Annotated in this window: 454 protein-coding genes, 7 tRNA genes, 2 other RNA genes, 5 pseudogenes, 2 riboswitches and 2 other annotated features (1 of these 472 only partly in view); of the genes and pseudogenes, 208 read left to right on the top strand and 260 right to left on the bottom strand. The window is 51.4% G+C overall.

The features are described from left to right. Positions 1-3,757, bottom strand: the 5' portion of a protein-coding gene (gene hrpA / locus FDX09_RS22285; RefSeq protein ID WP_137347878.1) for an ATP-dependent RNA helicase HrpA. 146 nt of this gene lie to the left of the window's left edge; 3,757 of the gene's 3,903 nt are visible here — the first part of the coding sequence; its start codon is at positions 3,755-3,757; its stop codon lies beyond the left edge, outside the window. A 201-nt stretch (positions 3,758-3,958) separates the two neighbouring features. Between hrpA and azoR the strand changes: the two genes are divergently transcribed. Further along, entirely contained in the window at positions 3,959-4,564 is a 606-nt protein-coding gene (gene azoR / locus FDX09_RS22280; protein WP_006684422.1) for an FMN-dependent NADH-azoreductase, read from the top strand. Between the two features lie 42 nt (positions 4,565-4,606). Here azoR and FDX09_RS22275 read toward each other — a convergent pair whose 3' ends face one another. The 5 genes from FDX09_RS22275 to FDX09_RS22255 form a co-directional block, all read right to left on the bottom strand. After that, positions 4,607-4,798, bottom strand: coding sequence for a hypothetical protein (locus tag FDX09_RS22275; RefSeq protein ID WP_042308220.1), 192 nt, complete (start codon positions 4,796-4,798; stop codon positions 4,607-4,609). Positions 4,799-4,938: 140 nt separating this feature from the next. Continuing rightward, the gene (locus tag FDX09_RS22270; RefSeq protein ID WP_038640808.1) at positions 4,939-5,265 is read right to left on the bottom strand and encodes a YdbL family protein; all 327 of its coding nucleotides are present in this window, start codon (positions 5,263-5,265) and stop codon (positions 4,939-4,941) included. 7 nt (positions 5,266-5,272) lie between these two features. Next, positions 5,273-5,464 carry a YnbE family lipoprotein gene (locus tag FDX09_RS22265; RefSeq protein ID WP_038640810.1) on the bottom strand — a complete coding sequence of 64 codons (192 nt, stop codon included), beginning with the start codon at positions 5,462-5,464 and terminating at the stop codon, positions 5,273-5,275. After that, entirely contained in the window at positions 5,461-8,100 is a 2,640-nt protein-coding gene (locus tag FDX09_RS22260; protein ID WP_137347877.1) for a YdbH family protein, read from the bottom strand. The genes FDX09_RS22265 and FDX09_RS22260 overlap by 4 nt, the downstream gene beginning before the upstream one ends. 165 nt (positions 8,101-8,265) lie before the next feature. Further along, positions 8,266-8,478, bottom strand: a complete 213-nt coding sequence (locus tag FDX09_RS22255) for a hypothetical protein (RefSeq protein WP_074458538.1) — start codon at positions 8,476-8,478, stop codon at positions 8,266-8,268. Positions 8,479-8,724: 246 nt separating this feature from the next. Between FDX09_RS22255 and FDX09_RS22250 the strand changes: the two genes are divergently transcribed. Beyond that, the gene (locus tag FDX09_RS22250) at positions 8,725-9,714 is read left to right on the top strand and encodes a 2-hydroxyacid dehydrogenase (RefSeq protein ID WP_038640813.1); all 990 of its coding nucleotides are present in this window, start codon (positions 8,725-8,727) and stop codon (positions 9,712-9,714) included. 112 nt (positions 9,715-9,826) lie between these two features. Continuing rightward, positions 9,827-10,246 carry a heat shock protein HslJ gene (gene hslJ / locus FDX09_RS22245; protein WP_085048266.1) on the top strand — a complete coding sequence of 140 codons (420 nt, stop codon included), beginning with the start codon at positions 9,827-9,829 and terminating at the stop codon, positions 10,244-10,246. Between the two features lie 13 nt (positions 10,247-10,259). On the opposite strand, the gene FDX09_RS22240 is transcribed toward hslJ, so the two are convergent. Continuing rightward, a complete protein-coding gene (locus FDX09_RS22240) occupies positions 10,260-10,526 on the bottom strand; it encodes a DUF333 domain-containing protein (RefSeq protein ID WP_003833199.1) in 267 nt (88 codons plus the stop codon). 274 nt (positions 10,527-10,800) lie between these two features. Between FDX09_RS22240 and nifJ the strand changes: the two genes are divergently transcribed. The 5 genes from nifJ to ttcA all read left to right on the top strand — a co-directional run bounded on the left by nifJ (position 10,801) and on the right by ttcA (position 17,828). Beyond that, positions 10,801-14,325 (top strand): pyruvate:ferredoxin (flavodoxin) oxidoreductase, encoded by a 3,525-nt coding sequence (gene nifJ / locus FDX09_RS22230; protein ID WP_087856161.1) that lies wholly within the window; start codon positions 10,801-10,803, stop codon positions 14,323-14,325. A 366-nt stretch (positions 14,326-14,691) separates the two neighbouring features. Beyond that, a complete protein-coding gene (gene ompC / locus FDX09_RS22225; protein WP_038640818.1) occupies positions 14,692-15,822 on the top strand; it encodes a porin OmpC in 1,131 nt (376 codons plus the stop codon). 146 nt (positions 15,823-15,968) lie between these two features. After that, positions 15,969-16,181: a KTSC domain-containing protein gene (locus FDX09_RS22220; protein ID WP_069324961.1), complete on the top strand. Its 213-nt coding sequence runs from the start codon at positions 15,969-15,971 to the stop codon at positions 16,179-16,181. Between the two features lie 81 nt (positions 16,182-16,262). Further along, positions 16,263-16,697, top strand: a complete 435-nt coding sequence (uspF, locus tag FDX09_RS22215; RefSeq protein ID WP_085048138.1) for a universal stress protein UspF — start codon at positions 16,263-16,265, stop codon at positions 16,695-16,697. A gap of 195 nt (positions 16,698-16,892) precedes the next feature. Beyond that, the gene (ttcA, locus tag FDX09_RS22210) at positions 16,893-17,828 is read left to right on the top strand and encodes a tRNA 2-thiocytidine(32) synthetase TtcA (protein WP_110497980.1); all 936 of its coding nucleotides are present in this window, start codon (positions 16,893-16,895) and stop codon (positions 17,826-17,828) included. A 48-nt stretch (positions 17,829-17,876) separates the two neighbouring features. Here the strand turns inward: ttcA and dbpA are convergent, their stop codons facing one another. The 4 genes from dbpA to FDX09_RS22190 form a co-directional block, all read right to left on the bottom strand. Continuing rightward, the gene (dbpA, locus tag FDX09_RS22205) at positions 17,877-19,250 is read right to left on the bottom strand and encodes an ATP-dependent RNA helicase DbpA (protein WP_137347876.1); all 1,374 of its coding nucleotides are present in this window, start codon (positions 19,248-19,250) and stop codon (positions 17,877-17,879) included. 28 nt (positions 19,251-19,278) lie between these two features. Next, on the bottom strand, positions 19,279-19,461 hold the full coding sequence (locus tag FDX09_RS23745) for a hypothetical protein (RefSeq protein ID WP_071888136.1): 183 nt from the start codon (positions 19,459-19,461) through the stop codon (positions 19,279-19,281). 274 nt (positions 19,462-19,735) lie between these two features. Further along, entirely contained in the window at positions 19,736-20,719 is a 984-nt protein-coding gene (gene zntB / locus FDX09_RS22195; protein WP_038640826.1) for a zinc transporter ZntB, read from the bottom strand. A gap of 156 nt (positions 20,720-20,875) precedes the next feature. Beyond that, on the bottom strand, positions 20,876-21,985 hold the full coding sequence (locus FDX09_RS22190; protein ID WP_038643181.1) for a methyl-accepting chemotaxis protein: 1,110 nt from the start codon (positions 21,983-21,985) through the stop codon (positions 20,876-20,878). Positions 21,986-22,698: 713 nt separating this feature from the next. On the opposite strand from FDX09_RS22190, the gene FDX09_RS22185 reads away from it, so the two are divergent. Continuing rightward, the gene (locus FDX09_RS22185) at positions 22,699-23,931 is read left to right on the top strand and encodes a sensor domain-containing diguanylate cyclase (protein WP_121529102.1); all 1,233 of its coding nucleotides are present in this window, start codon (positions 22,699-22,701) and stop codon (positions 23,929-23,931) included. Positions 23,932-23,943: 12 nt separating this feature from the next. Here FDX09_RS22185 and smrA read toward each other — a convergent pair whose 3' ends face one another. Next, positions 23,944-24,507: a DNA endonuclease SmrA gene (smrA, locus tag FDX09_RS22180; protein ID WP_137347875.1), complete on the bottom strand. Its 564-nt coding sequence runs from the start codon at positions 24,505-24,507 to the stop codon at positions 23,944-23,946. 213 nt (positions 24,508-24,720) lie between these two features. Between smrA and ogt the strand changes: the two genes are divergently transcribed. The 3 genes from ogt (at position 24,721) to uspE (ending at position 27,285) form a co-directional block, all read left to right on the top strand. Continuing rightward, a complete protein-coding gene (gene ogt, locus FDX09_RS22175) occupies positions 24,721-25,236 on the top strand; it encodes a methylated-DNA--[protein]-cysteine S-methyltransferase (RefSeq protein WP_137347874.1) in 516 nt (171 codons plus the stop codon). A gap of 194 nt (positions 25,237-25,430) precedes the next feature. Next, positions 25,431-26,183, top strand: coding sequence for a fumarate/nitrate reduction transcriptional regulator Fnr (gene fnr / locus FDX09_RS22170; RefSeq protein ID WP_003020397.1), 753 nt, complete (start codon positions 25,431-25,433; stop codon positions 26,181-26,183). A 151-nt stretch (positions 26,184-26,334) separates the two neighbouring features. Further along, entirely contained in the window at positions 26,335-27,285 is a 951-nt protein-coding gene (uspE, locus tag FDX09_RS22165; protein WP_038640838.1) for a universal stress protein UspE, read from the top strand. A 47-nt stretch (positions 27,286-27,332) separates the two neighbouring features. Here uspE and FDX09_RS22160 read toward each other — a convergent pair whose 3' ends face one another. Next, a complete protein-coding gene (locus tag FDX09_RS22160; protein ID WP_038640840.1) occupies positions 27,333-27,593 on the bottom strand; it encodes a DUF2534 family protein in 261 nt (86 codons plus the stop codon). A gap of 244 nt (positions 27,594-27,837) precedes the next feature. On the opposite strand from FDX09_RS22160, the gene FDX09_RS22155 reads away from it, so the two are divergent. Then, on the top strand, positions 27,838-28,869 hold the full coding sequence (locus FDX09_RS22155; protein ID WP_087856154.1) for a mechanosensitive ion channel family protein: 1,032 nt from the start codon (positions 27,838-27,840) through the stop codon (positions 28,867-28,869). 38 nt (positions 28,870-28,907) lie between these two features. On the opposite strand, the gene FDX09_RS22150 is transcribed toward FDX09_RS22155, so the two are convergent. The 3 genes from FDX09_RS22150 to FDX09_RS22140 form a co-directional block, all read right to left on the bottom strand. Beyond that, the gene (locus tag FDX09_RS22150) at positions 28,908-29,960 is read right to left on the bottom strand and encodes an NAD(P)-dependent alcohol dehydrogenase (protein WP_137347873.1); all 1,053 of its coding nucleotides are present in this window, start codon (positions 29,958-29,960) and stop codon (positions 28,908-28,910) included. A gap of 29 nt (positions 29,961-29,989) precedes the next feature. Further along, positions 29,990-30,670, bottom strand: coding sequence for a carboxymuconolactone decarboxylase family protein (locus FDX09_RS22145; protein ID WP_283204955.1), 681 nt, complete (start codon positions 30,668-30,670; stop codon positions 29,990-29,992). A 120-nt stretch (positions 30,671-30,790) separates the two neighbouring features. Next, positions 30,791-31,174, bottom strand: a complete 384-nt coding sequence (locus tag FDX09_RS22140; RefSeq protein WP_137347871.1) for a VOC family protein — start codon at positions 31,172-31,174, stop codon at positions 30,791-30,793. 117 nt (positions 31,175-31,291) lie between these two features. Between FDX09_RS22140 and FDX09_RS22135 the strand changes: the two genes are divergently transcribed. Further along, complete coding sequence (locus FDX09_RS22135; RefSeq protein ID WP_121529105.1) at positions 31,292-32,062, top strand: DeoR/GlpR family DNA-binding transcription regulator; 771 nt, start codon at positions 31,292-31,294, stop codon at positions 32,060-32,062. A 26-nt stretch (positions 32,063-32,088) separates the two neighbouring features. Here the strand turns inward: FDX09_RS22135 and FDX09_RS22130 are convergent, their stop codons facing one another. Both FDX09_RS22130 and FDX09_RS22125 read right to left on the bottom strand, forming a co-directional pair. Then, positions 32,089-32,358 (bottom strand): Rho-binding antiterminator, encoded by a 270-nt coding sequence (locus FDX09_RS22130; protein ID WP_137347870.1) that lies wholly within the window; start codon positions 32,356-32,358, stop codon positions 32,089-32,091. A gap of 66 nt (positions 32,359-32,424) precedes the next feature. Further along, complete coding sequence (locus FDX09_RS22125; RefSeq protein ID WP_137347869.1) at positions 32,425-32,655, bottom strand: thioredoxin family protein; 231 nt, start codon at positions 32,653-32,655, stop codon at positions 32,425-32,427. A 61-nt stretch (positions 32,656-32,716) separates the two neighbouring features. Between FDX09_RS22125 and FDX09_RS22120 the strand changes: the two genes are divergently transcribed. After that, on the top strand, positions 32,717-33,280 hold the full coding sequence (locus FDX09_RS22120) for a MarR family transcriptional regulator (RefSeq protein WP_137347868.1): 564 nt from the start codon (positions 32,717-32,719) through the stop codon (positions 33,278-33,280). Between the two features lie 85 nt (positions 33,281-33,365). On the opposite strand, the gene FDX09_RS22115 is transcribed toward FDX09_RS22120, so the two are convergent. The 3 genes from FDX09_RS22115 to FDX09_RS22105 form a co-directional block, all read right to left on the bottom strand. Next, positions 33,366-34,235: an aldo/keto reductase gene (locus tag FDX09_RS22115; RefSeq protein ID WP_087856149.1), complete on the bottom strand. Its 870-nt coding sequence runs from the start codon at positions 34,233-34,235 to the stop codon at positions 33,366-33,368. A 398-nt stretch (positions 34,236-34,633) separates the two neighbouring features. Continuing rightward, positions 34,634-36,043 (bottom strand): hypothetical protein, encoded by a 1,410-nt coding sequence (locus FDX09_RS22110; RefSeq protein WP_137347867.1) that lies wholly within the window; start codon positions 36,041-36,043, stop codon positions 34,634-34,636. Positions 36,044-36,656: 613 nt separating this feature from the next. Next, complete coding sequence (locus FDX09_RS22105) at positions 36,657-37,259, bottom strand: helix-turn-helix transcriptional regulator (protein WP_038640863.1); 603 nt, start codon at positions 37,257-37,259, stop codon at positions 36,657-36,659. A 43-nt stretch (positions 37,260-37,302) separates the two neighbouring features. Between FDX09_RS22105 and FDX09_RS22100 the strand changes: the two genes are divergently transcribed. After that, positions 37,303-37,998 carry a B3/4 domain-containing protein gene (locus FDX09_RS22100; RefSeq protein WP_085048123.1) on the top strand — a complete coding sequence of 232 codons (696 nt, stop codon included), beginning with the start codon at positions 37,303-37,305 and terminating at the stop codon, positions 37,996-37,998. 21 nt (positions 37,999-38,019) lie between these two features. Then, positions 38,020-38,913 carry a dihydrodipicolinate synthase family protein gene (locus tag FDX09_RS22095; RefSeq protein ID WP_137347866.1) on the top strand — a complete coding sequence of 298 codons (894 nt, stop codon included), beginning with the start codon at positions 38,020-38,022 and terminating at the stop codon, positions 38,911-38,913. A gap of 50 nt (positions 38,914-38,963) precedes the next feature. On the opposite strand, the gene FDX09_RS22090 is transcribed toward FDX09_RS22095, so the two are convergent. The 4 genes from FDX09_RS22090 to dpaL all read right to left on the bottom strand — a co-directional run bounded on the left by FDX09_RS22090 (position 38,964) and on the right by dpaL (position 44,025). After that, positions 38,964-40,127, bottom strand: coding sequence for a M20 aminoacylase family protein (locus FDX09_RS22090; protein WP_137347865.1), 1,164 nt, complete (start codon positions 40,125-40,127; stop codon positions 38,964-38,966). A gap of 19 nt (positions 40,128-40,146) precedes the next feature. Then, the gene (locus FDX09_RS22085; RefSeq protein ID WP_137347864.1) at positions 40,147-41,385 is read right to left on the bottom strand and encodes a Zn-dependent hydrolase; all 1,239 of its coding nucleotides are present in this window, start codon (positions 41,383-41,385) and stop codon (positions 40,147-40,149) included. A 25-nt stretch (positions 41,386-41,410) separates the two neighbouring features. After that, the gene (locus tag FDX09_RS22080; RefSeq protein WP_137347863.1) at positions 41,411-42,703 is read right to left on the bottom strand and encodes an aromatic amino acid transport family protein; all 1,293 of its coding nucleotides are present in this window, start codon (positions 42,701-42,703) and stop codon (positions 41,411-41,413) included. A 119-nt stretch (positions 42,704-42,822) separates the two neighbouring features. Beyond that, positions 42,823-44,025, bottom strand: a complete 1,203-nt coding sequence (gene dpaL / locus FDX09_RS22075) for a diaminopropionate ammonia-lyase (RefSeq protein ID WP_137347890.1) — start codon at positions 44,023-44,025, stop codon at positions 42,823-42,825. A gap of 334 nt (positions 44,026-44,359) precedes the next feature. Between dpaL and FDX09_RS22070 the strand changes: the two genes are divergently transcribed. Next, a complete protein-coding gene (locus FDX09_RS22070; RefSeq protein ID WP_038640872.1) occupies positions 44,360-44,821 on the top strand; it encodes an Lrp/AsnC family transcriptional regulator in 462 nt (153 codons plus the stop codon). A gap of 347 nt (positions 44,822-45,168) precedes the next feature. On the opposite strand, the gene mppA is transcribed toward FDX09_RS22070, so the two are convergent. Then, on the bottom strand, positions 45,169-46,782 hold the full coding sequence (gene mppA / locus FDX09_RS22060; protein WP_087856142.1) for a murein tripeptide ABC transporter substrate-binding protein MppA: 1,614 nt from the start codon (positions 46,780-46,782) through the stop codon (positions 45,169-45,171). Positions 46,783-46,966: 184 nt separating this feature from the next. Between mppA and mpaA the strand changes: the two genes are divergently transcribed. Continuing rightward, on the top strand, positions 46,967-47,695 hold the full coding sequence (gene mpaA, locus FDX09_RS22055) for a murein tripeptide amidase MpaA (RefSeq protein WP_087856184.1): 729 nt from the start codon (positions 46,967-46,969) through the stop codon (positions 47,693-47,695). Here the strand turns inward: mpaA and ycjG are convergent. After that, on the bottom strand, positions 47,670-48,635 hold the full coding sequence (gene ycjG / locus FDX09_RS22050) for an L-Ala-D/L-Glu epimerase (protein ID WP_087856141.1): 966 nt from the start codon (positions 48,633-48,635) through the stop codon (positions 47,670-47,672). The genes mpaA and ycjG overlap by 26 nt on opposite strands. A gap of 115 nt (positions 48,636-48,750) precedes the next feature. Here ycjG and tpx point away from each other — a divergent pair, with 115 nt between their 5' ends. Beyond that, entirely contained in the window at positions 48,751-49,257 is a 507-nt protein-coding gene (tpx, locus tag FDX09_RS22045; protein WP_038640885.1) for a thiol peroxidase, read from the top strand. Positions 49,258-49,412: 155 nt separating this feature from the next. On the opposite strand, the gene FDX09_RS22040 is transcribed toward tpx, so the two are convergent. The 5 genes from FDX09_RS22040 to pspE all read right to left on the bottom strand — a co-directional run bounded on the left by FDX09_RS22040 (position 49,413) and on the right by pspE (position 56,726). Further along, complete coding sequence (locus tag FDX09_RS22040; RefSeq protein ID WP_137347862.1) at positions 49,413-51,905, bottom strand: lysozyme; 2,493 nt, start codon at positions 51,903-51,905, stop codon at positions 49,413-49,415. A 217-nt stretch (positions 51,906-52,122) separates the two neighbouring features. Next, positions 52,123-53,664, bottom strand: coding sequence for a transcriptional regulator TyrR (gene tyrR / locus FDX09_RS22035; protein ID WP_038640886.1), 1,542 nt, complete (start codon positions 53,662-53,664; stop codon positions 52,123-52,125). Between the two features lie 146 nt (positions 53,665-53,810). Further along, positions 53,811-54,872 carry a YcjF family protein gene (locus FDX09_RS22030; RefSeq protein WP_087856139.1) on the bottom strand — a complete coding sequence of 354 codons (1,062 nt, stop codon included), beginning with the start codon at positions 54,870-54,872 and terminating at the stop codon, positions 53,811-53,813. After that, positions 54,869-56,266, bottom strand: coding sequence for a YcjX family protein (locus tag FDX09_RS22025; RefSeq protein ID WP_069324996.1), 1,398 nt, complete (start codon positions 56,264-56,266; stop codon positions 54,869-54,871). Before FDX09_RS22025 ends, FDX09_RS22030 begins: the two co-directional genes overlap by 4 nt. Before the next feature lie 142 nt (positions 56,267-56,408). After that, complete coding sequence (gene pspE / locus FDX09_RS22020; RefSeq protein ID WP_137347861.1) at positions 56,409-56,726, bottom strand: thiosulfate sulfurtransferase PspE; 318 nt, start codon at positions 56,724-56,726, stop codon at positions 56,409-56,411. A gap of 230 nt (positions 56,727-56,956) precedes the next feature. On the opposite strand from pspE, the gene FDX09_RS22015 reads away from it, so the two are divergent. Then, positions 56,957-57,967, top strand: coding sequence for a LacI family DNA-binding transcriptional regulator (locus tag FDX09_RS22015; protein ID WP_038640893.1), 1,011 nt, complete (start codon positions 56,957-56,959; stop codon positions 57,965-57,967). 31 nt (positions 57,968-57,998) lie between these two features. Here FDX09_RS22015 and FDX09_RS22010 read toward each other — a convergent pair whose 3' ends face one another. The 15 genes from FDX09_RS22010 to pspA all read right to left on the bottom strand — a co-directional run bounded on the left by FDX09_RS22010 (position 57,999) and on the right by pspA (position 72,408). Continuing rightward, the gene (locus FDX09_RS22010; protein ID WP_137347860.1) at positions 57,999-58,904 is read right to left on the bottom strand and encodes an OmpG family monomeric porin; all 906 of its coding nucleotides are present in this window, start codon (positions 58,902-58,904) and stop codon (positions 57,999-58,001) included. Positions 58,905-58,969: 65 nt separating this feature from the next. Then, complete coding sequence (locus FDX09_RS22005) at positions 58,970-60,052, bottom strand: ABC transporter ATP-binding protein (protein ID WP_038640897.1); 1,083 nt, start codon at positions 60,050-60,052, stop codon at positions 58,970-58,972. Between the two features lie 10 nt (positions 60,053-60,062). Continuing rightward, positions 60,063-60,731: a beta-phosphoglucomutase gene (gene pgmB, locus FDX09_RS22000; protein ID WP_038640899.1), complete on the bottom strand. Its 669-nt coding sequence runs from the start codon at positions 60,729-60,731 to the stop codon at positions 60,063-60,065. After that, positions 60,728-63,004 carry a glycoside hydrolase family 65 protein gene (locus FDX09_RS21995; RefSeq protein WP_137347859.1) on the bottom strand — a complete coding sequence of 759 codons (2,277 nt, stop codon included), beginning with the start codon at positions 63,002-63,004 and terminating at the stop codon, positions 60,728-60,730. The genes pgmB and FDX09_RS21995 overlap by 4 nt, the downstream gene beginning before the upstream one ends. Next, complete coding sequence (locus FDX09_RS21990; RefSeq protein ID WP_038640903.1) at positions 63,001-64,056, bottom strand: Gfo/Idh/MocA family oxidoreductase; 1,056 nt, start codon at positions 64,054-64,056, stop codon at positions 63,001-63,003. The genes FDX09_RS21995 and FDX09_RS21990 overlap by 4 nt, the downstream gene beginning before the upstream one ends. Before the next feature lie 10 nt (positions 64,057-64,066). Next, a complete protein-coding gene (locus FDX09_RS21985) occupies positions 64,067-64,855 on the bottom strand; it encodes a sugar phosphate isomerase/epimerase (protein ID WP_137347858.1) in 789 nt (262 codons plus the stop codon). A gap of 16 nt (positions 64,856-64,871) precedes the next feature. Continuing rightward, a complete protein-coding gene (locus FDX09_RS21980) occupies positions 64,872-65,924 on the bottom strand; it encodes a zinc-binding alcohol dehydrogenase (RefSeq protein WP_069324992.1) in 1,053 nt (350 codons plus the stop codon). Positions 65,925-65,951: 27 nt separating this feature from the next. Next, complete coding sequence (locus tag FDX09_RS21975; protein WP_038640909.1) at positions 65,952-66,794, bottom strand: carbohydrate ABC transporter permease; 843 nt, start codon at positions 66,792-66,794, stop codon at positions 65,952-65,954. Continuing rightward, positions 66,781-67,662 carry a sugar ABC transporter permease gene (locus FDX09_RS21970; protein ID WP_038643191.1) on the bottom strand — a complete coding sequence of 294 codons (882 nt, stop codon included), beginning with the start codon at positions 67,660-67,662 and terminating at the stop codon, positions 66,781-66,783. Before FDX09_RS21970 ends, FDX09_RS21975 begins: the two co-directional genes overlap by 14 nt. 20 nt (positions 67,663-67,682) lie before the next feature. Further along, positions 67,683-68,975 carry an ABC transporter substrate-binding protein gene (locus FDX09_RS21965; RefSeq protein ID WP_137347857.1) on the bottom strand — a complete coding sequence of 431 codons (1,293 nt, stop codon included), beginning with the start codon at positions 68,973-68,975 and terminating at the stop codon, positions 67,683-67,685. 13 nt (positions 68,976-68,988) lie between these two features. Then, positions 68,989-70,671: a sugar phosphorylase gene (locus FDX09_RS21960; RefSeq protein WP_170973265.1), complete on the bottom strand. Its 1,683-nt coding sequence runs from the start codon at positions 70,669-70,671 to the stop codon at positions 68,989-68,991. Between the two features lie 191 nt (positions 70,672-70,862). Beyond that, a complete protein-coding gene (pspD, locus tag FDX09_RS21955; RefSeq protein WP_038640914.1) occupies positions 70,863-71,093 on the bottom strand; it encodes a phage shock protein PspD in 231 nt (76 codons plus the stop codon). Positions 71,094-71,101: 8 nt separating this feature from the next. Next, positions 71,102-71,461, bottom strand: coding sequence for an envelope stress response membrane protein PspC (pspC, locus tag FDX09_RS21950; protein ID WP_004193243.1), 360 nt, complete (start codon positions 71,459-71,461; stop codon positions 71,102-71,104). Further along, the gene (pspB, locus tag FDX09_RS21945; protein WP_038640917.1) at positions 71,461-71,685 is read right to left on the bottom strand and encodes an envelope stress response membrane protein PspB; all 225 of its coding nucleotides are present in this window, start codon (positions 71,683-71,685) and stop codon (positions 71,461-71,463) included. Before pspB ends, pspC begins: the two co-directional genes overlap by 1 nt. 54 nt (positions 71,686-71,739) lie before the next feature. Then, on the bottom strand, positions 71,740-72,408 hold the full coding sequence (gene pspA, locus FDX09_RS21940; RefSeq protein ID WP_137347855.1) for a phage shock protein PspA: 669 nt from the start codon (positions 72,406-72,408) through the stop codon (positions 71,740-71,742). Between the two features lie 155 nt (positions 72,409-72,563). On the opposite strand from pspA, the gene pspF reads away from it, so the two are divergent. Further along, positions 72,564-73,565, top strand: coding sequence for a phage shock protein operon transcriptional activator (gene pspF, locus FDX09_RS21935; protein WP_170973264.1), 1,002 nt, complete (start codon positions 72,564-72,566; stop codon positions 73,563-73,565). Between the two features lie 82 nt (positions 73,566-73,647). Beyond that, entirely contained in the window at positions 73,648-74,292 is a 645-nt protein-coding gene (locus FDX09_RS21930; protein WP_038640920.1) for a quinolone resistance pentapeptide repeat protein QnrB12, read from the top strand. Between the two features lie 95 nt (positions 74,293-74,387). On the opposite strand, the gene FDX09_RS21925 is transcribed toward FDX09_RS21930, so the two are convergent. The 4 genes from FDX09_RS21925 to FDX09_RS21910 form a co-directional block, all read right to left on the bottom strand. After that, positions 74,388-75,296 (bottom strand): SDR family oxidoreductase, encoded by a 909-nt coding sequence (locus FDX09_RS21925; RefSeq protein ID WP_087856133.1) that lies wholly within the window; start codon positions 75,294-75,296, stop codon positions 74,388-74,390. Positions 75,297-75,472: 176 nt separating this feature from the next. Continuing rightward, positions 75,473-75,988: a 2-oxo-tetronate isomerase gene (locus FDX09_RS21920; protein ID WP_233638400.1), complete on the bottom strand. Its 516-nt coding sequence runs from the start codon at positions 75,986-75,988 to the stop codon at positions 75,473-75,475. Positions 75,989-75,998: 10 nt separating this feature from the next. Then, positions 75,999-76,445, bottom strand: a complete 447-nt coding sequence (locus FDX09_RS21915) for a YetF domain-containing protein (protein WP_038640925.1) — start codon at positions 76,443-76,445, stop codon at positions 75,999-76,001. 9 nt (positions 76,446-76,454) lie between these two features. Further along, positions 76,455-76,958 (bottom strand): hypothetical protein, encoded by a 504-nt coding sequence (locus FDX09_RS21910; RefSeq protein WP_137347853.1) that lies wholly within the window; start codon positions 76,956-76,958, stop codon positions 76,455-76,457. A 131-nt stretch (positions 76,959-77,089) separates the two neighbouring features. On the opposite strand from FDX09_RS21910, the gene FDX09_RS21905 reads away from it, so the two are divergent. From FDX09_RS21905 to sapF, 6 genes are all read left to right on the top strand, one after another. Further along, positions 77,090-77,482 carry a YdeI family stress tolerance OB fold protein gene (locus FDX09_RS21905; protein ID WP_087856130.1) on the top strand — a complete coding sequence of 131 codons (393 nt, stop codon included), beginning with the start codon at positions 77,090-77,092 and terminating at the stop codon, positions 77,480-77,482. A gap of 329 nt (positions 77,483-77,811) precedes the next feature. Further along, a complete protein-coding gene (gene sapA / locus FDX09_RS21900; RefSeq protein ID WP_038640931.1) occupies positions 77,812-79,455 on the top strand; it encodes an ABC transporter substrate-binding protein SapA in 1,644 nt (547 codons plus the stop codon). Then, on the top strand, positions 79,452-80,417 hold the full coding sequence (gene sapB, locus FDX09_RS21895) for a peptide ABC transporter permease SapB (RefSeq protein WP_121529117.1): 966 nt from the start codon (positions 79,452-79,454) through the stop codon (positions 80,415-80,417). Before sapA ends, sapB begins: the two co-directional genes overlap by 4 nt. Then, positions 80,404-81,294: a peptide ABC transporter permease SapC gene (gene sapC, locus FDX09_RS21890; protein ID WP_016156640.1), complete on the top strand. Its 891-nt coding sequence runs from the start codon at positions 80,404-80,406 to the stop codon at positions 81,292-81,294. Before sapB ends, sapC begins: the two co-directional genes overlap by 14 nt. After that, the gene (sapD, locus tag FDX09_RS21885) at positions 81,294-82,286 is read left to right on the top strand and encodes a peptide ABC transporter ATP-binding protein SapD (protein ID WP_003020556.1); all 993 of its coding nucleotides are present in this window, start codon (positions 81,294-81,296) and stop codon (positions 82,284-82,286) included. The genes sapC and sapD overlap by 1 nt, the downstream gene beginning before the upstream one ends. A gap of 1 nt (position 82,287) precedes the next feature. Beyond that, positions 82,288-83,094 (top strand): peptide ABC transporter ATP-binding protein SapF, encoded by an 807-nt coding sequence (sapF, locus tag FDX09_RS21880; RefSeq protein ID WP_038640937.1) that lies wholly within the window; start codon positions 82,288-82,290, stop codon positions 83,092-83,094. A gap of 40 nt (positions 83,095-83,134) precedes the next feature. Here sapF and FDX09_RS21875 read toward each other — a convergent pair whose 3' ends face one another. Continuing rightward, complete coding sequence (locus FDX09_RS21875; protein ID WP_137347889.1) at positions 83,135-83,824, bottom strand: EAL domain-containing protein; 690 nt, start codon at positions 83,822-83,824, stop codon at positions 83,135-83,137. A gap of 443 nt (positions 83,825-84,267) precedes the next feature. Between FDX09_RS21875 and fabI the strand changes: the two genes are divergently transcribed. The 7 genes from fabI (at position 84,268) to osmB (ending at position 92,375) form a co-directional block, all read left to right on the top strand. Further along, on the top strand, positions 84,268-85,056 hold the full coding sequence (gene fabI, locus FDX09_RS21870) for an enoyl-ACP reductase FabI (RefSeq protein ID WP_038640941.1): 789 nt from the start codon (positions 84,268-84,270) through the stop codon (positions 85,054-85,056). A gap of 211 nt (positions 85,057-85,267) precedes the next feature. After that, positions 85,268-86,410: a carboxymuconolactone decarboxylase family protein gene (locus tag FDX09_RS21865; protein ID WP_137347852.1), complete on the top strand. Its 1,143-nt coding sequence runs from the start codon at positions 85,268-85,270 to the stop codon at positions 86,408-86,410. A gap of 89 nt (positions 86,411-86,499) precedes the next feature. Then, positions 86,500-88,434: an exoribonuclease II gene (locus FDX09_RS21860; RefSeq protein ID WP_137347851.1), complete on the top strand. Its 1,935-nt coding sequence runs from the start codon at positions 86,500-86,502 to the stop codon at positions 88,432-88,434. Positions 88,435-88,697: 263 nt separating this feature from the next. Further along, positions 88,698-90,689 carry a cyclic di-GMP phosphodiesterase gene (gene pdeR, locus FDX09_RS21855; protein ID WP_038640944.1) on the top strand — a complete coding sequence of 664 codons (1,992 nt, stop codon included), beginning with the start codon at positions 88,698-88,700 and terminating at the stop codon, positions 90,687-90,689. 182 nt (positions 90,690-90,871) lie between these two features. Further along, entirely contained in the window at positions 90,872-91,054 is a 183-nt protein-coding gene (locus tag FDX09_RS21845; RefSeq protein WP_042308514.1) for a hypothetical protein, read from the top strand. Between the two features lie 81 nt (positions 91,055-91,135). After that, a complete protein-coding gene (locus FDX09_RS21840; protein WP_085048103.1) occupies positions 91,136-91,888 on the top strand; it encodes a DNA-binding transcriptional regulator YciT in 753 nt (250 codons plus the stop codon). Between the two features lie 268 nt (positions 91,889-92,156). Beyond that, positions 92,157-92,375, top strand: coding sequence for an osmotically-inducible lipoprotein OsmB (gene osmB, locus FDX09_RS21835; protein ID WP_038640946.1), 219 nt, complete (start codon positions 92,157-92,159; stop codon positions 92,373-92,375). A gap of 89 nt (positions 92,376-92,464) precedes the next feature. Here the strand turns inward: osmB and yciH are convergent, their stop codons facing one another. From yciH to pgpB, 5 genes are all read right to left on the bottom strand, one after another. Then, positions 92,465-92,791, bottom strand: coding sequence for a stress response translation initiation inhibitor YciH (yciH, locus tag FDX09_RS21830; RefSeq protein ID WP_038640947.1), 327 nt, complete (start codon positions 92,789-92,791; stop codon positions 92,465-92,467). Continuing rightward, complete coding sequence (gene pyrF / locus FDX09_RS21825; RefSeq protein ID WP_110497944.1) at positions 92,792-93,529, bottom strand: orotidine-5'-phosphate decarboxylase; 738 nt, start codon at positions 93,527-93,529, stop codon at positions 92,792-92,794. A 189-nt stretch (positions 93,530-93,718) separates the two neighbouring features. Beyond that, positions 93,719-94,888, bottom strand: coding sequence for a lipopolysaccharide assembly protein LapB (lapB, locus tag FDX09_RS21820; RefSeq protein WP_038640951.1), 1,170 nt, complete (start codon positions 94,886-94,888; stop codon positions 93,719-93,721). Between the two features lie 6 nt (positions 94,889-94,894). Continuing rightward, positions 94,895-95,203 (bottom strand): LapA family protein, encoded by a 309-nt coding sequence (locus FDX09_RS21815; RefSeq protein WP_038640953.1) that lies wholly within the window; start codon positions 95,201-95,203, stop codon positions 94,895-94,897. A gap of 149 nt (positions 95,204-95,352) precedes the next feature. Then, on the bottom strand, positions 95,353-96,117 hold the full coding sequence (pgpB, locus tag FDX09_RS21810) for a phosphatidylglycerophosphatase B (RefSeq protein ID WP_085048101.1): 765 nt from the start codon (positions 96,115-96,117) through the stop codon (positions 95,353-95,355). A gap of 201 nt (positions 96,118-96,318) precedes the next feature. On the opposite strand from pgpB, the gene ribA reads away from it, so the two are divergent. Further along, positions 96,319-96,909 (top strand): GTP cyclohydrolase II, encoded by a 591-nt coding sequence (gene ribA, locus FDX09_RS21805; RefSeq protein ID WP_038640958.1) that lies wholly within the window; start codon positions 96,319-96,321, stop codon positions 96,907-96,909. A gap of 52 nt (positions 96,910-96,961) precedes the next feature. Here the strand turns inward: ribA and acnA are convergent, their stop codons facing one another. The 5 genes from acnA to topA all read right to left on the bottom strand — a co-directional run bounded on the left by acnA (position 96,962) and on the right by topA (position 104,351). Beyond that, positions 96,962-99,637: an aconitate hydratase AcnA gene (gene acnA / locus FDX09_RS21800; RefSeq protein WP_038640960.1), complete on the bottom strand. Its 2,676-nt coding sequence runs from the start codon at positions 99,635-99,637 to the stop codon at positions 96,962-96,964. A gap of 307 nt (positions 99,638-99,944) precedes the next feature. Next, positions 99,945-100,112, bottom strand: coding sequence for a hypothetical protein (locus tag FDX09_RS23740; RefSeq protein ID WP_170973263.1), 168 nt, complete (start codon positions 100,110-100,112; stop codon positions 99,945-99,947). Between the two features lie 3 nt (positions 100,113-100,115). After that, a complete protein-coding gene (locus FDX09_RS21795) occupies positions 100,116-100,256 on the bottom strand; it encodes a YmiA family putative membrane protein (protein ID WP_216422382.1) in 141 nt (46 codons plus the stop codon). A 314-nt stretch (positions 100,257-100,570) separates the two neighbouring features. Next, positions 100,571-101,545: an HTH-type transcriptional regulator CysB gene (gene cysB, locus FDX09_RS21790; RefSeq protein WP_042308079.1), complete on the bottom strand. Its 975-nt coding sequence runs from the start codon at positions 101,543-101,545 to the stop codon at positions 100,571-100,573. 208 nt (positions 101,546-101,753) lie between these two features. Further along, positions 101,754-104,351 (bottom strand): type I DNA topoisomerase, encoded by a 2,598-nt coding sequence (gene topA / locus FDX09_RS21785; protein WP_137347850.1) that lies wholly within the window; start codon positions 104,349-104,351, stop codon positions 101,754-101,756. A gap of 398 nt (positions 104,352-104,749) precedes the next feature. Between topA and FDX09_RS21780 the strand changes: the two genes are divergently transcribed. Beyond that, the gene (locus tag FDX09_RS21780; protein ID WP_137347849.1) at positions 104,750-105,001 is read left to right on the top strand and encodes a YciN family protein; all 252 of its coding nucleotides are present in this window, start codon (positions 104,750-104,752) and stop codon (positions 104,999-105,001) included. 108 nt (positions 105,002-105,109) lie between these two features. On the opposite strand, the gene sohB is transcribed toward FDX09_RS21780, so the two are convergent. Continuing rightward, a complete protein-coding gene (gene sohB / locus FDX09_RS21775; RefSeq protein ID WP_069324978.1) occupies positions 105,110-106,156 on the bottom strand; it encodes a protease SohB in 1,047 nt (348 codons plus the stop codon). Positions 106,157-106,378: 222 nt separating this feature from the next. Between sohB and FDX09_RS21770 the strand changes: the two genes are divergently transcribed. Continuing rightward, positions 106,379-107,140 (top strand): YciK family oxidoreductase, encoded by a 762-nt coding sequence (locus FDX09_RS21770; protein WP_038640968.1) that lies wholly within the window; start codon positions 106,379-106,381, stop codon positions 107,138-107,140. Next, a complete protein-coding gene (cobO, locus tag FDX09_RS21765; RefSeq protein ID WP_069324977.1) occupies positions 107,137-107,727 on the top strand; it encodes a cob(I)yrinic acid a,c-diamide adenosyltransferase in 591 nt (196 codons plus the stop codon). The genes FDX09_RS21770 and cobO overlap by 4 nt, the downstream gene beginning before the upstream one ends. A gap of 83 nt (positions 107,728-107,810) precedes the next feature. On the opposite strand, the gene rluB is transcribed toward cobO, so the two are convergent. The 3 genes from rluB to rnm all read right to left on the bottom strand — a co-directional run bounded on the left by rluB (position 107,811) and on the right by rnm (position 110,294). Next, positions 107,811-108,686, bottom strand: a complete 876-nt coding sequence (rluB, locus tag FDX09_RS21760; protein ID WP_038640972.1) for a 23S rRNA pseudouridine(2605) synthase RluB — start codon at positions 108,684-108,686, stop codon at positions 107,811-107,813. Positions 108,687-108,786: 100 nt separating this feature from the next. After that, the gene (locus FDX09_RS21755; RefSeq protein ID WP_042308069.1) at positions 108,787-109,407 is read right to left on the bottom strand and encodes an L-threonylcarbamoyladenylate synthase; all 621 of its coding nucleotides are present in this window, start codon (positions 109,405-109,407) and stop codon (positions 108,787-108,789) included. Then, positions 109,404-110,294 carry an RNase AM gene (gene rnm / locus FDX09_RS21750; RefSeq protein WP_137347848.1) on the bottom strand — a complete coding sequence of 297 codons (891 nt, stop codon included), beginning with the start codon at positions 110,292-110,294 and terminating at the stop codon, positions 109,404-109,406. Before rnm ends, FDX09_RS21755 begins: the two co-directional genes overlap by 4 nt. Positions 110,295-110,417: 123 nt before the next feature. Here rnm and trpL point away from each other — a divergent pair, with 123 nt between their 5' ends. The 6 genes from trpL (at position 110,418) to trpA (ending at position 117,086) form a co-directional block, all read left to right on the top strand. Beyond that, positions 110,418-110,462, top strand: coding sequence for a trp operon leader peptide (gene trpL / locus FDX09_RS21745; protein WP_012905981.1), 45 nt, complete (start codon positions 110,418-110,420; stop codon positions 110,460-110,462). After that, positions 110,439-110,533 (top strand) — a sequence feature (Trp leader region). It overlaps the preceding gene by 24 nt. Positions 110,534-110,556: 23 nt before the next feature. After that, on the top strand, positions 110,557-112,119 hold the full coding sequence (gene trpE, locus FDX09_RS21740) for an anthranilate synthase component I (RefSeq protein ID WP_137347847.1): 1,563 nt from the start codon (positions 110,557-110,559) through the stop codon (positions 112,117-112,119). Beyond that, positions 112,119-113,714 (top strand): bifunctional anthranilate synthase glutamate amidotransferase component TrpG/anthranilate phosphoribosyltransferase TrpD, encoded by a 1,596-nt coding sequence (gene trpD / locus FDX09_RS21735; protein ID WP_038640980.1) that lies wholly within the window; start codon positions 112,119-112,121, stop codon positions 113,712-113,714. Before trpE ends, trpD begins: the two co-directional genes overlap by 1 nt. Positions 113,715-113,717: 3 nt before the next feature. Next, positions 113,718-115,076, top strand: coding sequence for a bifunctional indole-3-glycerol-phosphate synthase TrpC/phosphoribosylanthranilate isomerase TrpF (gene trpCF / locus FDX09_RS21730; protein ID WP_137347888.1), 1,359 nt, complete (start codon positions 113,718-113,720; stop codon positions 115,074-115,076). A 10-nt stretch (positions 115,077-115,086) separates the two neighbouring features. Then, entirely contained in the window at positions 115,087-116,280 is a 1,194-nt protein-coding gene (gene trpB / locus FDX09_RS21725) for a tryptophan synthase subunit beta (RefSeq protein WP_038640982.1), read from the top strand. Continuing rightward, positions 116,280-117,086: a tryptophan synthase subunit alpha gene (gene trpA / locus FDX09_RS21720; RefSeq protein ID WP_085048095.1), complete on the top strand. Its 807-nt coding sequence runs from the start codon at positions 116,280-116,282 to the stop codon at positions 117,084-117,086. The genes trpB and trpA overlap by 1 nt, the downstream gene beginning before the upstream one ends. A 32-nt stretch (positions 117,087-117,118) precedes the next feature. Here trpA and FDX09_RS21715 read toward each other — a convergent pair whose 3' ends face one another. Further along, positions 117,119-118,591, bottom strand: a complete 1,473-nt coding sequence (locus tag FDX09_RS21715) for a GGDEF domain-containing protein (RefSeq protein WP_085048094.1) — start codon at positions 118,589-118,591, stop codon at positions 117,119-117,121. Between the two features lie 185 nt (positions 118,592-118,776). Continuing rightward, positions 118,777-119,049 carry a hypothetical protein gene (locus FDX09_RS21710; protein WP_085048093.1) on the bottom strand — a complete coding sequence of 91 codons (273 nt, stop codon included), beginning with the start codon at positions 119,047-119,049 and terminating at the stop codon, positions 118,777-118,779. Positions 119,050-119,697: 648 nt separating this feature from the next. Here FDX09_RS21710 and FDX09_RS21705 point away from each other — a divergent pair. Beyond that, positions 119,698-121,332, top strand: coding sequence for a phosphoethanolamine transferase (locus FDX09_RS21705; protein WP_349290612.1), 1,635 nt, complete (start codon positions 119,698-119,700; stop codon positions 121,330-121,332). 65 nt (positions 121,333-121,397) lie between these two features. Here the strand turns inward: FDX09_RS21705 and ompW are convergent, their stop codons facing one another. Continuing rightward, positions 121,398-122,051: an outer membrane protein OmpW gene (gene ompW, locus FDX09_RS21700; protein ID WP_087856121.1), complete on the bottom strand. Its 654-nt coding sequence runs from the start codon at positions 122,049-122,051 to the stop codon at positions 121,398-121,400. Between the two features lie 283 nt (positions 122,052-122,334). Between ompW and FDX09_RS24000 the strand changes: the two are divergent. The 4 genes and pseudogenes from FDX09_RS24000 to yciA all read left to right on the top strand — a co-directional run. After that, positions 122,335-122,421, top strand: a pseudogene (locus tag FDX09_RS24000) (YkgJ family cysteine cluster protein); the annotation flags it as partial. Positions 122,422-122,449: 28 nt separating this feature from the next. Beyond that, a complete protein-coding gene (locus FDX09_RS21695) occupies positions 122,450-123,193 on the top strand; it encodes a YciC family protein (protein WP_038640992.1) in 744 nt (247 codons plus the stop codon). Positions 123,194-123,246: 53 nt separating this feature from the next. Then, entirely contained in the window at positions 123,247-123,786 is a 540-nt protein-coding gene (locus FDX09_RS21690) for a septation protein A (RefSeq protein ID WP_069324644.1), read from the top strand. 164 nt (positions 123,787-123,950) lie between these two features. Continuing rightward, complete coding sequence (gene yciA / locus FDX09_RS21685) at positions 123,951-124,352, top strand: acyl-CoA thioester hydrolase YciA (protein WP_038640996.1); 402 nt, start codon at positions 123,951-123,953, stop codon at positions 124,350-124,352. Positions 124,353-124,439: 87 nt separating this feature from the next. On the opposite strand, the gene tonB is transcribed toward yciA, so the two are convergent. Then, complete coding sequence (tonB, locus tag FDX09_RS21680; protein ID WP_137347886.1) at positions 124,440-125,156, bottom strand: TonB system transport protein TonB; 717 nt, start codon at positions 125,154-125,156, stop codon at positions 124,440-124,442. A 224-nt stretch (positions 125,157-125,380) separates the two neighbouring features. Between tonB and FDX09_RS21675 the strand changes: the two genes are divergently transcribed. Continuing rightward, the gene (locus FDX09_RS21675) at positions 125,381-125,677 is read left to right on the top strand and encodes a YciI family protein (protein WP_006684292.1); all 297 of its coding nucleotides are present in this window, start codon (positions 125,381-125,383) and stop codon (positions 125,675-125,677) included. A 50-nt stretch (positions 125,678-125,727) separates the two neighbouring features. Here the strand turns inward: FDX09_RS21675 and FDX09_RS21670 are convergent, their stop codons facing one another. Further along, a complete protein-coding gene (locus FDX09_RS21670) occupies positions 125,728-125,901 on the bottom strand; it encodes a YciY family protein (protein WP_087856120.1) in 174 nt (57 codons plus the stop codon). Positions 125,902-126,043: 142 nt separating this feature from the next. Here FDX09_RS21670 and cls point away from each other — a divergent pair, with 142 nt between their 5' ends. Both cls and FDX09_RS21660 read left to right on the top strand, forming a co-directional pair. Further along, complete coding sequence (gene cls, locus FDX09_RS21665; RefSeq protein WP_038641094.1) at positions 126,044-127,504, top strand: cardiolipin synthase; 1,461 nt, start codon at positions 126,044-126,046, stop codon at positions 127,502-127,504. 34 nt (positions 127,505-127,538) lie between these two features. Beyond that, positions 127,539-127,868 (top strand): HI1450 family dsDNA-mimic protein, encoded by a 330-nt coding sequence (locus tag FDX09_RS21660; protein ID WP_003020691.1) that lies wholly within the window; start codon positions 127,539-127,541, stop codon positions 127,866-127,868. A 33-nt stretch (positions 127,869-127,901) separates the two neighbouring features. On the opposite strand, the gene FDX09_RS21655 is transcribed toward FDX09_RS21660, so the two are convergent. The 7 genes from FDX09_RS21655 to ychE all read right to left on the bottom strand — a co-directional run bounded on the left by FDX09_RS21655 (position 127,902) and on the right by ychE (position 135,941). Continuing rightward, positions 127,902-128,738 (bottom strand): ion transporter, encoded by an 837-nt coding sequence (locus FDX09_RS21655; RefSeq protein WP_137347846.1) that lies wholly within the window; start codon positions 128,736-128,738, stop codon positions 127,902-127,904. 46 nt (positions 128,739-128,784) lie between these two features. Beyond that, positions 128,785-129,789 carry a murein tripeptide/oligopeptide ABC transporter ATP-binding protein OppF gene (oppF, locus tag FDX09_RS21650; RefSeq protein ID WP_006684288.1) on the bottom strand — a complete coding sequence of 335 codons (1,005 nt, stop codon included), beginning with the start codon at positions 129,787-129,789 and terminating at the stop codon, positions 128,785-128,787. Next, complete coding sequence (oppD, locus tag FDX09_RS21645) at positions 129,786-130,799, bottom strand: murein tripeptide/oligopeptide ABC transporter ATP-binding protein OppD (RefSeq protein WP_038641097.1); 1,014 nt, start codon at positions 130,797-130,799, stop codon at positions 129,786-129,788. Before oppD ends, oppF begins: the two co-directional genes overlap by 4 nt. A gap of 11 nt (positions 130,800-130,810) precedes the next feature. Continuing rightward, positions 130,811-131,719: an oligopeptide ABC transporter permease OppC gene (gene oppC, locus FDX09_RS21640; protein ID WP_008784950.1), complete on the bottom strand. Its 909-nt coding sequence runs from the start codon at positions 131,717-131,719 to the stop codon at positions 130,811-130,813. Positions 131,720-131,733: 14 nt separating this feature from the next. Then, positions 131,734-132,654: an oligopeptide ABC transporter permease OppB gene (gene oppB / locus FDX09_RS21635; protein ID WP_003020708.1), complete on the bottom strand. Its 921-nt coding sequence runs from the start codon at positions 132,652-132,654 to the stop codon at positions 131,734-131,736. A 234-nt stretch (positions 132,655-132,888) separates the two neighbouring features. Next, positions 132,889-134,520, bottom strand: coding sequence for an oligopeptide ABC transporter substrate-binding protein OppA (gene oppA, locus FDX09_RS21630; protein WP_069324647.1), 1,632 nt, complete (start codon positions 134,518-134,520; stop codon positions 132,889-132,891). Between the two features lie 773 nt (positions 134,521-135,293). Further along, the gene (gene ychE, locus FDX09_RS21620; protein WP_038643209.1) at positions 135,294-135,941 is read right to left on the bottom strand and encodes an NAAT family transporter YchE; all 648 of its coding nucleotides are present in this window, start codon (positions 135,939-135,941) and stop codon (positions 135,294-135,296) included. A gap of 487 nt (positions 135,942-136,428) precedes the next feature. On the opposite strand from ychE, the gene adhE reads away from it, so the two are divergent. Next, positions 136,429-139,107 (top strand): bifunctional acetaldehyde-CoA/alcohol dehydrogenase, encoded by a 2,679-nt coding sequence (gene adhE, locus FDX09_RS21615; RefSeq protein WP_038641104.1) that lies wholly within the window; start codon positions 136,429-136,431, stop codon positions 139,105-139,107. A gap of 238 nt (positions 139,108-139,345) precedes the next feature. Here adhE and tdk read toward each other — a convergent pair whose 3' ends face one another. Beyond that, positions 139,346-139,963, bottom strand: coding sequence for a thymidine kinase (gene tdk, locus FDX09_RS21610; RefSeq protein WP_038641106.1), 618 nt, complete (start codon positions 139,961-139,963; stop codon positions 139,346-139,348). A 630-nt stretch (positions 139,964-140,593) separates the two neighbouring features. Between tdk and hns the strand changes: the two genes are divergently transcribed. After that, positions 140,594-141,007: a histone-like nucleoid-structuring protein H-NS gene (gene hns / locus FDX09_RS21605; RefSeq protein ID WP_137347844.1), complete on the top strand. Its 414-nt coding sequence runs from the start codon at positions 140,594-140,596 to the stop codon at positions 141,005-141,007. Positions 141,008-141,145: 138 nt separating this feature from the next. On the opposite strand, the gene galU is transcribed toward hns, so the two are convergent. From galU to rssA, 3 genes are all read right to left on the bottom strand, one after another. Next, the gene (gene galU / locus FDX09_RS21600) at positions 141,146-142,054 is read right to left on the bottom strand and encodes a UTP--glucose-1-phosphate uridylyltransferase GalU (RefSeq protein ID WP_038641107.1); all 909 of its coding nucleotides are present in this window, start codon (positions 142,052-142,054) and stop codon (positions 141,146-141,148) included. 204 nt (positions 142,055-142,258) lie between these two features. Beyond that, positions 142,259-143,272, bottom strand: a complete 1,014-nt coding sequence (gene rssB / locus FDX09_RS21595; protein ID WP_038641109.1) for a two-component system response regulator RssB — start codon at positions 143,270-143,272, stop codon at positions 142,259-142,261. A gap of 89 nt (positions 143,273-143,361) precedes the next feature. Beyond that, positions 143,362-144,273: a patatin-like phospholipase RssA gene (rssA, locus tag FDX09_RS21590; protein WP_069324649.1), complete on the bottom strand. Its 912-nt coding sequence runs from the start codon at positions 144,271-144,273 to the stop codon at positions 143,362-143,364. 111 nt (positions 144,274-144,384) lie between these two features. On the opposite strand from rssA, the gene FDX09_RS21585 reads away from it, so the two are divergent. The 6 genes from FDX09_RS21585 to FDX09_RS21560 all read left to right on the top strand — a co-directional run bounded on the left by FDX09_RS21585 (position 144,385) and on the right by FDX09_RS21560 (position 146,459). After that, positions 144,385-144,840: a YchJ family protein gene (locus FDX09_RS21585; RefSeq protein WP_038641113.1), complete on the top strand. Its 456-nt coding sequence runs from the start codon at positions 144,385-144,387 to the stop codon at positions 144,838-144,840. Positions 144,841-144,895: 55 nt separating this feature from the next. Further along, a complete protein-coding gene (gene purU, locus FDX09_RS21580; protein ID WP_006684274.1) occupies positions 144,896-145,738 on the top strand; it encodes a formyltetrahydrofolate deformylase in 843 nt (280 codons plus the stop codon). Between the two features lie 168 nt (positions 145,739-145,906). After that, positions 145,907-146,048, top strand: a non-coding RNA gene (locus FDX09_RS21575) — RtT sRNA. 28 nt (positions 146,049-146,076) lie between these two features. Beyond that, positions 146,077-146,161 (top strand) — tRNA-Tyr (locus tag FDX09_RS21570). Positions 146,162-146,198: 37 nt separating this feature from the next. Continuing rightward, positions 146,199-146,283: transfer RNA gene (locus FDX09_RS21565), tRNA-Tyr, on the top strand. Between the two features lie 44 nt (positions 146,284-146,327). After that, positions 146,328-146,459, top strand: a non-coding RNA gene (locus tag FDX09_RS21560) — RtT sRNA. Positions 146,460-146,654: 195 nt separating this feature from the next. Here FDX09_RS21560 and narI read toward each other — a convergent pair. The 5 genes from narI to FDX09_RS21535 all read right to left on the bottom strand — a co-directional run bounded on the left by narI (position 146,655) and on the right by FDX09_RS21535 (position 155,225). Next, complete coding sequence (gene narI / locus FDX09_RS21555; protein ID WP_038641116.1) at positions 146,655-147,332, bottom strand: respiratory nitrate reductase subunit gamma; 678 nt, start codon at positions 147,330-147,332, stop codon at positions 146,655-146,657. Next, on the bottom strand, positions 147,332-148,042 hold the full coding sequence (gene narJ / locus FDX09_RS21550) for a nitrate reductase molybdenum cofactor assembly chaperone (RefSeq protein WP_087856119.1): 711 nt from the start codon (positions 148,040-148,042) through the stop codon (positions 147,332-147,334). Before narJ ends, narI begins: the two co-directional genes overlap by 1 nt. Next, entirely contained in the window at positions 148,039-149,577 is a 1,539-nt protein-coding gene (gene narH, locus FDX09_RS21545; protein WP_038641118.1) for a nitrate reductase subunit beta, read from the bottom strand. The genes narJ and narH overlap by 4 nt, the downstream gene beginning before the upstream one ends. Next, positions 149,574-153,317 (bottom strand): nitrate reductase subunit alpha, encoded by a 3,744-nt coding sequence (locus tag FDX09_RS21540; RefSeq protein ID WP_137347843.1) that lies wholly within the window; start codon positions 153,315-153,317, stop codon positions 149,574-149,576. The genes narH and FDX09_RS21540 overlap by 4 nt, the downstream gene beginning before the upstream one ends. Positions 153,318-153,833: 516 nt before the next feature. Continuing rightward, positions 153,834-155,225 carry a NarK family nitrate/nitrite MFS transporter gene (locus FDX09_RS21535; protein WP_038641122.1) on the bottom strand — a complete coding sequence of 464 codons (1,392 nt, stop codon included), beginning with the start codon at positions 155,223-155,225 and terminating at the stop codon, positions 153,834-153,836. 339 nt (positions 155,226-155,564) lie between these two features. On the opposite strand from FDX09_RS21535, the gene narX reads away from it, so the two are divergent. Continuing rightward, a complete protein-coding gene (narX, locus tag FDX09_RS21530) occupies positions 155,565-157,361 on the top strand; it encodes a nitrate/nitrite two-component system sensor histidine kinase NarX (protein ID WP_042307964.1) in 1,797 nt (598 codons plus the stop codon). Then, positions 157,354-158,004, top strand: a complete 651-nt coding sequence (gene narL / locus FDX09_RS21525; protein WP_038641125.1) for a two-component system response regulator NarL — start codon at positions 157,354-157,356, stop codon at positions 158,002-158,004. Before narX ends, narL begins: the two co-directional genes overlap by 8 nt. 21 nt (positions 158,005-158,025) lie before the next feature. Here the strand turns inward: narL and FDX09_RS21520 are convergent, their stop codons facing one another. Next, a complete protein-coding gene (locus FDX09_RS21520; RefSeq protein ID WP_249360044.1) occupies positions 158,026-159,369 on the bottom strand; it encodes a YchO/YchP family invasin in 1,344 nt (447 codons plus the stop codon). A 250-nt stretch (positions 159,370-159,619) separates the two neighbouring features. On the opposite strand from FDX09_RS21520, the gene FDX09_RS21515 reads away from it, so the two are divergent. Next, the gene (locus tag FDX09_RS21515) at positions 159,620-159,973 is read left to right on the top strand and encodes a DsrE/DsrF/TusD sulfur relay family protein (protein ID WP_038641128.1); all 354 of its coding nucleotides are present in this window, start codon (positions 159,620-159,622) and stop codon (positions 159,971-159,973) included. 261 nt (positions 159,974-160,234) lie between these two features. Beyond that, complete coding sequence (locus FDX09_RS21510; RefSeq protein WP_038641131.1) at positions 160,235-160,480, top strand: DUF1883 domain-containing protein; 246 nt, start codon at positions 160,235-160,237, stop codon at positions 160,478-160,480. Positions 160,481-160,534: 54 nt separating this feature from the next. Here FDX09_RS21510 and FDX09_RS21505 read toward each other — a convergent pair whose 3' ends face one another. Together FDX09_RS21505 and chaB are read right to left on the bottom strand one after the other, a co-directional pair. Further along, on the bottom strand, positions 160,535-161,230 hold the full coding sequence (locus tag FDX09_RS21505) for a gamma-glutamylcyclotransferase (protein ID WP_038641133.1): 696 nt from the start codon (positions 161,228-161,230) through the stop codon (positions 160,535-160,537). A gap of 196 nt (positions 161,231-161,426) precedes the next feature. After that, positions 161,427-161,657, bottom strand: a complete 231-nt coding sequence (chaB, locus tag FDX09_RS21500; RefSeq protein WP_038641135.1) for a putative cation transport regulator ChaB — start codon at positions 161,655-161,657, stop codon at positions 161,427-161,429. 274 nt (positions 161,658-161,931) lie between these two features. Between chaB and chaA the strand changes: the two genes are divergently transcribed. Beyond that, positions 161,932-163,032 carry a sodium-potassium/proton antiporter ChaA gene (chaA, locus tag FDX09_RS21495; protein WP_038641137.1) on the top strand — a complete coding sequence of 367 codons (1,101 nt, stop codon included), beginning with the start codon at positions 161,932-161,934 and terminating at the stop codon, positions 163,030-163,032. 55 nt (positions 163,033-163,087) lie between these two features. On the opposite strand, the gene FDX09_RS21490 is transcribed toward chaA, so the two are convergent. Next, complete coding sequence (locus FDX09_RS21490) at positions 163,088-164,779, bottom strand: amidohydrolase (RefSeq protein WP_137347841.1); 1,692 nt, start codon at positions 164,777-164,779, stop codon at positions 163,088-163,090. Positions 164,780-164,807: 28 nt separating this feature from the next. After that, positions 164,808-165,398 carry a TetR/AcrR family transcriptional regulator gene (locus tag FDX09_RS21485; RefSeq protein ID WP_137347840.1) on the bottom strand — a complete coding sequence of 197 codons (591 nt, stop codon included), beginning with the start codon at positions 165,396-165,398 and terminating at the stop codon, positions 164,808-164,810. A 72-nt stretch (positions 165,399-165,470) separates the two neighbouring features. On the opposite strand from FDX09_RS21485, the gene bdcA reads away from it, so the two are divergent. After that, a complete protein-coding gene (bdcA, locus tag FDX09_RS21480; RefSeq protein WP_085048084.1) occupies positions 165,471-166,184 on the top strand; it encodes an SDR family oxidoreductase in 714 nt (237 codons plus the stop codon). 46 nt (positions 166,185-166,230) lie between these two features. Here the strand turns inward: bdcA and kdsA are convergent, their stop codons facing one another. The 6 genes from kdsA to hemA are packed head-to-tail and all read right to left on the bottom strand — an operon-like array spanning position 166,231 to position 171,535. Beyond that, positions 166,231-167,085, bottom strand: a complete 855-nt coding sequence (gene kdsA / locus FDX09_RS21475; RefSeq protein WP_038641145.1) for a 3-deoxy-8-phosphooctulonate synthase — start codon at positions 167,083-167,085, stop codon at positions 166,231-166,233. 35 nt (positions 167,086-167,120) lie between these two features. After that, positions 167,121-167,930, bottom strand: a complete 810-nt coding sequence (sirB1, locus tag FDX09_RS21470; RefSeq protein WP_006684256.1) for an invasion regulator SirB1 — start codon at positions 167,928-167,930, stop codon at positions 167,121-167,123. A gap of 3 nt (positions 167,931-167,933) precedes the next feature. After that, positions 167,934-168,326 (bottom strand): invasion regulator SirB2, encoded by a 393-nt coding sequence (gene sirB2, locus FDX09_RS21465; RefSeq protein ID WP_085048083.1) that lies wholly within the window; start codon positions 168,324-168,326, stop codon positions 167,934-167,936. Continuing rightward, positions 168,323-169,156, bottom strand: a complete 834-nt coding sequence (prmC, locus tag FDX09_RS21460) for a peptide chain release factor N(5)-glutamine methyltransferase (RefSeq protein ID WP_137347839.1) — start codon at positions 169,154-169,156, stop codon at positions 168,323-168,325. The genes sirB2 and prmC overlap by 4 nt, the downstream gene beginning before the upstream one ends. Beyond that, a complete protein-coding gene (prfA, locus tag FDX09_RS21455; RefSeq protein ID WP_038641152.1) occupies positions 169,156-170,238 on the bottom strand; it encodes a peptide chain release factor 1 in 1,083 nt (360 codons plus the stop codon). Before prfA ends, prmC begins: the two co-directional genes overlap by 1 nt. A 40-nt stretch (positions 170,239-170,278) precedes the next feature. Then, positions 170,279-171,535, bottom strand: a complete 1,257-nt coding sequence (gene hemA, locus FDX09_RS21450) for a glutamyl-tRNA reductase (protein ID WP_121529130.1) — start codon at positions 171,533-171,535, stop codon at positions 170,279-170,281. Positions 171,536-171,746: 211 nt separating this feature from the next. Here hemA and lolB point away from each other — a divergent pair, with 211 nt between their 5' ends. The 4 genes from lolB to dauA all read left to right on the top strand — a co-directional run bounded on the left by lolB (position 171,747) and on the right by dauA (position 176,238). Continuing rightward, positions 171,747-172,370, top strand: coding sequence for a lipoprotein insertase outer membrane protein LolB (gene lolB / locus FDX09_RS21445; protein WP_003020792.1), 624 nt, complete (start codon positions 171,747-171,749; stop codon positions 172,368-172,370). After that, on the top strand, positions 172,367-173,218 hold the full coding sequence (gene ispE / locus FDX09_RS21440) for a 4-(cytidine 5'-diphospho)-2-C-methyl-D-erythritol kinase (RefSeq protein ID WP_137347838.1): 852 nt from the start codon (positions 172,367-172,369) through the stop codon (positions 173,216-173,218). The genes lolB and ispE overlap by 4 nt, the downstream gene beginning before the upstream one ends. A gap of 265 nt (positions 173,219-173,483) precedes the next feature. Beyond that, a complete protein-coding gene (prs, locus tag FDX09_RS21435; RefSeq protein ID WP_001518537.1) occupies positions 173,484-174,431 on the top strand; it encodes a ribose-phosphate diphosphokinase in 948 nt (315 codons plus the stop codon). 124 nt (positions 174,432-174,555) lie between these two features. Further along, positions 174,556-176,238, top strand: a complete 1,683-nt coding sequence (gene dauA, locus FDX09_RS21430; protein WP_137347837.1) for a C4-dicarboxylic acid transporter DauA — start codon at positions 174,556-174,558, stop codon at positions 176,236-176,238. 92 nt (positions 176,239-176,330) lie between these two features. Here the strand turns inward: dauA and FDX09_RS21425 are convergent, their stop codons facing one another. Together FDX09_RS21425 and FDX09_RS21420 are read right to left on the bottom strand one after the other, a co-directional pair. Further along, on the bottom strand, positions 176,331-177,803 hold the full coding sequence (locus tag FDX09_RS21425) for an aspartate aminotransferase family protein (protein WP_170973262.1): 1,473 nt from the start codon (positions 177,801-177,803) through the stop codon (positions 176,331-176,333). 6 nt (positions 177,804-177,809) lie between these two features. Further along, entirely contained in the window at positions 177,810-179,195 is a 1,386-nt protein-coding gene (locus FDX09_RS21420; protein WP_038641163.1) for a diaminobutyrate--2-oxoglutarate transaminase, read from the bottom strand. 611 nt (positions 179,196-179,806) lie between these two features. On the opposite strand from FDX09_RS21420, the gene lysC reads away from it, so the two are divergent. Next, positions 179,807-181,168 carry a lysine-sensitive aspartokinase 3 gene (gene lysC / locus FDX09_RS21415; RefSeq protein WP_137347835.1) on the top strand — a complete coding sequence of 454 codons (1,362 nt, stop codon included), beginning with the start codon at positions 179,807-179,809 and terminating at the stop codon, positions 181,166-181,168. Between the two features lie 121 nt (positions 181,169-181,289). Here the strand turns inward: lysC and ychH are convergent, their stop codons facing one another. Beyond that, positions 181,290-181,571 carry a stress-induced protein YchH gene (gene ychH, locus FDX09_RS21410; protein WP_003833480.1) on the bottom strand — a complete coding sequence of 94 codons (282 nt, stop codon included), beginning with the start codon at positions 181,569-181,571 and terminating at the stop codon, positions 181,290-181,292. Positions 181,572-181,845: 274 nt separating this feature from the next. Here ychH and pth point away from each other — a divergent pair, with 274 nt between their 5' ends. From pth to FDX09_RS21375, 6 genes are all read left to right on the top strand, one after another. Then, on the top strand, positions 181,846-182,430 hold the full coding sequence (gene pth / locus FDX09_RS21405) for an aminoacyl-tRNA hydrolase (protein ID WP_085048075.1): 585 nt from the start codon (positions 181,846-181,848) through the stop codon (positions 182,428-182,430). A gap of 115 nt (positions 182,431-182,545) precedes the next feature. Then, a complete protein-coding gene (ychF, locus tag FDX09_RS21400; RefSeq protein WP_038641169.1) occupies positions 182,546-183,640 on the top strand; it encodes a redox-regulated ATPase YchF in 1,095 nt (364 codons plus the stop codon). Positions 183,641-183,947: 307 nt separating this feature from the next. Next, complete coding sequence (locus tag FDX09_RS21395; protein ID WP_137347834.1) at positions 183,948-184,268, top strand: hypothetical protein; 321 nt, start codon at positions 183,948-183,950, stop codon at positions 184,266-184,268. Positions 184,269-184,838: 570 nt separating this feature from the next. Further along, a complete protein-coding gene (locus FDX09_RS21385) occupies positions 184,839-185,423 on the top strand; it encodes a hypothetical protein (protein ID WP_137347833.1) in 585 nt (194 codons plus the stop codon). A gap of 388 nt (positions 185,424-185,811) precedes the next feature. Further along, positions 185,812-186,624: a hypothetical protein gene (locus tag FDX09_RS21380; RefSeq protein ID WP_137347832.1), complete on the top strand. Its 813-nt coding sequence runs from the start codon at positions 185,812-185,814 to the stop codon at positions 186,622-186,624. Between the two features lie 176 nt (positions 186,625-186,800). Further along, complete coding sequence (locus FDX09_RS21375) at positions 186,801-190,418, top strand: DEAD/DEAH box helicase (RefSeq protein ID WP_137347831.1); 3,618 nt, start codon at positions 186,801-186,803, stop codon at positions 190,416-190,418. Positions 190,419-191,475: 1,057 nt separating this feature from the next. Here FDX09_RS21375 and FDX09_RS21370 read toward each other — a convergent pair. The 5 genes from FDX09_RS21370 to ycgZ all read right to left on the bottom strand — a co-directional run bounded on the left by FDX09_RS21370 (position 191,476) and on the right by ycgZ (position 193,249). Continuing rightward, on the bottom strand, positions 191,476-192,027 hold the full coding sequence (locus FDX09_RS21370) for a LuxR C-terminal-related transcriptional regulator (protein WP_137347830.1): 552 nt from the start codon (positions 192,025-192,027) through the stop codon (positions 191,476-191,478). Beyond that, positions 191,978-192,271, bottom strand: coding sequence for a hypothetical protein (locus tag FDX09_RS21365; RefSeq protein ID WP_038641174.1), 294 nt, complete (start codon positions 192,269-192,271; stop codon positions 191,978-191,980). The genes FDX09_RS21370 and FDX09_RS21365 overlap by 50 nt, the downstream gene beginning before the upstream one ends. 122 nt (positions 192,272-192,393) lie before the next feature. Then, the gene (locus tag FDX09_RS21360) at positions 192,394-192,660 is read right to left on the bottom strand and encodes a biofilm/acid-resistance regulator YmgB/AriR (RefSeq protein WP_038641176.1); all 267 of its coding nucleotides are present in this window, start codon (positions 192,658-192,660) and stop codon (positions 192,394-192,396) included. Between the two features lie 34 nt (positions 192,661-192,694). Then, complete coding sequence (locus FDX09_RS21355) at positions 192,695-192,967, bottom strand: hypothetical protein (RefSeq protein ID WP_038641178.1); 273 nt, start codon at positions 192,965-192,967, stop codon at positions 192,695-192,697. Between the two features lie 45 nt (positions 192,968-193,012). After that, positions 193,013-193,249 (bottom strand): regulatory protein YcgZ, encoded by a 237-nt coding sequence (gene ycgZ / locus FDX09_RS21350; RefSeq protein WP_038641180.1) that lies wholly within the window; start codon positions 193,247-193,249, stop codon positions 193,013-193,015. Between the two features lie 317 nt (positions 193,250-193,566). Here ycgZ and FDX09_RS21345 point away from each other — a divergent pair, with 317 nt between their 5' ends. The 3 genes from FDX09_RS21345 to FDX09_RS21335 all read left to right on the top strand — a co-directional run bounded on the left by FDX09_RS21345 (position 193,567) and on the right by FDX09_RS21335 (position 197,338). Further along, positions 193,567-194,778 carry a diguanylate phosphodiesterase gene (locus tag FDX09_RS21345; protein ID WP_069324669.1) on the top strand — a complete coding sequence of 404 codons (1,212 nt, stop codon included), beginning with the start codon at positions 193,567-193,569 and terminating at the stop codon, positions 194,776-194,778. Between the two features lie 222 nt (positions 194,779-195,000). Next, a complete protein-coding gene (locus tag FDX09_RS21340; RefSeq protein WP_038641185.1) occupies positions 195,001-195,732 on the top strand; it encodes a MerR family transcriptional regulator in 732 nt (243 codons plus the stop codon). A gap of 331 nt (positions 195,733-196,063) precedes the next feature. Continuing rightward, complete coding sequence (locus FDX09_RS21335) at positions 196,064-197,338, top strand: Glu/Leu/Phe/Val dehydrogenase (RefSeq protein WP_038641196.1); 1,275 nt, start codon at positions 196,064-196,066, stop codon at positions 197,336-197,338. A 48-nt stretch (positions 197,339-197,386) separates the two neighbouring features. Here FDX09_RS21335 and FDX09_RS21330 read toward each other — a convergent pair whose 3' ends face one another. Genes FDX09_RS21330 through FDX09_RS21305 form a run of 6 tightly spaced genes read right to left on the bottom strand, consistent with a single transcriptional unit; the run spans position 197,387 to position 203,386 of the window. Next, positions 197,387-198,082 carry a helix-turn-helix transcriptional regulator gene (locus tag FDX09_RS21330; RefSeq protein ID WP_137347829.1) on the bottom strand — a complete coding sequence of 232 codons (696 nt, stop codon included), beginning with the start codon at positions 198,080-198,082 and terminating at the stop codon, positions 197,387-197,389. 18 nt (positions 198,083-198,100) lie between these two features. Beyond that, positions 198,101-198,616, bottom strand: coding sequence for a fimbrial protein (locus tag FDX09_RS21325; RefSeq protein WP_137347828.1), 516 nt, complete (start codon positions 198,614-198,616; stop codon positions 198,101-198,103). A 13-nt stretch (positions 198,617-198,629) separates the two neighbouring features. Then, a complete protein-coding gene (locus FDX09_RS21320; protein ID WP_137347827.1) occupies positions 198,630-199,559 on the bottom strand; it encodes a fimbrial protein in 930 nt (309 codons plus the stop codon). A gap of 27 nt (positions 199,560-199,586) precedes the next feature. Continuing rightward, positions 199,587-202,082, bottom strand: coding sequence for a fimbria/pilus outer membrane usher protein (locus tag FDX09_RS21315; protein ID WP_249360039.1), 2,496 nt, complete (start codon positions 202,080-202,082; stop codon positions 199,587-199,589). A gap of 44 nt (positions 202,083-202,126) precedes the next feature. Then, the gene (locus FDX09_RS21310; RefSeq protein WP_087856083.1) at positions 202,127-202,804 is read right to left on the bottom strand and encodes a fimbria/pilus periplasmic chaperone; all 678 of its coding nucleotides are present in this window, start codon (positions 202,802-202,804) and stop codon (positions 202,127-202,129) included. Positions 202,805-202,855: 51 nt separating this feature from the next. Next, a complete protein-coding gene (locus tag FDX09_RS21305; protein WP_087856082.1) occupies positions 202,856-203,386 on the bottom strand; it encodes a fimbrial protein in 531 nt (176 codons plus the stop codon). A gap of 357 nt (positions 203,387-203,743) precedes the next feature. Between FDX09_RS21305 and FDX09_RS21300 the strand changes: the two genes are divergently transcribed. The 6 genes from FDX09_RS21300 (at position 203,744) to FDX09_RS21275 (ending at position 210,451) form a co-directional block, all read left to right on the top strand. Next, a complete protein-coding gene (locus FDX09_RS21300) occupies positions 203,744-204,406 on the top strand; it encodes a winged helix-turn-helix transcriptional regulator (RefSeq protein ID WP_170973261.1) in 663 nt (220 codons plus the stop codon). A gap of 39 nt (positions 204,407-204,445) precedes the next feature. Next, positions 204,446-205,096, top strand: a complete 651-nt coding sequence (locus tag FDX09_RS21295) for a winged helix-turn-helix transcriptional regulator (protein WP_223229516.1) — start codon at positions 204,446-204,448, stop codon at positions 205,094-205,096. Positions 205,097-205,414: 318 nt separating this feature from the next. Further along, the gene (dhaK, locus tag FDX09_RS21290; RefSeq protein ID WP_038641209.1) at positions 205,415-206,485 is read left to right on the top strand and encodes a dihydroxyacetone kinase subunit DhaK; all 1,071 of its coding nucleotides are present in this window, start codon (positions 205,415-205,417) and stop codon (positions 206,483-206,485) included. Positions 206,486-206,496: 11 nt separating this feature from the next. Beyond that, positions 206,497-207,129: a dihydroxyacetone kinase subunit DhaL gene (dhaL, locus tag FDX09_RS21285; RefSeq protein ID WP_038641211.1), complete on the top strand. Its 633-nt coding sequence runs from the start codon at positions 206,497-206,499 to the stop codon at positions 207,127-207,129. Between the two features lie 10 nt (positions 207,130-207,139). Continuing rightward, positions 207,140-208,570: a dihydroxyacetone kinase phosphoryl donor subunit DhaM gene (gene dhaM / locus FDX09_RS21280; protein ID WP_087856081.1), complete on the top strand. Its 1,431-nt coding sequence runs from the start codon at positions 207,140-207,142 to the stop codon at positions 208,568-208,570. 168 nt (positions 208,571-208,738) lie between these two features. Next, complete coding sequence (locus FDX09_RS21275) at positions 208,739-210,451, top strand: alpha,alpha-trehalase (RefSeq protein ID WP_087856080.1); 1,713 nt, start codon at positions 208,739-208,741, stop codon at positions 210,449-210,451. Between the two features lie 46 nt (positions 210,452-210,497). On the opposite strand, the gene FDX09_RS21270 is transcribed toward FDX09_RS21275, so the two are convergent. Beyond that, entirely contained in the window at positions 210,498-210,752 is a 255-nt protein-coding gene (locus tag FDX09_RS21270; protein WP_069324680.1) for a GlsB/YeaQ/YmgE family stress response membrane protein, read from the bottom strand. Positions 210,753-210,950: 198 nt separating this feature from the next. Here FDX09_RS21270 and ycgR point away from each other — a divergent pair, with 198 nt between their 5' ends. Continuing rightward, positions 210,951-211,685 (top strand): flagellar brake protein YcgR, encoded by a 735-nt coding sequence (gene ycgR, locus FDX09_RS21265; RefSeq protein WP_137347826.1) that lies wholly within the window; start codon positions 210,951-210,953, stop codon positions 211,683-211,685. Positions 211,686-211,696: 11 nt separating this feature from the next. On the opposite strand, the gene emtA is transcribed toward ycgR, so the two are convergent. Then, positions 211,697-212,308: a membrane-bound lytic murein transglycosylase EmtA gene (emtA, locus tag FDX09_RS21260; protein WP_016153365.1), complete on the bottom strand. Its 612-nt coding sequence runs from the start codon at positions 212,306-212,308 to the stop codon at positions 211,697-211,699. 98 nt (positions 212,309-212,406) lie between these two features. Between emtA and ldcA the strand changes: the two genes are divergently transcribed. Both ldcA and FDX09_RS21250 read left to right on the top strand, forming a co-directional pair. Then, positions 212,407-213,321, top strand: coding sequence for a muramoyltetrapeptide carboxypeptidase (ldcA, locus tag FDX09_RS21255; protein WP_137347825.1), 915 nt, complete (start codon positions 212,407-212,409; stop codon positions 213,319-213,321). Positions 213,322-213,418: 97 nt separating this feature from the next. Next, positions 213,419-215,152 carry a potassium/proton antiporter gene (locus tag FDX09_RS21250; protein WP_038641221.1) on the top strand — a complete coding sequence of 578 codons (1,734 nt, stop codon included), beginning with the start codon at positions 213,419-213,421 and terminating at the stop codon, positions 215,150-215,152. Positions 215,153-215,201: 49 nt separating this feature from the next. Here the strand turns inward: FDX09_RS21250 and dadX are convergent, their stop codons facing one another. After that, on the bottom strand, positions 215,202-216,272 hold the full coding sequence (gene dadX, locus FDX09_RS21245; RefSeq protein ID WP_038641223.1) for a catabolic alanine racemase DadX: 1,071 nt from the start codon (positions 216,270-216,272) through the stop codon (positions 215,202-215,204). A 12-nt stretch (positions 216,273-216,284) separates the two neighbouring features. Then, positions 216,285-217,583, bottom strand: a complete 1,299-nt coding sequence (locus FDX09_RS21240; RefSeq protein ID WP_085048063.1) for a D-amino acid dehydrogenase — start codon at positions 217,581-217,583, stop codon at positions 216,285-216,287. Between the two features lie 322 nt (positions 217,584-217,905). On the opposite strand from FDX09_RS21240, the gene FDX09_RS21235 reads away from it, so the two are divergent. Then, positions 217,906-219,438: a SpoVR family protein gene (locus tag FDX09_RS21235; RefSeq protein ID WP_069324685.1), complete on the top strand. Its 1,533-nt coding sequence runs from the start codon at positions 217,906-217,908 to the stop codon at positions 219,436-219,438. Between the two features lie 93 nt (positions 219,439-219,531). Here the strand turns inward: FDX09_RS21235 and fadR are convergent, their stop codons facing one another. Then, entirely contained in the window at positions 219,532-220,251 is a 720-nt protein-coding gene (gene fadR, locus FDX09_RS21230) for a fatty acid metabolism transcriptional regulator FadR (protein WP_038641229.1), read from the bottom strand. 237 nt (positions 220,252-220,488) lie between these two features. Here fadR and nhaB point away from each other — a divergent pair, with 237 nt between their 5' ends. The 3 genes from nhaB to FDX09_RS21215 all read left to right on the top strand — a co-directional run bounded on the left by nhaB (position 220,489) and on the right by FDX09_RS21215 (position 223,157). After that, entirely contained in the window at positions 220,489-222,033 is a 1,545-nt protein-coding gene (gene nhaB, locus FDX09_RS21225) for a Na(+)/H(+) antiporter NhaB (RefSeq protein ID WP_038641231.1), read from the top strand. Between the two features lie 141 nt (positions 222,034-222,174). After that, positions 222,175-222,705 (top strand): disulfide bond formation protein DsbB, encoded by a 531-nt coding sequence (gene dsbB / locus FDX09_RS21220; RefSeq protein WP_042307884.1) that lies wholly within the window; start codon positions 222,175-222,177, stop codon positions 222,703-222,705. Positions 222,706-222,815: 110 nt separating this feature from the next. Next, the gene (locus FDX09_RS21215; protein WP_003020940.1) at positions 222,816-223,157 is read left to right on the top strand and encodes a DUF1971 domain-containing protein; all 342 of its coding nucleotides are present in this window, start codon (positions 222,816-222,818) and stop codon (positions 223,155-223,157) included. A gap of 29 nt (positions 223,158-223,186) precedes the next feature. On the opposite strand, the gene FDX09_RS21210 is transcribed toward FDX09_RS21215, so the two are convergent. The 3 genes from FDX09_RS21210 to FDX09_RS21200 form a co-directional block, all read right to left on the bottom strand. Further along, on the bottom strand, positions 223,187-223,633 hold the full coding sequence (locus FDX09_RS21210) for a YcgN family cysteine cluster protein (protein ID WP_003020944.1): 447 nt from the start codon (positions 223,631-223,633) through the stop codon (positions 223,187-223,189). Between the two features lie 78 nt (positions 223,634-223,711). Further along, entirely contained in the window at positions 223,712-224,371 is a 660-nt protein-coding gene (locus FDX09_RS21205; RefSeq protein WP_038641240.1) for a fumarylacetoacetate hydrolase family protein, read from the bottom strand. Positions 224,372-224,440: 69 nt separating this feature from the next. After that, complete coding sequence (locus FDX09_RS21200) at positions 224,441-224,734, bottom strand: YcgL domain-containing protein (RefSeq protein WP_038641242.1); 294 nt, start codon at positions 224,732-224,734, stop codon at positions 224,441-224,443. Between the two features lie 126 nt (positions 224,735-224,860). Here FDX09_RS21200 and minC point away from each other — a divergent pair, with 126 nt between their 5' ends. The 3 genes from minC to minE are packed head-to-tail and all read left to right on the top strand — an operon-like array spanning position 224,861 to position 226,674. After that, on the top strand, positions 224,861-225,568 hold the full coding sequence (gene minC, locus FDX09_RS21195; RefSeq protein WP_038641244.1) for a septum site-determining protein MinC: 708 nt from the start codon (positions 224,861-224,863) through the stop codon (positions 225,566-225,568). 23 nt (positions 225,569-225,591) lie between these two features. Next, complete coding sequence (gene minD, locus FDX09_RS21190) at positions 225,592-226,404, top strand: septum site-determining protein MinD (protein WP_038641246.1); 813 nt, start codon at positions 225,592-225,594, stop codon at positions 226,402-226,404. Between the two features lie 3 nt (positions 226,405-226,407). After that, positions 226,408-226,674: a cell division topological specificity factor MinE gene (gene minE, locus FDX09_RS21185; RefSeq protein WP_003833739.1), complete on the top strand. Its 267-nt coding sequence runs from the start codon at positions 226,408-226,410 to the stop codon at positions 226,672-226,674. An 86-nt stretch (positions 226,675-226,760) separates the two neighbouring features. On the opposite strand, the gene FDX09_RS21180 is transcribed toward minE, so the two are convergent. Further along, positions 226,761-227,678 carry a LysR family transcriptional regulator gene (locus FDX09_RS21180; protein ID WP_038641248.1) on the bottom strand — a complete coding sequence of 306 codons (918 nt, stop codon included), beginning with the start codon at positions 227,676-227,678 and terminating at the stop codon, positions 226,761-226,763. Positions 227,679-227,781: 103 nt separating this feature from the next. Between FDX09_RS21180 and FDX09_RS21175 the strand changes: the two genes are divergently transcribed. After that, positions 227,782-228,867: a tartrate dehydrogenase gene (locus tag FDX09_RS21175; protein ID WP_137347824.1), complete on the top strand. Its 1,086-nt coding sequence runs from the start codon at positions 227,782-227,784 to the stop codon at positions 228,865-228,867. A gap of 384 nt (positions 228,868-229,251) precedes the next feature. Here FDX09_RS21175 and rnd read toward each other — a convergent pair whose 3' ends face one another. From rnd to FDX09_RS21145, 5 genes and pseudogenes are all read right to left on the bottom strand, one after another. Then, positions 229,252-230,367, bottom strand: coding sequence for a ribonuclease D (gene rnd, locus FDX09_RS21165; protein WP_038641255.1), 1,116 nt, complete (start codon positions 230,365-230,367; stop codon positions 229,252-229,254). Between the two features lie 84 nt (positions 230,368-230,451). Beyond that, positions 230,452-232,137 (bottom strand): long-chain-fatty-acid--CoA ligase FadD, encoded by a 1,686-nt coding sequence (gene fadD / locus FDX09_RS21160; RefSeq protein WP_137347823.1) that lies wholly within the window; start codon positions 232,135-232,137, stop codon positions 230,452-230,454. Between the two features lie 204 nt (positions 232,138-232,341). Beyond that, on the bottom strand, positions 232,342-232,926 hold the full coding sequence (locus FDX09_RS21155) for a Slp family lipoprotein (RefSeq protein ID WP_038641259.1): 585 nt from the start codon (positions 232,924-232,926) through the stop codon (positions 232,342-232,344). A gap of 95 nt (positions 232,927-233,021) precedes the next feature. Further along, positions 233,022-233,717 (bottom strand): tRNA (adenosine(37)-N6)-threonylcarbamoyltransferase complex dimerization subunit type 1 TsaB, encoded by a 696-nt coding sequence (gene tsaB, locus FDX09_RS21150; RefSeq protein ID WP_137347822.1) that lies wholly within the window; start codon positions 233,715-233,717, stop codon positions 233,022-233,024. A gap of 58 nt (positions 233,718-233,775) precedes the next feature. After that, positions 233,776-235,664 (bottom strand): annotated as a pseudogene (locus FDX09_RS21145) (ATP-dependent DNA helicase). A gap of 140 nt (positions 235,665-235,804) precedes the next feature. On the opposite strand from FDX09_RS21145, the gene FDX09_RS21140 reads away from it, so the two are divergent. Then, positions 235,805-236,149: a RidA family protein gene (locus FDX09_RS21140; protein ID WP_042307863.1), complete on the top strand. Its 345-nt coding sequence runs from the start codon at positions 235,805-235,807 to the stop codon at positions 236,147-236,149. Positions 236,150-236,155: 6 nt separating this feature from the next. Here the strand turns inward: FDX09_RS21140 and FDX09_RS21135 are convergent, their stop codons facing one another. Next, positions 236,156-236,335: a YoaH family protein gene (locus FDX09_RS21135; RefSeq protein ID WP_003020986.1), complete on the bottom strand. Its 180-nt coding sequence runs from the start codon at positions 236,333-236,335 to the stop codon at positions 236,156-236,158. 83 nt (positions 236,336-236,418) lie between these two features. Here FDX09_RS21135 and pabB point away from each other — a divergent pair, with 83 nt between their 5' ends. The 4 genes from pabB (at position 236,419) to FDX09_RS21115 (ending at position 241,642) form a co-directional block, all read left to right on the top strand. Next, positions 236,419-237,780, top strand: coding sequence for an aminodeoxychorismate synthase component 1 (gene pabB, locus FDX09_RS21130; RefSeq protein ID WP_137347821.1), 1,362 nt, complete (start codon positions 236,419-236,421; stop codon positions 237,778-237,780). A 3-nt stretch (positions 237,781-237,783) separates the two neighbouring features. Beyond that, positions 237,784-238,362: a CoA pyrophosphatase gene (locus FDX09_RS21125; protein ID WP_038641269.1), complete on the top strand. Its 579-nt coding sequence runs from the start codon at positions 237,784-237,786 to the stop codon at positions 238,360-238,362. A gap of 183 nt (positions 238,363-238,545) precedes the next feature. Continuing rightward, complete coding sequence (gene sdaA / locus FDX09_RS21120; RefSeq protein WP_137347820.1) at positions 238,546-239,910, top strand: L-serine ammonia-lyase; 1,365 nt, start codon at positions 238,546-238,548, stop codon at positions 239,908-239,910. 130 nt (positions 239,911-240,040) lie between these two features. After that, positions 240,041-241,642 carry an EAL domain-containing protein gene (locus tag FDX09_RS21115; RefSeq protein ID WP_137347819.1) on the top strand — a complete coding sequence of 534 codons (1,602 nt, stop codon included), beginning with the start codon at positions 240,041-240,043 and terminating at the stop codon, positions 241,640-241,642. A gap of 6 nt (positions 241,643-241,648) precedes the next feature. Here FDX09_RS21115 and yoaE read toward each other — a convergent pair whose 3' ends face one another. After that, positions 241,649-243,208 carry a CNNM family cation transport protein YoaE gene (gene yoaE / locus FDX09_RS21110; protein ID WP_038641275.1) on the bottom strand — a complete coding sequence of 520 codons (1,560 nt, stop codon included), beginning with the start codon at positions 243,206-243,208 and terminating at the stop codon, positions 241,649-241,651. Positions 243,209-243,667: 459 nt separating this feature from the next. Between yoaE and manX the strand changes: the two genes are divergently transcribed. The 5 genes from manX to mntP all read left to right on the top strand — a co-directional run bounded on the left by manX (position 243,668) and on the right by mntP (position 247,871). Beyond that, on the top strand, positions 243,668-244,630 hold the full coding sequence (gene manX / locus FDX09_RS21105) for a PTS mannose transporter subunit IIAB (RefSeq protein WP_005122176.1): 963 nt from the start codon (positions 243,668-243,670) through the stop codon (positions 244,628-244,630). A 58-nt stretch (positions 244,631-244,688) separates the two neighbouring features. Next, on the top strand, positions 244,689-245,489 hold the full coding sequence (locus FDX09_RS21100; protein ID WP_005122174.1) for a PTS mannose/fructose/sorbose transporter subunit IIC: 801 nt from the start codon (positions 244,689-244,691) through the stop codon (positions 245,487-245,489). A gap of 12 nt (positions 245,490-245,501) precedes the next feature. Further along, positions 245,502-246,353 carry a PTS mannose transporter subunit IID gene (locus tag FDX09_RS21095; RefSeq protein ID WP_006684184.1) on the top strand — a complete coding sequence of 284 codons (852 nt, stop codon included), beginning with the start codon at positions 245,502-245,504 and terminating at the stop codon, positions 246,351-246,353. Between the two features lie 60 nt (positions 246,354-246,413). Then, the gene (locus FDX09_RS21090) at positions 246,414-246,872 is read left to right on the top strand and encodes a DUF986 family protein (protein WP_038641277.1); all 459 of its coding nucleotides are present in this window, start codon (positions 246,414-246,416) and stop codon (positions 246,870-246,872) included. 197 nt (positions 246,873-247,069) lie between these two features. Next, positions 247,070-247,174, top strand: a riboswitch (yybP-ykoY riboswitch). 130 nt (positions 247,175-247,304) lie between these two features. Next, positions 247,305-247,871, top strand: a complete 567-nt coding sequence (gene mntP / locus FDX09_RS21085; RefSeq protein ID WP_038641279.1) for a manganese efflux pump MntP — start codon at positions 247,305-247,307, stop codon at positions 247,869-247,871. Here mntP and rlmA read toward each other — a convergent pair. The 6 genes from rlmA to mgrB all read right to left on the bottom strand — a co-directional run bounded on the left by rlmA (position 247,868) and on the right by mgrB (position 252,209). Further along, complete coding sequence (gene rlmA, locus FDX09_RS21080; protein ID WP_137347818.1) at positions 247,868-248,677, bottom strand: 23S rRNA (guanine(745)-N(1))-methyltransferase; 810 nt, start codon at positions 248,675-248,677, stop codon at positions 247,868-247,870. The genes mntP and rlmA overlap by 4 nt on opposite strands. 63 nt (positions 248,678-248,740) lie before the next feature. Next, positions 248,741-250,486, bottom strand: a complete 1,746-nt coding sequence (ftsI, locus tag FDX09_RS21075; protein WP_137347817.1) for a peptidoglycan glycosyltransferase FtsI — start codon at positions 250,484-250,486, stop codon at positions 248,741-248,743. A gap of 219 nt (positions 250,487-250,705) precedes the next feature. After that, positions 250,706-250,915 carry a transcription antiterminator/RNA stability regulator CspE gene (gene cspE, locus FDX09_RS21070; RefSeq protein WP_001062678.1) on the bottom strand — a complete coding sequence of 70 codons (210 nt, stop codon included), beginning with the start codon at positions 250,913-250,915 and terminating at the stop codon, positions 250,706-250,708. A gap of 12 nt (positions 250,916-250,927) precedes the next feature. Continuing rightward, a complete protein-coding gene (locus FDX09_RS21065; RefSeq protein ID WP_006684179.1) occupies positions 250,928-251,071 on the bottom strand; it encodes a DUF2627 domain-containing protein in 144 nt (47 codons plus the stop codon). A 635-nt stretch (positions 251,072-251,706) separates the two neighbouring features. Beyond that, positions 251,707-251,991, bottom strand: coding sequence for a YebO family protein (locus FDX09_RS21060; RefSeq protein ID WP_137347816.1), 285 nt, complete (start codon positions 251,989-251,991; stop codon positions 251,707-251,709). 74 nt (positions 251,992-252,065) lie between these two features. Then, positions 252,066-252,209: a PhoP/PhoQ regulator MgrB gene (gene mgrB / locus FDX09_RS21055; protein WP_038641290.1), complete on the bottom strand. Its 144-nt coding sequence runs from the start codon at positions 252,207-252,209 to the stop codon at positions 252,066-252,068. Between the two features lie 164 nt (positions 252,210-252,373). On the opposite strand from mgrB, the gene FDX09_RS21050 reads away from it, so the two are divergent. Then, entirely contained in the window at positions 252,374-252,613 is a 240-nt protein-coding gene (locus FDX09_RS21050) for a YobH family protein (protein ID WP_038641292.1), read from the top strand. A gap of 114 nt (positions 252,614-252,727) precedes the next feature. Here FDX09_RS21050 and kdgR read toward each other — a convergent pair whose 3' ends face one another. Further along, positions 252,728-253,519 carry a DNA-binding transcriptional regulator KdgR gene (gene kdgR / locus FDX09_RS21045; RefSeq protein ID WP_006684175.1) on the bottom strand — a complete coding sequence of 264 codons (792 nt, stop codon included), beginning with the start codon at positions 253,517-253,519 and terminating at the stop codon, positions 252,728-252,730. 174 nt (positions 253,520-253,693) lie between these two features. Here kdgR and FDX09_RS21040 point away from each other — a divergent pair, with 174 nt between their 5' ends. Next, complete coding sequence (locus FDX09_RS21040) at positions 253,694-255,067, top strand: MFS transporter (RefSeq protein WP_137347815.1); 1,374 nt, start codon at positions 253,694-253,696, stop codon at positions 255,065-255,067. Positions 255,068-255,113: 46 nt separating this feature from the next. Here FDX09_RS21040 and htpX read toward each other — a convergent pair whose 3' ends face one another. From htpX to FDX09_RS21020, 4 genes are all read right to left on the bottom strand, one after another. Next, positions 255,114-255,995, bottom strand: coding sequence for a protease HtpX (gene htpX / locus FDX09_RS21035; RefSeq protein WP_137347814.1), 882 nt, complete (start codon positions 255,993-255,995; stop codon positions 255,114-255,116). Positions 255,996-256,187: 192 nt separating this feature from the next. Further along, entirely contained in the window at positions 256,188-258,236 is a 2,049-nt protein-coding gene (gene prc, locus FDX09_RS21030; protein ID WP_069324696.1) for a carboxy terminal-processing peptidase, read from the bottom strand. 19 nt (positions 258,237-258,255) lie between these two features. Next, entirely contained in the window at positions 258,256-258,942 is a 687-nt protein-coding gene (gene proQ, locus FDX09_RS21025; protein WP_003833781.1) for an RNA chaperone ProQ, read from the bottom strand. Between the two features lie 96 nt (positions 258,943-259,038). Beyond that, positions 259,039-259,536, bottom strand: coding sequence for a GAF domain-containing protein (locus FDX09_RS21020; protein WP_038641301.1), 498 nt, complete (start codon positions 259,534-259,536; stop codon positions 259,039-259,041). A gap of 128 nt (positions 259,537-259,664) precedes the next feature. Between FDX09_RS21020 and yebS the strand changes: the two genes are divergently transcribed. The 5 genes from yebS (at position 259,665) to FDX09_RS20995 (ending at position 265,682) form a co-directional block, all read left to right on the top strand. Next, positions 259,665-260,948 carry a membrane integrity lipid transport subunit YebS gene (gene yebS, locus FDX09_RS21015; RefSeq protein WP_038641303.1) on the top strand — a complete coding sequence of 428 codons (1,284 nt, stop codon included), beginning with the start codon at positions 259,665-259,667 and terminating at the stop codon, positions 260,946-260,948. Next, positions 260,917-263,550, top strand: a complete 2,634-nt coding sequence (locus FDX09_RS21010) for a PqiB family protein (protein ID WP_038641305.1) — start codon at positions 260,917-260,919, stop codon at positions 263,548-263,550. The genes yebS and FDX09_RS21010 overlap by 32 nt, the downstream gene beginning before the upstream one ends. Positions 263,551-263,629: 79 nt before the next feature. Next, positions 263,630-265,051, top strand: a complete 1,422-nt coding sequence (gene rsmF / locus FDX09_RS21005; protein ID WP_137347813.1) for a 16S rRNA (cytosine(1407)-C(5))-methyltransferase RsmF — start codon at positions 263,630-263,632, stop codon at positions 265,049-265,051. 100 nt (positions 265,052-265,151) lie between these two features. Continuing rightward, positions 265,152-265,388: a YebV family protein gene (locus FDX09_RS21000; RefSeq protein ID WP_029139506.1), complete on the top strand. Its 237-nt coding sequence runs from the start codon at positions 265,152-265,154 to the stop codon at positions 265,386-265,388. Between the two features lie 102 nt (positions 265,389-265,490). Next, positions 265,491-265,682 (top strand): YebW family protein, encoded by a 192-nt coding sequence (locus tag FDX09_RS20995; RefSeq protein WP_032939629.1) that lies wholly within the window; start codon positions 265,491-265,493, stop codon positions 265,680-265,682. Here the strand turns inward: FDX09_RS20995 and pphA are convergent, their stop codons facing one another. The 5 genes from pphA to yobA form a co-directional block, all read right to left on the bottom strand. Further along, complete coding sequence (gene pphA, locus FDX09_RS20990) at positions 265,683-266,324, bottom strand: protein-serine/threonine phosphatase (protein WP_137347812.1); 642 nt, start codon at positions 266,322-266,324, stop codon at positions 265,683-265,685. A 73-nt stretch (positions 266,325-266,397) separates the two neighbouring features. Further along, a complete protein-coding gene (locus FDX09_RS20985; RefSeq protein WP_121529158.1) occupies positions 266,398-267,678 on the bottom strand; it encodes a hypothetical protein in 1,281 nt (426 codons plus the stop codon). A gap of 580 nt (positions 267,679-268,258) precedes the next feature. Further along, positions 268,259-268,597, bottom strand: a complete 339-nt coding sequence (locus tag FDX09_RS20980) for a YebY family protein (protein ID WP_121529159.1) — start codon at positions 268,595-268,597, stop codon at positions 268,259-268,261. Positions 268,598-268,617: 20 nt separating this feature from the next. Next, a complete protein-coding gene (copD, locus tag FDX09_RS20975; RefSeq protein ID WP_069324700.1) occupies positions 268,618-269,490 on the bottom strand; it encodes a copper homeostasis membrane protein CopD in 873 nt (290 codons plus the stop codon). A gap of 3 nt (positions 269,491-269,493) precedes the next feature. Beyond that, a complete protein-coding gene (yobA, locus tag FDX09_RS20970; RefSeq protein WP_038641395.1) occupies positions 269,494-269,868 on the bottom strand; it encodes a CopC domain-containing protein YobA in 375 nt (124 codons plus the stop codon). 143 nt (positions 269,869-270,011) lie between these two features. Between yobA and FDX09_RS20965 the strand changes: the two genes are divergently transcribed. From FDX09_RS20965 to exoX, 3 genes are all read left to right on the top strand, one after another. Then, a complete protein-coding gene (locus FDX09_RS20965) occupies positions 270,012-270,242 on the top strand; it encodes a DNA polymerase III subunit theta (RefSeq protein WP_038641397.1) in 231 nt (76 codons plus the stop codon). Between the two features lie 106 nt (positions 270,243-270,348). Beyond that, positions 270,349-271,005: a carbon-nitrogen hydrolase family protein gene (locus FDX09_RS20960; RefSeq protein ID WP_085048048.1), complete on the top strand. Its 657-nt coding sequence runs from the start codon at positions 270,349-270,351 to the stop codon at positions 271,003-271,005. Between the two features lie 22 nt (positions 271,006-271,027). Next, positions 271,028-271,690 (top strand): exodeoxyribonuclease X, encoded by a 663-nt coding sequence (gene exoX / locus FDX09_RS20955; protein ID WP_038641401.1) that lies wholly within the window; start codon positions 271,028-271,030, stop codon positions 271,688-271,690. Here the strand turns inward: exoX and ptrB are convergent. From ptrB to yebG, 4 genes are all read right to left on the bottom strand, one after another. Next, complete coding sequence (gene ptrB / locus FDX09_RS20950; RefSeq protein ID WP_170973260.1) at positions 271,672-273,747, bottom strand: oligopeptidase B; 2,076 nt, start codon at positions 273,745-273,747, stop codon at positions 271,672-271,674. The genes exoX and ptrB overlap by 19 nt on opposite strands. A gap of 86 nt (positions 273,748-273,833) precedes the next feature. Further along, entirely contained in the window at positions 273,834-274,493 is a 660-nt protein-coding gene (locus tag FDX09_RS20945) for a tellurite resistance TerB family protein (RefSeq protein ID WP_038641405.1), read from the bottom strand. Positions 274,494-274,587: 94 nt separating this feature from the next. Further along, positions 274,588-274,941 (bottom strand): protein YebF, encoded by a 354-nt coding sequence (gene yebF, locus FDX09_RS20940; protein WP_038641408.1) that lies wholly within the window; start codon positions 274,939-274,941, stop codon positions 274,588-274,590. Between the two features lie 121 nt (positions 274,942-275,062). Then, positions 275,063-275,353, bottom strand: a complete 291-nt coding sequence (gene yebG / locus FDX09_RS20935) for a DNA damage-inducible protein YebG (RefSeq protein ID WP_038641410.1) — start codon at positions 275,351-275,353, stop codon at positions 275,063-275,065. Between the two features lie 131 nt (positions 275,354-275,484). Between yebG and purT the strand changes: the two genes are divergently transcribed. Beyond that, on the top strand, positions 275,485-276,663 hold the full coding sequence (gene purT, locus FDX09_RS20930; RefSeq protein WP_137347811.1) for a formate-dependent phosphoribosylglycinamide formyltransferase: 1,179 nt from the start codon (positions 275,485-275,487) through the stop codon (positions 276,661-276,663). A 104-nt stretch (positions 276,664-276,767) separates the two neighbouring features. On the opposite strand, the gene kdgA is transcribed toward purT, so the two are convergent. The 3 genes from kdgA to zwf form a co-directional block, all read right to left on the bottom strand. After that, complete coding sequence (kdgA, locus tag FDX09_RS20925) at positions 276,768-277,409, bottom strand: bifunctional 4-hydroxy-2-oxoglutarate aldolase/2-dehydro-3-deoxy-phosphogluconate aldolase (RefSeq protein WP_038641415.1); 642 nt, start codon at positions 277,407-277,409, stop codon at positions 276,768-276,770. A 34-nt stretch (positions 277,410-277,443) separates the two neighbouring features. Further along, positions 277,444-279,255: a phosphogluconate dehydratase gene (gene edd, locus FDX09_RS20920; RefSeq protein WP_085048044.1), complete on the bottom strand. Its 1,812-nt coding sequence runs from the start codon at positions 279,253-279,255 to the stop codon at positions 277,444-277,446. A 234-nt stretch (positions 279,256-279,489) separates the two neighbouring features. Continuing rightward, on the bottom strand, positions 279,490-280,965 hold the full coding sequence (zwf, locus tag FDX09_RS20915) for a glucose-6-phosphate dehydrogenase (RefSeq protein WP_003034896.1): 1,476 nt from the start codon (positions 280,963-280,965) through the stop codon (positions 279,490-279,492). Between the two features lie 365 nt (positions 280,966-281,330). Between zwf and FDX09_RS20910 the strand changes: the two genes are divergently transcribed. Continuing rightward, entirely contained in the window at positions 281,331-282,200 is an 870-nt protein-coding gene (locus tag FDX09_RS20910) for a MurR/RpiR family transcriptional regulator (protein ID WP_038643240.1), read from the top strand. A gap of 118 nt (positions 282,201-282,318) precedes the next feature. After that, positions 282,319-283,761, top strand: a complete 1,443-nt coding sequence (gene pyk / locus FDX09_RS20905) for a pyruvate kinase (protein WP_038641420.1) — start codon at positions 282,319-282,321, stop codon at positions 283,759-283,761. Positions 283,762-283,805: 44 nt separating this feature from the next. Here the strand turns inward: pyk and lpxM are convergent, their stop codons facing one another. The 3 genes from lpxM to znuA all read right to left on the bottom strand — a co-directional run bounded on the left by lpxM (position 283,806) and on the right by znuA (position 287,176). Then, complete coding sequence (gene lpxM, locus FDX09_RS20900) at positions 283,806-284,777, bottom strand: lauroyl-Kdo(2)-lipid IV(A) myristoyltransferase (RefSeq protein ID WP_137347810.1); 972 nt, start codon at positions 284,775-284,777, stop codon at positions 283,806-283,808. Between the two features lie 119 nt (positions 284,778-284,896). After that, entirely contained in the window at positions 284,897-286,216 is a 1,320-nt protein-coding gene (gene mepM / locus FDX09_RS20895) for a murein DD-endopeptidase MepM (RefSeq protein ID WP_050764953.1), read from the bottom strand. A gap of 15 nt (positions 286,217-286,231) precedes the next feature. Then, the gene (gene znuA / locus FDX09_RS20890; protein WP_038643243.1) at positions 286,232-287,176 is read right to left on the bottom strand and encodes a zinc ABC transporter substrate-binding protein ZnuA; all 945 of its coding nucleotides are present in this window, start codon (positions 287,174-287,176) and stop codon (positions 286,232-286,234) included. A gap of 78 nt (positions 287,177-287,254) precedes the next feature. On the opposite strand from znuA, the gene znuC reads away from it, so the two are divergent. Beyond that, on the top strand, positions 287,255-288,010 hold the full coding sequence (znuC, locus tag FDX09_RS20885) for a zinc ABC transporter ATP-binding protein ZnuC (protein ID WP_006684140.1): 756 nt from the start codon (positions 287,255-287,257) through the stop codon (positions 288,008-288,010). Beyond that, complete coding sequence (gene znuB / locus FDX09_RS20880; RefSeq protein WP_069324707.1) at positions 288,007-288,792, top strand: zinc ABC transporter permease subunit ZnuB; 786 nt, start codon at positions 288,007-288,009, stop codon at positions 288,790-288,792. The genes znuC and znuB overlap by 4 nt, the downstream gene beginning before the upstream one ends. 78 nt (positions 288,793-288,870) lie before the next feature. On the opposite strand, the gene ruvB is transcribed toward znuB, so the two are convergent. From ruvB to aspS, 6 genes are all read right to left on the bottom strand, one after another. Beyond that, a complete protein-coding gene (ruvB, locus tag FDX09_RS20875; RefSeq protein WP_005120696.1) occupies positions 288,871-289,881 on the bottom strand; it encodes a Holliday junction branch migration DNA helicase RuvB in 1,011 nt (336 codons plus the stop codon). Between the two features lie 8 nt (positions 289,882-289,889). Next, complete coding sequence (gene ruvA, locus FDX09_RS20870; protein WP_038641428.1) at positions 289,890-290,501, bottom strand: Holliday junction branch migration protein RuvA; 612 nt, start codon at positions 290,499-290,501, stop codon at positions 289,890-289,892. Between the two features lie 80 nt (positions 290,502-290,581). Continuing rightward, complete coding sequence (gene ruvC, locus FDX09_RS20865) at positions 290,582-291,103, bottom strand: crossover junction endodeoxyribonuclease RuvC (RefSeq protein ID WP_003034867.1); 522 nt, start codon at positions 291,101-291,103, stop codon at positions 290,582-290,584. 34 nt (positions 291,104-291,137) lie between these two features. Continuing rightward, positions 291,138-291,881, bottom strand: coding sequence for a YebC/PmpR family DNA-binding transcriptional regulator (locus tag FDX09_RS20860; RefSeq protein ID WP_006684137.1), 744 nt, complete (start codon positions 291,879-291,881; stop codon positions 291,138-291,140). A 28-nt stretch (positions 291,882-291,909) separates the two neighbouring features. Then, complete coding sequence (nudB, locus tag FDX09_RS20855; RefSeq protein ID WP_038641430.1) at positions 291,910-292,353, bottom strand: dihydroneopterin triphosphate diphosphatase; 444 nt, start codon at positions 292,351-292,353, stop codon at positions 291,910-291,912. A 1-nt stretch (position 292,354) separates the two neighbouring features. Then, on the bottom strand, positions 292,355-294,127 hold the full coding sequence (aspS, locus tag FDX09_RS20850) for an aspartate--tRNA ligase (protein ID WP_121529165.1): 1,773 nt from the start codon (positions 294,125-294,127) through the stop codon (positions 292,355-292,357). 266 nt (positions 294,128-294,393) lie between these two features. Between aspS and FDX09_RS20840 the strand changes: the two genes are divergently transcribed. The 5 genes from FDX09_RS20840 to cmoB are packed head-to-tail and all read left to right on the top strand — an operon-like array spanning position 294,394 to position 297,971. Then, positions 294,394-294,960 (top strand): hydrolase, encoded by a 567-nt coding sequence (locus tag FDX09_RS20840; protein ID WP_038641434.1) that lies wholly within the window; start codon positions 294,394-294,396, stop codon positions 294,958-294,960. Continuing rightward, positions 294,957-295,775: a DUF72 domain-containing protein gene (locus FDX09_RS20835; protein ID WP_137347808.1), complete on the top strand. Its 819-nt coding sequence runs from the start codon at positions 294,957-294,959 to the stop codon at positions 295,773-295,775. Before FDX09_RS20840 ends, FDX09_RS20835 begins: the two co-directional genes overlap by 4 nt. 51 nt (positions 295,776-295,826) lie before the next feature. Then, the gene (locus FDX09_RS20830) at positions 295,827-296,222 is read left to right on the top strand and encodes an MAPEG family protein (RefSeq protein WP_038641437.1); all 396 of its coding nucleotides are present in this window, start codon (positions 295,827-295,829) and stop codon (positions 296,220-296,222) included. 40 nt (positions 296,223-296,262) lie between these two features. Next, positions 296,263-297,006 carry a carboxy-S-adenosyl-L-methionine synthase CmoA gene (gene cmoA, locus FDX09_RS20825; protein ID WP_038641439.1) on the top strand — a complete coding sequence of 248 codons (744 nt, stop codon included), beginning with the start codon at positions 296,263-296,265 and terminating at the stop codon, positions 297,004-297,006. Then, a complete protein-coding gene (gene cmoB / locus FDX09_RS20820; RefSeq protein WP_038641441.1) occupies positions 297,003-297,971 on the top strand; it encodes a tRNA 5-methoxyuridine(34)/uridine 5-oxyacetic acid(34) synthase CmoB in 969 nt (322 codons plus the stop codon). The genes cmoA and cmoB overlap by 4 nt, the downstream gene beginning before the upstream one ends. Before the next feature lie 235 nt (positions 297,972-298,206). Here cmoB and cutC read toward each other — a convergent pair whose 3' ends face one another. After that, positions 298,207-298,953 (bottom strand): copper homeostasis protein CutC, encoded by a 747-nt coding sequence (gene cutC / locus FDX09_RS20815; RefSeq protein WP_137347807.1) that lies wholly within the window; start codon positions 298,951-298,953, stop codon positions 298,207-298,209. 2 nt (positions 298,954-298,955) lie between these two features. Continuing rightward, on the bottom strand, positions 298,956-299,522 hold the full coding sequence (locus FDX09_RS20810; protein ID WP_137347806.1) for a VOC family protein: 567 nt from the start codon (positions 299,520-299,522) through the stop codon (positions 298,956-298,958). Between the two features lie 238 nt (positions 299,523-299,760). Here FDX09_RS20810 and argS point away from each other — a divergent pair, with 238 nt between their 5' ends. Together argS and mrdA are read left to right on the top strand one after the other, a co-directional pair. Then, complete coding sequence (argS, locus tag FDX09_RS20805; RefSeq protein ID WP_137347805.1) at positions 299,761-301,494, top strand: arginine--tRNA ligase; 1,734 nt, start codon at positions 299,761-299,763, stop codon at positions 301,492-301,494. A 182-nt stretch (positions 301,495-301,676) separates the two neighbouring features. Beyond that, positions 301,677-303,614, top strand: a complete 1,938-nt coding sequence (mrdA, locus tag FDX09_RS20800) for a penicillin-binding protein 2 (RefSeq protein ID WP_137347804.1) — start codon at positions 301,677-301,679, stop codon at positions 303,612-303,614. Here mrdA and FDX09_RS20795 read toward each other — a convergent pair. The 5 genes from FDX09_RS20795 to flhB all read right to left on the bottom strand — a co-directional run bounded on the left by FDX09_RS20795 (position 303,586) and on the right by flhB (position 310,188). Next, positions 303,586-304,725, bottom strand: a complete 1,140-nt coding sequence (locus FDX09_RS20795) for a glycoside hydrolase family 105 protein (RefSeq protein WP_137347803.1) — start codon at positions 304,723-304,725, stop codon at positions 303,586-303,588. The two genes, mrdA and FDX09_RS20795, sit on opposite strands and share 29 nt — an antisense overlap. Further along, complete coding sequence (locus FDX09_RS20790; RefSeq protein ID WP_038641453.1) at positions 304,726-306,312, bottom strand: MFS transporter; 1,587 nt, start codon at positions 306,310-306,312, stop codon at positions 304,726-304,728. It abuts the gene before it with no gap. A gap of 261 nt (positions 306,313-306,573) precedes the next feature. Then, entirely contained in the window at positions 306,574-306,966 is a 393-nt protein-coding gene (gene flhe / locus FDX09_RS20785; RefSeq protein ID WP_085048033.1) for a flagellar protein FlhE, read from the bottom strand. Then, a complete protein-coding gene (gene flhA / locus FDX09_RS20780) occupies positions 306,966-309,044 on the bottom strand; it encodes a flagellar biosynthesis protein FlhA (protein WP_006684120.1) in 2,079 nt (692 codons plus the stop codon). Before flhA ends, flhe begins: the two co-directional genes overlap by 1 nt. Continuing rightward, on the bottom strand, positions 309,037-310,188 hold the full coding sequence (flhB, locus tag FDX09_RS20775) for a flagellar biosynthesis protein FlhB (RefSeq protein ID WP_137347802.1): 1,152 nt from the start codon (positions 310,186-310,188) through the stop codon (positions 309,037-309,039). The genes flhA and flhB overlap by 8 nt, the downstream gene beginning before the upstream one ends. A gap of 491 nt (positions 310,189-310,679) precedes the next feature. Here flhB and FDX09_RS23995 point away from each other — a divergent pair, with 491 nt between their 5' ends. From FDX09_RS23995 to FDX09_RS20755, 5 genes are all read left to right on the top strand, one after another. Beyond that, the gene (locus FDX09_RS23995) at positions 310,680-310,928 is read left to right on the top strand and encodes a fimbrial protein (protein ID WP_249360037.1); all 249 of its coding nucleotides are present in this window, start codon (positions 310,680-310,682) and stop codon (positions 310,926-310,928) included. Between the two features lie 20 nt (positions 310,929-310,948). Next, positions 310,949-311,251 carry a fimbrial protein gene (locus tag FDX09_RS23990; RefSeq protein ID WP_249360035.1) on the top strand — a complete coding sequence of 101 codons (303 nt, stop codon included), beginning with the start codon at positions 310,949-310,951 and terminating at the stop codon, positions 311,249-311,251. Between the two features lie 79 nt (positions 311,252-311,330). After that, complete coding sequence (locus tag FDX09_RS20765; RefSeq protein ID WP_038641463.1) at positions 311,331-312,026, top strand: molecular chaperone; 696 nt, start codon at positions 311,331-311,333, stop codon at positions 312,024-312,026. After that, positions 312,026-314,554, top strand: a complete 2,529-nt coding sequence (locus tag FDX09_RS20760) for a fimbria/pilus outer membrane usher protein (RefSeq protein ID WP_137347801.1) — start codon at positions 312,026-312,028, stop codon at positions 314,552-314,554. Before FDX09_RS20765 ends, FDX09_RS20760 begins: the two co-directional genes overlap by 1 nt. A gap of 186 nt (positions 314,555-314,740) precedes the next feature. Beyond that, complete coding sequence (locus tag FDX09_RS20755; protein WP_223229514.1) at positions 314,741-315,700, top strand: fimbrial protein; 960 nt, start codon at positions 314,741-314,743, stop codon at positions 315,698-315,700. 50 nt (positions 315,701-315,750) lie between these two features. Here FDX09_RS20755 and cheZ read toward each other — a convergent pair whose 3' ends face one another. Genes cheZ through tar form a run of 6 tightly spaced genes read right to left on the bottom strand, consistent with a single transcriptional unit; the run spans position 315,751 to position 322,061 of the window. Next, complete coding sequence (gene cheZ, locus FDX09_RS20750; protein WP_038643245.1) at positions 315,751-316,395, bottom strand: protein phosphatase CheZ; 645 nt, start codon at positions 316,393-316,395, stop codon at positions 315,751-315,753. A gap of 13 nt (positions 316,396-316,408) precedes the next feature. Further along, positions 316,409-316,798: a chemotaxis response regulator CheY gene (cheY, locus tag FDX09_RS20745; RefSeq protein ID WP_038641468.1), complete on the bottom strand. Its 390-nt coding sequence runs from the start codon at positions 316,796-316,798 to the stop codon at positions 316,409-316,411. Positions 316,799-316,816: 18 nt separating this feature from the next. Further along, positions 316,817-317,866, bottom strand: coding sequence for a chemotaxis response regulator protein-glutamate methylesterase (locus FDX09_RS20740; protein ID WP_038641470.1), 1,050 nt, complete (start codon positions 317,864-317,866; stop codon positions 316,817-316,819). Continuing rightward, on the bottom strand, positions 317,863-318,735 hold the full coding sequence (cheR, locus tag FDX09_RS20735) for a protein-glutamate O-methyltransferase CheR (RefSeq protein ID WP_038641472.1): 873 nt from the start codon (positions 318,733-318,735) through the stop codon (positions 317,863-317,865). Before cheR ends, FDX09_RS20740 begins: the two co-directional genes overlap by 4 nt. A 19-nt stretch (positions 318,736-318,754) precedes the next feature. Continuing rightward, positions 318,755-320,356, bottom strand: coding sequence for a methyl-accepting chemotaxis protein IV (gene tap, locus FDX09_RS20730; protein WP_137347800.1), 1,602 nt, complete (start codon positions 320,354-320,356; stop codon positions 318,755-318,757). Between the two features lie 43 nt (positions 320,357-320,399). Next, positions 320,400-322,061, bottom strand: coding sequence for a methyl-accepting chemotaxis protein II (gene tar, locus FDX09_RS20725; protein ID WP_137347799.1), 1,662 nt, complete (start codon positions 322,059-322,061; stop codon positions 320,400-320,402). Positions 322,062-322,467: 406 nt separating this feature from the next. Between tar and FDX09_RS20720 the strand changes: the two genes are divergently transcribed. Further along, on the top strand, positions 322,468-323,727 hold the full coding sequence (locus FDX09_RS20720; protein ID WP_137347798.1) for a dicarboxylate/amino acid:cation symporter: 1,260 nt from the start codon (positions 322,468-322,470) through the stop codon (positions 323,725-323,727). A gap of 79 nt (positions 323,728-323,806) precedes the next feature. Here the strand turns inward: FDX09_RS20720 and cheW are convergent, their stop codons facing one another. The 6 genes from cheW to flhD form a co-directional block, all read right to left on the bottom strand. Beyond that, the gene (gene cheW, locus FDX09_RS20715; RefSeq protein ID WP_038641481.1) at positions 323,807-324,310 is read right to left on the bottom strand and encodes a chemotaxis protein CheW; all 504 of its coding nucleotides are present in this window, start codon (positions 324,308-324,310) and stop codon (positions 323,807-323,809) included. 21 nt (positions 324,311-324,331) lie between these two features. Next, a complete protein-coding gene (gene cheA / locus FDX09_RS20710; protein ID WP_087856041.1) occupies positions 324,332-326,380 on the bottom strand; it encodes a chemotaxis protein CheA in 2,049 nt (682 codons plus the stop codon). A 4-nt stretch (positions 326,381-326,384) separates the two neighbouring features. Then, positions 326,385-327,314 (bottom strand): flagellar motor protein MotB, encoded by a 930-nt coding sequence (motB, locus tag FDX09_RS20705; RefSeq protein ID WP_038641486.1) that lies wholly within the window; start codon positions 327,312-327,314, stop codon positions 326,385-326,387. Continuing rightward, complete coding sequence (gene motA / locus FDX09_RS20700; protein WP_032939611.1) at positions 327,311-328,198, bottom strand: flagellar motor stator protein MotA; 888 nt, start codon at positions 328,196-328,198, stop codon at positions 327,311-327,313. The genes motB and motA overlap by 4 nt, the downstream gene beginning before the upstream one ends. Before the next feature lie 124 nt (positions 328,199-328,322). Continuing rightward, positions 328,323-328,907: a flagellar transcriptional regulator FlhC gene (gene flhC / locus FDX09_RS20695; protein WP_170973258.1), complete on the bottom strand. Its 585-nt coding sequence runs from the start codon at positions 328,905-328,907 to the stop codon at positions 328,323-328,325. Beyond that, positions 328,904-329,245, bottom strand: a complete 342-nt coding sequence (gene flhD / locus FDX09_RS20690; RefSeq protein WP_003034622.1) for a flagellar transcriptional regulator FlhD — start codon at positions 329,243-329,245, stop codon at positions 328,904-328,906. The genes flhC and flhD overlap by 4 nt, the downstream gene beginning before the upstream one ends. A gap of 793 nt (positions 329,246-330,038) precedes the next feature. Here flhD and uspC point away from each other — a divergent pair. After that, entirely contained in the window at positions 330,039-330,467 is a 429-nt protein-coding gene (uspC, locus tag FDX09_RS20680) for a universal stress protein UspC (protein ID WP_038641488.1), read from the top strand. A gap of 16 nt (positions 330,468-330,483) precedes the next feature. Here uspC and otsA read toward each other — a convergent pair whose 3' ends face one another. The 6 genes from otsA to FDX09_RS20650 form a co-directional block, all read right to left on the bottom strand. Next, positions 330,484-331,905, bottom strand: a complete 1,422-nt coding sequence (gene otsA / locus FDX09_RS20675; protein WP_137347796.1) for an alpha,alpha-trehalose-phosphate synthase — start codon at positions 331,903-331,905, stop codon at positions 330,484-330,486. Next, positions 331,880-332,683, bottom strand: coding sequence for a trehalose-phosphatase (gene otsB, locus FDX09_RS20670; RefSeq protein WP_137347795.1), 804 nt, complete (start codon positions 332,681-332,683; stop codon positions 331,880-331,882). Before otsB ends, otsA begins: the two co-directional genes overlap by 26 nt. A 144-nt stretch (positions 332,684-332,827) precedes the next feature. Beyond that, complete coding sequence (araH, locus tag FDX09_RS20665; protein WP_042307755.1) at positions 332,828-333,814, bottom strand: L-arabinose ABC transporter permease AraH; 987 nt, start codon at positions 333,812-333,814, stop codon at positions 332,828-332,830. A 14-nt stretch (positions 333,815-333,828) separates the two neighbouring features. Further along, positions 333,829-335,343 carry an arabinose ABC transporter ATP-binding protein AraG gene (gene araG, locus FDX09_RS20660; RefSeq protein WP_137347794.1) on the bottom strand — a complete coding sequence of 505 codons (1,515 nt, stop codon included), beginning with the start codon at positions 335,341-335,343 and terminating at the stop codon, positions 333,829-333,831. 115 nt (positions 335,344-335,458) lie between these two features. Next, positions 335,459-336,448 (bottom strand): arabinose ABC transporter substrate-binding protein, encoded by a 990-nt coding sequence (locus FDX09_RS20655; RefSeq protein WP_038641497.1) that lies wholly within the window; start codon positions 336,446-336,448, stop codon positions 335,459-335,461. 318 nt (positions 336,449-336,766) lie between these two features. Then, entirely contained in the window at positions 336,767-337,324 is a 558-nt protein-coding gene (locus FDX09_RS20650) for a DJ-1/PfpI family protein (RefSeq protein WP_137347793.1), read from the bottom strand. Between the two features lie 554 nt (positions 337,325-337,878). Here FDX09_RS20650 and FDX09_RS20645 point away from each other — a divergent pair. Beyond that, positions 337,879-338,382, top strand: coding sequence for a non-heme ferritin-like protein (locus FDX09_RS20645; RefSeq protein WP_038641501.1), 504 nt, complete (start codon positions 337,879-337,881; stop codon positions 338,380-338,382). Between the two features lie 136 nt (positions 338,383-338,518). On the opposite strand, the gene FDX09_RS20640 is transcribed toward FDX09_RS20645, so the two are convergent. Beyond that, positions 338,519-338,770, bottom strand: a complete 252-nt coding sequence (locus tag FDX09_RS20640; RefSeq protein WP_005127709.1) for a DUF2766 family protein — start codon at positions 338,768-338,770, stop codon at positions 338,519-338,521. A 131-nt stretch (positions 338,771-338,901) separates the two neighbouring features. On the opposite strand from FDX09_RS20640, the gene FDX09_RS20635 reads away from it, so the two are divergent. Next, on the top strand, positions 338,902-340,323 hold the full coding sequence (locus FDX09_RS20635; protein ID WP_085048022.1) for an MFS transporter: 1,422 nt from the start codon (positions 338,902-338,904) through the stop codon (positions 340,321-340,323). Between the two features lie 33 nt (positions 340,324-340,356). Here FDX09_RS20635 and FDX09_RS20630 read toward each other — a convergent pair whose 3' ends face one another. Continuing rightward, positions 340,357-340,995, bottom strand: coding sequence for an RpiB/LacA/LacB family sugar-phosphate isomerase (locus FDX09_RS20630; protein ID WP_085048021.1), 639 nt, complete (start codon positions 340,993-340,995; stop codon positions 340,357-340,359). A gap of 266 nt (positions 340,996-341,261) precedes the next feature. Here FDX09_RS20630 and FDX09_RS20625 point away from each other — a divergent pair, with 266 nt between their 5' ends. Continuing rightward, positions 341,262-341,597, top strand: coding sequence for a YecR-like lipofamily protein (locus tag FDX09_RS20625; RefSeq protein WP_038641508.1), 336 nt, complete (start codon positions 341,262-341,264; stop codon positions 341,595-341,597). A gap of 193 nt (positions 341,598-341,790) precedes the next feature. After that, complete coding sequence (ftnA, locus tag FDX09_RS20620; protein WP_038641510.1) at positions 341,791-342,288, top strand: non-heme ferritin; 498 nt, start codon at positions 341,791-341,793, stop codon at positions 342,286-342,288. Positions 342,289-342,333: 45 nt separating this feature from the next. Here the strand turns inward: ftnA and FDX09_RS20615 are convergent, their stop codons facing one another. After that, on the bottom strand, positions 342,334-342,573 hold the full coding sequence (locus tag FDX09_RS20615; protein WP_038641513.1) for a YecH family metal-binding protein: 240 nt from the start codon (positions 342,571-342,573) through the stop codon (positions 342,334-342,336). A 227-nt stretch (positions 342,574-342,800) separates the two neighbouring features. On the opposite strand from FDX09_RS20615, the gene tyrP reads away from it, so the two are divergent. Beyond that, complete coding sequence (tyrP, locus tag FDX09_RS20610) at positions 342,801-344,012, top strand: tyrosine transporter TyrP (protein ID WP_121529178.1); 1,212 nt, start codon at positions 342,801-342,803, stop codon at positions 344,010-344,012. 27 nt (positions 344,013-344,039) lie between these two features. Here tyrP and FDX09_RS20605 read toward each other — a convergent pair whose 3' ends face one another. From FDX09_RS20605 to FDX09_RS20590, 4 genes are all read right to left on the bottom strand, one after another. Continuing rightward, positions 344,040-344,705 carry a YecA family protein gene (locus FDX09_RS20605; RefSeq protein ID WP_042307734.1) on the bottom strand — a complete coding sequence of 222 codons (666 nt, stop codon included), beginning with the start codon at positions 344,703-344,705 and terminating at the stop codon, positions 344,040-344,042. A 208-nt stretch (positions 344,706-344,913) separates the two neighbouring features. Next, the gene (locus FDX09_RS20600) at positions 344,914-345,195 is read right to left on the bottom strand and encodes a heavy metal-associated domain-containing protein (RefSeq protein WP_038641518.1); all 282 of its coding nucleotides are present in this window, start codon (positions 345,193-345,195) and stop codon (positions 344,914-344,916) included. Continuing rightward, on the bottom strand, positions 345,192-345,548 hold the full coding sequence (locus FDX09_RS20595) for a mercuric transporter MerT family protein (protein WP_137347792.1): 357 nt from the start codon (positions 345,546-345,548) through the stop codon (positions 345,192-345,194). The genes FDX09_RS20600 and FDX09_RS20595 overlap by 4 nt, the downstream gene beginning before the upstream one ends. Further along, positions 345,526-346,668: a transglutaminase domain-containing protein gene (locus FDX09_RS20590; protein WP_137347791.1), complete on the bottom strand. Its 1,143-nt coding sequence runs from the start codon at positions 346,666-346,668 to the stop codon at positions 345,526-345,528. Before FDX09_RS20590 ends, FDX09_RS20595 begins: the two co-directional genes overlap by 23 nt. Before the next feature lie 328 nt (positions 346,669-346,996). Between FDX09_RS20590 and FDX09_RS20585 the strand changes: the two genes are divergently transcribed. Next, positions 346,997-348,022 (top strand): patatin-like phospholipase family protein, encoded by a 1,026-nt coding sequence (locus tag FDX09_RS20585; protein WP_085048015.1) that lies wholly within the window; start codon positions 346,997-346,999, stop codon positions 348,020-348,022. 19 nt (positions 348,023-348,041) lie between these two features. Here the strand turns inward: FDX09_RS20585 and FDX09_RS20580 are convergent, their stop codons facing one another. Together FDX09_RS20580 and FDX09_RS20575 are read right to left on the bottom strand one after the other, a co-directional pair. Then, entirely contained in the window at positions 348,042-348,512 is a 471-nt protein-coding gene (locus FDX09_RS20580; protein WP_069323579.1) for an SRPBCC family protein, read from the bottom strand. 13 nt (positions 348,513-348,525) lie between these two features. Further along, on the bottom strand, positions 348,526-349,215 hold the full coding sequence (locus tag FDX09_RS20575; protein ID WP_137347790.1) for a DUF1571 domain-containing protein: 690 nt from the start codon (positions 349,213-349,215) through the stop codon (positions 348,526-348,528). 200 nt (positions 349,216-349,415) lie between these two features. Between FDX09_RS20575 and FDX09_RS20570 the strand changes: the two genes are divergently transcribed. Continuing rightward, entirely contained in the window at positions 349,416-349,760 is a 345-nt protein-coding gene (locus tag FDX09_RS20570) for a hypothetical protein (protein WP_137347789.1), read from the top strand. Between the two features lie 138 nt (positions 349,761-349,898). Here the strand turns inward: FDX09_RS20570 and FDX09_RS20565 are convergent. The 6 genes from FDX09_RS20565 to uvrY all read right to left on the bottom strand — a co-directional run bounded on the left by FDX09_RS20565 (position 349,899) and on the right by uvrY (position 353,439). After that, positions 349,899-349,985, bottom strand: a tRNA-Leu gene (locus FDX09_RS20565). Between the two features lie 12 nt (positions 349,986-349,997). Then, positions 349,998-350,071, bottom strand: a tRNA-Cys gene (locus FDX09_RS20560). A 51-nt stretch (positions 350,072-350,122) separates the two neighbouring features. After that, positions 350,123-350,198, bottom strand: a tRNA-Gly gene (locus tag FDX09_RS20555). Between the two features lie 151 nt (positions 350,199-350,349). Further along, the gene (pgsA, locus tag FDX09_RS20550) at positions 350,350-350,898 is read right to left on the bottom strand and encodes a CDP-diacylglycerol--glycerol-3-phosphate 3-phosphatidyltransferase (RefSeq protein WP_038641531.1); all 549 of its coding nucleotides are present in this window, start codon (positions 350,896-350,898) and stop codon (positions 350,350-350,352) included. Positions 350,899-350,953: 55 nt separating this feature from the next. Beyond that, entirely contained in the window at positions 350,954-352,786 is a 1,833-nt protein-coding gene (gene uvrC, locus FDX09_RS20545) for an excinuclease ABC subunit UvrC (protein WP_137347788.1), read from the bottom strand. Next, a complete protein-coding gene (gene uvrY / locus FDX09_RS20540; RefSeq protein ID WP_038641535.1) occupies positions 352,783-353,439 on the bottom strand; it encodes a UvrY/SirA/GacA family response regulator transcription factor in 657 nt (218 codons plus the stop codon). The genes uvrC and uvrY overlap by 4 nt, the downstream gene beginning before the upstream one ends. Positions 353,440-353,898: 459 nt before the next feature. Between uvrY and FDX09_RS20535 the strand changes: the two genes are divergently transcribed. Next, complete coding sequence (locus FDX09_RS20535; protein ID WP_006684077.1) at positions 353,899-354,123, top strand: DUF2594 family protein; 225 nt, start codon at positions 353,899-353,901, stop codon at positions 354,121-354,123. A 66-nt stretch (positions 354,124-354,189) separates the two neighbouring features. Here the strand turns inward: FDX09_RS20535 and sdiA are convergent, their stop codons facing one another. The 9 genes from sdiA to FDX09_RS20490 all read right to left on the bottom strand — a co-directional run bounded on the left by sdiA (position 354,190) and on the right by FDX09_RS20490 (position 362,758). Further along, positions 354,190-354,912, bottom strand: a complete 723-nt coding sequence (gene sdiA / locus FDX09_RS20530) for a transcriptional regulator SdiA (RefSeq protein WP_038641538.1) — start codon at positions 354,910-354,912, stop codon at positions 354,190-354,192. A gap of 231 nt (positions 354,913-355,143) precedes the next feature. Further along, a complete protein-coding gene (gene tcyN, locus FDX09_RS20525; RefSeq protein ID WP_003030477.1) occupies positions 355,144-355,896 on the bottom strand; it encodes an L-cystine ABC transporter ATP-binding protein TcyN in 753 nt (250 codons plus the stop codon). Beyond that, positions 355,893-356,561: a cystine ABC transporter permease gene (tcyL, locus tag FDX09_RS20520; protein WP_006684074.1), complete on the bottom strand. Its 669-nt coding sequence runs from the start codon at positions 356,559-356,561 to the stop codon at positions 355,893-355,895. The genes tcyN and tcyL overlap by 4 nt, the downstream gene beginning before the upstream one ends. Positions 356,562-356,581: 20 nt before the next feature. Further along, positions 356,582-357,568 carry a D-cysteine desulfhydrase gene (gene dcyD, locus FDX09_RS20515; RefSeq protein WP_087856025.1) on the bottom strand — a complete coding sequence of 329 codons (987 nt, stop codon included), beginning with the start codon at positions 357,566-357,568 and terminating at the stop codon, positions 356,582-356,584. A gap of 107 nt (positions 357,569-357,675) precedes the next feature. Continuing rightward, positions 357,676-358,476 carry a cystine ABC transporter substrate-binding protein gene (tcyJ, locus tag FDX09_RS20510; RefSeq protein WP_032939603.1) on the bottom strand — a complete coding sequence of 267 codons (801 nt, stop codon included), beginning with the start codon at positions 358,474-358,476 and terminating at the stop codon, positions 357,676-357,678. Positions 358,477-358,701: 225 nt separating this feature from the next. Next, on the bottom strand, positions 358,702-359,253 hold the full coding sequence (gene fliZ, locus FDX09_RS20505; RefSeq protein WP_069323574.1) for a flagella biosynthesis regulatory protein FliZ: 552 nt from the start codon (positions 359,251-359,253) through the stop codon (positions 358,702-358,704). 56 nt (positions 359,254-359,309) lie between these two features. Beyond that, positions 359,310-360,029, bottom strand: a complete 720-nt coding sequence (fliA, locus tag FDX09_RS20500) for an RNA polymerase sigma factor FliA (protein WP_038641545.1) — start codon at positions 360,027-360,029, stop codon at positions 359,310-359,312. A gap of 196 nt (positions 360,030-360,225) precedes the next feature. Then, complete coding sequence (gene fliB / locus FDX09_RS20495) at positions 360,226-361,428, bottom strand: flagellin lysine-N-methylase (protein WP_137347787.1); 1,203 nt, start codon at positions 361,426-361,428, stop codon at positions 360,226-360,228. Between the two features lie 79 nt (positions 361,429-361,507). After that, on the bottom strand, positions 361,508-362,758 hold the full coding sequence (locus FDX09_RS20490) for a FliC/FljB family flagellin (RefSeq protein WP_137347786.1): 1,251 nt from the start codon (positions 362,756-362,758) through the stop codon (positions 361,508-361,510). A gap of 255 nt (positions 362,759-363,013) precedes the next feature. Between FDX09_RS20490 and fliD the strand changes: the two genes are divergently transcribed. From fliD to amyA, 4 genes are all read left to right on the top strand, one after another. Continuing rightward, positions 363,014-364,414, top strand: coding sequence for a flagellar filament capping protein FliD (gene fliD / locus FDX09_RS20485; RefSeq protein WP_137347785.1), 1,401 nt, complete (start codon positions 363,014-363,016; stop codon positions 364,412-364,414). Between the two features lie 15 nt (positions 364,415-364,429). Further along, complete coding sequence (fliS, locus tag FDX09_RS20480; RefSeq protein WP_085048008.1) at positions 364,430-364,837, top strand: flagellar export chaperone FliS; 408 nt, start codon at positions 364,430-364,432, stop codon at positions 364,835-364,837. Continuing rightward, on the top strand, positions 364,837-365,208 hold the full coding sequence (fliT, locus tag FDX09_RS20475; protein ID WP_003030458.1) for a flagella biosynthesis regulatory protein FliT: 372 nt from the start codon (positions 364,837-364,839) through the stop codon (positions 365,206-365,208). Before fliS ends, fliT begins: the two co-directional genes overlap by 1 nt. A gap of 68 nt (positions 365,209-365,276) precedes the next feature. Further along, a complete protein-coding gene (gene amyA, locus FDX09_RS20470; RefSeq protein ID WP_137347784.1) occupies positions 365,277-366,764 on the top strand; it encodes an alpha-amylase in 1,488 nt (495 codons plus the stop codon). Positions 366,765-366,804: 40 nt separating this feature from the next. Here the strand turns inward: amyA and yedD are convergent, their stop codons facing one another. After that, positions 366,805-367,218: a lipoprotein YedD gene (yedD, locus tag FDX09_RS20465; RefSeq protein ID WP_038641556.1), complete on the bottom strand. Its 414-nt coding sequence runs from the start codon at positions 367,216-367,218 to the stop codon at positions 366,805-366,807. A gap of 128 nt (positions 367,219-367,346) precedes the next feature. Here yedD and yedE point away from each other — a divergent pair, with 128 nt between their 5' ends. Both yedE and yedF read left to right on the top strand, forming a co-directional pair. After that, complete coding sequence (gene yedE, locus FDX09_RS20460; RefSeq protein WP_325097253.1) at positions 367,347-368,609, top strand: selenium metabolism membrane protein YedE/FdhT; 1,263 nt, start codon at positions 367,347-367,349, stop codon at positions 368,607-368,609. Beyond that, complete coding sequence (gene yedF / locus FDX09_RS20455) at positions 368,606-368,839, top strand: sulfurtransferase-like selenium metabolism protein YedF (protein ID WP_000790504.1); 234 nt, start codon at positions 368,606-368,608, stop codon at positions 368,837-368,839. The genes yedE and yedF overlap by 4 nt, the downstream gene beginning before the upstream one ends. A gap of 54 nt (positions 368,840-368,893) precedes the next feature. Here yedF and fliE read toward each other — a convergent pair whose 3' ends face one another. Beyond that, on the bottom strand, positions 368,894-369,208 hold the full coding sequence (gene fliE, locus FDX09_RS20450) for a flagellar hook-basal body complex protein FliE (protein ID WP_016153486.1): 315 nt from the start codon (positions 369,206-369,208) through the stop codon (positions 368,894-368,896). Between the two features lie 216 nt (positions 369,209-369,424). Here fliE and fliF point away from each other — a divergent pair, with 216 nt between their 5' ends. The 14 genes from fliF (at position 369,425) to rcsA (ending at position 380,924) form a co-directional block, all read left to right on the top strand. Then, positions 369,425-371,098 (top strand): flagellar basal-body MS-ring/collar protein FliF, encoded by a 1,674-nt coding sequence (gene fliF / locus FDX09_RS20445; RefSeq protein WP_137347783.1) that lies wholly within the window; start codon positions 369,425-369,427, stop codon positions 371,096-371,098. After that, the gene (gene fliG / locus FDX09_RS20440; protein WP_003030443.1) at positions 371,091-372,089 is read left to right on the top strand and encodes a flagellar motor switch protein FliG; all 999 of its coding nucleotides are present in this window, start codon (positions 371,091-371,093) and stop codon (positions 372,087-372,089) included. The genes fliF and fliG overlap by 8 nt, the downstream gene beginning before the upstream one ends. Further along, entirely contained in the window at positions 372,082-372,789 is a 708-nt protein-coding gene (gene fliH / locus FDX09_RS20435) for a flagellar assembly protein FliH (protein ID WP_137347782.1), read from the top strand. Before fliG ends, fliH begins: the two co-directional genes overlap by 8 nt. Next, the gene (gene fliI, locus FDX09_RS20430) at positions 372,789-374,159 is read left to right on the top strand and encodes a flagellar protein export ATPase FliI (protein ID WP_042307679.1); all 1,371 of its coding nucleotides are present in this window, start codon (positions 372,789-372,791) and stop codon (positions 374,157-374,159) included. Before fliH ends, fliI begins: the two co-directional genes overlap by 1 nt. Positions 374,160-374,180: 21 nt before the next feature. Next, the gene (fliJ, locus tag FDX09_RS20425; RefSeq protein WP_003030438.1) at positions 374,181-374,624 is read left to right on the top strand and encodes a flagellar export protein FliJ; all 444 of its coding nucleotides are present in this window, start codon (positions 374,181-374,183) and stop codon (positions 374,622-374,624) included. Beyond that, entirely contained in the window at positions 374,621-375,835 is a 1,215-nt protein-coding gene (gene fliK / locus FDX09_RS20420; protein ID WP_137347781.1) for a flagellar hook length control protein FliK, read from the top strand. Before fliJ ends, fliK begins: the two co-directional genes overlap by 4 nt. Before the next feature lie 104 nt (positions 375,836-375,939). Next, positions 375,940-376,407 carry a flagellar basal body-associated protein FliL gene (fliL, locus tag FDX09_RS20415; RefSeq protein WP_038641578.1) on the top strand — a complete coding sequence of 156 codons (468 nt, stop codon included), beginning with the start codon at positions 375,940-375,942 and terminating at the stop codon, positions 376,405-376,407. A 4-nt stretch (positions 376,408-376,411) separates the two neighbouring features. After that, the gene (gene fliM / locus FDX09_RS20410) at positions 376,412-377,416 is read left to right on the top strand and encodes a flagellar motor switch protein FliM (protein WP_038641580.1); all 1,005 of its coding nucleotides are present in this window, start codon (positions 376,412-376,414) and stop codon (positions 377,414-377,416) included. After that, positions 377,413-377,826, top strand: coding sequence for a flagellar motor switch protein FliN (gene fliN / locus FDX09_RS20405; protein ID WP_005127761.1), 414 nt, complete (start codon positions 377,413-377,415; stop codon positions 377,824-377,826). Before fliM ends, fliN begins: the two co-directional genes overlap by 4 nt. Beyond that, on the top strand, positions 377,826-378,203 hold the full coding sequence (gene fliO / locus FDX09_RS20400; RefSeq protein ID WP_137347883.1) for a flagellar biosynthetic protein FliO: 378 nt from the start codon (positions 377,826-377,828) through the stop codon (positions 378,201-378,203). Before fliN ends, fliO begins: the two co-directional genes overlap by 1 nt. After that, positions 378,203-378,940 carry a flagellar type III secretion system pore protein FliP gene (fliP, locus tag FDX09_RS20395; protein WP_038641584.1) on the top strand — a complete coding sequence of 246 codons (738 nt, stop codon included), beginning with the start codon at positions 378,203-378,205 and terminating at the stop codon, positions 378,938-378,940. The genes fliO and fliP overlap by 1 nt, the downstream gene beginning before the upstream one ends. A gap of 9 nt (positions 378,941-378,949) precedes the next feature. Continuing rightward, entirely contained in the window at positions 378,950-379,219 is a 270-nt protein-coding gene (gene fliQ / locus FDX09_RS20390) for a flagellar biosynthesis protein FliQ (protein WP_032939600.1), read from the top strand. Positions 379,220-379,227: 8 nt separating this feature from the next. After that, positions 379,228-380,013, top strand: a complete 786-nt coding sequence (gene fliR, locus FDX09_RS20385; RefSeq protein ID WP_038641586.1) for a flagellar biosynthetic protein FliR — start codon at positions 379,228-379,230, stop codon at positions 380,011-380,013. Between the two features lie 287 nt (positions 380,014-380,300). Next, positions 380,301-380,924, top strand: coding sequence for a transcriptional regulator RcsA (rcsA, locus tag FDX09_RS20380; RefSeq protein ID WP_038641587.1), 624 nt, complete (start codon positions 380,301-380,303; stop codon positions 380,922-380,924). A 54-nt stretch (positions 380,925-380,978) separates the two neighbouring features. Here the strand turns inward: rcsA and dsrB are convergent, their stop codons facing one another. Beyond that, positions 380,979-381,167 (bottom strand): protein DsrB, encoded by a 189-nt coding sequence (dsrB, locus tag FDX09_RS20375; RefSeq protein WP_038641589.1) that lies wholly within the window; start codon positions 381,165-381,167, stop codon positions 380,979-380,981. Between the two features lie 163 nt (positions 381,168-381,330). Here dsrB and yodD point away from each other — a divergent pair, with 163 nt between their 5' ends. Continuing rightward, positions 381,331-381,558, top strand: coding sequence for a YodD family peroxide/acid resistance protein (gene yodD / locus FDX09_RS20365; protein WP_032939599.1), 228 nt, complete (start codon positions 381,331-381,333; stop codon positions 381,556-381,558). A gap of 205 nt (positions 381,559-381,763) precedes the next feature. Here the strand turns inward: yodD and FDX09_RS20360 are convergent, their stop codons facing one another. Both FDX09_RS20360 and FDX09_RS20355 read right to left on the bottom strand, forming a co-directional pair. Beyond that, the gene (locus tag FDX09_RS20360; protein WP_042307663.1) at positions 381,764-381,946 is read right to left on the bottom strand and encodes a DUF2158 domain-containing protein; all 183 of its coding nucleotides are present in this window, start codon (positions 381,944-381,946) and stop codon (positions 381,764-381,766) included. Between the two features lie 77 nt (positions 381,947-382,023). After that, complete coding sequence (locus FDX09_RS20355; RefSeq protein WP_170973267.1) at positions 382,024-382,938, bottom strand: DUF808 domain-containing protein; 915 nt, start codon at positions 382,936-382,938, stop codon at positions 382,024-382,026. A 175-nt stretch (positions 382,939-383,113) separates the two neighbouring features. Between FDX09_RS20355 and yedA the strand changes: the two genes are divergently transcribed. Continuing rightward, positions 383,114-384,034 (top strand): drug/metabolite exporter YedA, encoded by a 921-nt coding sequence (yedA, locus tag FDX09_RS20350; protein WP_087856013.1) that lies wholly within the window; start codon positions 383,114-383,116, stop codon positions 384,032-384,034. Here the strand turns inward: yedA and FDX09_RS20345 are convergent. The 3 genes from FDX09_RS20345 to FDX09_RS20335 all read right to left on the bottom strand — a co-directional run bounded on the left by FDX09_RS20345 (position 384,026) and on the right by FDX09_RS20335 (position 386,673). Further along, entirely contained in the window at positions 384,026-384,493 is a 468-nt protein-coding gene (locus FDX09_RS20345; protein WP_038641598.1) for a very short patch repair endonuclease, read from the bottom strand. The two genes, yedA and FDX09_RS20345, sit on opposite strands and share 9 nt — an antisense overlap. Then, a complete protein-coding gene (locus tag FDX09_RS20340) occupies positions 384,474-385,904 on the bottom strand; it encodes a DNA cytosine methyltransferase (protein ID WP_137347778.1) in 1,431 nt (476 codons plus the stop codon). Before FDX09_RS20340 ends, FDX09_RS20345 begins: the two co-directional genes overlap by 20 nt. 76 nt (positions 385,905-385,980) lie before the next feature. Beyond that, a complete protein-coding gene (locus tag FDX09_RS20335; RefSeq protein ID WP_137347777.1) occupies positions 385,981-386,673 on the bottom strand; it encodes a phosphohydrolase in 693 nt (230 codons plus the stop codon). Positions 386,674-387,113: 440 nt separating this feature from the next. On the opposite strand from FDX09_RS20335, the gene ompC (FDX09_RS20330) reads away from it, so the two are divergent. Continuing rightward, positions 387,114-388,289, top strand: a complete 1,176-nt coding sequence (gene ompC / locus FDX09_RS20330; RefSeq protein WP_085047996.1) for a porin OmpC — start codon at positions 387,114-387,116, stop codon at positions 388,287-388,289. Positions 388,290-388,394: 105 nt separating this feature from the next. On the opposite strand, the gene FDX09_RS20325 is transcribed toward ompC (FDX09_RS20330), so the two are convergent. The 3 genes from FDX09_RS20325 to FDX09_RS20315 all read right to left on the bottom strand — a co-directional run bounded on the left by FDX09_RS20325 (position 388,395) and on the right by FDX09_RS20315 (position 390,215). Next, positions 388,395-388,727 carry an EmrE family multidrug efflux SMR transporter gene (locus FDX09_RS20325; protein ID WP_003839058.1) on the bottom strand — a complete coding sequence of 111 codons (333 nt, stop codon included), beginning with the start codon at positions 388,725-388,727 and terminating at the stop codon, positions 388,395-388,397. Between the two features lie 79 nt (positions 388,728-388,806). Beyond that, the gene (locus FDX09_RS20320; RefSeq protein ID WP_137347776.1) at positions 388,807-389,166 is read right to left on the bottom strand and encodes a hypothetical protein; all 360 of its coding nucleotides are present in this window, start codon (positions 389,164-389,166) and stop codon (positions 388,807-388,809) included. 209 nt (positions 389,167-389,375) lie between these two features. Continuing rightward, the gene (locus FDX09_RS20315; protein ID WP_069323556.1) at positions 389,376-390,215 is read right to left on the bottom strand and encodes an MBL fold metallo-hydrolase; all 840 of its coding nucleotides are present in this window, start codon (positions 390,213-390,215) and stop codon (positions 389,376-389,378) included. A gap of 416 nt (positions 390,216-390,631) precedes the next feature. Here FDX09_RS20315 and FDX09_RS20305 point away from each other — a divergent pair, with 416 nt between their 5' ends. Then, on the top strand, positions 390,632-391,522 hold the full coding sequence (locus FDX09_RS20305; protein WP_121529202.1) for a LysR substrate-binding domain-containing protein: 891 nt from the start codon (positions 390,632-390,634) through the stop codon (positions 391,520-391,522). 183 nt (positions 391,523-391,705) lie between these two features. On the opposite strand, the gene FDX09_RS20300 is transcribed toward FDX09_RS20305, so the two are convergent. Continuing rightward, positions 391,706-392,452: an SDR family NAD(P)-dependent oxidoreductase gene (locus FDX09_RS20300; protein ID WP_137347775.1), complete on the bottom strand. Its 747-nt coding sequence runs from the start codon at positions 392,450-392,452 to the stop codon at positions 391,706-391,708. 70 nt (positions 392,453-392,522) lie between these two features. Beyond that, entirely contained in the window at positions 392,523-393,212 is a 690-nt protein-coding gene (locus FDX09_RS20295) for a YafY family protein (protein ID WP_137347774.1), read from the bottom strand. Positions 393,213-393,382: 170 nt separating this feature from the next. On the opposite strand from FDX09_RS20295, the pseudogene FDX09_RS23985 reads away from it, so the two are divergent. Next, a pseudogene (locus FDX09_RS23985) lies at positions 393,383-393,496 on the top strand (integrase); the annotation flags it as partial. 123 nt (positions 393,497-393,619) lie between these two features. Here the strand turns inward: FDX09_RS23985 and FDX09_RS20285 are convergent. Further along, a tRNA-Ser gene (locus FDX09_RS20285) sits at positions 393,620-393,709 on the bottom strand. 93 nt (positions 393,710-393,802) lie between these two features. Here FDX09_RS20285 and mtfA point away from each other — a divergent pair. The 5 genes from mtfA to FDX09_RS20260 all read left to right on the top strand — a co-directional run bounded on the left by mtfA (position 393,803) and on the right by FDX09_RS20260 (position 398,441). Further along, on the top strand, positions 393,803-394,600 hold the full coding sequence (gene mtfA / locus FDX09_RS20280) for a DgsA anti-repressor MtfA (RefSeq protein WP_038641617.1): 798 nt from the start codon (positions 393,803-393,805) through the stop codon (positions 394,598-394,600). Between the two features lie 99 nt (positions 394,601-394,699). Continuing rightward, a tRNA-Asn gene (locus tag FDX09_RS20275) sits at positions 394,700-394,775 on the top strand. 262 nt (positions 394,776-395,037) lie between these two features. Then, a complete protein-coding gene (locus FDX09_RS20270; RefSeq protein ID WP_038641620.1) occupies positions 395,038-396,075 on the top strand; it encodes an extracellular solute-binding protein in 1,038 nt (345 codons plus the stop codon). Then, a complete protein-coding gene (locus FDX09_RS20265) occupies positions 396,059-397,747 on the top strand; it encodes an iron ABC transporter permease (protein WP_137347773.1) in 1,689 nt (562 codons plus the stop codon). Before FDX09_RS20270 ends, FDX09_RS20265 begins: the two co-directional genes overlap by 17 nt. A gap of 10 nt (positions 397,748-397,757) precedes the next feature. Next, positions 397,758-398,441 (top strand): ABC transporter ATP-binding protein, encoded by a 684-nt coding sequence (locus FDX09_RS20260; RefSeq protein ID WP_038641624.1) that lies wholly within the window; start codon positions 397,758-397,760, stop codon positions 398,439-398,441. 24 nt (positions 398,442-398,465) lie between these two features. On the opposite strand, the gene ldtA is transcribed toward FDX09_RS20260, so the two are convergent. The 23 genes from ldtA to pduF all read right to left on the bottom strand — a co-directional run bounded on the left by ldtA (position 398,466) and on the right by pduF (position 418,525). Continuing rightward, positions 398,466-399,395 (bottom strand): L,D-transpeptidase, encoded by a 930-nt coding sequence (gene ldtA / locus FDX09_RS20255; protein WP_137347772.1) that lies wholly within the window; start codon positions 399,393-399,395, stop codon positions 398,466-398,468. A 125-nt stretch (positions 399,396-399,520) separates the two neighbouring features. Beyond that, positions 399,521-400,585 carry a nicotinate-nucleotide--dimethylbenzimidazole phosphoribosyltransferase gene (gene cobT, locus FDX09_RS20250; protein WP_110497565.1) on the bottom strand — a complete coding sequence of 355 codons (1,065 nt, stop codon included), beginning with the start codon at positions 400,583-400,585 and terminating at the stop codon, positions 399,521-399,523. 24 nt (positions 400,586-400,609) lie between these two features. Then, positions 400,610-401,353 carry an adenosylcobinamide-GDP ribazoletransferase gene (gene cobS, locus FDX09_RS20245; RefSeq protein ID WP_038641631.1) on the bottom strand — a complete coding sequence of 248 codons (744 nt, stop codon included), beginning with the start codon at positions 401,351-401,353 and terminating at the stop codon, positions 400,610-400,612. Further along, the gene (gene cobU, locus FDX09_RS20240; protein ID WP_069323548.1) at positions 401,350-401,895 is read right to left on the bottom strand and encodes a bifunctional adenosylcobinamide kinase/adenosylcobinamide-phosphate guanylyltransferase; all 546 of its coding nucleotides are present in this window, start codon (positions 401,893-401,895) and stop codon (positions 401,350-401,352) included. Before cobU ends, cobS begins: the two co-directional genes overlap by 4 nt. Further along, positions 401,892-403,412 carry a cobyric acid synthase gene (locus tag FDX09_RS20235; protein ID WP_137347771.1) on the bottom strand — a complete coding sequence of 507 codons (1,521 nt, stop codon included), beginning with the start codon at positions 403,410-403,412 and terminating at the stop codon, positions 401,892-401,894. Before FDX09_RS20235 ends, cobU begins: the two co-directional genes overlap by 4 nt. Further along, on the bottom strand, positions 403,409-404,224 hold the full coding sequence (locus FDX09_RS20230) for an energy-coupling factor ABC transporter ATP-binding protein (protein WP_038641638.1): 816 nt from the start codon (positions 404,222-404,224) through the stop codon (positions 403,409-403,411). Before FDX09_RS20230 ends, FDX09_RS20235 begins: the two co-directional genes overlap by 4 nt. Positions 404,225-404,232: 8 nt before the next feature. Beyond that, complete coding sequence (locus FDX09_RS20225) at positions 404,233-404,910, bottom strand: energy-coupling factor ABC transporter transmembrane protein (protein WP_016156861.1); 678 nt, start codon at positions 404,908-404,910, stop codon at positions 404,233-404,235. Next, a complete protein-coding gene (locus tag FDX09_RS20220; protein ID WP_038641640.1) occupies positions 404,897-405,178 on the bottom strand; it encodes an energy-coupling factor ABC transporter substrate-binding protein in 282 nt (93 codons plus the stop codon). Before FDX09_RS20220 ends, FDX09_RS20225 begins: the two co-directional genes overlap by 14 nt. Positions 405,179-405,180: 2 nt before the next feature. After that, entirely contained in the window at positions 405,181-405,918 is a 738-nt protein-coding gene (gene cbiM / locus FDX09_RS20215) for a cobalt ECF transporter S component CbiM (protein ID WP_038641642.1), read from the bottom strand. Next, positions 405,915-406,628: a cobalt-factor II C(20)-methyltransferase gene (locus tag FDX09_RS20210; RefSeq protein ID WP_137347770.1), complete on the bottom strand. Its 714-nt coding sequence runs from the start codon at positions 406,626-406,628 to the stop codon at positions 405,915-405,917. The genes cbiM and FDX09_RS20210 overlap by 4 nt, the downstream gene beginning before the upstream one ends. Further along, positions 406,625-407,419, bottom strand: a complete 795-nt coding sequence (locus FDX09_RS20205) for a sirohydrochlorin cobaltochelatase (RefSeq protein WP_137347769.1) — start codon at positions 407,417-407,419, stop codon at positions 406,625-406,627. The genes FDX09_RS20210 and FDX09_RS20205 overlap by 4 nt, the downstream gene beginning before the upstream one ends. Positions 407,420-407,429: 10 nt before the next feature. Beyond that, positions 407,430-408,215: a cobalt-precorrin-6A reductase gene (locus tag FDX09_RS20200; RefSeq protein WP_038641647.1), complete on the bottom strand. Its 786-nt coding sequence runs from the start codon at positions 408,213-408,215 to the stop codon at positions 407,430-407,432. Beyond that, positions 408,212-408,937 carry a precorrin-3B C(17)-methyltransferase gene (locus tag FDX09_RS20195; RefSeq protein WP_137347768.1) on the bottom strand — a complete coding sequence of 242 codons (726 nt, stop codon included), beginning with the start codon at positions 408,935-408,937 and terminating at the stop codon, positions 408,212-408,214. Before FDX09_RS20195 ends, FDX09_RS20200 begins: the two co-directional genes overlap by 4 nt. Continuing rightward, on the bottom strand, positions 408,937-409,992 hold the full coding sequence (gene cbiG, locus FDX09_RS20190) for a cobalt-precorrin 5A hydrolase (protein ID WP_038641649.1): 1,056 nt from the start codon (positions 409,990-409,992) through the stop codon (positions 408,937-408,939). Before cbiG ends, FDX09_RS20195 begins: the two co-directional genes overlap by 1 nt. Then, a complete protein-coding gene (locus FDX09_RS20185) occupies positions 409,973-410,746 on the bottom strand; it encodes a cobalt-precorrin-4 methyltransferase (protein ID WP_085047979.1) in 774 nt (257 codons plus the stop codon). Before FDX09_RS20185 ends, cbiG begins: the two co-directional genes overlap by 20 nt. Further along, positions 410,739-411,308 (bottom strand): decarboxylating cobalt-precorrin-6B (C(15))-methyltransferase, encoded by a 570-nt coding sequence (locus FDX09_RS20180; protein WP_038641653.1) that lies wholly within the window; start codon positions 411,306-411,308, stop codon positions 410,739-410,741. The genes FDX09_RS20185 and FDX09_RS20180 overlap by 8 nt, the downstream gene beginning before the upstream one ends. Next, on the bottom strand, positions 411,298-411,903 hold the full coding sequence (locus FDX09_RS20175; RefSeq protein WP_061381971.1) for a cobalt-precorrin-7 (C(5))-methyltransferase: 606 nt from the start codon (positions 411,901-411,903) through the stop codon (positions 411,298-411,300). The genes FDX09_RS20180 and FDX09_RS20175 overlap by 11 nt, the downstream gene beginning before the upstream one ends. Beyond that, on the bottom strand, positions 411,897-413,033 hold the full coding sequence (gene cbiD, locus FDX09_RS20170; protein ID WP_038641657.1) for a cobalt-precorrin-5B (C(1))-methyltransferase CbiD: 1,137 nt from the start codon (positions 413,031-413,033) through the stop codon (positions 411,897-411,899). Before cbiD ends, FDX09_RS20175 begins: the two co-directional genes overlap by 7 nt. Beyond that, positions 413,030-413,662, bottom strand: coding sequence for a cobalt-precorrin-8 methylmutase (locus FDX09_RS20165; protein ID WP_008785140.1), 633 nt, complete (start codon positions 413,660-413,662; stop codon positions 413,030-413,032). Before FDX09_RS20165 ends, cbiD begins: the two co-directional genes overlap by 4 nt. A gap of 10 nt (positions 413,663-413,672) precedes the next feature. Beyond that, a complete protein-coding gene (gene cbiB / locus FDX09_RS20160; RefSeq protein WP_087855995.1) occupies positions 413,673-414,632 on the bottom strand; it encodes an adenosylcobinamide-phosphate synthase CbiB in 960 nt (319 codons plus the stop codon). After that, positions 414,629-416,008, bottom strand: a complete 1,380-nt coding sequence (locus FDX09_RS20155; RefSeq protein ID WP_137347767.1) for a cobyrinate a,c-diamide synthase — start codon at positions 416,006-416,008, stop codon at positions 414,629-414,631. The genes cbiB and FDX09_RS20155 overlap by 4 nt, the downstream gene beginning before the upstream one ends. Positions 416,009-416,095: 87 nt before the next feature. Then, a riboswitch (cobalamin riboswitch) is annotated at positions 416,096-416,271 on the bottom strand. 329 nt (positions 416,272-416,600) lie between these two features. Then, positions 416,601-417,512: a regulatory protein PocR gene (gene pocR / locus FDX09_RS20150; RefSeq protein WP_006683984.1), complete on the bottom strand. Its 912-nt coding sequence runs from the start codon at positions 417,510-417,512 to the stop codon at positions 416,601-416,603. Between the two features lie 203 nt (positions 417,513-417,715). Next, entirely contained in the window at positions 417,716-418,525 is an 810-nt protein-coding gene (gene pduF / locus FDX09_RS20145) for a propanediol diffusion facilitator PduF (RefSeq protein ID WP_137347766.1), read from the bottom strand. A gap of 525 nt (positions 418,526-419,050) precedes the next feature. Between pduF and pduA the strand changes: the two genes are divergently transcribed. The 21 genes from pduA to FDX09_RS20040 all read left to right on the top strand — a co-directional run bounded on the left by pduA (position 419,051) and on the right by FDX09_RS20040 (position 435,811). Further along, positions 419,051-419,332, top strand: a complete 282-nt coding sequence (gene pduA / locus FDX09_RS20140; protein ID WP_003030255.1) for a propanediol utilization microcompartment protein PduA — start codon at positions 419,051-419,053, stop codon at positions 419,330-419,332. After that, positions 419,332-420,144, top strand: a complete 813-nt coding sequence (gene pduB, locus FDX09_RS20135; protein ID WP_003030252.1) for a propanediol utilization microcompartment protein PduB — start codon at positions 419,332-419,334, stop codon at positions 420,142-420,144. The genes pduA and pduB overlap by 1 nt, the downstream gene beginning before the upstream one ends. A gap of 18 nt (positions 420,145-420,162) precedes the next feature. After that, positions 420,163-421,827 (top strand): propanediol dehydratase large subunit PduC, encoded by a 1,665-nt coding sequence (gene pduC / locus FDX09_RS20130; protein WP_038641668.1) that lies wholly within the window; start codon positions 420,163-420,165, stop codon positions 421,825-421,827. 10 nt (positions 421,828-421,837) lie between these two features. Then, the gene (gene pduD, locus FDX09_RS20125; RefSeq protein WP_137347765.1) at positions 421,838-422,512 is read left to right on the top strand and encodes a propanediol dehydratase medium subunit PduD; all 675 of its coding nucleotides are present in this window, start codon (positions 421,838-421,840) and stop codon (positions 422,510-422,512) included. A 14-nt stretch (positions 422,513-422,526) separates the two neighbouring features. Beyond that, a complete protein-coding gene (gene pduE, locus FDX09_RS20120; protein WP_016153529.1) occupies positions 422,527-423,045 on the top strand; it encodes a propanediol dehydratase small subunit PduE in 519 nt (172 codons plus the stop codon). 15 nt (positions 423,046-423,060) lie between these two features. Further along, positions 423,061-424,893 carry a diol dehydratase reactivase subunit alpha gene (locus FDX09_RS20115; RefSeq protein WP_137347764.1) on the top strand — a complete coding sequence of 611 codons (1,833 nt, stop codon included), beginning with the start codon at positions 423,061-423,063 and terminating at the stop codon, positions 424,891-424,893. Then, positions 424,883-425,233: a glycerol dehydratase reactivase beta/small subunit family protein gene (locus FDX09_RS20110; RefSeq protein ID WP_038641675.1), complete on the top strand. Its 351-nt coding sequence runs from the start codon at positions 424,883-424,885 to the stop codon at positions 425,231-425,233. The genes FDX09_RS20115 and FDX09_RS20110 overlap by 11 nt, the downstream gene beginning before the upstream one ends. A 19-nt stretch (positions 425,234-425,252) precedes the next feature. Then, entirely contained in the window at positions 425,253-425,528 is a 276-nt protein-coding gene (gene pduJ / locus FDX09_RS20105; protein ID WP_001057752.1) for a propanediol utilization microcompartment protein PduJ, read from the top strand. A gap of 24 nt (positions 425,529-425,552) precedes the next feature. After that, on the top strand, positions 425,553-426,017 hold the full coding sequence (locus tag FDX09_RS20100; RefSeq protein WP_137347763.1) for a BMC domain-containing protein: 465 nt from the start codon (positions 425,553-425,555) through the stop codon (positions 426,015-426,017). Continuing rightward, complete coding sequence (locus FDX09_RS20095; RefSeq protein WP_137347762.1) at positions 426,017-426,649, top strand: phosphate propanoyltransferase; 633 nt, start codon at positions 426,017-426,019, stop codon at positions 426,647-426,649. Before FDX09_RS20100 ends, FDX09_RS20095 begins: the two co-directional genes overlap by 1 nt. Beyond that, positions 426,646-427,137 (top strand): microcompartment protein PduM, encoded by a 492-nt coding sequence (pduM, locus tag FDX09_RS20090; RefSeq protein WP_137347761.1) that lies wholly within the window; start codon positions 426,646-426,648, stop codon positions 427,135-427,137. The genes FDX09_RS20095 and pduM overlap by 4 nt, the downstream gene beginning before the upstream one ends. A gap of 3 nt (positions 427,138-427,140) precedes the next feature. Continuing rightward, the gene (locus tag FDX09_RS20085) at positions 427,141-427,416 is read left to right on the top strand and encodes a EutN/CcmL family microcompartment protein (RefSeq protein ID WP_042307565.1); all 276 of its coding nucleotides are present in this window, start codon (positions 427,141-427,143) and stop codon (positions 427,414-427,416) included. Between the two features lie 8 nt (positions 427,417-427,424). Next, positions 427,425-428,432, top strand: a complete 1,008-nt coding sequence (pduO, locus tag FDX09_RS20080; protein ID WP_137347760.1) for a two-domain cob(I)yrinic acid a,c-diamide adenosyltransferase PduO — start codon at positions 427,425-427,427, stop codon at positions 428,430-428,432. After that, positions 428,429-429,814, top strand: a complete 1,386-nt coding sequence (gene pduP, locus FDX09_RS20075) for a CoA-acylating propionaldehyde dehydrogenase PduP (protein WP_121529220.1) — start codon at positions 428,429-428,431, stop codon at positions 429,812-429,814. Before pduO ends, pduP begins: the two co-directional genes overlap by 4 nt. 10 nt (positions 429,815-429,824) lie before the next feature. Further along, complete coding sequence (locus FDX09_RS20070; RefSeq protein WP_121529221.1) at positions 429,825-430,937, top strand: 1-propanol dehydrogenase PduQ; 1,113 nt, start codon at positions 429,825-429,827, stop codon at positions 430,935-430,937. Next, a complete protein-coding gene (pduS, locus tag FDX09_RS20065; protein WP_137347759.1) occupies positions 430,934-432,289 on the top strand; it encodes a cobalamin reductase PduS in 1,356 nt (451 codons plus the stop codon). The genes FDX09_RS20070 and pduS overlap by 4 nt, the downstream gene beginning before the upstream one ends. Before the next feature lie 2 nt (positions 432,290-432,291). After that, positions 432,292-432,846 carry a propanediol utilization microcompartment protein PduT gene (gene pduT, locus FDX09_RS20060; RefSeq protein WP_003030201.1) on the top strand — a complete coding sequence of 185 codons (555 nt, stop codon included), beginning with the start codon at positions 432,292-432,294 and terminating at the stop codon, positions 432,844-432,846. After that, the gene (pduU, locus tag FDX09_RS20055; protein ID WP_032939586.1) at positions 432,846-433,196 is read left to right on the top strand and encodes a propanediol utilization microcompartment protein PduU; all 351 of its coding nucleotides are present in this window, start codon (positions 432,846-432,848) and stop codon (positions 433,194-433,196) included. Before pduT ends, pduU begins: the two co-directional genes overlap by 1 nt. Before the next feature lie 4 nt (positions 433,197-433,200). Next, entirely contained in the window at positions 433,201-433,653 is a 453-nt protein-coding gene (gene pduV / locus FDX09_RS20050; RefSeq protein WP_061381983.1) for a EutP/PduV family microcompartment system protein, read from the top strand. Beyond that, entirely contained in the window at positions 433,638-434,852 is a 1,215-nt protein-coding gene (locus tag FDX09_RS20045) for an acetate/propionate family kinase (protein WP_137347758.1), read from the top strand. Before pduV ends, FDX09_RS20045 begins: the two co-directional genes overlap by 16 nt. Positions 434,853-434,944: 92 nt before the next feature. After that, positions 434,945-435,811 carry an L-threonine kinase gene (locus FDX09_RS20040; RefSeq protein ID WP_137347757.1) on the top strand — a complete coding sequence of 289 codons (867 nt, stop codon included), beginning with the start codon at positions 434,945-434,947 and terminating at the stop codon, positions 435,809-435,811. A 44-nt stretch (positions 435,812-435,855) separates the two neighbouring features. Here the strand turns inward: FDX09_RS20040 and FDX09_RS20035 are convergent, their stop codons facing one another. From FDX09_RS20035 to phsA, 7 genes are all read right to left on the bottom strand, one after another. Continuing rightward, on the bottom strand, positions 435,856-436,191 hold the full coding sequence (locus FDX09_RS20035; RefSeq protein WP_032939582.1) for a DUF496 family protein: 336 nt from the start codon (positions 436,189-436,191) through the stop codon (positions 435,856-435,858). 238 nt (positions 436,192-436,429) lie between these two features. Further along, positions 436,430-437,488, bottom strand: coding sequence for an FUSC family protein (locus tag FDX09_RS20030; protein ID WP_038641701.1), 1,059 nt, complete (start codon positions 437,486-437,488; stop codon positions 436,430-436,432). 86 nt (positions 437,489-437,574) lie between these two features. After that, entirely contained in the window at positions 437,575-438,042 is a 468-nt protein-coding gene (gene sbmC, locus FDX09_RS20025; RefSeq protein WP_137347756.1) for a DNA gyrase inhibitor SbmC, read from the bottom strand. A gap of 124 nt (positions 438,043-438,166) precedes the next feature. Further along, positions 438,167-439,339, bottom strand: coding sequence for a serine-type D-Ala-D-Ala carboxypeptidase DacD (gene dacD / locus FDX09_RS20020; RefSeq protein WP_137347755.1), 1,173 nt, complete (start codon positions 439,337-439,339; stop codon positions 438,167-438,169). 139 nt (positions 439,340-439,478) lie between these two features. Beyond that, positions 439,479-440,246, bottom strand: coding sequence for a thiosulfate reductase cytochrome B subunit (gene phsC / locus FDX09_RS20015; protein WP_085047964.1), 768 nt, complete (start codon positions 440,244-440,246; stop codon positions 439,479-439,481). Then, positions 440,243-440,821 carry a thiosulfate reductase electron transport protein PhsB gene (gene phsB / locus FDX09_RS20010; RefSeq protein ID WP_121529227.1) on the bottom strand — a complete coding sequence of 193 codons (579 nt, stop codon included), beginning with the start codon at positions 440,819-440,821 and terminating at the stop codon, positions 440,243-440,245. The genes phsC and phsB overlap by 4 nt, the downstream gene beginning before the upstream one ends. A gap of 14 nt (positions 440,822-440,835) precedes the next feature. After that, a complete protein-coding gene (gene phsA, locus FDX09_RS20005) occupies positions 440,836-443,109 on the bottom strand; it encodes a thiosulfate reductase PhsA (RefSeq protein ID WP_137347754.1) in 2,274 nt (757 codons plus the stop codon). Positions 443,110-443,501: 392 nt separating this feature from the next. Between phsA and sbcB the strand changes: the two genes are divergently transcribed. Further along, the gene (sbcB, locus tag FDX09_RS20000; RefSeq protein WP_137347753.1) at positions 443,502-444,926 is read left to right on the top strand and encodes an exodeoxyribonuclease I; all 1,425 of its coding nucleotides are present in this window, start codon (positions 443,502-443,504) and stop codon (positions 444,924-444,926) included. 59 nt (positions 444,927-444,985) lie between these two features. Here the strand turns inward: sbcB and plaP are convergent, their stop codons facing one another. The 3 genes and pseudogenes from plaP to FDX09_RS19980 all read right to left on the bottom strand — a co-directional run bounded on the left by plaP (position 444,986) and on the right by FDX09_RS19980 (position 448,412). Further along, positions 444,986-446,347: a putrescine/proton symporter PlaP gene (plaP, locus tag FDX09_RS19995; RefSeq protein WP_003030167.1), complete on the bottom strand. Its 1,362-nt coding sequence runs from the start codon at positions 446,345-446,347 to the stop codon at positions 444,986-444,988. Positions 446,348-446,561: 214 nt separating this feature from the next. Beyond that, positions 446,562-447,546 (bottom strand): annotated as a pseudogene (locus tag FDX09_RS19985) (LysR substrate-binding domain-containing protein). Positions 447,547-447,587: 41 nt separating this feature from the next. After that, complete coding sequence (locus FDX09_RS19980) at positions 447,588-448,412, bottom strand: SDR family oxidoreductase (protein ID WP_038641716.1); 825 nt, start codon at positions 448,410-448,412, stop codon at positions 447,588-447,590. A gap of 174 nt (positions 448,413-448,586) precedes the next feature. Between FDX09_RS19980 and hisL the strand changes: the two genes are divergently transcribed. From hisL to hisIE, 9 genes are all read left to right on the top strand, one after another. Next, entirely contained in the window at positions 448,587-448,634 is a 48-nt protein-coding gene (gene hisL / locus FDX09_RS19975; protein ID WP_100250077.1) for a his operon leader peptide, read from the top strand. Next, positions 448,610-448,732 (top strand) — a sequence feature (His leader region). It overlaps the preceding gene by 25 nt. 45 nt (positions 448,733-448,777) lie before the next feature. After that, positions 448,778-449,677, top strand: a complete 900-nt coding sequence (hisG, locus tag FDX09_RS19970; protein ID WP_038641718.1) for an ATP phosphoribosyltransferase — start codon at positions 448,778-448,780, stop codon at positions 449,675-449,677. A gap of 5 nt (positions 449,678-449,682) precedes the next feature. Next, a complete protein-coding gene (hisD, locus tag FDX09_RS19965) occupies positions 449,683-450,987 on the top strand; it encodes a histidinol dehydrogenase (RefSeq protein WP_087855982.1) in 1,305 nt (434 codons plus the stop codon). Then, positions 450,984-452,063, top strand: coding sequence for a histidinol-phosphate transaminase (gene hisC, locus FDX09_RS19960; RefSeq protein ID WP_087855981.1), 1,080 nt, complete (start codon positions 450,984-450,986; stop codon positions 452,061-452,063). The genes hisD and hisC overlap by 4 nt, the downstream gene beginning before the upstream one ends. Then, positions 452,060-453,127 (top strand): bifunctional histidinol-phosphatase/imidazoleglycerol-phosphate dehydratase HisB, encoded by a 1,068-nt coding sequence (gene hisB / locus FDX09_RS19955; RefSeq protein WP_087855980.1) that lies wholly within the window; start codon positions 452,060-452,062, stop codon positions 453,125-453,127. Before hisC ends, hisB begins: the two co-directional genes overlap by 4 nt. Further along, positions 453,127-453,717, top strand: a complete 591-nt coding sequence (hisH, locus tag FDX09_RS19950; RefSeq protein ID WP_038641727.1) for an imidazole glycerol phosphate synthase subunit HisH — start codon at positions 453,127-453,129, stop codon at positions 453,715-453,717. Before hisB ends, hisH begins: the two co-directional genes overlap by 1 nt. Then, the gene (gene hisA / locus FDX09_RS19945; protein ID WP_087855979.1) at positions 453,717-454,454 is read left to right on the top strand and encodes a 1-(5-phosphoribosyl)-5-[(5-phosphoribosylamino)methylideneamino]imidazole-4-carboxamide isomerase; all 738 of its coding nucleotides are present in this window, start codon (positions 453,717-453,719) and stop codon (positions 454,452-454,454) included. The genes hisH and hisA overlap by 1 nt, the downstream gene beginning before the upstream one ends. After that, the gene (gene hisF, locus FDX09_RS19940) at positions 454,436-455,212 is read left to right on the top strand and encodes an imidazole glycerol phosphate synthase subunit HisF (protein WP_038641731.1); all 777 of its coding nucleotides are present in this window, start codon (positions 454,436-454,438) and stop codon (positions 455,210-455,212) included. The genes hisA and hisF overlap by 19 nt, the downstream gene beginning before the upstream one ends. Then, on the top strand, positions 455,206-455,817 hold the full coding sequence (gene hisIE, locus FDX09_RS19935) for a bifunctional phosphoribosyl-AMP cyclohydrolase/phosphoribosyl-ATP diphosphatase HisIE (RefSeq protein ID WP_137347752.1): 612 nt from the start codon (positions 455,206-455,208) through the stop codon (positions 455,815-455,817). The genes hisF and hisIE overlap by 7 nt, the downstream gene beginning before the upstream one ends. A gap of 76 nt (positions 455,818-455,893) precedes the next feature. Here the strand turns inward: hisIE and wzzB are convergent, their stop codons facing one another. Next, positions 455,894-456,874: an LPS O-antigen chain length determinant protein WzzB gene (gene wzzB, locus FDX09_RS19930; protein ID WP_121529233.1), complete on the bottom strand. Its 981-nt coding sequence runs from the start codon at positions 456,872-456,874 to the stop codon at positions 455,894-455,896. 402 nt (positions 456,875-457,276) lie between these two features. Between wzzB and FDX09_RS19925 the strand changes: the two genes are divergently transcribed. Continuing rightward, positions 457,277-458,281, top strand: a complete 1,005-nt coding sequence (locus FDX09_RS19925) for an NAD-dependent epimerase (protein WP_137347751.1) — start codon at positions 457,277-457,279, stop codon at positions 458,279-458,281. A gap of 59 nt (positions 458,282-458,340) precedes the next feature. Here the strand turns inward: FDX09_RS19925 and ugd are convergent, their stop codons facing one another. The 3 genes and pseudogenes from ugd to FDX09_RS19910 all read right to left on the bottom strand — a co-directional run. Next, complete coding sequence (ugd, locus tag FDX09_RS19920; RefSeq protein ID WP_121529235.1) at positions 458,341-459,507, bottom strand: UDP-glucose 6-dehydrogenase; 1,167 nt, start codon at positions 459,505-459,507, stop codon at positions 458,341-458,343. Between the two features lie 197 nt (positions 459,508-459,704). Beyond that, positions 459,705-461,111, bottom strand: coding sequence for an NADP-dependent phosphogluconate dehydrogenase (gndA, locus tag FDX09_RS19915; protein ID WP_069323513.1), 1,407 nt, complete (start codon positions 461,109-461,111; stop codon positions 459,705-459,707). Positions 461,112-461,283: 172 nt separating this feature from the next. Beyond that, a pseudogene (locus FDX09_RS19910) lies at positions 461,284-461,373 on the bottom strand (phosphomannomutase); the annotation flags it as partial.

Raw genomic sequence — 461,373 nt, 5'->3', positions numbered from 1 at the left:
GCGGTAGTTTATTGAACCATTGCTGCCAGGCCTGCTGCACACTATCCACTTTCAGCATCTGTGCACGGTCACGGTGCGGATCGATGGCCAGTTTTTCCAGACGCTTTTCAATAGCCTGCAAATAACGCAACGTATCGCCCAGGCGTTTGAAACCATTACCAGTGACAAATCCGCGGTACACCAGCCCGCTCATTTGCGCTTTGATATCTGAAAGCCCTAACGCCATGGTCATATCCACACGCCCTTTCAGACGCTTATTGATATTAAACACCGCGGTGAGGATCTGTTCGACCTGCTTCGCGATATCCACCACCGTATCGTTCAGTTCAGCCCGCACCTTCTCATGCAACGCCGCAAAGCCCTCTTCCGTCCACACGGGACCACCATGGGCGTCGATCAACCGATCCACACCGCAGGAGATACAGTCGTCAATCAACTCCAACACTTTGCCATACGGGTTAAAATACAGCCCCAGCTTGGCTTTGTTAGGCAACTTCTCGTGTAAGTATTTGATCGGTGAAGGAATGTTCAACAGCAACAGGCGGCGTAAGCCGCACCACATAGCCTGTTGCTGCTCCAGCGGATTATCAAACAATTTGATGGCGACGCTGTCACGCTCATCGACCAGCGCTGGCCACGCTTTTACCTTATAGTTACCGCGTTTTTGCTCGTAACTTTCCGGAAGCTGTCCGAAGCTCCAGATATGCAATCCGCTCTGTTCGATACCGTCATCCGCCACCGCGGACAGCGTTTCCTGAACCTTACCCTTCAAGGCGTCTTTCAGATCCTGTAGCGAACGCCCTTCCTGTAGCTTCTTGTTCTTGTCATCCACCACCCGGAAGGTGATTTTTAGGTGATCGGATACCTGATCCCAATGCCAGTCATCGCGGTCAACGGTAACGCCGGTCATCCGGCGCAGTTCACGTTCCAGCGCGTCCAGCAGCGGCAGTTCCAGCGGCGTCACGCGGCCTAAAAATGCCTCAGCATAGTTCGGAGCAGGAACAAAGTTACGTCGTACCGGTTTCGGCAACGACTTAATCAGAGCGATCACCAGCTCGCGGCGCAGGCCAGGAATCTGCCATTCAAAACCGCTCTCTTCGATCTGATTGAGCAACGGAAGCGGAATATGCACGGTCACACCGTCCGCATCGGCTCCCGGTTCGAACTGGTAGCTCAAACGCAGTTTGAGATTGCCCTGATGCCAGAAGTTCGGATAATCCAGCTTACTGATTTTTTCCGCGCCCTCTTTGATAAGCATGCTCTTTTCAAAGTTGAGCAGGTCCGGGGTCTCGCGGGAAACTTTCTTCCACCAGCTATCAAAGTGGCGAGCAGAAATCACATCATGGCTAATACGCTGGTCGTAAAACTCAAACAGCGTTTCATCATCAACCAGGATGTCGCGACGGCGCGATTTATGTTCTAACTCTTCCACCTCCGCCCGCAGCTTCAGGTTGTCACGGAAGAAAGCATGGCGCGTTTGCCAGTCGCCCTCCACCAGCGCATGACGAATGAACAGTTCACGTGACAGCGCCGGATCGATCTGGCTGTAGTTCACCTTACGGGCAGCAACAATCGGTAAGCCGTAGACGGTGACCTTTTCTGTCGCCATGACCGCGCCCTGCGCGCGTTCCCAGTGCGGTTCGCTGTATGAACGTTTGATCAGATGCTGCGCAACGGGTTCCACCCATTCGGGATCGATACGCGCGGCAATACGCCCCCACAGGCGGCTGGTTTCCACCAGCTCCGCCACCATCGTCCACTTCGGCGGTTTTTTGAACAAACCGGAACCCGGGAAGATCGAGAAACGGGCGTTACGCGCACCGGTAAATTCCTGCTTATCGGCATCTTTCATCCCAATATGGGACAGTAAACCGGTCAACAATGCGACGTGGATCTCCCGATATTCAGCGGGTTCGCTGTTGACCGGAATGCCCAACTCTTTTACCACCTGGCGTAGTTGCGTGTAGATATCCTGCCATTCACGTACGCGCAGATAATTAAGAAAGTCGACTTTACACTGACGACGGAACTGGTTTGACGACAACGCTTTTTGCTGCTCGCCGAGGTAATTCCATAAGTTCACAAACGCCAGGAAATCAGACTCTTTGTCATGGAAGCGGCGATGCTTCTCGTCGGAAGCTTGCTGCTTGTCCATTGGACGCTCGCGCGGATCCTGAATGGACAGCGCCGAGGTGATGATCATCGCCTCACGCACACAGCCATGTTTTTGCGCTTCCAGCACCATACGCGCCAGACGCGGATCCACCGGAAGTTGCGACAGCTGGCGGCCCAACGGCGTTAATTTGTAAGCGGTTGCCTGTTCATCGGTGGTTATCGCACCCAGCTCTTCGAGCAGGCGCACCCCGTCCTGAATATTGCGTTTATCCGGCGCTTCAACAAACGGGAACGCCGCGATATCCCCCAGCCCCAGCGCGGTCATCTGCAAAATAACGGACGCCAGGTTGGTACGCAGGATCTCCGGATCGGTAAACTCCGGACGCGACAGGAAATCGTCCTCAGAATACAGACGAATACAGATCCCTTCCGAAACGCGACCGCATCGGCCTTTACGCTGGTTGGCAGAGGCCTGCGACACCGGTTCAATCGGCAAACGCTGGACTTTCGTGCGATAGCTGTAGCGACTGATACGCGCGGTGCCAGGATCAATGACATACTTGATGCCCGGTACGGTCAGCGAGGTTTCCGCCACGTTGGTGGCCAGCACAATACGACGACCGCTGTGCGACTGGAACACACGGTTCTGCTCGCTATTGGAGAGACGCGCATACAGTGGCAGCACTTCGGTGTGACGCAAATCCAGCTTATTCAGGGCATCAGCGGTATCGCGGATTTCGCGCTCGCCGCTCATGAAGATCAGTATGTCGCCCTGACTTTCACGGCCTAACTCATCTACGGCATCAAAAATTGCCTGCAACTGGTCACGCTCGGTGTCATCTGCGTCTTCAACAATCGGGCGATAGCGAACTTCCACCGGATAGGTGCGACCAGAGACTTCGATAATCGGCGCATTGTTGAAATGCTTAGAAAAGCGTTCCGGGTCAATGGTCGCCGAAGTGATGATAATTTTTAGATCCGGACGACGCGGCAGGAGTTCTTTCAGGTAGCCAAGCAGAAAATCAATATTCAGGCTGCGTTCATGCGCTTCATCGATGATGATGGTGTCGTACTGCATTAGCAGCCGATCCTGCTGGATTTCCGCCAGCAGGATACCGTCCGTCATCAGCTTAACCATGGTGTTGTCACTAACATGATCGCTAAAACGGACCTTATAGCCGATACAGCCGCCCGGCTCGGTTTGCAGCTCTTCCGCAATACGATTCGCCACGGTACGCGCCGCCAGACGACGCGGCTGAGTATGGCCGATCAGCCCTTTCACCCCGCGCCCTAGCTCCATACAGATTTTCGGCAACTGGGTGGTTTTACCTGAACCGGTCTCACCAGCCACAATCACCACCTGATGGTCGCGAATGGCTTCCAGAATATCCTGTTTTTTCTGGCTGACAGGCAGGTTTTCCGGATAGCTGATGACCGGACGCGCCGCTTCACGCAGCACAACTTTACCGGCTGCCTGGTCGATCTCTTTTGCCATCTCCTGGTAAATGGCCTGTTGTGCATCAGGATTTTTAACCTTCTTCACGCCGTGCAAACGGCGGGTAAAACGCTGTCTGTCACGCAGCATCAGCGAGTCCAGCTGTTGCTGCAACATGTTGAAGGTTAATTTTGGTTGTTCTGTCATAGCGTTAAAAGGCAGCCTTCTGCCGGGTTAAATCTCTTTTAGATGATAGATATAGAGTACCACATCGGGGCTTTTCATGTGTTGTTCAATAATTTCGAACATAGGATTCGATATATTGCGCTATCACTGCGACAGGATTGTGAATAAAGTGTCAACAAGCAACGGGGCACTACCCCTTCAAACACATAAAAGGAAACACCCATGAGCAAGGTATTAGTTCTTAAATCCAGTATTCTGGCAGGGTACTCTCAGTCTGGTCAGTTGTCTGATTATTTTGTTGAACAGTGGCGTGAAAAGCACTCTGCTGATGAAATCACCGTCCGCGACCTGGCTGCAAACCCTGTTCCGGTACTGGATGGCGAACTGGTGGGTGCGCTGCGCCCAAGCGATGCGCCACTGACGCCGCGTCAGCAAGAAGCGCTGGCGCTGTCTGACGAATTGATCGCTGAACTGAAAGCGCATGATGTAATTGTTATCGCCGCGCCGATGTATAACTTCAACATTCCGACGCAGTTGAAAAACTACTTTGACCTGATTGCCCGTGCCGGCGTGACCTTCCGCTACACCGAGAAAGGTCCGGAAGGTCTGGTGACCGGTAAACGCGCAGTGGTGCTGACCAGCCGCGGTGGTATTCATAAAGATACGCCGACTGACCTGATCACACCGTATCTGAACGTGTTCCTGGGCTTTATCGGTATCACCGACGTGAACGTGGTCTTTGCTGAAGGTATCGCTTACGGCCCGGAAGTGGCATCTAAAGCCCAGTCCGATGCGAAAGCCGCTATCGACAGCGTGGTTGCTGCCTGATAATTCACCCTCTCACCATCCGGTGGGAGGGATTCTCGGTACTTACTTCTTTGCCCGCACATGTACCTGCTTGCCGTGAATGCGATTAATATCACGCCAGATGGTGGCATACTCCCTGCACTTCGCCAGATTTTCTTCCCAGCAATGAAGTAAAAATTGTTCCGGCTCCGCGACATCCCGGCTTAACAGCTTGAATACCCAACGATTCCAGACATACCATTTGAGAAGCCACATGATTTCACTCCACGACGCGACCGGTGTTGAACTATATCAACATCCGTTTGATGCCGTGTGGCAACTATTGCGATGTCGATGAATAATCCGGAAGGATTCTCCACTTGTAATACCATTCCCCCAGTGGCGTTCAGAAATGATTATTCTTTCCTCAACCACTTACCATTAATACCTTGCACGTACTCCCCCGGTTTAGCGCGAGCGACTAACTTTTGTCCGGCCATTTTTGCCACTTCCTCTGGCGGAATATTATTGCTCTCAGCCAGTTGCTGATAACTGGCGCTTCGCGCCTTATTAATCTCACTCACCAGCGCCTGCGTTTCAGCATCGGTTTGTAATGCCACCAGATAACCATTGAGTGTTTCCCCCACTCGCCCCTGAGTTCTGGCTTCATTCAGGGTCAACGCCCATGCATTGCTGGTGATAAAACTCAGCGCCACCAGGATCGCTGCAAGCTGTTTTTTCATCATTACCTCAGAACAGATCGCTGCGCGATTTCAATAAGCTCTCGACGTCTTTATCAACTTTGATATGAATCTCATGTTCGATTTTGACGTTCATATTAATCGTGATCGGCTCTTTTGGCGCAGCCACTTCGATTCTCGGGGTACAACCTACCACCAGAGATGAAGCCAGCAACCCCAGCATGGCGGCTATCGTTTTCATTGTTGTTCCTCACATTCCTTGCCTTCCAGGCAATGGGTTTCCGGCAGCGTTGCATTTTGCTCAAGCCATGCCTGTAAATTGTCGCCAAAACGCAAACTGCGCCATAGCGTAAAGACGTTTTCTTCGTGGGTGTAATTCAAATTAACCGTCCCCACTTTGCCATCTACCCGGCTATTGCCAGTAACGGTTGCCTGCATCGTTAAGACACCCAGGTTATCCAGGTTTATTTTCGTCCAGGAATGGGTTATTTCCATATAGCGCAGCCAGTTAATTGCCGCGCCAGCCGCCATATTATCTTTAACGACGGCATCCGCCGTGTCTTTATCAATACGCAGCGTCATCGGACCTGGGTTGGTTAACCAGCCGTCTTTGATGATCCACTTTTCGTTATCCAACCATAATGGCAACGCGCCGCTGACCGGACCCGACATAGCGAACTGCTTGGGGTTAACCGCGCTAATAAGCTCGCTGGAGGAGATATTCTGCACCCGTAATAAGGCCGGGTCGTGCTGTGGCATCCGCAGTTGCCGCATGATGACTTTGCCTCCCAGCAGTTCGGCGCTGACATCGCTCAGCAATAACGGATTGCCTTCACTCCAGGGGTACGCTCCCTGTAGATCGGCAGTAATATTTTTCGCCGTCACCTGATTCACGACTTCCGCAATACGCAATGAAACAGGCCCACGCGTACCCAACTGCCATGCGCCTTCGCTAAACCGAAACGGCAAGATAAAATCGACGCCATTAATTTGGTTATCAGGCATCCAGGCGCTACCGCCTTTTAATACCCCATGACCGCCCGCTTCAAAGCCCTGTTCCGGTGCGGCCGAGAATGCGACCTGCGCATAGAGATCACCTTCACGCAGTTTCATTTTCCAGTCAGGCGGGAGCAGCGGCTGGAACACGGTGAGTGATTGTTTTGGCCACCAGGCCTGTCCGCGCAGACGGATCCCGTCCCAACGGCCATTTAGCTGTACGGGGCCAATCGCCCCTGCGTGAAGCTGGCCCTTGAACTGGAAAATCGTCGGGTCGCTGCCTTCCACGCTGAACTTTAGCGTTGAGGGAGGTAAGACGCTTCCGCCGGTGAAGACGGTTTTTCCTGCGTCCAGTGACAGTGCGCCGCTAAACGTCGGTTTGGTCGCGTCCCGTACCCATACGATCGGTTTGTCCATTACCAGGCGTGGGTTTTCCACCGTCATGGTGCCGTATTGCAAGTGGTCAAATCCGGTGGAGAGATCAAAGAGCTTCAGCGTGTTGTCATGCCACTCTCCCTTACCCGCCACGTCCCAGCGGGCATGCATCGGCGTAAAGCTGCCTTCGCCCCAGTAGCGCCATTGCCAACGACCAGCATCAGGAAGAAAATCATTTGCCAGACCATCCAGGTGCAGTTCAAAGCCCCCCATCTGGTTTTCATGCGCACGCAAAATAGCCTGTAGACGACCATCCACACCGCGTTGTGTTACCTTTACGCCCGCCAGCGGCCAACGAATCTCGTCAATATCCAGCGAATCAATTACCCGCCCCCGCGAACGCAACAGCGCCCCTGGCTCAAACGCCAGTTGCGGATCGTTCAGGCTACCGGTGAGTTTGGCGGGTAATTTCGCGTAGAAGATCAGATCGCCCTGTTTCGCTTCGCCGATCAGCTGTAACGGCATCTCGTTGTTATCAATACCCAGCTTACCCGGCCCCAGCGTTAAAACAGCGTTTCCTTTACCGGCATCGCCTTGCGTCAAAACGTTCAGCCGCCCGCTCACCACCGCGTTTTCCAGCCCGGCCTGCCAGTTTTCAACTTTCATGCCCAGCCGTCCGCTTAACGGGAATCCCTGGTAAGGCCAGTTCCAGCGACCGTCGCTGATGGTCAACTGCTGGCGGGTTATTTCCCACGGAAGATCGAGCAGCGGATCGGCACTATCGCGTGCCATGACGATCAGTTGTCCGCTGTTTTCTTGCCACTCCAGTTCGGCGTCCACAAGCGTAGGCTCCTGCGGCAAGTTCAGCGTCGCAACGGCATGACCGCTCACCGGTAACCCATCAGGAACCAGCGGCATGGTAAATTCACCGACCAGTTTTACCGGCGGTTGCCCTTCAAATGCAGCGATATCCAGCTCATTTACCGTGAGATTTTGCCCGTGCAGCCGCCCCTGGAATTTAACCTTTTCCCCCTGGTAGCGCAGTTGCTGAGTAGAGGGCGTTAGCGAAAGCGACAGTTTCCCCTGCCATTCCTGCCAGGGAGAGAGAATAAGTTTGTCGATGTTAATCCAGGTATTGGGCAGCATCGATTGCCATTCAGCCAGCGTTTTGGGTGCTACCGGAGACGCTTCTGTCTGCGGTAATTTGGCCAGGCAAGCGGAATCCAGCTCAATTGTCCCGACATTGAGCAACCAGCGGCTGGGATGGGACAGGTCCGCCTGAGTAATGCGCGCCAGCGGGCAATCATCGACCAGATAGCGGAGTTCCGGGATATGCAGCCCATGCCGTGTCAGCCGTGGACTCTCATCCAGCGCGATACGTGTCCCCACAGGTAACCAGACGCCCACCAGGGTCGGGACCCACAGGCCAAGCGTCATCACCAGCGTCAGCGGCACGAGAATCAATAATAAGAGGAGTGCCAGAACGGCTTTATATTTACCCTTCATGGGTAGTTAATATCCTGAATTAGCAAAATTTAAGCCGGTTTAGGCCTGTATTGTGGCATGTTTAACTGCATATTCCCACATTAAGGACAGATAACAGCGCTATGTGGCACGCTGTTACACGTGCCGTCAGGAATGATTCCAACACAGTAGCGCATGGATTCGGACTCAATGATGGTTCAGTTGTCCATCGCTATGTTTAGGTCCTATCCGACCAGCCTCTATCAGTATTTCTTCTATAAGTTCTTCAAGACACTCCTTGCCATGATGATCACAGACAAGATGCACCTGGCGGGAAATTTCTTCAGGTTTCATTCCATCGCATAAAGCCGCCTTAAGCATTAAGGTGGCCCATCGTTTTGCTTCAGAGTGAGTTAGCATAACTCCTCCCGATATCTGCTACCTGTATAAGCGTAGCTGTCTGGATGTGAATCACCTGGCTTTTTGCCCACACTACCTGCTCAGCGAATGGAAAATATCCAGTTGTTGAAATCGCGTAACCTGCCCACACTAACAAAAGATACGCTTTAAACATTCATTACTTCTATGACTATCAATAACTTTTTAGATTTTGTAAAATAATTTTAATTGGATTAACGTGACGTCAAAATCACTGGAGAAAGTCTTATGAAACTCGCCATCTATAGTACAAAACAGTACGACAAAAAGTATCTGCAGCAGGTTAACGAGGCTTTTGGTTTTGAACTTGAATTTTTTGACTTTCTGTTGACGGAGAAAACAGCTAAAACAGCCCATGGTTGCGAAGCTGTATGCATCTTCGTCAACGACGATGGCAGCCGACCGGTTCTGGAAGAACTGAAAAAGCTGGGTGTGAAATATATCGCCCTGCGCTGCGCCGGGTTCAATAACGTCGATCTCGACGCGGCAAAAGAGCTGGGTCTGCAGGTGGTACGCGTCCCTGCCTATTCGCCTGAAGCCGTCGCTGAGCATGCGATTGGCATGATGATGACCCTGAACCGCCGTATTCATCGCGCGTATCAACGTACCCGTGATGCCAACTTCTCTCTTGAAGGGCTGACCGGCTTTACCATGTATGGCAAAACGGCCGGGGTGATTGGTACCGGTAAAATCGGTATTGCTGCGCTGCGGATCCTGAAAGGTTTTGGTATGCGCCTGCTGGCGTTCGATCCCTACCCAAGCGCCGCTGCTCTGGAATTAGGCGTGGAATATGTCGATCTTAAAACACTGTTTGCTGAGTCCGACGTTATCTCCCTGCACTGCCCGTTAACGCCGGAAAATTATCATCTGCTCAATCAGGAAGCCTTTGAGCAAATGAAAAACGGCGTGATGATTATTAACACCAGTCGCGGAGCGCTGATCGATTCACAGGCGGCTATCGATGCCCTGAAAAACCAGAAAATTGGTTCTCTGGGTATGGATGTGTATGAAAACGAACGCGACCTGTTCTTTGAAGATAAATCCAATGATGTGATTCAGGATGATGTGTTCCGTCGCCTGTCAGCCTGCCATAACGTGCTGTTTACCGGGCATCAGGCGTTTCTGACCGCCGAAGCGTTGACCAGCATTTCTGAAACGACACTGCAAAATCTGGAACAAATCTCCAAAGGCGAAACCTGTCCAAACGCCCTCTTTTAATCCCTGTGCTCCCCTGATTTAAGGGGGGCATTTTCAGACAATTGCCGATGATAAAACAGTCAGTATCATTATCATATTGAATGTATTCCGGTCACGAAATTAGAGAATGTTAATGAAGAAAGTTGTCACGTTGATTGCCCTCAGCACGCTGATGGCTGGCTGTGTGAGCAGTGGAAACATTTCCGTCAATCGCGACCAGTTACAGCATCACCGTTTCGTTTTGCAGAGCGTGAATGGTAAAGCCGTTACCGTCGCCAACAACCCACCCGAATTGAGTTTTGGCGAAAACATGACGGTATCAGGAAAGATGTGTAATCAATTCCACGGTCAGGGCAAGTTGTCCGACGGCGAGTTGAAGGTGAAAGATATGGCGATGACCCGCATGATGTGCGCCGATCCACAGCTTAACGCGCTCGACGGTATCGTCAGCGAAATGTTTAAGCAAGGCGCACAGGTAGATTTGACTGCTGACCAGTTGACACTGGCGACAGCAGAACAAACGCTGACGTATAAACTTGCGGATTTAATGTAATGAACGCGCAGGCTCAATAGCTCCCACAGCTTCCGGCGGCAAGCGACTGCTCACTACAGCGTTTGCCGTTGGGTAGCGCGCACATCCCGATGGCTGAGCCATCCAGTTGACGGGCAACGGAGAGCGAACCACCAATCATGGCGCAATTTGCTTCTCCAGAACTGGACATTGCTGCCTTCATGCCCGGTGCGACATGTGCTGCCGTTGCCTGCTGAACAGGTTCACTGCTACACGCCGATAATAATAACGCGGCACACCCTACCCAAAACGCTGCGCGCATCTTACTCCCCTCTGAAGATTAACCAAACGACACAGCCATAAATAATAGGCAGCAGAGACACCGCCGTCGAGAGGCAAACCACGCATTTATGCGCGCTGTTTACATTTTCTGGCAATTTTTTGGCTGCTCCTTTGATCAAACCATACATTCTCTTTATTCCAGGGACACAAAAGCGAAAATGCGCCTGAATGGCTTTTGCTAAAATAGAAGGATAATTACAGGACTCGCAACGCTTTCGCGAGTCCCTCTTTTTGCGCAATGTAAGGGTGTCAGTATGATCACAATTGACGGTAATGGTGCGGTTGCTTCGGTCGCATTTCGTACCAGCGAGGTTATCGCCATCTACCCGATTACGCCCAGTTCGACGATGGCGGAACAGGCCGATGCCTGGGCCGGAAATGGGCTTAAAAACGTGTGGGGAGATATCCCTCGCGTCGTAGAAATGCAGTCGGAAGGCGGTGCGATTGCGACCGTTCACGGCGCGTTGCAGACCGGTGCGCTCTCTACGTCGTTTACCTCATCACAGGGTTTGCTGTTGATGATCCCAACGCTGTACAAACTGGCCGGTCAGTTGACCCCGTTTGTACTGCACGTTGCAGCGCGAACTATTGCCACGCACGCGTTATCGATCTTTGGCGATCATTCCGACGTGATGGCTGTACGCCAAACCGGATGCGCGATGCTGTGCGCCAGTAGCGTTCAGGAAGCGCAGGATTTTGCGCTAATTTCGCAAATGGCCACCCTGAAAAGCCGGGTTCCGTTTATTCATTTCTTTGATGGATTCCGTACATCACATGAAATTAATAAAATTGTGCCGCTGGCTGATAACACCATCCTCGGGCTGATGCCTCAGGCGGAGATCGATGCTCACCGCGCTCGGGCACTAAATCCAGAGCATCCGGTTATCCGCGGTACATCAGCGAATCCGGACACCTACTTCCAGTCACGCGAAGCGACAAACCCATGGTACAACGCGGTTTACGATCACGTAGAACAGGCGATGAACGACTTCGCCGCAGCCACGGGCCGCCAGTATCAGCCATTTGAATATTACGGTCATCCGCAGGCAGAACGCGTCATTATTTTAATGGGCTCGGCGATTGGCACCAGTGAAGAAGTTGTCGAAGAGCTGATGGCACACGGCGAGAAAGTTGGTGTGCTGAAAGTCCGTCTGTTCCGCCCCTTCTCCGCCAAACATTTACTGCGCGCGCTGCCGGAAAGCGCGCGCAGCATCGCCGTTCTGGATCGCACCAAAGAACCCGGCGCGCAGGCAGAACCATTATATCTGGATGTCATGACCGCGCTGGCGGAAGCGTTTAACTGTGGCGAACGAGAAACCTTACCGCGTGTGATTGGCGGACGCTATGGTCTTTCGTCCAAAGAGTTTGGCCCCGACTGCGTCATGGCGGTCTTTAATGAGTTGAATAGCACGAAACCTAAACCACGCTTCACGGTCGGTATCTATGATGATGTCACCAATCTGTCATTGCCGTTGCCGGAAAACACCCTGCCCGGCACCGCTAAGCTCGAAGCGCTGTTTTACGGCCTGGGTAGCGATGGCAGCGTGTCGGCCACCAAAAACAATATCAAGATTATCGGTAACTCTACGCCATGGTATGCGCAGGGTTATTTCGTGTATGACTCGAAAAAAGCAGGCGGCCTGACCGTCTCCCACCTGCGCGTCAGTGAGCACCCCATTCGTTCAGCGTATCTGGTTTCACAAGCCGATTTTGTCGGCTGCCACCAGTTGCAATTTATCGATAAGTACCAGATGGCCGAACGCCTGAAACCTGGCGGTATATTCCTGCTTAATACCCCATACAGTGTGGATGAAGTCTGGGCGCGTCTGCCGCAGGAAGTTCAGGCGGTGCTGAATCAGAAGAAAGCCCGTTTCTACGTGATTAATGCGGCTAAAATCGCCCGTGAGTGTGGTCTGGCGGCGCGTATAAACACCGTGATGCAAATGGCGTTCTTCCACCTGACGCAAATTTTACCAGGTGACAGTGCGCTGGCAGAGTTGCAGGGGGCGATTGCGAAAAGCTACAGCAGTAAAGGCCAGGATCTGGTCGAACGTAACTGGCAGGCGCTGGCTCTGGCGCGTGAATCCGTCGCCGAAGTGGCCCTGCAGCCTGTTGATCCGCATAGCGCCAACCGCCCACCGGTGGTTTCTGATGCCGCACCAGATTTCGTGAAAACCGTCACCGCAGCAATGCTCGCCGGTCTGGGCGATGCGCTGCCCGTTTCCGCGCTGCCGCCGGACGGTACCTGGCCAATGGGGACTACGCGTTGGGAAAAACGCAATATCGCCGAAGAGATCCCAATCTGGAAAGAAGAGCTGTGTACGCAATGTAACCACTGCGTTGCCGCCTGCCCGCACTCGGCTATCCGCGCCAAGGTGGTTTCCCCAGAAGCGATGGAAAACGCCCCTGCCAGCCTGCATTCTCTGGATGTGAAATCACGCGACATGCGCGGCCAGAAATATGTCCTGCAGGTTGCGCCTGAAGATTGCACCGGTTGTAATCTGTGCGTCGAAGTGTGCCCGGCGAAAGATCGCCAAAATCCTGAGATCAAAGCCATCAATATGATGTCGCGCCTTGAGCATGTCGAAGAAGAAAAAGTTAACTATGACTTCTTCCTCGATCTGCCGGAGATTGATCGCACCAAACTGGAACGTATTGATATTCGCACCTCGCAGTTGATTACACCGCTATTTGAATATTCCGGCGCCTGCTCAGGCTGTGGTGAAACGCCGTATATCAAACTGCTTACGCAGTTGTACGGTGACCGCATGTTGATTGCGAATGCCACCGGGTGTTCATCAATTTATGGCGGTAACCTGCCCTCAACGCCATACACCACCGATGCCAATGGGCGTGGGCCAGCATGGGCAAACTCGCTGTTTGAAGATAACGCCGAGTTTGGTCTGGGCTTCCGTCTGACGGTCGATCAACACCGGGCGCGCGTTATGCGTCTGCTGGAGCAATTTGCCGATAACATCCCGGCTGAACTCAATGACGCTTTGCACGCAGAAGCCACGCCGGAGGTCCGTCGTGAGCAAGTCGCGGCCCTGCGCGAGCATCTGAAAGATGTCGAAGGCGCACAGCAGTTGTTAACCGATGCCGACGCGCTGGTTGAGAAATCCATCTGGCTGATTGGCGGCGATGGCTGGGCCTACGATATTGGCTTCGGCGGGCTGGATCACGTTCTTAGCCTGACCGAGAACGTCAATATTCTGGTGCTGGATACCCAGTGTTACTCCAACACGGGTGGGCAAGCGTCAAAAGCCACGCCTCTTGGGGCCGTCACTAAATTTGGGGAGCACGGCAAACGTAAGGCTCGTAAAGATCTTGGCGTCAGTATGATGATGTACGGGCATGTTTATGTCGCGCAGATTTCCCTGGGCGCCCAGTTGAACCAGACGGTGAAAGCTATCCAGGAAGCAGAATCCTATCCGGGGCCGTCGCTGATTATCGCGTATAGCCCTTGTGAGGAACATGGTTATGACCTCGCGTTGAGCCACGATCAGATGCGTCAGCTCACGGCAACCGGGTTCTGGCCGCTGTATCGCTTTGATCCGCGTCGTGCTGACGAAGGTAAACTGCCGCTGGCGCTGGATTCTCGCCCGCCGTCAGATGCTTTGGCTGAAACATTACTTAACGAGCAACGCTTCCGCCGCTTAAATGCCCAACAGCCTGAAGTCGCTGAACAGCTGTGGAAAGACGCAACAGCCGATCTGCAAAAACGCTACGATTTCCTGGCGCAACTGGCAGGTAAAGCGGAAAAGAGCGGAACCGAGTAATACGTTTAGATCACTATTAAAGTGGAACGAAAAAAAAGCCCGAACAGTTGTTCGGGCTTGTCAATTTATTCGCTGGCTAATTAATATTGGCTATCAATACGACAACGAAAAAATAAAACGTGACAATAAAGGCATATAACACGCGCAGAATAGCTCAACAAAATTCACTTGTATAATTTTTATTTTATATATATTAAATCCATACATTCATAATAATTATCACTGTTTCTGTAGAATTATTTATTTAAGGTTTTACTTAAGACGTAACAATTCATATTTATCTGTTTACGGAACTTCTCCTTTAGCATGCTTTTACTCCCTACATGGGTAGTCACAGGTTAATAAAAAAACTAAAGGATTATTTCAATGAACAGAAAAGTACTGGCTCTCGTAATTCCTGCCCTGCTGGCTGCAGGCGCGGCTCACGCTGCTGAAGTTTATAATAAAGACGGCAACAAATTAGATCTCTATGGCAAAGTAGACGGCCTGCATTACTTCTCTGACGACGCGAACAGCGATGGCGATCAGACTTATATGCGTATGGGCTTCAAAGGCGAAACCCAGGTTAACGATATGATCACCGGCTATGGCCAGTGGGAATATCAGGTTCAGGCTAACACTACCGAAAACGATAAAGGTAACTCCTGGACTCGTCTGGCGTTCGCGGGTATTAAAGTTGGTGACTACGGCTCATTCGACTACGGTCGTAACTACGGCGTACTGTACGATGTGGAAGCCTGGACCGATATGCTGCCAGAATTCGGTGGTGACTCCTACACCAAAGCGGATAACTTCATGACCGGTCGTGCTAACGGCGTAGCGACCTACCGTAACACCGACTTCTTTGGTCTGGTTGACGGTCTGAACGTTGCACTGCAGTATCAGGGCGCGAACGAACAGACAAGTGATGAGCAGGAAGGCACCAACAATGGTGGCGACCGTAATGTGAAGAATTCCAACGGTGACGGTTTCGGTATCTCCTCTACCTACGATCTGGGTATGGGCGTAACCTTCGGTGCTGCCTATACCTCTTCTGACCGTACCAACGAGCAGGTGAACCATTCTACCGCTGGCGGCGATAAAGCTGACGCGTGGACTGCTGGCCTGAAATACGATGCGAATAACATCTACCTGGCAACCATGTACTCCGAAACCCGTAATATGACCCCGTACGGCGGCTCTGACGGTAGTGATTACACTATTGCCAACAAAACTCAGAACTTTGAAGTTACTGCGCAATACCAATTCGATTTCGGTCTGCGTCCGGAAGTGTCTTTCCTGATGTCTAAAGGTAGCGATCTGGCTACTGTAAATGGTAACGATGATAAAGATCTGGTTAAATATGCTTCTGTAGGTGCGACTTACTTCTTCAACAAAAACTTCTCCACCTACGTTGATTACAAAATCAACCTGCTGGACGAAGACGACAGCTTCTACACTCGCAATGACATCTCTACCGATGACACTGTAGCTCTGGGTATGGTTTACCAGTTCTAATTTTGTCAGCCCGCCGGCAACGGCGGGTTTTCTTTCTGTTATCGCAATTCTGTTTTATCCAGATCAAAACATTATATCTGTTGCTTCAAAACACATCCCTGATAGATGATATATTGCATAAAGACCTGTAGTAGAGGATACCTGCAATGAATCATCACCCTGTAAAATCATCGCGTATTGCATCCGTCGGTTATGACGAATCCTCCTGCACGCTTGAAATTCGCTTTCATCAATTGTCTACGCTGCAATACCAGCATGTGCCTGCCCGTATTTTTCGTGATTTCCTGAGCGTAGTCTCTAAAGGTCGATTTTATGATGGGGTAATAAAAGGAAAATTCCCTGAAATCAAAATAAAGTGATGCCAAAATGTGATCTTTGTCATTGTACATAAAGTGCCATTACGCGGTAAGCTTTAGATGGATACTTAAACAGGAGGTTTTATGAACAGAACGATTCTTGTACCCATCGATATTTCAGACTCAGAATTAACTCAACGCGTTATTGCCCATGTTGAAGCAGAAGCAAAAATTGACGATGCGCAGGTCCATTTTTTGACCGTTATTCCGTCACTGCCCTATTACGCTTCCCTGGGACTGGCTTACTCGGCAGAGTTGCCTGCCATGGACGATCTGAAAGCCGAAGCGAAATCTCAACTGGAAGAGATTATCAAGAAGTTCAATATCCCAACGGACAGAGTGCACGTTCATGTCGCGGAAGGTGCGCCGAAAGATAAAATTCTGGAGATGGCTAAAAAATTACCGGCTGATATGGTCGTTATCGCTTCTCACCGACCTGACATCACCACTTACCTGCTGGGTTCTAACGCCGCGGCCGTGGTGCGTCATGCTGAGTGTTCAGTTCTGGTTGTCCGCTAAGCTGTCTGGCCCGCACATCGTGGCGGGCTTTTTGTTTTACCCTTCATACCCCGATTCCTGTCCTAAATGTGCTGACATTTTTCCCGCTTATCCGTACCATACACGCCACGGTTTTTATATCAGACTTCTTTTGCCGGACTATCCGGCGTGATGCATACTCTTCTGATGCCACACTATGAATTGAGCCTCTATTAAATGTCGCAAAATCAAGATATTAGCAAGAAAGAACAATACAACCTGAACAAATTGCAAAAACGTCTGCGTCGCAACGTGGGCGAAGCGATTGCCGACTTCAATATGATCGAAGACGGCGATCGCATTATGGTGTGCCTTTCCGGAGGGAAAGACAGCTATACCATGCTGGAGATCCTGCGTAATTTGCAGCAAAGCGCCCCGATCAGTTTTTCCTTAGTTGCGGTTAACCTCGATCAGAAACAACCCGGCTTCCCCGAGCATATTCTGCCGGAGTATCTGCAACAGTTGGGTGTTGAGTATAAAATCGTCGAAGAAAACACCTACGGGATCGTCAAAGATAAAATTCCTGAAGGCAAAACGACCTGCTCGCTCTGCTCTCGCCTGCGTCGCGGCATTCTGTACCGCACGGCAACCGAGTTAGGCGCCACCAAGATTGCGCTCGGCCACCATCGTGATGACATCCTGCAAACGCTGTTTTTAAACATGTTCTATGGCGGGAAAATGAAAGGTATGCCGCCGAAGCTGATGAGCGATGACGGTAAGCACATCGTGATCCGTCCACTGGCCTACTGCCGTGAGAAAGATATTGAGCGTTTCTCCGAAGCGAAAGGTTTCCCGATTATTCCGTGTAACCTGTGCGGCTCCCAGCCTAATCTGCAACGTCAGGTCATCGCTGATATGCTGCGCGACTGGGACAAACGCTATCCAGGCCGCATTGAAACCATGTTCAGCGCAATGCAGAACGTTGTGCCTTCTCATTTGAGTGATATCAATCTGTTCGATTTTAAAGGCATTAAACACGGTTCAGAGGTGGTGGACGGTGGTGATTTAGCGTTTGACCGCGAAGAGATCCCGCTGCAACCCGCGGGCTGGCAGCCAGAAGAGGATGATGCTCAACTGGATGAGCTGCGCCTGAACGTGGTGGAAGTGAAGTAACTTATCATGCCAGATAAGCGGAGCGCCATCAGGCGCTCCAACGCGCATTTATTTCAATAAACGAACGCGGCAGGTCTTGCCTTTAATCTTACCGTTTTGCAATTGTTTCCATGCCTTATGCGCCACAGTCTGGCGAACAGCGACGTAAACATGCGCCGGATGGACGGCGATTTTGCCGATATCAGCGCCAGCCAGACCAATATCACCGGTCAGAGCGCCCAGAACATCGCCGGGACGCATTTTAGCCTTTTTACCGCCATCAATGCATAACGTGGCCATCTCAGCGTTTAGCGGCAGAATTGAACCATTGCCCGGCGCAGGCAACCAGTTCAGTTTTAGCTGCAGCATTTCAGCCAGGATATTGGCACGTTGCGCTTCTTCCGGCGCGCAGAAGCTAATCGCCAGACCGCTGTTGCCAGCGCGAGCGGTACGGCCAATACGATGGACATGAACTTCCGGATCCCACGCCAGTTCGAAATTAACCACCAGTTCCAGCGACTTGATATCCAGACCACGCGCGGCTACATCGGTAGCGACCAGTACACGTGCGCTGCCGTTGGCAAAACGTACCAGCGTCTGATCGCGATCGCGCTGTTCAAGATCGCCATGCAATGAGAGTGCGCTTTGCCCCGCCGCATTCAGTGCATCGCATACGGCCTGACAATCTTTTTTGGTATTACAAAAAACCACACAGGATGCAGGCTGGTGCTGGCTGAGCAATTTTTGCAGCAACGGAATTTTGCCGTGGCTGGACGTTTCAAAAAACTGCTGTTCAATAGCTGGCAGCGCATCAACCGTATCAATTTCGATCGTTAGCGGATCTTTCTGTACCCGGCCGCTGATGGCGGCAATCGCCTCCGGCCAGGTCGCAGAAAAAAGCAAGGTCTGACGTGATGCAGGCGCAAAGCGGATCACCTCATCAATCGCGTCGCTAAAACCCATATCCAGCATACGGTCGGCTTCATCCATCACCAGCGTATTCAGGGCATCCAGAGAAACGGTGCCTTTTTGCAGGTGGTCAAGTAAACGCCCCGGCGTGGCGACAATAATATGTGGCGCATGTTGCAGGGAGTCACGCTGTGCGCCAAAGGGCTGGCCGCCGCACAGGGTTAAGATCTTGGTATTGGGCAGAAAGCGCGCTAAACGACGCAGTTCCCCTGCCACCTGGTCGGCAAGTTCACGCGTTGGGCACAACACGAGAGACTGCGTCTGAAACAGCGCGGCATCAATATGCTGCAACAACCCCAGACCAAAAGCAGCCGTTTTGCCACTGCCGGTTTTAGCCTGCACGCGAACATCCCTCCCCGCCAGGATTGCCGGTAACGCAGCAGCCTGAACAGGCGTCATTTCAAGGTAACCCAGCTCGTTGAGGTTCTCGAGTTGGGCGGCAGGTAAAACATTCAGGGTTGAAAAAGCGGTCACAATTTAATCTCGCGGTAAAAACTCACATTCAGCAGGCGCGTATCCTCGCAGATCTGCGCCCGCGATGCGACAATTTAATCGGCTCCTCATCCGGTGGCGGATCCGGCATCGGCTGCGGACGAGGTAGCGGATCGGGAACAGGAACCGGGTCGGTGGGTAGCGAATCAGCGTTTGGTACTTGCCACTGTAGCATTGCAATCAGACAGGTCATATAGCCCTCCAGTCATCAGGTTGACTCTTTTAGGGTAGACGCTGATTTCCTGCAGGCAAAAAAAAGCCGACTAATCTAAGTCGGCGTCGTACGAATCAATTGTGCTATGCAGTAATTCAAAAAAGGAAGTAAGACAATATGGAGCGCAACGCCCATCGCTTGACGTTGCATTCACCTGCGAGTGAGATATTGCCCCGAATAGGTAGATGGTTTATTGACTTCGCTCAAAAACCTGGCCGTTTTCATGCGCAAAAGCCACTAAAAAATGTTGTTGTTACAACCATTTACTACGATGCAACCATAAAGTAACACCACCAATCAGGACCACTAACAGAATACAGAAAAATGAGAAACCAAACTGCCAGCCGCCGCCGGGGATACCACCGAGGTTAACGCCAAACAGTCCGGTTAAAAATGTACTGGGTAGGAAAACCATCGCCATCAAGGACATTGTATAAGTTCGGCGCGCCAGAGACTCCTGCATAACCTGCGCAATTTCGTCCGCCATGATACCGGTCCGGGCGATACAGGCGTCTATCTCATCCAGCCCTCTTCCCAACCTGTCGGCGATATCCTGCATCCGTCGCCGATGATCGTCGGTCATCCAGGCTAAACGCTCACTCGCCAAGCGCGCATAGACATCGCGCTGAGGCGCCATATAGCGGCGCATCACAATCAGTTGCTTGCGCAGTAATGCCAGGAACCCGCGCGGGGGGATTTGCTGATCGAGCAGATTATCTTCCAGGTCTATAATCTTGTCGTGCAGTTGCTCGATAAACTCGCTGGCATGATCGGTTAACGCATCGCAGACATCCACCAGCCAGCTACCGCAGTCAGCCGGCCCTGTACCTTCCTGGAGATCGCTGACCACATCATCCAGTGCCAGTACTTTGCGCTGGCGCGTTGAGACAATCAGACGTTCATCCATATACAAGCGCATAGCGACCAGTTGGTCAGGTCGCTCGTCGGTGCTGCCATTAATACAACGCAGCGTGATCAACGTACCTTCCCCGACTCTGCTTACGCGTGGGCGCGTACTTTCACCCGCCAGCGCATCACGCACATTATTAGGAAGCAGAGGCGTGGTCGCCAGCCATTGCGCACTTTCAGAATGGGTATAATTAAGATGCAGCCAGCAGGGATGCTGAGCGTCGATAACATCGTTATTTTCCAGCGTTTTCACCCCACCACGGCCATCCAGCAGCCAGGCAAACACGGCATCTGGCACATTAACATCAGTTCCCTTAATGGCTTCCACAGCGCCTCCACAAACATTCAGCTTTTTTCGATAGTCTAGCCGTCAGAATAGGTTAAGCAATATCTCATTGTCCCATTGCGCTGAAATGATTCATAAAAGTATCTGATAACAGAAAAAGCGCCGACGAATGCGACGCTTGTGGTGAGAGAGATCCTGTTATGCTCGCTGGCGTATTGCAGGCTCAAGAGTTTTACTTAACCGAAATTGATGGGTTCGGGACTGGAGATCAATCACCTGGTTTTTCAGGATGCCCGAGGAATCAGAAAGCTCATCCACCATGGCGGCATTACTTTGGGTTACGTTCTCCAGTTCGGCCAGAGCATGAGTGATCCTGATAATCCCTTTCTCCTGCTCCTGGGTAGTCGTTAATATCTCGCCCATCAACTGGCTTAATTGCCCGGCGCCCCCGACGATATCCTGCATATTTTTTTCTGCTTCGCGTACGATAGCCGCGCCTTGCTGAACATTTTGATGGGTTTGGGCAATCAGCTGTTTAATATTTTTAGCTGCATCTGCGCTGCGGTGCGCCAGCTTCCTTACTTCACCAGCCACCACGGAAAACCCTTTTCCATGCTCCCCCGCCCTCGCCGCTTCCACCGCTGCATTCAATGCCAGAATATTTGTCTGGAATGCGATACCATCTATCAGCGTAATAATTTCGGTCATCTGCTCCGCGCATTCGGTGATTGAACGCATATTTGCCGCCACCTGCACCATTAATTCGCCTCCCTGTCGGGCGCACTGTGTAGCAATTGTCGCCTGGGCGCTGGCTATTTGCGTGTTATCAGCATTATTTCGCGTATTCACCGCGATCTCATCCATGTTGGCAGCCGTCTGCATTAATGCTCCGGATTGCTGTTCTGTTTTCACTGAAAGCTCAGCGCTGCGTTCTGCAAGCTGTTCTGAGAGCGCCATTGCCGTTTGTGAGGATATCCTGATCTCATTCACAAGTGTTGAAATATTACTTGATAAGCTATTGATGCCTGGTATAAGTCTACCCGCGCAATTATTACCAAATTCTGGAATGCTGATCGCCAGATTTCCGGACGTAACCTCTTCAATACTTCTTTTAACCGTATTAATCGGCATCACCAGATATTTGGTCATATACCACCACAGACATAATAGAGAAATGAAACTTACCAAATTGCTGCCAATAATAACATCAATACCGGCTGCAAGTATTATCTCCACCACATTAAGAGCCACTGCTGTTATTACCAGAAATAAAACAATAAAAGTCCTGACGCTAATATTATTTAACATTTTAGCCCTGTTTACCAAGAAAATGAGGTGAATATTATTTTTTATAGCACCTGCCATGCAAATTGCCATTACCCTGATACGAAAGGCGAATATTCAATAAGAGTCGGCAGCCCTTTCACTTAAATCACAGAATGATGCTGATTATTTGTCTTAATCTGGTGATTTATTCTACCAAAAATGATTGCCAGGCTTGTTATCAGATTATTGTGATGGTGAGCACGTAAAGAACACAAAATGCACAGAATTATAATTAGCATGAATATTTATATAAGCATTACCGCATTAATATGAATATTTTCATGTTCTAACTAATACACATTGTAAAAGCATGAGTACAGCAAGGTGGCGATCTCTGGCCGACGTTGATCTACCTTCTGGCGGGTATCTGGTGGCGCGACAGTGTGTATGGGGATCACCATTTTTGTTGATGATTCCAGCGCCATTCATTCAAATATATTGATGATTAAATCACGTCCAGCACTGACATTAAAAATTGAAAGTCTATTTGCCAAAGATTTTAGCGATAACAGTAAAAATACCAAAATAGTGTCTACTATTATTGGCATAGTCTGTAGCATAAACTGATAACAACATCAGACTAAAGCCAGTTGTCCCCCCTTGTCTCACCGACAATCAATAACATTATGAGACGGTAATATAAAAACATTCGCCATTAAATGGGCAACACAGCAGATAAGATAACGGGATTATCGATGAGTATAAACGCGCTGCACTCACTGGACTTATTAACTCTTCCGGTGTGGATTGTTTCACCACATACCGAAGAACTTGTGTTCGCTAATACCGTTGCACGGGAGCTAATGCAGGATTCCTGTTTTGCTACACTGCGAAAAGGCATATTCTCGACATATGCCCAAAATGATTTAACCATGTATCTCAGTGACTTGAAAAATCATCACCCTATTGTGGAAATTCTCACGGTTTATCGCAACGGTGAAGAAATCGCGATGGCCAGCCGCCTGTCCATTAAGTCGCTCCCGGATATGGGGGACATCATTATTTTCGAAGGCATTGAAACACCGACCGCGCAGGGATTGAAAGCCAGTCGTTCTGCGAACTATCAGCGAAACAAGCAGGGATTTTACGCGCGCTTCTTCCAGACCAATGCGGCGCCGATGTTACTTATCGATCCGTCCCGCGATGGTTTGATCGTCGATGCGAATCTCAGCGCACTGAATTTTTATGGTTACAGCCATGATGTGATGTGCCAGAAACATACATGGGAAATCAACATGTTGGGCCGTCATATCCTACCGGTGATGCATGAAATCGCCCATCTGCCCGGCGGTCATAAGCCATTGCATTTTGTCCATAAGCTTGCAGATGGCTCCTTACGTCACGTGCAAACTTATGCCGGACCGATCGAAATCTACAGCAATAAGCTCATGCTGTGCATTATTCATGACATTACCGAACAAAAAAGGCTGGAGCAGGAACTCGAACAAGCGGCCCTGCGTGACGCCCTGACCGGATTACTGAACCGCCGACATTTTTATCAGGTAACCGAACCACAACAGACGCACGCGATGTCATTGACGCAGGACTACAGCCTGCTATTAATCGACACCGATCGCTTTAAAAGCATTAACGATCTCTTCGGTCATTTAAGAGGTGACGATGTGCTTTGCGCTCTGGCGCGAACGCTGGAGTCCTGCGCGAGAAAAGACGACCTGATTTTTCGCTGGGGAGGGGAAGAGTTTGTACTCCTTCTGCCGCGAACCTCACTGGAGGTTGCCCTTAATCTCGCAGAAGTAATACGCGCGGCGGTGGCCAAGGTGACGCTTCCTGGCCTTCCCCGCTTTACCGTCAGCATTGGCGTTGCGCGGCACGAAACGAATGAAAGCATCGATGAGCTATTCAAACGCGTTGACGACGCGCTGTACAAAGCCAAAAACGAAGGGCGGAACCGGGTACTGGCAGCCTGATGTTTATGTCGGTCAGCGACTGCGCTTAGCGTGACGCTCCCAGTTCTCCTGTTTTGCCTGCGCGGTTTTACGTAATGCCACATAGCATGCTCCGCTGCCGCCGTGATGCGGCAGTGCGGCGCAGTAGGCTTGTACATCTTCAAATTCCGTCAGCCAACGCGCTACATAGCTGCGAACAATGTTGGCATGAGAATTATCGTCGCGCCCCTTGCCGTGTATCACCAACACGTTACGCAATCCTTCTTGCTGCGCCTGCAGAATAAAACTGAAGAGCATCTGACGACAGGTTTCAACGGGCTGACGGACGAGATTGAGACTCGCCTGCTGCGGATATTTACCGGTTCGTAGTTTGTCAGTCACACCGTGCTGCAAACCTTCGCGGCGAAACTCCAATGGTACGCTCAACGGGACAATATCGAGAAAACCCGTTGAGAGAAAATTATCCAATTGCAGCGTATCAATACGAGCCGGAGCGCGGAGATTGCGTGTAGGCTGCCAGTGCACCTCGGTGCGGTTTTTCAGCGGTTGAACATCCCCCATCGCGTCAAGAAACAACGATGCGTCATCAAGGTTCATGTTTCATCCTCCAGCGTATTGCGACGGGTCTTATCATAACCGTGCACTATTATACCGACAACGGTTTACGATTATTTCCAATAATTCACCAGGTTCACGCAGTGGAAGCGATCTACTTCCAACAAACGGATATCCATTTTAGAGGTATAGCTGCGACGATAACTGGCGTGATAATGTGTCATCTTGCCTGTAATGTTGCAATGAGAGAAACGGATGCTGAACTTACTGGAAGACACCATCGCCACGCCGCTGGGCCCGCTGTGGATCATTTGCGATGAGCAATTTCGTCTGCGCGCGGTCGAATGGGATCAACACAGCGATCGTATGGTGCAGTTGCTGGACATTCATTACCGCACTGAAGGTTATCAGCGTATCGCTGCCAAAAACCCCGGTGGATTGAGTGATAAGCTGGCTGAATATTTTGCCGGCAACCTTAGTATTATTGACACGTTGGAAACCGCCACCGCGGGTACCCCCTTCCAGCGTGAAGTCTGGCAAGCGTTACGTACCATTCCCTGTGGACAAGTCATGCATTATGGTCAACTGGCCGAACAACTGGGACGCCCTGGCGCTGCCAGAGCCGTCGGAGCGGCGAATGGGTCAAACCCGGTAAGTATTGTCGTGCCTTGTCATCGCGTCATTGGGCGTAACGGTACTATGACTGGATATGCCGGCGGTGTGCAGCGAAAAGAGTGGCTATTGCGTCATGAAGGCTATTTACTACTCTAGAATCCAGGCAATTAATGCCTTATTCATCACACTTCCACATAATACAGCCTTAAATAAAGTACGGTTAATCAGGTAGATACAAACATTCAACCCAGTTATGCCTGAATTATTCTCTATTGGGAGTAGCTCAGGCTTACGTGCTCACCAAAAAGATGTTAAAAGTGACAAATATCAATTACGGCTTGAGCAGACCTATGATCCCGGAAAAGCGAATTATACGGCGCATTCAGTCTGGCGGTTGTGCTATCCATTGCCAGGATTGCAGTATCAGCCAGCTTTGCATCCCGTTCACACTTAACGAGCATGAGCTTGACCAGCTCGATAACATCATCGAGCGCAAAAAGCCTATCCAAAAGGGGCAGACGCTCTTTAAAGCAGGTGATGAACTTAAATCACTCTATGCTATCCGCTCCGGAACGATTAAAAGCTATACCATTACCGAGCAAGGCGATGAGCAAATCACCGGTTTCCATCTGGCAGGTGACCTGGTAGGTTTTGACGCGATTGGCAGCGGTCATCACCCGAGCTTTGCCCAGGCTCTGGAAACCTCAATGGTATGTGAGATTCCTTTCGAAACTCTGGATGACCTGTCCGGCAAAATGCCGAATCTGCGTCAACAGATGATGCGTCTGATGAGTGGCGAAATCAAAGGCGACCAGGACATGATCCTGCTGTTGTCGAAGAAAAACGCTGAAGAGCGCCTGGCGGCCTTTATTTACAATTTGTCCCGCCGCTTCGCCCAGCGTGGATTCTCGCCTCGTGAATTCCGTCTGACCATGACTCGTGGCGACATCGGTAACTACCTCGGTCTGACGGTTGAAACTATTAGCCGCCTGCTGGGGCGTTTCCAGAAAAGCGGTATGCTGGCGGTAAAAGGCAAATACATCACTATTGAGAATAGCGATGCGCTGGCAGTTCTTGCTGGCCACACGCGTAACGTTGCGTAATCGTTCTGCAAGTATCTCTGTTATCCTTCTGTCAAATCACTAAATTTTCCCGATTTATTGATCTGGCAGGAGGTTCTCCCCTGTTTCAATCCACATTATTGGGTTACTCTTTTAATTACAAACTGCGATGACAGTTGTAAGGAGACCCTGTATGGCTATGTATAAAAATATGCTGGTCGTCATCGACCCTAACCAGGACGATCAACCAGCATTACGGCGAGCTGTTTATTTGCATCAACGGATTGGTGGCAAAATTAAAGCCTTTTTGCCGATCTATGACTTTTCCTATGAGATGACTACCCTGCTGTCGCCCGATGAGCGTACGGCAATGCGTCAGGGTGTTATCAGCCAGCGAACAGCGTGGATTCGTGAACAAGCGAAATACTACATCGAAGCAGGGATCCCTATTGAGATCAAAGTGGTCTGGCACAACCGTCCCTTTGAAGCCATCATCCAGGAAGTCATTAGCGCCAGGCATGACCTGGTGCTAAAAATGGCGCACCAACACGACCGTCTGGAAGCCGTGATTTTCACTCCGACCGACTGGCATTTATTGCGTAAATGCCCAAGCCCGGTGTGGATGGTTAAAGACCAGCCGTGGCCTGAAGGCGGTAAAGCCCTGGTTGCGGTGAACCTCGCCAGTGAAGAGGCCTATCACAACGCGCTCAATGAAAAACTGGTCAAAGAAACGCTGCAACTGGCGGAACAGGTTAATCATACCGAAGTGCATCTGGTTGGCGCCTACCCTGTTACACCTATCAACATTGCGATTGAACTCCCTGAATTTGATCCCAGCGTATATAACGATGCGATCCGTGGACAGCATCTGCTGGCTATGAAAGCATTACGCCAGAAATTCAGTATCGATGAGAAAGTAACGCACGTTGAAAAAGGATTACCTGAAGAGGTTATTCCTGATTTAGCCGAACACTTACAGGCGGGTATCGTGGTGCTGGGTACCGTCGGACGTACCGGTATCTCTGCCGCGTTCCTCGGTAATACTGCTGAGCAGGTTATCGATCATCTACGCTGTGACCTGCTGGTTATCAAGCCGGATCAGTATCAGACGCCAGTGGAACTGGATGACGACGAAGACGACTAACCACACCATACAATGCCGGATGGATATTCATCCGGCATGACAAACACTTAGTGTTTCTCGTCGCCACCAAGAAAATAGATGCCCAGCGGGATGGCGAGCAGAATGGTAAACACCATGCTGTAGACACAAATCATTGCAGATTGAATGGCATACATTGAGGCGGTCCAGTCGGATAGCGGAATGTCATACTGTTCAATAACGCCGCCGATCGTCGCTCGCGTGACTACCGACGCTGCGATAATAAACACTCCAAGCAGGCACAACAAAAACTTTCGTCCCTTCGCTGTCTTCAGCTTAGCCATGATCATAGTACTGTCCTTTTGCAGATGAAAATCTTGTTACTTTGCGCTAACAATACCATGACATCAGCTTACTGTCTGCTACATAACGCCCCTTCATCAGTGACGCCTGCGTGATTGCGCTGAAAATAGCGCTGATTGCATTATTTCTCTCGCCCTTTGATTAATGATCTGAGCGCCAAAACTGCGTAAAATATCCGATGAGCGGGATGTCAGATGATATTTAGCAACCACGGAGCTGCCAGGAAGGATCATGATCGCTGAACTGTTTATGAATAATGCGTTTAATTTGACGGTAATTCTCAGTTGCTTTACCGCACTGGTGCTGATGAGCGTTTGGTTTCACCGTGGTGAAAGACGTTGCAAAGGGTTCATATTTCATGCGGCACAATTTTTCGTCTATGCCATTATCATTGGAACCTTCGGCAGTATTGCCAATAACGTGATCGAGAGTTACGACCTGAAATTTATCTCTCCCAGCGTAGTCGATTTTATCTGCACCTCGTTAATTGCGCTGATTCTGACAATCAAACTTTTTCTGGTGATTAATCAGTTTGAAAAGACGCAGATTAATAAAGGCAGAGATATTACCAGCGCGAGGATCCTGTCGCGGATCATTAAGATTACCATCGTGGTCGCCATCATTTTGCTGTATGGCGAACATTTCGGCATGAGCTTATCGGGTCTGCTAACCTTTGGCGGCATCGGTGGTATCGCTGTAGGTATGGCAGGTAAAGACATTCTGAGCAATTTTTTCTCCGGCATTATGCTCTATTTCGACAGACCGTTTAGCATCGGTGACTGGATCCGTTCCCCGGACCGTAATATTGAAGGCACAGTGACAGAAATTGGCTGGCGAATGACCAAAATAAACACCTTCGATCATCGCCCCTTGTACGTCCCAAACTCGATTTTCTCCTCAATCAGCGTAGAAAATCCAGGGCGTATGACCAACAGAAGAATCAAAACGGTGATCGGATTGCGATATGAAGATGCCGATAAAATTGGGGCAGTTGTCGAGGCGGTCAGACAAATGCTGCAAAATCATCCGGGGATAGACCAGAAACAAACTCTACTGGTCTATTTCAATGAATTTGCTGATTCATCGTTAAATATCATGGTGTACTGCTTCACGAAAACTACCGTATGGCAGGAATGGCTTGCGGTACAACAGGACGTTTATTTGAAAATTATTTCGATAGTCCAGACAAACGGCGCCGACTTCGCCTTCCCCAGCCAGACGCTGTATATGGATAATCCTGAAGTATCGCCATCGACACACTAACAAACGTAAAGACGCGGAAATCCGCGTCTTTTTTAGCGTTATTTCAGCGAGGCAATATCAATCACAAAGCGGTATTTCACATCGCTTTTCAACATCCGCTGCCAGGCGCTATTAATATCCTGAATATTGATCACTTCGACATCGGCTGTAATACCGTGCTGGCCGCAAAAATCTAACATTTCCTGCGTTTCTGCAATCCCGCCGATAACCGAACCCGCGACGGATTTCCGCCCGAGAATCAGTGGAACCGTATTCAGGAAAGGATCCAATGCGCCCAGATAGCCAACCAGCACCAGCGTACCGCTTAGCGCCAACGTTGGGATATAGGGATTCAGGTCGTGGACATACGGAACAGTATCAATAATCAGATCAAACTGATTACCGGCTGCCTTCATCTGCTCAGAGTCAGTGGAAAGCACAACGTGACAGGCACCCAGACGTCTGGCATCTGCTTCTTTATCTGGCGAACGCGTGAACAGCGTAACTTCAGCCCCCAATGCGTTAGCGAGTTTGATGGCCATATGCCCGAGGCCGCCCAACCCAACAACCGCGACTTTACTGCCCTCTCCAACCTGCCAGTGACGCAGCGGCGACCATGTGGTGATCCCGGCACAAAGCAGCGGCGCCGCGCCGCGTAAATCTATCCCTTCTGGAACCTTCACAACAAACTTTTCGGTAACGACAATCTTGTCGGAATAGCCCCCGAAGGTAGGCAGGCCATCATGACGATCGATATCGTTATACGTGAGCGTGTTACCCTCTTCGCAATATTGCTCTAGCCCCTGTTCGCAGGCGCTACAGTGCTGGCATGAGTCAACCATGCAGCCAACCCCGGCGAGATCGCCTACGGCAAATTTGGTCACCGACTTCCCGACATGCACCACACGGCCAATGATTTCGTGTCCCGGCACCATCGGATACTTAGCCCCGCCCCAGTCATTATAGGCATTGTGGATATCTGAGTGACAAACACCGCTGTATAAGATATCAATCACCACGTCATCTTCGCGTGGATCGCGACGAACAAAGCTGTGTGGAACCAGATCTTCTTTCACCGCCAGAGCGGCATAACCCTTCACGTTCATGACCATTAAGATTTCCTCAGGGATTAGGTATTACCTTAACCGCGACATTCATCAACCACCGCGCGGGCATTAGTTGCTATCTCACCACCACAATGCTGTTCGAGTATTGCAATAAATTCAATGAGTTGGTCAGTGGTAATGCCAATATTCAGACAGATAGCAAAATGGCTCTTCAGTTGACTGTCCACACCGCCTAATACCGCTAACGCAGAAATCGTCGCCAGCTCCCGCATCTTCCAGTTGAGGACATCACGCTGAAAAATATCGCCAAATAAATGTGCCTTTAGCCAGACATCAATAGCAGGTGCAAAATCGAACAGCGGCCCACTGACCGGATGTCCGACGAGCTGGGTCTGGGTGCAACTCCCCGCCAGGAAACTGTCCCAGCCCTCCGTCGGCGGCGTGGCCGGATTTCCCTCTGGGTCGGAAATTCCTCTTTCTCTACGGTTTTTAACCACGGACATTAAACAAGCAAGTCCGTTCAGGCTGCGGGGGAAACCGCAGTAAGCATAGAGCTGTTGCAGAATTTCCTTCGCTTCATTAAGGGTGAGTCCCGCATCCAGCCCGGCATTTAATGCTGCATCCAGTTTTTCACTCTGACCTGTAGCGGTGAACGCGGCAATAGGTATGATTGCCTGCTGTCTGGCATCCAGTTGATGTTGCATGTTTGATTCTCCAAAATAACGCCAGCGTACTGCCGGTGGGTACTGAAACAGTAAAATTATAGAGACCCAACACACCGATGATTAGAGGGTTAAATAAGAACGAACCTATGAACAATATTCATCAATAATCAGCCACCGATGCCATTTATCAGCAGGGAAATTTGTACAACTTTAGGCGACAATCTCAATGAAATTACCATCAGGATCTCGTATTACCGCTTCGTAATAGCCATCACCGGTAGTTCGTGGAGAAGAAATTAAAATCCCCTGTTCCTGCGCGCGTTTCGCGATGGCATCAACTTTTGCCGCGCAGCCGACAGAGAGTGCAAGGTGCACCCATCCGCAGGTGTTATTGTCTGGCTGCCATCTTGTCAGGCCCGGTTTGGTCATTATTTCAATCGCAATCTCATCACCAATACGAACAAAATAAGATTCAAATCCAGGGTTGGTTTTACTGCAGTATTTTTCGTTAATCTTGCCGTCAAAGAACGTGACCCAGAAACGCGCTTGCTGCTCGAGATCCTGTGTCCATAAAGCCATATGCGCAATCTTCATCGCGAACCTCTTCTCGTTGTATTCCGAACAGTATGTTCTCAAGAATGTTGACATCGTTAATCATAATGCACGATCATGCGTGATGCTGCTCGATATTTTTATTTAACTGGAGTATTTATGCTCGATTATGCTGCTTTCCCGGAACAGCGCCAGGCGCTTATCTATCAGATCTTGCAGGAAAACGGCAGAGTCATTTGTTCCGAGCTCGCCAGTCGGTTAGGCGTTTCTGAACATACGATCCGCCGCGACCTGCACGAGCTGAGTAAAGATGGCGTATGTAAAAAGGTTTATGGCGGCGCGGTCATTACCCTTCCTGAATCCGAAGACATTGCCGTACGCAAGAGCATTAATGTGGCGAAAAAAAGCAGTATCGCGCAGAGGTGCGCCCGGTTGGTCAAATCCGGAAGCTGCATTTTTATCGACACGGGCAGCACAAATTTAGCGATGGCTGAAGCCCTACCGGCCGAACTGGCATTAACCGTAGTGACCAACTCACCAGAGATTGCCGCCGTTTTGCTGGAAAAACCGCTGTTTGAGGTCATCATGTTGGGCGGCGCGGTGCAGAGATCCTCGGGAGGATGTGTGGGGTCCACCGCTACCGCACAAGTGCAGAACATCTTATTCGATCAGGGTTTTATTGGCGGCTGCGCGATGTCGCCAGAATCCGGCTTAACCGGATTTGATTATGCGGATTGCGAGTTCAAAAAGGCGGTAATCAAACAGTGCAATGAAACTATCGTCGCACTGACGGCGGAAAAGATCCCGGCCGTCGCCCGTTATGTCGTCACCGAAAGCAGCAATATTGACGTGATTGTCGTGGAGGAAAATATCAGCAAAGAGTATGCCACGGCTTTCCAGGCGCATGACATTCGTATTTATACCGTATAGCAGCAGCGAATTTGTTGCGACGTTACTCAACGAAAGCTCACGACGCTAAACGTCGCCCCGGCCGTCAGCGTAGCGATCGCAGACAAACGATCCAGACGAATTTTTTGTTGGTTGTTATGGCATTCCACCAGCAGAAATTCTTCTTTATCTCTGGTGGTGCAGGTGGTCAACGCTCTGGCATCCATACACGTGCCATCGGTTAGCTCAATACGCAACCAATAATGGTACAGGCAGGCGACCTCCAGATAATCATGAAGATCGCAATCTATCGGATGGTATTTTCCCGTCGCATTCATAACGTCCCTTCCTTACAGCTCCGTATGTTCGGGAAATTGCTGATGCCACTTCCCGAACGCACCGGGTTATTTCAGCGCTTCAATGGGGGCGCCAAAATTGATATGCAGCACATTGCCGTCGATCACCAGCGCCGGAACGGACTTCACGCCAGCCAGTTCGGCTTCCGCAACCCGGCCAGGTTGTTCTCCCAGATGAATAACATCGATTGCAACATCAGAGGACAGATGCTGAAGCAGCGCCTGTTCTGCGGAAACGCAAACCAGGCAACCGGCATGATAAAAACGGGCTTTCGTCATGATGGATCTCCTTTTAACTTATAGTATCGACTCGATACTATATGTCGAGGAGGAAGTTGTTATGCACGATATGTCACTTTTCGATGTCCTGGACAGGCTTTCCAGCCTGACACGGATGTGGTTTCGCCAACATCCATTACTGGCGGATCTGCAGCCGGTACAACTCAGCGCGTTAATGTATCTGGCCCGTTGCAACCGTTATTCCAATACGCCGCTTGGCGTAACGGACTACCTCGGTCTCACCAAAGGCACCGTATCGCAATCGCTGAAGCTCCTGGAAAGCAAAGGACTGATTGTTCGCAAGCAGGATGCCCGCGATAAACGCAGCGTACATTTACAGTTAACTGAATCAGCCGGTACGTTACTGGATGCCCTGCTCCCGCCGACGTTTTTAGTGGCAGGTGAAACGGCGATGGGTGAACGCGCGACGGTACTTAAAGAGCTACTATTTGAACTGTTACGTGGGATCCAGCAGACCAACAATGTGCCTGGCTTTGGTCTTTGCCATAGCTGTCGATTCCACCAAAAAACGGGTGGTCAGGGATTTTGTAATCTGACGAAAGAGGTGTTAAGTGAAGAGGATTCGTTGCTGATTTGCCGGGAACACCAGCCCCCGGAAACCTAAAATGGCTGGCGGAAAATCACACCAGCCATTTTAACGCAGGCAAAAAAGTTGTCCGTTTTACGAGCTCGCGACATTTTCAACACGGTCAGTCGTGGATTTTAACGCCAAGGCAGCCGCGAACGAATTCAGGATTAAAATGCTTCACCGCCTCACCCACATAGCCTAGATCCAGCGCGCTGATTTGCGCCATTTCACTATCCGTGAGTGAGAAATCCCAGATGGCAAAATTCTCTGCAATACGCTCCTGCCGGGTGGATTTAGGAATCACCGTCACGCCGCGCTGCACGTTCCAGCGCAGAACAACCTGAGCAACAGTTTTTTGATGGGCATCCGCAATTCCCTGAAGCATTTCATCTTCATATGGTTTATGCCTCCCACCGCCTAACGGCGCCCAGGCTTCAGGCTGAACGTTGTAGCGCTTCATCGTTTCAATGGCTACAGGTTGCGCAAAGTAAGGATGCAATTCGACCTGGTTCACCATCGGCTGAATTCTGACGGTTTCACAGAAGTTAGCTAACACATGCGCATAGAAGTTGGAGACGCCAATGGCCTTCAGTTTACCGGCTTCATAAGCCTCTTCCAGAGCGCGCCAGGCGCTGAAATAATCGCCCATGGCCTGATGCAATAAATAAAGATCAAAATATTCCAGGCCCGATTTTTTCAGCGACGCCTCAATACCGGCTTTAGCCATATCGTAGTTGGCCATATCCTGGACCCACAGCTTAGAAGTGATAAATAACTCCTCGCGGGTACACAAACCTTCGGCGATGGCTGCACGAACCGCCTCACCCACGGCATCTTCATTGCTGTATACGGCTGCGGTATCGATGAGGCGGTAACCGGTGCGAATAGCGCTTAAAACTGACTGCTTACACTCTTCCTTATCGGTGACCTTAAAAACGCCAAAACCAACCATCGGCATTCTGCAGTTGTTACTTAGTACTGAGTATTCCACGGCCAAGCCCCTGTCATGTTAAAACACTATTTTAGGCCAGAAACCCCGCCGTGATTACCCAGTCATCTCTGATTTGACCTATGCATGGCATTCATTAATACAGATGAGGTTGTTCTGTTAAAGATGAGGGTAAGAAAGGATAAAGGCTGCGATATCAGCCTTTATGAACGCATCAGGACAGGACTGGCTCTACGGGCATATGAACCTAATTCATGGTTCCGGACATAGCCCCTTCTGGTCGACACTATAAACTCTGAGTAATGTTGTAGTCTGCATAACAGACTACAACATTCAGATGAGATCAAACTAATGATGCCACCTTTAATGGTGGCACCTGATCTGTAATACGTAACCATTAGCCATCGTCTGTATCCGTTTAAAGGATCCAGATGATGGTTTTACTGATTAAATCTTTCTTTAATGTGATTATCGCTTTTAACAAAAAAGTAGCACATCCCCATTACAACAAATATGAAACCGGAGCCGACGACCCAGTAACCGGGACCAAAGGCCTGGGGGTTCAGTATCATGTATATCAGGGATCCAATAGAGCAAAGCAAGACGCCTGTGCGTAAAACCCATTGGATAAGTTTTGTCTGTTCATCCTTCAGTAAATGCTGGGCAAACAACATAACAACCATAATAGCCGGAAATAATATCAAACTGACATCAAGATGCAGCATGCGGAATGCAAAACCATACTCCCCTAGTGGCACAGGGTTAGCTGAGTTATAAAGATCGGCTCGATACTCTTCCAGGAACCCCATACCTGCTACGGTAATCACTATGCTACACCATGTAAGGAAGATCCCCATAAGAGTGTACTTGCTGGATTCGTTTAGTTTGACGCCATTTTTCCCTTTTCCGAAAAGTATTGCGCCAATCAGAAGTAAACCGCCACATAAAATAAAGGTACCGATTGTAAAATCACCTAAATCAATACCAGCCACACTATGGCCTCTGGGTTCAAAGAATCCTTTTTCTGTAAAAATATGAGGGATCTGTAAATGAGAACCACCGAAACCTGATACCACTAAAATAATAACAACAGCAACCAGCCCAAAAATAACCAGCCATTCACCAGTTGCTTTTATCTTTGCAGCATATCCGGATAAATATCTCCCGTATCTCCAGGTCACTGCCGACAGTATAAGACCAATGACAGCCACTACCATCATGTCAGAGTGAGAGCGTAGTAAATTGTCCTGCCATTCCGGTAGGGTATAACCAATCTTACCAGCATACCAACCTAATATTCCCAGCCAATCGCCAAAATCAAGAATGAACCCGGCTAAATCGCCAACCAGTGCGGCAATGACAGCTGTGCAGGATGCGGCTATAACCAGATAATATGTTCGTGATGACTTTAATTCTTTATTTTTTGACAGAATAAGTCCTGATAACATTGTTATCAGTATCACATCAAGCGATAAAAAAGAAAGAATTTGGTACCACAATGCAAGCTTGCTGTATTCCATAGAACGATTGATCGCACCACCACTTACACCAATTAAAATTGTGGCGATTGTGCAATAGAAAATAATTTTTTTGAATTTTCCGTCAAGACCATAAATCTGACTAACCAGTAGAGCAGTCAGACCAGCAAGACCTACAGACAAGCCATGAAAATACATTATTCTTGAGTAATCTACGGGAGTTACTCTGTCCACAAAAATAGAAAAAGGATTTGAAATAAAAACACTGCATACTGCATAAATGACCAGAATGATGAGTAGCCATTTGATTACCTGTGGCCAGCTATGTTTCCCCAGACCTGGTTCAGGTTCATAGTCCGTTGGTTTTATCATGTATGTTATCTCTGTTATGGCTTTTGCTGAGATTTTTGAACACGTGCCAGTGAGTCAAACTGACAGAGCAGTAAGACCAGTGGCTGCGTTTTCTTCTTCAAATTGCCTTATTAGTCCAAATATCTTTGTATAAAGTACCTTGATCCTGTGGATCAGCCAGTGTGATCGTCAGGATCTGTTGGTCATATTATTGGCATAATAAGGTCATTATATTGACCAAGATCTATAAATCTTTTGAAAGGTGAACCCAAAAAACGCAGATTATGTATGTATGACTCAGCAAGTTAGAGACGCTAATGACAGAATAGGTATAACGATGAAAATCTATAAAATCAGATGGTTATATTCATCATCACAGCTATAAGGGAGGTACTGTTGTCTGAGGATAGTCAAAACAAAGCAGGTCAGTGATTGAACAGCATCTCTATGCGATGAAAATGCCCGAGAGGCTGGTATCCTTCACCAGCCTTCAGTTTCCGGAGATAACAAAGCACGGGATCTGACAGACAGGTATATCGGGAACAAAGCTAGCCCGTAGTTATCTCTGAGAAATAGATCTTGAGCGTATGTCCGGACGATTTTTATCCCTACACATCTCACTCTTACGAGTTACTCAGGATGCTTTCTCATTCACTGTCATGATAAATATCAGTGGGCTCTCACCCCGGTTTTCATAGAAATGAGGGACATCCGTTCTGGCCGTTGCAGAACAACCGGAATTAACCAGATACAGATGCTCTTGTACGCCAAGCGTGAGCGTCCCCGTTTGTACATAAAACAATTCAAGTGTTCCCGTAGAGTGACCGGGAGAAGCAAACTTTTCTCCTGGCTGCATTTCCCACATCCAGAGCTCTGTCATATCCGGCCCCCCGGAACCAGCAAGAAGCCTTGCTCTTCCTCCTTTGTCGCCTTTCCAGAGTTCAGGGATCTCACCTTCAGCAATAAGATGGACGGTTGGTTTTGTCCCTACATCTACAAAATCAGCCACCGATACCCCCATTGCGGCTGCCAGACGGCATAACAGCGCAATACTGGGATTGGCCTTACATCCTTCAATCTCGACCAGCGCTCCCTTACTGACATTTGCCTGCCTGGACAGCTCATCAAGCGACATTTTTTTTTGTTTACGGTACTGCTTAATTCGCTGCGAAACAGCTTCATTGACGGTGCTGACATCCGCACCCGCATCGGTCATTAAGTTGACTTTTTTGGTCATTGGTCGATATCATAAAATAAATTGGTCATTACAGGATTATCCCGTGTTAACACATTCTCCGTCAATTGCCCCGGAAGTTTATCGTACTGCTCCCGGTTTTCGAGCGCTTAGTATTTACGTAAAAGCCGCGCCGGTACTGAATCCTGACGTTGGCAGGGCCGCCTTACTGGAAGCTTGTGAGGCGGTTCTGGCAGGCAGACCGGAATGGGCGGAGTCTCATCTGGCCGCATGGGCTGGCGTTTTTCAATCATTTGGCGCCAAACCAAAGCGCACGCCTTGTTCAGCTGATGCGCTACGTAAGCGCGTGCTTCGTGATGGCATGATGCCAGCACTGGATCCTGTTGTTGATCTTTATAACGCCGTCAGCCTCCGCTATGCCGTTCCGGTTGGTGGCGAGAATATTTCCGCTTACCAGGGTATTCCGCGTCTGACCATTGCGGAAGGTACCGAGCCCTTTGACACGATGAAAGAAGGCACACCTGTTATCGAGTATCCCTCCCCCGGAGAGGTTATCTGGCGTGACAATGCTGGCGTCACCTGCCGTCGCTGGAACTGGAGGCAAGGGATAAGGACACGTTTAAGTGTTGAAGCGCAGCAAATGTGGTTTATTCTGGAAAGTCTGCCACAGATGCCGCTGGAAAAGCTTCATGAAGCAGGAAGAATGCTGACTGACGGTCTGGAAGAAATGATGCCGGGTCTGTGGTTTGAAAATACTCTCATCGAAGATCAGCACCAGTAATCTTATTCAGGACAAACACCTATGTTTACTGGCTTGTCTGCGTTTCCCTTAACTCCAGTCACCACCAGCGGCGTGGATGAAAAGGGCTTCAGTCATATTCTTTCTCGCCTAACAGAAGCCCGGGTTGATTCTATGGGTATCCTGGGGTCAACCGGAAGCTACGCTTATCTGACCCGGGAGCAACGCAAGCGCATCGCGACTCTGGCAACACAGCACGCCGGAGAGATCCCTGTCATAGTGTGTGTGGGAGCTGTCAGCACGGAAGCCATCCTGCATCTGTCAGACGATGCGCAAGCCGCGGGCGCAAATGCCCTGCTGCTCCCGGCTTTCAGCTACCAGCCGCTCCGTGACGAAGAAGTCTTTGCACTATTTGAGACCGTTACCCGACACGCGTCTGTGCCGGTGTGCATCTATGATAACCCGGGCACGACACATTTTACCTTTACGGATGAACTGCACGGTCGTCTATCCTCACTTGAGGGGGTTCGCTCGGTCAAGCTCCCTGGTGTCCCGGATAGCCCGACTGCAGCGAGAGAGCGGGTCGAGGCATTACGTCAACACCTGCGTCCTGGCGTAACCATCGGTATCAGTGGGGATGCTTATGCCGGGCTGGGATTAAATGCCGGCTGTGAAGTGTGGTACTCCGTTAGCGGTGGTTTGTTTCCGGTGATGGCGAAACAAATTACTGACGCAGCGGCGGCGAACGATCATGAACGCGTTACTGCCCTGACAACGCGCCTTGAGCCATTGTGGGCGCTGTTCCGTAAACATGGCGGAAGCATCCGCGTTATTGCTGCTGCCGCAGGCGTGCTTGGACTTACCGATACGGACTGCCTCCCTCGCCCCCTGCAGCCTTTGTCAGCAGGTGATATCGCGGATATTGCCCGTGTGATAACCACACTGGAGTTGAAATAACCGCCCTTGAGGACCGGCTGTCTGCCGGTCCTTCTGAAACCTGACGGGCATTACTGCGACAGGCGGATTCTGACGATCTCGGCAAAATATTCCGCGCCGGTTAGTAAAATTTCATCGTTAAAGTCATAACAGGCATTGTGCAGCGGCGTATTGCCCTGCGGGTCTGACGCATCGCCGTTACCTAAAAAGACAAAGCAGCCTGGAATTTTCTGCAGGAAAGCGCCGAAGTCTTCCGAGATCATCATCTGCGCGACATTGCCATCGACGTTCTTCTCCCCCACAACGTTCTCTGCCGCGTTCACCGCCACGTCCACGCAATGTTGCCAATTCACCGTTGGCGCGAACTCGTGCGTATAAATAAACTCGCACTGCGCCCCATGCATCGCGCAAATGGCTTCGCTGATGGTTCGCATCCGTTCTTCCAGCAAGGTCTGCACCTCAGGGGAGTAGCTGCGGGTATCGCCCTTAATTTCAACATGGGTGGGAATGGCATTGCGGATGCCATCGGTGTGCAGTTCCGTACATGAAATAACCGCCGGCACGCTAGGATCGACGTTGCGCGAAACGATGGTTTGCAGCGCCAGAATAATCTCCGCCGCAATCACCAACGGATCTTTACTCATATGCGGACGTGCGGCATGTGCCCCCTGACCGGTAATGCGAATAATAAAGTTATCTTCACTGGCCATGATCCCCCCCACCCGCGTAGCGATGGTTCCAGCCTTCATGCCTGGCATATTGTGCAGACCATAAATCTCTTCAATGGCAAAACGCTCGATAACGCCGTCCGCCATCATCGCATTCGCACCGTAACCCGGCTCTTCAGCGGGCTGAAAAACAAAACAGACGGTGCCATTGAAGTTCTGACGCTGCAACAGCAACTGCGCAGCACCCAGCGCAATGCAGGTATGGCCGTCATGTCCACAACCGTGCATACGTTCAGCGGTGCCCGATCGATAAGACCGCTCGCCCTGTTCTGTCAACTGGATAGCGTCAATATCGGCGCGAATAGCGATAACGCCCTTTCCGTCACCGCATTTCAGCACACCCACCAGCCCGGTTTTACCAATGTTACGATGCACTTCGATCCCCATCGCCTCGAGTTTTTCGGCGATGAATTGCGCAGTTTTTACCTCTTCAAAGGCACTTTCCGGGTTGGCATGCAGATGACGACGCCATGCAATAAGCTGCTGCTTTAACTGTTCCTGATTCATATTATTCTCCTGTAAAACGCTATTCCGCGCGCTGGGCGCGTTGTAATACCACCTGCAGCAGCACGTTGGCACCGGCAATCAGGTCTTTGGCTTCGCTATGCTCTTTGACGTTGTGACTAATGCCATCAACGCAGGGGACGAAGATCATCCCGGCCGGGCAAACCGAGGCCATAAACTGCGCATCATGACCTGCACCGCTCGGCAGACGCCTACAACTCAGCGCCTGACGCTTTGCCTCGTCTTCTACGGCATTGACAATTTCATCGGCAAAAATAACCGGGTTAAAGCGCACCAGCGAACGACTGGTTATTTCAACGCCCTCTTCTTGTGCCGTTCTGGCGACAAACTCGGCAAGCTGTTGTTCCGCCAGTTTTAAGGTCTCATTATCGGTATTGCGCAAATCCACCGTCATCACGACATGGTTGGGAATCACGTTAATCAGGTTCGGTTTAAAGACCATATGTCCGACAGTAGACACCTGATCGCCACCAAGAGTAAGCGCCAGTTCACGGGCGTATACGGCGATCTTCGCCGCCGCCAGTCCGGCATCGTGGCGCATATTCATCGGCGTGGTGCCCGCATGGTTGGAGACACCGGTCAACGTAAATTCCTGCCACGAAATCCCCTGCACGCCGGTTACCACTCCGATATCAATTCTCTCTTTGTCGAGGATCGGTCCCTGTTCGATATGCAGTTCAACGTAGCTATCCACCGACAGGTCGCCCGGTCGACAAGCGCCTTTGTAACCAATCTCGCATAACGCCTCATCAAGAGTTACCCCATCAAGATCCTTCGCTGCCAACGCTGCATCAAGAGGATATTCACCAGCAAACACCACGCTGCCCATCATATCGGGCTGAAAACGTACGCCTTCTTCGTTGGTAAAGAAGGTGACCGCCAGCGGACGACGGGGACGAATGCCCGCCTCTAAAAGAGTGGCAATCACCTCCAGACCCGCCATCACGCCGTAATTGCCGTCGTACAAACCGCCAGTGCCGACGGTGTCAATATGCGAGCCCATCATGACCATCGGTAACGCCTCTTCACCGGCATAGACGCCAGTAACATTGCTAATAGCATCGATATAGATTGCCAGACCCAGCGCTTTCATTCTTGCAACGACAAAGTCCCTGCCCGCTTTATCCTCCGCGGTCGCCGCGAGGCGACAGACGCCCCCGCCCTCCAGCGCGCCACATTCGCCGAGCGCGAACAAAGAATCGATAAGCCGCTGGCCGTTAATCTGCAGATAATGACTCATAAAAACATCTCGCTATTCATCGTGGTTACTGGAACATGCCGTAAAAAATGGCAGATACGGTAATCAACCCAATCAGGGTGACAAAAATGTTGCTGGCTTTGCCGCGATACGGTGCCAGCACCGGTAATTTATGGATGGCATACATCGGTAACAGCAGTAGGATGGCCGCCCCAGTAGGGCCGCTGATGCACTCAATAATGCCGAGAATACTGGGGTTTTTATAGGCAGCGAACCAGCAGGTCAGAACCATAAAAACCAGGATAACAGCGTCAACCGCGCGAATACCTGGCTTTTTCCCCCGAGAGGCGGCAGCCTCAAGAATCAGGTCTCGCAGTGATTCATACGCGCCGATATAGTGGCCCAGAAATGATTTGGTAATGGCGACAAATGCGATAATCGGCGACAGCCAGGCAATAATTGGCGTGTCAAACTGGTTCGCAAGATACGAAAGTATTGAGAGGTTTTGCGCCTTCGCTTCCGCCAGTTGCTGTGGCGACAGACTTAACACGCAACTGAGGACGAAAAACAGCACGACCACTATCATCAACAGGATGCCATAGCGCTGAATCTGTGCGCATTTGCGCTCGGCAAGTTCCAGGCCGTAGCGCTGTTTCTGGCGCACAACCATCGGCGAAATAATCGGATAGTGGTTAAACGACATCACCAATACCGGAAACGTCATCCACAGCGTCAAGAAAATGCTGCGCCCATCCCCCATCGCGCTAATGCTTACGGTGTGAAAAATCGCGCCGTTCCAGTGCGGAATCAGAAACAGCGACATAAATATCAGCGAGATAATAAAGGGATAAACCAGGGTGCTCATCACTCGCATGATCAGCCGCTGCCCCAGGCGGACAATAAGCATCAGCCCGAGAATCAACACGATAGCCACCAGCGCCCGTGGCGGCTCCGCCAAGCCGAGCTGGTGGCGGATAAAACTCTGCGCAGTATTGGTGATCGCCACTGCATACATAATCAAAATGGTATAGACGGCGAAAAAATAGATAACGGTAAACACCTTCCCCGCCAGCGCGCCGAAATGTTCGCCGATAACATCGGTAATGGTGCTTTCCGGCGTATTCGAAGAGTAAATGAAGCGCGCCAGTCCGCGATGCGCCAGATAGGTAATCGGAAAAGCAAGAACGAAAACAATCAATAGCGGCCAAAAGCCGCCGATCCCGGCATTTATTGGTAGAAACAGCACCCCAGCGCCAATCGCCGTTCCGAACAGGCCAAGCACCCAAACGGTATCTTCGCCATGCCATTTTGTGGAATTACAATATCCTCTTTCTTCTGTAACAGCAGTTTCAGTATTCATCGGTCATGTTCTCTCAGCATTACGCGAAATCGCATATGTTTTATTTATTGTCAGAACGCATGTCATACCAAGGGCATGTAGGGTAGGTAAGATGGCCCTCTTATTATTGCCGTTGGCGGTTAGCCATTGCGGCCAAACCAGACGATGTCTTCATAGACATCCGGGGAAGTGTCCCCTTCGGTACTGATTAACAGGACGTGCGCATCGGCATTGAGCCGCAGCGATTCGGCGAGATGGCGAAACTCCGGCTGGGTCATCAGCGCATACAGCACCCCCGCGCCGATAGCGCCGGATTCGCCGGAGATAAAGGGTTCATCAGTGCCGGGGCGCGGCGCAGCCAGCAAACGCATACCGTTGGCGGCAAGATGATCGTCAGCGGAGATAAAGCAGCGGGCATGGTCGCGCAGCATCGGCCAACTGGTGATGTTTGGCTCGCCGCAGGCAAGTCCGGCCATCAGGGTCGCCATATCGCCGCCGACGCTGTGCGGCTGACCATCATTAATGGTCGCCGAGCGGTATAGACAATTTGCTTTATGCGGTTCGACAATGACGATTGTCGGCACTTGCTGCTGCATTTTTTCGACGAAATAGCCCATGATGCTGCCCGCGAAGGAGCCAACCCCAGCCTGCAAAAAGAGATGTGTCGGCAGCGGCGCCCCGCTTTGCATCAGTTGATCCCAGGCTTCAACGGCGAGCGTCATATAACCTTGCATGATCCAGGTTGGAATCTGTTCGTAACCTTGCCAGGCAGTATCCTGCAACAGCACCCATCCCCGCTCTTTAGCGGTTTTATCAGCCAGCCTCACGGTATCGTCGTAGTTAAGATCGGTGATGGTGCATTCAGCGCCATGTCGACGAATATTTTGCGCCCGCACCAGCGATGAACCTTTCGGCATGTAGACCACCGCCCGTAACCCAAGCTGCTCCGCCGCCCACGCCACGCCGCGCCCGTGATTGCCGTCGGTGGCCGTCACAAACACAATATCTTTAATGCGGGCTTTAATTTCCGGCGAATTAAGATCGGCGAAGCTCAGGGTATTAATGTCACGCCCGAGTCGTTCGGCGAGATATTTCCCCATAGCATAAGATCCACCCAGCCCTTTAAACGCATTAAGACCAAATCGCTGCGCCTCATCTTTAATATGCAGCGACCCCAGCCCCAGACGCTGGCTTAAATAGCCCAGCTTGCGTAGCGGCGTTACCCGGTAGTCAGGAAATTTCTGGTGAAAAGCCAGCACGTCTGCGCCGACACGGTCATTGAGCAGGCTGAGATCGACGCCCTGACCATAAACTTTTTGGCGAGAATTGAATTGGTATTTCATTATGTCCGTCATAAATACACCTTTTTTATTCATACCGTCATGCCGCGATGAATTAATTCCCCCCACTAAACAACAGGCGTAGAGCTCCACGCGGCCAAATTAAGCGCAGGCCGAATAACGGAATGAACGGGTTGTGAAATAATGTGGGTTGTGTCGTTATCGGCTAAAAAACACGATTTATCGTCTTCCCACTGATTGAGATGGTACACTGCCCCCAACGGTAAAATGGCGCAAAATTGCCCTAAGAGGCGCAATTTTCAATCTGATTTACCTATCTGGCGCAACAAAGTTGCATTAGTGAGGCGTATCACACTTTTATAAGGCCGTTGAAACGATGAAACTGGACACTTGGGATAAAAAAATACTCACACTGTTGCAGCGCAATAATCGCCTGTCGCAGCGAGAGATCGCCGATCTCGTCAGCCTTTCCCCCTCGGCAGTCAATCGGCGGATCGCTGCACTGGAAGAAGCCGGTATTATTAGAGGCAGCGTCAGCCTGATCGACGCCACTAAAGTTGGTCGCCCTATCACTATCATGGCGCAGGTCACCATTGAAAATGAGCGTCTCGATCTGCTGGAAGAAGACAAGCAGCGGTTCGTGAGTTGTCCGCAGGTGCAACAGGTTTATTACGTTACCGGCGATTTTGATTTCCTGCTGGTAATGAACGTCCGCGATATGGCGGAGTACGAGGCCCTGACCCGCGATCTCTTTTTCGCATCAGGGAATATCAAATCCTTCCGCACCCTCGTTTCGATGCAAAATGCCAAGCAGGAAATGACAGTGGTTATCGAGTAAAACGCCCGGCGGATGATGGCGGCAGGTCAGAAATTGGCCCATGTCTAATTTATTTCCGAAATCCGCCCTTCCATATGCGAATTCTACTTGTCTGCCAGAAGATGACAGATAACATGACTATCCCCCCGAGTAACGGGGAAAACGATTTTTTATTGGGCTACAAACAGAGAGACTACAGAAAGGACACCGAATCCGCTGGCGTAACCAGAACATACAGGCCATCACGGTCTGCAATCTTGCAGTTTTTCTCTCTGGCTTTCAGATGCTAAAGAGAAACTAGCGCGGTAAACTGCGCCAGCTCTGGGTTTATCCGTGGTTACCTTGCGTTAACATGAGGCCAGTACTGATTAGTGCCTCACAATATACATTGTGCGGCTGTATGCGACATCTTCAGGGTTAGTAATCGGGTACCCTTTCAGCCACGGTTTAATTAACCGCCCGTTGGTATACTGATAAATTGGTGCAATAGGTGCCTGTTCCATCAGAATTTTCTCTGCCGTATTATAATCCGCATTCCGCGCCTTCTCGGTATTTTCCAACGTAGCCTGAGTTAATACTTTATCGTATGCCGGATTATTAAAGCGGGAGATATTGCCCGTATGGGTCGATGTTAATAACGACAGGAACGTAGAAGGCTCATTGTAGTCCCCCACCCAGGAAGCGCGGATCACATCAAAATTGCCGGTATTACGGCTGTCGATATAGGTTTTCCACTCCTGATTCTGCAGTTTTACGTCGACACCGAGGTTTTTCTTCCACATAGAAGCCACTGCGATAGCAATCTTTTGGTGGTTTTCAGAGGTGTTGTACAGCAGCGTCAGTTTAAGCGGTTTCTGCGGACCATAGCCTGCTGCACGCAGCAGGGTTTTCGCCTGAGCATTCAACTCTTCCTGACTCATTTGCTCAAACGGCGAAGGTTCAGGTACAAATCCTGCCGTAACATCCGGCGTGAAATGCCAGGCGGGCTTCTCGCCGGTACCTAATACTTTCTCCGCCATCAAACGACGATCGATCGTCATACTCAGCGCCAGGCGCACGCGGGAATCGGCAGTCGGTCCCTTCTGGGTATTAAAGGCATAATAGTAAGTGCCAAGCTGAGGCGGGGTATAAACCTGGCCCGGAATATCCTTCAACAGTTTCTGATACATGTTTTTCGGGAAGGATTCCGTGATATCAATATCACCCGCAAGGTAGCGCTTGGTGGCTGCCGATTCCTGATTAATGGGCAGGAAGGTGACTTTTTGCAGAACCGTTTTGCCGTTGTCCCAGTAATGCGTATTCGGTACAACGACCAGTTTTTCATTTACGACGCGATCTTTGAGCACGTAGGCGCCGTTACCAATCAGATTACCCGGCTTGGTCCACTCTTTGCCGCTCTCAACATTGGCTTTTTGTACCGGATAAAATGCAAAACTTGCCGTCAGATTGGCAAACCAGGGGAGCGGTTTATCCAGTTGAACTTTTAATGTACGCGCATCAACCGCGCTAACGCCAAGCTTATCAGGTGCTGCTTTGCCATCGATGATCGCCTGAGCATTGCTAATACCCGCCAGCGCAGCAAACCACGCAAACGGTGATAGTGTTTTGGGATCAACCAGACGCTGCCAGCTGTAGACAAAATCCTGCGCCGTTACCGGTGTACCATCGGACCATTGCGCATTGTCACGTAGCGTAAACGTCCAGATGCGGTTATCGTTACTTTTCCACTGGGTGGCGACGCCAGGAACAATTTCTCCCTTCTCATTCTGATTGACCAGCCCTTCAAATAAATCACGAATAACCTGAATTTCAGGAAGCCCGACGGCCTTTGCCGGATCAAGCGACGCCGGTTCATCTTTTATATGCCGCACCAGTTCTTGTTTCTCTGCCAGTACCGTTCCGCTGGGAACATCAGCAGCCCATGATAAGGAAATGCTACTAACCAACAGCGCACAACAGGTTACTGAAACAGAATGCTGCATAAAATACCCTCAATTCCGGCTACTAAGTGAATGTGTAATTATTTGTATCGCCAGCAGGAAATGCAATTAACTTCCGACAAGAAAGTGATATTACACCTGAAAAGATAAGTGTGTGAAAACGATTTGATTATCCATACATTTTGCACAACACTGCGAGTAACTATTCGAGCATTTAGAGATGACTATGACCGCTACCCGTCCCCGTGCCGAGCGCGGCGCATTTCCGCCAGGAACCGAACATTACGGACGTTCATCGTTAGGCGCACCGCTAATCTGGTTTCCTGCGCTGGCAGCCGATCATGAAAGCGGCCTGATACTGGCAGGTACGCACGGCGACGAAAACTCATCTGTCGTCACCCTTTCCTGCGCATTGCGTACGCTTAACCCTTCCCTGCGTCGTCACCATGTGGTGCTGGCGGTGAACCCCGACGGTTGCCAGCTTGGGCTGCGCGCAAATGCGAACGGCGTAGATCTTAACCGTAATTTTCCTGCCGCAAACTGGAAAGCGGGTGAAACGGTATATCGCTGGAACAGTAGCGCCGAAGAACGCGACGTGGTTTTGCTGACCGGCGAGCATCCGGGGTCAGAACCAGAAACCCAGGCGCTGTGTCATCTTATTCACCGGATTCATCCCGCCTGGGTGGTTTCTTTTCACGATCCGCTGGCCTGTATTGAAGATCCCAGACGCAGCGAGTTAGGCGCATGGCTGGCGCAGTCATTTGAATTGCCGCTTGTCACCAGCGTAGGTTACGAAACGCCTGGCTCTTTTGGTAGCTGGTGCGCCGACCTGAACTTGCACTGCATCACCGCCGAATTTCCGCCCATTTCATCCGATGAAGCGAGCGAGAAATACCTGCTGGCCATGTCCAATCTCCTGCGTTGGCACCCTAGAGATGAAGCTGTCCGGTCGTAAAATGCAGGGATGGCTCCGCGTCGCTGGCAAGCCAGGTAGGTCCATCGAGATCGGCAAAACTGACCTGCGGCGTGAGGGGTAACGCCGCGCTAATCGCCCGGGATGTACACAGCATGCAGCCCAGCATCAGCGCAAATCCCTGCTCGCGCGCATCGACGGCCAGCGCCAGCGCTTCGGTCAGGCCCCCTGTTTTATCCAGTTTGATATTGACCATTTCATAGCGCCCGTGCAGCGCTTTCAGGCTGCTGCGGGTGTGGCAACTTTCATCTGCGCAGATCGGTAGCGGATGCACAAAATTCTCCAGCGCGGCATCATCCTGCGCCGGGAGCGGTTGTTCCAGCATCGCAACCCCTAAATCAGCCAGAAGCTGACAGCGCGCGGCCAGGCCCTCTGCCCGCCAGGATTCGTTAGCGTCGACGATGATCGTGGCCTCAGGAACAGCCGCACGAATGGCAACCATCCGTTCGCTGATTAAACGGGCATCCAGTTTGACTTTCAGCAGTCTCGCCCCATTCTCCCACAGTGCCGCCGCGCTCGCCGCCATCTGTTCGGGCGTTCCAATCACCACCGTTTGCGCTGTCGTCACCACCTCAGCCAGTTCGCAACCCACCAGCTCAGCCAGAGACAACTGCTGTTGTCGCGCATTCAGATCCCACAACGCACAGTCCACCGCGTTACGCGCCGCTCCCGCTGGCAGCAGCTTTTGCAGTTCTTCACGCGTCAGTCCATTTTCCAGTTGTGGCGCAATGCTCATAATTTGCGCCAGCACTGAGGCATCGCTTTCACCGTAGCGCGGATAAGGCGTACACTCTCCGACGCCTGTGACACCATTTTCTTCCACTTCGACCACCACCACATGCGCTTCGGTTCTGCTCCCACGGGCAATAACAAAGGGAGTGTGCAGCGGCCAGGCTTCCTCATATACCTTTACTGTTCTCATTCGTTTTCCTTAGTGCAGTCCCTGAAGCGGATATCCGCAAATAGCGTTTGCCGTGTTAACTGCTGATGGCATAAACTAGCCTCGACGTTAACTATATGTAAACAGGAAGATAACCATGTCACAAACCGTTCATTTCCAGGGCAACCCGGTTGCAGTCGCTGGCTCCATTCCTCAGGCAGGAAGCAAAGCTCAGGCTTTTACCCTTGTGGCTAAAGATCTGTCTGACGTTACGCTGGGCCAGTTCGCCGGCAAGCGCAAAGTGCTGAATATTTTCCCAAGCATCGATACCGGCGTTTGCGCTGCATCGGTACGTAAGTTTAACCAACTGGCGACAGAAATCGACAATACCGTCGTACTGTGCGTTTCGGCCGACCTGCCCTTTGCACATTCTCGTTTTTGCGGTGCGGAAGGTCTGAGCAACGTTATCACGCTGTCCACCCTGCGCAATGCAGAATTCCTGAAAAACTACGGTGTTGAAATCGCTGAAGGCCCATTAAAAGGGCTGGCCGCGCGCGCCGTGGTGGTTATCGACGAGAATGACAACGTTATTTTCAGCCAACTGGTCAATGAAATTACCAACGAGCCGGATTACACTGCCGCTCTGGACGTGCTGAAAGCGTAATAAACACTTAGCCTTCTATACAACACATTCTCAACCTCGCTACGGCGGGGTTTTTTATTGTGCACAGCCCCTCCAGCCAGGCTGGGGGTTTTCCATAGACAACAAGTAAGCCGTAACATTGCTGTTACGGCTTTGAAAGTGAGGACTTTTTTTTCTTACCTGGACGCTTTTAACATCTCATCCGTTAAGGTAATCGAATCCAGCACGGTAAATATTTTTGCACTTTCACTACTGCCGTCGGCGGTAGCCGCATAAACTTTATCACCCGCTTTCAGTTTATTCACAGAGATAGTCTCAGAAGGCGACCAGTAACCCCGCTGCGAATTTAACACCGTGGAACAACCTTTACCGGACTTCTTGACCCCCCCATGGAACCATGAGCCACAAAAATTGGTGGTCGTTTTTCCTTTCGCGTCGGTTGAATCGTAATAAAAGTTAACGTACTCATATGCAATCATCATCGACGTACTTGCATTAATCGTATACGTCAACGAACCATTTTTAACCGACGTCTCTGACGATGCAATTTGCGAAGGGCTGCCCGTACTCACATCTTCAAGTGTGTACTGATAAGTTAACACAACGTTACCTTTCGCATCGGTAACTGTAACGTTATGCCCTTCGGTAATGAATCCAGACATTATGGATAACTTAACCGTGGAATAACCATTACCTGAATCGGTTATCGTTACCTGGTCGTTCCCTTTGTTGCCGTATTTACCGAAATAGTACGGCTCACCAACGGCATCAATATTCCAGCCATCGTGTTGCAATGTAACGGTATACTCCCCACTCTCAATACTGGCAGTATTTTGCGTCCATTTTAATTCCGGGTTAGATTTCGATTTGTCAACATTGATGTCTTTGATTTCCGTCTCTGCCGGTGTCTCATCGCTATGGGTAAACGGTGCAAACACTTCGCTGAAGGCGTATTGCGGTGCCTGAGATTCCGTTAACCCACTGTGTTCCGGCGAGACCTGACCGGCAACACCCGGCTGATCACGCATCATCGACCACATACCAATCATGCCCATATCGCGATCTTTGGCATCGTCCATCACCAGGTTAGCATCCGACAGATAGAACACTTCGCCCTGCACGTCGTTGTAGCCGTTCATCGGCGTAACGCCCATCATGGCGTTGATCTCGTCATCGCTCTTATCGGTGAATATCTGTTTTAACTGGCTGGACAGGTTTTCGATGGCTGAGGTTGCACATTTGCCATGAATATTCTGCCCTTCCGTACCCTCGGACTGACAGATACTGCTGCCGTAGTCCATCGCCATCACGTTTACGCCCGCCAGATTAACCCCTTTGGCCTTCGCATCGTTCAGTACATACAGACCGTCATCGGTCAGACCTGTCGGCAGAATAGGCAACGTGTACCAGATCCCCACGCTACGACCTTCCGCTTTCCACTGATCCTGCGCGGCCTTAACAGCTTCGTTACGGCGGTTAATGGAGTCATGGTCGGCAACCCAGGTCCCTTCGATATCGAAGTCCAGCACGTTCAGGTTGAGGTTTTCAACGATGTCATAATAGTGCTGCTGCAGTTGTGATACGTCGGTACAGGCTGCCGCCAACGGTGAGTTATTGGCACCCCCTATGGAGACCATGATATCTCCGCCTGCTTCACGCAGCGCTTTAATTTTACTGTACTGCGTGTAGTCATTAATGTTGTAGGCCGTGCCCCAGGTTGGCAGACAGGTATCAGCATCCTTCGCCACCACAAAGGCCATGGTGAAGTGGGTCACATTCTGGTTTTTGGCAAGACTGGCAAGGTCTGGCAGCGAGTTCAGGGTATAGTCGACATACGGCGCGTAGACATGAGCAGGCCATGCAGATGAAGGTGTCCCGACCATTGCTTTAGTGCCGGACCAGTCAATATAAATTTTCCACGGATTGGTATCGGCTGGCGTGACTTTCTGGACTTTAGCCTGGGAAACATAGTTTTCGCCGTTATATCGAATGAGTGTCCCGCTTTCATACAGCGTTGAAGAATTAAATTCAGGCGCATTATTGAGTTGATCCGTCGTATAAGTTACGACAGCACCCAGCGGTTTCCACGGGCGACCATTGGTGCCAGACGGGTTCTGGTTTGCCTCCAGGGAAGGATCATCGCCAATGGTATAAAAGAGCGCCTCATATTCCTGGCCATCTTTCTGAACTTTATCGCCTTTATTGTACGTCGTGGTTGCCGACCACTGCGCGACTTCCGCATACACTTCCCATGGATTGGCTGCGCCCGGCGTGAAACCGTATGCGCTCTGTGCGGTAGAAGTCTGCCAGGTCGCACCGTTGTAGGTAACAATATCATTGGCACTGTAGGCATTTGCGCTACTGTAGTCCGGATAGGTTACCGTACCGCCGCCAGTGTCGCAGGTTGTCGGGTTACCGTATTCTGCGATTTCTGCAGCGGTTGCATCACGTTCAAAACGCCAGGGATTATTAGCTTCGTCATCTGAGGCATTTCCCGGACAATCTGAAGCGCCAACCCACCAGGCATTGGTATAGACGCCGCTGTCATAAATAACTTCGTAAGGGCCGGTTCCTTCTTGTCCACTCCAGGCTTCAAGAGCCAATACGGGTGCTGCGACGCATAATGCGCCCATTCCAATTATTGTTTTGGTAAATATATTAAGTTTCATAATCATCCCTTATTAATAATCGCATTATTCAAAATGCGCTTAATTGTAAGAGGAATGCGGAATGAGTGAAATGAATAGCAACTACAGGGATAATTAATTAAGAATGAGGGATACTGGTCACATGAGTATTAATATTCAATATAAATACATTAAAATAAATTAATAATATGAACAAATAAAAAATGCCAACCCCATAATCAGGATTGGCAATAATACTTTATTCTTCACTTTTCTTTTGATTCAAACCATACTCGCGTAACTTGTTAGCGATCGCAGTATGTGAAACACCAAGCCGTTTGGCCAGTTTACGCGTGCTGGGGTAATTCATATACAACTGCGTCAGCACAGAGCGTTCAAAGCGGCTGGTAATTTCATCCAGCGAGCCTTCCATCACCTCTTCTCCGACCGCAACCGTTGCCGCATCGTAATCTGGCAATAATATATCCTGTGGCCGCAACTCATATCCCTCTAACTGGGTCAACGCCCGATAGATGGCATTTTTAAGCTGGCGCACGTTACCTGGCCAACCGTAGCGGGTTAATACCGTACTGAGATCGGCGGACAGTTTCGGACGCGGTACGCCCTGTTCGTCGGCAAAACGCGCCACAAACAGTTCGGTGAGCGGCATGATATCTTGCGGACAATCGCGCAGCGGCGGCAGGTTGAGGGTCAGCACGTTCAGACGATAATACAGATCTTCGCGGAACAAACCTTTCTGCACCAGCTCCACCAGGTTCTTTTGCGTGGCGCAAATCACACGTACATCGACATGGACTTCATGATCTTCGCCAACCCGGCGGAAGGTCCCGTCATTGAGGAAACGCAACAATTTGGTCTGCATGCTCGGCGACATTTCGCCAATCTCATCCAGCAGCACCGAGCCGCCGTTAGCCTGCTCGAAGAACCCTTTTTTACCTTCCCCTGCGTGACCAAACAGCTCGCTTTCGACCGCGTCTTCAGGGATCGACGCACAGTTCAGCGCCAGATACGGCTTCGCCGCACGCGGGCTCGCCAGATGACAGGCATGGGCAAAGAGATCCTTACCCGTACCGGTATTACCGGTGATCAGCAGCGGTGCGCTCAGCGTCGCCAGCTTACGGGCCTGTTCTACGACATGCTTCATTTTGGCGCTGACGGCAATAATCTGGCTAAACGCGCTCAGATCCTGCGTGGTCATATTTTGCAACTGACGCCCCATCCGGATGGTGGAACGCAGCATGACGACGGCTCCCGTCAGCATTTGCTCCTGATTTTCACCCTGCAAATGAACTGGCGTAATTTCCATCAGGAAATTCTGTCCGTTAATCACGACATGCTCGCTATGTGAATCCTGCGGATTGCTTTCGAGCCAGCGCTGGAAGTTAAAACCATTGATTAACTGGGCGGCAGTATGATTACGCATCCGCTCCTGAGAGTGAGCAAAAAGCTGACAGCTCGCAGGGTTCGCCATCTCAATTTTGCTTTTCATATCCAGAGAAAGAACGGGTTCAGGCAATGCCTCGAGCAGCGCACTCAGCGCCAGATGTTCCCGTTCGGAAGGCATCCAGGGGACGGTACGTACATCCGTAACTCCTGAAATACGGCGGATTTCAGCCATCAGACTACTGAAGTTGGTGAACTCCAGCTCCGCAAAATTAAGGTAAATTCGCCCGATGGGGTCAATCTCGATACCGCGTAAATCAATGCTTCTTAGCACCAGTAAATCGAGCAATTCGCGGGTCAGACCAAGTCGGTCTTCACAAAAGACTTCCAAACGCATAGGAACCTTCACCTGGACAAGGGATTATGTGTTAAATGATAAGACAGTATTTGGTTTGCAGGAAGAACTCTGTCAACAAATATTGACAGCACGCTGGAAAATTGGGCGCCGCGGCGTAAAGTTATACCATCGACGCCCTGTTCCAGTTAACTTTCACGCGGAGATTTGTTCTTTTGTAAGGTCTCTTTGACCTGACCAATCAACTGGCGGCGAAAATCCCCAAGTCGTGGTTTATCGTCATCGATCCACGGGAGCGGACGGCAGAGTTCCATCGCTTTAATACCCAGACGCGCCGTTAACAGCCCGGCACCAATACCCTGCGCAGCACGTGTGGATAAGCGCGCCGCCAGATCTTGCGACATCCAGTCCATACCAACCTCGCGGACCAATTCGCTGGCGCCGGCAAAGGCGATATTCAGCAGTACCAGCCGGAACAGACGCAGACGACTGTAATACCCGAGCTCAATGCCATACAGCGAGGCAATACGATTAATCAGCCGCAGATTGCGCCAGGCGATAAATGCCATATCCACCAGCGCCAGTGGGCTGACGGCAATCATCAGTGTGGACTCCGCCGCAGAACGACTGATCTCACGTCGCGCCTGCGCGTCCAGCACCGGTTGCACAAGATGGGCATACAGGCTGACGATTTCACGATCGTTTTGCGTTTCGTGGATAGAGGCATACCAGCGCTGTAACGCCGGATGGGACTGATCAATACCCGCCTGCTGCGCCAGCTTTTCACAAAATGCGCGACCTTTTCCTGTTCCGTGGCTATGAAGCAGGTCTCGCGCTTCATCACGTTCATGCGCTCGCTGGCGCAAACGCCACAACCTGCGCCACTCGGTCGCCACTGAACCCACGCCTGCGCCGACGATCAGCGCGCCCGCGGCGCACCCTCCCAGCGCGACCCAGTCCTGAGTCTGCCAGGCATTCATGGTCCACTGTACGCCCTGTGCGACAACACTCACACCAAACAGCGCCAGCCCGCCCATCACCATTTTGCGCCACAAACTGCGTTTAGGACGCAAGGCAGCATCAATCACCGCTTCTGCCTGACCTTCGTCTTCCAGAGGCTCATCCAGTGTCGCCGGAGCAAAGGTCTGCGCTTCCGTTTCATTGAACATTTGCTGCGCTTTAAACGCCGTGTTTTGTTCCACGTCCAGCGGACCTGAGAAATCGATACGCGGTTTTAACGGCTCGCTCATCGCAATTTATCTCCTATTAAAAACTCCAGCGCGGCATCAAGACGGATATGCGGTAAGGGTTTATCAACATCCATCACCTGCGGGCGAAATGCTTCAAACTGAAATCCCTGGCTGTCCCAGAATGCCTGTCCTGGCAGTCGTGCGGGCACTTCACCAGGATAGACGGTCAGCGGTTCGCCATCGCTCAGGCGATTGCCACGCAGCGCCGGGATCTTTTCGCCTTTCACATCAATCAGGCCGCTGGTGGTTGCCTGTACCGATGCCAGGCCCAGACAATCCATGCTAATACCTTCGAACGCGGCGTTTTGCCAGGCATCCTGAATCAGTTGCTGGAGCAACGACACCATATTGGCGTGCTGATCGACCGTGACATGGTCTGCTTTGGTGGCGGCAAATAACAGTTTGTCGATCACCGGAGAGAACAGCCGACGAAACAGCGTACGCTGCCCGTAATGGAAGCTTTGCATCAATTGGGTCAGCGCCAGACGCATATCATTGAACGCCTGTGGCCCGCTGTTGAGCGGTTGCAGGCAATCCACCAGTACAATTTGGCGATCAAAACGCAGGAAGTGATTCTTATAAAAGCCCTTCACAACCTTTTCGCAATAGTAATTAAACCGCTCGCGCAACATGCCTGCGTTGGTGTGTTTGTCCGCCTGCGCCAGCTTAGATTCGCCGTATTCTTCCACATCCGGCCACGGGAAGAATTGCAGCGCGGGCGCACCCGCCATATCTCCCGGCAGGACAAAGCGTCCTGGTTGAATAAAATGCAGCCCCTGCTGTTTGCACTGATGCAAATACTCCGTCCACGCGGCGGCAATTTCCGCCAGACGGTTTTCATCAGCAGGGGCCAGCGGATCCAGCCCCTGGCATAGCTGTCGCCATCTGGCCGACCATTCGCCCCGCTGACCTTGCAATAATCCGGTCATCTGCCGCGACCAGCTCAGGTAATCCTGCGCCAGCATCGGTAGATCGAGCAGCCACTCGCCCGGATAATCGACGATTTCCAGGTATAGCGTGGAGGTGTCTTTGAAGTGGCGCAGCAAAGAGTCATTGGACTTGTAGCGCAGCGCCAGGCGAATTTCGCTCACCCCGCGCGTCGGTGTCGGCCAGGCTGGCGGAGAGCCATACAGCTGAGCCAGTCCCTCATCATAGGTAAAACGCGGAATGCCAAAATCACGTTGAGGAACCCGTTTAACGCCGAGCAGACGTTCTTCGCGCACGCAGCTGAGCAACGGCAGACGCGCACCGGCATGAATATTGAGTAACTGGTTTACCATCGCGGTGATGAACGCCGTCTTACCGCTACGGCTAAGCCCGGTGACAGCCAGGCGCAAATGCCGATCTACGCCGCGATTAACCAGCGAATTGAGTTCATTTTTAAGTCGCTTCATCGCCATCCCGTTATGCTGAAGGAACCGAAGAAATTATAACAAATAGGAAGTAAAGATAGGGGTCAATTCTTATTTATCAACTACCTGAGCGGTGTCAGACGGCATTATTCCTGCCGCCTGTTACAGAAGATATACGGATGGTTTAGTTATTCTCTACTTTTGGCAGCGCGATCTGGTTGATTCCACCTTCATTCGTCACCTGCGTGTAGCCCATTTCAACGAGCATATCCTTCGCCTGCCCCGACTGACGCCCGGAGTTACAATACAACTTCACGGTGTCGGTCTTATCAGGCACTTCTGTTGCGATACGCGCCTTCATCTCTTTTAACGGAATATTGACGGCCCCCTGAATATGCTGCTGTTGGTATTGCTCAGGAACACGAACATCAATCCAGTGTTCGGCAGCATAAACCGGCATGCCAATGACCAGTACCAACGCTAATACGCCTTTTTTAAACATAATATCTTCCTGATCGATAGTTGGATTTCACTACAACACTATACGCCAGTTCTTAAGAAAATATTGCGACTGCATTATCATCGTACACACCAGCAGATCGCATTGTTCTTCAGGTAACACATTGTGCGGTGTGTCTTTTGATTTTTCTGTCAGCATTCTGTGATTGTTGTCATTCGGCATTGAACTCCATAATATGTCCGCCATTGACTCTCGGACGGAGCTTGGGATCTATGTCTCCTACCATTTATGATATTGCACGAGCCGCTGGCGTATCAAAATCCACGGTATCGCGCGTGCTGAATAAGCAAACCAACATCTCGCCGGAAGCGCTGGAAAAAGTGCTGCGCGCTATTGATGAGTTACAGTATCAGCCCAATAAACTGGCTCGGGCGCTCACCTCTTCCGGCTTTGACGCAATAATGGTGATATCAACCCGTTCTGCCAAAACAACCGCCGGTAATCCCTTTTTCTCTGAAGTGCTGCATGCTATTACGGCCAAAGCCGAAGAAGTCGGTTTTGATGTCATATTACAGACGTCGCGAAGCACCGAAGATGATTTACAAAAATGTGAGAGTAAAATTAAGCAAAAATTGATCAAAGGCATCATTATGCTGAGTTCTCCCGCCGATGAATCTTTTTTTGCAAGACTGGATAAATATAACGTCCCGGTCGTGGTTATTGGTAAAGTGGAAGGAGAGTATGCCAATGTGTATTCTGTAGACACTGATAACTATCGTGACAGCATCACACTGACAAATGCGCTTATTGAGAGCGGCCACAGTAATATTGCCTGTTTACATGCCCCGCTTGACGTTCATGTTTCCATCGATCGCGTCAACGGGTATAAAGCCAGTCTTCAGGCACATAATATTCAAATACGCGATGAGTGGATTATTGATGGGGGTTATACTCATGAGACCGCCCTGCTCGCTTCGCGGAAATTACTGAGTCAACAACCGTTACCCGACGCAGTATTTGCCACCGACAGTTTAAAGTTAATGAGTTTATATCGCGTGGCGGCTGAGAAAAATATCGCCATTCCGCAACAGCTTGCCGTTGTAGGCTACAGTAATGAACTGCTGTCATTTATGCTGACACCCGTGCCGGGAGGCATTGATGTCCCAACTCAGCAGCTCGGCGAACAAAGCTGTAATTTATTATTTAATCTGATTGCCGGTGAGAAAGGATTGCAGAACATCACCGTGGGTACGCAAATATCGTTGGCCGACTCACTGGTGTAAAAACAGGGGCATAACAATGCCCCTGCACATTTTAGAATGCGTAATTCACACCAATCCCCGCATAATGGAATCTGTCGCTTTCACCTTCGTCGTGATCTTCCCATTCATATGCATATTCCAGTGACATTGATAAACCATTTTGGAAATCATAAGCATACAGTAAACCAAGTCGATTGAAATCATGCCCTTCACGTTCTGGATCATCCTGCCAGTCCCAGTTCGTCCAGCGGTCGAGGCCAATACGGGTGTACGGCGTCAGGGTGGTATTGCCGAAAGACAACGGTAAGTAAGCACGAATTTCCTGAGTTGAGAACTCACCATTATTACGCGAGTCCGCCAGATTAAAACCGCGTTCGAGATAATAGTTGACCGTTAAGCCCACCGTTTCGTTGAAGGTATAATTCAGACCGGTTTCGCTTTCAACGCGGCTATCTGAGTAACCCGTGGTACTCAAGTCATTGACGAATTGATACATTGCCAGCCAGCCGCTAAAACGCAAATCGTCGCTAAGTTTAATATCCCAGTCCGGCTGAACTTTCCAGCGCTGCATATTGGCAGTGTCTTTTCCTGGTTCATTAACATAGTGATAGCCGTAATTACGGAAACCACCGGTCAGGCCGAAATTAACATCCTCGCTTTCGAGGAATTGATAGCGAACTTCCAGTTCCGGGCGATCAAACCAGGTACCGCGTTTCCCCTCGCTGTAATCAACCGGACCTTCCTGATAATAGGCCACAGATATTTTCCATGGTCCATTGGACGCATTAAAATAGACTGACGGCTCAGCCAGTCCATCCATATCTTCGCCCTGACCTTCAACGTTTTCTATTTCGTACATGGCACCGATATTAAAGCGCCAGTCATTTTTTTCAGCGGCCTGCGCACAGGCCACTCCTGCGCTCATAATCAGCGCAGTAGCGGACAGTAGGGTTTTCATTATTATTCCTTGTTAAAATACTCTAAAAAAAACACCAAGATTCGGGGGGTTATCCCCCCGGAATTTTATTGAATAGCCACTTCAGTTTCAGCATCAAAGAAATGGCATTTCGCCATATCAAAATGAATAGTGATATTTTCTCCTGCGTGATAATCATTCACTGCCCCAGCACGGACCACTAACTCATGCCCCCCAACGATGGTATAAAGCATAAACTCAGCGCCTGTTAATTCTGCCACGCTAATTTTTGCTGATACATTATTTTCATTATTAGGCTGCGGATGTATGTCTTCAGGACGAATACCCAGCGTAACGGCCTGATGCTCATAACCCTGCGCTTTTAGCTGTGCTAATTTATTTTCGGGAATGGTTAACTTCAGCGTTTCGGTAACGAATTTATTACCATCAATTGCGCCACGAATAAAATTCATGGCCGGCGATCCAATAAATCCGGCGACGAACATATTTGCCGGGTGGTTATACACCGTTTTCGGTGCGCCAACCTGTTGAACAATACCATCCTTCATAATCACAATACGCGTCGCCATCGTCATGGCTTCGGTTTGATCATGGGTAACATATATCATGGTGGTATTCAGTTTCTGATGCAGTTTGCTAATTTCTGCCCGCATCTGCACGCGAAGTTTGGCATCGAGATTCGATAAAGGCTCATCCATCAGGAAGACCCCCGCCTCACGAACAATCGCACGTCCCAGCGCCACGCGCTGGCGCTGACCGCCGGATAACGCGCCAGGTTTACGCTGCAGATAATCGCGCAGGCCAAGGATTTGCGCCGCCCAGTTAACGCGCTCCTCGATCACCGCCGGAGCAATTTTCTGCATCTTCAGGCCAAACGCCATATTGTCATAGACGGTCATGTGCGGGTACAACGCATAGTTCTGAAAAACCATCGCAATATTGCGCGATTTCGCCGGCACATCATTCATCCGTTTACCGTCAATCAGCAGATCGCCGCCGCTGATCTCTTCCAGGCCGGCGATCATGCGCAACGTCGTAGACTTCCCGCAACCGGAAGGCCCAACAAAAACAATAAACTCTTTGTCTTCGATTTCCAGATTGAAGTCTTTAACGACGTGCACCTGGTTGTCGTAAATTTTTTGAATATGTTGCAACGAAAGCTGTGCCATGTTGAATCCTTTACTTGTCGTGTTGCCAGAAAGCCGATAAGCACGGCCACGTCAGAAATTCGGTTGAAGGGAGCTGCAAGTTTGCCCCGTTCAGCCCCGTACCGATGCCAACAGAGCGCATGCCGCAGGCGTTGATCGCATCCACGCCTGCTTGAGCATCTTCTATGCCAATGCACTGCTGCGGGTCAACGCCAAGACCCGCACAGGCAGCCAGAAAAATCTCCGGATCCGGTTTCGAACGGGTAATCAGCGCCGCATCCGCACAAAAGTCAAAACAAGCGCTAAGATCAAGCGCCTGTAAAATAGTGGGCGCATTGAGCGACACTGAGGCTAGCCCCACCGGAATCCGCTCTTCCCGTAATGTCATTAACAGTTCGCGAATCCCCGGCAATACCGAGTTAACCGTTAACTGGCGCAAAGAATGGACATACAGACGATTTTTTCTCTCAGCCAATTGTGCGCAAGTCTCGGGAGTAAACTCCCCCGCCTTTCCGCCGTGGTGCAAAATACGCTGCAGTGACTCGCCACGACTAATCCCTTTCAGGCTGTCATTAAATGCTTCGTCGATCGCAATCCCTATTTCGTCGGCTACCTGCCGCCACGCCAGGAAATGCAGATGCGCGGTATCGGTAATCACGCCATCCAAATCAAAAATGATGGCCTGTGGTTTGAGTATCATTCATCGTCCCTTTTTGTGGTAGCGGTCCCATAAATAGACGTAATAATACCGTCATAGGTAATCGCTGACGCCCCCTGGACGGCGATCTTTTCGCCATTAACCCACAAGGTAATACGCTCAGTGCTGCTAATGCGGATTTCTGCTTTATTGATAGTGACCTGCATATCAACGCCCTGCCAACGCAGTGGGAAAGAGAGAGTTTGCCAATGGTCAGGCAATGCAGGGGCAAGATGTAACTCCCCGTGGCGAACATTCACGCCAGCAAATCCCTGAATTGCGCCCAGCCAGATGGCCCCCGTCGCCGCAGCGTGGATACCGTCATCACAGCTATGTGGATCGTCTCCGAGATCGATAAGCGATCCTTCACGCCAGAAGCGATACCCCTGCACTGAATCACCACAACGCGCAGCCACAATCCCATGGATAGCCTTACTCAAAGACGAGTCATGAATGGTGCGCGGCTCGTAAAACCGCAGGTTCACCAGACAGGTTTGCGGGTTGAATTGCTCCGGCAGCATATAGGTCAGCATCACCACATCGGCCTGTTTGAGAATTTGCATCTCATTGACCTCTGCGCGGGAGTAATCGAGCAAAATCGTCTGCTTGCCCGCTTTCGCTTTGTAACTGGACAGATCGATAACCGGTTTGCTCAGGAAGGTGTCGTCCTGAGGTAACACACCATCGGACAACGCTTCCGGTCGCCACAGATGGCGTAAAAAATGCTCAGCACGGTGAATAAAGGTCTCATCGCTACAGCCCAGGCGACGCGCAAAACCGAGCGCCTGCTCCACGTTGTACCAGGCCATGTAGTTGGTGAACGCATTGTTGTTCACATGCTCTGTGTATTCATCCGGGCCAATTACATTGTGGATCTCTAAACGGTCATTAACCATGACGGCTCTGCTGATCCAGAACTTCGCTGTTTCCAGAAGCAGCGTTATACCTTCACGGGACATAAAGTTCATATCCCCGGTGGCATGCCAGTAATTGATCACCGCCCAGGCTATATCCGCCACGAGATGATGTTCAGCTTGTGCGGAGGCCACTTTCTGCCGCAGCCCGGTACGGATGTTGATCGCCGCGAATTCAGGCGTCTCCTCCTCACCGCTGCGCGCGCTCTCCCAGGGAAACAGCGCCCCCTGCCAACCGTTGCGGCGGGCTTTCTCACGCGCGCCCGACAAATTATGCCAGCGGTAACGTAATAAACTTCTTGCTGTTTTCGGCTCGGTGAAGAGATGGAACGGTAACAGAAAGACCTCGGTATCCCAGAAAACGTGACCTTTATACCCTTCGCCTGTCAGACCTTTCGCCGCAATACTGCTGCGCTCATCGTGATCTGGCGTCATTACACGCAAATGATAGAGCGCATAATCCAGCGCTCGCTGATCGCTCATATCATTACTGGTGACCTGAACGCGACGGCTTTGCCACCAGGCATGCCAGTTAGCGGTCGACTCCGCCAGCAGCGCATCGTATCCCTGCTGGGCGCACGCTTCCAGATTACGTAGCGACTGGCGTGCCCAGGTTTCCAGCGACAGGCTGCGCTCGCTCGCCCAGTCTATCCAGCTAATTTTCGTCAGCGTAACGCGTTGTCCGGTTTTCGCCTGCACGCTATTGTGTTGTAACAACCGACGTTCTTTGGCGGTGAAGCAGCGCTGCGCCGCACCGTCTACGTCGCAAAACGTCGCGATCGCGATATCGTTGCGATTGTCCTGGGTGGTGTAAATGCCTTGCAGCAGATGCTGACCAAATACCCGGACCTGCGTTTCATCCAGATGCTGACGTCCATGATTGGTGATCGTGGCATCAATCCCGGTTGAGATGCCAATGCTCGCATCACCATCCAGCGGGGTAACGGCAACTTCCATAGCAAACAGCGGCAGTTTTTGCGCCGAGACAAACCGCCGGCTCTCAATAGCGAAACGTGCGCCGCCGGGCGCTCGCCAGACCAGGGTACGGCGTAATTCTCCGCTGGCAAAATCCAGTTCACGATGCCAGCGCTCAATCACACCGCTGGTTAGCGAGAAAATCTCACCATTAAGCGCGATCTCCACGCCCACCACATCAGGCAGATTAACCAGTTCATTAATTTCACCTTTCCCCGCCCGGTGATACAGTCCCGCCAGATACATGCCGCGAGTTTGTAAGGTGTAGGCTTCTTCGTGGCTGGCGCGAATCCCCATATAGCCGTTGCCAAGCGTCATCAGCGACGCATATTTGTTGAGGCTGTGTGGGCAAAAAGCCGGTTCGGTTAGCATTACTGGCTTCGTCATAAGTCTACATATGTTCCTGTTTCAGCCGATTCATACAGTGCGGCAACCAGTTGTTGAATAACGACGCCCTGCTCTGCGTCCGCAATAGCGACAGGCTCGCCCTGAACGTGATTCACGAAGGCCTCCATGCTGCGAAAATGACGATTGTCATCGGCTATTTCGCGCTGGAACAGCACGTCCAGCGTCCCGTCACGATCGGTATAGACCCGCGCCGGAAATAAGGTCGCCCCGGCAAGATCGCCGCAGAAATTGACGTTCATAATCGATTGTTCAGGAATATTCAGCGCGAAAGAGGTCTCAAGACGCAGGATCCCGCCGTTATGAAATTCGATCGTGCCGAACAGAGAATCCTCAACGGTGTACGTCGCGGGATCCCATGCCCCGAACTGGCCGCTGCTCTTACGTGTGCCAATACGCTGATAGCTGTGCGCGTTAACACGCTTTACCGCCGGGAAGCCCAACACATACATCGCGGCATCAAGCATATGGATACCGATATCAATCAGCGGCCCACCGCCCTGCAGTTCCTTGTTGGTAAAAACACCCCAGCCGGGTACGCCGCAGCGACGCAAAGCGCGGACATTAGTGACATAGATTTCGCCCAGCGCGCCTGCCATCACCTGTTCGCGAAGCAACTGGGTATCCAGTGCGAAACGATGGTGAAAATCATATGCCAGTACTTTTCCCATCCGCCGCGCCGTTTTACACATCTCCAGCGCCTCGTCTGGCGTCATGGCCGGGGGCTTTTCGCACATCACATGACAGCCAGCGTTCAGCGCCAACATGGTGTGTTCATAATGAAAACGATTGGGCGAACAGATGCTGACGATATCTGGCTTTGCTTCGCGTAACATCGTCTGCGGATCGTCCCAAACCTGCGGATTACCGTATTTCTCTGCCAGCACCTGCGCCTGTGACAGGCGGCTGTCACAGACAGCCACCAGTTCCAGATCGTTGCGGGTGCAGTAGTACGAAGCATGAACTTTATCCGCTACCTGCCCGGCGCCGATAATGGCGACACGTAGCGGAGCGCTTGTCAGTGCACTTTTCACGGAAATCCTCTTAGCAGGTACGCAGCCAGGCCAGCGACTGACGGTATGCTTCCGGCAGGTTCTCCGCCCGTACCCGTCCTTCATACACTACGTAACCCTGATAATTATCTTCCCGCAGTTGGTCAAACAGCGCAGAGAAATCCAGCGTACCGCTCCCCGGCTGATAACGATGGTTATCCGCAATATGCACGTGACCCAGCAGATCGCGATTATCGTGCAGCGCCTGCGCCATATCGTCTTCTTCGATATTCATGTGGTAAAAATCACCAATGATTTGCACATGCTTCAGGTTGTTTTCCGCGATATAGCGGCGAGCATCCGCCAGGGTGTTGATCATATGATCCTGATAGCGATTGAGCGGCTCGAGATACACCACCGTGCCCGTACGTTCAGCGACTTTATCGAGATAAATCAATGAATCACTGACGGCTTTGCGATCGCCTTCCAGGCTACGCGGAGAGGTCATCGGCGGTAGGCGGAAGGTAAACATGCCCCAGGCGGCAGGGACAATAATCCCTTGCCCGCCGACTTCGGCCAGCGCTTCAAGAATGCGGGTGATCTGCTGTAAACCATTCAAACGACGTTCTTCGATAAAATCACCGATCCAACCGTCATAGCCCCCGCAGGCGGTGGTCACGGGCAGACCTGTTTCTTTGATCGCCGCTTTCACTTCCTCAAGATTGTTGACCAGCAATTTGCCGTCAATTTCAAAACCATCAAAACCCATCTCTTTGATGTAACGGAATTTCTCGAGAATATTTTCCGGGAAAAAAGCCTGATTCTGTGTTCCGATTTTCATTTTCTGCATTCCTTAATTAAAACGTCACGCCCATTTTGATGCTTTGTTCCGGATGGCGATCGACATACTGCATATAGCTTTCCGGGCTGCTGGCGAAGGTAACTACCGGGTCGATAAGCTCTTCACAGTTCAGATAACCGTTCATCAACAGTTCCCAGCAGGTCTCCTCAATGCGCTTGCGATTCCAGCGTGGATAATCTGGATTTGGTTCACTGCAGGCGCGGGAGAAGACAATTTTGGCGTTGTTGAAATGCGCTTCACGGCCCAGGTTGAACCCTTCTGCAAAAGGTTTTGCGAAGGCGACATAGGAGATGGTGCCCCCGTAGGCCAGACCGCGTAACGCTGATTGCAGCGCATCCGCATAGCCGCTGGTTTCGATGATCACATCCGCGCCCTGTTTGCCGGTCAGCTTTTTAATTTCCATGCCCACGTCAGTGCCAATCGGGTCCAGACAGAAATCAGCCCCATGGCGACGCGCGATATCACAACGATGGGCAATCGGATCCACGCCAATCACCACTGACGCTCCCGCTTTCTTAGCCAGTTGCACGGCGATCTGGCCAATTGCCCCTAACCCGACGATGACCACAAAGTCACCGACGCGCACATTGGCATCACGCACACCGCTCATAGCGAACTGTGCAGGGTCATAGCACACGGCATTTTTCCACGAACTGCCTTCCGGCATTTTGCGCAGTTTGTAGTTGTTCACGGCATTAAAGATGACCGTTTCTGCCAGTGGACCATATCCGCAGACAGAGTCGCCGACAGCGTAATCGGTCACATCGCTACCACACTCAATGACATCGCCCACAACCATGTTGCCAAGCTGGAACTTACCGAACTCGATTCCGCGCGGCGCCCCTTCCGGACGCGGCATAAACATTTGCCATTCGCCGTTAAAATCTTCATCAATAAACGGACTGGCAGCGCGGAAATCGACTACTTCAGTGCCATGTTTGGGTGCGCCAAAACGTACGCGGACTTTCACTTCATTGGCGGATACCGCTCTGTCTTCATATTCCACCAGCGCTGCAACACGCGGTTCGGTGGCAACTAACTTCTTCATTTACAACTCCTTAATTAAACTGGCCGCTTAGCCTTTCACGCCGCCTGCGGTCAAACCACTCTTAATAAAACGTTCGGAAAGCGCATACATAATGACCACCGGCAATGCGGTGACCAACGATGCGGCCATCATGCGTCCCCAGATATAGTCAGGCGTACTGAACAGCGCGTTCAGACCGACCGGTAAGGTAAAATTGCTGGCGCTGGAGAGGAAAATCGAGGCAAACAGATAGTCATTCCACGCGACCATAAAGCAGTACACAAAGACCGAAACCAGACCAGACATGGCCAACGGCACGGTGATGCGAAAGATAATTTGCAGACGATTTAATCCATCCATCATCGCGGCTTCTTCTATCTCATCCGGAATGGTGTCGAAGTAGCTTTTCAACATGAACACGGCTGTCGGCAGCGTTTGGGTCACCATGGTGATAATCAACGCCATTTCGGTGTCATAAATGCCGAGGGCCGTAATGATTTTGAACAACGGCACCACCAGCAAAATCCCCGAGAACATGTACACCGTGTAAAAGCTGGCGTTGATGGTCATCCGTCCCTTAAAACGCAGGCGGGAAAGCGCATACGCTCCGAGGACGCCGAGAAACACCGCCACCACAGATGACGAGACCGATACCACCAGGCTATTACGGAAGTAGTCAACAAACGGGAAGATCATCGGGTTGAAAATGTCGATGTAATGTTCCAGCGTCCATTGCTGAGGTAACAGCGTGGGATGCAGCGAAATCGCCTCTTTTGCGCTTTTAAATGAGGTCATCAGCATCACAAAAAACGGAAATAACGTGATACCGAGGAAGACAATTAATCCACAGTAAAAGCCGATGCGGCCAAGCGTGCGCTTATTTGTTGCCATTGAGGTTCACCCGTTTTCTGGTCAGCAGGATAACAGCGAAAATGATGACGAAGAGGACGACAGAAATAGCAGCCGCTTTACCCAGGTCATTGAATGCAAACGCCGTTTTATAGAGATAGACCCCGAGAATATCGACTTTGGTGGTCAGCAGATAAACATCGGCGAACATATAGAACATCCAGATCGTACGCAGCGTGACTACGGTCGCCAGCACCGGCATGATCGCTGGCAGCGTGACGATACGAAACCGTTGCCAGGCGTTCGCGCCATCCATTTCCGCCGCCTCATACAACGATTTATCAATAGTCTGCAAAATCGCCAGAAATGAGATAAAGGCATACGGGAAGTAGCGCCAGATGGCGAAAAGTACAACCAGTGCGAAGCTGCTGCCGGGATTGTCGAACCACAGCGGCGCCTGATCGTACAGATGCAGCAGATCCACGCCGAGGTAGTTCACAATGCCGTAGCCGTTGTTGAACATGTATTTCCAGGCAAACACCAGCGAAATTGATGGCGTTACGTAAGAGAGGATCACCAGCGAGCGCGCCGTTTTCCGCAGACGAAACTCACGGTTAAAAAACATCGCCACTCCCAGTCCCAGCACCGTGCTCCCGGCAACAACCAGCGCGGTATACCAGACCGTCATCCACAGCGAATGCCAGAATCCGGGATCGGTTAAGATACGGATATAGTTGCTCAAGCCGACAAATGTTGACTCAATTTGTGGATTAAGCGGCAGACGCATAAAGCTGATTTCGATGTTAGATATCATCGGCCATGCGACTAAACCACCCAGCAAGAGCAAGCTGGGCGCCAGCAGCAGCATGGCAAATGGCATATCCGATCGACCTGAGAAGAACTTATTCATCACGGCTTTCCATTTCCCCATTAGCGCTGTTCAACAAGGTCATCCAGTTTGGTCTGGCTTGCCTTCATCGTCGTTGAAAGATCGGCTTTTCCTACCGTGACGTTGTGCACCATGGTGCTTATGACACCGGAACCCGTAACGTCGCCCATGCGGGTAAAGTTCTTATCGCCGACTGCGCCAAACACCTGAATATTCGGCAGTTCGGCAATCAGTTGATCGGGTAATTCACCCAGTGCTTTAATAACGGGGTTATCTTTCCACGTTGCGGTATTCACCACTGCTTTATTGACCGGGAGCGCAGCGCCAGGGGACATCATCACCCAGTCAGCAATGTTGTCGGCCTGCTCCATAAAGGTGACAAATTTTTCTGCGGCTTCTGTCTCTTCGGTTTTTTGACCTGCGGTTATGGTCAGCGATGTCAACATGCCGTAGACGGCAGACGTTTTTTCCGTCGGAACCATAAAGCCAACATTTTTAGGATCCCCCTCCTTAATCACCGCCGGGAGGATATAGGTGGAATAAATAGCCATCGGCGCAGTGCCGTTCATGAAAGCGTCTTTGACCTCCATGATGTTGTTAGATCCCGGCATGGTATTCATCGCAAGCTGGCGGTAATACTGCAACGCCTGGGCCATCTCCGGCGTGTCGAGCGTGATCTTTCCCTGCGCATCGAAAACGTTAGCCTGGTTAGAGAGCGCGAACTGAGAGAAGGACTGTTCGGTCAATACGCTTTCCGCCGTAGGTAGCGCAATACCATATTTTTTACTGCCCGGATCGTTTAACTTCTGCGCCACTTCGAGCAGTTGCTGCCAGTCTTTCGGCTCTTCCAGCCCTGCTTTTGCCAGTGCATCTTTGCGATACCAGACCCCGCCAATCCAGGCGCTAACCGGTACCCCGGTCCATGCAGAGCCATCTTCGGTACGCACAATACGCAGTACGCCATCATAAAACGCGTCTTCACCCACACTGTTGATGACCTGCGCCACCGCTTTGCGATCGATAAGCGATTCTTTGTCCATGACTTTCGCGTAGTCATGGCTGGTTTCAATGACTTCAGGAAGTGAACCGCTACGTGCGAGGGTAATCACTTTGGTGTTGTAAGCATCCTCTTCAACAGGAACCTGTTTGACGCTGATACCGGGGTTCTCTTTTTCAAAGCGCTCAATCAGTTTGGCAATAACCGCCTGCCGCTCCTGTTCTACAGAAGAGTGCATAAATTCAATCGCGACAGAGGATTTTTTATCATCCTTACACCCGGAAACCAGGGCGCAGGACACCAGTGCTGAAATCAGCACAATTTTAGCTTTAAGCATGGAATGTTCCTTTTTATTTCTTAATCCACATAACCTGCCAGGCGTGTAACGTTAATTCCTTACCCGAAATACTTTCTTCGCTAATCAAATCAAATCCATTTTCAATATCAATATTAATGGTTTGTGTCTGAGCGCTGATATTAAATAAACCAGTAATTTCTTCGCCTGTTTCTGCCGTACGTTTAATTTGCATAACGGCCGGTGTAACACTGTTAATCTTAAAATCACTATCAGGATGAAATGCTTTGTTATTACGCCGCAGAACAATTAATCGGGATAACTCATGGTAAATGGCGTGACGCAAACAAGTTTCATCGGCCAGTTCCGTTTCTATTTGTCTTATATGATATTTTTTACGGTTGATCGCCCGGTTATAACCCAGTTTTTCCACACCTTCATAGTCATTGCGCGATCCGAGGATACTTTGAATATAAATCGCTGGCACACCAGGAAAACTCAGCAAAATGGCATGGGCAAGTATAAAGCGGGAAAATCTTTCAGCATCACTGCTATTACCCGGCGTTAACGCATCCATATAGGTTACGTTAATTTCATACGGGCTTCGGCTACCATCAGGATTATTCTTCCAGTTAACCAGGGCGCCTTCCTGTTGTAATTCCGTCACCAGTCGCATGATTTCATCTTCAGGTAACAGGCCCCGTAACGGGTTGAGGCCAATTCCGTCATGCGATGCGAGGAAATTAAACCATGTGGTCTCAGTCGATGGCAGTTCCAGTGATTGCGCCCACTGACACAATGTCGTTGTATCCTGGCGTTGCACCGCATGCAGCACCAGCGGCGGCAGCGAGAACTGGTACACCATGTGCGCCTCATCGCGGCCATTACCGTAATAGGAAATGTTATCCTTATGCGGAACGTTCGTTTCAGTAATAATCGCCGTACCAGGTGCCGCGCAGTCAGCAATAGCGCGGAACAGTTTGATAAGCTGATGCGTTTTTTCCAGGTGAATACAGGTTGTCCCTGGCTCTTTCCACATAAAACCAACCGCATCCAGGCGGACATAATCAGCACCCTGCTCCAGGTAACTCAGCAGTACATCGACCATCGCCAGTAATACCAATGGATTGGCATAGTTGAGATCGATCTGGTCGTCGCTGAACGTCGTCCAGAGATGACGCACAGTATTATCTTTCAGCGTAAACGGGGTCAGTAACGGTAATGCACGTGGGCGCGTGACGTTGCTCAGGTCCGTATCAGGATCCATCGCAATAAAGAATTCTTCATAACCGTCAAGTTGTTGCAAATAGTTATTAAACCATTCGCTTTTAGCTGACATATGGTTACAAACAAAATCAAACATCAGTCGACTGGATTCAGCTAATTGCTTAATATCATTCCAGTCACCGGTTTCTTCGGCAACCTGATAGTAATTAATTACTGAAAAACCATCATCCGATGACCACGGATAAAATGGCAACAGATGCACATGAGAAAATGTCGACTTAAGCCATTCATTATAAAACTGATTAAACGTTGGCAGCGCTTTTTTATCTTCCGAGTAAAATTGATCGGCGTAGGTGATCAGAACGACATCACCCTCATCCCAATGCGCTTTACGGTTTTTTTTAATTAATTTTTGTGATTTTTCTAAACGCGCAACCAGCGCTTCATAGTGAAGTGAAGAAAATGTGTCGCCATAGACTTCACTCAGACATTTTTGGATTTTTTGGTTCACCTTCATTTCTCGTGGTAGCGGTCCCATGACGCAAGAGACTACTCTGCCGGAAATAAGCTGTCAATCAGCTGAGGTGGCCTGGAGGGGGGGTAAAAAAGAATTTTGGCAGCCAAAAAATCGTATTTGTGAGCTGCCGCAAATTAACTGAGGGAATGTTGATTAATTGTTGCTTGCTTTTGTTGTTTCGGATATCAGGGTTGATTACCTGAATAGCGTTTCGACAATTTTGTCGCTGCCCGGCTCAACAAAGGTTCAAGTACTAACGCCAGCAACATTTTTAGCGGACGTCGGGCCACGGACTTCACCGCCCACCCTGCTACTCCAGCCGGGCCATAGCGCAGCGCAGTCAGCAGCACCAGCTTACCTGCTATTTTAAAGCCTGGCTTTACCTTTTGCCCGGCACGTTGCCAGCGATTATTCATTTTTAACCTCACAATTGGCGGAAGCGGCTGCGTAATGTGAAGGTATCAGATGTCACATAACGCTCCATCTCACGCAAACGCTTTTCACTTGCAGCCAGCTCACGATCGACAGCATCCAACAGCTCACCGCTTGATGGCTGCTGTTCTCCGGAAACCACGTTGTCCGGCATCGGATCCAACACAAACGTCAGTACGATGTAGGCGACAAAGGTGAAAAAGGCCAGACCAAAAAAGATGGACAGCACCACCAGGATCCGCACCAGTTTCACAGGAACATCGAGATAATGCGCAATACCCGCGCAAACCCCTTTCACCATGCCCTGCTGCGGTATACGCCACAGTTTTTTGTTCAGATTAACGCCCCCCATTAGCGGTCCCTCCAGTTTGGATGTTCAGCATCAAGGATGTCTTCCAGCGCTTGAATGCGCTCACGCATCCGCTGTGCGTCCTGGTTAAGTTCAGCCAGACGCTGTTGTTCACTTTGCGCCAGCTCGCCGCGACTGGAACGATTGCTGTAATGCAGCCAGAGCCAAATCGGTAAGACGAACAGCACAAAGATGGTTAACGGGATGGCCAGAAATAGCGCGCTCATGAGTACTCCTTACAGGTGATGAGCGGCGGCGCGTTCGGGCACCGCCAGATATTATTATTGCTTGTCTTGCTGCATTTTGGCTTTCAATTGCGCCAACTGCTCGCTGATTTCATCATCTGCTTTCAGGTCAGCAAATTGCTGATCCAAAGACTTCTGCTTACCGAAGTTATGGCTTTCAGCTTCAGCTTCCATTTGATCGATTCGGCGCTCAAAAGATTCAAAGCGCGCCATCGCTTCATCCAGTTTGCCGCTGTCCAGTTGACGACGAACATCACGGGAAGAGTTTGCCGCCTGATGGCGCAGCATCAACGCCTGCTGACGAGCACGGGTTTCACTAAGTTTGTTTTCCAGTTCACCAATCTCTTTTTTCATGCGCGCCAGCGTATCGTCAACCAGCGTTACCTCATGCTCCAGGGAGGCAATCAGGTCAGTCAGTTTCTGTTTTTCGATTAACGCAGAACGCGCCAAATCTTCTTTCTCTTTGCGCAGCGCCAGCTCTGCTTTTTCCTGCCACTCTGCCTGTTGGGCGCTGGCCTGTTCGATACGACGCGATAACTGTTTCTTTTCTGCCAGCGCGCGTGCGGAGTTTGAGCGCACTTCAACCAGCGTGTCTTCCATTTCCTGGATCATCAACCGCACCAGCTTCTGCGGATCTTCAGCCTTTTCCAGCAACGCATTAATGTTGGCGTTCACGATGTCGGCAAAACGAGAAAAAATACCCATAATGTAATCCTCACTTACTGTTCTGATATCGGGCAATGCCCTGCTACTGTTCTAATGCACTTCGCATGCCAACTTTTTAATCTCTTGAATTACTTGAAAATATCCAATTTTACCTGCCGGGATAAATAGGGTAAATTGGTGAATAACACTAACAAATGGTGAATTTCATCATGGCAGGATACAAAGATAATCTTCTGGGCGAAGCGAACAGCTTTATTGAAGTTCTGGAGCAGGTTTCTCATCTCGCGCCGCTGGATAAACCTGTGCTGGTCATTGGGGAACGCGGTACGGGGAAAGAGCTTATCGCCAACCGCCTGCACTATCTCTCCACCCGCTGGCAAGGCCCGTTTATTTCACTTAACTGCGCGGCGCTAAACGAAAATTTACTCGATTCCGAACTTTTTGGTCACGAAGCTGGCGCCTTTACTGGCGCGCAGAAACGTCATCCGGGTCGTTTCGAGCGCGCCGATGGCGGCACGCTATTTCTTGATGAACTGGCGACCGCCCCGATGCTGGTACAGGAAAAACTGCTGCGCGTTATTGAGTACGGAGAACTGGAACGCGTCGGCGGTAGCCAGCCGTTGCAGGTCAACGTACGACTGGTTTGCGCAACCAATGCCGACCTGCCGCGCATGGTAAGTGAAGGCACGTTCCGCGCGGACCTGCTGGATCGTCTGGCTTTTGATGTGGTGCAACTCCCACCGTTACGCGAACGTCAAAGCGATATCATGCTAATGGCTGAACATTTTGCCATTCAGATGTGCCGTGAGATCGGGTTACCGTTGTTTCCAGGGTTCACCGACGAGGCCAAAGAAACGCTCCTCCACTACCGTTGGCCGGGCAATATTCGTGAGCTGAAAAACGTCGTGGAGCGTTCGGTTTACCGACACGGGACCAGCGATTACCCGCTGAATGAGATTGTGATTGACCCGTTCAGGCGTCACACCACACCGCCGCAGGCGCAGGCGCAGGCGCAGGAAACCAGACCTGCATCCGTAACCTTACCGCTGGATCTGCGTGAATTCCAACAGCAGCAGGAGAAGGAATTTTTGCAAAGCAGCTTACAGCAGGCGAAATTTAATCAGAAAAAAGCCGCTGAATTATTAGGTCTGACCTACCATCAGCTCCGTGCGTTACTCAAGAAACACCAAATTTAGCGTACAGGGGCAGACGTTGGACGCGAGGGTTAAAACAGTTTACCATGATGCAATCACTGTATAAAAAAACAGGTTAATCATGATGACTCTGGCGTTAGTTGGCGAAAAAATTGACAGAAACAGATTCACTGGTGCGAAAGTTGAAAATAGCACATTTTTCAACTGTGATTTTTCGGGTGCCGACCTCAGCGGCACTGAGTTTATTGGCTGCCAGTTCTATGACCGAGAAAGCCAGAAAGGGTGTAATTTTAGTCGCGCTATCCTGAAAGATGCCATTTTCAAAAGTTGTGATCTCTCCATGGCGGATTTCAGGAATGTGAGCGCGCTGGGAATCGAAATTCGCCACTGCCGCGCACAAGGTTCAGATTTTCGCGGCGCAAGCTTTATGAATATGATTACCACACGCACCTGGTTTTGTAGCGCCTATATCACCAATACCAACTTAAGCTACGCCAACTTTTCAAAAGTCGTACTGGAAAAGTGCGAGCTGTGGGAAAACCGTTGGATGGGAACTCAGGTACTGGGGGCGACGTTCAGTGGTTCAGATCTTTCCGGCGGTGAGTTTTCGTCGTTCGACTGGCGGGCCGCAAACTTTACGCACTGTGATTTGACCAATTCAGAACTGGGCGATCTCGATGTCCGGGGTGTTGATTTGCAAGGCGTCAAACTGGACAGCTACCAGGCATCGTTGATCCTGGAACGTCTTGGCATCGCTGTCATTGGTTAATATTCAGGGAGCGGTGCCTGCCGCCCCCTGCCCTTAAACAATATTGTCCGCGCTGGCTTTTCCCCGCGGACGTTTCGACTCAGCGAACATAGACGTCAGAGAGTTCCGGTCCCCCCGTCAGAACACCATACCTGACCGGATGTATAGCTGTTCTCTTCAGCCGCTAAAGTGACATACAGAGGGGCAATTTCTACCGGTTGGCCTGGCCGACCGAGCGGCGCATTTGCGCCAAATTTCTCAATTTTTTCCTGTGGTTGGCCGCCGCAACACTGCAATACCGTCCAGTACGGTCCAGGCGCGACAGCATTCACACGGATCCCTTTGGGGGCCAGTTGCTTTGCCAGCGATTTAGTAAATGCCACTATCGCCGCCTTGGTCTGAGCATAATCAAGCAGGATCTCACTTGGCTCATAAGCCTGTACCGACGAGGTGTTAATAATCACGCTGTCTCGTGAGAAATGAGGAACAGCCGCTTTGGTGATCCAAAACATGGCGTAGACATTGGTCTTGAATGTCGCATCAAACTCTTCTGTGGTGAGGTCTTCGATCGATTCGCAAAATTGCTGACGACCGGCGTTATTCACCAGAATATCCAACCCTCCCAGCGCTTCTACCGCCTGTTTTACCAGATGGTTACAGAAAGTTTCGTCACGAATATCACCGGGAATCGCCGCGACTTTTCTCCCTGCTTTTTTTATCAATTCGACAACCTCACGCGCATCGTCCTCTTCTTCAGGTAAATAATTAATCGCGACATCGGCGCCTTCGCGGGCATAAGCAATGGCAACAGCACGCCCAATACCTGAGTCACCTCCGGTAATTAATACCTTGCGACCATTTAACCTGCCGCTTCCCTGATAGCTTTCTTCGCCATGATCGGGACGCGGTTGCATTTTTCCAGCCAGACCCGGAAAAGGTTGTTTTTGATGTGGAAAAGGCGGCTGCGGAAAACGTTCTGAATTAGTTTTATTGGTGGTCTGTTTTCCTTTATTTAGGTCAGTCATTCAATCACCTCTCATGAGTCATCATTCATCGCAAAGACTAATAAGCGTAGAACAAAATGAATGACATGACCTTTATAATTTACCCACAACTTAATTTTTGCCAAATATTAACCTGGTCCTTACGATGATAACTTCACATTGCGTTGAGATATTTACTCGGATAAGTCCTGGTTTATTTATTTGTTCTTCCAGGCTGAAACTTCTTCAACCAATACCGCCAGGCTAAAACGTACCGCCTTTTCTATAACGTCCTGGCAATCCCCGGAAAAATATTCCCGTTTTGTTATTATCCGCCCGCGGAAATTCCACGCAAACCACACCGTTCCTGCGGGAGTACCATCCTCCCCACCCTCCGGCCCCGCATATCCGCTAATGGCTATGCTGATGTCGGTTTCGGCTTGCTCACGTATCCCTGCAGACATCTCACTGACCGTTTGCTCACTAACGGCGCTATATTTCTCCAGCGTACTGGCCCGCACGCCGAGCATTTTCTGCTTGGCGCGATCGCTAAAGGTTATAACGCCGATATCATAAAATTCTGCGGTATCCGCCTGTGCACAAAGCGCGGCGGCCAAGTTTCCTCCTGTACAAGATTCTGCGGTAGTCAACGTTAAACCGCGATCAATAAGCGTTTTTGCAACCCGTTTCGTCAGTTCATTGCGTGTTTTTGCGTCATTGTACTCCGTGTTCATTACCGCCTCGCTAATTCTCTTCAGGAATGACAGAAATATGTCCGTTACGTTCCAGAATGGCATACTTGATTTTACTGGATTCGGTAATCCCCTGATTTTGTCGTGCTGCGACTAATATATCGTCAAGAGAAACATCCACTTTCTTCATTTTATCCAATAAAGGGATCCCATGATCAAGCAGGATAACCGGAGAGCCATCCAGTACAGATTCTGCCCCACCTACCTTTTTCTTAATAAAACCAAACAGAATATCAATAGTAACCAGTGTGACAATCGTGATCATGGCGCCGGTTAGCGAAAAATCATTACCCAATAAGGCTTGCTGAGTTGCTTCACTGATAATCAGTAATAAAATCAGATCGAAGCTGGTCATTTGTAACAATGCCCGGCGACCGGCTATTTTGAAAACCACCAGCAAAATAAGGTAAATGGCTAATGCCCGGAAGACCATCTCCATACCCACCTCCTAAGGATAAATAAATTGCCTGAAGCGGATTTCAGATTCGCCATTTAGCTGGAGAAAACTCATTACACTTCCTGGCTTCACGGGCGTAACCTGCAGCCAGACAGTAAAATCCTGCGTTGCTTCAGAATCATTGTAGACAAGGTAAAGATCATTACCCTTGCTGTACATGCTGTCTGGCTGCGGCCAAATATTTTCCATCTCATAAAACTTGTTGAAATCGCCGCCAATGCGCAACGTCATGTTCACAGAATCATGCTTCTGTGCCGAGATTTTAAATTGAAATTCCGTTTGCAAACGACCAAGTTTTTCGAATTGTAACTCTGTTGTCTTTAAGGTGTTTTTTCTCGTTACCTCACTTAAATATCCGCCGGAAAACGCTCCCGCCGTAGCAAGTAAAACAATGCAGAGCAAACAGATAAAACCAATCTTGTGAAAGCCTGATTCAAAATTCAGAAAACGCTGACTCTCTTTCACTCCTTGCAAATGGGCTTTCTCTCTGTTCATTTCACCGCCTCGCTTATATCACACCAATCCTTTGTTTTATTGAAAAATTATCATTTGAGACTTATCCCACTCGCCAGATTAATAAATAGCAACCAAACTTAATAAGTCAAATCAATTTCTATGGAGGCTCTATGAAAATATCTTTCGCCCCCTTACTGTGTTGTTTTTTATTGCCATCAGCGTTTGCCGATGATAATGGTGGATTGAAAAAAGATACCGCCCCGCCACCTGCCCACGCACTGGATGAAGGATATCGCGGCACTGAAGATGCAAGAATCATGACCGTCCAACAAGCTAAAACTATGCATGACGGAGCGACTATCTCTTTACGGGGTAATCTCATTGAGGATCAAGGAGGAGATAAGTTTATCTTCCGTGACAAAACCGGCACGATCAATACGCTTATTCCGCTTGCCGTCTTTGATGGCCGAACGGTAAAACCCGATCAAATGATCAGGATTAACGGTAGCCTTGACGCTAAAATGCAACCGCCGGTGGTACGCGTTAATAAAATCCAGAAGTAATTCGACATACGGGAAGATATTCACTCTTCCCGCCTCATTCTTGTTTATTTTCCTCTGATTCCGCAGACATTCCTCCCACACAACAGACTCATTTTTCCCGTCAGACACCTCCCGCCATTGAATCCGGCGTTTAAGCGAGTCAGAGGTGCCATGAAAATGCTAAGATAACTAATAGAGGATATGCAAAGTGGATAGCAAGTATGAATTTTGACCAACTGGCGATGTTGAATTCGCGGTTATCAACCCTGCAGCCCCCAAACACAAACGGTAATGGCAAATGTCATTAAGTATTAGTAAGATAGCTTCTTTATATATAACCCTTTAAAATTATGCGCCTGGTTTTATCATCTCTGATCGTGATGGCTGGACTTCTGAGTGGTCAGGCTGCAGCTGCGCCTGAGCAGGCCTCGTACGCTGATATTCGTGACAGTGGCTTTGTCTATTGCGTCAGCGGGCAGGTCAATACGTTCAATCCGCAAAAAGCGAGCAGCGGTCTCATCGTAGACACATTAGCGGCCCAATTGTATGACCGACTGCTTGATGTCGATCCCTATACTTATCGTCTGGTGCCAGAACTGGCTGAAAGCTGGGAAGTATTGGATAACGGCGCAACCTACCGCTTCCATTTACGTCGTGATGTTCCGTTTCAAAAGACAGCCTGGTTCACGCCCACCCGCAAACTGAATGCGGACGATGTGGTATTTACCTTCGAGCGCATCTTTGATCGCCAACATCCGTGGCACAATATCAATGGCAGCAGTTTTCCCTATTTTGACAGCCTGCAGTTCGCCGATAACGTCCAAAGCGTGCGCAAGCTGGACAACAACACCGTTGAATTTCGCTTAAATCAACCCGACGCCTCCTTCTTGTGGCACCTTGCCACACATTATGCCTCGGTGATGTCGGCAGAATATGCCGCCAAATTAGCCAAACAAGATCGCCAGGAATTACTTGACCGACAGCCCGTCGGCACAGGTCCGTACCAACTTTCAGAAAATCGTGCAGGCCAATATATTCGCCTGCAACGGCATGAAAAATTCTGGCGAGGTACCCCCTTGATGCCCCAAGTCGTGGTGGATCTCGGCTCTGGCGGAACCGGCCGTTTATCGAAATTACTGACCGGCGAGTGCGACGTGCTGGCCTGGCCGGCTGCCAGCCAGCTCAGCATATTGCGTGATGATCCTCGACTGCGTTTGACGTTGCGTCCTGGGATGAATATCGCCTATCTGGCGTTCAACACGGATAAACCGCCGTTGAACAACCCTGCCGTACGACATGCGCTAGCGCTTGCCATTAACAACCAACGGTTAATGCAATCTATTTACTACGGTACGGCGGAAACCGCGGCATCTATTTTGCCTCGCGCCTCGTGGGCTTATGACAACGAAGCTAAAATTACTGAGTACAACCCGGCAAAATCGCGCGAGCAGTTAAAAGCGCTGGGGTTGGAAAATCTGACGTTACAACTTTGGGTCCCCACCAGTTCTCAGGCCTGGAACCCAAGCCCGCTGAAAACCGCAGAGCTGATTCAGGCTGATATGGCTCAGGTGGGTGTGAAAGTGAAGATCATCCCGGTAGAAGGTCGTTTTCAGGAGGCGCGATTAATGGATATGAACCATGATCTGACGTTGTCCGGCTGGGCAACTGACAGTAACGATCCTGACAGCTTTTTCCGACCGATGCTCAGTTGTGCCGCCATTAACTCACAGACCAACTTTGCCCACTGGTGCAATCCGGAGTTTGACAGCATTTTGCGCAAAGCCCTCTCTTCGCAACAACTCTCCTCGCGAATTGATGCCTACGACGAAGCGCAAAATATTCTTGCGCGCGAGTTGCCGATCCTGCCGCTGGCCTCTTCGCTTCGTTTGCAGGCTTATCGCTATGACATCAAAGGGTTGGTGCTCAGTCCGTTCGGCAACGCTTCTTTTGCCGGGGTTTCCAGGGAAAAGGCTGACGAGGTGAAAAAACCATGATTATCTTCACCCTGCGCCGTTTTTTATTACTGCTGGTCACCCTGTTCTTCCTGACTTTTATTGGGTTCAGCCTGAGTTACTTCACACCTCATGCGCCGTTACAGGGCGCATCGCTGTGGAACGCCTGGGTATTCTGGTTCAATGGCCTGATTCACTGGGATTTTGGTGTGTCCAGTATTAACGGCCAGTTAATCTCAGAACAACTCAAAGAAGTGTTTCCGGCGACGATGGAGCTGTGCATTCTGGCCTTTGGTTTTGCACTGATGGTCGGGATCCCGATAGGCATGTTAGCGGGCATAACACGTAATAAATGGCAGGATCGTTGCATCAGCGCATTGGCTCTGATGGGCTTTTCTATTCCGGTTTTTTGGCTGGCGCTGCTGCTGACGTTGCTCTTCTCACTGACCCTCGGCTGGCTGCCCGTTTCCGGGCGTTTTGATCTGCTCTACGAAGTGAAGCCCGTTACCGGATTTGCCATTATCGACGCCTGGTTCTCCGACTCGCCCTGGCGCGATGAAATGCTGGTCAGTGCGATCCGCCATATGGTGCTTCCGGTGTTAACGCTCTCCGTTGCACCGACGACGGAAGTTATTCGTTTGATGCGTATCAGCACCATTGAGGTCTTTGATCAAAACTATGTTAAAGCGGCGGCTACTCGTGGTTTGTCACGGTTAACGATTTTACGTCGTCACGTACTGCACAACGCTCTCCCACCGGTTATCCCGCGCCTGGGGTTACAGTTTTCCACCATGCTGACGCTGGCGATGATCACCGAGATGGTCTTTAGCTGGCCAGGTCTTGGCCGTTGGCTGATTAACGCGATTCGCCAGCAGGATTACGCGGCGATTTCGGCGGGTGTGATGGTGATAGGCTCACTGGTTATCATCGTTAACGTCATCTCTGATATTTTGGGTGCTATGGCTAACCCTCTGAAACATAAGGAATGGTATGCCTTACGATAGCGTCTACAGCGAAAAGCGCCCGCCTGGTACGCTGCGCACCGCATGGCGCAATTTTTACGGCGATGCAACCGCAATGATCGGCCTGTATGGCTGTGCGGGACTGGCGATTCTGTGTATTTTTGGTGGTTGGTTCGCGCCTTACGGCATCGACCAGCAGTTTCTCGGCTATCAGCTTTTACCGCCGTCATGGTCGCGCTATGGCGAAGTCTCTTTCTTCCTCGGGACTGATGACCTGGGGCGTGATGTTTTAAGTCGCCTGCTCAGCGGTGCGGCCCCAACCGTGGGCGGTGCGTTTGTCGTAACTCTCGCCGCCACGCTGTGTGGCTTGTTACTGGGGGTGGTTGCCGGAGCAACGCACGGTTTGCGTTCCGCGGTGCTCAATCACATTCTGGACACCCTGCTGTCGATCCCTTCACTGTTGCTGGCGATTATTGTGGTGGCTTTTGCCGGTCCGCATCTGACTCACGCGATGTTTGCCGTCTGGCTGGCGCTGCTGCCGCGGATGGTTCGCTCCGTCTACAGCATGGTGCATGACGAGCTGGAAAAAGAGTATGTTATTGCCGCTCGCCTTGATGGCGCAACCACGCTCAATATTCTGTGGTTCGCCGTTCTGCCCAATATTACCGCCGGGCTTATCACTGAAATCACCCGTGCGCTGTCGATGGCGATCCTGGATATCGCCGCGCTGGGTTTTCTCGACCTTGGCGCGCAGTTGCCATCACCGGAATGGGGAGCCATGCTCGGCGACGCGCTGGAGCTGATTTATGTCGCACCGTGGACAGTAATGCTGCCAGGCGCGGCGATCATGATAAGCGTGCTGCTGGTTAACCTGCTGGGTGATGGCGTGCGCCGCGCAATTATTGCGGGGGTGGAATAATGCCATTACTCGATATCCGCAACCTGACCATTGAATTCAGAACCGGCGACGACTGGGTAAAAGCGGTTGACCGTGTCAGCATGACCCTCAATGAAGGGGAAATCCGCGGACTGGTCGGCGAGTCCGGCTCCGGCAAGAGCCTGATCGCCAAGGCTATTTGCGGCGTCGCCAAGGATAACTGGCGCGTAACCGCAGACCGTATGCGCTTTGATGACATCGATCTCCTGCGCCTTTCCGCGCGTGAACGACGCAAGCTGGTCGGTCATAACGTTTCCATGATCTTTCAGGAACCGCAATCGTGTCTTGACCCGTCCGAGCGTATTGGACGACAGCTGATGCAAAATATTCCAGCCTGGACCTATAAGGGGCGCTGGTGGCAGCGCATCGGCTGGCGCAAACGCCGGGCGATTGAGCTTTTGCACCGCGTCGGGATAAAAGATCATAAAGATGCCATGCGCAGCTTCCCGTATGAACTGACTGACGGCGAGTGTCAGAAGGTAATGATCGCTATTGCACTGGCGAATCAGCCGCGCTTGCTGATTGCCGATGAACCGACGAACGCGATGGAGCCAACGACCCAGGCGCAAATATTTCGCCTGCTGACCCGGCTGAACCAAAACAGTAATACTACCATTTTGTTGATCAGCCATGACCTGCAAATGCTCAGCCAGTGGGCGGACAAAATCAACGTAATGTATTGCGGACAAACGGTGGAAACGGCGCCCAGTAAAGATCTGGTGACGATTCCACATCATCCTTATACGCAAGCGTTGATCCGCGCCATTCCTGATTTTGGTAGCGCGATGCCGCATAAAAGTCGTCTGAATACCATGCCAGGAGCGATTCCATTGCTGGAACAATTACCCATCGGCTGCCGTCTGGGGCCGCGCTGCCCTTATGCTCAGCGTGAATGTATTGAAACCCCACGACTGACCGGAGCAAAGAATCATCTCTACGCCTGTCATTTCCCGCTGAACATGGAGAGAGAGTGAGATGGTAGAAACCCTGCTCGAAGTTCGCAATCTGAGCAAAACCTTTCGCTACCGGACGGGTTTATTTCGCCGCCAGACCGTTGAGGCCGTTAAGCCACTCAGCTTTACCCTGCGCGAACGTCAGACACTCGCGGTCATTGGTGAGAATGGTTCCGGTAAGTCCACGCTGGCAAAGATGTTAGCTGGCATGATTGAACCCACCAGCGGTGAACTGCTGATTGACGATCATCCGCTCCAGTATGGTGATTATTCATTCCGTAGTCAGCGTATCCGTATGATTTTTCAGGATCCGTCAACATCGCTTAACCCTCGTCAGCGTATTTCACAAATCCTTGATTTCCCGCTGCGTCTGAACACCGACCTGGAACCTGAACAGCGTCGCAAACAGATTATAGAAACGATGCGCATGGTTGGACTGTTACCTGACCATGTGAGCTATTACCCGCATATGTTGGCGCCGGGACAAAAACAGCGTCTGGGGCTTGCCCGCGCGCTTATTTTACGACCTAAAGTGATTATCGCCGACGAGGCCCTTGCCTCTCTGGACATGTCGATGCGTTCGCAGCTCATCAATTTGATGCTGGAATTACAGGAAAAACAGGGGATTTCGTATATCTATGTGACTCAACATATCGGCATGATGAAGCACATTAGCGATCAAGTATTAGTCATGCATCAGGGTGAAGTTGTTGAGCGTGGCAGTACCGCGGATGTTCTGGCCTCCCCGCTGCATGAGCTGACTCGTCGTCTGATTGCAGGGCATTTTGGCGAGGCGCTCACCGCCGACGCCTGGCGGAAAGATCGCTAACAAAGCCGCTGCCCTCCGAAACCGGAGGGCAAGTGCGCCATCAGTGACCAACACCGGGTAAAAGCAGTGTCTCAACCTCGTTAAAAACGACTGAGGGAAAAACGCTCCCCTGTATCGCCCAGACACCTGCCACGCTGACGTCATCGATAAGTCGTAATGTTTCGACCCCCTCCACCGCAACGCGATCGCAATATTCCCGGATGTTTTTGATAAGCACCGGGAACATCGGCTTTTCTACCTGTTCAAGGAAGAAACCGCGATCCAATTTAACCACGTCAAAATGACCGCAAACCAGCGGACTTGCCCCGACGTTACCGGAGCCGAGATCGCCCAGCCATAGCGCGTTTGGGCCGTCACAGAGTGAATTAATCAGCAGATTATTCAGGCAAATCGTACTCGACAGAAAACGCTCTGACAGTTCCAGGGCAATAAAGGGCATTTCGTGCAGTGCCGACTTGATGACCGGATCACCAATCGCCAGAAGCGCCATTTCATCAATGAGATGAAGGGTACAGAGCAGATTGTTGCTCTCAAACCAATCACGCTTTTCGGCAATTAACTGAATTTGCTTGAGCATGAAATTACGCTTTTGTTCGCTATTCCACGCTGAAACGACGAAATCTGCATGCAATGGGCGAACCGTATCTGCAGCAAACCGGGCGATCATCTCCACGCCCAGCAACTTATTTGTTGTGTCTCTCATCGGTTCCGCGATGAAATGATAGTGCATAAGACCACTCCAATTGATCATAACTTCCTGATAATGCACTTTTAATCACAATCAATCAATAATATCGATCAATGTATCGATATTGATCGATAAAAACAATATATCATAACAATCTGAATATATGCATGTTTTTTGTTTTAAGAAAGTTCCTACCTTGCTATGTTTATTAACATCAGCTAGCGCCTTAATAATACCATTTTAGCGCCTTTAAAGCCTTGTATTTTCTCATTGTCTTCAATGCAATACGGGTCGGGCAAAGCACAACCAGGGGAAGTAATATCCTCGCCATTTGCAATGAATGGTAAGGGTCATTTAGGGTTGATAACCATTCTAAAAGGAACAATGAGTAGGATATAATTTCAGCCCAATTTCGCGCGTTTTTGAGATGGCAATCATCACGCATTGATTGCTACGAAGAAGCAATGACCATAAGGATTAAAGCTATGGGTTTTCTTTCCGGTAAGCGTCTTCTGGTGACGGGTCTTGCCAGTAAATTGTCCATTGCCTGGGGAATCGCTCAGGCAATGCATCGTGAAGGCGCTGAACTGGCGTTCACCTACCAGAACGACAAACTAAAAGGCCGAGTGGAGGAATTTGCCGCTCAACTGGGGTCCAGCATCGTACTACAATGTGATGTTGCCGAAGATGCCAGCATCGATGCGATGTTCGCTGAACTGAGCCACTCCTGGCCGAAATTCGACGGATTCGTGCATTCCATCGGTTTCGCGCCTGCTGACCAGTTGGATGGCGACTATGTGAATGCGGTCACCCGCGAAGGTTTTAAAATTGCTCATGACATCAGCGCTTACAGCTTTGTTGCGATGGCAAAAGCTTGCCGCTCTATGCTTAACCCTGGCTCTGCGCTACTGACGCTATCCTACCTGGGTGCAGAGCGCGCAATCCCTAACTACAACGTGATGGGGCTGGCGAAAGCGTCTCTGGAAGCCAACGTCCGTTACATGGCTAACGCAATGGGTCCTGAAGGTGTACGAGTGAACGCCATCTCCGCAGGTCCAATCCGCACTCTTGCCGCTTCCGGCATCAAAGATTTCCGTAAAATGCTGGCGCATTGTGAAGCGGTGACGCCGATTCGCCGCACCGTGACGATTGAAGATGTAGGCAATTCCGCAGCATTCCTGTGCTCCGATCTTTCTGCCGGCATCTCTGGTGAAGTCGTTCACGTTGATGGTGGCTTCAGCATTGCAGCGATGAACGAGCTGGATCTGAAATAATCGTTTAGTCCTCTGTGGGCGGCCTGCCGTCGCCCATGATTTCACCTCCTCCTCCACTGCCCTGTGCCATATATACTTTTCCGATATTTATTATCACGTAACAATCTTTCATCCCCCCATCGGCTTACGTCAGGATATTGCAGCGCAAACGATCCGGCGTAGGTGTATGACGACGTGTCCGGGTCGCCACTTTTTAGACCAAGGAACGCCCATGGAACAACGCCGCATTGTAGGCAAAAGCCACTGGTATCATGAGACGCAATCCAGCACGTATCCGCAAGATGTTCTGCCGCTGGTGCCGGAGGCCGCTCATGTTGACGACAGCTTTTTACTGGACCTGGCGATACCTCATGACGTGCTTTTACCCTTTCAATCCTGGTTAACCCCTGCCCGTAAACTTGCCCAGCTTCTTTTCCCTGCTCACGTCGTACTGGATCGGATGCATACGTTCAGCGCCTATGAACGGATGAGTACAGCCCTGACCGTCGCTCAGGTATATGGCGTGCAGCGATTGTGTAATCACTATGCCGCGCGCTTAACGCCGCTGCCAGGTCCTGATTCGTCTCGCGAAAGTAATCATCGACTGGCGCAAATCACCCAATATGCGCGCCAGCTCGCCAGTTCACCGGCTGTGATCGGCGAGCGGGACCGTCAGCACCTGGATGCGGTCGGGCTGACCAGCTGCGATGGCATATTGATGAATCAAATCATCGGCTTCGTCGGTTTTCAGGCCCGGGTAGTCGCATTACTTCAGGCCTGCAGCGCTCACCCGGTACGTCGAATACCGGGCCTCGATATACAGCAATTCGCTCACGCTTCGCCATTTAGCGCCACCAACGCCAGCTGGCACGCTGCGCCATTAGAACCCGAGCAGCTGCATACCCGCGCGAAACTGCGCGCGGATTATCCCAACGAACTGCACGCGCTGCTCCCTCTGCTAGCACATTCACCTGCCGTTTTAGATTTACTTGGGTCACTGATTTCCAGCACGCTACGCAGCGATATGCCGACGCGGGCATTTTCTCTGACGACCCTGATGACATCACGCATCAACGGCAGCGTGTCCTGCTTTAATGAACATGCGCATACGGCATATGAATTAACTGACATCATCACTGTCCTTCGTCAGGATGAACGTGAATTGCAGCACTGGGAACAACGACATCCGGTTGAGCGCGTCACCCTGCAGGCGGTACAATGGCTCACCCGAGCGCCCGACCGCTTTAGCGCCGCACTGTTAACACCGTTGTTCGATCAGGGTATCTCTTCAGAACAGGCGATTAACCTGCTGGCCTGGAGTGGATTATGCGGATGGTTAAATCGCTTGAAAATCGCGCTGGGCGAGACGTATTAACCGATCCACTTACTTAAAGAGCGCTTGCTGCAACTGACAGAATCGCGTAAAACTGTCAGCCGCTCTTTTAGCCACGAAAATAGACAATTATGCTTCAGGACAACCCGCTGCTAGCGCAGCTTAAACAGCAACTACATTCCCAGACGCCGCGTGCTGAAGGGGTGGTAAAAGCCACGGAAAAAGGCTTTGGCTTCCTGGAAGTCGATGCACAAAAAAGCTATTTCATTCCACCGCCGCAGATGAAAAAAGTGATGCATGGCGACCGTATTGTTGCGGTGATCCATACGGAAAAAGATCGTGAGTCTGCTGAACCGGAAGAGCTAATCGAACCCTTCCTGACGCGCTTCGTGGGTAAAGTTCAGGGCAAAAATGACCGTCTGTCTATTGTGCCGGATCATCCGTTACTGAAAGAGGCGATCCCTTGTCGCGCCGCCCGTGGCGTTGAGCATGAATTTAAAGAAGGTGACTGGGCCGTGGCAGAAATGCGCCGCCATCCGCTGAAAGGCGATCGCACCTTCTACGCTGAACTAACCCAATTTATCACCTTTGCGGACGATCACTTTGTCCCGTGGTGGGTCACGCTGGCGCGCCATAATCTCGAAAAAGAAGCACCGGACGGCGTTGCGACCGAAATGCTGGACGAAGGTCTGGTGCGTCAGGACCTGACCGCCCTCAATTTCGTCACCATCGACAGCGCCAGTACCGAAGATATGGACGATGCGCTGTATGCTGAAGATCTGGCCGATGGCAAGCTACAGTTAACTGTTGCTATTGCCGATCCTACCGCCTGGATTGCAGAAGGCAGCAAACTGGATAAAACGGCGAAGATTCGTGCGTTCACCAACTATCTGCCGGGATTCAATATCCCGATGCTGCCACGTGAACTGTCTGACGATCTCTGTTCTCTGCGCGCGAACGAAGTACGCCCGGTTCTGGCTTGCCGCATGATCATTACCGCCGACGGTACGATTGAAGACAACATCACCTTCTTCGCTGCGACTATCGAGTCTAAAGCGAAGTTGGCCTATGACAACGTCTCCGACTGGCTGGAAGGCACCGGCGACTGGCAGCCTGAAAACGACGCGATTGCTGAACAAATCCGTCTGCTGCATCGTATTTGTCTGAGCCGTGGTGAATGGCGTCACAACCACGCGTTAGTATTTAAAGATCGTCCGGATTACCGTTTTGTCCTCGGTGAAAAAGGCGAAGTGCTGGATATTGTGGCGGAACCGCGTCGCATCGCTAACCGTATCGTGGAAGAGTCAATGATTGCGGCAAATATTTGTGCTGCACGCGTTCTTCGCGACACGCTGGGCTTTGGAATTTATAACGTCCATATGGGATTTGATCCGGCAAACGCTGACGCACTGGCCGCGCTACTGAAAACCCATGGTATGCATGTAGATGCCGAAGAGGTCCTGACGCTGGAAGGCTTCTGCAAACTGCGCCGCGAACTGGATGCGCAGCCTTCCGGTTTCCTCGATAGCCGTATCCGCCGGTTCCAGTCGTATGCTGAAATCAGCACCGAACCAGGTCCGCACTTTGGGCTGGGTCTGGAAGCATATGCCACCTGGACCTCTCCTATTCGTAAGTATGGCGACATGATCAACCACCGTCTGCTTAAGGCCGTCATCAAAGGCGAAACGATTGCCCGTCCGCAGGATGATACGACCCTGCAAATGGCCGAACGTCGTCGTCTGAACCGCATGGCTGAACGCGATGTGGGTGACTGGTTATACGCCCGCTTCTTGAGCGACAAAGCCGGCACCGACGTCCGCTTCGCGGCCGAGATCATTGACGTCAGCCGCGGCGGTATGCGAGTACGTTTAGTGGATAATGGCGCAGTCGCATTTATTCCGGCCCCGTTCCTGCATGCTGTTCGTGACGAACTGGTATGCAGCCAGGAAAGCGGCACCGTACAAATCAAAGGTGAAGTGGTTTACAAAGTCACGGATGTGATTGATGTAACTATTGCCGAAGTGCGGATGGAAACCCGCAGCGTTATCGCACGTCCAGCCGTGTAATACTGATAAAGCTAACGGCCTTTCTCTTTCTGTGAAAGGTCGTTTTCTTTTCCCTCCCAAATCTCCACCACGCACTACACTTCTTTCATCCGGTCTAATTTATTTTTTACTATTTTCAGTTCCGCTAGCTTTGCTTTTTTTAGATTCTGCATTACATATAAATACATAAATAAAACAATACGTTCAGCCATAATCACCCTGTATGAATCATGGCTAACTATACTTTTGAGGCTCTATGCGCTTTAAACGGGATAGTACACATCATGAAAGACGTCCGGGAGCGGGTTACGTTGTATAGCTATGTGGGCACTCATAACCCCTACTGGCGTTTGTCAGAGGATTGCAACATCCTGCATTTCTCTATCGACGAAGCGTCAGCAGTCGATCAGACCATCGAATTGTCAGCTGAGCAAGCCGACCGCATTCGCGAAATGACGGTGATTACATCGAGCCTGTTGATGACGCTTCCCATTGAAGATGACGACATTCCCGTGCATCTGGTCGGCAGGAAAATCAATAAGCGCGAATGGGCGGGAAGCGCATCCGCCTGGGATGACACCCCTTCCGTCGCGCGCGACCTGGCTCACGGTCTCTCTTTCGCTGAGCAGGTCGTTTCTGAAGCTAACTCCGTCATTGTCATTCTTGACCGTATGGGCAACATTCAGCGCTTTAATCGCCTGTGCGAAGAGTACACCGGTCTCAAAGAGCGCGAAGTGATTGGCCAAAGCGTTTTCACGCTGTTTATGAGCCGTCGCGAGGCCGCAGCCTCACGGCGCAACATTGAGGTGTTTTTTCGCGAAGGTAACTCTTATGAGGTCGAACGTTGGGTAAAAACCTGCAAAGGCCAGCGTCTGTTTCTGTTCCGCAATAAGTTTGTGCATAACGGTAGCGGCAAGAACGAAATATTTCTGATCTGTTCCGGTACCGATATTACTGAAGAGCGCCGCGCGCAGGAACGTCTACGGGTATTGGCCAATACCGACTCCATCACTGGTTTACCGAACCGCAACGCAATTCACGAGCTGATCAGCAACGCCATTGAAAACGCGGGCGATACGCAGGTTGGGATTGTCTATCTCGATTTGGATAACTTTAAAAAGGTGAACGACGCCTACGGTCATATGTTTGGCGATCAGTTGTTACAAAGCGTGTCGCTGGCTATCCTCAGTTGCCTCGACGACAACCAGCTACTGGCCAGGTTTGGCGGTGATGAATTCATTGTCCTTGCCACCGAAACGTCCCAGGGCGCGCTGGAGGCTACGGCATCGCGTATCCTGACGCGCCTGCGTCAACCTTTTCGCATTGGACTGATAGAAGTCTATACCGGATGTTCAATCGGTATTTCTCTCGCGCCACAGCATGGACAGGACGGCGAGAGCGTCATCCGTAACGCGGATACGGCCATGTACACAGCAAAAGAAGGCGGTCGTGGTCAGTTTTGCGTCTTCTCACCGGAAATGAATCAACGAGTTTTTGAATATTTGTGGTTGGATACCAATCTGCGTAAGGCGCTGGAAAACGATCAACTGGTTATCCACTATCAGCCAAAAATAACCTGGCGCGGAGAAGTTCGTAGTCTGGAGGCTCTGGTTCGTTGGCAGTCCCCGGAACGTGGCCTCATACCGCCGTTGGAGTTTATCTCCTACGCCGAAGAATCAGGGCTCATCGTTCCGCTCGGTCGATGGGTTATTCTGGACGTCGTGCGCCAGGTGGCAAAATGGCGTGCCAAGGGGATAAATCTACGCGTGGCGGTAAACGTGTCTGCGCGCCAGCTCGCCGACCAGACGCTATTTACCGCTCTCAAGCAGGTGCTTCACGATCTCAACTTTGAATACTGCCCGATCGATGTTGAATTAACGGAAAGCAGTTTGATTGAAAATGAGCAGTTGGCGCTATCCGTCATTCAGCAATTTAGCCAGTTGGGGGCACAAATCCATTTGGATGATTTTGGCACCGGTTATTCGTCGCTATCTCAACTGGCCCGCTTCCCGCTTGATGCGATAAAACTGGATCAAACCTTTGTCAGAGATGTGCACAAGCAACCTATTTCACAGTCGCTGGTGCGGGCCATTGTCGCGGTCGCGCAAGCGCTCAACCTGCAGGTCATCGCCGAAGGCGTTGAAAGTGCAAAAGAGGATGCGTTTTTGACCAAGAACGGCGTCAATGAGCGTCAGGGATTTTTATTCGCCAAGCCGATGCCTGCAGCTGCGTTTGAACGATGGTATCGACGACACCTGAATAAAAAAACGCGATAATGCAGAAAGATTCCTCGGAGAAAATAGCCATAAATGGACAATACGTGATGATTCTATCTGTATGTAATCACAGAATATATAATATTCTTCAATCATTCAGGTTAATACTATTTTTCCCTTCTCTTTTGCCATGAAATTCTGCATCATGAAATTCAAACTCTATTGCCCTTTGGATGATGACCATGTCTGATATCGACGCTCAGCGTCTGGCCGAACGCATTGATACCGTGCTGGATATCCTCGTTGCAGGTGATTACCACTCAGCCATCCACAATCTCGAAATTCTGAAGGCTGAACTGTTAAACACGGTCAAAGAAGATACTCAATCTTTGTCAACTAAACAGAAAGCTCCGTGGGAGATCTGATGACATCGCTCTCTTGATGTTACTGCTATCAGCAGACTTCCGTTTATTTTCCGATACGATATTGCTATAAAAATTAATACTATGAATTCCCGACAACAATCCATTTTGCAGATGGTGACAGATAAAGGTCAGATGAGCGTCGCCGATCTGGCAAAAATCACCGGCGTTTCAGAAGTGACGATTCGACAGGATCTGAATACGCTGGAAAAACAGAGTTATTTACGCCGTGCGCACGGATTTGCTGTTTCATTGAACAGCGATGATGTGGAAACACGCATGATGACCAATTTCACGCTAAAACGTGAGCTGGCCGAATTCGCTGCATCACTGGTCAGCCCCGGCGAGTCAGTATTCATTGAGAATGGCAGCAGCAATGCGCTCCTGGCAAGAACCCTGGCGGAGCAAAAAGATGTCACTATCATTACGGTGAGCAGCTACATCGCTCACCTGCTCAAAGAAACACCCTGTGAAGTGATTCTCCTCGGCGGGATTTATCAGAAGAAAAGTGAGAGCATGGTCGGCCCCCTGACTCGCCAGTTTATCCAGCAGGTACACTTCAGTAAGGCCTTCATCGGCATTGATGGCTGGCAGGCAGAAACCGGCTTCACCGGACGCGATATGATGCGTTCTGATGTGGTTAATGCGGTACTGGAGAAAGGCGCAGAGGTTATTGTGCTTACCGACAGCTCAAAATTTGACGCCATTCATCCTTATACCCTGGGGCCTTTAGCACGATTCAGTCGCGTCGTGACGGACTCTAAGCTCAGCGCCAGCGTACAAATGCAGCTTGAGCATTCAGGATTAACCGTCAATATCATTGATACCAACGCATAATGGCTGCGCAAGATGATTTGTCGGCAGGCAAATCATCTCCTCTCTGAGAGTTATCTGACAACCCAATTAAGACTTTTTACCTGTTGTTAACAGGATAAACTCGTAGAATTAATATTAGCGATATAACAGGAGCGAACATCCAACTGCAGGATATTGGTTGTCATGCCTTCGCTAAACGGTTTCACGGAAATATCTTTGATAGTCGCGATTTAACGCTATCCTTAAAGAACACTGGATTCCGTGAATCAATAATTCAGGAGAAAGTATTATGTTAGTAACGAGCAAAAAAATGACCGCAGCCATTCTGGCGCTTACTCTGGCAATGTCTCTGAGCGCCTGCTCTAACTGGTCCAAACGCGATCGCAATACCGCTATCGGTGCTGGTGCGGGTGCTGTAGGTGGTGCAGTCCTGACCGATGGCAGCGCGCTGGGTACGCTGGGTGGTGCTGCTGTTGGTGGTATTATTGGCCATCAGGTAGGTAAATAATTTACGGTTGACCGGCTCGATATAATTAAACGTTTACTTTTTCAGCTCTGTATTTTAAAAAGCCACGGATTATCTCCGTGGCTTTTTTATTAACCGCCAGCCAGTTTGACTTTCATGCCTTTGGCCTCCAGCAATGATTTTATCAGGTCACGTTTATCGCCCTGAATTTCAATCACGCCCTCTTTTACCGCCCCACCGCAACCACATTTTTTCTTCAGTTCCGCGGCTAATTTAGCCAGTTCCGCATCATCCTGATCAATACCGGTGATCAGGCACACGCCCTTGCCTTTACGACCGCTGGTCTGGCGTTGAATGCGGACAATACCATCACCCTTTGGGCGTTCAGGGGCGACCTTCGGTTCATCAATGCGTCCGGAGTCGGTTGAATAGACCAGGCGAGAGTTTGAATCGCTCATTTACACACCTCGTTTCAGAGAGGCATTGATCATCTTCAGCGTCTGCGCCGGGTCGGCAGACTGCGTGACCGGACGACCAATCACCATGTAATCCACACCGGCTAACTGCGCCTGCTCTGGCGTCATAATACGACGCTGATCGCCCGCCTCGCTGCCTTCAGGACGAATACCCGGGGTCACTAACTTAAATGCCTGTCCAAACGCCTGTTTGAAACGTACCGCTTCCTGGGCAGAGCATACGACTCCGTCCAGCCCGCAATGTTGGGTTAAACGCGCCAGTCTTTCAGCATGCTCCGCAGGTGACAACGTCACACCGAGATCGGCAAGATCGCTGGCTTCCATGCTGGTCAGCACCGTCACAGCAATCAGCAATGGCGCATCGTTACCAAAAGGCACCAGGGCCTCACGGGCTGCCGTCATCATGCGCGCCCCGCCAGAGGCGTGTACGTTAACCATCCACACGCCAAGGTCGGCAGCCGCAGCTACGGCATGTGCAGTTGTATTGGGAATATCATGAAATTTCAAATCCAGAAAGACGTCAAAACCGCGCTGTTGTAGTTCGCGAACCAACTGAGGTCCAAAAAGCGTGAACATCTCTTTGCCCACTTTCAAACGGCAATCACGAGGATCAATTCTGTCGACAAAAGCTAATGCTTTATCACGATTTGCGTAATCAAGAGCGACAACGACAGGAGAATCAGTAACAGCACGAGAAGAAGATGAAGCAGTAAACGTCATGACCAGACCTTCCTGAGGATGGGCGCCACCGGTGGCGCAAAATGGGTAAACGGCGTGCATTCTACCTGCGGCAATAGAAAATTAACAGGCGCGATTACATTTCTGCCAGGCGAATCGGCTGTGGAGGTTGATGATGGGACGATTACACCCTATAAGGATGTTGTAACTAAGTTGAAGTTTTTTTAAAAATTACAGCCCATCAAGCCCACGAATAGGTTTAATGGTTGACCATGAACGGCAGGATGGACAATGCCAGTACAGCGTATAAGCGGTAAACCCGCATTTTTGACAGCGATAGCGCGGCTTACTACGTACCTGCTCCCCGACCATATCGCGCAGCACCATCAGGCTCTCTTTGGCGCGCCCTTCTTCTGCTTCGTTAAGATGATAATCCATCAGCTTGTGGAATACACGCATCGTAGGATGGCGCTGCAGCTGACGAGTAATATAAACCTGAGCGGTATCAGTTCCCTCACGCGCCTCAAGGATATCTGCAAGCATCAGTTCAGCGGCGGCACCGGTATTTTCCTCAACCGCACGGCGTAAAAACTCTGCCCACTCATCGTTTTTGCCCAGATGCTGGTAGCAGCTTTGCAGCATTTCCAGCGTTTCACTGACCAGCTCTTTATCCTGAGAAATCACCCGTTGCAGACTTTCAACCGCCCTGGAGTAATCGCCGTTCAGCATATATACGCGCCCCATCATAATGGAAACGCGGGCGCTGTTTTTGTCTGCTGCCGCCCCTTTTTTCAACAGCGTCATGGCACGATCCATATCGTCGTTGCCCATTTGCTGTAACGCCAGTTCGCAATAGAAATGCGCTATCTCAATGCGTTGTTTGTCTTTGCCAAGCTTTACCAGACGCTCTGCAACGTCAATGGCTTTTTGCCATTCGCTGGTTGCCTGATAAATTTGCAGCAACTGTTGTAATGCCCCAACGCGAAAATCTGTTTCATCAGTAAGCTGATTGAACATGTCTTCCGCACGGTCATACAGGCCTGCGGCCATGTAGTCGCGGCCCAGTTGTTGCACTGCCAGCAAGCGCTGTTCGTATGTCAGCGAGGCACTTTCCATAAGCGTTTGGTGGATGCGGATTGCACGATCGACTTCACCACGCGAACGGAACAGGTTTCCGAGGGTGAGATGAGCCTCAACGGTGCCCGTGTCCTCTTTCAGCATATCGAGGAACAGATCCACCGCTTTATCTTGTTGGTTGCTCAGGAGGAAGTTAACCCCGGCGACATAGTCACGGGAAAGTCGGTTGGCTTCATCCTGCTTTGTTTGTTGCGCACTTCTGCGACCCATATACCACCCATAGGCAGCGGCTACAGGTAAAAGCAGAAACAACAACTCCAACATAAATAATTATTCCTTTACAACCGACGAATCGGCGGGTACCGCAACGTCGGTCGCAGGCGCAAGCTGGTTTTCCAGTCGTTTGATTTTACGTTCGGCGCGCGCAAGAGACACTCGAACCTTCAGCCAGAAAAGGCCGCAAATTAGCCAACCAATCGCAAAACCTGCGGCAAACAATACAGCAAGCAGCGTAGAGATACGATACTCACCCTGAGCCAGCAGGTAATTAAACGTAACCTGTTGATCGTTTTGCGCACCTAATGTCACCGAAATAACAAAAATCGCCAACACCAGTAAGAAAATGAGTAAATATTTCACATTACTTCCCGTTATGTGGTTTAAGCGAATAAATCGTGTCCAACTTACCGCGTTGAGCCCTTTAAATTACCATTTTCACACCGAGTGCGAAATGGAAAAGCGCTTTATGCCTTCTGATTTAAGGGCAAAATTCGAAAAATCAATCATAGCTAACTTTCTTGCTCACGCTGCGCGATTTCTTTTGTCTCCTGCACTGGCGGTGTTAAGGGCCCGCATATCCGCTGCGCAAGCCAGGTTGCCAGGGTCACCAACAGCCAGGAAATCAGCGTTGCGACCACCAAATCACGGGGCCAGTGCATTCCCAGCAGCAAGCGGCTCCCCATCACACCCGTCGCCCAGATGAGTAAGAATGCTATAGTCAGCGTACGTCTGCGCGGCCACAGCAATCCTACCGCCAGCAAAGCCCAACTGGCAGCAAACATTGTATGCCCGGAGGGAAAAGCAAATCCTGTTTCTTTTTGCCAGTGCTTACGTAGAAACGTTGGCACGTCCCGCTGTTCGGCTAATTGTTCTTTGACTAAGTTCCCGCGATCTTTACGTTTTAAAGTGTAGAACTCATCCACCGGAATATGGTGCGTTTTTTCCAGCCATACAACAAATGGCCGCGGTTCCTGCACCTTATCCTTAACCCATGACTTCACGCCCTGCCCAACTAAAATCGCCACCGCCAGGATCGCAAACAGCATTACCGCCGCTTTCAGACGAAAACGCAGACACCATAAAAACCATGCACAGAGCACTACGTGAGTGATAATCCCCCATGGCTGTGTCACCGTTTCCGTTACCCAGAACAGGGATTTTAACCACCAGACATTATGCCCAGGTTGCCAGTTCCAGCCTGATACCCATACAGCAACCGGCATGATAAGCAGCAGTCCGGCGCCGACTGCGGTGCGCTTTGCAATTGAAAGCATTGCCTCTCCTTTCGTTGATAAGTCTCACAATCATAACTGAAAAATGCGCACGCCGGGAAAATTGACAATTTTGTGCCATTCCAAAAGCGAATCCGTTGTCGCAATTAGGTGAACATCGCTGGCTTATGGCAAAATAGTGCAATACAGAACAGAAGCCAACAGGCGACGGCACGACAGTGCCAGCATAATCTGGAGAATTACATGCAGCTTAAACGTGTGGCAGAAGCCAAACTGCCAACCCCCTGGGGTGATTTCCTGATGGTGGGATTTGAAGAACTGGCAACCGGACACGATCATGTCGCACTGATTTTTGGCGATATTACAGGCCAAACGCCTGTCCTGGCACGTGTCCACTCTGAGTGTCTGACTGGCGATGCGCTGTTTAGCCTGCGTTGCGATTGTGGTTTCCAGCTCGAAGCAGCCCTGTCGCATATTGCCGAAGAAGGGCGTGGCATTCTGCTCTATCATCGTCAGGAAGGGCGCAACATTGGACTGTTAAATAAAATCCGCGCCTATGCGCTGCAGGACCAGGGTTATGATACCGTTGAAGCCAATCATCAGTTAGGCTTTGCAGCAGACGAGCGTGATTTCACACTGTGTGCGGACATGTTCAAACTGCTGGGCGTTGACGAGGTACGTTTGTTGACCAATAACCCGAAGAAAGTGGAAATTCTGACCGAGGCGGGTATCAATATCGTTGAACGCGTGCCGTTGATTGTGGGTCGTAACCCGAATAATGAACATTATCTGGATACCAAAGCCGCGAAAATGGGCCATTTGTTAAATAAATAATTTCCATTTACCCGGTACAGAAAAAAGCCTGCTCACGCAGGCTTTTTACATGTCAGTTCAACATATTACGAATGACGTAGTGCAGAATGCCATCGTTCTGGTAATACGTTAACTCCGTCGCGGTATCGATGCGACAACGGCATAAAATCACCTCTTTATGCCCATCCGCACGGGTCAAACTTACCGGAACTGTCGCCCCCGGTTTAATGTTTTGCAGATCCGTAATATCAATCGCTTCCTCACCGGTTAATCCCAGCGTTTTACGCGTAACCCCCTGTGGGAACTCAAGCGGTAAAATCCCCATGCCGATCAGGTTAGAACGGTGAATTCGCTCAAAGGACTCAGCAATCACCACGCGCACACCCAGCAAGCGTGGGCCTTTCGCAGCCCAGTCACGACTGGAGCCAGAACCATATTCCTTACCGGCAATGACCGCCAGCGGAACATTCTCCTGTTGGTATTGCATGGCCGCATCATAGATAGCTACCACTTCCGTCCCCGGTAAATGCCGCGTCATTCCGCCTTCCACGCCAGGCACCATCTCATTGCGGATACGTATATTGGCAAAAGTACCGCGCATCATCACTTCATGGTTTCCGCGGCGGGAACCGTAGGAGTTAAAGTCTTTGCGCTCAACGCCGTGGCTTTGTAGATACCGACCGGCCGGGCTATCCGCTTTAATGCTACCGGCAGGAGAAATGTGATCGGTGGTCACCGAGTCGCCTAACATCGCCAAAATGCGTGCGCCATGAATGTCCTGTACCGGATCCGGCGTAGCCTGCATACCATCAAAGAACGGCGACAAACGGATATAGGTCGAGTCAGACTGCCAGCCATAGGTATCAGCCCGATCAACTTGAATCGCTTTCCATTCCGGCGTGCCTTCAAATACTTCGGCATACTCTTTATGGAACATCGCGGTAGAGACCTGCTCAACGGCCCGGGCGATTTCCTGGGCAGTTGGCCAGATATCTTTCAGGTAAACGGGATCGCCTTTTCTGTCATGGCCTAACGGGTCTTTCGTCAGGTTAATATTCATATTCCCCGCCAGCGCGTAAGCGACTACCAGCGGCGGTGACGCCAACCAGTTCGTCTTGACGAGCGGATGGATGCGGCCTTCAAAATTACGGTTGCCGGAAAGCACTGCGCCGACCGTGAGGTCGCCTTTTTTGATAGCTGTCTCAATAGGATCGGGCAACGGTCCGGAATTACCTATACAGGTGGTACAGCCATAACCCACGAGGTTAAAGCCCAACTCGTCAAGATACGGTGTGAACCCGGCCTGCGCCAGATAGTCAGAAACGACTTTAGAGCCAGGCGCCAGCGAGGCTTTAACCCAGGGTTGACGTTTCAGACCGAGCGTAACCGCTTTCTTCGCCAGCAGCCCCGCCGCCATCAATACGCTTGGGTTAGAGGTGTTGGTACAGGAGGTGATCGCCGCAATCACCACCGCGCCATCCGGCAACAGGTATTGATGCCCGTTCATTGTATAATCCACTGGCTGACGATCTTTTAGCGAGCTATTCACCTCAAGCTCGTTACTCGCCGAGAACGCTTTCGGGACATCTGCAAGTGCCACTCGATCCTGTGGACGCTTCGGTCCGGCAAGGCTCGCTTCCACACTGCCCATATCCAGCTCCAGCGAACTGGTAAATACAGGTTCATCGCCTGGGTTACGCCACATCCCCTGCGCTTTAGCATAAGCGCCGACCAGGTCGACCTGCTCCTCACTGCGTCCGCTCAGGCGCATATATTCAAGCGTGATGTCATCAATCGGGAAGAAACCACAGGTTGCGCCATATTCCGGCGACATGTTCGCAATGGTTGCCCGATCGGCCAGCGGTAAGGTATCCAGGCCATCACCATAGAATTCAACAAATTTCCCAACCACACCATGCTTACGCAGCATTTGGGTGACGGTCAGCACCAGATCGGTCGCGGTGATACCTTCCCGCAGTTTACCTACCAGCTTGAAGCCCACCACGTCAGGGATAAGCATAGAGACCGGCTGGCCCAGCATCGCGGCTTCGGCTTCAATGCCGCCGACGCCCCAGCCCAGCACACCGAGACCATTTATCATCGTAGTATGGGAGTCGGTACCGACCAGCGTATCCGGATAAGCCACCCATTCACCGTTTTGTAATTCGCTCCAGACGGCTTTACCCAAATACTCAAGGTTAACCTGGTGGCAAATCCCCGTTCCCGGCGGCACAACGCTGAAGCGACTGAATGCTTGCTGTCCCCATTTCAGGAACACATAGCGCTCATGGTTACGTTCCATTTCCAGACGGACGTTCTCTTCGAAAGCGTCATCATCACCGAAACGATCCACCGTTACGGAGTGGTCAATGACAAGATCCACTGGCGAAAGCGGATTCACTTTTGCCGTATCCCCGCCCAAACGTTTCACCGCTTCGCGCATAGCGGCCAGATCGACCACTGCGGGTACGCCAGTAAAGTCCTGCATCAAAACGCGAGCGGGTCGATAGGCAATCTCACGGTCGGCATGCGCGGTTTTCAGCCAACGCGCCAGCGCATGAATATCGTCTTCGGTAACGGTATTTCCGTCCTGCCAGCGAAGCAGGTTCTCCAGCAAAACTTTTAGCGATTTGGGCAGGCGGGTGATATCACCCAGAGTTTGTGCGGCCAGAGGCAAGCTGTAGTAACGGTAGGTTTTATCATTAACCTGCAATGTGTCCATACTGGCTTCGCGTAGGGTCGACGACATAGCTCCTCCTTAAATGACAGGGTTAGATCCCCTGATTTTCTTCAGGGTTAGTATTAAAGATAACACAAACAAAATGTAACGCTTTGATAACAACTCAAATTGATAAAAGTGTAAACATCGGAAGAGCGGAGTGCGGTGTGAAATACGCGGGGAAGATTCGAGAGCGGAAGTTGATAGTGTTAATGTGTAGCAGGCATGTTGGTAGTCGATAATATGCTGATTAGAGTGGACATCGCGATTGTACGTAATAAGTCATACGAGATATCAGACAGAGGACGATTAATAATGACGATAAAATTCGTATTAATTACTGTTTCTGTTCATCATCAGTAAACAGATCAATAAACGCGCGTTGTTCAGGGGAAAGCGTCCAGGAGGTGGGGATTTCCGGCCCATTCTCTGCGCCGGTATTGCTATCTGGTTCATTTTCATGGGGAGCTGGCGTCACGGTGATATGTTGTTCCGGTGCGGACATGACCTACCCCCACACTTGCCAGGCCACGAGCGCGACGACAATCCAGAACACTGCGGAGCCGAGAAAAACAGCAAACCAGGCTTTACGTTTCATCACGGGATCCCTGCGTGCTGGCTGGTTTCCTGAAGGCATCGCTAACCTCATACTATCGAAATCACTTATCATTTAGGCACCAAACAATCGGTACAATTAATCATCAGATAGGAGGAATCCTAATAAAAAAGGCAAAAAAAAGCCAGTTAATTTTCGGACTCGTCCTGATAAATAAATCGATTGTTTGATCGGTTATCAATATTTGAAAGGAATTTTTGGCAAGCTGGCTAATTTGAAACTACTTTAGAGAACCTTTTCCATAAACTATATATGGTTAATTTATTCACTGTAAATTATCGATTAATTCAGCGTCTCCCGTCGGTATCGCTTTATGCAGAAGGATACCGACGAGGTAACAGCCGGTATTATTTCTCAGGCAATTTAATATCTTTAAACATGGCTTCTATATCATCGTTAGAACGCAGCGCTACCGCAGTATCCACCACATCTCGCGTCAGATGCGGCGCGAAACGTTGAATAAAATCATACATGTAACTGCGTAAAAACGTGCTGCGACGAAAACCAATTTTGGTGGTGCTATGACTGAAGATATCGTGCGCGTCAACACGTACAAGATCAGGGTCGGAGACGGGATCAACCGCCATGCTGGCAATCACCCCCACCCCAAGCCCCAGACGCACATAGGTTTTAATGACATCGGCGTCGGTCGCGGTAAATACTATACGCGGTTCCAGACCCGCACGGTTAAACGCGGTATCCAGTTCCGAACGCCCGGTAAAACCGAAGGTGTAGGTGACCAGCGGATACTGCGCTAACTCTTCAATAGAAACGGACGCTTTTCCCGCCAGCGGATGATCCGGCGTCACGACGATCGAGCGGTTCCAGTGATAGCAAGGCAGCATCACCAAATCGTCATACAGATGCAGGGCTTCTGTCGCAATGGCAAAGTCTGCATTCCCTTTCGATACCGCTTCGGCGATTTGCGTCGGCGATCCCTGGTGCATGTGCAAAGAGACGCGAGGGTAACGCTCAATAAAACCTTTAATCACGTTTGGCAGTGCGTAACGTGCTTGCGTGTGGGTCGTCGCGATGTATAACGAGCCTTTGTCCGGCCAGGTATGTTCGCCGGCCACCGACTTAATGGCATCCACCTTCGACAGAACCTCACGCGCAATACGGATGACTTCCTGCCCCGCTGGCGTAACCTGCGTCAGGTGCTTGCCGCTACGGGCAAAAATCTGGATGCCAAGTTCATCTTCAAGCATACGAACTTGCTTACTGATGCCTGGCTGGGAGGTATAAAGCCCTTCCGCCGTTGAGGAGACATTAAGGTTGTGGTTCACCACCTCAACAATGTAGCGAAGCTGCTGTAATTTCATGTCAAGCCATCCCGATTTATGCCATCAGATCATCGTTTCAGAGCAGGCTCGTTAGCGCTGCTAATACGATTTAATAATAAAAAACGTGTTAACTATAACCACTATATCATTTCTATGTAAGCTGTATAGGCATGACAAAAAATAATACGCCAGAAACGAAAAGGGCCGCTTACGCGACCCTTTAAGGAAGAATTCAGGCGGAATGCCGTTATTTCTTCCCTTCTACCCATTTACCGTCAACAAAGAACGCTGACCAACCGGTCGCCTTACCGTCTTTCTCAGCGGCAACGTATTGCTGCTTGGTTTTACGGCTGAAACGAACCATGGACTTGTTGCCATCCGGGTCAGTCTGCGGCGCGTCTGCCAGATAGCGCAGTTTTTCCGGCAGACGATCGCGGAAGCGGTACAGCTCTTCCACTAACGGCGCGCGGGTCTCACGTGATTTCGGGAACGTATTTGCCGCCAGGAAGATACCTGCCGCGCCATCACGTAACACAAAATACGCGTCAGATTTTTCACACGGCAGTTCCGGCAGCGGAACCGGATCTTCTTTCGGCGGAGCGACTTCACCGTTACGCAGGATCTTACGAGTGTTTTTGCACTCGTCGTTGGTACACGCCATGTACTTACCGAAACGCCCCATTTTCAGGTGCATTTCAGAACCACATTTTTCGCACTCAACGATAGGACCGTCATAACCCTTGATGCGGAATTCACCCTCTTCGATCTCGTAGCCGTCACAGGTCGGGTTATTACCACATACATGCAGCTTACGCTTAGGATCGATAAGGTAGCTGTCCATCGCCGTACCGCACTTCTTGCAGCGACGTTTGGCGCGCAGAGCGTTCGTTTCCGCGTCGTCGCCTTCCAGCACGTTCAGCACTTCGTTTTCCGGCACCAAGTTAATGGTGGTTTTGCAACGCTCTTTCGGCGACAGCGCATAGCCGGAACAGCCGAGGAAAACGCCGGTGCTGGCGGTACGAATACCCATCTTGCGTCCGCAGGTCGGGCAATCAATACTGGTCAGCACCATCTGGTTCGGACGCATACCGCCCTCTTCAGGATCTTTTTCGGCTTTATCCAGTTGCTGAGTAAAATCGGTGAAGAAGTTGTCGAGTACGCCTTTCCATTCGGCTTCGTGATTCGCCACCTGGTCGAGGCTGTCTTCCATCTGCGCGGTAAAATCGTAGTTCATCAATTCGCGGAAGTTTTCTTCCAGACGATCGGTGACGATTTCACCCATTTTTTCTGCATAGAAGCGACGGTTCTCAACACGAACATAGCCGCGATCCTGAATCGTGGAAATAATCGACGCATACGTTGATGGACGACCAATACCCCGCTTTTCAAGCTCTTTAACCAGCGAGGCTTCACTGAAACGTGCAGGCGGTTTGGTAAAGTGTTGCGCTGGCGTCAGTTCGACAAGCGTCAACGTATCGCCTTTATCCACGGCCGGTAAGATGCGATCTTCATCGCCCTTACGCAATGCAGGCATCACTTTGGTCCAGCCATCGAAACGCAGAATACGACCACGCGCTTTCAGGCGGAAATCACCCGCGCCCACGGTTAAGGTGGTGGAGTCGTATTTCGCCGGCGTCATCTGACAGGCAACAAACTGACGCCAGATCAGCTGGTACAGTTTTTGCGCATCAGCTTCCATGTCTTTCAGCGATTCCGCCTGTACGGCGACATCGGAAGGACGGATAGCTTCGTGCGCTTCCTGAGAGTTCTCTTTGCTGGCGTACTGGTTCGCGCTCTCCGGCAGATATTTTTTGCCAAAATTATCGCTGATGTACTCGCGAACCATGTTCACCGCATCCTGGCTCAGGTTGGTTGAGTCAGTACGCATATAGGTGATGTAGCCCGCTTCATACAAGCGCTGCGCCATCATCATGGTTTTCTTCACGCCAAAGCCCAGTCGCGTACTCGCAGCCTGCTGTAGCGTGGAGGTAATAAACGGCGCGCCTGGCTTGCTGCTGGTCGGTTTATCTTCACGTTCCAGGACGCTATAGCGCGCTTTTTCCAACAGGCTGACAGCGGCAAGCGTTTGTTCCCGATTGACCGGGCGGAACGGTTTATCATTCTGGTGCGTCACCTCAAGCGGCAACGCATCGCCTCCAGGCGTGGTCGTGTCAGCACCAATTTCCCAGAACTCTTCTGGAACAAATGCTTTGATTTCGCGTTCACGCTCAACCACCAGACGCACGGCAACCGACTGTACGCGGCCTGCTGACAGACCACGCGCAATTTTTTTCCACAGCAGCGGCGACACCATATAGCCCACCACGCGGTCCATAAAGCGGCGCGCCTGTTGCGCGTTAACCCGGTCGATGTTCAGTTCGCCCGGTTTTTCAAACGCCTGACGAATAGCGTTTTTAGTAATTTCGTTAAACACTACACGGCTGTAGCGTGCGTCATCGCCGCCGATCACTTCCCGCAGGTGCCATGCAATGGCTTCCCCTTCGCGGTCAAGGTCGGTTGCGAGATAGATGTGGTCGGCTTTTTCAGCCAGTTGCTTCAGTTCAGAAACAACTTTCTCTTTACCAGGCAGCACTTCATAGCGCGCATCCCAGTTGTGCCACGGGTCAACACCCATGCGGTTGACGAGAGCGCCACGTTCATCCTTTTTGGGCTTTTTAGCCGTTTTGGTGGAGGTTGAGTCGGCGCTCTTTTTAGTTGCTGAGCCACTGGTCGGCAAATCACGGATATGACCAACGCTGGATTTCACCACGTAGTCATTACCCAGATACTTGTTGATCGTTTTGGCTTTTGCCGGGGACTCAACGATGACAAGAGCTTTACCCATATTCACCTTTACCTAATTTGATTCTTCCAGAATGCGTCGCACGTTGATTCACCTTCCACTGGCGACGAGACATTGATATGGTCTCTGCGTCGGCGGATATCAACCCCTTAAACTTTTTCGCGCTTGTAATGTAACTCTCATGTAACTGAGTTAACAGGCTTTTTTGCTCACAAACGCTATAGCACGACGAAGTATTGGTCGAATGTCAAGCAAATCTGTTGCCAGATTGACGAAAGCGTCACACTGTACCTGATAAAATGCGTTACGCAACTTTATTAGCATGCAAAAACAAATCCCGCCAGTTGCAACCCCGACGTAAGACCTTCATTTATGTCAGGGAATATTTGCCCATAAGCCGGGCTCGGCGTAGACTAATGTCCTTGTTTAAGGAGTAAATAATGCATAAAGACACGCAACCTATCGATCGCGAAACGCTGCTGATTGAAGCCAACAAAATCATTCGTGAGCATGAGGACACGCTGGCGGGAATTGTCGCCACCGGCGTTACGCAGCGAAATGGCGTGCTGGTTTTCAGCGGAGATTACTTTTTAGACGAACAAGGGCTTCCGACGCCCAAGAGTACGGCGGTGTTTAATATGTTTAAGCACCTGGCGCACGTACTTTCTGAAAAGTATCACTTGACCGATTAATACAAGAAATGATTTGCCGGATGGCGGCTCCGCCTTATCCGGCCCGGGATGTTACGATCCTCAAGGCCGGATAAGATGCTTTAGCATCACCATCCGGCAATGACAATTTTACATCAGCGGTTTCTGTCCTCGCTGCCACCAGCGCAGTAGCAAACGATCGGCGCTCTCGGCCGCACTCCCGGTAAAGCGATCCATCAGTTTTTTGCGCTGCATATAGCGAACGCTTAACACTTCGCGACCTTCCATTAGCCCGAGAATCACTTCGTCGCTGGTATTGATTTCATCCACCAGCCCGTTTGCCAGCGCCTGTTGCCCAAACCAGTGTTCGCCGGTGGCCACCTGTTCAATGTCCAGAGTCGGACGCATGCGCTGCACAAAATCTTTAAACAGGTGATGGGTTTCATTCAGATCTTCGCGGAATTTTTGCCGCCCTTCTTCCGTGTTTTCACCCAGCAGCGTCAGCGTACGCTTATACTGCCCGGCGGTGTGCAGTTCGATATCAATATCCTTCCCCTTCAGAAAGCGGTTAAAGTTCGGGATCTGCGCCACGACGCCAATAGAGCCGACAATAGCAAACGGCGCTGAGACAATTTTATCGGCTACGCAGGCCATCATATATCCACCGCTCGCGGCGACTTTATCCACCGTTACGGTCAACGGAATCTGCTTATCGCGCAAACGCTGTAACTGCGACGCAGCCAGACCATAACCATGGACCACACCGCCCGGGCTTTCCAGGCGAACCACCACTTGATCCTGCGGTTTAACAACCGCCAACACCGCCGTCACTTCCTCACGTAACGCGCTGACCTCATGGGCGTCCATGCTGCCTTTAAAATCCAGCACCCATACACGTGGTTTATCAGATGATGTACTGTCTCCCAGCTTCGCTTTTGCCTTGGCTGCCTTTGCTTCCAGTTTCTGTTTCTTTTTCTGCGCCTTATGCCAGAATTTTTGCTGATGCCCGTCCAGTAGCGCCAGCGACAGATCATCCTTCATCTCTTTATATTGCTCGCTGAGGTTAATAACCCGCAGCTCCCCGCGCTGACGCTTGCGTTGTGTCGCGTTCACAATCAGCATCACAACTACCGCAATAGCCACCACGACAGTGACAATTTTTGCCAAAAACAGCCCATATTCAGACAACAATTCCACGAGACCCACCTTGGTTAAACAACGCTATTTCCGCTCAGTGTACAACAGGCTGCTTAACCCGTCTTGCTTCATCCATCCTGGCGCAGAATCAGCAAAAAGCATGACAAAGCGTTCATTTTGCGGTGTTATTGCCTTTGGCTGATTGAAAAAGAACAGGGTTTAAGGCATAAAGCCGAAACGTTATCGCGAACGAGAAGGCCAGAGCGTTGCCGAGGAGTAGCCGTGCATTACCAACCTAAACAAGACCTTTTACAGGACCGCATTATTCTGATTACCGGTGCCAGTGATGGTATCGGACGTGAAGCCGCACAGACCTATGCGCGATACGGCGCGACCGTGATTCTGCTCGGGCGTAACGAAGAAAAACTGCGCCAGGTTGCCCGCACTATTGCCGATGAAAACGGTACGCAGCCACACTGGTTCACGTTGGATCTGCTCACTTGTACGTCTGAAGAATGCCACCAGCTTGCACAGCGCATTGCCGCACATTTTCCACGTCTGGATGGTGTTCTCCATAATGCCGGATTACTGGGTGATATTTGTCCGATGAGCGAACAAAATCCGCAGGTCTGGCAAGATGTCATGCAGGTAAATGTGAATGCCACCTTTATGCTGACCCAGGCATTGCTGCCGCTATTGCTGAAATCCGATGCCGGATCGCTGGTCTTTACCTCTTCCAGCGTCGGTCGCCAGGGACGCGCCAATTGGGGAGCGTATGCCACTTCCAAATTCGCTACCGAAGGCATGATGCAGGTTCTGGCAGATGAATATCAGAACCGTCACCTGCGCGTAAACTGTATCAATCCAGGCGGTACGCGTACCGGCATGCGAGCCAGCGCATTTCCAACTGAAGATCCGCAAAAATTGAAAACTCCCGCCGATATTATGCCGCTCTATCTGTGGCTGATGGGCGATGACAGCCGCCGTAAAACCGGTATGACTTTCGATGCCCAACCGGGCCGTAAACCAGGAATAGCTCAATGAGTGAAGAACGCTACCAGCAACGCCAGCAGCGCGTTAAAGAGCGGGTTGATGCCCGCGTTGCCGCTGCAAAGGATGAGCGCGGGATCATTATCGTGTTCACCGGAAACGGTAAGGGTAAAACCACCGCAGCGTTCGGGACCGCCACGCGCGCGGTGGGCCATGGTAAAAAAGTCGGCGTGGTGCAATTTATTAAAGGTACCTGGCCAAACGGTGAACGAAACTTACTCGAACCCCATGGCGTAGAGTTTCAGGTTATGGCGACAGGATTTACCTGGGACACGCAAAACCGCGAGTCGGATACCGCAGCCTGTATGGCCGTATGGGAACATGGAAAGCGAATGCTGGCTGACGCTCAACTGGATATGGTTATCCTGGACGAACTGACCTATATGGTGGCGTACGACTATCTGCCGCTTGAAGAGGTTATCAATGCCTTAAATGCGCGCCCAGCCCATCAAACGGTGATTATCACCGGTCGGGGATGTCATCGCGATATTCTTGAGTTAGCAGATACGGTCAGCGAGCTGCGCCCGGTTAAGCACGCGTTTGAAGCGGGCGTGAAAGCTCAGATGGGAATTGATTACTGACAGCAGGCCGGATAAGGCGCTTGCGCCGCATCCGGCTCCACGCTAACGCCTGATGGCGCTTTGCTTATCAGGCCTGGTCATGATTAACCGTTGTTGCTGCGACCGCCCGGACGACGGCTGCTGCCGACCTGTGAGTGGCGCTTCACCGCACGACGGATCTGATTTGCTTTCATCCGACGACGATCTTTCTCGACGGCAACTTTAGAGGTCGTTTCCGGCTTCAGCTCCACCAGTTCACGTAAATAGTTGGTCTGCGCAAGATCAAGCTCCGTCCAGCCGCCACGCGGCAGCCCTTTCGGCAGCGGGATATCGCCGTAACGGACACGGATAAGACGGCTTACCTGCACGCCTACAGCTTCCCACAGGCGACGTACTTCACGGTTACGTCCTTCGGTCAGCGTGACGTTGTACCACTGGTTGATCCCTTCACCACCGCTGAACTTGATTGTTTTAAACGCCGCCGGACCATCTTCCAGCTGTACGCCACGACTCAGATCGCGCAGTTTCGCGTCATCAACCTGACCAAACACACGCACCGCATATTCACGCTCAACTTCACGGCTTGGATGCATCAGACGGTTTGCCAGTTCACCGTCGGTAGTGAACAACAGTAAACCGCAGGTATTCACATCCAGACGCCCAACGGCAATCCAGCGCGCATCGCGCAGTTTTGGCAGACGATCAAACACGGTCGGACGACCTTCCGGATCGTTACGGGTACACAGTTCACCTTCTGGTTTGTAATAGGCCAGAACGCGACAGATTTGTTCCGCAGACTCTTTAACCGAAATCAGATGACCGTCGATACGGATTTTCAGACCCGGCGTCACTTCAACGCGATCGCCGAGCGTGGCAATTTTACCATCAACGCTCACACGGCCCGCGGCAATAATGGTTTCAATTTCACGGCGAGAACCGTGGCCGGCGCGCGCCAGCACTTTTTGTAACTTTTCGCTCATAGAGCTTCCTTTAGATGTCGCCTTCACAGGCGTCGAACAGGAGAATCAACGGCGCCAGTCAGCGCCATTTTAAGGCCGCGTAGTATAGCGGTTCACGCCCTTATAAGAAAGGTTTAACGTCGCCGACGCCTTCACGCAAGACCACCGGAGAATCGTCAGTTAAATCGATGACCGTGGTCGGCTGCTGGCCGAGATAGCCGCCGTGGATAATCAACTCCACCTGCTTCTCCAGACGATCCTTAATCTCTTCCGGGTCAGATTCGGTAAATTCACTGCCCGGCAGCATCAGTGACGTGGAAAGCATCGGTTCGCCCAGCGCTTCCAGCAGCGCCAGCGCAATCGGATTCGACGGCACACGCAGGCCGATGGTCTTACGTTTTTCCTGCAACAATCGGCGTGGCACTTCTTTCGTCCCTTTCAGGATAAAGGTGTAGTTGCCCGGCGTGTTATTTTTAATCAAACGAAAAGCCACGTTATCGACAAACGAATAGGTCGACAGTTCGGACAGGTCACGGCACATCAGCGTAAAGTTGTGTCCGTCCGGCAGGTGGCGAATGCGACAAATGCGCTCCATTGCGCCTTTATCTTCAATTTTGCAGCCCAACGCATAGCCGGAATCGGTTGGATAGACAATCACCCCGCCCTTACGCACGATTTCAACGGCCTGATTGATCAGCCGCTGCTGCGGGTTTTCGGGATGAATATAAAAAAACTGGCTCATACTTTCCTCTCTGGAATCTCAGGCTGTTCCCAAAGTTGCCAGACGCCTTCTACGCCTGCGGGCAACCAGAGTTTACGACCCAGTTCAATCCACGGGCAGGGCTGATGAAAATCAGATCCTTGCGATGCCCACAATTGATGCTGGCGCGCAAGCGTCGCCAGATGGGTGCGTTCATTGGGAGACTGTTGGCACTGCGCCACTTCCATCGCGTCACCGCGGTGTTCAGCGAAGTATGCAACCAGTCTTTTCAGCCACTTAGCGCTAAGATCGTACCGCCCCGGATGAGCCAGAACTGCCTTACCGCCAGAATGATGAATGACATCAATAGCTTGTTCTATTGTACACCACTGCGGCGGAACGTAACCGGTTTTCCCACGGGCAAGGTATTTTTTAAAAACATCTGCAATAGTCGTGGCTTTTCCGCATTCCACCAGAAAACGCGCAAAATGTCCCCGCGTGACCGCCCCGCCATCTGCCAGACGCAACGCGCCTTCCCATGCGCCGGGAATATGCGCTTTGTCGAGTCGTTCAGCAATCAGGCGCGCGCGCTGCTGACGGCGCTCCGTTTGTTGCGCCAAAAACTCGCACATCAATGGATGAGAAATATCTATATTCAGACCTACAATATGGATCTCATGATTTTCCCACACCGTTGAAATCTCGACGCCCGAGATCAGATTTAACGCTAAACCCGAACGTGAAATTTCTTCTCTTGCCGCCGCAATACCGCCCGTGGTGTCATGATCGGTGATCGCCAGTGTGCCGACTCGCATCTCTACCGCACGGTGTACTAAGGCTTCAGGGGTTAATCGCCCATCGGAGGCTGTAGTATGACTGTGCAGGTCATAAATCACTGCGTAATTCGTGTCGCTCAAGGCGGCTCCCATTTCAATAAATGTCGTAACACGCCCATCATAGCGGTTTCGACAAATTTACTGAAATCAGGTGTTGACTTTACTCCATCGAACTAGTTAACTAGTACGCAAGTTCACATGAAGAAGGTATCTGAGATGAAAGCAACATTTGTTCTGCACGGTTGGTGGCGCACTTCCTGATTTCGGGCAGTGTCTTACGTCTGCAATATGCAACCAGATACCCGGCCCGCCAACTGAGCGGGCTTTTTTTTGAACAAAATTAATGAGAACAACGATGCAAACACCAAAACCGACACTCGAACTGCTTACCTGCGATGCCGCCTACCGTGAGAATCCGACGGCGCTGTTTCATCAGGTATGTGGCGCTCGTCCAGCGACACTGCTGCTTGAATCTGCAGATATCAACAGCAAAGATGATCTGAAGAGCCTGTTGCTGGTCGACAGCGCGTTACGCATCACCGCCCTGGGTGACACTGTCACTATTAAGGCGCTCTCCGCGAACGGCGCATCGCTGCTGCCCCTGCTGGATGCAGCGCTGCCTGCTGGCGTTGAAAACGAACAACAGCCGAACATACGCCATTTGAAATTTCCCAATGTAAGCCCGTTGCTGGATGAAGACGCCCGCTTATGTTCCCTTTCCGTATTTGATGCTTTCCGTTTATTGCAGGAACTGGTCAACGTCCCTGCGCAAGAACGTGAAGCGATGTTCTTCGGCGGTCTGTTTTCCTATGACCTGGTCGCCGGTTTTGAAGATTTACCTCAGCTTGAAGCAGGTAACCGTTGCCCGGACTACTGCTTCTATCTGGCTGAAACGCTGATGGTCATCGATCACCAAAAGAAAAGTACCCGCATTCAGGCCAGCGTATTTACCCCCAGAGATGGCGAAAAACAGCGTCTGAACGCTCGTCTGGCGCAACTGAGCCAGCAGCTTACCGAGCCAGCTCCGCCACTGCCCGTGACAGAAATTCCGCAGATGCGCTGCGAATGTAACCAGAGCGATGAAGAATTTGGCGCTGTGGTGCGCGGGATGCAAAAAGCCATTCGCGCAGGCGAGATTTTCCAGGTGGTTCCGTCCCGCCGATTCTCATTGCCCTGCCCGTCACCGCTGGCGGCCTACTATGTGCTGAAGAAAAGTAATCCCAGCCCGTATATGTTTTTCATGCAGGACAACGATTTCACGCTGTTCGGCGCCTCCCCGGAAAGCTCGCTGAAATATGATGCCACCAGCCGGCAGATTGAGATCTACCCGATTGCCGGGACGCGTCCGCGCGGTCGCCGTGCGGATGGCTCGCTGGACCGCGATCTCGACAGCCGTATCGAGCTGGAGATGCGTACCGATCATAAAGAGCTTTCCGAGCACCTGATGCTGGTTGACCTTGCGCGTAACGACCTGGCGCGCATCTGCACGCCGGGCAGCCGCTACGTTGCTGACCTGACCAAAGTGGATCGCTACTCCTTCGTGATGCACCTGGTTTCCCGCGTGGTCGGCGAACTGCGTAGCGATCTGGATGTGCTGCATGCGTACCGCGCCTGTATGAATATGGGCACGCTAAGCGGCGCGCCGAAAGTTCGCGCCATGCAGCTTATCGCCGAGGCAGAAGGTCGTCGCCGTGGCAGCTATGGCGGCGCGGTAGGCTACTTTACCGCCCATGGCGATCTGGATACCTGTATTGTGATTCGTTCCGCACTCGTGGAAGACGGTATTGCCACCGTACAAGCCGGTGCCGGGATTGTTCTGGATTCTGTACCGCAGTCTGAAGCCGATGAAACCCGTAATAAAGCGCGTGCGGTTTTACGTGCTATCGCCACCGCGCACCACGCACAGGAGACCTTCTAATGGCTGACATTCTGCTGCTCGATAACATCGACTCATTTACCTATAACCTGGCGGATCAGCTGCGTACTAATGGTCACAACGTGGTGATTTACCGCAACCATATTCCGGCCCAGACGTTAATTGACCGCTTAGCAACCATGAAAAACCCGGTGCTGATGCTCTCTCCGGGACCCGGTGCCCCAAGCGAAGCGGGCTGCATGCCGGAGCTGTTAACCCGCCTGCGCGGTAAGCTGCCGATTATCGGTATTTGTCTGGGGCATCAGGCGATTGTTGAAGCCTACGGCGGCTACGTCGGTCAGGCCGGAGAGATCCTGCACGGTAAAGCATCCAGTATTGAACATGACGGTCAGGCAATGTTCAGCGGTCTGGCAAATCCATTGCCGGTAGCGCGTTACCACTCGCTTGTTGGCAGCAACGTTCCAGCCGGTTTGACCATCAACGCCCACTTTAACGGCATGGTGATGGCGGTCCGTCACGATACCGACCGCGTGTGTGGCTTCCAGTTCCATCCGGAATCGATCCTCACCACCCAGGGCGCGCTTCTGCTGGAGCAAACGCTGGCATGGGCGCAACAGAAACTCGAACAGACCAATACGCTGCAACCTATTCTGGAGAAACTGTATCAGGCTCAGACGCTGTCCCAACAGGAAAGCCACCAACTGTTCTCGGCCGTAGTACGCGGTGAACTGAAGCCGGAACAACTCGCTGCGGCCCTGGTGAGCATGAAAATTCGTGGCGAACACCCGCATGAAATTGCCGGCGCGGCAACCGCACTGCTGGAAAACGCCGCCCCGTTCCCGCGTCCTGATTATCTGTTTGCCGATATTGTCGGTACCGGCGGCGACGGCAGCAACAGTATCAATATCTCCACGGCCAGCGCCTTTGTTGCGGCGGCCTGTGGACTAAAAGTGGCCAAACACGGCAACCGCAGCGTCTCCAGTAAATCGGGTTCTTCGGATCTGTTGGCGGCATTTGGCATTAATCTGGACATGAACGCCGATAAATCCCGTCAGGCGCTTGACGATCTCGGCGTGTGCTTCCTGTTTGCACCGAAATACCACACCGGTTTTCGCCACGCCATGCCGGTACGCCAACAGTTAAAAACCCGCACGCTGTTTAATGTGCTCGGTCCGTTGATTAACCCGGCGCATCCGCCGCTGGCGCTGATCGGCGTTTACAGCCCGGAACTGGTGCTGCCGATTGCCGAAACGCTGCGCGTATTGGGGTATCAACGTGCCGCGGTCGTACACAGCGGCGGCATGGATGAAGTTTCGCTGCATGCGCCGACTATTGTGGCAGAGCTGCATGATGGCGAAATCAAGAGTTATCAACTGACGGCGGAAGACTTTGGCCTGACGCCGTACCATCAGGAACAGCTGGCGGGCGGTACGCCGGAAGAAAACCGTGACATTCTTAGTCGCTTGTTACAAGGTAAAGGTGAAGCCGCTCACGAAGCAGCCGTTGCCGCGAATGTCGCCATGTTAATGCGCCTGCACGGTGAAGAAGATTTAAAAACTAATGCGCAAACCGTGATTAATGTGCTGCGTAGCGGCGCGGCCTACGACCGTGTTACTGCGCTGGCAGCAAGAGGGTAAATGATGCAAACCGTTTTAGCGAAAATTGTCGCTGACAAGGCGATTTGGGTAGAAGCCCGTAAACAGCAACAACCGCTGGCCAGTTTTCAGAATGACGTACAACCCAGCGCTCGTGATTTCTACGATGCGCTGCAAGGCGCACGTACCGCCTTTATTCTGGAGTGCAAAAAAGCCTCGCCATCGAAAGGTGTGATCCGTGATGACTTCGACCCGGCACAGATTGCGGACGTGTATAAACATTATGCATCAGCGATTTCCGTACTGACCGATGAAAAATATTTCCAGGGCAGCTTTGATTTCCTGCCCATCGTCAGCCGTATCGCGTCGCAACCCATCCTGTGTAAGGACTTTATTATCGATCCTTACCAGATATACCTGGCGCGTTTCTACCAGGCGGACGCCTGCCTGCTGATGCTGTCAGTACTGGATGATGAGCAATATCGTCAACTCGCCGCCGTGGCCCATAGCCTGAAAATGGGTGTTCTGACCGAGGTCAGCAACGAAGAAGAACTGGAACGCGCGATTGCGCTTGGCGCGAAAGTCGTCGGTATTAACAACCGCGATTTACGTGACCTGTCGATTGATCTGAATCGCACCCGCCAACTGGCGCCACGTCTGGGCCATGGCGTAACCGTCATCAGCGAGTCCGGTATTAATACCTACGGCCAGGTACGCGAACTCAGCCACTTCGCCAACGGTTTTCTGATTGGCTCTGCGCTGATGTCGCATGATGACCTGCACGCCGCTGTGCGTCGGGTTCTGCTTGGCGAGAACAAAGTCTGCGGTTTAACCCGGGCTCAGGATGCAAACGCGGCATATGAAGCGGGCGCCATATATGGCGGGTTGATTTTCGTGCCCTCATCTCCGCGCGCGATTAGCGTTGAGCAGGCGCGGGAAGTCATGAGCGGCGCGCCATTACAGTATGTCGGCGTGTTCCGCAACACCGAGATTACCGAGGTGCGCGATAAAGCGTTGGCCCTGGGACTGACTGCGGTGCAACTGCATGGGAGCGAAGATCAGACCTATGTTGACGCGCTGCGCGATGCGCTGCCCAAACAGGTGCAAATCTGGAAAGCGCTGAGTGTTGGCGAAACGTTGCCAGACCGGAATTATCAGCATGTCGATAAATACGTGTTCGACAACGGCCAGGGTGGTAGCGGTCAACGCTTCGACTGGTCGCTTTTAGGCGGGCAATCGCTGGAAAACGTTTTACTGGCTGGCGGACTTGGCGCTGATAACTGTGTCAATGCGGCAAAAACCGGCTGTGCCGGGCTCGATTTTAATTCTGGCGTAGAGTCACAGCCGGGCATCAAAGATGCACGACTTCTGGCTTCGGTCTTTCAGACGCTGCGCGCATATTAAGGAAAAGGACATGACAACATTACTCAATCCGTACTTTGGTGAATTTGGCGGTATGTATGTGCCACAAATTCTGATGCCTGCTCTGCGTCAACTGGAAGAAGCTTTCGTCAGCGCGCAAAAAGATCCTGAGTTTCAGGCGCAGTTTACCGATCTGCTGAAAAACTATGCTGGTCGTCCAACCGCGCTGACCAAATGCCAGAACATTACTCACGGGACCAACACCACGCTGTATCTTAAGCGTGAAGATTTACTGCACGGCGGCGCGCACAAAACTAACCAGGTGTTGGGTCAGGCGTTACTGGCGAAGCGTATGGGGAAAACGGAAATCATCGCCGAAACCGGCGCAGGTCAGCACGGCGTCGCATCGGCGCTAGCCAGTGCGCTGCTGGGTCTGAAGTGCCGTATTTATATGGGTGCGAAAGACGTTGAGCGTCAGTCGCCTAACGTTTTCCGTATGCGTCTGATGGGGGCAGAAGTCATTCCTGTTCATAGCGGTTCTGCAACGCTGAAGGATGCCTGTAACGAAGCCCTGCGCGACTGGTCTGGCAGCTACGATACCGCGCACTATATGCTCGGGACGGCGGCAGGACCGCATCCCTTCCCGACCATTGTACGTGAATTCCAGCGCATGATCGGCGAAGAAACAAAAGCGCAGATCCTGGAAAAAGAAGGTCGTTTGCCGGACGCTGTTATCGCCTGCGTGGGCGGTGGTTCTAACGCCATTGGTATGTTTGCCGATTTTATTAATGAAACCAGCGTCGGTCTGATTGGCGTAGAGCCAGGCGGTCACGGGATCGAATCCGGTGAACACGGCGCACCGTTAAAACACGGTCGTGTCGGAATTTACTTTGGCATGAAATCCCCGATGATGCAGACCGAAGAAGGACAGATTGAAGAGTCTTACTCTATTTCCGCAGGTCTGGATTTCCCGTCTGTCGGGCCGCAGCATGCATACCTGAACAGCATCGGTCGCGCCGATTATGTCTCAATCACCGACGATGAAGCGCTGGAAGCCTTCAAAACGCTGTGTTTACATGAGGGGATTATCCCGGCGCTGGAGTCCTCCCATGCCCTGGCACACGCCCTGAAAATGATGCGTGAAAATCCGGAAAAAGAGCAGTTACTGGTGGTAAATCTCTCCGGTCGCGGCGACAAAGACATTTTCACCGTACACGATATTCTGAAAGCGCGAGGGGAAATCTGATGGAACGTTACGAAAATCTTTTTGCACAGTTGAAGGACCGCAAAGAAGGTGCTTTTGTCCCCTTCGTAACCCTGGGCGATCCGTCGGTTGAGCAGTCACTGAAAATCATTGATACGCTGATTGAAGCCGGTGCTGATGCGCTTGAGCTAGGCATTCCATTCTCCGATCCGCTGGCGGACGGTCCGACCATACAGGAAGCCACACTGCGGGCATTCGCCGCGGGCGTGACACCGTCACAATGCTTTGAGATGCTGGCATTGATTCGTCAGAAACACCCTACCATTCCAATTGGTCTGCTGATGTATGCCAACCTGGTGTTCAGCAAGGGTATTGACGAATTCTACGCTCAGTGCGAGAAAGTCGGTGTGGATTCTGTTTTGGTGGCAGATGTGCCTGTTGAGGAGTCTGGACCATTCAGAACTGCGGCACTCCGCCACAACATTGCACCTATTTTCATCTGCCCCCCTAACGCTGATGAAGAACTGCTCCGCCAGATTGCCTCTTACGGTCGCGGCTATACCTATCTGCTTTCACGTGCTGGCGTGACCGGTGCTGAAAATCGTGCGGCGTTACCGCTCCATCATCTGGTGGAAAAACTGAAAGAATACGGTGCTCCTCCGTCATTACAGGGATTTGGTATCTCAGCGCCTGACCAGGTCACCGGCGCGATTGAAGCCGGTGCTGCCGGGGCAATTTCCGGCTCAGCGATTGTGAAAATCATTGAGAAGAATGTTGCCGCACCTGAGCAGATGCTGGCTGAGCTGAAAGCCTTTGTCAGCGCAATGAAAGCGGCCACGCCTTACTAAGCTAAATCAACCGCCAGAGACTTCTGGCGGTTTTACCCTTCTTTGGTGTTCTTCATTTTGTACATGGCGTTATCCGCATTCTGAATTGCCACATCCAGCTCGCCGTTCACTTCCGCAATCCCCCACGACACTGACAATGGCACGGTATGACCGTCCACCACAAACACATGGCTGGTCACCTGCCCGCTAATGCGTTGCGCAATTGCCTTAGCGTCACTTGCCTGCGAGCGAAACAGCAGGATCATAAACTCATCCCCGCCGGTACGAATCACAATATCGTGGCTGGTTCGGGTGTTAGACAGCATTCGGTTAGCGATAATTTGCAGCGCCCGGTCACCTGCCGCATGGCCCCAGGTATCATTGACAGCCTTGAACTTATTGCAATCCAGTAACACCACCGAGCAGTGCGATAAATCACGACGCTTGATGATGTCGAGAATTCGGCGGTTAAAACAACCGGTCAGCGTGTCGATATAAACCTTGAGGTCGCTTTCATTCAGCCAGGATTTTAGTGAGAAACTGATGATGACGAAGAAGAACGGCGCCAGCAGGATCACAATTCCGGCATGCGAATCACGCACCATAAAACGGCCTAATGACAGCGAATAGTGCAGCGCATATTTCTCCGAAAAGTTGCGCACCATATAGCGGGACTGGCCTGTACATCTGCCGGATAAACAAAGGCTCTCATTGTTGGTCAAATTCACCAACTCCACATTCAGCTCAGGTGGAAGGTGGTAGTCAAAGGCTTGAGCCAACGCTTCCTGCAATTCCGGCTTTGAATGGTCATAGACCAGATAGGCCACGATTTGGTCTGATATCTCTTTACCCGACAGATCGTAGATATAGCTCACCACGCTGTAAGCTTTTTCACCGGTAATTTTATCGGTATAGAAGTTCGTTGAACTAAGGGCTTTGTTTTTGACGTTTTTTTGCAACAGTCGGGTATAGAAATCGACAGGTGGATAGAAAAAGTTGGTGATATCCCGCGCCATTTCAGAATTGGAGAAGCTGAAATTGCGCGAATCGGAAGCCATAAACCAGTAAAAATAATCTGAGTTTTTGGCGATAATGTAACGATGCGCATCGAAGCTCCCCGGGTTTAGCTCATTGACCATCCCGCGAATAAACTCCGCCGCCGTATACATACACAACGCATTATGACTGGTTCGCTGGGCAATAATTGTCCCCGTCGCCGAATGCAGCCGCTTTGGGTCGGCGTTAATGCCCCATTCATCTTCATTGCGGGGAACAAATTGTGAAATTTCGCCACATTGCTCGCCCGTTTTGATATGGTGATAGCGCTCGCCAATCGCGTCGGCGATCAACTCGTTATCGTTAAAAATGTCCATCATGCGCGCTTGCAGGCGATTAACACCTTCACTGGCTGCCGCTATCCGCTGCTCATAGATAATAAACAGAAATAACGAAGTAAATATCAACGTAATGAGCCCTGATACCAGCAATGCCTGCCTGTTTCTGAGCTTATCCTGCACAATCTTCACGAGTCCACCCTGCTAGTTAACATATTGCCAAACCGGTTACCCGTTTATGTTGTTGCATAACTGCGCTGTACGTTGATTGAGAATATTTACCGCCCCTTCGCTGATGAGTCAAAAGCTCGCCGTTGCGCGCGCTGAAGTTACCGATTTATACAACAAAAGCACATATTTGTTAACATAAATGCAAACTAAGCATCGCCTTCAATGGGATACCCCGCCCGACGGATAGCCTCACGGCAGTCGTTCACACCGGCGGCGTACCCCGCTTCAATCTCACAAACCGGGCTGGCGCTGCAATAAGGCAGTTTAACCGGAGTGGCCATAAGTTTCTCCAGAATCTCCATTTTATCCATGTAATTCAGCAGCTCACGAGCCACGCTTACGGCAAACTCGGCCGTATCATCGCCGGTGAACGGTTCCAGAAGCGTGATTTTTTGTTGGAGTTGATGGCGGGTTAGCATCGTCAATACCCCAAAGCCAGTTTGCTTAAAGAGTAGCATTACATCGAAGAAGAGAAATACGCCACTGACGATTCAGGGGGCAAATCTTAATCACAGCCTTCACAGTTATGGCTGAAACCGGGCACGGTATCCTCGTATTTTTACAGAACATATTCATAGGTAGCGAATAGCTCTGCCCATCCCACATTCGATCTGAGATGTTGCCGTTGTTTGCAATGTTTAAGAGATGAGCAGCGAAACGCTGAACGCATCAATATCATAAAGTTTTAGTAATGATTTACATAGATATCATATTAAATGTGAATATTACATTGGCTCATCAAGACTAAAATCATTATAGTGTCAGAGTAATAGCGTTATTTTTGCAAGGCCATAACAATTTCACTTAGGTCATGTTATTAACGCGTGAATTAATTGTTTATAAATGCAGGATGCCCCAGGACTATTTGCACTTAACTCAAATTCACCTTTTAAAAATATTCAGAAAGCCAAAGGGATCAAACCACAGGATAACGACTAAATAGCATTGAATAAAACGACATAACGGCGTTCACACCTGAGACAGGTCTGTGAGGTTGCTACATGTAATTTATTCACCCTCAATAATTGCATAAGTAAACAATAAAAGCACATAAGAAGAAAATTCTTATGTTTAAAACATATTTTGTTTGTCAGGATATCTGGGTCCATAAATTAAAAATCATGTCTATCCAATTTAACCTTCAAATGGTCAGAAGTGGTTTACGTCCACTTAAAATTATTCCGCTAATTATTTCCGTGTTAATTATTGCCAGTGTTAATATATTAACTGCAAAATATAACACTGTGATTAATCGGACGCTTGTTTTTTTCATGATCATGCTTTCATTACGATGCCTACAGTATGTCTTTTTCAGAAATATTCTGGCTGCTTTAATTTTAATACCCGTCGCAGCTGATATCACTCTTCAATTGCATGCCTGGAATAATTACAACTCAGAATTCAGTTATGGATTTGCGTTAAGTGTGTTGAACACAACTCCCAGTGAAGCAATAGCGATGCTGAGATTATATTGGCGCGACTGTGTTACGTTCTTTACACTTGTAATGTTTTTTATTTACTCTATAAACACTGGCGCGAGACCTGTACCCTATCGATTTCGTCATTACCCAATAGTTATTTTGGGCTTAATAATTTTCTTTTTGTTTTCGCAAGCTTATCTCCACCAGATAAGGAAAAGTAATGTTGAAAGTCTGGTGCAACGAGTCATCCGCTCTACTCCAGTAAGTACCGGAAAAGAGTTCATGCAGGCTATGCAAGATAACGCCATAATTTCTGATATCGGTACAAACATTCCCAATTATAAGATAACAGTAACTGATACAGGGATCGAAAACTATATACTGATCGTCGGGGAATCTGCGCGTGCGTTAAATATGGGGATATATGGATACACAAGGGATACCACCCCTGAACTTATCAAACAAAAGCAGCAACTATTACTGTTTCATAACGCGATTGCGCCTGCACCGGTAACAATCATGGCCGTCCCCCTGGCACTTACTGCTGACTCAGTGCAAGCCCGTCACCCGCGTAATTACAGCGATAATATTATTAATATCACCAACCAGGCTGGCTATGATACATACTGGTACAGTCGCCAGGGAAATGGAGGGGCGCATAACAATATAATTACCGGGATTGCCATGAATGCACATCAGCATGAATGGATAGAATATGGCTATGATGAGGCGTTGTTACCGTTATTACATAAGGCATTGCAGAAGCCAGGTAAGAAACTTATTGTCCTGCATTTATATGGCAGTCATGAACCTTCCTGTCAACGTTTTCCAGAAAGTCATACTGTCTTATTTGGCCAGAGTAAAGCTGACGATTGTTATGATAACTCAATTCGCTATACTGATGAACTGATGGGTACTATATTCAATGCGCTGGAAAACACTCGCTCATCAGTAATGTATTTTTCCGATCATGCGCTGATCCGTGAGCCTGCTCGCTCGGTGGTTTATTCTCATGGTGGTGTTAGACCGCCTAAAGAGGCATTACAAATCCCGATGTATATTTGGTACAGCCATTTAGTCGATGAGAAAACAAAGTTCACTGGAGATTATAATACGCCGTGGTCTGCCGATGATCTTAACTCTCTTGCAGAATTGTGGCTTGGCATCCATCGTCAGGGCAACGCGAAAAAGTCTATGAAATCCTGGTTAATAAACTACCAAAAGGAGATTTTCATCATGGACACAACGGGTAAAAAATACCATTGGAATGATGTTCGTTAATGCTGAAGAGTTGGCAAAACTGGTCATCAAATGACCAGTTTTGCCGAAAGGTTTTGCAAAAAAATTTAAAAACGATAACCCGCAGAGAACATAAACACCCACGGATCGAGACGTACGCTGTCGCTATAACGGGCTTGAGGAAGAACTGCGCCATTAGATTTGTACTTCGCTGTCGTATCGATATCCATGTACCAGACCGACATGTTAATCAGCCAGTCGCGGTTAATCAGATAGTCCATACCGACTTGCCCTGCCGCACCCCAGGAATCTTTCAGGCTCAGGTCCGATAATCCGGCTTCCTTACCGTTGTTGTTAAAGCCTTCGTCGAAGAAGGTGGTGTAGTTCACACCAACACCAACGTAAGGACGCAATTTGCTGCTGGAATCACCGAAGTACCACTGTGCCATTAATGTCGGCGGTAAATGGTGAACAGTGGCAATATCGCCCGTCGCGGCAGTCCCAATTTTGTGACGGAACGGCGTGGCTGCCAGTAATTCAACACCGATATTGTCGGTTGCCATGTAGGTGAATGTCAGACCCAACTGGGTGTTATTACTGACATCAAAGCCACCTAAGCTTCCCAGCGTCCCCCCCGCGCCTTCCGTCGGCCTGACGGTGGCAGAACCCGCACGAATGAAGAATTCTCCAGCCTCATGCGCAAATGCGTTACCAGAGAGAAGAGTTGTTAAAGCCACTGCTGCAACTGTTAATTTTTTCATGTCCGCTCCATCGTTATGGTTATAAAAGCGGAACAAATATACCCACATTGGAGTAATAAGTGATCTTACCTGGATCACATTGACTTTGATAATTTAACATTTATTGATCCAGATTAAGTTAGAACTTGCATTCAAAATCCTGGTTAAATTAATTCAGATCAATTTTGATATATTTTCGCCATGCAAGTATCCGATACTCGCTGATGACAAGCGTTGCTTATTTGCCCATGATGCGCAGAGAACAACCAGCGTTCCTGCATAACGCTGAAGTGATAGCCAAAAATTACCGGAGTTTTACAAAGATATGCCTTTCCATACATCCCGCGATGCTGCCACTGTAGAGTTATCCAGGGTACAATTGCCCGCAAATGAACACCTGCAAAACTCAAGGAGAGTGCATGTCTATCACGGCGAAATCCGTTTACCGTGACACGGGAAACTTTTTCCGTAATCAATTCATTACCATCTTGCTGGTATCGTTGTTGTGCGCGTTTATCACAGTGGTGTTAGGGCATGCCTTTTCTCCCAGTGACGCACAAATTGCGCAGCTCAGTGAAGGGGATCAGTTAACCAGTAGCGTAGGTCTGTTCGATCTGGTACAAAATATGACCCCGGAGCAACAGCAAATTCTGCTACGCGCTTCCGCGGCGTCGACATTTTCAGGCCTGATTGGTAATGCCATCCTCGCGGGAGGTATCATCCTGATGATTCAGCTGATTTCAGCAGGTCATCGGGTCAGCGCGTTACGCGCCATCGGCGCCAGTGCGCCAGTGTTGCCCAAGCTGTTTATTCTGATTTTTCTGACTACTCTGCTGGTGCAAATCGGTATTATGCTGGTGGTCGTACCCGGTATTCTGCTGGCTATCCTGTTAGCTCTCGCACCGGTGATGTTGGTACAGGATAAAATGGGTGTCTTTGCCGCAATGCGCAACAGTATGCGTCTGGCATGGTCTAATATGCGACTGGTCGCGCCGGCAGTGATCGGTTGGCTGCTGGCTAAAACGCTGCTGTTGCTTTTTGCGCCAAGTTTTGCGGTACTTACGCCGAACGTAGGTGCGGTATTGGCGAATACGCTGAGCAATATGATCTCCGCCGTGTTGCTGATCTATTTGTTCCGCCTGTACATGCTGATTCGCCAATAAACCCTGAACGCATACCGGGCGCAGGCCTGGTGCTTTTGATGACGGAATGAAGAATGAAGCAGTTTCTTGATTTTTTACCGCTGGTTGTCTTTTTTGCCTTTTATAAGCTTTACGACATCTACGCGGCGACCTCGGCACTGATTGTCGCGACGGCTGTGGTTTTGATTTACAGCTGGGTTCGCTACCGCAAGGTCGAGAAGATGGCGTTAATCACCTTTGTTCTGGTTGCCGTGTTTGGTGGCCTGACTATCTTCTTCCACAACGATGAATTCATTAAGTGGAAAGTTACGGTGATTTACGGACTGTTTGCCGGTGCGCTGCTGGTTAGCCAGTGGGTGATGAAAAAACCACTGATTCAGCGCATGTTAGGCAAAGAGCTGACCCTGCCACAGCAGGTCTGGTCGAAGCTTAATTTAGCCTGGGCCGTCTTTTTCATTCTCTGTGGCCTGGCGAATATCTATATCGCTTTTTGGCTGCCGCAGAATATTTGGGTCAACTTTAAAGTATTCGGCCTGACAGCCCTGACCTTATTCTTTACGCTACTGAGCGGCGTCTATATTTACCGCCATCTGCCGCAGGAAGATAAATCGTAATACATGTCCGCCAGATCAGCCGATCTGGCGAATTTTTATCCCCTCACGTTCCTCATTACCGCTAACCCGGCTTACTTCCACTTCACACGCCGCATCCCTCTGTTCTCAACGCGCAAATTCTAGTAGCATCGCGCCTGTAATCTTTCTCTATAGTCGGTTCAACAATGACAACAACGAATAATACTCCCCAGGGTGAACTGGTTTTACGCACTCTGGCTATGCCTGCCGATACCAATGCGAACGGTGATATTTTTGGCGGCTGGCTGATGTCACAAATGGATATAGGTGGCGCTATTCAGGCCAAAGAGATCGCACATGGTCGTGTGGTAACGGTGCGCGTTGAAGGAATGAGCTTTTTACGCCCGGTTGCCGTAGGCGATGTGGTTTGTTGCTATGCGCGCTGCGTGAAGCGCGGGACGACCTCGATCAGCATTAATATTGAAGTCTGGGTGAAGAAAGTTGCTTCAGAACCTATCGGCCAGCGCTATAAAGCCACCGAAGCCCTGTTTATCTATGTTGCCGTTGATAAAGACGGTAAGCCTCGCCCAATCCCTACCCTGGGCTGATAAGTCACGATAGCATCGCCCTCCGGCAATCACTCAGTTCATTGCTTATTGCCGGATGGCGGCGAACCGCCAAATCCGGCCTGCGCCTTATTCAATCTGCGTTGCGCCGTTCAGACGGAACACGATATTCACTACCAGTCCGGAACCCGGTTTCCCGGCCTCATAGCGCCATCTGCGCATCGCATTTTTCACTTCACGCTCAAACATATTCGCCGGCTGCGCGGACAGAATTTCCACGTTTTCAACACGGCCATCCGGCGTCACATCAAATTTAACTTTAACACGACCTTCTATGCGTAGCGCTTGCGCTCGCGCAGGATACTGCGGCTGATTACGGCTTAAAGCGCGAGGACCTGCTGGCGCACTTACCGCTGCTTTACTGGTTGCCGACGCAGTACTGGTCGTTGGACGCGCAGGCGCCGTATTTTCAAATGGGGATGCCGGGCGCGGCTCTGCGGGTTTAGCATCACGTTTGGGCTGCTCTACCACTTTTTTCACCGGTTTTGGCTTCGGTTTAGGCTTGGGCTTCGGTTTCTCAATCACTACCGGCGCCTCTTTTGGCGGCTCCGGGATTGGCTCTGGTTCCGGTTCTGGCTCAACGACGGGTTCCGGCGGCGGCTGAACGGCCTGAGGCGGTTCGAGATCGGCAGGCGCGACCATGGTAACGGAGATCGGCTGCGCTGGCGCAGGCAGTTCAATAACCTGATGTACCGAGGTATACAATAGACCCGCCACTACAGCACCATGGATGCCGACGGAAAGTAACGTTGGCCAGGGAAAGCGACGAGGTAAATCAAGGGTCATTGAAGTCATAATCGTTTCAGTTAAAAAACCAGGCCCTGATTTTAAATGCAAATAGCAATCATATTCAATAAGACCTGGGCAGTAAGCCGCATTTAAAACACGATTTTATGTAAAAAAACCTTCATCACAATGTGGTCTTAACAAATCCGTTATCTTTACGTTGCAGTTGGCATGCCTTTCCAATAACGTAATTAACGACTTTTACCGATTAAGGAGCTCTACCCGTGCTGTACGTTATTTATGCTCAAGATATCGCAGACTCTCTCGACAAACGCCTTTCCGTGCGCCCTGCTCATCTGGCCCGTCTGCAACTCCTGCATGACGAAGGACGACTGCTCACGGCAGGACCGATGCCAGCAGTTGACAGTAACGATCCGGGTGTCGCGGGGTTTACCGGCTCGACGGTGATTGCAGAATTTGAATCTTTAGAAGCAGCGCAGGCGTGGGCAGAAGCCGACCCCTATGTCGCAGCAGGCGTTTACGCGCAGGTTTCAGTAAAACCGTACAAGAAAGTATTTTAAAAACAGAACGAAAGCAGACATTGGGCACCACCAGCGGTGCCCTTTTGAGATCAGATACTGTGGATTGCAAACAGCAACGAGTTACGTTGATGATTCAGAATACACTTTCTGATGCTATGGATACGCATATTACGACGCGATTGTCCTTCAAGCCAACGTGCTTTACGGCGGCTAGCCTGACGCTGCATCCGCCAGCGTCCCACTTCCGTTCTACTACGCTTCATGTTAACTACTCTTCCAGTCACTGAGCGGCCATTATAACGCCACACCGAATGCAGGCCAGTGGTTTTCCCGTGTTTTTATTTGCCAGATTTATCCTGATGCGTAAACTCTTAACAATACGCTTTCAAAAGGATTTTTAAATTTATGACAACCTTCTACACCGTGGTGAGTTGGCTGGTCATTCTGGGTTACTGGGTACTCATTGCTGGCGTCACATTACGCATTCTAATGAAGCGACGCGCAGTGCCCTCCGCAATGGCATGGCTGTTGATCATCTATATACTGCCATTGGTAGGGATCATAGCTTATCTGTCCTTCGGTGAACTCCACCTGGGTAAACGCCGCGCCGAACGCGCCCGGGCAATGTGGCCATCCACGGCCAAATGGCTGAACGACCTCAAAGCCTGTGAACATATTTTCGCACAGGAAAACAGCAGCGTTGCTTCTTCATTATTTAAGCTGTGCGAGCGTCGTCAGGGAATCGCCGGCGTTAAGGGGAATCAACTGCAACTGCTCACCAGTTCCGATGACGTGATGCAGGCGCTGATCCGTGATATTCAACTGGCGCGTCATAATATCGAGATGGTGTTCTACATCTGGCAACCGGGAGGTATGGCCGATCAGGTTGCCGAGTCGTTAATGGCGGCCGCCAGAAGAGGCGTTCACTGCCGCCTGATGCTGGACTCTGCGGGCAGCGTGGCATTCTTCCGCAGCCCGTGGGCGGCGATGATGCGTAACGCGGGTATTGAAGTCGTCGAAGCCCTCAAGGTTAACCTGATGCGTGTGTTTTTGCGCCGGATGGACCTGCGCCAACACCGTAAGATGGTGATGATCGACAACTATATTGCTTATACCGGCAGCATGAACATGGTCGACCCGCGCTTCTTTAAGCAGGATGCGGGCGTGGGTCAATGGGTCGATTTAATGGCGAGAATGGAAGGACCTGTTGCCACCGCGATGGGCATCGTCTATTCCTGCGACTGGGAAATTGAAACCGGGAAACGCATTTTACCCCCGCCGCCGGATGTCAATATCATGCCGTTTGAGCAGGCCAGCGGTCACACCATTCACACTATCGCGTCGGGACCAGGTTTCCCTGAAGATTTGATCCATCAGGCGCTATTAACTGCTGCTTATTCGGCGCGTGAATATTTAATTATGACCACGCCCTATTTCGTCCCCAGCGATGATTTACTGCATGCGATCTGTACGGCCGCACAGCGTGGGGTCGACGTCAGTATCATTCTTCCGCGTAAGAATGATTCCCTGCTGGTTGGCTGGGCAAGCCGGGCATTTTTCACCGAACTGCTGGCTGCGGGCGTCAAAATATATCAGTTCGAAGGCGGCTTGCTGCACACCAAGAGCGTACTGGTTGATGGCGAACTGAGCCTGGTCGGTACCGTTAACCTGGATATGCGCAGTTTGTGGCTGAATTTTGAAATCACGCTGGTTATTGATGACGCAGGATTCGGGGGCGACCTCGCCGCAGTGCAGGATGATTATATTTCTCGTTCACGCCTTCTTGACGCTCGTTTGTGGGTAAAACGACCACTCTGGCAGCGGATTGCCGAGCGACTGTTTTACTTCTTTAGCCCGTTGCTGTAAAACGTGCCAATCAGACAGTAAACAGGTAGTCATTATGGATATGGATTTGAACAACCGCCTGACCGAAGACGAAACGCTTGAGCAGGCTTACGATATTTTTCTCGAACTGGCTGCGGACAACCTCGATCCGGCAGATATCATTCTGTTCAATTTGCAGTTTGAAGAGCGCGGCGGTGCAGAATTATTTGACCCGGCAGAGGACTGGCAGGAACACGTCGATTTTGACCTGAATCCTGACTTCTTTGCCGAAGTGGTGATTGGTCTGGCAGATACAGAAGACGGCGAGATTAACGATATTTTTGCCCGCGTTCTGTTGTGTCGCGAAAAAGATCACAAGCTCTGCCACATTCTCTGGCGCGAATAATTAAAAAAAGCTGCTCTCGCAGCTTTTTTACTTTTAGCCCGGCAATTTGCTTCCGCACCGGTTACAAAACTGCGCGCTGTGCTCATGCTGACTTTGCTGACACTGCGGACAGTTACGCTGATTCTGCCGATGCTGGAACGCACTGCTCATATGCGTCGTTATTAAACCTGTCGGGATCGCAATCACGGAATAACCGATCAAAATCAGCACTGACGCTACCATGCGCCCGAGCGGCGTGTGGGGAGTGATATCGCCATAGCCGACGGTGGTTACCGTGACGATGGCCCAATACACTGATGCATTCAGCGTACTAAAACCATATTTGGGTCCTTCAATCAGATACATTAGCGCGCCGAATACAATCATCAGAATGGCAATAAATGAATAGAACAAGATTAGCTGATGACGCGCGCTTTTTATTGCGCTCCAGAATATACGCAGAGAAGGCATAAAGCGCAGCAGTTTGAGAATTCGCAGTACACGCAGGACACGCATCGCCCGCCAGGCGAAAACATAACTCAGACTGATTTCCGGCCATAACCACATCACATACAGTGGCAGAATGGTGGCAAGATCAATAATCCCCCAGAAGCTAAATACATATTTAGCGGGATTAGCCCAGCAGCATAATCGCAACAGATATTCGAGAGTAAAGACCAGAGTGATAAAGACTTCCAGCCAGACAAATACGCGCCACTCCTCAAAGGTCAAATGGTATTGCGTCCCGACCCCGGACTCAACGAAGATAACAATCACGCTGAGCAGCGCGAACAGTGCGCACATACCTTCAAAACGGCGCCCCGAGCGTGTGTCTAAATCAAATAATGTACGATAAAGCGTACGGCGAACAGAAGAAACTAAGCCAGACACAAATACCTCACCAAAAAGAAGGGCTGACCTTTGTCAGCCCTCACGATTATAGCGGGTCTACTTTCAGGCAGGAAACGGCGTGTCGAAAACTGCCTTCGAGTACCGGGCGTGTTTTTGCACACTCTGGTCCGGCAATCGGGCAGCGCGTACGGAACACACAGCCCGAAGGAGGATTAATCGGCGACGGCAACTCGCCTTCCAGCAACTGGATAACTTTGTTCCTTTCCATATCCGGATCGGGGATGGGCACAGCAGACATTAGCGCTTTGGTATAAGGGTGCAGCGGATTATGGTACACCTCGTCATAGGTGCCTAATTCCACTGCGTGTCCGAGATACATCACCAGTACGCGATCGGAGATATGCTTAACCACCGCCAGGTCGTGGGCAATGAAAATTAATGACAACCCCATTTCACGCTGTAGCTGCTGCAGGAGGTTGACGACCTGAGCCTGAATGGATACGTCCAGCGCAGAAACCGGTTCATCACAGATAATCAGTTTCGGTTCGAGAATCAGCGCGCGGGCAATACCGATACGCTGACATTGGCCGCCGGAAAACTCATGCGGGTAACGGTTAATCAGGTTTGGCAGCAACCCAACCTTCATCATCATTGCCTTCACGCGGTCACGGACTTCCTGCCCCGGCAGTTTCGGATGATAAGTCCGCAGCGGCTCAGCAATAATTTCACCAATGGTCATACGCGGATTTAATGACGCCAGCGGATCCTGGAAAATCATCTGAATATCACTGCGCACCTCACGCCATTCATCAGGTTTCATACCCAACAAATCTTTCCCCAGCCAGGCGACCTTTCCATCAGTAGCTTTCACCAGACCGATAATCGCCCGGGCAAAGGTCGATTTTCCGCAGCCGGATTCCCCCACCACGCCAAGGGTTTCACCTTCATACAATCGCAGGGTGACGCCATCAACCGCTTTCAGGGATTTCGACGGTTGCCAGAACCACTGCTTACCATCCTTAATGTCGAAATGGACTTTGAGATCGGCAATTTCAAGGAGTACTTTTCGTTGTTCGGTGACCGTATTCATACCAGTTCCTCCACCGGTTTAAAGCAGGCGCGCAGACGGCCCGGACTAAATTCCTCCAGTGGTGGGGCACTGCTACAGATTTCCATCGCATGCGGGCAGCGCGGCTGGAACGGACAGCCTTTTGGCAGACGCAGCAGGTTCGGCGGATTGCCCGGGATAGTCAACATCTCTTCCCCTTCGGCGTCCAGACGCGGTACGGCATTCAGCAAACCAATTGAATACGGATGAACGGGCTTATAAAAGACATCCCGTGCACTGCCATATTCCATGGTTCGTCCGGCGTACATCACCAGCACTTTGTCACAAATACCGGCGACAACCCCCAGATCGTGGGTGATCATGATAATTGCGGTGTTAAATTCACTTTTCAGTTCATTCAGCAGCGTCATAATTTGCGCCTGTACCGTAACATCGAGCGCGGTAGTCGGCTCATCGGCGATCAATAATTTTGGTCTGCACAGCAGCGCCATGGCGATCATTACGCGCTGACGCATTCCGCCAGAGAATTCATGCGGATACATTTTCATGCGCTTGCGCGCTTCCGGCATTTTCACCGCATCCAGCATTTTTACTGACTCTTCAAACGCTTCTGCTTTACTCATGCCTTTGTGCAGCATGAGAACTTCCATCAGTTGCTCTCCGACCCGCATGTACGGATTCAGAGAGGTCATCGGATCCTGAAAAATCATTGAGATTTGCTCGGCGCGCAGTTTGTTCAGCTCGTGCTCCGGTAAATTCAATATTTCACGCCCGTTAAACGTAGCGGAACCTCCGATACGGCCATTCGCCGCCAGCAGCCCCATCAGGGCAAACGCGGTTTGCGATTTGCCCGAACCGGACTCACCGACAATACCCAACGTTTCTCCGGCTCGCAGGGAAAAGTTTAAATCGTTTACTGCAGTAACATCGCCATCGGGGGTGGCAAACGTCACGCGCAAATCCTTAACGTTCAGCAGTGCGTTAGCCTGTTGTTGCGCGAGCGGCGCGGTTGCGGTCTCAATTACGCTCATGGCGGCGCTCCTTAACGGTCTTTCGGGTCGAGGGCATCACGCAGGCCATCGCCAATAAAGTTAAAACAGAACAAAGTAACCACCAGGAAACCGGCCGGGAACAGCAACAGCCATGGCGATACTTCCATTGAGTTGGCGCCATCACTCAGCAATGCGCCCCAGCTACTTAACGGCTCCTGCGTCCCTAATCCCAGAAAACTCAGGAAAGACTCAAACAGGATCATGCTGGGCACCAGCAACGAGGCGTAGACCACCACAACCCCCAATACGTTTGGCACAATATGACGGATAACGATGCGCACGGTAGACACCCCGCCGACTTGCGCCGCCTCAATAAACTCTTTGCGCTTCAGACTCAGCGTTTGTCCACGCACGATACGCGCCATATCCAGCCAGGAAACCATTCCGATAGCGACAAAAATCAGCAGGATGTTTTGTCCAAAGAAGGTCACCAGCAGGATCACGAAGAACATGAACGGGAAGGAGTTGAGGATTTCCAGCAGGCGCATCATTACCGAGTCGATTTTACCGCCGAGATAACCCGACAAAGAACCATACAGCGTGCCAACCACGACCGCCACCAACGCGGCGGCAATGCCAACCATCAGCGAGATGCGCCCGCCAATCGCCACACGCACCAGCAGGTCGCGACCTGATGAGTCGGTGCCAAAGTAGTGCCCGGACTCCATATCCGGCGCGCTGGACATCATTCCCCAGTCGGTATCAAAGTAGGTAAACTGCGACAGCATCGGCGCCAGCGTCACAAACAGCGCAATAATCACCAGCACCACCAGGCTTGCCACCGCCGCGCGGTTATGCATAAATCGGCGACGCGCGTCCTGCCACAGGCTGCGACCTTCGACCTCCAGCTTTTCACTGAAATTCTCCAGCGCCTCGCTGTTTTTCTTACTTAACATCATAGCGAGCTCCAGTATCAGTAACGAATCTTCGGATCGATAACGGCATACAGCACATCGACAATCGCGTTAAACACGATAGTCAGCGTACCGACCAGAATGGTCAGACTCAGGACCAGCGAATAATCGCGATTTAAGGCGCCATTGACGAACAGTTGCCCAATGCCCGGCAAACCATAGATGGTTTCAATGACCATTGAACCAGTGATTATGCCGACAAATGCCGGTCCCATATAAGACAGCACGGGTAGCAGCGCAGGTTTTAACGCATGGCGGAAAATAATCCGCCGCATCGGCAGCCCTTTGGCGCGCGCGGTACGAATAAAGTTTGAGTGCAGCACTTCAATCATTGAGCCGCGGGTAATACGGGCGATACTGGCGATATAGGCGAGCGATAACGCCACCATCGGCAGGATCATAAATTTCAACGCCCCGCCGTTCCAGCCACCGCCGGGCAGCCATTTCAACGTTATGGCGAATATCATGACCAATAAGGGAGCAACGACGAAACTGGGGATAACCACCCCGGTCATCGCGACCCCCATTACCGTGTAGTCCCAGCGCGTATTTTGCTTCAGCGCGGCGATCACCCCAGCACTAACGCCGACGAGCACCGCCAGAATAAAGGCCGCTGCGCCAAGCTTCGCTGACACCGGAAAACTTGAAGCGACAAGGTCGTTAACCGTGTAATCTTTATATTTAAAGGATGGCCCAAAATCGCCATGCGCCAGTTGTTTCAGGTAGCTGAAATACTGTGTGGAGATGGGATCGTTGAGATGATATTTCGCTTCTATATTAGCCAGCACTTCTGGCGGCAATGCGCGTTCCCCGGTGAATGGGCTTCCCGGCGCAAGGCGCATCATAAAGAATGAAATCGTAATAAGAATAAACAGCGTCGGAATCGCTTCCAGACAGCGACGTAATATAAATTTCAACATAACCCGTACCTTCCGGCGTGTGCCTTTATACCCGTCATACTTCCAGTCGCAGGTGCGTTGGCTTTCTCACTCACCCCGGTCACTTACTACTCGTAAGCTCCCGGGGATTCGTTGCGTCGCCGCCTTCCTGCAGCTCGAATTATTTAGGGTATCCCCCTTTTCATTCGAAGAGGTGTGAATAGTGCGATGAAAAAAGACACTGTGGGGCAAAATTGATTGCCCCACGTCTTGCCATTAATGCTTGATAATATACAAGTCTTTTACATGGATATTATCCATCGGGTCTTTACCGGAGTATCCGCCAACCCATGGTTTCACCAGGCGGGCGTTAACATAGTAATAAACCGGTACAATCGCAGAATCTTTATCCAGTTGCTGCTCCGCTTTCGAATACAGCTCACTGCGCTGCGCTTCATCTGTCACTTTCAGTGTATCTGCAATCAGCTTGTCAAATGCAGGGCTCTTATAGTGAACCGTGTTGTTGGAGCTGTCGGACAGCACCATATTCAGGAAGGAAGTTGGTTCGTTGTAATCCGCGCACCAGCCCGCACGTGAAACATCATAGTTGCCCTGATGACGCGTATCGAGGAATGTTTTCCACTCCTGGTTTTCCAGCTTGACGTTAGCGCCCAGATTTTTCTTCCAGATAGATGCCGCGGCGATAGCCAGTTTCTTGTGCAGGTCTGAGGTGTTATACAGCAGGTCAAAGGTCAACGGTTTTTCAGCGGTATAACCGGCTTCAGCCAGCAGTTTCTTCGCTTCTTCATTACGTTTTTCCTGTGACCATTTGAACCACTCTGGCTCGACCAGTTTCGCGCCATCGGTGTAAGGAGGGGTAAAGCTATAGGCAGGCAGGTCGCCCTGGTTTTTCACTTTGTTGACGATGATGTCACGATCCATCGCCAGCTTCAGAGCGGTACGAACACGAACATCGTTGAACGGTGCTTTCTGGTTGTTGATTTCGTAATAATAGGTGCACAGATACGGGTCAACGTGAACTTCGTTCGGGATCTCTTTTTTCAGTTTCTGGAATAACTCGATCGGCATGTTGTTATAGGTCATGTCGATTTCACCGCTGCGATAGCGGTTAACGTCAGTCACTTCAGAAGAAATTGGCAGGTAGGTCACCTGGTTAATAACGGTTTTGGCGTTGTCCCAGTAGTTGGTATTACGCTCAAGCACAATGCGCTCGTTAACCACCCAGTCCTTCAGTTTATACGCACCGTTAGTGACAATGTTGGCGGGCTGAGTCCACTTATCGCCGTATTTTTCAACGGCGGCTTTAGGAACCGGAGAAACGGAAGAGTGCACGAGCAGTTTGTAGAAATAAGGAACAGGTTCGCTCAGGGTGACTTCAAAAGTATGATCATCAATCGCTTTCACACCGAGATCGGTGACCGGCTTTTTACCGGCGATAATGTCATCAATATTGACGATATGACCGTACTGCAAATAACTGGCGTACGGTGAGGCAGTATTTGGGTTAGCCAAACGTTGCCAGCTGTACACAAAATCTTGCGCGGTAACAGGTGTACCGTCAGACCATTTAGCATCTTTACGCAGATGGAACGTCCAGACTTTAAAATCTTTATTGTCCCATTTCTCAGCCACGCCCGGCGATGGTTTGCCATCGACATCGCTGATTAATAAACCTTCAAACAGGTCCCGGTTAATGTTGGATTCCGGCACCCCTTCGATTTTATGTGGGTCGAGAGACTGAACTTCCGAACCGTTATTACGCACCAGAGTCTGCTTTTCAGCAAGCTGCACACCCGCTGGCACAACTGCCGCCGTGGCCACATTTCCAGCGATTAGCGCAGTGAGGATCCCCGCAGCTACTAAACTTTTTTTAGTGATGTTCGTCATTGTGTTTGTACTCCCTCATTATTATGGCTGGTTTTTTAACCAGACTGTTAATCCTGTCAGGATCCCTGTACGGCACCGGAGATTTTCTGCCGTCAGGTGGTTTATTGTTTTACTGCTTGCTATCACCGACTTTATTTATTCTGGCGATTCGTACGACCGCCTTGCGTCGATTATCTACGTGTCTCCCCTGCCGGAAACACGCTATTACCCTGTTGAGAGAAACCAAGTGAAAATCATTCTCATCAACGTCAATTCTTCTGCAAAATACCTGGCCGGAAAGTACCAAATGCGTTTCTTCACCGCCAATACATTTTACAAATTTGTTAACCAATTCTCTTTTATTAGAAATAAATCTCACTGGAAAAGGCTTACGAATGAAAATTCATGGCAATAAAACATTAATAATCAATGAATTGCCTGATGGGCATAGTTGACTCCCCTGTCCGGTATCAACACCATGCCAAAATGCACATAAATTTAACAATTGATTATTAATTAGCACATTCATCTAAAAAAAACGCTGAAATAACTAATAACATTTCGATAATCCCACAGCAAGCCCCAGAGTATGATGTTAATAAAATAACAGCAATATCGTGCTCCCTCTGACGCAGCGCTGAGTGTTATATCCATAAAATCAATGAATAACTAAATCGTTAACCATCAGCATTTTTCATTACTGTTATGCTGATTATCAACTTTAGTGAGAAGTTTTACTGATAATGAAAGGAAACGGAACCAACAGCGGCTCCGTTTATAGTGAAGAAGGAATATCAGGCAAGCAAACCGGGGAAAATGGATTTGATACCAGTAACAATGAATTCAATCCCTAAGGCCATGAGTAACAGCCCCATAATACGCGTAATGACGTTGATTCCCGTTTGCCCCAGCAAGCGCACTAACCACGGCGCCATGCGAAACAGCCCCCAACAACACAAGGCAAACAACGCAATCGCGATAAAAAAGCCAAACAGATTAATCGCACTGTGGTAACGCGTCCCCCAAACGATGGTCGAGCTAATTGCCCCCGGTCCCGCCATCAGGGGCAATGCCAATGGCACCACGCCAATGCTTTCACGAATGGCGGTTTCTGATTTTTCCTGTTTGTTCTGCTTATCTTCGCCAAGTTTGCCACTAATCATCGACATCGCGATAGTCACAACCAGAATACCGCCGGCAATCCTGAACGAATCTATAGAGATACCGAAAAGTTGCAGGATACCGTCGCCCAGGAACAGCGAAGTCCACAGGATGATAGCGACCGACAGGTTTGCCGTGAGATTGGTTTTGTTTCGCGCAGCCGCAGTTTGGTAGCTGGTCATACTGATAAAGACCGGGATGATCCCTACCGGGTTAACCAGGGCAAATAACCCAATAAAAAATTTAAAATAAACAGGAAAATCAAATAGCGTTTGGATCACGGTTAGCTCCGAAGCGTTAGCCGGATAAAATGAGTCATAAAAATTGGAAAAATCCGCGCTGAAGATACGCCTTTTGTCAGCATACTTCACCTTCTATCTGCGTATATCTACGTAAATACGCTACTAATACTTAGTGTTATTAATATGTATTAAATATGCTAATGTGATTAGCATTCATCACCTCAATTTTTTAACACTTACCGAGAAACGCTAAAAGGGCCTGCTGAAAGGTGTCAGCTTTGCGAAATCTTGATCCAGATCACGCAATTACTACTCAGAAGTGAGTAACCTTGCTTACGTCCCCTGGAGGTAAAGCGTAAAAGTTATCTGGCGCTTGCGTATAAGCTCTTTTAGTAAATCAAGGTAAAGTGGACGTTAATTAACCGTTTGATTTTCAAACCGTTACACAAATTTTCGTCGGTCTGTCTATACTCTCGTATCGAGCAGATGATTTACTAAAAAAGTTTAACATTATCAGGAGAGCATTATGGCTGTTACTAATGTCGCTGAACTTAACGCACTTGTAGAGCGCGTAAAAAAAGCCCAGCGTGAATATGCCAGTTTCACTCAAGAACAGGTTGACAAAATCTTCCGCGCCGCCGCTCTGGCTGCCGCAGACGCTCGAATCCCTCTCGCGAAAATGGCCGTTGCCGAATCTGGCATGGGCATTGTCGAAGATAAAGTGATTAAAAACCACTTTGCTTCTGAATACATTTACAACGCTTACAAAGATGAAAAAACCTGTGGAGTGCTGTCTGAAGACGACACTTTCGGTACCATTACTATTGCTGAACCGATTGGTATCATCTGCGGTATCGTTCCAACCACTAACCCGACTTCTACTGCTATCTTCAAATCTCTGATCAGCCTGAAGACCCGTAACGCCATCATCTTCTCTCCGCATCCGCGTGCTAAAGATGCCACTAACAAAGCTGCTGACATCGTTCTGCAGGCGGCAATCGCTGCTGGCGCGCCGAAAGACTTGATCGGCTGGATCGATCAACCTTCCGTAGAACTGTCTAACGCGCTGATGCACCACCCGGACATCAACCTGATCCTTGCGACCGGTGGTCCAGGCATGGTTAAAGCGGCATACAGCTCCGGTAAACCGGCAATCGGCGTAGGCGCAGGTAACACCCCTGTTGTTATCGACGAAACCGCTGATATCAAACGTGCTGTTGCATCTGTTCTGATGTCTAAAACCTTCGATAACGGCGTAATCTGTGCTTCTGAACAGTCTGTTGTCGTGGTTGACTCTGTATACGACGCAGTACGTGAGCGTTTCGCCACTCACGGCGGCTACCTGCTGCAGGGCAAAGAGCTGAAAGCTGTTCAGGACGTGATCCTGAAAAATGGCGCGCTGAACGCCGCTATCGTTGGTCAGCCAGCCTACAAAATTGCTGAACTGGCAGGCTTCTCCGTACCAGAAACCACTAAGATTCTGATTGGTGAAGTTAAGGTTGTTGACGAAAGCGAACCGTTTGCTCACGAAAAACTGTCTCCGACGCTGGCTATGTATCGTGCGAAAGACTTCGAAGACGCAGTGGACAAAGCTGAAAAACTGGTTGCGATGGGCGGTATCGGTCATACCTCTTGCCTGTACACCGACCAGGATAACCAGCCAGAACGCGTTGCTTACTTCGGTCAGATGATGAAAACCGCGCGTATCCTGATCAACACCCCTGCTTCTCAGGGTGGTATCGGTGACCTGTACAACTTCAAACTCGCACCTTCCCTGACTCTGGGTTGTGGTTCCTGGGGTGGTAACTCCATCTCTGAAAACGTTGGTCCTAAGCACCTGATCAACAAGAAAACCGTTGCTAAGCGAGCTGAAAACATGTTGTGGCACAAACTTCCGAAATCTATCTACTTCCGTCGTGGCTCTCTGCCAATCGCGCTGGATGAAGTGATTACTGATGGTCACAAACGTGCGCTGATCGTGACCGACCGCTTCCTGTTTAACAATGGCTATGCTGACCAGATCACCTCTGTTCTGAAAGCGGCTGGCGTTGAAACCGAAGTGTTCTTTGAAGTTGAAGCTGACCCGACTCTGACCGTTGTTCGTAAAGGCGCTGAGCTGGCTAACTCCTTCAAACCAGACGTGATTATCGCGCTGGGTGGTGGTTCCCCGATGGACGCCGCGAAAATTATGTGGGTTATGTACGAACACCCGGAAACCCACTTCGAAGAACTGGCGCTGCGCTTTATGGATATCCGTAAACGTATCTACAAGTTCCCGAAAATGGGCGTGAAAGCGAAAATGATCGCCGTCACCACCACTTCCGGTACCGGTTCTGAAGTAACACCGTTTGCGGTTGTGACCGACGATGCAACCGGTCAGAAATATCCGCTGGCTGACTACGCCCTGACCCCGGATATGGCGATTGTCGATGCCAACCTGGTGATGGATATGCCGAAGTCCCTGTGTGCGTTCGGTGGTCTGGATGCCGTTACTCACGCTCTGGAAGCTTACGTTTCCGTACTGGCTTCTGAGTTCTCTGACGGTCAGGCTCTGCAGGCGCTGAAACTGCTGAAAGAAAACCTGCCAGCGTCCTACCACGAAGGTTCCAAGAACCCGGTAGCCCGTGAGCGTGTACACAGTGCAGCGACCATCGCCGGTATCGCGTTTGCGAACGCCTTCCTGGGTGTATGTCACTCCATGGCGCACAAGCTGGGTTCTCAGTTCCACATTCCTCACGGTTTGGCGAACGCCCTGCTGATCAGCAACGTTATTCGTTACAACGCGAACGACAACCCGACCAAACAGACAGCATTCAGCCAGTACGACCGTCCGCAGGCGCGTCGTCGCTATGCTGAAATCGCCGACCACCTGGGTCTGAGCGCACCGGGCGACCGTACTGCCGCGAAAATCCAGAAACTGCTGGGCTGGCTGGACGAAATCAAAGCTGAACTGGGTATTCCTAAGTCTATCCGTGAAGCTGGCGTGCAGGAAGCTGACTTCCTGGCACACGTTGACAAACTGTCTGAAGATGCGTTTGACGACCAGTGTACTGGTGCTAACCCGCGTTATCCGCTGATTGCTGAGCTGAAGCAGATTCTGCTGGATACCTACTACGGCCGTGAGTACAGCGAAGGTGAAACCACCGCTAAGGCTGAAGCAGTAGCTGCACCGAAAGCTGAGAAAAAAGCGAAGAAATCCGCTTAATTCCTTCAGAAAAGTTTTAGTCTGACTATAAACGGTCCCTTTTCGGGACCGTTTTTTTTGTACCTTACACGACCAAAATCAGGTAATACCTGACTCAACCACTTGTGAGATATGGCCTGGTGAGATTACTTGCAGGGAGGAAGCCAGGATGGCGTCAGAAGAGCGTGTGACAGGGTAGAGACACGCATGAATAGTTGTGGCCTACCCTGTGTTTATAAGCGCCCAGAAGCGCATAGGGTTAATCGTGGCTGTGTCGTTCTTGTATTGCCGTCAGAGAGCCTTCAGACTGCGCTTGCTTATAATGCTTACGGCATACCGACACATAGCGCTCGTTTCCGCCTATAACCACCTGCTCGCCTTCGTTAAAAGGTCTTCCGGCCTGATCAAGACGTAGCACCATGCTGGCCTTACGGCCACAGAAGCAAATAGTTTTTAATTCAACCAGCTTATCTGACCACGCAAGCAGGTATTCACTGCCGCAGAATAGCTCACCACGAAAATCGGTGCGTAAACCGTAACACAACACGGGAATATCCAGCCGATCGACAACTTCAGATAATTCATAAACCTGTTGTCGCGTCAGAAACTGAGACTCATCAACCAGTACACAGTGAATTCTTTGCTGCGCATTGTCGGCGCGAATCTCTTCGAACAATGATGAATTTTGGTTAAACAATTTTGCAGGTGACGACAGACCTATACGTGAACTTACTTTTCCAGTGCCAAAACGGTCATCAATTTCCGCTGTATATACTACAGCGCGCATTCCACGTTCCTGATAATTGTACGAAGATTGCAGCAATGCAGTCGACTTACCGGCATTCATTGCAGAATAGTAAAAATATAGCTGTGCCATTGACCGTAGGCCCTCATCTGGGGAAATAAATATGGGCGGGATTGTAGCATATTTCACGAACATGTCGGTGCAGCGTTGTCCCGAAAGACGTATAAAGAAGCGTACCGACTCGCTCAGCGCCGCCTTAATAACCAGAGAATGCAGGTGCTCTTTATGGCTGGGAGTATGATAGCGCGACGTCTTAACCCAAACAGGCTGGGGCTGAACCGTATATACACATTCTTTCACAAATAGTGCTCATGAAATTGATCGGCCTCGCTTATCAAGGGTCGACAATTAAGAAACCGTTCCCTTATTGTTATTGAATCGCCCCACCGCCGCCATGTAATAGCGAATTCACGTAAGCAAAACTAATACAAAAGGTTGAAATCACTGCAAAGTGATACTATTTGAACACGATAAAATGTGACCTGAATCTTGAATTTTTACTCTCAACCGTTGAGAAGCCCCCCCGCCAATAAGCCTTTTTTATGCCCAACATCACGGAGAATTTAAGACAGAGGAATTAATTCTGATACTAAATAAAGCGCAATTTTGAATTCCTTACATTCCTGGCTATTGCACAACTGAAATTATCGCTCTATTATTAGCTCAACAAACCACCCCCAATATAAGTTTGAGATTACTACAATGAGCGAAGCACTTAAAATTCTGAACAACATCCGTACTCTTCGTGCGCAGGCAAGAGAATGTACTCTGGAAACGCTTGAAGAAATGCTGGAAAAATTAGAAGTTGTAGTTAGCGAGCGTCGTGAAGAAGAAAGCGCTGCCGCTGCTGAAGTTGAAGAACGTACTCGTAAACTGCAACAATATCGTGAAATGCTGATTGCTGACGGTATTGATCCGAACGAGCTGCTGAATAGCATGGCTGCTGTTAAATCTGGCACCAAAGCTAAACGCGCTGCGCGTCCGGCTAAATATAGCTATGTTGACGAAAACGGTGAAACTAAAACCTGGACTGGCCAGGGTCGTACACCGGCTGAGATCAAAAAAGCGATGGAAGAACAAGGTAAACAACTGGACGATTTCCTGATCAAGGAATAATTCAGAAATGGTTTGCTTAAAATCCCGCCACTGGCGGGATTTTTTTTACCTGTACTTCGCATGGCCCCTACCCGGATTAGGTATAAAAAAAACGGCGCTGGATTAACAGCGCCGCTCTGACCTGATAATTACTGGCGGTTACTTCTTAATACCCATCTCTTCTTCCAGCCAGGCTTTAAATTCAGCGCCGAGGGTATTATGGCGAATACCATATTCAACGAACGCCTGCATATAGCCCAGCTTATTACCACAGTCATGGCTTTTGCCCTTCATGTGATAGGCTTCAACCGTTTCTTTTTCAATCAGCATATCGATAGCGTCTGTGAGCTGAATTTCGTCGCCCGCTCCCGGAGGCGTTTTTGCCAGCAGAGGCCAGATATCCGCACTGAGAACATAGCGGCCCACGACTGCCAAATTAGATGGCGCAACATTCGCTTTCGGCTTTTCAACAACGCCAACCATCGGCACGCTTTCGCCCGGCGCTAATTCAACGCCTTTACAATCCACTACGCCATAAGCGGTAACATCTTCTACGGGCTCGACCATAATCTGGCTGCTGCCGGTTTCATCAAAACGATGAATCATTTCGGCGAGGTTTTCACGGGATAAATCTGATTCATATTCATCCAGAATTACGTCTGGCAGAATAACCGCAACCGGTTCATCGCCAACAACCGGGTGCGCGCACAATACTGCGTGACCCAGACCTTTAGCCAGCCCCTGACGTACCTGCATAATAGTGACATGCGGCGGACAAATAGATTGCACTTCTTCCAGCAGCTGACGTTTTACACGTTTTTCAAGCATAGCTTCTAACTCAAAGCTGGTATCGAAGTGGTTTTCAATGGAATTTTTAGACGAGTGAGTTACAAGTACAATTTCAGTGATACCCGCAGCAATACATTCGTTTACCACGTACTGAATTAATGGCTTATCAACCAACGGTAGCATCTCTTTCGGGATTGCCTTCGTAGCCGGTAACATCCTGGTTCCTAATCCCGCAACCGGGATAACGGCCTTTTTGACTTTTGAATTAATAGCAGCCATTTAAAACTCTCCTGGACTGTTCATGTATTGAACGTGTTCATCAATCTGTATCGCATCCAAGTATATCAGTACAGCGGTAAGCCTCTGGTCTGAAAAGGACGCACGTCGGTATAATTAAGACAAATACGAATAAATCTGGCGCTGATAGTAGCACTCGCAGCATGAGGGAGGTGAAGCAATTTCATTCCTCCCTCGCTCAATTGTTCATTCCGCAGACAACATCAGGCGCAGGCGACCACCCGCCCCCCAAATTTGGCACTGCCATGACTCACAGCGCTGGCTCAACTGATTAAGATAGGTATTGCCAAGCGTTCCCAGCGGTACGCCATTGCTGATTTGTACCTGATGGGAACCGGTATTTAATGTCGCATTCAGTCCTGCTGATACCAGAATCAGGTTTTTTAACCCGCTGTGGTAATACCCTACCAGCAAGGGAAACTGGCCGGGTAAATTAGCCTGACGCAGCAAATGGTTCACCTGTTTCAATAATGCCCCTAACTCTGGCAGCCGCTGATTTTGTTGCGTCAGTTGCTCCTGCAGCAAACCGTTAAATAGGGCTCGCAGTAATAATGCGGCCAGCACGCCATTATCCCCTGCCCGCGTGACATCCAGACAATAAAAAGCAAGGTCGTGATCCGACAGCGGCGCAATATCCAGCACCAGTCCCGGTTGATCGGCGGCAACCAATTGCCGATAGTTTATGCGACATTGTGAAATCACTTGCGATACAGGAGGCTGTAGCTCCTGCAACAGCTTTGCAGCAGCAGCAGGATCGTCCACCATGGCATCCCAGTCGCGAAACAGCCGCTCTTCTTCTTCAACCCGCGAATTGAACATATTGGGATACAGGCACGCAAAAACCGTTTCTCGCAGACGATTAAGATCCTTCACCGGTTTCAGAAGAACGTCGTCCACACCAAGTCGCAGCGCTTTGGCTATATCAGACATGTTTTCCGTCGCTGAAATCACCAGTATTGGCGTTTGATCGCCCCGATTGCGTAAATACTCAACCAGTTTAAGACCGTTCATTCGTGGCATTGCCAGGTCGCAGATCATCAAGTCAGGCGTAAAATGGCCAAGCAAATCCAGTGCTTCAAGCCCATCGCCGGCCACCGCCGTTGTCGCTCCCAAAGAGGAAAACCATGAGTCCATGAGTGAGCGGAATACCGGCTCATCCTCAACGATAAGAATCTGTTTTCCGACCAATGGCTGCGTCATATTCTCCCCCCTGACTGGCTTTAATAAATAGTGGCATGCTATTGCTACTCACGCCTGTCAGATTTAACTTAAGTATTGATAAAAAATGCCTAGACGTTGGTCTTCACCAGAGGTAGAAGCTCATCCATTTTCTTCTCAACCGCCAACTGCCCGGCAGCAATTGCTGCACTGGCGCGGTGGAAATCCAGCGTGGATATTTGCGGACAAAACGGCTGAATCAGGATATCAGGCGGGTCACCAGCCATACGGTTACGTTTCAGACGATTTTCCAGAACCTGAATAGAGGTTGTCATGATCTCCATCGCCGTCGGCGCGGTCACTGTCCGCCTCGCCGTAATGTTGCTCAGACGCTCTTTCAGACGGCCATGCCATGAGAGTTCGTCAGCGCCATCGCCTGATTCAGCATCGCTACTGACGTTGAAGGAGAGTAAATCTTGCTGCATAAGGTGCGCATCGTGCTGCAGGTCGACCGCAATAACGATATCGGCGCCCAGCGCACGCGTCAGGGAAACGGGGACGGGATTCACCACCGCGCCATCGACCAACCAGTAGCCATTATGCGCTACAGGGGACATCAGACCAGGAATACTGCAGGATGCCCGGACAGCCAGGTGCAAATCACCTTCGGTGAACCAGAGTTCCCGACCCGTACTTAAATTGGTTGCAACAGTTGCGAAACGGCGTGTGCATTGTTCAATCGCTTCTACCGGCATGACATTACGGTACTGGTTGAACACCCGTTCTCCGCGCAGTAGTCCTCCCCTGCGCCAGGAGAGATCCATCAGGCGTAAGACGTCCCAATAACTGAATGAACAAACCCACTGTTCGAGTGCAGGCAACTTATTGCAGGCGTAGGCAGCGCCAACCAGCGAACCAATGGAGCACCCTGCCACAATATCAACATCAATCCCCATATGCTTAAGGGCTTTAATCACGCCGATATGCGACCAGCCGCGCGCCGCGCCGGAACCTAGCGCCAGCCCAATTTTAATTTTTCTCATTGTACGTACAAACTTCCCCTGGCTTGCAGACGTAGCAACATCGCTACCGCTCAGTTAACATAGTGCCACCCTGGCGTTTTTACGCCGTTTTTTTATTCCAGGGAGTACTTTGTGTCTCAGCTTTGTCCCTGTGGTAGCGCTGTCGAGTATAGCCTATGTTGCTACCGTTATGTGTCCGGCGCGCAAGTAGCACCTACGCCGTCACACCTCATGCGTTCTCGTTACTGCGCTTTTGTGATGAAAGACGCAGATTACCTTATCAAGACCTGGCATCCGGACTGCCATGCCGCTGCGTTTCGTGACGACATTATCGCAGGATTTACGCATACCGAATGGCTGGGGCTGACCGTTTTTGAGCAACACACGGCAGATTCAGAAAATATTGGCTACGTCAGTTTTGTCGCGCGGTTTTCTGAACAGGGAAAAACTGGCGCAATTATCGAACGCTCTCGTTTTTTAAAAGAAAACGGTCAGTGGTACTATATAGACGGTACACGCCCTCAAATTGGACGAAACGACACCTGCCCTTGTGGCTCGGGTAAAAAATTTAAGAAGTGCTGCGGCTAATCAACGCCCGACAGTATCAATTTTGCAAACATTCTCAATAGGATCACCGCTGCAAATGCATTCATTACAACGAAAAGTGCTGCGTACAATTTGCCCGGACCAAAAAGGTCTGATCGCGCGCATTACAAATATCTGTTACAAGCATGAACTGAATATCGTGCAGAATAATGAGTTCGTGGACCACCGTACCGGGCGCTTTTTTATGCGTACCGAGCTGGAGGGCATTTTTAATGATGTCACGCTGCTTGCCGATCTTGATAGCGCCTTACCAGATGGTTCCATCCGTGAATTAACGCCGGCAGGACGCCGCCGTATCGTTATTTTAGTGACCAAGGAAGCGCATTGTCTGGGCGATCTGTTAATGAAGGCCAATTATGGCGGGCTGGATGTTGAAATCGCTGCGGTGATCGGTAACCACGAGACGCTGCGTCCTTTGGTTGAGCGCTTTGATATTCCGTTTGAACTGGTCAGTCACGAAGGTTTAACCCGTGACGAACACGACCAGAAAATGGCCGATGCTATCGACGCGCACCAACCTGATTATGTCGTGCTGGCAAAATACATGCGCGTACTGACGCCGACCTTTGTTTCACGCTTCCCGAATAAGATTATCAATATTCACCATTCATTCCTGCCGGCATTTATTGGCGCTCGCCCATACCACCAGGCTTACGAGCGCGGGGTGAAGATCATTGGCGCAACGGCCCACTATGTGAATGATAACCTCGATGAAGGCCCTATCATTATGCAGGACGTAATTCATGTTGATCACACCTACACCGCGGAAGACATGATGCGTGCCGGCCGTGACGTTGAAAAAAATGTATTAAGTCGCGCGCTGTATCAGGTTCTGGCTCAACGCGTATTTGTTTACGGTAACCGAACGATCATTCTGTAATCGATTGATAATTTAATTGGTTACCTTTACATCTTTACGCGTAAAAATCAGGCAACCAGTTCTTTTTTATCAACGGAATACTTTACAGGGGCGCATCATCTGTTATGATGCGCCCCGCTTCCAACAGAAGCAGGCCAGTAATAAGCATTACCCCGTGGTGGGGTTCCCGAGCGATCATAAGGGAGCTGACTGCAAATCTGCCGTCATCGACTTCAAGGTTCGACTCGAGCGATAGTGAGAGAACGTTGCCGCAGGCAACGGCCCGAAGGGTGAGGAGCTTTAGCTCCGAATAATCCTTCCCGCTATAGAATGCAAGCAGCATAATGAATTTACCCTGTGGTGGGGTTCCCGAGCGGCCAAAGGGAGCAGACTGTAAATCTGCCGTCATCGACTTCGAAGGTTCGAATCCTTCCCCCACCACCATTCATTTTTGTAAGTTCTCAAAAATAAGTATACCCCTGGTGGGGTTCCCGAGCGGCCAAAGGGAGCAGACTGTAAATCTGCCGTCATCGACTTCGAAGGTTCGAATCCTTCCCCCACCACCATCTTTTCATAAAGCATCGACACCCAATCCAACTGCAGTTTGTCATATTCTTCCCATGCGGGAAGGATGAGAAGCTTCGACTAAGATTCGATTCGAGCGTCAGCGAGAAAGCGTTGCCGCAGGCAACGACCCGAAGGGCGAAGCGCGCAGCGCGGAGTCGTCCTTCCCCCACCACCATCACTTCATAAAGCATCAACACCCAATCCAACTGCAATGCCCTATCGTGCCCGCAATAGGCCTGATGCGCTGCGCCTATCAGGCCTACAGAGAGTTGACGTCTGCGTAGGCCGGATAAGGCGGTTACGCCGCCATCCGGCAAACAGGCATAAAAAACCCCGCCGGAGCAGGGTTTTGTCTTACACAGATTACCGATTAGTGACGCGCGCGTACAATCTGGTATTTGCGGGTCAGATACTCGACCGGAACGCTCCAGATGTGCACCAGACGCGAGAACGGGAACAGCAGGAACAGCGTCATACCCAGCACCAAGTGCATGCGGAAGATGAACGCCACGCCATCCAGATATTCAGACGCGCCGCCGTGGAAGGTCACCACCGTTTGCGCCCAGTTCACCAGTTTCATCATCTCGCTACCGTCCATATGCTGAGCGGAGAACGGAATGGTCAGCAGGCCAAGAGCACACTGGATAACCAGAATGGACAGCACCAGAATATCCGCACCAGTGGTGGTGGCCCGCACGCGTGGGCTGAACAGACGACGTTTCAGCAGCAGCACGCCGCCGACCAGACACATCACGCCTGAGGCGCCGCCCGCAAACATAGCCATCTTTTGTTTCACTTCCAGCGGTAGCCACGCTTCGTACATCCAGTGCGGCGTCAACATGCCCAGAAAGTGCCCGGCAAAAATGCCCAGGATCCCGATATGAAACAGGTTTGACGCCAGGTTCATCCCTTTGCGATCCAGCATCTGGCTGGACGCCGCGCGCCAGGTATATTGTCCATAGTCATAACGCAGCCAACTGCCGATCAGAAAGACAGAACCCGCGATGTACGGATAGATGTCAAAGAAGAACGTATTCAGGAAGTGCATTATTGCTGTCCTCCGGTGGTGATATTCAGATACTGCGGCGCAACGGCCCCGGCAAAACGACGCTGGTGAGCGGAGATTTCCGACTCGCCACACCCCTGATCGGCGAAGAATTTCACCTGCTCTTCTTCCCAGACCGCATCAAGCGCTTGTGGTGTATCATCACGCGCTTCATCCGCAATTTTTTCAGCCACTTTGTCGCTGTCGATAACGGTATTCGCCAGTTTTAGCAGCAGATCAAACAGCACCGCATAACGGCTGTCACGCTGTTGCAAGCGAGCGCTGAGCAAAGCCAGAATCGGCGCGATATCCTGTAAACCACCTAACGCTTCGCTTTTCGGCAACTGCGCAAGGTATTCCAGATACAGCGGCAGATGATCGGGAAGTTCACGGCTGTCGAGCTGCAAACCGTGCTGCTCATACTGTGCCATCAGGTCAACCATCGCCTGACCGCGATCGCGGGACTCCCCGTGAACATGTTCAAACAGCAGCAGCGATGTGGCGCGGCCCCGGTCAAACAGTTCGCTGTAGGCGGCCTGTACATCCAGCATGTCCTGCGCGGTTAAATCGCGCAGGAAAACGCCCAGGGTCTGGGCATCCTCTTTATCCAGGTTCTCAGATGACGCGAGTGCATCGAAAAGCTCCTGCTGATGCTGCCATAAGGCAGCATCCGGGTACTCGAGCAGACGCGAAACAATGACGAGTTCAATCATTGGTGCGGCTCCGTTTTGCTGGTCACATCAACAGCGTCGATGCGGCGGCTGTTGAACAGATTGAATTTGGTATCAGAACCGTGGCAACCATCGCCGAAGGTAAAGCCACAACCGCTTTTCTCCGGGAATGCCTCACGCGCCAGTTCACGATGGCTGCTTGGCACCACGAAACGATCTTCGTAATTAGCAATCGCCAGGTAACGATACATTTCCTGTGCCTGCGCTTCGCTTAATCCCACCTCTTCCAGCGCACGGGTATCAACTTTTCCGTCAACAGTTTCCGCACGTTTGTAGTGACGCATTGCCAGCATACGTTTCAGCGCCAACAGTACCGGCTGAGTGTCGCCAGCGGTCAACAGGTTCGCCAGGTACTGAACCGGGATACGCAGACTGTCTACATCCGGCAGAATGCCGTTGCTGCCAAGCTCGCCCGCATCGGCGGCAGATTGAATCGGTGACAAAGGCGGCACGTACCAGACCATCGGCAGCGTGCGGTATTCCGGATGCAGCGGCAGCGCCAGCTTCCAGTCCATTGCCATTTTGTAAACCGGAGACTGTTGTGCAGCATCGATGACGCTCAGTGGAATACCATCTTTTAGCGCCTGTTCAATGACAGCCGGATCGTTCGGATCGAGGAACACGTCCAGTTGACGCTGGTACAGATCTTTTTCGTGCTCAGTGCTGGCCGCGCTTTCGATCGCATCTGCGTCATACAGCAGTACGCCGAGATAACGGATACGGCCAACACAGGTTTCGGAGCAAACGGTCGGTTGACCCGCTTCGATACGCGGGTAGCAGAAAATGCACTTCTCGGACTTCCCGCTCTTCCAGTTGAAGTAAATCTTCTTGTACGGGCAGCCGGTGATGCACATACGCCAGCCGCGGCACTTGTCCTGGTCGATCAGCACGATGCCATCTTCTTCACGCTTGTAGATAGCACCACTCGGGCAGGTCGCCACACACGCCGGGTTAAGGCAGTGCTCGCACAGGCGCGGCAGGTACATCATGAAGGTGTTTTCGAACTGGCCGTACATCGCCTTCTGCATGTTTTCGAAGTTCTGGTCCTTGGCGCGTTTTTCGAATTCGCCGCCCAGAATTTCTTCCCAGTTCGGACCGCTGGTGATTTTGTCCATCCGCTGACCAGTAATTAGCGAGCGCGGGCGGGCAATCGGCTGCGCTTTGCTGCCTTCCGGCGCGGTGTGCAGATTCTGATAGTCGAAATCAAACGGCTCGTAGTAGTCATCCATACCCGGTAGATGCGGGTTAGCAAAGATTTTACCCAGCAGCAGCGCACGGTTACCCATGCGCGGTTGCAGTTTACCGTTGATTTTACGGATCCAGCCGCCCTTCCATTTCTCCTGATTTTCCCAGTCATTGGGGAAACCGACGCCAGGCTTACTTTCCACGTTATTGAACCAGGCGTACTCCATACCTTCACGGCTGGTCCAGACGTTTTTACAGGTCACTGAACAGGTGTGGCAGCCGATGCACTTATCAAGATTCAGCACCATGCCGACTTGTGAACGAATTTTCATTTTACGCTCTCCTGTACCTGGTCATTGCCTTCGCCATCCAACCAGTTAATGTTCTTCATCTTACGTACAACGACGAACTCATCGCGGTTTGAACCGACGGTGCCGTAGTAGTTAAAGCCGTAGGCCAACTGTGCATAGCCGCCGATCATGTGGGTCGGTTTCGGCGTAATACGGGTCACCGAGTTGTGGATCCCGCCGCGCTGCTGGGTGATTTCTGAACCCGGCAGGTTAACGATACGTTCCTGCGCGTGGTACATCATGGTCATCCCGGCCGGCACACGCTGGCTGACAACAGCGCGGGCAGTTAATGCACCGTTGCTGTTGAAGACCTCGATCCAGTCGTTATCTTCGATCCCCAGGTCTTTCGCATCCGTTTCACTCATCCAGACGATCGGACCACCGCGCGACAATGTCAGCATCAGCAGGTTGTCGCTGTAGGTGGAGTGGATACCCCATTTCTGGTGCGGCGTCAGGAAGTTGAGCGCTTTTTCCGGGTTACCGTTAGACTTCTCGCCGATCACCGCTTTCACTGAACGGGTATCGATTGGCGGACGGTAAACCAGCAGGCTTTCACCGAAATCACGCATCCACTGGTGATCCTGATACAACTGCTGGCGACCAGACAGCGTACGCCATGGGATCAGCTCATGAACGTTGGTATAACCGGCGTTATAAGACACATGTTCATCTTCCAGGCCTGACCATGTCGGGCTGGAGATAATTTTGCGCGGCTGCGCCTGTATATCGCGGAAACGAATTTTTTCGTCTTCTTTATTCAGCGCCAGATGCGTATGGTCACGACCGGTAAATTCACTCAGCGCAGCCCAGGCTTTAACGGCTACCTGACCGTTAGTTTCCGGCGCCAGGGTGAGGATCATCTCGGCGGCATCAATGGCGGTATTAAGCCAGGGCTGGCCTTTCGCCGGGCCTTCAGCCTTGGTGTAGTTGAGCTTACGCAGCAGATCCATTTCGCTCTGGGTATTCCAGGCAATCCCTTTCCCGCCGTTACCGATTTTTTCCATCAGCGGGCCGATGGAGGTAAAGCGTTCATAGGTTGCCGGATAATCACGCTCTACGGTCATGATATGCGGCGCGGTAACGCCAGGAATCAGGTCGCACTCACCTTTTTTCCAGTCCTTCACGTCCAGCGGCTGCGCCAGCTCAGCGGCGGAATCGTGCTGAATCGGCAGCGTAACAACGTCGGTTTCTTTACCGAGGTGGCCCACGCACACTTCAGAGAATTTCTTCGCGATGGCTTTATAGATTTCCCAGTCGCTCTTCGATTCCCAGGCCGGGTCAACGGCGGCAGACAACGGATGAATAAACGGATGCATATCCGAGGTATTCATGTCGTCTTTTTCATACCAGGTTGCGGTCGGCAGCACGATATCGGAATACAGACAGGTACTCGACAGACGGAAGTCCAGCGTCACCACCAGATCCAGCTTGCCGTCCAGTCCGTTGTCCTGCCATTCCACTTCTTCTGGCTTCACGCCGCTCTGCTGGCCGAGATCTTTCCCCTGAATACCGTGTTCAGTACCCAGCAGGTACTTCAGCATGTACTCGTGGCCCTTACCGGAAGATCCGAGCAGGTTGGAACGCCAGATAAACAGGTTACGCGGATGGTTTTTGCCGTTTTCCGGCTGTTCCGCCGCAAAGCGAAGAGAACCGTCTTTTAGGGCGTTAACGGTGTAATCCACCGGCGTCATGCCGGCTTTCTGCGCTTCTTCAGCGATACGCAGCGGGTTAGTCCCTAACTGCGGTGCAGACGGTAACCACCCCATTCGTTCAGCGCGAACGTTGAAGTCAATCAAATGACCGCTATAACGGGATTTGTCTGCCATCGGGGACAGCAATTCCTGTGCGGTAACCGTCTCATAGCGCCATTGGCTGGAGTGGTTATAGAAGTAAGAGGTGCTGTTCATATGACGAGGCGGACGCTGCCAGTCCAGCGCAAACGCCAGCGGCTGCCAGCCGGTTTGCGGGCGCAGTTTTTCCTGGCCGACATAGTGGGCCCAACCGCCGCCGCTCTGGCCGATACAGCCGCAGAACACCAGCATATTGATCAGGCCGCGATAGTTCATATCGAGGTGGTACCAGTGGTTCAGACCTGCACCGACGATAATCATCGAACGACCGTGCGTTTTATCGGCGTTATCCGCAAATTCGCGGGCGATGCGCACGATTTGAGCGCGCGATACACCGGTAATTTTCTCTGCCCATGCCGGCGTATACGCTTTCAGGTCATCGTAGCTGGTTGCACAGTTTTCATCGTTCAGACCGCGTTCCAGACCGTAGTTGGCCATGGTCAGATCGTAAACGGTCGTCACCAGCGCGGTAGAACCGTCGGCCAGTTGCAGACGTTTAACCGGCAATTTGTGCAGCAGAATGTTTTCCAGTTCAACTTTATTGAAGTGTTCGGTACCTTCGCCGCCAAAATAGGGGAAGCCGACTTCAGCGATGTCATCTTGGCTACCGAGCAGACTGAGTTGCAGTTCGGTTTCATCGCCCGATGTACCGTCGCGCTGCTCGAGGTTCCATTTACCCTTTTCGCCCCAACGGAAACCAATTGAACCGTTTGGCGCAACCATTTCACCGTTGCTGTTGATAGCGACGGTTTTCCATTCCGGGTTATTTTCCTGGCCCAGAGAGTCAACCAGATCCGCTGCACGCAGCATACGACCAGCAGCATAATAGCCGTCGCGCTCTTCGAGCATCACCAGCATTGGCATGTCAGTATAACGACGAACGTAGTCGGTGAAGTACTGGCTCGGGTTATCGAGGTGGAACTCGCGCAACATGACGTGGCCCATCGCCATTGCCATCGCCGCATCGGTCCCCTGCTTCGGCGCCAGCCACAGGTCGCACAGTTTGGCGATTTCTGCGTAGTCCGGCGTAATCGCTACCGTTTTGGTGCCTTTATAGCGAACTTCAGTAAAGAAGTGCGCATCCGGAGTACGGGTCTGCGGGACGTTAGAACCCCATGCAAGAATGTAGCTGGAGTTGTACCAGTCAGCGGATTCAGGGACGTCGGTCTGTTCGCCCCAGGTTTGCGGAGAAGCCGGCGGCAGGTCGCAGTACCAGTCATAGAAGCTCAGGCAGGTACCGCCAATCAGCGACATATAGCGTGCGCCGGATGCGTAAGAAACCATCGACATCGCCGGGATCGGCGAGAAGCCTGCGACGCGGTCAGGACCATAGGTTTTGATGGTGTACACGTTAGAAGCGGCAATCAGTTCATTGACTTCCTGCCAGGAGGAGCGAACGAAGCCGCCACGACCACGCGCTTGTTTGAAGCTTTTTGCTTTGTCGGCGTCTTCGATAATGGATGCCCAGGCATCTACCGGATCGCTGTGCAGTTTTTTGGCTTCACGCCACATCTTCATCAGACGTTTGCGCATCAATGGGTATTTCAGACGGTTAGCGCTGTAGAGATACCAGGAATAGCTCGCACCACGCGGGCAGCCGCGAGGCTCGTGGTTTGGCATATCTGGACGCGTGCGTGGATAGTCAGTTTGCTGGGTTTCCCAGGTCACCAGACCATTTTTCACATAGATTTTCCAGCTGCATGAACCGGTGCAGTTTACACCGTGGGTTGAACGCACGACTTTGTCATGCTGCCAACGCTGGCGATATCCGTCCTCCCAGTCCCTGTTGGTATTGAGAAGCTGGCCGTGCCCATCGGCAAAGGTTTCGCCCTTCTGCTTGAAGTAGCGAAACCGGTCCAGGAATTTACTCATCGGTTTTCTCCTGTAGGAGCCTGACGGCTCTCTGATAAATCGACATTGCTTATTTGCCAGCGAAGGTAACGCTCTGAAAGGGCGTGAGAATTGATAACGATCAAGGCAGACAGGGATGAAAAATGAGGGGCGTTTTTCACATACCCCCTAAGTGGGATATCAGTAAATTAATTAACGCATTGAATTTAAATAACTTTTTCAAACCCACTTATCATGCAAATGTTAAATTCTTTATAAGTGGGTATTAAGGGGTATCCCCCCTGCCAGGCATATTGCGAGCACCGTTCTCACAGGATGTGTGTCATGTCACAACACAAGAGTATGTTGTAACTAATAGCAGGCAAAAAAAAGCGCGGTCTAACGCCGCGCAATGGATAATCAACCTACACTTCATCCTTCAAACTGCCTCTGCGTTGGCTGCGCTCGTTCTTCCCAGTCACTTACTACATTAAGCTCCTGGGGATTTCTCACTTGCCGCCTTGACGCAATTCGAATGATTTTGTGTATACCACTTTTTTACTTTTTAGAATGACGTCCGTACACCGCCCAGGTGATAACCACGCAGGCGACATAGAAGATCACAAAGACTTTCATCGCATCAACAGGTGAGCCCGTTAACGCCAGGGAAGTACCAAATGCTTTGGGGATAAAGAAGCCGCCAATCGCGCCAATGGCAGAGATAAAACCGAGCGCAGCCGCAGTGTCGGTTGCCGCTTCACGCATCGCCTTCTCTTCTGACCCGCCTTCCGCTTTCACTCTGTCCATCGTCAGTTTGCGGAAGATAACGGAGATCATCTGGAAGGTTGAACCACTGCCCAGACCGGCCGTCAGGAACAGCGCCAGGAACACCGCGAAGAAAGCGGTAAAGTTGCCCCCTACGCCATTGGTTGGCAGCGTCAGGAACAGCAAGGCACTGAAGAGAGCCATAAGCACGAAGTTCACCAGCGTCACGCGAGTTCCGCCCAGACGGTCAGAAATTGCACCGCCAGCTGAGCGCGCCAGCGCGCCAATCAGCGGGCCAAAGAAGGCGTAATGCAGGATCTGTACCTCAGGAAACTGCGTTTTTGACAGCATCGCGAAACCGGCTGAGAAGCCGATAAATGAACCGAAGGTTGCCAGATACAACAGGCTCATGATCCACAGGTGCCCGCGCTTTAGCACCGGTAATTGCGCTTTCAGTGACGCTTTTGAGGTTGCCAGTTCGTTCATACCAAACCATGCAGCCAGCGTCAGCACAGCGAGGAACGGAACCCAAATCCATGCGGCGTTTGCCAGATACAATTGCGTGCCATCCGGTTGCTCAACGCCCTGGCTACCAAATGCAGCGAAGATTGACAATGAGACCACCAGCGGAGCAACCAACTGCATTACGCTGACGCCCATGTTGCCCAGACCACCGTTCAGACCCAGCGCACCGCCCTGCTTTTGTTTTGGAAAGAAGAAGCTGATATTCGCCATGCTTGATGCAAAGTTCGCACCGGCAAAACCGCACAGTAAGGAGATAATAATAAAGGTACTAAATGGCGTGGTGGTATCCTGCACCGCAAAACCTAACCATACGCATGGGACGATCAGGATACCGGTGCTGAATGCCGTCCAGCGGCGTCCACCAAACAAGGGAACCATAAAGGAGTACGGCACACGCAGCAGCGCGCCGGAAACCGACGGCAACGCCGTCAACATGAACAATTGCTCCGTGGTGAAATTAAAGCCGACTTTCGGTAAGTTCACCGCCACGGCGCTAAATAACATCCACACGCAAAACGCCAGCAGCAGGCAAGGGACGGAAATCCACAGATTACGGCTGGCGATTCGTTGACCACGCTGTTGCCAGAAGACAGGATCTTCCGGCCGCCATTCTGTAATTACAGCTCCAGATGCCCTTTCCGGGGCAGATGAGTGACTCATAGACACCTCTGATACTTGTTTCGATGCCTGCAACCTTAGGGTTTACAGCTGGAGGTAAGTTGATATAAATCAAAGGAAAAGGTGTCATTATTCATGCCTAAAATTTATCATCACCCTAAATGAGTACATTACTTCGGTAAAAAAGATGTGGTTTTTCACGCTTCTGTCGTCTTCTACTCCCCCCGACCCATGACCTCCCCCTTGGCTGGCAATTAAGAGGTAGCCCGTTTGAGGTATGGGTATACTCCAGTGTATCGCCGAGAATAACGCCACTGCCTGCAGCAGAACCGTTATTCAAAAGGGTTTCTGTTCTACGAAGACCCGAAGGAACAAGTCACCATGTTTAAACGTTGTCTCTCCCCGCTTACGCTGGTCAACCAGGTGGCGCTGATTGTTTTATTGTCTACTGCCATCGGCGTGGCAGGTATGGCTGTCTCCGGTTGGCTGGTTCAGGGCGTTCAGGGTAGCGCCCATGCAATTAACAAAGCCGGCTCGCTGCGTATGCAGAGTTATCGTCTGCTGGCGGCGGTACCCCTGGAAGCCGACGATCAACCGCTACTGGATGAAATGGAGAAAACGGCGTTTAGTCCAGAGTTAACGCGAGCCGCACAGCGCGATGGACAACAGGCGCAGTTAAAAGCATTACAGGATTACTGGCACACTGAGCTGGCGCCAGGGCTTGCCCACGCGCAAACGCCTGATGCGGTAGCGCAAGATGTAACGCGCTTTGTCGTTGGGCTGGATAAGCTGGTTACCGCCTTCGACCATACCACCGAATTACGCATTGAACGCGTCGTCCTGCTACATCGCCTGATGGCGGCATTTATGGCCTTACTGCTGGTCTTCACCATTATCTGGCTACGCGTACGTCTGCTGGAACCATGGAAACAGCTATTGGCGATGGCGCGAGCCGTCAGCCAACGTGATTTTACCCAACGTGCACATATCAGCGGGCGTAATGAGATGGCGGCTCTGGGCTCGGCGCTGAATAATATGTCGGAAGAGCTGGCTGAAAGTTATGCGGTACTGGAACAGCGGGTGCAAGAGAAAACGGCCGGGCTGGAGCATAAAAATCAGATCCTCTCTTTTCTGTGGCAAGCCAACCGCCGCCTGCATTCTCAGGTGCCGTTGTGCGAACGCCTCTCTCCGGTGCTGAACGGCCTGCAGAATTTGACCCTGCTACATGATATTGAGCTGCGGGTTTATGATCTGGAGGATGAAGATAATCATCAGGAATTTACCTGTCAGTCCAATGTCAGTTGCGATGAGAAAGGATGTCATCTGTGCCCACGCGGTACGTTGCCCGCGATAGACGGTGGTATCACGCTGAAATGGCGGCTGACCGACGCGCATACCCAGTATGGTATCCTGCTCGCTACGTTGCCGAACGGACGCCATCTCAGCCACGATCAGCAACAACTGGTCGATACCCTGGTTGAGCAACTGACCGCGACACTGGCGCTCGACAGACATCAGGAACGCCAGCAGCAGTTGATCGTGATGGAAGAGCGTGCCACCATTGCGCGCGAACTCCATGATTCTATTGCACAATCGCTTTCATGTATGAAGATGCAGGTTAGCTGTTTGCAGATGCAGGGCGATGCGCTGCCCGAGAATAGCCGCGAACTGCTTAGCCAGATTCGTAATGAACTGAACGCCTCGTGGGCGCAACTGCGTGAGCTGTTAACGACCTTCCGTTTACAGCTCACTGAACCCGGATTGCGACCCGCGCTGGAAGCCAGCTGTCAGGAATACAGCGCCCGCTTTGGTTTTGCGGTTAAGCTGGATTATCAGTTGCCGCCGCGCCTGGTCCCTTCGCATCAGGCGATTCACTTATTACAAATTGCTCGTGAAGCCCTGAGCAATGCCCTGAAGCACTCCCATGCTGATGAAGTCGTCGTGACGGTGGTGCAAAATGGCAAACAGATCAAACTCACAGTACAAGATAACGGCTGCGGCGTACCGGAAAACGCCGAACGCAGTAACCACTACGGCATGATAATAATGCGCGACCGTGCGCAAAGCTTGCGCGGCGATTGCCGAGTACGTCGTCGTGAGACAGGCGGTACTGAAGTTACTGTCACTTTTATTCCCGAAACAAACTTCACAGAAGTCCAAGGAGATACCCATGAGTAATCTGGAACCGGCAACCATCCTGTTGATCGACGATCATCCGATGCTGCGAACCGGTGTAAAACAGCTTGTCAGCATGGCGCAGGATATCACCGTTGTTGGTGAAGCCAGCAATGGCGAACAGGGTATCGAGCTGGCTGAATCTCTTGATCCCGATCTGATCCTGCTTGATCTCAACATGCCCGGCATGAACGGTCTGGAAACCCTCGACAAGCTGCGTGAAAAGTCCCTGTCTGGCCGCATCGTGGTGTTTAGCGTATCCAATCATGAAGAAGATGTCGTTACCGCACTGAAACGCGGCGCGGATGGTTACCTGCTGAAAGATATGGAGCCGGAAGATTTACTGAAAGCATTACAGCAGGCCGCCGCCGGTGAAATGGTACTGAGCGAAGCCTTAACGCCGGTTCTGGCCGCCAGCCTGCGCGCCAACCGCGCAACGTCTGACCGTGATGTCACCCAGTTGACGCCGCGCGAGCGCGATATTCTCAAGCTTATCGCCCAGGGCCTGCCCAACAAGATGATTGCCCGCCGTCTTGACATCACCGAAAGCACGGTTAAAGTTCATGTGAAGCATATGCTGAAGAAAATGAAGCTCAAATCACGCGTAGAAGCGGCGGTTTGGGTGCATCAGGAACGCATTTTCTGATAACGAAGTCGTGCATCATGGTTAACGAGGATCATTTGCCGAAACGCTGAAAAACGGTTCGGTCAGTGATAGCGTGATCTCATTGGAAGAGACACGCTGGCCCAGTTCATCCTCTACCACTACCGACAGCCGCCAGCGGTTTGTCGCCCCTTCTCTACTGTCCCACTTCGGCATAATAATCGTCCAGCCCTGTGCGCTGCGGGTACTGCTGCCAGCGGTTAAGCTCAGCGCCTGAGTATCGCCCTGCCATGCAAGATGGCGAATCCCATGCAGGCTGCGCACTTGTACCTTCAGCGCCACCGTTTCTCCCGGCTTGAGATCCCAGGGCGGCGTAGCCAAAAATACCGACAGGGTTTTACGCTGGCGATACTCCAGCGTCGGCAAACTATTCCGCTGCGGATCGTCATAACGACTGCCGCGCAGCGAGCGGCTGTTCGCCACCTCGCTGACCATCAGCTGTTTTTTTAACGGAACGCCGAAACGATAATTCAGCGTTAATCCGAGGTTATTCTGACTGACGCCATTTTCACCCTGCTTATGCTGCGCAGTCATCGTAATCAGCGGCACCGGCGTATAGCTCAGCCCGAGGTTCACCGCTACCGGATTGTGATACCCGGTTCCTGAATGAAACAGATCCACCCGGTCGCCAAAATACTGTTCAACGCTGACGCTGGTATTGAGATGTTGATAGAACGGCATCCGCATTTGCGCGGTCAGGTCGTAGCCGCGGGCCATCCGTTGTTCCTGTGTGATGGAACGATTCTGCCAGGAGGAAAACGGCTGGTAGTAGTTAGCAGATAAACGTAAATACTCGCCCCACGCTTCTGCACCTAAGCCGCCCCGGGGCAGATTTTCATCCAACAGATTGTCATAAAACGTGTTGTAACCCAGTAGCCAGCCGTCATGTACCCAGCGCTGCCCAATTCCCGCATTGCTGACTAAGCCCTCATCCTGTTGCGTTAAGCCTAACTGGCTCCAGGTAAGATAGCGCTGATTGTCCTGCCACGGAATAAACCAACTTCCCCGGCTGCCGGTAAAGCTGCCCTCTTTATCAACCTGCAACCCGACGCTGGCATTTCCCCAGGGAGAGAGCCAGGATTCCAGTTGTTGATTCACCTGTTCGCTGACCGTGTCACGTACCTGACCAAACGCGAACTGCTTCGCCTGCTCGCCGGTATCAAGGCCGTTATCGGTCATACTGGCTTCACCGAATGCTTTCACCATTTCGGCGAAATGCTTTTCGCCTGCCCGCGATTCCGGCGCCATACCGAGATCGGGCAAGCCATCGCTATTGTTATCGAATGGGTTTTCAGCCTGGTGAATAAAAGAGGATTGTGCGCTGGCAGTACCCCCTGCCAGTGGCAAGAGTGCAAATACGGCGAGAGGGAAATAAATAATACGGCTCAAATCGTTAGTTATTTCTTAAATCAATTAATCAGGCACACTTAACCTAAACCATAACGTCTTCAGCAATTAATTGCAGCCTTTATCCCCGTTTTCGGGATTTTCTGACCCGAATAATCAGGGGTAGCCACATGCTTTCTTTTCGATATCTGGTACAGGGAGTACCATACACGCCAGGAATTATCCCTCCCATCCGACAACAGGAGTCAAAATGCAAAAGATAGTGATCGTCGCGAACGGTGCGGCCTATGGAAGCGAATCGTTATTTAACAGCCTGCGTCTGGCCATCGCCTTGCGTGAACAAGAAGCCTGTCTCGATCTGCGTCTGTTTTTAATGTCGGATGCGGTTACGGCGGGATTACGCGGTCAGAAACCGGCGGAAGGATACAACATTCAGCAAATGCTGGAGATCCTGACAGCGCAAAACGTTCCGGTAAAACTGTGCAAAACCTGCACTGATGGCCGTGGGATCACCGACCTGCCTTTAATTGATGGCGTCGCCGTGGGCACGCTGCCAGAACTGGCGCAATGGACGCTGGATGCAGATAAAGTATTGACCTTCTGACAGCGCCTTACAGGCACGCGCACTGAAAGTGCCGGAAATTTCCGGATTTTATCTTAGATGGGCGCGGTTTCGTTGAACGTTAGCACGCCCTTTCAACCGTCTTGAGGAATTTTGTCACTTTTGTTTAATCGTTATGCCATTTTTTGATCAAAATCAGCATCCTGTTGCTCCCCCTTTGGTGTTATGCAATGAGTGAAATGTGAACAACATCACGCAGCACTTTCGACAGAAAGTACGTTGTTTTCAAGAACGGGGTGAAAAATGGCATTAGTGAAGGCGAGTTTAAAGTTATTTGGTGGCGATACGGTGGTTGTGCGCTGTTCCGAGCGCTGTCACATCCATCTGATGAGCGAGAAAAATCACGTCAAAGACACGCAGTCCGACATCTTAAGCGTGCAGGACCGTGATAACGCATGGTTGACCGTACCTTATACCGGCGTCTGGAACGTGCTGATCGACAGCCACAGTCAGTCGCTTGAGCATTCGATAAGTTTTATTGCAGCGTAATCGTGAAATGCCCGATAAGCACCTGGCTGTCGGGCACACAACACTCCGCCGACGCTATGCAAAACCTGGTCGTATAATCCCTTCCGGCAGGTTCTCTCCCAACAACCGTTTGACCGTAATCACCAGATCGTTAAGACAATCATCCTGCATTCCCAGCTTCACCAGTTCTTGTTCCAGCGAGAACAGATACTGGGCATTAGTGCCTAAAGGTCCGCTGGCCGCAGCGATAAGCGGCGCTATCACCTGCGCGCGTGTATCCGACTCAAACAGCGGATGGCGCGGATCCATAATAAAGACCAGCGCGTTTACCGTCCGTCCGTCATCCAGCGCCAACTGACACCAGGTCGGCAGGTAGCAACCGGTGATCATTTCACGCTTCCACAGCAGAGAAAGCTCTTGCTCCAGCGATGCGTCTGGTAAGCGATAAGCCACACCGGTAGTGCGTCCACCCTCTTTCAGGGCCAGCATCCGTCCCGGCTGACAGGCCGTTCCTCGCCCCGCCGTCAGACGCAGGCAAAATGCACGGTGCCAACCGACCAATGTTCCGGTACAGGACTCTTCAAATTCTAAGGCCGGGTTCCACATCAACGATCCATAACCGAAGATCCACACCGGTCCATCATCTGGTCGGCAAGCAAGCGTGGCGGCCAGTGAGGCTGCCCGTTGTTCCGCTGACCAGAGTAGTGATTCTTCAATAGCGCCAAACGCCGTCTTACAGTCGGCATTCAATAAAAAATCACGCGTTAACACCTTACACCTCCGCCACTGCAGCTTCCCTGCGACAACTTTTTTGACGCCTTCCGGGCATTTTTACTGCTCATTTTGAAACCAATAGCTGGACAATAGGCAATTCACCGCTCGCTTGCAAGCCAGTAACGGCGCGGCGTAGCACGATTCGCTAACGGATGACTCAGGCTAGTTTATAAAGGCATTATAATTGATACCGTTACGTCTTTTTATGCCATTTATCATCATCACCTTTTTGATAATCATTTTTCACCGCCGCCCACGCCACCTTGTGCGCTGTCTCTTCGCGAGTGGCATCATCGCGACGGTCAGATTTATCTTTATACTGTTCCCAGGCGCTGTTAAAGGCTTCTTTATAGATGTCCTGAGCATGGGATGGCAGAACATGCTGTACGCTGTCAGGCAGATCGCTTTTTGATTTATAGGGCATTGTGAACTCCTCTTTTTGGGCTAAACCTTAAGTGTGGTTAACAATGCTGCGATGCGCCAATAATGAACATTTTTAAATTACTTCCTCATCTAACCTTCTGTTAATTAAATACTCTATAAACAAGACGTTTGTTTTTGGCCACTTAAAGATGGAAAATAAGCGATGCGGTAAAATTTCGTAAAATGTCACCTGCAAAACCGCTTTTTCTGTTATTTTTTACATTCTTTAATACTTTTATAATTATAAATACCTGCAGAGATGGAGAATTAACTTAATGACACAACTACATGAGGCGGTAAAAACCCGCCACAAGGAGACCTCTCTCGTCTTCCCGATTTTGGCGCTGGTAGTACTGTTCTTATGGGGGAGCAGTCAGTCACTACCAGTGGTCATCGGTATTAATGCGCTGGCCCTTGTTGGTATATTAAGCAGCGCATTCAGCGTTGTCCGTCATGCGGACGTATTAGCACATCGACTTGGCGAACCCTACGGCTCGCTGATCCTCAGTCTGTCAGTTGTTATTCTTGAAGTCAGTTTAATTTCCGCATTAATGGCGACCGGCGATGCCGCGCCTACGCTAATGCGCGACACGCTGTATTCGATCATTATGATCGTCACCGGCGGTTTAGTCGGTTTCTCATTACTGCTGGGCGGCCGCAAATTTGCCACTCAGTATATGAACCTGTTTGGTATTAAGCAGTATTTAATCGCCCTGTTTCCACTGGCCATTATTGTGCTGGTGTTTCCAATGGCGTTACCGGGAGCCAATTTTACTACTGCGCAGGCGCTACTGGTGGCGCTCATTTCTGCGGCAATGTACGGCGTCTTCTTGTTGATTCAAACAAAAACGCACCAGAGCCTGTTCATTTACGAGCATGAAGATGAGGGTGACGACGACGATCCGCATCACGGTAAGCCGTCAGCGCACAGCAATATATGGCACGCCGCCTGGCTCATCATTCACCTGATCGCTGTTATCGCCGTCACCAAGATGAACGCCAGTCCACTGGAAACCTTGCTGACTGAACTCAATGCGCCCGTGGCATTTACCGGTTTCCTGGTGGCGCTGTTGATCCTCTCGCCTGAAGGGCTGGGGGCGCTGAAAGCGGTGCTGAACAATCAGGTACAGCGGGCGATGAATTTGTTCTTCGGTTCAGTATTAGCCACTATTTCACTCACCGTACCGGTAGTGACGCTGATAGCGTGGGCAACAGGAAATGATTTGGTGTTTGCTTTGGGCGCGCCAGAGATGATTGTCATGGTCTCGTCGCTGGTACTGTGCCACATCTCTTTCTCCACCGGACGAACCAATGTGCTTAACGGCGCCGCGCATCTGGCGCTATTTGTCGCCTATCTGATGACGATATTTGCCTGATAACTAGTTTGGCGGGATCCACGGCCCTTTACAGGGCCGTTTTCTTTTAGCGCGTTTATTGCTCCGGATAAACCTGTTGGCCATCGACAAACGTTAATAACGATTCCGTTTGATGCAGTTTGTCTGGCGCAATAGCCATAATATCTTGATTCAGCACCGCAAAATCGGCGAGCTTACCTGCTTGCAAACTTCCTCTTTGCTGCTCAGCAAAAGCCAGCCAGGCGGCATTTCGGGTATACATTTTTAACGCATCTTCCCGACTTAACTGGCGGGTGTCATGGCGTACTGAGCCGTCGAGCGCTTTACCTGTGACATGATATTCAATGGCATGCCACACTCCCGCAACGCCAATCCGCGTCGCATCTGTACCGCCGGCAACGATTACCCCCTGCTCTAACGCGGGTTGCACTGGCGATGATAGCGCCGCCACCGTTTTACCATTTGCGCGTTCAATGGCGGGAGATTCAAAATATGGCCCCATCTGGACAGAGTAGGCTAAACCGAGTTTCTTCATGCGGGCAATCGTTTCGGGCGTACCGGTATTAAGATGCGCAATAGACCAGCGCAACGGCGCAATATCATGCGATTTAGCCACCTCGCTAATGACATCTAAAATCGCATCCGCACTGTCATCGGTATAAGCATGTATTTCAACGGCAACACCTTCTTTGGCGGCAAGCTGAAGCACCTTTAATTGTTCTTGTTGGGACTCTGCTGGGGATGTGAACCCAGATGACATCCGCACGCCATCATTCATTGCCATCACCAGGCTTTCACCGAAGCCCAGAAAGGCTATTCTGCCGTCATCATGCATTGCCGGGCGAAACGCCAGGCGTTGTTTAAACCATTCCGTTTCATTACCAGGCGGTGCGGATAAACGATATCCAACGCGTATCCTGAGAGGTTGCTGCTGCTGAAGTTTAAAGAAATCACGATAAGCTTGCTCATGCCCGGCAGAAGGATCGATAAACCCGACCACGCCGCGTTTATTTAAATAACGTACAAAGGCGTTAAGGTTCTTTTCCACATCGCCAGTCTGGCTAATCTGGGCGAAAAGCTGGTTAAAACTGCCAATGGTCCCGCGCAATTTCCCCGTTGCCAGCCCTTTATCATCGCGTTCTATCACGATCCCTGTCGGAACATCCGGCTGTGGACTATTAAGTTTTAGGGTCTCGATAGCCTTTTGATTTAACAGCGCATAGTCATAAAGGCTTTGTATATATGCAGGATGATGAGGCAGCGCCTGATTCAGTTCCTGAACCGTCGGATCCCGCTTTTCAGCAAATTGTTCAGGTATCCATGAACCCGCCACCGCCACCCATTGCTCAGCGTCTTTCTTTGCCGCAGATTGCGACAGTTTATTTAACGCATCGGGTAAATTTTTAGTATCAAACCAGTAGGTTTCAAATAAAAATGTCCTTCCCCCCCGAATGCCATGCAGATGCGCATCAATTAACCCCGGAATAACGGTTTGCCCCGTAAGATTAATTTCCTTCGTGTTCGGTCCGGACCATTTTTTCACCGTTTCATTATTACCCACCGCAATAATATGCCGCCCTTTTACAGCCAGCGCCTGCGCGTTGGGTTGTTGTTCATCCATGGTAATCAACTTGCCGTTATACAAAATAACGTCGGCCTTGTCCTGAGAATGCGCCAGAAATGAAATTCCTATCAGAATTGCGGCCAACGCTACGTTGCGCATAGCCGGAGGAGGAGTATTAAAGCAAAGTCCCAGTTTACCCATCATATTTATCTACCTTTTCATGTGATGAAAATCAGGAAAGCTGATGCAGCACCGCCTGGCTGGCGATGTGTGCGCTGGATAGCAAACGTTCGAGCGTATGCCCACAACGGGCTTTTCCCGACAGACCAAGCATCGTGGTACTGATGTAATCGGTCAGGCTATCAGCCACTTCGGGATGGCGCTGTGCAATAAAGTCATGAATTTTATGTTCTGCAACCGAGTAGAAAGCCCGGGCCACCTGCCGCGCCTGCGGATCGCTGCTATGCGTGCCCTCCAGAACCAAACAACCAGGCGCATGCGGATCCGCGGCATAGCGTCGCGCCGCCTCTTCAAGCAACGCAGCAAGGCTTTCGGCAACCGGTCTGTCAGAACGCAAAATGTCATCAAACGGGATCGCATCAGTTTGTACATAGCGACCAAGCACGCGTTCATAAAGACCGATTTTGTTCCCAAAAGCGGCATAAAAACTGGGGGGTTTGATGTTCAGGGCCTGCGTAACATCCGCTACGCTCACAGCGTCGTATCCATGTGCGTGAAATAAGGGCTGTACTTTGGCAACAGCCAGTTCCGGATCAAAATTACGTGGTCGGCCTGGGGCGCGCGAACATTTTGTAGTGCTCATTACAAATCCATTGACAGAAAACCATGCACCCATTATATATCGATCACTACATAATTGTTCAAGGAGTATCTCATGTCCCCATTTAACGGCAAATCAGTTCTGGTTCTTGGCGGAAGTCGGGGGATTGGCGCGGCTATTGTGCGCCGTTTCGCCGCAGATGGCGCAGCGGTTACCTTTACCTATTCAGGCTCCGCAGACGCTGCAAAAGCGCTTGCGGATGAAACAGGTTCCCACATGACGCAAACCGATAGCGCCGATCGCGATGCCGTCATTAACCGGGTACGGGAAAGCGGCCCGCTGGATGTGTTAGTGGTGAATGCAGGAATTGTGCTGTTCGGCGACCCGCTGGAGCAGGATCCCGATGACGTTGAGCGCCTGTTCCGCATTAATATCCACGCGCCCTGGTACGCGGCAGTAGAAGCGGCACGACAAATGCCTGACGGCGGGCGGATTATCATTATTGGTTCAGTGAACGGCGATCGTATGCCAATTGCCGGTATGGCTTCCTACGCGTTAAGCAAATCTGCTCTGCAAGGCCTGGCAAGAGGGCTGGCCCGTGATTTCGGCGCGCGTGGCATTACAGTCAACGTAGTGCAACCGGGTCCCATTGATACTGACGCTAATCCAGCAGAAGGTCCATTGAAAGAGCTGATGCACAGCTTTATGGCGCTAAAACGACACGGTCGACCAGAAGAAGTGGCCGGAATGGTTGCCTGGCTGGCTGGTCCGGAGGCCGGGTTTGTGACGGGAGCTATGCATACAATTGATGGGGCGTTTGGCGCCTGACAGTAATAACAGGCCGGAGACAAGTGCCCCGGCCTGTTCAACTGTCTTAGTTCTCAGTATCGAGCTCGTCGAAGCTTTTCACCAGGTCATCAATCGCTTTGATCTGCGTGAGGAACTGTTCCAGTTTCGCCAGCGGCAGTGCGGATGGACCATCGCATTTAGCATTGGCTGGATCCGGATGCGCTTCAATAAACAGGCCTGCCAGACCTACCGCCATGCCCGCGCGCGCCAGTTCAGTCACCTGACCACGACGGCCGCCGCTTGCGGCGCCAAACGGGTCGCGGCACTGCAGTGCATGGGTGACGTCGAAAATCACCGGCGAATTGCCAGAGACCTTTTTCATCACGCTAAAGCCCAGCATATCCACAACCAGGTTGTCATAACCGAAGTTCGCGCCACGGTCACACAGGATAACCTTATCGTTACCGCCTTCATGGAATTTATCCACGATATTACCCATCTGACCCGGACTTACGAACTGCGGTTTTTTCACGTTGATAACGGCACCGGTTTTCGCCATCGCTTCCACCAGATCGGTCTGGCGAGCGAGGAATGCCGGCAGCTGAATCACATCCACCACGTCAGCAACAGGCTGTGCCTGGCTGGCTTCGTGAACGTCGGTGATCACTTTTACGCCAAAAGTTTGCTTCAGCTCCTGGAAGATTTTCATCCCTTCTTCAAGGCCCGGTCCACGGTAAGAGTGGATGGAAGAACGGTTGGCTTTATCAAAGGAGGCTTTGAACACGTAAGGGATACCCAGTTTTTGAGTAACGGTTACGTAGTGCTCACAAATGCGCATCGCCAGATCGCGGGATTCCAGCACGTTCATTCCGCCAAACAGCACGAACGGCAGGTCATTTGCCACGTTGATGTCGCCAATGCTAACCACTTTTTGTTTCATAGGATCGCCTTAAACGGTAGGTAAAGTGTCATTAATCAATGCAATACAATTTGTTTGTGCGAAATGGTATTAATCTGCGCACGAATCATTTCGCTGATCGGGTCTTCCGGACACTGCTCAACGAAATAACTTAAATCTGTCAGCGCAACATGTTCACACTCCAGTTGCGCATATATCAATCCCCGATCGCGTATTTCATACGGGTCTTCAGGATTAAACTGTAATAATGCTTCACTGGCTCGCAGCGCCAGTTCCATTTGCCGCTCTTCCATCAGCGATGATTTCAACGTGTCGAGCAGTTTGCGGATCACTTCTGCGTTATCCGCTTCATCCAGATCTTCATTAAACAGTTCCGCGACCGGGCTGATGTTCCCCTTCAGCCACACTTCCAGCGTGTGTTCATTTAACGTTTCGCCATTGAACGGATTGATTAGCCACATTTCGCCATCAAGCGATTCAATGCGCAGGATGAGTTGTGTCGGGAAAATCACCGGTACCAGCGGCAGATCCAGTCGGTTGGCAATCCATAATAAGATCGCGCCCAACGACACCGCACTGCCCTGACGATTTTTCAGAACCTGGTCGAGCCATAGTGCATCAGAAAGACGATAGACGCCGTGGGTATCCGTAAACCCCCATTCGCCGTAAAAAAGTGCCAGCAGTTTTTCCAGTTGCTCATCCTGAGACAGGAGCTGGCTAATTTCTTCTTGCGCCAGACTGACCAGACGTTCCAGTTCGTCATAGACAGTTTGTGTTGGAAAATCCAGACGGATAGACTCCGACGCCAGGATCATCCCATCACACAATGGCGCTTTATTAAATTCGAAATCAGCTAACGACCTCATGACTTACCCCAGTAACGGTATTTTTGTGGTGGCGAGTTTAATGATGATGTACAGCACCACCAACGCCAGCGGAAATGCGACTAATCGCGCCTGCTGGCTGCGCGCCCGACGGTAATCGAGCGCAATAAAACCCAAAACGATGTAAATGATAACCCCAAACAGCTTTTCAGTCAGCCATGTCCCTTGTTCGGTGAATGGCAGGATGTGCGTTTTAATCATTAACGCCACGCCGCTGACTAATAAAACGGTATCCACCACCGGCGGCACAATGCGCGTCCAGCGGGCACGGGCTAGACGCGCGTCGGTGTAACGCCACCAAAAACGCAGCGTCAGCAGACTAACGGAAAACGCAATGCTGATGAGATGAACGTTGAGTAACACACTGATGGTACTCATGATGGGATGCGTCCAAGCGTAATTCGCTCGTTGCCGCCATAATCACGGCAGGTTTCAACCGCCAGATAACCCGCGCGCGTAAAGGCATCGCGCACGGCCTCACCCTGCTGCCAGCCATGTTCCAGCAACAGATAGCCGCCTGGCGTTAACACGTGCTGAGACCGATCGATAATATGTACGATATCCGCCAGTCCCTGATCGCCCGCCACCAGCGCCGACAGCGGCTCAAAGCGCACATCGCCCTGCGCCAGATGCGGATCCTGTTCGTCGATGTACGGCGGATTGCTGACAATCATGTCAAACTGCTGCCCCTGCAAAGCGCTAAACCAGTCGCTTTGCAGCACGCGAACATTGTCGATAGCCAGGTGCTGCGTATTACGCATAGCCAGCGCCACGGCATCCGGCATCCGATCAACCGCCGTCACCGCGCAATCCGGACGCTCGGTTGCCAGCGCCAGGGCAATCGCGCCCGTACCGGTCCCCAGATCGAGAATGCGACATGCACAGGCTGGCAAGCGAGCCAGCGCCTGCTCCACCAGACACTCGGTATCCGGACGCGGAATCAGCGTGGCTGGCGATACAAACAGCGGCAGCGACCAAAACTCGCGAACGCCGGTTAAGTGCGCCACCGGCTCGCCCCGCTGACGCCGCTCCAGTAATGTGTCGAGCTGCTGATGCTGCGCCTCGGTTAACAGCGTTTCACCGAAAGCCAGAATAAAGGTGCGCCCCTTTCCGGTAACGAACTCGAGTAAAATCTCGGCGTCACGGCGCGGGCTTTCGCTTGCCTGTAATTGGCTTATCGCTTCACGCAGCCAGTGCTGATAGTCCATTAATCCTGCTCGGACAATGCCGCCAGTTGATCGGCCTGGTATTCCTGGACAATCGGCTCAATGAGCATATCCAGTTTACCTTCCATCGCTTCATCCAGACGGTAGAGCGTCAGGTTAATGCGGTGATCGGTCACGCGCCCCTGCGGGAAGTTATAGGTGCGGTTGCGATCGCTGCGATCGCCGCTGCCCAGCAGGTTGCGACGCTCAGAGGCTTCCGCCTGTTGACGCCTTGCCACTTCGGCCGCACGAATGCGCGCCCCCAGCACCGACATCGCTTTCGCTTTGTTTTTATGCTGTGAACGTTCGTCCTGACATTCCACCACGATGCCGGTTGGCAAGTGGGTAATACGGATTGCGGAGTCGGTGGTGTTAACGTGCTGGCCCCCTGCGCCTGATGAGCGGAAGGTATCAATACGCAGATCGGCCGGGTTGATGTCCGGCAGTTCAGCATCCGGCAGTTCCGGCATGACCGCGACCGTACAGGCAGAGGTGTGAATTCGTCCCTGTGATTCCGTCGCCGGTACGCGCTGCACGCGATGACCGCCGGACTCAAATTTCAGTCGGCCATAAACGCCTTCGCCGCTAATCTTGGCAATGACTTCTTTAAATCCGCCATGCTCGCCTTCGCTGGCGCTCATGATCTCAACCCGCCAGCGACGCGCTTCAGCGTAACGGCTGTACATACGGAACAGATCGCCGGCAAACAGCGCCGCTTCATCACCACCGGTTCCCGCGCGCACTTCGAGGAAGGCGTTACGTTCATCATCAGGATCTTTCGGTAACAGCAGAACCTGCAGGTGTTGTTCCAGCTGTTCACATTTCTCTTTTGCTTCGCGCAGTTCATCCTGCGCCATTTCACGCATTTCAGGATCGTCGAGCATCATCTGAGCCGTCTCGATATCTTCCTGAACCTGTTGCCAGTCCGTAAAACAGCGCGATACATCGCTTAATTGGGCATATTCGCGCGACAGTGCACGAAAACGTTCCTGGTCTGCGATAGTACCCGCATCGCCGAGCAGCGCCTGAACTTCTTCATGGCGTTCATGCAGGGCTTCCAGTTTGGCAACGATAGAAGGCTTCATAGGCGTAAATGCACCCTGTAAAAATAAGATTGGTGTGCTGCTACTCCAGCCCGAGGCTGTCGCGCAGAATATTCAGGCGTTCACTATCCCCGTCACGGGCGGCCTGTTGAAGTGATTTGGTTGGTGCATGGATCAGGCGGTTAGTCAGTTTCCAGGCAAGATCCTGCATAATGGCTTGCGCATCACCGCCCTGTTGAAGGGCGGCCAACGCTTTGGCGGTCAGTTCATCACGGATCTGTTCTGACTGACTGCGATACTCGCGGATAGTGTCGCTTGCGCCCTGGGCACGCAGCCAGGCCATAAACTCACTGGTTTCCTGCGCTACAATCGTTTCGGCTTCCACAGCAGCCGCTTTGCGCTGCGCCAGGTTATGCGAAATGATGCTTTGCAGATCGTCAACGCTGTACAAGTAGGCGTTGGACAATTTGCCCACTTCCGGCTCGACATCGCGCGGTACGGCGATATCCACCAGCAACATAGGCTGGTTGCGACGGTTTTTAAGCGCACGCTCTACCATTCCTTTACCGATAATCGGCAGCGGACTGGCGGTTGAACTGATAATAATATCGGCATCCTGCAAGCGGGCGTCGATATCGCTCAATGAAATCACTTCGGCGCCGACTTCATTCGCCAGCACCTGCGCGCGTTCACGCGTACGGTTGGCGATGATCATATTCTTCACTTTGTGTTCGCGCAAATGACGCGCGACCAGCTCGATGGTCTCGCCTGCGCCGACTAACAGCACGGTTACCGTGGAGAGCGATTCAAAGATCTGCCGCGCCAGCGTACAGGCGGCAAAAGCCACGGAAACAGCGCTGGCGCCGATATCGGTTTCGGTACGGACACGTTTAGCGACAGAGAACGATTTCTGGAACATGCGCTCCAGCGCACTGGCGTTCTGGTGGCCTTTCTGCGAATCCGCAAAGGCTTTTTTCACCTGTCCCAAAATCTGCGGCTCGCCAAGCACCAGCGAATCCAGACCACTGGCAACACGCATCAGATGGCTGACGGCGTCATTGTCCTGGTGCCAGTACAGGCTATTGCGCAGATCTTCTTCATTAAGATTATGGTATTCGCACAACCAGCGAATCAGCGCTTCTTGCAGGTTATCCTGCTCTTCCACGCTGAGGTAAATCTCTGTGCGGTTACATGTCGACAGCACTACCCCGCCCTGCACCATTGGCAGCGCTTGCAGGCTGTCCAGCGCCTGATCGAGCGTATCCGGCGAAAACGTTACGCGTTCTCGCAGCGATACAGGTGCCGTTTTATGGTTAATACCAAGCGCTAAAAGGGTCATGTGAGCGGGAATAGTACCAGCGTTGATAAGGTTAGACTGGGTGCATCATACAGGATGCGTGCGGTCAATAAAAGAGACAGCCCCCTTTTGGAGTAATAGCTTAGCGCACAAATTTAAGCGATTTAAGATAACTTGAACGTAGACGATGTCAGATGGTGGCGCTAGCATTGAGAGTTATAACTGCAACGTATCTCAAGGATTTGTCATCATTATGACCCTGCCTGATTTTCGCCTGATTCGCCTGCTGCCCCTTGCAGCCCTGGTTCTTAGTGCCTGTACCCTCAACGCGCCGAAAGGTCCCGGCAAAAGCCCCGATTCCCCGCAGTGGCGCCAGCACCAGCAGGAAGTACGCGCCCTGAACCAATATCAGACGCGCGGTGCGTTCGCTTATATCTCCGATCAACAGAAAGTGTATGCCCGCTTTTTCTGGCAGCAAACCGGACAGGATCGCTATCGTCTGCTGCTGACCAACCCGCTGGGCAGCACGGAACTGGAACTCAATGCGCAGCCGGGCAACGTTGAACTTGTCGATAACAAAGGTAAGCACTACACCGCCGACGACGCCGAAGAGATGATTGGTAAACTGACCGGCATGCCTATTCCGTTGAATAGCCTGCGCCAGTGGATCCTTGGCCTGCCGGGTGACGCTACCGATTACAAGCTCGACGACCAATATCGTCTGAGTGAAGTGAACTACAGCAAAGACGGTAAAAGCTGGAAAGTGGTCTATAGCGCCTACGACAGCAAAACGCAGCCTGCGATGCCGGCCAACATGGAGCTGTCCGACGGCTCCCAGCGTATTAAGCTGAAAATGGATAACTGGATTGTGAAATGATGAGCCATTGGCCCTCTCCGGCAAAACTGAATCTGTTTTTATACATTACCGGGCAGCGTGCGGACGGTTACCACACGCTGCAGACGTTATTCCAGTTTCTCAATTATGGCGACGAGATTGGTATCAATCTGCGCCACGATGGTGAAATTCATCTCTTAACCCCGGTGGAAGGCGTTGCGCATGAAGATAACCTGATCGTGCGCGCGGCGCGTTTGCTGATGAAGACGGCGTCTGCGAGCGATCGCCTGCCCGCAGGAAGCGGCGCGGACATCAGTATCGAAAAACGCCTGCCGATGGGTGGCGGCCTGGGCGGTGGTTCGTCAAATGCGGCCACCGTTCTGGTGGCGCTGAATCATCTCTGGCAGTGCGGGCTTTCGGTTGATGAACTGGCGGCAATCGGCTTGACGCTGGGGGCGGATGTTCCCGTGTTCGTGCGCGGCCACGCGGCCTTTGCCGAAGGCGTGGGAGAAATCCTGACGCCGGTCGAGCCAGAGGAAAAATGGTATCTGGTCGCTCATCCGGGCGTCAGCATTCCAACGCCGGTCATTTTTAACGATCCTGACCTCCCGCGTAACACGCCAAAAAGGTCAATAAAAACGTTACTAAAATGTGAATTCGGCAATGATTGCGAGGTTATCGCAAGAAAACGTTTTCGCGAGGTTGATGCGGCGCTTTCCTGGCTGTTAGAATACGCGCCGTCGCGCCTGACTGGTACAGGGGCCTGTGTCTTTGCTGAATTTGATACAGAGTCTCGTGCTCGCCAGGTGCTTGAGCAAGCCCCGGAATGGCTCAAAGGCTTTGTGGCGAAAGGCGTCAACCTCTCCCCTTTGCATAGAGCGTTACTCTAAATCATTCGGGTTTCAGGAAGATGGCGAGATGACGGAGCGCCTGGCGCATACAACAGTATGTGCTGGTGTGAGGAATTAACGCCAACGCACATGAAACGCGAAGGATGAAGGGTAAACCGGGCAAGCTGAGTTGCGGTGACAACGTCACCCTGTTCCAGACGTTGCATCGCGCTCTTTAATACACCGCATGGAGAGGATACTGCCTGGCCCGCACAGTTTTCGGCAGATTCTTTCCACCAATGGACGCATGCCTGAGGTTCTTCTCGTGCCTGATATGAAGCTTTTTGCTGGTAACGCCACCCCGGAACTAGCACAACGTATTGCCAACCGCCTGTACACTTCACTCGGCGACGCCGCTGTAGGTCGCTTTAGCGACGGCGAAGTCAGCGTACAAATTAATGAAAATGTACGCGGTGGTGATATTTTCATCATCCAGTCCACTTGTGCCCCTACTAACGACAACCTGATGGAATTGGTCGTTATGGTTGATGCGCTGCGCCGTGCTTCCGCAGGCCGTATCACCGCCGTTATTCCTTACTTCGGCTATGCACGTCAGGATCGTCGCGTACGTTCCGCTCGTGTACCGATTACCGCTAAAGTCGTCGCTGATTTCCTGTCCAGCGTTGGCGTTGACCGCGTCCTCACCGTTGACCTGCATGCTGAACAGATCCAGGGCTTCTTTGACGTACCGGTTGATAACGTATTCGGTAGCCCGATCCTGTTAGAAGACATGCTGCAACTGAACCTGGACAACCCGATCGTGGTTTCTCCGGACATCGGTGGCGTCGTGCGTGCCCGTGCTATTGCTAAACTGCTGAACGATACCGATATGGCTATCATCGACAAACGTCGTCCGCGTGCGAACGTTTCTCAGGTGATGCACATCATTGGTGACGTTGCAGGTCGTGACTGCGTACTGGTTGATGACATGATCGATACCGGCGGTACGCTGTGTAAAGCAGCAGAAGCACTGAAAGAACGTGGTGCAAAACGCGTATTTGCTTACGCAACCCACCCGATCTTCTCAGGTAATGCGGCAAACAACCTGCGCAACTCAGTGATTGATGAAGTCGTTGTCTGTGACACTATTCCACTGACTGACGAAATCAAAGCACTGCCAAACGTGCGTACATTGACCCTGTCGGGTATGCTGGCCGAAGCGATTCGTCGTATCAGCAACGAAGAATCCATCTCTGCCATGTTCGAGCATTAATCGAGCCCGGCTCAAAAACCCGCTGCGGCGGGTTTTTTTATCTGTAATACTTATTTGTATGACTTTTGCCTCCTTCACCTGCCATTTAGTTGACAGATGATGCGCTCATGGATGAAACATTATTGTGAACAGATTATTTTCCTCACATGTGATGCCTTTCCGCGCCCTCATCGACGCTTGTTGGAAAGAAAAATATACCGCTTCTCGCTTTACCCGTGACCTGATCGCCGGGATAACCGTGGGGATCATTGCCATTCCGCTGGCAATGGCCCTGGCAATAGGCAGTGGCGTTGCGCCGCAGTACGGTCTGTATACCTCCGCCGTCGCTGGGATTGTTATCGCCCTCACCGGGGGGTCGCGCTTTAGCGTCTCTGGCCCAACCGCCGCCTTCGTGGTGATCCTGTATCCGGTGTCGCAACAGTTTGGGCTGGCAGGCCTGCTGGTTGCCACGCTCATGTCCGGGATATTTCTGATCCTTTTCGGCCTCGCCCGCTTTGGTCGCCTGATCGAATATATTCCCGTGTCGGTTACGTTAGGCTTTACGTCGGGTATTGGTATCACCATCGGTACCATGCAGATTAAAGATTTTCTTGGCCTGCAAATGGCCCATGTACCGGAGCACTACCTGCAAAAAGTTGGTGCGCTGTTTATGGCCTTGCCGACCATCAACTTCGGCGATGCCGCCATTGGCGTTGTAACGCTGGGGATCCTGATTTTCTGGCCTCGTTTGGGGATCCGACTACCGGGCCACCTTCCTGCACTGCTGGCAGGCTGTGCGGTAATGGGAATTGTGAACCTGACCGGTGGTCACGTTGCGACCATCGGTTCCCAGTTCCACTACATTCTGGCTGACGGCTCACAGGGTAACGGTATTCCGCAGTTGCTGCCGCAACTGGTATTACCGTGGAATATGCCGGAGTCAAACTTTACCCTGAGCTGGAGTTCGTTACAGGCGCTGTTACCGGCAGCCTTCTCGATGGCGATGCTGGGGGCGATTGAATCTCTGCTGTGCGCCGTCGTCCTCGACGGGATGACCGGCACCAAGCATAAAGCCAACAGCGAGCTGATTGGTCAGGGGCTGGGTAACATCGTCGCGCCGTTCTTTGGCGGTATCACCGCCACGGCGGCAATTGCCCGTTCTGCGGCCAACGTCCGCGCCGGGGCAACCTCACCCATTTCTGCGGTCATCCACGCGATTCTGGTGATCCTGGCGCTATTGGTTTTAGCGCCGCTGCTTTCCTGGCTACCGCTTTCCGCCATGGCCGCACTGCTGCTGATGGTGGCATGGAACATGAGTGAAGCCCACAAAGTGGTGGATCTGCTGCGTCATGCGCCAAAAGACGACATCATCGTCATGCTGATGTGTATGTCGCTGACGGTGCTGTTCGACATGGTTATCGCCATCAGCGTCGGGATCGTTCTCGCCTCTCTGCTGTTTATGCGCCGTATTGCGCGCATGACGCGTCTGGCGCCGGTCAACGTTGATGTACCAGGCGATGTTCTGGTGCTACGCGTCATCGGCCCGCTGTTCTTTGCCGCAGCGGAGGGCCTGTTCACCGATCTCGAAACACGCATCGCGGGTAAACGCATTGTGGTACTGAAATGGGATGCTGTGCCGGTACTTGACGCCGGTGGTCTGGACGCCTTCCAGCGTTTTGTTAAACGTCTGCCGGAAGGTTGCGAATTACGTATCAGTAACCTGGAGTTCCAGCCGCTACGTACTATGGCGCGCGCGGGTATTCAGCCTATACCAGGACGTCTGACGTTCTTCCCGAATAAAGACGCCGCGCTGGCGGATATCAGTTGACGCTCAGCCCGACCAGGCGAAGCGCCCGGGCTACAAATGACAGGCAAAAAAAATGGCTCCCGCGGGAGCCATTTTTATACCAAGCATAATGCTTACGCTTTCAGCAGTTGCTCAGCCGTCGCCTTCACGCTCGCCAGCAGGACTTTCACATCCTCCAGGCACACGGTCGGGTTCAGCAGCGTCAGCTTCAGGCAGGTGATGCCATCGGCTTCGGTGACGCCGACGTTGGCGCTACCGGAAGCCAGCAGCACGTCGCCGATACGCTGGTTGAGCAGCGCAACAAACGCCATATCGTCGCTTGCCGGACGGAAGCGGAACAGCACGCTTGCCAGCTGCGGCTCCATCACCAGCTCCAGATGTGGCTGGGTTTTCACAAACTCAGCCACATCGCGGGCCAGCGTTACGCCGTTATCGATAATTTCGGCATACTGCTTTTTACCCAGCGCTTCGAGGCCCATCCACAGCTTCAGCGCGTCGAAACGGCGCGTGGTCTGCAGCGACTTCGACACCAGGTTCGGCACGCCGTGCTCTTCATCGAAATCAGAGTTCAGGTACGCCGCCTGGTAGCGCATCAGCTCGTAGTGACGCGCGTCTTTTAACAGGAACGCGCCGCAGCTGATGGTCTGGAAGAACTGTTTGTGGAAGTCCAGCGTCACGGAATCTGCCAGTTCAAGACCGTTCAGGAAGTGACGATACTGCTCAGACAGCAGTAACGCCCCGCCCCACGCCGCATCGACGTGCATCCAGATCTGGTGCTCTGCCGCCAGCGCCGCGATATCGGCTAACGGATCGATTGCGCCCGCATCGGTCGTCCCGGCCGTGGCGACAATCGCCATCACCTGCTCGCCGTTGGCTTGCGCCTGGGCCAGCTTGTCTTTCAGGTCAGACAGGTCCATACGTGAGAACACATCGGTCTTCACCTGAGTAACGGAACGGTAGCCCAGCCCCATCAACGCCATGTTTTTCTGCACGGAGAAATGCGCGCTTTCAGAGCAAAATACTTTGATTTTGCTCAGGTCGCCGGTCAGACCATTCTGCTGAATGGAGTGTCCCTGGCGAGCAAAGAACGCGTCGCGCGCCAGCATCAGGCCCATCAGGTTACTCTGGGTGCCGCCGCTGGTGAACACACCTGCATCACCTGCCGCATAGCCCACCTGCTCACGCAGCCATTCGATCAGTTTGATCTCAATGATCGTGGCCGACGGGCTTTGGTCCCAGGAGTCCATGCTCTGGTTAGTGGCGTTGATCAGCACTTCCGCCGCCTGGCTAATCACCAGGCTTGGGCAGTGCAGGTGCGCCACGCACTGCGCATGGTGAACCAACAGGCTGTCTTTGAGAAAGTATTCAACCGCACGCTCAATAGCGGCCTGGTTGCCCAGGCCTTGAGACGTAAAATTCAGGTTGATACGTTCGCGCAGATGTTCAACGGTTTTGCCCTGATACATCTCAGGCTGCTTCAACCATTCAACGACCGCTTGCGTACTCTGCTCGATAGCGTCCTGGTAGGCAGCAATGCTCTGCGCCGAGCCGGACAGAATCGGGTTTACGTCTGACATTCGATCCAACTCCGTTTAAACCGGCTTTACGCCAGCGCCCAGCAGGGCGTTTTCGAATTTATCGAGGAACACTTCCAGCTCAGCGTTAGTGATCAGCAGAGACGGCAGCAGGCGCAGTACGCAACCGTTACGGCCGCCACGCTCCAGAATCAGCCCGTTTTCGAAGCATTTTTTCTGCAGCAGCGCAGACAGCTCGCCATCGGCCGGGTAGCAGCCCATGTGATCCTGCGCTTCGTTCGGCTTAACGATTTCCAGACCGATCATCAGACCCAGACCGCGCACCTGGCCAATCACCGGGTAGCGTTTCTGCAGGTCAGCCAGTTTGCCTTTCAGCCACTCGCCCTGGGCGGCAACTTTGTCGGCAATCTTGTCGTCTTTAAGGATCTTCAGCGTTGTCAGGCCAGTCGCCATCGCAAGCTGGTTGCCGCGGAAGGTACCGGTATGGTGGCCCGGAGCCCACGCATCGAACTGCTTCTTAATCCCCAGAACCGCCAGTGGCAGACCGCCGCCCACCGCTTTGGACATGACGATGATGTCTGGCTCGATACCCGCATGTTCGAAGGCGAACAGCTTACCGGTACGCGCGAAGCCTGCCTGGACTTCATCGATGATCAGCAGAATGCCGTGTTCCTGAGTGACTTTACGGATGCGCTGTAACCACTCGACCGGCGCCGGGTTCACGCCGCCTTCGCCCTGCACGGCTTCAAGGATAACCGCAGCCGGTTTACGCACGCCGCTTTCAACGTCGTTGATCAGGTTTTCGAAGTAGTAAGTTAATGCTTTCACGCCAGCCTCACCGCCGATACCCAACGGGCAGCGGTACTGATGTGGATACGGCATAAATTGCACTTCCGCCATCATGTTGCTGACGGCTTCTTTCGGCGACAGGTTGCCGGTTACGGACAGCGCGCCGTGGGTCATCCCGTGGTAGCCGCCGGAGAAGCTGATAATGCTGGAACGACCGGTTACTTTCTTCGCCAGCTTCAGCGCCGCTTCAACGGCATCGGCGCCGGACGGCCCGGTGAACTGCAGGCAATACTCTTTGCCCTGGCCCGGTAATAAAGACAGTAAATAAGATGAAAATTCATCTTTTAACGGCGTGGTAAGATCAAGCGTATGTAACGGTAAGCCGCTTGTGATGACACTTTGAATGCTCTGCAGCACTTCAGGATGATTGTGACCGAGCGCCAGGGTACCGGCACCTGCAAGACAATCAAGATATTGATTATTTTCTACGTCAGTAATCCAGACGCCCTGCGCTTTCGCAATCGCTAATGGCAGTTTACGTGGATAGCTGCGGACATTAGATTCAAACTCAGCCTGTCTTGCTAAAAAGGTATCATTGCTCTGCGGTAATGAATTAGCACTTAAAGTATCAATACGGACTTTATCCGTCATCATATCACTCCTACAACCAGGTGTAGATTAACGCCTGATTGAATAAATGGTTATAAGGATTACCTGTAAAAAAGCGCGGCTAATATATGTTGTTTTAGCACAGGACTCAATCATTTATTTTCCAACGTCTTAAATGAGCATTTTTACCTTAAAATTCAAAGCATAAAGCACATCCGACATTAGGAAATCATAAACAAATATAGCTATTTATTTTACAAAATTGTTGCCAGTCGCAACGTATACGATGTTATAAAAACCATGAGGTTTTCATGTTTTTATTATTTTTTTACATGTTTTTACCATTAATAATGTACGCGTTTATTCACTACAACATGATTTTTCACTTATTTTTCGATAAATCGAATAAAAAAGTCGATCCCTAAATATAAATCACTTAGTATGGCGCGCTTATTTACAGGCTCTGTAAATAAAGAACTAATGCGCAGCACCCGGTAACGCGTACAGGCGACACGCGTTATCGACAACAGGTATTCCCTGGGTTGTCAGCAGAAATGTTCGCGGGCGGACATTTCGTAAGGAGAACGTACGTTCCCTTATGCCGAGAATGAAAATTTTCTAGCCATACTTTTATGGCGCCCTGATATGAGATTGTTATGACTCGCATTTATCCACCATCCGTCGTTGCCAAATTTGGCGGCACCAGCGTCGCTGATTTTGATGCGATGAACCGCAGCGCCAGCATTGTTCTTGCTGATCAAGATGTCCGTTTAGTCGTTTTGTCTGCTTCCGCAGGCGTAACAAACTTACTGGTCGAGCTTTCTGAAGGTCTGGAAACACATCAACAATTAGATAAGCTTGAGACGTTACGCGCCATCCAATACAACATTATTTCCCGCCTGAAGCAGCCGTCCGTTATCAGCACGGAAATCGATAATCTTCTCAACAACATACGCCGCCTTGCAGAAACGGCGACGGTTTCACCGTCCGATGCGCTAAGCGATGAGTTAGTCAGCCACGGCGAACTGATGTCCTCTTTGCTGTTTACTGAAGTATTACGTGAACGGCACGCCGAAGCCGGGTGGTTTGACGCCCGCAGCGTAATGCGTACCAACTCGAACTACGGCTGCGCTGAACCGGATCTCAGCACCCTGCACTACCAGGTGGAGACTCATCTGCGCCCGCGTCTTGAACAGGCTATTATGGTTACCCAGGGATTTATTGGTCGCGACGCAGGCGGGCATACCACAACGCTGGGACGCGGCGGGAGTGATTACACCGCCACGCTACTTGGTGAGGCGCTGCACGCCGCACGCGTGGACATCTGGACCGACGTTGCCGGGATCTACACCACCGATCCGCGCATTGCACCACGGGCCAAACGGATCGACCATATCTCATTTTCCGAGGCCAGCGATATGGCCGCCTACGGTGCGAAGGTTCTTCACCCGGCGACGCTGCTGCCTGCCATGCGGAAAAACATTCCGGTCTTTGTTGGCTCAAGTAAAGATACTTCTGCCGGTGGTACGCTGGTGCACAACACCACCGATAATCCACCGCGTTATCGGGCACTCGCCGTGCGCCGTAAACAGACGCTATTACGATTACACAGTTTGCAGACACAACCGCCCTGTGCTTTTCTGGCGCAGGTATTTGCCATTTTATCCCACCACGCGGTGGCAGTGGATTTGGTCACAACATCAGAAAATTGTATTGCGCTGGCGCTGGACGCCACTCATGCGACATCGGGTGAGGACCATATACTGAGCACGGCATTGTTTACCGCATTGTCCTCCCACTGTCGGGTGGAAGTGGAAACCGGACTGGCATTAGTCACTTTGGTGGGCAATAAACTGACCCAGGCTGCGGGGGTTTGCAAAGACGTTTTTGCCTGGCTCGAAGAGCATACGGTACGCATGATTTGCCACGGCGCATCTAACGATAACCTGTGCATTTTGTTACCGGCCGATGCGGCGGATAGCGCGGTTAAGACGTTACATTATCGATTATTCGAATAACATCTCTGCAAATGCGCAGCGAAGATAAGCGCATTTATCCAGGACAACATGAACAAGCAGAGGACTGGTTTTCAACCAGGACTCTGCCCGCAAACAGTGGCTCTCGCAGCGGAGAGGCTATTTAGTTGTGGCGATGATTGGTATCACCGCGACGGCAGCGTTTGTCATAATGACGTACCCACCAGTAACGGTCACTGATTTGTTCGTGCCCGCCGACTCTGGCCCCCGCTAACCAGAGAACTCCGCCGACAAAAATACTGAGCACGGCACCATGTGCGAAAAACTGTGGCAGATTAAATTGCGGCAGTTGGTTTAAAATAGAGTAACCAACGCCACCCACCATCACCACCAACCCTAAAGCCATGAGCACGTTACCGAGTAACGAAGCGTTTTTGCGTTTCATGTGTCACCTCCGGAACTTTGGGTTGTTACAGGGAATACCCCTAATCCTTATGTGTAAAGTATAGACAACACTGCCGTTCGCAAGTGCGGGAGCGATCACAATTACAAACACCCGCGCAACAAAACTTTACAAATAAGCTACTGAACACACTCAATTTCTAATAGTCCATTTTCGCAATTATTCAGTTTTCGAGGATAAGCACGCAGTTTTTTGTCAAGCGCAGCGCCAGACAGTAAACTACACGTCGTTTATAGATACATTCAGGACAAAACACGTGTCGATTAAATTGATTGTCGGTCTGGCAAACCCCGGCGCAGAATATGCGGCAACGCGGCATAACGCCGGTGCTTGGTATGTTGATCTACTGGCAGAGAGACTACGCGCTCCCCTGCGCGATGAGCCGAAATTCTTCGGCTACACCTCCAGGGTTACGCTCGAAGGCGAAGATGTCCGCCTGCTGGTGCCGACCACATTTATGAATCTGAGCGGCAAGGCGGTCGGCGCGATGGCCAGTTTTTATCGCATCAACCCCGATGAAATTTTGGTTGCGCATGACGAACTAGACCTGCCGCCAGGGGTGGCGAAATTTAAGCTTGGCGGTGGTCATGGCGGACATAATGGCCTGAAGGACATCATCAGCAAGTTAGGCAATAACCCTAACTTTCATCGTTTACGCGTTGGAATTGGCCATCCGGGCGATAAAAACAAAGTTGTCGGGTTTGTTTTAGGCAAACCACCTGTTTCTGAACAGAAGTTAATTGATGAAGCGATTGACGAAGCGGTCCGTTGTACCGAGATTTTGTTCAAAGATGGCCTGACTAAAGCAACGAGCCGGTTACATACCTTTAAAGCGCAATAAGCAGCGATGTGCGGCATTTTGCTCGCGTGCTGTGTATAATAGGCAAAGTTATTTACTTTTCTACAATCTGTTTTCCATAACAGATTGAATATCAAAAGATTAAGGTGATTTAAACATGGGATTCAAATGCGGTATCGTCGGTTTGCCAAACGTAGGCAAATCCACCCTGTTCAACGCGCTCACAAAAGCGGGTATTGAAGCGGCAAACTTCCCGTTCTGTACTATCGAGCCGAACACGGGTGTTGTCCCGATGCCCGATCCGCGTCTGGATCAGCTGGCTGAAATCGTCAAACCGCAGCGCATCCTGCCAACCACGATGGAATTCGTTGATATCGCGGGCCTTGTAAAAGGCGCCTCCAAAGGAGAAGGTCTGGGTAACCAGTTCCTGACTAACATCCGCGAAACCGAAGCTATCGGCCACGTGGTGCGCTGCTTTGAGAACGACAACATCATCCACGTTAATAACAAAGTGGATCCGGCTGACGATATTGATGTTATCAATACCGAACTGGCGCTGTCCGATCTGGATACCTGTGAACGCGCTATTCATCGCGTACAGAAAAAAGCCAAAGGCGGCGACAAAGACGCCAAAGCTGAACTGGCTGCCCTGGAAAAATGCCTGCCGCAGTTGGAAAACGCCGGAATGCTGCGTGCGCTGAAAAATCTGACTGACGAAGATAAAGCGGCCATCAAATACCTGAGCTTCCTGACGCTGAAGCCGACCATGTATATCGCCAACGTCAACGAAGACGGTTTTGAAAACAACCCGTACCTCGACAAGGTGCGCGAAATCGCCGCTGCTGAAGGTTCCGTAGTGGTAGCTGTTTGCGCCGCCGTTGAAGCCGACATCGCAGAGCTGGACGACGCCGACCGTGAAGAGTTTATGGCCGAGATGGGCCTGGAAGAACCGGGACTGAACCGCGTGATCCGCGCAGGCTATGAGCTGCTGAATCTGCAGACCTATTTCACCGCGGGCGTGAAAGAAGTACGTGCATGGACCATCCCTGTCGGCGCTACCGCTCCGCAGGCGGCCGGTAAAATTCACACCGACTTCGAGAAAGGATTCATCCGTGCACAGACTATCGCGTTTGAAGACTTCATCACCTACAAAGGTGAGCAAGGCGCGAAAGAAGCCGGTAAGATGCGTGCAGAAGGGAAAGATTACATCGTGAAAGATGGCGATGTGATGAACTTCCTGTTCAACGTCTAAATAAAATCTGCTGTATCATGAGGTTTCGCTGAATCTCAATAAGACGAAAAAACCTTTTAAAACCACGCACTTGCGTGGTTTTTTTATTGTCAATACTTCTCATTACATCCTATGTAAACCCAATCAAAAAGGGGTGGCGAAAACTCAACGATCTGAACGCCCTGGCCTGTTATGAACTGGGTATCGCCTGGATGCTCACCGGGGAGCAGGCCTATTTCACGCGGGTGCGGGACATTCTCATGGCGTACGCGCGTTACTACCCCGGCATGCCGAACACGGGAGGATCCCCTATAACGGCCCCGGAAAAATGAATGCCCAGACGCTCTGTGAAGCCCTGTGTCTGTCCGGGTTTGTGAAGGGATACGATCTCATTTATGACGCACTGGCCCCGGCAGAACGAACCACCATCGAGCGCGACTTGCTTCGGGCCTGCGCAGAATTTCTCATCAGCAAACGCTGGAAGCAACTGCATAATCATGAATTACGGATCAACAGTGCGCTGGCCATGACTGGCGCGGTGCTGGATGACCCCCGCTACCTGCAGACCGGCGTCAATGCCGTCTGGGGTCTGCACGACCAGCTCCATTTGAGTGCATGGTCCGCTACACCCATCAGGACTACAGCCTGATGACGCAGCCGTACTACAGGCAAATGCTCGACCTGCCCATTAAGCTGCTGATGCCGGATGACACCGAGCCCGCATTCAATGACTGCATCCCGATGAAAGATACGGTGACCTACCCTGACCTTTATGAGTTTGCCTACGCCTGCTACGGGGAAGACAACTATGCGCGCATGCTCACCATCATCTATGACAAGGAGCCCCGACCCAGCCTGGGTGCCTTCCTGTACGGCGATCCGCGCTGCGCATCACGGAGCCGGTCCGGGAGACGGGTAATTATCACGACCCGGATAACGGTATCACTATCTTCCGCAATCCCGATCAGGGTCGGGCAGTGGTCGTCAAGCACACTCCCTACGGGGACGAGCACGATCACTACGATAAGCCCGGGCTCATTATTTACGACCAGAACGTGGCCATTCTTCCTGATATGGGCACCACCGGTTACGGGGCTCCGATGCACTACAGCTACTACAAGAACACGCTTACCCATAACGTCCAGTGTGCAGAAGAGTCCAACCGCCACCCGCCAATCCGCAGATACTGAGCTTTACAGAGACGGAAAAGTACGCCGAGGTGATGGTCGAGGTAGACTGGCGTGAGCCTCCACCCGATGTGCCCAGCCTGACCCATATAGAGTGGAACACCCACGCCTACCGGGACATTGTTTATCGCCGGATGGTGATTGTGTATGAACACATGGTGGTGGATATCACCCGCGTGACCAACCCCAACCGCCGTCAACTGGATAACATCCTGCACATTGACGGCGAACGGCTGGCGACCACCGGGAGCTACCTGCCCCAGTGTGACTTTGATAAAAGTGACCCGATGTTTTACTTCAGCGAATGCTTCGTCAGACCGATGGGGCGGACGCTCGCAGTGCCGTTCCGCACCCTGATGGGGAAAAAAATCCAGATCCACTGCGCCTGCAGTGATCCGAAGGCAAAGCTCCACCAGTTGCAGGGCCCGGCAAACCCGCCCCTGACGTCACTGCGCTACCTGAAAACCCGCTCACGGGCACCGGGGTTCATCAGCGTTCACGTCATTGACCTGCACCCGGAAGAAGACCTGATGCGTAATGTGTTTATTTCACTGCGGCAAAATACCGTCAATATCGCCTCAGATTTACAGCGGGAGATTATCACCCACCCTATCTGATGTCCTATATTAGCTACTGTGCCTGACGATACGCTATCTTCCACAATCAGGCCATTCGGACACGGAGCGGCTGAATTCAGGAGAACCAGCCTTAGGGCTGGTTTTTTGCTTTCTGAGACTCTGGCATATTTCTAAAAGTAAATGGTACGTTTTGTCGGGATACTTACAGTTAGAATTCTTAAGCAGTACAACTGCATTCATTTGATTTAAATCAACATTATGCACAACTAAAAGTATCAATCACTGTTGTTCACACAACGTATTATTGACTACTCAAAATAGGAACAAATCAACGCTGACCGTACAATGACCATAAATGGTAGTACCGACACACTTGTTCAACATATTTTGTGGGAATAAGTTTCATAGCAGGATTTCAAAACTAGTTATGGCTAATAGAGTTAACAGGGACACTTACATGGCAAGGTTATTCAAAAAATTTAGAATCTTCAGACGAAACAGAACACCCATTACTTCTAAGTTAGGTGCAAAATTCAGGCCTCTTCATTTCGCAAAATGTAGTACTGACAGGCGCTTTGCCGGAATTTTGCTAGATCCATCACAGCCAAAATTTCTCACGGTGTCAGAACTCGCTCCTGCAGACGTTCTATTCTGCTCATACGATGAAAATGATCTGACGCATGGAATAATTTCGCATGGCTCATCTGGAGACTATGTGCATGTTGCGATCTACGTTGGCGATGGAAAAATAGTTGAGGCAATAAAACCGGGTGTTATAGAAGATACTCTAGACAACGTGATATCTCGCTATCCTTACGTAGCTGTTTGTCGGTGCCCTGGTACAGAACCCACCGGGCTACCTGGGCTTAGTGACAAAGTAGTAGCATTCTGTAAAAAGCACGTTGCACTGCAAACACCATATAATCTTTTAGGTGCCATCATATCCCCCATTCTTGAACTAAAAGAGCTGAAGAAACAGTCCAAATGGCCTAGGCGGTTCACGGGAAAACAGAAAAAAAGAAAGCCTAGAAATTCTTTCTTTTGCTCAGAATTCGTTATACAAGCCTTTACTTATGGTGGATATATTAGCGAGGAAACAATGGACTCTGCTATGTACTCACCAACAGCTCTTGCTGAAGAGAGTGACTTTTGGTTGATCGGTTATCTTGGCAATCTTGATATGGCGGAACACATCCGTAAGCATGACCTCTTTCTAACGGGAGGGATTTCTCCTGAATAATGCCTCAATGGGTATTATTTTTACTGGGTAATTGCAGCCTTCTTCTCACGCAAGCCGCAAGTTAAGCATCCCAACGAGATTGGGATCTGCGTCAGGAGCGCAAGTTAATAGTCTTAGAAATCAAGCTAATTAGCATAATATCGCTTAACTGAAGGGATATGGAGCAGCAGAAATAAATGAAGACACGGCAGTATGCACAAAAATCTATCTTCGATCTGGAAGTAATCTTCGAACAGTCCCGCAACAATGTTAGTGAACTTGAACAGTTGTTGAGCGAGCTGGCCTTTCGCAACACTGCCAGGGCGCGGGCTCTGACGTCTAAAATCGAGCAATCTCTAACTGCACTCAGCGACCGCACCGAGCTCGCCATGTCGGCTTCCAGCTCATCGACATGTAATCCCGATTCGGCGTCCATACCATTTTCTCAAGCTGTGCCCCACAATGCGCCCGCAACTATACCGAAGACCATCCCAGACTCTGCCATGCAAGAGAAATTCGACAAAAACCAAATCGATCTAGGTCCGCTCCCGTCTTTTTCTCCATCAAATAAGGCGAATGATGCGCGAGCAATACTGGCAGCATGGACAGCCCTCGAAGCACTGTCGCCTCAAGGTTATAAACGCCCAGAGGATATGGCAACCGGCGACCGCTCCAGGGTTGCTCTATTGGAGCGAGGTATTCCATGGGGACCAAATGCCCGCAGCAAGCCCAGTTATAAGCTTTATTTCGAGGTCGTCCTCGGCTCTATCGCTCTCGACAAGGCGACGGACGAGCTGGTCAAGGTCTTTGGCGAGGATGAGGAGCATTCACGCCCGGACGGTAAGAAAGCGGCCATTGGCTCGATCCTAATCGACAAAGAAGGCTATGTGCTTGAGGACAAAGGCGTTGCCGTTTCCAGTTTTGCCTGGGCACTCAAGCCGGCTCTCGATCTGAAGCTTGGAAGCTTAGGGAATTGGCCGAATGTTGAGCCGCGCATTATCGAGCATCTGGATCGAATAGTTCGCCGCCACAACGAGGATGGAGAACCCATACCGATCGATCTGAATGTTGTTCATAACGCTTATAAATGGCTTGTATCGCAGTTCAGTGTACCGGAGCATTTGGTTGAGCCACCCACATTCGCGATTAAGGTGTTTCATCATTTCAAGGCCAAGGCGCTGCCTGAACCTTCGTTACTGAATTCCTTCTATCTTGAAGATCTCGGTGAAGCAACCAAATTGCTCGAGACGGGCAAAGCCGGAGCCGGTCTGCGCCGCTACATGGGAATTGGCTGGCCTGAACAGAAAATCGACGTGCTATCGCCCATTTCCGCAGTTGAGCCATTCGTCGCACCGTCGCTCATGCCGCAGGCTCGTTGGCCTTCGAAAGGCGGCCATCCACTGGTGCTGCTTCAACAGGCTGCCGTGAATGCGGCGCGTGCTGAGCTGAATGATGCTCCAGGTATCATCGGCGTCAATGGGCCTCCGGGAACCGGAAAGACCACTCTTCTGCGAGATATTGTCGTTGGGTGCATTCTTGATCGGGCCACGGCGATGTGCGGCTTCAATAAACCGCAGGATGCCTTTTCCACAACAGGCGAGAAGCTGGCATTCGGCTCCAATGCATTCCTGCACTTCTACAAGTTACATGCATCCTTAAAAGGCCATGAGATCGTTGTAGCGTCCTCCAATAACAAAGCGGTCGAGAACGTCAGTAAAGAGCTTCCTCTCAAGGAAGCCAATGGTCGCCATGAACAGATCGCCTACTTCCGGTCCATCAGCGACCTGATTGCGAATCCCAAACGCGCCGGCTATTTCGAAGCCGAGACCGAGGGGGACATCCCCTCCGACCCTGTCGAAACCTGGGGGCTGATTGCCGCTGCTCTCGGCAAGAGCAGCAACCGAGGCGCGTTCCAGCAAGGTTTCTGGTGGAATGAAGACGGTGGTTTCCTTACCTACCTGAAAGCAGCTCGCGGCATAAATGTCATGCGTGAGATCAAGGACGAACGAACAGGCGAAATCATCGATCGCGTAATGCCCAGCGTGGTTGTCAATGAGCGGCCCAGCACCAACGAAGCGGATGCTGCTGCAGCCTGGCTGAAAGCGCGAACCGCATTTCTTAAACTCAAGGAAACGGTAGACGCCGAAATCGCCAGCATAGAAGGGATGCGACGGGATATCCAAGCGCTCAAGGGAGCGATCACCGAACTTCAAAGGGCTGAACAGCGTCGACCGAGTCTGAATGAAGCCGTCGAAGAGGCACACAAGACTGCTGAATCCTGCCAACGAGAGCATGAGAAGGCAAAATCGCAGATCGAGCAGGACAAGATCATGCTCGACAGCCATCTTGCTTGCCGTCCAGGTTTCTTCTCCCGTTTGTTTGCGACTGCGGCCTGGAAGTCGTGGAGATCCACACTGCAGAAGCTCTCGGCGACCTTGCAGCAATCAGTCATACGGGCGCAGGGGACGGACGGTGCCCTGGAGCTTGCAAGGGCTGAGTGGAGCAATACTAAGTCCCAGTTACAGCAACTCGACCAGGAAATTTCCAGCAAATGTCAGGCTGTCTCGAAATTGAAGGCAACCGAGGCACAGGCACGAAACCGTATGGGAGACAGGGTCGTTGATGAGAGGTTCTTCGAGCGCGAGCACGAGGCTATCCACCTCACTGCACCATGGCTTCCCGATGAGGTTCATCGCCTGCGGGAGGATCTTTTCGCCGCTGCCCTGACTGTGCATAAAACGTTCATCGATGCTTCGGCCAGCCGCTTGCAACACAATCTTGGGTTATTGATGTCAGGCATGGTAGCTGGTGCCTTCCTGTCTTCCGCTCACCGTGAACTTCTCCCCGACCTTTGGTCGAGCCTTTTCATGGTTGTGCCGACCGTGTCCACGACATTCGCCTCTGTTCGGACGATGTTCGGGGATCTGCCACCAGATAGCATAGGCTGGCTTCTGGTAGATGAAGCCGGCCAGGCCGTTCCTCAGGCAGCTGTTGGAGCTATCATGCGGGCAAAGCGCTCCATCGTGGTAGGTGACCCGTTGCAAATCCCACCTGTAGTTTCACTTCCTGAAAAGCTGAACGCCGAAATCTGCAAGTTCTTCAACATTGACCAGATCGAATGGTCTGCCCCCGCAGCATCTACGCAGACCCTTGCTGATCAGGCATCGCGCTTCAAATCCACTTTCGTCATGGACGTAGGCGATCGAGACGTCGGGCTGCCACTCCTCGTTCACAGGCGTTGCCAGAACCCAATGTTCGATGTTTCTAACTCCATCGCCTATGCCGGGCAGATGGTCCATGCTGTCGGGCCTAAAAGCCCAGGATCTATCGGCTCGGCTTTGGGGAGATCTCGCTGGGTGGATATCAATGGCGATGCTGAAACAAAATGGTGCCCCGACGAGGGCGAAGCGGTTGTACGAATGCTCAAAGAGCTTGCAGCATCGGGCATTACAAATCCGGACGTATTTATCATTACACCATTCAAGATCGTAGAGCAGAACATGCGTCGGCGTCTCGACAGAGAGACCGATCTGCTGCGGGCGTTCGGCGCAAAATTGGATGAGTGGTGCCGTGATCGTGTAGGCACGATCCACACGTTCCAGGGTCGAGAAGCGGACACGGTAATCCTGTTGCTGGGTGCGTCGAAAGCGAGTCAGCAAAGGGCGCGTCAGTGGGCGGCCAGCCCGCCAAACATAATCAATGTAGCCGTCTCACGCGCCAAGCAAAACTTGTATGTGGTCGGCTCGGCTACTGCATGGGCTGGGGCGGGAACTAGTCTGCAGGTCCTGCATCGGCAATTGGCGAAATCAGCCTAACAATCTCCGAGGTGGCCCTCATTATTGAGGGCTCATCGCGACTCATTTTTGGCTAACTTCAGTAATGGGCTGGCCGCTATGTGTTAAAAGCTGACATTGCTCACATAATAGTCAAGCAGTCACTTTTCACCGCCCATCCAAGCTTGATAATTCTTACCGCTCCCCTTATATCCACACTAAGGAATAACCTCTGACATGGCTAAGGAGTATGATTATGGGGCTTAAACCTGGTCCAAAACCAATTGCAAAATCAACAGGAAAACCCGATCAACGCAGACGTGATAATAAGGATACACCCGGCAATACCCCAGGACTGAAACCAAGCAAATCAACTGGGAAGTAATCGTTCAAGGGTATGGAGAATTCATCTATACCCTTATCTCATCAAATCAGTCTGCTTTAGCCCGTTTAGTGCCAATAGCAGACATTCTTTATACGGGTGAATTTAATTATAATTACTTAAAGTTGGACTAGCTTGTTCAGGGGGTTAACACGTGGTTAAATATGGGCTGCCGTTAAAATAAGCGTTAGGCTACTCTGAAATTTATCAGTCGTCACAGAGACACTATGAGAATTCCAAATAGTCGTAACCCCAGTTTGATGTCGAGCCTCAATCCAACCCTCACGAGCAGTATCAATCCTCAACTAACTAGCAGCATTAACCCAAAGCTGACGTCAAGCATCAACCCCAAACTTACTCCCATATGCATGTAGATTTTTGGGGGTGTCAGTAGACGTCAGAATACAAGCGAGAGCTGGAAGATGCTGATTATAAGGTTTTTCAGTGAACTGTTGTAGACTTTGAGAGATGCTTGATTGGTGCGATAATAGGAGTCGAACGTACGACCTTCTCATTACGAAAGCAAGCCAACTCCAAAATGAGTACAAAAATGAGTATGCTGAAGATAAATTTTTTAATAAAAATTAAATATCAATAAAATATAATTAAAATCACGACTCAACGTCTAGACGCGTTTAACAATGAGATTTCAAAATCCACGCCACGGCGTGGATTTTTCATTTTAGCCTTTTTTTAAATCCACACCCTGTAATTTACTCAGGCATGTTCCAGCCAGTGCCTGAATATTGGGGTTTGCAGTATTCCTTGAAAATCAATCAACCCCGAACAACCAAGTTTCTTGATCAGATTTTGCCTGCTCAGGTAAATCGTTTTTAAGTGCAGATTCAGCAAGCCAGAAATTTCAGAAATAGTCCGCCCTTCCCCTAATTGCGTTAAGATGTATTTATCCCGTTCAGTCAGGACGATATTTATTTCAGCTTGCTGGTCGTGTTCAGTATCACTGCTGATAATTTCAGCGATAAATTTTTTGATTGAGGCTACGCCACTGTCTACAGGAAGCCTGTAGAATGAAAGTTCATTGAGGTACTGATACAGATGACCATCAATCAGAAGTACCAGCCGATGCGTCCTGAGATTATAGTTTTGTTTTTTTACAGTATTGAAGTAGTTGATCGTAAAGAAAACAAGACGCACATTCTTATCTTTATACTCTATATCAGCGAGAATATTCTCCAGACCTTGCCTGATAAAAACATCGTCAATCCACAAGTGTGCTTGTCTGGCGTGTTCCTGAACTGTATTCATCATTTATGACCTCTAAAAAATCACAATTAACCTGACGGGGTTCAGAACGAATAGCTGGTTGAAAGTGACTCATAATCTGCATATAAAGATCGGTTAATATAGCATTCTTCTCATTCTTCAGCTGTGCACTGAGCGCCTGAACAAGAACATCATCACTGACATACCCCATTTTTAACATCACATTACGCTCTAAATTCTTGTATAAAGCGCACTGGAAAATATAATTCTCCGGAATTGAATTAATCATATCAAGCCCATAATAATGTAGTCTAAGAATGAGAAGATGCTATGTGTAGTCTTAATTCAAAGTATACAAATACTCAGCACATACTATGGATGCTGGAGCTTCATGATTATATAATAATTTTATTAGACGTCGTCAGCTGTATAGCGCAACACTATTTCCAGTGTTTTTCTGATGATATCAGCCTGAACAACATCTGTTGTCGATTCCAGTGAAGCAATTAGGCTTAAAATGATGTTTTTATTATTAACATTATCGCCAGCTAAAATCACATTTGTTACTGCCTGCCCCAATACAACGGATTCATCTGCTAATAGCTCACCGGCATTACGGAAGTAACTCGACAAAGCCTTATCTGCAATTGCTCTGTGAACATTCATTTCCTGAAGCATAGTCACCTCGCTTGTATAGTATGGAAAATGGTCTCTAATGTAATTTAGGCTTTTTACTGCCACTGAATACACTCTCATCAACAGTTCTTTCCGGTTTGGGGTTCATCCTTGCCGGATTAGAATCTGTGAAATCATGAATTATGCTGTCAATAAGATGTCTACGTCCGGCATCCACTTCACTCGCCTTCATAAGACGTAATTGCTTAATCAATGCGGGTAATGATATTACCGTGTTCATGCGCAAAATCTGTATAACAGCTAAACCTGTAATTTCGTGTTTCAAGCGTTCATGGTCAGTTTTCTTCATAACTACTTCACTACTTTCCCCATTTATATGTTTTAGGGTGTCCCTTTATTCGAAAAGCAGGCCGATTAGGGCATTGTAATGCTTCTGTTCGTCCTCACCAGATGCTTTTTCAAGACGGTTCAAAAGCTTGGCACAGAGTGACTTTCGGCTCAGGTTGCGTCCATCTTTTAGTATCTCAGTGACGATTTCTCCCAATGTTTCCTGCTGTGTAGGAAGATGCGCTTTTGCAAAGTAACGAGAAATTGCGTTTGCGGAATCAGTGAGAACTCTGTGCTGCTGCATATGTTGCTCCTGTAACAAAATGCTGATGAGTATTAAGTTTTATAACAGTAGCAAAGTTGTACCAAAAATGTGTACACGAAGATAAAGCAAATTTTAACATAAAGTGCTATATGATATTTTTCAATGAATTAGAGTGAAAATAAAAAGTACAACATCTCCAGGTACTGTACAGCCTTTGTTTCCCGGGAGCGGTACGGCGTCTGTATAGCCTTACACGTGTAAATTTATGGTTAAAATAATGTATTGAAAATCAGGACATAACCGCGTTTGTCTGATACTGTCCTTACCTCACCTCATCCCTTAATCCCGGACTGTCCATGCTCACGACCATTATTTACCGTAGCCATCTACGTGATGACGCCCCCCTCTGTGCGATTGAGGATATGGTGATGGCCGCAAATCTGAAAAACAGGCGCTCTGATGTTACAGGGATCTTGCTCTTTAACGGTCAGCATTTTTTCCAGCTGCTCGAAGGCCCAGAGGAGCAAGTGAAGGAGATTTATCGTTGTATCTGTAACGACTCACGGCACTACAATATTGTCGAACTGATGTGCGATTATGCTCCTGCCCGCCGGTTTGGGAAGGTCGGGATGGAGTTATTTGATTTACAAAAACATGAACGGGCTGAGGTCTTACAAGCGGTACTGAATCAGGGGACGTCAAAATTCCAGCTCACCTATGATGACCGGGCATTGCAGTTTTTCCGGACATTCGTACTGGCAACGGAAAAATCGACTTATTTTGAAATCCCTGCTGCCGATTTCTGGGATTTTATCACCGATAAAAGTTGTACAACCCTTAATGAAGCAGAGCTCGCGTCAAATACCGACTACACCTTTGCCTTTCAACCAATTATCGACCCTATGTCACAACGCGTTATCGCTCTGGAAGCGCTTATTCGTGGTAAAGATGGGGAAACTCCGGCAGCGTACTTTGACAAATTAAGCACGGAAGAGATGTACACAGCGGATCTGGAAAGTAAAAAGACGGCATTTGCCATGGCCAGCGCTCTGAATCTTGGTGAAAAAATGTTGTCAGTCAATCTGTTACCCATGACGCTGGTGAACAGACCCGACGCTGTTAACTTTCTGATTCATGAAATAGCCGCAAATGGACTGGTCCCTGAACAAATCATCGTGGAATTTACCGAGAGCGAAGTCATCTCCCGCTTTGATGCTTTTGCACAGGCGGTAAAATCACTTAAAGCGGCAGGGATTTGTGTGGCAGTTGATCATTTTGGCGCGGGTTATGCTGGGCTTTTACTTCTGTCTCGTTTCCAGCCGGACAGAATAAAGATCAGTCGAGAACTCATTGCTGATGTCCATAAAAGTGGCCCAAGACAGGCCATCATTCAGGCGATCATTAAATGCTGTACTTCACTTGAGATTCAGCTTTCAGCCGTTGGCATTGAAAAACCCGAAGAATGGATGTGGCTTGAATCCGCTGGGATCGAGCTTTTCCAGGGTAACTTATTTGCAGCAGCCTTGCTGAACGGTACCCCTTCTGTGGCATGGCCTGAGAGAAAATAAATCGCCACACAATAAATCATTAATATTCAATGGATTATGAAAGTCATTTGTTACCTCCCCCCTTTTCTGAGGTTAAAGCCAGCAATATTCTCACGCGTGATAGTAAAGTAAATCTTAATTTTGCTAGAATGCTCTGTATGTTTTGTACAATTTGATGCATGTTGTACAAAGTGACAGGAACCGCATATCGGTGACGGAGAATCAGGAGTGTTTGGGGGAACTATGGCTTATTACAGCATCGGCGACGTCGCAGAACGTTGCGGGATAAATCCCGTAACCCTTCGGGCATGGCAACGACGCTACGGTTTACTCAAACCTCAACGAAGCGAAGGCGGACACCGACTCTTTGATGAAGAGGATATTCAACGTATTGAAGAAATCAAACGTTGGATTAGCAATGGTACGCCTGTCGGGAAAGTGAAAGCATTACTGGAAACCAGTACCCGCGAAACTGATGATGACTGGAATCAATTACAGGAAGAGATGATGAGCATTCTGCGGATGGCCAATCCGCCGAAGCTGCGGGCCAAAATGCTCTCTCTTGGCCGCGCGTATCCGGTCGATGCATTGATTGACCGAGTCTATCTTCCTGTACGCCAGCGACTCATACTTGATCATAATACCTCTCGCATAATGAACAGCATGCTTGACGGCGCGCTGATCGAATATGTTGCGGTACTTCTGTCAGAAACGCGTCGCAAGTCAGGGAAAGATGCCATTCTGATGGCCTGGGATGTTGAAGACAGAACCCGTTTATGGCTTGAGGCCTGGCGCTTATCGCAATCCGGGTGGCATATCGCCATTCTTGCAGAGCCTATTGAAACACCACGTCCTGAGCTATTCCCCGGGCAAACGCTTTTCGTCTGGACCGGTACGGCGCCAACCAGACGACAAAATGAACTGCTGCAACACTGGAATGAGCAGGGATACAAAGTTATTTTCCACGGGCCTTAAGCCGACAGATGCCCAGCTTAATGCAATAAAGCAAACACATTTTATTATCATATTGTTTACTTTTAGAGGTGCGTCATAAATCTGACAAAATGTGTTTTTTGCAAAATGCGCATATTAAATCACTCCATCCTCGCAAAAAGTCATAAAGACAGCACAAAACAAGCATAGTTATTCATCTTTCAACTAAAGCCCATACTATCCATGCCGATAAGCTGCGTTGGCTGGGGGGGCCACTCCATGAAAAAAATGTTAAATTTAGGTTTATATGGTGAGATTCACTGTATACCACGGCCAAATTAAGAACATATTACTTTTATAACTAAGGTTTATCATGGATAAGTTATCTTACGCTTCAGATAGCAGCACATCTGCCTGGAATACCTACCTGCAACAAATCGAGCGTGTGGCCCCTTACCTGGGCGAACTTTCCCATTGGGTGGATACCCTGCGTCACCCAAAACGCGCGTTGATTGTCGATATCCCGGTACAAATGGATGACGGGACTATCCGTCATTTTGAAGGGTATCGCGTGCAACATAACCTTTCCCGTGGTCCGGGCAAAGGCGGTGTGCGTTTTCATCCTGATGTTGATCTTAATGAAGTGATGGCCCTGTCCGCATGGATGACCATCAAATGCGCAGCATTGAATCTGCCGTACGGCGGTGCCAAAGGTGGTGTGCGCGTCGATCCGTTCTCACTGTCTGAAGGCGAACTGGAGCGTTTGACCCGTCGCTATACCAGCGAAATCGGCATTATTATTGGACCACAGAAAGACATCCCTGCGCCGGATGTGGGTACAAACGGTAAAGTGATGGCCTGGATGATGGATACCTATTCCATGAACCACGGCACCACCGTGACCAGCGTGGTCACCGGTAAACCTATTCACCTCGGCGGCTCGTTAGGCCGTGATAAAGCCACCGGTCGCGGCGTTTTTGTCAGCGGTCTGGAAGTGGCTCGTCGTGCCAATATCGACGTTGAAGGCGCTCGCGTCGCGGTGCAAGGTTTTGGTAACGTCGGCAGTGAAGCCGCCCGTCTTTTCGCGGCAGCTGGTGCACGCGTAGTCGCTATTCAGGATCACACCGCGACGCTGTTTAACGCTACCGGCATCGACATGTCCGCGCTGTCAGCCTGGCAACTGGAGCACAAACAGATTGCTGGTTTCCCGGGGGCTGAAACCATCGCCAGCGAGGCTTTCTGGAGCCTGGAGATGGACATTCTGATCCCTGCCGCGCTCGAAGGTCAGATCACCCGTCACCGCGCTGAAACGCTGACCTGTAAACTGATACTCGAAGGCGCCAACGGTCCAACCTATCCGGATGCCGACGACGTTCTGGCAAGCCGCGGTATTGTGGTTGTTCCTGACGTAGTTTGTAACGCCGGCGGCGTTACCGTCAGCTACTTCGAATGGGTTCAGGACATGGCAAGCTTCTTCTGGAGCGAAGAAGAGATCAACCAACGCATGGATAAAATCATGACCGATGCGATGGTGCACGTGTGGGAAAAAGCCGCCGAGAAATCCTGCTCTCTGCGTACCGCCGCCTATATTGTCGCCTGTGAGCGTATTTTGCTGGCACGTAAAGATCGCGGAATTTATCCGGGCTAAGACCCTAAGTAACCTTGAGTATAAGCCACTTGCGAAGCAGGTGGCTTTCTATCTGCAGCTCACCGGGATCATGTACAATTCTGCACCAGGTGCAACTGGCCGAGCTATTATTTCTTCACTCGCTGCGGGTTTCTCTGCGCTGAAAATCCTCTTTTCCTGTGCAGCGATGAGGAATTGTAATAATTCGCAATCCGACCTCAACCTAAATTTGTTCATTAAGGCTCGACGGTGTGCCAGCACCGTTTTCTGACAAATATGCATATGCAAACCAATTTGCTTTGACGTGAGCCCTGACAATAATAAACGAATTAACTGATGCTGCTGCGCTGTGAATGTTTTATGTGGGCAACCTAAGCAAGAGCGCCCCTTATTGGTTAAATTTGCATTTTTCGCTAAGGACCAGTGATGTTTAATCACCGTCCCCATTTGACTGGCCGGAGTATCGTGAGGAATAAAAACAATATGGTTGATACATGAAGGCACTTCGCCACGCGCAGGAATATGCGCCCTGTCAATTAAACCCACAATAAGCCCTGGAGATCGGGTAAAGAATTCTGAATGGCAAAGATAATGTTCACCGGGGCTGAGCATTAAAATCATCACATCATCAGTTGCCCTATTTTTAGAGTCAAAATTCTGAATGCTCAGAGTTTGCTGGGCCATTTCCAGTGAAAATATTTCTCTTAGTAATGCGATCAATCCCAATTTATACATATTGTCATCACAGCGGATGCTGATGTTCATTAAGGCGCCTGCTTTAGTTTATTGGTAGGTCATAGAAATAGTAATCGCAGAGTTGATGGTTCCAGGCGTTACCAGCCCTTGCTCACTATAGATTCTGGCGCGCAAACGCCATGTATAGCGCTGATTGGAAATATTTGCGGTTAATGATTTTCCGTTGCCAAGGGGCACACCATTGCTCGCCTGTACCTGGATTGCTACGGGTGAGGCGGTACCGATATTCCGGTACATATCATTGGGATGGTCGCTATCGGCATTACCGTTAAATAATACCGTTACACGGCTTGTCCCGGCAGGACACTGTTCAACACTTAATTCAAAAGCGACCCACGGCGTGGTCGAACCCGCGGTGTATAACGATGAAGCGGTGACAGATTGCCCGGGCGTTAAATCAACAGTTTTGGTCACACTGTCGCTGCTCACCTGACAGGGCGCGGTTTTGACATTGCCGTTGATGTTGAGCGTCACAGGATCACCCATCCCCCATACAGGTGATGCGAGCATCATCACTATGGCCGTCCTTTTTCCAGGTAACATTATTTATTCCCTGTTATTGGTAAGTAATATTCAACGTCGCGGTTGCATTGGCGCTTCCCGGTCTGACGACCGGCTTAGTCTGGTAGTAACGCGCTATCAGCGGCAACGTTTCCTGCCCGCCAGTTGAACGCTTCAATACAATGCGATTATTCAGTTGCAACGGAACGTTGTTATAAAGCATTTGTATTCCTACCCCGTCTGCAGTTCCCTGCGTTCCCTGACCGTTCAGCGCCAACACGCTCGTATCGCCTGTCACATCGGGGTTCTGCGTACCCATGAGTTCCACGTTAATGTTGGCGGACGCATCGCAGTTAAGTCCAAGGTTCTGGCTATCGCTACGCGGCGGGTTAAACCCCGATTGGTTAGAGAATTCACTGGCATTAATGTCGCCAAGGTTAAAATTCAGCGTCTGGCTGGAAACAGAGCATGCTAATACCGTTACCTGCGTATTTGCATCCAGGGAAATTTGTGTAAAATAATTATCTGGTGTGACGAACCATCCCTGCATTATTACTCCCGGCGTTAAATACCCAGGGGTTATTTTCCCGGTTTTAATTAACATTACATCGTAAAAACCGAGATTATAAACGTAAGCCGTACCGTTGGATGGCAGCACAAAACTACCAGGTAAAACTGATACACGAATTCCCACACCATCGAGGTTAGTGTTAAATACATTATTTATTGGCGAGTTCGTTGCCGATAAATAATTAAACGTATAACCGCCACTGCATGACGTTGGCCTGTCGGAAGCATCCACTTCAAGCTTTGCATACCCGGAAAGTCTGGCACGCGCAATTTCGCTACCTACCGGCGCATCGCGTTGCACAATAATATTCCCCATGGTAACTGTGCCAAATAGCGTCGCATTGACGGAACAATTATCGGCATAGCTCAAACCGGGGAGAAATAATAAAATACAGAGAACGTAAATTCGGTTCATCTTAATAGACTCAATAAATAAAGTGAGTTACCGACACAGACTCTCAGTCACGGTAATACCATGATAATTTTCTTCGCTGTTCAGAGTATATTTAGCCGTACAGTGTTGTTGGTTGTCATTGCCCCAGACAACGTCCAGTACGCTTTGTGACTGCATGCCGCTTAAATAAACCTGGCCATCATCCCCTACAATGAAGCTTTGCCCCTGAACACCTCTGACCGTCACCATCGCACCAAATGGGACAGGCTTTCCGTTATCACGGCGTAACGTGAGCAATGCGCGCAATCCTACGTTGGCCACAAAATCTGTGCGAACCACCGCGCCACGGGTCGGCACCACGGTTTTATTGGTCAGTTCCAGCTCAACGTCATCCGCTATGGTTGCCGTCTCCAGTCCGATATCATTTTTGCGATAGGGAGAGACGTTACTGACAACGGTGTATCCACGAAAATCAGTGCGTACGCCACTTTGGTTTTTTATACCGACATTCGCAGCGCCCGGCGCTTTAATCAAGACGTTGGTTTCACCCAATGGCTGTGAAAATGTGACACCATCGGCGTGGGCGAGCACGCCCCCCGCTAGCGAATAATTCACCCGTTGCAGATTGCTATCGTAACTGTAACCCCCGCTGACTTCCGCGTACCCGCCTTTATAATCAGCGTTCAGGCTGCCGGTATAACCCGCATCCTCGGAACCATAACCCTGCCGAATACTCCAGTTCAGAGCATTTCCCTCCAGCGCCATCCCGCTCAAGCCGACGCTGTGCGTTGTCCCACTGTTACGGCTGGTATTCATGCTATAGCTGGCCCATGAATTGGTCGAAAAGCGTTCCAGTGGAAGGCTGATATTCAGAGCGGCCAGACGATCGCTGTCGTAGCGAGCATTGCTGCCCGAATAACCGTTTTTACTCTGCGTCCAGCTAATCCCATAGCTTATTCCGTGCCAGGTGTTGTTATAACTCAGGCTCCATGACTGCAGTGGTTTTGTGTAACGCCAGTAATCTTCCCGCACCGCGCTGAGCGAAAGGGATCCGCCTGACGCTCCCAGAGACTGGTTGATGGTCGCCTCCATGCGATTACGGCGTTTCTCTATCGATGAACTGCCGGCCCCATAAGAATCAAACGTGTCTTGCATCCCGGAATAGCCAGCCGTTGAATAACGATATCCGGCAATCGAAAAGTTTGTCCCGGTTACCACGCTGTTTTTGCTGTAACGAATGCGCCAGGATTGTCCCTGCAGTTGTCCTGTATTCTGTGGCCGGGACCAGGACTGGGTAACATCAGCCGACACCGCCCCCACCACGCCAAGATTTTTCCCGATACCTGTTGCAACAGAACGATAATTATCCGCCCCCTGGACGCCGCCATAAGCCGTGAATCCTGCCGGCAACCCATAAATGAGTGTTCCCTGAACAAAGGATGTCTGCTCAATCCGACTGTCATATGAGCGATAACGTCCGGCGGTCAAGGCATATTTGAGACGCCCTTCTCGTTGCAGCACGGGCAATGAAGCAAACGGAACGGTAAAATGTTGTTCACTACCGTCTGCTTCTTTGATACTCACGTCAAGATCGCCCGCGCCTCCGGTCGGGTACATGTCGGTTATTTCAAACGCCCCCGGAGAGACGTAGTTTTGGTAAATTTGATAACCATTTTGTCGAATGATCACCTGCGCGTTTGTCCGTGCGATTCCTCGCACCACCGGCGCATAGCCTTTCAGCGAATCCGGGATCATCTCATCATCAGAGGCAAGCTGGCCGCCGCGAAAAGGAATGCTGTCAAAAACGTCGGCTGGCGAAGAACTGTCGCCCAGTACCAGTTGCGCTTTCAGCGTAATAATATTGCGCTGCACGTAGCTATAGACGGTGTCCCAGTGCGCATTTCCCTGGCTGTCTTTATTCCAGGTGCTGTAGTTACGTAACCGCCATGGGCCAAAGTTAATTCCCGGACGCAGGTTAACGTACTGACTGTTGCTGTTGTTTCCTGTGTCCTTTGTCCGGCTGTTATCCCCACTGAGACTGTAATTGAGCATCATGGCTGTAATACCTTCATCCCACTGTTCTGGCGCAACATAACCGCGCGCCGGTGAAGAAAGCGCGGCCTGCGGAATACTCAATAACAACTTCTGGGAAGAAAATAACAGTTCGCTGGAAGCCTGAGGAATAGCGGACAGATCAGCGCAATTCTCGTTCCCGACAAGCCCTGGATATAGCGCTGTCTTCACACCGTAGCCCACCAACAACTCTGTTGAAAGGCACGGTTCCAGCATTCCCCCTTCCCGTCTGGTAAACACTACATCGCGGGTATCAACATTCTCTCCATTGAGAAGAATATCAACATGATATGTTCCTTCCGCCTGTTGTCCTGTCTCAAAGCCGGAAAGATCAACATCGCCATTTGTGGATCCTGTACGCTCCAGTAACGCAGGGTTAAAGTAATCACGACCTTTTACTTCATTCAGTACATTGGCGACGGTTAATAAAATAAACAGCAGCAATCGGACCGGAGGCGGATTAGTTATCATTTTGGCTATCATCATTGACATAATCTTCCCGTCCGGACTGCGTTTTAGAGTGAGGCGTGATACGCCTCACTTATCCCGCCGTAATCATTAATAATTCTGTAGGTTATTGCTCCACCGGTAATACCTGTCGGTAGTGCGAAACTCGCGCTGCGTCCGGGCGCGACAAACGTGACGTCTTCGATTCTTTTACCTGCCACGGTAATCTCATTAAAATTAATAAAGTATGAGGATGAGTTCGTCACCTGAATAAATTTACCGTCCGATTTCCAGCGTAGTTTTTCTACCTGCGCATCTGGTGTTGACTGGCTTAATCCGACCGGCCTGTAGATCAGTTTTATTCGCGTTTTGATAGCTATTTGTAATGTATTATCTTTACGCTCTGCCGACGGTATCGATTTAATATTGAGCCAGAACAGAGATTCTTTATCTTCTGGCAAATTACCTGCGCGAATAATGCGCATTACGTTTCGCTGCCCTTTATCCAAACGATAAAGCGGTGGAGTAATGATAAACGGTGCTTTCGCCCCGTCATTGCTTTGCGTTTCAATCCAAGATTGAATTAAGTAAGGAACCGCATCAGGATTATTAACGCTCAGCGAAGCCTCTTTCTTTCCGCCATCGTAAATGACTCGGGTACCACCAATTGAGACACCCGCATGCGCAGTAGTAATACCGATCGCCACAGCAACCAGGGGCAACATGCAAAAACGTAATACTCTCATCATAAACCTCTGAAAGGGCCGTTTGCCGGCCCTTAAAACTGCACAGGTAAATCAGTTGTAGTTAACAGTGAAATTAGCCACCGCGTTAGCCGCGCCAGGAAGAACAGGCACAGCGGTTGCCACATAGGCGGCATAGAAATCCAGATTATTATCCGCGGTACTGGATAACATGTAGGTATAACCGTTGTCCTGATTAAGTCCTAAGTTCACACTGTCTGCCGTCTTAAGACGTATTGCCACACCGCCTGCCGACCCGGAACCTTGTGTGATGGCCAACAAGCTACTGTCATTACCGTCATGCGCACCGTCAAATTTCACCTTTGCTGCGGCCACGCTGGCCGGGCAATCTTTCAGCCGTAGCGTAAATTTTGTGGTGGATGCTTCATCGCCAGTACTGACGAATGCTGTTTTAGCGACACGTCCCAGATCGACCATCAACGTATTACTACCACCAATATCAACGGTACAGGCCGAATCGAGGATTTCACCATTAAAAATAACCGTACCATCATAGGCCATTGCGTTTGAGGCCATGAGAATGGCCGCAGCAGACAACGTCTTCGCTATCACATTCTTTTTCATAATTGCTTTCCTTAACTTTTATTTATAGTGCTGCATCGTTATTTACCCTGATGCAAATAACGCCTCATAACTTTATTATTGCCATCACTTTGAAAGTATTGCGAGAAATAACAATCAGCGCAAATTAGCAAGGATGGAATTAGGCTCCATGTAAGTAAAACCGATCCTTATTAGATGCTATTGCTCTTCTGCTTATGGACAATTTTGATATAGATACACATATTTGCTCAAGTTATTTTTCGGTGTAATTTTACACCGTGCGATGGATTCCATTATCTTCCTCTCATTACCATAATTATTAAAACCAACAACATCTTATGTTGTTTTTAGCAGCATATTTATTGAGGAGGGCGACTCATGCCTGAAACAAAAATAATCATTGAATCAAGTATGTATCAAGCCTTACCGATAAAGCCGGTGGAACACATAATAAATATTATTGAAAAGCTAAAGCCAAGCACCAACATTTATGAAACAAAATACAGACAAATAATTAACTACAAGAGCAATAATTCTCATCAATGTTATTTGCTATTGAATGGCACGATTGCCATCTTCAGGCAACGCGACGGCTTTATGCTCAATTCTGAAGTCGCGCCATTTATCTTCGGACTAAGCAATCAGCTTGCAGAATCGGAATATCTCTTTATGCGGTGTGAAGAGTGCTCAACCGTTGCAGCCATTCCTCTGGAAACAGCTAATGAGATTATTGCCGATGAGGATCTGTGGGAGAGCCTGTCCATGTTACTCATTTATACGGCCGGGCGTGTTTATGACCATTGCACTCGCATTTCCGCCCCAACATCTTACGATGTTATTCGCTCACAACTTTATGAGTTGATGCGCGAATCTGACGAGTTTCGGCAGCACATTACCGCCGCAAACTATATTCAGAGCCGCACGTTTCTGTCACGGAGCAGTATCATGAAAATTCTGGCCGAATTAAAAAAAGGCGGCTATATCGTTACCGAGCGCGGCGTATTGAAACAAATACAGCAAAATATTCCCCTGAAGTATTAACCGTACGCTATGCTGCACAACGTAAACGAATGAAAATCTATGCGGGATAACCCCATTATGCCTCATGAATCGCCGATAAACCTGCTCAAACAACCCTCGCCTTATGCTCCGGAGTTGCTGCGACAATTGGCAGAAGAATGCGAGTTCAGGCGCTACCCCAAAGGTAGCCGCTTTGTATTTATACATTCTGGAGAACATCTGTGTCAGTTTATCCGCCAGGGTACGGTAAGTATTGAAAACCTGGAGAATAATCTGGCTTTAGGCATCGCCTCTGCGCCGGTGTCTCTCGGCTTCACCAGCGCATTATCAGAGAAACTATTGCTCCGCGCCCTTGAGGAATGCGAAGTTGCGACTGTCCCACTGGAAAGCGTTATGGCACGCATTGAAGCAAAACAGCTTTGGGAGATCATGGCCCGGCATATGATCATCGTGACAAATAAACTGTTTATTCAAAATGAGATGGTCGCGGCCCCCACCACTTATGATGTGCTGTGCTATCAACTACAGGCTCTGGCCAAAGAATCAGACAACATTCGCCAGCAGATTGCCGCCTACCAGTACATTCTGGACAGGACGCACCTTTCACGCAGTAGCGTGATGAAAATGCTCGCGGCCTTAAAAAAAGGGGGATATATCGAACTTGAGCAAGGAAAACTGGCGGCGATCAACCACCTGCCTGCACGATTTTAGCCTTCTTAATCTGCCTCCTGTTCGTTCACGCCCTTCACCTTGATGAAACTGCCTGCCCCCTTGCCAACCGTAAAACAAAAGGATGCCCAACGTCGCAGTTTAGGCGAATTTGACGCCATCTTGTTTCAATATGGAACATATTGAGATAGCAATGTTCCTTATTGAAACACCACCAACAGCAATTTTCTTTTGCATACCCGTGTGCAAAATTACTTTATCGGCAGCGAGCGGTCGCCGTAGCGTTGTACAAACCGATACCCTACATCAGATGGCTGCAGAATTTTGGCAGCATCCAGGACTGTCTGCGGAGCATAAATAATGAAAAAATTGATCAACCGTGTTGAAGACGTACTGAATGAACAACTCGCCGGACTGGCGAAGGCTTACCCCTCCCTGGCGCTGCATCAGGACCCGGTGTACGTCACTCGCGCAGATGCGCCGGTGATGGGCAAAGTGGCGCTCCTTTCCGGCGGCGGCAGCGGACATGAGCCAATGCACTGCGGTTATATTGGGCAGGGCATGCTCGCCGGGGCCTGCCCGGGTGAGATTTTTACCTCACCTACGCCGGATAAAATGTTCGAATGCGCCATGCAAATTGACGGCGGTGAAGGCGTCCTGCTGATCATCAAGAATTACACCGGCGACATTCTTAACTTCGAAACCGCCGCCGAGTTGCTGCACGAAAGCGGTATTAAAGTCACGACCATGGTGGTGGATGACGACGTCGCGGTGAAAGATAGTCTGTATACCGCCGGTCGTCGTGGCGTGGCGAATACCGTATTGATAGAAAAACTGGTCGGCGCGGCAGCCGAACGCGGTGACTCGCTGGAAGCCTGCGCGGCACTCGGGCGTCAACTGAATAACCAGGGACACTCCATTGGGATCGCCATTGGCGCCTGTACCGTTCCGGCCGCCGGGCAACCGTCGTTCACGCTGCAGGATAACGAAATGGAGTTTGGCGTGGGTATCCACGGGGAGCCGGGCATTGACCGCAGAGCCTTCACGTCTCTCGACCAAACCGTAGATGAAATGTTCGACACGCTGCTGGAAAACGGCAACTACAGCCGCACGCTGCGTCATTGGGACAACGTCCAGGGCGCGTGGCAGGAAGGCAAAGAAAGCAAGCGGGCGTTGCAAAGCGGCGATCGCGTCATCGCGCTGGTCAATAATCTCGGTGCGACGCCGTTGTCAGAACTCTTCGGCGTGTATAACCGCCTCGAAAGCCGTTGCCAGGATGCGGGGATCGTCATTGAGCGCAACCTGATCGGCTCTTACTGTACCTCTCTGGATATGACCGGTTTCTCAATCACCCTGTTACAGGTGGATGACGAAACGCTGAATTTATGGGATGCACCGGTTCACACCCCTGCTCTCAACTGGGGTAAATAAGGAGATTCATGATGTCCCTCACCAGAACGCAAATTGTTAACTGGCTCTATCGCTGCGGCGAAATATTCACTACCGAAAGTGATTTTCTCACCGGGCTGGACCGGGAAATCGGTGATGCCGACCACGGTCTGAACATGCATCGTGGCTTTAGTAAAGTGGTCGAAAAACTGCCGTCTATCGCCGATAAAGACATCGGCTTTATTTTAAAAAATACCGGCATGGTATTGCTCTCCAGCGTTGGCGGAGCCAGCGGCCCGCTGTTCGGTACCTTTTTCATCCGCGCCGCCCAGGTCACACAAGCCCACCAGAGCCTGACGCTGGACGAGTTGTATCAAATGATTCGCGATGGCGCAGAAGGCGTCATTAGCCGTGGTAAAGCTGAGCCTGGCGACAAAACCATGTGCGACGTTTGGTTGCCGGTGGTGGAATCTTTACGTCAGTCCTGCGAGCAAAAGCTAAGCGTACAGGCGGCGCTGGAAGCCGCAAGCCAACAAGCGGAAGCCGCGGCACAAAGCACCATCACCATGCAGGCACGCAAAGGCCGCGCCAGCTACCTTGGTGAACGCAGCATTGGCCATCAGGATCCTGGCGCAACGTCCGTCATGTTTATGATGCAAATGCTGGCTCAGGCGTCCAGAGAGTAAGGATAAAGCGATGGTAAACCTGGTTATTGTGTCTCACAGCGCCCAACTGGGCGAAGGCGTCGGCGCGTTAGCCCGACAAATGTTAATGGGCGATGGCTGTAAACTCGCTATTGCCGCAGGCATTGACGATCCTGAGAATCCCATTGGCACCGATCCGATTAAGGTGATGGAAGCCATCGAGTCCGTGGCCGATACGGATCACGTGTTAGTGATGATGGATATCGGCAGTGCGTTGCTGAGTGCGGAAACCGCCCTTGAACTGCTCGACCCTGACATCGCCGCGAAAGTCCGTCTGTGCGCCGCCCCGCTGGTTGAAGGCACGCTGGCCGCGACGGTTAGCGCTTCTGCGGGTGCTGATATCGAGCAGGTCATCCGTGATGCCATGCACGCCCTCGACGCCAAATGTGAGCAACTGGGTTTACCTTCGCCCTCGGCAGCAAAGTCCGCTTCTGCCGAACTATCACCCGACACAGATGCCCGTTCGATTGCCGTTGTGGTGAAAAACCCCAACGGTATCCACGTTCGCCCGGCCTCACGGCTGGTATCTACGCTGTCTGGCTTTAACGCCGACATGTGGCTGGAAAAAAACGGCAAGTGCGTCGTTCCTGATAGTCTCAATCAGATAGCCTTGCTGCAGGTGCGTTGTAACGACACGCTGCGCCTGATTGCCAAAGGCGAACAGGCAGAAGATGCCCTGGCCGCGTTCAAACAGTTGGCGGCAGAGAATTTTGGCGAATCGCTCGCACCAACGCAGGCGAAAAACGTGGCGACTCAGGTCCCGTCACGGGTAACGGGGACGGTATTTTGTTACACGCCATTCTCACCCGAGATAAGCCCGCAGCCCGCAGCGTCATTGCAGGCTGAGCAGCAGCGATTACAGGCCGCCATCCAGAGCACGCTGAACGATTTAAGCGAGCTAACCGCGCTCGCTGAAGAGAAGTATTCCGCCGATATCGCCGCGATCTTCTCCGGTCACCACACGCTGTTGGACGATCCCGAGCTGTTCGATATGGCGTGCGACGTAATGCGTGAAAAGCAGTGTAGCGCCGCCTGCGCCTGGCAGCAGGTGCTGAGCGAACTCAGCCAGCAGTATTTACAGCTCGACGATCCCTACTTACAGGCGCGATATATCGACATTGAAGATTTACTGTCTCGTTCGCTGCAGCATTTAACAGGAGCGACGGCGCAAATCCCGACGTTCAGCCGCCCGACAATCCTGGTCGCGGACGTCATTTACCCGTCTACGGTGTTGCAACTCGACCCGCTGACCATCAAAGGGATCTGTCTGCGTGCCGGGAGTGAGGCTTCTCACCCCGCGATTATCGCCCGTGAAATGGGACTTTGTTGGATGTGTCAGCTTGGGGAGACCCTCGATAGTATAAAGACGGGAGATACGGTCACTATTGACTGCGTGGCGCATCGGATAACCCATACAGGTTAATGGCATCAGCACACCCTTTCTCAACAGGGTGTGCATCTTCCTGGCGCGTCGGGAAATGTCTGTTTATTCGCAAAATGGGGAGTCGATCACGCGCAACGGTCGATCCTGAACTAAGGTTTTCTCATGGTAAATGCCGCTGCTTCGGCACACCGCTAAGGAGATTAACCGATGATAACACCAGCAATTCGCCATTCCGGGCTGCTTTCTGTTGCGATAAAACTGACGTTTGCCAGTACCCTTTTTGCCTTTACCTCTTTTACCGTCAATGCGGAGGACGCGCCAGCAACGACACCGCAACCACCTGATATTCTGCTCGGCCCTCTGTTTAACGATGTACAAACGGCCAAATTGTTCCCTGACCAGAAAACCTTTGCTGACGCGGTTCCCAATAGCGATCCGTTAATGATCCTCGCCGATTACCGAATGCAAAAGAATCAATCTGGATTCGATTTACGTCATTTTGTCGGAGTGAACTTTACCTTACCAAAAGAGGGTGAGAAATACGTCCCCCCTGCCGGGCAATCGCTGCGCGAGCATATTGATGGTCTGTGGCCGGTGCTAACCCGCTCAACAACAGACGTTGAAAAATGGGACTCGCTGCTGCCGCTCCCGGAGCCATATGTGGTGCCAGGCGGGCGTTTTCGCGAAATATATTATTGGGACAGCTATTTCACCATGCTGGGGCTTGCCGAAAGTAATCACTGGGACAAGGTCTCCGACATGGTGGCAAATTTCGCTTACGAGATTGATGCCTGGGGACACATTCCTAACGGCAACCGCACCTATTATCTGAGCCGTTCTCAACCGCCGTTCTTTGCCTTTATGGTTGAACTGCTGGCGCAGCACGAAGGGGATGATGCGCTAAAAAAATACCTCCCGCAGATGCTCAAAGAGTACACCTACTGGATGGAGGGCGTCGAAACGCTCCAGCCCGGTCAGCAAAATAAGCGCGTGGTCAAGCTGGATGACGGCACCATTTTGAACCGCTACTGGGATGACCGCGATACGCCGCGGCCAGAGTCATGGGTGGAGGATATCGCCACCGCTAAAAGTAACCCGAACCGCCCGGCCACCGAAATCTACCGCGACCTGCGCTCCGCCGCCGCGTCCGGCTGGGACTTTAGTTCCCGCTGGATGGATAACCCCAACCAGCTAGGTACCCTGCGTACCACCAGCATTGTGCCGGTCGATCTCAATGCGCTGATGTACAAAATGGAAAAAATGATCGCCCTCGCCAGTAAAGCCGCTGGTGATGATGCCAAAGCTGCTCAATATGACGGTTTTGCCAATGCCCGACAAAAAGGGATCGAAAAGCACCTGTGGAACGACAAAGAAGGCTGGTATGCCGACTACGATCTAAAGAGCCACAAAGTACGTAACCAACTCACTGCCGCCGCCCTGTTCCCGCTGTATGTTAATGCAGCGGCAAAAGATCGCGCCAGTAAGGTCGCCGCGGCAACCCAGGCGCATCTGCTGCAGCCCGGCGGTCTTGCTACCACCTCGGTGAAAAGCGGCCAGCAATGGGATGCGCCAAACGGCTGGGCCCCTCTCCAGTGGGTCGCGGCAGCCGGGTTACAGAATTACGGTCAGGATAACGTCGCCATGGACGTAACCTGGCGATTCCTCACCAACGTGCAGCACACTTACGATCGCGAGAAAAAGCTGGTTGAAAAGTATGACGTGAGTACCACTGGCACCGGCGGCGGTGGCGGTGAATATCCGTTGCAGGATGGGTTCGGCTGGACTAACGGCGTAACGCTAAAAATGCTCGACCTGATTTGCGCCAAAGAAAAACCGTGTGACAGCGTCCCCGCATCGCGTCCAGCCCCGGCTGGGACGGCATCAACTGAGCCTCAAAAGCAGACGCAACCGACGCCATAACGAACTTTCTATTCCAAAGAAACGGCCCCCAGAGGGGGCCGCTCACTCAATCTCGTCGCACAAGCCGGAAAACACCCAGCACAACAATCGCGCCGACTACGGCCACCAGGAAGCTGTGGAGATTAAATCCGCTGACATCACCGCCGATACCAAACATTGTTGCCAGCCATCCGCCGACCACAGCGCCGACAATACCGAGAATACAGGTCAGGATAAATCCACCGCCATCGCGCCCCGGCATAATCAGTTTGGCGATAATACCTGCAATCAGACCAAAAACAATCCAGGCAATAATTCCCATTTTCAGGCCCTCTTTCCAGTGAATGTGCGCTCGTTATTCCCGCGCCAGTGCATTAAGTATAGGCAAGCTGTTGGATGACGTTTTTCCACACAGACTTAATTCATTGGCTTTGGCAAAAAATTTCATTCATTTGTCTTAAGTTCCGTCGTTTGATGCCGATAATCCAACGATAAACCAGGCATCCAGGAGTCATTAGGTGTGAGCAACTACAATGAGCAGTTCCTGAAGCAAAATCCGTTAGCGGTGTTAGGCGTTCTCAGGGACTTAAATTCGCAGCAGGTTCCACTGCGTATCTCCTGGTCAGGTGGCCAGTTCATTAGCAAAATACTGGCGGTCACCCCGGACGAACTGATCATGGACTTTGGCAGTCAGGAATATGAAAACCAGGCCGTGCAGCGGGCCAGCCAGATCTCAATTATCGCCGAAACGCAGGGCGCCAAAGTGGAATTCACGCTGCCGCAGCTTAAAAAAGGCGAGTATCAGCGACTACCGGCATTTATCTCAACGCTGCCGCCTTCCCTGTGGTTCATACAGCGTCGGGAGTATTTCCGTATCGGCGCGCCGCTGCAGCCTCCCTATCGCTGCGCGGCAAAGATGCCGGACAACAGCATTCTGCATTTTCGCCTGTTCGATTTGTCTCTCGGCGGCATGGGTGGACTGTTAGAAACGGCAAAGCCAGAGGGACTGGTAGAAGGCATGCGCTTCTCACAAGTTGAACTGAACATGGCGCAATGGGGTGTGTATCACGTTGACGCCCAGTTGATTTCCATCAGCGAGCGCGTGGTTATCGACAGCAAAAACGAAACCATTACCACTCCCCGCCTGAGCTTTCGTTTTCTCAACGTCGGCCCGGCGGTGGAGCGGAACTTACAGCGGATTATTTTTTCCCTTGAGCGCGAAGCCCGGGAAAAAGCAAATAAGGTGCGCGGATAGCATTACATGAACTACATGACATCCAGCGCTTGCTGGAGCTTCCAGATATAGCGCGGAGCCTGCGGCGCCGGATGATTATCAGCCACATGTTCAATAAATTCATCCGGGCTGAGATCGTTGATCTTATTAATGGCTTTTTTTCTGTCGGAGGAGAATGTTCGCAGCAGTGCGCCCGCCCCGTTAGCGTACGACACCACCAGCGCATATTGCATCACCTGAGGATCTTCAATTCCGGCCAGAGGCCCGGTCTCAAGAATACTCAGGTAGGCGGCTCCCATCGAAATATTACGCTCAGGATTTTTCAGCTCGCTGGTCGACGGCTCTCCGCTCCATCCCATACGACGGTAAACATCGCGTCCTGACGTGGACGCTTTTAACTGCATCAGACCAATCGCATTCGATTTACTGACCGCATTCGGGTTTCCGCCAGATTCAATGGCGATGATAGCGGTAATCAATTGTGGGCTGACACCCCAGGCCGCACCGGCTTTTTCACTGATCGGCATCCATTGCATTGCGCGTTTGACCGGAACTTCAGCATTCCATGGCGGATTTTTGTAATCCTGTTTTGAACTACAGCCCGCAAGTAATACAACCAAAAAAGCAAACCATCTCAATTTCACGTCATCTATCCTTATAGCCGGAACCTGTCGCTGAGGTGACAACGACATACCTACGCGGCATGATATACATTTGGTTTTAGTTGTAGCAAGGAAATGCCATGTCCCGGTTTCACTTAATTGCCCCTTCGGGCTACTGTATCAACCAGCAGGCTGCATTACGTGGGCTTGCGCGGCTTACTGAGGCCGGTCACCAGGTCGATAATTCAGCGGTCATTGCGCGCCGCTGCCAGCGTTTTGCGGGCACAGAAGCAGAACGTCTGGCAGATGTGAACTCGCTCGTTAATCTGCATACGCCTGATACTATTGTGATGGCGGTACGCGGCGGCTATGGTGCGAGCCGTTTACTGGAAGGGATCGACTGGCAGGGACTGGCTGCTCGTCAGCAACAAAACCCGCTACTGCTGTGCGGGCACAGCGATTTTACGGCGATTCAGTGCGGTTTGCTGGCGCAGGGCAATGTGATTACCTTCAGCGGCCCAATGCTGGCGGCTAACTTCGGGGCCGAGGAGATGAACGCGTTTACCGAGCACCATTTCTGGCAGGCTTTGCGTCATCCCCAATTTACCCTTGAATGGCAGAGTAACGGCCCGGCGTGTGCGACCGAAGGTACGCTATGGGGCGGAAATCTGGCGATGATCATTTCGCTGATGGGCACACCGTGGATGCCCGCTATCGAAAATGGTGTGTTGGTGCTGGAAGACATTAATGAGCACCCATTCCGTATTGAACGCATGCTGCTGCAGCTATACCATGCGGGAATACTGGCCCGGCAGAACGCCATTATTCTTGGCAGTTTTAGCGGCAGTGCGACCAATGACTATGACGCCGGTTACAGCCTTGATTCGGTTTGCGCTTTTCTACGCGACAGATTGTCAGTTCCGTTAATCAGCGGTCTTGATTTTGGTCATGAACAACGTACCGTCACCCTGCCTTTGGGTGCCAATGCGGTGCTGAAAAACGATAAAAATGGCGCTCAGCTCACCATAAATGGTCATCCGGTACTTAAATCGTAAAAAAAGCTGCCAACAGGGCTAAGTAAAACGCTGTTTCTGTCGTTATTATGTTAGGGTTTGTTAATACGAAACAGCGTAATTCAGGAGTAAACGAACGTTGGATGCCGCAGCAGTTATTAGCCTTTTTATTTTGGGTTCCGTTCTCGTCACCTGCAGTATCTTACTCAGTTCATTCTCATCACGTCTTGGCATCCCTATTCTGGTGATATTTCTCGCTATCGGGATGTTAGCGGGGGTGGATGGTGTAGGCGGTATTCCTTTTGACAACTACCCTTTTGCCTACATGGTGAGCAACCTGGCGCTGGCGGTTATCCTGCTCGACGGCGGCATGCGCACCCAGGCCAGCTCTTTTCGCGTCGCGCTGGGTCCGGCGCTATCGCTGGCGACCGTCGGGGTACTGATTACTTCCGGACTTACCGGCATGATGGCCGCATGGTTGTTTAATCTGGATCTGATTGAGGGGCTATTGATTGGCGCGATAGTCGGTTCCACCGATGCGGCGGCGGTCTTTTCCTTGCTTGGTGGTAAGGGGCTTAACGAACGTGTTGGCTCCACGCTGGAAATTGAATCCGGGAGTAATGACCCGATGGCGGTATTTTTGACTATCACGCTTATCGCCATGATCCAAAACCACGAGACCGGTTTAAGCTGGATGTTCGCGGTGCATATACTCCAGCAGTTTGGTTTAGGGATTGTGCTGGGTCTGGGCGGCGGCTATCTGCTGCAGCAAATGATTAACCGCATTTCGTTGCCTGCCGGGCTGTATCCGTTACTGGCTTTAAGCGGCGGGATCCTCATTTTTGCCCTGACTACCGCACTGGAAGGCAGCGGTATTCTGGCGGTTTATCTGTGCGGTTTCCTGCTGGGTAATCGCCCGATTCGCAACCGATTTGGTATTCTGCAAAACTTCGATGGTCTGGCCTGGCTGGCGCAAATCGCCATGTTCCTGGTGCTGGGGCTACTGGTCACGCCTTCCGACCTGCTGCCTATCGCGATTCCAGCGCTGATTTTGTCCGCATGGATGATTTTCGTGGCTCGTCCGCTGTCGGTCTTCGCCGGGCTGCTGCCGTTCCGTGGCTTCAATCTGCGCGAGCGTATTTTTATCAGTTGGGTGGGCTTGCGCGGCGCGGTGCCGATCATCCTTGCCGTCTTCCCGATGATGGCGGGCCTGGAGAATGCGCGTCTGTTCTTTAATGTGGCGTTCTTCGTGGTTCTGATCTCCCTGCTGTTTCAGGGAACGTCGCTTTCCTGGGCGGCTAAAAAGGCCAAAGTGGTGGTTCCGCCGGTCGGCTGGCCCGTTTCGCGTATTGGTCTGGATATTCACCCGGATAACCCCTGGGAGCAGTTTGTTTATCAGCTCAGCGCGGATAAGTGGTGTGTGGGAGCCGCATTGCGCGATCTGCATATGCCGGAAGAAACGCGAATTGCCGCCCTGTTTCGTGACAATGTCTTGTTTCATCCGTCGGGCAGCACGCGCCTGCGTGAAGGTGACGTGTTGTGCGTCATTGGTCGCGAGCGCGATCTCCCCGCTCTCGGCAAGCTATTCAGCCAGTCGCCGCCGGTATCGTTAGACCAGCGCTTCTTTGGGGATTTTATTCTCGAAGCCAGCGCAAAATATGCCGACGTGGCGCTGATATATGGCCTCGACGATGGCACAGAGTATCGCGATAAACAGCAAACGCTGGGTGAAATCGTTCAGCACCTGTTAGGCGCCGCGCCGGTCGTCGGTGACCAGGTTGAATTTGCTGGCATGATCTGGACGGTGGCCGAGAAAGAAGATAATGCGGTGCTGAAGGTTGGTGTTCGCGTTGCTGAAGATGAGGATGAGTGACGTAGCTGTTTTTGCCGGGTGGGAGCTGCGCCTACCCGGCATACAAAAGTTACACCGTCACAACCGGTACGCGCAGCGCCAGCGAACACATCAGTTCGTAGCCCACCGTACCCGCAGCAGCGGCCACATCGTCAATTTTAATCTCTTTGCCCCACAGCTCTACCGGCGTGCCGATCCCCGCCTGAGGACATGGCGTCAGGTCAACCGCCAACATATCCATTGAGACCGTTCCGACCGTTTTAGTGCGTACACCATCTACCAGCACTGGCGTGCCGCTCGGCGCATGGCGCGGATAACCATCTGCATACCCGGTCGCCACAATGCCGATGCGTTGCTCCCCGCTGGCGGTGTAACGCCCGCCGTAACCGACCCGATCGCCAGCTTTCAGCGTTTGTATGCCGATAATTTCGCTGCTTAACGTCATCACAGGTTTCAGGCCCGTATTGGCGATGTCTCGCCACTGTCCAGACGGCGATGCTCCGTACAAAATGATGCCCGGACGAACCCAGTCATAATGCGCTTCTGGATGCCACAGCGTCGCAGCCGAATTGGACAGTGACCGTCGGCACTCCAGCCCTTCTGTCGCCTGCGCAATACGTGTCATCGCTTCCTGAATGCCATCCGGGTGTTCTGCATCAGCGAAGTGCGACATCAGCGTCATTTCACCGACATTGGGCATGGCCCGCAGCTGTTGCCAGACCGTGGAAACTCTGTCTGGTAAGAAACCCAGCCGGTTCATGCCGCTGTTCACCTTCAGATAAACATCGAGCGGTGCGTTCAGGCGCGCATTCTGCAATGCTTTTAGCTGCCAGTTACTGTGCACACACGTTGTCAGACGATATTTGTCATATATCGTCAGGTCGTCGGCGTGGAAAAAACCCTCCAGCATTAATATCGGGCCTTTCCATCCCCGCTCGCGCAGGGTTATCGCCTCTTCAAGATTGAGCATGGCAAAACCGTCGGTTGTGCCCAGCGCATTCCATACTCGTTCAATGCCATGTCCGTAAGCATTGGCTTTCACTACCGACCAGACGCGGGCGTCCGGTGCGGCCTGGCGAGTAATGGCCAGATTTTGTTTCAACGCCTGCAGGTCAATGCTGGCCAGTATCGGGCGGGTCATCTCTCATCCTTATCAGTTATGGGCGCCGTGTAAATGCCGTGGCCGAGAGGGGGTAAACCCCGGGCTGTAACGCGCCACGCTCAAATCGTCGTAAGGAATGGCTGGGGTACGACCAGATAAAATATCGCTCAGCAACTGGCCGGATCCACAGGCCATGGTCCAGCCCAGTGTGCCATGACCCGTATTAAGCAGCAGATTTTTAAAGCGGGTTCGTCCCACGACCGGCGTACCGTCCGGGGTCATCGGACGCAGTCCGGTCCAGAATGTAGCCTGCTCCACATGACCGCCGCGCGGGAAAAGATCGCGTACAACCATCTCCAGCGTTTCGCGGCGAGGCTGCAGCAATTCGGTATTGAAGCCAACAATCTCCGCCATGCCGCCAACGCGAATACGGTTATCAAAGCGGGTTATGGCGATCTTGTAGGTTTCATCAAGGATAGTAGAAACCGGGGCCCCATCATCCTGCGCCACCGGAATGGTCAAGGAATAACCTTTAAGCGGATAGACCGGAATATCAACAATACCTTTGAGCATCGCCGTGGAGTAAGAGCCAAACGCCATCACATAAGCATCGGCTTTAATGATTTCATCCCCACACTGAACGCCATATATTTGCTCACCCTCGCTGAGTAGCTTATCGACCGGGGTGTTAAAGCGGAACGTGACGCCCGCTTGCTCGGCCATCTGCGCCAGGCGCTGGGTAAACAGCTGGCAATCACCGGTTTCGTCATTTGGTAAACGCAAGCCGCCGGTCAGCTTATGCGCCACTTCCGCCAGCGCGGGTTCGACTTCCGCCAGGCGGTTTGCTTCAAGCAACTGATATGGCACGCCCGCATCTTCGAGCACGGCGATATCGCGGGTGGCGTTCTCATACTGTTGAGCAGTACGGAACAGCTGTAACGTTCCACCCTGACGTCCTTCATACTCAATGCCGGTAGAGGCGCGCAGCGCTTTCAGGCAATCACGGCTGTATTCCGCCAGCCGTACCATGCGTCCTTTGTTTTCCATGTAGTGACTGGTGTCGCAGTTACGCAGCATTTGCCACATCCATTTCAACTGGAACTGAGTCCCGTCGAGACGGACGGCCAGCGGGGCATGGCGCTGAAACATCCATTTAATTGCTTTAAGCGGTACGCCGGGCGCCGCCCATGGTGCTGCATACCCTGGAGAGATTTGTCCGGCGTTTGCCGCACTGGTTTCCAGTGCCGGACCGGGCTCACGATCAATGACGGTGACATCATGTCCAGCCTGACTTAAGTACCAGGCGCTGGTCACGCCAACGACACCACTTCCCAGTATGACAACTCGCATAGCCACTCCGTTAACAGTAAAAGAACAATCATCTAATTACATCTTGATAACTCAGTTGAAAATATTATTCAACATATGGCTTTTTTATGGTGACTTATCTCACATATAGCAGTGATTGCTGGGAACTCCCGGCTTTGGAATCTCATGCTGTGCGTTATTTTTATCCAGCATAAAATTTTGCGGATATGCCTTTTTTCTGCGCTTCGCTAACGTGAAATCGCAAAGAAAAAATTTCTGCCGCAGCACGTTTTTTAACACCATGATCTATGCTTGAAATGAGGTACTCCACACAGAGAGTGCCGCCAACAATGAGGGTGCGCGAATGGCTACGATTGATTCCATGAACAAGGACAGCACACGGTTAAGCGATGGACCCGACTGGACGTTTGATCTGCTGGATGTCTATCTGGCGGAAATAGACCGCGTGGCGAAACTCTACAGACTGGATACCTACCCGCACCAAATCGAGGTGATTACCTCCGAACAGATGATGGATGCCTACTCCAGCGTCGGGATGCCAATCAACTATCCGCACTGGTCGTTTGGTAAGAAGTTTATTGAAACCGAGCGCTTGTATAAGCATGGTCAGCAGGGGCTGGCCTATGAAATCGTCATTAACTCCAATCCGTGTATCGCGTATCTGATGGAAGAGAACACCATCACCATGCAGGCGCTGGTGATGGCGCATGCCTGCTACGGACATAACTCTTTCTTCAAAAATAACTACCTGTTCCGTAGCTGGACGGATGCCAGCTCCATTGTCGACTATCTGATCTTCGCGCGAAACTACATTACCCAGTGTGAAGAGCGTTACGGTGTGGATGAAGTCGAAAAGCTCCTCGACTCCTGCCATGCGCTGATGAACTACGGCGTGGACCGTTACAAACGACCGCAAAAAATCTCGCTTCAGGAAGAGAAAGCCCGGCAGAAAAGCCGTGAAGAGTATCTACAAAGCCAGGTGAATATGCTGTGGCGCACGCTGCCGAAGAAAGAGGAAGAGAAAACCATTTCCGAAGCGCGGCGATATCCTTCCGAGCCGCAAGAAAACCTGCTCTATTTTATGGAAAAAAACGCGCCGCTACTGGAGTCCTGGCAGCGTGAGGTCTTACGCATCGTGCGCAAGGTCAGCCAGTATTTTTATCCGCAGAAACAGACGCAGGTGATGAATGAAGGCTGGGCCACCTTCTGGCATTACACCATCCTTAACCACCTTTATGATGAAGGTAAAGTTACCGAGCGTTTTATGCTGGAGTTTCTGCATAGCCATACCAACGTGGTTTTCCAGCCGCCGTACAATAGTCCGTGGTATAGCGGGATAAACCCTTACGCGCTGGGCTTTGCGATGTTCCAGGATATCAAGCGTATCTGTCAGTCCCCCACCGAGGAAGACAGGTACTGGTTCCCGGATATTGCCGGTTCCGACTGGTTGGAAACGCTGCATTTTGCGATGCGCGATTTTAAAGATGAGAGTTTTATCAGTCAGTTCCTGTCACCAAAAGTGATGCGCGATTTCCGCCTGTTCACCGTGCTGGATGACGATCGCCACAATTACCTGGAGATTTCCGCTATCCATAATGAGGAAGGATATCGTGAAATTCGTAGCCGACTGTCGTCGCAATATAATCTCAGCAACCTGGAGCCGAATATTCAAGTCTGGAATGTCGATCTGCGCGGCGACCGTTCGCTCACCTTACGTTATATTCCGCATAACCGTGCCCCGCTGGATAAGGGACGCAAAGAGGTACTGAAACATGTGCACCGGTTATGGGGTTTTGACGTGATGCTGGAGCAGCAGAATGAAGATGGCAGCGTGGAGCTGCTGGAGCGTTGCCCGCCGAGGATGAACGGTCTGTAAATCTTATTGCCGGAGGCGGTGTAAACACCTTATCCGGCCTGCGCATTCGAGGCCGGATAACACGCTTTAGCGTCGCCATCCGGCATTGCGTAATTAGCGTCCCTGAATAGCTAAATCGCCCGGCAGGTTTTTCTGCATACGATGCCAAATCTCGCCGCTGTCGTGACCATAGCGGCGCACCGTTTCATAAACCTGCTCATGAGCGCCCTGCTCACACAGTTCTGACAGCTTACGATAGAAGCTCAGCGCCAGACCACGCGCTTCTGGATTAGCAAAATAATGACGACCAATACGGGTATATAACCCTTTCATTCCGTTGAGGATCAGACCGTATATGGGGTTACCGGACGCAAATGCCAGACCGCGAAAAATGTTGTAGTCCAGATCGGCGAACGCATCAGCGTGGTCAGCTACCTGATTTGCTGTCGCCAACACCTCCTGCGCTTTGTCAGGATGCTGGCGAAACGCGGTGCGGATAAAGATGGTTGAAATGTTGGTGCGCACAGACAGCAGATTATCGATCAACTGCGGTACGCTCTCGTGATCGAGGCGCGCCAGCGTTTCAAGAATATTCAACCCGGAGGTTTCCCAGAAGTTATTCACCTTCGTCGGTTTGCCGTGTTGAATGGTCAACCAGCCGTCCCGCGCCAGACGCTGTAATACTTCGCGCAACGTAGTACGTGTCACTCCGATCAGTTCAGAGAGTTCACGTTCAGCGGGCAAAATAGTGCCAGGTGGGAAGCGGTTATTCCAGATACTCTCAATGATGTACTCTTCCGCGAACCCCGCCGGGCTTTGCGCCTTAATGACCATAGTAATAATTCCATTACACAGCAAAACATAGTTACAGTTATCATACCAGACGGGTTTCATAGCTGATAGCTGACGAAATGAAGAAAAAGTGGATCAAGGCTTCATTTTCCAGATAACGCTGATACTCACTCCCCCCTTGCCATTCACGTGAAGAGCTTGCCTGCGCCCCCTCCTCCCGCTAAGCTTTGCGGTCAAACATAAAAACATCATTTCATTTTTAAAGGTAGGGAAATCACCATGGAGCTATCATGGAGCCGCGCGATGTGGCGGAATTTTTTAGGTCAGTCGCCAGACTGGTATAAACTTGCACTGCTCATCTTCTTAGTCGCTAACCCGATTATTTTTTTCATCAATCCCTTTATTGCAGGCTGGTTGTTGGTGGCCGAGTTCATTTTTACGCTGGCAATGGCGCTAAAATGTTATCCACTGCTGCCGGGCGGGCTGTTGGCAATTGAAGCTGTCATCATTGGCATGACCAGCGCCGCGCATGTACGTGAAGAAGTTGCCGCCAACCTTGAGGTGTTACTGCTGCTGATGTTTATGGTGGCAGGCATCTACTTTATGAAGCAACTGCTGTTGTTTATTTTCACCCGTCTTCTGCTCAGTATTCGTTCCAAGTCACTGCTTTCGCTCTCCTTTTGCATTGCTGCCGCCTTCCTGTCCGCGTTCCTTGACGCGTTGACCGTCGTTGCCGTGGTGATAAGCGTAGCGGTCGGTTTTTATGGCATCTACCATCGCGTGGCCTCTTCCCGTGGGGAAGATAACAATATGCTCGATGACAGCCATATCGATCAGCACAACAAGGTCGTTCTGGAGCAGTTCCGTGGTTTTCTGCGTAGCCTGATGATGCACGCAGGCGTCGGTACGGCGTTAGGCGGCGTAATGACCATGGTTGGTGAACCGCAAAACCTGATTATCGCCAAAGCAGCTGGCTGGCACTTTGGCGACTTCTTCCTGCGCATGTCACCGGTCACCGTTCCGGTGCTGATTTGCGGTCTGCTAACCTGCGTGCTGGTCGAGAAATTACGTTGGTTCGGCTATGGCGAAACGCTGCCGGAGACCGTCCGCGATGTCCTGCAAAAATTTGACGATCAGAGCCGTCAGCAGCGAACCCGCCAGGACAAGATCAAACTGATTATCCAGGCGATTATCGGCGTCTGGCTGGTGGTCGCCCTGGCACTGCATCTGGCGGAAGTGGGATTAATTGGTCTGTCAGTGATTATTCTGGCAACGTCGTTAACCGGCGTTACCGACGAACATGCTATAGGCAAAGCCTTTACCGAGTCGCTGCCCTTCACCGCCCTGCTGACCGTGTTCTTCTCTGTTGTTGCGGTGATCATCGATCAGCAGCTCTTTTCGCCGATTATTCAGTTCGTTTTACAAGCCTCTGAACACGCACAATTAACGCTGTTCTATCTGTTTAATGGTCTGCTGTCGTCTATTTCTGATAACGTCTTTGTCGGCACTATCTACATCAACGAAGCCAAAGCGGCCCTGGAACAGGGGACTATCAGCCTTAATCAGTATGAACTGTTAGCGGTGGCGATTAACACCGGTACCAACTTGCCTTCCGTGGCCACACCAAACGGGCAGGCGGCGTTCCTGTTTCTGCTGACTTCCGCCCTGGCACCATTGATTCGCCTCTCTTATGGTCGCATGGTATGGATGGCTCTGCCTTATACCCTTGTACTGACGCTCGTCGGGTTGCTTTGCGTGGAGTTCACACTTGTTCCAATGACCGAATGGATGACCCAGTCGGGCTGGTTAGCTACACTTTCATAACAATTAGCCGGGCAAATCACTGCCCGGTTTGACTTTTTGCATGATAATTATCCGATTACGCAAATTTTCAATTCCCGCTAGTGGCGCATAAAGTGAATTGGTTTAAACTGCGGTCTCTACGCATGTTGCAGGGAAATTATTATGTTGCGATTTTTAAACCAGTGTTCCCGTGGTCGTGGAGCGTGGTTATTGTTGGCGTTTACCGCCTTTGCGCTGGAACTCGTTGCGTTGTGGTTCCAGCACGTCATGCTGCTAAAACCTTGCGTGTTGTGTATTTATGAACGTAGCGCATTATTTGGCGTGATGGGTGCGGGACTGGTGGGGGCTATCGCGCCAAAAACACCGCTGCGCTATGTGGCAATGGTTATCTGGATTTACAGTGCCTGGCGCGGTCTTCAGTTAGCGTATGAACACACCATGATTCAGCTTCACCCGTCACCATTTATGACCTGTGATTTTGCCGCGCGCTTTCCGAGCTGGTTACCGCTGGATAAATGGCTGCCGCAGGTGTTTGTGGCATCGGGCGACTGCGCTGAGCGTCAGTGGTCGTTTTTAACCCTCGAAATGCCGCAGTGGCTGCTCGGGATCTTCGCCGCATATCTTGTTGTGGCGATACTGGTCGTCATAGCACAACCGTTTAAACCGAAAAAACGTGACCTTTTCGGTCGCTAACAGAGACGCTCCTTCGGGAGCGTTTTTTTTGGCTTAAATTCATTGCCTGCTGGCATCTATAAGATGTATATTAAATACATCTTATAGATGCCACACGAAGGAGATGTCTTATGTCCCATTTACGCATCCCGGCAAACTGGAAAGTTAAACGCTCTACTCCCTTCTTTACGAAAGACAATGTTCCTGCGGCACTGCTCTCCCACCACAACACCGCTGCGGGGGTGTTTGGACAGCTCTGCGTGATGGAAGGCACAGTAACGTATTATGGCTTTGCCAATGAAGACGCAAAAGAACCCGAAGTGAAAGTAGTGATTAATGCCGGCCAGTTCGCGACCAGCCCACCACAATACTGGCATCGCGTTGAATTAAGTGACGATGCGCAATTCAACATCAATTTCTGGGTTGAAGACGACAACCATGGAGATGAGATGTATCAGGCGAAAAAATCTTAACCTTTAACGCCTGCTAATCGATGGGCGGCTCAGTCCGCCCATGAAGGTTTGTTCAGGATATGATCCTGCCAGTCGCGCACTTCTGATTCTTTTACCGCAATATGACGTACCGAAATACGTTCGCCATGCATTGCCGCTTTCGACCCGGTCAGCAACGGATGCCATTCTGGCAACCCTTTTCCTTCCGCCAGCAGACGATAAGCACAGGTCATCGGCAACCATTCAAAGGTAGGCAGATTATCACGCGTGAGTTTGATGCAGTCCGGCTCGTATTCGAATCGACGTTCGTAGTTACGGCACTGGCAGGTTTTAATATTGAGCTGCTTACAGGCGACGTTGGTAAAATAGATTTCGTCAGTGTCTTCATCCATCAGCTTATGCAGGCAGCATTGACCACACCCATCACATAATGACTCCCACTCGGCATCGGTCATTTCATCAAGGGTTTTACTTTGCCAGAAAGGTATGTCGCTCATCAGGGTATCCGCTATCGTAATAAAGCTGCACCTTATAACCAGTCTGGCACGCCCGCCTGAAAAGGCGGCAAGCAGAGATTACAGCACTCGGGTGGTCAGAGTTTGTCCGTGGAAACTGATAGCCAGTTCATCACCACTACTTAACGGTCCAACCCCTGCTGGCGTACCCGTCAGCACCACATCGCCCGCTTTGAGCGTAAAGAAACGGCTCATGTAGGCAATCAAAGGAACAATGGGATGGATCATATCTGCCGTCGAGCCGTGCTGACGCGTTTCGCCGTTTACCGTCAAGCCGAGCATTGTATCCTGCGGATCACCATCAAATTCCGCCACCGGGATAAATCCTGACAGCGGGCATGAGTTATCAAAGCCCTTGGCTTTTTCCCACGGCTGACCGGCTTTCTTCATTTTGCCCTGAATATCGCGCAGGGTTAGATCCAGCGCTACGCCATAGCCAGCGATGGCTTTACGCACATGTTCTTCTGTCGCCTGGCGTAAGGTTGCGCCAATCAGTACCGCCAGCTCAACCTCATGGTGAACCGACCCCATATCGGATGGGATCGCCAGCGGCTGGCGCAAATCACACAGCGCAGTTTCCGGTTTGATAAACAGTACCGGCTCTTCCGGGGTGGTTCCCCCCATCTCTTTTATATGGTTGGCATAGTTACTGCCTACGCAAACCACCTTACTCACCGGATAATCCAGCAGAGCACCATGCCAGTTGTGATGTTGATACATTACTTTCCCCTAACGTAGTCATAGATTTCAGGTACTGCATCGATGGAACGTGCTGCTGCCGGATGCAGTTTAACGTTTAGCGTCTGATGTATTTTGTTTGGCCGCTGCCAGATGCTGTTTGAGCAAATCTTCTGGCGGTGGCGGTATTTGTAAATAATAGCCCTGCTCGATTAGCGCCTGTTTTACTTTTTCAAGATCGGCATTAACCAGTTTTTTTCGACCATCAAGCGGTAACATCATTGCCAGCGTTGGCTGACCAAATCCTTTCATCAGTTCTTCAGGAACTCGCGAGAAATCGTCTTTTTTTTCGACATATAAATAAGTCTGGTCACGTTTGCTGCTTCGGTAGATCACACAAAACATATCTTTTACTCTGAATTCACGGAATGGTGGCTTGCCTCAATATAATACTGACTATAACATGCCTTATAGTCTTCGGAATATCACCCCGCGCTGGGGATGATAAATAGCAAATTGAGTAAGGCCAGGATGTCAAACACGCCAATCGAGCTTAAAGGCAGTAGCTTCACCTTATCAGTGGTTCATTTACATGAAGCAGAACCCGAGGTTATTCGTCAGGCGTTGGAAGACAAAATCGCGCAGGCCCCTGCATTTTTAAAACATGCGCCCGTAGTGGTTAACGTGAGTGGTCTTGAAAGCCCGGTAAACTGGTCGGCGCTGCAGGAAGTTGTCGCGTCTACCGGCTTGCGCATTATCGGCGTTAGCGGATGCAAAGACGCTCGATTAAAGGCTGAAATTGACGAAATGGGACTTCCTTTACTGACTGAAGGTAAAGAAAAAGCGCTTCGTCCCGCGCCTGTTGAGGCTCCAGTTCCCGTCCCGCCGCCGCAAAACGTTACTCCCATCACAAAAACACGATTAATAAATGTACCGGTTCGTTCCGGTCAGCGCATTTATGCTCCACAATGTGATCTGATTGTTACAAGCCACGTCAGTGCGGGCGCAGAGCTTATCGCTGATGGCAATATTCATGTTTATGGGATGATGAGAGGTCGAGCGCTGGCAGGCGCAAGCGGTGACCGGGAAGCGCAAATTTTTTGTACCCACCTGACGGCAGAACTGGTGTCTATCGCAGGTGTTTATTGGCTGAGTGATAAAATCCCAGCAGAATTTTATGGCAAAGCGGCACGCCTGCAATTAGCAGAGAACGCTTTGACAGTTCAACCGTTGAATTGATCCCTTTTTAACAAGGAATTTCTATGGCACGCATTATTGTTGTTACTTCGGGTAAAGGGGGCGTTGGCAAAACCACCTCCAGCGCGGCCATCGCTACAGGTTTGGCCCAGAAGGGAAAGAAAACTGTCGTTATTGATTTTGATATCGGCCTGCGTAACCTTGATCTCATTATGGGTTGTGAACGCCGCGTCGTTTACGACTTCGTCAACGTTATTCAGGGCGATGCGTCGTTAAATCAGGCGTTAATCAAAGATAAGCGTACCGAGAATCTCTTTATTCTTCCGGCCTCACAGACCCGCGATAAAGACGCGCTGACGCGTGAAGGCGTCGCAAAAGTTCTGGACGATCTGAAAGCGATGGACTTTGACTTCATCGTCTGCGATTCCCCGGCGGGTATCGAAACCGGCGCGCTGATGGCCCTGTATTTTGCTGATGAAGCCATCATCACCACAAACCCGGAAGTCTCTTCTGTACGCGACTCAGACCGTATTCTGGGTATTCTGGCGTCGAAATCCCGCCGTGCAGAAAACGGTGAAGAGCCGATTAAAGAGCATCTGTTGCTTACGCGCTACAACCCTGGCCGCGTAAATAAAGGTGACATGCTGAGCATGGAAGACGTACTGGAAATTCTGCGAATCAAGCTGGTTGGCGTGATTCCTGAAGATCAGTCAGTCCTGCGCGCGTCTAACCAGGGTGAGCCGGTTATTCTCGACATCAATGCTGATGCCGGTAAAGCTTATGCTGATACCGTAGACCGTCTGTTGGGAGAAGAACGTCCTTTCCGCTTCATTGAAGAAGAGAAGAAAGGTTTCCTCAAACGCCTGTTCGGAGGATAAGTTATGGCATTACTGGATTTTTTTCTCTCGCGGAAAAAGAGCACAGCGAACATCGCTAAAGAGCGACTGCAGATTATTGTTGCGGAACGTCGTCGTAGTGACGCCGAGCCACATTATTTACCGCAGCTAAGGAAGGATATTCTCGACGTTATCTGCAAGTATGTACAAATTGATCCAGAAATGGTCACCGTACAGCTTGAACAAAAAGACGGCGATATTTCGATCCTCGAGCTCAACGTAACATTACCTGAAGCAGAAGAGTCTAAATAACCTTTTGTGTAAATGCGTCATGGTTGCAAAAAAGGCAGATTATTCTGCCTTTTTTAATTTTCGTCCTTTGCTAATCTGCAACACCTTTATTCCAACGTAAACTTCGGGTAGTTTTCGGCAAAATAGCGGCGCAAATACTCAACAGTAATACGGATTTTTGCCGACGTCGCCAGGCGTGAAACATAAACCGCCCAAATATTTGCTGGTTGATAATACTCAGGCAATATGTGTATCAGATGTCCGCTGGCAATGTTGCCACAGACATCCCACCACGAACGCAGAGCAATTCCCTGGCCGTCAAGACACCATTGATGCACCACTTCGCCATGATTAGATGACAGAGGCCCGGTCACTTTAATTGAGTGAGTCCCCTCTTTATTGCGCATTTGCCAGATACCAAACGGATGGTCACGCTCTTTAATGACCAGACAGGGAAAAGTAGAGAGATCGTTCAGTTGCTTCGGCATTCCATGCTGCGCCACAAACTCCGGCGAGGCGCAAAGAATACGATAGTTAGTCGCCAGTTTACGGGCAATCAGATTAGGTGCGATATCATCCCCGATACGAATATCGAGATCGACGCCCTCATTCACCAGGTCCACCAGACGGTCTTCAACATCGAATCTCAGCTCCAGCTGCGGGTACTCTTTCGCCAGCGCAGACAATGCAGGAGCCACCACCCGGCGGCCAAAACCAAAACTGCTGATAATACGTAACATCCCTTGCGGGATCTGCCTGACATCGGACAGCTCGTCCATCATCTGATCAACATCATGCAGGATCCGCTGCGCCCATTCGTATATCCGCTCCCCCTCTTCCGTGATGGTCACCCGCCGTGTTGTCCGGTGTAATAGCACCACGTTCAGCGTCTGCTCCAGGAGGGCTACACGCTTACTGATATAAGCCGGTGATACACCCAACTCTTCGGCGACGGCGGCAAAACCCGCGCGGCGCGCAACCAGCATAAAGACGCGCAAATCATTTAACAGCGGCAGATTATTCATGATCTGTGTTTTATGTTTCACCAGTTAGGGGGATTAACTATCGTCCAGTCAATTATAGGATGAGGGGAAAGTCAATTTTGATGGCGTACAAGTGAGAGCTGCTATGAAGAAAACCTATCGTATTGCCGCTATCCCCGGAGATGGCATTGGTAAAGAAGTCCTGCCTGAAGGCATTCATGTGTTACAGGCAGCCGCCGAACGCTGGGGCCTGTCACTTAGCTTTGAACAAATAGAGTGGGCCAGTTGCGAATACTACGCCCATCACGGCAAGATGATGCCGGATGACTGGCGTGAACAGTTGCAATCCTTCGATGCGATCTATTTTGGTGCCGTGGGCTGGCCGGACACCGTCCCGGACCACATCTCACTCTGGGGTTCGCTGCTTAAGTTTCGCCGCGAATTCGATCAGTACGTTAACCTGCGCCCGGTGCGGCTGTTTCCCGGGGTCCCTTGTCCCCTGGCGGGCAAACAGCCGGGTGACATTGATTTCTACGTCGTGCGTGAGAACACCGAGGGGGAGTACTCTTCCCTCGGCGGACGTGTGAGCGAAGGTACCGAACACGAGATGGTGATCCAGGAGTCAGTTTTCACCCGTCGTGGTGTCGACCGTATATTGCGTTACGCCTTTGAACTGGCGCAAAGCCGCCCGCGCAAAACGCTAACCTCAGCGACTAAATCAAACGGTCTTGCCATCAGTATGCCCTACTGGGACGAGCGCGTCGAAGCGATGGCGGTCAACTATCCAGAGATCCGCTGGGATAAACAGCATATTGATATTCTCTGCGCCCGCTTTGTGATGCAGCCGGAACGTTTTGACGTCGTGGTCGCTTCCAATCTGTTTGGCGATATTCTCTCCGATCTCGGTCCGGCCTGTACCGGTACAATTGGCATTGCGCCATCAGCCAACCTAAACCCGGAACGCACCTTCCCGTCCCTGTTCGAGCCGGTACACGGTTCAGCCCCTGATATCTACGGTAAAAATATCGCCAACCCAATCGCGACAATCTGGGCTGGCGCGATGATGCTCGACTTCCTTGGTCACGGTGATGCCAACTATAAGGCCGCCCACGACGGCATTCTGGCGGCAATTGAGCAAGTTATTGCCAGCGGTCCGAAAACGCCAGATATGAAAGGTAACGCCACCACACAGCAGGTTGGTGAGGCCATTAGTCGGGCATTGCGCCTTTAAGCTTCGTGCCATTAAAAACGGGAGCACCCGGCTCTAATACCGATCCGTTAAGCATGAATGGAGAACATGTGATTCTTACTGAGGATTCCGTTCACCTCAGCGCTGTCATTTCTTGAAACGCAGTTACCCGTGAACGGGCAAGGGAGGCTCACCGCCTCCTCCCTTGCAACCCAGGCTCCCGGCGGGATTGTAAAGGGCGTGGCGGAGAACGCCCTTTATACGCTCACAGGAATCAGTGTCTCAGAGAAACGATGAACATGAGGTGAACGGAACCCTTTCTCTGATATTGCATGTTCATTACTTCCGCTAATACTGGTTGATGCTTTCTGATACTGAGACGCTAACTGACTAGCATTAAAGCACCCGGCTCCCTTTTTAGCTTGCTTACTGCGGATACTCCAACAGCAGCGCGTTAAGACGCTCAGCCATCAGTTCGCCACGCCAGCCGGAAATCAGCTCAGGCAGGGATTGCTGCGGCTTTAATTTCCAGTGCCAGTTGAGCAATTGGTTGATCTGGCGGCGTGAAGCCAGCAGCTCGACGCTGAGATTTTGCTCCGCACTGACTTCGGCAACCAGCGCCTTAATGGCTTTGAACGCCTTGCGGTAGCCTGGCATATCCATCAAATTCAGTAGCGGTTGCGGCAGCGACGCCTCCGGTAAAGCCTGCGCTTTCTCGACAAGGGAAATCAGCGTCTTGCCGTGGAAGCGAATTTCGCTGCCGGAAAGCCCCAGGCTGTCCAGTTCGCCCAGACTACCCGGCATATAACGCGCCACCGCCCATAAGTGTTCCTCACGCACCACGAAGTTTACCGCCAGATCGCGCTCGCGCGCTTTACGCAGTCGCCAGTCGGCAAGCAGTTGCAGACAGGCCAACTGACGGGTACGCAGTTGCCAGGCATTGGTGATCTCGCGCCAGGCATCCTCGGGCGCCAGAATCTCCTGGCGACGCTGCTGCATTAAGCGACATTCGTCCAGCGCGGCGGGCAGCCAGCCGCTGGCTTCGGTTTCAGCCATCAGCGTTGTGGTGATCGGTAACAAATACCAGACGTCAGCCGCCGCGTATTCACACTGACGCTCGGTCAGCGGCCTGGCCAGCCAGTCTGTACGGGATTCGCTTTTGTCCAGGGCTATGCCAGTAAACTCTTCCACCATCGCGGCAAACCCCCACGACAGCGGACGACCGCAAAAAGCGGCGAGGATTTGCGTGTCAATCAACGGCTGCGGGAGTTCCCCAAAGGCATTGAGAAACACCTCCAGATCTTCACTACCGGCATGCAGAAACTTGGTTATCGCCGTATCACGTAAAATATCGCGTAGTGGCGACCAGTCAGTGATCCCCTGTGGGTCAATCAGAGCAACGTGTTTGCCATCAAACAGCTGGATCAACCCCAACTGCGGATAATAGGTACGCGTGCGAACAAATTCGGTATCCAGGGCTATCGCCGGAAATTCACGGACGGCTTCGCACAGCGTGGCCAACGCGTCGTCCGTAGTGATCATTTGATAATTCAAATCGTGCTCTCTTAGGTTTACGCCAAAAAAAACGCCGGATTACCCGGCGTTTTCTGCTGGCTGACTTAACGCTCAGACTTTATTGTCCACTTTGGCACGTGCTTCGTCACGTAATTCTCGTCGCAAAATCTTTCCAACGTTAGATTTTGGCAACTCATCACGAAACTCCACCAGCTTCGGTACTTTATAGCCCGTCAGATGACGACGACAAAAAGTGACCAGCGCTTCTTCGGTTAATGAGGCATCTTTCTTCACCACGAAGATTTTTACCGCCTCACCGCTGCTGCCCGATGGAACGCCAACCGCAGCGACTTCCTGTACGCCAGAATGTTGCATCACCACGTCTTCAATTTCATTCGGATAAACGTTAAAGCCGGACACCAGGATCATATCTTTCTTACGATCGACAATCCGCAGGAAGCCTTCATCATCCATCACCGCAATATCGCCAGTGTGCAACCAGCCGTCTTTGACGATTTCATCAGTCGCATCCGGTCGCTGCCAGTAACCCAGCATCACCTGCGGACCTTTCACGCACAGTTCGCCCGGCTCTCCCGGCGGCACTTCGTTATCGTCGTCATCCACCAGCTTGACCTCGGTGGAAGGAACCGGTAAACCGATACTGCCGCTGTGGTAGTCGATATCGTGAGGGTTGACGCTCACCAGCGGAGCGCACTCCGTCAGGCCATAGCCTTCCAGCAGATACTGACCCGTCAGCTTCACCCAACGCTCGGCCACCGCCTGTTGAACCGGCATGCCGCCGCCTGCCGAAAGATGCAGTGAGGAGAAATCCAGTTGCTGGAACTCTTTGTTATTCAGCAGCGCGTTAAACAGCGTGTTAACGCCAGTCATCGCGGTGAAGGGGTATTTCGCCAGCTCTTTGACCAGTCCTGGAATATCGCGCGGATTCGTAATCAGCAGGTTTTGACCGCCCAGCTCAATAAACAGCAGGCAGTTCATTGTCAGCGCGAAAATGTGATACAGCGGTAAGGCCGTTACCACCAGCTCTTTACCCGGATGCAGCAACGGTCCGTAGGTGGCGTTAACCTGCTCAAGGTTAGCCAGCATGTTGCGGTGCGTGAGCATCGCGCCTTTCGCCACACCGGTTGTCCCGCCGGTATATTGCAGGAACGCCAAATCTTCCGACACCACTTCAGGCTTCACATACTGCATGCGATAACCGTTTTGCAGCGCACTGCGAAACGAGATGGCATCCGGCAGGTGATATTTTGGCACCAGGCGCTTAATGTACTTCACGACAAAGTTAACCAGCGTCCCTTTGGCGGTAGAAAGTTGATCGCCCATACGCGTCAGGATCACGTGTTGCACCGACGTTTTATCGACCACCTTTTCCAGCGTGTGAGCAAAGTTAGACACGATGACAATCGCCGACGCGCCGCTGTCATTGAGCTGGTGTTCCAGCTCGCGAGGCGTGTACAGGGGGTTCACGTTCACGACGATCATGCCAGCACGTAAAATCCCAAACAGGGCGACCGGATATTGCAGTAGGTTCGGCATCATCAGCGCGACGCGATCGCCCTTTTTCAGCCCGAGCCCTTGTTGCAAATAGGCCGCAAACGCCCGGCTGCGCTCTTCAAGCTTGCGGAAGGTCATCACCTCCCCCATGTTTACAAACGCGGGCTGATCGGCATAGCGCCTTACTGAGTGTTCAAAGAGTTCCACCAGGGATTGATAACGGTCAGGATTGATCTCCGCAGGGACACCAGCGGGATAACGGTTAAGCCAAACCTTTTTCAATACATCACCTCTAAAATGCATATTCGTCGTCATCACAACCCCAGGCAATAAACAAACTGTTAACATAATATTAACTCAGCGTACCAGTTTGTTTATTACACAACGACAAGGTTGCGAAGCACGTCACTATTTATTTTTCTTATATCCACATTAATGCAGAAACAGCGGACGAGCCGCTGTTTCTTTTACTAATAAAACAAAGAGTTACTCAGTTACTATGGTCTGAACCTGTGCCGGACCGGGATTGTACCATCCCCATCCGCCGTAGCCACCGTAAGGCCAGCCACGCGCGCCGTAGAACCAGGGGTCGATCGGCTGAGGCGGCATAACAATCTGCTGAGTAATATGCCAGCGTTTATAACCGGTTACCTGCATCAGCATGAATTTATACGGCGTACTGCCAATTTTTCCGTCCACTGTTCCGCTAATCGGACCGACGACGGTAACCAGTTGACCACGAAAATCCACCGGGTCGAGAAAGCCGTTTACATCGGCAAAAATTCGTCCGCGAGAGGCTTCGCCCAGCACGGGGCGCGCCCCGCTATCGAGAGGAACCGTGGCAATTTCCAGACGGGATTTCCCCTGCTGGTTCTGAATATCCACCACTTTGCCACCAAAACGCGCTTCCTGTCCGACATAAAGCTGCGGCGCATTCATCACCCGCACCAGATCCTGCTGTGGCGTAGGGCTTGAGCCTTTAATCGCATCCGGGATGGTAACGCAGCCGCTTAGCATTAACGCCAATACGCCCGCCAACACACCTTTCACTACCTGCTTTTGCACCGCCATATTGCGACTCCCTCTTCTTAGCGCCTGCCCCGGAAAATTCACCGATGCGGGTCACTGACGACTGCGCGAATTAACCGGGGATGTACTACTAAGATTCATTCTTTACCGGGAAGTTTCTTCCACGCCACGGTGTTACGTAAATAAACCGGTTCAGCATGTTCAACCGCCACGGTCTTACCGGCAGCCAGCAATTGCGTGGCGACAGGCAGCATGTCTTCAGCCGCCGGCAGCAGAACACCGCCATCGCTCAGCGTCAGGCCGCTGTCTTTACCCAGTTCAGGCCAGGCAGGCCACCCAGTTCCGACAGTGACCCATTCGCCAGACAGTTGCAGCAAGCGTTCATGTACTTGTTCAGGCGTTAACACGGCTTCGGTTTCTTCACCGCGCCAGATGCCATTTTCATCACGCTGGTATTCGGCCCAGTAAACCTCGCCCATTCGCGCATCAATCGCCGCCAGCACGCGGGTGGCGCCAGACTTACGCCAGGCCCCCTGCGCCATGGTCGCCAGGGTAGAGACGCCGATCATCGGTAAATTCGCGCCTAACGCCAACCCCTGAGCAATGCCAATCCCGATACGTACGCCGGTGAAACTGCCTGGGCCGCGACCAAACGCCAGGGCGTCGATATCGGATAAGGCTAATTCGCCAGCGGCCAGGATCTCCTGGACCATCGGTAAAATTCGTTGGGTATGTTCTCGTGGGCAAAGCTCGAAATGAGCTTTGATAGTACCGTCATTCCACAGGGCAACAGAGCACGCCTCTGTGGCGGTATCGATAGCCAGAATTCGCATGGGTGTTTGTGATCAGATCAATAAATTTGGCGCGCATCTTACCACACTCCGTAACAAATTACTCAGTCGATGGTATGGCAAGAAAACGGACAGCACGCGCAATGTCACGCGTGCGCGGCGCAGGCGGAAGACTCGCCAGGAAGGTAGCGCCGTAGGGTCGCATCACCAGGCGGTTGTCGCAAATTACCAGCACGCCGCGATCGTCTGCGTCACGAATCAGTCGTCCTACCCCCTGTTTCAGGGTGATTACCGCATCCGGGAGTTGAACCTCGTCGAAGGGATCGCCGCCGCGCAGGCGACAGTCTTCCATCCGGGCTTTTAACAGCGGGTCATCCGGCGAAGTGAACGGCAGTTTATCGATAATGACCAGCGACAGCGTATCGCCACGCACGTCTACCCCTTCCCAGAAGCTGCTGGTAGCAACCAGTAACGCATTACCTGCGCTGACAAACTGCTGTAACAGTTGTCCTTTACTGGTTTCGCCCTGCAACAGGACCGGCAGCGTCATGGTGGCGCGGAATTGTTCTGCCAGATCGCGCATCATCGCGTGTGAGGTACACAGCATAAAGCAGCGACCGTTGTTTGCTTCAATAATGGGACGCAGCATTGACGCTAACTGGCGCGCGGCTCCCGGCTGGTTGGTTTGCGGGAGATTACGCGGCACGCAGAGCAGCGCCTGACGCGTGTAATCAAAAGGACTCGGCAACAGCATCGACTCGGCGTCATCTATGCCCAGCCGCGCGGTGAAATGATGAAGGTCATCGTTTACCGACAGCGTCGCGGAGGTAAAAATCCAACAGCCCGGCTTTTGTTCCATCACTTCTTTGAATTTATCCGCCACGGTGAGCGGCGTTAGCGCAAGAGTGAAATGGCGGGAGGTGCATTCATACCAATAGCTGAAGCCTGGCTGGTTAATCTCTTTCAGGCGCTTCAAACGGGCGCGATAAAGCGTGGCACGCTCAAACGCAGCATCCAACAACGCCGAACGTCCAAGAGACAGTTTCGCCACGTCGTAACACAGCTCCAGCGTGTCATCGAGCAACAAAAACGCGCGCTGCACACGCTGGTCAGCCAGCAGTTCGCGCAGATTGCCGCGATAGCCCGGCTCGCCAAGTTGCAGGCGGAAGTCCTGCGCGCTTTGCGCCAGGCGATCGGCGCACTTCTGCAACTGCTGAGTGTCTTTCAGCTCGGTGCGATAGGCAATGGTGATGTCTTTCGCCAGGTCTAACAACTGACGACTGGAGAGCGATTGACCAAAGTACTGGCTGGCGATATCCGGTAACTGATGCGCTTCATCGAAGATCATCACTTCAGCTTCGGGGATCAGCTCGCCAAATCCGCTCTCTTTCACCACCATATCAGCGAGAAACAGATGGTGGTTGACCACAACCACATCTGCCTCCATCGCTTTTTTACGCGCTTTAACGACAAAACACTCTTTGTACAGCGGGCAGTCGCTGCCCAGACAATTGTCGTTGGTGCTGGTGACCAGCGGCCAGGCCTGAGAATCTTCCGCCACGCTGACGCAGGTACTGATGTCGCCATCAAGGGTTTGATTTGACCAGGAGCGCAGCAGAATGACGGATCGCCGCCCGCCAGCGCCTGCTGTTCAAGGCGTTCCAGACACAGATAGTTGGAGCGCCCTTTCAGCAGCGCCAGTTTGCCGGTGAATTCCAGCGCCTTTGCGACGGTCGGGAGATCGCGGCTATAAAGCTGATCCTGCAACGCTTTCGAACCGGTAGAGACGATGACTTTTTTACCCGCACGCAACGCAGGTGCCAGATAAGCGTAGGTTTTACCCGTTCCGGTTCCGGCTTCTACAACAAGCGGCTGTGATTTTTCAATGGCATGGCTAACGGCGAAGGCCATCTGCCGCTGTGGTTCACGCGGTTTAAAACCCGGTATCGCTTTAGCCAACTGACCGTCTGCTGCAAAATCGTCCGTCACACTGCCCCCTGTTCATTTGAACAGGGATTATGTCAGGCCAGCGGGTCTTTCGCCAGTTGAAGAGGTGACGTAGGCACAACATTATGGCAGTCTTGGCGCAACCTGAAGCCATTATGAAAAACGTAAATGAGGAATGATTTATGACAATTGTGCGCATTGATGCCGAAGCGCGTTGGTCCGACGTGGTTATCCATAACAACACGTTGTATTACACTGGTGTACCGGAAAACCTGGATGCAGACGCCTTTGAACAAACGGCGAATACGCTGGCGCAAATTGACGCAGTTCTGGAAAAACAGGGCAGCAACAAGTCACGTATTCTTGATGCCACCCTTTTTCTGGCAGATAAAAGTGACTTTGCCGCGATGAACAAAGCCTGGGACGCGTGGGTCGTTGCCGGTCACGCGCCGGTACGTTGTACGGTCCAGGCCGGGTTGATGAACCCGAAATACAAAGTAGAGATCAAGATTATCGCTGCGGTGTAAGCGACGTTACTCGTCTTCATCTTCGAAACGCGCCACGATCCGCTCGCCGGTATGGCTGGCGCGTAACTCTTCAGCAACCAGAGCAATCGCTTGTCCGCTGCTCATCCCTTGCGACATCAGTTCCTGAATACGCTCGACCGCTTTTTGCTGCTGCTCATGACTGAGTGAAGGTAAACCTGCAAACATTGTTAACTCCTGCTAAATTGTCTGCGCTAATTATTTCATGCTACCGGGCGGTTAGCCAGTAGAGTAGCAACGAGTCAGGACAGATGAAGACGTTATCTCCCGCAGTAATCACATTACCCTGGCGTCAGGACGCCGCTGAACGCTATTTTTCGACCTTAAGCCATCTCCCCTGGGCGATGCTGTTGCATTCGGGTCATGCTGACCATCCACATAACCGTTTTGATATTCTGGTGGCGGATCCCGTCGCCACGCTGGTTACGCGCGCGGAAGAAACCGTTGTCTATGACGGACACGCAACTGTACGCACGCTTGATGACCCAATGACGGTATTACATTCAGCGCTCAGCGCACGGGGGATTCACCCGAGCTATCACCCCAATCTGCCGTTTCAGGGCGGCGCGTTAGGTCTGTTTGGCTACGATCTTGGCAGAAGATTTGAATCGCTGCCCACGATTGCCACGCGCGATATTGCCCTGCCGGATATGGCCGTCGGCATTTACGACTGGGCGCTGATTGTCGATCATCAGTTGCAGGCCGTATCCCTGCTCAGCCATACCGATGTCGAAGCGCGGCTGCAATGGCTCAACGCGCAACAATCATCAAAACGTGAGCCATTTACATTAACCTCGGCGTGGCAGTCCAATATGAGCCGTGCCCAGTACGGCGAAAAATTCCGCCAGGTCCAGAGTTATCTGCACAGCGGCGACTGTTATCAGGTCAATCTCGCCCAGCGTTTTCAGGCGCATTATCAGGGCGATGAGTGGCAGGCATTTGTACGACTCAATCACGCTAATCGTGCACCGTTTAGCGCGTTCATTCGTCTTGAGGAAGGCGCAATCCTCAGCCTTTCACCCGAACGGTTTATTCTGTTGGAAAACCAGCACATCCAGACGCGTCCTATTAAAGGGACGCTGCCAAGACATGAAGATGCTGATGCCGATCGTGAGCAGGCTCAACTGCTGGCCCACTCACCGAAGGATCGTGCGGAAAACCTGATGATCGTCGATTTAATGCGCAATGACATCGGTCGCGTTGCCGTGCCGGGTTCGGTACAGGTTCCGGAGCTGTTTGTAGTCGAGCCGTTCCCTGCCGTTCATCATTTAGTCAGCACCATTACCGCACGTTTGCCGGAATCTTTGCACGCTACCGACCTGCTGCGCGCCGCCTTCCCCGGCGGCTCCATTACCGGCGCGCCGAAAGTGCGGGCGATGGAAATTATAGATGAGCTGGAGCCGCACCGACGTAATGCCTGGTGTGGCAGCATTGGTTACCTGAGCTTTTGCGGCAATATGGACACCAGCATCACCATTCGCACACTGACGGCCACAAACGGACACATTTATTGTTCCGCCGGCGGTGGCATTGTGGCGGACAGTCAGGAAGACGCGGAGTATCAGGAAACATTTGATAAAGTGAATCGTATTTTGCACCAACTGGAGAACTGACACGTGGAATACAGCAGCCTGACGCTTGATGATTTTTTATCGCGCTTCCAACTCCTGCGCCCGCAGGTCAACCATGCCGCGTTAAACCAGCGCCAGGCAGCCGTGCTGATCCCCGTCGTCCGCCGACCACAGCCGGGGCTGCTGCTAACCCAGCGATCCGTTCATCTACGCAAACATGCCGGCCAGGTCGCCTTTCCCGGCGGCGCGGTGGACAGCACCGATGCCTCGTTGATCGCCGCAGCCCTTCGCGAGGCGCATGAAGAAGTGGCCATTCCGCCGTCATGCGTTGAAGTGATCGGGGTCCTGCCGCCGGTCGACAGCGTCACCGGTTTTCAGGTTACCCCGGTCGTCGGCATTATCCCGCCTAATCTGCCGTATCGCGCCAGTGAAGATGAGGTTTCCGCGGTGTTTGAAATGCCGCTGGCGCAGGCGTTACATTTGGGGCGTTACCATCCGCTCGATATTTATCGTCGCGGTGATTCTCATCGCGTGTGGCTTTCGTGGTATGAGCAATATTTCGTCTGGGGAATGACCGCCGGGATAATTCGTGAGCTGGCTCTGCAAATTGGCGTCAAGCCCTGACTATACTTATCTTTACGCACTCCATAGACAACTTGAAACTCAGGTCACAACATTAGTAAAACCGCGGTTATCTATTAGTTTAATTCATGTGAATAGTTAAGCCGATCGCCGCGTTCCCTCTTACACTATGCGCAGTTATAACATCGTTACTGGAAAGCCCAGTCGCCCTGTAGGAGTATTATTGTGATTAGTCTATTCGACATGTTTAAGGTGGGGATTGGTCCCTCATCTTCCCATACCGTAGGGCCTATGAAGGCGGGTAAACAGTTCGTCGATGACCTGGTCGAAAAAGGATTACTGGACAGCGTTACTCGTGTTGCCGTCGACGTGTATGGTTCACTGTCGCTCACGGGTAAAGGTCACCACACCGATATCGCCATTATTATGGGTCTGGCGGGCAACGAGCCTGCTACCGTAAACATTGACAGCATTCCCGGATTTATCCGCGATGTAGAAGCGCGTGGACGCCTGCTGCTTGCGCAGGGTCAGCACGAAGTGGATTTCCCGCAGAATGATGGAATGCGTTTTCATAACGGCAACCTGCCGCTGCATGAAAACGGCATGCAGATCCATGCGTATAATGGCGAAACCGTCATTTACAGCAAAACGTACTACTCAATCGGCGGTGGATTCATCGTTGATGAAGAACATTTTGGTCAGGATACCACCAATGAGGTCAGCGTACCTTATCCGTTCAAATCCGCCACTGAAATGCTGGAATACTGCAACAGCACCGGCCTGTCCCTCTCTGGCATGGTGATGCAGAACGAACTTGCTCTGCACAGCAAAAAAGAGATTGAAGAGTACTTTGGCAACGTCTGGCAAACCATGCAGGCCTGTATCGATCGTGGGATGAACACCGAAGGCGTCCTGCCTGGGCCGCTGCGCGTTCCGCGTCGCGCCTCTGCCCTGCGTCGTATGTTGGTCTCCAGCGACAAGCTCTCCAACGATCCGATGAACGTGATCGACTGGGTGAACATGTTTGCGCTGGCCGTTAACGAAGAAAACGCCGCGGGTGGTCGCGTTGTCACAGCGCCAACTAACGGTGCCTGCGGTATCGTGCCTGCGGTCCTGGCCTATTACGATCATTTCATTGAGTCCGTCAGCCCGGATATCTACACCCGCTATTTCCTGGCGGCCGGCGCGATTGGCGCGCTGTACAAAATGAACGCATCTATCTCCGGTGCTGAAGTCGGCTGTCAGGGTGAAGTTGGCGTGGCTTGTTCTATGGCGGCTGCCGGTCTGGCTGAGCTACTGGGTGCAAGTCCTGAACAGGTGTGTGTTGCGGCAGAAATCGGTATGGAGCATAACCTCGGTTTAACCTGTGACCCGGTTGCCGGTCAGGTTCAGGTTCCGTGCATCGAACGTAACGCCATTGCTTCCGTGAAAGCTATCAATGCCGCACGTATGGCAATGCGCCGTACCAGTGCGCCACGCGTTTCACTGGATAAAGTCATTGAGACCATGTACGAAACGGGTAAAGACATGAACGCCAAATACCGCGAAACGTCCCGTGGTGGTCTGGCAATCAAAGTTCAGTGTGACTAATACTTAATTTTCGCCCATCTGCGACGGATGGGCGAATTTATCTCCCCTTCCTCGTCTACTGTAATTTTCCCCACTACACTTGCTCTGTTGCTTTTGGCTTTTGTGACCAACGGCTTATCGGGCGGCCCGCATGCATACAGCACAACGGATCATTAAAAACTATCGCCGGAATCGCTTATTTGTTTGCACCCTATGTGCCCTGGTAACGCTTATCCTCACGTTAACGGTCCGATTTATTTCGGAGCGTAATTTAAATCATCGAAATACCGTAACCTTTGCCAACCACGCGGTTGAAGAGTTGGATCACGTGCTTTTGCCCCTTCAGACCGGACGAGATGCGCTGTTGCCGTTGATTGGTCTCCCCTGTTCAGTCGCGCGTTTACCGTTGAGCAAGCATGCTGCCAGGCTGCAAACGGTACGCTCTGTCAACCTGGTTAAAGATGGGATTCTGTATTGCTCCAGCATTTTTGGTTATCGCAATGAGCCTGTTCGTCGACTGGAGCCTGAATTACCAAGCCAGGAGTCGCTACTGCTGTTATCAACCGACCATTCGATAATTAAAGGCAGTCCGATTCTGACACAATGGTATCCATCCTCTGCCGATGGTGAAGATGGCGTGCTGGAAATCGTCAACATTGAGTTATTATCATCCATGTTGCTTGAGCCACAACTGCCGCAGATCACCCATGCCAGCTTAAGCGTCGGCAATCGCCATCTGCTCTACGGACAAGGTGTTGTCGATACGCTACCTGAACTAAAGAATGAAAAACGCTACCAGCTCTCATCACAGCATTTCCCGTTTACTATCAGCGTTACCGGTCCGGGTGCCAGTGAACTGGCGATTAAACATCTGCCAACACAACTGCCGCTGGCGGTGATCCTCAGTCTGTTAGTGGGGTACCTGGCATGGCTGGCAACCGCCAACAGGATGAGTTTCTCCTGGGAGATAAATCTGGCCCTTGCCGCCCGGGAATTCGAGCTGTTCTGCCAGCCACTGCTCAATGCGCAAACGCAGCAATGCATGGGGGTGGAAATCCTTTTACGCTGGAATAATCCGCGCCAGGGTTGGATCTCTCCCGAAGTGTTTATTCCCATCGCCGAGGAGCACAACCTGATCGTGCCCCTGACGCGTCATGTCATCGCAGAAACCATTCAGCAGCGACACGTCTTCCCCATGAGCAGTCAGTTTCATATCGGGATCAATGTCGCCGCCAGCCATTTTCGCCATGGCACGCTGTTAAAAGATCTCAACCAGTATTGGTTTAGCCAGCATCCCATTCAGCAGTTAGTCATCGAACTTACCGAACGTGATGCGTTACTGGATGTGGATTATCGGGTTGTACGCGAGCTAAATCGCCTTGGCGTAAAACTGGCGATTGACGATTTTGGCACTGGCAACAGCTCGCTCTCCTGGCTGGAAAAACTCCGCCCGGATGTACTAAAAATTGATAAATCATTTACTTCTGCGATCGGTACCGATGCCGTGAACTCAACCGTTACAGACATCATCATCGCGCTGGGAAAAAGACTGAATATAGAACTGGTGGCGGAAGGGGTTGAAACGCAGGCGCAGGCACAGCATTTGCGCCGGCACGGTGTACATTTATTGCAAGGTTTTCTGTATGCGAAGCCAATGCCGCTACGCGATTTTCCAAAATGGCTGGCGGGCAGCACGCCGCCGCCCACCCGGCATAACGGGCGTCATAGTATGCCCGTTATGCCGTTTCGCTAAACCCGATTACTCGTCTTCGTCGTGAGCGGGTTGTTCTTTAACAATGCGAACTAAATCCACACGATAGTCATTGGCTTCGACAATCGTAATGCTCAGCGGCGCAACCTCGATAACATCGCCGACACGTGGAATATGACCGTTAGCCGCGATGACTAAACCTGCCACCGTCGCGATGTCTTCGTCTTCATCCACCAGCGTATCCACGTCCAGCGCCTGCTGCAATGCATGCAGGTCGGTTCCGCCTTTCACCAACCAACCGCCTGCATCAGCAATAATTTCAGGCGTTTCATCGGCATCCGGGAACTCACCGGCGATAGCTTCTAATACGTCCAGCGGAGTAACCAACCCCTGCACGACACCAAATTCGTTAGTAACGATCACGAAACTGCCGCGAGCACGACGCAGAACGCCTAACAGATTGATCGGGTCCAGCGTTTCCGGGACCACGATAGCCGGAGAGGCTGAGGCAATCGCCGCTACATCCACACCCTCTTCCAGCGCTACCAGCAGTTCTTTGGCACGGACGATACCGATAATTTCGTCCAGTTCACCGCGACATACCGGGAACAGGCTGTGCGGTGACGAAAGCAATTGCTCGCGAATTTCCGCTACGCTCAGGTCCGCATCAACCCAGCTAATCTCGCCACGAGGCGTCATAATGCCACGTAATGAACGGGAGGCCAGGGAGAGTACGCCGTTGATCATATAGCGTTCTTCTTCCACAAATGCGCCTTCCGGAACGGGCACAGGTACCGGATTGTCGGATTCCATCTGCGCGCTGGCCTGACGTTTACCGCCCATCAGACGCAGGATTGCATCCGCAGTCCGCGCACGCAGCGGCAGGGTCGACTGGTGGCGAATAAAGTTACGACGGGCAATCTGGTTAAACAACTCGATAATGATCGAGAAGCCAATCGCCGCATACAGATAACCTTTCGGAATGTGGAAGCCAAACCCTTCGGCAACCAGACTCAGACCAATCATCAACAGGAAGCTCAGACACAGCACCACCACCGTCGGATGTTGGTTCACAAATCGCGTCAACGGCTTGGAAGCCAGCAGCATCACGGCCATAGCTATCACGACCGCCGCCATCATGACCGGCAGATGGTTGACCATACCGACCGCAGTAATCACCGCATCCAGCGAGAACACCGCATCAAGGATGACAATCTGCGTCACCACAACCCAAAAGCTCGCATACCCTTTCGTCTGCCCGGTATCATGTTCACGGTTTTCCAGCCGCTCATGCAACTCTGTCGTAGCCTTGAACAAGAGGAAGATACCGCCCAGCAGCATAATCAGATCGCGCCCCGAGAACGCATAGTCCATTACCGTAAACAGCGGCTTTGTCAGCGTCACCATCCACGAAATCACGGACAACAAGCCCAGACGCATAATCAGTGCCAGTGATAAACCGATTAAACGCGCTTTATCTCGCTGTTTCGGCGGCAGCTTATCAGCCAGGATCGCAATGAAGACCAGGTTATCAATACCCAGAACAATTTCGAGAACGACAAGCGTGAGCAAACCCACCCAAATCTGCGGGTCCATTAATAATTCCATGACAAGCTCCTGCTTAAGGAATGACCAAACTGCGCGCTGAGGATCTCAGGCGTTAAAGCATTATGCAGAGAAAATTTGTGGCAAAAAGTGCCAATCTGACAGGCGCAAAGCGGCCTGAGGGTGAAATGACGTCGGTGACGATCCATATGGTGGGCTACTGCCCTATACTCCTGAGTAATTAAACAGATGCTAAACATAACAGAGACAACCGGTTTTTAGCAAAGATTTACCTTCCTTTGCAATAAGTTGTTTCGGAGATATTTTACCCTTCGAAATTTCTTTTCATCGGAAGTTAAATTACGGATCTTCATCACATAAAATATTTTTTTCGATATCTAAAATAATTCACGAAAATCATAGGTTTTTCTTTGTAACCCTTATCTGAATCGATTCGATTGCGGACGACGATTCAAATACATCTTTACGTTGATGTGTTAACGATAATAAAGGAGGTAGCAAGTGACCATTGCTATTGTAATAGGCACACATGGTTGGGCTGCAGAGCAGTTACTTAAGACAGCAGAGATGCTGTTAGGCGAGCAGGAAAACGTCGGCTGGATCGATTTCGTTCCAGGCGAAAATGCCGAAACGCTGATCGAAAAGTACAACGCTCAGTTGGCAAAACTCGATACCAGTAAAGGCGTGCTGTTTCTCGTTGACACATGGGGAGGCAGCCCGTTTAACGCTGCGAGCCGCATTGTCGTCGATAAAGAGCATTACGAAGTTATCGCCGGTGTGAACATTCCCATGCTGGTTGAAACCTTCATGGCGCGTGATGACAACCCGAGCTTTGATGAATTAGTGGCACTGGCCGTTGAAACCGGTAGCGAAGGCGTGAAAGCGTTGAAAGCGAAACCGGTGGAAAAAGCCGCTCCTGCCCCCGTTGCGGCACCAAAAGCAGCAGCACCGGCGAAACCGATGGGCCCGAACGATTATATGCAGATCGGTCTGGCGCGTATCGATGACCGTTTAATTCATGGTCAGGTAGCCACTCGCTGGACCAAAGAAACCAACGTAACGCGCATTATCGTCGTCAGCGATGAAGTTGCCGCCGATACCGTACGTAAAACGCTGCTGACTCAGGTAGCACCTCCGGGTGTGACGGCGCATGTGGTTGATGTCGCGAAAATGATCCGCGTCTACAACAACCCGAAATATGCAGGCGAGCGTGTGATGCTGTTGTTCACCAACCCGACCGATGTGGAACGTATCGTTGAAGGTGGTGTGAAAATTACCTCTGTAAACATTGGCGGTATGGCTTTCCGTCAGGGTAAAACACAGGTAAACAACGCAATTTCTGTTGATGAAAAAGACATCGAAGCCTTCAAAAAACTCAACGAACGCGGTATTGAGCTCGAAGCGCGTAAAGTTTCGACCGATCAGAAACTGAAAATGATGGATTTGATTGCCAAGGCGAAATAATTCCCTGGCATTTACTTAGTTTTCACACTTAAGTCTGTATAGCAATAGGAGAAGTACAATGGAGATTACCACTCTTCAGATTGTGCTGGTGTTCATCGTCGCATGTATCGCGGGTATGGAGTCGGTACTCGATGAATTTCAGTTCCACCGTCCGTTGGTGGCCTGTACGCTTATTGGCGCCGTTCTCGGGGATATGAAAACCGGTATTATCATCGGTGGTACCCTGGAAATGATCGCCCTGGGCTGGATGAACATCGGTGCTGCGGTTGCACCAGATGCCGCACTGGCGTCAATTATCTCTACCGTTCTGGTTATCGCGGGTCACCAAAGCATTGGTGCCGGTATCGCGCTGGCTATCCCGCTGGCAGCAGCAGGCCAGGTTCTGACCATCATCGTTCGTACTATCACCGTAGCATTCCAGCACGCAGCGGATAAGGCGGCCGAAAACGGCAACCTGACGGCGCTCTCCTGGCTGCACGTGTCCTCACTGTTCCTGCAGGCTATGCGTATCGCTATCCCGGCGGTAATCGTGGCGATTTCTGTAGGTACCAGTGAAGTTCAGAGCATGCTCAACGCCATTCCGGAAGTCGTCACCGGCGGCCTGAACATCGCAGGCGGTATGATCGTAGTGGTTGGTTATGCGATGGTCATCAATATGATGCGCGCGGGCTACCTGATGCCGTTCTTCTACCTCGGCTTCGTCACCGCGGCGTTTACTAACTTCAACCTGGTTGCTCTGGGTGTGATTGGCGCAGTGATGGCAATCCTCTACATTCAGCTGAGCCCGAAATATAACCGCGTCGCCGGTGCGCCAGTTCAGGCGGCTGGTAACAACGATCTTGATAACGAACTGGACTAGCAGGTGAGCGAAATGGTTGATATGACTAAAACTACCACCGAGAAAAAACTCACTCCGAGTGACATTCGTGGCGTGTTCATTCGTTCTAACCTGTTTCAGGGTTCATGGAACTTCGAACGTATGCAGGCGCTGGGTTTTTGTTTCTCCATGGTACCGGCTATCCGCCGTTTGTACCCGGAAAACAACGACGCACGTAAGCAGGCTATTAAGCGTCACCTGGAATTCTTTAACACCCATCCGTACGTAGCCGCACCTGTGCTGGGCGTTACGCTGGCGATGGAAGAGCAGCGTGCCAACGGCGCAGAGATTGACGATGGTGCTATCAACGGTATTAAAGTTGGTCTGATGGGACCGCTGGCAGGCGTCGGCGACCCAATCTTCTGGGGTACGGTACGTCCGGTATTTGCTGCGCTTGGCGCTGGAATCGCGATGAGCGGCAGCCTGCTTGGACCACTGTTGTTCTTCATCCTGTTTAACCTGGTGCGTCTGGCAACCCGTTACTACGGTGTGGCATACGGCTACCGTAAAGGGGTCGATATCGTTAAGGATATGGGCGGCGGCTTCCTGCAGAAACTGACTGAGGGGGCGTCAATCCTCGGCCTGTTTGTCATGGGGGCATTGGTTAACAAGTGGACGCACGTGAATATCCCGTTGGTGGTCTCCACTATCACCGGTCAGGATGGTCAGACTCGCGTCACCACCGTGCAGACTATCCTTGACCAGCTGATGCCGGGCCTGGTTCCTCTGCTGCTGACTTTCGCTTGTATGTGGCTGCTGCGTAAGAAAGTGAACCCGCTGTGGATTATCGTTGGCTTCTTCATCATCGGTATCGCGGGCTACGCTGTCGGCCTGCTTGGCCTGTAAGACTGTTGTACACCACCGGGGGCTTGCCCCCGGTTTTTCTATTCAGAGGATTGAGGATTCATGACTATCACGGACCTGGTGCTGGTTCTTTTTATCTTTTCGCTGCTGGCGTATGCCATTTACGATCAGTTCATCATGCCCCGCCGTAATGGCCTTACTCTGCTGACGGTCGCCCTGCTTCCTCGCAGCCGTGTTGACAGTGTTATCTTCATTGGCCTGGTAGCTATTCTTATTTACAACAACGTCACCAGCCACGGGGCGCAATTCACCACGTGGTTATTATGCGCACTGATATTGATGGGGTTGTATCTGTTCTGGATCCGTACGCCGAAAATCATCTTCAAGCAAAAAGGTTTTTTCTTTGCCAACGTCTGGATTGAATATAACCGCATTAAAGAGATGAATTTATCAGAGGACGGCGTGCTGGTGATGCAATTAGAACAGCGGAGATTGCTGGTTCGCGTACGAAATATAGACGATCTTGAAAAAATATATAAACTTCTCATTTCAAATCAGTGAATTAGAAAGATAGCCTGAACTATGTTTTTTATATATTTTTGAAAACAAAACATAGCTAAGGCTATATTACAACGTCCGTAATGTTATTTATTTTAACGTTCTGTTTATAAATAAATCTAAATGAAAATCGTTTTCAATTAGAAGTCAAATATTATTTCCCTGTTTCTTGTTTTATATTCTCAATATATGTTAAGGTTGCGCCCGTCGTTGGGGAGTAGCCGATTTCCAGACTCCGGAAATGTACGTGTCAACATACTCGTTGAAAAACGTGGCGCGTACGGACTGAACATACAGCTTCAGTCAGGCGAGACCATAGGCACATCAACTGCAATGCATACCTGAATGGCACGATATATTTCGTGATTTTAATCTGTGTGCATGGTTACTGGGGGCAGTGATGTGTTTTATGGATACCCCGGTCAGGACGCTGTTATGAATCTCACCGCTACTGTACTTCTCGCTTTCGGCATGTCGATGGATGCTTTCGCTGCATCAATTGGCAAAGGCGCCACCCTGCATAAACCCAAATTTTCTGAAGCTCTGCGCACCGGTCTCATTTTCGGCGCAGTTGAAACCCTGACGCCGCTGATTGGCTGGGGTATGGGCATGCTGGCAAGCAAATTCGTGCTGGAGTGGAACCACTGGATCGCTTTCATTCTGCTGATTTTCTTAGGTGGGCGAATGATAATCGAAGGTTTTCGCGACAACGGTGATGAAGATGAAGAACCGCCGCGCCGCCACGGATTCTGGCTGCTGGTCACCACCGCTATCGCCACCAGTCTCGACGCGATGGCCGTCGGGGTGGGTCTGGCGTTCCTGCAGGTTAACATCATTGCGACTGCGCTGGCCATCGGCTGCGCCACGTTGATGATGTCCACGCTCGGCATGATGATCGGTCGTTTTATTGGTCCGATGCTGGGCAAACGAGCTGAAATCCTGGGCGGGGTGGTACTGATTGGTATCGGCGCCCAGATCCTCTGGGCACACTTCCACGGTTAATTCTGGCGCTGCCAGATGTGAATACTAAAATCTGTCTGGCAGTCAAACGTCGTTTTTCCTGCCAGCGTTTCCCACACTTCCGGTTTTGCCCGCCAGGCGAACGGCGTCATTTGCAGTAATGCAACGGCCTCGCTGCCCTGGAGCTGCATCTGATAGCCCAGCGCAATACTTTGCTGCAGAACAAAACCTTCCAGTTGTTCGGTATGTGGCGCATGCAAACGCACCTCATCATAAATCAGCCCTTTCAGCTCCATTAAATGACGCGGCCCAGGCGTGGCGGTGATTACCCATCCTCCCGGTTTCACCACGCGAGCCAGCTCTTGCGCTTTACAGGGCGCGTAGATCCTGATGATGGCATCCATGGACGCATCGGCAAACGGCAGACGATGGCTGGAAGCCACGCAAAAGGTGACCTGCGGATAACGACGGGCTGCGGCCTTAATCGCCACTTTAGAAACGTCGAGGCCAACGGTCTTGCCGCCAGTCAGCGTATCGGCAAAGGCATGGGTGTAATACCCTTCTCCACAGCCGATATCCAGAATCGCCGCGTTCTCTGAACTCAGCGTCTGCACAAGCACATTCACAATCGCGTCACGCAGCGGTTGATAGTGTCCGGCATCAAGAAACGCCCGGCGCGCCTGCATCATCTCAGCGCTGTCACCCGGATCGCGCGACCGCTTATGCTGAACCGGCAGTAAGTTGACATACCCTTCTTTCGCCACATCAAACTGGTGCCGCTCAGGGCAAATAAAACTGTTTTTCGTTTGAGTAAGAGGCTGGTGGCAAAGAGGACAGGAAAACGACATGACAACTCCGGCAGGTGATTTGAGGGCGCAAGTGTAACGCGAATTGCGCCCCGGGAAAATAACTTACAGCGTCGGCGAGGATACGCTGTCGCCATGCATCACCAGCAGGTGATCGGAGTCGGCAGGCATACCGTCTGGTTTAACATTTTCCAGGCGTAAGACATCACCCATTATCTGGCTGAATACCGGCGCGGAGACGGCGCCCCCATAGTAAGCACCGTTTTGTGGATTATTAATAACCACGACTAAGGCGAATTTCGGGTCGCTCGCTGGCGCAACGCCTGCCGTATAAGCCACGTATTTATCAACATATTTACCATCATCGCCAATTTTTTTCGCCGTCCCGGTCTTCACCGCAACCCGATAATCCCTGACCGCGGCCTTGGTTCCCCCACCGCCGGGTAACGCGACGCTTTCCATCATATGTTCAACCTGATGAACCAGCGCCTCCGGCATCACCCGCGTCCCTATTACCGGCGGATCAATACGCGTGATAGAAAGGGGGCGATAGATGCCAAAACTACCGATGGTGGCATAGACATGCGCCAACTGGAGCGGCGTCACCATGAGCCCATAACCGAATGCAAAGGTGGCGCGATCCAAATCGCTCCAGTAGCGGCGTTGAGGCATTAAACCACTGCTTTCGCCGGTTAATCCCAACCCGGTTGGGTCGCCAAAGCCAAAACGTTTATAGGTATCCAGCAATTTCTGCACCGGCATAGCTAACGACAAGTGCGAAACGCCCGTGTCGCTCGATTTCTGCAAAATGCCGGTCAGCGACAGCTCCGGGTAAAATCCGACGTCGCGAATACGATGCCCGTCGACATTAAAAGGATGGGTATCAATTACGCTGTCCGGTTGCACAATCCCCTGCTGAAGCGCGGTCATGATCACCAGTGGCTTAACGGTTGAACCGGGTTCAAAGGTGTCGCTAATGGCACGGTTACGAAAATCATCCAGTACCGCGCCGTCTCGATTGTTGGGGTTAAAGTCGGGGAAGCTTGCCATGGAGAGAATTTCGCCGGTGTCAATATTAACCAGTACCGCGGCCCCGGATTCCGCTTTATTCCATGTAACGGCATTGTCCAGCGCGTCTTCGGTAACCGTCTGCAAACGCTCATCAATACTGAGTTGTAACTCATGTGCAGGCACCGGCATCACTTCGGTGATATTTTCGATGACATGGCCAAATTTGTCTTTACGGACCAAGCGGGAGCCGGGTTTGCCCATCAACTGGCTATTGAAGCTTTTCTCCAGGCCTTCAATACCCTGGCCATCAATATTGGTGAAACCAATGAGATTAGCCGCAACATGTCCGGCGGGATAAAAGCGGCGTGATTCTTCACGCAGATTGATTCCCGGAAGATTAAGGTTATCGATCCATTCAGCCTGCTGAGGAGAGATCTGGCGCGCCAGATAAATAAAGCGTGCCGCAGGATTACTGTTAACACGCTCAGCCAGAGAACTGAGCGAAATGTTCAGAGTCTTTGCTAACGCCTGCCAACGTTCGTTGTAGCCCACGCCTCCCTTGCTGATAATGGTTTTAGGGTCTGCCCAGACGGCATTCACCGGGACACTTACCGCCAGCGGTCGCCCTTCTCTGTCGGTAATCATTCCGCGTGGCGAGGCAATGGTAACCTCGCGTAACGAACGCATATCTTCCTGTTTTACCAAAGTTGTCGGCGTGACAATTTGTAGCCACGCCACGCGACCCAGCAGCAATCCCAGGCTTAATAATATCGCCACACAAAGCAGGGCAAAACGTACGGGAGTAAAATTGCGCGCATCTATGTCGTTTTTCTTTTTCACCTGGACTCCCGCATGATAGTTTTTCAGGTGTCTGATTTAACGAGAAATGCCGCGAGAATGCGGGGAAAACTATGCTACGAACATCACGCCTTTGCAACAAAGCGCTAATGGATGGGCTTTCAGAAATATTTTGACGTAATTTGAATTAAAAAGCCCCGCATAAGCGAGGCTTTATATCTGAGATGGTTGCGCAAGAGCGCATCAAATCAGTGGTGTCGATCAGATAGCTGTTACGTTTACAGCAGCCGGACCTTTCTGGCCGTCCTGAATTTCGAACTCAACGTTCTGGCCTTCAGCCAGAGTTTTGAAGCCGTTACCCTGGATAGCGGAGAAGTGTACGAACACGTCTTTGCTGCCATCAGCCGGAGTAATGAAGCCAAAACCTTTAGACTCGTTGAACCACTTAACTTGACCTTTAATCTTTGCCATTTGCAAAATTCCTTAGAGTATTTTCTTCGCCCGCGGGCATAACATAGATAAAACTGAGACATTACTGCTTGAGGCACTAATATAAGGTTCGGCAGAGAAGCGGTATTCAACGTCAACGTGTTTACTCAGGACTTCTTTACTGAAAATGCCACACATAAACAGAACTGTACCTCGTTTAACCCAAAACGTGTTATCACATACAACGTAAATAATGGCAAGCCATTTTTAAACGTGTCTCGATCGGTCGCACAAATCCTGTTGTTCATCAAACAACCACTGCACAGTTATGCGCCAGACCGAGCAGAGTTATATTCTCACTTCTCTCCCCTTGCCCCGTCAGGCTTGCACCGTCACAGGGACATTTCTACCATAGCTCAATAGCTTCGGTTGTTCCAGGTTATCTGTCACAGGGGCTGGTGGATATCATTTTTTATGCTTAGTAATGCATAAAATGTCACAAGCGTAAAAATGAGATCCGCCTTCTGGTTTTGCACTAAAATAATGAAAGAATGATGACAATGCACAAAAAAAGTAAGAGAAACGTTTCGCTGTGAATAAGACGATCGCTATCACAAAAATGACATAATCATATTTTTAACGTATGGGAAAATATATTAGATCAGACCGCACATAAGATATTAATTGGATAGAGTATCTGAAAATACTCAGGTGACAGGCGACGCCGAACGCTAATTACGCGGCGAGAGCAGAAGAAAATGATCTGACATGTTGACGACAGGATGAGGTATCTGCGAACCGCATCAGCAGACCTTCACCCTGCCATACTGTTTTTAGCGCTCAGCTACCAGGCGGATGATGTCGTCATCTTCATCCTTCGCAGCAACCGCTGCATGTTCTGCCGTTTTTTCTGGTTCGTTAGCTTCACAAAGGCGACGGAGCAATGCGTTCTGTCTTTTTTGCTGGTCTAACAATGCTTCAAGCAGTTCTATCTGCTCGTTAGTACGCGAACTTGCCCGATTGACGAAAAACCACAACACAAGCCCAACAACCAAAACCACCACCGATACCGCTAAAGACGCAAAACTCAACGCGCCAGAATTCAAAACTTCGTTCATTTCACCACCTCAATGTAGACAGCGTAGTTTACCACTGCCGCACAAGAAGGTAATCAACTGTTGTAAAAATGCGCTTACCAGGGAATAAATTTATTGATGGCACAAATACCGCTGAAAAATTGTACGTCCTGATCGCACATGATGTTAAACACCTGCGCCCACATCAATATGCATACCAGCACGATAACAATCAGTACCACCCAGCGTATTTTTTTCACTCCAGCTCCACTCTTCAACTCTACATCTTATGACTATAAATTATCATGCGTTACCTAAACCCAGCGTTAACTGTAACGGCATTCCATCTTTTTAGGAATGATTGACTTGTTTCATCCCGTGTACAGGCTAATCTACTAATAACGAGAAAAGATAAGAGGTTGTAATGCGTCTGATTATCCGCGCTATTGTGTTGTTAGCTCTGGTTTGGATCGGTTTATTACTCAGCGGCTATGGCATTTTGATTGGGAGTAAAGAGAATGCGGCCGGTCTGGGTTTGCAATGCCAATATCTGACCGCTCGCGGGACCAGCACCGCACAATATGTCCACTCAAACAGCGGCCTTATTGGCCTTTCAGATTGCCCTGTATTGCGGAAAAGTACTGTCGTTATCGATAACGGTTAAGATAGCGGCAATACATTCTCAATGCTATTTGCGCAAAACAGCGTTAATTTTATTCATTAAAAAACCCCAAGTACGCAATACCTGGGGTTTTACACTTAGCGCTATTGCTGCGGATTAGAACGGGTAGTCGTTATAGCCCATTTGTTCAGAAATCTTACGCGCTGCCGTATGCAGCATCGCCACATATTCGTGTAAACGCTCTTCGGAAAAGCGCAGCGTCGGGAATGAGATACTCAAGCCCGCAATCACCACGCCAAAACGGTCAAACACTGGAACACCGATGCAGCGCAGGCCTTCTTCCTGCTCTTCGTTATCTTCGCCGTATCCCTGTTCACGTACTTTATCTAACAATACCAGCAATTCATCAGTATTTGTGATAGTACGGTCGGTGCTGCGTTTATACTCGATGCCGTCAAGAATTTCCTTCACTTCATCGCGGTCACGCCATGCCAGAAGAACTTTACCGATAGCCGTGCTGTACAATGGGTTACGACGACCGACGCGGGAATACATACGCAGATTGTACATGGAGTCGATTTTATGAATGTAGACGATGCTGTCTTCATCCAGCGCACCAAGGTGTACGGTCTCTTTGGTCAAACGTGAAAGTTCACGCATCTGGATGTCAGCACTACGGATCAGATCAACGTTTTGTAACGCGCGCGCACCCAGTTCGAATAATTTCAGGGTCAGGGAGTATTTCTCTGACTCCCCTTCTTGTGCCACATAACCCAGCGTTTTCATGGTCTGCAAAAAGCGATAAACGGTGCTTTTCGACATCATGACGCGTTGCGACAGCTCGGTAATACCAATTTCGCGCTCTTCACCCAGCGCCTGCAGGATGCCAAAAACTTTCAGCACGGAAGATACAGAATCAGGTTGTTTATCCAGATCTGCGATTGCCATTTATCACCTCATTACGAGTGTTTTATAAAAATCAGAACCGGTTTTTATTATAATTTCACGGACCTGCCCTCGCAATCGCTCTTTGCTTACTTAGTTACAAATCTGCGACCTAACGCCTGTATATCAATGCTAAGATTATTATTCTCATCATAATTCCCGATAAAATGACCCCTTATGGAAAAAATTCAGGCTGATGGCCTGCCATTGCCCCAGCGATATGGTGCAATTTTAACCATTGTTATTGGCATCTCTATGGCAGTACTCGACGGCGCAATAGCTAACGTGGCACTTCCGACGATTGCTACCGACCTTCAGGCGTCACCCGCCAGTTCAATCTGGATCGTTAACGCCTATCAAATCGCCATTGTCGTTTCACTGCTGTCACTCTCATTTTTGGGTGATATGTTTGGTTATCGACGCATTTATAAATGTGGTCTCGTCGTATTCCTGCTTGCCTCGCTGTTCTGTGCTTTATCAGACTCGCTACAAATGTTAACTCTGGCCCGCGTGGCTCAGGGGTTTGGCGGCGCGGCGCTGATGAGTGTAAATACAGCATTAATTAGACTTATTTATCCCCAGCGTCAGCTTGGTCGGGGGATGGGAATTAACTCCTTCATTGTGGCGGTATCCTCAGCGGCAGGCCCCACCATTGCCGCGGCGATCCTCTCTATCTCGTCATGGAAATGGCTGTTTCTGATTAACGTCCCGCTGGGAATAATTGCCCTGCTGCTGGCTATGCGCTTTTTGCCACCTAATTCGTCCCGCAGCAATAAACCACGCTTTGACCTGCCGAGTGCAGTAATGAATGCCTTAACGTTTGGCCTGTTAATTACCGCGCTCAGTGGGTTTGCGCAAGGGCAGTCGCTAAAATTGATTGGCACCGAGCTTGTGGCGCTTATCGTGGTCGGTTTTTTCTTTATCCGCCGCCAGTTGGCGTTGCCGGTACCGTTATTACCGGTTGACCTGCTGCGCATTCCGCTGTTTTCACTCTCGATTTGCACGTCAATCTGTTCATTTAGCGCGCAAATGCTGGCGATGGTTTCTCTGCCCTTCTTTCTTCAAACCGTGCTCGGTCGTAGCGAAGTCGAAACGGGCCTGCTATTGACCCCATGGCCGCTGGCAACCATGGTGATGGCACCGCTGGCCGGATATCTTATCGAACGCGTCCACGCGGGCCTGTTAGGTGCACTGGGTATGGCCGTGATGGCAAGCGGATTATTTGCCCTGGTGTTACTTCCCTCTGCGCCCTCCGATATTAATATCATCTGGCCGATGATATTGTGCGGCGCGGGTTTTGGTCTATTTCAGTCACCGAATAACCACACCATCATCACCTCCGCACCGCGTGAACGCAGCGGCGGGGCGAGCGGGATGCTGGGGACTGCGCGCTTGTTAGGGCAAAGTACCGGCGCGGCACTGGTGGCGTTAATGCTCAATCAGTTTGGTGACAACGGAACACATATGTCGCTGATAACTGCGGGTGTACTGGCAACGGCTGCCGCCATAGTGAGCGGCTTACGTATCATGCAGCCGCGCGTTCAGGCATAAAAAAAGCGCGTCTGACGACGCGCTTTTTCTTCCAGACTTCTTCGGGTTACTTCAGGTATTCCCCACTACGCAGCGCTTCAATACGCTTATCCAACGGCGGGTGAGTCATAAACAGCTCACTCAACGATTTGGATTTACCGTTGATACAGAACGCCATCATGCTGGTGGCTTCCTGCGGTTCATAGCTGGTTTTCAGACGCTGCAACGCGGCGATCATCTTCTCACGGCCGACCAGTTTGGCAGAACCGGCATCCGCATGGAATTCACGGTGGCGTGAGAACCACATGGTAATAATGCTGGCCAGAATACCAAACACCAGTTCCAGCACCGTCGCCACCGCAAAGTAGATTAATGGGTTACCGTTGCTGCCCTCGCCCTCATCGCGGTTACCGCCCATAAATCCGGCGGCAATTTGCGCCAGAATACGGGAGATAAAGATAACGAAGGTGTTGACCACCCCCTGAATGAGGGTCATGGTCACCATATCGCCATTGGCAATGTGGCTGATCTCGTGCGCGATAACTGCTTCGGCTTCGTCCGGGCTCATGTTTTGCAACAGGCCAGTACTCACAGCCACCAGCGAAGCATCCCGGCGCGCACCGGTAGCAAACGCGTTAATATCTGGCGCATGGTAGATTGCAACCTGCGGTATAGCGATACCCGCCTGACGGGCCTGATTCGCTACCGTATTCATCAGCCAGCGTTCTCTTTCATTACGGGGCTGTTCGATCACTTCCCCGCCAACGGACTTTAACGCCATCCATTTGGACATCAGCAGCGAAATGAAGGAACCACCAAAACCAAACAGCAGTGCCATGATCAACAAGCCTTGAACGCTGCTTGACTGAATCCCTGTCAGGCTCAATACCAGCCCGAAAACGACCATCACAGCCAGGTTCGTCAGCAGGAAGAGCGCGATTCGCATCATAATTTTCTTTTAACCTCAATTTAACAAAACGCACTATGCGATTACCCATATCGTATGGGTCTTATGGCTATTTTCAAGCATCCATAGGTGCTAAGTCACCAGAAAGACACAACTTTACATTTTATCGTATCAGACTGACGTCTTCATGCGGTTGTTAAAAAAACAGGCACAATTTCTTGTGCCTGTTGGAGGTTATTGACTGGTTGCGGGCTGTTCCGCTGGCTTCTCTTTTTCAAGATGCGCCAGGTCGAGCGCTATTTTTACCGTTTCATCCAGATACGGATCCGGCTCCTGGTAATCTTTCGGCAGATCGTCCAGTTTCTTCAACAATGGTTTGCCTTCACGCTTAAACCGGTCGTTGATGCGCGCCAGACGCAGTGCATCATCTTCGTTATTCTCTTTCTCACGCTGAGCGTAATTCAGAGAAGCAATGCTGCGCTTATCCTTCATCGCATTAAATCGCGCAATGTCCTTCATGATGTACTGGAACTCAGGATCGTTCGCAATACGTGCATTGTGCTCTTTTAGCAATTCAGGTCCAAATGGCGTCAGGTTATCAGACTTTGTATAGGTTGCCGCATCAATGCTATCCCACGGCAGCGCGTTATCTTCAAACTTTTCACCGGTTTCAGTTTCTTCATTACCTGTCGGCATGATGATATCCGGCGTAACGCCCTTACGCTGTGTACTGCCACCATTTACACGGTAGAATTTCTGGATCGTGTACTGAACGGAACCCAGCGCTGGCCATTCCGGACGCAGCATCTGATCGTAAATACGGTTCAGAGAACGATACTGCTGTACGGTGCCCTTCCCAAAGGTCGGTTCACCGACGATCAGCGCACGGCCATAATCCTGCATTGCCGCGGCAAAAATTTCCGATGCCGAGGCACTGAAGCGATCGACTAACACCACCAGCGGACCTTTGTAATACACAACACCGTCGGTATCGCTGTCTTCACGCACTTTGCCGTTATTGTCACGAACCTGAACCACCGGGCCGGAAGGAATGAACAGACCAGAAAGCGAGACCGCTTCGGTCAGTGCGCCACCACCGTTAGTACGCAGATCGATAATCACGCTGCTGACATTCTGTTTTTCCAGTTTCTGCAGCTGAACTTTTACGTCATCCGTCAGGCCAACATAGAAACCAGGAATATCCAGTACGCCGACCTTTTCTTTGCCAACGGTTTTCACAGACATTTTAACAGCGCGGTCTTCGAGACGAATGCGTTCACGCGTTAGCGTGACAATGCGCGTCTTGGTGCCTTTACCAGCAGGCAGGATTTCGAGGCGAACTTTGCTGCCTTTAGGTCCTTTGATCAGCGCCACAACATCATCCAGACGCCAGCCAATCACATCGACCATGCCTTTTCCGGTCTGGCCCACGCCGACAATACGGTCGCCAACGCTTATCGCTTTGCTCTTGGCTGCCGGGCCGCCTGCCACCATGGAGTTAATGACGGTGTAGTCATCATCCATTTGCAGAACTGCGCCAATACCTTCCAGAGACAAGCTCATTTCAGTATTAAACTGTTCTGTGTTGCGCGGAGAAAGATAGTTAGTATGCGGGTCTATTTCACGAGCAAAAGCCGTCATCGCCAGTGAGAACACATCTTCACTGTTCGTCTGCGCCAGGCGGCGAATGGCAAATTTATAGCGACGTGTCAGCGTTTCGCGAATTTCCGCATCGGTTTTACCGGTCAGCTTCAGGCTGAGTTCGTCAAATTTTACTTTGCCGTCCCACAGCGCATTGAGCTCTGCTTCGCTCTTCGGCCACGGAGCTTTGCTCCGGTCGAGGTTAAAGGTGTCAGTCCCGGTAAAATCCATTGGACGCGCCAGCACGCTTAGCGCGTACTGATATCGTTCAAATCGGCGTTTTTGCGCCAGATTATAAAGATCGTAAAAGACATCCAGCTTGCCCGTGCGCAGTTCATCGCCGAGGACAGTTTTCTTTTTTGCATACTGTTCGATATCGCTCGCCAACAGCACGTTATGGCTGTAGTCGAGCAGATTCAGATAGCGGTCAAAAATTTTTGCCGAAAACGCCTGATCCAGATCGAACTGGCGATAGTGTGAACGTGTAAAACGTGAAGTTACACGTTCACTCACCGTCGCATGCTGGGTTTCTTCCTTTAAAACGGGGATTTGATCGGCACGCGTGATGTCTTCTACAGCAAGTGCCTGGCCTGCTAATGCAAGCAGACCAGCTAACGCAGTAAGCCTAAAAAAAGTGTTCATGCCAGGCCTGGCCTCCGTTTCAGAACACCAGGTGTTCTGCGCGTACAATCAAAGACATACCCGAATTCAGCTGTACACGGACGCCATCTTTGGTGATTTCTAATACGGTGGCATCCATCGCATTATTACCTGCTTTCACCTTCAAGGACTGCCCTACCGTCAGCACTGAAATATCAGATACCGGGGTATGCTGTTCTTCACGAGGAGCACGCGGTGCTTTTGCTGCTGGTTTTTCAGCGCGAGGTTTACGTTCAGCCCCTTCTTTACGACGCGGAGCAGGACGCGGCTTACGCTCGCGACGCGGTGCGTCTTCTTTTTCGCCGGCAGCAGCGGCCGCTTCGCGTTTTTTCGCCTGTTGCTCTGCACGTTGCGCCTGAACGCGAGCTTTAGCTTCTTCCAGCTGTTTGCGAGCATGTTCAACATGTTGCTCATCCAACTCACCACATGGGTTGCCGTCGAGATCAACACGCGTTGCGCCCAATTTAACGCCATACAGATAGCGCCAGCTTGAAGTATAGAGACGTAAGGCAGAACGGAGCTGTGTCTTGCTGAGGTTCATTTCGCCCTCAACACGCTCTACCAAATCCTGAAAAATGCCAATTTTCAGTGGGCGCGCTTCGCCTTCAGCACTAAAACACTGCGGGAAGCGTTCGGCCAGAAACGCGATGACTTCTTTACTGCTATTCAACTTAGGTTGATTTTCCATGAAATTTCCTGATTACAACGGACGTAGCCAACAAGCGCAGGCATGAACAGGCGACATTATAATGACGTCATCAGTAATTGCTACGTTATCCGTTGATTATCCTGCGACGCTCGCAAAGAATTTTTTGTAATCCGTCGTTGCAAGCACGGTTTCAAGCTGTGCCACAAGCGTACGCAGCCCCTGTTCGTCTTCTTCAGTGAAGCGACCAAACGCAGTGCTATCAATATCCAGCACGCCGATTATCTGATTTTCAACGGTAACAGGCAGAACGATTTCCGCGTTGCTGGCGGCATCGCATGCGATGTGCCCGTCAAACGCGTGCACGTCTTCGATACGCTGCACCTGATTGCGCGCCACCGCGGTACCGCATACACCACGCCCTACCGGGATCCGCACACAGGCAATTTTGCCCTGGAAAGGGCCAAGTACCAGAGTCTCGCCCTCAAGCAGGTAAAAACCGGCCCAGTTTACTTGTGCAAGACGCTCGTACAACAATGCGCTGGTATTTGCCAGCGTTGCCAGAAAACTGGTTTCACCTGCCATTAATGCCTGAAAATCACGGTTCAGATCCGTGTATAGCTCTGATTTGTTCATTATGTAATCACTTAGTTGTCTTACTTAAAACTGCAGCCTACTAAAATAAACATTAAATGCGTTAATGCTCAAGATCATTCCCGTCATGAGTTAAGATAACATTACTTCAACATTTTGATACGCGATACATGGCCCTTACGACATCACGCATCACGCCAACTAAAAAAATAGCCATCAGGTCTATCGGCGAGGCACTACCGCGTGCACATTATCATCGTTGTCCTGAATGCGACCTGATATTTAGCTTGCCTAAAATGCGCTCGCACCAAAGCGCATTCTGCCCACGCTGTCAGGCAAAAATCCGTGACGGACGCGACTGGTCCTTAACGCGGCTGGCAGCAATGGCAGTCACCATGTTGCTGCTGATGCCCTTCGCCTGGGGAGAGCCGCTGTTACATATTTTTTTGCTCGGTGTACGCATTGACGCCAATGTGATGCAGGGTATCTGGCAAATGACCCGCCAGGGTGACCCACTCACCGCATCTTTCGTGCTATTTTGCGTTGCAGGCGCGCCGATTATTCTCGTTACCTCAATCGCTTATCTGTGGTTTGGTAATATTCTCGGGATGAACCTGCGTCCGGTGCTACTGATGCTGGAAAGGCTCAAAGAGTGGGTGATGCTCGATATCTATCTTGTGGGTATCGGCGTCGCGTCAATTAAAGTTCAGGACTATGCTTATTTGCAACCTGGGGTGGGACTGTTTGCTTTTATTGCGCTGGTGATCCTCAGTATCTTGACGTTATCGCACCTCAACGTAGAACAGCTTTGGGACCGTTTTTACCCACAAAGGCCTGCTCGTCGGCCCGATGAAAAGCTTCGCGTTTGCCTTGGTTGCCACTTTACAGGGTATCCGGACGCCCGCGGTCGCTGCCCTCGTTGCCACATACCGTTGCGCTGGCGCAGAAATCAAAGTATTCAAAAATGTTGGGCTGCTCTGCTGGCCTCGATTGTCCTGCTGCTGCCTGCTAACCTCCTGCCTATCTCGATTATTTATGTCAATGGCTCCCGGCAGGAAGACACGATCATGTCAGGCATACTGTCTCTGGCGAACAGTAATATCGGCGTGGCGGCGATCGTGTTTATTGCCAGTATTCTGGTGCCATTCACCAAAGTGATTGTGATGTTTACGTTGCTCATCAGCATTCATTTTAAATGTGAGCAAGGATTGCGTACCCGCATCAAACTACTGCGCATAGTGACCTGGATTGGTCGCTGGTCAATGCTGGATCTTTTTGTTATCGCTTTAACCATGTCGCTGATTAATCGCGATCAGATACTTGCTTTTACTATGGGACCGGCTGCGTTTTATTTCGGCGCAGCGGTAATATTGACTATTCTTGCAGTGGAATGGCTGGACAGCCGCTTACTTTGGGATGCACATGAGTCAGGAAACGCCCGCTTCGCAGACTGAAGCGCAGATTAAAACAAAACGTCGTATCTCCCCGTTCTGGCTGCTGCCGTTCATCGCATTGATGATTGCAGGATGGCTTATCTGGGGAAGCTATGAAGATCGCGGTAATACCGTAACCATTGACTTTATGTCGGCGGACGGCATTGTGCCTGGCCGTACCCCTGTTCGCTATCAGGGCGTCGAAGTGGGCACGGTGCAGGACATCAACCTCAGCAAAGACCTGCGTAAAATTGAAGTCCGCGTCAGCATCAAATCAAATATGAAAGATGCACTGCGCAAAGATACCCAGTTCTGGCTGGTCACGCCGAAAGCGTCACTGGCGGGGGTTTCCGGCCTGGATGCGTTAGTTGGCGGCAACTATATCGGCATGATGCCCGGAACCGGCGAGCCAGAGGATCATTTCGTCGCGCTCGATACGCAGCCGAAATACCGTCTGAACAATGGCGATTTGATGCTGCACCTGCGGGCCCCCGACCTCGGTTCGCTTAATAGCGGCTCGCTGGTTTATTTCCGCAAAATCCCGGTAGGTCGGGTCTATGACTACACCATTAATCCAAATAATCAGGGCGTAACCATCGACGTGCTGATTGAACGTCGCTTTACCAATCTGGTGAAAAAAGGCAGTCGTTTCTGGAACGTATCAGGGGTAGACGCGGATGTCAGCCTCAGCGGCGCCAAAGTGAAACTGGAGAGTCTGGCTGCGCTGGTAAATGGCGCCATTGCCTTTGACTCACCGGAAGATTCGCAACCCGCCGTTGCCGACGACACGTTTGGTTTGTATCAGGATCTCGCACACAGCCAGCGCGGCGTGATCGTTAAGCTCGACTTACCCAGCGGCGACGGACTGAAAGCAGGCTCAACTTCGCTGATGTATCAAGGATTAGAAGTCGGTCAACTGACCAAACTGGATTTAAATCCGGGCGGGAAAGTCACCGGCGAGATGACGGTCGATCCCAGCGTCGTCACACTATTGCGCGACAACACGCGTATTGAATTACACAGCCCTAAATTATCATTAAGCGATGCGAATCTCAGTTCGCTGCTGACGGGCAAAACATTCGAACTGATACCTGGCGAGGGCGAGCCGCGTAACCAGTTTGCGGTGATTCCTGCGGAGCAATCATTGTTACACGATCCGGGCGTCATGACGCTGACGCTGACCGCGCCAGAAAGTTACGGTATTGATGCCGGCCAACCGCTGATTCTTCACGGCGTACAGGTCGGTCAGGTGATTGAGCGCACGCTCTCCAGCAAAGGCGTTTCGTTTACCGTCGCCATCGAACCGCAGCATCGCGCGCTGGTGCAAGGCGACAGTAAGTTTGTGGTCAACAGTCGGGTCGATGTCAAAGTTGGGCTTGATGGCGTGGAGTTTCTTGGCGCCAGCGCCAGTGAGTGGATCAGCGGCGGCATTCGTATTTTGCCTGGTACAAAAGGTGAAATGAAAAAAAGCTACCCGCTGTATGCCAACCTGGAAAAAGCGATTGAGAACAGCCTGAGCGATCTGCCAACCACCACGGTCAGCCTGAGTGCCGAGACGCTACCGGATGTGCAGGCCGGTTCGGTGGTCTTATATCGTAAATTCGAAGTCGGTGAAGTGATTAGCGTTCGTCCACGCGCCGATGCGTTTGATATCGATCTGCATATCAAACCGGAATATCGCAACCTGCTGACCAGCAACAGTGTGTTCTGGGCCGAGGGCGGCGCCAAGGTTCAGCTTAACGGCAGCGGTTTAACCGTTCAGGCTTCTCCCCTGTCGCGAGCGATTAAAGGCGCAATTAGCTTCGATAACCTGAGCGGCGCCAGCGCCAGCCAACGCAAAGGCGACAAGCGGATTCTGTATGCGTCAGAAACCGCTGCGCGTGCGGTGGGCGGCCAGATAACCCTGCACGCTTTCGATGCCGGTAAACTGGCGGCCGGGATGCCGATTCGCTACCTGGGAATCGATATTGGCCAGATCCAGACGCTTGAGCTGATCACTGCCCGTAACGAAGTTCAGGCCAAAGCGGTACTGTATCCGGAGTACGTACAGACCTTTGCGCGTAGCGGCACACGCTTCTCCGTAATTACCCCGCAAATCTCAGCAGCCGGCGTGGAGCATTTAGATACCATCTTACAGCCGTATATCAACGTTGAACCTGGCCGCGGTAACCCGCGCCGTGATTTTGAGCTGCAGGAAGCTACTATCACCGACTCTCGTTACCTCGATGGTCTGAGTATTGTGGTGGAAGCACCGGAAGCGGGTTCATTAAACATCGGTACGCCAGTTCTGTTCAGAGGTATTGAGGTGGGGACCGTCACCGGGTTGACGCTCGGCTCCCTTTCCGATCGCGTGATGATCGCTATGCGCATCAGCCAGCGCTATCAGCATCTGGTGCGTAACAACTCTGTATTCTGGCTGGCATCCGGCTACAGTCTCGACTTCGGCCTGACCGGCGGCGTCGTGAAGACCGGTACCTTTAATCAGTTCATTCGCGGTGGGATCGCCTTTGCAACCCCGCCGGGTACGCCACTGGCCCCGAAAGCACAGGCTGGTAAACACTTCCTGTTGCAGGAAAGCGAACCGAAAGAGTGGCGTGAATGGGGAACCGCCCTGCCACGATAACCTCTCCCTTTGCTCCGGCGTGCTCGCGCCGGAGCACTTATGCTACACTGCGCTCCTGTTTTTTTGCCGGTGGTACCAAGTGGCTTATTTTCCCGACGCCTTTCTGACACAAATGCGTGAAGCAATGCCTTCCACGCTCTCATTCGATGATTTTCTCGCTGCCTGCCAGCGTCCGCTGCGCCGTAGCATCCGCGTCAATACGCTGAAAATCTCTGTTGCCGATTTCCTCACTCTGACAGCGCCATATAACTGGTCGCTCACCCCTGTTCCATGGTGTGCTGAAGGCTTCTGGATTGAACGCGATGATGAAACGTCACTGCCGCTCGGCAGCACCGCAGAACATTTAAGCGGCCTGTTTTATATTCAGGAAGCCAGCTCAATGTTGCCAGTCGCCGCGCTGTTTGCCGATGGCAATACCCCGGAACGCGTAATGGATGTCGCGGCAGCTCCCGGCTCCAAAACCACGCAAATTGCCGCCAAAATGAATAATCAGGGCGCGATTCTGGCAAATGAGTTTTCCGCCAGTCGCGTCAAAGTCCTGCATGCCAATATCAGCCGTTGCGGTATCAACAATGTCGCCCTGACCCATTTTGACGGGCGGGTATTCGGCGCGGCATTACCAGAAACATTCGATGCCATATTGCTGGATGCTCCATGTTCCGGCGAAGGCGTGGTACGTAAAGATCCCGATGCGCTGAAAAACTGGTCCATAGAAAGTAATCTGGAAATTGCCGCAACCCAGCGTGAGCTCCTCGACAGCGCATTTCACGCTCTGCGTCCCGGCGGCACATTGGTTTATTCAACCTGTACGCTGAACCGTGACGAAAACGAAGCCATTATGCAGTGGTTGATTGAAACCTACCCGGATGCCGTTGAATTTTTACCGTTGGGCGATTTATTCCCGGAGGCTGAACACGCCCTGACGCCGGAAGGATTCCTGCATGTGTTCCCGCAGATCTACGATTGTGAAGGATTCTTCGTCGCGCGTTTGCGCAAAACGGCCGCCATTCCTGCACTACCCTCACCGAAATATAAAGTGGGTAACTTCCCGTTCAGCCCGCTGAAAGGACGTGAATCCGCGCTTGTTACCCAGGCCGCTAACGCCTGCGGATTACAATGGGCAGACAATTTACGCCTGTGGCAGCGCGATAAAGAGATCTGGTTATTTCCGACAGAGATTGAACCCCTGATTGGCAAAGTTCGTTTTTCCCGCCTCGGGGTTAAACTGGCTGAGACCCACAACAAAGGGTATCGTTGGCAGCATGAAGCCGTCATCGCCCTCGCCGATCCAGGCCACAGCCATGCGTTCGAACTGAGCCTTGCCGAAGCGGAAGAGTGGTATCGCGGTAGAGATGTTTATCCGCAAACTTCACCCACAACTGACGACGTGTTGGTTACCTTCCAGCATCAGCCGATCGGCCTGGCAAAGCGTATTGGATCGCGATTGAAGAATAGCTATCCACGCGATCTTGTCCGGGATGGCAAACTCTTTACAGGATAACGCACGTTTTGACTGGCGCTTTTGCTAACGTTGACTACGCTGAAAAATGGACGACCTAACTGGTCGTACCACAATCAGCAGATAAACGGAGAGCACGATGATGAAAACCAGTGTGCGCATTGGCGCTTTTGAAATCGACGACGCCGAGTTGCATGGCGAATCGCCGGGGGACCGAACGTTAACCATTCCATGTAAATCCGATCCGGATTTATGTATGCAACTGGACGCCTGGGATGCCGACACCAGCGTCCCGGCCCTTCTGAATGGAGAACATTCTGTTCTGTTTCGCGAGCACTACGATCGTAAGTCAGATGCCTGGATCATGCGCCTTGCCTGATTCAAAAAGAACCCGTCGCCAGACGGGTTATTTCCTGGCTAATTTCCCTCATCTATCAACATCTTCTACACTAGAGGTATGGCTTTACCATTAGAGGATGGAATGTTCACGCTGGTTCTTTTTGTGTGCTACCTTGACGGCGGTTGTGAAGATATCGTGGTTGATGTCTACAAAACTGAGCAGCAATGCCTTGTATCGATGGACGATCAGCGCATCCGTAACGGCGGATGTTTGCCTGCGGACGATTATATCGACAGCTTCTGGCGTCCGGCCCAGGAATACAGTGATTTCTGATTATTGCAGTTGCACCAGCGTTAATTCGCCGCCAAATACCGCACCGGTATCAATATAGTGCAGATTGTCGCGATCCAACCGATGCCGCAGCGGCGTATGTCCAAACCAAAAGTGATCCGCGCCGCGTATGCCGTTACCATTGTTCATCAAACGCGCACGATCCCACAGTACCCGCTGTAAATCGACCTCTTTTTGCCACTGGTAATCATCATCCGGGTAATCAGCATGAGCAACAACGTGTATACCACTCCGGCAGCGTAGTTCCAGAATCCAGGGTAACTTTCGGCACGCTTCCAGTGCTAACCTCGCCGCGGGCTGATCCGCGTGAGCAAACCACGCGCCGCCGTTCATAAACCACGACAATTGCTCCCCCGTCGCCAGTGCATCCAACGCCATCTGCTCATGATTGCCCCTGACTGCCACAATCCAGCGTTTACGCATCAGGCGCAGGCAACGGAGACTGTCAGGGCCACGGTCGATAACATCGCCCACTGAAACCAACAGATCCTGCCAGGGATCAAAATGGCACTGGCGCAGTTTAGCCATCAATAAAGAGAAGCAACCGTGGAGATCCCCAACGACCCAGACGTGTCGCCAGTTTGTTGCTGCGATCCGCTGGTAGATATTGTCAGGCTGTCCCATTTGACCTCCTGCATACAAATATTACCCTTCACTTAATTAAACCATAGCAGCAAAATTCCGAACGATGCTGGTGTCACGACCCTATGTGATCAGCCCGCCTAACAGGCACCTGGGCAACAGCTTCCAGCTCTTCTTCCAGTTCTGTAACAATAGATTGCAGGTCATAAGTGGGTGCATTTCGCGTGCTGGCTCTTTCTTCTCTTTTATGTTTGCTAGTTATTTTTATATAAAAATCAATAACCTCAGGTATGTCTGCTGTGATTTTTTTCACGTCATTATCATGGTAAAAGAGCAGTGGCGGCCCACCCTGGGTATTAAATGCAACGGCCTTTAATGGTGTCAGCTCCATAGCTTCAATAAATCCTTTATCACAGCTTAAAATTCCAGGGAAAAAATACCGTTGATTATTTCCGGTATTGAAGGTAATAGCTTGTTCTAAATATCTACAATGAGTAAGGTCCCATGCCATCCCATGTAAAGCTGGCCACATATTTTTTGATTTTTTATGTATCTTGTTAAAAAATCTAAATTGAGTTCCTCTTTTAAAGAACTCACTTGCAAGAATCAGCTCTCTTGTGGCCAGAAAACCGACTTTGTTGTGTGCAAAAATTAACAGATCGATAAGTTTATTCTTTAGCGATCTGGCGGGTGACTTGATTTGGATGATACTCATCATAAGAAGGTAAGCGTATATACTATCATGTCGATCTCGTAGCGCACGCCTGAACTCAGAATCCTTGTGTTTAGCAAGCATAGAATTAAAATGCCTGTCAGTTTTAAGAAAAAGCTCACTTTGTGATATTTTTGATGTCAATTTCCCGGTATTTCCCGTTTTGATGAAATCTACATCCTTTATAAACTCGTAACCTAACAATTTATCAAATATTTTATGATGGTTTTCTTTTACATCTAAATTGTTAAGATTCTCCAGTTCATACAATACAGAATCTACCTGAGTATTTTTATGGGAAATAAAATTGAATATTTCTTCAATGTCATCATCTAAACCTGAGACCTTTCCGTTAATATAAGGCCGCAAATAACTTAATGCCTGGCTATCAAGGGATATTGAGTAGTCTATTTTAAAAGTAGAGCAGCGTTTATCACTAAACATTTCTTCTATCGTTTGAGGATCCATGACGAACACGTTTTCATCATTGAATAAAGAACGAATAGATGCTCCGTTTTCGAATTTTTTGTTAGTTTGAAAGCCCGGATATGGACCTTTAGGAGACGAAAATACAAATTTATATTCAGGTATTAACTGATAGACATTAGTGTAGAGATTTAATGAGGAAGAGAGATCGTCTGCATTACCAATTTCCATCACCAGCCATTCTTTAAACTTATCCATTTCTTCTGTCTCTTTACTGTGAGTCTAAGTCCCGAGTCAGTGGTGAGAACTTCACCTATTGATGAAGAAGTATACCGCTATCGGTACAAGCGAGTCCAAACGTCTGTGGAAACAAGAACCCACTGAAAACACTGACACATAAGTCATGCACACTCCTGGATACGAGGAAAAACAGCGCCCATCCCTGTTCTTTTTCTCTGCAAATACACTGTGAATGTTAAAAACTGTGTGGTATAACGAAGCAATCCCAAATACTGATATGTGGACAAATTTCGGAAATTTTTGGACATGACGTTCTAACTTATTGAAATGAAATCCGCATAAAAAGAGACCGAATACGATTCCTGTATTCGGTCCAGGGAAATGGCTCTTGGGAGAGAGCCGTGCGCTAAAAGTTGGCATTAATGCAGGCTAAGTTACCCTGCCATTTAAGAATAGATGACAGCGCCAGGTTTTCCAGTCCGCGACTAAAGTGACCGGAAAAAAAGCAGTCTGTTACACGACCAAATGTAAAAACCGCAAGTTCTCCTGTGAGACCCTGCGGTTTTTTTATTGGAAATCAGAACGCTACATCTGACAATTAACAGAGTTTTTCTGCACGCTCAACAAACGGCGCCAGGCTCATTTTTTCACCCGGTTTCGTCGGGTCATCAATCTGGATAATCTCAATCGGCTTCGCCGTGGTTTTACCGCTCGCAACCTGTTCTCTGGCAACATCATTCAACGGATATTGCACCAGCGTGCTGGGATTGATGACATACAGCGCGTGACCTGCACGGCAGGTCAGCATCACCTCTTCCCGATTAAACGCCCACTTATCTTTGCCAACCTCAAAACGGCTGACGGTGATGACCTGTGGCGCTGCCAACGCGGCCCCTGAACTTGCCAGTAGTAGTAAAGAGAAAATGATTTTTTTCATGCGTTTTGCCAGTCCATCAATCAAAAAGGTTCGAGGGTTGCAAACAGGCTGACAATCGCCAGCACAACGGCCCCTATTCCCCATTCCAGTTTTGTCATCCAAATGAAATAGAGCGTCACACAGCCATTATCCTGCTGCATGCGTGGTACCAGAACATACCGATTCGCCAGGGCAATCGCTACCATTAGCATGACAAGGGCACCTTTTAACAAAAGCAGTTGCCCATAAGCCATGTGCCAGGAGCCGGAAACACCGACAATAAACAGGGCATTCATAATCCCGGTAAGTAAAACCCCGGCCACGAAGAGATGCCCATAGCGGGAGAAACGCATCATGGTTCCGATCGCTTGTTCCCGCCAGCGGCCCTGCGCCATTCTCATACAGTAAAGTACGGGCAGCAACCCGCCAAACCAGGCGGCGGCACATATCAGATGTAAGGCATGGTTAACCTGTTGGATAGCCCCAGCGACGCCAGTATGCAGCGTTGCATGTCCAACACCTGCCAGCAAAATAAACTGAGCAATCGTCAGCATCAAGAGCAGCCGCGACATGCTGCGCGGCACAACGATGGTCACCACCAACGTGACCATCGCGAGGATAATCTGCCATAGCCAGACGCCGCCAAATTGCGTCTGCAGAACGGCGCCCCAAACGTCTGTAGAGACGACATCCCGCCATCCTGAGCCCATTAAGCCCCCCTGGATCGCCAGCATTAGCGTCGCGCTGATAAAACTCCACGTCGCGGCATGGCGTTGCAGACGTAAAAAACGACGCATCATTAAACGGCGAACCGAAACGGGAGCCAGCCATGCGCCGTAAAGCGCACAACCAAACACCAGCATCAACGCGGTAAAATGAATAAATCGCAGGGCAACCCAGGTAAATGCCAGCATCGGTTATTTCACGCTAAAGGTATATTGTCCCTTTGTCTTGTGACCATCCACGGATACAACGTGCCAGTCCACCGTATATTTTCCGGCCTCCAGCGTTTGAGCGAGCGGAATAATCAGTTGCGTTTTGTCCTGATCGCTGCGGGTCGCTTTGCCCGTCTTGATTGATTCCTTTTGTGGACCTGTCAACGTTGCGCCGCTGAACGCAGGTTCGACGCCCTCAGAAAAATTCAGCGTCAGCGCCTGGGGAGAAGCGGTGACTTCCGCATTCGCCGCCGGACTTTGTTTTGTCAGGTGAGCATGCGCCAATGCAGCGGGTGTTGCGAGGAGGCTGGCGAGTACGATGAGAGTATTACGTAGCGAAGATGCAGATGAAGCCATTTCAACTATTCCTTTTTGTTATGTCTAATCTATAGAGAATAACCTTCTACAATGATCGAGTCGAGAATCATCAATTGTGTCTTGCCATTAATGCGCACTCTTAGTAACTTTGCGCGCCGGAAGACAGAGAAAAGGAGCAGCCTATGAACATCAATCTGGCCAAACTTGAGCAAGCCGAAATGGATAAGGTCAATGTTGACCTGGCCGCGGCGGGTGTCGCATTTAAAGAACGCTACAATATGCCGATCGTTGCCGAAGTGGTTGAACGTGAACAGCCCGAACATTTACGCGACTGGTTTCGTGAAAGACTCATCGCGCATCGCCTGGCATCCGTCTCCCTTTCACGCTTACCGTACGAGCCGAAAGTTAAATAAAACTTATATTACGTTACGATTCCTTACATGATGCCTGCTACAGTATAAGTATATTCTTAATCTATACTTTAAAGATGGTTGTAGACACTATGAAAAGGAAATCATTATGTCACACTGGAAAATCGCAGCAGCACAATACGAACCCCTTCACGCGTCAGTGACCGAAAACGTTGCCCATCACCTGCAATTCATTCAGGCAGCCGCACAATGCCAATGTGAATTGCTGGTCTTCCCCGCCCTCTCCTTGTTGGGCTGCGTTGATGAGAATGACTCCCTCCCAGCGCCACCTGATGAAGCGTTGCTGGAACCGCTGGCGCATGCCGCAGCGACTTACCGCATGACAATTATCGCGGGATTGCCGGTAGAGCATAACAATCGTTTTGTGAAAGGCATTGCGCTTTTCTCTCCCTGGATGACATCACCATTAACGTTTCATCAGAGCCACGGGGCCTGTATTGCCAGACAGCGCAATGCCATCAGCGTTGTGGATAGTCAGCCAGAAGGTATTGATATCGATCCTGCTTTTTCGTTATTCACCAGTAGCCAGTCCGTCAGCGAGCCAGAACTCCTCTCATCCACATCTCAGCTACAAAGTTTCTCGCATAAATTTGCCATCGCGGTATTAATGGCCAATGCACGCGGGAGCAGCGCGTTATGGGACGAGCGAGGTCGATTGATTGTACGCGCCGACAGCGGTTCTTTGCTCTTAACCGGTCAACGCACGCCACGGGGTTGGCAAGGTGATATCATTCCATTACGCTAGTCGTTTTGGTCGGGAGCATGGCATGTTGCGCATAATAGATACAGAAACCTGTGGTCTGCAGGGAGGCATTGTTGAGATTGCTTCTGTCGATGTGGTTGATGGAAAGATAGTTAACCCAATGAGCCACCTGGTGCGCCCTGACCGCCCCATTAGCCCCCAGGCGATGGCTATTCATCGCATTACTGAAGCGATGGTAGCCGATAAGCCATGGATTGAAGATATCATTCCGCACTATTACGGTAGCGAGTGGTATGTGGCGCACAACGCAAGTTTCGACCGCCGCGTATTGCCAGAGATGCCCGGAGAGTGGATCTGCACCATGAAGCTCTCCCGTCGATTGTGGCCAGGAATCAAATACAGCAATATGGCGCTGTACAAATCACGTAAGCTGAACGTTCAGACGCCTGCAGGCCTGCATCACCACCGCGCTCTGTACGATTGCTACATCACTGCGGCTTTGCTGATCGACATCATGCAGACTTCAGGCTGGACCGCAGAGCAGATGGTCGACATTACCGGCCGCCCTGCATTACTCACTACTTTCACATTTGGTAAGTACCGTGGAAAACCGGTATCAGAGGTGGCAGAACGCGATCCGGGCTATCTGCGTTGGTTATTTAATAACCTCGACAGTATGAGCCCGGAGCTGCGATTAACGCTGAAGCACTATCTGGATAACATCTGATCTGAAGCTTGCCCAGACAGCGTTCCCTGTGCCAGCCCAATCAAAAACGCGTACTCCAGGGCCACGCCTTCGTAAGATTTAAAACGCCCGGACTTGCCGCCGTGCCCGGAATCCATATCCGTGCACAGTAACAGCAAGCGATCGTCCGTTTTCAGCTCACGCAATTTTGCCACCCACTTTGCCGGTTCCCAGTATTGCACCTGGGAGTCGTGTAATCCCGTCGTGACCAGCAAATGCGGATAATCCTGCGCGGTGACGTTGTCATAGGGGCTGTAGCTTTTCATATACGCATAGTACTGCGGATCCTGCGGATTACCCCATTCCTCAAATTCACCGGTGGTGAGTGGAATTGACTCATCCAGCATCGTGGTCACCACATCGACAAACGGCACCTGAGCAATCACGCCATGGAACAACTCCGGGCGCTCGTTGATGGCGACACCCATTAACATTCCGCCAGCGCTTCCCCCCATGCCGTAACATAACGATGGCGCGCCATAGCCCATTTTTAGCAGCGCATCGCAGACGTCGAGGTAATCATTAAAGGTATTTTTCTTGTGCAGAAACTTACCGTCTTCGTACCATTGCTGACCCAATTCACCGCCGCCACGTACATGGGCAATGGCATAAACAAAGCCGCGATCCAATAAGCTTAAACGGCTGCTACTGAAATCAGCATCCATACTGGCGCCATACGAACCATAGCCGTAAACCAGTAATGGGTTTTTCCCTTTCAGGAAATACTTTTGATGATAAACCAGTGAGACCGGAACCTCGGTACCATCGCGCGCGGTGATCCAGACATGTTCGCTGCGGTAATTCGCCGCATCAAATCCGGGGACCTCCGTCTGCTTAAGCACGCGACGCTCCCCGGTGTCCATATCCAGTTCAAACAACGTGTCCGGCGTGGTCATGGAGGAATAGCCATAGCGCAGTCGCGATGTCTCCGGTTCCGGGTTATAGGCAAGCCAGGTCACATACGCCGGATCGTCAAAGGCGATACCGATCACTTCGCGCGTTTTGCGATTGATCTGACGCAGACTGGTTAAACCCTGCTGGCGTTCTTCCACCACCAGCCAGTCGGTAAACAGGGTAAACCCCTCCAGCATGACGTTTTCGCGCGGCGGGATCAGCACCTCCCACGCTTGTTCATTGCGTACGCGCGTGCGGTACAGACCAAAGTTTTTACCTTCACGATTAGAGCGCAGATAAAACTTGTGCTGATAGTGATCGAGGCTGTACTCGTGGTCTTTACGCCGCGCTAAAAAAAGCAACGGTTCGGCGTCGGCCAGTTCTGCATCCAACAGCAGAACCTCACTGGTCGTCGCGCTGGCGATATGGATCACCACATAATGTAACGATGTGGTTTTATGCAGACTGACATAAAACATGTCATCGGCTTCTTCGTACACCAATTCGTCCAGTGACGAGGGAGATCCAACGGTATGCCGCCAGACCTGGTACGGCAGTAACGTCGTGGCGTGTTTGCGAACGTAATAGAAGGTCTGGGAATCATTCGCCCAGACCAGATCCGCTTCAACGTTATCCAGTACTTCCGGATACCAGTTGCCGCTTTCCAGGTTGCGAAAGCGAACGCCATATTGCCGCCGGGAGAGGTAATCTTCGGCCAGCGCCATAATGCTGTTATCGGGTGATATCGCCAGCCCTCCCAGCGTATAAAATTCACTGTGGGCTGCGCGTTGGTTGCCGTCCAGCAGAGTATCCCATTCATCCCACTCTTCGCTGAGAACCGACTGGCGCTGATAAATGGCATATTCACATCCCGGTTCATAAATATGCCGGTAACGATAACCATTTTTCACATAGGGAGCGGACGCATCCTGTGGGGGAATACGGTCGATAATTTCTTTCAGAACGCGGTCCTGCAAAGCCTGCTGCGAAGCCATAACCTGATGGCCATACGCATTTTCCTGTTGCAGGTATTCGAGCACGTCCGGCTGCGAGCGGGTGTCGTCTCGCAACCAGTAATAATTATCAACACGTGTATCGCCATGCTGCGTCATGGCGTGAGGAATACGAGAAGCTTTTGGTAGCATGTCATTGTTCTTTTGCTTAAACATCCTATAAGGGTGGCAAAAGACAGCGATGATGCAAGCGAAACATGCGCCTTAGCGATAAGTAATTAACCCGGTAAAGCCTGTTTTTGCGCCTTGAGATCCTGTTCAATGCCGTCACGAACATCCTGTGGGATCTTCAACGCGTCACCCAGCGCATTCAGATAGCTGCGCTCCATAAAGTGGTCGATATCAATCGCCGCACAGCTCAGGAAGTATATTTCCAGCGCCTCTTCTTCGTTGCGGATCCCTTGCGCCAGGCGCTGAGGATCCAGCGGTTGTTCGATAGCCCGCTCAATCAGAACGCGGCCTTGCTCCTCAACACCCGCGTCACGAAGCTGCTGTTCAATGGCGGTACGCTCTTTGGCATCAATATGGCCATCGCTTTTAGCCGCAAAAACCAGCGCCAGGATCAGGCGTTCAGTTCGCTCATCCAGCGGCGAGCTTTGTACGCCGAACTGCGGCTCATCCTGATGCGCGGCGCGAACTTTATCTTTGTATTTGTTCCACAGCACGGTTCCGGCAACCGCACCACCACCCACCAGAAGCGCGCTGGTGCCGTATTTGCTCAGTAACTTACGTGAGGATTTGTTGGCAACCAGTAATCCCGCCAGACCGCCTAACGCGCCAGGGACCAGAAGTTTACTCAGCCCTTGCTCGCCGGAAGATGATGCGGAGGATCCTTTTTGCCCAAGAAGAGATTGTAGTTGGTTCAGCCAGTTAGCCATTTTGCCCCTCAAGTACAGACGAATAATCGTCAAAGCGTACCCGAGGGGATGTCAGGAAGTGTTCAGCTCATCAAAAGATGTGCAAATACGCTCATTACTGCGGTTGATACTCCGCCGTTCCGGCCTGGCAGTCGACTTTTACCTGATAGTGAATATCCGCGCTTTTTCCGCGAACCGTCAGCGGGACCGACCATTTGCCATCTTTGCCCGTAATATCGGGGGTATTAACCCAGGCGACAGGATCGGCTTGCCCAACACGCTTTTGATCGTCAGCCCAGCGCGCGATGCGATTTTGTTGATAATCACGTTTCACGCTCGCCGCAATACCATCAGCATTCAGCCCTTCGCATTTTGGAAACTGAACATTTTTGCTTTCCATGTTTGCCGCAAAAACAGATACGCTGGCAGATAACAACAGCAGGCTTAATAACGCTCTTTTTTTATACATTTTTTTCTCCTTTATCTCCCCTTCGTCTTTCCGGTCGCATGTAGCAACGCGAAAAGACGTCAGGGATTGCACAATGATTCAGGAAAAAGCATGGTACAAAACGTCAGGAGCGCAAGTCGTTTCAGGCAGCCTGGGTATCATCCTCAGCGTGCGCGTCATCTTTAACGGCCTGCGGAGACGGCAGCTTGCCGTTTTTCAGGATGGCGCTCAGCACATCTTTTTGCTCAGCCAGCCACAGGGAAAGCGCTTCACGCTGCTCGTCTTCAAGCGCTACCGGTGACTGCTCCAGCCATGTGTCGAGCAAATCCGCTGTATCAAGCATTTTGTCATACGCATCGGCTTCCTTTTTGCTGGTAAACGACATTTTTTCCTCACCTTCCCGAATGACTACGTATTTAACTTCAACCGCCATTTTTGCAGCCTCTTAATTACCTGTATTTATGTACAGTATATTCTTTTTGCGCCCTGAAATCAACCTGGTAATAAAGACAGACGCAAACGTTTTCGTATATACTGCGCCCAGATAAAACAGGGGATTAATTTATGACGTTATTAGGCACAGCGCTGCGTCCCGCAGCAACGCGAGTGATGTTGTTAGGTTCAGGTGAACTGGGTAAAGAAGTGGCGATCGAATGCCAACGCCTGGGTGTGGAAGTCATTGCCGTGGATCGTTACCCCGACGCGCCAGCCATGCACGTTGCCCATCGCTCATACGTAATCAATATGCTCGATGGCGAAGCGTTACGCGAGGTTGTCGAGCGCGAAAAACCACATTATATCGTGCCGGAAATAGAAGCGATTGCCACGGATATGCTGGTAAAGCTGGAACAGGAAGGGCAACACGTTGTGCCGTGCGCACGAGCGACCCAACTGACCATGAACCGCGAAGGGATCCGTCGCCTCGCCGCAGAGGAGCTGTCTTTACCAACCTCTTCTTTCCGCTTTGCAGACAGCGAAACTCGCTTTCGCGAGGCCGTCGCCGAAATCGGCTTTCCTTGCATCGTGAAGCCAGTAATGAGTTCCTCAGGTAAGGGGCAAAGCTTTATTCGTTCAGCCGATCGGCTCACCGAAGCCTGGAACTATGCTCAACAGGGAGGCCGGGCAGGCGCCGGGCGCGTTATCGTCGAAGGCGTGGTAGATTTTGATTTTGAAATTACCCTGCTTACCGTTAGCGCCGTTGATGGCGTACACTTTTGCGCGCCGGTAGGGCATCGTCAGGAAGATGGCGATTATCGTGAATCCTGGCAGCCTCAGCAGATGAGCGACCTGGCGCTGGCGCGCGCGCAGGAGATTGCCCGTAAAGTCGTGCTGGCGTTAGGCGGCTACGGTCTGTTTGGCGTGGAGCTGTTTGTCTGCGGTGATGAGGTCATTTTTAGCGAAGTCTCCCCTCGCCCGCACGACACCGGGATGGTGACCTTAATTTCGCAGGACCTGTCTGAATTTGCCTTGCACGTCCGCGCATTTCTCGGTCTGCCCGTTGGCGCAATCCGTCAGTACGGGCCTTCCGCTTCCGCCGTTATTCTGCCGCAACTTAGCAGCCAGAATGTGACGTTTGATAACGTACAGGCCGCCGTGGGCGCTGGCCTGCAAGTACGATTCTTTGGTAAGCCGGAGATTGACGGGAGCCGTCGTTTAGGCGTGGTATTGGCTACAGCGCAAACCATTGAAGACGCGGTTGAACGCGCGAAACACGCCGCCGCACAGGTGAAAGTTACAGGATAAAAAACCAGACCCGTAGGCCGGATAAGGCGTTGATGCCGCATCCGGCAAAGCCCGATGTCGGCGCTGATGCGTCTTATCGGGCCTACGGTTTACACATTAACGGCTTACTGCTTCGCGCCTTCTACTGCTTCACGAGCCAGTTTGGTAATGCGTTCGTAATCGCCAGCTTCCAGCGCATCTGCCGGAACCAGCCAGGAACCACCGATACACAGCACGCTTTTCAGCGCGAGGTAGTCACGGTAATTCGCCGGAGAGATACCACCGGTTGGGCAGAAACGTACCTGAGAGAACGGGCCCGCAATCGCCTGCAGCGCTTTAGTACCGCCGTTCGCTTCCGCCGGGAAGAATTTGAACTCTTTCAATCCGTAGTCCATACCCAGCATCAGTTCAGAAACCGTGCTGATGCCAGGGATCAGCGGAATAGTCCCTTCCGTTGCGGCTTTTAACAGCGGCTCGGTCAGACCCGGGCTGATAGCAAACTGCGCACCGGCTTCGGTGACTTCAGCCAGTTGTTGCGGATTCAGTACAGTACCTGCGCCGACGATGGCGTCCGGAACTTCTTTCGCGATCGCGCGAATGGCATCCATCGCACATGCAGTACGTAAGGTCACTTCCAGAACGCGCACGCCACCTGCAACCAGCGCTTTTGCCATCGGCACCGCATGTTCCAGTTTATTAACCACAATAACCGGTACAACCGGGCCAGTGGTCAGGATTGCTTCTGCACTTGTCTTCCAGTTTTTCATCAGAGTTTTCTCTCGCCTGATTACAAAATAAGTCTTAAAAAGTGATACAGGTTGCGCCCTGCTCCGCTCCGGACAGCTTCTCACGCAACGCGCTGAACATTTCACGTCCGGTCCCCACGCGCGATGCGCTGAGGTCTGGAATGTGAGGCTGACGTGAGGCAAGTTCTTCTTCGTCAACCAGCAGCGTCAATTCACCTGTCTGTCCATTCACACGAATGATGTCGCCATCACGTACTTTTGCCAGCAGACCGCCATCATAGGCTTCTGGGGTTACATGGATTGCTGAAGGCACTTTACCTGAAGCACCTGAAAGTCGTCCATCGGTAACTAACGCAATTTTGAAACAACGGTCCAATAATACACCAAGTGGCGGCATGAGTTTATGTAATTCTGGCATTCCGTTCGCTTTTGGTCCCTGATGACGCACAACAACTACGCAATCGCGGTCAAGCAGACCGGCATCGAACGCCGGTAACACATCGTGCTGACTTTCAAAAACGACTGCCGGCGCTTCAATAACCTGATTTTCAACCGGTACCGCCGACGTTTTCATCACTGCGCGCCCGAGGTTACCGCTCAGCACTTTAGTGCCGCCGTGGTGAGAGAAAGGTTGGTCAAAGGTGGCAATCACGTTGCTGTCCAGTGATTTCGCCGCCCCTTCGCGCCAGTCCAGTTCACCGTTGTTAAGCCACGGCTCCATGGTGTAACGCGATAAACCGAATCCGGCAACGGTATTCACATCTTCATGCAGCAGACCCGCATTCAGCAGCTCACGCATTAGCACCGGTACGCCGCCCGCCGCCTGGAAATGGTTAATATCCGCCGGACCGTTCGGGTACAAACGCGCCATCAGCGGCACGATATCGGACAGATCGGAGAAGTCATCCCAGTTAATCAGAATCCCGGCCGCGCGCGCCATGGCCACCAGATGCATCGTGTGGTTAGTTGAGCCCCCGGTCGCCAGCAGCGCCACAATTCCATTCACTACCACTTTTTCATCGATCATTTTACCGATCGGCATCCATTCATTGCCGTTCCCGGTAAGACGCGTAACCTGACGGGCGGCAGCAGCGGTCAACGCTTCACGCAGCGGCGCATCCGGATGGACGAATGAGGAGCCTGGCAGTTGCATCCCCATGAACTCAACGACCATCTGGTTGGTATTCGCCGTACCGTAGAACGTACAGGTACCCGGTGCGTGATAAGACGCCGCCTCGGACTCGAGCAGCGCCATGCGATCAACTTTGCCCTCCGCATAGAGTTGACGAATACGCACTTTTTCTTTATTCGCCAGGCCACTCGCCATCGGGCCGGAAGGAATGAAGATTGACGGCAGATGACCGAATGACAGCGCCGCCATCACCAGGCCAGGGACAATTTTATCGCACACGCCGAGGAACAACGCGCCATCGAACATATTGTGAGAGAGACCTACAGCCGCTGACATCGCAATCACTTCACGACTCAGCAGCGAAAGCTCCATCCCATCCTGTCCCTGGGTAACACCGTCACACATGGCCGGCACACCACCGGCAACCTGACCTACCGCATTGGCTTCATGCAGCGCCTGGCGAATGATAGCCGGATAATGTTCATATGGCTGATGCGCAGAAAGCATGTCGTTGTAGGAGGTAATGATCGCGATATTGTTACGCAGCATGCTTTTCAGCGATGCTTTGTCGTCCGGTTGACACGCGGCAAAGCCATGCGCCAGGTTACCGCATGCCAGTTGCGAACGATGAACGGTGGTCGATTTAGCTTGTTCAATACGGGCGAGGTAGGCGGAACGTGTATGGCGAGAACGTTCGACGATACGCTGTGTTACGCGTAACAAATTCGGATTCATAGAGGCTCCTAAAATTTATCTGTCAGAGCGGTAGGGTTAACAATGCTTATCAGTCGCATTAAAAAGTGCTGAATCGCTTGTTTGCCGTAGCTCAGGGGCAAAATCGTTTCAGGCAGTGTAATAAAAAAAGCCCCGCGGGTGAATCCACGCGAGGCTTAAAAGTGCAAAAATTATTCTGCAATCTGTGTTAGATCATGTTACCGGTAAAATAACCCCTATGGGTAAGGCGATCTTTTACTCGAATTCGTTCCAGGAACGACCATCTCGGGTGATCATTGCCACAGAGGCAACCGGTCCCCAGGTCCCTGCCTGATACGGTTTCGGCGCATCGTTGTCCATCGCCCATGCTTCAGTAATCGAATCCACCCACTTCCAGGCTTCTTCAACTTCATCACGACGCACAAACAGCGCCTGAATACCGCGCATCGTTTCAAGCAGCAGTCGCTCATAGGCGTCGGCCAGATGCGTCTGGTTAAAGGTTTCGGAATAGCTCAGATCAAGCTTGGTGATTTGCAGGTTATGCTTGTGATCCAGACCCGGCACTTTGTTCAGCACCTGGATATCAACACCTTCATCAGGCTGCAAACGAATAGTCAGCTTGTTCTGCGGCAGATCCTGCCAGGATTCCCGGAACAGATTCAGCTCAGGCGTTTTGAAATAGACGACGACTTCAGAGCACTTCGTCGGTAAACGCTTGCCGGTACGCAGATAGAACGGAACGCCCGCCCAACGCCAGTTATCGATATCCACACGGATCGCCACAAACGTTTCCGTATTGCTGCTTTTGTTCGCGCCCTCTTCTTCCAGATATCCTGGAACTTTTTTGCCCTGGGCAAAACCCGCGGTGTACTGACCGCGAACCGTCTTTTCACGCACGTTTGAGCGGTCGATACGGCGTAGTGATTTCAGTACCTTCACTTTTTCATCACGAATGCTGTCAGCGCTCAGGTCCGACGGCGGAGACATCGCGATCATGCACAAGATCTGCAGCAGGTGGTTTTGGATCATGTCGCGCATTTGACCGGCCTGGTCAAAATAGCCCCAGCGACCTTCAATACCCACTTCTTCCGCGACGGTAATTTCAACGTGATCGATCGTGCGGTTATCCCAGTTGTTTACAAACAGGGAGTTGGCAAAACGCAGTGCCAGCAGGTTCAGCACCGTCTCTTTACCGAGATAGTGGTCGATACGATAAACCTGGCACTCTTCGAAATATTCACCGACCTGATCATTGATCTCGCGCGATGTTGCCAGTGACGTTCCCAACGGTTTTTCCATCACAACGCGGGCAGGTTTAGCATTCAGCTTTGCTTCACCCAAACCTTTGCAGATCGCGCCAAAGGTGCTTGGCGGCATCGCGAAATAGTTAATCGTGGTCCGTGATTTCTGATCCAGCATTTCACCCAGACGGCTAAATGCGGCGGTATCATTGACGTCCAGATTACAAAACTCCAGACGGCCGCTGAGGGTCTCCCACAAACCTTCATCAATTTTTTCTTTCATGAAGGTTTCGAGCGCTTCGCGCACAACCTTGGTATAAGCTGCTTTGTCCCAGTCGGCACGCCCTACCCCGATGATACGGGTTTCCGGGTTAATCTGGCCGGCCTTTTCCAGTTGATACAGGGAAGGCAGCAATTTCCGCCGCGCCAGGTCGCCCTTCGCGCCGAAAATGACCAGGTCACATGCCTGGGCTGTTTGCGTTACCGCCATGTCATTCTCCTCAATTAAGTGTCTGGTGCTTTTGCCAGAAACTGGTTGTAATTTTATTACAGTGCACTGTACTGCTTTTACGTGAATCCGGAAACCGTAAACGCTTATCCAGCCGTGCTGTTACCGCAAACAGGCGTTTGATTGGCGTTTACCTCTGCAAAATGGATAAAAAAGTCGCTTTTTTTCGTAGCCATGAAGAAGTAACAAAACCAGACTTCGATCATGTAATGAAAAAAAACAACAACTATTCTGTCCATTTTGCCCCGTTCCTTCCGTGGCAGGGGTAATATCTAGCAAATGTATCCCCCGATTTCCCCGTATCGCTGAAATCGTTTTTTCCCATGAGCCATGAGTCGACCTACATCATGAATATGCTGGAAAAAATCCAGTTAAAACTGGAACAGTTGAGCAAATCAGAGCGTAAAGTCGCTGACATTATTCTTGCCTCACCCGACCGGGCAATCCATTCAAGCATCGCTGCGCTTGCACTGGAAGCCAACGTCAGCGAGCCGACGGTGAACCGCTTCTGTCGCAGTATGGATACGCGCGGCTTTCCTGATTTTAAACTTCATCTGGCGCAAAGTCTGGCAAATGGCACCCCTTATGTTAATCGTAATGTGGATGAGGATGACAGCGTAGAATCTTACACGGGAAAAATCTTCGAGTCGGCGATGGCAAGTCTTGACCACGTTCGCCAGTCTCTGGATAACACCGCGGTAAACAGGGCGGTGGATTTGTTAACCCAGGCGAAGAAAATTGCCTTTTTTGGCCTTGGGTCTTCCGCCGCGGTAGCACACGACGCGATGAACAAATTTTTTCGTTTTAACGTACCGGTGATCTATTCCGACGATATTGTACTGCAACGTATGAGTTGCATGAATTGTAGCGACGACGACGTTATTGTGCTGATTTCGCATACCGGAAGAACCAAAACTCTGGTTGAACTGGCGCAGTTGGCGAGGGAAAACGACGCGATGGTTATCGCCTTGACCTCTCCCGGCACGCCGCTGGCGCGCGAAGCCACGCTGGCCATTACCCTCGACGTACCGGAAGATACTGACATTTATATGCCCATGGTCTCTCGACTTGCTCAACTGACCGTGATAGATGTGCTGGCTACAGGATTTACTTTGCGCCGCGGGGCAAAATTTAGAGATAACTTGAAGCGTGTCAAGGAAGCACTCAAGGAATCGCGTTTTGATAAAGAATTACTCATCAAGAGTGATGATCGCTAAAAGCAATAACAATGTTCTACCCTTTTATCATCCGGGTCGTTCATTTACCGTCAATGTTTGAGAACGACCGGATTAATGTTCACGCAACACCTAGTTGTTTCAGTCAACGGAGTATTACATGTCCAGAAGGCTTCGCAGAACCAAAATCGTTACCACGTTAGGCCCAGCAACTGATCGCGATAACAACCTCGAAAAAATTATCGCTGCGGGTGCGAACGTCGTACGTATGAACTTTTCGCACGGCTCTCCAGAAGATCACAAAATGCGGGCGGATAAGGTCCGTGAAATTGCCGCAAAACTGGGACGCCATGTAGCTATTTTGGGTGACCTGCAGGGACCTAAAATCCGCGTATCAACCTTTAAAGAAGGTAAAGTTTTTCTTAATGTTGGCGACAAGTTCCTGTTAGACGCCAACCTTGGCAAAGGCGAAGGCGACAAAGAAAAAGTCGGGATCGATTATAAAGGTCTGCCTGCTGACGTCGTGCCAGGCGATATCCTGCTACTTGATGACGGTCGCGTACAGCTTAAGGTGCTGGAAGTCCAGGGAATGAAAGTCTTCACCGAAGTCACCGTCGGCGGCCCGCTGTCCAATAATAAGGGCATCAACAAACTGGGCGGCGGTCTTTCTGCTGAAGCCCTGACCGAAAAAGATAAAGCTGACATCGTCACTGCAGCGCAAATCAGCGTTGATTATCTGGCCGTCTCCTTCCCGCGCTGCGGCGAAGACCTGAACTATGCCCGCCGTCTGGCGCGCGACGCAGGTTGCGATGCGAAAATCGTCGCCAAGGTAGAACGTGCGGAAGCCGTCTGCGACCAGAATGCGATGGATGACATCATTCTGGCTTCCGACGTGGTGATGGTCGCTCGTGGCGACCTGGGCGTTGAAATTGGCGATCCTGAGCTGGTAGGTATTCAAAAAGCGTTGATTCGTCGCGCACGTCAGCTGAACCGTGCGGTTATTACCGCCACGCAGATGATGGAGTCGATGATTACCAACCCAATGCCGACCCGTGCGGAAGTGATGGACGTGGCTAACGCCGTACTGGACGGTACCGATGCCGTTATGCTCTCTGCAGAAACGGCAGCAGGTCAGTACCCGGCAGAAACCGTCGCGGCAATGGCTCGCGTATGCCTGGGTGCCGAGAAGATCCCGAGCATCAACGTCTCCAAACACCGTCTTGACGTGCAGTTTGACAATGTCGAAGAAGCGATTGCTATGTCAGCGATGTATGCCGCTAACCACCTGAAAGGGGTAACCGCTATCATCGCGATGACTGAGTCTGGTCGTACCGCGCTGATGACCTCTCGTATCAGTTCTGGTCTGCCGATTTTCGCGATGTCTCGTCATGAACGTACGCTGAATCTGACCTCTCTGTATCGCGGTGTCACCCCGGTTCACTTTGACAGTGAAACTGATGGCGTGGTTGCCGCCAATGAAGCGGTGAACCTCCTGCGCGATAAAGGTTATCTGGTTTCCGGCGACCTGGTGATTGTGACCCAGGGCGATGTCATGAGCACCATTGGCTCAACCAATACCACGCGTATTCTGACCGTCGAGTAACTACCGTCTGATGTAAAAAGGCCTCTCACATGAGAGGCCTTTTTTTATTTCTTCGGATAGAGATCTTTGCGTTTATAAGGCTCAATTTCACCCGGTTTACGCGTCTTAAGCAGTTTTAAAATCCAGGTGTATTGCTCAAGGTGTGGGGCAACAAAAATTTCCACCTCTTCGTTCATTCGTCTGGCAATTGTGTGATCATCCGCCGTCAGGATGTCATCCATCGGAGGACGTACCTGGATCGTCAGGCGGTGCGTTTTACCATCATATACCGGGAACAGAGGCACCACGCGCGCATGGCACACCTTCATCAGACGGCCAATCGCCGGTAACGTTGCTTTATAGGTCGCAAAAAAGTCCACAAACTCGCTGTGTTCAGGACCATGGTCCTGATCCGGCAAATAGTATCCCCAATATCCCTGACGTACAGACTGAATAAACGGTTTGATACCATCGTTACGCGCATGCAGGCGGCCACCGAAACGACGGCGCACCGTGTTCCATACGTAATCGAATACCGGGTTTCCCTGGTTGTGGAACATCGCCGCCATTTTCTGCCCCTGGGAAGCCATCAACATCGCCGGGATGTCCACCCCCCAGCCATGAGGAACGAGAAAAATCACCTTTTCATCGTTGCGACGCATCTCTTCGATGATATCCAGGCCTTGCCAGTCAACCCGACTCTGAATTTTCTGCGGGCCGCGTATCGCCAGTTCCGCCATCATGACCATCGCCTGAGGCGCGGTCGCGAACATTTCATCGACAATGGCCTCGCGCTCAGCTTCACTACGCTCAGGAAAGCAGAGAGACAAATTGATCAATGCTCTGCGACGCGAGCTTTTTCCCAGTCTTCCGGCGAGCCGTCCGAGCTTTGCCAAAATAGGATCGCGGAATGATGCTGGCGTTAACGCAATCCCGGCTATCGCCGCCACGCCAAGCCAGGCGCCCCAGTAGCGCGGATGGCGAAATGATTTGTGAAACTCAGGGATATACTCAATATTCTTTTTTTTCGTTTCCATGCTCTTCCAGTGTCTGGTATCGCGAAAAGTAAATCTGCTGATAGTGTAGCGGCGCACCGTGTGCCGTACAAAATAAAAAAGCCGGCACGCATCGCGTACCGGCTCTGTCAGTGTGCTAATTAATCAAAACGCAGCTGAGGAACAACTTCTTTCACCTGTGCCAGGTAATCAGTGCGATCTGAACCGGTCAACCCTTCTGTACGCGGCAGTTTCGCCGTCAGCGGGTTAACAGCCTGCTGGTTGATCCAAACTTCGTAATGCAGGTGCGGGCCCGTTGAACGTCCGGTATTGCCTGACAGCGCGATACGGTCGCCACGTTTCACTTTTTGTCCTGGCTTAACCAATAGCTTACGCAGGTGCATATAACGCGTAGTGTAGGTGCGACCATGACGTACCGCAACATAGTACCCAGCGGCGCCGCTGCGCTTCGCGACAACCACTTCACCATCACCCACCGATAGCACTGGCGTCCCCTGCGGCATCGCAAAGTCGACACCTTTATGCGGCGCTACGCGTCCCGTCACCGGGTTCAGGCGACGTGGGTTAAAGTTCGAGGAGATGCGGAACTGTTTCGCCGTTGGGAAACGCATAAAGCCTTTCGCCAGTCCGGTACCATTTCGGTCATAGAACTTACCGTCTTCAGCGCGGATGGCGTAATAATCTTTGCCTTCAGAACGCAAACGCACGCCCAGCAGTTGGCTTTGCTCACGTTTGCCGTCGAGCATTTCGCGAGACATCAGCACCGAGAACTCATCGCCTTTTTTCAGTTTGCGGAAATCCATCTGCCACTGCATGGCCTTGATCACCGCACTGATTTCAGAGCTGGTCAGACCGGCATCTTTAGCACTGGCAACGAAGCTCCCGCCGACTGTGCCTTTGATACGGCTGTTGACCCAATCGCCCTGCTGCATTTCGCTACTCATTTTGAAACCCGTCGCAGTGCGATCGTAAGTACGAGTTTCGCGACGAGAAACTTCCCAGGTCAGGCGTTGCAGGTCACCTTCCGCGCTTAGCGTCCAGGAAAGTTGCTGGCCAATTTTCAGGTTACGCAACTCTTTATCGGAAGCAGCAAGCTGGCTGATGTCACCCATATCGATGCCGTACTGATTCAGAATACTGCTCAGCGTATCGCCCGTAGAGACGACATACTCATGCACACCGGCCTCACCAGACGTTTTGTCATCCAGTTCATCCTGGGGGATAGCTTCATCTTCCTGAGCGGCCTGATCGATAGGTTCGCTGGCCTCAGGCAACAGAGAACGAATCTCGCTTTTTTCCAGCTCGATAGTTTTGACGATGGGTGCAGAATCAGGGTGGTAAACATAGGGCCGCCAGACAGCGACGGCCAATGTCAGTACGGTAAGCGACCCCAGCATAACGCGATGGGGTCGCGGCAGATTATTAAATGCCAGAGCGACAGAGCGGGCTATCTGTTGCACGTATTCACTTCCTCATTAATCTCCTTTCAGGCAGCTCGCATACTGGTTGGCTAATTGGTTCAAAAACGCTGAATAGCTTGTTTTACCCAGTTTGATATTCGTTCCGAGTGGATCCAACGTTCCCATTCGAACGGTTGTCCCTCTCGCGACGGCTTCAACGACCGCTGGCCTGAACTGTGGCTCAGCAAAAACGCAGGTTGCTTTTTGCTCAACCAACTGTGTTCTTATTTCATGTAAACGCTGCGCACCAGGTTGAATCTCAGGGTTCACGGTAAAGTGACCAAGCGGTGTTAGTCCGTAGTGTTTCTCGTAGTAGCCATAGGCGTCATGAAAAACGAAATAACCTTTGCCCTTGAGCGGCGCGAGCTCGTTACCTACCTGCTTATCGGTTGCGGCTAATTGTGCCTCAAAATCCTTCAGGTTGGCGTCAAGTTTGGCTCGACTTTGCGGCATAAGTTCCACTAATTTTTCATGGATTGCAACCGCTGAGGCCCGCGCTATCTCTGGGGAGAGCCAAAGATGCATGTTGTAATCGCCGTGATGGTGATGCTCGTCACTTTTTTCACCACCCGCATCGCTGTGTCCATGATCGTCATCGTCGTCGTCAGCACCTTTCATGAGTAACGGTTTCACGTCATTAAGCTGCGCAATCGTTACCTGTTTCGCGTTAGGAATATTCTTGACTGACTTTTCCATAAACGCTTCCATCTCAGGTCCAATCCACACGACTAAGTCCGCGCCCTGTAAGCGTTTTACGTCTGAAGGACGCAGTGAGTAATCGTGTTCGGAAGCCCCGTCAGGCAGCAGAACCTGGGTATCAGTTACCCCATCAGCAATGGCTGAAGCGATAAATCCCAGCGGCTTAAGAGACGCCACAACGGCGGCATTTGCCGCCTGTGTTGCACTACCCCAAAGAGCAGCGGATAATGCTGCGAAAAGAAGCGTATTTTTATGTAACATAATGCGACCAATCATCGTAACGAATGTAAGAAATGTGATATTATAACATTCTATAACTTCTGCAAGACTAAAATTGATATGACGACTTTGGTTTCACTGGAAAATGTCTCGGTCTCTTATGGTCAACGCCGCGTCCTTTCTGACGTATCGCTTGAACTTCGACCCGGTAAAATTTTGACGCTTCTCGGCCCAAATGGTGCCGGGAAGTCAACCCTGGTGCGCGTTGTTTTAGGGCTGGTAGCGGCTGACGAGGGAGTTATCAAGCGTAATGGTCAATTGCGGATTGGCTATGTGCCGCAAAAGCTGTACCTCGATACCACGCTTCCACTGACGGTCAGTCGTTTTCTGCGCTTACGTCCCGGCACCAAAAAGGAGGATATTCTTCCGGCGCTGAAGCGCGTTCAGGCCGGGCATCTGATGAATGCGCCGATGCAAAAACTCTCTGGCGGGGAAACGCAACGCGTTCTGTTGGCCCGTGCTTTATTGAATAAGCCTCAGCTACTGGTTCTTGATGAACCGACCCAGGGTGTGGATGTCAATGGTCAGGTCGCACTGTACGATCTTATCGACCAGTTACGACGTGAACTGGATTGCGCCGTACTGATGGTTTCCCATGACCTGCATCTGGTGATGGCTAAAACCGATGAAGTGCTGTGCCTCAACCATCATATTTGCTGTTCCGGCGCGCCAGAAGTGGTTTCCATGCACCCGGAATTCATCTCAATGTTCGGGCAACGCGGCGCCGAACAACTCGGAATTTACCGTCATAATCATAATCATCGCCACGATTTACAGGGTCGTATCGTCTTACGCCGGGGAAATGGTCACTCATGATTGAATTGTTATTACCCGGTTGGTTAGCCGGGATCATGCTGGCCTGTGCCGCCGGCCCACTCGGCTCGTTCGTCGTCTGGCGTCGTATGTCTTATTTTGGTGATACGCTGGCCCACGCTTCACTGCTGGGCGTCGCTTTTGGTCTGCTGCTGAATGTAAATCCTTTCTATGCCGTCATTGCCGTGACCCTGATGCTGGCGGCCGGTCTGGTATGGCTGGAGAAGCGCCCTCACCTCGCGATCGATACCTTGCTTGGTATTATGGCGCACAGCGCGTTGTCATTGGGGCTGGTTGTCGTCAGCTTGATGTCAAACATCCGCGTGGATCTGATGGCCTACCTGTTTGGTGATTTACTCGCCGTGACGCCAGAAGATCTCATCTCCATCGCCATTGGCGTGATTATCGTTCTGGCGATTCTGTTCTGGCAGTGGCGCAACCTGCTGTCGATGACCATCAGTCCGGATCTGGCTTTTGTTGATGGCGTGAAGCTGCAACGCGTTAAGCTGTTGCTGATGCTGGTTACAGCTTTAACTATCGGTGTGGCGATGAAGTTTGTCGGGGCGCTGATTATCACCTCTCTGCTGATCATCCCTGCGGCAACCGCCCGTCGTTTCGCCCGCACACCGGAACAGATGGCAGGCGTCGCCGTTGGTGTGGGTATGATAGCGGTTACAGGGGGGCTGACCTTCTCAGCCTTTTATGATACCCCAGCAGGGCCATCCGTGGTGCTGTGTGCCGCGCTGCTGTTTATCTTCAGCATGATGAAAAAGCAGGCGAGCTAAGCGAGTGTTGCCCGGTGGCGCTGCGCTTACCGGGCCTACAAAATCGCCCTGGCCTGGTGAGCGTAGCGACTTCAGCCGCTAAGGCATCTCTGGCGGCGTGATCCCGAAATGGTTCCAGGCGCGCACCGTTGCCATTCTTCCGCGCGGCGTACGCTGCAGAAAACCTTGCTGAATCAGATACGGCTCCAGCACATCCTCAATGGTTTCACGTTCTTCCCCGATCGCCGCCGCCAGGTTATCCAGGCCGACCGGCCCGCCGAAGAATTTATCGATCACCGCCAGCAGCAGCTTGCGGTCCATATAATCGAAGCCTTCCGCGTCGACGTTGAGCATATCCAGCGCCTGAGCGGCGATATCCGCCGAAATGGTGCCGTCATGCTTCACCTCGGCAAAATCACGTACCCGGCGTAATAAACGGTTGGCGATACGCGGCGTACCACGGGCGCGACGCGCCACTTCCAACGCCCCTTCATCGCTCATTTCCAGTCCCATGAAGCGGGCGCTACGTCCGACAATGTGCTGCAGATCGGCAACCTGATAGAACTCCAGTCGCTGCACAATACCAAAGCGGTCACGCAGCGGGGACGTTAACGACCCGGCGCGCGTCGTCGCCCCAATCAGGGTAAACGGCGGCAGATCGATCTTAATTGAACGTGCAGCAGGCCCTTCGCCAATCATGATATCCAGCTGATAATCTTCCATCGCCGGATACAGCACCTCTTCCACCACCGGCGACAGGCGATGGATTTCATCGATAAAGAGAACATCGTGGGGTTCAAGGTTAGTGAGCATCGCCGCCAGATCGCCCGCTTTCTCCAGCACAGGTCCGGATGTGGTGCGCAGGTTGACGCCCATTTCATTGGCCACAATATTGGCAAGCGTGGTTTTACCGAGGCCAGGAGGACCAAAAATCAGCAGGTGATCAAGAGCATCACCGCGCAGCTTTGCCGCCTGAATAAAAATCTCCATTTGCGAGCGTACCTGAGGCTGGCCAATATACTCTTCCAGCAATTTAGGGCGGATCGCACGATCCACCAGGTCTTCAGGTGTCGTGCTGACAGCCGAAATCAGGCGATCTGCTTCAATCATCCTTTACCTCACAATGCCGCGCGAAGCGCTTCACGAATCAGGGTTTCACTGCTGGCATCAGGGCGGGCAATTTTGCTCACCATGCGGCTGGCTTCCTGTGGTTTATAGCCTAACGCCACCAGCGCAGCAACCGCTTCCTGCTCGGCGTCCTCCGTTGCCGGACTTGCCGGAGAGGTCAGGACCAGATCCGCCGCCGGGGTAAAGAGATCGCCATGCAGACCTTTAAAGCGGTCCTTCATTTCTACAATCAAACGCTCGGCAGTTTTCTTTCCAATGCCGGGTAACTTCACCAGCGCGCCAAGTTCTTCACGTTCAACGGCATTCACGAACTGCTGGGCAGACATACCGGAGAGGATCGCCAGCGCCAGCTTCGGGCCAACGCCATTGGTTTTAATTAACTCTTTAAATAGCGTGCGTTCTTGCTTGTTGTTGAAGCCATACAGCAACTGCGCGTCTTCACGCACCACAAAATGGGTGAAGATAATCGCTTCCTGTCCGGCTTCCGGCAGCTCGTAGAAACAGGTCATGGGCATATGCACTTCATAGCCTACCCCACCCGTTTCCAGAAGGACCAGCGGGGGTTGTTTTTCAAGAATGATGCCTCTGAGTCTGCCTATCACATGACGCTCCTGCGTTAAGGGCTAAAAGGTAATGCGCTATCATAAAAAAAGGCTGGATAGATATCCAGCCTCATTTGTCACTAACGTAACCGACCTCGCGCCAGATTCAGCCTCGACTCGCTCATTTGCATGGCATTCTGACTGACATGGCAGTGGGTAATGGCAATCGCCAACGCATCCGCGGCGTCCGCCTGCGGGTTGGCAGGCAGCTTCAGCAACGTACGCACCATATGCTGCACCTGACTTTTTTCCGCGCTACCGATACCAACCACGGTCTGTTTTACCTGGCGGGCCGCATATTCAAAGACCGGAAGATCCTGATTGGTCGCCGCAACGATTGCCACGCCGCGCGCCTGCCCCAGCTTTAGCGCCGAGTCGGCGTTCTTCGCCATAAAAACTTGCTCAATGGCAAAATAGTCCGGCTGAAACTGGGTGATTATCTCCGTCACGCCCGCATAAATCAGCTTCAGACGTGATGGAAGATCGTCAACTTTGGTGCGAATACAGCCGCTGCCGAGGTAGGTCAGTTGCCTGCCGACCTGACGGATTACGCCATAACCGGTAATGCGTGACCCCGGGTCAATGCCGAGAATAATAGACATCACGCATCTCCTGTTATTGTATGGCCTAACCACATCATTCTAAGGTCGCAGCAACCTCATCGGAGATTTCACCGTTGTGGTAAACTTCCTGTACGTCGTCGCAGTCTTCCAGCATATCGATCAGACGCATCAGTTTCGGTGCCGTTTCTGCATCCATGTCTGCTTTAGTGGACGGGATCATCGTCACTTCAGCGCTGTCTGCTTTCAGGCCAGCCGCTTCCAGCGCGTCACGCACTTTGCCCATCTCTTCCCACGCGGTGTAAACATCAATCGCGCCGTCGTCGTAGGTCACTACATCTTCAGCACCGGCTTCCAGCGCCGCTTCCATGATGGTGTCTTCGTCGCCTTTCTCAAAAGAGATCACGCCTTTTTTGCTGAACAGGTAAGCCACGGAGCCGTCGGTGCCCAGGTTACCGCCGGTTTTGCTGAACGCATGACGCACTTCAGCCACGGTACGGTTACGGTTGTCAGACAGGCATTCAATCATCACCGCGGTGCCGCCAGGGCCGTAACCTTCATAGATGATGGTCTCCATATTCGAGTCTTCATCACCGCCCACGCCACGCGCGATGGCACGGTTCAGGGTGTCACGGGTCATGTTGTTGGACAGCGCTTTATCCACCGCCGCGCGCAGACGCGGGTTAGCATCCGGATCGCCCCCGCCCAGTTTAGCCGCCGTCACCAGCTCACGAATGATTTTGGTAAAAATTTTACCGCGCTTGGCATCCTGCGCGGCTTTACGATGTCTGGTATTGGCCCATTTACTATGACCTGCCATAAATAATATCTCCAAAAAGCGCGCCTTCTCAGGCGACGTTAATCACAAATTCTTCAATCGCCTGCCGATTACTCCACGACTTGGTTAACTGGGCGGCTTCAACCGCATTAACCCAACGATAGGTCAGATGTTCGGTGAACACGATCTCTCGTTCTGAGGGAAGTGCCAGGCAAAACCAGGATTCAGTATTACGTTCAATTCCCGGCGCATAGCGATGACGTAAATGGCTAAAAATCTCAAACTCTACCGTGCGCTGACAGTCAATTAAGGTCAGTTGCTCAGTCGCAACATCAATGGCGACCTCTTCCTTTACTTCGCGCATGGCGGCCTGCGACGCGGTTTCACCCTCTTCCAGGCTGCCGGTGACCGACTGCCAGAAGTCAGGATCGTCGCGTCGCTGTAACATCAGCACTCTCCCGGTGTCCTTTGCATAAATCACGACCAACACCGAGACAGGCTGTTTGTACTTCATATCAGTTATTCTCGGCCTTCTTCACAACCTGAATGCTCAGTTCCGCCAGCGCAGCTTCGTTAGCGAAGCTTGGCGCTTCAGTCATCAGACACGCGGCTGCCGTCGTTTTCGGGAAGGCAATAACGTCGCGAATGTTATCAGTACCCGTCAGCAACATGGTCAGACGATCCAGACCAAACGCCAGGCCCGCATGTGGCGGAGTACCATATTTTAGCGCATCCAGCAGGAAGCCGAATTTCTCGCGCTGCTCTTGCTCGTTAATGCCCAGAATACCGAATACGGTCTGCTGCATGTCACCGTTGTGAATACGTACGGAACCACCACCTACTTCATAGCCGTTGATAACCATATCGTAAGCGTTGGCAACCGCATCTTCCGGCGCAGCTTTCAGCTCAGCAGCGGTCATGTCTTTCGGCGAGGTGAACGGGTGGTGCATCGCGGTCAGACCGCCTTCACCATCGTCTTCAAACATCGGGAAGTCGATGACCCACAGCGGCGCCCATTTCGACTCGTCGGTAATGCTCAGATCTTTACCCAGTTTCAGACGCAGCGCGCCCATCGCGTCGGCAACCACTTTCTTGTTGTCGGCACCGAAGAAAATCATGTCGCCGTCTTGCGCTCCGGTACGCGTCAGAATCGCTTCCACGATTTCTGCGTTCAGGAACTTAGCCACCGGGCTGGTGATACCTTCCAGACCTTTCGCACGCTCGGTGACTTTGATGTAAGCCAGACCTTTCGCGCCGTAGATCTTAATAAAGTTACCGTAATCATCGATCTGCTTACGGCTTAAGCTCGCACCGCCCGGTACGCGCAGAGCGGCTACACGGCCTTTCGGATCGTTCGCCGGACCAGAGAACACCGCGAACTCAACGTCTTTCACCAGATCAGCGACGTCAACCAGTTCCATTGGGTTACGCAGGTCTGGTTTATCGGAGCCGTAACGGCGCTCAGCCTCGGCAAAGGTCATGATCGGGAAATCACCGAGATCCACACCTTTCACTTCCAGCCACAGATTCCGTACTAACGCTTCCATTACTTCACGCACCTGCGGCGCAGTCATGAAAGACGTCTCGACGTCGATCTGGGTAAATTCAGGCTGACGGTCAGCACGTAAGTCTTCATCGCGGAAGCACTTTACGATCTGATAGTAACGGTCAAAGCCAGACATCATCAGCAGTTGCTTGAACAGCTGAGGAGACTGCGGCAGCGCGTAAAACTTGCCTTTATGAACGCGGGAAGGCACCAGATAGTCGCGCGCGCCTTCCGGCGTCGCTTTGGTCAACATCGGGGTTTCAATGTCGAGGAAGCCGTGATCGTCCATAAAACGACGCACCAGGCTGGTAATTTTGGCGCGTGTTTTCAGGCGCTGCGCCATTTCAGGACGACGCAGATCCAGATAACGATACTTCAGACGCGCTTCTTCGGTATTGACGTGGTTAGAGTCCAGCGGCAGTGAGTCTGAGCGGTTGATGATGGTCAGATCGGACGCCAGTACTTCAATTTCGCCAGTCGCCATATCGGCATTGACGTTTTTCGCATCACGCGCACGCACGGTGCCCGTAACCTGGATGCAGAACTCATTACGCAGTTCGGAGGCCAGCTTTAACGCGTCCGCACGGTCCGGATCGAAAAATACCTGCACGATACCTTCGCGGTCGCGCATATCGATAAAGATCAGGCTACCAAGGTCACGACGACGGTTGACCCAACCACACAGAGTCACCTGCTGCCCCTCGTGGGACAGACGTAGCTGCCCGCAATATTCTGTACGCATGAGATATCCCTTAACTTTGCCGCAGGCGGATTGTCATCTGTCTCGCAGATGACGAAGTCGCAGCTTTAGCTGAATGTCACAACTGAATGAAAAAAGGCGGCTATTATACTGGAAATTCTGCCGCACGATAAGTCCGGTACTGACTGTACGCCTGTTTCCTCGACGGGCATTGCGTAATCTCACAAAAAATAACAAAAATTGTCGCCCCTTTCACACTGATTCGCGATTAAGGTGTAACGGATTTCTTATTTTTTACTGGAGTGACCATGCTGGAACTGAACGCAACAACAACCGCCCTTGTCGTCATTGACTTACAGGAAGGGATCCTGCCTTTCGCTGGCGGACCACATACGGCACACGATGTGGTTATCCGCGCCGCACGGTTGGCGGAAAAATTTCGTGCTAAGGGTTCTCCAGTAGTGATGGTACGCGTTGGCTGGTCTGATGATTATGCTGAAGCGCTGAAACAGCCGGTTGATGCCCAGGCCCCCGCCAAAGCGTTACCCGACAACTGGTGGGATTATCCGCAAGCCTTGGGCAAATGCGCCAGCGATCTGGAAGTCACCAAACGTCAGTGGGGCGCGTTCTACGGTACCGATCTCGAGCTACAGTTGCGCCGCCGGGGTATCGATACCATCGTCCTGTGTGGCATTTCCACGAACATTGGCGTGGAATCCACCGCGCGAAACGCGTGGGAGCTAGGATTCAATCTGATTGTTGCGGAAGATGCCTGTAGCGCCGCCAGTGCTGACCAGCATCAAGGCAGCATGACTCACATTTTCCCACGCATTGCGCGCGTGCGCAGCGTGGACGAGATCCTGCACGCGTTATGATCTATATCGGCTTACCCCAGTGGTCGCACCCGAGATGGGTGCGACTTGGGATCACCAGCCTGGAAGAGTATGCCCGGCACTTTAACTGCGTGGAGGGCAACACCACGCTGTATGCGTTGCCAAAAGCCGAGATTGTCACCCGCTGGCATGCACAAACCACCGATGCGTTTCGATTTTGTTTTAAGTTTCCGGCCACCATTTCACATCAGGCCGCGTTGCGTAACTGTGATGATTTGGTACAGGAATTTTTCACGCGCATGTCACCGCTGGAAGCGCGCATCGGGCAATACTGGTTACAATTACCCGCAACCTTTGCCCCACGCGATCTGTCCGCTCTGTGGCCGTTTCTCGACGCGCTCCCCAAATCCTTTACCTACGGTGTCGAAGTTCGCCATCCGGACTTCTTTGCCAAAGGCGAAGCCGAGCAGCAACTGAATCGCGGCCTGCATGAGCGAGGTGTAAACCGGGTGATTTTAGACAGTCGCCCGGTGCATGCCGCCATCCCGCATACTGAAGCGGTACGAGAAGCTCAGCGTAAGAAACCAAAGGTTCCGGTTCATGCAGTGGTAACAGCCAATCATCCGATGGTGCGTTTTATCGGTAGCGATGATATGGCACAAAACCGGCAGTTATTTGCAGTTTGGTTAACCAAGCTGTCGCAGTGGCAACAATCCACGACGCCGTATCTTTTTTTACATACGCCGGATATCGCGCAGGCTCCGGAGCTGGTAGACACGTTATGGGCGGATTTACGTAGCGCCCTGCCAGAGATCGGATCAGCACCGTCTATTCCACAGCAATCTTCTCTTTTCTGAAATTGCCACCTATCATAGACAATGCCATCAGCCATTTTAAAGGGAGTTTGTATGGTCAGCGCGCTTTATGCCGTATTAGGTGCGTTATTGTTAATAAAGTTCTCATTTGACGTCGTGCGCCTGCGTATGCTGTACCGCGTTGCCTATGGTGACGGTGGTTTTAGCGAACTGCAAAGCGCTATCCGTATTCATGGTAATGCGGTGGAATATATTCCTGTCGCGTTAGTGCTGCTGTTATTTATGGAAATGAACGGCGCAGAAACGTGGATGGTGCATATTTGCGGACTGATGTTGATTGCCGGACGACTGATGCATTATTACGGATTCCACCACCGGCTTTTCCGCTGGCGGCGTTCAGGCATGAGCGCGACCTGGTGTTCGCTGTTGCTAATGGTGCTGGCGAATCTTTGGTATATGCCCTGGGAGTTGGTTTTCTCCCTGCATTAGCGCACAATACGCCACTTTATTTTTCCCGGATTTTTACGTTATGTCTCACCGCGACACGCTTTTTTCTGCGCCTATCGCCAGTCTGGGTGACTGGACCTTTGATGAACGGGTAGCTGAAGTCTTCCCGGATATGATCCAGCGTTCCGTTCCCGGCTACTCCAATATCATTTCGATGATTGGCATGCTGGCCGAACGTTTCGTACAACCCAACACACAGGTCTACGATCTCGGCTGCTCTTTGGGCGCGGCGACGCTCTCGGTGCGTCGCAATATTCATCACGAGAATTGCAAAATTATTGCCATTGATAATTCCCCGGCGATGGTTGAGCGCTGCCGCCGTCATATTGACGCTTATAAGGCCCCAACCCCGGTTGACGTCATCGAAGGCGATATTCGCGACATTACTATCGAAAACGCCTCGATGGTGGTGCTGAATTTTACCCTGCAGTTCCTTGAGCCACCTGAGCGCCAGGCATTGTTGGATAAGATTTATCAGGGACTGAATCCCGGCGGTGCGCTGGTGCTGTCGGAGAAATTCAGTTTCGAAGACGCTCAAGTTGGCGAGCTGCTGTTCAACATGCACCATGACTTCAAACGCGCAAATGGCTATAGCGAACTGGAAATCAGCCAGAAGCGCAGCATGCTGGAGAACGTGATGCTGACCGACTCCGTAGAAACACACAAAGCGCGCCTGCATCAGGCTGGTTTTGAGCACAGCGAATTGTGGTTCCAGTGCTTCAACTTTGGTTCCCTGGTGGCGTTGAAAGCTGAGGTTTGCGCATGATCGATTTTGGTAACTTTTATCAGTTGATTGCCAAAAATCACCTTTCCCACTGGCTGGAAACACTCCCGGCGCAAATCGCTGCCTGGCAGCGCGATCAGCATGGCTTATTTAAGCAGTGGTCGAATGCGGTGGAGTTTTTGCCAGAGTTAACGCCGTATCGTCTGGACTTACTGCATAGCGTCACCGCAGAAAGCGAGCAACCACTTAGCGACGGTCAGCTCAAACGCATCGACACCCTGATGCGGAACCTGATGCCATGGCGTAAAGGGCCATACTCGCTCTACGGCGTCAATATTGATACCGAATGGCGCTCAGACTGGAAATGGGATCGCGTCCTGCCGCATTTATCGGATCTTACCGGCCGTACCATTCTCGATGTCGGCTGCGGCAGCGGATATCACATGTGGCGTATGATTGGCGCGGGGGCGCACCTGGCGGTGGGCATCGATCCTACGCAATTGTTCCTGTGCCAGTTTGAAGCGGTGCGTAAACTGCTGGGCAACGATCAGCGCGCGCATCTGCTGCCGCTGGGTATTGAACAGCTTCCGGCGCTCAACGCCTTTGATACCGTATTTTCCATGGGTGTGCTGTATCATCGACGTTCCCCGCTGGAACACCTGTGGCAGTTGAAAGATCAGTTGGTTAAAGAGGGTGAACTGGTACTGGAAACGTTGGTTGTCGAGGGTGATGAAAATACCGTACTGGTGCCGGGTGACCGCTACGCGCAGATGCGTAACGTCTATTTTATCCCCTCTGCGTTGGCGCTAAAAAACTGGCTGGAAAAATGCGGATTTGTTGATGTGCGCATCGCCGATGTCTGCGTCACCACCACCGAAGAGCAGCGCCGCACCGAGTGGATGATAACCGAATCGCTGGCCGATTTTCTCGACCCGAACGACCACAGTAAAACGGTGGAAGGCTACCCCGCCCCATTACGCGCGGTATTGATTGCGCGTAAGCCGTAATAGATTGCCGAATGACCGTTACGTATAGCACCGTTTCTCCAAAATAGTTCACGTTGCAGCAAGGCGGCAACGCAGCAAATCCCCGGGAGCGTAGATAACTACGTGACCGGGGTGCGCGAGGCGGCCAACGCTGTTGCGGCTTGAAATATGAAGGAGAAAAAAAGGCCCCTGTTGAAATTGCAGGGGCCTGGTACGAGCAAGCATCATATTGGGCGACATGATGCAACGGTAAAAATCAGCTGGCCTGATGGCGTGCCATGATTGCTTTCATTTCAGCAACCGCCGCTCCGTCAACCGCATAGCGAGAATACTCATCCGCCTGCGTATCCGAAGACATCGACAACCCCGGATTGCGATAACGCATTGGGGAAGCCAGCCATACTCCGGCAGAACTATGGACTTCCTGCACTCCAGCATCCAGGAACAGGGACAAATTCGAGGCGCGAACCCCCGCTCCGGCCATAATGATTGGAGCACCCGCCTGCGCAATAAGTTCCATTATTTTTGTTAAACCTTGCACTGCATCTGATTTTTGCCCGGAAGTCAGTACTCTGGCGATGCCCAATTGAGAGAGTTTTTGTAGCGCATTGAGTGGGTTAGCGCACATATCAAACGCCCGATGAAAAGTGACATTCAGCGGACCGGCTGCCGCCATTATTTTTTCCATGCGCGGCATATCGACATTGCCATCCACATCTAAAATACCGGTCACCAGCCCTGGAAATCCCAGTTCTCTGACCATCGCAATATCATCCAGCATTGCCGCGAATTCACCGTCGGTATAACAAAAATCCCCTCCACGCGGGCGGATAATCGGGTTGACGGGAATAGCAACATGCTGACGAACCGAACGCAATACGCCCAGTGACGGCGTTAAGCCCCCTTCTTTGGGCGCCGAGCAAAGCTCAATGCGATCCGCGCCGTTTTGCTGCGCCGTAAGCGCGCATTCCATGCTGTAACAGCAAACTTCCAGTAAGGCCATGTTTACTCCTGTCGCTCACTTGCCACAATGGTTTCAATCGACCACGGGTGAAACTTTATCGTCACACTGCCATCGCTGACCGCCAGCGTAGGATTGGGTAATCGCTCACGCTCTCCTTTCGGTGAGCTGGTTTTCACGAAAATGCCCTGCTGACTCAAGCCTTGATCGGAAAGCAGCGCCAACGCTCGCGCATTCAGCGTTTGTGCATCACCCGGCAGGACAATCTCAATATGCTCCCAACCTTCATGTGGATAACGCTTTTCTCCCGGCCACGGCAGCTCTACGATGGAAAATGTCCAGTGCAGTACGCAAACCGGCTCATGAAGTTTGAACAGGCAAATGGGTCTGCCATTGATGATATTCTCTGACAATAGTTCACCGCACTGCTCAAACCCACGACGCCAGCGCTCTGCGGTAGTATTTTGATGGCAACGCAAAGAAATGTGATCGGCTTCAAGTGGTGTGACATCCAGACCAAGACGGGTGGAAAGTTCTGTTAACGCCTGCGTGAAATGCGGTAAATCTGCGGAAATATCATGCAGTTCTGCAACTGTTTGCCAGTTCGCCATAATAAAAGCTCATATCCATGTTCAAAGCCGCTAATTTACTCTGTTGCGCTGCGCCATCCAACCGCTGTTTTTTTCAAACGCAATATGCATAATTATACGTAATTGCGTTGCTTTCATTTCCGACAGCGCACTGTACTCGCAATGCTGACGGCAACGGGCATTTGCAGTATACTCCCGCCCTAAATTCTTAAACTGGCGCGGTGAATTTTATCCCGCTTCATAAATGTAAGGTATTCCGGTGAATATTCAGGCTCTTCTCTCAGAAAAAGTCAGTCAGGCCATGATTGCTGCAGGCGCGCCTGCAGATTGCGAACCGCAGGTTCGTCAGTCAGCAAAAATACAGTTCGGTGACTATCAGGCCAACGGCATGATGGCTGTCGCTAAAAAACTGGGTATGGCGCCGCGACAACTGGCTGAGCAGGTGCTGACTCATCTGGATCTCAACGGGATTGCCAGCAAGGTTGAAATTGCTGGCCCGGGCTTTATCAATATTTTTCTCGATCCGGCATTTCTGGCGCAGCATGTTCAGCAGGCGCTGGCCTCCGATCGTCTGGGCGTAACCCAACCGGCTAAACAAACCGTTGTGGTCGACTACTCCGCGCCTAACGTAGCGAAAGAGATGCACGTGGGTCACCTGCGTTCCACCATCATCGGTGACGCTGCGGTGCGTACGCTGGAGTTCCTCGGCCACAATGTTATTCGTGCTAACCACGTTGGCGACTGGGGTACTCAGTTCGGTATGCTGATCGCATGGCTGGAAAAACAGCAGCAAGAAAACGCCGGAGAGATGGCGCTGGCTGACCTGGAAGGTTTCTACCGTGACGCGAAAAAACATTACGACGAAGATGAAGCCTTCGCAGAACGCGCCCGTAGCTATGTTGTTAAACTGCAAGGCGGCGACGAATATTTCCGTGAGATGTGGCGCAAACTGGTCGACATTACCATGTCGCAGAACCAGTTAACTTACGATCGCCTGAACGTCACGCTGACCCGTGACGACGTCATGGGGGAAAGCCTGTACAACCCGATGCTGCCAGGTATCGTGGCCGATCTGAAGGCGAAAGGTCTGGCTGTTGAGAGCGAAGGCGCTACCGTCGTATTCCTTGATGAGTATAAGAACAAGGAAGGCGAACCGATGGGCGTTATCATTCAGAAGAAAGATGGCGGCTATCTCTACACCACCACCGACATCGCCTGCGCCAAATATCGTTACGAAACGCTGCATGCCGACCGCGTTCTCTATTACATCGATTCCCGTCAGCATCAGCACTTGATGCAGGCCTGGACCATCGTCCGTAAAGCCGGCTATGTGCCGAATTCCGTGCCGCTGGAACACCACATGTTCGGTATGATGCTGGGCAAAGACGGTAAACCGTTCAAAACCCGTGCGGGCGGTACGGTTAAACTGGCCGATCTGCTGGATGAAGCGCTGGAACGCGCGCGTCGTCTGGTGGCTGAGAAGAACCCGGATATGCCTGCCGATGAGCTGGAAAAGCTGGCGAATGCGGTCGGTATCGGCGCAGTGAAATATGCGGATTTGTCCAAAAACCGTACCACTGACTACATCTTCGACTGGGACAATATGCTGGCGTTCGAAGGCAACACCGCGCCGTACATGCAGTATGCCTACACCCGCGTACTGTCCGTGTTCCGTAAAGCGGAAATCGACGAGAGCACGCTGGCAAATGCGCAGGTCATTATCAATGAAGATCGCGAGGCCCAGTTGGCTGCGCGTCTGCTGCAGTTTGAAGAAACGCTCACCGTCGTGGCCCGTGAAGGTACGCCGCACGTGATGTGTGCCTACCTGTACGACGTAGCGGGTCTGTTCTCCGGCTTCTACGAGCATTGCCCTATCCTCAGCGCGGAGAACGAAGAGATTCGTAACAGCCGTCTGAAGCTGGCGCAACTGACGGCGAAAACCCTGAAGCTGGGTCTGGATACGCTGGGTATCGAAACCGTAGAACGTATGTAAGTACGCAATGATTGAGGCCTGAGTCTGTAACGCAGACTCAGGCCTTTTTTATTTCCGTAACAGGCTATCTGTAACAACTCACAAGGAATGACACATTTCCGTAGAGATATGGAACATTTTTTGCCTGTCATCCCGTTTGAGCCTCCGTATCATTAGGCGGCGAATTAATCGGGTACGGGTCAATGACATTCAGAGATTTTGAGGCGGAAGAAAAACTCTTCCAGCGGCGTGTGATAGTGGCCTTTGGCCTTGTGGTTATCTGTTTTGGCATCCTGATTTACAATCTCTACAATTTACAAATCTGTCAGCACCAGTATTACACCACCCGCTCGAATGCAAACGACATCAAAATGCTGCCCGTCGCCCCAACGCGAGGCATGATTTACGATCGTAACGGCATCCCGCTGGTGCGCAACGTAACCTGGTACGACATTTCCGTTACGCCTTATAAAATCAGCGATATGGATACCCTAATCAGGCAGCTAACGCCGATCGTTGACCTCACCCCGGATGACATTGACCAGTTCCGCCATGAGCTAAAATCCAGCAGCCGTTATCGCCCGGTAGTGCTAAAAAATGCGCTGACCGATGTAGAAATCGCTCGCTTCTCGGTTAACCAGTTTCGTTTCAGTGGCGTCAATATCAATAGCTATGAAGACCGCCAGTACCCCTATGGGGCCGCACTGGCGCATGTACTTGGCTATGTTTCAAAAATCAACGACAACGATCTGAAAGCACTGGATAAAAAAGGTCTGGCAGAAAACTACGCCGCCGATCACAACATCGGCAAGCAGGGTATTGAGCACTATTACGAAAACGAACTGCATGGAAAAACCGGTTATCAGGAGGTGGAAGTCGATAACCACGGACGCATCGTCCGCTTGATCAAGGATGTGCCGCCTGTTGCCGGGAAAGATATCCATCTGACACTGGACTTACATTTACAGCAATACATTGAGAGTCTGTTGGCGGGCCAGCGTGCGGCAGTACTGGTGGAAGATCCGCACGACGGTTCCGTGCTGGCGATGGTCTCCAATCCCAGCTATGACCCCAATCCGTTTGTCAAAGGCATCAGCTATCAGGACTATAACAAGCTGTTGCAGGATAAAGACCTGCCTTTAATCAACCGCGTCACGCAGGGGTTATACCCTCCTGCCTCCACGGTCAAACCATACATGGCGATGTCAGCGTTACTGAACGGCGTCATCACCCCGCAGACCAGTTTCTTCGGCGCGCCTACCTGGACGCTACCCGGCACCGAGCGACATTATCGTGACTGGAAAAAAACCGGTCACGGTATGCTGGACGTCACCAAAGCGATTGAAGAATCCGCCGATACCTTCTTTTATCAGGTGGCGTATATGATGGGGATCGACCGGATTAACAGCATGCTCAGCCAGTTTGGTTACGGTAAACCGACCGGTATCGATCTTGATGAAGAGTATAACGGCCTGCTCCCGAGCCGCGAATGGAAGCAGAAAGTACATAAAAAAGCATGGTATCAAGGGGATACCATTTCTGTTGGTATCGGCCAGGGCTACTGGATTGCCACGCCGATCCAGATGGTGAAGGCTATGGTAGCGCTGATTAACAACGGCAAAGTCATCGCTCCTCACCTGCTACTCGATGAAGAAAGCGGCAAAACCCTCACGCCATACCAGGCTCCTGAACCGCCGTCGCAAATCGCCTCTGCGTCGTCACCCTACTGGGGGCTGGTGCGTCAGGCGATGTTCGGCATGGCAAATGAACCAAACGGTACCGGGTATAAGTTCTTTCACACCGCACCTTACGGCATTGCGGCGAAAAGTGGCACATCGCAGGTCTTCAGCCTGAAAGAAAATCAGACCTACAATGCGAAAATGATTCCTGTCCGTTTGCGCGACCATGTGTTTTATACCGCTTTTGCGCCCTATAAGAACCCGAAAGTCGCCGTGGCGTTAATCCTCGAAAACGGCGGCAGCGACGGTGTTACCGCCGCGCCGGTCATGCGGCAAATCATGGATCATCTGTTTGCGCCGCAGGATAATGCCGCGCAAACAGAGGTGAATCAACAATCAGGTCCGTTAGCGGCAGTCCCCTCTGCCAACGAGATCAAAAATACTTACGCAAGTATTCGGTAAGGCACAATATCGCCATGGCCTGTCCATATGGCATGGAGGTCCGCGGGATATTGCGGTAAAAATCGAGATTGTGCCCCATTCCGGTACCAAACGAGGTGTGCATCAATTCACCTTCTGGTGAGATATGTTGCACAATGCCTCTGATGGCTTTTTCGGCCACCGCGGCATACTCTTGTCCGACATAGCGTTTACGTACCGCTTTGAGGATCCCATACGCAAATCCGGCGGTGGCTGACGCTTCCAGATACGACTGCGGATCGTCCAGCAGCGTGTGCCACAATCCACTTTCATCCTGGCACTTTGCCAGCGCCGCGATTTGCGCGTGCAGGACCTGCACCAGATAGCGGCGAACGGCACTGTTTTCTGGTAAATCGATCAGTTCGAGGAAGTCCGGGATCACGATAGTTAACCAGCTGTTACCACGCGCCCAGCGGGCGTTGGCAAAATTATGCCGCCCTTCATAGCTCCAGCCGTGGAACCACAGACCCGTTTCTTTATCCATCAGGTTCTGCACATGCAGCAGGAACTGATAGGTTGCCTCTTCAATATATTCTGGACGGTTGAGCAACTTGCCGATTTTCGCCAGTGGCAAAACCGTCATCATCAAGGTGTCATCCCACATTTGCTGATGATTCTCTTCCGCCAGCGTAATGTGCTGCATACCACCGAATTCAGTACGCGGCATATCATGCATGGCCCACTCAGCCCAGCTGTCGAGCCACGGCAGATACGCGGGGTTACGCGTCTCTTCATAGCGATACGCCAGCGTTAAAAACGGCGCCATAGTGTTGACGTTTTTGGTGGTCGCACCTTCAGCAAAGCGATCGGCAAACCAGCTATCGATGATATCGCGCATCGTTTCATCGCCGGTTTGCTGATAATACTGATACATCCCGTACAGGCCGACGCCGTGCGTCCACTCCCATCCCGCCCAGCCTTTGGTATCAATAACGCGGCCGTCGTCCAGACGCAGCAGGAATTCGCCTGTCTCATCATGAATATTGACCAGGTTATGCGTCACCTTTTTGATCAACGTTTTTAATTCATCCCTGGCAATAAAATGGTCAGGTTGTCGCAATAACGGGCTGTGTTTAACCGGGTAAACAATCATTTACTTCACCTCTGTCAATGTCGAATTCAATGCGGCACCCTTTTCCAGTTTCGGTGCTGCTGGCTTATTACGATTCAGGTAACCAATATTGTTGTTGCCCCAAAGTGATTCATATGGCATGCCCGACAGCATCTCTACGGTCGCGCGGCCTTTGGCGGAGAGCCCTTCCGGCACGGGGCGTCCCGATGCCCGCATTTTTGCGGTCTCTTCACGCAGGGTACTGTGGGTCTGCAGGTTCAGTTTGAAGCGCAAGGAAACCAGGAAACCCAGCGCCAGAACAATTAGCGTACCGCAGCTCAGAATTAACAAAATGGTATGGCTGACCGCCGCGGGTTGTACGCTGTGACCGGAGACAAAACCGGACATCTGCATGACAATCCCAACCAGCATCACCGCTCCCGCTTGTGACGCCTTACGCGTTAACGTCATAATGCCGGCGAAGATCCCTTCCCGGCGCTGGCCGGTAATCACTTCGTCAACGTCAGCAATATAGGTGTAGGTATTCCAGGGGACATAATTGATACCGCCGCGTCCCAGACCCGCAATGGCAGAGACCAGCAGCAACAGAGAATAAACATCGCTTAACCCGGCATAGTAAAGCAGCGCATAAGAGAGAGAGCTCGCGCCAAACAGGACAACCACCATCCGGTATGATGGCGCGGGTCCAAAGCGGATACACAATGGGATCATGGCGATAACGGCAATGAACTGGAAGATAGCCATCGTTCCCAGCAGGTTTGACGCCATCGAGGCTTCCTGCATCAGCACAAACACCACATAGTAAGTAAAGACGGCGTTAAAAACGTCCTGCGCTATATAGCCACCGAGATACATTCCTAAATGCTGGCGGAAGATTCGTATGCGCAGTGTTGAACTCAGCTCAACAAACAGACGGGTCATGCTTTGGCTAAAGGTCAGCTTTTTCTTCTCTTCTTCGGCTCGCAGCGCGGCTTCAGTCCACTCAGCACGTGGGCGCTCCCAGGTAAAGAACCAGACGAAAATCAGCATCAGCGCGCACAGCACAGAGAACACCAGGCTGGCGTAGAAAAAAGATACCGGGTTATCTTTGCCAAACAGCGTCAGCAGAACGCCGGGTAAGAACGAGGCCAGAATAGCTGACATTTGCGCCATCGAAATACGCGCGCCGGAAAACTTGGTTTTCTGTTTGAAGTCATCGGTCATTTCGGGCACCAGCGTTTCATAAGGCACCAGAATCATGGTGTAGACCACGTCAAAAATCAGATAGGTCAGCAGGTAGTACCAGAAACCCATGTCACCCACCCACATCAGCGAGTAGCTAAAAACGCAGGGGATCCCCAACAGAATAAAAAACTTACGGCGCCCGAAGCGTTTACCGAGCCAGGTGGAACCAAAGTTATCGGTTAAAAAACCCATTAACGGGCTAACCACGGCATCCAGCACCCTGGCGGTGGCAAAAATGAAGGTCGCCTCGATAGGCGTCAGGCCACAAAACGTAGTGTAAAAATAGAGCAGCCAGGCGGCGGTTAATGCCGTGGTGCCTGCGCCCAAAAAATCCCCCGAACCGTAGGCAAAATAGTTAACCAGTCCGATTTTACGTGTCTTCATTGCCGTTACCCCTGCACATTATTGGGAGGCCCCGCAATCCTCGCGTTGATATTGGGCGTCCTTACAGGGTCACAGTAAAAGCTAACAGGAAGTGAAACCTTTCTGTTTCTGCCAGGGATGTTCGCGAAATGGCAACAGCACAAAGAGTCCGGCAACGTATGTCACCAATTTTATAAAACAGCGTTTCTTTTTAATCAAAGCGGTGGGCTAAAATTGCGAAGCAGCCAGCAGTTTCTGCTGCTGGCCTAATGAAGGAAGGCGTTAACGATAGTTTACTATTACCTGATTGCTCTGTACTTGTAAGGCGGGGATCAGACGACCGCCGCCGGGAACTTCCCAGACAAAATGCATCGGTTCGATGGCGGGAACATTATTAAACCCGTTGGTGGTGCCACTTTGTCCGTCCAGCTCGACACAGCGGGACTGAGAACATAAACGCACACGTAACCCCGCAGGGGTTGGGCCATTAAGCGCATAGCGCCACGCCACCAGGGTCATCAAACCCGAGACGGGCTGACTGGGAACCAGAGGTGCGGACGAGGCTGACTGGCCACGGTGGTTTAAGGTGATGCCCATTCCGCTCGCCTGCCATGCCCCTTCTCCGGCCGCCTGCGCCACCAAAGGAAAAAGCAACAGCCACAGTAAGTTACGCATTATTTACCTCCAATGGTCGCCGTCATACGAATATGGCGGTTATCGGAAAGCTCCATGTTCGATAACACCACCAGTTGCGGTATGCTGCGGCGTAAAAAGCGTGCCAGTAACGGACGCAACGCGTGATTAACCAGCAATACCGGCGGCGCACCCAACATTTCCTGGCGGGAGAGCGCTTCCTGGGTTTGAGCCAGCAGCCGGTCTGCCAGACCAGGCTCCAGACCGCCGCCGCCCTGTAATGCTTGCAGCAGCAGACGTTCAAGCGGGGTATCCAGACCAATAACCTGAACCTCTTCATTACCCGGGAACCATTGCTGGGTGATGGCGCGCCCCAGCGCAACGCGGACTACCGCAGTAAGCTCATGCGGATCGTTTTGCAGCGGCGCATGTTCAGCAAGCGTTTCAAGAATGGTGCGCATATCGCGAATCGGTACTTTTTCGTCCAGTAAGTTCTGCAGCACTTTGTGCAGTGTGGTCAGCGTCACAACCCCAGGGACCAGATCTTCGGTTAGCTTTGGCATCTCCTGTGAGACGCGGTCCAGTAGCTGTTGCGCTTCCTGACGCCCGAACAGCTCAGCGGCAAACTGACCAATCAGGTGATTCAGATGCGTAGCGACAACGGTACTGGCTTCAACCACCGTAAAGCCCTGAATCTGCGCCTGTTCCTTCAATGCGCTCTCAATCCAGATAGCGTCCAGACCGAAAGCCGGATCGACCGTTTTCTCTCCCGGCAACGAACCAGCCGCCGTCCCCGGGTTAATAGCCAGCCAACGTCCGGGATAGGCGTCCCCGCTGCCGATTTCCACCCCTTTCATCAGAATGCGATAGCGGGCGGGTTGCAGATCCATATTGTCGCGAATGTGGACCACCGGCGGCAGGAAGCCCATATCCTGGGCAAATTTCTTACGAATACTGCGAATTCGCCCCAGTAGCTCGCCATCCTGCTGAAAATCCACCATTGGGATCAGGCGATAACCCACCTCCATTCCCAGTGAATCCTCCAGTTGCACATCGTTCCAGGTGGCTTCCACCACAGAGTTATTTTCCGGCATTTTTACCGGCTGAGGTTCAGCAGGCGCTTTGAGTTCGCGACCACGCATCCACCAGGCCAGGCCGAGTAATGCGGCGGTAAACATCAAAAATACCAGGTTTGGCATACCAGGTACCAGGCCCAGCAAACCCAGCACCGCTGCACTAAGCAGCATAACGCTTGGATTACTGAACAGTTGGGTCACCATCTGTTCGCCTACATCCTGATCGGTACTCACGCGGGTCACGATAACACCCGCCGCCGTTGAGATAACCAGCGCGGGGATCTGCGCGACCAGGCCGTCACCGATAGTCAGCAGGGTATAACTTTCCGCGGCGCTGCCCATGCTCATACCATGCTGTAGCACCCCGACCAACAGGCCGCCAACCACGTTGATCACCATGATCAAAATACCGGCGATGGCATCTCCGCGTACGAATTTACTCGCACCATCCATCGAACCGTAGAAGTCCGCTTCCTGCGTCACTTCCGAACGGCGTTTTTTGGCTTCATCTTCGCCAATCAGTCCGGCATTTAAGTCGGCATCAATCGCCATCTGCTTGCCGGGCATACCATCCAGCACGAAGCGTGCGCCAACTTCAGCGATACGACCGGCGCCTTTGGTAATAACCATAAAGTTAATGATGACGAGAATAACGAAAACCACGATCCCGATGGCAAAGTTACCGCCCACCAGGAAGTGACCAAAGGCTTCAACCACCTTCCCCGCCGCGGCCGCACCGGTATGTCCTTCCATCAAAATGATACGCGTCGACGCGACGTTCAGGGCCAGGCGCAATAATGTGGTGAACAGCAAAATCGTCGGGAATGCAGCAAACTCAAGCGTGCGCTGTGTAAACATCGCCACCAACAGCACCATGATCGACAGCGCAATATTAAACGTGAACAGCAGATCGAGGATGAAAGCCGGCAGCGGCAGCACCATCATCGACAGGATCAGCAGAATGAGGATCGGCCCGGCAAGGATTTGCCATTGCGTGGATTTGAGGTTGCCGGGCAGGCGCAGCATCGCGACCAGATTAGCCATCAGTATTCTTCTCGTTCAGGAAATCCAGTGCGTCAGGCACCGGAAGGTTTTCAGGTTGTGGTGGCGGATTGCCGCCTGCCAGATGCCAGCGTTTTAACTGCCATACCCATGCCAGCACTTCGGCAACGGCGGCATATAATTGCCCCGGTATTTGCTGACCAATCTCTGCATGACGATATAACGCACGCGCCAGTGGTGGTGCTTCTAGCGTGGGGACACGATGCTCGGTGCCAATCTCACGAATGCGTAACGCCACCAGCCCCGCGCCTTTGGCAACAACTTTCGGCGCGCTCATTTTGTTCTCGTCATACTGCAACGCCACCGAGTAGTGCGTGGGGTTGGTTACAATGACGTCCGCTTTCGGTACATCCGCCATCATGCGACGCTGTGCCGCCGCGCGCTGCATTTGGCGTATTTTGCCCTTAACGTGCGGGTCACCTTCGCTTTGCTTAAATTCATCACGGATATCCTGACGCGACATGCGCAACTTTTTCAGATGGCTATAAATCTGGAAAAAAACGTCGAACCCGACCATGGGAATGACGCCCAGCACCACCAACAGCGCGCACATACCGACTAAATCCAGGGCATTGCCCATCGCCGTAATCGGTGATTCCGCCATCAGCCGCATCATCGCCGGCCAGTTATGCCAGAGATAAAATCCGGCCACGCTTCCCACTAACGTGGACTTCAGTATCGCTTTGAGTAGTTCGGCACCGGTTTGCGCGGAAAACATGCGTTTAATGCCTGGCAGCGGATTCAACTTAGAGAACTTGGGTTGCAGAGATTTACCACTGAATATCAAGCCACCAAGCATCACGGGTGAGATCAATGCCACCAGAACGACGCCAGTAATCAACGGCAACAGCGCAATCATCGCGTCTTTAATCAGCAGGATGATTTGGCTGAGGATCAGATTGGGGTCATTGACCATACTGTGGTCAAACCGTAGTCCAGCCGACAGCATGCCAGCCAGTCTGCGGGCCAGCGACTCTCCACCAATCCAGATAATGCACACTCCCACCAGCAAAATAAGCAGTGAAGTCAGCTCTTTGGATCGGGGGATCTGCCCTTCCTCCCGGGCTTTTTCAAGTCGGTGGGGTGTGGGGGCTTCTGTTTTGTCGTCGTCGCTTTCTTCTGCCACAGTACGTGCTCGCTGCCCATTACGTCTGACTTATCATGCCAGCATGGTCCGTAAGCAATGGCGAGAAAAAACCGCGCAATCATGCTCTTTTCGGGGTTTACCCGGCGGATAGATCCTGCGCAATACCGTCTCATCGTCGGCTAAAATCGCTATCACAGCATAATATTTATTAATTTCTGAATTAAGAAACATTAAAAAAAGACGAACATAACTCTGTTAACAGAACAAAATCGAATAAAAAAATAGCAATTTCGCCTAAGTTTTAGAAGAAAAAAATATAAGAAACGCTTAACATAATCACATTATATATCATTCCCTTCAGACTCAATAATAAAATAAAAAATCATAAGCTTTAATTATAACCCACTTAACCCCGCCCTACTCCACAACGATTAAACCTCATGTATACTGGCGGCCGAATAATATTACCGTTGAGCTACGCCCATATTTTTATGGAATAAAATATTAACACTTACAGGGATTATCAAATCATGAAGATGAAGAAAAGCGCTGTATTTTTTGCTCTGCTGTCAGCATATTCATTTAATGTATTAGCCGCAGAAATGAATGCAGGGACGATTCATTTTACCGGAGAAATTATTGAACCAAGTTGTGTCATCGATGGAGATGATGGTACGGACAGTACTATACCGCTGGGTACGTGGCCGACATCATTATTTACCACTGTAGGTACAGAAACAGATCTGGTCGATGTCGATATAAAACTGACTGTCCGGTGACGACTGAAGGTCTGACTTCCGTGCAGTTAACCTTTAATGGCCCTACCGCATTAACCAAGTCCAATACGCTTCTTGACGTCAGTCAGATCACGACCGCAGGAGAGACGGCAGCTACCGGAGTGGGTATTGCACTTAGCCCAATCAACTCACCAACAACATTGTTGGCCTTCGATGGTTCAGAGGGGCAAGTTTATATTCCGCTATCAACAGAGTCCACCGATACCATTCAGGCTCACCTTCAGGCTCGCTATAAATCGTTCGCAAAAGAAGTCACCGCTGGCCCGGCTGATGCGGACATGACAATTAATATTTTATATCGCTAACACTTTCTATTTTTACGCCTGGAATACTTCCAGGCGCTTAATACCATCGATAATATTTAACCTATTACGGGTCCATTTTATGCGCATCCTTATTATGGTGGCATTATTCCCTCCTCTCTTTTACTCGTGTTTTTGTCCGGCGAGTGGAATTCAGGTTGGCCGCACACGGATTATTTTTGACGCTAACAAAAAAGAGGTCGCGCTGGCGCTGACTAATACTGACACGCAACTGCCATGGTTAATTCAGTCGTGGACCGATACGGGGGATGAGAAGACGCGCGGACCTTTTATCGTTACCCCGCCGCTTTTTCGCCTCAACGCGCAAAAAGAGCAGAGCCTGCGTATCACCTGGAACGGCACGCCACTGCCAGAGAATAAAGAATCGCTGTTTTATATGAACGTGCGCACTATTCCGGCTACCGCCAAAGAAAATGAAAGTAAAAATATTCTTCGGCTAATCTATAAAACCCGTCTCAAACTGCTCTGGCGCCCTAAAAATATAACGGGTTCACCGGCACAAAGCTGCGAGAAGTTACAGTTTGTGCGTTCAGGTAACCAGTTACAGGTAACGAATAATAACGCCTTCTATACGGTTTTCGATAGCTTACACTTGGGCGCAGTTTCACTTCCGAAAGCGGATATGGTGGCACCTTTCAGCACCGCCACTTTCCCGCTGCCCGTGCAAGCTAACGGTGATCAGGTTACCTGGCACTGCATTACCGACTACGGAAATGCCTCGCAACAATACTCGGCCCCGTTGAGCAAGGGGGGTTAATGTTGCGACGTTCTACGTTTGCTCCTTCGAGACTGTCGCTGCTAATCCGCGGTCTTCTCAGCATTGCATTTGTCGTTTCAGGCCATGCTTTCGCACGGGAATATTCCTTTTCCTCTTCATCACTGGAGGGCAACGAACTCTCGCAACAGGATATCGATTTGTCGCTTTTCTCCCGCGAAAATGCGCAACTGCCCGGTACCTGGCCTTCGCGGCTACAGCTCAATAAGACGTTGCTGGGTGAAGAACCGGTTACCTATACAAGTGCCACGGATGGTACGCTTCAGGCACAGTTCACGCCAGAAATGCTGCGCCACTGGGGCGTTAAAATTGAGAACTATCCAGCACTTGCGGATGCGCCAGCGAATGTACCTCTCTCACACCCTCTGGGGTATTACATCCCGCAAGCCTCATCATCGCTCGACTTTTCCACGATGACGCTCAATATCAGCATGCCGCAGGCCGCCATTGCGAATCCGGCCAGGGATGGTATTGACCCGTCACTGTGGGATGACGGCGTACCGGTTCTGTTTACCGATTACAGTTATTCAGGTTCACAGACCCGTGACGGTAACCATAATACCTCTGACAGCCAGTACCTCAATCTGCGTAGTGGTCTTAACCTGGGCGGGTGGCGGGTACGCAACTATTCCACCTGGAGCAAAGCTGAAAGCATCAATGCCTGGAATGCCATTAATACCTATCTGCAGCATGATATTGATGTGCTACGCAGCCAGTTTACCGCGGGTGAAAACAGCACCCGTGGCGATGTCTTCGACAGTATTCAGTACACAGGTGTAAATCTGGCCTCCGATGACGAAATGTTACCGTTCAGCCAGCGCGGCTACGCGCCCGTTGTACGCGGGCTCGCCAGTTCAAATGCGGAAGTCTCCATCCGGCAAAATGGCTATTTGATCTACCAGCAAAACGTTGCCCCGGGGGCTTTTGAGATTTCCGATCTCTACTCGACAACCAACAGCGGCGATCTGGATATCACGGTAAAAGAAGCCGACGGAACGGAGCATCATTTTACCCAACCCTACTCCAGCACCGCCGTGATGTTACGTCCCGGCAGGATAAAATACGAAGTCACCGCGGCCCGTTACCGGGCTGCCAGCAGCAGCGACGAGAAAGAACCCGAATTCGCCCAGGCCAGTTTTATCTACGGTTTGAACAATGCCGCAACGCTGTTCGGCGGAGTAACCTCTTCTGGTGATTATCAGGCTGCGAACGCCGGGATCGGTATAGCGCTGGGCGAGTTGGGCGCCCTTTCGGCTGACGTCACGGCAGCCAGAGCCACGCTGGATAATGACCAAACAAGTTCCGGGCAGTCGTATCGCCTGCTTTACTCGGGCAAGATCGAGCGTACCGCCACCAACTTCACGCTCGCCAGCTATCGCTATTCTACGCAGGGCTATTACAGCTTCAGTGATGCCAATAAGAAATACAGCGGTAATGAAGATGACCTGATGTTCAGCTATAACAAACGCAACCGAATTCAGGCCAGCATCAGCCAAACATTGCTGGGCAGCAGCATCTACCTGAACGGTTATCAGCAGGACTACTGGGGAACCTCAGAAACTGAACGCAGCCTGTCTGCCGGAGTAAATACGACAATAAATGGGATTAGCTATCATCTGACTTATACCTACAGTAAAACCAGCGATCGACAAGACGATCAGATGATCGCCTTTGGACTCAGCGTGCCTCTCAGCCGCTGGTTGCCCAACGCATGGTCGACCTATAACGTCAGCAGCAGCAAACATGGCTATACCCGCCATAATATCGGGTTGAACGGCACGCTACTTGACGATCAGCGTCTGAGCTATTCCCTGCAGCAAAGCCACAGCAATCACGACGGCGAAGATACCAGCAGTCTGTACAGCAGCTACCGCTCGCAATACGCCAGTTTGAACGCCGGCTATTACACTTCATCGGACCGCTCGCAACAGTTGAATCTGGGTGCCAGCGGCGCGATTGTCGCCCATCCTCACGGCATCACCTTTTCTCAACCATTGGGCGATCAGTTTGCCATAGTCTCTGCTCAAGGGGCAAAAGGCATCCGCTTTCAGAATCAGCGCGGTGTCCGCACCGACTGGCAGGGTAATGCTGTCATCCCCTCCCTGACGCCGTATCAGAAAAACAGCATCCGAATTGATACCACCAGCCTGCCGGATGATGTTGATACCGATGCAACTGCCACCACCGTCATTCCAAGCCGTAGCGCAGCGGTGGCGGCAAACTTTGTCGCGCACATCGGTTATCGGGCGCTTCTCCATCTCACCAATGCCAGGGGACAAGTGATTCCTTTCGGTGCAATGGTCTCCGTCGATAATGCCTCAATTCTCGGCATCGTTGATGATACCGGCACCGTCTACCTCGCAGGGGTTCCGGCGACTTTCCCAATAACCATTCAATGGGGTAAGGCTCGTGAACAACAATGCCATGCCAGCGTGGTACTCCCTGAGCCCGAACACGCTGCGAATCTCGCAGGGATTCTCTCTACTCAGGCCATTTGCAAACAGGAATAACATATGCGCCACATTTTTGCGGTCGTATTGACCTCGGTTCTCTTTATATTGCCAGCCTCAGTCCAGGCTGCGATAACGCTATTAACAAATTGCTTTGGAGCATCTGCTGACTATTCAGTGTCATATGAGCATGAACTCAGCAGCACAGAAAACAACACAAATTATTCATACTTAACGGGGAGCTACATGCCAGGTACCGGGCCTGAGATCGAAGCCAATTGCACATGTCCCGCCAATACCACATCAGCATCGATGATTTATGAATACAACTTCGCCGGTAGTCCGCTGACGGCAGGCGTCAGTGGATACGGAGTCTTAACAGAGAACCTGGATATCAAGGTTTCGGGATTTAACGACGCTATCGACAATCCCGATGGCATGGGGTTAAGTGAGATCAAAATCACCGAGTACCCGACCCCAATCGGCAATATGGGCAGTCAAAAGGCAGACCAAAAACTGTCGGAAGGGACGGCAGATGTCTGTAACAACGAAACGCGACCGACCGGTGGCGCAACGGTCAAACGAAAGTTCAAGCTCAGCGTGATTCGCTTTTATCTGTACATTAAAAAACCGATATTGGGTGAAGAGATCATCGACCCCACGCTGGTTGTGCAAAGCTATGCCTGTCTGTATACAGGAAATGGTTCATGCCGCAACACCGATGCTCAACTGGTGTCCAATATCTGGCTGAGCGGTAAGCTTACCGCCCCTCTCAGTTGTACGATTAATGCTGGAAGCACCATTGAGGTTGATATGGGGAGTATTATCAGCAGTCAGTTTGTTAACCAGGGTCAACCGCCAAAAGGCTATACGCTGAAAGATGTCGATATCGCCTACCATTGTGACGGCCCCGCCATCAGCAACAGCGACAAGATTAAGCTGACGTTGACCGCCGATCAGGGCGTGGTAGAGGGTAGTCAGTCCTACATCGCCAAACTGATTGGCAGAAACGATCTCGGTATCAGAATGTTTGATGCAAATAATCAGAACGTAGTACTGGATGGTTCTGTGGACTTTCCGGTTACGCTGGATGAACAGGGAAATGGCATAATTAACATGACGGCCGCGCCGGTCTCTACCACCGCCAGCCGCCCGGAACCAGGAAGCTTTGAAGGCAACATGACCGTTAAAATGGATTTACGCTGAGAACTTTCCCCTCAGACCTACTCTGCGGCCTGAGGGGACTCGCGCAACAATCAGAACCCGAGACTATCCAGCAGGTCGTCAACCTGATCCTGACTTGCCACCACGCCGGCTTTTGAGGTGTCAACCTGCGGGCCGTTCAGCAAACTTTCGTTTTCACGTTTTGGACGAGCGCCCTGCTCCGGAATGTTTTCCAGCAGAACCATCAACAGCTGACGTTCAATCTCCTGGATAACATCCATCATACGCTTGATGACCTGACCGGTGAGGTCCTGGAAATCCTGCGCCATCATGATATCCAGCAACTGGGCATTGGTGAAGCTGGTATGTCCGGGCACGTCACCAAGAAACTGACGGGTGTCGGTGACCAGCTCCCGGGCGTCAGACAGCTCGATCGGATTTTCGAACCATTCATCCCAGCGTTTTGTCAGCTCTTTGGCCCCTTTTTCCATCGCGTCCTGGTGCGGTTGCGAAGCTTCCACGCTGTTCAGCGCGCGCTCTGCCGCCTGTGCAGTCATTTGCACAACGTAATCGAGACGATCGCGGGCATCGGGAATCGCTTCCGCCGCTTCGGCAATAGCCTGATCCAGCCCCAGTTCGCGCAGGCTGTCGCGCAGCATTCGGGTCAAACTGCCGATGCGCGCGATGATGTCCCCTGCTGAGTGTTCGTCAGCAGGTTTAATTTGTGGTTGCATCATCATTATCACACCCTCACATGCCCAGTTTCTCAAAGATCTTATTGAGTTTTTCTTCCAGCGTCGCCGCCGTAAACGGTTTAACGACATAACCACTGGCGCCTGCCTGTGCTGCCGCAATAATGTTTTCTTTCTTCGCTTCTGCCGTGACCATCAGCACTGGCAGGGAAGACATTCCGCCATCTGCACGAATGGTTTTCAGCAGTTCCAGGCCGTCCATATTCGGCATGTTCCAGTCGGAAATGACAAAACCGAATCCCCCAGTCTGCAGCTTATTCAGCGCATCCACGCCGTCTTCCGCCTCTTCAACATTGTTGAACCCCAGCTCTTTGAGCAGGTTACGCACGATGCGACGCATGGTGGAAAAGTCATCCACAACCAAAAACTTAAGCTCTTTATCCGCCATAAAAAATAGACTCCTGATTCAAATACGTATTGCCTGTCCGGCACTGATTTTCGCCAGCATTTGCTGGCTTACCTGGCTAAGATCGACCACTTCGCTTACGCCACCCATATTGATGGCCTCGCGCGGCATGCCGAACACCACACAACTTGCTTCATTTTGCGCAATGGTCCAGGCGCCAGCCTGGTTCATCGCTAACATTCCGGCGGCGCCGTCGTTGCCCATGCCGGTCAGGATCACTCCCACCGCATTACGCCCCGCATGTTTTGCCACCGAATGGAACAGCACATCCACTGAAGGCCGGTGCCGGTTAACCGGCGGGCCGTCATGAATTTTGATTTGGTAGTTCGCGCCGCTACGCGCCAGCTCCATATGTTTGTCACCGGGCGCAATATACGCATGCCCCGGGAGAACGCGTTCCCCGTCTTCGGCTTCTTTCACCGTGATCTGACACAGTTTGTTCAGACGTTCGGCGAACGAGCGGGTAAATCCTGGCGGCATATGCTGGGTGATAAGAATACCTGGACTTGAAAGCGGCAATGGCTGGAGTACATGGCGAATTGCCTCTGTTCCTCCGGTTGAGGCGCCAATCACCAGCAATTTTTCCGAACTGAGTAATGGCCCTGCTTTCAAGGTCGTTGGTGCCGCCATGGGTTTATGAGCCGCCAGTTTTGCCCGCGACGCAGTGCGGATCTTCTCCGCGATCATTTCGCTGTAGGCCAGCATCCCTTCACGGATCCCCAACTGCGGTTTAGTGACAAAATCAATCGCCCCCAACTCCAGCGCCCGCAACGTGACCTCTGAACCTTTACCGGTCAGAGAAGAGACCATGACGACCGGCATCGGACGCAGACGCATCAACTTCTCAAGAAAGTCGAGACCGTCCATGCGCGGCATCTCCACATCCAGTGTCAGTACGTCGGGATTGTATTTTTTGATTAAATCCCGGGCGACCAACGGATCTGGCGCCGTCGCCACCATTTCCATATCACTGTGGCTGTTAATAATTTCGGTCATGATTTGACGCATCAATGCAGAATCATCAACCGACAACACCCTGATTTTACTCATGCTTTATCCTTACCTGGCGCATGCGCATACACGGTCTGTCCACGCAGGCTAAACTCGCGCACGAGGTTGCTAAAGTTTTCTGAATGACCTGCGAACAGCAGCCCATCTGGTTTAAGAAGTGGAACAAAACGGTGCAATATGTCCTGTTGCGTCGTTTTATCGAAGTAGATCATTACGTTACGGCAAAATATGGCATCGAAGGGCCCAGGCACGTTGTACTGCTTATCCAGTAAATTCACGCTGGAAAATTCAACATGCCCCGCCAGTTCCTGCCGGACGCGTACCAGCCCTTCATGCGGTCCGGTGCCGCGCATGAAATAACGCTGCAACTGCTGGGGTGACAGCGTCTTTAGCTCATCAAGGCGGTAAATACCGCTTCTCGCCTTTTCCAGCACTTCGGTATCAATGTCGCTGGCAAAAACACGCCAGCGGCCCGGCGCCATACCTAAGGTATCGGCGAGCGTAATGGCGATGCTGTACGGCTCTTCTCCGGTTGACGCCGCCGCGCTCCAGACGCGGTATTCACCGCTACGCCGACGAGCATGATCCGACAGCACCGGAAAATGATGCCCTTCGCGAAAAAACGCGGTCAGGTTGGTGGTCAGAGAATTAATAAAAGCCTGCCACTCAGCACTGTTCTGGTTAGCTTCCAGCATGCTGAGATAGCGACCAAAGTCATCCAGACCCAGGGTTCGCAGGCGGCGGACCAGGCGGTTATAAACCATGTCCCGCTTATGGTCGGCCAGTACGATCCCCGCACGCTGGTAGATTAATTGACATATCCGACGAAAATGCGCGTCAGACAGCGCGAGGCGCTGTGTCATCTGTAACAATAATGACGTTTGCCCGGAGGGCAGAGATGATGTCATAGCGCCTTCTCAATCACATTCAGGATACAACGGGCACAACCTGCGGTTGCGCCAACTCTTGTTTTGCTACGTTTTGCTCTTCAAGCTTAAAAAATGCGACACAGGCAGAAAGATGATCGGCCTGCGTGGCGAGTTGTCCGGTGGCGGATGCGGCGTCTTCCACCAGCCCGGCGTTTTGCTGCGTCACGGAGTCCATCTGGCTGACGGCCTGCGCCACCTGTTCAATACCTCTGCGCTGTTCATCAGACGCCGAGGCAATCTCCCCCATGATGTCGTTCACCCGGGTCACAGAGCTGACAATTTCTGTCATCGTGCGCGCCGCCATATCGACCAACTGCGATCCCTGATGAACCCGGGTGACAGATTCCTCAATCAGTCCCTTAATTTCCTTTGCTGCCTGTGCGCTCCGGCTGGCCAGATTGCGCACTTCTCCAGCAACAACGGCAAAACCGCGCCCCTGTTCCCCCGCTCGGGCAGCCTCTACAGCGGCATTCAGCGCCAGGATATTGGTCTGAAAGGCAATGCTGTCAATCACCCCGATAATGTCGCCAATTTTCTGCGAGCTGGCGGAAATCTCATGCATAGTACTGGCGACCCGCGACGTCTGTTCGCCACCTTTATGGGCTGTGTCTGCCGCACTTTTAGCAATTCCTGAAGCCTGGCGCGCGTTATCCGCATTCTGCCCAACGGTGGCAGTGAGTTGTTCCATACTGGCGGCCGTTTGCGCCAGTGCAGCCGCCTGCTGTTCAGTTCGTGAAGACAAATCGTTATTGCCCATCGCGATCTCTGAAATGCCGCTGTGCATGGCTGAGCTACCCTGGCGAACTTCACTCACCGTTTCACGCAGCGCCTGCTGCATCTTCATCAGGCTGGCAAAAATGGCCGAGATCTCATTGCGACCATAAACTGCTACCGGCCGTGCCAGGTTACCCGCGGCAATGCTGTCGAAATGGCTACCGATAATCGCCAGCGGCTGGACAATCATCTTGCGCGACCAGTACAACGCCGCACTGGTTAACAGCACCGCCAGTACCACCATGACGGCGAAAATCACCCCCGACATATGATAATTTCGCTGGCTGAGATCCCCTGCTGTTTGCAACACGCGGTCGATGTTGCTCTGCCACGCGTTAACATTCGCATCAAAAGCAGCCTGCGAAGCCTGCACCGGCGCGGTCAGAAAATCTGACAATTGGTTGTTCTCAAGCCAGGTTGCCTGATGAACCAGATCGCTGTGCCATTGGCTAAAGCTTTTCTCCGTCGCGCCAATCAGCGCCTTCTCTTGTTCTGTGGTATCCGACGTCGCCATAAAGCGTTTAAACATTGACTCGGACTGCGCCAGGCTATCGCGCGCAAGCGTCATCAAGGCTTTGATATCCTCTGGCGGATAGCTCAGTGCAGTCAGCGTTCCTGCCTTATTAAGGGCCGTACTGGCCTGTAATAACACAGCGCGGGTTTGGGCCAGCGCAGCGCGTTGCTGGTTACTCCGTTCGACCTGATTCAGGTTTTGAAAACCGTCCCGAAATGCCCAGAAGGACAAGCCATTACTGCCAATCTGCAAAACACCGCAGAGGATTAAAATCAAAAACAGCGTGGTCGAAATTCGAATACGATTAAACATCAACGCTCCCATCAGGCGGCGCAGGCCGCGGTTTAACTACCAGTCAAAATGTTTCCCAATTCGTATCTTGTTCACTATTCTGGCGCGGAGATGATGCAGTCGCAGTCGCCGCCGCAGGTAACCGCGTATCACGGGGTTTAGCCGACGTCGGGCGTGACGCGAGACGGAAAATCGACACCGACTGGGTTAAGCGACTGGCCTGTTCTTCGAGCGCTGCCGCTGCGGCGGCCGATTCCTGAACCAGCGAGGCGTTCTGTTGCGTCACACGATCCATTTCAGATACTGCGAGCGCAACCTGATCTATCCCGCGGCTCTGTTCGTCTGAAGCAGAGGCGATTTCCCCCATAATGTCGGTCACCCGCGTCACCGCATTGACGATGTCATTCATGGTTTCCCCGGCGCTCTCTACCAGGACAGAACCGGTATCCACTCGGGAAACAGAGTCTTCAATCAATGCTTTGATCTCTTTCGCCGCCTGCGCACTACGGCTCGCCAGATTACGCACTTCGCCTGCGACCACGGCAAAACCACGCCCTTGCTCACCGGCACGCGCCGCTTCAACCGCCGCATTCAGTGCGAGAATATTGGTCTGGAAAGCAATGCCATCAATGACGCTGATGATGTCGGCAATTTTCTTCGAGCTATCGGCAATTTCATGCATGGTGTTCACCACGCGATCAACCACTTTGCCGCCATGTTGTGCGGTATCAGAGGCGCTTTTCGCCAATTGAGAAGCCTGACGCGCGTTATCCGCGTTTTGCTTCACGGTTGCGGTCAGTTGTTCCATGCTGGCGGCGGTCTCTTCCAGCGCAGATGCCTGTTGTTCAGTACGGGATGAAAGATCGGTGTTACCACTGGCAATTTCGCTGGTACCGGAATAAATCGCATCAGAACCTTCACGTACCAGGGTGACGGTTTCCGTCAGCGAACGCTGCATATGGTCAACCGTACTGGCCAGCTCACCAATTTCGTTACGTCCGTGGACCGTCAGCGTCGCGGTTAAATTACCGCTGGCGATCTCACGGATATGAGCAATAACGCGCGCCAGAGGGTTGAGCAAGGTATGACGGATGCCGTACCACACCACCACCAGAATCAGCACCAGCACCACGGCCAGAATGCCGAGCTGCCATTGGGCAAAGTGGTAATCACGCGCGCTTTGATCGAACGCCTGAACGTAAAGCTTCTCGCTCACGCTGGCATACTTGCCCAACGCCTTGCCGAGCGCGTTTTGCATTCCCTGAGTAGGTTGCGCGAAATAGGCGTCCATATTGCCGTTTTCCAGAAACTGGACCAGTTCTGATAAGGCCGCATGGTACTGCTGATACTTCTCATCAACGTTGCCGCTGGCTTCTGCCATCTCCGGCAACGGCGTGATGTTTTTAAATTTTGCGTAATGCGTTTCTGCCTGCGCCAGCGATGCTTTCGCATTCTTTAGCAGATCATTTTTCGCGCTGCTTTGCTGATTGGACGCATCCATCATCATACGCGCGGAAGAACGGCTTAAATTAATTCGTGTTTGCAGCATCAGATCCCATGTCGAGGTGAGTTCGCTTTGCTGCTGTCGAAGATCGTTAGAAATAACAAAACTTTGCTGATTCTGCTGCAATGAAGAAAACAACAGACCACCGGAAACAAGCTGTAGCAGTGCGAAAACCCCCAGCACCATCATCAGCATTGTGACAACGCGGATACGGTTAAACATAAGGCACCTTCCTGAAAACGAGTTATCAACGTTATCGGCACTCGCTGAGATAACTTTACGTTTGCGAAAGGGAAATACGGGAGGGAAATACAGTCAGGCAGAACCACTGAGCAGCAGTTGAACAGCCACCACAAGTCATTCACATAAAAACATCATAATTATCATGTAAATAACATTCATATTTGCCTGTTTTTAAGGTCAGATGAGAACAATCAGGCACTTTTTCGTGATTCAGATCACATATCCTCTTCCTAAATACCACAACAAAATGAATAAAAAATTAAAAAAAGTTGTATCCGATTACGCTTTAATCCAATTTATATGATGAATATTTCGTTACCACTTAATAAGTATAAAAAATGAGTAACCGAACAATAAATGTTAAATCCTTACTGAGGGCTTTTTAGTGGCAAATGCAAACAAACTCACGTTGTTTATTGTGATCTTCATGCTGGCGGGGATCCTGTCGGGTGCAGGGATCCACTCTTATGCCTCGCCCGGCGTTGTTACCGCCTGGGCCGATAATATTACGCTTCTCACCGACATCTTTTTGCGCCTGATTAAGATGGTGATTGCGCCTTTAGTCTTCAGCACCCTGACCGTGGGTATTATGCGCCTGGGCGAAACCTCAACCATCGGGCGCGTGGGTGGCAAAGCGATGATCTGGTTTATCAGCTCTTCTATTCTGTCTATTCTGGTCGGTCTGTTTGTGGTCTCCCTCGAACAACCCGGCAGCGGCCTGAACCTGGCGATCCCGCTGGAAGCCACCGATACCGGCCTGGCCGTAGGCGGTATGAGCCTGAAAGGTTTTCTGACGCATACCATTCCCACCAGCATCGCTGAGGCGATGGCCAACAATGAGATTCTGCAAATCGTCGTGTTCTCGATGTTCTTCGGCATCGGTGGTGCTTCGCTCGGCGAAAAATTTAACGCCCCGCTGGTTGCCGCGCTGGATGTCGTCTCCCACATTATGCTGAAGGTGACCGGTTACGTGATGTATGTTGCGCCGCTGGCTATTTTTGCCGCAATATCTTCCGTTATCTCCACCCAGGGCCTGGGGATCCTGCTCAACTACGCGTCGTTCATTGGCGGTTATTATGTGGCCATTTTGCTGACCTGTCTGGTCCTGCTGGCCGTGGGTTATGTGATGCTGAAAAAAGAGGTGTTCCGTCTGGTCAGCATGCTGAAAGACCCGGTTCTGGTCGCCTTCACCACCAGCAGTTCCGAAGCCGCTTATCCGAAAACGCTGGAGCAATTAACCAAATTTGGTTGCTCGCCTAATATTGTGTCATTTGTACTGCCTATCGGTTATTCGTTTAACCTGGTGGGTTCTATGGTCTACTGCTCATTTGCTTCTATGTTTATCGCACAGGCCTACAATATCCATCTCTCCTTTGCAGAAATCACCGTCCTGATGTTGACCCTGATGCTGGCGTCCAAAGGGATTGCCGGTGTACCGCGTTCTGCGCTGGTGGTGCTGGCGGCAACCATCCCAAGCTTTAATATTCCGGTTGCAGGAATTTTGTTACTGATGGGTATCGACCATTTCCTCGATATGGGGCGCTCAGCGATCAACGTATTAGGTAACGGGATTGCAACGGCGATGATGGCACAGGATGAAGGTTTACTGGAAGAAGAACCGGAACTGGTTGAACGGGAAGCGTAAGAAGGAAAGGTGTCGGATGCGCTACGCTTATCCGGCCTACAACAGCAATTATTGTAGGCCGGATAATATGTTTACTTATTTACGCCATATGAGCGGCGGCAATATCTAACAACGCCATCTCTTCGCTGTTCAGCAGTTTCTCAATGTTGACCAGAATCAGCATCCTCTCTCCCAGCGCGCCCAGACCCGTCAGATATTCCGTTGACAGCGTAACCGCGAATTCCGGTGCCGGTCGGATTTGATCGGTTGTCAGCGACAGCACGTCAGATACGCCGTCAACCACAATCCCAACCACCCGTTGCCCCAGATTCAATACAATCACCACAGTGTTTTCGTTGTAATCGACATCGCTCTGGCTAAACTTCACGCGCAGATCAACAATCGGCACAATCACACCGCGCAGGTTTGTAACGCCTTTGATAAACGCTGGCGTGTTAGCAATGCGGGTTACCTGATCGTAACCACGAATTTCCTGCACTTTCAGGATATCGATACCGTACTCTTCATCCCCCAGCGTAAACACGAGGAATTCCTGACCTGACGGTTCGCCGGCCAGTTTAGTTACATTACTCATACCGGTCATATTATTCCCTTTCTTACTCAATCAGGCGGCTGTGATCGCCACACGTTGTTCGCGGTTTAACCCCTGCAATGCAGACACATCAACAATCAACGCGACGCTACCGTCGCCGAGAATCGTTGCAGCAGAAATACCTGGCACTTTGCGGTAGTTGCTTTCCAGGTTTTTGACCACCACCTGGTGTTGGCCAATTAACTGATCGACAAGCAGCGCATAGCGACGACCTGCGCTTTGTAAAATCACCACGATGCCCTGCGTTGCTTCGGTTTTTGCGCCTTCAACTTCGAAGACTTTCCACAATTCAACCAGCGGCAAATATTCGCCACGCACTTCCAGAACGCGCTCTCCTCCGGCCAGCGGATGGAGATCTTCTTCGCGCGGTTGCAGTGACTCCATCACGGCATTCAGCGGCAGAATAAAGACTTCGTCCGCCACGCGTACGGACATCCCGTCAAGGATCGCCAAGGTCAGCGGCAGCAAAATTCGGATGGTCGTCCCCTGTCCTTGCTTCGATTGGATCTCAACATGGCCGCCCATCTCCTGGATATTTCGCTTCACCACGTCCATCCCCACACCGCGACCAGAGACATCCGTCACCTGTTCAGCCGTCGAGAAGCCCGGGGCGAAAATCAGCATACCGACTTCGTCATCGCTCATGTTTTCGTGGATCGGCATCCCCTGGGAGATGGCTTTGGCGAGGATTCGTTCGCGGTTCAGACCAGCGCCATCATCGGTCACTTCAATACAAATATTCCCGCCCTGGTGTTCAGCGGAAAGCGTCAGATTGCCAATGGGGCTTTTCCCGGCTTCGAGACGTTTTTCCGGCAGTTCAATACCGTGGTCCAGACTGTTACGCACCAGGTGCGTCAATGGATCGATGATGCGTTCAATCAGGCTTTTATCGAGTTCTGTTGAACTCCCCACCTGCGTCAGCTCAACCTGTTTACCCAATTTACCCGCCAGGTCGCGGACCAGGCGTGGGAAGCGGCTGAACACGTACTCCATCGGCATCATACGAATCGACATCACCGACTCTTGCAAATCACGGGCGTTACGCTGTAACTGCCCCATGCTGGTGATGAGATCGCCGTGATTGACCGGATCCAGTTCATTAGAACGCTGGGCCAGCATTGACTGGGTGATAACCAGTTCACCGACCAGGTTAATGAGCTGATCAACCTTCTCAACCGCTACGCGGATGCTGGTTGATTCACTGGCGCGGGCAGGCTTATCACGTTCCGCGCGGGCGTGTGGCGCTTCACTGGCGGCGGTTTTGACCGCAGGCGCGACGGCAACCGGCTGCGGCGTCGCGACTACGGCTACCGCTTCAGTTTCCGCTTTCGCATCAACCGCCACGGGCGCTGCGCTGACGGTTTCGAATTCAATCTGATCCGCTTCAATTACGAAGCAAAGCACCGCAATAATGTCATCTTCCGCAAGGTTGCCATCCAGCGTTGCAGACAGCGTATCGCTTCCTTTTACCACGTCGGTTAAGGTCGCCAGATTCCCCAGCTCCTCTTCCAGCAGATCGACTTCACTGGATTTCAGGCGCGAGAGAATAATCCGTTTCTTGACCTCTTTACTGGCCGGAGCGGGATTGGCAACGGTTTCTTCCTGTATCGCCGCCCCGTCAACAACGCTCAGCTTTGCGGTATTGACGAGCGCGGCTGAGGTTTCACCTTTTGCTTCAAGCGCTAACTGTCGTAACGCATTACAAATGTACTCAAAGCTGGCGGCATCCGGCTCTTCTGAGTTTTTATAGGCGTCGAGCTGTTCCTGCATAATATCTTTCGTTTCCAAAAACAGGTTGATAATGTCGGCATTAAGCTGCATCTCGCCACGCCGTGCTTCATCCAGCAGGTTTTCCATCAGATGGGTCGTTTCCTGCAAAATGGTAAAGCCGAAGGTGCCCGCCCCGCCTTTTATCGAGTGCGCGGCACGAAAAATGGCATTCAGCTGTTCGGAATCCGGGGCTTCAGGAACCAAATCGAGCAGGTGTTGCTCCATGTCGGCCAACAGTTCGTCGGCTTCATCAAAAAAAGTCTGATAAAAATCGCTAATATCCATGCTCACGCTATCACCTCGGATTGGCTGGTGGCGATGTGGGAACGCTTGCCGGCGGAAGTTCCGCTGGCTGTTGTAAGACACTTACCGGCTCATTCTGGCTTTCAGCGTTTTCATGCAAAATGGCCTCTTCTGCCTGCTTATTGAGAACCAGCAGGCTAATACGGCGGTTGATGGCGTCCTCAGGACCGCGATCGCTCAGACGCATCGTGGCGGCCATGCCTACCACCCGTAATACTTTTCCATCATCCAGACCGCCGCTAACCAGCTCGCGGCGCGACGCATTAGCGCGATCGGCAGACAGTTCCCAGTTGCTGTACCCTTTCTCACCGTTGGCGTAAGGGTAATCATCTGTATGTCCGGAAAGACTGATTCGGTTAGGGATGCCGTTGAGCACTGGCGCAATGGCCCGCAGGATATCGCGCATATACGGCTCAACTTCAGCACTGCCGGTCTTAAACATTGGTCGGTTCTGACTGTCGATAATCTGAATACGCAGCCCTTCCTGAACTAAATCAATTTTCAAATGCGGGCGCAGCGCACGCAGTTTAGGGTCCGATTCAATCAATTGATCGAGATCGCCGCGAAGTTTGCTTAAACGGCTTTGCTCCATGCGTTTTCTCAAATCATCAATATTCGGCTGCTTGTGCACTTCTCCCTGCTGCTGGGTGTAATCATCCCCTCCACCAGGGATGGGGCTTTGGCTATTCGAAATACGATTGCCGCCTGTCACCGCGGTAGCCAGTGGAGTACGGAAATATTCGGCAATCTGGATCAATTCTTTAGGGCTGGAGATGGAAATGAGCCACATCACCAGAAAGAAGGCCATCATCGCGGTCATAAAATCGGCGTAGGCGATTTTCCACGAACCATGCGCCCCACCACCGTGACCTTTATGTTTACGTCGCTTTACGACGATAATGGGATGGGCCTGATTTTTCATGCGTCCTCGGTCGTCTGCTGCGCAGCTGGATTTCTCACCGCACGAACATGCTCTTCCAGTTCGATAAACGAAGGACGTTCGCTGGAATACAATGTCTTACGACCAAATTCGACGGCAATCGGCGGGGCGTAACCATTCAGGTTGGAGAGCAGCGTTATCTTCACGCACTGCATCATCTTGGTGGTTTCAGCGCTTTTCTGACGCAGGACGCTGGCAAGTGGAGAAATAAAGCCATAGGCCAGTAAAATACCGAGGAATGTCCCCACCATCGCATGCGCAATCAGCGAACCCAGTTCAGCCGCCGGGCGATCGGCGGAAGCCAGCGCATGGACAACGCCCATGACCGCCGCCACAATCCCGAATGCCGGTAGCGAGTCGCCAACCATCGCCAGGCTATTAGCCGGAACTTCGGCTTCGCTCTCATGAGTCTCAATTTCTTCGTCCATCAGCGCTTCAATCTCAAACGTATTCATGTTGCCGCTGATGATCAGTCGCAGATAATCGACAATAAAATCAAGCATCACGGCATCTGCAAGAATGCGTGGATAGCTGGCGAAGATTTCACTCTCTTTAGGGTTTTCGATGTCACGTTCGAGCGAGAACATGCCCTGCTGACGTGACTTGGCCATCAGGCGATATAGCAGCGCCAGCAGATCCATATACATCGCTTTGGTGTATTTCGAACGACGGAAAAGCATCGGGATCGCTTTCATCGTTCCCTTAATGGCTTTCCCGTTATTGCCGACGATGAATGCCCCAATACCTGCGCCACCGATAATCACCAGCTCAGCCGGTTGATAGAGTGCCCCAAGGTGTCCGCCGGTCATCATGTAACCGCCGAAAACTGTACCAATAACAACCAGGTAACCTAATAAGATAAGCACGACATCATCCTTTCGCAATTGACTATGACAGGATGCGCAGTCGGGAAGTTAACTTGAGGTCAGGACAAAAAAAAGCAGCGGTAATCGCTTACCGCTGCTGGAGTGTTTATCCACACCGTATCAGTTAAACAGCCTGTTCGATCTGTTCATCCAGCAGTTGTGGAATAATATCGGCAGCATTCTGGGAAAGTTTACGTCTTTTTACGGCCCGTGATGGCGGCTGGCATAAACTGCAGGCAAAGCTGCCTGCGGGTTGGTGTGCGTGAGTGATAAAGTTCCCGCCGCAGCAGTTGCATGTGGACAATTCCAGCAGTCCGCTGTCGACAAAACGTACCAGCGTCCATGCGCGAGTTAACGCCAGCAGTGGACCATCTTCCTGCTGCGGACACTGCTCAAGATATAAACGATACGCTTTAATTACGGCATCCACACCGCTACACAACCCTGTTTTGAGCAGGAATTGCCATGCATTGCAAAACATCGAGGCATGGATATTTTGTTCCCACGTCATAAACCAATCGGTGGAGAAAGGAAGCATCCCTTTTGGCGGAGGACTGCCGCGTAATTCTTTGTACAGCTTGATAAGACGACCACGACTTAATTGCGTTTCGCTTTCCAGCATTTGCAAACGGGCGCCCAATGTGATTAATTCCATTGCCAACTGGATATCACGCGCTTCCTGAACAATGCTTTTTTCGCTCATCATCAAGCCCTTTTCTTGCGCGCGGCATCATCGATGTCGCTTAACAGTCGCGTAGAAAGCATGATGCCGGTATGAATTTGCTGGAGATCGTCAACGCGGGAGTCTTGCGTCAGGCGAGTAACAGTCTGGTGATCGTCGAAACGGAAGTGACACACCAGTTGGTTTGTTTCAGCCAGTTTGACCATTTGAGGAAGAGTTAATGTTGCCAACGTGTCCGCCATCTCTTCGCTGATACCAAGGCGAAACATCGCAGATGCTTTGTCCTGAACGATCAAACGTTGTGCAAGCAATAAATATGACAAATTGATGTCATAAATGTGTTTCAGCAACTCGGATGTATGCATTATTTGCATCCATAATAACCAACATTATTTTCATGCGGTAAAACCGCACCCCGTGATGTCGCCGGGAAGTCCCGGTAAAAAAAAGCAAAAGGTCAAATACATAGCAGCGTGACGACACATACACGTTGTGTAAATCAGCCCTTTTGAAGAATGCGCACTTCTTACAAGCTCACATCAATTCTTACAATTGTCTAAGATTTTTCCTAATTCGACGCAACTCTACCCGCCGCAAGTTACACATACAACGGAACCGTGCTGCGAATTTAAAGAATATGTGACGCAGATCACATAAATCAGCTAAACACTTAACATAAATCCATCAGCGTAGCTTTTACTTTGCCTATTTTTTAAACCAGCATTCATCTTTTCGATTCCTGGGCTACGAATATTCTTGCAATAAAAGCGAATAGTATTTTGTTCACAAACGTTAATATCACGCTGTGAAATAGCGAGCTGGATCACATATTTTATGTAAAACGACTTTTCAATTAAATTGTTTATAAACAACAACTTAAATATTAAGGGTGATTAATTAATACCGCGCAGTGATAACCCGCCAAATGTTAATATTTGTTTATTTTTTATTAACACATTGTTTTCATTGGCAGTGAGTTTTACTTAAGTGACCAGAACCTATCTGCAATTTATATGAAGCGATTATTCTATTTATAAGAATAATTAATGAATAATAATGATGGGATTCACACTATCCTGGGGAGAAACGTTGCAGTATGGAGTAAGCTGAGTAAAGCAGAAAAGTTCTCTCATAATTCTTGAAAAAAAGGAGCGAGTTATGAGCTATGCGCACATTCTGGTGGCGGTTGCCGCCACCCCTGAAAGCCAGCAATTGTTAGCCAAGGCAGTTTCTATCGCTCGCCCTGTCAACGCCCGTATTAGCCTGATCACATTGGTCTCAGACCCTGAAATGTATAACCAGTTTGCCGCCCCCATGCTGGAAGACCTGCGTGAACTCATGCAAGAGGAGACCCAGGATTTTATCGATAAACTCAGCAAAGAAGCCCAGTACCCCATCGAGCATACTTTTATTACCTATGGGGCACTGAATGAACATATTCTCGACGTTTGCCGTAAACACGCAGTCGATCTGGTCATTTACGGCAACCATAACCAGAGCTTCTTTTCGCGCGCTTCGTGCTCAGCAAAAAGCGTGGTCGGCGCCAGCCAGGTGGATGTTCTGCTGGTTCCTCTGGCTGGAGATTAATACCGTCTTCAGGTCGTTACGCCAGTTTCGAACAGGAAGGCACACTGTCTGACAACTGGCGCTTACTCTGACGCGACGTAACTTTTCTTAGATCGCATATAAATCTCGCCTGCCAGTTGTCGATATCGTTTTTAATGATAGTCTCAAGCATTTCAGCATGACGAGAGATACGTTCAGCAAGCGACATTGTCAGCGCCTGGTTAAGTGCGCCAGCCACTTCATCCCGGTCATAAGGATTCACAATAAGCGCAGAAGTTAACTCATTCGCCGCCCCGGCAAATTGCGATAACACCAGAACGCCGGGGTTGGCCGGATCCTGTGCAGCCACATACTCTTTCGCCACCAGGTTCATACCATCGCGCAACGGCGTCACTAATCCTACGTCAGAATAGCGGAATATTTTCATCAGCAATTTGCGGTCAAAATACTGGTTCAGATAGTAAAGCGGCGTCCAGCCCAACTGCCCATATTTACCATTAATCCGCCCGGCCTCTGTCTCCAGTTGATGGCGAATATCCTGGTAGGCCTGCACCTCTCCGCGCGAGGTTGGCGCTATCTGCGTATAGCGAATTTTGCCATGGTGCTGCGGGTAATTCTCCAGCAGCGCCTCATAGGCCTGGAAGCGCTCTGGCAAGCCTTTGGAGTAATCCAGACGCTCAACGGAGAATATATTCTTCACATTCTTAAGCTCTGCCTTTAACTGCGCCATTTTTGGCGGCAGAGGACCTGAGGCCTGGCGTGCGATTTCCTCCGGCTCGATGCCAATTGGATACACTTCTGTGCGAAACGCTTTATCCCATGCTTTGTGGCGCTTATCGCTGTGGGTAGTTACCTGAGTCTGGACAGCCAGACAGTCCAGAAAAGCCTGGCGATCGTTTTCGGTCTGGAAACCCAGTAAATCAAAATCACACATCTGCTCAAGCAGAGCCTGGTGTGGAGGGAGCGCGTTAAAAATTTCCGGCGTCGGAAAAGGGATATGCAGGAAAAAACCGATGCGATTATTCACGCCGCGTTTACGCAACTCGTAGGCAAACGGTAACAGGTGGTAATCATGAACCCAAATAATGTCATCTTCGCTCAGCAGCGGCAGCAGTTTATCTACCAGCAAGGCATTAACCCGCTGATACCCCTCCCAGGCCGGGCGCTGAAACTGAACTAAATCCAACCGGTAGTGGAATGCAGGCCATAAAACGGCATTCGAAAACTGACAGTAATACTCTTCATAATCCTGCTCGCTCAAATTAAACGAGGCCCAGGTAATATTGCCACGAGTGACCTTTTTTAACGGTTTATCCTCATTACCGATATCGCCACTCCAGCCAAACCACAATCCACCAGCAGTTTTTAACGCGCCCAACACACCGACCGCGAGCCCACCTGCGCTCCCTTTGTCATCTGGCGAGGCGATACGATTAGATACTACGACTAAACGACCCATAGTCACCTCTTCTGTTGTTTGTTGTATTCGATTGTTGCTGCGAAGAGTTAATTTGCTCCAGCCAACGCCAGACATCGCTGACGCCATCCAGACGCCATGTCGCCAGCGTCGCCCCGCTCCCCACCTTCACTGAAATACCGCCTGCGCGGTTAACTACCTCAAAGCCGTTTTCATCCGTTAGATCATCACCGAAAAATACGGGGATCCGTCCGGCAAAAGGCGCTTCCTGCATAAATGCAGCAATCGCATCACCTTTATTCGTACCTTTCGGTTTTATTTCAACGACACATTTTCCATGCTGCAATGCAAGCTGCGGCCATGTATGCGTGATGCATTCCGCCAGCGTTACCAGCGCTGCTTCATGCTCTGGCGCCTGACGATAGTGCAGCGCGAAAGCCATACCTTTTGCTTCCAGCGTCGTGCCAGGCAGTTTCGACAACGCCGTCTGTAACAGCGCGCCGGCTTCACGTTCAATACCCGCGGGCAGGCGCACTATATGGGTTTGACCATTGATGTCACGGCGTTCTGCCCCATGCACTCCGGCAAGCGGAAAACGAAAGGGAGTGGTGAGGCCGTCAAGCTCAGCCATCGAGCGCCCTGAAATCAATGCCAGCGCACCCGCGTTATGCGTCGCCAACTGATGTAATAATTGCAGGATTGTCTTAGGGACAACGACCTGGTCAGGATAGGGCTTGATCTCAGCCAGTGTCCCATCGAGATCAAAAAAATAAGCACAGTTTGCAGATTGTTCAGGGGGTAATGTCAGTGATGCTGTCACCCGGTTATCCTCCTCATCATGGTTTGTACGCCGCGCGGATCGCGCCGTATAGATGATGTATGACGGATATAAGTATAGACAGTGTGACCATGCTCGCCATTTGCGATTAGCTGAGGCTAGACTAAAAAGTTAGGGCTTAAATCATTAAATGGTACGCTTCGCTTTTTGCTTGTAACGGTCGAAGATTACCGCCGCCAGCAGGATGAGACCACGTACGACGTACTGTGCAAAAGGAGAGATATTCAGCAGGTTCATCGCGTTCTCAACCGTCCCCAGAATCAATACCCCGGCGACCACATATGAGATTTTTCCGATGCCGCCTTTCAGCGAAACGCCCCCTAATACACATGCAGAAATCACGATCAGCTCATAACCGATTGAGGTCATTGGCTGACCGCTGGTCATGCGCGATGCGAGGATAATGCCGGCAATTGCGGATACCAGACCGGAAAGAATAAAGATAATAATCTTGGTGCGAACAACCGGAACCCCGGCCAGGCGCGCAGCCTCTTCATTCCCCCCAATAGCCAGCGTGTTACGACCAAACGTGGTTTTATTCAACAGTAAGCCAAATACGATGAAACAAACGATCGTTATCCAGATAGGTGCCGGCAGCCCGAACCAGTTAGCATAGCCAAGGGTGAAGAAACGCTCGTCTTCAATCCCGACCGCCTTACCGTCAGAGATAATGTAGGCCAGACCGCGGACAATCTGCATCGTCGCCAGAGTGGTGATCAGGGCATTGATTTTTAACCGTGCAATCACAAACCCATTCACCAGACCGCATAAAATCCCCAGCAACAGCCCGGCAGCGACGCCAATCCACAGGCTCTCGGTCATGTTGATGACCACGGCAGTAGTGACCCCCGCACAGGCAATGACGGATGCAACGGACAGGTCGAAGTCACCGGATGCCAGGCAAAAGAGCATCCCACATGCGACCATACCCGACATCGATACCGCCAGTCCCAGCCCCTTCATGTTGATGAAGGTGGCAAAGTTTGGCACGAAGATGGCACAAACCAGGAACAATGCCGCGAACACCACCAGCATCCCGTATTGATCCCAAATGCGGCCAAGATTTAGCGCCGATTTCGCAGCACCTGAACCCGATGTAGAAACGGAAGACATCATACTCTCCTTATTCAGGCCACAGCCTGGCTGACTTTAGGCATTGCAAGGCTCAACGCCTGGCGTTCATCCGCCTGTTCATGAAGTAACTCCCCGGCAATCTCGCCTTCTCTCATCACCACGATACGATCGGCGACACCGAGAACTTCTGGCAGGTCACTGGATGCAAACAGCACGGCCACGCCGCGCGCCGCAAGGGCATAAATCACGTTATAAATTTCATGCTTGGCGCCCACATCAATGCCGCGGGTAGGTTCATCCAGCAAAATCACTTTCATCTCTTCCGATAACCACCTGCCAAGAATAGCCTTCTGTTGATTACCACCAGAGAGGTTCATGATCAGTTGCTCCGCCCCCGGTGTTTTGATGTTGAGCGAACGAATATGGTGATCGGCATTGGTTTCTTCCCAGCCGTTATTGATCACGCATCCCCCCAATACATGTTTACGACGCGCGCTAATGTTGATGTTGTTACGCACCGAATGAACCGGAATAATCCCTTCAGCTTTGCGATCCTCCGGGCACAGCATCATCCCCGCTTCAATGGCGTGGCTCGGTTTGCGAATATCAATTGGCTGTTCATCAATAAACACCTGGCCTGCGGTGATACGCGTGCCGCCAAACAATCCTTTCATTAATTCGCTACGTCCAGCGCCCACCAGCCCAAACAGTCCGACGATTTCACCGCTACGCACCGATAAACTGATCGGCGTGCGCACGCCTGGGGCTTTGACCTCATGCAAACGCAGGCGCTCTGCGCCATAAGGCCTGGATTTCCAGCCATAAATATCACCCAGGTCACGCCCCACCATCGCCTGCACCAGCGCGTCGTGATCGACCTGCTGCATGTCCGTAAACGTTTTAACGTAGTGCCCATCTTTAAATACGGTAATGGCATCGCTAAGGGCAAAAATCTCCTCCATACGGTGCGAGACATACAGAATGATGCGCCCTTCGTTGCGCAGCTCACGGATAACGCGAAACAAATTCTCAATCTCGCGTGCCGACAGGGAACTGGTCGGTTCATCAAAGGCGATAATTTTGGCGTTACGCGCCAACGCTTTTGCAATCTCTACCATCTGCCATTGACCAATGGAGAGGTATTTCAGTGGCGTGTCGGGCTCGATATCCATGCCCAGATGCTTAAGCTGTAGCCCCGCTTCATAGTTCAGCAGCGACCGATTCACAATGCCGCCTTTATGCGGCAGTTGCCCTAAATAGATATTTTCGGCAACGGTCATTTCCGGGACGAGATGCAGTTCCTGGTAAATAATGGCGACACCGGCGTTCAACGCGGCTGTGGTATCCGCAAACGAAACTTCTTGTCCGCGGATCGCCAGGGATCCCGTCGTTGGCGCATAGTTACCACTGAGAATTTTTAAGAGTGTTGATTTTCCGGCGCCATTTTCGCCCATCAGCGCATGCACCTGACCGGCATAGCAATCGAAACTGATATCCGTAAGCGCTTTAACGCCGGGGAACGTTTTGCCAATGCCGCGAAATGAGAGATACGGGGTAGACTGTTGCATAACGTCTCCGTGATTCAGATCTTTATACCGGATGGCGGCTTTGCCTTATCCGGCCTACTGAGTACGTAATTCGTAGGCCGGATCAGACGCTTTGGCGACGCATCCGGCATTTATGTTACTTACCGCCTAAACCTTTCTTCGCCAGTTCTTCTTTGAAGTTATCGCGGGTAATCAGCACCACATCCGTCACTTCAGTAAACATCGGTGGCTCTGCACCTTTCGTTACCCAGTTGTAGAGCATTTGGCTTGATTTATAGCCGTGAACGTCCGGGCTTGGCAGTAATGAACCGTAGAACCCGGTCGCTTCGCCTTTAGAGAGTTCACTCACCGCGTCAACGCCGTTAATACCGATACCGATCACGTTCGGCGCTTTAAAGCCTTGCCCTTCGGTCGCACGTACGCCGCCCAGCACGGTGTTGTCGTTCATACCCACGATCAGCCAATGTTTGACTTCAGGATGCTGAACAAGCATGGAGTTGGCGGCGTCGAATGCGCCTGGGATATCATTCGATTTGGTTGGAACCTGGTAGATCTGTTTTTCCGGGAAGCCCGCAGCTTTAAGCGCTTCCATTGAGCCTGAAGTGCGGCGGCGCGCGGTATCCAGTTCGTTCGCGGTAATCGCCATTACCGCGGTGGATTTCACATCCCACCCGCGCTTTTGCATCTCCTTGTACAGCTCCTGACCCTGGCGTTCACCAATTTTTGTTGCCGCCATCATGACCAGCGGCACGGTGTCCATCGGTTTCCCTTTCGCGTTGGCAAACTGGTCATCGACAGCAATGACTTTCATATCGTAGCCGCGCGCCTTCGCCATAATGGCAGGCCCGAGTTTGGGATCCGGCGTACAAATCACAAACCCTTTCGCACCGCTTGCAGCCAGGCTGTCAATCGCGTTAAGGGTTTTCTCACCATCCGGGACGGCGATTTTTATCACCTCAAAACCAAGGTCTTTACCGGCTTTATCGGCAAATTTCCATTCAGTCTGGAACCACGGTTCTTCCGGTTGTTTGACCAGGAAACCGAGCTTCATGGACTCAGCGATAGCGGATTGTGACATAATGGCAGCCAGGCCGATGGCCGCCAGCGCTTTAGTGAATTTGTGCATGGTCAACTCCAGCTTTAACGTTCTTTTATGTAGGGTAAAATCAGACGATTTTTTGTAATTCGGACGTAAAACAAGGCATTACCTTTTATTGATAAGATCAATGCCAGTGCTGAGAGTATTTTTAGCGGGAAATTGATTCTCCATAAGAGAGCGGCATCACACCACAGAATTACAGTAATTGCGTACATAAATTCAGCGAGAAATGACATAAAAAAACGCGATTTTGACGACGAAGAAAAAGAGGAATAGCAGATTAGTCCATAACATCAGTCAGCAAATCCTTGTCCCCGAATGCTGAAGCATTCGGGAAAACAATGTTTACCATGGGTAGTAAATGTGGTCGGCGTGATCGCGAACCGGAATATCATCTCCCAACAGACGCGCCGAAAGCGTAAACGCAAAATCAAAAATATGCCCTAATCCTTTGCCGCTAATAAGATTGCCATCCTCAACAACGGGCACATCGATATATTCGCCATCCGTGACGTTTTGCCATAAATCTCCCGAGCACACGTAGCGACGCCCCTTTAGCAGACCGTTGCCGCCCAGTACGCGCGCGGCCGCAGAGCACACAGGACAAATCAGTTTTCCCGCCTTATCATGGCAGGTGACAAACTGGATGACTGCCTCGCTGGCGGCAAGATTAACGCTACCTTGCGGCCCCCCAGGCAACACGACGGCATCGTAGAGATGGGCCTGACGCGCAGCCAACGTACTGTCGGTCACCATCGGTACGTCATGATAGCTCACCACCGCACGCGACTCCGCGCAGGCCAGCGTTTCGACTTCGATATTCAGGCGACGCAGAATATCAATGGTAACAATCGCTTCCGCCTCTTCAAAACCAGGCGCCAGCAGCACCGCAACCTTTTTCATAGGTAACTCCTCGATTTCCCCACATTCACCAAACAATAAATGCCGAATCGTACAGGTCGTTAAATTTATTAATTTCAGCAAAAATGATCTGGCGCAAAATATTAACTACCAGATAGTTTTCATTTACCTTACCCATTCGTGAAATCGCCACCAGCCGGGAATTCATAATCAGCGAGGTCAAGACAATAACGTATTGTTAAATTTAATTTTGTGATATGAAACAACATTTCATTATCAGAATATTACTATAAATACTTAAATATCAATCAATTACATTCACGCACCTTATATGACGAAATGCAGGTATTAAGAATATTGCTATGACAATATGTAAAAAAACATAAATATGCAGATTTAAGGATTTTCTTATGTCAGATCACGCGCTATGCTGAATCTCGATCGGAAGCGGATATAATCCGTGATCACTAAAGGACCGGCGGAACGGATTTATTCTGCTAACAGTTTTAATTGTACGTAGATGTGAAGTGCGGCGACAGCCCGTTGCACTGACGTTAGTAACGTACATTCTCCTTTCTGGAAATAAGGATATTGATATGGCTGCAGTTGGAATTGTTCATAAACTCAACACGCAAATGAATCTTGAGTTCTACGCATCGAATCTTTACCTGCACCTTAGCGAATGGTGCTACGAACATAGCCTGACAGGTACCGCAACGTTTCTACGCACGCAGGCGCAGGGTAACGTAACTCAAATGATGCGTATGTTTAATTTTATGAAAAGCGCCGGGGCTAACCCCATCGTCAAGGCCATCGATGTTCCGGGTGATGAACTGACTTCCCTTGAAGAACTGTTTCAGAAAACACTGGATGAGTACCAACAGCGTTCGAGTAAGCTTTCACGCTTAACCAATGAAGCTGAAGCATTGAACGATGAGCCAACCGTTGATTTTCTCCACGATCTGGAAAAAGAGCAGCAGCAGGATGGCGTACTGTTACAAACCATTCTTGATGAAGTCCGCAGCGCGAAACGCGCGGGACTGTGCATGGCGCAAACCGATAAACATCTGCTGAACGTCGTAAACTACCAACATCACTAATCTTCAATTTTCATAACGCTAGCCGGATAGTCATGCCACGCATCTTATCCGGCTAGCGCTCAATGATCGCTACGCTCGCGCCTCTCATTCTCAAAGGCGCAAAAAACCTTTCTAAAACCTGAAACAACGGTTTATTTTAGTGAGACTCATTCTGCGGCGTGAATTTCAACTCGATCAAGGCAACTGCTTTTTGTATTGCGCGCATAGTAACCGGATCGGCACCTGCAGGGTGACTTGAAAAGTCGATGCTTTTCAGTTGGCTGGACATTTTCTCCCGGACTTCTACCGGGGCGATAACATCAATGACATCCAGAATTTGTTTGATAACCAGCTGACAGGCAACAACGTCCGAGAGCAGTTCCTGATCGGCATTCAGTGTTTGGGACATAATGAGCTCCTTATAGAAAGGTCGTCATAGTACCCATTCAGCGATCGAAACGGTAGCGGCGTACGCATAACGGATACGCTGAAAATAAATAAACAGACCCGGTCAGTTTCTTTTGAGATGGCAAGCACAACATGAGTGAACATTTAGCAGTTGAGAATAAACGCGGTCTCTCCCCGGCGGCATTACTTGTAGCCGGCGCTTTCTTTATGGAGTTTATTGACGGTACGGTGATCGCTACCGCCCTGCCCGACATGGCCAAAAGCTTTGGCGTACAGGCGGTTGACCTGAATATTGGTATTAGCGCCTACCTGATCACCCTCGCCGTACTTATCCCCGCCAGCGGCTGGATTGCGGACCGCTTTGGCGCCAGAAAAGTGTTTACCCTCGCACTGGCGATATTTACCCTCGCCTCGGTCTTATGCGGTTTGTCCACCAGTCTTGAAAGCTTTGTCGCCATGCGAATCTTACAGGGCGTGGGCGGCGCATTAATGGTTCCTGTTGGCCGCCTTGCGGTACTACGCACCACGCCTAAACATCAGTTAATCACCGCCATTGCGACTCTGACCTGGCCCGCGTTAGTCGCGCCCATCATCGGTCCTCCACTAGGCGGATTCATCACCAGCTATGCCAACTGGCGGTGGATCTTCTTCATTAACGTCCCATTGGGAATACTGGCGATAGCGCTGGCGCTACGTTTTATTCCGGATATTCATGACGACGAGCGCCGTCCGTTTGATATAGCGGGTTTTGTCGCGACCTCTGTTGCCATGGTAAGTCTGGTGTATGCCATGGAGTTGCTGGGAACCCAGCAGCCGCAGGGTTGGCTAACTGCCGGACTTCTCACGCTGGGAATAGCGACTTTCCTGTTTGCCCTACGCCATTTTCGCCGCGCCGCCTGGCCGATGATTCGTCTTGATGCCATGAGCGTCCCGACTTTTCGCGTCACGATGTATGGCGGATCGCTGTTTCGCGCCTCTATCAGCGCCGTACCATTTCTGCTGCCGTTAATGTTCCAGGTAGGTTTTGGCATGAACGCTTTTCACGCAGGTTCGCTGGTGCTGGCGGTGTTTGTAGGCAATCTGACGATAAAACCTGCCACCACGCCGTTGATACGCTGGCTGGGCTTTAAGAAATTGCTGTTGATCAACGGGGCCCTTAACGTCCTGGCGCTGCTGGCCTGTGCATTGATAACGCCGCAAACGCCCGTATGGGTTATTTTGCTGGTGCTGTATCTGGGCGGTGTGTTCCGTTCAATCCAGTTTACCGGCGTCAGTACGCTTGCATTTGCGGACGTCCCCGCGTCGCAAATGAGCTACGCCAATACGCTGTTCAGTACGGCAACACAGTTAGCAGTGGGACTGGGAATTTCATTAGCCGCTATTGGGATCCGTATCGGCGCTGAAGTCAGTGAATGGCTGGCGCTGGGCAATATTCCGGGGATCAGCTTCCGCCTGGCCTTTGTGGCTATCGCCATAATTTGTCTGGTCGGTATGGTGGATACGCTGCGGCTTACCCGTGATGCCGGAAGTGCGGTGTCAGATAAGAACAGATAGCCCGGCGGGAGAACACCGCCGGGCCAGCAGGATTTAGCCAATAATCTCGCGCACAAACGCTTCGATCGACTTGTCCTGGCAGTTTTCAAAGAAGCACTGCTGGAAGCGTGGACCCGAGACGGCGGTTTTCACCAGTTCAGGATCGATAGCGCGCAGCGTATCCAGATAATTCTCTTTTACCACTGCCGCTTTCACCTGATTCAGAATACCGGCGTTACGCACCTGCGGCTCTTTACGTTCCGGTGGATAACCTTCCCCGGTACGTCCAGTAAACGCTTTTTCAAACATATAGCGCACATTCAGCTCGGCGCCCCAGCCAAAGCCTTTGGCGAAGGCCAGAGAAAGCGCATTCCCATTGTTGATTTGAGAAAACAAGAATGCGTCCGCCGGATCGAGGCAGTAGCCGCATACGACTCCCGGATGGATATTCAGTGACATCATTGCGCCCTGACCTGTACCACAGCCGGTGACCACAAAATCCACGGCTTTGGAATTCAGCAGGATGCTGGCCATAATCCCTAAATGAATGTAGGTCAGATGATGGTCATTTTCATCGCTCATGCCGACGTTATAAACGGGAAAACCTTTCTCATCCGCAACGGCTTTAAGCTCGTTATGAATGATGGCGTTTTTGCTTGCCTGGCTGTTTTCCATCATCAATGCAATTTTCATTCTGTCATCTCCTGAATGCGTAGCGTGGACTGCTGAAGTCATAACATTCAGGCCACATTACTATTTTGCAAATCCACTTTCAAATTTAATGAAATTTTGTTTTATAAAGTAATGAAGGGCTCACATTTTTCCCTCAGCAGCTCAGAATGGCCTCAAGAAAGTGACGTCGTTGCGATTAATCGCAGGTGATCTTCAGGCTATTCAAGCCATTGATACGTCGAAAGGCATGCCATGATAGACTATCTCCGAACTTTCAGAGCGATCTCATGAAGACCTTTATCATTGCCCTTTTGCCGCTCGTGCTGACAGGATGCACTATTACTAAACAGGCGCAGGTGAGCGAAGCCAGCGCCATCACCGGCGTGGTTCGCCTGACTTACAACCAGGCCATGTTGCAAACGGCACGAACCGATGACTACGTAACCCAGGGAACCGCCACCAAAGAGTGCCAGCGTATGGGTTATGCCAGCGCCGTTGCGTTTGGGCAGCCAGTGTCAACCTGTAGCGTATATGCCGGTTCTTTATGTTTGAACACCAAAATTACGCTCGCCTGGCAGTGTCACGGCGTCGCGGTATCTCCAGCGTCCTCATTCAATTACTAATATTTTCGACCAGCATTTTTTTGCTGGTCATTTGTTACTTCGGTATTTATATCCTCCGCTCAATAGCGTTAATGCGTTTTATTCCCATTCGTATTTTTAATAAATAAATTTATTATTTTACCTTTTGCAAATAATTAAATAACAAATTATAGTGGCGCCACGTAATATATAATAACGTTTGTGGAGCAGAACCATGCTGAAAACAGAAATGATCGACCAACTGAATGAGCAAATGAACCTTGAATTATATTCATCTCTGCTCTACCAACAGATGAGCGCGTGGTGCAGCTATCACAGCTTCGAAGGTGCTGCCGCGTTTCTGCGCCGTCACGCCCAGGAAGAGATGACGCATATGCAGCGTCTGTTCGACTACCTGACTGACACCGGTAGCTTACCGCGTATTAATACCGTCTCTTCCCCCTTCGCTGAATATGCTTCTCTGGACGAACTGTTCCGTGTCACTTACGAACACGAACAGCTGATCACCCGGAAAATTAATGAACTGGCTCACGCGGCAATGACCCACCAGGATTATCCGACGTTTAATTTCCTGCAGTGGTATGTTGCCGAGCAGCATGAAGAAGAGAAATTATTTAAATCTGTTATTGATAAGCTATCGCTGGCAGGAAAAAGCGGTGAAGGTCTTTATTTCATCGACAAAGAGCTGGCTACGCTCGATACGCAGAATTAATTCTGTTGGATAACGGTGGTGAGATGCCACCGTTATTCGATAATCTTAATGGCGGCAGATCTTGCTTTCGTGCGTAGAGAAGCCGTCTTCTTTTGCAATAAACTTCCCCTTCGCCGCTAAAAATGCCACCAGCTCAGCCGCCGTCATTCCTTGCGCAGAACAGGTGTGAAAACGTGCCCGCTCGCCAAAACGAGCCGTAATCGCCGCTTCAAGACTGGCATTTGAATACTGCTCGCCAGATTCAATCATCATGTTGAGCACTTCATGCCCGTGAATAGATTCCATACTACCTCCTCAATAAAGGGCATAGCCTAATGTGAACCGCAGGGCGCTGCTTTGCGCTAACACAGGTTTACCAGCAGATAAATGTCATTTCCCATACATCTTAAAATCACCCAACAGTCGTAAAGATTTATGTACATGCATTGTAACGGTGATTTGACGAAAATAATGTTTTGCCTTAACCTGCGCCGCAGATATAACCGTTGATTATCTCTGGGACAGAGGAAAGCGTGAAAAACAGAACCCTGGGTAGTATTTTTATCGTGGCGGGAACCACGATTGGTGCCGGTATGTTGGCAATGCCGCTGGCTGCGGCAGGCGTGGGGTTTAGCGTCACGCTGGTATTGTTAGTCAGTCTTTGGGCGTTGATGTGCTACACCGCGCTGTTGCTGCTTGAAGTGTATCAACACGTACCGGCTGACACCGGGCTGGGTACCCTGGCGAAACGTTATCTTGGCCGTTACGGACAATGGGTAACGGGTTTTAGCATGATGTTTTTAATGTACGCGCTGACGGCGGCGTATATCAGTGGCGCAGGTGAACTGCTGGCCTCCAGCATCAGCGACTGGACCGGGACAGCTATCTCGCCATCAACAGGTGTACTGCTGTTCACCTTTGTTGCCGGTGGTGTGGTTTGCGTTGGGACGTCGCTGGTCGATCTGTTCAACCGTCTGTTGTTCAGTGCCAAGATAATTTTCCTGGTGGCGATGCTGGCCCTGTTAATGCCGCATATCCATAAAGTGAATCTGCTTACGCTGCCGCTTCAGCAAGGGCTGGCGCTGTCCGCGATCCCGGTTATCTTCACGTCGTTCGGTTTTCACGGCAGCGTTCCGAGTATCGTCAGCTATATGAACGGTAACATCCGTAAACTGCGCTGGGTATTTATTACCGGTAGCGCCATTCCTCTGATCGCCTATATTTTCTGGCAACTGGCAACGCTGGGCAGCATTAACTCGTCCACGTTCATGGGGCTGTTAGCCAACCACGCTGGCTTAAACGGATTGCTACAGGCATTACGTGAAGTCGTGGCATCGCCGCACGTTGAACTGGCGGTACATTTGTTTGCCGATCTCGCACTGGCGACCTCTTTCCTCGGTGTCGCGCTCGGGCTGTTTGACTATCTGGCAGACCTTTTCCAGCGCCGAAATACCGTAGCAGGAAGGATGCAAACCGGCGTGGTGACGTTCCTGCCGCCGCTGGCATTCGCGCTGTTCTATCCACGTGGTTTCGTGATGGCGCTGGGATATGCGGGCGTTGCCCTCGCGGTACTGGCGCTACTGATCCCCGCCATGCTGGCATGGCAAAGCAGAAAACATAACTCGCAGGCTAACTACCGCGTGGCGGGTGGCGCACCGGCGCTGGCGTTGGTGTTTATGTGCGGCATTATGGTGATCGCGGTACAGTTTTCCATTGCAGCAGGGTTACTGCCTGAAGTGGGTTAAACAAAAGGGGCTTTACGCCCCTTTCTGTTAATGCAGACAGCACTGCTTATATTTTTTCCCACTGCCGCACGGGCACGGGTCGTTACGTCCTACCTTGGCATCCACTTTTACCGGCACCTTCACCGGCGTTTCCTGCGGATGCGCCATCCACCAGGCATGCAGATCCAACGCCGCCAGACGGATAGCGTCCACGCTTTCCTCAAACTCTTCTGGCGTCAGTTTCTCAACCACCGCGAAGTTTTCTTCTGTACCATGCAGCGCAATAGCCTCGAGCGCCGGTTTCAAAGTATCCGGTAATGCGGACCAGTCCGACAACGCGACGCCGCGCATATAACCAAAGCACCACTCTTCTACGATGGTCAGTTCATGCTCGTCAATTTCACGCAGACCAAACAGCGGCTCAAACTGCTCAGGGTATTCATCCAGACGATCGGCCGTATCCGCCATGTGCTGAAACGCCAGGTTCATGAAGCGCGTCATTTCTTTTTCGGAGGACCAGCGAGGGACATACTGCGCACCACCCCAAATTGCGACCAGCCACTGCTCCGGTTCAATTTCATACGGTGAACTGAGCACCGCCGTCAGCAAACCATCCAGTTCTGACACATCCAGAATAGCCTTGTCCGTATTGTACTTAGTCAGTACATCATCCAGCCATTCCAGTTCGCTCTCGTTTAATGGTCCCGTTTTCATAACGCTTTTCCTTAGTCAAAAATTCTCGCCTGTAATCATCCTACATGGCTGGAGGGATAACAGATACAAATGGGCGTGGGCGGCTTACAACTGCCGCCAGTTCAGGTTAACAGGAAACGAGGGGAATTCCGGTAGTTAACGCACAAAAGAGAACACCAGGCCGCCGGGCATCATACCGGGAAAACAGAACAAAACCACCCGTAGGTGGTTATTGTTGCTCAATACGGTTAAGCGTCGCGCTATACCCGGTTTTTGCTACCGCTTTAAGCAAAGTCTCGGTAGGAAAACCTTCAGGCACGATCGCTTCTGCCTGCCTTGTCTTGAGTGAGGATTTCGCCTTAATGACGCCATCGGTTTCGCGTAATGCCTGATTGACCGAAATTACGCATAACGAGCAGGTCATATTTTGTATATCCAGCACCACTTTTTGATTGGCCGCCTGAACCCACAACGGCAATAATAAGCCTGCAACTAACGTGAAAATCTTCATTCAAACACCTCATAAAACCAGGCAACCAGCGTTGGGTAAAATAACACCGGCAAAATCAACGCCAGCGCACACCAGTAGAGAACGCGCGCTTGTTTCAGGGTTAGCCAGCCAGAACACCACAACCGTTTGGAAAAATAGAGTCGCCAGAAAACACGCAGTAATAATCCCAATGACAGCAGCATCAAAGGAATTCGTAAAACCTCAAACCGGGTTAAAACAGCAAAGCTCGCCGCTGAAATACCAAATAACAGATATAACAGCGGCCCAACGCAGCATAAGCCGGCAGTGACGGCAGCCGCCGCGGCCGTCAGCAGGGTCAGTCCCGCGCCTTTAGCGTTGTTCTGTGGCGACATAGCGGTAGGAGAACACTTTAGGATCGTAGAAATTGATCGGGTCGCCATCGACTTCTGCGTAAGGATAACCAAAGTTGTTCATGGCGCCCTGCTCTGTCGCCGGATACAACTCGAAATCACGTCCGTAGTTGAATCCTACCCAGTTCATTTCCCAGTTACCAAACAGGTAAGCGTTGACGGCCTGGACATCGGCGTCCTGATGCGATTTTTTCTCAGTCAGACGCATTTTGGTCACGTCAGCGGGATCGCACGGTAACCAACCGTAGCCTGCCAGATAGAATTCGGCGCGACAGTGCTGTCCACCGCTGACATCGGCAACGCCTGCGCTATCGGCCTTGCCAAAGGCGCTTGTCGAGTAGCGCTCGAGCTTATTGGCTTTGCCCAGACGGATGCCAAACAGTTCACGCGCCGGAATACCGCTGGCCCGTGCCAAAGCAACAAAAACGGAGCTCATATCGGTACATTTTCCCTTGAGCTTGCCGCTTTTTAAGATCTCCGCCACATCACCGGTACCGCAGCCAATAACGTCATTATCTCGTTCCATATGGCTACTCACCCAGTCGTAAATGAGACGCGCTTTTTTCAGCGGATCTTGCTCATTACCGGTAATTTTGCGCGCGGTTTCCAGAACCAGCCCATCAACAGGCGTATGTGCCGTCGGTAACAAGTAGGGTTTTACATCCAGCGGATAAATAATCTGCTCCGGTACTTGCCAGGTTTTTAGCGCATCCTGCTTCAACGGCTCCCAGTCGGCGGTTTCAATGTCGATATCAACGTTAATCAACAATTCGCTCTGGGAGTCTGGCCAGGTGGCGAACAGCGTCTTCGCGCCATAGGCATTGTTGGTGGTGACATATGCCTGCTGATAGTTCCCGCTAAAGGCAAGGGCTGTCATTTGTTGAAACGCAGTGTCTACAGGTAGCGGGATCCAGAGTTTCACCACACCGCGCGATCCCTCAGCAGGGTTGAGTTTATACGTTTGTGATAAGACAAAGCGTCGACGCGCGACAGGCGCGACTATTGGCTCCGCGGCATGTACCGTCTGGCTAAGAACCGTAGGCCCGACTAAACCGGCGGCGGAAAGGAGAACACTATTTTTGAGAAATTGTCGACGTTGCATTGCTGTCTGTCCATGTTGTAAGAGTTGAGCTACGGCCCGTTGGGAAACCGGCGATCATCACAGCAGACAGACGCTGACTTAAAAAGGCGAGTCGATGGGAATTATTCATCAATAACAGACCTGTTAACTGTGAATGAAATGAGAGACTACAAGGTCGCTATTAAGCCATTTACAGGCAAAAAAGTACAGTAGCAAGCGGGTATCAATCTGCCAGATCACCCTGTCGCATGAAGCAAACGCAGCAGAAATCCGGCCTATATTTAAATGCATGCAATAGTAGAAATAACCCAATCCATAATCCCGTTTCATATTCTGGGAGGAAGTAAAAATGGCAATGAGAATACTGTCTATTGATGGCGGCGGGATCAGGGGCATCCTGCCGGGTATGCTACTTGTGGCACTGGAGAAGAAATTGCAGGATATATCAGAAAATCCTGCCGCCAGAATTGCGGATTACTTCGATCTGGTTGCCGGTACCAGTACCGGGGCCATTCTGTGTTCTGCTTATGTTTGCCCTGACACAAAAGGAAAACCAAAGTTCTCCGCTCAGGAAGCCGTCAATTTCTACCTTCAGGATGGGGATGAAATTTTTGATGTCGGTGTCTGGAAAACAATCAGTTCACTGGGTGGCGCTACCGATGAGAAATATTCTGCAAAGGAGCTGGAGCGAGTATTAAAAATGGCATTCGGTGAAACAAAACTCAGTGAATTATTAAGACCAACCTGCTTTGTTTCTTATGACGTGAGCAGTCGTCTTCCTGTCATTTTCAAACAACATTCAGCCCTCGCCAAAAATCGGGACTTCCTGGTCAGGGACGCTTTACGGGGTACCTCTGCGGCTCCCACCTATTTCGAAGCAGCGCGTATTTATTCATTGCCCCCTGTTCCCGAAAAATTTGTCCTGGTTGATGGCGGTGTGGTAGCAAACGACCCCGCGCTCTGTGCCTATTCCGAAGCGATTAAATTCAGTAATGTCGCTGGCATTAAGGATATGATTATTGTCTCACTGGGAACCGGCAAGAAATTGCAGGGATATTCTTATTCCGAGGTTAAGGACTGGGGTCCCTTTGGCTGGGCAAAACCGGCTATTGATATCGCGCTTGAGGGGGGGCCGCAGATGACCGCGTATTATCTGCAACAAATTGCCTCAACGGTAAAAAATTCTAAATACTACAGAATACAGCCTGAACTATACGGCGCCGATCCAACGCTGGATAACGCATCGCGTGAAAACTTAGAACTTCTGCGCCAGGCAGGTCTACAAAATGCCGCCGTGTATGATAAGACATTGACTGAGATCGCTAAGTTATTAATCAATAGTGGAGGCAATTTTAAATATCAGGACGCTCATTAATCCCCAACGCTGACTGAACTCAAAATATATGCACCTTCGTTGCCAGTTTACGGGCTAACCCTCTTGCCCCCTCACGCATGACCGTATTGTGATTCCAGCGAAATACGGGTGCCGCCAGCGGGGCAAGATAATTCATCCAACGGATAGTGGTTCGGACATTCCAGTCATATTTGACAATAGTCTCTTTGCCACTCGCAGTAAAAGACCACACACCTCGCCCTTCTACCGCCCCGCTGGCTTGTCCTTCAAGCAGAGAGCAAGGGAGAATATTCAATACGTTGATATCAAAGGTTAAACGATAAGGAAGCGCCCCTTTCCAGGTATAACGATGTAGCGCGCCAATGCCCTGTAAATCCCCCTTCTTGATCTCCACAATTCTTTCCAGACTTCCCCACCATTCCGGCCACTGGTCCGGATGGGAAAAAATATCCCATACCTCCTGGATTGAAGCCTCAACCCGCCAGACCGTGGAAAACTGATACTCAGCCATAGTACGGGCTCCCTCAAGGTGTGAAGAAATTAGCGGGAAAACGGATGTTGATAACCATAGCTTCCAGAAGAACGGTTTCTAATCGCCGCCCATCTGGGGCATAGCCGATCACTTTGGCAGGGAATCCGTGATAATTATCCAGCCAGACGTCGTAGCGGTGAACGCCATCCACTGTCATTATTCCTGGCCCAACCACAGACACATGCGTCGTCTCCCGCCCCGCTAGACGCTCCTGAGCAACAACCGTCGTTGTTCCCTCGCGCTGCAGATGGCGAATATTGCCTAACAACACGCCGATATCAGAGCGATCCACCCGATGACCGCGCTCATCCTGGATCAATGAATTGGTCGGCGACAGGTGCAAAATGGGCAACGACCCCACACCAAATGGCCATAATGTCACTTTACCGGTGACGGGATTAAAGATGAGCACCGCGCCTGAATGCGGCTGGGTAAAATCCATTCGTACGTAGCCGGGTTTCTGATAGCTGTAGCGAATGATTTTATTCTCATCCTGCGCAGATGAAGATCGCAGCATGACCTGATAAGAGCTCATGTTGTTAAATGACTGCAGCGAAAATGCAACAGGATCCGTGGCTCGGGCTCGCGGTGATAATCCCCCTCTTTCTTCCACCGACCATACTGAGCAACTAAAGACAAGCAATGCGATGAACGCAACTAGCGGAAAAAATGAGACGCTCATGGCCGCCCCCTGTATCTGTACTATCTGCCAACAGGAGTCATCGCCTGTCGACTGTTATTATAGTTCTTAACCGCGCGGCGCTACTCTCCCCGCTTCTCAGACTCAGTAGGAACAGTTGGTTAAATTGTTGGTTTTCTTTTCAGTTGAGATGACAACATCAAGCTATACTTTAATAGCCATACTCTTAACAGGTATTAATCATGAAACTGCCATCGGTATTTTCATGCGCCGTTCTCATCTTACTGCTGCTGGCGTCATCATCTGCCACAGCCAGCGCGTTACAAAACCAGGCCGCGAGTGAGCAAGCGTTAAGCGCGGCACTCCGTGCCGGTAATAGCATCATCATCATTGGCGGGACAGATGATTTCGCTTTCACGTTCAGGGCACCAAACCGAATCCACAGACATTTAGCGATTCAGGATAGCTTTGGCGATCCCACCATGATAAATGGTTTCCAGGACCTCAATGATAATCCTGCCCGAAATGGGTTTATCAACAACCCTGCCCGAGGACGATTTATGCTTAACGCACCGATTCGTCGATAGAGTGATTATCTATTGCAAATGTTTGAAGGGCATTTTACGTTTCAGGCAGGATAAAACGACGGATTACAGGCACAAAAAAACCACCCGTAGGTGGTTTCACGACACTGCTTATTGCTTTGATTATTCTATTCTTTCCCATGGTACCCGGAGTGGGACTTGAACCCACACAGCGCGAACGCCGAGGGATTTTAAATCCCTTGTGTCTACCGATTCCACCATCCGGGCTCGGGAAGAAATTGGAGGCGCGTTCCGGAGTCGAACCGGACTAGACGGATTTGCAATCCGCTACATAACCGCTTTGCTAACGCGCCGAAATCTTCTGGCTTTTCAGCCGACATCCGCTATTGCCGATGCCTTTAATTTGGAGCGGGAAACGAGACTCGAACTCGCGACCCCGACCTTGGCAAGGTCGTGCTCTACCAACTGAGCTATTCCCGCATCACCAAGTAACTTTGTTAATCACTTGATTTTGTTATCGTCTGGCAATCAGTGCTGCCGTTCGATGCGTTGCATTCTACTTACCTGACGCAATGAGTCAACGATATTTTTCACCACTGACGATCGTTTGCTGAAATTTGCGCCGAAACGATCACTGTTCAAGCAAATCTCCCCATGCAGCGCTCAAATACTGGAACATTGACCACAAAGTCAGTACCGCAGCGACGAAGAAAAGTGCGATCCCGGCATACTCTACCCAAATATTTGGACGCCACAGCAGCCACGCCAATGCGGCCATCTGCGAAGTGGTTTTCACTTTACCGATCCAGGACACTGCCACACTGCTGCGTTTACCCAGTTCTGCCATCCATTCACGTAGCGCAGAGATGATAATTTCACGCGCGATCATCGTGGCGGCAGGAAGCGTCACCCACCAGCTGTGATAGTGCTCCGTCACCAGCACCATCGCGATAGCAACCAGCACTTTATCGGCAACGGGGTCGAGGAAGGCGCCAAAACGCGTGCTTTGGTTCCAGCGACGCGCCAGATAGCCATCAAACCAGTCGGTGACCGCCGCAATACAGAAGATCAGCGCACAAACAAAGGGAGCCCAGGTGAATGGCAGATAAAACGCCAATACAAAGAATGGGATCAGGATGACGCGAAACAGCGTGAGCAACGTAGGGATATTAAATTGCATATGACGGATAACTATCTGTTGTCAGTGAAATTACCCCTATGTTGCTACAGAGGGCCTAATGTTTCAACGAGTAGAAGATCTTTTCTGCCAGAGCTTGCGAAATACCCGGCACTTTTGCAATTTCTTCAATACTTGCGTTACGAAGACCTTGCAAACCACCCATATATTTCAACAACATCTGCCGACGCTTAGGCCCAACGCCTTCAATGGTCTCAAGCGTGCTGGTACTTTTCACCTTCGCGCGTTTTTTCCGGTGTCCGCTGATCGCATGATCGTGAGATTCATCGCGGATATGCTGTATCACATGCAAGGCGGGCGAATCCGGCGGCAGGCTAAAGCCCTCTCCTTCCGGCTCAAAGAACAACGTTTCCAGACCCGCTTTACGATCGGCTCCTTTCGCCACCCCCAGCAAAAGTGGGTGCTGTTTATCCCAGGGAACATCCAGCTCAGCAAAAACGGCTTTCGCCTGTCCCAACTGACCTTTACCGCCATCGATCAATATGACGTCCGGAACCTTACTTTCTTCTATCGCCTTACCGTAACGCCGACGCAGAACCTGATTCATCGCCGCATAATCGTCGCCCGGCGTAATGCCGGTGATGTTGTAACGACGATACTCTGCGCGCAGTGGGCCATTGGCATCAAAAACCACGCAGGAGGCGACCGTCTGCTCGCCCATCGTATGGCTGATGTCAAAACATTCCATGCGTTTTACAGCGGGTAACTTCAATACCGATGCCAGCGCCGTCAGTCGCTGAGTAATGGTCGACTGCTGAGAAAGCCTGGTGGTTAACGCTACTGCCGCGTTGGTACGCGCCAGCTTCAGATAACGCGCACGATCTCCGCGCGGTTTCGTCTGAACATTAATCTTCCGCCCGGCCAGTTCAGACAATGAATCCGCCAGCAGAGTTTTATCGCTAAGATTAAAATCGAGCAGGATCTCGCCAGGTAAGGTACGCATCTGACTTCCCTGCAAATAAAACTGCCCGACAAAGGTTTCCACCACCTCGCCGAGTTCTGTTCCATTCGGTACTTTCGGGAAATAGCTGCGACTGCCCAACACTTTACCCTGACGAATGAACAGTACGTGCACACAAGCCATGCCAGCGTCAAACGCCACCCCGATAACGTCCAGATCGTCCCCGGAATTCGAGACAAACTGTTTTTCGGTGACGCGACGTACAGCCTGAATTTGGTCACGAATACGCGCAGCCTCTTCAAATTCGAGATTTTGGCTGGCCTTTTCCATCCGGGCGATCAGTTGGGTTAATACCTGATCGTCTTTCCCGGACAGGAATAAACGGACGTACTCGACCTGCTGTGCATACTCTTCTTCACTCACCAGGCCCGCCACACAGGGACCGAGGCAACGGCCAATCTGATATTGCAGGCAAGGTCGCGAGCGATTGCGATACACGCTGTTTTCGCACTGGCGGATGGGAAAAATTTTCTGCAACAGCGCCAGCGTTTCTCGTACGGCATAGCCGTTGGGGAACGGTCCAAAGTACTCGCCTTTGGCATGCTTGGCCCCACGATGCATCGCCAGGCGTGGATGAGTATCGCCGCTGAGGAAAATAAAAGGATACGATTTATCATCGCGCAGCAATACGTTATAGCGCGGCTGATACAGCTTGATGTAGTTGTGTTCAAGCAATAACGCTTCGGTTTCGGTGTGTGTCACCGTGACATCAATCTGCTGGATTTGCGCGACCAACGCCTCGGTCTTACGCGACGCGAGATTATTACGGAAGTAACTGGAAAGCCTTTTTTTCAGGTCTTTCGCTTTCCCGACATAGATAACCGTCCCGGCGGTATCATACATACGATAAACACCGGGCTGACTGGTTACGCTCTTCAGGAACGCTTTGGCATCAAACTGATCGGTCACTGGCTTGTTAATGTCTCCGCATTACACAGGCCATGGCGAATTGCCAGGTGAGTCAACTCGACATCGCCGTGAATGTTTAATTTACTGAACATTCGATAGCGATAGCTGTTCACCGTTTTAGGACTAAGATTCAGTTGTTCTGAAATCTCATTGACCTTCTGACCTTTGGTGATCATCAGCATAATCTGCAACTCGCGTTCAGACAAACTGGCAAACGGGGTTTCCGTTTTCTCAGGTTCAATCTGGCTGAGCGCCATCTGCTGAGCGATATCGGAGGCAATATAACGTTGCCCGGAATAAACCGAACGAATGGCACTCACAACTTCCTGGGGGGCGGCTCCTTTGCTGAGATACCCCGCGGCACCTGCCTGCATGACCTTTGCAGGTAACGGGTTCTCGGTATGTACCGTCAGCATAATCACTTTAATGTCTGCCGTTGAACGCGCAATTTTGCGGGTTGCTTCGAGACCGCCAATACCGGGCATATTCATATCCATCAGCACAACGTCCACGGTATTTGAGCGGCACCATTTCACCGCATCTTCACCGCAGCACGCTTCGCCGACAACTTTTATGCCTTTTATATCTTCCAGAATGCGTCGTATCCCTGCGCGCACCAGTTCGTGGTCATCAACAAGAAAAACGTTGATCAAAGGAATATCTCCAGAATAGGGATAACGCTACCGATAGTTAATCGGTCCTATGTTAACGGGTTTTATCTCAACTTTGAAATGTAAAAAACGTCCGACTTTCGATTTTGCTCTCGTTTTTGGAAATTAGATTGTACGGCGGGTGGAAAATTTCAGGCCTCATAGCCTGCTGCCACGGTTATATCTGCATAGCTGTTTCAGAATAGTGACAAAAAATTCATATTCCTGCGCTGAATGCAAAACAGGCAGCCAAAGTTGTAACAATAATTAACGAGTAAAATACTCGAAATAAACAACAAGTGGAGAAAATATATGCACTGCAACATGTTGTTTATTTTAATGTCCATCCCTTTAGCTTGCACAAAAAACAACCACTGATATTTTTAGCCTCGCTTATGGTATACTCCGCCGCCTTAAGATCTGACATCGCACTTTTTCATTGAAACATAACGAGGAAAATAAATGAGTACGCCTGACTTTTCCACTGCTGAGAATAACCAGGAACTGGCCAATGAAGTCACCTGTCTGAAAGCCCTGTTAACACTGATGCTGCAGGCAATGGGTCAAGCCGATGCTGGACGCGTGATTCTTAAAATGGAAAAACAGATCGCGCTGATTGAAGATCAATCACAGGCTGCGGTATTTTCCAGCACTGTTAAGCAAATTAAACAGGCCTACCGCCAGTAACAAGAAACCGGCTGACAGCATTGCTATCAGCCGGTTTTGCGTCTGACACTCAGAACGATAATTTATTCAGATAAGCCCGGTCGCAGCGGCGTAACAAGCTATTTGCGTTTTGTTTGGCGCATTGAATTTCTTTTGCATATTCTTCTGGTGAAAGTTGACGGTATTTTCAGAAATCGACAGTATTATCGCTATCTCCGAAGACGTTTTCCCCTCTGCGGTCCACTTCAATATTTCTTTTTCCCGCTTGCTAAAACGCATCTCTGGCACCATGACCATGTCATCTTCCAGTCGCGTCAGCACCGACAGGCTTTCCCGCACCAGAAGCTGCATTCTGAGCTCCACTTCATCATTCGCAAAACGACTATTTTGGACACTCGCTCGCGATACCGATAAAAATCCCAACGCCCGATTCGGCAACATTAAACATTGCGTCATCCCTTTGCGTAAACCGTGATTGCGTGCGGCGTCCCACAGGGGTTGCGCATCACGAAACAGGCTATCGTCCCAGGGTAAATGCCCCTGGCTGAAGTTTTCAGGCTTCAGCACCGGATCAATGGCGAAATAATTCTCGGACTGATAATGTGCCACCCACGCTTTGGGATAGGTCGTATGAAGTGACGTTTTAGGACGGGTAAAGGGTACGGGATGACGAACACAGAGTGCGTAGAAATCGAACTCTAAATGCTGCGTCTGTTGTTGTAACTCATTATAGACATCCTCTGCCGTCGCCATTTCCTGAAAGCGTAACAGCATGCTCCGTCGCCAGGTAAAGAAATCATGATCCTGCATACTAAGTGGTAATGCCCCTGCGATTGATAATCATCCAAACATATGAAACAAGCTAACACATAAATGTATTTTATATATGCAAATTATCGGACAAATGAAAAATTACTTGAGCGTGACTCAATCGCCAGAGTAAGCAACAGAATCAAGCATTAATAATAAAGCAATATTTATAAATAGTTATGCGCACAGCACTCACCATAAAACAATGCCGGTGAGTGCTGCTTGTACTATTTATTGCATGAGGAATTTTTCGAGAAACTGACGGGTTCGCGGCTGTTGCGGATGCGTAAATAAAGATTTAGCGGGTCCCTGCTCCACTATCCGTCCTTGATCCATAAATATCGCCCGGTCAGCCACATCACGCGCAAAGCTCATTTCATGCGTCACAATCACCATGGTGCGTTTTTCCTGCGCCAACTGGCGAATGGTATTAAGCACCTCGCCAACCAGTTCAGGGTCAAGCGCTGAGGTGGGTTCATCGAATAAAATAACCTCTGGTCGCATCGCCAGCGCCCGGGCAATCGCCACGCGCTGCTGCTGCCCACCGGACAGGCGGCGCGGATAGCTGGTTTCTTTTCCCGCCAGCCCGACTTTTGCCAGCAGTTCGCGCGCACGGGCTGTCGCTTCGGCTTTAGGTTCGCCTTTGACAATCACCGGACCTTCAATAATGTTTTCCAGCACCGTACGATGGGGAAACAAATTAAAGTTCTGGAACACAAAGCCTACGTGCTGGCGCAACTGGCGAATCAGTCCTTTCTGCTGAGTTAACGACCGCGCGGTATCAATGGTTATCTCACCCACTTTAATGGTGCCCGCCTCCGGTTGCTCCAGCAAATTAATGCTCCTCAGTAGCGTGGTTTTGCCCGAACCGCTCGGTCCGATAATCGCCACAACTTCACCGGGTTTGACGTCAAGATCGATCCCATGCAGCACCGTTTGCCCATGGAATTTTTTGACCAGGTTTCTGACTTCAATAGCACTCATTTCGGCTCTTTCTCCTGGCGGTTCAGTTGTTCTTCAAAATAGTTCTGCAGCGCAGAAAGCACTGTCGCCATTACCCAATAAATCAAGGAGGCCGCCAGATACATAGTGAACACTTCCAGCGTACGCGAGGTAATCAGCTGCGCCTGACGGAACAGTTCAGGAACCTGAATAGTCGCGGCCAGCGAAGTGTCCTTCACCAGGCTGATAAAGCTGTTGCTCAGCGGCGGCAGCGCAACGCGTGCCGCCTGCGGCAGGATCGCCCGGCGCATGGTCTGCCAGCGCGTCATGCCAATACTGGCCCCCGCTTCCCACTGCCCTTTGTCGATGGAAGAGATCGCCGCCCGCAGCGTTTCCGCCGCGTAGGCCGCCGTATTCAGCGACAAACCAATCATCGCCGCCGGGATGGGATCCAGCTCAATACCAAACTGCGGCAGACCGTAATAGATCATAAAAAGTTGGGCGATCAACGGCGTTCCGCGAAAGACAGAGATATAAAAGCGCGCCAGCCAACGTACAGGTAATAGCGGCGACAGGCGCATTAGCGCCAGGATAAACCCCAGCACGAGACCAAAGAACATCCCGCCGATACTCAGTTGCAGCGTAAAAACCGCGCCTTTAAGCAGATACGGCAGGGAATCGATCACCAGTTGGATACTTTCTTGCATTACGTTTTTCTACCTGATTGTTACACGTGAGGATGGTAGGCAAACAATGCAGGCGCCCCACCGGTATGGATAAAGAGAATTGGCCCTTCATCTTTAAAGCGCTTCTGGCTGATGCCGTCAATCAGACCCGCCATCGCCTTGCCGGTATAAACCGGATCCAACAAGATGCCTTCCAGCCGCGCCAGCAGTTTTACCGCTTCCATGCCCTCTTCGTTTGGCGTACCGTAGCCCGGCGCATAATAATCATCCCATAGCAGGATATCCGCTGAGGCCGTCAGTTCCAGTTCACGGGCAATGTCTTGCTGTAGCGTAACAACTTTGGGCTTTTGATCGGCCACGCTGCGCGAGACGGTCACGCCAATCAGCTCAACGTGTGGCATCAGCTGTTCCAGCCCAACGGCCAGTCCGGCATGCGTACCCGCGCTGCCCGACGCCACGACCACGGAAGACAGCTCTACGGCCCCTTCACACTGTTGCGCAATTTCCAGCGCGCTTTCCACATAGCCCAGCGCGCCCAGAGCATTGGAACCCCCAACCGGGATCACGTACGGACGGAAACCTTGCGCTTCAATCCGCGTCGCCAGTTCCTGAAGTTGCGCATTCGGATCGGTCAACGCATCGCACATTTCAATCTGGGTATTAAACAGGTCCAGCAGCAGACGGTTGCCGTTGCTGAGATAGTTTTCCGCCGTGGTGCCAATCGGGTTTTCCAGCAGCGCCACGCAGTGCAGGCCAAGTTTAGCCGCTACCGCCGCCGTCTGGCGCACATGGTTAGACTGGATAGCGCCCGCGGTTATCAACGTATCGGCCCCTTCACGCAGCGCATCCGCCGCCAGAAACTCCAGCTTACGCAGTTTATTGCCGCCCATGGCCATCGGCGTAACGTCATCGCGTTTGATGAAAATATCGCGCCCAAGATAGTCGGAGAAGCGTGGAAGATATTCGAGCGGTGTTGGCGCGCCAATAAATTCCAGACGTGGAAAGCGCGTTAAGTTATGCAGCGGCATACAGCCTCCGGTATTTGTTGTTGTGATGTTCTTTTTATTATGCACGTTCAGGCGCAATGAAATAAAAAAAGGCGCTGTTAAAGGCGCCTTTTTTCATCGGATGACGATTATTTCGTCACATCCGCTCCAAACCATTTTTCAGACAGCGCTTTCAACGTACCGTCTTTTTGCATTTCGGCAATGGCGGCATCAACCGCTTTCAGCAGATCTTCATTGCCCTTGCGCAGCGCCACACCAGATTCCTGGCGGGAGAAGGCCTCACCGGTGACGGCCAGCGTATCTTTGGTTTTCTTCACCAGATCCAGCGCTGCCAGACGGTCAACCAGAATCGCGTCGATACGGCCTACACGCAGATCCTGATATTTGGTCGGGTCATCATCATAGGTACGAATATCCACGCCCTGCACGTTCTGGCGCAGCCACTCTTCATAGTTGGTGCCCAGACCCACGCCGACTTTTTTACCTTTCAGATCGGCAGCGGTCTTGATAACGCCTTCATTGCCTTTCTTCACCAGCGCCTGGATACCAGAGACCGTATACGGGGTAGAGAAATCGTATTTTTTCTTCCGTTCGTCAGAGATGGTCACCTGGTTGATAACCACGTCAATGCGTTTGGAATCAAGCGAGGCCAGCATGCCGTCCCACTTGGTCGGCTTCAACGTGGCTTTCACCCCAAGGTGCTTTGCCAGTGCTTCGGCGAACTCCACTTCGAAACCCGTCAGCTTGCCGTCATCGCCCTGAAAACTAAACGGGGGATAGGTCCCTTCCAGGCCCACCAGCAGCGTACCGCGCTCTTTAACTTTATTTAACAGACCTTCATCTGCATAAGTCTTTACGCTCATTCCGGCGACAAGTGCAACAGCCATTACACCCATCAGAGCCTGACGTCCCAGAAGTGCTAATTTCATAGTTACCCCGAATATTGTCATTAGTGACTGCTATTTATACACAAAATCATTCGAGTTGCATCAAGGCGGCAAGCGAGTAAGTCCCCAGGAGCTTACTAAAGTAAGTGACTGGGGCGAGGGAGTGCAGCCAACGCAGAGACAGCTTGAAGGATGACGTGTATATGAGCGTAGTGTAGAGCGTTTGTCGTGATTCACAAACACCACTCCGTTACACCTTATTCGTTTTTAATATATATCAGAACTGGCTGTCCAGGAGGATTTCTGCATATGCCCCATATGCGTATGGGCTTTAAACTGCTCATACTTACGCAATGCGATGCGATAATTGTTGGTGCTGGTTTCCGGCAGCCACGGGGCAAGGTTTTCGTCGAGGAACCCTTCCTGCAGCAATTCGTGAGAGATATTTTGTTCGGTCAGATGATTGCCAAGGCGGCGCAGGCGGACAACGTATTCACGTACCGTGCCGTGGCTCATTTCGGTCTGCTCAAATAAAAATTGTTTAAATCCGATGATGTCAAAAAAGTCGCTCTGCTCTTTGCAATGCAAATCACCGCAAAAACGACACAGCGCCACCCACTCTTTTTTCTCCTGTTCCCACTCAGCTTCATCCAGCAACGTGTCCAGGCGGGCGATGGCGATTTTATTAACAATTTGTCCACGGCGAACCAGCGTGATCCTGTCGAGCAACTTCAGGCAATGGGCGCAATGCGTCTGGCTGTGTTTGAAATCTTTGAGGTAGCGGCTTAGAGGCCGTCTTTTTGATTGCTGCACCGTCATGAGAACTCCTGGTAGTCAATTCGTAATGCGGCATTGTTCAGGGGTAATGATTACCCCTATAGCTTACCCAGCTTGGTGCGTAGACGTTTGATGGCCTGGCTGTGCAACTGGCTGACCCGCGACTCCCCGACTTCCAGTACCGCGCCGATCTCTTTCAGATTCAGCTCTTCCTGGTAGTACAGCGTTAACACCAGCTTTTCGCGCTCCGGCAACGCCTCGATCGCCTCCATCACGCGCTGGCGGAGGTTACCCTCAAGTAGCTGTTGTAACGGGTTTTCCTGCTGATGTTCTTCCGTCACCAGCTCAATACTATCGCCATGCTCTTCCCGCCACTCGTCATAGGAGAAGAGTTGGCTGTTATTGGTATCAAGCAACATCTGACGATACTCTTGCACAGGAATAGCCAGACGCTCCGCCACTTCGGTTTCCGTCGCGTTACGCCCTAACTCCTGCTCCAGTTGTCCCATCGCCTGTGCCACTTCGCGAGCATTGCGCCGAACGCTACGCGGCACCCAATCCCGGCTACGTAGTTCGTCCAGCATCGCTCCACGAATACGCTGCACTGCGTAAGTGGTAAATGCCGTTCCTTGCAAAGCGTCATATCGGTCAACTGCATTCAATAACCCGATGCCGCCCGCTTGTAGCAGGTCATCCAGTTCTACGCTCGCCGGCAAACGCACCTGAAGGCGCAATGCTTCGTGACGCACCAACGGTACATAACGCTGCCACAGCGAGTGTTTATCCATTACACCTTCAGCGGTATACAGTGAATTCACGATAAACAGCCCTGCGTTAAATGAGTTATCGGCATGATTATCCGTTTCTGCAGGGGGTTCTATCGGGGGAATAAGGCTATAAAAGAAGGGTTATTTCACTTATGTAGCTGATGGCGTTATTTCGCATCAGAAATAATCAAACATAAATCAAATGGTTAGCTTGCGAGGGATGCGTTTTCACGCATCCCTGCTTAAATTATGTCAAGAGATGAATCATCGACAGGTCATCACCTGTGCGCACGGTCTCGATATGCTTTTGAAAGTTCTCATGTACGGTAGGGTTATGCTGACTTAACGAATGGAAACTGTAGACGATATTGATGGCGTCCTCCTTCTCCAGGTATGTTCTTTCGAAGGCACTTGCAGCAATCAGCATTTTGATGAAATAGTATTCGACACTTATCATATATAACGTACGAAGCGGGTCTACGTTCTTTTGATTGGGAAAGTTGTTTTCCCAAATTTTATACAAAATGAAATTTTTAAGATCGAATCCAGCCTCATCCTGTTGTTCGTAAACCTTCTGCCATGTAGCCTCAAGTTTAGCAACCCCTTCACCCACAGAGTGATTATCTTCCAGGGTCAATGTTCTCAAAAGACACTGGATATAATAGTTAAGTACACCATTGGCGCGGCTTACCGGAAGACTGCGGAAATAATCCTGAAGCAAGAGCACTAAATTGACTTTAACATTGTTGTCAGCAGAAAATTTCGACAGCTCTGCTCGCATTTCACCTGACTGTATCTGAGTCATAATCGCGTGATAAATTTGCTCAACTTCAGCCAGCGCCACATTATCAATCTGATTAAACTTCTTAATGCATAAAGTAAGTTTAATCAGCGCATATAGACCCACATCTACATCACGTCCTGCCTGTTCCACCAGGCTCAGACAGAAAAGATTAAGTAGCTTTTGCTGTTGCGAAAAGACCGGTGCAGTAAAAGCATTAGGCACAATTTTACTGCTCTCATTCAGAACCATCGCATTGGGATCGGTCAGGACTAAACTGGCGACTTCCGGACACGACAGATTTAATGCTTTTCGGACATCGTTTTTGTAGATACGCTCACTACGCGGAAATGTTTTACATGTCGTGCTTAATGCCTTAGCACCCAACGTTTTCTGTACCTGACACAGACTGTCTTCAGTCAGATAAGGACAATGTCTTGTATCATCCGCAAGTTTAATAGTCCCCCAGTTCGTAATATCCTTTTTAAGAATAATAATATTTTCTTTAGCAATTTTCTTAATGTAGTCATCTTTACTGGAGAGATATTTATTCACCGTTGATTTATCCAGATGTATATTCCAACTTTTACAGCAATGATCGCGACATTGCGTTCCAGAGCATTGGAAGGCTTTAACAAAAGCCGGTTCGGTAACGGTAATTTCTTGCATTATTCAGACTCCAGTATAGAAAAAAGGCAGCTTTCGCTGCCTTTATTTTCTCTGACTACTAAGTAACCCAATCGATGGATTAACGCAGTAAAGAGAGGACGTTTTGCGTGGTCTGGTTAGCCTGCGCCAGTACAGAAGTACCCGCCTGCTGCAGGATCTGCGCACGAGACATGTTAGACACTTCGGTCGCGTAGTCGGAGTCTTCGATACGGCTACGGGCAGAAGACAGGTTGTTAACGGTGTTACCCAGGTTAGTTACTGCAGATTCAAAACGGTTCTGCACCGCACCCAGGGAGCTACGGAATTTATCAACATCAGACAACGCAGCATCAATTTTCTTCAGCGGATCAAGGCTGATATCTGGAGTAACTGTGGTAGTACCTTTGGTTGCTGCACCAGTCGTACCGTTAAAGGTAACATCCTTGAAGACGCCATCTGCTTGTTTAACAGCAAATTTAGTCTCTTTTGTGGTTGCATCTTTATAAGAAATCAAACTTTCATCAGCAGCTAAACCAGTACCACTGTAGGCAACATCCTTGTTAATAGTGTTAACTTTGGTGAAACCAGCACCAGGAGCAGTGGTTGTTACAGTTGCAGGGTCTACCGTGATTTTCCCTGTTTTATTATCAACAGTAGCATCATAATAATCTGTACCGTTTTTAACTTTAAAGCTCGTACCATCACTTTGCAGTTCAGCACCAGCAACGAAAGTGATAGCTGCACCAGATGATTCCATGACATTTTTATCTGCAGTGATCGAGGCACTGACAGTTGTCCCTTTAGAAACTGTGGTAGCAATCTTAGTTACATCCAGGTCGTTCAGTTTCAGCGTATCGCTGTTGATTTTTTTCAGATCGATAGTGATAGTTTCACCATCTTTTGCACCAACCTGAATGGTCAACTGACCGTCCTGGTTCAGAACTTTTTTACCGTTGAAGTCAGTCTGCTGAGAAACGCGGTTGATTTCTTCCAGACGCTGGTTAATTTCGTCCTGGATAGAGGACAGGTCGGAATCGGAGTTAGAGCCGTTCGCGGCCTGGACGGACAGTTCACGCACACGCTGCAGGTTGTTGTTGATTTCAGACAGCGCGCCTTCAGTGGTCTGTGCAACAGAGATACCGTCGTTAGCGTTACGGGAAGCCTGAGTCAGACCTTTGATGTTAGCGGTGAAACGGTTTGCAATCGCCTGACCAGCAGCATCGTCTTTCGCGCTGTTGATACGCAGACCAGAGGACAGACGCTCGATAGCAGAGCCCAGAGCGGACTGAGATTTGTTCAGGTTGTTTTGGGTCAACAGCGACAGGCTGTTTGTATTGATGACTTGTGCCATGATCTTTTCCTTATCAATTACAACTCGATGTTATTGGGCTGTTGCCCACGGTTTCTCACCGTAACCCATGTATCGGCACCTTAAATTCGAACTTTAGAAAATTTTTACTTTCCGCTCTCTTTTTTCTTAGCCCGTGAAATACCCTCTATATGCACCACTATTCCGCGCATTATTTTGACAAAACTATCATTAAACTTTGCGCGCAGATTGCCGATAACCCGCTTAACAATTGTTTGCAATCACAAGGAATCGGGCATGGCTTCATTTACATCATTAGGCGTAGGCTCAGGCTTACCACTGGACACGTTGCTAAACAACCTGACTATCGCTGAGAAAAAACGTTTAAATCCAATTACTCAGCAACAGACCGACAATACCGCCCGTCTGACGGCTTACGGTACGCTGAAGAGTGCGCTGGAAAAATTCCAGACGGCCAATACCGCGTTAAATAAACCGGAACTGTTCAGAAGCAGTAATGTGACCAGCAGTACTGAAGACCTGAAAGTGACCACCGAAGCCGGCGCGGCACCGGGTATTTATACCATCAGCGTCACGCAGCTGGCCCAGGCGCAGTCTCTGAGCACCTCATCGGTTGCTTCAAACAAAGAGGCGCTGGGTGATGGTTCTGCCACCCGTACAATTAAGATTGAGCAGCCGGGTCGTAAAGAGCCGCTGGAGATTAAACTGTCGCAAGACAAAACCACGCTGGACGATATCAGTAAGGCGATTAACGATACCGATAGCGGCATCTCCGCCAGTATCGTGAAGGTGAAAGATGGCGAGTTCAAACTGGTGCTGACCGCAGCAGAAGGTATGGACAGCAAAATGACCATCTCTGTTGACGGCGACAGCAAGCTGAACGATATGCTGGCCTACGACAGTACAACCGGCACCGGAAAAATGACTGAGTTGGTTAAAGCGCAAAACTCCAAGCTCACGATGAACGGTATCGATATTGAACGTCAGAGTAACAAAGTCACCGATGCCCCGCAGGGCGTGACGCTGGAACTGACCAAAAAAGTCACCGACGCGCGTGTTACCGTCACGAAAAGCAATGAGAAAGCTACGGAAGCGATTAAAGGCTGGGTCGATGCCTATAACTCACTGATCGATACCTTTAATACGCTGACCAAATATAAAGCCGTAGACGCAGGTGCGGAAGGTCAGGACAAAGATAACGGCGCGCTGGTGGGCGACAGCGTGGTACGTACCATTCAGACCGGTATTCGCGCGCAGTTTGCCAACTCTGGTAGCGGAGGTGCCTTTAAGACGCTGAATGAAATTGGCATCAAGCAGGATGGCAAAACCGGCAAGATGACCATCGATGACACCAAACTGAAAAAAGCGCTGGACGAAAACACCGCTTCGGTACGTGAGTTGTTGGCTGGCGACGGTAAAGAAACCGGGATCACCACTAAAATTGCCGCTGAAGTGAAAAGTTATCTGGCTGATGACGGCATTATCGATAATGCGCAAGACACCATTAACGCCACGCTGAAGAAACTGACCAAACAGTACCTGTCCGTCAGCGCCAGCATTGACGACATGGTTGCGCGCTATACGGCGCAGTTTACCCAGCTCGATAGCATGATGAGCAAACTGAATAACACCAGTACCTACCTGGGCCAACAATTTACAGCGATGAATAAATCCTGATAACACGAGGTAAGCATGTATACCGCGAGCGGTACCAAAGCCTATGCACAGGTCAGTGTGGAAAGCGCCGTAATGAGCGCCAGCCCGCATCAGCTGATCGAAATGTTGTTTGATGGCGCGAACAGCGCCCTGGTGCGCGCTCGCCTGTTTATGCAACAGGGTGATATCGTCGCCAAAGGCGAGGCGTTAAGTAAAGCCATTAATATTATCGACAATGGTCTGAAAGCAGGTCTGGATCAGGAAAATGGCGGTGAAATCGCCACCAACCTGTCTGCGCTCTATGACTATATGATTCGCCGTTTACTGCAAGCCAACTTGCGTAATGATTGTCAGGCTATTGAAGAAGTCGAAGGGTTGCTCGGCAACATTGCGGAAGCCTGGAAACAGATCTCACCGAAAGCGTCGTCCCAGGAGTCTCGTTAATGACCTCAGCCGTGGAGTTTATCAACCGTTGGCAGCGCATCGCGCTACTCAGTCACTCGCTGCTGGAACTGGCGCAGCGGGGTGAATGGGACCTTTTACTGGAACAGGAAGTTACCTATCTGCAAAGTATTGAAGTGGTCATGGAAGAGCAAACTCCACCTGGCATTACACGAAGTATTCAGGACTTAGTGGCCGGGTATATTAAACAGACGCTGGATAACGAACAGTTACTCAAAACACTGTTACAACAGCGGCTGGATGAACTCAGCAATCTTATCGGTCAGTCGACGCGCCAGAAGACGCTCAATAACGCCTATGGCCGTCTTTCCGGCATGCTGTTAGTACCCGACGCCCCCACCGCCCCGCAATAATTTTCTGTTAAATCTGAATAATCTTCCATACTCCAGAGGTCGGCCAAACGACTTCTGGAGCACGGAAGATGAAAAATCCCACGTTATTGCAGTATTTTCACTGGTATTACCCCGATGGGGGTCAACTCTGGCCCGAGCTTGCCGAACGCGCAGGCGGACTCAATGATATCGGCATCAATATGGTATGGCTGCCCCCCGCCTATAAAGGCGCATCAGGCGGTTATTCCGTTGGCTACGACTCGTACGATCTGTTTGACCTCGGCGAGTTTGACCAGAGGGGAACCATCCCCACCAAATATGGCGATAAAAACCAGCTGCTGGCGGCAATTGACGCGCTGAAACACAACGACATCGCCGTACTGCTCGACGTGGTGGTTAACCACAAAATGGGCGCGGATGAAAAAGAGAGTATTCGTGTCCAGCGGGTTAACGCCGACGATCGCACGCAAATAGACGATGAAATCATCGAATGTGAGGCCTGGACGCGCTATACCTTCCCCGCCCGCGCAGGCCAGTATTCACAATTCATTTGGGACTATAAATGCTTCAGCGGCATTGACCATATCGAGAACCCCACCGAAGACGGCATTTTCAAAATCGTTAACGATTATACCGGTGAAGGCTGGAACGATCAGGTGGATGATGAACTGGGTAATTTTGATTATCTGATGGGCGAGAACATCGATTTTCGAAATCACGCCGTGACCGAGGAGATCAAATACTGGGCGCGCTGGGTGATGGAGCAAACCCAGTGTGACGGTTTTCGTTTAGATGCGGTGAAACATATTCCGGCATGGTTTTATAAAGAGTGGATTGAACACGTACAGGAGGTCGCGCCCAAGCCATTATTTATTGTCGCGGAATACTGGTCCCACGAGGTCGACAAACTGCAAACCTACATTAACCAGGTGGAGGGGAAAACCATGCTGTTCGACGCCCCATTGCAGATGAAATTCCACGAAGCCTCCCGTCAGGGCCGCGATTACGACATGAGCCAAATCTTCACGGACACGTTAGTCGAGGCCGATCCGTTTCATGCCGTCACGCTGGTTGCCAATCACGATACCCAGCCGTTGCAGGCGCTGGAAGCCCCTGTCGAGTCATGGTTTAAGCCGCTGGCCTATGCGTTGATCCTGCTACGGGAAAACGGCGTACCGTCGGTGTTTTATCCTGACCTGTACGGGGCGCATTACGAAGACACCGGCGGCGATGGCGAAACCTATCCTATCGACATGCCGATCATTGAACAGCTTGCCGAACTGATCCTCGCCCGTCAGCGCTTCGCTCACGGCGTTCAGACGCTCTTTTTTGATCACCCTAACTGTATCGCCTTTAGCCGCAGCGGAACGGACGAAGATCCCGGCTGTGTGGTGGTGTTGTCTAATGGTGATGATGGGGAAAAGACCATCAATCTCGGCGCGAATTACGGTAATAAAACCTGGCGTGATTATCTGGGAAATCGCGAAGAAAGCGTGGTCACCGATGAAAACGGGGAAGCGACGTTTTTCTGTAACGGCGGGAGCGTCAGCGTGTGGGTGATTGAAGACGTGTTGTAATACTCAACCCCGGTGGCCGGTGGCTACCGGGGCGTGATGCTTATGGCAGCGGCGTGGCCAGCGGTGTTTTCTTTAACGCGTCAGCACATTCCGGCGTCGGGCGATCCACCCGTTGTAGCGTCATACCATCATACTCCAGCGTATTGCCTTCGCGCTCAATCTCATACAGCTCGCGTTTCACCGTCACGTTGGTGAGATCGCCGGAAATCATCGTCAATTTCCCCGGTAGAGCAATGACCCGCTGCCACTGGCGACAATCCAGCGTATCGCCCTCTTTCGTCACCACCAGGCTGGCAATGGCTTCCGGGCTGACCAGGCTGCGTTGCGGACCTTTTGACTGCCAGTAGCCTTCCAGACCTGCTGGCGCTGGCGTTTTCACCACGTCGTTATAATTCTCTACTTCGGCGCATCCGCTCAGCGCCAGAAATACCCCAACGATTGCTAATTTTTTCATCATTCATCCTGCATGCGAAGAAAATGGGATTGTGGCATTAAAGGTCTGATGCCGCCAGCCTTTCGGTAGCATTGAGAAATATTGATCCAGACAGTGTTACCTCTTATTACTCATAGTCAAAAATTCTGATCGGTGTAGTATCCACACTTCTTGTTACATACCTTCTGAGTTCAGAGGCAAAACGCATGTCATGGCAACACTTCAAACAGGCCTGGTTAATTAAATTTTGGGCCCCTGCCCCTGCGGTCATCGCAGCGGGTATTCTCTCTACTTACTACTTCGGCATCACCGGAACCTTCTGGGCCGTTACCGGCGAATTCACCCGTTGGGGTGGTCAAATCCTGCAATTATTTGGCGTTCACGCCGAAGAGTGGGGATACTACAAGCTGATCCATCTTGAAGGCTCTCCCCTGACCCGTATCGACGGAATGATGATACTCGGTATGTTCGGCGGCTGTTTTGCTGCCGCTCTCTGGGCCAACAACGTCAAACTCCGCATGCCGCGCAGTCGGATACGCATTATGCAGGCGATAGTCGGCGGGATGATTGCCGGATTCGGCGCCCGTCTGGCGATGGGGTGTAACCTGGCCGCGTTCTTCACCGGCATTCCGCAGTTCTCACTACACGCCTGGTTTTTTGCGCTGGCAACAGCCATTGGCTCGTGGTTTGGCGCACGCTTTACCCTGCTGCCGATGTTCCGTATTCCGGTCAAAATGCAGAAAGTCTCCGCCGCTTCCCCGCTGACGCAAAAACCGGATCAGGCGCGTCGTCGTTTTCGCCTCGGGATGCTGGTGTTTATCGGCATGATCGGCTGGGCGTTACTCACTGCGATGGATAAACCTAAGCTCGGCCTGGCGATGCTGTTCGGCGTCGGGTTCGGTCTGCTGATTGAACGGGCGCAGATCTGCTTCACTTCAGCCTTTCGCGACCTGTGGATTTCTGGTCGCACCCATATGGCAAAAGCGATCATCTTCGGGATGGCGGTCAGCGCCATCGGTATCTTTAGCTACGTGCAACTGGGCGTCGAGCCGAAGATTATGTGGGCGGGTCCGAATGCAGTGCTTGGCGGCTTGCTGTTCGGCTTCGGTATTGTTTTAGCGGGCGGGTGTGAAACCGGCTGGATGTACCGCGCGGTTGAAGGCCAGGTGCATTACTGGTGGGTTGGTCTGGGCAACGTTATTGGCTCAACCATTCTGGCTTACTACTGGGATGATTTTGCGCCTGCTCTGGCCACCAACTGGGATAAGGTGAATCTGCTCAACACCTTTGGTCCGCTGGGTGGCCTGCTGGTGACCTATCTGCTGTTATTTACCGCGCTGATGCTCATCATCGGCTGGGAAAAGCGTTTCTTCCGCCGTGCCGGGCTGACGCCAGCCAAGGAGTCTGTATGAAAAATATCGTGCCTGATTATCGCCTCGATATGGTCGGCGAACCGTGTCCGTATCCGGCAGTTGCCACGCTGGAGGCGATGCCGCAATTAAAGAAAGGTGAAATTCTGGAAGTGGTGAGCGACTGCCCGCAGTCAATCAATAATATTCCACTGGATGCGCGCAATCACGGCTATACGGTGCTGGATATTCAGCAGGATGGCCCAACGATTCGCTATTTGATTCAAAAGTAAGTGTTTGCCGGATGGCGCTACGCTCATCCGGCCTACATTATCTGCACGTTGTCCCTACACCTGCATCGACATCACTTCCTGATACGCCGATACCAGTTTATTACGAACCTGAATCCCCATCTGCATCGACACCGACGCTTTTTGCATATCGGTCATCACATCATTCAGCGCAATACCCGGTTCACCAAGGGTAAATTTCTCAGCCTGGACACGGGACGCGGTCTGCACATCGCTGATTCTGTCTAACGCCGCATGTAGCTGACCGGCAAAACTCACGGTCGGTTGTGGCTGCATATCCTGCATTTTTGCTGACATCGCCGTGGTTTGTAACTGGCTGATGACCCCTTCAATCCCCTGTATTGCCGACATTCTGATCCCCTGGATGAATTTTCACGTAGCTGAGATTACCAGTTAGTCAATAAGATAAAGGCGTTAAATAACGATAAAAAACCACGGTTTTTAACCCATAGAAAAATTCGAAACCGCAAATAATGAGACCGTCAATTTTTCGAGTTTGCTGACCCGGGAGTGAGTCTTGTTCCACTTTGCAAAAAACGCCGTCCACGATAAGCCACGAGGTGCGAGATGAGTGCGACAGCATCGACTGCAACCCAGCTTAAACCTCTCGAGTGGTTAAACCGCCTGCGCGCGAATCCCAGAATTCCTCTGATTGTGGCAGGAGCCGCTGCCGTCGCTATCGTTGTGGCGATGGTTCTGTGGGCCAAAGCGCCCGACTACCGCACCTTGTTCAGCAATCTTTCCGATCAGGATGGCGGCGCGATTGTCACCCAACTGACGCAGATGAACGTTCCCTATCGTTTTACTGAGGGAAGCGGCGCTATTGAAGTTCCTGCCGATAAAGTCCACGAGCTGCGCTTGCGTCTGGCGCAGCAAGGCCTGCCGAAAGGTGGCGCCGTTGGCTTTGAACTGCTGGATCAGGAAAAGTTTGGTATCAGCCAGTTTAGCGAGCAGGTCAACTACCAGCGCGCGCTGGAAGGTGAATTAGCCCGCACCATTGAAACCCTGGGCCCGGTAAAACGCGCCCGCGTGCATCTGGCGATGCCTAAACCTTCGCTGTTTGTACGTGAGCAAAAAGCGCCTTCGGCCTCCGTCACCGTTAATCTGGAACCGGGTCGTGCGCTGGATGAAGGTCAAATCAGCGCGGTCACGCATTTGGTCTCCAGCGCTGTTGCAGGCTTACCGCCGGGCAACGTGACGCTGGTCGACCAGGCGGGTCATCTGTTAACCCAGTCGAACACCAGCAGCCGCGATCTCAACGATGCGCAACTGAAATACGCCAGCGACGTCGAAAGCCGCGTGCAGCGCCGAATCGAATCGATCCTGTCACCGATTGTCGGCAACGGTAACGTCCATGCACAAGTCACCGCGCAACTGGATTTTGCTAATAAAGAGCAAACCGAAGAGCAATACCGTCCAAACGGCGATGATTCCCAGGCCGTGCTACGCTCGCGCCAGTTAAACGTCAGTGAGCAGGTTGGTAGCGGAGCGCCTGGCGGCGTACCGGGCGCATTGTCTAATCAGCCAGCGCCGGCTAATACCGCGCCAATCGCCAATCCACCGGCTAATCAGCAAAATGCGCAAACCACGCAGACAACGAATAACAGTAACAATGCAGGTCCGCGCAGTACGCAGCGCAATGAAACCAGTAACTATGAAGTCGACCGTACCATTCGCCATACCAAAATGAACGTTGGCGATGTGCAGCGTCTCTCGGTGGCCGTCGTGGTCAACTATAAAACGTTACCGGATGGCAAACCGCTGCCGTTAACTGCCGAACAGATGAAACAGATTGAGGATCTGACCCGCGAGGCGATGGGGTTCTCCGACAAACGTGGCGACACCCTGAACGTGGTGAACTCTCCGTTCACAGCGACCGACGATTCCATGGGTGAGCTTCCGTTCTGGAAACAGCCGTTCTTTATTGATCAGTTAATGTCCGCAGGTCGTTGGTTACTGGTTCTGCTGGTCGCCTGGCTCCTGTGGCGGAAAGCCGTTCGCCCGCAGTTGCTCCGTCGCAGCGAAGAAGCGAAAGCCGCGCAAGAACAAACACGTATCCGTCAGGAAACCGAAGAAGCGGTAGAAGTTCGCCTCAGCAAAGACGAACAGACCCAGCAACGTCGCACGAATCAGCGTCTGGGCGCAGAAGTCATGAGCCAGCGTATTCGTGAAATGTCAGATAACGATCCGCGCGTCGTGGCGCTGGTCATTCGTCAGTGGATGAGTAACGATCATGAGTAATGCCCTTACCGGTACCGATAAAAGCGTCATCCTGCTGATGACCATTGGCGAAGATCGCGCGGCGGAGGTGTTTAAGCACCTTTCCACGCGCGAAGTTCAGGCGCTCAGTACGGCGATGGCCAACGTACGCCAGATCTCCAATAAACAGTTGACGGAAGTGCTGGCGGAGTTTGAACAAGAAGCCGAACAATTTGCCGCGCTCAACATTAACGCCAACGAATATCTGCGCTCGGTGCTGGTGAAAGCGCTGGGTGAAGAACGCGCGTCCAGCCTGCTGGAAGATATTCTGGAAACCCGCGATACCACCAGCGGCATTGAAACGCTCAACTTTATGGAGCCGCAAAGCGCCGCCGACCTTATCCGCGACGAGCATCCACAGATTATCGCCACCATTCTGGTGCACCTCAAACGGGGCCAGGCGGCCGATATTCTGGCGCTGTTCGACGAACGTTTACGTCACGACGTCATGCTGCGTATCGCCACTTTCGGCGGCGTACAGCCTGCCGCGCTGGCGGAATTGACCGAAGTATTGAATGGTCTGCTCGACGGCCAGAACCTCAAGCGCAGCAAAATGGGCGGCGTGAGAACGGCAGCGGAAATCATCAACCTGATGAAAACCCAGCAGGAAGAAGCCGTTATTACCGCCGTGCGCGAATTCGACGGCGAACTGGCGCAGAAAATTATCGACGAGATGTTCCTGTTCGAAAACCTGGTGGACGTCGACGATCGCAGTATCCAGCGCCTGCTGCAGGAAGTGGATTCCGAATCGCTGCTGATTGCCCTGAAAGGCGCCGAACAGCCGCTACGCGAGAAGTTCCTGCGCAATATGTCGCAACGTGCTGCCGATATTCTGCGCGACGACCTTGCCAACCGCGGTCCGGTACGTTTGTCGCAAGTGGAAAACGAACAGAAAGCGATTCTGCTTATTGTGCGTCGTCTGGCGGAAACCGGCGAGATGGTGATCGGCAGCGGCGAGGATACTTATGTCTAACGAACTGCCGTGGAAAGTCTGGACCCCGGACGATCTCGCCCCACCGGTGGCGGAGTTCGTCCTGGCCGACCACAGTGAAACACCGTTGTCAGAAGAGACCGACGAGCCGGAACTCTCAGCAGAGCAACAGCTTGAGCAGCAGCTCGCGCAGTTGCAAATGCAGGCCCACGAGCAAGGTTATAACGCTGGTCTGGCGGAAGGGCGACAAAAGGGCCACGAACAAGGCTATCAGGACGGGCTGAATCAGGGCCTGGAGCAAGGCCAAAACCAGGCGCGCGCGCAGCATGCGCCAATCACTGCCCGTATGCAGCAATTGGTGAGCGAATTTCAGAATACGCTGGACGCTCTGGACAGCGTGATTGCCTCGCGCCTGATGCAAATGGCGCTGGAGGCGGCGCGTCAGGTGATAGGTCAGACGCCTGTCGTGGATAACGCCGCGCTGATTAAACAAATCCAACAGCTGTTGCAGCAGGAACCGCTGTTTAGCGGTAAACCGCAGTTGCGCGTACATCCGGACGATCTCCAGCGGGTGGAAGAGATGCTCGGTGCCACCCTCAGTCTGCACGGCTGGCGGCTGCGCGGCGATCCCACGTTGCATCACGGCGGCTGTAAAGTCTCTGCCGACGAAGGCGATCTGGATGCCAGCGTCGCCACGCGCTGGCAAGAGCTCTGCCGTCTGGCCGCGCCAGGAGTCGTGTAATGACCACTCGTCTGACTCGCTGGCTCAATACGCTGGACAACTTCGAAGAGAAAATGTCGCTGCTGCCTGCGGTGCGTCGTTACGGGCGTCTGACCCGCGCCACCGGGCTGGTGCTGGAAGCCACCGGATTACAGCTACCGCTGGGCGCCACCTGCGTCATTGAACGCCAGGATGGCAACGAAACCCAGGAAGTTGAAAGTGAAGTCGTGGGCTTTAACGGTCAGCGACTGTTTCTGATGCCGCTCGAAGAGGTCGAAGGCGTTCTGCCCGGCGCGCGCGTGTACGCGAAGAATATTGCCGGAGAAGGTCTGCAAAGCGGGAAACAATTACCGCTGGGTCCTGCTCTGCTGGGCCGGGTGCTCGACGGCAGCGGCAAACCGCTCGACGGTCTGCCCGCGCCGGACACCACCGAAACCGGGGCGCTGATGACGCCGCCGTTTAACCCGCTGCAGCGCACACCTATTGAACATGTGCTGGATACCGGCGTGCGCCCCATTAACGCGTTATTAACCGTCGGGCGCGGTCAGCGTATGGGACTTTTCGCAGGTTCGGGCGTCGGTAAAAGCGTCCTGCTTGGCATGATGGCGCGTTATACCCAGGCCGATGTCATCGTCGTCGGGCTGATTGGCGAACGTGGCCGCGAAGTTAAAGATTTTATTGAAAATATTCTCGGCGCTGACGGTCGCGCACGCTCGGTGGTGATTGCCGCTCCGGCGGACGTTTCGCCGCTGTTGCGTATGCAGGGCGCGGCCTACGCCACGCGCATCGCCGAAGATTTCCGCGATCGTGGACAGCACGTATTGCTGATTATGGATTCCCTCACCCGCTATGCGATGGCGCAACGTGAGATCGCGCTGGCGATCGGCGAGCCGCCAGCAACCAAAGGTTATCCGCCGTCAGTATTCGCCAAATTACCGGCGCTGGTGGAACGTGCCGGGAACGGTATTCACGGCGGCGGGTCAGTTACCGCGTTTTACACCGTCCTGACCGAGGGTGACGATCAGCAGGACCCGATTGCCGATTCAGCACGCGCGATTCTGGACGGTCACATTGTGCTGTCCCGCCATCTGGCCGAGGCAGGTCATTACCCGGCCATCGATATAGAAGCCTCGATCAGCCGCGCCATGACCGCGCTCATTAGTGAACAGCACTATGCGCGGGTGCGTAACTTTAAACAGTTGCTATCCAGCTTCCAGCGTAACCGCGACCTGGTCAGCGTCGGGGCATATGCCAAAGGCAGCGATCCGATGTTGGATAAAGCCATCGCCTTATGGCCACAACTGGAAGCATTTTTACAGCAAGGCATCTTTGAACGGGCTGACTGGGAAGATTCCCTGCACGCTTTAGAACTGATTTTCCCTGGTGTGTGATTGAGCAGGAGAGCATAGGTCATGGCACAACATGGGGCATTAGCAACGCTGAAAGACCTGGCTGAAAAAGAGGTAGATGACGCTGCTGTCTTATTGGGAGAGATGCGTCGTGGCTGTCAGCAGGCGGAAGAACAGTTGAAAATGCTGATCGATTATCAGCATGAGTACCGTAACAATCTGAATAACGATATGGGTCAGGGTATTACCAGTAATCGCTGGATTAACTATCAGCAGTTTATTCAGACCCTGGAAAAAGCGATTGAGCAACATCGCCAGCAGCTCAATCAATGGACGCAGAAAGTGGACCAGGCGCTGAACAGTTGGCGCGATAAAAAACAACGGTTGCAGGCGTGGCAGACTCTGCAGGACAGACAAACCTCGGCGGCGTTACTGGCCGAAAACCGTCTGGATCAGAAAAAAATGGATGAATTTGCTCAGCGTGCAGCTATGAGGAAACCCGAATGATTACTTTACCCCAACTGATTACCACCGACACCGACGTAGCCGCAGGTTTTCAGTCAGGCAAAGCGGTAGATTCACCCGAGGATTTTTTAGCGCTGCTGGCTGGCACATTAGGTGCGGGCGACGCGCAGGGTAAAGGCGCGCCATTGACGCTTGCCGACTTGCAGGCGGCGGGCAGTAAACTGCAAAAAGGGTTGCTGCAAAAAAATGGCGATGTCACCCAGGCGGTCAAGTTAACCGATCTGCTGGCGCAAAAAGAGATGCAAACCGATGCTTCTCTTGCCGACATGACAGATGCTCAGCAACTGTTGTCAGCGCTGACGCCGTCGCTGAAAGTGAATGCCCTGACGACACTGGGCAAAACTGTTCAGCAGGATGAAAAAAACACCACGCTCAGCGATGACGATCTCGCCAACCTGAGCGCGCTGTTCGCCATGCTACCGGGACAACCGTTGGCGACACCTGCCGTCGACAACACCCCTGCCCCCGTTGATGCCTCGCTTTCGGCGTTGTCACGAGGCACGGCACATGGCGCTATCACCGATAACGCGGTCGAACTGCTGCCCGGTGACGCCAAAAAAGGCAAAGCAGACATTGCCTCTCCTGGCAGCAGCCTGGATCAGACAAACAATCCGACGCTAACCCCACTGACGGTAGCGGCGGCGACCAGAGCGGAAATTGATAGCGCCCCTTCGCCGACCAGCATTGGCGTGACGGCGGCTCCGTTAAGTGGCCCACAGACACATGCTCAGCCGTTACCTACCGCCGCGCCGGTGCTAAGCGCTCCGTTGGGTAGTCAGGAATGGCAGCAATCACTGAGTCAGCACGTCACACTATTCACGCGTCAGGGCCAGCAGAGCGCAGAGCTGCGCCTGCATCCGCAGGATCTGGGTCAGGTGCACATTTCCATTAAGCTGGATGACAACCTCGCACAGTTGCAAATGGTATCACCACACAGTCACGTGCGCGCCGCGCTGGAAGCCGCGTTACCGATGCTGCGTACGCAGTTGGCTGACAGTGGGATCCAGTTGGGACAAAGCAACATTAGCAGTGAGAGCTTTGCCGGACAGCAGCAGTCTTCCGGACAGCAACAACAGGCTGGTCGCGCTCAGGGACAAGATATTTTTGCCGCTGAAGATGACGCGATCCTGGCAACGCCAGCCTCGCTGCAAGCCGCTGCCCGCGGTGATGGAGCAGTAGACATCTTCGCCTAACGCCAGAGGTAGCATGATTATCCGCGTCTTTTCCACGCTTTGTCGTGGACAGGACACGGGATAATCAGCCCATAAGCTGTACCGAAACAGGAAGCCCGTATCTGATGACTGACTCCGCGATTAACAAAAAAAGTAAACGCGCTATTTGGATCCCTCTGCTGGTATTAATTACCCTCGCCGCCTGCGCAACTGCGGGGTATAGCTACTGGCGCATGCAGCAGCAGCCGTCCGCCAGCGTCAAAGCGGAACCGGCTCCACCGCCTGCGCCGGTGTTCTTTGCGCTGGATACCTTTACCGTCAATCTGGGTGATGCGGACCGTGTGCTGTATATCGGTATCACGCTGCGCATGAAAGACGAGGCGACACGTGCGCGTCTGAATGAATATTTGCCGGAAGTACGCAGCCGCTTGCTGCTGCTGTTTTCTCGTCAAAATGCGGCTACGCTCGCCACCGAGGAAGGTAAACAACAGCTGATTACCGCCATCAAAGAGACGCTCGCGACTCCGCTCGTTGTCGGGCAGCCAAAACAGGTTGTCACCGACGTTCTTTATACAGCTTTTATTCTGCGGTAAAGACATGGGCGACAGTATTCTTTCTCAGGCTGAAATCGACGCATTGCTGAATGGCGATAGCGAAACCAAAGACGAACCCATTACCGGTATCGCAAAAGAGAGCGATATTCGACCTTATGATCCCAACACCCAACGCCGCGTGGTGCGTGAGCGTTTACAGGCGCTGGAGATCATTAACGAACGCTTCGCGCGCCAGTTCCGTATGGGATTATTTAACCTGTTGCGCCGTAGCCCGGATATTACCGTGGGGGCGATTCGTATCCAGCCGTATCACGAATTTGCGCGTAACTTACCGGTGCCGACCAACCTGAACTTAATCCACCTCAAGCCGCTGCGCGGTACGGGTCTGGTGGTGTTCTCACCAAGTCTGGTATTTATCGCCGTTGATAACCTGTTCGGCGGCGATGGACGCTTTCCGACGAAAGTGGAAGGTCGTGAATTTACGCATACTGAACAGCGCGTTATCAACCGCATGCTGAAGCTGGCGCTGGAAAGCTACAGCGACGCGTGGAAGGCCATCAATCCGCTGGAAGTGGAATACGTTCGTTCCGAGATGCAGGTGAAATTTACCAATATCACCACCTCGCCTAACGACATCGTGGTGAACACCCCGTTCCACGTTGAAATTGGCAATCTGACCGGTGAATTTAACATCTGTCTGCCATTCAGCATGATTGAACCATTGCGCGAGCTGCTGGTGAATCCACCGCTGGAAAACTCACGTAATGAAGATCAGAACTGGCGCAATAATCTGGTGCGTCAGGTTCAGCATTCTGAGCTGGAGCTGGTGGCAAACTTTGCCGACATTCCGCTGCGGCTGTCCCAGATTTTAAAGCTGAAACCCGGCGATGTACTGCCGATTGAAAAACCCGACCGCATTATTGCTCATGTGGACGGCGTGCCTGTACTGACCAGCCAGTATGGCACCGTGAACGGTCAGTATGCGTTACGCGTAGAACATCTGATAAACCCGATTTTGAATTCGCTGAATGAGGAACAGCCCAAATGAGTGATATGAATAATCCGTCCGATGAGAACACTGGCGCATTGGACGATCTGTGGGCTGACGCGTTAAACGAGCAAAAAACCACGACCACCAAAAGCGCGGCCGATGCGGTATTCCAGCAGTTAGGCGGCGGCGACGTTAGCGGCGCTTTGCAGGACATCGACCTGATCATGGACATTCCGGTCAAACTGACCGTTGAACTGGGCCGTACGCGCATGACCATCAAAGAGCTGCTGCGTCTGACGCAAGGTTCCGTTGTCGCGCTGGATGGTCTGGCGGGCGAACCGCTGGATATCCTGATCAACGGTTATCTGATCGCCCAGGGTGAAGTGGTGGTGGTCGCGGATAAATACGGCGTGCGTATCACCGACATTATCACCCCATCAGAACGCATGCGCCGTCTGAGCCGTTGATCATGAACACCCAGGCGACAGTTTCTCAGCCAGCCGCCGTCCCCGGCTCACCGCTGGTGCAGGTAAGCGGCGCGCTGCTTGGGATCATTGTGTTGATCCTGGCGGCAGCCTGGGTCATTAAACGCCTGGGCTTTGCCCCCAAAAGCACCGGTACGCGAGGGCTGAAGGTTGCGGCAAGTACCTCACTGGGCCCACGTGAGCGCGTGGTGATTGTTGAGGTGGAAGATGCGCGCCTGGTGCTGGGCGTCACGGCCTCGCATATTAACCTATTGCACACCCTGCCCCCGGCACCTGCCGATGCAGAAGAAAAACCGGCCTCCCCTGCGGATTTCCAGGCCATGATGAAGAGTTTGCTCAAGCGTCCCGGGAGATCCTGATGCGCCGTTTGTTTTCCATCACGCTGGCAGGCTTATGGCTTTTCAGTCCAGTCGCCCTCGCCCAGCTCCCGGGCCTGGTGAGTCAACCGCTGCCAGGCGGCGGACAAAGCTGGTCATTGCCTGTACAGACGCTGGTGTTTATCACCTCGCTGACCTTCCTGCCTGCCATTTTATTGATGATGACCAGCTTCACCCGCATCATCATCGTTTTCGGTTTGTTGCGAAATGCATTGGGAACGCCGTCTGCGCCCCCTAATCAGGTACTGCTGGGGCTGGCGCTATTTTTAACCTTTTTCATCATGTCGCCAGTGATCGATAAAATCTACGTTGACGCCTATCAGCCGTTCAGCGAAGAGAAGATCTCCATGCAGGAAGCCATGGAGAAAGGCGCCCAACCGTTACGCGAGTTTATGCTGCGCCAAACCCGTGAAGCCGATCTGGCGCTGTTTGCCCGTCTGGCAAACAGCGGTCCCTTACAGGGACCAGAAGCCGTACCGATGCGAATTTTGCTTCCGGCTTATGTCACCAGTGAGCTGAAAACCGCATTCCAGATAGGGTTTACCATTTTTATCCCCTTTCTGATTATCGATCTGGTCATCGCCAGCGTGCTGATGGCGCTCGGGATGATGATGGTGCCGCCCGCCACGATCGCGTTACCGTTTAAGCTGATGCTGTTCGTGTTGGTGGACGGTTGGCAATTGCTTGTCGGCTCGCTGGCACAAAGCTTTTACAGTTAGAGGCGCGAAATGACACCTGAATCGGTCATGATGATGGGGACAGAAGCGATGAAAGTCGCTCTGGCCCTTGCTGCGCCTTTGCTGTTGGTGGCCCTCGTCACAGGTCTTATCATCAGCATTTTGCAGGCGGCGACCCAGATTAACGAAATGACGCTGTCCTTCATTCCCAAAATTGTTGCGGTTTTTATTGCCATCATTGTTGCCGGCCCGTGGATGCTTAACCTGTTGCTCGACTACGTGCGTACGCTGTTCAGCAATTTACCGTATATCATCGGGTAGACAACGTTATGTTGCAGGTGAGCAGCGTTGAGTGGATGCAGTGGCTGAATCTTTACTTCTGGCCGTTGCTGCGCATCCTGGCGCTCATCTCCACAGCGCCCATTCTCAGCGAACGCGCTATCCCAAAACGGGTAAAGCTGGGGCTGGGATTGATGATAACCATTGTTATCGCCCCATCTATTCCCCCAGCAGACGTCCCCATCTTTTCCATCGGCGCGTTGTGGCAGGCCATGCAACAAATTCTGATCGGTATCGCCTTAGGCTTCACCATGCAGTTTGCGTTTGCTGCCGTTCGTACCGCCGGGGAACTGATTGGCCTGCAAATGGGGCTTTCCTTTGCGACATTCTTTGACCCCGGTAGCCGCCTGAATATGCCGGTTCTGGCACGACTGATCGACATGCTCGCCATGCTGTTATTCCTCACCTTTAATGGCCATCTGTGGCTGATTTCGCTGTTGGTGGATACGTTTCATACCTTGCCCATTGGCGGCAATCCGGTTAACAGCAATGCATTTCTCGCGCTGGCGCGGGCGGGTAGCCTGATTTTCCTCAACGGGCTGATGCTGGCCCTACCGGTTATGACGCTGCTGCTGACGCTGAACCTTGCGCTTGGCTTGTTAAATCGCATGGCGCCACAGCTGTCGATTTTTGTCATTGGTTTTCCTCTCACCCTGACCGTGGGTATTTCATTAATGGCGGCGCTGATGCCATTAATTGCGCCATTCTGCGAGCGCTTGTTCAGCGAAATTTTTAATTTGTTGGCCGATATCGTCAGCGAAATGCCCGGAAAATAATAACCCTTAATTTTTATCCTGTTTTACTAAGGATTGTCCTAAATTTAAAAACCGACAACATCCACCAGGATATCGCTGTCGCGGTTTATTTGTTTTTGCCTCACTCACATAACGCAACATTTACTTTACTTTAAGATGTTTCCTGGCAAATTATACGCAACTTTACGGGATAGTAAATTCGCCTGAAAACAGCGAAAGCGTCATCTTGGGTCGTTATTATTCCGTTTAGTTGTGATGCAATAATCAGGTAAGGGGAATTATCGTTACGCATTGAGTGAGGGTATGCCATGTCAACGATTATTATGGATTTATGCAGTTACACCCGGCTAGGGTTGACCGGATATCTGGTCAGTCGGGGGGTGAAAAAAAGGGAAATCAACAATATTTCCAGCGTTGGTGAACTCAGTCTCGCCTGTGTTTCTCTGCAACCCGCTGTGGTGTTTATTAATGAGGACTGTTTTATCCACGATCCTGCTGACAGTCAGCAAATCAAGCAAATCATTAATCAGCATCCCAGTACATTATTTATTGTATTTATGGCAATTGCCAATGTGCATTTTGATGAGTATCTTTTAGTCAGAAAAAATTTATTGATCAGTTCTAAATCAATTAAGCCTGATTCACTGGATGAACTTCTTGGCGATATTCTGAAAAAGGAAGTCAATATTGCTATCGATGTTAATCTGCCGACATTGTCATTAAGCCGTACCGAATCCAGCATGCTACGCATGTGGATGGAGGGACAGGGAACAATACAGATATCAGATCAAATGAATATCAAGGCCAAGACCGTCTCATCCCATAAGGGAAATATAAAACGAAAGATTAAGACGCATAATAAGCAAGTTATCTATCACGTGGTTCGACTCACGGATAACGTCACCAATGGTATCTTTGTGAATATGCGCTAAAACGTTCTGACTGGTGGCGGAACCACCAGTCAGAATCATGCAGAAGAACTCACCTCACTCTATTTTTTCCACAAAGATACCGTCCTGATGACCTGATTCATTAAAGAACCAGATACCGAGCGGGTAGTCTTCCAGCGAAACCAGGTACATGGTGCCTTCACTAAACTCTTCGATTGCCAGTACCACGCCCGGCCGACGTGGACCGCCGTCCGTTTTGACTGTGACCCGATCATTCACCTTCATCATTTTCCTCCTGTGGCTTTGTGCCAGTGTAGAACAAATTCCTTTTTGTGGCAGCGTCCGGCGCATGCGATTGCGGGTTTTCTCGACGGTCTATACTTAAGTGGTGCGCATCTGAGGTTTTGATGCGCTCCCCCGGTATCCTTAACGGTTGAGAGGTATGAGGATGAAAACCGCGAAAGAGTACAGCGATACGGCCAAACGTGAAGTCAGCGTCGATGTAGACGCGCTGCTGAAGGCAATCAACGAAATCTGCGAGAGTGAAATTCATCGCAGTCAGGACGATCCTGAACGCGTCAGCATCGACGGGCGTGATTACCATACATGGCATGAACTGGCCGATGCGTTCGAGCTTGATATCCATGATTTTAGCGTGTCGGAAATCAATCGCTGACTGAGGGTGAAAAAAATCCCGGCCCTCATCGGGCCGGGATCAAGCTTGCTTATGCAAGAAGCACTTGAAAATTCGTTACACCAGGAAATCTGATGTAAAACAAACCTTATCTGCAATTTTTTTGCCTGACAAGAAAATAATTCTCACCAAAATGATAAATATAACTAATGGTTGAGAGTTCGCCGGGTTACGGCCTGGCCCAATGTCAGGCATCCTGGCAGAGCGATCTTTGCTCGCCGGGCACCAGTTCATCTTCACGGAATGCTTCCCGTTTAACGCCAAAGCCGTCGTACCAGCGACACTCCACCATTCCGCTGGCATACCCGGTAACGATCATGCGTGGGCCACCCTCTTTCGAAGTGACTTCCTCACTGACAGAAAAGACCATACCTGCCTCCTGTATCAAGAGAAACCTTTACACCTTAGACGACAAAAAGGCTTTTTGCGTAATTAATCCGGCGACAATTAGTGCGAAACTCCGCGCAGTCTGGCAACGGTTTTCACCAGCAGAACGACTATTCCACCAATGATAAAGCCGAGCACCAGATTAAGCAGGGTCGGAAGCATAAGCCCAATCAATGCGCTTTGCTGCTGGGCAAAATGTTCTATCGCATGATGCAGCGGTGATATTCCATGTACAACAATCCCACCCCCTACTAAAAACATCGCCAGCGTGCCCACCACTGAAAGTGTTTTCATCAGCCAGGGGGCAACAACCAGTAGTCCTTTCCCCAGCGATTGGGCAAGCAGGCTGCGCTTTTCTGCCAGCCAGTAGCCGATATCATCCAGCTTAACGATAATCCCTACCAGGCCATACACGCCCACGGTCACCGCTAAGGCGATACCTGATAACACCAGCACCTGATTCAACAACGGCGCATCCGCCACAATACCGAGGGTGATGGCGACAATCTCAGCGGATAAAATGAAATCGGTACGTATCGCACCTTTGATTTTATCTTTCTCGAAGGTCAGTGGGTCCTGCGCCGCCAGAGATGCCAGACGCTGCTGGCGCTCTTCCGGGGTCTCTTTGTGTTTACGAGCTTCCAGGGTGTGAAGCACTTTTTCCACCCCTTCAAAACAGAGAAACGCCCCGCCTACCATTAATAAGGGGGTGATCGCCCAGGGTATAAAGGCGCTAATCAATAGCGCCAGCGGTACAAGAATAACTTTGTTAACAAACGACCCTTTAGCCACGCTCCAGACCACCGGGAGTTCGCGGTTCGCCCGCACGCCCGACACCTGTTGCGCATTGAGCGATAAGTCATCTCCCAAGACACCCGCGGTTTTTTTCGCGGCCAGTTTTCCCATGACCGAGATATCGTCGAGTAAGGTAGCGATATCATCGAGTAAGGTCAGTAAGCTACTTCCTGCCAAAATGTTAACCCTCAATATTATTTTTTTGCCGTATTAAGTATGAAGTAAAACACGCCATGCGGAAACTGGCCTTTCTGGTCAACAAATATTTAACAATGGCATGCAATTATAAATCTCGCCAGCACGATAGTTTTGACGTTTACTATGTTGCACCTTTTTATTTCCACCGTGAGGGATTATGCGTTTCAGGCAATTGTTACCACTTTTCAGTGCGCTCTTCGCGCTGTATATCATTTGGGGTTCCACCTACTTCGTTATTCGCATTGGCGTGGAAAGCTGGCCGCCGTTGATGATGGCTGGCGTGCGTTTTCTCTCTGCGGGCATTTTGTTAACCGCATTCTTACTGATTCGCGGGCATAAGCTGCCGCCTCTGCGCCAGCTCCTGAACGCCGCGTTAATTGGCGTCCTGCTGCTGGCTGTGGGTAATGGGCTGGTCACCGTCGCAGAACATCAAAATGTGCCTTCCGGTATCGCCGCGGTGGTGGTTGCTACCGTTCCGCTGTTTACGCTGTGCTTTAGCCACTTTTTTGGTATCAAAACGCGCAAACTGGAATGGGTGGGAATCGCCATTGGGTTGGCTGGAATTATCATGCTGAACAGCGGCGGTAATTTAAGTGGTAATCCTTGGGGCGCTGTATTAATCCTGATCGGTTCGATAAGTTGGGCGTTTGGCTCGGTGTACGGTTCACGCATAACGTTACCCGTTGGCATGATGGCTGGGGCCATTGAAATGTTAGCCGCCGGGGTTGTGCTGATGTGCGCCTCGTTGCTCTCCGGGGAAAAACTGACCACTATGCCGACATTTTCAGGCTTTATGGCGGTGGCGTACCTGGCCCTGTTTGGCTCTATTATTGCCATTAACGCGTATATGTACCTGATTCGCAACGTCAGTCCGGCGTTAGCCACCAGCTATGCCTACGTTAATCCGGTTGTCGCCGTACTGCTAGGTACCGGTCTGGGAGGAGAAAGTCTGGCGCTCATCGAATGGCTAGCGCTCGGCGTGATCGTATTTGCGGTGGTATTGGTCACCCTCGGTAAATACTTATTCCCTATGAAAGCGGATGCCGTTGCTACCCCGTCGGAAAAGACACTACAGTAAGTGAATACCCTGAGTGTCGATCTGCGCGGTGGCACCGCCGCCGCAGATCCACTCGATGACACGTTCAGATAACGCCTCATCGCCGAGTTTTTCGCGCCCGCGCAGGGCGCACTCCCAGACAATCAGTACACGCCAGCCCAGAGTCTGCAATTTTTCACAATCCCGCGCGTCACGCTGGACATTTTTACCTATTTTTTCCAGCCAGAATTCCGTTCGCGTGGCAGGGACTTTAAACAAGTAGCAGTTGTGATGATGCCAGAAACAGCCATGGGTAAAGATCACACAACGGTAATCATCCACTACAAAATCGGGGCGACCAGGTAATGTCGCATCCTGCACGCGAAACGTTACGCCCTGCTCTGTCAGTACGCTGGCAAGGCGTTTTTCAATGGCGGTATCACGGGTGGCGATCGCCCGCATATTTTTACTGCGCGTTGCTTTATCGTGAACGTCTGCCATGCAGGTTCTCTTTTTCGCGAATAGCAACCGCCTGTTTGATTTTCGGCTCCAGCAGTCTGGCAACCGCCGCGAATGCCGGAACGACCACCGAATTACCAAACTGGCGATAAGCCTGAGTATCCGACACCGGGATCCTGAACTGATAGCCCTGCGGTGATTCAAACCCCATCAGGCGCGCGCACTCCCGTGGTGTAAGCCGGCGCGGACGGTGCTGCTGGTTCAACGGATCGTCAAAATCCTTTTCCCCCAGCGCCATATCCCAGCCGCGATCGACAAGGATCTCGGCGCCGTCTTTATAATAGCGTGCGGATAATGTGCGCGTTACGCTATCGGGATTACCAGGATACACCATGCCATAACCAAACCCATTCCCCCGCGCCTGGTGCTTTTTCGCATAGCGGTATAAATATTTCCACAACACCGGCGTCAGCACATATTTCGCATCGACGGTCGGCTCAAGCAGCTCCGCCAGCGTAGTACGTCGCGGCGGATAGCGAGTGACAATATTGCGCAGCGTGAAGTCTGATTTCAGATTCAGATCGCGTCGAAATCCGACGAGCACAATACGTTCGCGATGCTGAGGTAAAAAATGTTGTCCATCGATTATTTTCGGGTCGTCAGGTCCATTATCCGCCGCATCCGCGACGTCATAACCCAGTTCATCCAGCGTCTGCATAATGATACGAAACGTTTTACCCTGGTCGTGACTTTTCAGATTTTTAACGTTTTCGAGCACAAATATTGCTGGTCGACGCGCATCGATAATGCGCACCACATCAAAAAAGAGTGTGCCTTGTGTATCACAGGCAAAGCCGTGGGCCCGCCCTAACGCATTTTTCTTTGATACCCCAGCCAGGGAGAAAGGCTGACAAGGAAATCCTGCCAGCAGTACGTCATGTTCAGGAATATGTTGGCGAATATGTTCCGCCGCCTGCTGGTCGCTTACTCCATCATGATGACTCAGCGTGACATCGCGAATATCTTCATTAAAGTGATGCTGGTGCGGATCGCAATAATTATTCGCTTTGTAGGTGCGCACCGCATGCTTGTTCCATTCGCTGGTAAACACGCACTGCCCGCCAATCGCCTCAAAGCCGCGACGAATTCCGCCGATGCCGGCAAACAGATCGATAAATCGAAAGGCATAATGCGGATGATGCGCAGGTGGCGTCGGCAGCAAGGAACTCAGATGAGCAAGCTCATTGTCGCTGAGGCGATACCATGTTTCGTTCGCCACTACTCGCTTAAAGATGGCCGGACTCCAGCGGTTCTCACCAACACCATTCAGATGAGCAACCAGGGTTTTCACGTCATAAATTTCAAGCAACTTAGCCAAAATTACCTGTGCGGCGGCCTTGTTATCATCTGTCATTGGGTTCATGGAGCCTGCTACTGAAAAATTATCCTGCATACATTTAACCGGCCGAAATGGATAACCGACAGATTAACATAAAATAGCGCGGTTGACGTTGCGGCTGTACTGGCGACTAACGTGCTTTAAAGGGTTGAATCGCGTCGAGATCCAGCATTGCATACTCTCCTTTTAACTCCGCACTCAGCTTCGCCATATACGTCAGTAAAAAGTCAGCATTATGCTGCGCTAAATGTCGGCCTTGTTCAGTTTGCATTGTCAGCGGCAGCGTCAATAATTTGGTCTGAAAGTGATCGAGCGCATATTGTTTATCGTCAAGGCTACGCTTCCGCGCGAATGGATCTTCCGCGTCAAACAGCGCCACGCCTAACGCACCAGACACGGCAAATACGCGCGCTAAACCGATAGCCCCCAGCGCCTCAATCCTGTCGGCATCCTGCACAATTTTAGCTTCAATAGTTTCCGGTGCTATCTTCGCGCTGAAACTGTGCGCCTCAATGGCATGACATACGGCAGGTATACAGTGTTGCGGAAAATCAGGGAAATCGCGCCTCAGAATGCGGCGTGTTTCCTGCGCCGCCAATACCGACGAGCGATGACGATCCGGATGATTCTTCGGCAAGCTAACAAGATCATGGAAGTAGCACGCTGTAAGAACCACCAGCCAATTTACGGTCGCATCCGTGCTTAGCTTTTGCGAGGTCTTCCACACGCGACGAAAATGAGAGATATCATGGGCAGCATCCTGCCCGGAATGGTTATCCTGTAGCCAGGCTTCAAATTTTGACTGCCAATCTTGTCGTTCCATGCGGTCTCTCTTTGCAGAAAGAAAACCACCTTAACAACAATTTTCATTGCAGACCACTGCCAGCGCTTCAATTTATATAAATATATTATCACTCTCAATTTTATATAATCACAGAAAATTTATTATTTCTTGATCACCATAGCAACAGATAATCATATGTAACCAAACAACAAATAACCCCCAAAAATAAAATACACGAAAACAATGAACACAAGAAATACATAACCCACTGATAAAAATAAATTTATCATCTAAATGATATTATTAAACACATACACATTAATTTATAAAAAGACATCATAGAAACATTATGAAATATCTTAAATAGATTTGTTACATGTTATATTTTAAATTAAATGAATTTCATAGATAGTATCCAAATGTAGTCTTTCGGATAGTACTACATATTCATATTAATTATTATCATAAGGGAATACATAATGAAAAGAAAAGTACTGGCACTTCTCCTCCCTGCTTTATTAGCTGCAGGCGCAGCGAATGCCGCTGAAATTTATAATAAAAACGGCAATAAACTGGATCTGTACGGCAAAGTCGATGGTCTGCATTATTTCTCTGACGATGCGGGTAGCGACGGCGATCAGACCTATGTACGTGTGGGCTTTAAAGGCGAAACCCAGATCAACGACATGCTGACTGGTTATGGGCAGTGGGAATATAACGTCCAGGCCAACGGCACAGAAGGTGAAGGTGCAGATTCATGGACCCGTCTGGCTTTCGCTGGCTTAGGTTTTGGTCAGAACGGTACCTTTGACTACGGTCGTAACTATGGCGTTGTCTACGACGTAGAAGCCTGGACCGATATGCTGCCGGAATTCGGCGGCGATACCTACACCCAGACCGACGTGTATATGACCGGTCGTACCAACGGCGTTGCCACCTACCGTAATAAAGGTTTCTTCGGTGAGGTTGATGGTCTGAACTTCGCTCTGCAGTACCAGGGCAATAATGAAGATGGTGGTTCAGGCGAAGGTACTGGTAATGGTGATGGACGTAGACTGTCTCGTGAAAATGGCGACGGTTTCGGTATGTCTACCTCCTATGACTTCGACTTCGGTTTAAGCCTCGGTGCGGCATACTCCAGCTCTGACCGTACTAATAATCAGGTTGCTGCTGGACGTGGCGACAGTAGCCATGCCAACCGCTATGCTGGTGGTGACACAGCTGATGCCTGGACCGTGGGTGCCAAATATGATGCGAATAACGTGTACCTGGCTGCCATGTATGCTGAAACACGCAATATGACCGCATATGGTAAAGGGGATGGAGTTGAAGGCGGTATTGCTAACAAAACGCAAAACTTCGAAGTTGTTGCACAATACCAGTTTGACTTTGGTTTGCGCCCGTCCGTTGCATTCCTGCAGTCTAAAGGCGTTGATTTAGGCGGCTGGGATCACCATAGCAATGGCACCCCACGCTACACCGACAAAGATTTGGTCAAATATGTTGATGTAGGTATGACTTACTACTTCAACAAAAACATGTCCACCTACGTTGATTACAAAATCAACCTGCTGGATGAAGACGATAGCTTCTATGAAAGCAATGGTATCGCAACTGACGACATCGTTGCCGTTGGTTTAGTCTACCAGTTCTGATTGAGATACAAACAGCAAGCCCGCTTCATATGAAGCGGGCTTTTTTCACCGCACGGGGATAAGCTCTGCTAAGAGCGCCAGATATGCGACACGCTTTCAATAGAATTAATGCGGGGAAGATTTGGAAAAAATATTAATAACCAGAACCCCTGCACAAATAAGGAACATGCCTGCGATCGCCGGAAAATCAAGCTTTTGCCCACTTACCAACCAGCCCAAAAGGCTGATTAATACGATTCCAGCACCTGACCAAATTGCGTACGCAATACCCGTTGGAATGGTCGACAGCGTCTGAGCGAGAAGATAAAAAGCAGTGCAGTAGCATACAATGGTTGCTACAGATGGCCATAGACGTGTAAATCCGTCAGAGAACTTCATCAGGGTTGTACCTATTACTTCAGCTACAATGGCCCCGGCAAGGAAAATGTATGAATTCAAAATCTGGCCCCATGTGACAATCTAAAACAATTATCGTATCACAAAGGGTCAGGTGAGTTTGAACACAGCCAAAACTCCTTCAACTTAGTACAAAAAGACCGTCTGAAGCGCCGCGAGGTCTGCTATGCGCGGACGTTGGGATTGATGTTAAAGTCACCACAGAGCTGACATCGGTCTGTGGACTGCCAGATTCGAATACCCAGTTTTCCATTTCCCGGGTAAGTTTTTGCTTAGTATCAGCATCAACGGCGCCATCAGGAAATCTGATATTTATAACTTTTCCTTTATCATCAATATCATATACTACTTTGAATTTGTTATTTTCAACCACCAACGTCCTTACCCAAGTTTTGCTTATTGTTTCACTTGCATGAGAACTAAAAGCTAAACCTGCCGACAAAACAGCAATAATGGCCACACCCAACAGCTTGTTATTCATAGTGTTATCCACTCGCAAATAAATAATGATAAATAGAAATAATTATCATTTCCACTGTTTGTTTTTACAGCTACGCTGGGTGTGGCAATATTGAGGGACCTGAACTGGTGCTCTCACGGCGCAGAACCAAACCTAATCTGACGGTCCACTCTGAACAATAATGACGTTGAACAGCGCTAATCAATTACAAGCCTGCCGGGCATATCCGTTCAATTCTCAGAGTAAGAAAGGCGGTATCCACTCCCCTCTCTGAAAATGCTGGCAAACCCCGCCTGGCCTAAATGCATACCTGCAATGAGCATTTTTTTGCTGACAGCTTTTTCCATAATTTTCTTCCTTGTTTCCTCGGCCTGAGCGGGATCGGTATCGAATAAAATAGAGACATTCGGGTGCGCTGACTGAATATGAGGGTAGTGGACGATGTCGCCCCATATTAATAAGCATTTATCATCTGCATCAATGCGAAATCCTGTATGCCCGGGCGTATGACCCGGTAACCATACTGGGAGAATACCTTCTGCAATGTTATCCCCGTCGAAAAAACGCAGGTTTCGCGCATAAGCGTGTAACGTTTGGCGGACCAGCCCAAAATTACGTTGCCCGCGCTCATTCGCCATGCTGAGTTTTTTATCATCCAGCCAATGTTGCGCTTCAAGAGGATGAAGCATAATTTGAGCGCGCTGAAAAACTGGCCGTTTTTCAGGATCCAGCAGACCGCCAATATGGTCCGGATGGCAGTGCGTCAATAAAACAGTATCGACCTCGTCAGGACTGATCCCCACTGCAGCAAGGTTTATGTTAAGTTGCCCTCCTTTATTGCTCAGCGGCCCTGCGCCAGCGTCGACCAAAATGACCCGACCCCGACCGCGAATAAGATAGCAGTTTATATGGATATCGGCAGGCTCATCGAGCCCGGCGTCATTTTGAATGACGTCCGCATCAGCTTTTTCAATGCCTGACAGTAAATCCAGGCTGGCTGACATTGTACCGTCACTCAGCGCCGTAATCTGAAAATCTCCAATCTGCCGAAACGGAAAGAAATGGCTCATCAGTACCTCGGGATTAGTTGCGGGCAAATATGTGTTGTCAGGCCAGATGCCTGTTGGATGGCGAAATCCAGTTCACGAATAAAGTTTTCCATCACCTCCTGCGTTCGAGCAGAGGGCACGGCATTTATGGATAAAATTGTTAAGGTTTTGAACTTGTCAGAGTGGTTTTCAGAAAGATAAAAGGTCAGATTAGGCATTCCATTCTGCCTCGCTTTCAGAATCGTTATACGTACATTCCACGGTATACCACATCAGTTCATCTCCACATGAGTCATAAACGCAAGCAAAACAGTTGCTCAATGATTTTTCATCATGCTACAAGCTAGTTATACGGCTTAAAATCGATAATAAGTCACGGGTTAGTGATGTTTAGTCACTAATTGCAGGCTACAGGCTCAGAGCAAGGAACAAATTTCATGCGCAGAAAAATACCCAGTAGTACGTCCCTTCAGGCTTTTGATGCCGCTGCAAGGCACGGTAATTTTGCCCGCGCTGCAGAGGAATTATCGTTAACGGAAGGGGCCATCAGCCGTCAGATTGCGCGACTTGAAGCTTTGCTGAACTGTAAATTGTTCGATCGTGTGGGAAGCAGGGTAAAGCTCAACCCTGTCGGCGCGCGCTATGCACATCACGTCCGTGAAACGCTCGACAGGCTTGAAAGAGATACGCAGTACATAATGGGCATGCCAGAGGGGAGTAAGAGTCTGGATATCGCCGTTCTGCCAACCTTTTCCAGCCGTTGGCTTATTCCTCGCCTGAACGGTTTTACCTCTTTATTCCCGGATATAACGTTAAATATTGCGGCCAGAACGGATCCTTTCATTTTGTCAGGAAGTGGATTTGACGCTGTCATTCATTTTGAACATTCCGCATGGGCAGGAATGCGTACGCAATTTCTGTTTCAGGAAAATCTGGTGCCTGTTTGTCATCCTGGACTACTAACCAGTCATGACGTCACGCAACAGTTGAACGAACTGCCGCGGATACACCGTCGACAAAACCCTGAAGCATGGCATCACTATGCTCGTGAAAGCGGGATATTTCTTGAGAATCCGGCTCAGGGAGTACGCTACGATCTTCATGAAATGGCCATCGCTGCCGTTATGGCGGGACAAGGGGTAGCATTGGTACCACGCATGTATGTCGAGAATGAATTGAGCTGTGGCCTGCTTGCTGCGCCCTGGCCAGCTTCAGACACGCTGAACAAAAGGTTTTGTTTAGTACAACCGACGGAAACGGGAATAAACGAGGCTGCGCTGGAAAGCTTTAAATGCTGGTTGCTTGCTGAAATGAATACGATCACATAATACTGAACGATACATTACGTCCAGGTCTTCAACTCAGTTGCATCCATGCTCACGTTAAACCATACTAGAAATATTGTTATCACTTGCGCTGCAACGGAAGCGTTAATTATATTCTAACGCTCCCAGTGAGACTACCACTTTGGCAAGGCAATTCTTAGTGTTTACCAGGTCCTGTGGGGTATTTTACTCGGCTAAATAACCACCATCGATTGGATAAACCCCTCCAGTGCAGAACGCTGAATTATCTGATAGCAAAAACAATATAAAGTCTGCTATTTCTTGCATTTTTGCCATCCTTTTCATGGGGTGACTGTTTGCAAAACTACGTACGATATTTTCAGGGAATTCACTCATTCGTGGGGTTTGGACATAGCCGGGTGCGACAGCATTAATCCGAATGCCTTGACTTGCAAACTCTAGCGCGGCGGTTTGGGTTAAACCGATTATACCATGTTTAGCCACGGTGTAAGGCGCTAATCCAGGAATGCCAACCAGACCATTGACTGCAGATAAATTAACTATAGCGCCACCAAATTTCATCATCTCAGGTATTTCATATTTTAGGCAGTAAAAAACACCGCTCAATGAGGTGGCAATAACCTTATCCCAGTTTTCAACTGTCTGCTCTGTTATGTTTTTACCATGTTCACCCGTTAAGCCTGCGTTATTTACGGCATAATCGAGTCTGCCGAAATATTTGATAACCTCATCTATCATTTGCCGTACTTGTTCAGGCTGTGACACATCACATCCGATCCCCAACGCCTGTTGTCCCTGTGAAGATAATCGTTTCGCTTTTTGTTTAGCCTGCTCTGACGAGCGGGATACAATAACAACCTTCGCGCCATGTTTGTGTAATTGCTCGGCGACTGCCTCACCTATACCTGCAGTACTTCCTGTTATGACAGCAACTTTATTCTGGAAATTCATAACTCCCCCTATGAAGTAGAATTGAGTCTTTCATCAGAGTTAGTATACAAATTAGCTATGACAGTTTTTGTCAGTACTCTTTCCCCTCACAAATTCCTTCTTTTATTCTCCATTTTTTCAATAAAACTGTCCTACTTTCACTATATAGGGAATCCAGTTGTATCATCTCTTCAATTTTGTCAGTTCTAAAATGACGAAAATCATTTCTCATCTCACACCATGCAACCAAAAGCCAGCACGACTCCATATATACCAATCCGATAGGCCATATAACCCGAGAAGAGTATGTATCGTTCTTGTCACAATACTTTATTTTGATTCTGTGTCGCTTTTTAATAGCATTGCGGATGCCTGCAAAAAAGATCTCATTATTTTCTGAAGGACCAATCAGATAGGACTGACTCTCAATAAGATTTTGTAATTCACCGGGAATGACAGCGTGTATTTTGGCAAGTGCAGTCCTTGCGATATTTTTGAAGTCATAATCCGTATTATGTGATACCCAATTTAACCCAAGTGTAATAGCATTAATTTCTTCATGAGAAAGATTTAAGGGTGGTAAATGGAAATCAGACTTAACGATATAACCAATTCCAGCACCACCCTCAATGCACACGCCTTGATGCTGTAGCGTTTTTATATCTCTGTAAATGGAGCGCACACTTATTCCCAATCTTTCAGAGAGAGTGGATGCAGTGATTGGATATCTTTGCGCCCTTAAGATCTGTAGTAATTCGAGAAGCCTTTCTGTTCTGGTCATGTTGATAAATCCATCTTAAGCCTGAGAGGCTATCTTAAATCATCTGTTGGATAAACATCTTAATCCAAAGTTAGCGTACACACTTAAGTTGAACTGCCCACATTGATTAAGGATGCCCCATTGAACTCACAGCTCAAAGAAGACAGCCAGATTTGATGGCGTTCTGGCTACGCCAACTATCAGAGTAAGAAGGCTCGAGTAAGGACAAACAACTCTTCTCAGGTCACAAAACTGAAAGCCAAGTTGTGGTTTATGACAGAAAAGTGAGAATTTCTCCCACATAGGATCTTCCAGTATTGGGCAAATCAGAAGATGATGATGGCGAGCTTTATACTAAGCGAATATACCGACACTATACCAAGTGTGACATGAGTCGTTGAAAGGAATTGAGCTAAGTGTTTGAATAGTGGCGGAGAGAGGGGGATTTGAACCCCCGGTAGAGTTGCCCCTACTCCGGTTTTCGAGACCGGTCCATTCAGCCGCTCTGGCATCTCTCCGTTTTGGTGGTTGCCATGATGCCAGGTAATTTGGCATTTTAACAGACCCAGTTCCGTCAATTTCGTTCAAGTGACGAGTTTGCGAGCAAAACGATGATTAAGTGGCCCTGGAAAGAGCAAGAAACAGCCCGAAATGACGACTGGCCCTGGGATAACGCCCTGGCTATTCCGCTTCTGGTGAATCTCACCGAGCAAGAACAAGCCAGACTAATCGCCCTGGCCGAGCGTTTTTTACAGCAAAAAAGATTGGTAGCACTTCAGGGGTTTGAGCTGGACCCGCTAAAAAGTGCGCGCATTGCTCTGCTCTTCTGTTTACCTGTTCTGGAATTGGGGATCGAGTGGCTCGATGGGTTTCATGAAGTTCTCATCTACCCTGCCCCATTTGTTGTCGACGACGAATGGGAAGACGAAATTGGTCTGGTACACAATCAACGTGTCGTTCAGTCCGGGCAGAGCTGGCAGCAAGGTCCGATAATTCTCAACTGGCTTGATATTCAGGATTCCTTTGATGCCTCAGGCTTTAATCTGATCATTCATGAAGTCGCGCATAAGCTGGATATGCGTAATGGCGATCGCGCCAGCGGAATTCCGGCGATTCCTCTGCGAGACATTGCCGGCTGGGAGCACGACCTGCATGCCGCAATGAACAATATTCAGGATGAAATCGATCTGGTAGGGGAAACCGCATGCAGTATAGACGCCTACGCTGCAACCGATCCGGCCGAATGCTTTGCCGTATTATCCGAGTATTTTTTCAGCGCACCTGAATTATTTGCTCCACGGTTCCCGGCTTTATGGCAGCGTTTCATCCTGTTTTACCGCCAAAACCCAATGCAACGGTTACGTGATAACCCCGAAGATGACCATTATCGCTCCTCAAATGTGCATTAACACTGAATTTGAAGATTAATTAACCAATTGAAATGACGCGCTAATTTTACTGTTGACACCTCAGGGTGAGGTCAGTAATATGCGCCTCGTTCACACGATTCCTCTGTAGTTCAGTCGGTAGAACGGCGGACTGTTAATCCGTATGTCACTGGTTCGAGTCCAGTCAGAGGAGCCAAATTTAAGAAGCCTGCTTAAGGAAACTTGAGCGGGCTTTTTGCTTTTCAGGCTTACATAAAAGCATCCTGCATAAGCGTTCTGCCTGTTGTACCGCCCCTATTCCATGTCGCATCACACCATTGATTAAAGTTATGTAAATGTAAATCGTTTAAACTTTGCAATTATTGTAACTGCTAGTGATTATCATTTATTGTACGCGAGCCAAAAGAACGAGCTCTGCTCGGTTCACTGTACGTTCCAATTACTCTGGGATATAAACGATGAATGCTCTGCCTCGCACCGGACTGCGCCGTATCACGCTTGCCTCTGCCCTGGTCTTCGCTGTTAGCCTGCCGGCTTTCGCCCAGGAAACATTAACGCTTTACACCACCCGTGAACCAGGTCTGATTCAGCCGTTACTTGATAGCTGGACAAAAACCAGCGGCATCAAAGTCAGTACGGTTTATATCAAGGATGGCATGCTTGAGCGCGTTAAAGCGGAAGGCAAAAACTCCCCTGCCGACCTGCTGATGACCGTTGATGCAGGCAATCTCCTCGATCTCGTGGAAGCCGGAGTGACCCAACCGGTAGAGTCAGAAGCGTTGAAAACCGCGATTCCAGCCAACCTGCGCGGTGCGGATAATCAGTGGTTTGCACTTTCTATGCGCGCTCGTGTGCTGTATGCCGAAAAATCAATGCCCATTGATAACTGGCATTACGAACAACTCGCCAGCCCGGAGTATAAAGGTAAAGTCTGTATCCGCTCCGGGCAGCATCCGTATAACACGGCGCTGATCGCTGCGATGATTGCCCATCACGGTGAAGCTAAAACCGAAGACTGGCTGCGCGGCGTGAAGGCTAACCTGGCCCGTAAAGCTACCGGCGGTGACCGCGATGTTGCCCGCGATATCCTCGGTGGAATTTGTGATATCGGTCTGGCTAACTCCTATTACGTCGGCCATATGAAAAATGCCAAAGAAGGCAGCGATGCTCGTCAATGGGGCGATGCCATCAAAGTCGTAAAACCAACCTTTGAGAATGGCGGCACGCACGTCAATATCAGCGGCGCTGCCGTTGCCCGCTATGCGCCAAATAAAGCCGATGCCGTTAAGCTGATGGAGTATCTGGTTTCCGCGCCTGCCCAGCAGCAGTATGCGAAAGCGAACTTTGAATATCCGGTACTGAAAGGCGTAACGCTTGATCCGGTTATCAGCGCCACCATCGGTGAAATTGATGTCGATAAGACACCGTTGACTGAAATCGTGAAGTATCGTAAACAAGCTAGCCTGCTGGTAGATAAAGTTGGATTCGATCAATAAACCTTTGCAGTTTCCAGCGTTACGCGGCCTGGTTTCCGGGCCGCAGTCATTATTAACGCCGTTGCATCTTGGCGCGCTGTGCGTGGCGCTTGGCGTCCTGACCCCCGTCATTGCGCTGATCTGGCAGGCTACCCAGGCCGATTTATCTCACTGGGATAATCTCCTGACGTGGGTGTTGCCTGCCGCGTTAAAAAATACCGTACTGTTGTTAGCGGGTGTCGCCGTGATGGTCGGCGTCATTGGCGTAGGTAGCGCATGGGCGGTGACGGCATGGGATTTTCCTGGACGCAAAATTCTCAGTTGGGCGCTACTGTTGCCGCTGGCGATGCCGACCTACATCGTCGCCTTTGCCTGGCTCGATCTGCTGCATCCGATTGGTCCCCTGCAAACCTTTATTCGTTTCTTACTGGGCTTTGACAGCCCACGACAGTTCCGCCTGCCAGATTTACGCTCTCTTTCCGGTGCAATAATTCTGCTCGGCTTAGTACTTTATCCTTACGTGTACCTGACCACCCGCGCCATGTTTATCAGCCAGCCGGCTCATTTACTGGAAGCCGCACGTACGCTGGGATGCAGCGCGACCGGAACTTTTTTTCGCGTTGCCCTCCCCATGGCACGTCCGGCCCTGGCCGTTGGCATCAGTCTGGCATTGCTGGAAACGCTTAACGACATCGGCGCGTCAGAATTCCTTGGGGTGCAGACGTTAACTGTTACCGTGTACACCACGTGGATCTCGCGCTCCGATTTATCTTCAGCGGCGCAAATCGCCTGCATGATGCTGATGTTTATCTTCTTTATTCTGACGCTGGAATTTTATGGCCGCAGAAAACAGGGGTTCAGCAGCCGCAGTCTGCGGGAAATTCAACCCACGCGCGTGCAGGGTTGGCGCGGCTGGCTGCTTGGTGCCGTTATTTCGCTGCCGGTTGTGCTGGGTTTTCTGGCCCCGGTGCTGTTTTTAATGTGGGAAAGCGCCAAACGTATCGGCGATGGCAATCTTCTCTCCCCCTCGTTACTGTCAGCATTACAAAATACGCTCTTGCTCGCGGCGGGAACCACGCTGGTGGTGGTTTGCGTCAGTATGTTGGTAGCCTGGAGCGCACGCCATAGCGCTGCAGACAACGCGATGCCGGGGTTTCGCCGTGGCGTGATGCGTCTGGCCTCTTTAGGCTACGCGGTTCCCGGCACAATCCTGGCGATTGGTTTTTTAACGCCGGCCATGGCGGTTGACCGTTGGCTGGCTGACTTGCTGGATGTGCGTGGCCTGCCGCTGATGTCAGCCGGGATCCTGCTGGTCATTTGTTGCGCCATGCGTTTCCAGGCGATTGCTATCGGCGCGCTGGATTCCGGTCTGGGACGCATTCCACCTTCGCTGGAGCAGGCTTCCCGGCTGTTGGGCGAGAATGGCGCGGGCACGTTTGCACGGGTTCATTTCCCTCTACTGCGCCCGGCGCTGGTAAGCAGCGCCCTGCTGGTTTTTGCCGACGCGATGAAAGAGCTACCCACAACATTACTTTTGCGTCCGGTTAACTTCGAAACGCTGGCAACATTACTGTATGCGGAAGCCGCTCGTGGAACTTATGAAGAAGGTGCAATCGCCGCGCTAATGATTGTTTTAGCTGGCACGCTACCGGTTATTTTATTGGTGCGTCACCAAATGACTCGCCGGGGTTAAGAGAGTAACAATGTCAGAAATTGCATTACGCCTCCAGGATGTGCACGTTGCCTATGGCAACAGCCAGCAATCGGTACTGAATGGATTTTCAATGTCGGTACGCAAAGGGGAAATCGCCTGTCTGTTAGGGGCTTCAGGCTGCGGGAAAACCACGGTTCTACGCGCCGTTGCGGGGTTTGAACGACTGCGAAGCGGAGAGATCTATGTGTCTCAGCATCGTGTTGCCGCTCCCGGTGTTCATCTCCCGCCTGAAAAGCGTCATGTCGGCATGGTTTTTCAGGAATATGCGTTATTTCCGCATCTGACCGCGCACCAAAATGTCGCCTTTGGATTACGCCGTATGCCGCGTGAAGAACAGCAGGCCCGGGTGGCGGAGCTGTTAAAAATGGTGGAATTACATAGCCATGCCAACCGCTATCCCCATGAACTTTCCGGCGGTCAACAGCAGCGCATCGCGCTCGCGCGTGCGCTGGCACCGCATCCGGAAATTCTGTTGCTGGATGAACCCTTTTCCAGCCTTGATAAGCGCACGCGCGAGCGTCTTGGCAACGAGGTACGGGATATTTTGCGCGCTGCCGGGCAAACGGCACTGCTGGTTACCCACAGCGAACACGAAGCGCAGCTAATGGCAGACCATATCGGCGTGGTAAAAATGGGGCAGTATCAAATTAAAAAAGCGCCCCACCTTATCTGACGATAAACCTGGGCCGCTTTAATATTAAAAATGCTGCTGAACCTGGCTGATGTTCACCGGCATACCGGAGCGTCTTTCCAGGGCCTGATTCCCGCGGCTCACATCCACGCCACTCCCGCTGATAAATGTGCGCAAAGCGGGAGTGATCGGCAAGGGAACCTTTCTGTCAGACTCGTACTCAGAACGATTTCGTGACAGCGGCTCATGCACTTCTACCCAGCGGCTGCCGTCTGGTTCCTCGCTGTATTTCACCGGGCGGTCAATCAGTTGCACACGCGTCCCAACCGGCACCATGTCAAACAAGTACTTAATATCGTCATTACGCAAACGGATGCAGCCCTGGCTCACCCGCAGACCAATACCGAAGTTAGCATTAGTGCCGTGAATGGCATAAAGCCTGCCGATATAAATCGCATACAGGCCCATCGGGTTATCTGGTCCGGCAGGCACAAACGCGGGCAAGGTTTCCCCACGTGCGGCATATTCCCGTCGGGTATTCGGCGTCGGCGTCCAGCTCGGCGCTTCCTGCTTACGCTCGACCGCCGTCACCCAGTTACGCGGCGTTTCTCTCCCCGCCTGTCCAATGCCAATCGGCAAAACTTCAACCGTGTTTGTGCCCGGAGGATAGTAATAAAGACGCATTTCGGCGACGTTGATAACAATGCCTTCACGCACGGTATCCGGCAAGATCAGTTGCTGCGGTACGACCAGCGTTGAGCCAGACTTAGGCAGAAAAACGTCTACGCCGGGATTGGCCTCGAGCATATTGCTCAACCCCTGCCCGTACTGCGCGGCAAATGCCTCCAGCGGCTGGGTGTTTCCGGGCGGGACCGTAATCGTCAGCGGGCTACCTACCAGACGACTACCTTCTGGCGGTAGCGGATAACTCACCGCTTGAGCTACCTGACTCGCAAGCAGCATGATGAGTGAACAAAGCAGTTTTACACGACGCATCTTTTTCCTTTCCGTTGCCGCAGCAGATATCCGGTAATTATAGCTTTTATTATCTGTTTTAGTGGGTTACGAATTCAATGCGCAAAAATAAACCTCGCCATGCAGCGAGGTTCAGGGGCACGTAACTATGCTTCTTTACCATCCGGTAGCACAATGTTGCTGGCGGCTAACTGCCCCATGTTGTGGTACATCGCGCAGGCTGCCTCAATAATCGGCATCGCCAGCGCGGCCCCGCTGCCTTCACCTAAACGCATCCCCATATTCAGATACGGATCCAGCTCCAGATGCGCCAACGCAGTGCGGGCCCCCTTCTCAGCAGAGAAATGTGACGGGATCAGATAGGGTTTAATCTGCGGTGCGATCTGGCAGGCCGCCAGCGCAGCCGAGTATGAAAGAAAACCATCCAGCACGACCGGCAGCCCACAGGAGGCCGCGCCCAGCATCACACCCGCCATGCCAACCAGATCAAATCCGCCCACTTTTGCCAGTACATCGATACCGTCATTGCGATCCGGTTGATTGACGGCAATGGCTCGCCGCACAACCTCTACTTTATTACCTACTCTGGAAAGCGGCAGGTTAGCGCCGATGCCCACCACATCTTCGGCATCGCTGCCGGTCAGCACGCTGACGATAGCCGCCGCGGGCGTGGTATTTGCCATACCGAGTTCACCCACGCCAAACAGCGTTACGCCCTGTTTCGCCAGTTCATGGGTATAGCGGATAACTTCCAACAGCAGTTCCTCTGCCTGCGAACGGCTCATTGCCGGACCCTGGGCAATATTGCCGCAGCCGCGCGCGACGCGCATATTCACCACGCCGGGGATAAGCTCCGCGTCAATTCCCACGTCAATGACATGCACCTTTGCCCCAGCCTGAGCGGCCAGAACGCAAACGCCTGTCGTCCCACGCGTCATATTGGCGGCCTGAATAGCCGTGACCACTTTAGGCGAAACGGCAACCCCTTCATCCCAGACGCCATGATCGGCGCACATCACCAGCATCGCTTTGTCCTTCACATGCGGCACACCTTTCAGGCCAGGCATACCAGCCAGTTGCACAGCAAGAGATTCGAGCCGACCCAGACTTCCCGGCGGCTTTAATAAGCCATCAATATGCTGCTGAGCACGCAGCATCGCGGCACTGTCAGGTGAAGGGATCGCGTGGAGTAAAGAGGTTAAAGTCTGCATAAGGGTTCCAGTATGTTGGCTGACTCAAAGCAGAGCCAGCAAGAATATCAACTCGCCAAGTTCAATGGCTGCGCCCAACGTATCGCCGGTTTGCCCACCCAACGTACGTTTTAATAACTGCCCAAGAATGAAAATCGCCACCATCGTGACAGCCATCGCTGCTACGCCGCGCATGCCCGGAAGCAGCACAGCGGCCAGGATTGCCGCCAACCCCAGTGTGACGCAGGTTTGACGCCCGGTAACTTTGCCGATAAAGACATTGCCCAGCCCTTCTTCGCGGGCGTAGCGATGTCGATACATCAGCAAAACAGCGCTACCCCGCCCGGCGACACATGCCGCAGCCAGCGCCGCCAGCATTGGCGTGCCACGTAAAGCCAGTTCGCTCACCACCAGCACTTTGGCCAGCAAAACAAAAATTAACGCCAGCCCGCCATGGGTTCCCAGGCGACTGTCGCGCATGATTTCCAGCATCCGTTCGCGTCGACGGGCAGAAAAAATACCGTCACAGGTATCCGCCAGACCGTCCAGATGAAAACCGCCGGTCAACAACGCCAGCGTCAATACGGCAAATAAGGCTGCCAGTGGAGTACCACACCAGGGCTGCAGCGCCATAAAGACCAGCCCCGTCAGCCCGCCCAGCACCACGCCTATCAGGGGAAACATCACGATACCGCGCGAATAGTGCTCGAAATCCAGTCCTTGCGACCACCGAGCAGGAACGGGCAAGCGGCTGATAAAAGAAAGCATTGCCCAGAACAACTTACTCATTTAATTTTGACTCCAATTCCTGATACCACCAGCCACACCTCATCAGCTGCCGTCGCCAGTCTCTGGTTCACGCGTCCGGCAATATCGCGAAAATGCCGGGCCAGACGGTTCTCCGGAACAATCCCCATTCCGACTTCGTTAGTCACCAGGACCACCGTTGCCGGGCAACGGTGACAGGCAGCAATCAGCAAACGGATCTCATCCTCGATGGACTGCTCCATCGCCGCGTAATCCCAGCTATCCGGGTCGCTGTCGCCGCCCAGAGCAAACAGCAGATTGGTCACCATGGTGGTGATGCACTCCAGCAAAATGGCTTCCTGAGGATCGTTTGTTGCCGTAATCAGCTCATCGAGATGTTGCCAGCGCTCGGCAGTACGCCAGTGCGCAGGGCGTCCATCGCGATGGTGCTGAATTCGCGCCGCCATCTCCTCATCAAAAATCTGCGAAGTCGCGATATACAGAACGTTTGGGGAATCAGCGATTAGCGCTTCCGCATGCCGACTCTTGCCGCTTCGTGCGCCGCCCGTAACCAGAATCATCATACGGGCTCCCGGTGTTGCTTCATGATGGTATAAATTTTCTCAATATCGATGTGTTGCCGCATCGCATCCGCCAGCAGATCAAACTGCTGCGATTTATATTGCGCGTAATGGAAGGTGGAATCCAGCGGTGCTAATCCTTTGCGTACGCGCAGGCCATTCACCAATGCACGGGTAAATTCATCGCTGTCGAACAGACCGTGAAGATAGGTGCCGAACGCCAGGCCATCCGGTGTTACCGCGCCGTCAGCCACATGTCTGCCTTCTTTGCGCAGCGTCATCACCGACTGGCATGCTGCGGATAATGCCGTTTCGCCCATATGGATTTCATAACCGCGAACGGATAAGTCTGCCGCGCCCGCCAGCCAGTCGGGCAGCGAAGAAGACATTTTCCCCTCAACCAGGGTCGTGGTTTTATGCTGGGCAAAATGGGTCACCGTATTAAGCAAGCCCAGACCCGGCAGCGTACCGAGCCCTGATTCCACCTCATCAATGATGGTATCGCCGAGCATTTGGTAGCCACCGCAAATCCCCACCACCGGAACGTTATTACGATGCAATTGCACGACGCCATGCGCCATTCCGCTTTCACGCAGCCACACCAGATCGCCCAGCGTGTTTTTGCTGCCTGGCAGAATCACCAGATCGGCCTCCGCCAGTTCTTCAGGCTGGCGAACGTAGCGCACGCGCACATCCGGTTGTGCCGCAAGCGCATTGAAATCAGTAAAATTAGAAATGTGCGGAAGTTGAACAACGGCAATGTCGATGTCGCGTTTGTCAGTACGCAGATACTTGCCCTTTTGCAGCGCCACGCCGTCTTCATCTTCCAGATCAACATCCAGCCATGGCATGACGCCCAGCACCGGAACGCCGGTCAGCGCTTCAATTTGCTCGATACCGGAGTACAGTAGCGCCACATCACCGCGAAACTTATTGATGATCACCCCTTTTACCCTGGCGCGTTCATGGTCATGCAGTAGCGCCAGCGTGCCGTAAATAGAGGCAAACACGCCGCCGCGATCGATATCGGCCACCAGAACGACCGGGCATTGCGCCATCTCAGCCATACCCATATTGACGATATCGCGATCGCGCAGGTTAATCTCAGCGGGGCTTCCCGCGCCTTCCAGCACCAGCACATCGAACTCCTGCGCCAGACTGTTATACACTGACAGGATCTGCTCCCGCAGACGCGGCTTATACTCGTGGTAACTCACCGCATCCATATCGGTCGCCACTTTGCCCATCAGCACAACCTGCGCTTTACGATCGCTGGTCGGCTTAAGCAGCACCGGATTCATACGCACATCCGGCGTAATGCCGGCCGCCTCAGCCTGAAAAATTTGCGCGCGGCCCATCTCTTTACCCTCTGGCGTAATGCCCGAGTTCAGCGCCATATTCTGCGATTTGAACGGCGCGGTACGCAGTCCGTCCTGGTAAAAAATTCGACACAGCCCGGCGACCAACACGCTTTTACCCACATCAGATGCCGTTCCCTGCAACATTATTGCCTGCGTCATGACGCCTCCTTCAGTGCGTTCTCTCGCATACGACTAAAAAATTCAGCCTCTGTTTTACACAGCGGGAAACCCAGCTCAGTATGCAGCTTCACCAGCCAGGGCTGGGTCAATCCAGCTTGTTCAATAAGATCCGTCCGGGCGAAAACCTCACCCGGCGTGCCGTGCGTCAGCACTTCGCCCCGGCGTAAAACGTAAACTGCATCGCTGACCTCATAGATAAGATCGATATCATGGCTGGAGATAACCACGTGGTTTCCTTGCGCTACGATGCGTTTGATTATCTCAATCATCTGCGTGCGGCCTGATGGGTCAAGGCCTGCAGTAGGTTCATCCAGTAGCAGATATTGCGCCTGCAACACCAGCGCACCGGCAATCGCCACGCGTTTTTTTTGCCCGTGGCTTAAACACTGAATAGGCTGATGGCGAAAATGCTGGGCATCAACCAGCGTGAGCGCATCTTCCACCCGACGTGAGATTTCAGCTTCATCCACCCCGAGGTTGCGCAGACTGAACGCAATATCGCTGTCGATATCGGTATAAAAGATTTGCTGATCGGGATCCTGAAATACGGTTGCCACCTGCTGGCGCAGCGCCAGCAGGCCGCGTTTGCTGTAATCCAGCGGTTTGCCCTGCCACATCACCGCGCCTTGCTGCGGTCGCAATAACCCGCTCAGATTCATAAACAGCGTGGATTTCCCGCAGCCATTGGCCCCTACCAGACCGGTGACGGCATGCGTAGAAAAGTCCAGCGTTAGCCCTTTGAGGATCGGGTCATCCTGATAGCGAAACCAAAGCGCTGAAGTGGCAAGCATACTTTTCCTTACAGGTGAAAATCACCTTGATACAGTTTGATATCCAGTGTGGTGGTCATTTGCTGGTAGCGGATCAACACACGGGTAAATAACAATCCCACCAGCATCGCCAGCGAGCGGTAGCCCAACGGCAAGCTACGATAACCAAAACGCAGCGTTTGCGCGCGATGAATAGCCAGCGCCTCGTCTAACAGGATAAAAATAAACCGCCAGGTCAGCAGGATCTGTTCAGTCAGCAGGCGAGGAACGTGTGCGCGTTTGAGTAAAATAATCAACTGCGGAAACGGCAGATTCAGCACTAACCAGAAGGTTGCCGCCAGCGCCGCAAGGCTGCGCCAGAAGGTTTCATTGGCAGTGACCAGGCCTGGCGCGCTCACGCCTAACCAATAGCTTCCTACGGGGATACTGGCCAGCAGGGTTTGCGGATCGCGGCTAAAACTAAACAGGATGGTCACAACACCAACCGTCAGAAAACCAAACGGCAATGCCATCCAGCGGCACCAGCGCCAGAAGGAAATGCGCAGCAGCCAGCAGCTCAGCGCGGCAATCAGTAACAGCTCGATACCCTGCCCCAACGGGGGCAGGGTAAACGCCAGAATCATCATCATCAGCCAAAGCAGAAATTTCCGCACCGGCGAGACATGAAACCAGCGGCTTTGATAGCTAAGCCTGTCAAGCCCGGTCATCACGGCGTTGTCTGCCCTTGGTGTAACCCAGAATGTAGAAAATTACGGCTGCGCCCAGCGAGCCCTGGAGCGTAAACAGCAGGCTTTCAATTTCGCCACTTGCCGGTTCGTACAACGGCTGGAACCACGGCTCATAATGCGGGGCGATAGCCTGAATCTGGCTTTCCGCCTCACCGTCTGAACCACCGTACTCTCCACCGTGGTTGATAAAGAACGGCAGGATCACCAGCGCCACCACCATGCATAACAAAATCAGCGTCTTTTTCATCGTTAATGTCCTTGTGCGGTTATCAACTGGCGTTTGGTTAGCTGATCATAAATCATTACGGTGAGCAGACCTTCCGCAATCGCGATGGGGATCTGCGTCAGGCAGAAAATGCCCATGAATTTCACAATCGACCCCATTGCGCCTGCGGACGGATCCGGGAACGCAACGCCCAACTGAACAGAAGTAACAAAATAGGTGACGAGATCCGCCAGCATGGCGCACAGGAAGACGCAGACATCCCGGCGTAGCCCCGCGCGGCAGGCCATTTTCCACACCATGTAACCTACTACCGGGCCAATCACCGCCATCGACATACCGTTGGCGCCGAGCGTCGTTAAACCACCGTGCGCCAGCAGCAAGGCCTGGAACAGCAGGACGATTGCACCGAGAATAGCGACCACACCCGGTCCGAACAGGATAACCGCCAGCCCGACACCAGTCGGATGCGAGCAGCTTCCGGTAACGGAAGGAATTTTCAGCGCCGACAGCACAAAAATAAACGCGCCGCAGAGGGCCAGTAACACTTTTTGGTGGCTGTCTTCCTGGACGATTTGACGCAAGCGCACTAATCCGTACCACAGGCAAGGTAAAAACAGCAGCCACCAGGCCAGCGCCCACATTGGCGGCAAGAAGCCTTCCATAATGTGCATGGCGAACGCTTGCTCAGGGACAATCATCAGTAATAGCGCCGCAGCCAACCCGCTGAAAGACAGCTGTTTAAGCTGTTGTTCAAGCTTCATTGTGCATACTCCCACTGTTTATTAACCAGAATGGTCGAGAAATAAGGCAGCGGCTGGTCGTCGCTGACTTCGTTGAGATGACGCCAGCACTGCTCACCCGGCAGCGTGGCTTCAGACATCATCAATGCGCAATTCAACAAACCCTCTTGTTGCAGCAACGCTTTGATGCGCGCAAAACGACCGTACACTTTCATCAGCACCAGGCTGTCATGCTGCTTTAACGCCTGCTGGATTTCCGCTTCCGGCGCGGTACATGAGACCACCGCCAGCGACTGTTGCTCCATGGCGAGCGGCGTTTTCGAACGCGCGGCAATCGCGGCAAAAGAGGTCACGCCCGGAACGATTTCCAACCAGTCAGGACAGCCAATACGCTGGAGTAAAAAGACCCAAGTACTAAACAGCATGGCATCACCAAGGGTAATAAAACCAACCTGTTTACCGGCCTCCACTTCCTGAACCAGCGCGGCGGCAACCTCATCCCAGACAGCCTCTTTTTCAGCGCTGTCGGCACTCATTGGAAAATGGCAGCAGCGGACTTCGGTCTGCTCGCCGATATACTCCCGCACGATTGACAGCGCCAGGCTGTCGCCGCCTTTACGCCCGGCAGGCGCATAGAGAATATCGAGCAGACCCAGCGTGCGGGCGGCGCGCACGGTGATGAGATCGGAAGCGCCTGGCCCGGTGCTTAACGCGTACAGTTTTCCGCTCATGCCGCTTCCTCCAGCGCCACATTCAGCGCCTGCTGTAAATGCGCCACAAACATGGCGCGCACCGCCGGATTCTCACCCAACCCACTGAGCCACGGCGTAGCCCGTATCCCGGCCGCATTAAACAATGTATTCCACGAATCGTCTTCGTCGGAGGCCATATCATTGATGGCATGGTCGCCAGCAACTAACATCAGCGGCATCAGATGCACCGCCGTCACCCCTTCCTGAGACAAACTATCAATTAACACATCCACTTCCGGGTAGCTTTCCACCGCCCCGACCCGCGCCGGGTAGCGCTGCGCCGTCATCATATGATCGAGACAGGCATAAGCGGCAAAGGCATGATGGCTGGCTCCGTGCCCCATAAAGACCACTTTTTCCTTTTCGCCAAGCGGCGGCATCTGCTGTTGCAGCGCCAGCATCAGCTGCGCGTAATCTTCATGGCTGCTCAGCAGCGGTACGCCGAGCGTCAGGCGAGAAAACAGCGGACGCATACTTTGTACTTCGCGGACAATTTTTTCGTATTCGTCGCCGTTGATGATGTGCAGCGACTGAATAGCCACATCCTGATACCCCTGCTCTGCCAGCTTTTGCAGCGCCTGCAACGGCGTGTCGATATCAATGCCGTCACGCTGCTTGAGCTTGCGGATAATCATCCCGGAGGTAAACGCACGGAACAGGTCACGATCCGGGCAACTGGCCGCGAGATCGCGCTCGCAGGCCACAATATTTTTCTCACAGGTGTCGTGATAGCTGGTGCCAAAGCTGACCACCAGAAGCGCCTTTTTCATCTCTAACTCCTTAAGCAGCGGCCAGCCAGCGCGTTAAACGCGCCCCAAATGCGGCCTGACTTTCCAGTAACTCTTCTCCCGTCACCAACGGTGCCGGACGTGTAATCACGATGCAGGGGATACCAGCATCCAGACAGGGTTGAACTTTTTCCTGATAACCACCTTCCGCACCGGATGCTTTGGTGATCACCACATCAGCCTGACACTGACGGTAAAACGCGGCGTTGAACTCGGCGCTAAACGGCCCGCACAACGCAAAAATTTCACCGACGCCAAAACCCAGATCCGCGCATTGCTGAATGACCTCAGGTACAGGCAGAACACGCGCCAGCAGCGTTTTTTCCGCTAATCTTTCACGCCAGATGGCTAAATCTTTACTGCCGGTAGTGAGCAACACGCGTTTACCGAAGCGTCGCGCCACCTCGCAGGCTTGCTGAATACTCTGTACGGTAAACAGATGCGGGTGGGTTAAACCACTCAACTGCTCAGGACGCTGGTAGCGGCTCAGCAGCACGCCCGCCGCTTCGCAAGCGCTCACGATATTGCGGCTCACCACCTCGGCATACGGATGCGAGGCATCAATCACCCAGCGCGTCCGATTTTCCTGCAGCCAGGCAATCATTTGCTCACGCTCCAGACGTCCGCAACGCACCTGGCCTTTGATGTCTCCCGCCAGCTGCTTCCCCGTTGGGGTCGCCACTGACAGGGTGTAGGCCACGTTTGCCGCATCCAGTTGCTGGCACAGCATGCGCGCATCGCTGGTACCGCCCATGACCAACACGTCACCGTAATTCACAGCACATAACCTCGTGGCGTGATCATCAGGCCGTCCTGCACGTAGGTTGTTTTGTTGCCAACGATCACCAGACTGGTCATATCAACCGGCTCAAAGTCCATTTCACCGAGAGTGGTCAGCCATTTTTCCTGCTTTTTACGTCCGGCTGATTTCACAATACCCACCGGCGTTTGCGCGCTCTTGCTGGCGGAAAGCAGCTCAAATGCGCGCGCCAGATGTCCTTCGCGACCCCGGCTGCGCGGGTTGTAGAAACAGATAACAAAGTCGGCTTCGCCAGCGGCAACAATGCGTTTTTCGATAACCGGCCATGGCGTCAGCAGATCGCTTAAGCTGATGTGGCAGAAGTCGTGCATCAACGGCGCGCCCAGTAAGGAGGCGGCGGCGATGCTGGCAGTCATGCCTGGGATCAGTCTGACCTCAACTTCCAGCTTTTGCTTACTAACCAGCTCCAGCACCAGCCCGGCCATCCCGTAAATTCCCGCATCACCGCTGCTGATGAGTGCCACATTGTGACCCGCCTGCGCCAGTTCGATCGCCGCCTGACAGCGTTCAATCTCCTTACACATCCCGGTTTTGATCACCTGTTTGTCGCCAGTAAAGGCCTTAACCAGATGGGTGTAGGTTTTATAGCCAACGATGATTTCCGCTGCCTGTAGTGCTTCAACGGCTTCCATGGTCATCATTGCCTGCGAGCCAGGGCCAATTCCAATTACGCTTAACATCAGTGTGAAACTCCCAAAGTGATAGTGACGCCCTGTTCTCGCAGGGTCTCGCCTAACAGTTGTCCGTGGCTCAGCAGCCAGGCTGCAGGACCAGAAACGCTTCCTGTCCCCACCGTTTTACGAACAAACGATGAGGCCGGAAAACGGTGTTCATGCTCACGCAGCGCGTCAGCGGAAAAGGTTTCGAAAGGCACGCGGCAGCACGAAGCCAACTGGATGAGCCCCTGTTCATCTTTTTTCAGCGTGATACTGCCAATGGCTTTGAGCGCCAGCGGGTCGAGTTGCTGGGCTTCAAGTTGACGGGCAAGCAGCGCAGCCAGCAGTGGAAACGGTGTGTCGCGGCGACAACCAATTCCGGCCACGACCCGCTGCGGCACCAGCTTCCAGTGCGGAACAGGCAGTTCGGGTAAGTTGGTGCGTAAGGTGATACACACCAGCGCATCCAGTTCGGGAAGCTGATTGAGATCGGTTACCGTAATAAAACCACGGCGATCGCAATGGCTGATATCCTGGGTCAGTTCGTCATCCCACCACAGGCCAACCCGTTTGTTGCTGACCAGCATCTGATTCACGATCTTCACCGCCGAACGGAAATCGCTCATCCGGGCATTCAACTGGAATGCCAGCGTATCCAGGGCCGCCATATCGTTGACATCCGTCGCCGTGGTGATTACCGGGTCGGCGCCCAACATGCCTGCCAGATAACGCGCCAGCGCATTCGCGCCCCCTGCGTGGCCGGAGAGCAGGCTGATGACATGCTGGGCACGTTCATCAATGACCACCACCGCCGGATCGCAAAATTTATCGTTGACCAGCGGGGCCAGTACGCGCACCGCAATGCCGGTCGCTCCGATAAAAATCAGCGCTGAATAATTCATAAACGCTTCGCGGGCGGTATTGGCAAAGCCGTTTTCAAAGGGAATAAACCCCTCCTCCAGCAGCTTTTCACTGGTAAAACAGGTGACCGGCAGCATAGCCGCCAGACGTTTCGCCAGCACAACGCCGCCTGGCGTCAGGCAAAAAAGCGCAATTGACTCAGGCTTTACGGTATTCATGGCTAAAGTCCGCCGCATAGAGTTTGGAGTAGTGATACTCCGAGCCCAGGAAATCACCGACCAGAATCAGGGCCGTTTTGCGGATGCCCGCATCGCGAACCTTGTCGCCAATATCCGCCAGAGTACCGCGCACGGTCTGGCTTTCCGGCCAGGTCGCCTTGTAGATCACCGCCACTGGCGTGGTCGCCGGATAACCGCCTTCAATCAAACGCTCGGCCACCCGATGAATACGCTGGACGGAAAGATAAATCGCCATAGATGTCTGGTGACTGGCAAACGACTCCAGTTGTTCGCGCTCGGGGACCGGCGTGCGTCCTTCCAGACGGGTAATGATCAGGCTTTGGGAGACTTCAGGCACGGTATACTCCACGCCGAGTTCCGCCGCCGCACCGAGGAATGCGCTGACGCCGGGCACCACCTGCCAGTCGATCCCGCGTTTGGTCAGTTCCTCGCCCTGCTCGCGGACGGAACCGTACAGTGAGACATCGCCAGTTTGCAGACGCACCACGGTCTTGCCAGCCTTCACGCCAGCTTCCATCAGATCGAGGATCTGTTCCAGATGCAGTTCAGCGCTGTCGTGGCATTCAGCACCGGCGGGGCAATATTCCAGCAGTTCGGTGTTAATCAGCGATCCAGCGTAGATAACCACCTGCGCCTGCTGTAGCAAACGGTAACCTTTGAGGGTAATCAGCTCGCGATCGCCAGGACCTGCGCCAACGAACCACACGCTACGGGGATCAAAAATCTCAGACATGGTTTCCTTCCTTCTGACAGGCGATAACAAATACGGGGTTATTCGGTTTGAAATAATGACCACTGCCAAGCGTGGTAAGCGAGGAAACCTGTAGCTGCAGGCAATCCACTCCCTGTACGCCAAGATGGTCCAGATGAGCCAGCGCGGTATTGAGGTTTTCCTGGAGGATAAACGTCATTACCAGCCGCCCGGCGGGATGCAGTTGACGCATCGACCAGTCAATGAGATCGGTCAGATGCCCACCGCTGCCGCCCATAAAAATGGCATCGGCTTTTTCGGCGATGGTCATTGGCGCAACGCCGGGAAAAATGTCGATATTTGCGCAGGCAAAATGCTGGCGATTTTCATCCAGCAACCTGAGCGCCGCCGGGTTACGTTCGATTGCCGTCACGCGCAATCCAGGATATTGCAGCGCCGCTTCTATCGACACGCTGCCTGTTCCCGCACCAATATCAATCAGGTGACTGGCGCGGTGTAATTCAAGTTTTGAGAGGGCAAGTGCGCGTACCGCTTCTTTGGTCATCGGCACCTTCTCTCCACGCAGAAACAGCTCATCTTTCATCAAGGATCACCACTGCATTCATGTCATAGTCGGCATTAATTTCACTCACAGGCAGGACATGGATCCGCTCGTTTTCCATCGCCAGGTTTTCGCCAATAACCATCCAGCGATGTCCCTTGCCTCGAGTGATTAGCTGCTGCGCGATTTCACGTGGGCCGCACAACGCATCTGTAACCATCCCCACCTTGTTATGTCGGGCCAGTTCATCGAAACAGACGCTGCGCCCGTGGCTACTGGTCAGCCACATATCGTTCATATCGATACCGGACTGCGCGCACAGATACTGCACCGCGCTAATACCGGGAATAATGCGTACCTGCCCGATGCCAAAATGCGCCACCATGCGCGTCCCAATGCCGTAGAACAGCGGATCGCCAGACGCCAGCACGACGACATGCTTATCCTTGTGCGCAGTTACCCAGTTCAGGAGCTCCGCGATATTGGCGCCAAGAGCAAACCGTTCACCGGTGAAATCCGGGAATTGCTGCAAATGCCGCTTTCCGCCGACCAGCACGTCAGCCGTTGCGACCGCTTCACGCGCCGCAGGCGTCATCAAATGCAAACCTGCGGGTCCCATTCCCACAACGGTTAACATTGCATCTCCTCAGCAATTTCTGCGATCGGGCGATTACTGCCAAGCACCTGATTGTCAAACGAGAACATGATGGCGTCGCAGGTCGGGGGATTTTTGGTAAAGCGCAACGTTTGCAGAACGCGCATACAGATCCGCTCCGCCAGATGGTTATAAATATGCTGAAAGCCGTACGCGTCGATGTGTTCCATCGCCGCTTCAGTAGTATCGCAGTCGCTGACCAGCCTCAGCAGTTCCAGCGGCGCGCCAAGCAACGCGAGATGGGCCACCAGCGTTTCCATGCGCGCATCGGCAATATGGCTGTGGGTATGGAAGATCCCCGCCGCGATTTTGATAAGTTTCCCGGGATGTCCCACCAGCACGATTTGCCGAAATCCCAGACGGACGGCTTCTTCAATCATGTAGCCGACAAAGTTGCTCATGGTGACCACAACCTGGGTGTCGATGCCCATCTGTTCACGCACAAAACGTTCACCGTGGTTTCCCGGCACCAGAACCACGCGATCCAGACCCGCCGCGCGTTTAATTTCCAGCTCCAGCGACAGCGAACGCTTCCAGCTCTCTTCCGACATTGGCGTGACGATACCCGTGGTGCCAATAATCGAAATACCGCCCAGAATGCCAAGCCGCGAGTTGTAAGTTTTTTGCGCCCGCTCTTCGCCTTCCGGCGCGAAGATTTCAATCTGCGCCCCACGATTTGGACCAATCGCTTCACGTACCGCCGACTCAATGGTCTGGCGAGGTGTGCGGTTAATCGCCGAGCTCCCCACCGGTAGACCGATCCCTTTGCGGGTAACCGTACCGACCCCTTCACCGCCCTGTAAGGCGATCACGCCACTATCATCTAACGTCACGCGGGCAAAAATCAGCATGCCATGCGTGGCATCGACATCATCGCCACCGTCTTTACGGATCGCGGCTATCGCCTGCTGCCCTTCGATATGCGGCGATTCGACGTTCAGGCACAGCGTCACCCCGGAAGGCGTCACGATGGAAACCTGATGGATCAGGTGCTGGCGCAATACCATCAGTGCCGCCACTTTTGCAGCCGCCGTCGCGCACGATCCCGTGGTATATCCTTTACGCAGCGCTTTGCCGTTGTGCCACACCGGCGTATCGAAGGCCTCGCTCATCGCGCCCCCTGCATGTGATAAAGCATGGCATTGACGATAGCAGCGGCGACGTTACTCCCCCCTTTACGTCCTAACGCAGCAATGGCCGGCAGGTTGCTTTGGGTCAGGGCATCTTTCGACTCTTCAGCACCAACGAACCCGACCGGTACACCAACCACACCGCTAACCGCAACATCATGCTCAAGCAGGCGGAACAGCGCTGTCGGCGCGTTGCCAAAAACAAACAGCTTTTCCCCCTCTTCTTTCACCGCAATATCGACAGCCGCCATTGAGCGGGTGATCCCCTGCTCTTTTGCCGTACGTACGACTCGTGGATCGCTGATATAGCAGCGGCACTCGCCGCCAAATTTTGCCAGCAGCGTTTTATTGATCCCGGAAAGGGCCATGGTGGTATCGGTATAAATCACGCTCGAACGGCTAAGCGCCGCGCAGAACTGCTCCAGCACATCACTGGAAAACCACAGAATGTCCAGCCAGTCGAAATCTGCCGTGGTGTGAATGACCCGCTTGATAATGGCTTCATGCAACGGACTGGCAAACTGATAGTCCGGACGGGTTTCACGGATAATCTCGCCTATAATGTCGAAACTTTTGGCCTCAATAGCCTGGGGTTGCTGGATATATTGCATAGTGTTGTCCTCAGGCTACACCGACCAGCAGCCACCGCAGCGCGATAAACAGCGCCAGTGCCAGCGTCGATGCCACCCACATCAATCGAATCGTATGGGAAATGTCGTCTACCGAAATGTCGCGTTGTGCATCACCAATCCACGGTTTCTCAACGCGCTCGCCAAAGTAGTCATTAGGGCCACCCAGACGAATACCTAATGCCCCGGCAACGGAGGCCTCCGACCACGCGCAGTTTGGGCTACTGTGGTTGTAGCGATCGCGCCAGCCGATCTGCAAAGCACGCGAACCGTCCTGACGGCATAAAAATGCAGCCACGCCCAGCAGCAGCCAGCTCAGTCTCGCAGGAATATAATTTGCGACATCATCCAGGCGCGCGCTGACCATACCGATAGCGCGGTATTTTTCATGTTTGTAACCCACCATGGAGTCAAGGGTATTTACCGCTTTGTAGGCCATCGCCAAAGGCGCGCCGCCGAGAAGAAGGAAAAACAGCGGCGCGATGATGCCATCAACGGTGTTTTCGGCCACGGTTTCCACCACGGCACGATTGATCTGCTGAGGTTGTAATTGCGAGGTATCGCGACCTACGATCCAAGATAACTTTTCCCGACTTGCGGCAAGGTTACCGGCACGCAACGGACGTTCGACATCCTGCGCGGCGTTCGCCAGACAGCGCCCCGCCAGCACGGTAAAGATCATCCAAACCTCTACCACCCAACCAAGCCAGGGATGAATAGAGTGCGCCAGCGCCAGTACGCCCCAGGACACAGCCCAGGTCAGGCCAACCACCACTACCCACATCGCCGCGCCACCAATGCGCAACGCACGATCGCTATGGCAGTAGCGCCGCACGACTCGCTGCATGGCAGAAATCAGATTGCCAATCCAGCGCACCGGATGCGGCCAGTTCTGCGGATCGCCGATAATAAAATCAAGCAGCCAGGCAACACACCACGCAAGGATCGTCATAGCGCGCTCCTCGCGGCTGCCAACCAATGGTTAAGCATCTGCGGACGTTGGGCAAAATGAACGTGTAGATAGCTGGCGAAAGTGTTACCCACCTGCCAGCCGCCGGACCAGGTCTGCAACGTTTTGCCATCGCGCACTTTGCGACAGTGCATCACCGCGGGAGTTTCAGGAATAAAATCTGAGTAGTGAAATTCATGCCCGCGCAGCACTTCGCCTTCTGCAGCTAACAAGGTTTGCTGCGCGGCCTGCGCCTCGCAGTAGCCAAATCGGGTCAGACGTTTCCCCATTTTGCTGTGACCGGGAATGATATCCGCCATCAACCAGCTATCACCGTGGCTGTCCTCCAGCGAACTGCCGAGATACATCAGCCCACCGCACTCGGCGTAAATCGCCACGCCGCGGTGATGTGCGGCTCGCAATTGCTTAAGCATCGGGACATTGCGGGCCAGAGCCGCAGCATGTAACTCAGGGTATCCGCCACCCAGCCAGATCATCTGACAATCAGGTAAACAGGTGTCGCGCAACGGGCTAAAACGCACAATCTTCAACCCCGTGCGTTCAAGCAAAGTAATATTGTCCGGGTAATAAAAGTTGAACGCTTCGTCATCAGCGATAGCAAGCGTTAGCCCTTCTCCAGCATCAGTATCGGGAAGCGTAGGCCATTCACCCGCAGGGAGGGTATTTAGCTGGCTTAATTTCAGTAGAGCATCGATATCCAGCGTCTGCTCCAGCGTCGCGGCAAAGGCCTGCCACGGCTGCTGATTGATAACAGATTCACGCGCGGTAACCAGCCCCAGATGACGCTCCGGAAGCGCAACGCCTTCCATACGGGGAACGTAGCCTAATACAGGAACGGAACAGTAACGCTCAATCGCCACCTTCAGCAGCTGATAATGCGTTTCGCTGTTGACCCGATTAACGATCACCCCGGCGATGTTCAGCGTGGGATCAAAATGCTGAAAACCCATTACCGTTGCGGCTATCGAGGTGGAAACAGCTTTACCATCAACCAGTAAGATGACCGGGCAACCTAACTGTTTGGCCATCGCGGCGGTACTGCAGTAGTTCGGGTCGGTACCATAACCGTCATACAACCCCATCACGCCTTCAATCACGGCGATATCGGCATGTTGCATCTGCTCGCGGAATAAAGCATTGAGAGTGGAAGCGGGAAGCATGAAGCTATCAAGATTGCGGGAAGCGGTACCGCATACCGCTGTATGCCAGCCGGTATCAAGGTAATCAGGCCCCACTTTGCAAGGCTGGACGCGTAAACCGCGTTTTTTCAACAAGCTCAACAAGCCCAGCGTCACCGTGGTTTTACCACAGCCGCTTCCGGTACCTGCAAGAACAAATGCGTGAAAATTGGCCGCCATACCCTGATCCTGTTCAGGGTGGTAGGGGTGTAGAGATACCCAGTCTCTCGACTGTATGCATCTGAACCACCCACTTCCCACCGAAGTTGTTGGTAGTCACTGACAGGCAGGTCTTCTGGCTTAGCGTCATCCTCACCCGTCCTTCCCAATCTTGCGATCAGTGGTCCATACGGGGTCGTCAGCATCACAGCAGCGGGGGCTGCGGGGGATTCTCACCCCCTTCCCTACCACAAATGTGGCAAACCTGTCAGTTCAGGAGCCTTAATTAAGCTCCCTGTTATGAGGTAAATTCACGACCTCATGACAATAATTCAATTTAATATCTTTCCGGATTCATTCAGCCAATTATCTGGCATAAACCCACTTATTCACATGTTCACATTTTGAATGAAAGTGTCAGCAAAGAATAAAGAAAGTCAGGCATACAGACACTGTATCTCATCACAAAAATAAAAACTGGTGCAGTTTATCCCTCTAATACTATTATTTTGTTGCGCTATGACAATTTATTGACTGCTGTTGTTACTTTTCATTTTATAATTACTGACATAGCGCCCGATATCAAAAATCGGCAATAGCAAAATATTGCTATTTAAGCGGACTCACCGCGTGAAATGACATTTATTTGCTGGCGAAATGCCTGCGGCGTAACCTGATACGTCTGGCGGAATACTTTGCAGAAATAGCTGGTTTGTGAAAAGCCTAAATTACGCGCAATGCTGGCTATGCTCCAGTCACTATGACAGAGCAACTCTTTGGCACTCGCCATTCGCTGTTGATTTACCCAAGCGTTAAACCCGATACCCTGATATTTTTTGAACAATTTACTGAAATAGTAAGGGCTAAGGTAAACATGAGACGCAACATCTTCCAGGCGTAACTCATCTGACAAATGCGCATCAATATAGCGCAGCGCTTTTTTCATTTTGCTGTCGTGAGGATTCGGCGTTCGGTTGGCGCGTACTGGCTCTGCCTGCTGCGGGTTGTCTTTGATAACCACAAAATTTAGTTGTTTTTTAAGGCAATTTTCCACGATGAGCTTTAGCAGATCCGCCGAGGCGATAACGCGCGAATAGTCCATCTCCGGCACATTACGAAATTCACTGAGCAGTTCGGGATCGGCTTGCCAGCGGTCATCGACGTTCAGGATATCCACCAGGCCGACATCGTTACTTAAACGCACCTGACCACACAATACGAACCCAACCAGGTGACCCGCAATTACCAGCGGAATTGAAAAGTCGGTAAGCCCCGCGTGGCAGCGATAGATGCAGGGTTGATCGGATTTTGAAGCTTCCAGCCCGCCACAGCGATCGCTCATACGACAACGGGTACTGTGCTGAGGATGCTGGCGCATCAACTGACAAAAAGGGGTGAAATTAAAAAGCTCAGAAATTTCATCACCGTGAATATTGACAACCACAACAGCCAGACTGGTGGCCTGCGCAAAATCCTGTGCGATTTTATTAATGAGTTCTGAGTTCAGGGCACTCGCAGAAATCATGATAAAACCTCTCAGTTAATTTATTGTTATAAATAAAACATACTATTTACACATCCAGTTTCATCTCGCTTTCCTGGGCGCTGATGAAAGTCAGCATCGAACATAACAAAAGTCTCCCATTGTGGGGAGACTTTTTCAGCGGTTCAGGAAACCGGATCACGAAAACAGTTTTTACGCTTTAAAAATAAACATCTTCCGTGAAGCTAGCTCTCATTTTTCTCCAGTTTACACGTATTACACGGTAAATTTTTGCCAATAAAATAACGATAAATTGCTGCGCCCGCGCACGCACCGATGATGGGGGCCACAATCGGTACGATGAAATAAGGGATATCACGCCCGCCAGTCATCGCCACATCTCCCCACCCGGCCATCCATGCAAATAATTTTGGACCGAAATCACGTGCCGGGTTCATCGCAAATCCGGTGAGCGGCCCGGTAGATGCACCGAGAACAGCCACCAGAATGCCAATCAATAAAGGCGCCAATGGCCCTCTGGGGACGCCATTACCGTCATCGGTAAGTGCCATGATCATGCCCATCAGAATGGAAGTGATCACTACTTCAACCAGCGCAGCCTGCCAGACGCTGAGCGCCGCCGCTGGATAAGTACTAAAAATACTGGCCAGTTGCAGGCTTTCAAGGCTGCCACGCACCATTTGATGGGCAGACTCATACTCGGTAAATAGACTTCCGTACAGCAGATAGGCTAGCAACGCGCCGCCAAAGGCACCCGCAACCTGCGCTACGGTGTATGGCACAACTTTGCGCCCCGGAAAACAGGCAAATAACCACAGGGCGATGGTGATTGCAGGATTGAGATGCGCGCCAGAAATCCCCGCTGTCAGGTAAACGGCAAGCGAGATCCCCAACCCCCATATGATGCAGATCTCCCATAATCCCAAACTGGCGCCCGCGACTTTAAGTGCGCTCAGGCATCCGATGCCAAAAAACAAAAACAGCCCGGTACCCAAAAACTCAGCAATGCATTGCGCTTTTAGTGAATCGTTCATTGTGACACCTTCTAAGCAGAGTTCGTGTCTTTACCAGCGGACTCCTTGCTGGTACGTAGAATACTTCAAGGCTTACTATAAAAAGCCGTATCGGCAAAATGTTGGCAATCTGAAGGCGGCATGCCCCTCAAAATCGTGCTGAGATAGCAAATTCTTGCTATCACTTTTATTAAAACAGGCGAGAACACAGGAAAATCCACTATTAGTGGTACATTTGTGAAACGATAAAATATTGCTATTGGCAGAATTATGTTTTCAGACAATCATCACATTTTCATTTTTCCGCATAGCAAATGCTATTCTTAATGTCACTAACAAAAGTGTAAATACGGAATTAACATAACCAAATATTCATATTATAAAAACAAAGAATAACTATTAAAAACAAAAAGATAAAATAAAACACAGCAATTTTATATCACCATAACCTCACTATTTTTTTCATTCATACTTTCAACTCAGCCATTCTTTTTCCTCGCTTCTTTTTATAGTCATGAATATCGGGACAACCCAGGCGAGGTCTTTATGCAACAAGAAGCGTTAGGAATGGTAGAAACCAAAGGCTTAACTGCAGCCATAGAGGCCGCAGATGCAATGGTGAAGTCAGCCAATGTAATGCTGGTCGGCTACGAAAAAATTGGTTCGGGGCTGGTAACCGTTATTGTCCGCGGCGATGTCGGCGCAGTCAAAGCAGCAACAGATGCCGGCGCCGCCGCAGCCCGTAATGTGGGAGAAGTGAAAGCCGTACACGTTATCCCGCGCCCTCATACCGATGTAGAAAAAATCTTACCGAAGGGAATTAGCTAATGAGCAGCAATGAGCTGGTTGAACAGATCATGGCGCAGGTGATTGCTCGCGTGGCAACCCCAGAACAGCAGGCTATCCCTGAAAATAATCACCCAACACGAGAAACGGCTATGGCAGAGAAAAGCTGCAGTTTAACGGAGTTTGTCGGTACCGCGATCGGCGACACCGTCGGTCTGGTAATCGCCAACGTAGACAGCGCCTTACTGGACGCGATGAAACTTGAAAAACGTTATCGCTCCATTGGCATCCTTGGCGCCCGTACTGGCGCGGGTCCGCACATTATGGCCGCCGATGAAGCGGTAAAAGCAACAAATACGGAAGTCGTCAGTATTGAATTACCACGAGATACCAAAGGCGGCGCGGGCCACGGCTCGCTGATTATCCTCGGCGGCAACGATGTTTCCGACGTGAAACGCGGAATTGAGGTTGCGCTGAAAGAGCTGGATCGCACCTTTGGCGATGTTTATGCCAACGAAGCCGGTCACATCGAGATGCAATACACCGCCCGCGCCAGCTACGCGCTGGAAAAAGCCTTTGGCGCGCCGATTGGCCGTGCCTGTGGCGTGATTGTCGGCGCGCCAGCCTCCGTGGGTGTCCTGATGGCTGATACTGCGCTGAAATCCGCCAATGTAGAAGTTGTAGCCTACAGCTCCCCGGCCCATGGCACCAGCTTCAGCAACGAAGCCATTCTGGTCATCTCTGGTGATTCCGGCGCCGTTCGTCAGGCTGTTATCTCCGCCCGTGAAATCGGTAAAACCGTACTCGGGACCCTCGGCTCAGAGCCGAAAAACGATCGTCCGTCCTATATCTGATATCAGTGAGGCTGATTCATGAGATCGAAAAGATTTGAAGCACTGGCGAAACGCCCTGTGAATCAGGATGGTTTCGTTAAGGAGTGGATCGAAGAAGGCTTCATTGCGATGGAAAGCCCGAACGACCCTAAACCATCGATTAAAATCGTCAACGGTACTGTGACTGAACTGGACGGCAAATCCGCCAGTGAATTTGACTTAATTGACCATTTCATTGCCCGCTACGGCATTAACCTGGCGCGCGCTGAAGAAGTCATGGCAATGGACTCGGTCAAACTGGCCAATATGCTTTGCGACCCTAACGTGAAGCGCAAAGATATCGTGCCGCTGACCACCGCCATGACACCAGCAAAAATTGTCGAAGTGGTGTCCCATATGAACGTCGTCGAGATGATGATGGCCATGCAGAAAATGCGTGCTCGTCGAACTCCGTCTCAACAGGCGCACGTCACTAACGTCAAAGATAACCCGGTACAGATTGCCGCTGACGCCGCAGAAGGCGCATGGCGCGGATTTGACGAACAGGAAACGACCGTTGCCGTCGCACGCTACGCGCCATTTAACGCCATTGCCTTGTTAGTCGGTTCACAGGTTGGACGCCCTGGCGTGTTAACTCAGTGCTCTCTGGAAGAAGCAACCGAACTTAAGCTCGGCATGCTGGGCCACACATGCTACGCGGAAACTATCTCCGTCTATGGTACAGAACCCGTCTTTACCGACGGCGACGACACACCATGGTCGAAAGGCTTCCTCGCCTCTTCCTACGCCTCTCGCGGCCTGAAAATGCGCTTTACTTCCGGCTCTGGCTCTGAAGTTCAGATGGGTTATGCCGAAGGTAAATCGATGCTTTATCTGGAAGCCCGCTGCATTTACATCACCAAAGCCGCTGGCGTGCAGGGTTTGCAAAACGGCTCAGTAAGCTGCATCGGCGTACCTTCTGCCGTGCCGTCCGGTATTCGTGCGGTTCTGGCCGAAAACCTGATCTGTTCTTCTCTGGATCTGGAATGCGCCTCCAGCAACGACCAGACCTTTACCCACTCGGATATGCGTCGTACCGCGCGTCTGCTGATGCAGTTCCTGCCAGGTACTGACTTCATCTCTTCCGGTTATTCCGCGGTGCCGAACTACGACAACATGTTCGCCGGTTCCAACGAAGATGCTGAAGACTTTGACGACTACAACGTTATCCAGCGCGACCTGAAAGTGGACGGTGGCCTGCGTCCGGTTCGAGAAGAAGATGTTATCGCCATTCGTAACAAAGCGGCCCGCGCGCTGCAGGCTGTGTTTGCCGGGATGGGATTACCGCCAATCACTGATGAAGAAGTGGAAGCTGCGACTTACGCTCACGGATCGAAAGATATGCCAGAGCGCAACATCGTTGAAGACATCAAATTTGCACAAGAGATCATCAGTAAAAATCGCAACGGTCTTGAAGTGGTAAAAGCGCTTGCTCAGGGCGGGTTTACCGATGTTGCGCAGGACATGCTCAACATCCAGAAAGCCAAGTTAACCGGGGATTATCTGCATACCTCCGCCATTATCGTTGGCGACGGACAGGTGCTATCCGCAGTAAATGACGTCAATGACTATGCCGGTCCGGCAACAGGTTATCGCCTGCAAGGCGAACGCTGGGAAGAGATCAAAAACATCCCTGGCGCACTTGATCCCAACGAACTTGGCTAAGGGGTGAAAAATGGAAATTAATGAAAAGCTGCTGCGCCAGATAATTGAAGACGTGCTGTCTGAAATGCAGACCGGCGACAAACCCGTCTCATTCCACGCATCGACAGCGGCAAGCGCGCCGCAGGCCGCAGCGATACAGGGCGAAAGTTTTCTGACTGAGATTGGCGAAGCTAAACAAGGTCAGCAGCAAGACGAAGTGATTATTGCCGTAGGTCCAGCGTTCGGGCTCTCACAAACCGTCAATATCGTCGGGATCCCGCATAAGAATATCTTGCGCGAAGTGATTGCCGGGATTGAAGAGGAAGGCATTAAAGCACGCGTTATCCGCTGCTTTAAATCCTCTGATGTCGCGTTTGTCGCCGTGGAAGGCAACCGTCTGAGTGGTTCCGGGATCTCTATCGGCATCCAGTCAAAAGGCACCACGGTTATCCACCAACAGGGATTACCGCCGCTTTCTAATCTGGAACTGTTCCCTCAGGCGCCGCTTCTGACGCTGGAAACCTATCGTCAGATCGGTAAAAACGCCGCGCGTTATGCCAAGCGTGAATCTCCGCAACCGGTCCCTACTCTGAATGACCAGATGGCTCGACCTAAGTACCAGGCGAAATCGGCCATTCTGCACATTAAAGAGACCAAATATGTCGTGACGGGCAAAAACCCGCAGGAACTGCGCGTGGCGCTTTGATAAAGGATAACTCCATGAATACCGACGCAATTGAATCGATGGTTCGGGATGTGCTGAGCCGGATGAACAGCCTGCAAGGCGAGTCCGCAACTCCGGTTGCGGCAAGTTCATCAGCACATACCGCGAAAGTCACGGATTACCCTCTTGCGAATAAACATCCTGAGTGGGTAAAAACCGCGACCAACAAAACCCTGGATGACTTCACGCTCGAAAATGTTCTGAGCAACAAGGTGACGGCACAGGACATGCGCATCACCCCCGAAACGCTGCGCCTGCAGGCGGAAATCGCCAAAGATGCCGGGCGTGACAGGCTGGCGATGAACTTTGAGCGCGCCGCAGAGCTAACCGCTGTACCTGACGATCGCATCCTGGAGATCTACAACGCGCTACGCCCGTATCGCTCGACTAAAGATGAGCTGATGGCTATCGCTGACGATCTCGAAAATCGTTATCAGGCAAAGATCTGTGCGGCTTTCGTTCGTGAAGCGGCTGCGCTGTATGTTGAGCGTAAAAAACTCAAAGGCGACGACTAACTCAGGGACAGGATCATGCGATATATAGCTGGCATTGACATAGGTAACTCATCAACGGAAGTCGCTTTGGCTACCCTGGATGAGTCTGGCGCGCTGTGTATTATCAACAGCGCCCTGGCAGAAACCACCGGGATAAAAGGCACATTGCGTAATGTGTTTGGCATTCAGGAGGCACTTACGCTGGCAGCAAAAAACGCCGGCATCAATGTCAGCGATATTTCGCTCATCCGTATTAACGAAGCCACTCCGGTCATTGGCGACGTGGCGATGGAAACAATCACCGAAACCATCATCACTGAATCCACCATGATCGGCCATAACCCTAAAACGCCGGGCGGTGTCGGGCTGGGTGTTGGCATTACTATTACGCCGGAAGAGCTGCTCAGCCGTCCGGCGGATACACCTTATATTCTGGTGGTGTCATCAGCATTTGATTTCGCCGATGTCGCCACGATGATTAATGCCTCGGTACGCGCCGGATACCAGTTAACTGGCGTAATTTTGCAGCAAGACGATGGCGTGTTAGTCAGCAATCGTCTGACTCACCCCCTGCCCATCGTGGATGAAGTGCTTCATATCGACCGTATCCCATTGGGTATGTTAGCTGCTATTGAGGTCGCGGTTCCCGGAAAGGTCATTGAAACGCTTTCTAACCCCTACGGGATTGCAACTGTCTTTGGTCTCAATGCCGACGAGACTAAAAACATTGTCCCGATGGCGCGCGCGCTGATCGGCAACCGCTCTGCCGTGGTGGTGAAAACGCCGTCAGGCGATGTGAAAGCACGAGCCATTCCCGCCGGGAATCTGGAGCTACAGTCACAAGGGCGTACCGTACGCGTCGACGTTGCAGCAGGCGCTGACGCGATTATGAAAGCCGTTGGCGAGTGCCCGAAACTGGATAACGTTACCGGCGAAGCGGGGACCAATATTGGCGGCATGCTGGAACATGTACGCCAGACAATGGCTGAATTAACTAACAAACCCAGTCAGGAAATCTTTATTCAGGATCTACTGGCGGTTGATACCTCGGTTCCCGTCAGCGTGACCGGTGGACTTGCCGGTGAGTTTTCGCTGGAACAGGCTGTCGGTATTGCCTCAATGGTGAAATCAGATCGCCTGCAAATGGCAATGATTGCCCAGGAGATCACGCAAAAGCTCAACATTGATGTCCAGGTTGGCGGGGCTGAAGCCGAAGCGGCCATTCTCGGGGCCTTAACCACTCCGGGTACGACGCGACCACTGGCTATTCTGGATCTCGGTGCGGGATCGACCGACGCCTCCATCATCAACCCGAAAGGCGAAATTATTGCCACACACCTGGCGGGTGCGGGCGATATGGTCACGATGATTATTGCCCGTGAACTGGGGCTGGATGACCGTTATCTGGCCGAAGAGATCAAAAAGTACCCGCTGGCGAAAGTTGAGAGCTTGTTCCATCTTCGCCACGAAGATGGCAGCGTTCAGTTCTTCCCTGAGCCTCTTCCGCCAACGGTTTTTGCCCGCGTGTGCGTAGTAAAACCTGATGAGCTGGTGCCCCTGCCAGGCGAACTGGCGCTGGAGAAAGTACGGGCCATTCGCCGCAGCGCCAAGGAGCGCGTTTTTGTCACCAACGCGCTCAGAGCGTTACGTCAGGTGAGTCCGACCGGGAACATTCGGGATATTCCCTTTGTGGTGCTGGTTGGTGGCTCGTCCCTGGATTTCGAAGTACCGCAACTTGTAACCGATGCGCTGGCGCATTATCGCCTGGTTGCCGGGCGCGGCAACATTCGTGGCACCGAGGGTCCGCGCAATGCGGTCGCGACCGGGCTGATTCTCTCCTGGCACAAGGCGTTCGCTCATGGAAAGTAATCTCAACACGCCCGCTATCGTTATCTTCACCACCGGTGACTGTGCTGACACCTGGAACGACGTGCTGCTGGGTATTGAAGAAGAAGGGATCCCGTTTGTGATTCAGGAGAACCATTCAGCCGACGTTATCCACAACGCATGGCTCGCGGCATGCCAGTCGCCGCTGCTGGTTGGCATTGGCTGCAGTCGCGAAAAACTGGTCGTGCACTACAAAAATCTACCCGCGTCAGCGCCGCTTTTTACGCTGATGTATCAACAAGATAACCACGCTCGTCGCAGCATCGGTAATAACGCTGCGCGGCTGGTTAAAGGCATTCCATTCCGGGAATGCCACTCATAACCCACAGGAGACAAGCAGTATGAATAACGCACTGGGACTGGTTGAAACAAAAGGGCTTGTCGGCGCTATTGAAGCCGCTGATGCCATGGTGAAATCCGCAAACGTGCAGTTGGTCGGTTACGAAAAAATCGGCTCAGGCCTGATCACCGTTATGGTCCGTGGTGATGTCGGTGCGGTGAAAGCCGCAGTAGATGCAGGAAGCGCAGCTGCAAGCGCCGTTGGCGAGGTGAAATCCTGCCACGTTATCCCGCGTCCGCACAGCGACGTTGAAGCCATTTTACCTAAATCCGCATAAGTCGTTGCAACCAAGGAGCACAGCGTGAAGCAATCACTGGGATTACTCGAAGTTAGTGGTCTGGCATTAGCCATCAGTTGCGCGGACGTCATGGCGAAAGCCGCCTCCATCACGCTGGTGGGCCTCGAAAAAACCAACGGTTCAGGCTGGACGGTGATCAAGATAATCGGGGATGTGGCCTCCGTGCAGGCGGCCATTTCTACCGGTGTCAGTTTCGCGGACCAACGCGATGGGCTGGTGGCTCACAAAGTCATTTCCAGACCAGGGGACGGAATCCTGTCACATAGCGTTACACCGGAACCAGAGCCAACACCCGACCCCATCCATGTCGAGCCGCAAGAAGAGATGTTGGCGGACAGTACAGCGTCCGAAGCGCCGCAAAATGCGGAGTTGATTAGCTGCAATCTGTGCCTTGACCCAGCCTGTACCCGCCAGAAAGGTGAGCCTCGATCTCTTTGTCTGCACTCTGGCAAACGAGGTAAAGCGTGATGGATAAACAGCAACTCAAGTCAACGGTCACCAAAGTTCTGGATGAAATGCGCGGGCGCCCTATTCCGCTGGGGATCTCTAATCGTCATATTCATCTTTGTACTGAAGATTACGTCCGTTTGTTTCCCAATCAGCCTATCAGCAAGAAAAAAGGGCTATTGCAGCCCGGACAATACGCTGCAGAGCAAACCGTCACGCTGGTTGGACCTAAAGGACAGTTAAAAAATGTGCGTTTACTCGGCCCGCTACGAAGCGCTAGTCAGGTTGAAATTTCACGCACCGATGCCCGTACGCTAGGTATTGCTGCCCCGCTGCGTATGTCGGGCAATATCCAGGGCACGCCGGGTATTCGCCTTGTCAGTCCATTTGCTGAACTGGACTTAACATCCGGCGTTATCGTTGCTCAACGGCATATCCATATGTCGCCGCTCGATGCCCTGATTCTGCGGGTTTCCCATGGTGATAAAGTCTCGGTCGCCATTAATGGCGATGAACGCCGGCTGATTTTCGATAACGTCGCCGTACGCGTTTCGCCGGATATGCGCCTTGAGATGCATATTGATACCGACGAAGCCAATGCCGCAGGGGCGGATAATCCCCAGGCATTCGCCACACTGGTGACTTCACAATGAACAACGAACTGCTGCAACGCATTATCGAGGAGGTTGTTTCCCGATTAAAAAAACGCGCGGCAAGCACGATCTCCCTCAGCGTCGCGCAGTTACGGGAAATAGACCCACGGATACTATGCTGCCAATACTCGTCACTGCACATTTTGCAGGCTGACCTGCTCCTGCTGGAGCAAATTGTCGAAAGCAGCTCTGCCAATATGTCGGTAGTCACGATCCACGAAGCGCTGGCATGCGGAGTCCGCGTGAAAATTTCACTACATCACCAATTGTTACCCGCAGTACCCGTGAAAAAACTCGCGCGTCTGCCGCTGGAGTTTGGTGACGAACTGGGGCGAGCCATCGTTCTGCATCCTGACAAACTTCTCAGTTACGCCGACGTCGCCCAATTGCACAATGCGGTTTTAGTGCTACGCCGTCGATGCGTCGTCACTGCGCTGGCTCAGGAAACTGTCAGTACGCGAAATGTCCAATTAATTAAGCAGGAGTGAGCTATGCATCTGGCACGGGTTACAGGCGTTGTTGTCTCTACGCAAAAGTCCCCCTCCCTGGTCGGGAAAAAGCTGTTGCTGGTACGTCGGGTGAGTGCTGACGGAGAGCTGCCAGCCTCCCCGACGACCGGGGACGAAGTCGCCGTTGATTCTGTCGGCGCGGGAACCGGCGAACTGGTTTTACTCAGCAGCGGCTCCAGTGCCCGGCACGTTTTCTCCGGCCCAAATGAGGCCATCGATCTGGCTATTGTCGGCATTGTCGACACGCTTTCTCGTTAGGAGGAACTATGGCGATTTATACCCGCACTGGCGATGCCGGCACAACTGCCCTCTTTACCGGGCAACGCGTAAGCAAAACGCATCCGCGCGTCGAGGCTTACGGGACGCTGGACGAACTCAATGCGGCGCTTAGCCTGTGTATTTGTGCGGCGAAAAGCCCGCAGCACCGCCAGTTACTTGAAAACATTCAACTGCAGCTTTTTTGGTTCAGCGCCGAACTCGCCAGCGAGAGCGAACAACCAAACCCAGAGCAGCGCTACATCAGTTCAGAAGAAATTGCAGCGCTGGAAACCGCCATCGATACCGCGATGGGGAGAGTACCGTCGCTGCGCAGCTTTATTTTACCGGGCCGCAGCGAAGCGGCCAGCCGTCTGCATTTTGCCCGTACGCTGGCTCGCCGCGCAGAGAGGCGACTGGTGGAGCTTTCTGCCGATATCGCCGTCAGACATGTGCTGATGCGTTACATCAATCGTCTGTCCGACTGCTTATATGCGCTCGCACGGGCAGAAGATCATGACGCCCATCAAAACGACATTATTCAGAAAGTGGCTGAGCGTTATCTCGCCGCCATCCGTACATCAGCCACAAAGGAGCCGACTATGTCTCTGTCTTTTCAGGAGCTCCATCAACTGACTCGCGCTGCGGTGACGAGAGCAGAAGAACTTCAGGTTCCGGTAGTCATCAGCATTGTTGATGCGAACGGGACCCAAACGGTGACCTGGCGTATGCCTGACGCATTGCTCGTCAGTAGCGAACTGGCACCCAAAAAAGCCTGGACCGCCGTGGCGATGAAAACCGCCACGCATGAATTAACGTCAGCGGTGCAACCAGGCGCGGCGCTTTACGGTCTGGAAAGCCATATGCAGGGAAAAGTCGTCACTTTTGGTGGCGGATACGCATTATGGCGAGAGGGTCTACTCCTTGGGGGTCTTGGCATCAGCGGGGGAAGCGTTGAACAGGATATGGACATTGCAGAAACGGCCATTGCGGCGATTAACGTGAGAACACATCAATGAATACTTCAGAACTTGAAACCCTCATCCGTAACATTTTGAGTGAACAACTCGCCCCGGCAAAAACAGAAACCAAAGGAAACGGAATTTTTCCGTCCGTGGGTGAAGCTATCGAAGCCGCGCATCAGGCTTTTTTACGTTACCAGCAATCGCCATTAAAAACCCGCAGTGCCATCATTCACGCCCTGCGAGAAGAACTGACCCCTCATCTTGCTTCCCTGGCCGCTGAGAGCGCAGCTGAAACAGGAATGGGCAACAAAGAGGATAAATTCCTCAAGAATAAAGCTGCGCTGGACAATACTCCAGGGATCGAAGATCTCACCACCACGGCACTGACCGGTGATGGCGGCATGGTGTTATTCGAGTATTCACCGTTTGGCGTGATTGGCTCCGTCGCCCCCAGTACCAACCCGACGGAAACCATAATTAACAACAGCATCAGTATGCTGGCTGCGGGGAACAGCGTTTATTTTAGCCCGCATCCGGGCGCTAAAGTGGTCTCACTGAAACTGATTGCCATGATTGAGGATATTGTTTTCCGCTGCTGCGGGATCCGGAATCTTGTCGTCACGGTCACAGAACCCACTTTTGAGGCTACCCAGCAGATGATGGCACACCCTAAAATCGCAGTTCTGGCGATTACCGGTGGCCCAGGTATTGTTGCTATGGGTATGAAAAGCGGGAAAAAAGTCATTGGCGCAGGCGCAGGCAACCCTCCCTGTATTGTCGATGAAACAGCCGACCTGGTTAAGGCGGCGGAAGATATCATCAACGGCGCATCTTTTGATTACAACCTCCCCTGCATTGCTGAGAAGAGCCTGATTGTTGTTAGTGCCGTTGCCGAACGCCTGGTTCAACAAATGCAGTCTTTTGGCGCACTGCTTCTCACGAGCGAAGAGGTAGACAAACTGCGGGCAGTCTGTTTGCCCGAAGGCATGGCCAATAAAAAGCTGGTAGGAAAAAGCCCGGCCACCTTACTGGAAGCCGCAGGAATACCTGTTCCGGCAAAAGCGCCTCGATTACTGATAGGTATCGTCAAGGCTGACGATCCGTGGGTTACCAGCGAGCAGCTAATGCCAATGCTCCCCATCGTCACGGTGAGCGATTTTGACAGTGCGTTAACGTTGGCTCTGAAAGTTGAAGAGGGATTGCATCACACCGCCATTATGCATTCACAGAATGTGTCGCGTTTGAATCTTGCCGCACGCACGCTTCAGACCTCCATTTTTGTGAAAAATGGCCCCTCTTACGCCGGGATTGGCGTGGGTGGTGAAGGCTTTACCACTTTCACAATTGCGACGCCGACCGGTGAAGGAACAACATCGGCACGTACTTTCGCACGTTCTCGTCGTTGCGTGCTGACAAACGGTTTTTCTATTCGCTAATGGGGCCGTTATGAAAAGCTTTTCACTGCAAACTCGATTATTCAGCGGCCAGGGAAGCCTGGATGTGCTCAAGCGTTTCACGAATAAGCATATCTGGATTATCTGCGATGGTTTTCTGGCGCGTTCTCCTGTGATTGAAAAGCTGCGCAACACGCTTCCTGCGGATAATCGCATCAGCATTTTCAGCGATATTACCCCCGACCCAACCATTAGCACGGTGGTGCAAGGGATTGCGCAAATGCAGTCCCTGCGACCGGATGTTGTCATTGGTTTTGGCGGAGGCTCAGCGCTGGATGCCGCGAAAGCCATCGTTTGGTTCAGCCGACAGTTCGGTATTGAAATCGAAACCTGTGTTGCTATTCCCACCACCAGCGGCACAGGCTCGGAAGTGACCAGCGCCTGCGTGATTAGCGATCCGGATAAAGGCATTAAATATCCCTTGTTTGATAATGCGCTTTACCCGGATATGGCCATCCTCGATCCAACGCTGGTTGTCAGCGTACCTCCTGCCATCACCGCGAATACCGGCATGGACGTCCTGACACATGCGCTGGAGGCTTACGTGTCCACGAAGGCCAGCGACTTTACCGACGCGCTGGCGGAAAAAGCGGCACAAATCGTCTTCCAGTACCTTCCCGTCGCCGTCAGCAAAGGCGAGTGTCTGGCAACCAGGGGGAAAATGCACAACGCGTCAACGCTCGCAGGAATGGCATTTAGCCAGGCGGGGTTGGGTATAAACCATGCGATTGCCCATCAGTTGGGCGGCCAGTTTCATCTGCCCCACGGACTTGCCAATGCACTGCTGCTGACCCCTGTTATTCATTTTAATGCCCGCGCCCCCAGGGCCGCGAAGCGCTATGCCCGTTTCGCTAAAGCCTGCCATTTATGCCCGGATAACGCGAACGATACGGCTGCGCTGAATGCGCTCATTCATCACATTGAGCTTCTCAAAAAACAGTGTGCGTTACCTTCTTTCGTTGACGCACTCAAAGACGGAAAGCAAAACTGGTCACAGCGTATACCGTCGATGGTTCAGGCAGCGCTGGCTGATGTCACGCTGCAAACCAATCCTCGTGTTGCCGACGCCAGTGCCATGCAGGAACTGCTTGAGGAATTATTATGAATACAGCCATGACGGCAGAGTCCACGCTTTATGATGCGCAGACGATACGCGAACGCGTTCGGGCTGCTGGCGTTGTTGGAGCCGGCGGTGCTGGCTTTCCTGCGTACGTAAAATTACAGGCGCAGGTCGATACATTTCTGGTGAATGCCGCCGAATGTGAACCGATGTTAAAAGTTGACCAGCAATTGATGAGCGCCCAGGCAGGTCGACTTATTCGCGGCGTTAAATATGCCATGACGGCTACCGGAGCCAGTGCCGGTATTATTGCGCTCAAAGAAAAATACCTGAAGGCTATCAATGCGTTAGCTCCTCTGCTACCTGCCGATATCCGGTTACACATTTTACCTGATGTCTACCCGGCCGGTGACGAGGTGCTGACCATCTGGATGGCAACAGGCCGGAGGGTCCCACCTGCCGCACTGCCGGTCAGCGTCGGCGTGGTGGTTAATAACGTCCAGACCGTGCTCAACATCGCCAGAGCGGTTGAACAGCAATATCCCGTTACCCGTCGTACGTTGACCGTCAACGGCGCAGTAGCCAAACCCATCACACTCACTGTCCCTATCGGGATGTCACTTCGCGAGGTGCTGGCGCTGGCGGGAGGCGCAACCGTTGACGATCCAGGATTTATTAATGGCGGCCCGATGATGGGCGGTCTGATTACCTCCCTGGATACCCCCGTCAGCAAGACCACCGGTGGGTTGCTGGTTTTACCAAAATCTCATGCGCTGATTCAGCGGCGAATGCAGGATGAACGCACCGTGCTTTCCGTCGCAAAAACCGTATGCGAGCAGTGCCGTTTGTGTACGGATTTGTGCCCAAGGCACTTAATCGGCCATGAATTATCACCACATCTGCTGGTTCGCGCGGTTAATTATCAGCAGGCGGCCACACCACAGCTGCTGCTCACGGCACTGACCTGTTCAGAATGCAATGTCTGTGAAAGCGTTGCCTGTCCGGTTGGAATATCGCCGATGCGAATCAACCGTATGCTTAAACGCGAACTACGGGCGCTCAACCATCGTTATGAAGGGCCGCTAAATCCTGAGGATGAAATGGCGAAGTACCGGTTGATCCCGGTTAAGCGCCTTATCACCAAACTGGGTCTTAGCGACTGGTATCACGATGCGCCACTGGCTGAGACTGATTTTTCCACCGATGAAACGACGCTGTTGCTACGCCAGCATATTGGCGCCAGCGCCATCCCATGTGTGCAGCAAGGCGATCGCGTTGTTCGCGGTCAATTCGTTGCCGATGTGCCGACGGGCGCATTAGGTGCGCCTGTCCACGCCAGTATTGACGGTATTGTCAGCGAAATCACTGAGCAATCCATCACGGTAATAAGAGGTTAATCATGTCTCAGGCTATAGGGATCTTAGAACTCACCAGCATTGCCAAAGGAATGGAAGCTGGCGATGCCATGTTAAAAAGCGCGAATGTGAATTTACTGGTCAGCAAGACCATCTGCCCGGGAAAATTCCTGCTCATGCTCGGTGGTGACGTAGGCGCAGTACAACAGGCGATAGCCACTGGTACATCTCTTGCTGGCGATATGCTCGTCGACAGTCTGGTACTGCCTAATATTCATGCCAGCGTACTCCCGGCAATCAGCGGGTTAAATAGCGTGGATAAGCGTCAGGCCGTCGGGATTGTTGAAACATGGAGCGTGGCGGCTTGTATCTGTGCTGCGGATCGCGCTGTTAAAGCTTCCAACGTCACATTGGTGCGCGTGCACATGGCATTTGGTATTGGCGGCAAATGCTACATGGTTGTCGCTGGCGATGTATCCGATGTGAATAACGCAGTAACGGTTGCCAGTGAAAGCGCAGGTGAAAAAGGCCTGTTGGTTTATCGCTCCGTTATACCTCGCCCGCATGAAAGCATGTGGCGGCAGATGGTGGAGGGATAATGGAAAGACAGCCCACCACGGATCGTATGATCCAGGAATATGTTCCTGGCAAGCAGGTCACGCTGGCGCATCTTATCGCCAATCCCGGAAAAGATTTGTTCAAGAAGCTGGGGTTACAGGATTCAGTATCCGCAATCGGGATTTTGACGATTACCCCCAGCGAAGCCTCAATTATCGCCTGCGATATCGCCACGAAATCCGGGGCGGTAGAGATTGGTTTTCTCGACCGATTTACCGGCGCAGTGGTACTGACGGGCGACGTCTCCGCCGTTGAGTACGCGCTGAAACAGGTAACCCGAACGCTGGGCGAAATGATGCGTTTTACCGCTTGCCCCATCACCCGGACGTAATCTCATGAAACGCATCATGCTAATCGGACCCAGCCAGTGCGGAAAAACGTCGCTCACACAATGCATGCGGGGAGAAGCGCTTCACTATCAGAAGACCCAGGCCATAGTCTGGTCGCCCACAGCGATAGATACACCGGGCGAATATCTTGAAAACCGCTGTCTGTATAGTGCGCTGCTGGCCAGCTCCTGTGAAGCAGACATCATCGCGCTGGTCCTCAATGCTGACGCGCCGTGGTCGCCATTTTCTCCCGGTTTCACAGGCCCAATGAACCGACCCGTCATTGGCCTCGTCACTAAAGCCGATTTAGCCAATCCGCAGCGCATTTCCCTCGTTGAGAGCTGGTTAGTCGAGGCTGGCGCGCAAAAAGTGTTTGTCACCAGTGCGCTGGAAAATACAGGTGTCGATGAGATGTTCATTTTTCTGAATGCAAAGGAACTTTCATGTCTCACAAAATAATGGCCATTAATGCGGGGAGTTCCTCGCTCAAGTTTCAGCTTCTGGCGATGCCACAAGGTGAAATGATTTGTCAGGGGTTGATCGAGCGTATCGGTATGTCTGATGCGCAGGTCACCCTTAAAACGCCTGCGCAAAAATGGCAGGAAACATTGCCCGTAGCCGATCACCGTGAAGCAGTGACGCTGCTCCTGGAAAAACTGCTCAACCACAATATTATCAGCAGTCTGCAGGAGATCGACGGCGTGGGGCATCGCGTCGCACACGGCGGGGAATCTTTTAAAGATTCCGCACTGGTAACCGATGAAACGCTGGCGGAAATTGATCGCCTTGCGGAACTGGCCCCGCTACATAACCCGGTAAATGCGTTGGGAATTGCAGTATTTCGCCAGCTATTACCCGAAACGCCGGCCGTGGCGGTTTTTGACACCGCTTTTCATCAGACGCTTGACGAGCCTTCTTTCATTTATCCCCTGCCCTGGCGTTACTATTCAGAGCTGGGTATTCGTCGTTACGGATTTCATGGCACCAGCCACAAATATGTCAGCGCCCAGCTTGCTGAAAAGTTAGGGGTGCCCCTCAGCGCCCTGCGCGTCGTTTGTTGTCATCTTGGCAACGGCAGCAGCATCTGCGCCATCAAAGGTGGTCAATCAGTTAATACCTCTATGGGGTTTACGCCACAGTCTGGCGTGATGATGGGCACGCGAAGTGGCGATATTGATCCGTCTATTTTGCCGTGGATTGCCCTGCGCGAAGGCAAGACACCGCAGCAGCTCAACCAATTGCTCAACAATGAATCCGGCTTACTCGGCGTTTCTGGGATCTCACCTGACTATCGCGACGTTGAACATGCCGCAGATACGGGCAATCATCAGGCTGCGCTGGCGTTGACGCTTTTTGCCGAGCGAATTCGCGCCACCATTGGTAGCTATATTATGCAGATGGGCGGTCTGGATGCGCTGGTGTTTACCGGAGGCATAGGCGAAAACTCAGCGCGGGCGCGCGGCGCAATTTGTCACAATCTGAATTTCCTGGGACTGGCCGTCGATGAAGAAAAAAATCAGCGAAACGCCACCTTTATTCAGACAGAAAATTCGCTGGTCAAAGTGGCGGTGATCAATACCAACGAAGAGCTGATGATAGCGCAGGACGTTATGCGTTTAGCGATAGCGGAAACTGTGACGTTGGGCATTCCAGCTTAATCCTGCCGCACTGCAAATTGCGGCAAATCATGGTAATAGCGCGATCGCCATGACACTATGCGCCGAGGATTGCTGATCACAAAGGTGAATACGTGGCTATTGCGCAATGTCCCGCATCATGCGGAGAACTTATCCAGGGCTGGATTCTGGGCAGTGAGAAATTAGTCTCCTGCCCGGTCGAATGGTATAGCACCGTTGAGGTCACTTCAGGCTCACCGCTGGCAGAGGAACGTCCACTTTCACGGGCGATGGTTAATCGGCTATTGCAGCACTGGCAATACCCGCCGCAGATGAGTCAGGATATCCGAATTGATGTCCAGTCAACTATTCCTATCGCTAAAGGAATGGCCAGCAGCACTGCAGATATTGCCGCCACTGCTGTCGCCACGGCACATCACCTGGGCCATCACCTGGATGAATCTACGCTGGCGCAACTTTGCGTTTCGCTGGAGCCTACCGACAGCACCGTTTTTCGTAAGCTTACCCTTTTCGATCATAACGACGCCTCCACGCAAATTGCCTGCGAAGCCCAGCCTCAACTCGATCTGCTGGTTCTCGAAAGCCCGGAAACATTGCGCACTGCTGATTATCACCGTATTCCGCGTCATTCCGGGTTACAGGCAGGTGCTCCGGCCCTCAAACGAGCATGGGAAAAGGTACAGGAAGCTTGTATCAGCCAAAATCCTTACCGAATGGGCGAAGCTGCCACGCTAAGCGCAACCGCCAGCCAGTTGCTGTTACCGAAACCAGATTTTGATTCACTATTAGCGCTGGTAGAGGAATGTGATTTATACGGCGTTAACGTTGCGCACAGTGGCAGCGTTGTCGGCCTGATGCTGGACAGAACGCGTCATGATGTGGATTACATAAAATGGATGCTGACACAGAAAAAACTGACGGTTCACTGGCCAGAACAGCATTTATTGCGAATGGTCGCAGGCGGAGTTGAACTGCAATAAGGGAAAGGTCGCCGCACAGCAGCGACCCGGACAAGCATAAATCGTTACTCAGCTTTCGCTTCGCCGTTTTTCAGTTCACCCATGGCTTTCAGCTTCTTAGAAATATCGCGGCGCTCTTTTGAGATCTCAGCATTTTTGATGATGTAATCATCAACGCGATCTTCGTAATCGCTTTTCATGCTAGCGATAATGCCCTGAATCGCTTCCACGCTCATGCCAGGCTTGATGTAGTCGCTCAGGTTGTCCAACAGCAGGACACGTTTCTGGTTGTCACGGATCTTTTTCTCAACGTCCTGGATTTCACGTTGCAGTTTGTTTTTACGACGGAACAGACGAACAAATTCCAGCACGTCCTGGAAAGAAGGCTTGGTAGTTTCCATTTTTACACCCCTGATAATGTGAGATTCGGATTCGTTTAAACAACGGCTAAAGTGGGTCAACATTACTTTCATGCCCGCCATACTTCAAGTTGCATCTGCATCGACAATGCATGGTTAAAACCTGAATTATCGAGGGTAAAGCCATTGCAGTTACCAATGGTTTTAGCCTTTTTCAGTATCATACCTCTAATCGTTGCTGAATCGAAGCAGCAGTAGAACCAATCCCCTCATCTGCTCTTTATTTGCGCAGCGCGCGACAGATTAAATGAGAAAGTAACTCCAGCTGTCGCGCCATCTCCATATTCAACCAAACGTAGCCGTGAATAGGCGTTTCCGCGACATTATCGCCCTTATGCTCAGCGATAAGCTGACGCAGCTCCACCACGGTATCATTGAGCTTCTCCGTATTGGCAAGTACTGGCTGCGGATTACCTTCATACAATGCATGCGTTATTGTCAGTAGCGCCTGCTGCGTCCTGAGCTGGGTTTCACGCAAAGTATGCGCATTCAACATAACAAAGTGACTGGTACGGCTGGCCCAGAGCGCATTGATTTGCAACTCGAGCATGCAGACGAGGTTACGATTAACCGTCTGAATAGCTTCAAAAATGGATTTTTGAATATGCGTTTCTTTACTGGCAGGGACGATGAGCCCGCGCATTTTGACAACCTCGCTCAACAGCTGTTGTAAATGCTTCTCCAGTCGCGGTTGTTCAAGCAGATTGGGGGAGAGCGCCGCCTGGTACACCCGATTGTACCCCGTGACGCAATGCGCCAGTTGAATACGCCAGTGTATAAATGCCCGTTGTGGCCACACGCCGGTAAACAGCATCGCCAGCAACGATCCAAGAATAACGTCGCCGCCACGCCATAACGCCGTATTCATATCCCCAGCGGGAGCACCCACTACAACGGCAAGCGTAATACCAATCAACAGCGCCTGATACGGTTTTTTGCCCAATGCCAGCCAACCGCAGAGAAACATCGCCACCGCACACCATATCAGCATCAGCGGAAGCGAAAAAAGCTCCAGACGCAGGGCCACCAGCCCAAGCACCGATCCCAGGATCGTGCCGCCAATACGTTCAAAAGCTCTGGGAACAACGTTCCCCCAAAAAGAAATAGGCCCCATGATCACCACCAGCGTGATCAGAGGCCATGTACCTTCAGGAATGTTTAACAGGCGTACCAACAGAAAAGTGAGAATAAACGCAAGCGCAATGCGAATACCGTGCACTACACGATAATGACGATACAAACGAATTTCAAAAGGGCTCAGTGACTTATTGGCACGCACTCATGCACTCCGTCAGCGAATAGCAAAGAACAAAATTGTACTCGTTTTTTGCCTGAAAATATCATCCTGATTTGCATCAAAAACAGTTACTTCGACTGCACCGGTATGTACATTTCAATGTCCCAGTAGCCATCCTCGATGCCATTGTTCATGTACACTTCAAAGCAGGGTTTAGTAGCTATTTCGAAAGTCGTATCTTGCATCAGGCAGTCAAAAAACTGGTACCACGGCGTCGCAAAGTCATGATTTTCTACACGCGCAACGGCAACAGCATAGTCGCCACCCGCCACTTCGGTCAGGATCACCCCTTCGCTGTTTTCCGGGATCGCAAAATCTTCAGGCACAGATACCACGGTATCGCAACGCAGTTTCTCCGCCGGGACAACGTCAGGATTGTCGTAATAAACGGCTATCCATTCCAGCGGAACAATTTGCTTCCCGTCGACCCACTTCATTAACTGCTCAAAACCTTGCTTTACCGTTTGTTCCCACGGACCAACCATGTGAAAACCGGCAAGCCTGCGTTTATCGACCTGTTTAATCTCGTACTCCATATAACCTCCGTGATTACACTGTATGTATATACAGTGCAATTTTTAGGTATTACGGCCACAAGTAAATAGTGATTATTATGTGAGCATATTCGCACTCTTGCCAGTCAGGCATTCCAGGAAATAACTACGCCTTGTGGTGGAAATAATCGCTCAGACGCGAGAAAACGCCACCTTCGCTGACGGACTCCAGCGTAACCAGAGGCCAGTGCGCCACCAGCTTATCCCGATCGTAGAGTTCAATTTCACCCACACGCTGATGTGCCGCGATTGGTGCAACCAGTTCTTTCTTATCAAGGACATATTTTGCTTTAATGTTAGCCACTTCCGCTTTAGGCAGGGCCATCCAGAAATCCTGCTCGGTGCCCAGGCTGATTTTTTCTTTGTCGCCATACCAGATCCGTTCAGTACCGACCTGCTTACCGCTACGCAAAACCTGCACCGTATCGAAGTTTTGTTGCCCCCATTGCAGCAGCTTACGCGCCTGGTCTTCACGGCCTTTCGCACTCTCCGCCCCCATCACAACCGCAATCAGTCGACGTTGTCCATCAACGGCGGAAGCGATCAGGTTGAACCCGGCCCCGGACGTATGCCCTGTCTTCAGACCATCAACGTTCATGGTTTTATCCCACAACAGGCCATTACGGTTTTGCTGCGTGATTCCGTTCCAGGTAAGGCTTTTCTCACTGTACATATGGTAGAAATCCGGTTCACCATGGATGATAGCCCTCGACAATACGGCCAGATCGTAAGCAGAGCTATGCTGACCTGGCGCATCCAGACCATGGACCGTTTCAAAATGGGTGTCCTGCAGGTTCAACTTTTGCGCATAGTTGTTCATCATCGCGACAAACTGCGGTTGTCCCCCGGCGATGTAATCAGCCAGCGCCACGCAGGCATCATTACCTGAATCAACAATTAGCCCGCGGCTGAGGTCGCGCACCGAAACACGATCGCCTTGTTTCAGGAACATCAGGGATGAACCGACGAATACCGGATTGTCTTTCGCCCAGGCATCGCGCCCAACGGTGACAATATCGGTTGGACTAATGCGCTTACTGTCGATTGCGCGATCAACAACATAGCCGGTCATCAGCTTGGTCAGACTGGCGGGGTTACGTTGCTGGTGTTCATTACCGGCTGTCAGAATTTGGCCCGTGGTGTAATCCATTAATACCCACGCCCCGGCATTTATCGCAGGCGGCTGTGGGGCGAAGTTGGCGGCATCGGTCGCCCAGGCGGACGTAAAACTCATCGTGAATAGTGAAGCGGCAATAAACAAACGGCGTTTCAACAGCATGTCCTCAGAAAAGGGATAAATAGCCGTTCTTTTTACGGAAGTTCTGTCGAACAAACTTGAATAAATTGCAAGAAAATGTGACATAAGGCACATTTTCTTGCTGTCATACAAGGCTGTCAGCGACAAACCGCGCGCGAAATTATCCTTTGCGTGGCGCAGTCTCTGCGTGATGGCTGCGATGGCGATGGTAGCCGTCGATCATACTGCGGAAAATTTGCCCTGGCGTGTCGCCCAGCGTGCACAGGTAAATATGGGCGCAGATGAACAGTAAGCCGACAATCGCTAGCGCCATATGCAGCACCAGCATTATCGGCCCCGCCCCTGACACCTGCGGGTAGAGGCATAACAACCCGGTGATGATCAACAGCGGAACCAGCGCGTACATAATGGCCAGGTAGGCCAGTTGTTGCAGTGGGTTAAATTTATCCTTTGCCGTTGCGGCAAACGGGTGCGGCTCGCCTTTCATGATGCCATACAGATAAAAACGCGTTTGCAGCAGGCAGCGTGATATCAACCCGTTTAACTTCACGCGATAATGGCAGCCGTTGCCGCTGGTTGCGTTTATTAACACAAAGCCAATCCAGAAGGCCAGCAATGCGAAGCCGCACCAGGTATGTACCTGCACCATCAACGCTACCGGTCCGACAGAGAAGTGGCCAAACAGGCCGCTCAGCAAAAGCAGAATAAAGAGCAGCGCATTTCCCCAGTGCCAACGGCGAACAGCCAGCGAATAGAGGTACTCCCGGTGCTCCTCTCCGGTTACCGTTTTTGGCGCCAGCATCCGACGTAACAGCGCGTGCGTGACCAGGCCCGCAATCATTAGCACAACAATAACGCCCGCATAAATGAGCCACAGCGGCCAGTAGTCCGGCGCATAGTTAAGTTCCGCTCCCCAGATAGAATTCATACTTTACCCTCCTGATGGATCTCTTTACGCCGATAAACACTCACCGGGCCACTACGCGTATCCCGCTGGCGATAAACCTCTTTTTGATTGATCCAGTGCTGGATTTCCGGGTCATCGCGACGACCAAACTTCAACGCATCCGTCGGACAAACGGAAACGCAGGCGGGCGACTGTTCAACATCCAGACGGGTATCCGCGCAGAAATTACATTTGTCTGCGATTCCCGTTTGTGGATTGAGGTAGCGCACATGGAACGGACAAGCAGCGACGCAGTAGTCACAGCCAATACAGCGGGACTTATCCACCTGCACAATGCCGTTTTCATCGCGGAATGATGCACCGGTTGGACAAACGCTGACGCACGGCGCATCTTCACAATGCTGGCAAGAAACACGAACAAACTGGAAATGGGAAAGCGCCTCGGGTTCATGTTCCGGTGAACGAATCTGCACCTGTAAGCGGCTAAAACCTTCAGGCACGTCATTCAGTACCTTGCAGGCAACCGTACACGCCTGACAACCAATGCAGCGTTTTTCGTCATGCAGCATGACATAAGGGTTTGTTGATTGATTCATGATGTACTCCTTTCTCATGCCCGACGAAGCGTAACGCCAGCGGTGTGGACTACCGTACCTGACACCGGACTGGTGACATGCGGAAGCAAATTACCGCAATGAATACCGTGCGTCGTCGCGGCTGTTTTGGCTCCTGCCTTGGCGCCAAATCCCATATAGACGAATAGCGTATCGGGTCGAATACCGGCGGTGACCAACGCTTTGCCTTTTTCCTTACCGGTTGCATTTTCCAGCCAGATGTCATCGCCGCTTTTGATGCCTTTTTCACGGGCCGTTTGCGGGTGGATCCACACCGCGTTGTCCCACATCAGCTCACTCAGCAGTGGCACATATTGCGTTGCGCCATTGGTATGAACCGCCACTTTCCCCTGAATAAAATAGAGCTCATTGTCGCCTTTGAGCGCAAAATTGCGGGCGCGAGGAACACCGTAGCCTGGCAGGAGTGTTTCCAGCTCGGCAGAGTAGAGTTCGATTTTTCCTGACGGGGATTTAAAACGCAGCTGCTCACCATAAGTGCCGTCGCTATCAACCGCTACCGCGCCCGGATAGCGTGCCACAAACTGACGCACCGCTTCGGGTTCGCGCAGCAATAGCGGAACGCCCCACTCGCGATACCCTTTCTGACGCAGCTCAGCAGATAACGCATGATCGCCATTAAGCTGGTACAGCTGGCGCGTTTGCATATCCTGCCATGGGTAGAATTGCCCAAGGCCTAACTGAACAGCCAGTTCTTTCCAGATTTGCCAGCTCGGACGCGCGTCACCGATAGGCTCAACCACCTGCTGACGCAGGGCATAGGCTGGATTGAGCCCAGACATATCAGAAACTTCTTCATCGCGTTCAAGGTAAGTACATTCAGGCAAAAGATAATCGGCATACGCCGCGCTTTCGCTTAAATAGACATCGCAACTGACCACCAGGTCGAGCTGTTCAACGGTCTTGACCAGGTCTGGTCGACAGGTCACGGTCTGGAAAGGGTTGTGTCGGGACATGATCCATCCCTTCACCGGATACGGCGTTTGCTTTAAGACGGCATCAATAATGCTTTGCACTACGCCGCCGCCGGCCGTGATGTACTTGAACTGCGGGGCCACCAGATCGATACGCTGCGCCGTTGGCTTGGGTAATTTGGCATCGGGTTTTGCCAGCACGGGAGCGACTTTCTCTCCGGCCAGCTTATTGTACGTTGCCGCCGCTTTTTTCTGATACAACCCACCCTCACGCTCAATATTTCCAAGTAACACATTGAGGGTGAAAATCATGCGCCGCATATCAATTTCTTCTTGCGAAAACGTCGCACGATGACCCGGACTGACAATGGCGTGAGGGGCGCAGGCGGCCATTTCGCGGGTGACCCGGATAATCACATCGGCAGGCACATCAGCGAGCTTTTGCGCCCATTCCGGCGTGGTCTCCTGGACCGCCTCAGCCAGTTGGTCAAACCCTGTGGTGTAGCGTGTAACAAAGTCTGCGTCATACAGATTTTCTTTGATCATGACGTGACACATGGCCATCAGCACCGGTAAGTCGCCGCCAGGCTTAAGCGCATGCCATTCATCCGCTTTGCTGGAGAAGACGGATAAACGGGGATCAAAGCTGACCATCTTCGCGCCCTTTTCCTGCGCGGTCATCAGTTCATGGGTGTCGGCAACCTCAATGCCTTCATAGAGGTTATGGCCAAAAGAGACCATATAACGGGTATTGACGATATCCATGGCTAAATCGCCACCCATCATAACTTTAGCGGCAATCGCTTTTCCGGCGGGGCATGTCGAGGCGTGAGTAAACGTGTTCGGCGATCCAAAAGCCGTCGCGAGGTGAAATAAATGGCCGGAAAGCGAACCGGACTTGGAAGAGAATACGACCCCCTCAGGACCATGCTGCGCTTTTATTGCCGTCATTTTTTCGGCAATTTCTTTATATGCCTGCTGCCAGCTAATTACCTGCCACTCACCGCTCCCGCGAGGTCCTGTGCGTTTCATCGGTTTAACAATACGATGCGGGTCGTTGACCAGGCTAACACCGCTGCCTCCGCGCGCGCAGACACGCGTCCCCTGCTGAGGCGCATTAGGGTTTCCTTGAATAAAAACCGTCTTATTATTAATTACCTGAGCCTGAATTGGGCAGCGAAAAGAACACATTTCGCACAAACTTGGCGTCAGGGATGTTTTCCCTTTTATGTGCTCGGGAGAATTCCGCGCCAGTGCGCCTGGTGGAAAACTGCCTATCGCACAGGCTGAGCAACCTATACCCACCCCTCGTAAAAAATTACGCCGACTTATGCTCATATAACCTCCTGTTATTAGATATATCCAATTATTATATGGAGTTTATATTATTAATTTTTAACCTCACTCACATTTTATTACAATGCATACAAGCGCATTAATAGAAATATAAGATCGTTGTTTTTAAAAGACTTTTAAAACATCCAGAAAACAGAAAATGAAATAACAATAATGGTTATCAATTAACTTACTTCCCAAGGTGGGATTTTAAGAAAGTTTATTCCAGTAATTTCCTTTAACGGTAAGAAAATAATTAATCATTCGTTCAAAGCCGTGTTCAGCGCAAATTTCTTGCGTAAGCCATTCCGCATCGATAATCCTCTTGCTGATTACCTCGCTATTTTTTGGTATTCTTGGATAAGCGCTAAATTGATCCCGGACATAACTGAACAATGAATGACGGCAAGCAGCAACCTGGTTTTCTCTTCCACGATTACGAGACTTTTGGTACCCATCCGGCGCTGGACAGACCCGCGCAATTTGCGGCTATCCGCACAGATAATGATTTCAACATTATCGGTGAACCTGAAGTCTTTTATTGCAAACCCGCAGATGATTATCTGCCACAGCCCGAGGCGGTGCTGATTACCGGCATCACCCCGCAAGAAGCACGTGAAAAGGGAGAAAATGAAGCTGCTTTTGCTGCGCGTATTCACGCCCTGTTTACCGTACCGAAAACCTGTATTCTGGGCTATAACAACGTGCGCTTCGATGATGAAGTGACGCGAAATATCCTGTATCGCAATTTCTATGATCCCTATGCCTGGAGCTGGCAGAACGATAATTCGCGCTGGGATCTGCTGGATGTAATGCGTGCCTGCTATGCCCTTCGTCCTGAAGGTATTAACTGGCCGGAAAACGACGATGGCTTGCCCAGCTTCCGCCTGGAACATTTGACCAAAGCGAATGGGATTGAGCATGCCAATGCCCACGATGCAATGGCCGATGTGTATGCCACGATTGCGATGGCGCAATTAGTCAAGTCACGCCAGCCTCGTCTGTTTGAGTATCTCTATAGCCATCGTAATAAGCACAAACTGGCGGCGCTAATTGATGTGCCGCAGATGAAGCCGCTGGTCCATGTCTCGGGCATGTTCGGCGCATGGCGCGGTAACACCAGTTGGGTGGCGCCAATGGCCTGGCATCCGGAAAATCGCAACGCGGTTATCATGGTCGATCTGGCCGGTGATATTTCACCGCTGCTCGAACTGGACAGCGACGCGCTGCGTGAGCGGCTCTATACCGCTAAGGCAGATCTGGGAGATAACCCCGCAGTGCCGGTTAAACTGGTGCACATCAACAAATGTCCGGTACTGGCACAGGCGAATACCCTGCGCCCGGAAGATGCCGATCGTCTCGGTATTAACCGCCAGCATTGTCTGGATAATCTCAAAATTCTGCGCGAAAACCCCCAGGTGCGCGACAAAGTCGTGGCTATCTTTGCCGAGGCGGAACCCTTTGCGCCATCGGATAACGTAGATGCCCAGCTATACAACGGCTTTTTCAGCGATGCCGACCGCGCTGCGATGAAAATCGTTCTGGAAACCGAACCGCGCAATTTACCGGCGCTGGATATCACCTTTGTCGATAAACGCATTGAAAAGCTGCTGTTTAACTACCGCGCGCGTAACTTCCCCGGAACGCTGGATGAAGCCGAACAACAGCGCTGGCTGGACCATCGTCGTCAGGTATTCACGCCGGAGTTTTTGCAAAATTACGCCAATGAATTACAGATGCTGAGTCAGCATTATGCGGATAACAAAGAGAAGCTGACGCTGCTGAAAGCACTCTGGCAATATGCGCAAGAGATTGTCTAAATCCCACGTATAAAAAAACGGAGAACATGTCTCCGTTTTTTTTCAGCTAAATGCAGTTATTACGCGATATCTTCGTCGTACTGCGGTACCGGGTTGCGGAAGCTTTTGGTCACGCACGCCAGGTAGATCAGACCGATACCCGCCCAGATCAGGCCCAGAACCATTGAGCTTTCTTCCAGGTTCACCCACAGCGCGCCAACGGTCAGCGCACCGCACATTGGCAGGAACAGGTACTGGAAGTGATCTTTCAGCGTCTTGTTACGCTTCTCACGGATCCAGAACTGGGAGATTACCGACAGGTTAACGAAGGTAAACGCCACCAGCGCACCAAAGTTAATCAACGCCGTCGCCATCACCAGGTCGAAGTTGATTGCCAGCAAAGCAATCGCCCCAACCAGAATGATGTTCATGGACGGAGTACGCCATTTCGGGTGTACATAACCGAAGAAACTTTTCGGGAATACGCCGTCACGACCCATCACGTACATCAGACGCGCAACGCCTGCATGCGCCGCCATACCGGACGCCAGTACGGTAATGGTAGAGAAAATCAGCGCGCCGACCTGGAAGAACTTACCAGCAACATACAGCATGATTTCCGGCTGCGAAGCATCCGGATCCTTAAAGCGCGAGATATCCGGGAAGTACAACTGCAACAGATAGGTGGAGACGATAAAGATCAGGCCACCAATCAGCGCAGTCAGGAAAATCGCACGCGGGATCACGCGTTCAGCGTCTTTGGTTTCTTCTGACAGGTTGCTGATACCGTCAAAACCGGTGAACGAGAAGCACAGGATGGTAGCCCCGGTGATCATCGGGATCACGTGCGCATCACCCGACCAGAACGGACGGCTACTCGCCAGCGTACCGGCGCCTTCCCCTTCGAACACACCATAAACGACCATGCCGAGGATCACTGCAATCAGCACCACCTGCAACAACACGATCACGGTGTTGAAATTAGCGACGGACTTGAGGCTACGCAGGTTGAAGGCGGTCATAAAGGCCACCAGCGCCACCACGAACATCCACGATGGAATCGAAGGCACCAGCGCTTCAAAATAAATTTTCGCCAACAGAATGTTGATCATCGGCGCGAACAGGTAGTCCAGCAGCGATGACCAGCCAACCATAAAACCAACGGTCGGGCTAATGGATTTCTGAGCGTAAGTGTAGGCAGAGCCTGCGGACGGATAGCGGCGTACCAGTTTACCGTAGCTTAGTGCGGTAAAGAGGATGGCGATCAGTGCGAAGGCGTAAGCTGTCGGGACGTGACCATCGGTCATTCCTGAGACGATACCGAATGTATCGAACAGCGTCATCGGCTGCATATAGGCAAGGCCCATCATGACAACCGGAACCAGCGTAAGCGTTTTACGTAATTCCACGCGAGAGGTGTTTGGAGTAGCGTTATGCGACATGGTTATCCTCCATTACGGCGAAAACCGTCGCGTAAGCAAAAAATTGCCCCATTTTTTGTTAATCCTCAGCGACAACAACTGTCGATTTTTAAGTAAGTATCTATCCGGTACGAAGCCCGGCCTCTTTTATGAATGATTGGTTTGATGCAAAAAAATAACCGACGCGTATTAAAACGTCGGTTAATGTCATTTTTTGCAAGCGGCGTATTTTGCACTAATTTGGGGAGAAATAACAAGAGATTGAAGCAACTGTAAAAAAATATTTTTTCTCAACTGATTGATTTATCAGCATCCGTTTTAACGTACACCCCGGCAATAGCACTATTTGCTAAAATCTCGTCCCGCCACCAGGCGCTGGCAAGCCCGGCGGTCTGTTCATTCCACCCTATCCACACGGGTTCAAACAGAATTTGTCCGACCACTTTCTTCTCAATCAGCGCGCCGCTGTCCAAAAATCGCTGCGCCAGATAACGGGGAATATATCCGCATCCCAGACCACTGATTTGCAGCTCCAGCTTGGTTTTGAAGTCAAAAACGGTAATCGCTTCCTGATCGTCCAACACCTGAACGCCGGAGATGTTCGCTTGATGCGCATTCTCTCCCACCACGATGGCGCGAAATCGTCGAATAGTACGCCGATTTAACGGTTCCTGTTCCTGCGCCAGCGGATGATGCGGCGCAACCACAAACACCTGTTCCAGCGCGCCAAGCCGCGCAAAACCAAATTCGCTCCCCGCCGGCGGTTCGTGCATAGCGCCGACAATAATATCCGCCCGCCCCTGAGTAAGTGCATCCCAGGAACCACCCAGCACGCCGTTAATAAACTTCAGGCGCGTCACACTGTGATGTTGATAGAAGGATTCGATAAGGGGGGCCAGCAGTGAAAAGGGAAATGTATCATCGACGCCGATGACCAGTTCATTCTCCCAGCCTTCATGAAGTTTAATGGCTTGCTTTTCGAGTTCGCGGACGGAGTGCAATACCTCTCGCCCCTTTTCCAGCAGCATTTGACCGGTGCGGGTAAACTTAGCCCGGTGCCCACTGCGATCTAATAACTGAATATTAAGATCGCTTTCCAGTTTATGGACGGTGTAGCTAAGCGCAGACGGCGTCTTATACAATTTTACCGACGCCGCCGCGAAACTGCCCTCTTTTTCTAACGCATCGAGGATGATAAGAACGTCCAGCAGTGGTTTCATACTCGCCCCCTGGCGGTATACAGCGACACTCTGCTGGCCTGTCACTCCATCGGCATCACCAGCGGATCGGGATACTGGTACTCAAATCCAAGCTCATTACAAATACGGCTGCCATCAATGACTTTACCTTTACCGTTATCCGCACCGCCGCGAAATTCCGGCGGTTCCATCCCCAACTGGCGGGCCATCTGCGGATAGAACACGTTACGCGCCGGATGCATAGGCGCACATATATTATAGATGTGTCCCCCTTTGGGCGCTTGCAGCAGCAACGTGATGGCAGAAACGACATCATCCAGGTGCACCAGATTGACGCCATGGTTTCCATCTGGCGCCGTCTTGCCAGCGAAAAAGCGGCCGGGATGTCTTCCCGGGCCAACCAGTCCGGCCAGACGCAGAATATCTACCGAGGTGCCAGGCAGGTTATGCAACCAGTCTTCAAGATCTTTCAGAACACGCCCGCTGGCGGTGACCGGGTTACGCGGCGTCCCCTCTTTCACGATACCCTGGACATCGCCATAGACCGACGTCGAGCTGGTAAAAATAATCCGCGGGATCCGGTACGCCAGCGCACTGTCAACCAGTTCCTGCATGGCCTGCAGGTAAAATGTCTCCCCCGGCCCGCTACGGCGCGCAGGTAGCGTTATAACCAGTGCATCAGCGTCCATGAGCGCGTCGAGATCGTCAGCCTCACAGACCAGTTCAGGCTCCAGGCGCAGCGAGTAACTCTCGATACCGCTCATACGGGCCGCTTCTACCCCATCCAGTGTGGTTTTGCTGCCGGTAACCTGCCAGCCTCTCGCCGCCAGCGACATGGCTAACGGCATGCCTAACCAACCTAACCCGACAATTGCGACCTTTTTCATGCCTTCTCTCCTGACTTTTGGCCTATAACGCAAGGCTACGCCAGCTCACGGTGGCTGACAATTCATAGTATCAATATGAAATGAATTAATGATCAAAAAAAGCCCTTGCTTTCCGTAGCTAAAGTGGTTTAGGTTAAAAGACATCAAATGAATAAACATTCATCGAGAAAATTTATGACACGCGCTCAATTTAAACACCATCATCACCATCATCCTGACTAGTCTTTCAGGCGATGTGTGCTGGGAGACATTTAAATCTTCCAGCGGTGCATGAGCGTATGAGAAAGCCCCCGGAAGATTTCTTCCGGGGGCTTTTTTTTGTGCGTGACCCAAACTGATTCAGACAGGATAACGAGGAACAAACAATGTTAGACAACACCCGTTTACGCATAGCTATGCAGAAATCAGGCCGTTTAAGCGACGATTCACGCGAATTACTGGCCCGTTGCGGCATTAAAATTAATCTTCACACCCAGCGCTTAATTGCGATGGCAGAAAATATGCCGATTGATATCCTGCGCGTGCGTGATGACGATATCCCGGGTCTGGTGATGGACGGCGTCGTTGATCTGGGCATTATTGGGGAAAACGTTCTGGAAGAAGAGCTGCTCAACCGTCGGGCACAGGGTGAAGATCCTCGCTATTTTACCCTGCGTCGTCTGGACTTCGGCGGCTGCCGTCTTTCGCTGGCGACGCCGGTTGATGAAGCCTGGGATGGCCCGGCAGAACTGAACGGGAAGCGTATCGCCACCTCTTACCCGCACCTGCTCAAGCGTTACCTCGATCAAAAAGGAGTGTCATTTAAATCCTGTCTGTTAAACGGTTCTGTCGAAGTCGCGCCCCGCGCGGGCCTGGCCGATGCAATCTGCGATCTGGTGTCAACCGGCGCGACGCTTGAAGCTAATGGTCTGCGTGAAGTGGAAGTGATTTACCGCTCTAAAGCGTGTCTGATTCAGCGCGATGGCGAAATGGCCGCAGCCAAACAGCAACTGATCGACAAACTACTGACCCGCATCCAGGGGGTTATTCAGGCTCGCGAATCCAAATACATCATGATGCACGCACCGAGCGAGCGTCTGGACGAAGTTATCGCCCTGCTGCCTGGCGCTGAGCGCCCAACCATTCTGCCACTGGCGGGTGATCAGCAGCGCGTGGCCATGCACATGGTCAGCAGCGAAACCCTGTTCTGGGAAACAATGGAAAAACTGAAAGCGCTCGGCGCCAGCTCTATTCTGGTGCTGCCGATTGAGAAGATGATGGAGTAACGACCATGAGCTTCAATACCCTGATTGACTGGAATAGCTGTAGCCCTGGGCAGCAGCGCGAATTACTGATGCGCCCGGCGATTTCAGCCTCTGAAAGCATTAGCCGCACGGTGGCCGAGATCCTTGAAAATGTCAAAAACAACGGCGACCAGGCATTGCGCGAATACAGCGCGAAGTTTGATAAAACCGAGGTCGGCGCGCTGCGCGTCACTGAGGAAGAAATTCAGCAGGCCGGGAATCGTCTGAGCGACGAGCTGAAACAAGCCATGCAGGCGGCAGTACGTAATATTGATACTTTCCACAGCGCGCAGATCCTGCCGCCGGTGGATATCGAAACCCAGCCGGGCGTGCGCTGCCAGCAGGTTACCCGCCCCATCGCTTCCGTGGGCCTGTATATTCCAGGGGGATCGGCACCGCTGTTCTCTACTGTATTAATGCTGGCGACCCCGGCGCGTATCGCGGGCTGTAAAAAAGTGGTGCTGTGCTCGCCGCCGCCGATTGCCGATGAAATCCTCTACGCCGCGCAACTCTGTGGCGTGAAAGAAGTGTTTAACGTGGGCGGCGCACAGGCCATTGCCGCGCTGGCACTGGGCACGGAGTCTATTCCAAAAGTCGATAAAATCTTTGGGCCGGGCAACGCCTATGTGACCGAAGCCAAGCGCCAGGTCAGCCAGCGTCTTGACGGCGCGGCAATCGATATGCCCGCCGGACCGTCCGAAGTATTGGTTATCGCCGACAGCGGCGCAACGCCGGATTTTGTCGCCTCCGACCTGCTCTCTCAGGCCGAGCACGGCCCGGACTCGCAGGTGATCCTGCTAACGCCGGACGCTAAGCTTGCCGAAGGCGTGGCCGAAGCCGTTGAACGCCAGCTCGCCGAGCTGTCCCGCGCCGACACCGCGCGTCAGGCGCTCTCCGCCAGCCGTTTAATCGTGGCGAAAGATCTGGCACAGTGCGTTGAAATCTCCAACGCCTACGGTCCGGAGCACCTGATCATTCAGACCCGCAACGCACGTGAGCTGGTGGAAGGCATAACAAGCGCCGGTTCGGTGTTCCTTGGTGACTGGTCGCCGGAATCCGCAGGCGACTATGCTTCCGGCACTAACCACGTGCTGCCAACTTACGGCTATACCACAACCTGTTCCAGTCTGGGGCTGGCTGATTTCCAGAAACGGATGACCGTACAGGAATTAACACCACAAGGTTTCTCTGCGCTGGCCGCCACCATTGAAACCCTGGCCGCGGCTGAGTTGCTGACCGCCCACAAAAATGCCGTCACCCTGCGCGTTAACGCCCTGAAGGAGCAAGCATGAGCACTGACAACTTTCTCAGCGTCACTGATTTAGCCCGTAAGAATGTCCGCGAGTTAACGCCTTATCAGTCTGCCCGCCGTCTTGGCGGTAACGGCGACGTCTGGCTCAATGCGAATGAATATCCCACCGCCGTTGAGTTTCAGCTAAGTCAGCAAACGCTGAACCGCTATCCGGAGTGCCAGCCGAAAGCCGTGATTGAGAATTACGCGCAGTATGCAGGCGTCAAGCCGGAGCAGGTGCTGGTCAGTCGTGGCGCAGATGAAGGGATCGAGCTGCTGGTGCGCGCTTTTTGCGAGCCGGGTAAAGATGCGATTCTGTACTGTCCGCCGACTTACGGCATGTACAGCGTCAGCGCTGAAACGATTGGCGTTGAATGCCGTACCGTCCCGACACTTGACGACTGGCAACTGGATTTACAAGGTATCGCGGACAAGCTTGATGGTGTGAAGGTGGTCTACGTATGCAGCCCTAATAACCCAACGGGCCAGTTGATTAAGCCGCAGGATCTGCGTTCGCTGCTCGATATGACGCAGGGTAAAGCTATCGTGGTTGCCGATGAAGCGTATATCGAGTTTTGCCCGCAGGCCACGCTGGCGGGCTGGCTGTCTGAATATCCGCACCTGGTAATTTTACGCACACTGTCCAAAGCGTTTGCTCTCGCCGGTTTACGCTGCGGGTTTACGCTGGGAAATGAAGAAATTATCAATCTGCTGTTAAAGGTGATCGCCCCTTACCCGCTCTCTACACCGGTGGCGGATATCGCCGCCCAGGCGCTGACGCCGCAAGGCGTTGCCGCCATGCGCCAACGCATCCAGCAGATCCTGCAAGAGCGTCAGTACCTGGTGGAGAACCTGAAAACAATTCGCTGTGTAGAACAGGTTTTCGATTCTGAAACCAACTATGTTCTGGCGCGCTTCACCGCCTCCAGCAGCGTATTTAAATCTTTGTGGGATCAGGGCATTATCTTACGAGACCAGAACAAACAACCTTCGTTAAGCGGCTGCCTGCGTATTACTGTCGGAACCCGTGAAGAGAGCCAGCGCGTCATTGACGCCTTACGTGCGGAGCAAGTATGAGCCAGAAGTATCTTTTTATTGACCGTGATGGAACCCTGATTTCCGAACCGCCAAGTGACTTTCAGATCGATCGCTTTGACAAACTGGCTTTTGAGCCGGAAGTCGTTCCCGTTTTACTGAAGCTGCAAAAAGCGGGTTTTAAGCTGGTGATGATCACCAACCAGGATGGACTGGGAACCCAGAGCTTTCCACAGGCTGATTTTGACGGCCCGCATAATCTGATGATGCAAATATTCACCTCTCAGGGCGTGAGGTTTGATGACGTGCTGATTTGCCCGCACTTGCCGGCCGATGAGTGTGATTGCCGTAAGCCAAAAGTGAAGCTGGTTGAGCAATATCTGGTTGAACAGGCTATGGACACCGAGAACAGCTACGTCATTGGCGATCGTGCCACAGATATTCAACTGGCTGAAAACATGGGGATTAGCGGATTACGCTATCACCGGGACACCCTGACCTGGGCGATGATCGGCGAGCAGTTGACCAAACGTGACCGCTACGCGCACGTTGAGCGCAATACCAAAGAAACGCAGATTGACGTCAAAGTCTGGCTGGACCGCGAAGGCCAAAGCAAAATCAATACTGGCGTTGGCTTCTTTGACCACATGTTGGATCAAATCGCCACCCACGGCGGTTTCCGTATGGAGATAGCCGTCAAAGGCGATCTGTATATTGACGATCACCACACCGTAGAAGATACCGGTCTGGCGCTGGGTGAGGCCTTAAAGCTGGCATTAGGTGATAAACGTGGTATCAACCGTTTTGGTTTTGTCCTGCCGATGGACGAATGTCTGGCACGTTGCGCGCTGGATATCTCCGGACGTCCGCACCTGGAATACCGCGCTGAGTTTACCTACCAGCGCGTTGGCGATCTGAGCACAGAGATGATTGAACACTTCTTCCGCTCACTCTCCTACACCATGGGCGTCACCCTGCACCTGAAAACCAAAGGAAAAAATGACCACCACCGTGTGGAAAGCCTGTTTAAAGCCTTTGGCCGCACGCTGCGTCAGGCGATTCGCGTAGAAGGCGATACGCTACCCTCCTCAAAAGGAGTGCTGTAATGAACGTAGTGATCCTGGATACCGGCTGCGCCAACCTGAATTCGGTGAAATCCGCCGTTGCGCGCCATGGATACGACCCGGTTGTCAGCCGCGATGCGGATGTGGTGCTCCGGGCCGATAAGCTGTTTCTACCCGGCGTTGGTACTGCGCAGGCGGCCATGGACCAGTTGCACGAGCGTGAACTTATTGAACTGATTAAAGCCTGTACGCAACCGGTGCTGGGGATCTGCTTAGGCATGCAACTGCTTGGTCGCCGCAGCGAAGAGAGTAACGGTGTCTCCCTGCTGGGCATTATTGAACAAGACGTCCCCAAAATGACCGATTTTGGCCTGCCGCTGCCGCATATGGGCTGGAACCGTGTGTATCCACAAGCAGGCAATCGTCTGTTCCAGGGTATTGACGATGGGGCGTATTTCTACTTTGTCCACAGCTACGCGATGCCAGTGAACCCATGGACCATCGCCCAGTGTCATTACGGTGAACCGTTTACCGCGGCAGTCCAAAAGGACAATTTCTTTGGCGTGCAGTTCCACCCGGAACGTTCGGGTGCGGCTGGGGCGCAGTTGCTGAAAAACTTTCTGGAGATGTAATGATTATTCCGGCATTAGATTTAATCGACGGCACGGTGGTGCGTCTTCATCAGGGTGATTACGCACAGCAACGTGATTACGGCAACGATCCACTGCCCCGCCTGCAGGATTACGCGGCACAAGGCGCACAGGTACTGCACCTGGTCGATCTGACCGGGGCAAAAGATCCGCAGAAACGACAAATACCACTGATTAAAACGCTGGTCGCGGGCGTCAATGTTCTGGTACAGGTTGGCGGCGGTGTGCGTACTGAAGCGGACGTTGCGGCACTGCTTGACGCCGGCGTGGCGCGCGTGGTGGTCGGTTCGACGGCGGTAAAATCCCCTGAGGAAGTGAAGAGCTGGTTTACCCGTTTTGGCGCCGACGCGCTGGTGCTGGCGCTGGACGTACGCATTGACGAACACGGTAATAAACAGGTTGCGGTCAGCGGCTGGCAGGAAGATTCCGGGGTTTCACTGGAAGAGCTGGTGGAAACCTATTTACCCGTTGGTCTGAAGCATGTGCTGTGCACTGATATCTCCCGCGACGGTACGCTGGCGGGTTCAAACGTCGCGCTTTATGAAGAAGTGTGCGCTAAATATCCGCAGGTGGCGTTTCAGTCATCTGGCGGTATAGGTGGAATTGAGGACGTAGCCGCCCTGCGCGGGACTGGGGTTGGCGGCGTGATCGTCGGACGAGCCCTGTTGGAAGGTAAGTTCACCGTTGAGGAGGCCATCCAATGCTGGCAAAACGCATAATTCCTTGTCTGGACGTTCGCGATGGACAGGTGGTAAAAGGCGTCCAGTTTCGCAATCACGAGATTATTGGCGACATCGTTCCGCTGGCAAAACGCTATGCCGATGAAGGCGCAGATGAACTGGTCTTCTACGATATCACCGCCTCCAGCGATGGCCGTGTAGTCGATAAAAGCTGGGTATCGCGCGTGGCGGAAGTGATCGACATTCCGTTCTGCGTTGCCGGTGGGATTAAGTCCATTGATGATGCGGCGCGTATTCTCTCCTTCGGGGCGGATAAAATCTCCATCAACTCCCCGGCGCTGGCTGACCCGGAGCTTATCACGCGTCTGGCGGACCGCTTTGGCGTACAGTGCATCGTGGTGGGTATCGATACCTGGTATGACGCCGCAACCGGTAAATATCACGTTAACCAGTATACCGGTGATGAGAGTCGTACCCGCATCACGCAGTGGGAAACGCTGGATTGGGTGCAGGAAGTGCAGAAACGTGGCGCAGGCGAAATCGTGCTGAACATGATGAATCAGGACGGTGTGCGTAACGGCTACGACCTGGAACAGCTGAGAAAAGTGCGCGACGTTTGCCACGTACCGCTGATTGCCTCCGGTGGCGCAGGCACCATGGAACACTTTCTCGAAGCCTTCCGTGATGCTGACGTTGACGGCGCGCTTGCCGCTTCCGTTTTCCACAAACAAATTATCAATATTGGCGAGTTAAAAACGTACCTGGCAACACAGGGCGTGGAGATCAGGATATGTTAACGAAGGAACAATGTCGCGAACTGGACTGGGAAAAAACCGACGGATTGATGCCGGTCGTGGTGCAGCATGCGGTATCCGGCGAAGTATTGATGCTGGGTTATATGAACCCGGAGGCGCTGGATAAAACGCTTGAAAGCGGTAAGGTAACTTTTTTCTCGCGGACCAAACAACGGCTGTGGACCAAAGGTGAAACCTCTGGCAACTTTCTTAATGTGGTTAACATCGCGCCTGACTGCGACAACGACACCCTGCTGGTGCTGGTTAACCCGATTGGGCCAACCTGCCACAAAGGCACCTCAAGCTGCTTTGCTGACACCAGTCACCAGTGGCTGTTCCTGTATCAGTTAGAACAACTACTGGCTGAGCGTAAAACCGCCGATCCGGCAAGCTCTTACACGGCGAAGCTGTATGCCAGTGGCACCAAACGTATTGCGCAGAAAGTGGGGGAAGAAGGCGTGGAAACCGCACTGGCCGCCACCGTGCACGATCGTTTTGAACTGACGAATGAAGCTTCTGACCTGATGTACCACCTGCTGGTTCTGCTACAGGATCAGGAGCTTGATCTGACCACCGTGATTGAGAACTTACGTAAGCGTCATCAGTAATCGGCAGACGTAAAAAAACCGGGCGCTGTGAACTGCCCGGTTTTTTTGTGCTCAGAATAAAACTGCCTTCGGCCTGCTACGCTCTGGCTTTGTAACCACGCAGCGCATTTCGCCCCAGCACGATACCTGCACCAATCATTCCCCCCAGCAGAACGGCCAGTACCAGGGTAATGGCTTTTTTCGGACTGTCACGACGAATCGGTAACGTTGGTTTCATCACGTAGCGATAAGAGTGCAACTCTGCCCCTTCAAGCTTAAGATTTCTGATATCCAGCAGTTTTTGTTTTGTCTGGAAGTAGTTATCAGACAATATCAAAGGACGCGTAGCCTCGTGTTCAACCATAGATTTCAGGGCATCGCTACCCAGCAACAGCATGCTGTCCTGCGTAACATCCTGGGTTTGTTGAATTTGCGGCTTAATCACACCAGCCTGTTCAGCATAACGCAGCGCTTCCTGGATTTGCTTAATTCGCAGATCTTTTTGTTCCTGAGCGACCACTTCCTGAGTCTTCAGAGAATCTTCAAGAGTACTGGTTTGCAGCTTGATGTTATCAGCCAGGTCAAGCTCCAGCTCTTTAGCAACATTTTCATCTGTTTGTTGAATGTATTCAGCCAGCTGACGCTGAGCATCTTCTGGAGAACTCGCCACATAGGAGACCTCTAACGGCAACTGTTGGCCTTTAACAGACTGCTCAATCGACAGTTTCTGTGGTTTTTCCTGATTAGCAAGCGTTTCTGCCAATGCAGAAAAAGAGGTACTGAAACGACCAACCACATTTGTCTGAAGTTCAGTCGCCTTAGGCGCGTTAGTGCCATACAACACGTTGAGGGCATTGTTATAGGTGGCAATTTGTCCAACATCCGGTTGAGTAATAATTGCGGTAGAGGTCCATTTCTCTTTAGCAACCGCCAGATAGCCCACCGCCAGAACAATGGCAACAACAATCGCGACAACGATAGTGACTTTCCCACGCCATAACTGCATCAGCAAATCAATCAGATCAATCTGTTCCGGATCGTTACCGCGCCCGGACATGTTGTTATCACTTACAGACATAGATACCCTAATTAAGGAAGGAAGGACTTAAACTCGAATTAGTTTAGCTAAAAATTGAAGCAATTCCATAGGATTAATGATAAAAAATCAAATTGATTGAGAGATTTTGATTGGTATTTTAGTCACTTGAGAAAAAAGGAAGGAATTTAAAAAAAGTGTCAATACTGAATGGCCACTCTTTGCAGGAAAAGCGTCAAACAGCGGGTTAAATGTCATCAAGCGTAAATGCCAGACATTCTCGTTAATTAAAAATTCACGGCATGAATATTTATTAACTTACCACTAAAAATGGCATGCGTAAAAAGGATAACCATTAGCTTTTTTGCCATCTGACGGTATTATTTCACTTTTCGTCGCACCAGATAGTGCCTGGCTGCTTTTTAGCCGAAAAGAGGAACGAACATGAAATACCTGGTTACGGGGGCTGCTGGTTTCATCGGCTTCCATGTTAGCAAACGCCTCCTTGAGGCTGGCCATCAAGTCGTCGGTATCGATAATCTGAACGATTACTACGACGTGAGTCTAAAGCAGGCCCGTCTGGATCTGCTGGTACACCCCGGCTTCCAGTTTCATAAGATTGATTTAGCCGACCGGGAAAGCATGTCAGCACTCTTCGCATCCGGGCATTTTGATCGTGTGATCCATCTCGCTGCCCAGGCTGGCGTACGCTATTCACTCGAAAATCCTCATGCTTACGCAGACTCCAATCTCACAGGTTTTCTGAACATACTGGAAGGTTGTCGGCATAATAAAATTCAGCATTTACTTTATGCCTCTTCGAGCTCGGTATACGGCATGAATCGCAAAATGCCTTTCTCAACTGATGATTCCGTCGATCACCCCGTATCCCTGTATGCTGCAACCAAAAAAGCCAACGAACTGATGGCCCATACGTATTCTCATCTGTACGGATTGCCCACAACCGGCCTGCGTTTCTTTACCGTATACGGTCCGTGGGGTCGCCCGGATATGGCGCTATTCAAATTCACCAAAGCGATGCTGGAAGGGAAAAGTATTGACGTCTATAACTACGGCAAAATGAAGCGTGACTTTACCTATATTGGTGATATCGCAGAAGCAATTATTCTCTTGCAGGATGTCATTCCTGCGCCCAACGGGGAGTGGACTGTTGAAAGCGGTTCCCCGGCAACCAGCTCCGCGCCGTATTGCGTCTACAATATCGGCAATAGTTCACCGGTTGAACTGATGGATTATATCAAAGCTCTGGAAGAAGCTCTTGGCATCGACGCGACAAAAAATATGCTCCCGCTACAACCCGGTGATGTGCTGGAAACCAGCGCGGACACCAAAGCACTGTATGACGTTATTGGTTTTAAACCTACAACAACGGTTAAAGATGGGGTTAAGAACTTTGTTGACTGGTACCGTGATTTCTACAACGTTTAATTAGTAACCTGCTTAAAATAAAAAGGCCTTTAATAAGGCCTTTTTTGTCGAGATGATGATTAATCACTACCGAACAAATCGCGGGTATATACTTTTTCTGCAACATCTGCCAATTCAGACGTCATTCGATTAGAAATAATAACATCCGCTTCATTTTTAAACGCGTTTAGATCGCGAACTACCCGAGAGTGGAAAAATTCATCCTCTTCCATGACCGGTTCATAAATAATAACGGGTACGCCCTTGGCTTTAATACGCTTCATGATCCCCTGAATAGAAGATGCACGGAAGTTATCAGAGCCACTTTTCATGATCAATCGGTACACGCCAACCACTTTAGGCTTACGCGCCAGAATGGAATCTGCAATAAAGTCTTTGCGCGTACGGTTAGCATCGACGATCGCGCCGATAATGTTATTCGGCACAGACGCGTAGTTCGCCAACAGTTGCTTAGTGTCTTTCGGTAAGCAGTAGCCACCGTAGCCAAAGGACGGATTGTTGTAATGATTACCAATACGCGGGTCCAGACATACGCCTTCAATAATTTGCCGGGTGTTCAGACCAAGGCTTTCGGCATAGCTATCAAGCTCGTTGAAATAGGCCACGCGTAACGCCAGATAGGTATTAGCGAACAGCTTGATGGCTTCGGCTTCAGTAGAATCAGTAAACAGCGTCGGAATATCTTTCTTCACCGCACCTTCCTGCAACAGCGCGGCAAACCGTTCTGCACGTTCGGAGCGTTCACCTATAACGATACGCGACGGATGCAAATTGTCATATAGCGCACGACCTTCACGCAGGAACTCAGGCGAGAAGAAAATATTATCAATGCCAAACTGTTCTTTAATTGAATTGGTAAAACCAACCGGAATGGTGGATTTGATGACCATCACCGCTTTTGGGTTAATTGCAACCACATCGCGGATAACGGACTCGACGCTGGAGGTGTTGAAGTAGTTGGTCTTCGGATCGTAATCAGTCGGTGTCGCGATGATCACATAATCCGCATCACGATATGCATCATACTTATCAGTCGTTGCACGAAAATTCAGCTGCTTTGTCGCCAGGTACTCTTCGATCTCTTTGTCAACAATCGGCGATTTTTTCTGATTCAGCATCTCGACCTTCGCCGGGACGATATCCAGAGCAACCACTTCATGGTGCTGGGCGATCAGAATACCGTTGGATAAGCCGACATAACCTGTTCCTGAGATAGTTATCTTCATTCGCTCTGTAACTTCTTCCAGTTAAACATTGAGGTTGAGCACACCACCAGCATTGTGGCGGATCGGCTCAGCATTGAATGAGTATATCGTGATTTGCTATAGCACCGCCTATCAGACCTGACCGAATCCCATTTTTTGACAATAAAAAAGCCCGGAGGAGCGCTCCGGGCCTGGATTTATGGTTAGGCTAAATCAGATTAATCCAGCCATTCGGTGTGGAACACGCCTTCTTTATCGATGCGTTTATAAGTGTGCGCACCGAAGTAGTCACGCTGGGCCTGAATCAGGTTCGCCGGCAGTACCGCAGCACGGTAGCTGTCGTAGTAGGCAACGGCAGCAGAGAAAGTCGGTACCGGAATACCATTTTGCACAGCGTAAGCCACGACATCACGCAGCGCCTGCTGGTACTCATCAGCAATGTTTTTGAAGTACGGAGCCAGCAGCAGGTTAGCGATACCCGCATTCTCCGCATAAGCATCGGTGATTTTCTGCAGGAACTGCGCACGAATAATGCAGCCCGCGCGGAAAATCTTCGCGATCTCGCCGTAGTTCAGATCCCAGTTGTACTCGTCAGACGCAGCACGCAGTTGAGAGAAGCCCTGCGCGTAGGAGACGATTTTGCCCAGATACAGCGCGCGACGCACTTTCTCAACAAACTCAGCTTTATCGCCAGCCAGTTTGGCCTGCGGGCCGGACAGCACCTTAGATGCCGCCACGCGCTGATCTTTCAGAGAAGAGATGTAACGCGCGAATACGGACTCGGTGATCAGCGACAGGGGTTCGCCCAGATCCAGAGAGCTCTGGCTGGTCCATTTACCGGTGCCTTTGTTCGCTGCTTCGTCCAGGATCACGTCAACCAGGTATTTACCCTCTTCATCTTTTTTGGTGAAGATGTCTTTGGTAATGTCGATCAGGTAGCTGCTCAGCTCACCTTCATTCCACTCGGTGAAGGTGGTTGCCAGTTCTTCATTAGACAGGTTCAGGCCACCTTTCAGCAGTGAATAGGCTTCAGCAATCAGCTGCATGTCGCCGTATTCGATACCGTTGTGAACCATCTTCACGTAATGACCCGCGCCGTCAGCGCCGATGTAGGTCACGCACGGCTCACCATCTTCCGCCACAGCAGCAATTTTGGTCAGGATCGGCGCAACCAGTTCGTAGGCTTCTTTCTGTCCACCAGGCATGATTGACGGGCCTTTCAGTGCGCCCTCTTCACCGCCGGATACGCCGGTACCGATGAAGTTAAAGCCTTCTGCGGACAGTTCACGGTTACGACGGATAGTGTCCTGGAAGAAAGTGTTACCACCATCAATGATGATGTCGCCTTTATCCAGATACGGCTTCAGGGAGTCGATGGCAGCATCTGTGCCTGCGCCCGCTTTCACCATTAACAGGATACGACGTGGGGTTTCAAGAGACTCGACGAACTCTTTCACCGTGTAATAAGGAACCAGTTTCTTACCCGGATTCTCGGCAACAACTTCTTCAGTTTTTTCGCGGGAGCGGTTGAAGATGGAGACGGTATAACCGCGGCTTTCGATGTTGAGCGCCAGGTTGCGCCCCATCACTGCCATACCGACGACGCCGATCTGTTGCTTAGACATTACATACTCCTGTCAGGTGTGGTCACCGCGCAAGGTATGCGCGGCTTGAATGTAGTCCAGATGTTAACTCAGTAATAGGATGAATGAATAGCTTTTGCTGACCTATGTCACACTGTTCGCCAAATCCTGTCGTCATGAGGTGACGTTGAAATGCCCTCTAAAACACACTTTTCTATTTCCTGAGTAATTCAAGAATCAAGTTTGTTTTTTCTTCCATCAGTGCTGTATCAGCACGCGATTCCACGTTCAGGCGCACCACCGG

This window comes from Citrobacter sp. wls717, from assembly GCF_005280955.1.
In the GTDB taxonomy this organism is placed as follows: Bacteria; Pseudomonadota; Gammaproteobacteria; order Enterobacterales; family Enterobacteriaceae; genus Citrobacter; species Citrobacter werkmanii.
Note: the sequence above shows the minus strand (reverse complement) of the source record. Positions and strands in the feature narration are given on the sequence as shown.

Excerpts from the sequence above, each read along its gene's own strand:
- pocR (WP_006683984.1), bottom strand. The coding sequence starts at position 417,512 with ATGATTTCTGCGAGTGCCCTGAACTCAGAACTCATTAATAAAATCGCA.
- FDX09_RS21275 (WP_087856080.1), top strand. The coding sequence starts at position 208,739 with ATGATAACACCAGCAATTCGCCATTCCGGGCTGCTTTCTGTTGCGATA.
- phsA (WP_137347754.1), bottom strand. The coding sequence starts at position 443,109 with ATGAGCATAAGTCGGCGTAATTTTTTACGAGGGGTGGGTATAGGTTGC.
- FDX09_RS21175 (WP_137347824.1), top strand. The coding sequence starts at position 227,782 with ATGAAGAAAACCTATCGTATTGCCGCTATCCCCGGAGATGGCATTGGT.
- cheY (WP_038641468.1), bottom strand. The coding sequence starts at position 316,798 with ATGGCGGATAAAGAGCTTAAGTTTTTGGTTGTGGATGACTTTTCCACC.
- flhe (WP_085048033.1), bottom strand. The coding sequence starts at position 306,966 with ATGCGTAACTTACTGTGGCTGTTGCTTTTTCCTTTGGTGGCGCAGGCG.
- ttcA (WP_110497980.1), top strand. The coding sequence starts at position 16,893 with ATGTCGCAAAATCAAGATATTAGCAAGAAAGAACAATACAACCTGAAC.
- FDX09_RS21115 (WP_137347819.1), top strand. The coding sequence starts at position 240,041 with ATGCATACAGCACAACGGATCATTAAAAACTATCGCCGGAATCGCTTA.
- cobO (WP_069324977.1), top strand. The coding sequence starts at position 107,137 with ATGAGTGAAGAACGCTACCAGCAACGCCAGCAGCGCGTTAAAGAGCGG.
- FDX09_RS20165 (WP_008785140.1), bottom strand. The coding sequence starts at position 413,662 with ATGCAATATATCCAGCAACCCCAGGCTATTGAGGCCAAAAGTTTCGAC.
- adhE (WP_038641104.1), top strand. The coding sequence starts at position 136,429 with ATGGCTGTTACTAATGTCGCTGAACTTAACGCACTTGTAGAGCGCGTA.
- ycgZ (WP_038641180.1), bottom strand. The coding sequence starts at position 193,249 with ATGCAGCAGCACAGAGTTCTCACTGATTCCGCAAACGCAATTTCTCGT.
- purT (WP_137347811.1), top strand. The coding sequence starts at position 275,485 with ATGACGTTATTAGGCACAGCGCTGCGTCCCGCAGCAACGCGAGTGATG.
- cheZ (WP_038643245.1), bottom strand. The coding sequence starts at position 316,395 with ATGATGCAACCACAAATTAAACCTGCTGACGAACACTCAGCAGGGGAC.
- FDX09_RS20755 (WP_223229514.1), top strand. The coding sequence starts at position 314,741 with ATGCCAGGTACCGGGCCTGAGATCGAAGCCAATTGCACATGTCCCGCC.
- pduO (WP_137347760.1), top strand. The coding sequence starts at position 427,425 with ATGGCGATTTATACCCGCACTGGCGATGCCGGCACAACTGCCCTCTTT.
- FDX09_RS20945 (WP_038641405.1), bottom strand. The coding sequence starts at position 274,493 with ATGGCTAACTGGCTGAACCAACTACAATCTCTTCTTGGGCAAAAAGGA.
- FDX09_RS20045 (WP_137347758.1), top strand. The coding sequence starts at position 433,638 with ATGTCTCACAAAATAATGGCCATTAATGCGGGGAGTTCCTCGCTCAAG.
- pgpB (WP_085048101.1), bottom strand. The coding sequence starts at position 96,117 with ATGCTTTCAATTGCAAAGCGCACCGCAGTCGGCGCCGGACTGCTGCTT.
- FDX09_RS20110 (WP_038641675.1), top strand. The coding sequence starts at position 424,883 with ATGGAAAGTAATCTCAACACGCCCGCTATCGTTATCTTCACCACCGGT.
- plaP (WP_003030167.1), bottom strand. The coding sequence starts at position 446,347 with ATGTCGCATAACGCTACTCCAAACACCTCTCGCGTGGAATTACGTAAA.
- fliT (WP_003030458.1), top strand. The coding sequence starts at position 364,837 with ATGACCTCAGCCGTGGAGTTTATCAACCGTTGGCAGCGCATCGCGCTA.
- rssB (WP_038641109.1), bottom strand. The coding sequence starts at position 143,272 with ATGACGCAGCCATTGGTCGGAAAACAGATTCTTATCGTTGAGGATGAG.
- yodD (WP_032939599.1), top strand. The coding sequence starts at position 381,331 with ATGAAAACCGCGAAAGAGTACAGCGATACGGCCAAACGTGAAGTCAGC.
- FDX09_RS22095 (WP_137347866.1), top strand. The coding sequence starts at position 38,020 with ATGTTTACTGGCTTGTCTGCGTTTCCCTTAACTCCAGTCACCACCAGC.
- sbmC (WP_137347756.1), bottom strand. The coding sequence starts at position 438,042 with ATGGAGTACGAGATTAAACAGGTCGATAAACGCAGGCTTGCCGGTTTT.
- cbiG (WP_038641649.1), bottom strand. The coding sequence starts at position 409,992 with ATGAATACCGTAAAGCCTGAGTCAATTGCGCTTTTTTGCCTGACGCCA.
- FDX09_RS20220 (WP_038641640.1), bottom strand. The coding sequence starts at position 405,178 with ATGAAAAAGACGCTGATTTTGTTATGCATGGTGGTGGCGCTGGTGATC.
- hisH (WP_038641727.1), top strand. The coding sequence starts at position 453,127 with ATGAACGTAGTGATCCTGGATACCGGCTGCGCCAACCTGAATTCGGTG.
- FDX09_RS23745 (WP_071888136.1), bottom strand. The coding sequence starts at position 19,461 with ATGACCTGTCTGATTGCAATGCTACAGTGGCAAGTACCAAACGCTGAT.
- yobA (WP_038641395.1), bottom strand. The coding sequence starts at position 269,868 with ATGGCTTCATCTGCATCTTCGCTACGTAATACTCTCATCGTACTCGCC.
- FDX09_RS22010 (WP_137347860.1), bottom strand. The coding sequence starts at position 58,904 with ATGAAAACCCTACTGTCCGCTACTGCGCTGATTATGAGCGCAGGAGTG.
- FDX09_RS21050 (WP_038641292.1), top strand. The coding sequence starts at position 252,374 with ATGCGTCTGATTATCCGCGCTATTGTGTTGTTAGCTCTGGTTTGGATC.
- ychH (WP_003833480.1), bottom strand. The coding sequence starts at position 181,571 with ATGAAACGCAAAAACGCTTCGTTACTCGGTAACGTGCTCATGGCTTTA.
- exoX (WP_038641401.1), top strand. The coding sequence starts at position 271,028 with ATGTTGCGCATAATAGATACAGAAACCTGTGGTCTGCAGGGAGGCATT.
- FDX09_RS22275 (WP_042308220.1), bottom strand. The coding sequence starts at position 4,798 with ATGTGGCTTCTCAAATGGTATGTCTGGAATCGTTGGGTATTCAAGCTG.
- FDX09_RS21360 (WP_038641176.1), bottom strand. The coding sequence starts at position 192,660 with ATGCTTCAGGAAATGAATGTTCACAGAGCAATTGCAGATAAGGCTTTG.
- lpxM (WP_137347810.1), bottom strand. The coding sequence starts at position 284,777 with ATGGAAACGAAAAAAAAGAATATTGAGTATATCCCTGAGTTTCACAAA.
- FDX09_RS21535 (WP_038641122.1), bottom strand. The coding sequence starts at position 155,225 with ATGAGTCACTCATCTGCCCCGGAAAGGGCATCTGGAGCTGTAATTACA.
- fadR (WP_038641229.1), bottom strand. The coding sequence starts at position 220,251 with ATGGTCATTAAGGCGCAAAGCCCGGCGGGGTTCGCGGAAGAGTACATC.
- ycjG (WP_087856141.1), bottom strand. The coding sequence starts at position 48,635 with ATGAGAACAGTAAAGGTATATGAGGAAGCCTGGCCGCTGCACACTCCC.
- FDX09_RS20960 (WP_085048048.1), top strand. The coding sequence starts at position 270,349 with ATGTCACACTGGAAAATCGCAGCAGCACAATACGAACCCCTTCACGCG.
- ispE (WP_137347838.1), top strand. The coding sequence starts at position 172,367 with ATGATGAGCCATTGGCCCTCTCCGGCAAAACTGAATCTGTTTTTATAC.
- FDX09_RS21395 (WP_137347834.1), top strand. The coding sequence starts at position 183,948 with ATGAATGCCCAGACGCTCTGTGAAGCCCTGTGTCTGTCCGGGTTTGTG.
- FDX09_RS21205 (WP_038641240.1), bottom strand. The coding sequence starts at position 224,371 with ATGTATCAACATCACAACTGGCATGGTGCTCTGCTGGATTATCCGGTG.
- tyrR (WP_038640886.1), bottom strand. The coding sequence starts at position 53,664 with ATGCGTTTGGAAGTCTTTTGTGAAGACCGACTTGGTCTGACCCGCGAA.
- uspF (WP_085048138.1), top strand. The coding sequence starts at position 16,263 with ATGAACAGAACGATTCTTGTACCCATCGATATTTCAGACTCAGAATTA.
- FDX09_RS20235 (WP_137347771.1), bottom strand. The coding sequence starts at position 403,412 with ATGACGCAGGCAATAATGTTGCAGGGAACGGCATCTGATGTGGGTAAA.
- FDX09_RS21270 (WP_069324680.1), bottom strand. The coding sequence starts at position 210,752 with ATGGGAATTATTGCCTGGATTGTTTTTGGTCTGATTGCAGGTATTATC.
- FDX09_RS20585 (WP_085048015.1), top strand. The coding sequence starts at position 346,997 with ATGGCAATGAGAATACTGTCTATTGATGGCGGCGGGATCAGGGGCATC.
- prmC (WP_137347839.1), bottom strand. The coding sequence starts at position 169,156 with ATGGACTATCAGCACTGGCTGCGTGAAGCGATAAGCCAATTACAGGCA.
- FDX09_RS20570 (WP_137347789.1), top strand. The coding sequence starts at position 349,416 with ATGAAACTGCCATCGGTATTTTCATGCGCCGTTCTCATCTTACTGCTG.
- pgmB (WP_038640899.1), bottom strand. The coding sequence starts at position 60,731 with ATGATACTCAAACCACAGGCCATCATTTTTGATTTGGATGGCGTGATT.
- mtfA (WP_038641617.1), top strand. The coding sequence starts at position 393,803 with ATGATTAAGTGGCCCTGGAAAGAGCAAGAAACAGCCCGAAATGACGAC.
- fliB (WP_137347787.1), bottom strand. The coding sequence starts at position 361,428 with ATGCAAGAAATTACCGTTACCGAACCGGCTTTTGTTAAAGCCTTCCAA.
- pduB (WP_003030252.1), top strand. The coding sequence starts at position 419,332 with ATGAGCAGCAATGAGCTGGTTGAACAGATCATGGCGCAGGTGATTGCT.
- FDX09_RS22270 (WP_038640808.1), bottom strand. The coding sequence starts at position 5,265 with ATGAAAAAACAGCTTGCAGCGATCCTGGTGGCGCTGAGTTTTATCACC.
- FDX09_RS21910 (WP_137347853.1), bottom strand. The coding sequence starts at position 76,958 with ATGAACAGAGAGAAAGCCCATTTGCAAGGAGTGAAAGAGAGTCAGCGT.
- FDX09_RS20580 (WP_069323579.1), bottom strand. The coding sequence starts at position 348,512 with ATGGCTGAGTATCAGTTTTCCACGGTCTGGCGGGTTGAGGCTTCAATC.
- tcyN (WP_003030477.1), bottom strand. The coding sequence starts at position 355,896 with ATGAGTGCTATTGAAGTCAGAAACCTGGTCAAAAAATTCCATGGGCAA.
- yedD (WP_038641556.1), bottom strand. The coding sequence starts at position 367,218 with ATGAAAAAATTAGCAATCGTTGGGGTATTTCTGGCGCTGAGCGGATGC.
- trpE (WP_137347847.1), top strand. The coding sequence starts at position 110,557 with ATGCAAACACCAAAACCGACACTCGAACTGCTTACCTGCGATGCCGCC.
- FDX09_RS20035 (WP_032939582.1), bottom strand. The coding sequence starts at position 436,191 with ATGGAAACTACCAAGCCTTCTTTCCAGGACGTGCTGGAATTTGTTCGT.
- FDX09_RS20810 (WP_137347806.1), bottom strand. The coding sequence starts at position 299,522 with ATGGCGAACTGGCAAACAGTTGCAGAACTGCATGATATTTCCGCAGAT.
- FDX09_RS21845 (WP_042308514.1), top strand. The coding sequence starts at position 90,872 with ATGTCTGATATCGACGCTCAGCGTCTGGCCGAACGCATTGATACCGTG.
- hns (WP_137347844.1), top strand. The coding sequence starts at position 140,594 with ATGAGCGAAGCACTTAAAATTCTGAACAACATCCGTACTCTTCGTGCG.
- pduU (WP_032939586.1), top strand. The coding sequence starts at position 432,846 with ATGGAAAGACAGCCCACCACGGATCGTATGATCCAGGAATATGTTCCT.
- FDX09_RS20795 (WP_137347803.1), bottom strand. The coding sequence starts at position 304,725 with ATGATTGTTTACCCGGTTAAACACAGCCCGTTATTGCGACAACCTGAC.
- chaA (WP_038641137.1), top strand. The coding sequence starts at position 161,932 with ATGACACAACTACATGAGGCGGTAAAAACCCGCCACAAGGAGACCTCT.
- znuA (WP_038643243.1), bottom strand. The coding sequence starts at position 287,176 with ATGTTACATAAAAATACGCTTCTTTTCGCAGCATTATCCGCTGCTCTT.
- smrA (WP_137347875.1), bottom strand. The coding sequence starts at position 24,507 with ATGAACCTTGATGACGCATCGTTGTTTCTTGACGCGATGGGGGATGTT.
- dhaL (WP_038641211.1), top strand. The coding sequence starts at position 206,497 with ATGTCCCTCACCAGAACGCAAATTGTTAACTGGCTCTATCGCTGCGGC.
- dadX (WP_038641223.1), bottom strand. The coding sequence starts at position 216,272 with ATGACCCGCCCGATACTGGCCAGCATTGACCTGCAGGCGTTGAAACAA.
- FDX09_RS22080 (WP_137347863.1), bottom strand. The coding sequence starts at position 42,703 with ATGAATACTGAAACTGCTGTTACAGAAGAAAGAGGATATTGTAATTCC.
- FDX09_RS20995 (WP_032939629.1), top strand. The coding sequence starts at position 265,491 with ATGTTCACGCTGGTTCTTTTTGTGTGCTACCTTGACGGCGGTTGTGAA.
- mpaA (WP_087856184.1), top strand. The coding sequence starts at position 46,967 with ATGACCGCTACCCGTCCCCGTGCCGAGCGCGGCGCATTTCCGCCAGGA.
- cobS (WP_038641631.1), bottom strand. The coding sequence starts at position 401,353 with ATGAGTAAGTTGTTCTGGGCAATGCTTTCTTTTATCAGCCGCTTGCCC.
- fliN (WP_005127761.1), top strand. The coding sequence starts at position 377,413 with ATGAGTGATATGAATAATCCGTCCGATGAGAACACTGGCGCATTGGAC.
- FDX09_RS20830 (WP_038641437.1), top strand. The coding sequence starts at position 295,827 with ATGGTCAGCGCGCTTTATGCCGTATTAGGTGCGTTATTGTTAATAAAG.
- FDX09_RS20575 (WP_137347790.1), bottom strand. The coding sequence starts at position 349,215 with ATGAGCGTCTCATTTTTTCCGCTAGTTGCGTTCATCGCATTGCTTGTC.
- hisC (WP_087855981.1), top strand. The coding sequence starts at position 450,984 with ATGAGCACTGACAACTTTCTCAGCGTCACTGATTTAGCCCGTAAGAAT.
- gndA (WP_069323513.1), bottom strand. The coding sequence starts at position 461,111 with ATGTCTAAGCAACAGATCGGCGTCGTCGGTATGGCAGTGATGGGGCGC.
- hisD (WP_087855982.1), top strand. The coding sequence starts at position 449,683 with ATGAGCTTCAATACCCTGATTGACTGGAATAGCTGTAGCCCTGGGCAG.
- FDX09_RS20635 (WP_085048022.1), top strand. The coding sequence starts at position 338,902 with ATGAGTGAACATTTAGCAGTTGAGAATAAACGCGGTCTCTCCCCGGCG.
- FDX09_RS22105 (WP_038640863.1), bottom strand. The coding sequence starts at position 37,259 with ATGACCAAAAAAGTCAACTTAATGACCGATGCGGGTGCGGATGTCAGC.
- narL (WP_038641125.1), top strand. The coding sequence starts at position 157,354 with ATGAGTAATCTGGAACCGGCAACCATCCTGTTGATCGACGATCATCCG.
- nudB (WP_038641430.1), bottom strand. The coding sequence starts at position 292,353 with ATGAAGTACAAACAGCCTGTCTCGGTGTTGGTCGTGATTTATGCAAAG.
- FDX09_RS20740 (WP_038641470.1), bottom strand. The coding sequence starts at position 317,866 with ATGAGTAAAATCAGGGTGTTGTCGGTTGATGATTCTGCATTGATGCGT.
- FDX09_RS21670 (WP_087856120.1), bottom strand. The coding sequence starts at position 125,901 with ATGAAGCGTAGTAGAACGGAAGTGGGACGCTGGCGGATGCAGCGTCAG.
- FDX09_RS22185 (WP_121529102.1), top strand. The coding sequence starts at position 22,699 with ATGAGTATAAACGCGCTGCACTCACTGGACTTATTAACTCTTCCGGTG.
- FDX09_RS21370 (WP_137347830.1), bottom strand. The coding sequence starts at position 192,027 with ATGATGAATACAGTTCAGGAACACGCCAGACAAGCACACTTGTGGATT.
- FDX09_RS21240 (WP_085048063.1), bottom strand. The coding sequence starts at position 217,583 with ATGCGAGTTGTCATACTGGGAAGTGGTGTCGTTGGCGTGACCAGCGCC.
- tcyL (WP_006684074.1), bottom strand. The coding sequence starts at position 356,561 with ATGCAAGAAAGTATCCAACTGGTGATCGATTCCCTGCCGTATCTGCTT.
- ptrB (WP_170973260.1), bottom strand. The coding sequence starts at position 273,747 with ATGCTACCAAAAGCTTCTCGTATTCCTCACGCCATGACGCAGCATGGC.
- narJ (WP_087856119.1), bottom strand. The coding sequence starts at position 148,042 with ATGATTGAACTCGTCATTGTTTCGCGTCTGCTCGAGTACCCGGATGCT.
- FDX09_RS20360 (WP_042307663.1), bottom strand. The coding sequence starts at position 381,946 with ATGGTCTTTTCTGTCAGTGAGGAAGTCACTTCGAAAGAGGGTGGCCCA.
- fliP (WP_038641584.1), top strand. The coding sequence starts at position 378,203 with ATGCGCCGTTTGTTTTCCATCACGCTGGCAGGCTTATGGCTTTTCAGT.
- pyk (WP_038641420.1), top strand. The coding sequence starts at position 282,319 with ATGTCCAGAAGGCTTCGCAGAACCAAAATCGTTACCACGTTAGGCCCA.
- FDX09_RS22150 (WP_137347873.1), bottom strand. The coding sequence starts at position 29,960 with ATGGTCATGAACGTGAAGGGTTATGCCGCTCTGGCGGTGAAAGAAGAT.
- FDX09_RS21920 (WP_233638400.1), bottom strand. The coding sequence starts at position 75,988 with ATGAACACGGAGTACAATGACGCAAAAACACGCAATGAACTGACGAAA.
- FDX09_RS21965 (WP_137347857.1), bottom strand. The coding sequence starts at position 68,975 with ATGCTTAAAGCTAAAATTGTGCTGATTTCAGCACTGGTGTCCTGCGCC.
- tonB (WP_137347886.1), bottom strand. The coding sequence starts at position 125,156 with ATGACCCTTGATTTACCTCGTCGCTTTCCCTGGCCAACGTTACTTTCC.
- FDX09_RS20600 (WP_038641518.1), bottom strand. The coding sequence starts at position 345,195 with ATGAAGATTTTCACGTTAGTTGCAGGCTTATTATTGCCGTTGTGGGTT.
- tpx (WP_038640885.1), top strand. The coding sequence starts at position 48,751 with ATGTCACAAACCGTTCATTTCCAGGGCAACCCGGTTGCAGTCGCTGGC.
- cobT (WP_110497565.1), bottom strand. The coding sequence starts at position 400,585 with ATGCAGACTTTAACCTCTTTACTCCACGCGATCCCTTCACCTGACAGT.
- ribA (WP_038640958.1), top strand. The coding sequence starts at position 96,319 with ATGCAGCTTAAACGTGTGGCAGAAGCCAAACTGCCAACCCCCTGGGGT.
- cysB (WP_042308079.1), bottom strand. The coding sequence starts at position 101,545 with ATGAAATTACAGCAGCTTCGCTACATTGTTGAGGTGGTGAACCACAAC.
- FDX09_RS20175 (WP_061381971.1), bottom strand. The coding sequence starts at position 411,903 with ATGTTAACCGTTGTGGGAATGGGACCCGCAGGTTTGCATTTGATGACG.
- FDX09_RS21300 (WP_170973261.1), top strand. The coding sequence starts at position 203,744 with ATGCCTGAAACAAAAATAATCATTGAATCAAGTATGTATCAAGCCTTA.
- FDX09_RS21375 (WP_137347831.1), top strand. The coding sequence starts at position 186,801 with ATGAAGACACGGCAGTATGCACAAAAATCTATCTTCGATCTGGAAGTA.
- pduJ (WP_001057752.1), top strand. The coding sequence starts at position 425,253 with ATGAATAACGCACTGGGACTGGTTGAAACAAAAGGGCTTGTCGGCGCT.
- FDX09_RS22120 (WP_137347868.1), top strand. The coding sequence starts at position 32,717 with ATGCACGATATGTCACTTTTCGATGTCCTGGACAGGCTTTCCAGCCTG.
- sapF (WP_038640937.1), top strand. The coding sequence starts at position 82,288 with ATGGTAGAAACCCTGCTCGAAGTTCGCAATCTGAGCAAAACCTTTCGC.
- oppF (WP_006684288.1), bottom strand. The coding sequence starts at position 129,789 with ATGAATACGGTCACCGAACAACGAAAAGTACTCCTTGAAATTGCCGAT.
- cspE (WP_001062678.1), bottom strand. The coding sequence starts at position 250,915 with ATGGCAAAGATTAAAGGTCAAGTTAAGTGGTTCAACGAGTCTAAAGGT.
- FDX09_RS20760 (WP_137347801.1), top strand. The coding sequence starts at position 312,026 with ATGTTGCGACGTTCTACGTTTGCTCCTTCGAGACTGTCGCTGCTAATC.
- FDX09_RS20645 (WP_038641501.1), top strand. The coding sequence starts at position 337,879 with ATGGCTGCAGTTGGAATTGTTCATAAACTCAACACGCAAATGAATCTT.
- FDX09_RS20640 (WP_005127709.1), bottom strand. The coding sequence starts at position 338,770 with ATGTCCCAAACACTGAATGCCGATCAGGAACTGCTCTCGGACGTTGTT.
- FDX09_RS21985 (WP_137347858.1), bottom strand. The coding sequence starts at position 64,855 with ATGAAAATCGGAACACAGAATCAGGCTTTTTTCCCGGAAAATATTCTC.
- prc (WP_069324696.1), bottom strand. The coding sequence starts at position 258,236 with ATGAACACTTTTTTTAGGCTTACTGCGTTAGCTGGTCTGCTTGCATTA.
- sirB1 (WP_006684256.1), bottom strand. The coding sequence starts at position 167,930 with ATGAGGTCGTTAGCTGATTTCGAATTTAATAAAGCGCCATTGTGTGAT.
- FDX09_RS20590 (WP_137347791.1), bottom strand. The coding sequence starts at position 346,668 with ATGCAACGTCGACAATTTCTCAAAAATAGTGTTCTCCTTTCCGCCGCC.
- FDX09_RS21905 (WP_087856130.1), top strand. The coding sequence starts at position 77,090 with ATGAAAATATCTTTCGCCCCCTTACTGTGTTGTTTTTTATTGCCATCA.
- dhaM (WP_087856081.1), top strand. The coding sequence starts at position 207,140 with ATGGTAAACCTGGTTATTGTGTCTCACAGCGCCCAACTGGGCGAAGGC.
- FDX09_RS21180 (WP_038641248.1), bottom strand. The coding sequence starts at position 227,678 with ATGAATAATCTGCCGCTGTTAAATGATTTGCGCGTCTTTATGCTGGTT.
- FDX09_RS21010 (WP_038641305.1), top strand. The coding sequence starts at position 260,917 with ATGAGTCAGGAAACGCCCGCTTCGCAGACTGAAGCGCAGATTAAAACA.
- FDX09_RS21135 (WP_003020986.1), bottom strand. The coding sequence starts at position 236,335 with ATGTTTGCAGGTTTACCTTCACTCAGTCATGAGCAGCAGCAAAAAGCG.
- chaB (WP_038641135.1), bottom strand. The coding sequence starts at position 161,657 with ATGCCCTATAAATCAAAAAGCGATCTGCCTGACAGCGTACAGCATGTT.
- FDX09_RS20765 (WP_038641463.1), top strand. The coding sequence starts at position 311,331 with ATGCGCATCCTTATTATGGTGGCATTATTCCCTCCTCTCTTTTACTCG.
- uspC (WP_038641488.1), top strand. The coding sequence starts at position 330,039 with ATGAGCTATGCGCACATTCTGGTGGCGGTTGCCGCCACCCCTGAAAGC.
- FDX09_RS21315 (WP_249360039.1), bottom strand. The coding sequence starts at position 202,082 with ATGATAACTAATCCGCCTCCGGTCCGATTGCTGCTGTTTATTTTATTA.
- zwf (WP_003034896.1), bottom strand. The coding sequence starts at position 280,965 with ATGGCGGTAACGCAAACAGCCCAGGCATGTGACCTGGTCATTTTCGGC.
- dsbB (WP_042307884.1), top strand. The coding sequence starts at position 222,175 with ATGTTGCGATTTTTAAACCAGTGTTCCCGTGGTCGTGGAGCGTGGTTA.
- lysC (WP_137347835.1), top strand. The coding sequence starts at position 179,807 with ATGACTCGCATTTATCCACCATCCGTCGTTGCCAAATTTGGCGGCACC.
- nifJ (WP_087856161.1), top strand. The coding sequence starts at position 10,801 with ATGATCACAATTGACGGTAATGGTGCGGTTGCTTCGGTCGCATTTCGT.
- FDX09_RS21875 (WP_137347889.1), bottom strand. The coding sequence starts at position 83,824 with ATGCACTATCATTTCATCGCGGAACCGATGAGAGACACAACAAATAAG.
- FDX09_RS22125 (WP_137347869.1), bottom strand. The coding sequence starts at position 32,655 with ATGACGAAAGCCCGTTTTTATCATGCCGGTTGCCTGGTTTGCGTTTCC.
- cbiB (WP_087855995.1), bottom strand. The coding sequence starts at position 414,632 with ATGACGATCCTTGCGTGGTGTGTTGCCTGGCTGCTTGATTTTATTATC.
- FDX09_RS21235 (WP_069324685.1), top strand. The coding sequence starts at position 217,906 with ATGGCTACGATTGATTCCATGAACAAGGACAGCACACGGTTAAGCGAT.
- FDX09_RS20840 (WP_038641434.1), top strand. The coding sequence starts at position 294,394 with ATGCTGGAACTGAACGCAACAACAACCGCCCTTGTCGTCATTGACTTA.
- flhD (WP_003034622.1), bottom strand. The coding sequence starts at position 329,245 with ATGCATACATCCGAGTTGCTGAAACACATTTATGACATCAATTTGTCA.
- pduP (WP_121529220.1), top strand. The coding sequence starts at position 428,429 with ATGAATACTTCAGAACTTGAAACCCTCATCCGTAACATTTTGAGTGAA.
- pspF (WP_170973264.1), top strand. The coding sequence starts at position 72,564 with ATGGTGAATTTCATCATGGCAGGATACAAAGATAATCTTCTGGGCGAA.
- FDX09_RS22015 (WP_038640893.1), top strand. The coding sequence starts at position 56,957 with ATGTCTCCTACCATTTATGATATTGCACGAGCCGCTGGCGTATCAAAA.
- FDX09_RS21995 (WP_137347859.1), bottom strand. The coding sequence starts at position 63,004 with ATGACGAAGCCAGTAATGCTAACCGAACCGGCTTTTTGCCCACACAGC.
- hisF (WP_038641731.1), top strand. The coding sequence starts at position 454,436 with ATGCTGGCAAAACGCATAATTCCTTGTCTGGACGTTCGCGATGGACAG.
- FDX09_RS20225 (WP_016156861.1), bottom strand. The coding sequence starts at position 404,910 with ATGACCGGGCTTGACAGGCTTAGCTATCAAAGCCGCTGGTTTCATGTC.
- fliG (WP_003030443.1), top strand. The coding sequence starts at position 371,091 with ATGAGTAATGCCCTTACCGGTACCGATAAAAGCGTCATCCTGCTGATG.
- pspC (WP_004193243.1), bottom strand. The coding sequence starts at position 71,461 with ATGGGGGGCGTTAATCTGAACAAAAAACTGTGGCGTATACCGCAGCAG.
- ychF (WP_038641169.1), top strand. The coding sequence starts at position 182,546 with ATGGGATTCAAATGCGGTATCGTCGGTTTGCCAAACGTAGGCAAATCC.
- FDX09_RS20295 (WP_137347774.1), bottom strand. The coding sequence starts at position 393,212 with ATGACCAGAACAGAAAGGCTTCTCGAATTACTACAGATCTTAAGGGCG.
- topA (WP_137347850.1), bottom strand. The coding sequence starts at position 104,351 with ATGGGTAAAGCTCTTGTCATCGTTGAGTCCCCGGCAAAAGCCAAAACG.
- fliR (WP_038641586.1), top strand. The coding sequence starts at position 379,228 with ATGTTGCAGGTGAGCAGCGTTGAGTGGATGCAGTGGCTGAATCTTTAC.
- pgsA (WP_038641531.1), bottom strand. The coding sequence starts at position 350,898 with ATGCAATTTAATATCCCTACGTTGCTCACGCTGTTTCGCGTCATCCTG.
- cobU (WP_069323548.1), bottom strand. The coding sequence starts at position 401,895 with ATGATGATTCTGGTTACGGGCGGCGCACGAAGCGGCAAGAGTCGGCAT.
- FDX09_RS20205 (WP_137347769.1), bottom strand. The coding sequence starts at position 407,419 with ATGAAAAAGGCGCTTCTGGTGGTCAGCTTTGGCACCAGCTATCACGAC.
- ugd (WP_121529235.1), bottom strand. The coding sequence starts at position 459,507 with ATGAAGATAACTATCTCAGGAACAGGTTATGTCGGCTTATCCAACGGT.
- bdcA (WP_085048084.1), top strand. The coding sequence starts at position 165,471 with ATGTCCCCATTTAACGGCAAATCAGTTCTGGTTCTTGGCGGAAGTCGG.
- FDX09_RS21100 (WP_005122174.1), top strand. The coding sequence starts at position 244,689 with ATGGAGATTACCACTCTTCAGATTGTGCTGGTGTTCATCGTCGCATGT.
- FDX09_RS20965 (WP_038641397.1), top strand. The coding sequence starts at position 270,012 with ATGAACATCAATCTGGCCAAACTTGAGCAAGCCGAAATGGATAAGGTC.
- FDX09_RS21755 (WP_042308069.1), bottom strand. The coding sequence starts at position 109,407 with ATGAGCCAGTTTTTTTATATTCATCCCGAAAACCCGCAGCAGCGGCTG.
- ruvB (WP_005120696.1), bottom strand. The coding sequence starts at position 289,881 with ATGATTGAAGCAGATCGCCTGATTTCGGCTGTCAGCACGACACCTGAA.
- cls (WP_038641094.1), top strand. The coding sequence starts at position 126,044 with ATGACAACCTTCTACACCGTGGTGAGTTGGCTGGTCATTCTGGGTTAC.
- FDX09_RS21925 (WP_087856133.1), bottom strand. The coding sequence starts at position 75,296 with ATGACTGACCTAAATAAAGGAAAACAGACCACCAATAAAACTAATTCA.
- otsA (WP_137347796.1), bottom strand. The coding sequence starts at position 331,905 with ATGGGTCGTTTAGTCGTAGTATCTAATCGTATCGCCTCGCCAGATGAC.
- pspA (WP_137347855.1), bottom strand. The coding sequence starts at position 72,408 with ATGGGTATTTTTTCTCGTTTTGCCGACATCGTGAACGCCAACATTAAT.
- pduF (WP_137347766.1), bottom strand. The coding sequence starts at position 418,525 with ATGAACGATTCACTAAAAGCGCAATGCATTGCTGAGTTTTTGGGTACC.
- pduS (WP_137347759.1), top strand. The coding sequence starts at position 430,934 with ATGAATACAGCCATGACGGCAGAGTCCACGCTTTATGATGCGCAGACG.
- FDX09_RS21140 (WP_042307863.1), top strand. The coding sequence starts at position 235,805 with ATGACAATTGTGCGCATTGATGCCGAAGCGCGTTGGTCCGACGTGGTT.
- FDX09_RS20625 (WP_038641508.1), top strand. The coding sequence starts at position 341,262 with ATGAAGACCTTTATCATTGCCCTTTTGCCGCTCGTGCTGACAGGATGC.
- rluB (WP_038640972.1), bottom strand. The coding sequence starts at position 108,686 with ATGAGCGAAAAGTTACAAAAAGTGCTGGCGCGCGCCGGCCACGGTTCT.
- FDX09_RS21970 (WP_038643191.1), bottom strand. The coding sequence starts at position 67,662 with ATGAATAAGTTCTTCTCAGGTCGATCGGATATGCCATTTGCCATGCTG.
- prfA (WP_038641152.1), bottom strand. The coding sequence starts at position 170,238 with ATGAAGCCTTCTATCGTTGCCAAACTGGAAGCCCTGCATGAACGCCAT.
- rnm (WP_137347848.1), bottom strand. The coding sequence starts at position 110,294 with ATGGGAGCCGCCTTGAGCGACACGAATTACGCAGTGATTTATGACCTG.
- FDX09_RS20070 (WP_121529221.1), top strand. The coding sequence starts at position 429,825 with ATGAAAAGCTTTTCACTGCAAACTCGATTATTCAGCGGCCAGGGAAGC.
- FDX09_RS21515 (WP_038641128.1), top strand. The coding sequence starts at position 159,620 with ATGCAAAAGATAGTGATCGTCGCGAACGGTGCGGCCTATGGAAGCGAA.
- kdgR (WP_006684175.1), bottom strand. The coding sequence starts at position 253,519 with ATGGCAATCGCAGATCTGGATAAACAACCTGATTCTGTATCTTCCGTG.
- FDX09_RS21090 (WP_038641277.1), top strand. The coding sequence starts at position 246,414 with ATGACTATCACGGACCTGGTGCTGGTTCTTTTTATCTTTTCGCTGCTG.
- cheR (WP_038641472.1), bottom strand. The coding sequence starts at position 318,735 with ATGACATCATCTCTGCCCTCCGGGCAAACGTCATTATTGTTACAGATG.
- FDX09_RS20860 (WP_006684137.1), bottom strand. The coding sequence starts at position 291,881 with ATGGCAGGTCATAGTAAATGGGCCAATACCAGACATCGTAAAGCCGCG.
- FDX09_RS21060 (WP_137347816.1), bottom strand. The coding sequence starts at position 251,991 with ATGAACGAAGTTTTGAATTCTGGCGCGTTGAGTTTTGCGTCTTTAGCG.
- FDX09_RS21695 (WP_038640992.1), top strand. The coding sequence starts at position 122,450 with ATGTCTATCACGGCGAAATCCGTTTACCGTGACACGGGAAACTTTTTC.
- minC (WP_038641244.1), top strand. The coding sequence starts at position 224,861 with ATGTCAAACACGCCAATCGAGCTTAAAGGCAGTAGCTTCACCTTATCA.
- lapB (WP_038640951.1), bottom strand. The coding sequence starts at position 94,888 with ATGTTGGAGTTGTTGTTTCTGCTTTTACCTGTAGCCGCTGCCTATGGG.
- ldcA (WP_137347825.1), top strand. The coding sequence starts at position 212,407 with ATGTCCCGGTTTCACTTAATTGCCCCTTCGGGCTACTGTATCAACCAG.
- FDX09_RS21065 (WP_006684179.1), bottom strand. The coding sequence starts at position 251,071 with ATGTGTGGCATTTTCAGTAAAGAAGTCCTGAGTAAACACGTTGACGTT.
- fliI (WP_042307679.1), top strand. The coding sequence starts at position 372,789 with ATGACCACTCGTCTGACTCGCTGGCTCAATACGCTGGACAACTTCGAA.
- FDX09_RS20615 (WP_038641513.1), bottom strand. The coding sequence starts at position 342,573 with ATGGAATCTATTCACGGGCATGAAGTGCTCAACATGATGATTGAATCT.
- FDX09_RS21485 (WP_137347840.1), bottom strand. The coding sequence starts at position 165,398 with ATGAGCACTACAAAATGTTCGCGCGCCCCAGGCCGACCACGTAATTTT.
- FDX09_RS21540 (WP_137347843.1), bottom strand. The coding sequence starts at position 153,317 with ATGAGTAAATTCCTGGACCGGTTTCGCTACTTCAAGCAGAAGGGCGAA.
- narH (WP_038641118.1), bottom strand. The coding sequence starts at position 149,577 with ATGAAAATTCGTTCACAAGTCGGCATGGTGCTGAATCTTGATAAGTGC.
- rlmA (WP_137347818.1), bottom strand. The coding sequence starts at position 248,677 with ATGTCGTTTTCCTGTCCTCTTTGCCACCAGCCTCTTACTCAAACGAAA.
- FDX09_RS21710 (WP_085048093.1), bottom strand. The coding sequence starts at position 119,049 with ATGCTAACCCGCCATCAACTCCAACAAAAAATCACGCTTCTGGAACCG.
- sdiA (WP_038641538.1), bottom strand. The coding sequence starts at position 354,912 with ATGCAGGATCATGATTTCTTTACCTGGCGACGGAGCATGCTGTTACGC.
- FDX09_RS21305 (WP_087856082.1), bottom strand. The coding sequence starts at position 203,386 with ATGAAAAAGAATGTGATAGCGAAGACGTTGTCTGCTGCGGCCATTCTC.
- FDX09_RS22110 (WP_137347867.1), bottom strand. The coding sequence starts at position 36,043 with ATGATAAAACCAACGGACTATGAACCTGAACCAGGTCTGGGGAAACAT.
- ompW (WP_087856121.1), bottom strand. The coding sequence starts at position 122,051 with ATGAAAAAATTAACAGTTGCAGCAGTGGCTTTAACAACTCTTCTCTCT.
- fliF (WP_137347783.1), top strand. The coding sequence starts at position 369,425 with ATGAGTGCGACAGCATCGACTGCAACCCAGCTTAAACCTCTCGAGTGG.
- FDX09_RS20650 (WP_137347793.1), bottom strand. The coding sequence starts at position 337,324 with ATGAAAAAGGTTGCGGTGCTGCTGGCGCCTGGTTTTGAAGAGGCGGAA.
- rcsA (WP_038641587.1), top strand. The coding sequence starts at position 380,301 with ATGTCAACGATTATTATGGATTTATGCAGTTACACCCGGCTAGGGTTG.
- FDX09_RS20210 (WP_137347770.1), bottom strand. The coding sequence starts at position 406,628 with ATGAGCGGAAAACTGTACGCGTTAAGCACCGGGCCAGGCGCTTCCGAT.
- FDX09_RS22240 (WP_003833199.1), bottom strand. The coding sequence starts at position 10,526 with ATGCGCGCAGCGTTTTGGGTAGGGTGTGCCGCGTTATTATTATCGGCG.
- nhaB (WP_038641231.1), top strand. The coding sequence starts at position 220,489 with ATGGAGCTATCATGGAGCCGCGCGATGTGGCGGAATTTTTTAGGTCAG.
- FDX09_RS20270 (WP_038641620.1), top strand. The coding sequence starts at position 395,038 with ATGAATGCTCTGCCTCGCACCGGACTGCGCCGTATCACGCTTGCCTCT.
- FDX09_RS21345 (WP_069324669.1), top strand. The coding sequence starts at position 193,567 with ATGCTCACGACCATTATTTACCGTAGCCATCTACGTGATGACGCCCCC.
- FDX09_RS21705 (WP_349290612.1), top strand. The coding sequence starts at position 119,698 with ATGTTTAAAACATATTTTGTTTGTCAGGATATCTGGGTCCATAAATTA.
- fliH (WP_137347782.1), top strand. The coding sequence starts at position 372,082 with ATGTCTAACGAACTGCCGTGGAAAGTCTGGACCCCGGACGATCTCGCC.
- cutC (WP_137347807.1), bottom strand. The coding sequence starts at position 298,953 with ATGGCCTTACTGGAAGTTTGCTGTTACAGCATGGAATGCGCGCTTACG.
- FDX09_RS22005 (WP_038640897.1), bottom strand. The coding sequence starts at position 60,052 with ATGGCACAGCTTTCGTTGCAACATATTCAAAAAATTTACGACAACCAG.
- FDX09_RS20185 (WP_085047979.1), bottom strand. The coding sequence starts at position 410,746 with ATGTCTGAGATTTTTGATCCCCGTAGCGTGTGGTTCGTTGGCGCAGGT.
- hisB (WP_087855980.1), top strand. The coding sequence starts at position 452,060 with ATGAGCCAGAAGTATCTTTTTATTGACCGTGATGGAACCCTGATTTCC.
- FDX09_RS20260 (WP_038641624.1), top strand. The coding sequence starts at position 397,758 with ATGTCAGAAATTGCATTACGCCTCCAGGATGTGCACGTTGCCTATGGC.
- FDX09_RS20655 (WP_038641497.1), bottom strand. The coding sequence starts at position 336,448 with ATGCACAAATTCACTAAAGCGCTGGCGGCCATCGGCCTGGCTGCCATT.
- oppC (WP_008784950.1), bottom strand. The coding sequence starts at position 131,719 with ATGATGTTAAGTAAGAAAAACAGCGAGGCGCTGGAGAATTTCAGTGAA.
- rnd (WP_038641255.1), bottom strand. The coding sequence starts at position 230,367 with ATGATCACTACGGACGACGCGTTGGCCACGCTGTGCGAAGCCGTCCGT.
- FDX09_RS22140 (WP_137347871.1), bottom strand. The coding sequence starts at position 31,174 with ATGAAGATTGCGCATATGGCTTTATGGACACAGGATCTCGAGCAGCAA.
- phsB (WP_121529227.1), bottom strand. The coding sequence starts at position 440,821 with ATGAATCAATCAACAAACCCTTATGTCATGCTGCATGACGAAAAACGC.
- fliZ (WP_069323574.1), bottom strand. The coding sequence starts at position 359,253 with ATGACGGTGCAGCAATCAAAAAGACGGCCTCTAAGCCGCTACCTCAAA.
- trpCF (WP_137347888.1), top strand. The coding sequence starts at position 113,718 with ATGCAAACCGTTTTAGCGAAAATTGTCGCTGACAAGGCGATTTGGGTA.
- FDX09_RS21310 (WP_087856083.1), bottom strand. The coding sequence starts at position 202,804 with ATGAGAGTATTACGTTTTTGCATGTTGCCCCTGGTTGCTGTGGCGATC.
- fliL (WP_038641578.1), top strand. The coding sequence starts at position 375,940 with ATGACTGACTCCGCGATTAACAAAAAAAGTAAACGCGCTATTTGGATC.
- sbcB (WP_137347753.1), top strand. The coding sequence starts at position 443,502 with ATGAATGACGGCAAGCAGCAACCTGGTTTTCTCTTCCACGATTACGAG.
- FDX09_RS21215 (WP_003020940.1), top strand. The coding sequence starts at position 222,816 with ATGTCCCATTTACGCATCCCGGCAAACTGGAAAGTTAAACGCTCTACT.
- FDX09_RS21020 (WP_038641301.1), bottom strand. The coding sequence starts at position 259,536 with ATGAACAAATCAGAGCTATACACGGATCTGAACCGTGATTTTCAGGCA.
- mrdA (WP_137347804.1), top strand. The coding sequence starts at position 301,677 with ATGACATTCAGAGATTTTGAGGCGGAAGAAAAACTCTTCCAGCGGCGT.
- narI (WP_038641116.1), bottom strand. The coding sequence starts at position 147,332 with ATGCACTTCCTGAATACGTTCTTCTTTGACATCTATCCGTACATCGCG.
- FDX09_RS22250 (WP_038640813.1), top strand. The coding sequence starts at position 8,725 with ATGAAACTCGCCATCTATAGTACAAAACAGTACGACAAAAAGTATCTG.
- dacD (WP_137347755.1), bottom strand. The coding sequence starts at position 439,339 with ATGCTGTTGAAACGCCGTTTGTTTATTGCCGCTTCACTATTCACGATG.
- FDX09_RS21840 (WP_085048103.1), top strand. The coding sequence starts at position 91,136 with ATGAATTCCCGACAACAATCCATTTTGCAGATGGTGACAGATAAAGGT.
- FDX09_RS21330 (WP_137347829.1), bottom strand. The coding sequence starts at position 198,082 with ATGAACATCAGCATCCGCTGTGATGACAATATGTATAAATTGGGATTG.
- dsrB (WP_038641589.1), bottom strand. The coding sequence starts at position 381,167 with ATGAAGGTGAATGATCGGGTCACAGTCAAAACGGACGGCGGTCCACGT.
- fliQ (WP_032939600.1), top strand. The coding sequence starts at position 378,950 with ATGACACCTGAATCGGTCATGATGATGGGGACAGAAGCGATGAAAGTC.
- pdeR (WP_038640944.1), top strand. The coding sequence starts at position 88,698 with ATGAAAGACGTCCGGGAGCGGGTTACGTTGTATAGCTATGTGGGCACT.
- FDX09_RS23740 (WP_170973263.1), bottom strand. The coding sequence starts at position 100,112 with ATGTCCGCACCGGAACAACATATCACCGTGACGCCAGCTCCCCATGAA.
- trpD (WP_038640980.1), top strand. The coding sequence starts at position 112,119 with ATGGCTGACATTCTGCTGCTCGATAACATCGACTCATTTACCTATAAC.
- FDX09_RS22030 (WP_087856139.1), bottom strand. The coding sequence starts at position 54,872 with ATGAGCGAGCCGTTAAAACCGCGTATCGATTTCTCAGGTCCGCTGGAC.
- fliS (WP_085048008.1), top strand. The coding sequence starts at position 364,430 with ATGTATACCGCGAGCGGTACCAAAGCCTATGCACAGGTCAGTGTGGAA.
- FDX09_RS20345 (WP_038641598.1), bottom strand. The coding sequence starts at position 384,493 with ATGGCAGACGTTCACGATAAAGCAACGCGCAGTAAAAATATGCGGGCG.
- FDX09_RS20985 (WP_121529158.1), bottom strand. The coding sequence starts at position 267,678 with ATGGATAAGTTTAAAGAATGGCTGGTGATGGAAATTGGTAATGCAGAC.
- FDX09_RS20980 (WP_121529159.1), bottom strand. The coding sequence starts at position 268,597 with ATGAAAAAAATCATTTTCTCTTTACTACTACTGGCAAGTTCAGGGGCC.
- kdgA (WP_038641415.1), bottom strand. The coding sequence starts at position 277,409 with ATGAAAAACTGGAAGACAAGTGCAGAAGCAATCCTGACCACTGGCCCG.
- rssA (WP_069324649.1), bottom strand. The coding sequence starts at position 144,273 with ATGAGAAAAATTAAAATTGGGCTGGCGCTAGGTTCCGGCGCGGCGCGC.
- osmB (WP_038640946.1), top strand. The coding sequence starts at position 92,157 with ATGTTAGTAACGAGCAAAAAAATGACCGCAGCCATTCTGGCGCTTACT.
- ogt (WP_137347874.1), top strand. The coding sequence starts at position 24,721 with ATGCTGAACTTACTGGAAGACACCATCGCCACGCCGCTGGGCCCGCTG.
- FDX09_RS20230 (WP_038641638.1), bottom strand. The coding sequence starts at position 404,224 with ATGCTTGCCACTTCAGCGCTTTGGTTTCGCTATCAGGATGACCCGATC.
- FDX09_RS21340 (WP_038641185.1), top strand. The coding sequence starts at position 195,001 with ATGGCTTATTACAGCATCGGCGACGTCGCAGAACGTTGCGGGATAAAT.
- hemA (WP_121529130.1), bottom strand. The coding sequence starts at position 171,535 with ATGACCCTTTTAGCGCTTGGTATTAACCATAAAACGGCACCTGTATCG.
- pduT (WP_003030201.1), top strand. The coding sequence starts at position 432,292 with ATGTCTCAGGCTATAGGGATCTTAGAACTCACCAGCATTGCCAAAGGA.
- yebG (WP_038641410.1), bottom strand. The coding sequence starts at position 275,353 with ATGGCGGTTGAAGTTAAATACGTAGTCATTCGGGAAGGTGAGGAAAAA.
- FDX09_RS21490 (WP_137347841.1), bottom strand. The coding sequence starts at position 164,779 with ATGATGGGTAAACTGGGACTTTGCTTTAATACTCCTCCTCCGGCTATG.
- pduV (WP_061381983.1), top strand. The coding sequence starts at position 433,201 with ATGAAACGCATCATGCTAATCGGACCCAGCCAGTGCGGAAAAACGTCG.
- FDX09_RS20630 (WP_085048021.1), bottom strand. The coding sequence starts at position 340,995 with ATGAAAATTGCATTGATGATGGAAAACAGCCAGGCAAGCAAAAACGCC.
- FDX09_RS20315 (WP_069323556.1), bottom strand. The coding sequence starts at position 390,215 with ATGAGCCATTTCTTTCCGTTTCGGCAGATTGGAGATTTTCAGATTACG.
- FDX09_RS21200 (WP_038641242.1), bottom strand. The coding sequence starts at position 224,734 with ATGTTTTGTGTGATCTACCGAAGCAGCAAACGTGACCAGACTTATTTA.
- FDX09_RS22130 (WP_137347870.1), bottom strand. The coding sequence starts at position 32,358 with ATGAATGCGACGGGAAAATACCATCCGATAGATTGCGATCTTCATGAT.
- FDX09_RS22220 (WP_069324961.1), top strand. The coding sequence starts at position 15,969 with ATGAATCATCACCCTGTAAAATCATCGCGTATTGCATCCGTCGGTTAT.
- pspB (WP_038640917.1), bottom strand. The coding sequence starts at position 71,685 with ATGAGCGCGCTATTTCTGGCCATCCCGTTAACCATCTTTGTGCTGTTC.
- FDX09_RS20320 (WP_137347776.1), bottom strand. The coding sequence starts at position 389,166 with ATGAATAACAAGCTGTTGGGTGTGGCCATTATTGCTGTTTTGTCGGCA.
- uspE (WP_038640838.1), top strand. The coding sequence starts at position 26,335 with ATGGCTATGTATAAAAATATGCTGGTCGTCATCGACCCTAACCAGGAC.
- cheW (WP_038641481.1), bottom strand. The coding sequence starts at position 324,310 with ATGACCGGTATGAGTAATGTAACTAAACTGGCCGGCGAACCGTCAGGT.
- FDX09_RS20335 (WP_137347777.1), bottom strand. The coding sequence starts at position 386,673 with ATGGAACGACAAGATTGGCAGTCAAAATTTGAAGCCTGGCTACAGGAT.
- oppB (WP_003020708.1), bottom strand. The coding sequence starts at position 132,654 with ATGTTGAAATTTATATTACGTCGCTGTCTGGAAGCGATTCCGACGCTG.
- purU (WP_006684274.1), top strand. The coding sequence starts at position 144,896 with ATGCATTCATTACAACGAAAAGTGCTGCGTACAATTTGCCCGGACCAA.
- FDX09_RS22260 (WP_137347877.1), bottom strand. The coding sequence starts at position 8,100 with ATGAAGGGTAAATATAAAGCCGTTCTGGCACTCCTCTTATTATTGATT.
- FDX09_RS22265 (WP_038640810.1), bottom strand. The coding sequence starts at position 5,464 with ATGAAAACGATAGCCGCCATGCTGGGGTTGCTGGCTTCATCTCTGGTG.
- kdsA (WP_038641145.1), bottom strand. The coding sequence starts at position 167,085 with ATGAAACAAAAAGTGGTTAGCATTGGCGACATCAACGTGGCAAATGAC.
- amyA (WP_137347784.1), top strand. The coding sequence starts at position 365,277 with ATGAAAAATCCCACGTTATTGCAGTATTTTCACTGGTATTACCCCGAT.
- ldtA (WP_137347772.1), bottom strand. The coding sequence starts at position 399,395 with ATGCGTCGTGTAAAACTGCTTTGTTCACTCATCATGCTGCTTGCGAGT.
- hslJ (WP_085048266.1), top strand. The coding sequence starts at position 9,827 with ATGAAGAAAGTTGTCACGTTGATTGCCCTCAGCACGCTGATGGCTGGC.
- FDX09_RS21420 (WP_038641163.1), bottom strand. The coding sequence starts at position 179,195 with ATGATGACGGATAAAGTCCGTATTGATACTTTAAGTGCTAATTCATTA.
- FDX09_RS21320 (WP_137347827.1), bottom strand. The coding sequence starts at position 199,559 with ATGAACCGAATTTACGTTCTCTGTATTTTATTATTTCTCCCCGGTTTG.
- pduD (WP_137347765.1), top strand. The coding sequence starts at position 421,838 with ATGGAAATTAATGAAAAGCTGCTGCGCCAGATAATTGAAGACGTGCTG.
- ompC (WP_038640818.1), top strand. The coding sequence starts at position 14,692 with ATGAACAGAAAAGTACTGGCTCTCGTAATTCCTGCCCTGCTGGCTGCA.
- FDX09_RS21795 (WP_216422382.1), bottom strand. The coding sequence starts at position 100,256 with ATGAGGTTAGCGATGCCTTCAGGAAACCAGCCAGCACGCAGGGATCCC.
- sapA (WP_038640931.1), top strand. The coding sequence starts at position 77,812 with ATGCGCCTGGTTTTATCATCTCTGATCGTGATGGCTGGACTTCTGAGT.
- yebS (WP_038641303.1), top strand. The coding sequence starts at position 259,665 with ATGGCCCTTACGACATCACGCATCACGCCAACTAAAAAAATAGCCATC.
- FDX09_RS22255 (WP_074458538.1), bottom strand. The coding sequence starts at position 8,478 with ATGCTAACTCACTCTGAAGCAAAACGATGGGCCACCTTAATGCTTAAG.
- FDX09_RS21295 (WP_223229516.1), top strand. The coding sequence starts at position 204,446 with ATGCGGGATAACCCCATTATGCCTCATGAATCGCCGATAAACCTGCTC.
- FDX09_RS20195 (WP_137347768.1), bottom strand. The coding sequence starts at position 408,937 with ATGTTAAGCGTAATTGGAATTGGCCCTGGCTCGCAGGCAATGATGACC.
- FDX09_RS20790 (WP_038641453.1), bottom strand. The coding sequence starts at position 306,312 with ATGAAGACACGTAAAATCGGACTGGTTAACTATTTTGCCTACGGTTCG.
- ompC (WP_085047996.1), top strand. The coding sequence starts at position 387,114 with ATGAAAAGAAAAGTACTGGCACTTCTCCTCCCTGCTTTATTAGCTGCA.
- wzzB (WP_121529233.1), bottom strand. The coding sequence starts at position 456,874 with ATGTCTGTAAGTGATAACAACATGTCCGGGCGCGGTAACGATCCGGAA.
- cbiM (WP_038641642.1), bottom strand. The coding sequence starts at position 405,918 with ATGAAGCTTGAACAACAGCTTAAACAGCTGTCTTTCAGCGGGTTGGCT.
- phsC (WP_085047964.1), bottom strand. The coding sequence starts at position 440,246 with ATGAATTCTATCTGGGGAGCGGAACTTAACTATGCGCCGGACTACTGG.
- FDX09_RS22040 (WP_137347862.1), bottom strand. The coding sequence starts at position 51,905 with ATGAAACTTAATATATTTACCAAAACAATAATTGGAATGGGCGCATTA.
- aspS (WP_121529165.1), bottom strand. The coding sequence starts at position 294,127 with ATGCGTACAGAATATTGCGGGCAGCTACGTCTGTCCCACGAGGGGCAG.
- FDX09_RS21155 (WP_038641259.1), bottom strand. The coding sequence starts at position 232,926 with ATGGCGGTGCAAAAGCAGGTAGTGAAAGGTGTGTTGGCGGGCGTATTG.
- FDX09_RS21040 (WP_137347815.1), top strand. The coding sequence starts at position 253,694 with ATGGAAAAAATTCAGGCTGATGGCCTGCCATTGCCCCAGCGATATGGT.
- FDX09_RS20095 (WP_137347762.1), top strand. The coding sequence starts at position 426,017 with ATGGATAAACAGCAACTCAAGTCAACGGTCACCAAAGTTCTGGATGAA.
- FDX09_RS22025 (WP_069324996.1), bottom strand. The coding sequence starts at position 56,266 with ATGAAGCGACTTAAAAATGAACTCAATTCGCTGGTTAATCGCGGCGTA.
- pspE (WP_137347861.1), bottom strand. The coding sequence starts at position 56,726 with ATGTTTAAAAAAGGCGTATTAGCGTTGGTACTGGTCATTGGCATGCCG.
- cbiD (WP_038641657.1), bottom strand. The coding sequence starts at position 413,033 with ATGAGCGAGGCCTTCGATACGCCGGTGTGGCACAACGGCAAAGCGCTG.
- fliK (WP_137347781.1), top strand. The coding sequence starts at position 374,621 with ATGATTACTTTACCCCAACTGATTACCACCGACACCGACGTAGCCGCA.
- FDX09_RS21335 (WP_038641196.1), top strand. The coding sequence starts at position 196,064 with ATGGATAAGTTATCTTACGCTTCAGATAGCAGCACATCTGCCTGGAAT.
- FDX09_RS20305 (WP_121529202.1), top strand. The coding sequence starts at position 390,632 with ATGCGCAGAAAAATACCCAGTAGTACGTCCCTTCAGGCTTTTGATGCC.
- FDX09_RS20115 (WP_137347764.1), top strand. The coding sequence starts at position 423,061 with ATGCGATATATAGCTGGCATTGACATAGGTAACTCATCAACGGAAGTC.
- FDX09_RS21860 (WP_137347851.1), top strand. The coding sequence starts at position 86,500 with ATGCTTCAGGACAACCCGCTGCTAGCGCAGCTTAAACAGCAACTACAT.
- pspD (WP_038640914.1), bottom strand. The coding sequence starts at position 71,093 with ATGAATAATCGCTGGCAACGTGCCGGGCAAAAGGTAAAGCCAGGCTTT.
- dpaL (WP_137347890.1), bottom strand. The coding sequence starts at position 44,025 with ATGAAATACCAATTCAATTCTCGCCAAAAAGTTTATGGTCAGGGCGTC.
- FDX09_RS21000 (WP_029139506.1), top strand. The coding sequence starts at position 265,152 with ATGAAAACCAGTGTGCGCATTGGCGCTTTTGAAATCGACGACGCCGAG.
- pduE (WP_016153529.1), top strand. The coding sequence starts at position 422,527 with ATGAATACCGACGCAATTGAATCGATGGTTCGGGATGTGCTGAGCCGG.
- araH (WP_042307755.1), bottom strand. The coding sequence starts at position 333,814 with ATGTCTTCCGTTTCTACATCGGGTTCAGGTGCTGCGAAATCGGCGCTA.
- FDX09_RS21780 (WP_137347849.1), top strand. The coding sequence starts at position 104,750 with ATGCATAAAGACACGCAACCTATCGATCGCGAAACGCTGCTGATTGAA.
- FDX09_RS22155 (WP_087856154.1), top strand. The coding sequence starts at position 27,838 with ATGATCGCTGAACTGTTTATGAATAATGCGTTTAATTTGACGGTAATT.
- FDX09_RS20300 (WP_137347775.1), bottom strand. The coding sequence starts at position 392,452 with ATGAATTTCCAGAATAAAGTTGCTGTCATAACAGGAAGTACTGCAGGT.
- acnA (WP_038640960.1), bottom strand. The coding sequence starts at position 99,637 with ATGTCGTCGACCCTACGCGAAGCCAGTATGGACACATTGCAGGTTAAT.
- FDX09_RS22160 (WP_038640840.1), bottom strand. The coding sequence starts at position 27,593 with ATGATCATGGCTAAGCTGAAGACAGCGAAGGGACGAAAGTTTTTGTTG.
- FDX09_RS20085 (WP_042307565.1), top strand. The coding sequence starts at position 427,141 with ATGCATCTGGCACGGGTTACAGGCGTTGTTGTCTCTACGCAAAAGTCC.
- fnr (WP_003020397.1), top strand. The coding sequence starts at position 25,431 with ATGATCCCGGAAAAGCGAATTATACGGCGCATTCAGTCTGGCGGTTGT.
- FDX09_RS22135 (WP_121529105.1), top strand. The coding sequence starts at position 31,292 with ATGCTCGATTATGCTGCTTTCCCGGAACAGCGCCAGGCGCTTATCTAT.
- sirB2 (WP_085048083.1), bottom strand. The coding sequence starts at position 168,326 with ATGAGTACCATCAGTGTGTTACTCAACGTTCATCTCATCAGCATTGCG.
- tcyJ (WP_032939603.1), bottom strand. The coding sequence starts at position 358,476 with ATGAAATTAGCACTTCTGGGACGTCAGGCTCTGATGGGTGTAATGGCT.
- pabB (WP_137347821.1), top strand. The coding sequence starts at position 236,419 with ATGAAGACGTTATCTCCCGCAGTAATCACATTACCCTGGCGTCAGGAC.
- pyrF (WP_110497944.1), bottom strand. The coding sequence starts at position 93,529 with ATGACGTTTACTGCTTCATCTTCTTCTCGTGCTGTTACTGATTCTCCT.
- copD (WP_069324700.1), bottom strand. The coding sequence starts at position 269,490 with ATGCTGGCATTTACCTGGGTTGCCCTGCGATTTATTCATTTTACCGCG.
- cmoA (WP_038641439.1), top strand. The coding sequence starts at position 296,263 with ATGTCTCACCGCGACACGCTTTTTTCTGCGCCTATCGCCAGTCTGGGT.
- FDX09_RS20605 (WP_042307734.1), bottom strand. The coding sequence starts at position 344,705 with ATGAAAACGGGACCATTAAACGAGAGCGAACTGGAATGGCTGGATGAT.
- FDX09_RS20340 (WP_137347778.1), bottom strand. The coding sequence starts at position 385,904 with ATGCAGGATAATTTTTCAGTAGCAGGCTCCATGAACCCAATGACAGAT.
- FDX09_RS20910 (WP_038643240.1), top strand. The coding sequence starts at position 281,331 with ATGAATATGCTGGAAAAAATCCAGTTAAAACTGGAACAGTTGAGCAAA.
- FDX09_RS21980 (WP_069324992.1), bottom strand. The coding sequence starts at position 65,924 with ATGAAGAAGTTAGTTGCCACCGAACCGCGTGTTGCAGCGCTGGTGGAA.
- yoaE (WP_038641275.1), bottom strand. The coding sequence starts at position 243,208 with ATGGAATTATTAATGGACCCGCAGATTTGGGTGGGTTTGCTCACGCTT.
- znuC (WP_006684140.1), top strand. The coding sequence starts at position 287,255 with ATGACGACTTTGGTTTCACTGGAAAATGTCTCGGTCTCTTATGGTCAA.
- FDX09_RS19925 (WP_137347751.1), top strand. The coding sequence starts at position 457,277 with ATGAAATACCTGGTTACGGGGGCTGCTGGTTTCATCGGCTTCCATGTT.
- lolB (WP_003020792.1), top strand. The coding sequence starts at position 171,747 with ATGACCCTGCCTGATTTTCGCCTGATTCGCCTGCTGCCCCTTGCAGCC.
- yciA (WP_038640996.1), top strand. The coding sequence starts at position 123,951 with ATGACAACAACGAATAATACTCCCCAGGGTGAACTGGTTTTACGCACT.
- fliD (WP_137347785.1), top strand. The coding sequence starts at position 363,014 with ATGGCTTCATTTACATCATTAGGCGTAGGCTCAGGCTTACCACTGGAC.
- mntP (WP_038641279.1), top strand. The coding sequence starts at position 247,305 with ATGAATCTCACCGCTACTGTACTTCTCGCTTTCGGCATGTCGATGGAT.
- dhaK (WP_038641209.1), top strand. The coding sequence starts at position 205,415 with ATGAAAAAATTGATCAACCGTGTTGAAGACGTACTGAATGAACAACTC.
- FDX09_RS22190 (WP_038643181.1), bottom strand. The coding sequence starts at position 21,985 with ATGTTAAATAATATTAGCGTCAGGACTTTTATTGTTTTATTTCTGGTA.
- FDX09_RS21865 (WP_137347852.1), top strand. The coding sequence starts at position 85,268 with ATGGAACAACGCCGCATTGTAGGCAAAAGCCACTGGTATCATGAGACG.
- FDX09_RS20595 (WP_137347792.1), bottom strand. The coding sequence starts at position 345,548 with ATGTCGCCACAGAACAACGCTAAAGGCGCGGGACTGACCCTGCTGACG.
- pduC (WP_038641668.1), top strand. The coding sequence starts at position 420,163 with ATGAGATCGAAAAGATTTGAAGCACTGGCGAAACGCCCTGTGAATCAG.
- FDX09_RS22070 (WP_038640872.1), top strand. The coding sequence starts at position 44,360 with ATGAAACTGGACACTTGGGATAAAAAAATACTCACACTGTTGCAGCGC.
- pduA (WP_003030255.1), top strand. The coding sequence starts at position 419,051 with ATGCAACAAGAAGCGTTAGGAATGGTAGAAACCAAAGGCTTAACTGCA.
- fliM (WP_038641580.1), top strand. The coding sequence starts at position 376,412 with ATGGGCGACAGTATTCTTTCTCAGGCTGAAATCGACGCATTGCTGAAT.
- fliJ (WP_003030438.1), top strand. The coding sequence starts at position 374,181 with ATGGCACAACATGGGGCATTAGCAACGCTGAAAGACCTGGCTGAAAAA.
- FDX09_RS20490 (WP_137347786.1), bottom strand. The coding sequence starts at position 362,758 with ATGGCACAAGTCATCAATACAAACAGCCTGTCGCTGTTGACCCAAAAC.
- minE (WP_003833739.1), top strand. The coding sequence starts at position 226,408 with ATGGCATTACTGGATTTTTTTCTCTCGCGGAAAAAGAGCACAGCGAAC.
- yciH (WP_038640947.1), bottom strand. The coding sequence starts at position 92,791 with ATGAGCGATTCAAACTCTCGCCTGGTCTATTCAACCGACTCCGGACGC.
- FDX09_RS20535 (WP_006684077.1), top strand. The coding sequence starts at position 353,899 with ATGAGTACGCCTGACTTTTCCACTGCTGAGAATAACCAGGAACTGGCC.
- sapB (WP_121529117.1), top strand. The coding sequence starts at position 79,452 with ATGATTATCTTCACCCTGCGCCGTTTTTTATTACTGCTGGTCACCCTG.
- fabI (WP_038640941.1), top strand. The coding sequence starts at position 84,268 with ATGGGTTTTCTTTCCGGTAAGCGTCTTCTGGTGACGGGTCTTGCCAGT.
- ruvC (WP_003034867.1), bottom strand. The coding sequence starts at position 291,103 with ATGTCTATTATTCTCGGCATTGACCCGGGGTCACGCATTACCGGTTAT.
- hisA (WP_087855979.1), top strand. The coding sequence starts at position 453,717 with ATGATTATTCCGGCATTAGATTTAATCGACGGCACGGTGGTGCGTCTT.
- trpA (WP_085048095.1), top strand. The coding sequence starts at position 116,280 with ATGGAACGTTACGAAAATCTTTTTGCACAGTTGAAGGACCGCAAAGAA.
- pphA (WP_137347812.1), bottom strand. The coding sequence starts at position 266,324 with ATGGGACAGCCTGACAATATCTACCAGCGGATCGCAGCAACAAACTGG.
- minD (WP_038641246.1), top strand. The coding sequence starts at position 225,592 with ATGGCACGCATTATTGTTGTTACTTCGGGTAAAGGGGGCGTTGGCAAA.
- araG (WP_137347794.1), bottom strand. The coding sequence starts at position 335,343 with ATGCAACAGTCTACCCCGTATCTCTCATTTCGCGGCATTGGCAAAACG.
- yedF (WP_000790504.1), top strand. The coding sequence starts at position 368,606 with ATGAAAAATATCGTGCCTGATTATCGCCTCGATATGGTCGGCGAACCG.
- FDX09_RS21355 (WP_038641178.1), bottom strand. The coding sequence starts at position 192,967 with ATGAAGAAAACTGACCATGAACGCTTGAAACACGAAATTACAGGTTTA.
- znuB (WP_069324707.1), top strand. The coding sequence starts at position 288,007 with ATGATTGAATTGTTATTACCCGGTTGGTTAGCCGGGATCATGCTGGCC.
- yebF (WP_038641408.1), bottom strand. The coding sequence starts at position 274,941 with ATGTATAAAAAAAGAGCGTTATTAAGCCTGCTGTTGTTATCTGCCAGC.
- oppA (WP_069324647.1), bottom strand. The coding sequence starts at position 134,520 with ATGACGAACATCACTAAAAAAAGTTTAGTAGCTGCGGGGATCCTCACT.
- flhA (WP_006684120.1), bottom strand. The coding sequence starts at position 309,044 with ATGGCTAATCTGGTCGCGATGCTGCGCCTGCCCGGCAACCTCAAATCC.
- cmoB (WP_038641441.1), top strand. The coding sequence starts at position 297,003 with ATGATCGATTTTGGTAACTTTTATCAGTTGATTGCCAAAAATCACCTT.
- fliE (WP_016153486.1), bottom strand. The coding sequence starts at position 369,208 with ATGTCGGCAATACAGGGGATTGAAGGGGTCATCAGCCAGTTACAAACC.
- FDX09_RS21690 (WP_069324644.1), top strand. The coding sequence starts at position 123,247 with ATGAAGCAGTTTCTTGATTTTTTACCGCTGGTTGTCTTTTTTGCCTTT.
- FDX09_RS21975 (WP_038640909.1), bottom strand. The coding sequence starts at position 66,794 with ATGGCAACAAATAAGCGCACGCTTGGCCGCATCGGCTTTTACTGTGGA.
- mppA (WP_087856142.1), bottom strand. The coding sequence starts at position 46,782 with ATGCAGCATTCTGTTTCAGTAACCTGTTGTGCGCTGTTGGTTAGTAGC.
- FDX09_RS21325 (WP_137347828.1), bottom strand. The coding sequence starts at position 198,616 with ATGTTACCTGGAAAAAGGACGGCCATAGTGATGATGCTCGCATCACCT.
- FDX09_RS23995 (WP_249360037.1), top strand. The coding sequence starts at position 310,680 with ATGAAGATGAAGAAAAGCGCTGTATTTTTTGCTCTGCTGTCAGCATAT.
- motB (WP_038641486.1), bottom strand. The coding sequence starts at position 327,314 with ATGAAAAATCAGGCCCATCCCATTATCGTCGTAAAGCGACGTAAACAT.
- tar (WP_137347799.1), bottom strand. The coding sequence starts at position 322,061 with ATGTTTAACCGTATCCGCGTTGTCACAATGCTGATGATGGTGCTGGGG.
- FDX09_RS20155 (WP_137347767.1), bottom strand. The coding sequence starts at position 416,008 with ATGGCGGCCAATTTTCACGCATTTGTTCTTGCAGGTACCGGAAGCGGC.
- FDX09_RS22090 (WP_137347865.1), bottom strand. The coding sequence starts at position 40,127 with ATGAATCAGGAACAGTTAAAGCAGCAGCTTATTGCATGGCGTCGTCAT.
- azoR (WP_006684422.1), top strand. The coding sequence starts at position 3,959 with ATGAGCAAGGTATTAGTTCTTAAATCCAGTATTCTGGCAGGGTACTCT.
- ftnA (WP_038641510.1), top strand. The coding sequence starts at position 341,791 with ATGCTGAAAACAGAAATGATCGACCAACTGAATGAGCAAATGAACCTT.
- hisIE (WP_137347752.1), top strand. The coding sequence starts at position 455,206 with ATGTTAACGAAGGAACAATGTCGCGAACTGGACTGGGAAAAAACCGAC.
- FDX09_RS21210 (WP_003020944.1), bottom strand. The coding sequence starts at position 223,633 with ATGAGCGACATACCTTTCTGGCAAAGTAAAACCCTTGATGAAATGACC.
- FDX09_RS19980 (WP_038641716.1), bottom strand. The coding sequence starts at position 448,412 with ATGAAAAAGGTCGCAATTGTCGGGTTAGGTTGGTTAGGCATGCCGTTA.
- oppD (WP_038641097.1), bottom strand. The coding sequence starts at position 130,799 with ATGAGCGTAATTGAGACCGCAACCGCGCCGCTCGCGCAACAACAGGCT.
- FDX09_RS21095 (WP_006684184.1), top strand. The coding sequence starts at position 245,502 with ATGGTTGATATGACTAAAACTACCACCGAGAAAAAACTCACTCCGAGT.
- sapC (WP_016156640.1), top strand. The coding sequence starts at position 80,404 with ATGCCTTACGATAGCGTCTACAGCGAAAAGCGCCCGCCTGGTACGCTG.
- FDX09_RS21930 (WP_038640920.1), top strand. The coding sequence starts at position 73,648 with ATGACTCTGGCGTTAGTTGGCGAAAAAATTGACAGAAACAGATTCACT.
- FDX09_RS22085 (WP_137347864.1), bottom strand. The coding sequence starts at position 41,385 with ATGAGTCATTATCTGCAGATTAACGGCCAGCGGCTTATCGATTCTTTG.
- tsaB (WP_137347822.1), bottom strand. The coding sequence starts at position 233,717 with ATGCGAATTCTGGCTATCGATACCGCCACAGAGGCGTGCTCTGTTGCC.
- proQ (WP_003833781.1), bottom strand. The coding sequence starts at position 258,942 with ATGGAAAATCAACCTAAGTTGAATAGCAGTAAAGAAGTCATCGCGTTT.
- FDX09_RS21380 (WP_137347832.1), top strand. The coding sequence starts at position 185,812 with ATGGCTAATAGAGTTAACAGGGACACTTACATGGCAAGGTTATTCAAA.
- edd (WP_085048044.1), bottom strand. The coding sequence starts at position 279,255 with ATGAATCCGAATTTGTTACGCGTAACACAGCGTATCGTCGAACGTTCT.
- hisG (WP_038641718.1), top strand. The coding sequence starts at position 448,778 with ATGTTAGACAACACCCGTTTACGCATAGCTATGCAGAAATCAGGCCGT.
- pduM (WP_137347761.1), top strand. The coding sequence starts at position 426,646 with ATGAACAACGAACTGCTGCAACGCATTATCGAGGAGGTTGTTTCCCGA.
- sapD (WP_003020556.1), top strand. The coding sequence starts at position 81,294 with ATGCCATTACTCGATATCCGCAACCTGACCATTGAATTCAGAACCGGC.
- FDX09_RS21915 (WP_038640925.1), bottom strand. The coding sequence starts at position 76,445 with ATGGAGATGGTCTTCCGGGCATTAGCCATTTACCTTATTTTGCTGGTG.
- yedA (WP_087856013.1), top strand. The coding sequence starts at position 383,114 with ATGCGTTTCAGGCAATTGTTACCACTTTTCAGTGCGCTCTTCGCGCTG.
- FDX09_RS20835 (WP_137347808.1), top strand. The coding sequence starts at position 294,957 with ATGATCTATATCGGCTTACCCCAGTGGTCGCACCCGAGATGGGTGCGA.
- tdk (WP_038641106.1), bottom strand. The coding sequence starts at position 139,963 with ATGGCACAGCTATATTTTTACTATTCTGCAATGAATGCCGGTAAGTCG.
- FDX09_RS20180 (WP_038641653.1), bottom strand. The coding sequence starts at position 411,308 with ATGAAAGATGAGCTGTTTCTGCGTGGAGAGAAGGTGCCGATGACCAAA.
- FDX09_RS21365 (WP_038641174.1), bottom strand. The coding sequence starts at position 192,271 with ATGATTAATTCAATTCCGGAGAATTATATTTTCCAGTGCGCTTTATAC.
- tap (WP_137347800.1), bottom strand. The coding sequence starts at position 320,356 with ATGTTTAATCGTATTCGAATTTCGACCACGCTGTTTTTGATTTTAATC.
- galU (WP_038641107.1), bottom strand. The coding sequence starts at position 142,054 with ATGGCTGCTATTAATTCAAAAGTCAAAAAGGCCGTTATCCCGGTTGCG.
- dcyD (WP_087856025.1), bottom strand. The coding sequence starts at position 357,568 with ATGCCGCTGCATAACTTAACGCGCTTTCCACGTCTGGAATTTATTGGC.
- htpX (WP_137347814.1), bottom strand. The coding sequence starts at position 255,995 with ATGATGCGAATCGCGCTCTTCCTGCTGACGAACCTGGCTGTGATGGTC.
- narX (WP_042307964.1), top strand. The coding sequence starts at position 155,565 with ATGTTTAAACGTTGTCTCTCCCCGCTTACGCTGGTCAACCAGGTGGCG.
- FDX09_RS21660 (WP_003020691.1), top strand. The coding sequence starts at position 127,539 with ATGGATATGGATTTGAACAACCGCCTGACCGAAGACGAAACGCTTGAG.
- FDX09_RS21510 (WP_038641131.1), top strand. The coding sequence starts at position 160,235 with ATGGCATTAGTGAAGGCGAGTTTAAAGTTATTTGGTGGCGATACGGTG.
- trpB (WP_038640982.1), top strand. The coding sequence starts at position 115,087 with ATGACAACATTACTCAATCCGTACTTTGGTGAATTTGGCGGTATGTAT.